This is a genomic window from Brucella sp. H1_1004, assembly GCF_047308065.1.
In the GTDB taxonomy this organism is placed as follows: domain Bacteria; phylum Pseudomonadota; class Alphaproteobacteria; order Rhizobiales; family Rhizobiaceae; genus Brucella; species Brucella pseudogrignonensis_B.
The window spans coordinates 1,382,803-1,844,175 of sequence record NZ_JAYKZA010000002.1 but is presented as its reverse complement, the minus strand read 5'-3'; the positions used below and the strand labels follow the sequence as shown (position 1 = coordinate 1,844,175).

Below are 461,373 nucleotides of genomic sequence, written 5' to 3'. Positions count from 1 at the left end.
CAGTCACCAGCGGCACTGCGGCATTGCGAAGAGCATGGCCCCAGATGATGCGGGTTTCTGAAATGCCCTTTGCACGCGCTGCCACGATATATTCCTGCTCAAGTTCGTTGAGCATGAAAGAACGCGTCATACGGCTTATATAGGCCAGTGAAAAGTAACCGAGCAAAGCCGACGGCAAAACAAGGTGCGAGACGATGTTGCGCAGTGCTTCCCAGTCGCGCTGGATGATCGCGTCGACAAGATAAAAGCCGGTGATTGGCGTGAATGTATATTCGAACGTGATGTCGATACGTCCTGGGCCAGCGGTCCAGCCAAGGCGGGCATAGAACACCAGAAGTGCGAGCATACCAAGCCAGAAGATCGGCACAGAATAGCCGACAAGGCCGATTACACGCACGATCTGATCGATGATGCTGCCACGCTTAACAGCGGCTAGAACACCGAGCGGAATGCCGAACAAAGCACCGATGATCGTGCCGATGGTTGCAAGTTCCATCGTTGCCGGGAAGACGCGGCGAATATCGGTCATAACTGGATTGGTTGTCAGAACAGACGTACCGAAATCGCCCTGCAGCACTCCTTTTACATAAAGGTAGAACTGCTGGTAATAAGGGAGGTTAAAGCCCATTTCCTGACGCACGCGCTCAACCACATGCGCGGGTGCGCGGTCACCAACAATGGCTAGAACCGGATCAATCGGCACAACGCGGCCGATGAAAAACGTGACTGCCAGAAGCCCAAGATAGGTGGTGATGACGATCGCCAGAAAACTGGCAATCGCCAAAGCGATGGAAGAGGAGCGCCGTCGGGCGCCCCTCTTTTTCTTTACAGATGTTATTGTACTCAATTGTCTGACCGCTTTTCAGCTCAGTCTTTGCTGACTGGTGCGAGGAAGTTCGAATCGAATGTTGGGCCGAGCTTGTAGCCCTTCACGTCGCCGCGGAGACCTGCAACTTCGATTTGCTGGAACAGCATCACAAACGGGCTTTCTTTAAGAGCTTCCTCTTGAAGCTTCTTATATTCGTCCGCACGCTTATCGTTGTCGCGTTCGAGCAATGCAGCCTGCGTTTGCTTGGTCAGTTCGGGAATTGCCCACGCATTGCGCCATGCCAAAGTCTTGGTGGATGCATCATCGCCATTGTCAGGATTTGAGGTGAAGGCTTCAGCATTCGAATTGGGATCCCAGTAATCCATGCCCCATTGACCGATATAAAGGTCGTGGTTACGCGCACGGTACTTGGTCAGCGTCTGCTTGCCATCACCCGGAATGATGTCGATCTTCACGCCAGCCTTAGCAGCCGACTGCTGGAAGGACTCAGCGATGCCAGTGACTGGCTGCGTGTTGCGAACGTCGAAAGTAACCGACAGACCATCTTTCAAACCAGCCTTGGCGAGCAGTTCCTTGGCCTTTTCGACGTCAAGCTTGTAAGGGCTTGCGTCGAGAGCTCCGAGAACACCCTTCGCCTGATAGGTCTGACGGATTTCGCCGATGCCCTTGATGAGGGTCGAGCCGATTGCATCATAATCAACCAGATATTTGAACGCTTCACGAACTTCTGGCTTGGCCAGGTTGGCGTTCTTCTGGTTGAGGCTGATGTAATAAACTGTACCTTTTGGAGCACTGGCAACGGCTAGATCTTTGTTTTTCTGTACGGCTTCTAGGTCGCCAGGTTCGAGATTGCGCGCAACGTCGACGTCACCCGATTCAAGCATCAGACGCTGTGTGGCGCTCTCCTTGACGTGACGATAAAAGACGCGGGCGAGCTTTGCCTTTTCGCCGTAGTAATTTTCGTTGCGTTCGAGAACGACAACTTCATTGGCGCGCCAATCGCGAATTTTGAACGGACCAGAACCAGCATAGCCAGTCTTCAGCCATGCAGCGGCATAATCGGTGTCATATTTGTAGTCGTCAGTCGGTGTTACCTTGACCGAATGCTCTTCGAGCAGTTTCTGATCCACGATTGCGCCGATGGTCGCGGTCAGGCAGTTCAGCACGAAGCTTGGTGCATAGGCTTTGTCCACTTTCAGAACGAAAGTCGTGTCATCAACCGCTTTGGCGTTTTCAACGACGTTTTCGCCATTCAGACCGAACTGGGTCAGAATGAAAGCCGGGCTTTTATCAAGACGCACTGCGCGCTCAAATGTGTAAGCTACGTCTTTTGCGGTCAGTGGGTTGCCGGAAGCGAACTTGATGTCAGGTTTCATCTTGAAGGTGTAGGTGAGGCCGTCTTCAGAAATGGTCCAGCTTTCAGCAGCACCCGGCACGACCTTTGATGTGTCATTGATGTCGAGGCGAACCAGCATATCGTAGGCATTGCCAATGAATTCAGCTGGCGAAAGCTCGAATGATTCAGCCGGATCGAGCGTGATGGTGTCATCAATTGCCCAAGCCTGAACCAGCGTGTCAGCTGGCGTCGCTGAAAATGCCGGGTTTGCAGCCATGATGGCGGCGAAAGCCGCACTAGCTGCGAGAAGACGAAAACGTCCGAAATGGTTCATGTTAGTTCCCTTTCTGTCTATTGTTTTGTTTCTGGTCAGGCGGCTTCGTGCCAAGCCTGTTTTAATACGCGTACCCAGTTATTGCGGCAGAGCTTTGCAAGTTCGTCCTCACTGTAACCCGCCTTCTGCAAGGCTGTGACGAGGTTCTGCGTTCCGGCAGCGTCGCCAATTTCCGCAGGGATGGTAGCTCCGTCGTAATCTGAGCCAAGGGCCACGCAATCGATGCCCATACGCTCGACCATGTAGTCGATGTGACGGACAACGTCGGATAGTGGCGTTTGAGCGTTTTCCATGCCGTCTGAACGCAACATAGTTGTTGCATAGTTAAGACCCGCAAGCCCTTTGCTCTCCCGGATGGCATCCATCTGACGGTCCGTCAGGTTGCGGGCAACCGGAGTGAGGCCATGGGCATTGGAATGGCTGGCAATCAATGGCTGATCGCTGAGTTTTGCCACATCCCAGAAACCTTTTTCGGTAATGTGCGCGAGGTCGATCAGAATGCCTTTGCGATTACACGCCTTCACCAAGCGCTCGCCAGCCTCGGTCAGGCCCGGACCCGTATCTGGGCTCATCGGGAACGCGAATGGCACGCCATGCGCAAAAATATTATTGCGGCTCCAGACCGGGCCGAGCGAGCGAAGGCCTGCTGCATAGAAAACGTCCAGCGCTGCAAGATCTGCATCAATCGCTTCGCAGCCTTCCATATGAAGCACGGCAGCGAAGGTGTCACCTTCGATAGCTGCATCAAGCTCTGCACCATTGCGGCATAGCTGCCAGCCACCGGCTTCTTCAAGACGAAGTGCGAGCGACGCGAATTCAAGAGCTATGTCCAGCGACGGCGCGCGTTCCAGCGGTGGCGAAAGCGGCGTAACGTAATGACCGTTGGTATCTGGTTTGCCCAGCTCAATATGTTCACCAGATGGAACATAGATGGCGCATATGCCGCCAGCGAGGCCGCCTTTGCGGGAGCGCGGCAGATCGATATGGCCGATCTTTGTGCCGTCGATGAATTCTTTGATTGGGTCGCCACCTTTACGCTGGGTTTCCCAAAGACGCAGAAGGACATCATTATGTCCGTCGAAAACGCGCTGCATATTTCATTCCTAGCTGAACGGCTGGGTGTGCCTTGCCGCTCAATTAAAAGCCGGTTCCGAACGGGGAATTGAACAACGCGCAATCATTTTAAAATTGCAGATGGTGAGCGCCCCATTCGAACCTTTGATATATAAGATGTTGCTCGCTTGAGGAGTCAAGCTCTCTGCAGCGCCACCTAACATTTTGGGTCTTGGAAACAGTGCAAAAACAAAGGGCTGCACGTTAAGTGCAGCCCTTTGTGCAAAAACAGCATGTGTTAATGCTTAAGCGGAATGATCTGCTTCGGAATAACTAGAAGCGGTAGTTCACGCCAGCCTTGATCGAATGATTCTTGAGATTGTTGGTCTGACTGACACCGTTCACCTTGGACTTTACGTCACCAAAGCGCTGGAAGTCATATTCAGCCTTCACGGAGAGTGGGCCCGAAATTGCCTGTTCAACGCCAGCGCCGATCAGTGCGCCGCCTTCCCAACCTGGGCCAGACGTGGTTGCATCCTTCGCTTTGAACTTGGTTACGCCGTAACCAGCAGTGCCGTAAACGAGGGTTTTGTCGAAAGCATAGCCGACTTTACCCTTGGCATTTGCATTCCAGGACTGCTGGAGGCTGCCGCCATTGCCAATGCGATGTTCGGCTTCAGCAAAATTGCCTTCCAGCTCACCGCCGAATACGATGTTGCCGCTCTGCATATTTTTGCCAACGACTGCACCACCGAGAAGGCCAGTGCGGTTGGTGAATGGGCCAGGAACTTTCGACGAAGAAGCGCCAATCTGTGCACCGACATAGTTGCCTGACCAGTCATGTGGACCCGATGCAACAGGTTCGTTGTAGGTGTAATTGTTGTTGTCCATCATATCGGCAGCGATGGATGGGCCAGCAAAGGCAACGAGTGCGGCACCGAACGCCGCGGCGATGTATGAACGCTTCAACATTTTTTACTCCAGTTTTTCCGCCCGAAACGCTGACGGAAAATATGCGTGATTTACTTTGAAGGGCCGATTCCGGTTATCTTCAATCTGATTATGTCCTCGCTTGTGATTGTGTCCAAATTTAAGAAAATTCGAGCTAGATCGAGGGTAAAGCCCTTTGTTTCAGGCGGTATGCTTAATGAAGGATGAACACGCTGCTCATGCGTTTCAGATAAGTTTTAGACCGCGCATACTGACATGTCCGTGCTTGCCAATGATGATATGGTCATGGACAGAAATGCTCAAAGATTTGGCCGCATCGACCAAAAGCTTTGTCATGTCGATGTCAGCACGAGAGGGTGTTGGATCACCGGATGGGTGATTGTGCACCTATCGGCGCTCTCGAAAATTTACATACTAATCAATATGTTGCGACCAGACGCGGTGGGAGTGGAGCCGTTAATAGGGGTATGTAATTCGCCTCGACTAATCGAAAATCCGGTGTGCCCCGGCCGATCCCGCACGGGACCGGACTTACACGCTGATGCATGACTTTCATGACTCATCGCCACTGCACCAACAAGGGCTGACTTCCGATGAGCCTGCGGACCGCAGTCGTCAGGTTTCCGAGGCCAGCCCCCATCTCAATTGGTGTCGGCCTCAGATTAATCTGTGGCGGCAGACGCGAACGATATGCGCCTGCACGCGGTCAAGTTTGACCGATCCCATCGATCGAGCTCGTCTGTAGGATATAAGATCGCCTTGCCGATCTTGATATATGACGGCCCGATTCTCTTGCATCGCCAGTTTCGCAACGTGCCGTCGCTGACCTTGTTACGATAGCGTTCGACGACCTCTTCGCAGGTCAGATAAGTAGGGTCAGACACAGTATCTCCAGGCTAGAATGATAAATTGTGCAACAGCCTGTTGCACAAATGCAGGCACGATACGCAGCCGCCCTATGGCGTGCGGACCATAGCGAGCGTCCGCGAGTGTGATTGGCGCTATGCCTTGCGGCGAAACTCTGCCGCTCGGCGTGCGGCGGGGCGTACCATTTGGCTGTTTGAGTCGGACGTTGATGTCGTCGTGCCCAGGTCTGCCCAAGCCGTCAGATCTTCGAGAGCGTAGACCACCCGGGCACCAAGTTTGCGATAGACTGGACCAGTTCCAAAGGTGTGATGCTTTTCGAGCGTCCATGGCGACAAACCAAGAAAGAGGGCCGCCTCGTCTGTTCGGACATACCGAGTTGAGAGGTCGGATAAGTGCATATGATATCTCCGTGCTTCGCATGCCGGAGAGGCATGCCTGCGGGCACTTCCACGATTCCTTCTAAAAGAGCGATCCGTCCGCAGTCGCTGACCTATCCGGTCAAGCGCAAACTCTCGCAGCTATCGAGCCCGCGAGCTGATACTTGACATTACTTGGACGATTGAAGTGCTGATTGATAAAAAAGAGTAGAAAATCACGGCCCGTTTGGCTGGCCATCTCGCAAAATGCAGCAATGCAACCTAACTTTGAGTCGATATGAAAGCTTCGAGCGAGAGGGGGGAATTATGGAGTTTGCGCCGGGCGATACGGTTCAGCTGAAATCGGGCGGACCGATCATGACGGTTGAGCAGGTCGGCGAGTATTGGTCGATCGAAGGCACCGCGGTTTGGTGCGTGTGGTTTGAGAAGGTTGGCAACAAGCAAGTCGCCTCGCGGGAGACATTCGCCGCTGTTGCGGTGGACAAAACCGAGCGACCTGGTTTCGCGTCGGTTCAGGTGATGCGAGGCTGATCGATGATCCGGGGGGCGTTCATCGGCATCGATCGGCATACGGATCCCTTCATCGGTGATCTGACGGGAGCCTCGCGCGATGCCACCGCTTTGTGGGCGGTGCTGTCGGACAGCATTGCCGATCTCCACGCGCCCCTGATAACGGACGATGCCGCGACACTGGCTGCGCTGCGCGATGTTCTCGACGCGACGCTCGGCGCCGCGGATGAAGACGATGTGGTGATCCTCGGGTTCGCCGGACACGGCACGCAAGACCACCGTCTGGTTCTGCATGATACGAATGTAGCCGATCTGCCGAACACGACGCTCGGTATGGACGAGCTCGCTCAGCGTTTTCGAGAGACCAGAGCGCGTGCAGTCATCCTGCTGCTGGATTGCTGCTTCAGTGGCGGTGCTCCGGCGCGCGTGATCGATGCCGGCCTGGTCCCCCGTGACGCAGTGGCTTTCCCGCTCGTCGAGGTGGCAGGTCAGGGACGTATCCTGTTCGCCGCATCCGCAGCCGACCAAGAGGCGCTAGAGGATCCCCAATCGCGGCACGGCCTCTTCACCAAGGCTGTCATTGACGTTTTGCTGGCCGCAGACGCCCCTCTCGGGGTGCTTGAGCTCGTCGATCGCGTTACTCGCCTTGTCACGGCGAATGCTGGGCGATTTGGCTATATCCAGTCGCCGACCATGTTCGGCCAGACCGAAGGCGATCTCGTTCTTCCTCCCGGCCAGATCGGTGCCCGCTATCGTGAAGCCTTTCCCGAACGGGTCAATTTTCAGACCACCGGCGACATTCGCGAACTGGCGGAAGCGGGAATTCCGCAAGAAGCCGTCGACGCATGGCATGAGCGCTTTTCTCATGGGCTCAACGAACTTCAGATTGAAGCGGTCAACGAACAGGGGGTGCTGGACGGCAACTCGCTCATGGTCGTCGCGCCGACCAGTGCAGGAAAGACTTTCATCGGTGAGTTGGCTGCGCTCAAGGCCATCGCGGATGGCCGCAAAGCAGTGTTCCTGCTGCCCTACAAGGCGCTCGTGAACGAGAAATTTGAAGACTTCTCTGCCCTCTACGGGGATCGCCTGGGGCTCCGGATTGCTCGTTGCTCCGGCGATTGGCAGGATCAGGTCGGTACCGTCCTGCGCGGCAAATACGACATCGCGTTCTTCACCTACGAGAAGTTCCTCAGCATGTCGGTCGCCTCCGCGCACATGCTCAATCAGATTGGCCTGGTCGTGCTCGACGAGGCGCAGTTCATCACTGAGCCAGGTCGCGGCATGGTGGTCGAACTATTGCTCACGAACCTTGTGAGCGCACGCCAACGCGGCGTTTCTCCGCAGCTCATCACATTGAGTGCGGTTATCGGTCACGCCAACCATTTCGACCGCTGGCTCGGCTGCGGCCTTCTGCAAACTGATCATCGGCCGGTCCCATTGGTGGAAGGCGTGCTTGATCGAACTGGTGCATTGACTCGCTTGGGGCCGAACGGTCCTGAAACTGTCCAATTCCTCGATCGCTTTGCGGTCCGCCAGCGTGGCCAAAATCAATCGTCGCAAGACGTGATCGTACCGCTGGTGCGCCATCTCATCGATGCAGGTGAGAAAGTCATCGTCTTCCGCAACGCGCGTGGCCCGGCGAGCGGCTGCGCAAACTACCTCGCTGCCGAGCTTGGGCTTCCGGCAGCGCAAGACGTGATCGATGCGCTCCCCGAAGGTGACCTTTCCCAAATGTCCGAGAGCCTTCGACGTGCTCTGGCGGGCGGCATCGCATTCCACAACGGCGATCTCACTCGAGATGAGCGTGTCGCAGTGGAGCGCGGCTTCCGCCGGCAAGACGGCCAGATCAGAGTGCTCGTCGCAACCAGCACGGTTGCAGCGGGCGTGAACACGCCTGCATCTACTGTCATCATTGCCGAGACCGATTTTCCTGGCCGCGAGCGGCAGCCGTACACGGTGGCTCAATACAAGAACATGGCAGGCCGTGCCGGTCGCTTGGGGTTTGAAGTTGAGGGGAAGGCTATCCTGCTCGCCGATACTCCCATGGAGCGCAATCAACTTTTCCGGCAATATGTGCAGGGTCAGCCAGAGGTTATCCGGTCATCGTTCAACCCGAACCAGCCGGGCACCTGGGTGATCCGTTTGCTAACGCAGGTCAGAGATGTTCCGCGCGGAGCGGTCGTCGACCTGATCGCAAATACATATGGCGGTTATCTCGCCGCCCTCCAGAATCCGGCGTGGCGCGATCGTATGGTCCCGACACTGGAGCGGCTGTTGGACCGTATGATCGCCGATGGCCTGATCGAGGTAGACGGCGACAATCTCCGACTGACGATGCTTGGGAGAGCCTGCGGAGAGTCGCCCCTCACGCTCGAGTCGGCGATGCGCCTCGTTGAGCTGTTGCGTCGCGTTGACCCGGCCGACGCGACGCTGGAAGCCCTCCTTGTACTCGTCGAATGCCTGCCGGAGCGCGACGAGGACTACACACCGCAAACCCGCAATGGTGAGCCGCGGTGGCAGCAGGCCGCCCTTGGCCGCTTCGGACATGGAGTGGGCCGCGCGTTGCAGCATCGCGCTGAAAGCGATGTTGCATTCTATGCCCGGTGCAAGCGAGCGCTCATAGTGAGCGACTGGATCGCTGGTGAACCGACCAACGATATCGAGGCCCGATACTCGTCTAATGCATTCGTCAGGGTAGGGCACGGCGACATTCGCGGCTACGCCGACGGCTCTCGTTTCCTGCTGGAGTCCGCGCTGCGCATTGCCGCGATCGTGCTTGAACGGGCCGAGGATCAGGAAGCAGCAGTGCTATTGCTCACCCGGCTTGATCTCGGTCTTCCAGCCGAAGCGTTGCCGCTGAGTGCCCTTGGCTTCCCTCTGACACGAGGTGAGATTCTTGCGCTTTTCCGGGCGGGTCATTTGACCGGGGAGTCGATTGCCGCTTTAGCCCCCGACGCGGTCGCTGCAATCATCGGCCGCCGTGGAGGTGAACTGCATGAGGCAGTGCAGCCACCTATATTGGCGTAGCTCAAGTCACGATTAGATGAGGTAGGGCCACTTGAGGGATAGAATGGGTTCGCGAGGGTTGTCGTCTATTTTCGCACTCAGACGCGAACCTTCTTATAATTGAGGCCAGTGACGAAGCCCTGCTCAAGGCACCACCTGCGTGTCAGGCCAGCGCCAGTGTTGTTCGAGTAAGCCTTCGCGTCCGGGCGAAACCGTAAGAAGGACGGCCACGCAGATGGCTCCGGATGGTTGGTCTTGACGTGAACGAGGACCTCCTCCTCCTCTCGGATATCCTCAATTTCCTTTACTGCGTAGCGACTACCCCATTCCGTGGTGTAGTCGAGCACCGCATGAACGACAGTATGCCGCTGGTTAGGCCTCAGTTTCCGCCGGACCGAGACGTGCTGGGCGAGTTCATCTCGATAGTCCCAATCCCGGAAATAAAGATTGGCCATGCAGTTGAGGATCTGATGTTCATTGATGGCGTCCACGTCCGCTTCGCGTATCACGTCGATCCAACCTGAGCGCTGACCGGTCTGATAAACGGCAGAATCGTACACGATCGCGCATAGTTGGGGAGAAAGTGGGAGAAGGAAAACGGCTCCCGCAGTCTTGACGCCAAAGCTCCGCAGCACCTTGTGACGGCGCTGGAGGTGCAACCTATTCGTGAGGACCGACGGGTCATCGGACGTAACGAAAGGTCGGTGCGTGCGGTTGCGCGCGATGCAGACCTTTAAGTCATCGACGATGCGCATGCTGTCAGCAAAATGCAACATCGCCATTTGGACCGCATTCTTCATGGCATCACGGATGGCGGGCATCGGAATATCGGAACCGGGGATGTCGTGCATGGCAGCTGTCATTTCGGCCGCCTTTCGCGAGGCAGCCTCGGTTCGCAAATGTTGGAGGTAGACAAACCGCTGGATGACGATCTGGACCTTCGCGTTTACGACGGCATTCTCGCTCTTAAGAAAGCGCACGACCTCGCCGTACGGATTCTCGATGGAATTTATGGCACGTTCGAGGCGCTCGTCCTTGCCGTAGAAGTAGTCTCCCGAGCACTGATTCTTAACCGGAGCGTTCTGAACTGGCCTTAAGCGGTCAATGTTGAAAAGATTGATTGCTAAACCTTCGCCGTCCAGAGTGAATGGCTTCAGGTGAACGCGCGGAACGTAGTGTTGGTTCTTGTTGTTGGCCATTTATCACGACTATGCGTTTTGGATGGTACCGTCACCCTCGACTCAGGGAAGCTTGATTGCGCAGCATTAGGCGGCTTCATCGAGATGTCCAGGCCCGCTGGACTTCCCCTTCAAAAGTGGAGGGCTTCTGTTAGATAAAACTGACAGGAGACTTAGAATTGAAGCAGCGCGAATTTACAGAAGATTTCAAACGGGAAGCCGTTCGTATTTTAACGACGAGTGGTCGAAGCATTTCATCGGTTGCGGACGACCTTGGCATTGGCAAATCAACACTTGACCGCTGGCGTCGCAATTTTGCTGAGAAGGATCTGCTTTCTGGTCCGCATGAGGACATGAGCGAGGAACTTGCCCGGCTTCGTAAGGAAAATGAACTCCTGCGACAGGAACGTGACCTACTAAAAAAAGCGACGGCCTTCTTCGCTCGGGAGACAAGTCGATGAAGTTTGCGTTCATCGACACGGAGAAGGCTCATATGTCTCTGTCACGGCTGTGCGCTTTCGCAGGCGTCAGTATCAGCGGTTATTATGCATGGAAGCATCGTTTGCCCAGTCGTCGTCAGCTCGACGATATGATCATCCTGGCGCATATTCGTAATCAGTTTGAGCTGTCACGTGAAACTTATGGCAGCCCTCGAATGCATGTCGAACTGAACGAAGAAGGTATTCGAGCAGGACGTCACCGCACGGCGCGACTGATGCGTGAAAACGGCCTTAAAGCCCGGCAGAAAACTCGCTTCAAACGCACGACCGACAGCAATCATGGTGAGCCCGTCGCTCCCAATCTTCTGGATCAGGACTTCACTTGTGATGGGCCTAATCAAAAATGGGGTGTCGATATCAGTTACATATGGACGGCAGAAGGCTGGCTATATCTGGCAATCGTTGTCGATCTTTATTCGCGTCGCATCATCGGCTGGGAAGCACGCGATAGGATGAAGAAGGATCTGGCGATCAGTGCTTTGAAGAAAGCCATTGCAATCCGTCAACCAAAGCCGGGGCTGATCCAGCACTCGGACAGAGGAAGCCAGTATGCCAGTTATGAGTATCGCAAAATCCTCACAGCTCACAAAATGCTTCCATCCATGAGCGGCAAAGGAAATTGCTATGACAATGCAATGGTGGAAACCGTCTTCAAAACGATCAAGTCGGAACTGATCTGGCGCACTGTGTTCTACACACGTAAGGATGCAATCAAAGCCATTGGCGAATACATTGACGGCTTCTATAATCCTGTGCGCAGACATTCTGCACTCGGATACAAATCACCGATGCAGTTCGAGATGATAAACCGTAAATTAGTGACAGAACCCCTCCACTAAATAAGGGCAAGTCCAGGTAGCCCCGGGTTGCTTCGGGAGAGGGCCTTCACAGGGATCGGCAGCGGCCGGGGCGGTGAAACCAAGTGACGCGAAAATCGCAGCGGGAAGGAGTGAGCACTTGTTCATGCCGCTTTCCTTAGGGCGCGGTTGCCCCGCTTTTGGGCCAAAAGTGCGCGGACGAATTTATCCCATTTGACCATGGCGGCTCGCTTCTCAGGCATATAGTTCCAGCGGTCGTAGCTCTTTGAGCTGACGTCCTGAAGAGTGTGATTTTGGAGGCGATCACGGATCTCCTTGGAAAGTCCGGCTTTGCCAGCCAGCGTCTTCCAGGTTCTACGCAAATCTCGGTTGGTGACGTAAGGGATCACCTCTCGGTCACGTTGGCGCCACATGAAGGAGTAGAGCGTGCCGTGGCTGACCGGCTTCGATGGATCCTTCGCCGAAGGGAAGAACCAGCCGTGTGCGTTGGGTGTGATGGACTCGATGAGATCGGCGGCGGCGCTGGGCACCGGGATGGCATGGGGCTTGCCATTCTTTGTCTTGGACCAGTCGATTATGCGCTCCTTGGCATCCCACTGATCGATATGCAGCCGAGCGATCTCCTCGACGCGTTGACCGGTCAGCATGAGAATGCGGACTGCTCTAGTGTAGGGCGGATGGACAGGAGTGTCGGGGCACTCGAGCCACCGATAGAGACGCAGGAATTCTTCCTCATCCAACCAGCGCGTCCCGACCTTCTTCGGCTCCGTTGGGATGCCCGCCGCAGGGTTGTAGACGAGGCGAAAGCGTCGAGAAGAGGACGATCGATAGTCGTGCTCTGATTTCAGGCCCCAGCTATAGGCGGATCGGATATAACTACGGACGTGATCAGCCATCGATCGCTTTCCACGTTCGTAAATAGGGCGGATTACGTCGGTAATTTCCTCAGGCTCGATATCGCGCGCCGGGCGGTTGCGTCCGAGTGTGTCCGCGACTTTGTTCAACCCTTTTCCGGCTTCCTTCCAGGAAGGTTTCCCTGCGTCCTTGAGATAGGCGACATAGGCTTCGAAAAGGTCCGCGACAGTACCAGGTCGCGTGTCGCCAGCGATCTTGATGCTCCGACCCTTCTGGATCATGTCGGCAAAGTCGCGATGAAAGACCTCTCGTGCCTTCGAGAGTGGCATCGCGGGATAAGATCCGAGCTTCTTCTTGATCCGCTTCTGGTCCCGCCACTGCTGAGCCATCCAGTCCGCTGTTACACGGGTTGGCATTGGCTTCATTACCAGAACCAGGCGGCCGGTTCCGTGTCCCTCGCCATCGACGAGGCTAAGCTGCTTTCCGGTCTGCTCTACCTGTTTAAGGGCTCGGCGTATTTCTCCATCTGTAAGGCTTGGCACTGGGGTCTCCCGTTGGCTTCCAAGTGGGGTCGCCAGACGGTTTTGTGGGGTCGGCGACTGGGGTCAAAAAGGGCTTCGATCCCCTTAAAACCGACCCCAATATGCCATGATATCCGGTAGCGCGACAAGCCAGAAAATCATTGTGTTTCAATGGTATTGAGCGTGATCTAGCGTGATCGAAATGGGGGCAGTGGGATGATTGTGGACGAGAATAATTGCTGTCGCCGAAAGCTCTAATGCACGCCGCACAACTTCGCGCGGATAGACTGGTGTGTGATCGACTGTCCCTTGTTGCTGCACCTCGTCTGCAATGAGGCGGTTCTTTTTATCAAGGAAAAGAATGCGGAATTGTTCCCGCGTTTCATAGGCCATTGCGGTGGTGCAATAAGCGATGACTTGGCTCCAAGAACCAAGAACTTCGCGCTCCATTACGGTGCTGCGTGCGGAGCGCTTGGAGATTGCCTCAACGATCTTGAGTTCAAGTGCGATGGAGGGGCCGATGCCGGGGGTCTCAGCCAGAAGTTTTTCAGGAGCGCCCAATACTTCCGCAACTGTCCCAAAGCGGCTTAACAACGACTTCGCAAGCGGCTTTGTATCCGCGCGCTGGATAACTCTGAATAGCAGTAGCTCAAGCAACTCATAGTCAGCGAGTGCATCCGGTGCAGTCTTGAAGCGCAGTCGTAACCGATCTCGGTGGCCCAGATGATGTGGCTTTTCGAGGGGCGCCTGAACGCGTATGCCCTCGTTGAAGCCGGGAAAGTCGAAGCTTCCCGGACTTTTGTCCTTTGGTGCCATTCTGTTTAAACCCCCGCAGAAACAGTCGACAATTTTAAGTTAGCTTACCGCATGGATGGCGGACCGAAAACGTTTTTCGGTGAAAGTGTAAAGATTTCGCATCCGTCTTTGGTGACGCCAACGGTATGTTCATATTGCGCAGTCAGTGAGCGGTCGCGCGTAACTGCGGTCCAGCCATCCGAAAGAACTTTAACGCCGGGCTTGCCAAGGTTAATCATCGGCTCAATCGTGAAGATCATGCCTTCTTTGATTTCAACGCCTTCGTTGACTGTGCCGTAATGAAGAATATTCGGTGCATCGTGGAAAAGCTGACCAACGCCATGGCCGCAGAAATCGCGTACCACTGAGCAGCGTTCACCTTCTGCATAGGTCTGAATGGCAGCACCAATGGCGCCCGTTTTCACGCCGGGCTTTACAACTTCAATGCCACGCAACAAGCTTTCATAGGTCACTTCAAGAAGGCGCTCGGCTGCACGCTTGATTTCGCCAACCGCATACATGCGACTTGAATCGCCATGCCAACTATCAAGCAAATACGTCACGTCGATATTGACGATGTCACCCTCACGCAGAGGCTTGTCATCTGGAATGCCGTGGCAAACAACATGGTTGATCGATGTACAGGTGGACTTTGTGTAACCGCGATAGTTCAGTGTCGCTGGGAAAGCGCCATTATCCATGCCGAATTCAAAAACGAAACGATCAATTTCATTAGTGGTGACACCTGGCTTCACAATGTCATTCAATGCATCAAGGCAACGAGCAGTAAGATTGCAGACTTTGCGCATGCCCTCAAAGGCGTCTGGGCCATAAAGCCTGATCTGCCCGGTATATTTCATCGGCGCGCTCGTTGCTTCGATATAAGTCACCATCTCGGTCCGTCTTTCTAATATTCTATAGGCACGACTGTTTCAGCACTGATGCCGTTTTCTGTTATGTGGCATCGAATAGCCCAAGCCTCAACCCCGGCCGCGCGTGCGCGGTCAAATGCGCGCGCATAAGTCGGATCAAGATCGCCTGAGATGCTGAATCTGTCGCAATCGTTTCGCTGGATAATAAACACCATCACGCCCCGATAGCCAGCAGATACGACATCGACTAACTCATCAAGGTGTTTCGCACCGCGCGCAGTCATTGTGTCGGGAAATTCTGCAACGCAAGGGGTGCGGATGAAGTGAACGTTTTTCACTTCCACATAGGCACGTGGCTGCTCACCTTCATCAAGCAATATGTCGATGCGTGAGTTTTTACCGTATTTTTGTTCGCGCTTGAGAAGACCGTAATTCTTCAAGTCTGGAATCATGCCGGCAAGAATGGCTTCTTCGGCGATTCTATTCGGCAGCCCCGTGTTGATCCCGACAAGTGTATTGTCAGCTTCAACAATTTGCAGAGTGTGCCGATATTTCCGGTGAGGGGCATCTGAAACGCTTAACCAAACGCGAGATCCCGGTGCCGTGAGGCCGAGCATTGATCCTGTGTTTGGAACGGAAGCCGTAATGAACTGCCCATCGTCGAGCGTAACATCGGCCAAAAAGCGCTTATAGCGGCGCTCAAGGCGACCTGTCACAAGAGGAGGGTTGAAAAGCATGGTCCGATTTAGGCGGATATATGCTCCGATGCAAGCGTCAGTGGCTTTAGAAGAGCGCTGTGAAGATATCTGCCCAACGCATATCGGCACTCAGTACGAGCATAGTTGCGATAAGGCCAGCGCCGAGTAAGGTGAGTGTTGTTTTTGTTTCGCTGGTAATCACGGTCGCCACCAAATTGCTTTTGAACTGGTGGAAACTTCACGCTTAATTTAGCCCGCAATATGATGCGAAAATGTTTATTCGCGGCATTTTGCGGGCAAAGTGTGAGAGCCAATAAGGGTTATTCTTTTACCCAGTTGAAAGCCAATTCTTCACGGAATGCAAAGCGTATGATGTGGCTTGCGACAACATCTTCAATCTGTGACAGGGCTTCTTGCGGAGCCTCAACGATTGCTGTGAGTTTTTCCGAATCTGCATCAAGAGTAACGATGCGATTCTCACCGAGATCAATTCGGCCGTGCTTTGGGGTGAATTCAATGGAAAATTTATGTGTCCAATGTTTGCAGAGCTGCTGCAAATAACGGCTGGCGTGAGCAGTTGGTACGATAGCGGTCGTTTTAGCCATAATCTTGCTGTCCAATTTCAAGTTTTATGGACAGTGCCTAGCATTGCTATCTGAGGAATGTCACTCAGCAAGATATCAATTTTTCGGGAGAATAAAAAACCAGCGAGTGGTACGCCCAAGGGGAATCGAACCCCTGTCTGCGCCGTGAAAGGGCGCTGTCCTAACCGCTAGACGATGGGCGCCTGTTGCTGGTGTGAGTGGGCTTATATGCAGGAAATTTCCGATGCGCAAGTCCTTTTTAGAAAAAATCCAAGAAAATTTTATTTGGAGATTTTTCTGCACGGTGCTTTTGAAAACAATGAGATAGGGCGGCAAGCTGAAGTCATGCTTGCGCGGAAAAGCGCGCTTGCGACAAGTCGCTTTTAGTAGATTGATTATTTTTCTGGAAAAAGAAAAACCAGCAAGTGGTACGCCCAAGGGGAATCGAACCCCTGTCTGCGCCGTGAAAGGGCGCTGTCCTAACCGCTAGACGATGGGCGCCTGTTGCTGGTGTGAGTGGGCTTATATGCAGGAAGATTGTGACTCGCAAGCCCTTAATTCGACTTTTTCATAAAAATATCATGCGAGGCTAATTTTCGCGGCGTGTATTTTGTGGGTAAAAGAGCTATCTAACTGAAATGCAATAAAAAAGCCGGGCAATATGACCCGGCTTTTGTCTTGTTTATCGCTTGCAGCTCCAGTTCCAGTCGCGCTCCGGACCGATATCCACATGCACCGACGTCGTATGACAATAGGTGCCAACACCACCGCGATTGGACATGTTGCGAGCGTAGCGTGCGATTTCGTGTTTCGACACGCCGTCGATTTGAATGTCAGCCGCAGCGCAAATCATATGCAGTGATTTGCGGGCGCCATTCACTTTGCGATTATAAGACGGGCTACGGTAGCCAGAAGTGACCATGACCGGCTTGCGGAAGTGCCGTTCCATAGTCTTGAGCATGGAAACAAGCTGAGGCTTCAGGCAAGCGACATCCACAGTCTCGCGCTGAACTTTCAGGCCGTTGGGGGCTAGACGAGCAAGTCCTGGTGCCGATGCGAGCTGAACGGATGCGTAATCATCATATTCATTCGCATCTATATCGCTGTCATCATAAATACTTTTGCGATGCTTGATTTCAAACCCGCCATTGGCGCGCACGCCGGGAAGGGCATAATTATATTCTTGCGTAGATTTTTTTGTTGGACGCACAACAGCAAGTTTCTTGTTTTCTGCTTTGCTTTCCCCATTAGCATTATCTTCGTTGAAGAGACGAGCAATGCTTCCCTGACCAGCTGTTGCTGGGCGCTGTGGAGCGACATAAGCATTTGCGTTCTTCGCTGACCCGAAAAGCGACGTAACCTGTGTTGGCTTTTCCGCCTCAACGGGCTTGGAAGCTTCAGTTGCCGGAGCTGCTTCCGGTTCGGGCTTTGATTGAGGTGCCGCTGTCGTGGCTTGTTCTTCAGGCTTTTGAGTTTCCGACGCTTGTTCTGGTGCTGCAGGAGCAGCTTCAACTGGCTTTTTGCCAAACATACCAAACAATGAACTGGATTTTGTCTCTGAGGCGAGGGCTGCAACCTGAACAGGCGCTTCCTGTTTCGGTGCGCCTTCTGCAGATGCGGTCGCTGTTGGATTTGTTTTTGCGTTTTCGGTGGGAGCTGTTTTTTCAGCTGCCGCTGGCTTTGTTGATTCTTTGGCTGTTTCAGCTGCTACTGTTTGGTCGGCCGCGCTTTGAAGAGTTTCAGCAATGACGGAACCATCTGGGTCATTCGTCATTTGTAATGGTGAGGTGCCATTACTGGTCGATGTACAAGATGTAAGAACGAGCGCGAGCAAGGCTACGCTACCAGAAAGTAGTCTTCTTGTCGTCGTGTGCGTTGCTACTGCGAATTTCAATATCTGCTCCAGCTCGATGTCCCATACAGATGGGCTTGACCATTTTAACGAGCCGGAAAATCCTGATCTCGTTTGGTTTGGGGAGATCGGCTTCCCCATGTGAGTCGCGCTAAAGCATTTTCAAGCAGCTTTACTCACAAAGACCGGCAATGAAGGCCAGCTTAGATAGTTCAATTTCTTCAATGCCTTATTACAAATTCATCGTGAATGCAGTTGGTCTAAAGCATGAGTAGACAAGTTACCAAATGATAAGTTGTAACCAATTTTTAGGGTTTTTAACTGCCAAACGCAACTATTGAAAGTGATCAGTGTTTGAATAAATCGGATTTCACTTTTGTTTTACGTAAAAATAACGCAATATTACTAATTGTAACTTTTGGTTATACCTGTTGTTGAACGTGCTTTTGAAGCGTAAGGATTGTGCCGGGTCGCAACTCGGTTGTTGACATGACGTAGCGAGTTGGTGCTATCCACTTTCCGATATATTATCTGCGTCGGGCGAGTTATAGATTTCGCAAGAACAGACATTAGTGAAGAACACCAGGATTGGAACCCGACATATGACCAAGAGCACGCGGACGTTTGCCAATATCATGCTGGCAGCAACAGCCGTGGCGCTTCTCGCGGGTTGTGCTGGCGGTCCTGAATTTCAGGGTACGCCGCAGGAAGGTGCGAAGCGCACTGATACCTATCCGACCTTTGGACGTATGCCGAAAGCTGCCACCGTCCAGATTACGCCGGAAGAAAAGGCGCAGATGATGTCTGGTCTTGATTCTGATCGCACGCGATTGGCCGCAACACGCTCGTCCGCAAGTACGCTCACTCCTGCTCAAGCTGCCGCATTGCGCAAGCAAGCGCAGGATGAAGCCGCCGCTACACTGAAGCAGATCGAAGCCGGGGAATAAGAGGCTTTTCGTCAATAAAAGCTTCGTCGCAGAACTGTAACAAGTCTCGACCCGATTCGATAACAGGTGTATAGCTCCAAACGCGGCGCATGCGCGCCGTTTCATTCAACTCCCTTCTGGAACAGGATCATGTCGGAAGAATTTCATAAAGTCCGTCGTTTGCCACCTTATGTCTTTGAACAGGTTAACCGCCTGAAGGCATCAGCGCGAGCGGCCGGAGCCGACATCATTGATCTCGGAATGGGTAACCCTGATTTGCCAACACCGAAGAACATTGTCGATAAGCTTTGCGAAGCGGTGCAGGACCCGCGCGCGCATCGTTATTCGTCGTCAAAGGGTATTCCCGGTCTTCGTCGTGCGCAGGCACAATATTATGCGCGCCGTTTCGGCGTGAAGCTCAACCCGGATACGCAGGTTGTGGCTACGCTTGGCTCCAAGGAAGGCTTCGCCAATATGGCGCAGGCGATCACTGCGCCCGGCGATGTCGTACTTTGCCCGGATCCAACCTATCCAATTCATTCGTTCGGCTTCATCATGTCGGGTGGTGTTATTCGCTCGATCCCTGCAAAGCCGGATGAAGAGTTCATCCGTGCGCTGGATCGTGCGGTAAAGCATTCCATTCCAAAGCCGCTTGCGCTGATCTTGAACTTCCCGTCGAACCCGACTGCCTATGTCGCGACCCTTGATTTCTACAAGGATGTAGTCGATTTCGCGCGTAAGAATGATCTGATCATTCTTTCTGATCTGGCCTATTCGGAAATCTATTTCGACGATAACAATCCTCCGCCATCGGTTCTTGAAGTGCCGGGTGCTATGGATGTTGCGGTCGAGTTCACCTCGATGTCGAAGACATTCTCGATGCCGGGTTGGCGTATGGGCTTTGCGGTTGGCAATGAGCGTCTGATTGCAGCACTGACGCGCGTTAAATCCTATCTCGATTATGGTGCTTTCACGCCAATTCAGGTTGCAGCAACCGCAGCACTCAATGGCGACGGTTCTGACATTGCTTATGTCCGTAACGTCTATAAGCAGCGTCGCGATGTGCTCGTCGACAGTTTTGGCCGCGCAGGCTGGGATGTGCCGCCACCAGCGGCAACCATGTTCGCTTGGGTTCCGATTCCAGAACGTTTCCGCGCGTTGGGCTCGCTTGAATTTTCCAAGCTGCTGGTTGAAATGGCTGATGTTGCTGTTGCTCCGGGCGTAGGTTTTGGTGAGCATGGCGATGAATATGTTCGTATAGCACTGGTTGAAAACGAACATCGCATTCGCCAGGCTGCTCGCAACATCAAGCGCTTCCTGTCTGCCAAGGACGAGAATGTGCAAAACATCATTCCGCTTGAAGGTCGCCGTTAACAGCCTTTAAGATAAAGCGAGGGCCGTCTTCTGGTCGGTCCTTGTTTCCCACCACATATAATTCAACAATTCAGAGAGACAGAACAATGAGTGATGCATTGCGGATCGGCGTTGCCGGACTGGGCACCGTTGGTGCTTCGGTGTTGCGTATTCTACGTGACAAGGCCGAAATGCTCACTCGTCAATGCGGTAAGCCGGTTGTTGTTACAGCGGTGAGCGCTCGTGACCGCTCGCGCGATCGCGGTGTCGATCTTTCTGGCATTGAATGGTTTGATGATTCAGTCGAACTGGCGAAAAGTGCGAATATCGATGTTTTTGTTGAACTCATAGGCGGCGATGAAGGTCCGGCTAAATCTGCTGTTGAAGCTGCATTGCGTGCAGGTCATCATGTTGTGACTGCCAACAAGGCGCTTCTTGCAAAGCATGGCGTCTCGCTTGCCAAAATTGCCGAAGAAAAAGGTGTTCTTCTTAACTTTGAAGCGGCCGTTGCAGGCGGAATCCCCGTTATCAAAGCGATGCGTGAATCGTTGACTGGCAATACAGTGTCGCGCGTTTACGGCATTATGAACGGCACTTGTAACTATATCCTGACGCGGATGTGGGAAGAGGGCATTTCGTTTGAGGATTGTCTCGCAGATGCACAGCGCCTTGGCTATGCCGAAGCTGATCCGACTTTCGATATTGAAGGCAACGACACGGCGCACAAACTTGCGCTGCTGACGAGCCTCGCATTTGGCACCCAGATCGCTGCTGACGATATATATCTCGAAGGCATCAGCAATATTTCACTTGCCGATATTCGCGCCGCTGATGAGCTTGGCTATCGTATCAAGTTGCTTGGCGTTGCGCAGAAAACCGATACTGGCATTGAACAGCGCGTTCATCCAACAATGGTGCCAACCTCGTCGGTAATCGCACAGGTCCATGGCGTGACCAATGCGGTTGCAATCGAGACTGACCTTCTGGGCGAACTGCTGCTTTCGGGTCCGGGTGCTGGCGGTAATGCCACAGCATCGGCGGTGATTGGCGATATTGCTGACATTGCCAAGAGTCGCCCTGGCTTCCAGCATGGTCCTGTTTTTGGAACGCCTGCGAAAGCCTTGCAGCCATATAAGCGCGCTAAAATGCGCAAGCATGCTGGCGGCTACTTCATTCGCTTGACGGTTTATGATCGCATCGGTGCTTTTGCCGCTATCGCTAAGCGCATGGCCGAAAATGACATTTCGCTTGAATCGATTGTCCAGCGCCCGCTGATGGATAGCGATGTCAGCGACGGTATCAAGACAGTCATTCTTGTTACCCATGAAACGACCGAATCCGCTGTTAAAAAGGCGCTTGAGGTGATTCTTAAGGATGATCATCTGGTCAACAAGCCGCAGATGATCCGCATCGAACGCGCTGGCTGATTGCTCGCTAAAGCTGCCGCTCTTGATGGGCGGCAGCGTTTTTGCTAAGAAGACTGCATCGGAATAGTACGATAGAGAGACACAATGGAAAAGGAGGGCTGTAATATGGATGTGACGCGTCACGACCGTCATCGTCAGTATGGCCCTGATTTTGCCCTGCAACAGTAAATTGTGCAGGGCCGATTAAGACTTACAGAACAGTCTTTTTCTGCCTTTTCTGAAGGCTCAGCTTTATTTGCTGTAGCCAAAAATTTGCAAGCACATTGATTGAAGCTGTTTGAGAACTGCTCGCCAGTGCTTGGCCAAATTGGGCCTATTGCCATGTCTCTTTTATCTGTTCAGAATCTTTCGCTTACCCTTCATCAGACCTTGTTCGCTAACCTCGATTTTGTCGTGGGTGAGGGTGAACGTCTGGGTATTGTTGCCGCTAATGGTCGTGGAAAGACCAGCCTTTTACGCCTTATAGTTGGCGAAGGTGAGCCGACCAGCGGTGTCATTACCCGCTCGCGTGGGCTGAAAATTGGTTATGTCAGCCAGTATGTTGCCGACGACCTGATGGACCTCTCTTTTTATGATCTGGTCCTCAGTGGATTGGATGAAGATGCGCGCGACTATGAGAGCTGGCGCGCAGACATAGTGCTCGATGATTTGAATGTTCCGGCAGAACTGCGCGATCTTGCTGTTCGACAATTAAGCGGAGGTTGGCAACGGCTTGCGCTGCTGGCGCGCACATGGGTTTCCGAGCCTGACGTGCTTTTGCTCGACGAGCCGACCAATCACCTCGACCTTGAAAAAGTGCATTTGCTGGAAAACTGGCTTGATGCACTGCCCCGTTCAGTCGCCGTGATCGTATGCAGCCATGATCGTGCTTTTCTCGATGAGGTCACGAAACGCACACTTTTCCTGCGTGCAGAAAAGTCGTTCGTCTTTGCGTTGCCGTACAGCCAAGCGCGTGTGGCGCTTGACGAGATTGATGCGGCTGATGCGCGCCAGTTTGAAAAGGACATGAAAACTGTTCAGCAATTGCGCAGACAGGCCGCCAAGCTCAACAATATCGGTATCAATTCGGGCAGTGATTTGCTGGTCGTGAAAACCAAACAATTGCGTGCGCGTGCCGAGAAAATTGAGGAAAGTGCTAAAGCAGCGCATGTTGAGCGCTCTGCGGGCAAGATCAAGCTTGATGGGCGAGGTAGCCATGCCAAAGCGCTGATTGTGATTGGTCAGGCCGAGATTGCGACGCCTGACGGTCGGGCTCTCTACAAAACCGGCCAGCTTTGGATCAATCCGGGCGATCGAATCGTGCTGCTTGGCGCGAACGGAACCGGCAAAACGCGGCTTCTCACACAGGTCCGGGAAGCTATAATTCATCCAGAACAATCGCTTGCGGGCATTAAAGCGACGCCTTCGCTCGTGCTGGGCTATAGTGATCAGGCTTTGTCTGAGTTGAAAGGTGACTGGACGCCTTTTGAAACGATCATGAAGCGTTTCGATGTCGGCGACCAGCGAGCACGTTCCTTGCTTGCCGGTGCCGGTATGACGCTTGAGATGCAGGCCAAACCTTTGTCGCGGCTTTCGGGCGGACAAAAGGCGCGGCTTGCCATGCTGGTTCTGCGGCTTACAAAGCCAAACTTCTACATTCTTGATGAACCGACCAATCACCTCGACATTGATGGGCAGGAAATGCTGGAAGCAGAACTGCTGAGCGATGAAACCGCGAGCCTGATTGTTTCGCATGATCGCAGTTTCGTGCGCAATATTGGCAATCGTTTCTGGGTTATTGATCGAAAAAAGCTGATTGAAGTGGAAAGCCCCGAGGCTTTCTTCGGCTATGCTAAAGGCTGAAATATCGGGCTTTTTGCGCTAAATCGATTAAGAGTTAGAGCGGAAAATGTTTTTGCCGCTCTTTCTCTTGCAGGTCGGCAGGGACTTTGACAAACCATTTGCTCAATGTCGCTATAGATGGCGAAACACACATTTCATATGAATTCAGGACTTTGTTCACATGGCCAAGACTTCAGAACAGCAACCGCAACGACCAGCGCAGGGACTTGATCGCATTTTGACGCTTGAGCTGGTTCGCGTTGCCGAACGAGCAGCGGTTGCAGCTGCGCGTCTGCGCGGACGTGGCGATGAGATGGCTGCTGATCAGGCCGCTGTTGATGCCATGCGTCAGGAACTCAATCGTCTGCCGATTGCCGGAACAGTCGTGATTGGCGAAGGCGAACGCGATGAAGCGCCGATGCTTTATATTGGCGAAGAAGTTGGCACTAAGCAGGGGCCGGATGTCGATATTGCGCTAGATCCGCTGGAAGGCACCACGATCTGCGCAAAGAACCTGCCGAACTCGTTGGCGGTGATCGCTATCGCTGAGAAGGGCAATCTGCTCTATGCGCCCGACGTTTACATGGAAAAGATTGCTGTCGGTCCGGGCTATCCGAAAGGCGTTGTCGATCTTGACGCGACAGCCACTCATAATATCCATGCTATTGCGAAAGCAAAAGGTGTGCAGCCTCATGAAATCACGGCCTGCATTATGGATCGTCCGCGTCATGCTCGTCTTATTGAAGAAGTACGCGCAACCGGTGCTTCCATTCGTTTGATCGGTGATGGCGACGTTGCGGGTGTGATGCACACGACCAATCCGGACGAAACCGGCATTGATATTTATATCGGTATCGGTGGTGCGCCGGAAGGTGTGCTGGCTGCGGCGGCTTTGCGCTGCATTGGTGGTCAGATGCAGGGACGCTTGCAGCTTAATTCGGATGAGAAGATCGCTCGCGCTGCCAAGATGGGTATTTCGGACCCGAAGAAAATCTACACGATGGAAGAAATGGCCAAGGGAGACGTCCTGTTTGCTGCAACCGGCGTGACGGATGGCAATATGCTTTCAGGCGTTAAGTTCGCACGAGATTATATCCAAACTCATACAATCGTTATGCGTTCAAGCTCGCAGACCGTTCGTGAAATTAAGGCGAGGCACCAGGATCTGTCTAAATTCTAACAGAACTATCGATATTTAGGCTCTGGCTGCCTGCAAATGGTGTTTTTCTACGCTTCCGGTGCTCATGTACCCTTTAGTACATTCCGCTCCGGTTCTCGAACTCCACCATTTTCGGTACGCCATAACCGAAATCTCTTCTGGTTCCCGACTTATGATCCAACGGCGGCATTGCAAAAATGCCGCCTTTTGTGTCTTTAAGAAACCATGACAACAGAACGCTATTTTCTCGGTATCCGTAAATCTGTCACCGGCCAGAAATGGATGGACCGGCTCGGCCCGCGTGAGGCCAATACAGCGCTTGCGATTGCGCAGCATCACGGCATTTCTGATCTTGTTTCGCGGGTGTTGGCGGGGCGTGGTGTGAGTGTTGAGGGTGCGCCGGAATTTATTGATCCTAGCCTGCGCAATCTGATGCCCGATCCGGCTATGCTGACCGATATGGATAAAGCCGCAAACCGGATTGCAGATGCCATTATGCGTCGCGAAACCGTTGCGATTTTTGGTGACTATGATGTGGATGGCGCATGTTCATCTGCGTTGATGGCGCGTTTTCTCAAGCATTACGGCATTACGCATTCGATCTACATTCCGGATCGTATTTTTGAGGGTTATGGCCCGAACCCTGATGCCATGCGTGAGCTGGTCGCAAAGGGCGCATCGCTTATCGTGACGGTAGACTGCGGCACCAACAGCGCGCCATCGATTACGGCTGCAAAAGAAGCGGGCGCTGATGTTGTCGTGCTTGATCACCATCAGGTCGGCGGCGATCTGCCCGACGATGCTGTGGCAATCGTCAATCCGAATCGTGAAGACGATATTTCGCAGCAAGAGCATCTATGTGCCGCGGGCGTTGTTTTTCTGACGCTTGTTCAGGTGACAAAAATTCTGCGGGAGCGGGGCAAAGGGGCAGGGCCTGATCTGCTTTCGCTGCTTGATCTGGTCGCACTTGCAACCGTTTGCGACGTGGTGCCGCTCAAAGGTGTAAACCGCGCGTTTGTGGTCAAAGGTTTGCTCGTTGCGCGTAGCCAGAGCAATGCCGGACTTGCAGCGCTGGGGCGCGTTGCACGTATTGGCGAACCGCTTAATGTTTTCCACCTCGGTTATCTGATTGGCCCGCGTATCAATGCCGGTGGCCGCATTGGTGATGCGGGCTTAGGTGCTCGCTTGTTGACACTGGATGATTCCACTGCCGCTGATCCGATTGCGGTTGAGCTTGACCGGCTCAATCAGGAGCGGCAGGCGATGGAAGCCGAAATGCTGATTGAAGCAGAAGCAGAAGCCTCGCTGGAGCTTTCGGGTGGAGCTGGCGCATCTGTGATCGTGACGGCAAGTGATCGCTGGCATCCGGGTATTGTCGGGCTTCTGGCCTCACGGCTCAAAGAAAAAGCGCGTCGCCCTGCTTTTGCTATCTCATTTAATGCCAACGGTATTGGTTCCGGCTCGGGACGCTCAATTTCCGGGCTTGATCTTGGCAAGCTTGTGCGCGGCGCGATGGAACGCGGATTGCTTGTGAAAGGTGGCGGTCATGCGATGGCTGCTGGTATCACCATTGAGCGTTCCAAGCTTGGCGCGCTGCGGGCATATCTTGAAGAAGAATCGGCTGATACTGTCGCGCGTTTGCGTGAAAATCAGAGTCTTTCGATTGATGGTGCGGTGGCTGCATCAGGTGCAACAGTCGCACTTTACGAATCTTTGCAGAAGGCAGGGCCTTTTGGCTCTGCGCATCCGCAGCCGGTTCTGGCGCTGCCACATCACGTTCTCGCTGATGTACGAACAGTCGGGCGTGATCATGTCCGTGTTGTCTTGCGTGGAGCCGATGGAAAGCGTGTGAATGCGATTGCGTTTCGTGCTGCTGAAGGCGATCTGGGGCGGTTTTTGTTCAATAATATTGGTCAAAGCGTACACATAGTTGGTAATCTGTCGCTCAATCACTGGAACGGTTCTGTCACGCCTCAGATACAGATTCTGGATGCGGCTGTGCCTGTTTGAATTTTCTCAACTTTTTTGTCTTCACGCTCTTGTGAAAGTGGGGGGTGAATTCCCATATGATCACGGAATAAAATAATCTGTGATGACTCTATTGGGAGATACTTATGCCGGGTTCCGGAAACCGCCTGACCAAACTGACCGCTGCAATGGTCCTTGGGCTTATCGCCTCTTTTGCCGCTGTCGATTTCGCCGAGGCTCGCCGTGCAGGCGGGGGCGGTTTTGGTAGCCGTGGTGCGCGTACTTATCAGGCGCCTGCACCAACACGGACTGCACCGAACAATGCAGCACCTGTTGAGCGTTCGATGACGCCAAATACAGGTGCACAACAGACCAATCGTCCGGGAGCTGCCGCTGGCACGCAAAATACAGCCGCACGTTCGGGCGGAATGTTCGGCAATTTTGGACGTTCGATGCTCGGTGGTCTTCTTGTTGGCGGTCTGATTGGCATGCTGCTGGGTAACGGCCTTGGCGGCATGGCCGGTATGTTCGGCCTTCTCTTGCAGGTTGCGGTCATCGCTCTGATTGCGATGTTCGTTATGCGTATGATTGCAAATCGTCGTCAGACGGCAGCCGCGGGCGCAGGCAATGCAGGTGCTCAACCCTTTAATGCTTCGCAGGTCTTTGGTTTTGCAAAGACTGCTGCACCGAAGTCAAACACTGCAAGCCGCACGCCTTCGGTTAATCCGTTTGCCAACAAGCAGGCTGACGCTCCAGTTGCGCCTGTTGTTGAAGAAGAGCCAATGGATGTGGGTCAGGAAGAGCTTGATCGTTTTGAGCAGATGCTTTCTGAAATCCAGACCGCTTATGGCCGTGAGGATTATGCGGCGCTGCGTAAGCTCGCAACACCGGAAGCCATGTCGTATCTCGCAGAAGAACTCGGCGAAATCGCTTCGAGCGGTATGCGCAATGAAGTGAAGGACGTGAAGTTGCTTCAGGGCGATGTTTCCGAAGCATGGCGCGAAGGCAATGTCGATTATGCGACTGTCGCTATCCGCTACTCGGCAATCGATGTTATGCTTGATCGCAACACGGGTGCGGTCGTTGAAGGCAACCCGGATGAGCCAGTGGAAAGCGTCGAAGTCTGGACGTTTACCCGCGTTGACGGTGGTGATTGGTTGCTTGCAGCCATTCAGGGCACTGAATAATAGAAAAAAGCCCGGTCGCGAGACCGGGCTTTATTTTTACCAGCTGCCGATGTTTTCGGCGGAAGCCCAAGGCTCCTGCGGAGCCAGACGCTCACCCTTCTGGATCAGTTCAATTGAAATGCCATCTGGTGATTTGATAAATGCCATGTGACCGTCACGCGGCGGACGGTTGATGGTAACACCTGCGTCTTTCAGCTTCTGACAGGCTTCGTAGATATTATCGACTGCATAGGCGAGATGACCGAAATTACGGCCACCCGTATAGGTTTCAGGATCCCAGTTATAGGTTAGTTCCAGCTCTGGAGCGCGTTCTGCCGTGGCTTTTTCCTTGTCCGCTGGAGCTGCAAGGAAAATAAGTGTGAAGCGGCCTTTTTCATTTTCGGTCCGCCGAATTTCTTCGAGGCCGAACTTGTTCACATAAAAGTCCAGCGATTCATCAATATCGCGAACGCGAACCATGGTGTGCAGATAGCGCATTGTCTTCTCCTGTTTTGCAGATAGGCGGGTCACAAACTCAACGCTTTCCCGAAAGAATGGTTCAGTACGTTTCTCGTGCCCGCTTGAAAGAGCTGTTAACTTGGATAAGTGGCCAGCATAAAAACGCAAGTAACAAGTTGTCGAATGCCCGCGCTGCGTTATGTTTTCGGCAGGCCGTTTTTGTTTGAGAAATTTAGGAATTAACGATCAGCGCATAAAGCCTGTGGTCATCTTCAATTGAACAAAAGATAGGGCTTGCCGCCTACGGTTAAGGAAGTGTTATTCTTTGGGCAAGAATCACGTCAGAATCGCAACGGAACAAAAGAGGAGGGACGAGCGCATGGCAGACAAATCTGTGTCAAATGACCAGTTTCGCAGTCAGGCCTCCTCAGAAGAGATTGGCGAACTCGTTGAACTCTCGGGCCATATCAAATGGTTCGACGTTGCAAAAGGCTACGGCTTTATCGTTCCAGATCAGCCGGGCTTTACTGATGTTATGCTTCACGTCACAACATTGCGCCGCGATGGCTTTCAGACAGCGCTTGAAGGCGCCCGGATCGTCTGTGAAGTGCGCAATGGTGATCGTGGTATGCAATGCTTCCGCGTTCTTTCCATGGATACATCAACGGCCGTGCACCCTGCACAGATGCCACCACAGCGTACACATGTGACTGTGACGCCATCGAGCGGTCTGGAACGCGTGATCGTTAAGTGGTTCAACCGCACCAAAGGCTTTGGCTTCTTGACGCGCGGCGAGGGCACCGAAGATATTTTCATCCATATGGAAACGCTGCGTCGTTTCGGAATGATGGAATTGCGTCCCGGTCAGGTTGTCCTGATCCGCTTTGGCGACGGTGACAAAGGCCTGATGGCTGCCGAAATCCATCCGGATATTGGAACAGCGATTCCTTTCTCCCACTGATCTTACAGCATCTCATGATGTAACAAGGCTGTGAGTGGCTCTTGTGATGCCACCACCTCATTGATATTGTCCCCAGCTCAATTCCATCATTGTTCATTTCCTGACATTCGGGGATGAGCGCCAAGATGCAGGGCAAGAGCACTTCATGAGCCGCATTCTTTTCGCATTCGCTTTTCTGTTCTTTGCGGCTTCTGCACAGGCGCAGGAAACCAAACCCATGCTGCTGCCTTTGGATAAAGAGCCACTGACTTTCGTTACCTCCGGCGGTAAAGCATCTTTTGCATTGGAAATTGCTGACACTGATGAAGCGCGTATGCGTGGATTAATGTGGCGCACTGACTTCCCAAAAGATCGGGCAATGCTTTTTGTTTTTGGTCAGATGCGCGATGTGATGATGTGGATGCAGAACACACCGTCGCCGCTTGATATGGTGTTTCTCGACGATACCGGCCATGTATCCGCGATCCACGAAAACGCAGTTCCTTTTTCGGAAGATATTATTTCTTCGCAGGGACCGGCGGCCTATGTGGTTGAACTTCTGGCCGGGACTGTTAAACGAACCGGTATCAAGCGTGGTGACAGGGCAATCCATAAAGCGATCTGCGGCGACTGCCGTAACTAGCTCTCTCATAAAACCCGCATCTGAAATTCAAAAGGAATAAAAATTGAGCGCGCTCGACATCGAATATTTCGAACATGATGGTTTGCGTCTGGCTTATCGTCAGGATGGCGAGGGCGACCCGATCCTGCTTATTCATGGTTTTGCATCATCCAGTCTGGTTAACTGGGTTTCGCCGGGTTGGTTTCGCACGCTAACCGAAGCTGGTTATCGCGTGATCGCGATTGATAATCGTGGCCACGGCTTTTCTGCCAAGAGTCATGATGCCGCTGATTATACACCGAGCGCTATGGCGAGAGATGCGGCTGCGTTGCTTGATCATCTTGGCATCGAAAAAGCGCATGTCATGGGTTATTCAATGGGCGCGCGTATCACCGCGTTTTTAGCCGTTGAGCATCCTGAGCGTGTGCATAGCGCTGTTTTCGGTGGCCTCGGTATAGGCATGGTTACGGGTGCTGGTGATTGGGAACCAATTGGTGAGGCACTTCTTTCAGAAGATCCATCGACTATCACGCATCCGCGTGGATTGATGTTCCGCAAATTTGCTGATCAGACCAAGAGTGATCGCATTGCACTTGCGGCTTGCGTGATTACGTCCAAGGAACTGGTTTCGCCCGAGGCAATTGCGCGCATCATGCAGCCCGTTCTTGTCGCTGTCGGTACGACTGACGATATAGCGGGCAGTGCACAGGAACTGGCCGATATGCTGCCAAATGGACAGGCGCTTGACATACCTGATCGTGATCACATGTTGGCGGTAGGCGATAAGGTCTATAAGAAAGGCGTTCTGGCGTTTCTCGAAGAGAACCGTCTCTGAGTTTCGACCAAAGCATCAACGAGATTTACGCAGTGTCAACGCGCAGCATTTTGAGATATGTTAACGGCTGAACGCGCATTGCGGTGCAGGCACAGAGCAACGGGAGTGCTCAGTGTCTGCGATAAGCAAAATTGGAGTATGCATAATGTCCGTTCGTTCGAACGCAAAATTGTCCCCTTCGTTGGGACAGGTAGATCCGATTTGGCATTCCATCCGCGCTGAAGCGGAGGAAGCTGCCAAGAATGATCCCGTGCTTGGAACGTTCCTTTACGCGACGATACTCAACCAGACGACGTTGGAAGATGCGGTTATGCATCGCATCGCAGAACGTCTTGGACATGCTGACTTAAGCGCTGATATTTTGCGTCAGACATTTGATGCGATGTTCGAGGCAACTCCTGATTGGTCGCATATCGTACGGGTAGATATTCAGGCTTTTTATGATCGCGATCCGGCCTATAGCCGTTTCATGGATCCCATTCTTTATTTGAAGGGATTCCACGCCATCCAGACGCATCGTCTGGCGCATTGGCTTTATAAGGAAGGCCGAAAAGACTTTGCTTATTATCTGCAAAGCCGCTCATCATCAATTTTCCAGACCGACATTCATCCTGCCGCACAATTTGGCAGCGGCCTTTTCCTTGATCATGCGACCGGGCTTGTGGTTGGCGAAACAGCTGTCATCGAAGACAATGTGTCGATTCTACATGGCGTGACACTCGGTGGTACAGGTAAGGCCAGCGGTGATCGCCATCCAAAGATTCGCCACGGCGTTCTGATTGGTGCTGGCGCGAAGATTCTTGGCAATATCGAAGTTGGTCACTGCTCCAAGATTGCCGCCGGTTCTGTTGTACTCAAGCCAGTGCCGAACAATGCGACGGTTGCGGGTGTTCCTGCAAAGGTTGTCGGCGAGAGTGGATGTTCTGAGCCGTCTCGCGTGATGGACCAGATGCTCGGCGAAGCCGCATTTGGCGAACATATGTATGGCGAAGGCATATAGGCCTATTCGTTCCAGAATATCATAAAACTGACTGCTTCTGGCTTTTTAGCCAGAGCGGACTATATGTCTGAAAAGCTATTCCAACTAACGGTGCATGCGTTCATTCGCGCGTGCGTTAGTGCTTTACATCAAACAATGCCGGGTGCATTACACCGGCCTTAATTCAATATCAGGAGAAGCCGGTTGAAACCCGAAGAACTCAAGAAACTCGACGCTTATTTCAAGCGGACTTTTAACAATCCTGGCCTTCAGATTAAGGCGCGTCCACGTAAGGACGATTCCGCTGAAGTCTATCTGGATGATGAGTTCCTGGGTCTTGTCTATAAGGATGAAGACGAAGGCGAACTCTCCTATAATTTCTCGATGGCTATTCTCGACGTCGATCTCTGAGATTTTTTGCAATTAGATTAGACGCCCTTTCTGCCTTGCAGAGAGGGCGTTTTTTATTGAAATTCGCATTCCGTTCTTGGGATAAATAGCGCATTCTGCTGTGAAATATCGCAATGGAGGGAAGCTGATGCCAATCTACGTGTATAACGGCCATAAGCCAGATTTTGCAGACCGTGCCAGCAACTGGATTGCGCCGGACGCAACGCTGATTGGTAAAGTTCTCGTTGGTGAGAATGCTGGCTTCTGGTTTGGTTCCGTTCTGCGCGGCGACAATGAACCGATTACGGTTGGCGCGAATACCAATGTGCAGGAACATACCATTATGCACACCGATATTGGATTTCCTCTGAGCATTGGCGAAGGTTGTACAATTGGCCATCGTGCGATTCTGCACGGCTGCACTATTGGCAATAATACGCTGATCGGGATGGGGGCAATTATTCTGAACGGTGCGAAGATCGGTAATAATTGCCTTATCGGTGCGGGTGCACTTGTGACCGAAGGCAAAGAATTTCCAGATAACTCGCTGATTGTTGGTTCGCCAGCGCGCTTTATCCGGGAGCTTGACTTTGCGGCGGTCGAAAAACTGAAGCTATCTGCAAAGCATTATGTTGAAAAAGGCCAGTCCTTTATGCGTGGTCTGGAACCGGCATAAAAAGGAAGGGGAGTGACACCCTTCCATTTTTCACAGGGGTATTTCAGCAGGACTAGTTGCGAATGCTGCTGACGAAAGTATCGCTACCATCTTTAATGGACACCCATACGCCGGTGTTCGTTGTCGACTGGCGTTTGAGGTAGGTGTAATCGGTGTCATTCCAGAGCCGCACCCGCTGATCCATATTGTCGAGAATGAAATCGCCGCGGTCTGTGCGAATCGTCAGAACCGCATGGCCTTCACCATTGGGCTGGCGCACAACGGTCATGAGTAATGTGTTAGCCGGAATACCGAGTGCAATCAGTTCGCGGCGCTTGAGCAGCATATAGTCATCGCAATCACCGGCAGTCGTTGGATATTCCCAATATTCTTCGTGGCCCCAGACTTCCATGTCTGTGCGCGGAGCGATTCGTTCGTTGATGTTGGCGTTGATCGTGATGATTTCCTGCCAGACTTGCTGATTGAGCGTCAGTGGCGCGCTATTCTTACTTGATATGCTGCATTCAGCAGGATGACGCTCACAAAATTCATAGTGGCCAATCGGCTGCGACGTGCGTTCGCCGGTCGGCATCCAATGCGATTTGGACGCGGGGTTTGCAGCTTGTGCAAAGGCAGTTCCCAGCATCAGCATCAGGACTGCGATGATTGTCTGCTTTGTCATTCTTTTGTCTCCCTGTTGGAAACAAGAATGCGTGCAAGACTTTGAGAGTGGGAAAATTCAGAAGCGAAAATGCGAATCTAATTTGAATAAAACTGAACTGAACGCAGCAAGGTTTTGTTCAGAAATAGCGCATTTCAGCTAATATTAGCGTGATTTATGGCCTTTTGATGCCCAAAAGGGCCTGAAGTGCTATTTGCGAATCCGTAACCTTAGTGCGCGTTTACCTTTTGATTTGCGCCAGTTCAGGCTTTGCCGCCGGTGATCACGCGCAGCTGTGGCATATTACGGCTCGGCACAGGCGTTGCCCAGCGTTGCCGTCCGTTGGTCGCGGTCATCGTGATAGCAGAGGACTTATGCTCCTCTTGTTCAACAAGCAGATCAGGCGCCAGCGGTTCGATTCGGTTGAGATTGCCGAGCACGATTGGATCCGCACCGGCCCATGCGATATCATTCAGCACGGAGATGCTGCCAAGCAGGTTCAACCTGCCATCATCGCTGATTGAAAGCGGTGCCAGAAGCATTTCAAATGACAGACTGCGCCCCGAAAGACTAATGCCGTCATTGTGGCTTAAGGCTGGAACCAGAAATTCATTGATGTTTCGCGTCAACTCATGAAGGGCAGGGCGATTCCGCTCTGGCCAGAGACCAAGAAAATGCGTCGTTTTAAGTTCACGCCCGAACAAGGTACAGATTCGTGTGCCTGCGAGACGAAAGATCAGCTGCCCTGTTTCATCTTCTTCCAGAAAGAACAGATCAGACAAATGCCGTCCGAGTTTGCGTGGCTGAATAGATTCGCGTGAGGGCGCTTGAAGGCTACCGCTCTGGCTGAGTGCCAGTCGCTGCCATTCGCTGAAAATTGCGATCGTGCTGCGGTTTTTCATCTTGCGCTGCTTATTGCTCGTCTGGGTTTGCGGGCTTTGCCCATCGCTCAGCGCATTAAAATAGTATTAACGACAGGGATGCCAGCTTAACCCTTTCTTCATCCACGAGGGATGTCTGTTAAGGTTAACAGGAAGTAATGGTTGCAAAGAATCTATGATAACGCTTTGATAGGGCATCAGAAGAAGTCATTGTCTTGGTTGGCTTTTTCCTGATCTCCAGATTCCGTCTCGCGATGCTTCAACATTTGCGACAAGGCCGTACGGTTCAATCCGGCGGCCTTTATTTTTAACGAATTGTCACTTATCTAGAATCATTATTCGGAAGATTTTTAGCTGGAAAGCGGCGGTTCATGAGCATACCTCAGCCTGATATGCGGGAAAATTCGCACTCCTCTCGTGGAGGAGAGCCGATATTCAACATACCAGGCGTCGTGCTGGCATTGATGGCCATTTGCGCCGGCGTTTATATCTATCAGAACTATATTATCAGCGAGCAGCAGAACTATGCCTTCATGCTGAACTTCGCACTCATTCCTGCGCGGTTCTCTCTCGCTGGTGGTTTCACTGATCCGGCAGCCCTGTTCACGCTCATCAGCTATTCTTTTATGCATGGCGGATTGGCGCATATCGCAGTGAACATGATCTGGTTTGCGGCTTTCGGTTCTCCGCTTGCAGGCCGCATCGGCACCGGACGGATGATTATCTTCTGGATTCTTACTTCTGTGGTCGCCGGACTTACGCATTATGCGATCTATCCTGAGAGCGTGACGCCACTTGTCGGTGCTTCTGGTGCTATTTCGGGCATGATGGGTGCTGCTGCACGTTACGGCTTTCGCCGAGTAGGTCATGGACGCAAATCTGAATTTGCAGGGCCCGTTTTGCCGATTGGTCTCACATTGACGTTGAAGCCCGTGCTGACCTTTGTTGGCGTCTGGTTCCTGATCAATATTGTCACAGGCCTTTATTCGACAGGCGGCGCGGATATCTCGGGGATCGCATGGGAAGCGCATATTGGCGGATTCGTTGCGGGTTTTTTCGGTATTGCTTTGCTGGATAAGCCACGCAGTTACGACGCTGTTATCCGTCGCAGAAGTTAATTCTCCCTATTTCGCACGCTTGCAAAGCGGCGCATCAAAGCGCACCATTATAGGAACACAGCTGGAGGAGCTGAGTTAGAATCATGCAGTACTGCTGCTGATTGGATTGCTGAACCTTGGGAGGGACTTTGGCATGACTGTTAGATCGATTCTTGAAACAAAGGGCAGGGAAGTTGTTGTCATCAGGCCAGATGATACGCTTGCACATGCCATTGCCATTCTTGCCCAATATAAAATCGGCGCAATTGTTGCCTGCGACGCGGAAGGCCATATCAAGGGCATTCTTTCCGAACGCGATGTGGTTCGTGCAATGGCGACGATGGATGCGGAAATATGGAAGCGGCCGGTTTCGGATTTCATGACGGCACAAGTGCAGGTATGCCGTGAGCATCACACGATTAATCAAGTGATGGAAATTATGACGAATAACCGGTTCCGCCATATGCCCGTTGAAGAAAACGGCAAACTTGCGGGAATCATTTCAATCGGTGACGTCGTCAAACGGCGTATAGAGGATGTTGAGCAAGAAGCTGAAGATATTCGCAGCTATATCGCAACCGCTTAATTCATAATCTGGAGCGTGAAAAACGCTCCAGATATTATATTTTTTCGATTCGTCAGGCAGAGCGACGGGTGCGCAGGTAGCGCTCCGCTGCATAAAGCGAAATTGCAGCGGCGTTCGAGACGTTGAGCGATTTGATTTCGCCCGGCATGTCGAGACGCGCCAGTGCCGTGACTGTTTCGCGGGTTTTCTGGCGAAGGCCTTTGCCTTCTGCGCCCAGAACAAGGGCAACCCGATGACTGTTCAGCGTCGCTTCCATTTCATTTGGTCCTTCAGAATCAAGACCAATCGTCATGAAGCCAAGGGAATGAAGCTCTTCGATTGCATCTGCAAGATTACGCACTTCGATATGCGGAATTATTTCTAGTGCACCGGATGCCGCTTTTGCCAAAACACCGCTTTCTTGCGGGCTGTGGCGGCTTGTTGTGATGATTGCGCCCGCGCCAAAGGCGACAGCGGAACGGATGATTGCGCCAACATTATGTGGATCGGTAACCTGATCAAGCACAAGAAGAAGTGGGCTGTCTTTCAGTTCAGAGAGCTTTTTATGACGAAGCGGTTCTGCTTCAATCATAACGCCCTGATGCACGGCATCTGAACCTGTTTCCTTGTCGATCTCTTTTGGTTCGACGATTTCAACAGGGAAGGGCTGATTTTCAGCTTCGCCAATTTCGAGGCGGGCGAAGCCGTTGCGTGTGGCGCGCATACGCAAAATCTTGCGCGCGGGATTCTCTACTGCTGCGCGTACGGTATGCAGGCCGTAAAGACGGACTGTTCCCTCGCTTATACGACCGGCAGGGATCGGTGCGCGTTGCGGTCTGTGCGGCGCTTTGCCCTCAGATGCGGCTTTCTGGTCGCGATGTTCGCGACGCAGGCGTGCATAGTGAGAATCTTTTGGAGTGTGGGAAGAGTTTTTATCGTTCATGAGGCGCTTATATCCTGTCCACAACAGGGAAGATAGCATGTGCGATTTTATTTAAGACAAGAAATAATTGTTTGCTAAGGGCGTGAAATCCCCGTTTCGTGCGGTTCTCGGGCGTCTTCTATCGATCAATATGTGCAAGCTGTGGAAAGTTCTGCATTCTTTTCACTTTTACCCTGTTGACAGGAGCGACGCATATCGGCATAAGCCCCCTCGCAGAACGACGGTACGGCCCAAACGGGCAGCCAGACATTCTGTACAAAATGCCTAGTTACTCGACTCTGCTGATAGTGATATTAGGAGGAATGCCCGAGCGGTTAAAGGGGACGGACTGTAAATCCGTTGGCTAAGCCTACGTTGGTTCAAATCCAACTTCCTCCACCACTGTCGGATCAGGGTTTAGAGTATGCGGGTATAGCTCAATGGTAGAGCAGCAGCCTTCCAAGCTGAATACACGGGTTCGATTCCCGTTACCCGCTCCAGTTTTTGTGAGCGGATAGGCGTAAGGTATCATCGACGGGCGGTTCGCCGTTCCGTTTTGGCATAAATGTCGGCGCGAATGTCTATAGAGGCTTTTGCGCGGGCGCTCGAGCGGTTCTAGAACAAAGAGAACAACGGCGATGGCAAAAAGCAAATTTGAACGTAATAAACCACACGTAAACATCGGCACCATTGGTCACGTTGACCATGGCAAGACCTCGCTGACTGCAGCGATCACCAAGTTCTTTGGTGAATTCAAGGCATACGACCAGATCGATGCTGCACCAGAAGAACGCGCTCGTGGTATCACCATTTCGACAGCACACGTTGAATATGAAACCCCTGCACGTCACTACGCACACGTCGACTGCCCAGGCCACGCTGACTATGTTAAGAACATGATCACCGGTGCTGCTCAGATGGACGGCGCGATCCTCGTTGTTTCGGCAGCAGACGGCCCAATGCCACAGACCCGTGAACACATCCTGCTCGCTCGTCAGGTTGGCGTTCCTGCGATCGTTGTGTTCCTGAACAAGTGCGATCAGGTTGACGATGCTGAACTTCTTGAACTTGTAGAACTCGAAGTTCGTGAACTTCTCTCGAAGTACGACTTCCCAGGCGACGAAGTGCCAATCATCAAGGGGTCGGCTCTTGCAGCTCTCGAAGATTCCTCGAAGGAACTCGGCGAAGACGCAATTCGCAACCTGATGGACGCTGTTGACACCTACATCCCAACGCCAGAACGTCCTGTTGATCAGCCGTTCCTGATGCCAATCGAAGACGTGTTCTCGATTTCGGGTCGTGGTACTGTTGTTACCGGTCGCGTTGAGCGCGGTATCATCAAGGTTGGCGAAGAAGTTGAAATCGTCGGCATCAAGGCAACTGGCAAGACGACTGTTACCGGCGTTGAAATGTTCCGCAAGTTGCTCGATCAGGGCCAGGCTGGTGACAACATCGGCGCACTGGTTCGCGGCGTTGGTCGTGAAGACGTTGAGCGTGGTCAGGTTCTCTGCAAGCCAGGTTCGGTTAAGCCACACACCAAGTTCAAGGCAGAAGCATACATTCTGACCAAGGACGAAGGTGGCCGTCATACACCATTCTTCACCAACTACCGTCCACAGTTCTACTTCCGTACAACGGACGTTACCGGTGTTGTTACCCTGCCAGAAGGCGTGGAAATGGTTATGCCAGGCGACAACGTAACCGTTGACGTAACGCTGATCGTACCGATTGCGATGGAAGACAAGCTTCGCTTCGCTATCCGTGAAGGTGGCCGTACCGTTGGTGCAGGCATCGTCGCTTCGATCATCGAGTAAAGAATTTGATTGGCGGTTATGCCGCCGGTCTGGCATCTTGAATGCCAAATAGGGGTATAGCTCAGTTGGTAGAGCGACGGTCTCCAAAACCGTAGGTCGCGGGTTCGAACCCTGCTGCCCCTGCCATTTAACGGGTACTCATGGGTTGACTGTGAGTGCTCGTTTTTTGTATTTTAATGCTGCGTTTTCGCTGACTGATCTGATGGGCGCTTTTGCTTAGAGCTGCTAAGTCAGATATCGATAACTTTCCTCCGACTTGATGATCGGGCAGGGGAGGTCGCTGTGGTGCGATTGAATGGTGCTGCAAGCGATGTTCGTATGGATCGGATTTCCGATAAGCCTGTATGGTATTCTTTTAACTATTGGGCTTGTTTTTTTTGGGAATCGATTCTATGTAACGTCAACAGACACGCGGTGCGTGGGGCTGAATCTTCAGCTTTGCGTACCGTATACGCGTGGGTTCCTGTTTTTGATTCGTGTTTCAGCTTCAAAAATGGCGGTTCACCAAGCAAGTAGAGTGACAGATGGCATCTAAGACGAATCCGATCACCTTTTTTCAGCAGGTTCGCGCCGAAACGGCGAAAGTGACCTGGCCGACACGGCGTGAAACGATCATCTCCACAATCATGGTTGTGGTTATGGCTTTTTTGGCTGCTACTTTCTTTTTTCTTGCCGATCAGCTTATGGCCTATGGCGTAGAACTTATTCTTGGCCTTGGCCGCTAAGCAGGATTGGGGAGTTTTGAGATGACAGCGCGCTGGTACATCGTTCACGCCTATTCCAACTTCGAAAAGAAGGTGGCTGAGGATATCGAGCTGAAAGCTGCCCAGAAGGGTCTCTCCGGTCTCATTGAGCAGATCGTTGTGCCGACCGAAAAGGTTGTTGAAGTTCGTCGCGGCCGTAAGGTTGATGCTGAGCGCAAATTCTTTCCGGGCTATGTTCTGGTGCGGGCGACACTGACCGATGCTGTGTTTTCGCTGATTAAGAATACGCCACGTGTTACTGGTTTTCTTGGTGATTCAAAGCCGGTCCCTGTTTCGCAGAAAGAGGTCGATCTGATCTTGAATCAGGTTCAGGATGGTGCTGAGCGTCCTAAGACGTCGGTTACCTTCGAGATCGGTGAAAATGTTCGCGTTTCCGATGGTCCGTTTGCGTCGTTTAATGGTATCGTTCAGGAAGTTGACGAAGAGCGAGCGCGCCTCAAGGTTGAAGTTTCCATCTTCGGGCGTGCGACGCCTGTGGATCTTGAATATAGTCAGGTCGATAAGGTCTGATTGTTACCCGCAAGGGTTTTCGTCGTAAGTGACGAAAAATGGTGGGAGGATAGGCGGCTTAGCCGGTTGCCGATTTCGCACCACCGAGCTGCCAGTCAGTTTTAACTGACGTCAGTCGAGAGCCGGGTTTCCGGCATTAATCGAGAACGCTGGATTCCCAGCATTTATATGAAGGCAGAATGCAATGGCTAAGAAAATTGCAGGCCAGTTGAAGCTGCAGGTTGCAGCGGCTTCGGCCACCCCATCGCCTCCGATTGGTCCAGCTTTGGGTCAGCGCGGCATCAATATCATGGAATTCTGTAAGGCATTCAATGCTGCCACGCAGGAAATGGAAAAGGGTTCGCCTGTTCCAGTCGTGATTACATATTACCAGGACAAGTCTTTCACTTTTGTGATGAAGACGCCTCCTGTGACCTACTTCCTTAAGAAGGCTGCGAACCTCAAGTCCGGTTCGAAGGCGCCTGGTAAGGAAAAGGCTGGCACGATTGCGCGCGAAAAGGTTCGCGAAATCGCTTTGGCTAAGATGAAAGATCTGAACGCATCTGATGTTGAAGCAGCTATGCGTATGGTCGAAGGTTCTGCCCGTTCAATGGGCCTGGAAGTGGTGGGCTAAGACGATGGCAAAGATTTCCAAGCGTGTAGCTAAAATCCGCGAAGGCATTGACGTCAACAAGCTTTACGACCTGTCCGATGCAATCGGTCTGGTTAAGGAACGCGCTGTTGCAAAGTTCGATGAAACCATCGAAATCGCTATGAATCTTGGCGTTGACCCACGTCATGCGGACCAGATGGTTCGTGGCGTTGTCAACCTTCCAAACGGCACTGGCCGTACCGTTCGCGTTGCAGTTTTTGCACGTGGCGACAAGGCTGAAGAAGCTAAGAAGGCTGGCGCTGATATCGTTGGTGCAGAAGACCTGTTTGAAATCGTTAATGGCGGCAAGATCGAATTCGATCGTTGCATTGCGACACCAGACATGATGCCACTCGTTGGTCGTCTTGGTAAGGTTCTCGGCCCACGCGGCATGATGCCAAACCCTAAGGTCGGTACTGTGACTGTTGACGTTGCAGCTGCTGTTACCGCTTCTAAGGGCGGCGCAGTTGAGTTCCGCGTCGAAAAGGCTGGTATCATCCACGCTGGCATTGGCAAAGTTTCCTTCGACAATCAGAAGCTCGAAGAAAACATCAAAGCTTTTGCTGATGCGGTCATCAAGGCGAAGCCTTCGGCTGCGAAGGGCGAATACGTTAAGCGCGTATCCATCTCTTCGAGCATGGGCGTTGGCGTTAAGGTCGACCCGGCTACCGTTAAGGTCGTCGCTTAATTTTTGGGCTCCGGTTTGCCGGAGCCTGTACCTCTCCTGAGGGGAGGTTGGTCGCGCTACCGGACTGTGCAAGCAGTCGAATGTGCACAAATTCCGGATCGCAAGATCCGGATAGCCGGACGAAAGTCCGGTTATCCTGTCCGAGATTGCAGGCGGATAATTACTTTCGGTGATTGTCCTTAAACATATGGCCTGCATGAGACGTGGAATAACCCTGTTTCGCACGAAAGTGCATGCGAGGTTTGAACCGTAGTTGCCTTTGAGTGTAGTCCGCTTTGCGGGTGAAGCTGAAGGGGACAGGATCCTCGAACGTCAGATGCGCCGTAAGGCAAATCTGGCAAAGGCAACCCGACAGGGCCAAACTGGTCCTGTCTACTGGAGAGACACAGTGGATAGAGCGGAAAAACGCGAATTTGTCGCGTGGCTGAACGGCGCTTTCAAAGAGTCCGGTTCGGTCGTCGTGGCCCACTATACCGGTCTCACTGTTGCGCAGATGAGCGATCTTCGTTCCAAGATGCGTGACGCTGGTGGCACCGTTAAAGTCGCGAAAAACCGCCTTGCCAAAATCGCTCTTCAGGGCACGGAATCGGAAGGCATTTCAGACCTATTCGTAGGTCAGACGGTCGTTGCATATGCAGACGATCCGATTGCTGCACCGAAAGTAGCCGTCGAGTTCGCTAAGACTAACGACAAGCTCGTTATTCTTGGTGGTTCAATGGGCGCAACAACACTTAACGCCGATGGCGTAAAGTCGCTTGCTTCGCTCCCATCGCTCGACGAACTGCGCGCAAAGCTGGTTGGAATGATCCAAACCCCAGCTCAGCGTCTTGCAGTACTTACCAGCGCTCCAGCGGGCCAGATCGCTCGCGTTATTGGTGCGCACGCCCGGAAGAACGAGGCGGCTTAAGGCCGTTTCTCATTTCAAACAGTTCAAACCTTAAACTAAGGAAATACCAAAATGGCTGATCTCGCAAAGATCGTTGAAGACCTTTCGGCTCTGACAGTTCTCGAAGCTGCTGAGCTTTCGAAGCTTCTCGAAGAAAAGTGGGGCGTTTCTGCTGCTGCTCCTGTAGCTGTTGCTGCTGCTGCTGGTGCACCAGCTGCTGCTGCTGAAGAAAAGACCGAGTTTGACGTTGTCCTCGCAGACGGCGGCGCAAACAAGATCAACGTGATCAAGGAAGTTCGCGCGATCACTGGTCTCGGCCTCAAGGAAGCTAAGGACCTCGTTGAAGCAGCTCCTAAGGCTGTCAAGGAAGGCGCTTCCAAGGACGAAGCTGAAAAGATCAAGGCACAGCTCGAAGCAGCTGGCGCTAAGGTTGAACTTAAGTAAGTTCTTTATTCTGGCGGACGGAAACGTCCGCCAGTTTAATCCTTATTAAACTCTGGGCTTGCATCTGGAGTAAATGCATGAAAAGAAACGAAAAGCGCGGAAATAGGTTCTCTTTATGCAAATCATAGTCAGAGCGATTTTGGTTACGACGTTCTGATCTTTTTGAACCCTTTTTCTGATGGCCTCGGCTGAGGCTTTCAGGAAACGGGTTTAGCCCGTTAGGGCGCCACGTGTCGGAAACGACACGTAAAGGTCGCCCTGATACCAGAGATTACGCATGATCCTTTCTTCAAATCCAAAAGATTTGAAGGGGCATGCGTTAGAAGGACCGCCGAAAGGCGGCGCACGATAAAGGCCGCAAGGCGTGAGCAAGCCGCAAGGCTATAGAACGAGGAGCGACGATGGCTCAGACCCATTCTTTCAATGGTCGCAAGCGCGTACGCAAATTTTTCGGTAAGATTCCCGAGGTCGCGGAAATGCCTAACCTCATTGAGGTTCAGAAGGCATCCTACGACCAGTTTCTCATGGTTGAGGAACCAGCTGGTGGGCGTTCTGACGAGGGTTTGCAGGCCGTTTTCAAGTCTGTTTTCCCTATTCAGGATTTCTCCGGCTCTTCAATGCTCGAATTCGTTCGCTACGAATTCGATGCACCAAAATTCGACGTTGACGAATGCCGTCAGCGCGATTTGACGTATTCGGCACCGCTCAAGGTGACGCTGCGTCTGATCGTGTTCGATATTGATGAAGATACCGGCGCGAAGTCCATCAAGGACATCAAGGAGCAGGACGTTTACATGGGCGATATGCCGCTCATGACAGACAACGGCACCTTCATCGTCAATGGTACGGAACGTGTTATCGTTTCGCAGATGCACCGTTCGCCGGGTGTGTTCTTCGATCACGACAAGGGTAAGACGCATTCCTCGGGCAAGCTTTTGTTTGCTGCTCGCGTTATTCCTTATCGCGGTTCATGGCTTGATATCGAGTTCGATGCCAAGGACGTGGTCTATGCGCGTATCGATCGTCGTCGTAAGCTTCCAGCTACGACGCTGCTGATGGCGCTTGGCATGGACGGCGAAGAAATTCTGTCGACGTTCTATAACACTGTCACCTATTCGCGTGACGGTGATAATTGGCGCATTCCTTATTCGGTTGAACGCTTCAAGGGCATGAAGATCATTTCTGATCTTATCGATGCTGACACAGGTGAAGTTGTTCTCGAAGCAGGTAAGAAGCTGACCGCTCGCTCTGCGAAGCAGCTTGCTGAAAAGGGCCTGAAGTTCATCAAGGCAACTGAAGACGATCTCTTTGGCGCGTATCTTGCTGAAGATACTGTCAATTACGCAACGGGTGAGATTTATCTCGAAGCCGGTGACGAAATTGACGAGAAGGTTCTTAAGACGCTTCTCGACACAGGCGTAGAGGAGATTAATGTACTCGATATTGATCATGTCAATATTGGTGCATATATCCGTAACACACTAGCAGTCGACAAGAATGAAAGCCGTCAGGAAGCTCTTTTCGATATTTATCGTGTGATGCGTCCAGGTGAGCCGCCAACAATGGACTCGGCTGAGGCTATGTTCAACTCGCTGTTCTTCGATTCTGAACGCTACGACCTCTCCGCTGTTGGTCGCGTGAAGATGAACATGCGTCTTGATCTCGATGCAGAAGACACCGTGCGCGTATTGCGCAAGGAAGACATTCTTGCAGTCGTCAAGATGCTGGTTGAACTGCGTGATGGTCGCGGCGAAATCGACGATATCGATAACCTCGGTAACCGTCGTGTGCGTTCGGTCGGCGAGCTGATGGAAAATCAGTATCGCGTCGGTCTTCTGCGTATGGAACGTGCGATCAAGGAACGTATGTCCTCGATCGAAATCGACACGGTCATGCCGCAGGATCTGATCAACGCGAAGCCTGCTGCTGCGGCTGTACGTGAATTCTTCGGTTCTTCGCAGCTGTCGCAGTTCATGGATCAGACCAACCCGCTTTCGGAAATCACCCATAAGCGCCGTCTTTCGGCTCTTGGACCTGGTGGTTTGACCCGTGAGCGCGCTGGCTTCGAAGTCCGCGACGTGCATCCAACGCATTATGGCCGTATCTGCCCGATTGAAACGCCGGAAGGCCCGAATATCGGTCTGATCAACTCGCTCGCAACCTTTGCCCGCGTCAACAAGTATGGCTTCATCGAAAGCCCATACCGTAAAGTTGTCGATGGCAAGGTAACGCTCGACGTTGTCTATCTTTCGGCTATGGAAGAAGCAAAGCACTCGGTTGCTCAGGCAAACGTAGAGCTGGATGCAAATGGCAGCTTCGTTGACGAATTCGTCATCTGCCGGCATGCAGGCGAAGTGATGATGACCCCGCGTGAAAACGTGGATCTGATGGACGTTTCGCCAAAGCAGCTCGTTTCGGTTGCAGCAGCGCTTATTCCATTCCTTGAAAACGACGATGCGAACCGCGCTCTCATGGGCTCGAACATGCAGCGTCAGGCTGTTCCACTCGTCCGTGCAGAAGCACCGTTCGTTGGAACAGGTATGGAAGCAGTTGTTGCGCGTGACTCCGGTGCCGCTATTGCCGCTCGTCGCGGTGGTATCGTCGATCAGGTTGACGCAACGCGTATCGTTATCCGCGCGACTGAAGACCTCGATCCGTCGAAGTCTGGCGTTGATATCTATCGTCTGCAGAAGTTCCAGCGTTCGAATCAGTCGACCTGTATCAACCAGCGTCCGCTCGTACGCGTTGGTGATCCAATCGGTAAGGGCGACATCATTGCTGATGGTCCGTCAACTGATCTTGGTGATCTGGCTCTTGGCCGTAACGTGCTCGTCGCGTTCATGCCTTGGAACGGCTACAACTACGAAGATTCGATCCTTCTTTCCGAAAAGATCGTTTCGGAAGACGTCTTCACTTCGATCCATATCGAAGAATTTGAAGTCGCGGCTCGCGATACGAAGCTTGGACCTGAGGAAATCACTCGTGATATTCCGAATGTTTCGGAAGAAGCGCTGAAGAACCTCGACGAAGCTGGTATTGTCTACATCGGTGCGGAAGTGCATCCTGGCGACATTCTTGTCGGCAAGATCACACCGAAGGGCGAAAGCCCAATGACGCCGGAAGAAAAGCTTCTGCGCGCCATCTTCGGTGAAAAGGCTTCTGACGTCCGTGACACCTCGATGCGTATGCCTCCGGGAACATACGGTACCATTGTTGAAGTTCGTGTATTCAACCGCCACGGCGTTGAAAAAGACGAACGTGCAATGGCGATTGAGCGCGAAGAGATCGAACGTCTTGCGAAGGATCGCGACGACGAGCAGGCTATTCTCGACCGTAACGTTTACGGCCGTCTCGTTGATATGATCGACGGTAAGGTTGCTGCTGCAGGCCCTAAGGGGTTCAAGAAGGGCACAACTATTACCCGTGATCTGATCACTGAGTATCCGCGTTCGCAGTGGTGGCAGTTCGCTGTCGAAGACGAAAAGCATCAGGGCGAACTTGAAGCTCTGCGTGGCCAGTACGACGAATCCAAGAAGCTGCTCGAAGCTCGCTTCATGGATAAGGTTGAAAAGGTACAGCGCGGCGACGAGATGCCTCCAGGCGTCATGAAGATGGTTAAGGTCTTTGTTGCTGTTAAGCGCAAGATCCAGCCAGGCGACAAGATGGCTGGCCGTCACGGCAACAAGGGTGTGGTTTCCCGCATTCTGCCTGTCGAAGACATGCCGTTCCTCGAAGACGGTACGCATGCTGATATCGTGTTGAACCCGCTTGGTGTTCCAAGCCGTATGAATGTGGGCCAGATTCTGGAAACACATCTTGGCTGGGCATGCGCAGGCATGGGTAAGAAGATCGGTGAGCTGATCGACGTTTATCGCAAGACGGCAAATATTCAGCCGCTGCGCGATACTCTGGAGCACATCTATCCGGACAACGACCGCAATGAACCTGTCCGTTCGTATGACGACGATTCCGTCCTCATGCTGGCAAATCAGGTGAAGCGCGGCGTATCGATCGCAACGCCGGTATTCGACGGTGCGGTTGAAGCTGACATCAATGCGATGTTGACAGATGCAGGTCTTGCGACCTCGGGTCAGTCGACACTGTATGATGGACGTACGGGTGAGCCGTTCGACCGTCAGGTGACAATGGGCTACATTTACATGCTCAAGCTTCACCATCTGGTTGACGACAAGATCCACGCTCGTTCTATCGGACCTTACTCGCTCGTCACCCAGCAGCCGCTTGGTGGTAAGGCGCAGTTCGGTGGTCAGCGCTTCGGTGAAATGGAGGTCTGGGCTCTGGAAGCATATGGTGCGGCTTACACGCTGCAGGAAATGCTTACAGTCAAGTCCGACGACGTTGCAGGCCGTACCAAGGTCTACGAAGCCATCGTTCGTGGCGACGATACGTTTGAAGCCGGTATTCCGGAAAGCTTCAACGTTCTCGTTAAGGAAATGCGTTCGCTCGGTCTCAATGTTGAGTTGGACGATACACGTGACGAGCAGCCGGCACTTCCGGACGCGGCGGAATAAAAAGTATCAAGGCGCGCCATGGTTCTGCCGTGGCGCGCCCGTAAGGTGTTTCCAGCAAAAGCGTAAAGCGATTTGTGTGAACGAAATGCCAAACGGAATGCGCAGTTAATACTGCGAAATACCGCGATTTCTTTTCAAGACGGCAGGGACTTTCAGCCTGTTGTCTACGACACACAGGGCGGCGGATCGCCCTCAAGGAGAACGGCATGAACCAAGAGGTCATGAATCTTTTCAATCCTCAGGCTCCGGCACAGACGTTCGATTCCATTAGAATCTCGATTGCCAGCCCTGAGAAGATTCTGTCCTGGTCATACGGCGAGATCAAGAAGCCAGAGACCATCAACTATCGTACGTTCAAGCCTGAACGCGATGGTCTTTTCTGCGCGCGTATCTTTGGCCCGATCAAGGATTATGAATGCTTGTGCGGCAAGTACAAGCGTATGAAATACAAAGGCATCATCTGCGAAAAGTGCGGCGTTGAAGTTACGCTGTCACGCGTTCGTCGTGAACGCATGGGCCATATCGAGCTCGCAGCACCTGTTGCCCATATCTGGTTCTTGAAGTCGCTGCCATCGCGCATCGGTACGCTTCTCGATATGACGCTCAAGGATATTGAGCGCGTTCTGTATTTCGAAAACTACATCGTTACCGAACCAGGTCTGACTTCACTGAAGGAGCATCAGCTTCTTTCGGAAGAAGAATACATGATTGCCGTCGATGAATTCGGCGAAGATCAGTTCACAGCCCTGATTGGTGCAGAAGCTATCTTTGAACTTCTGGCTTCGATGGATCTTCCAAACATCGCTGCAGACCTGCGCGTTGATCTTGCAGAAACCACCTCGGAACTGAAGACCAAGAAGCTGATGAAGCGTCTCAAGATCGTTGAGAACTTCATGGAATCTGGCAACCGTCCTGAGTGGATGATCATGAAGATCGTTCCGGTTATCCCACCGGATCTGCGTCCTCTGGTTCCACTTGATGGCGGTCGTTTTGCTACGTCCGATCTTAACGACCTTTACCGTCGTGTGATCAATCGTAACAACCGTCTGAAGCGTTTGATTGAACTACGCGCTCCTGGCATCATTATCCGTAACGAAAAGCGTATGTTGCAGGAAGCTGTTGACGCGCTGTTCGATAACGGCCGTCGTGGCCGCGTCATCACCGGTGCTAACAAGCGCCCGCTGAAGTCGCTCTCCGATATGCTGAAGGGTAAGCAAGGTCGTTTCCGTCAGAACCTTCTCGGTAAGCGCGTCGACTATTCGGGTCGTTCGGTTATCGTGACTGGTCCTGAACTGAAGCTTCACCAGTGCGGCCTGCCAAAGAAGATGGCGCTCGAACTGTTCAAGCCATTCATCTACGCTCGTCTTGATGCGAAGGGTTATTCCTCGACCGTTAAGCAGGCGAAGAAGCTGGTTGAAAAGGAACGTCCAGAAGTTTGGGATATCCTTGACGAAGTGATCCGTGAGCATCCGGTTCTTCTGAACCGCGCGCCTACGCTGCACCGTCTTGGTATTCAGGCATTCGAACCTACGCTGATCGAAGGCAAGGCCATCCAGCTGCATCCGCTCGTTTGTACAGCGTTTAACGCTGACTTTGACGGCGATCAGATGGCTGTTCACGTTCCGCTGTCGCTTGAAGCTCAGCTTGAAGCACGCGTGCTGATGATGTCCACCAACAACATCCTGCACCCAGCAAACGGTGCGCCGATCATCGTACCGTCGCAGGACATGGTTCTTGGCCTCTATTATCTGTCGATTGTGGCAGACAAGGAGCCGGGCGAGGGCATGATTTTTGCCGATATGGGCGAACTTCAGCATGCGCTTGAAAACAAGGTTGTCACGCTTCACACGAAGATCAAGGGCCGCTTCAAGACGGTTGACGCGGAAGGAAAGCCTGTTTCCAAGGTTTACGACACCACGCCTGGTCGCTTGATTATGGGTGAGCTTCTGCCGAAGAATGCAAACGTATCTTTTGATATCTGCAATCAGGAAATGACGAAGAAGAACATCTCGAAGATGATCGACCACGTCTATCGCCATTGCGGCCAGAAAGAGACGGTTATTTTCTGCGATCGCATCATGCAGCTCGGCTTTGCCCATGCATGTCGCGCGGGTATTTCGTTTGGTAAGGATGACATGGTTATTCCTGACTCGAAGGCCAAGATCGTTGCAGAAACCGAAGCGCTGACCACAGAATATGAACAGCAGTACAATGACGGTCTGATCACTCAGGGCGAAAAGTACAACAAGGTTGTTGATGCCTGGGGTAAGGCGACGGACAAGATCACGGAAGAAATGATGGCCCGTATTAAGGCTGTTGAGTTTGATCCGGTGACTGGCCGTCAGAAGCAGATGAACTCGGTTTACATGATGTCGCATTCGGGTGCCCGTGGATCGGTCAACCAGATGCGTCAGCTTGGCGGTATGCGTGGTCTTATGGCCAAGCCGTCGGGTGAAATTATCGAAACACCGATCATCTCGAACTTTAAAGAAGGTCTGACCGTTAACGAGTACTTCAACTCGACACACGGTGCCCGTAAGGGTCTTGCTGATACTGCTTTGAAGACCGCTAACTCGGGTTACCTGACACGCCGTCTCGTTGACGTTGCACAGGACGCGATCATTTCGGAAGTCGATTGCGGCGCCGAAATCGGTCTCACCATGCAGCCAATCGTCGATGCTGGTCAGATCGTTGCACCAATTGGTCAGCGCGTTCTGGGTCGTACGGCTCTTGATCCGATCATCAATCCAGCCACCGGCGATGTTATCGTTGAAGCTGGCCGTATGATCGATGAAAAGGACGTCGAAGTTATCGAGAAGGTTGGCATTCAGTCGATCCGCATTCGTTCGGCTCTGACATGTCAAACCCGTAACGGCGTTTGCGCCAAGTGCTATGGTCGTGACCTTGCACGCGGTACGCCGGTTAACCAGGGTGAAGCTGTTGGCGTTATCGCTGCGCAGTCGATCGGTGAGCCCGGCACTCAGCTGACCATGCGTACCTTCCACTTGGGTGGTACTGCTCAGGTTGTTGATAGCTCGTATCTCGAAGCATCGTATGAAGGCACCGTTAAGTTGCGTAACCGCAATGTGGTTCGCAACACCGATGGCAACCTCGTTGTCATGGGCCGTAATATGGCGGTTCTGATTGTTGATGCAACGGGCAAGGAACGTGCCGTTCACCGTGTAACTTACGGTTCGCGTCTGTTCGTTGACGAAGGCGATACAGTCAAGCGCGGTCAGCGTATTGCTGAATGGGATCCATACACCCGTCCAATCCTCACCGAAGTGGAAGGCTACGTCGAGTTCGAAGATCTCGTCGATGGTCTCTCGGTTTCGGAAACAGCGGACGAGTCGACCGGTATCACCAAGCGTGTGATCATCGACTGGCGTTCGACACCACGCGGTGCCGATCTCAAGCCTGCTATGGTCATCAAGGATAAGAGCGGTAAGATCCAGAAGCTGTCGAAGGGTGGCGAAGCTCGCTTCCTGCTGTCGGTTGAAACGATCCTTTCGTTCGAGCCGGGTGCTCATGTTAATGCTGGTGACGTTATTGCGCGTCTGCCGATGGAAAGCGCGAAGACCAAGGATATTACCGGTGGTCTGCCACGCGTTGCGGAACTGTTTGAAGCTCGTCGTCCAAAGGACCACGCCGTCATCGCCGAGATCGATGGTACCGTCCGCTTTGGTCGCGATTACAAGAACAAGCGTCGCATCATCATCGAGCCAAACGACGACACGATCGAGCCTGTTGAGTATCTGATCCCTAAGGGTAAGCCGTTCCATCTTCAGGATGGTGACGTTATCGAAAAGGGTGAATACATCCTCGACGGTAATCCAGCTCCGCACGACATTCTGGCGATCAAGGGCGTTGAAGCACTTGCTTCTTACCTCGTGAACGAAATCCAGGAAGTCTATCGTCTTCAGGGCGTTTTGATCAACGACAAGCACATCGAAGTCATTGTTCGTCAGATGCTCCAGAAGATCGAGATCACGGAGTCGGGTGACACGGGTTATCTCGTTGGTGACCATGTCGACCGTATCGAACTCGATGAAGTCAACGATCGTCTGATCGAAGAAGGTAAGAAGCCAGGTTCGGGTAATCCGGTTCTGCTTGGTATTACCAAGGCTTCGTTGCAGACACCGTCGTTCATTTCGGCAGCGTCGTTCCAGGAAACCACGCGCGTTCTCACCGAAGCCGCAGTTGCCGGCAAGATGGATACGCTACAGGGTCTCAAGGAAAACGTCATCGTCGGTCGTCTTATCCCGGCTGGTACGGGTGGCATGACCAACCAGATCCGTCGCATTGCAACAGCGCGCGACGATCTGATCATCGACGAGCGCCGCAAGTCGACTGGCTCGTCGGATGCAAATGCGATGCTGGCAGATATGACCAACAGCGCAGCCGAATAAGGCAAGTTGTTAGAGAAATAGATAAGGCCGCCTTTCGAGGCGGCCTTTTTGTATGGCGGATAAAAGAAAAAGGGCGGTTTGAAACCGCCCTTTTTCATTCAGATGTAGGAGAGAAAACTTACTCGTCTTCTTCTTCACCATCAAATTCGATCAGTGCAACTTCGCCGGTGAGGGCAGTGTGCCATGCACTTTTGTGCGGCTCTTCTTCAGGCTCTTCAGTGATAGTGCCCATCTCAACCAGTTCAGCTTCATTATAGCCTTCTTCAGCGAGGATCGCGAGAACGGTCTGAACTAGATCTTCGTCTTCGTTCGACTTGAGAAGAATATGAACCTCGATAGATTCTTCTTCGCCTTCATTCCAGACATCAGCGATGACCAGATGTACCAGGGGCGAATCATTTTCTGTGGATGGGGTGGTGGATGACATTAAGAATCCCTTAAAATGGCGTTGCTTTTCGACTCAGATGTGCTTCAATAAACTCTGTTGATGTCAGATGCTATGCTGACACATGAAAATGACAGTTTTGTCTCCTAAATATTTGAGATATGCCGATTGAATTGGCCCAACTGACTGTCATTGGTCGTCCAAAATCCCGTTTTGCGGCCCTTCCATAAGAAACTTACCCCGTTGCCCTTGACGAAACGCCCGTTAACGCGTATCAGCAGCCCATCTGAGCCGATGTGAGGCTGGTCTTTTCGGAGCGACACGCTCTGGAGTTCGCCTCAAACAGGGTTCGTTTTACGATCGAAATGCAACTTGCCGTTCGCATGAAGCTGTTGCTTCCTCTGCTTTTGTTCGGGTTGGCCGCTGATGGAGCGGCTCATCCCGAATTTGTGCATGTTCACTCCGGTGGAACGGCCCTTATTGGGCTCTGTTACGAGATTTTTTATAGAGGAAGGTTCAATGCCTACCGTAAACCAGTTGATCCGCAAGCCGCGCATTGCGCCGGTAAAGCGTAATAAGGTTCCTGCTCTGCAGGCAAACCCACAGAAGCGCGGTGTTTGCACCCGCGTTTATACGACAACCCCTAAGAAGCCTAACTCGGCTCTTCGTAAGGTTGCCAAGGTTCGTCTCACCAATGGCTTTGAAGTCATCGGTTATATCCCTGGTGAAGGTCACAACCTTCAGGAGCACTCCGTGGTTATGATCCGCGGCGGCCGCGTCAAGGATTTGCCAGGTGTGCGTTACCACATCATCCGTGGTGTACTTGATACACAGGGTGTTAAGAACCGTAAGCAGCGTCGTTCGAAGTACGGTGCGAAGCGTCCTAAGTAAGAATTTTCCGGGGATACCGGCCGCCATAATGGCGAGTTGAGCCCGATGTAATTGAAAGTTGAGACGAAATGTCCAGACGCCATAAAGCTGATAAGCGTGAGATTAATCCGGATCCAAAGTTCGGCGATCTCGTCATCACCAAGTTCATGAATGCAGTTATGCTTCATGGTAAGAAGTCGGTTGCAGAAAGCATTGTTTACGGTGCTCTTGAAGCAATTGAAGCCAAGGCGAAGTCAGAGCCGGTCGCGCTGTTCCATCAGGCGCTCGACAATGTCGCTCCGCACGTTGAAGTCCGTTCGCGCCGCGTTGGTGGTGCAACCTATCAGGTTCCGGTCGATGTGCGTTCAGAACGCCGCCAGGCGCTTGCCATTCGTTGGTTGATCAACGCAGCTCGCGGTCGTAACGAAACCACAATGATTGATCGCCTTTCCGGTGAGTTGCTTGATGCTGCAAACAACCGTGGTTCTGCTGTGAAGAAGCGTGAAGATACGCATCGCATGGCTGAAGCCAACCGCGCATTCTCGCATTACCGCTGGTAATCGTCGAACCCTATTCAAAGAGCAAAAACATGGCCCGCGAATATAAAATCGAAGACTACCGCAATTTCGGTATTATGGCTCACATCGACGCCGGTAAGACGACGATGACCGAGCGTATTCTGTTCTATACCGGTAAGAACCACAAGATTGGTGAAACCCATGATGGCGCGTCCACCATGGACTGGATGGAGCAGGAACAGGAACGCGGTATCACCATCACGTCCGCTGCTACGACCACTTTCTGGCAGGGTCAGGATGGCAAGAAGCGTCGTTTCAACATCATCGACACCCCGGGCCACGTTGACTTCACGATCGAAGTTGAGCGTTCGCTCCGCGTTCTCGATGGCGCAATCGCTCTTCTTGATGCGAATGCTGGTGTTGAGCCACAGACTGAAACCGTATGGCGTCAGGCTGAGAAGTACCACGTTCCACGCATGGTCTTCGTTAACAAGATGGACAAGATCGGCGCTGACTTCTACCGTTGCGTAGAAATGGTTGGCTCGCGTCTTGGTGCAGTCGCGCTCCCAGTTCAGCTGCCAATTGGCGCTGAAAACGAGTTCGAAGGCGTCATCGATCTGATCGAGATGAAGGCCCTGACTTGGGATGGTACAATCGGTGCAGCTGCGACCGTTGGTGAAATTCCTGCAGATCTTAAGGATAAGGCTGAAGAGTACCGCGAAAAGCTCATCGAGTTGGCAGTGGAAATCGACGAAGCTGCAATGGAAGCTTACCTTGAAGGTAATATGCCTTCGAATGATCAGCTTCGTGCATTGATCCGTAAGGGTACGATTGCCGTTAAGTTCCACCCAATCCTTTGCGGTACAGCATTCAAGAACCGTGGCGTTCAGCCGCTTCTCGACGCTGTTGTGGAATTCCTTCCATCACCAATCGACGTTCCTGCAATTAAGGGCATCGACGTTAAGACGGAAACCGAAACGACCCGTGAATCTTCGGATGAAGCACCGCTTTCGATGCTCGCATTCAAGATCATGAACGATCCGTTCGTTGGTTCGCTTACATTCGCTCGTATTTACTCGGGCAAGCTGACCAAGGGTATTTCGCTCGAAAACACCGTTAAGGGCAAGCGTGAGCGTATCGGCCGTATGTTGCAGATGCACTCCAACAGCCGTGAAGACATCGAAGAAGCTTTCGCAGGCGACATCGTTGCTCTGGCTGGCCTCAAGGAAACCACAACAGGTGATACGCTCTGCGATCCACTGAAGCCGGTTATTCTTGAACGCATGGAATTCCCAGATCCGGTTATCGAAATCGCGATTGAACCAAAGACCAAGGCTGACCAGGAAAAGATGGGCCTCGCGCTCAACCGTCTGGCTGCTGAAGATCCTTCGTTCCGCGTTAAGTCTGATGAAGAATCCGGCCAGACAATTATCGCTGGTATGGGTGAGCTTCATCTCGACATTCTCGTTGACCGTATGAAGCGCGAATTCAAGGTTGAAGCAAACGTCGGCGCGCCGCAGGTTGCTTACCGTGAAACCATTACACGTGCTGCTGAAATCGACTACACCCACAAGAAGCAGTCGGGTGGTTCGGGTCAGTTCGCTCGCGTCAAGATCGTTTTCGAGCCACATGAAGGCGATGACTTCATCTTCGAATCCAAGATCGTTGGTGGTGCTGTTCCTAAGGAATACATCCCAGGCGTTCAGAAGGGTATCGAAAGCGTCATGGGCGCGGGTCCACTTGCTGGCTTCCCAATGCTCGGCGTGAAAGCCACCCTGATCGACGGCGCATACCATGACGTTGACTCGTCTGTTCTCGCCTTCGAAATCGCTGCTCGCGCTGCATTCCGTGAAGGCGCGCAGAAGACCGGTGCTCAGCTCCTCGAGCCGATCATGAAGGTCGAAGTCGTAACCCCGGAAGATTACGTCGGTGACGTAATTGGCGATCTGAACTCACGTCGTGGTCAGATTTCCGGTACGGAAGCTCGTGGCATTGCTACGGTCGTCAACGCAAACGTTCCACTCGCCAACATGTTTGGTTATGTGAACAACCTGCGTTCGATGTCTCAGGGCCGTGCGCAGTACACCATGCAGTTCGACCACTATGAGCCGGTTCCGACCGCGGTCGCACAGGAAATTCAGAAGAAGTTCGCGTAATTTCTGATTACGCCAAACAGTAAAAAGCCTGAGCAGGCTGTAATTTTAGGAGAGCTCAGATGGCAAAGAGCAAATTTGAACGTAATAAGCCACACGTAAACATCGGCACCATTGGTCACGTTGACCATGGCAAGACCTCGCTGACTGCAGCGATCACCAAGTTCTTTGGTGAATTCAAGGCATACGACCAGATCGATGCTGCACCAGAAGAACGCGCTCGTGGTATCACCATTTCGACAGCACACGTTGAATATGAAACCCCTGCACGTCACTACGCACACGTCGACTGCCCAGGCCACGCTGACTATGTTAAGAACATGATCACCGGTGCTGCTCAGATGGACGGCGCGATCCTCGTTGTTTCGGCAGCAGACGGCCCAATGCCACAGACCCGTGAACACATCCTGCTCGCTCGTCAGGTTGGCGTTCCTGCGATCGTTGTGTTCCTGAACAAGTGCGATCAGGTTGACGATGCTGAACTTCTTGAACTTGTAGAACTCGAAGTTCGTGAACTTCTCTCGAAGTACGACTTCCCAGGCGACGAAGTGCCAATCATCAAGGGGTCGGCTCTTGCAGCTCTCGAAGATTCCTCGAAGGAACTCGGCGAAGACGCAATTCGCAACCTGATGGACGCTGTTGACACCTACATCCCAACGCCAGAACGTCCTGTTGATCAGCCGTTCCTGATGCCAATCGAAGACGTGTTCTCGATTTCGGGTCGTGGTACTGTTGTTACCGGTCGCGTTGAGCGCGGTATCATCAAGGTTGGCGAAGAAGTTGAAATCGTCGGCATCAAGGCAACTGGCAAGACGACTGTTACCGGCGTTGAAATGTTCCGCAAGTTGCTCGATCAGGGCCAGGCTGGTGACAACATCGGCGCACTGGTTCGCGGCGTTGGTCGTGAAGACGTTGAGCGTGGTCAGGTTCTCTGCAAGCCAGGTTCGGTTAAGCCACACACCAAGTTCAAGGCAGAAGCATACATTCTGACCAAGGACGAAGGTGGCCGTCATACACCATTCTTCACCAACTACCGTCCACAGTTCTACTTCCGTACAACGGACGTTACCGGTGTTGTTACCCTGCCAGAAGGCGTGGAAATGGTTATGCCAGGCGACAACGTAACCGTTGACGTAACGCTGATCGTACCGATTGCGATGGAAGACAAGCTTCGCTTCGCTATCCGTGAAGGTGGCCGTACCGTTGGTGCAGGCATCGTCGCTTCGATCATCGAGTAATTAGATTTGTACAGGAGCGTTTCTCCGGAAACGCTCCGCGTAACAAGGAACAGATCAAATGAACGGTCAAAACATCCGCATTCGCCTTAAGGCGTTTGATCATCGGATCCTTGACGCTTCGACGCGCGAAATCGTGTCGACTGCTAAGCGTACCGGTGCAAATGTACGCGGACCGATCCCACTTCCAACACGGATCGAAAAGTTCACAGTAAACCGGTCGCCGCACATCGATAAGAAGAGCCGCGAACAGTTCGAGATGCGCACGCACAAGCGTCTTCTCGATATCGTTGACCCAACCCCGCAGACTGTAGACGCGCTGATGAAGCTCGATCTGTCCGCCGGTGTTGATGTCGAGATCAAGCTTTAATCGGCTTGAGGACGGAAGGAACGAACCCGATGCGTTCAGGTGTTATTGCACAAAAGCTGGGCATGACCCGCGTCTATAACGACGCCGGCGAACATGTACCAGTAACAGTTCTCCGTATGGAAGACTGCCACGTGGTAGCTCAGCGTACAGTTGAAAAGAATGGTTACACGGCTGTTCAGCTTGGCGTTGGACTTGCCAAGGTAAAGAACACAACTAAGGCTCTGCGCGGTCACTTCGCGAAGGCTGAAGTTGAGCCTAAGGCGAAAGTTGCGGAATTCCGCGTTTCTCCTGACAATCTGCTCGAAGTCGGCGCGGAAATCACAGCCGAACATTTCGTCGCTGGCCAGAAGGTCGACGTGACGGGTACTTCGATCGGTAAGGGCTTTGCCGGTGTTATGAAGCGTCATAACTTTGCTGGTCATCGTGCTTCGCACGGTAACTCAGTTACCCACCGCGCTCACGGCTCGACCGGTCAGCGTCAGGACCCAGGTAAAGTATTTAAAGGCAAGAAGATGGCCGGTCACATGGGTCAGACCCGTGTAACCACGCAGAATATCGAAGTTGTTTCTACAGACCTCGATCGCGGCCTTATCCTTGTTCGCGGTGCGGTTCCTGGTTCAAAGGGTGCATGGATCTACGTTCGCGACGCCGTAAAGGTATCGCTGCCAGATAATGCTCCCAAGCCAGCTGGTCTGCGCCAAGCAGCACAGGCCAAGGTAGAAGCTGCTGTAGTTTCTGAAACTGCAGCGACTGAGGGAGCCGAATAATGGATCTCACAATTACAACACTTGAAGGCAAGGATGCCGGCCAGGTCAAGCTGAACGAAGAAATCTTCGGTCTCGACCCACGCGACGACATTCTCCAGCGCGTTGTGCGCTGGCAGCTGGCTCGACGCCAGCAGGGCTCTCATGATGCCAAGGGCCGTAGCGACATTAGCCGCACCGGTTCGAAGATGTACAAGCAGAAGGGTACGGGTCGCGCTCGTCACCATTCGGCACGTGCACCGCAGTTCCGCGGCGGTGGTCAGGCTCACGGACCAGTTGTTCGTAGCCACGATCACGATCTGCCAAAGAAGGTTCGCGCTCTCGGCTTGCGTCACGCTCTGTCGGCTAAGGCAAAGGCATCTGACCTGATCATCATCGATGATCTGGCAGCTTCCGAAGCCAAGACAAAGCAGCTTGTGTCGCAGTTCGCAAAGCTCGGTCTCGAAAATGCACTGCTCATTGGCGGCGCAGAAATTGACGTGAACTTCCAGCGCGCTGCTTCGAACATCCCGAACATCGATGTTCTGCCAGTACAGGGCATCAATGTTTACGACATTCTACGTCGTGGCAAGCTCGTGCTTTCCAAGGCAGCTGTCGAAGCACTCGAGGAGCGTTTTAAATGACCGATCTTCGCCATTATGACGTGATCGTCAGCCCAGTCATCACCGAAAAGTCGACCCTTGTTTCCGAACATAACCAGGTCGTCTTTAACGTAGCTCGCAAAGCGACGAAGCCGGAAATCAAGGCTGCAATCGAAGCGCTTTTCGGCGTCAAGGTTAAGGCTGTAAACACCACTGTGCGCAAAGGCAAAGTGAAGCGGTTCCGCGGCATTGTCGGGCGCCAGAGCGATGTCAAGAAAGCGATCGTAACTTTGGCTGAAGGCCAGAGCATCGACGTTTCGACAGGTCTCTGAGAGGCCACGGAGTAAAGACAATGGCACTCAAGCACTTTAATCCGATCACGCCAGGCCAGCGTCAGCTGGTCATCGTGGACCGTTCGGAACTCTACAAGGGCAAGCCAGTCAAGTCATTGACTGAAGGTCTGTCCAAGAAGGGTGGCCGTAACAACACAGGTCGTATCACTGTTCGCTTTCAGGGCGGCGGTCACAAGCGTTCCTACCGTTTTGTAGACTTCAAGCGTCGTAAGCACGACGTTGTCGCGACTGTAGAACGTCTGGAATACGATCCAAACCGTACAGCGTTTATCGCGCTGATCCGCTACGAAGACGGTGAACTGAGCTATATCCTGGCTCCACAGCGTCTGACAGCTGGCGACAAGGTTATCGCCGGTCAGTCCGTTGACGTTAAGCCAGGCAACGCAATGCCGCTTTCGTCGATGCCAGTTGGTACCATTATCCACAACGTGGAAATGAAGCCAGGCAAGGGCGGTCAGATTGCTCGTTCGGCTGGTGCATACGCACAGCTCGTCGGTCGCGATCAGGGTATGGCTATCCTGCGTCTGAACTCGGGCGAACAGCGTCTGGTTTCGGGTGCATGCTTTGCAACGGTTGGTGCAGTATCCAATCCAGAGCACAGCAACATCAATGACGGTAAGGCCGGTCGTTCGGTTTGGCGCGGTAAGCGTCCTCACGTTCGCGGCGTTGCTATGAACCCAGTTGACCACCCGCATGGTGGTGGTGAAGGCCGTACTTCTGGTGGTCGTCACCCGGTTACCCCTTGGGGTAAGCCTACGAAGGGCAAAAAGACCCGTTCGAACAAGGCAACCGACAAGTTCATCATGCGTTCGCGTCATCAGCGCAAGAAGTAAGAGAGGTAGTCTGAAGTGGCTCGTTCAGTTTGGAAAGGTCCGTTCGTCGATGGCTATCTTCTCACGAAAGCTGAGAAGGTACGCGAGGGCGGTCGTAATGAAGTTATCAAGATGTGGAGCCGTCGCTCCACGATCTTGCCGCAGTTCGTCGGCCTGACCTTCGGTGTTTATAACGGCAACAAGCATGTGCCGGTATCGATCTCCGAAGAAATGGTTGGACATAAGTTCGGTGAATTCGCGCCGACACGGACCTATTACGGTCACGGCGCGGACAAGAAGTCAAAGAGGAAGTAACAGATGGGCAAGGCCAAGGCTCCCCGCCAGCTTAAGGATAACGAGGCGAAAGCCGTCGCCCGTACGCTTCGCGTCAGCCCGCAGAAGCTTAATCTTGTCGCGGCACTTATCCGCGGCAAGAAAGTAAATGCGGCACTTGCTGATCTCACTTTCTCGCGCAAGCGGATCGCTGAAACAGTGAAAAAGACGCTCGAATCGGCTATCGCCAACGCAGAGAACAATCATGATCTCGACGTTGACGCGCTGATCGTTGCAGAAGCTTATGTCGGCAAATCTATTGTCATGAAGCGTTTCCACGTTCGTGGACGTGGTAAGGCAAGCCGCATCGAAAAGCCGTTTTCGCATCTCACCATTGTTGTCCGCGAAGTTGCGGAAAAAGGGGAGGCCGCATAATGGGCCAGAAGATTAATCCGATCGGTTTTCGCCTCGGCATCAACCGCACCTGGGATTCGCGTTGGTACGCGAATACCGGCGAATACGGTAAGCTGCTGCATGAAGACGTTAAGATCCGTGAGTATCTTAAGAACGAACTCAAGCAGGCTGCGATTGCTAAGATCGTAATCGAGCGTCCACACAAGAAGTGCCGCGTGACCATTCACGCTGCTCGTCCGGGCATCATCATCGGCAAGAAGGGCGCGGACATCGAAAAGCTCCGCAAGAAGCTTTCCGAGATGACGAATTCCGATACGTCGCTCAACATTGTTGAAGTTCGTAAGCCGGAAATCGACGCTACGTTGATCGCTCAATCGATCGCACAGCAGCTCGAACGCCGTGTGGCATTCCGTCGCGCCATGAAGCGTTCCGTTCAGTCGGCAATGCGTCTCGGTGCCGAAGGTATTCGTATCAACTGCTCCGGTCGTTTGGGCGGCGCTGAAATCGCACGTATGGAATGGTACCGCGAAGGTCGCGTTCCTCTTCACACGCTGCGCGCCGATATCGACTATGGTACGGCTGAAGCAAAGACTGCTTACGGCATCTGCGGCGTAAAGGTCTGGGTATTCAAGGGCGAAATCCTTGAGCATGACCCAATGGCTTCCGAGCGTCGTGCGGTTGAGGGTGACAATCAGGGTTCCCATCAGAACCGCCGCCGCGAAAACGCTTAAAAAGCGGGCCGCCGGCGAGAAAATTGGAGTAAAGAACAATGATGCAGCCTAAGCGCACCAAGTTCCGTAAGCAGTTCAAGGGCCGTATTCACGGCAACTCGAAGGGCGGTACGGATCTTAATTTCGGTGCATTCGGTTTGAAGGCAGTAGAGCCTGACCGCGTCACAGCACGACAGATCGAAGCGGCTCGCCGCGCGATCACCCGTCACATGAAACGTGCCGGTCGTGTATGGATCCGAATCTTCCCGGATCTGCCAGTAACATCGAAGCCAACCGAAGTCCGTATGGGTAAAGGTAAGGGTTCCGTTGACTACTGGGCAGCACGTGTTGCACCAGGTCGTATAATGTTTGAGCTTGACGGCGTACCCGAAGATGTGGCACGCGAAGCCTTAAGACTCGGCGCTGCAAAGTTGTCGGTCAAGACGCGCTTCATTCAGCGCATCGCAGAGTAAGAGGGCAGTCATGAAAGCCGCAGACGTTCGGGCGAAAAGCCTCGATCAGATTAACGATGAGTTGGGTTCCCTGAAGAAAGAGCAGTTCAACCTGCGCTTTCAGAAGGCAACCGGTCAGCTCGAAAAAACCGCGCGCGTGAAGCAAGTTCGTCGCGACATTGCGCGTATCAAGACCATCGCCCGCCAGAAGGCGGCCGAAAGCAAGGCATAAGGAACAAGTATAATGCCTAAACGCGTTCTGCAGGGCGTTGTCGTCAGCGACAAGAATGATAAGACTGTTGTAGTTAAGGTTGAGCGCCGCTATTCGCATCCGCTCCTCCAGAAGACTATTCGTCAGTCTAAGAAATACAAAGCGCATGACGAAAACAACCAGTTCAAGATTGGTGATCAGGTTTCTATCGAAGAATCCAAGCCAATTTCGAAGGACAAATGCTGGGTCGTTCTTTCGAACGTAACAGCAGGCTAAATTACAAACACGCAGCTTAGGTAGGGCAGGAGCCCTTAACCAGCTGAAGGAAAAGAAGGCGGCCAGTCATGATTCAGATGCAAACAAACCTCGACGTGGCGGATAACTCCGGCGCACGTCGTGTCATGTGCATCAAGGTGCTGGGCGGTTCCAAGCGGCGTTATGCTTCCGTGGGCGACATCATTGTGGTGTCGATCAAGGAAGCTATTCCGCGCGGCCGCGTCAAAAAAGGCGACGTGATGAAGGCAGTGGTCGTACGGACCGCTAAGGACATCCGTCGCGCAGACGGCAGCGTTATTCGTTTCGATAACAACGCAGCTGTTCTCATCGATAACAAGAAAGAGCCTATCGGTACGCGTATCTTCGGACCGGTTCCACGCGAACTTCGCGCTAAGAACCACATGAAGATCATCTCGTTGGCTCCGGAAGTTCTGTAAGGAAGCAAGACGATGCAAAAGATTCGCAAAGGCGACAGCGTTGTCGTGCTGTCCGGTAAGGACAAAGGCCGTAAGGGCGAAGTTCTCCAGGTTATGCCTAAGGACGACAAAGCGCTTGTTCGCGGTATTAATACTGTAAAGCGTCACCAGCGCCAGACACAGACTCAGGAAGCCGGCATTATCACGAAAGAAGCGCCGATCCATTTGTCTAACCTGGCAATTGCTGATCCTAAAGACGGTAAGCCAACCCGCGTTGGTTTCCGCATTGAAGATGGCAAGAAGGTCCGCGTTGCAAAGCGTTCGGGAGCGGTTATCTGATGGCTGAAGTTAAGGAACTTCCACGCTTCAAGAAGATTTACAATGAAACAATTCGTAAATCTCTCCTTGAAGAATTCAAGTACGACAATGAGATGCAGATTCCACGCATCACAAAAGTTGTCCTGAACATGGGTGTAGGCGAAGCAACTGGCGACTCGAAGAAGCCATCTGTTGCTGCAGCAGATCTGGCCTTGATTGCCGGTCAAAAGCCTGTCATTACTCGCGCCCGTAATTCGATCGCAACTTTCAAGTTGCGTGAAGACATGCCAATCGGTACGAAGGTTACTCTTCGTTCGGATCGCATGTACGAATTCCTTGATCGCCTGATCACGATTGCGCTTCCGCGCGTTCGAGATTTCCGTGGTCTGAATCCGAAGAGCTTTGACGGTCGTGGCAACTTTGCCATGGGTGTTAAGGAACACATCGTGTTTCCAGAAATCAACTACGATAAAGTTGATCAGATCTGGGGCATGGACATCATCGTTTGCACGACCGCTAAAACGGATGATGAAGCCCGCGCTCTTTTGCGCGCCTTCAACTTCCCATTCCGGCAGTAACGGCAAGCGTAGCGAGGTATAATAATATGGCCAAGACTAGCGCAGTCGAAAACAATAAGCGCCGCGAAAAGTTGGTTAAGCGTCATGCTGAGAAGCGTGCACGTCTGAAGGCGATCGTAATGGATCAGAGCCTTCCGTTGGATGAGCGTTTTCGCGCTACTATCCAGCTCGCCGAACTGCCGCGCAATTCCGCTAAGGTCCGTATTCGCAACCGTTGCGAAGTTTCGGGTCGCCCGCGTGGTTATTACCGTAAACTGAAGATGTCGCGTATTGCGCTTCGCCAGTTGGGTTCGCTTGGACAGATTCCAGGCATAGTTAAGTCGAGCTGGTAAGGAGTAGCATATGTCTGTGTCAGATCCTATCGGCGATATGCTGACCCGTATTCGCAACGCAGTAGGCCGCAAGAAGACCAAGGTTTCGACCCCGGCTTCGAAGCTCCGCGCTCGCGTTCTGGATGTTCTTCAGTCTGAAGGTTACATCCGCGGATACACGCAGAGTGAATTCGTGAACGGCAAAGCCGAGATCGAAATCGAACTGAAGTATTATGAAGGCGTTCCAGTCATTCGTGAACTGACCCGCGTTTCGAAGCCTGGCCGTCGCGTTTACGTGTCGGTTAAGTCGATCCCGCAGGTCGCGAATGGTCTTGGCATCTCGATCCTGTCCACCCCTAAGGGTGTGATGGCTGATCATGAAGCTCGTGAACAAAACGTTGGTGGTGAGCTGCTCTGCCGCATCTTCTGATGCGGCTGACAGTGAACAGATAGAAGACAGGTATAAAAATGTCTCGTATCGGTAAAAAACCCGTGCCGGTCCCGGCAGGCGTAACTGCCAGCGTTGAAGGTCAGACCGTCAAGGCTAAGGGCGCGAAGGGCGAATTGTCTTTCGTTGTGCACGAAGAAGTACTGGTTAAGCTTGAAGATGGCGCTGTTAGCGTCGATCCTCGTGATCAGTCTAAAGAAGCTCGCTCCAAGTGGGGCATGTCGCGTTCGATGATTGAAAATATTTTCGAAGGCGTCAACAAGGGCTTTGAAAAGAAGCTTGAGATCAGCGGCGTTGGTTACCGTGCTGCTATGCAGGGCAAAAACGTTCAGCTTTCGCTCGGCTTCTCACACGAAGTTATCTATGACGTGCCAGCTGGCATCACTGTTGCTGTTCCAAAGCCAACGGAAATCGTTGTCTCTGGTATCGACAAGCAGCAGGTTGGTCAGGTCGCGGCTGAGATTCGTGAATATCGCGGCCCCGAGCCTTACAAGGGCAAGGGCGTCAAGTATGCTGGCGAGAAGATCGTCCGCAAAGAAGGCAAGAAGAAGTAAGGGAAGCGCGTCATGGCATCGCCAAAAGAAACTTTGCAGCGTCGCGCTGCTCGTGTACGCCGTCAGGTCAAGGCTGTCGCAAACGGCCGTCCACGTCTCAGCGTACACCGCTCTTCCAAGAACATCTACGTTCAGGTTATCGACGACGTTCGCGGTGTTACCATCGCAGCTGCTTCGACCCTGGATGGCGACCTGAAGGGCAAGCTCAAGACTGGCGCCGACTCCGCAGCAGCTGCTGCAGTCGGCAAGCTGGTTGCAGAGCGTGCTAAGAAAGCAGGCGTCAGTGAAGTAGTGTTTGATCGTGGTGCATTCATTTACCACGGTCGCGTGAAGGCTCTCGCCGAAGCTGCCCGCGAAGGCGGTCTGAGCTTCTAATATTTTGTGCTTCCGGAAAAAAATAAAGGAATAGGATATGGCACAGAGAGAACGTAACCGCGAAGATCGCGGTCGTGAGGAGCGCGACAGCGAATTCGTTGACAAGCTCGTTCACATTAATCGCGTCGCCAAGGTTGTTAAAGGTGGTCGTCGTTTTGGTTTCGCTGCGCTCGTCGTAGTTGGTGACCAGAAGGGCCGCGTTGGCTTCGGTCATGGTAAGGCACGCGAAGTGCCTGAAGCGATCCGTAAGGCTACTGAAGCTGCTAAGCGCGACATGATTTTCGTTCCGCTTCGTTCGGGCCGTACTCTGCATCACGATGTGCAGGGCCGTCACGGCGCTGGTAAGGTCCTCCTCCGTGCAGCTCCTGCCGGTAAGGGTATCATTGCTGGTGGTCCAATGCGTGCAGTGTTCGAAACGCTTGGCGTTCAGGACGTTGTTGCTAAGTCGCTCGGCTCCTCGAACCCTTACAACATGGTTCGTGCAACCTTTGACGCTCTGAAGCATCAGATGCATCCAAAGGACATCGCTGCACAGCGCGGTATCAAGTACTCGACCCTTCAGGCTCGCCGCCATGATGTGGTCGGTTCGGAAGAATAGCCGATAGTTTGTGCCAGTCCGGTGCGCGAGCACCGGATACGCCATAGACAAGGGATTTGAGTGATGGCTGAGAAGAAGGGTAAGACGGTTACGGTCGAACAGATCGGAAGCCCTATCCGTCGTCCAGCCGAACAGCGTGCAACGCTGATCGGTCTGGGACTTAACAAAATGCACCGCCGCCGCACACTGGAGGATACTCCTTCAGTTCGTGGTATGATCGCCAAGGTTCAGCATCTCGTCCGCGTTGTGGACGAGGTCTGATAACGCAGGGGATAGAGACATGAAACTCAACGATCTGCGTGACAAGCCAGGTTCAGTAAAAGCGCGTAAGCGCGTTGGCCGTGGTATCGGCTCCGGCACCGGCAAGACCGCTGGCCGCGGCGTCAAGGGACAGAAGTCCCGTTCTGGCGTAGCGATCAACGGCTTTGAAGGCGGCCAGATGCCAATCTACCGTCGTCTGCCAAAGCGCGGCTTCACCAACATCTTCGCAAAGAGCTTCAACGTTGTATCGCTCGGCCGTGTTCAGGCTGCGATCGATGCAGGAAAGCTGGATGCAAAGGCTGTTGTGAACATTGAAGCCCTCAAGGCTGCTGGCGTGATTCGCCGTGCGCTTGATGGTGTTCGCGTTCTTGCTGACGGTGAACTGACTGCTAAGGTAGCTTTTGATGTTGCTGGTGCTTCCAAGGCCGCGATCGAAAAGATCGAAAAGGCTGGCGGTAGCGTAAAGCTTCCTGAAGCAGCTGCTGAATAAAGCATCGACATAAAAATAAAAGCGGCGGCCTTAGTGCCGCCGCTTGCACATTTATGCCAATGCGCATATCTGGGTAGAGTCTTTTGTCCGAAGGCATGCGGATTTTTAATGCGTGTCGTTGGAGTAGGGGGCCCGATACTTTTCACCGGAGTAATTTAATGGCATCGGCTGCTGAACAGCTAGTTTCCAATCTTAATTTTTCTGCTTTCTCGAAAGCTGAGGAACTTAAGAAGCGTATCTGGTTCACACTGGGCGCTTTGCTCGTGTACCGTTTTGGTACCTATATCCCTCTACCCGGCATCAATCCTGATGCGCTTGCGCAGGCTTTCCAGCAGCATAGCCAGGGTGTGCTCGGACTCTTCAACATGTTTGCCGGTGGTGCTGTTGGTCGTATGGCCATTTTCGCGCTCGGCATTATGCCTTACATTTCCGCTTCCATTATCGTGCAGCTTATGACGTCGGTTGTTCCGACGCTTGAAGCGCTGAAGAAGGAAGGCGAATCGGGCCGTAAGATCATCAACCAGTACACACGTTATGGTACTGTGCTTTTGGCGATCGTTCAGGCCTATGCAATTTCCGTTGGTTTGCAGGCGGGTAACGGTATCGTTACGAACCCTGGACCAATGTTCCTTGTTTCATCGGTCATCACGCTTGTTGGCGGTACGATGTTCCTGATGTGGCTTGGTGAACAGATCACAGCGCGCGGTATTGGTAACGGTATTTCGCTGATCATCTTCGCAGGTATCGTTGCAAACCTTCCGCATGCTATTTCCGGTACACTGGAACTGGGCCGTACTGGTGCTCTGTCAACTGGTCTGATCCTTGGTGTAATCGTTCTGGCTGTCGCGCTGATTGCGATCATCGTGTTTGTTGAACGCGCTCAGCGTCGTCTTCTGATCCAGTATCCGAAGCGTCAGGTTGGCAACCGCATGTTCCAGGGCGATACTTCGCACCTGCCGCTTAAGCTGAACACTGCTGGTGTTATTCCTCCGATCTTCGCTTCGTCGCTTCTGCTTTTGCCTGCGACGGTTGCTGGTTTCGCGAATACGGCTGAAATGCCTGCCTGGGGTACAACTATTCTCAATGCCCTCGGCCATGGTCAGCCGCTTTACATGCTGTTCTATGCTGCGTTGATGGCATTCTTTTGCTTCTTCTATACGGCGATTGTGTTCAATCCCAAGGACACTGCTGACCAGCTTAAGAAGCACTCCGGCTTTATTCCGGGCATCCGTCCCGGCGAGCGTACAGCCGAGTACATAGACTATGTGTTGACCCGCATTACGGTTGTCGGCGCTATCTATATCGTGCTTGTCTGCCTTCTGCCGGAATTTCTGATTTCTGCGACCGGTGTACCTTTCTATCTTGGCGGTACGTCGCTGCTGATCGTGGTCAGCGTTACGCTCGATACGGTTGCGCAAATTCAGGGACACCTTGTCGCCCATCAGTATGAAGGGTTGATCAAGAAGTCCAAACTCAGAGGTGGGAAACGCAGTAAATGAGACTAATACTTCTTGGGCCGCCCGGAGCAGGTAAGGGGACGCAGGCTGGACTTCTTACCAAGAAGCATGGAATACCTCAGCTTTCGACTGGCGACATGCTGCGTGCAGCAGTCGCTCAGCAAAGCGAAATCGGTAAGCGCGCCAAGGCCGTCATGGATGCTGGTCAGCTCGTTTCTGATGAGATCGTAAACCAGATCGTTTCGGAGCGCATTGATGCTCCGGATTGTGCCGGTGGTTTCATTCTCGATGGATACCCACGTACGGTTCCACAAGCGCAGGCGCTTGGTGAAATGCTTCGTGGTAAAGGCTTGAAGCTTGATGCGGTCATCGAGCTGAAGGTTGATGAGAACGCGTTGGTCAAGCGGATGGAGAGCCGTGTCGCCGAGACGATTGCTAAAGGTGGTCAGGTTCGTTCTGACGATAATCCTGAAGCTTTCCGTAAGCGTCTGGTTGAATATCGTGAAAAGACATCGCCGCTCTCGGAGTATTATGCTGGAACAGGCGAACTGCGCGTTTTGAACGGCATGGCACCTGTTGAAGAGGTCACTGCTGAAATCGAGAGAATTCTTGTTCCTGCGTGAGCGGGTAAGCATTAGGCTCAAACGAGCCTTCATGAATTACGGGCAGAGAAGCATTTTGTGTTTTCTGCCCGTTTGTCGCTTCCAAAAACTGCTTTTAATGTCTGCAAGGTTGCTACGGTGACTTTACGGACAGTTAAGAGTTGACTTTTTCGGGCGATTCCGTCAAAGACTGCGCCACTTCAATTTGTTTTGAATGGTCGGTTCTGGCGGAAATAGTAAGAGGCCGGGACCGGTCAAACAATGCTGTCTGGTTGATCGCATCGCCCAGATGGATTTTTATATAACCAAGGAGAACAGACGTGGCACGTATAGCTGGCGTCAACATCCCAACGAACAAGCGCGTTATCATTGCGCTTCAGTACATTCATGGGATTGGACCAAAATTTGCTCGTCAGATCGTAACGAAAGTTGGGATTGCTGACGACCGTCGTGTAAATCAGCTTTCGGATGCTGAAGTCCTTCAGATCCGTGAAGCAATTGATGCTGATTACCGCGTTGAAGGTGATCTGCGTCGTGAAGTTTCCATGAACATCAAGCGTTTGATGGACCTTGGCTGCTACCGCGGCCTGCGTCATCGTCGTTCGCTGCCAGTTCGTGGTCAGCGTACGCATACCAATGCACGCACCCGTAAGGGTCCTGCAAAGGCTATCGCAGGTAAGAAGAAGTAATTTTCGGCAGAACCATTCGTTCTGCCGGGCTTGCCCTTGATTGGGTGGGTTCGGTGCTGGTCCTTATCAAAGGGCTGGTGGAGCCGCTGGAATTACGGCGGTGTCGAGATCGAGTTTTGAAAGGACTATCATGGCTAAGGAAGCCCAGCGTATTCGCCGTCGCGAGCGCAAAAACATCTCGTCGGGCGTTGCCCACGTAAATTCGACGTTCAACAACACCATGATCACCATCACGGATGCACAGGGCAATGCGATTGCCTGGTCGTCTGCAGGTGCTCAAGGTTTCAAGGGTTCGCGTAAGTCGACCCCGTTTGCCGCACAGATCGCTGCTGAAGATTGCGCCAAGAAGGCTCAGGAACATGGCATGCGCTCCCTCGAAGTCGAGGTTTGCGGACCGGGTTCTGGCCGTGAATCTGCGCTGCGCGCCCTTCAGGCTGCTGGCTTTGTGATCACGTCGATCCGCGATGTTACGCCGATCCCGCACAACGGTTGCCGTCCGCGCAAGAAGCGCCGGGTCTAATTTCTTTTATATGCTGCATGAACCCCGAGGGTGACTTCGGGGTTCCTCTGCGGTTCTTCACAGGATCGCTACGATTGGATAGTAGCGACAGTTGATAGAGGAAAAATACATGATCCAGAAAAACTGGCAGGAACTCATTAAGCCGAACAAGGTGGACTTCATCACCAACGGCTCCCGCACGCGTGCGACCGTTGTTGCTGAGCCGCTTGAACGCGGTTTCGGTCTGACACTCGGCAATGCTCTGCGTCGCGTGCTTCTGTCGTCGCTTCGCGGTGCAGCAGTTACCGCTGTCCAGATCGACGGCGTTTTGCATGAGTTTTCTTCTATTCCGGGCGTCCGCGAAGACACCACGGATATTGTTCTGAACGTCAAGGAAATCGCCATCCGTATGGAAGGCGAGGGCCCGAAGCGCATGGTTGTCCGTAAGGAAGGCCCGGGCGTTGTTACGGCTGGTGACATTCAGACTGTTGGCGATGTCGAGATCCTTAACCCGGAACACGTCATCTGCACACTGGATGAAGGCGCTGAAATCCGTATGGAATTCACCGTTAACACCGGTAAGGGCTATGTGCCTGCCGACCGTAATCGTGCGGAAGATGCTCCAATCGGCCTTATTCCGGTTGATAGCCTGTATTCGCCGATCCGCAAGGTATCGTACAAGATTGAGAACACCCGTGAAGGTCAGGTTCTTGATTATGACAAGCTGACGCTCAACATCGAAACCAATGGTTCGGTGAGCGGTGAAGATGCCGTTGCTTATGCAGCACGTATTCTTCAGGACCAGCTGGCTGTCTTCGTTAACTTCGAAGAGCCACAGAAGGAAGCTCCGCAGGAACAAGTTGCGGAACTCGCTTTCAATCCGGCTCTGCTCAAGAAGGTTGACGAACTCGAGCTGTCAGTACGTTCGGCAAACTGCCTGAAGAACGACAACATCGTCTATATCGGCGATCTGATCCAGAAGACGGAAGCCGAGATGTTGCGGACTCCGAATTTCGGCCGCAAGTCGCTCAACGAGATCAAGGAAGTTCTGGCGTCGATGGGTCTCCATCTTGGTATGGAAATCCCAGCCTGGCCGCCTGAGAATATCGAAGATCTCGCCAAGCGCTACGAAGACCAATATTAAGACCGGACAATTCCGGCTGAACTGAATTAAAGGAGAAGGCCATGCGCCACGGTAATGGACAGCGTAAGCTGAACCGAACTGCCTCGCATCGCAAGGCAATGTTCGCCAACATGGCGGCTTCGCTCATCGAGCACGAACAGATTGTGACCACGCTTCCGAAAGCTAAGGAAATCCGTCCAATCGTAGAAAAGCTTGTTACACTCGGCAAGCGCGGTGACCTGCATGCACGTCGTCAGGCGATTTCCGCCATCCGCGACGTACAGCTGGTTGCTAAGCTGTTCGACACACTTGCTACGCGTTACGCAACCCGTAACGGCGGCTACATCCGCATCATGAAGGCAGGCTTCCGCACCGGTGACAATGCACCGATGGCAGTTGTCGAATTCGTTGAACGCGATGTCGATGCGAAGGGCAAAGCTGATCGCGCACGCGTTGAAGCTGAAGCCGCTGCTGAAGCAGCCGCAGCGTAATTCACGCTTCGTAATGATTAAGAAGGGTCGCCTCGTGCGGCCCTTTTTGTTTTAAGCTTTGGTTCCACCAAGCATTACAAAGCTGTAATGCTGTTTGCCACAATACAGCCCTTTATCCTTGGCCTTGTTGCCTCCATATTGTTCTCAACCCGATGAATCGGGTTTCGGAAAGAAAGCTGGAGTGAGCGGATGAATTTGCGGCGATTGGGAATTACGGGTGTTGTTCTAGCTTCTGTCAGTATGATGGTGTTGCCGACATTTGCGCAGGACAATCCTGCGCCGGTTCAAGGAAAGCAGATCCCGCTGAGCCGAGGCGACATGCAGCTGTCTTTTGCGCCGCTTGTGAAACAGACTGCGCCGGCTGTGGTGAATGTCTATGCAGCGCGGCAAGTGCAGCAACGCCCATCACCTTTTGCGGGTGATCCATTTTTTGAGCAGTTTTTCGGCAAACAATTTGGCGGTACAGGCAAGCCACGCACGGAACAATCGCTCGGTTCGGGTGTGATCGTCGATTCATCGGGCATTGTCGTGACCAACAATCACGTCATCAAGGATGCAGACGAGATCAAAGTCGCTCTGTCTGATGGTCGTCAACTTGAGAGCAAAGTTTTGCTTCGCGACGAGACCACTGATCTTGCGGTTCTTAAGATTGAAGCAAAAGAGAAATTCCCAGTCGTTTCGCTTGGTAACTCTGACGATGTTGAAGTTGGCGATCTGGTTCTCGCGATCGGCAATCCATTTGCTGTCGGGCAAACTGTCACGAGCGGTATCGTGTCAGCGCAGTCACGCACACAGGTCGGCGTCTCTGATTTCGACTTCTTCATTCAGACAGACGCCGCCATCAATCCGGGTAATTCGGGTGGTGGTCTGATCGATATGCGCGGTCGCCTTATCGGTATCAACACAGCTATTTATTCACGCTCTGGCGGTTCGGTGGGTATCGGGTTTGCAATTCCATCGAATATGGTTCGCGCAGTTGTTGATGCTGCGTTGAGCGGCAGCACCAGTTTTGAGCGTCCTTTCATTGGTGCGACTTTCCAGAACATCACACCTGATGTCGCTGAAAGTCTTGGTATGGATAAGTCGTTTGGTGTGCTGGTGACGGCTGTTACCAAGGGCGGACCAGCAGAAAAGGCAGGATTGAAAGTCGGTGACGTTGTTCTTTCCGTCCAGGATGTGCGTGCCGACAACATCGACGTTCTCGGTTATCGCCTCTCAACCGCAGGCATTGGCAATACGGTTATGCTTGATATTGTGCGTAATGGAAAGGACAGCAAGCTGCCTGTAAAACTGGCAAAAGAGCCAGAAGCCAAGCCACAGCAGAAGCAGACAATTAAGGGCGATAATCCGTTTGAAGGAGCAGTCGTTGAGGAAATCACTCCCACAATGGCCTCGAAGATGCGACTGCGTGACGGTTCGCGCGGTGTAATCGTCACTGATGTGATTGTTAATTCGCAAGCAGCTCAGCTTGGTTTGCGCCAGCGCGATATTATTCGCGGAATCAATGGCAATCCGATCCGTACGATCAATGATTTGACCTCGGCGCTTAATGGCGGACGGGGTCTGGCATGGCGGCTTGAAGTTGAGCGCAATGGTGCTTTGATCCGCCAGTTCGTTCGCTGACCTCATCGCTAAGCATTTAAAGTTGCATGTCGTTTCAGGCGGGACTATGCCTGAAACGACATTTGTTTTTATGGCATCGAGCGAAGCGAAATGAGCGATCTATTTTCCACTGCGGCTGATCCGAATGCCGACCGTAACAGGCCGCTTGCCGATCGCCTTCGTCCGCGCGAACTGTCGGAAGTAACGGGGCAGGAACATCTAACTGGTCCAGAAGGCATTCTCACACGGATGATCGCCTCTGGCTCGCTTGGTTCTATGATTTTCTGGGGCCCTCCTGGAACTGGCAAAACCACTGTTGCACGATTGCTCGCAGGCGAAACCGAGCTTGCGTTCGAGCAGATTTCAGCGATTTTTTCCGGTGTAGCTGATCTTAAGAAAGTCTTTGAGGCTGCGCGTGCGCGCCGCATGTCTGGTCGCCAAACTCTGTTGTTTGTGGACGAGATTCATCGTTTCAATCGTGCGCAACAGGATAGTTTTCTTCCTGTGATGGAAGATGGCACCGTTATTCTGATTGGTGCGACGACAGAAAATCCATCCTTTGAACTCAACGCCGCTTTGCTGTCTCGGGCGAGGGTGCTAACTTTTCATCCGCATGACGCATTGAGTATTGCGACACTTCTGACACGCGCTGAAGAGCAGGAAGAGCGTCCCTTACCGCTTGATGAAGAAGCACGCGCTAGCCTTATTCGCATGGCGGATGGCGATGGCCGCGCATCTTTAACACTTGCAGAAGAAGTATGGCGGGCTGCCCGACCGGGCGAGATATTTGATGCGGAAAAGTTGCAGGATGTCGTGCAGCGCCGTGCGCCCGTTTATGACAAAGGACAGGACGGCCATTACAACCTTATTTCCGCGCTGCATAAATCCGTGCGTGGGTCTGACCCTGACGCAGCACTCTATTATCTCTGCCGCATGTTTGATGCAGGAGAAGATCCGCTTTATCTGGGGCGTCGGCTGGTTCGCATGGCAGTGGAGGACATCGGTCTTGCCGATCCGCAAGCGCTTGCGATCTGCAATGCGGCGAAGGATGCTTACGATTATCTCGGCTCTCCGGAAGGCGAGCTGGCCTTGGCACAGGCCTGCGTTTATCTGGCAACCGCTCCAAAATCCAACGCCGTTTATATGGCCTATAAAGCTTCGATGCGTGCGGCAAAGGAGAATGGTTCTCTCTTACCACCAAAGCACATTCTTAATGCGCCGACCAAGCTTATGAAGAGCGAAGGCTATGGTGATGGTTATGCCTATGATCATGACCAGCCAGACGCTTTTTCGGGGCAGGACTATTTCCCCGAGGCCATGGGTCGACAGGTTTTCTACGATCCACCAGAGCGTGGTTTTGAAAGAGAAATTCGTAAGCGTCTCGATTACTGGTCGCGTTTAAGAGCTGAGCGTCAGGGGCGCAGATGAACGCCGACCGCTACATTTAAAACTATTCGCGCGGCCTTATAGTCACATTTCGGCCTTCATCTATCAGCTTAGAGCGAAGAAGATTGCGACCTATAGCTTTATTCCACAGGTCGCGTCCTTCATTTATTTTCCAATAAATACAACGATCCGGCAACTCAAAGCGGTATGCTTAAACAATCTGGTAACCATATACAGATCAGACACTTAGCTTAAGTTGTACTTAATGTTTAAAATTCATCAAAATTTATAATTTCTACGAGGTTTGTCCATGACGCGCGTATTGATGCTCGTTGCGCTCGTACTTCTTGGTGGCTGCGCGACCGCCCCACGGCAGATCAGCAATGTATGCGCAGTTTTCGATCAGCGCGATGGCTGGATAAATAACTGGCAGAAGGACGCCACACGCGTCTCTCGTGAGTATGGCGTACCTGTTCATATTCTCATGGCGACGATTTATGCAGAATCTGGTTTCCGTCCATACGCCCGCCCGCCGCGCACGAAGCTGCTCGGCTTTATTCCATGGAAGCGTGCATCAAGTGCTTATGGCTATTCGCAGGCACTTAATGGAACGTGGGACCGCTACAAGCGCGAAACAGGGCGCTGGACTGCATCGCGCAGCAATTTTGGTGACGCTATTCATTTCATCGGCTGGTATCATAATGAAAGTAGCCGGAGAAATGGCATTAACCGTAATGATGCTTACAGGCTCTATCTCGCCTATTATTCGGGCCATGGCGGTTATGCCCGCGGTGTCTGGCGTAATAACTCGACAGCCCTGAACGGAGCCAAACGCGCTCAGAACATGGCCAGCCGCTATGCAACCCAGCTGCGTTCTTGTGGGCGTATGGGCTAAAATGGCTTGGAATGTGCTGTAAAATTGGCGATAAAGGGATTTAAGGCCACCATCCAGCCGTATTCGAAGTTATCATTCGCGGCGAATCGAACATTGAGGATGACGTTTTTTATGCTGAAGAAACTTGGAATTGTCTTTATCGGGGCCACATTTCTGGCAGGCTGTACATCGACTGACCCATATACGGGCCAGGAAAAGATGTCGAACACCGCAGGTGGTGCCGCTATTGGCGCAGCCGTTGGTGCACTCGGCGGTCTGATGGTCGGTGGTTCCAGCCGCGCACAGCGTAATGCTGTTCTGATCGGTGCGGGTATTGGTGCGCTTGGTGGCGGTGCTATCGGCAATTACATGGATCGTCAGGAATCTGAACTCCGGAATCAGTTGCAGGGAACCGGCGTCTCAGTCACCCGTAATGGCGATCAGATTATCCTCAACATGCCTTCGGCGATTACGTTTGATACCGATCAGGATCAGGTGAAAAGCCAGTTTTATCCAACTCTGAACTCGGTTGCGATTGTCTTGCGCAAATTCAATCAGACACTGGTTGATGTATATGGCTTTACCGACTCGACCGGTAGCGCGAGCTACAATCAGGGTCTGTCGCAGCGCCGTGCAGCCTCCGTTGCAAGCTATCTCGGCTCGCAGGGCATTGATCCTCGCCGCTTTGCAGTTATCGGCTATGGCGCAAGTCAGCCAGTTGCCAGCAATGCAACACCGGAAGGCCGTGCACAGAATCGTCGTGTGGAAATTCAGATTTCTCCGCTGCGCGGCGTACAGCAGTAATTCGAAGTTAGTATTTTTAGGCGATTTGACGCAGTCTTTCGAAAGAAGGGCTGCGTTTTCATTTGTTAGCAGCGAATCGAGCGGTAAATTTCCATGCTTTTTGCAACTAAAGCGTGGACAGTTTTTAAGATTATAGCTTTCTAATATATAAGAACAATAAAAGAACAAAAAATCTTATTTGTTTAAAAACAATAACTTGAGCTTATTGCCAAATGAGAACAAAACAGATACAAATAGATATTGGCGATAAGCCCGATGGGCTTCTAGCGAGACAAGAGGATGGTGTAAGATGTCTCAGAAATCATTGCGACTCGTTGAGGATAATTCAGTGGATAAGACTAAGGCTCTGGATGCGGCGTTGTCGCAAATTGAACGTGCGTTCGGCAAGGGCTCTATCATGCGGCTCGGTCAGAACGAGGTCGTTGATATTGAGACTGTGCCAACCGGCTCGCTTTCTTTGGATATTGCATTGGGCGTCGGCGGTCTGCCCAAGGGACGTATCGTAGAAATTTATGGCCCTGAAAGCTCGGGTAAGACGACGCTAGCACTGCATACGATTGCAGAAGCACAGAGAAAAGGCGGCATCTGCGCATTTGTTGACGCGGAACATGCGCTTGATCCTGTCTATGCGCGTAAGCTCGGCGTTGATCTAGAAAACCTCCTGATCTCGCAGCCCGATACGGGTGAGCAGGCGCTTGAAATCACTGATACGCTTGTGCGTTCTGGTGCGATTGACGTTCTCGTCGTCGACTCCGTTGCGGCTCTTACACCACGCGCTGAAATTGAAGGCGAAATGGGTGATTCTCTGCCAGGGCTTCAGGCCCGCCTGATGAGTCAGGCACTGCGTAAGCTCACAGCTTCGATCTCGCGTTCGAATTGCATGGTCATCTTCATCAATCAGATTCGCATGAAGATCGGCGTGATGTTCGGATCGCCTGAAACGACAACCGGCGGTAATGCGCTCAAGTTCTATGCTTCGGTGCGTCTTGATATTCGGCGCATCGGTTCTATCAAGGAGCGTGATGAAGTTGTTGGCAACCAAACCCGCGTCAAGGTGGTCAAGAACAAGCTTGCCCCTCCTTTCAAGCAGGTAGAGTTCGACATCATGTATGGTGCCGGTGTTTCTAAGACAGGCGAATTGGTCGATCTTGGTGTGAAGGCTGGTATTGTCGAAAAGTCGGGCGCTTGGTTCTCTTATAATTCGCAGCGTCTGGGGCAGGGCCGTGAAAACGCCAAGCAATATTTGAAAGACAATCCGGAAGTCGCAAAAGAGATTGAAACGACACTTCGTCAAAATGCAGGTCTCATCGCTGAGAAGTTTATTGAAGATGGTGGTCCGGAATCTGATGATGGTCCGGATGCAGCTGAAGCATAAGCTTTGCGTTGATATGAAATAGAGAAAGCCCTGCACGAAAGTGTGGGGCTTTTGCTTTTTAAGCCCAATACTGTTGCATAGTTGCCGTTTTCTGCATTTGCGGCAGAAATTGCTTTTATAGCGCACACTGCTTATCTGGACAGAAAAGCAGTGCCCCGTTAAAAGCGGACAACCGAAATTCCACCTCAAGGACTTTCCATTATCGGGCAGTCGAAGCGTGGCGGCAGATCAAGCCGTTAAATGCGGCATTCCTGCGGGTGGGGATTATATAATTGATGCGTTTTCGATTGCGCATCTCATGCAGGGCAGAAAATGTCCAAGGGTGAATTATGGCTGGCGTCAACGAGATAAGGTCCACATTCCTCGACTATTTCCGTAAGAACGGACATGAAGTCGTTTCATCAAGTCCGCTCGTTCCTCGAAACGACCCGACGCTGATGTTCACCAATGCGGGCATGGTGCAGTTCAAGAATGTTTTCACTGGTCTTGAACAGCGCCCTTACAGCCGCGCAACTACGTCGCAGAAATGTGTGCGTGCTGGCGGCAAGCATAACGATCTGGATAATGTGGGCTACACAGCACGCCACCACACATTCTTTGAAATGCTGGGTAACTTTTCTTTCGGCGATTACTTCAAGGAAGAGGCGATCACTCATGCATGGAATCTGATCACTAAGGAGTTTGGCCTTAACAAGGACAAACTGCTGGTCACAGTTTATCATACGGATGATGACGCTGCGAATTTCTGGAAGAAGATTGCCGGTCTTTCGGATGATCGTATCATCCGCATTGCCACGAATGATAATTTCTGGGCGATGGGCGATACCGGCCCTTGCGGTCCTTGCTCGGAAATTTTCTACGATCATGGGGATCATATCTGGGGTGGACCTCCAGGATCGGCTGATGAAGATGGCGATCGTTTCATTGAAATCTGGAACCTCGTTTTCATGCAGTTTGAGCAGGTTACACCTGATCAGCGCATTGATTTGCCACGTCCGTCGATTGATACGGGCATGGGTCTTGAGCGTGTTGCGGCCGTACTTCAGGGCGTACACGACAATTACGACATTGATCTTTTCAAGGCGCTGATCCGTGCTTCCGAAGAAGCAACAGGCGTTAAGGCTGAAGGTGATTTCCGCGCCAGCCATCGCGTGATTGCAGACCATCTGCGTGCATCAAGCTTCCTGATTGCCGATGGTGTTTTGCCGTCGAATGAAGGTCGCGGTTATGTGCTGCGCCGCATTATGCGCCGCGCCATGCGTCATGCGCAACTGCTCGGTGCCAGCCAGCCATTGATGTGGCGTCTGCTGCCAGCGCTGATCCGTGAAATGGGTCAGGCTTATCCGGAACTCATCCGCGCAGAAGCGCTGATTTCAGAAACGCTTAAGCTGGAAGAAACCCGTTTCCGCAAGACATTGGAACGCGGTCTCGGCCTGCTTTCTGATGCTTCGGAAAATCTGGTTGAAGGTGATCGTCTCGATGGCGAAACCGCGTTCAAGCTTTATGATACTTACGGTTTCCCACTTGATCTGACGCAGGACGCTTTGCGCCAGCGCGGTGTAACCGTTGACACCGATGGCTTCAACACTGCTATGCAGCGCCAGAAGGCGGAAGCACGCGCCAATTGGACGGGTTCGGGCGAAGCTGCAGCCGAAACCATCTGGTTTGGTATCAAGGATAAGGTCGGCGCGACTGAATTCCTCGGCTATGAAACCGAAAGTGCTGAAGGCGTTATTTCCGCTCTCGTGCGCGATGGTGCAGAAGTATCATCGGCTGCTGAAGGTGAAACCGTATCCGTCGTTGTCAACCAGACGCCATTCTATGGCGAATCCGGTGGTCAGCAGGGCGATACGGGTACGATCTCCGGCGAAGGTTTTGTCATTGCTGTTCGCGAAACGCTCAAAAAAGGCGAAGGCCTCTTAGTCCATATTGGCGAAGTCACCAAGGGTTCGGCTAAGGTTGGCGATGCGGTTGAGCTGAAGGTCGATGGTGAGCGCCGTACACGCATTCGTTCCAACCACTCCGCAACCCATCTGCTGCATGAAGCGCTGCGTGAAACGCTCGGCTCGCATGTTGCGCAGAAGGGTTCGCTCGTTGCACCTGATCGTTTGCGTTTCGACTTCTCGCATCCAAAGCCGATTTCGGCTGAGGAACTGACTGCTGTTGAAAATCTCGCCAACGAAATCATTCTGCAGAATGCGCAAGTTACCACACGCTTGATGGCGGTGGATGATGCGATTGCTGAAGGTGCAATGGCGCTGTTTGGCGAAAAATACGGCGATGAAGTCCGTGTTGTTTCGATGGGGACAGCCAAGCACGGCGAAAAGGCTGGTAAGGCTTATTCGGTTGAACTTTGCGGTGGTACGCATGTGCGCCAGACCGGTGATATTGGTCTCGTCCGCATTCTGTCCGACAGCGGTGTTGCTGCCGGTGTTCGTCGTATGGAAGCGCTAACGGGTGAGGCGGCTCGCCTTTACCTTGAAGAACAGGACGAGCGCGTCAAGGCAATCGCTGGTGTGTTGAAAACCTCGCCATCGGAAGCTCTGGATCGCGTGAACGCACTTATTGACGAACGCAAGAAACTGGAACGCGAACTCACCGAAGCACGCAGACAGCTAGCGCTAAGTGGCGGTTCTTCCGATGGTGGCAGCGCAGTTGAAACAGTCAATGGAGTCAATTTCCTCGGCAAGGTTGTAACTGGCGTTTCGCCACGTGATCTCAAGCCACTTGCCGACGAAGGCAAGAAGCAGGTTGGCTCTGGTGTTGTCCTCTTCATCGGCGTTGGTGAAGACGGCAAGGCAAGTGCTGTTGTTGCTGTGACCGAGGATCTGGTTGGTCGCTTCAGTGCGGTTGATCTGGTGCGTGTGGCATCCAGCGCTCTTGGTGGCGCAGGTGGCGGCGGTCGCCCTGATATGGCACAGGCGGGTGGTCCCGATGGCACCAAGGCAAATGATGCAGTCGCAGCGGTTAAAGCGCTGATCGTCTGATAAATTACATATAAGAATGAAAAGGCCGGGATCTTCCCGGCCTTTTTTATGCTGCATGCATCTTGCGGCTATCGTCAGGTGCTTCGTCCCGTTGATCCAATCCGTAATCGCGAGCGACATTCGCAACACGCAGGCGGTAGTTTTCAAAAACACCACCGCGTCCCTTCGTCTGTGCAATCCGATGGGTTGGCAGATTACGCCACTGTTTTACAGCCTCTTCGTCGCGCCAGAAGGAGAGAGACAGCAGCTTTTCTGGCTCAACCAGACTTTGAAAACGTTCTATGGATATGAAGCCATCAATTTGTGCCAGATCAGCGCGCAGGCTAGAAGCAATATCGAGATATTGGTCGCGCCTTTCATCATCTGCAGGCCAGACTTCAAAGATGACCGCGATCATAGCTTGATAAACTCCGCATGTGGTGCTGATTGCAGTTTCAGAAAGATACGTTCTTCGGAGCGGATAAACTGTTCGCGTTTTGCGAATTCATAGTTAGCCCGGCCGACTGGGTCGGCGGCCAGACGAGCGCGAAACTGTTCGTAGGCGGCGAGATTTTCGACGGAGTAAACGCCATAAGCGGTCGTGGTCGAGCCTTCATGCGGACCGAAATAGCCGATGAGGTTTGCGCCGCAACGTGGGCTTGCTTGTCCCCAATTGCGCGCATATTCAGCGAAGGCATCGGCTTTGAATGGATCAATTTGATAGCGGATGAAACAGGTAATCATTTTATCTCCTGATTTTTGAAGTTTCTGGAGATGGTTTTAGCTTATTGAATGTTGTTCATGCTTCGGTTAGCATCGAAGTATGAAAGACGGACCAATCATAGCTTCTGTTGCAGCCCTATTGGGCGATCCGGCACGTGCAAATATGTTGACGGCGCTGATGGATGGGCGTGCTCTGACGGTAAGTGAACTTGCCGCTGCCGCAGGTGTGACGATCCAGACTGCGAGCGGACATCTCTCAAAACTTGATTCTGCCAATTTGCTGGTGGCTGAGAAGCAGGGCAGACATCGTTATTTCAGGCTATCAGGTACGGATGTGGCGCAGGTGCTAGAAGGGCTGATGGGGCTTGCACAGCGCACCGGGGCCGTGCGTGTTCGCACAGGTCCGAAAGATCATGCACTGCGTAAGGCACGCATTTGTTATGATCATCTGGCGGGCGAGCGCGGCGTGGAAATGCTGGACGCCTCTTACAGGCTTGGTCTTATGGGCGACGCTAACGAGCCACTCCTTACTGATGAAGGAAAGACATTCTTCTCGTGCCTTGGCATTGATGTGGATGCGCTGCAGAAAGGCAAGCGACCGCTCTGCCGCCATTGTCTCGACTGGAGCGAGAGACGCAATCACTTAGGCGGTGCGCTTGGTGCAGCAATTCTCAAAAACTTCATCGATAGTGGCTGGGCGCGCCGGGAAGAGGGCCGAGTTATCGCCTTCTCGCCCAGTGGCGCGCAGGCTTTTGCAAAGGCTTTTCAGCTTTGATGTGAAGGTCTCTCGGCGTTAAAGCGCTTTTCGATACTGGATGAAGCCGGATGCCTGCGCGATGTTATCGTATAGACGACGTGCGGTGGCGTTGCTTTCATGTGTGAGCCAATAGAGGCGGCCTGCACCCTCGGCCCGAGCGAGATCAGCCACAGCTTCAATCAGAGCAGCGCCTGTACCTTTTCCGCGCTGACTGTTTTCAACATAGAGGTCTTGCAGATAGCACGTCCATTTTCGCAGCCAGCACGAGCGATGAAAAATCACATGCACGATACCAACGAGGTGTCCGTCGTCATCGAAAGCGCCCAAAGCGTGCATGGCTTCTGATGCATCGTGGAAGCGTTGCCATGTAATGTCGGTGGTTTCAGCAGGAATATCGACTTCGTAAAAGACCTGATAGGCTTTCCATAAAGGTTCCCATGCAGCGCGGTCTTGCGGCGTTAATGCCCGAATTGTCGACATATCAATCCTCCCTGTTTCTGTAACAACAGATTATCGAGGACTAATTGTGCTTGCGAGGGATAAATAGTGACGCACAAATAAAAAACGGCGGGAAATTCCCGCCGCTTTTTTTGTTCATTCGGGACGGCTTAAGCAGCCATTGCCTTCTGAAGGTTTTCATCTATCTTGTCGAGGAAGCCAGTGGTCGAGAGCCATGGCTGATCTGGACCGATAAGCAGCGCCAGATCCTTGGTCATGTAGCCGCTTTCGACAGTGTCCACGCAGACCTTTTCCAGCGTGTCAGCAAAGCGCTTCAGTTCTGCATTGTCGTCGAGCTTTGCACGATGTGCGAGGCCGCGGGTCCATGCGAAAATCGAAGCGATGGAATTGGTCGATGTTTCCTCGCCCTTCTGATGCTGGCGATAGTGACGGGTCACTGTGCCGTGTGCAGCTTCTGCTTCAACGGTCTTGCCATCTGGCGTCATCAGAACCGAGGTCATCAGGCCGAGTGAGCCGAAGCCCTGTGCTACGATGTCGGACTGCACGTCGCCGTCGTAGTTCTTACAAGCCCAGACATAACCGCCCGACCACTTGAGAGCCGATGCAACCATGTCGTCGATCAGGCGATGTTCGTACCAGATCTTCGCTGCCTTGAACTTTTCAGCAAATTCGGTCTGATAGACTTCTTCAAAGATGTCCTTGAAGCGACCGTCATAAGCCTTGAGAATGGTGTTCTTGGTCGAGAGATAAACCGGATAGTTGCGCTGCAAGCCGTAGTTCAGCGAAGCGCGCGCAAATTCACGGATCGATTCGTCGAGGTTGTACATGGCCATTGCCACGCCAGCAGCGGGGGCCTGATAGACTTCGTGCTCGATGGTTTCGCCATCTTCACCGACGAATTTGATCGACAGCGTGCCTTTGCCCGGGAATTTGAAATCGGTCGCGCGGTACTGGTCACCGAAAGCATGACGGCCAACGATGATTGGCTGTGTCCAGCCTGGAACCAGGCGAGGGACGTTTTTGCAAATGATTGGTTCGCGGAAAATAACGCCGCCGAGGATGTTACGGATGGTGCCGTTTGGCGACTTCCACATCTTCTTAAGCTTGAATTCTTCAACGCGGGCTTCGTCCGGCGTGATGGTTGCGCACTTTACGCCAACGCCGTGTTCTTTGATGGCGTTTGCTGCGTCAATGGTGACCTGATCGTTGGTCGCATCGCGGTGCTCGACCGAAAGATCGTAATATTTCAGATCGATGTCGAGGTAAGGATGGATCAGCTTGTCCTTGATGAACTGCCAGATGATGCGGGTCATCTCATCGCCGTCAAGTTCAACGACCGGGTTTGCAACCTTGATTTTTGCCATTGATAATGCCTCTCATTGAATGCGTTGCGCCCGTATAGCATCGGTAAGCGCTAAGGCAAAGTGTCAGAGGCTTATTCTTTGGCCTATAGGCGATTTTTCAGGCCGCGTGATGCGCAGATTTTTGCCACGCGGAGTGCGGATCACGATAAGTTTCTTTTTCGCGCCGCAAGATTTCTTCTGCATCAAGTGTGGAGATTGCAGTTTTTCTGTCGGACGGGATCAATCCATTGACCTGAAGCGCAAGATAGCGCCCGCAGCATACGCGCAGAAATGATGCAAAATTATCAAGGTCGTGACCGTCTGCGCGTGATTCCTCATAGAGTTTGCCGAGCAGACGGCTGACGCTCATGTCATCGCGTCCGGCAATATCTTCAAGCGCCGACCAGAAAAAGTTCTCCAGCCGTACACTTGTCACGACGCCATCAATGCGCAGTGAACGCGTTACGCTTTGCCAGAGTTGCTGCTCCGCGCCTATGAACAATCTGCACATGACTTTCTCCCGTTTTTCCCGAAGGTCAGTGTCGCGCAGATTGCTGTTGGCTGCAACTTACTTGAGTGGTTGAACCGTATAAGTGATGCTTCCGGCTGCCACTTCATCAATATTGAAGGTGAGGTCGAGGATTGTTACCTGCCGTTGATCAGCGGGAAATTCTATGGTCTGGCCACTCGCCGGAAAATCCAAGCTATCAATTGAATAACCTCTGACTTCAAATTGCATCTTGCCTGCTTCAATACCGGCAAAGACAACATCATAGATACGTCCGCTTTCATTGGCCTGGTAATCGTCTTTGGACGGAAGCATGGTCCCTTTGCTGTAGTCGCGCGGCGGAACAATAGGATTGCCGGACAGCACGAACTGCGTCTGGCCGAAGGTGTCCGGCGACGGCGCCGGATATTGCTCTGAAATGACCCCCACTTCTGCGCTAGCGGCTTCCTGCGCATTGGCGAGATTTGCTGGGCCGAAGAGAATTGCGCTGATGCTTACAGCAAACGAGAGAGCGACAGTTTTGGCGGGTTTCATGTGGTCTTCCATCTCATTTCAAGAAAGCCTTTCCAGCATATTTACCGGAAAGGCTCTGATTTGGCATTTTTAATGAAATGCCATGCATGATGAAAGCTGCGGTGTAAGCCTTCCCTCAGCTATGCGTGATTTTTGTGCCGAGAACTGCGAGGAACTGCGAAAGCCATGCCGGATGGGCAGGCCATGCGGGAGCCGTCACAAGGTTTCCGTCAGTCACTGCCTGATCGACTGGGATATCGGCGTAGGTTCCGCCTGCGAGCTCAACTTCAGGGCGGCAGGCCGGATAAGCGGAGCAGGTGCGGCCTTCGAGAACACGCGCGGCGGCGAGTAGTTGTGCGCCATGGCAGACAGCTGCAACTGGCTTGTTGGCTTCAAAGAAATGCTCAACGATTGCAATAACTTTGTCATCAAGGCGCAGATATTCTGGTCCACGTCCGCCGGGAATAACCAGCGCGTCGTAGCTCTCGGCCCTCACATCGGCAAATGTCGCATTGAGCGTGAAATTATGGCCGGGCTTTTCAGTATAGGTCTGGTGCCCTTCGAAGTCGTGAATAGCGGTTGCAATGGTGTCGCCCGCCTTTTTACCGGGGCAAACCGCATGGACCTTGTGCCCAACGGCGAGAAGCGTCTGGAACGGCACCATGGTTTCGTAATCTTCGCAGAAATCACCGCAGATCATGAGAATCTTTTTGCCGGACATGATTTTCCTCCCTGTTAAACTCGATGTCGGTTGGCGCAGTCTGCCATGGAAGGGCCGAAGACTGGTGTTATTCCGCTACTACACGTGATTTTTCGATCCTGTTTGTAAGGGGAATCTTTGCGATTCTCTGTCAAACATGTCAGGGAAGCGCCGTGTTGATATAGTAGTGACGGAAATTATCATGGCAGGTACAGACAAACAGCGCCCTTTGATCACCGAAGGTCCGGCGATCATTCTGGTTAATCCGCAATTGCCGGAGAACATCGGCATGGTGGCGCGCGCCATGGCAAATTTTGGTCTTGCCGAATTGCGTCTTGTGCAGCCGCGTGAAGAGTTTCCAAGCGAGAAAGCCCGCGCTGCTGCAAGCAAGGCGGATCATATCATCGATAATGCGGTTGTTTATGATGATCTCCCATCAGCGCTTGCCGATCTCAATTTCGTTTATGCCACCACAGCGCGTGAGCGTGATGGCTTCAAACAGGTGCGTAGCCCGGTGGAAGCTAATGGCGAATTGCGTCGTCGTTTCAGGGCCGGTGAGAAGACTGGCATTATGTTCGGTCGCGAGCGTTTTGGCCTTAGCAATGAGGAAGTTGGTCTTGCGGATGAACTGGTGACGTTCCCGGTTAATCCAGCCTTTGCATCGCTCAATATCGCGCAGGCTGTTCTGCTCATGTCCTACGAGTGGATGAAGTCAGGCCTTGAGAGCGAGACGGATACGGTATTCCGTGGTCCAGAAATGGAAGCAGCGCCCAAGCAGGAATTGCAGAGTCTTTTCAACCATCTGGAAGAGGCGCTTGATATTCGGGGTTATTTCCGCCCTGAGGCCAAAAAAGAAATCATGGTCAATAATCTGCGGTCGGTGTTGACGCGCGCGGGTTTTGCATCGGCAGAACTCAAGCTTCTGCGCGGCGTGATCACATCGCTTGATGTGTTTACACCCAAGAAGCCGCGTGGTTCGGGTGCACCAGAAAGCCGTGCGCGCAAACCGGCAACAGAGGACAAGGCTGAATGAAACCAGCATCCGCAGCAGAGCGTTTCGGTAACTCTTCTATCGCGATTGAAAGACCAGTTCTGGTTTTCGACAGCGGTATCGGCGGTCTGACGGTTTTGCGCGAGTTGCGGGTTATGATGCCAGATCGGCGGTTTGTATATATCGCCGATGATGCCGGCTTTCCCTATGGGGACTGGGAAGAGGAAGCGCTGCGCGCACGCATCGTCGAACTATTTGGCAAATTTATCACCGTGTATGATCCTGAGATTGCGGTGATCGCGTGCAACACGGCCTCGACACTTGTGCTGGATGATCTCCGCCGGGCTTATCGTTCGGTGCCTTTTGTCGGAACTGTTCCGGCGATCAAGCCAGCTGCCGAACGCACATCCTCGGGCCTAGTCTCCGTGTTGGCAACGCCTGGCACGGTTAAGCGTGCTTATACGCGTGATCTTATCCAGTCTTTCGCGACGCAATGCCATGTGCGGCTCGTTGGAGCTGACCAGCTTGCAGGTGTAGCGGAAGCACATATTCGCGGCGAGAAAATCGATGAGGCGCTGGTCGTTGAGCAGATCATGCCGTGCTTTGTGGAAAAGGACGGTGAGCGCACGGACATTGTCGTGCTGGCCTGCACGCATTACCCGTTCCTTGCCAATGTGTTTCGCCGACTTGCACCTTGGCCGGTCGATTGGCTCGATCCTGCCGAGGCGATAGCACGACGTACGGTTTCGCTTTTGCAGCCACGCGAGCTTGATGAGAGACTTCATCATCATGATGATCGTGCTGTCTTCACATCGAATAAGCCGGATTATGCCATTCGTCGTCTAATGCAGGGTTTTGGATTACATTTCTCGGAATAACAATTATAACTCAATTGTTTAATAAAATAATTTAACGTATTGTTTTTGAATAGGAATCACCCGAAAATGAAATTCATTTCCGGGTGATGGTACAAGCTGATTAGCTTGCTGCTTCCTGTCGTGTATCGCGTTTTGCCTGTGCGACACTAGCAGCTTTTTTCAAGCGTCCACGCTCCATTGGCCGGATGAGGCTGTCTGCTTTTTCATTGGGAATATTGCGCATTCCGTGGCGCGCATGTCGGGTGTTAAAAGTGTTGTCCGGCTTTTCATTGGCTTTTTTCGTTGCCAATGCCTTTTTTGCATTTGTAACCAGATCGTTGCTTGCCGACATACTGCGGCGGCGATCTACTTCTGCATTGATGCGGCGCATGGCCATGGCCAGAACTGAAACTTTAAGATGCGAGCCTTCGTCAGCTTTTGATGCCGATGCGCCTCGTGCGGCTCCTTTTCCGCGCATTTCGCGGCGGCGCTGATGGGCCTGATCGCGAGCTTTGCTGCGGCGGTCGCGCAAAAGCTTTGCAAGCTGCGAAAGTTCGGCATCGGGAACTTCCTGAAGAATTGGGTGGTGGGATTTTTCTACCAGTTCGCGTTCTTCTGCATTCAGCGCACGGGCTTCTTCCTTTCGTGTGATGGCCATGAGATGTCCTTTCTGGTTCTGATGAATTTCTACACTTTTGGATATAGGCATCAGAAGTTGCAGGAAAAGGCAGATACCGCAGTTTTAGACGGAACCATCCATGCAAAGTTCCGTTTTCATAGTGATAAAAGCGGAGATGAAATCATGGATATTATTGAAACCCGCATCAGTTCGCTTGGTGGATTTGCCACCTATCTGGTGGAGTTTGTAACCGAAGGCGAAGAGCGTATTACTGTTAAGGTTGAGAATGATACAGGAGCTGAGCTTCCACGTGATGCGGTAATACGTAAGGCGGCTTTGAAGCTCGGTGAGGCGCTAAGCGTTGCCTGCATTGAATGTGGTATAGAACCGGCAAGCCAAATCACTATTCCAAGTGCGCGTCGCGCCGGTGATCGGTCTGAATTAGAGCGGCAGCTTAATGAAGGACTGGAAGATAGTTTTCCGGCTAGTGATCCGGTTTCGGTAACATCTTCCACCATTGCGGGGTTTGCAGGGCCAAAGAACTGACTGGTCTCGAAACATTGAAGCCGGACAGTTCGTCCGGCTTCTCAAGTCGTTGATAAAATGAGTCTTGTTTGCATCGTATCCGTCTGATCTTATTCAGAGATTACGACGTTTTCCTTCCATCAGATCAAGCACTGCACGCGCGCAATCAAGCACATTTGTTCCGGGGCCGAAGACTGCCGAGACGCCATGATCGAACAGATATTGGTAGTCCTGACGCGGGACCACACCACCGCAAACGACGATGATATTTTCAGCACCTTTTTTGCGTAGAGTTTCGACAAGCTGCGGCAGAAGAGTTTTATGCCCGGCTGCAAGGGACGAGACCCCGAGCACATGCACCTTTGCCTTAATTGCCATATCAGCCGCTTCATCGGGCGTCTGAAACAAAGGCCCGGCGAGCACTTCAAAGCCAATATCACCAAAGGCCGATGCAATAATTTTTGCGCCGCGGTCGTGTCCATCCTGACCGAGCTTTGCCACCATCAGACGCGGTTTGTCGCCTGTGTTTTTGGAAAACTCTTTCAGGCGTTCTACAAGGGTAAGATATTCCGGCTCATTTTCATAGGCTGTGCCATAGACGTCTTTGACGACTTTCGGCACTGCCGCATGATCACCGAAAGCGCTGCGCATCGCGTCCGAGATTTCACCGACCGTTGCGCGTGCACGCGAAGCCTCGACGGCTGCGGCCAGAATATTGCCTTTACCAGTCTTTGCGACCTTTTCCAGTTCTGAGAGAGCTGCTTCCACTTTGGCCTTGTTGCGGGTTTCTTTGATGCGGTTGAGGCGTGCGATCTGCGAATTACGCACGGCAGTATTATCGATTTCGAGAATGTCGATATTGTCTTCCTGCTCCAGACGGAACTTGTTGACGCCGACAATCACCTCTTCGCCCTTGTCGACGGCAGCCTGTCGGCGTGTGGCGGCTTCTTCGATCAATCGTTTTGGCAGGCCGCTTTCAACGGCCTTGGTCATGCCGCCTAAGCCTTCGACTTCTTCAATCAGCGCCCAAGCTTTTCCCGCGAGTTCGTTGGTCAGGCTTTCAATGTAGTAGGAGCCCGCCAGCGGATCGACAACTTTGGTAACGCCGGTTTCGTTTTGCAGAATAAGCTGCGTGTTGCGGGCAATACGGGCAGAAAATTCTGTCGGCAAAGCAATAGCTTCGTCAAAAGAATTGGTGTGCAGCGATTGCGTGCCGCCAAGCGCCGCCGACATAGCCTCAAAGGCCGTTCGTACGATGTTATTGTAAGGGTCTTGTTCCTGCAAAGACACGCCGGATGTTTGGCAATGGGTGCGCAGCATCAGCGAGCCCGGCTTCTTTGGGTCGAATTCCTTCATGATGCGTGACCAGAGCATGCGGGCTGCGCGCAGCTTGGCGATTTCCATGAAGAAGTTCATGCCAATGGCGAAGAAGAACGACAGACGCCCAGCAAATTCATCGACATTGAGGCCCTTTTTGAGCGCCGCGCGCACATATTCGCGACCATCGGCCAGCGTGAAAGCCAGTTCCTGCACCAGCGTCGCACCAGCTTCCTGCATGTGATAGCCGGAGATAGAAATCGAATTGAATTTCGGCATTTCCGTTGCGGTATAGGCGATGATGTCCGCAATAATCCGCATGGAGGGTTCCGGCGGATAGATATAGGTGTTGCGGACCATAAACTCTTTGAGAATATCATTCTGAATAGTGCCGGAAAGCAGGTCGCGCGAAACGCCCTGTTCTTCACCAGCCACGATAAAATTGGCGAGGATCGGGATTACGGCGCCATTCATCGTCATGGAGACAGAGATCTTGTCAAGCGGGATGCCATCAAAGAGGATTTTCATATCCTCGACAGAATCAATCGCCACACCTGCCTTACCCACATCGCCTTCAACGCGCGGATGATCGCTGTCATAGCCGCGATGCGTCGCAAGATCAAAAGCAACCGATACGCCTTGCTGACCGGCTGCAAGTGCTTTGCGGTAGAAGTTGTTCGATTCTTCGGCTGTCGAAAATCCTGCATATTGCCGGATGGTCCATGGGCGACCGGCATACATGGTTGCACGCGGACCGCGCAGGAACGGTTCAAAACCGGGCAGGGTGTCGAGATGATCGATTGGAGCCAAATCGTCAGCCGTGTAAAGCGGCTTCACGTCAATGCCTTCGGGTGTGTGCCAGACAAGGCTATCGGCAGGGCGCTTCAGTTCCTTTTCGGCCAGTTTCGACCAATCGTTTTTTGTGGGGCGCTCGCTCATATCCGTCCTCACTCAAATTCCATGATAAGTTCATCAACCGCGAGGCTTGCACCTTCTTCCGCAGCGATGCGCTTCACTGTCGAACGACGCTCGGCGCGCAAAACATTTTCCATTTTCATGGCTTCTACGGTTGCTAATGGCTGACCAGCCTCGACCGTATCGCCATCTTTCACGAGAACGGATGTAATCACGCCAGGCATAGGGCAGAGCAGCATTTTTGATGTGTCTGGTGGCAGCTTAACCGGCATGAGCTTTGCCAATTCCGCTACACGTGGTCGGCGGACATGAGCGATTGTATCAATGCCGCGCCAGCGCAGTCGCCAGCCTGTCCCTGAGCGCAAAACCTTGACGGCGATTGACTTGCCGTCAACCGTGAACGAGCCAAGCTGATTGCCGGGGTGCCAGTCGCTGGCAACAGACAGGCTTTTACCATCGGCAAAGTTGATGACGGTGCCGCCTTCGCCTTCTGAGATTTTGATCGGCAGGCTGTGGCCGCCAAGCGTCACTACCCATTCGGTCGCAACCGATTGTGTCTGTGATGAAATCCGACCAGAAATTTGGGCGTTGCGTTGTTCGACAACCATGTTGATCTGTGCGACGACAGTGGCGAGTACATGTGCATCATCTTCCGAAACGGAAACGCCTGCAAAGCCATCGGGATATTCTTCGGCTATGAAAGCTGTGGTCAGCGCGCCCGCGCGAAAACGAGGATGCTCCATTACGGCGGAAAGGAATGGCAGATTGTGGCCGATTCCTTCCACTTCAAATGCATCGAGAGCTCTGCTCATCTCAATAATTGCGCTGGTCCGATCCGGGCCCCATGTGCACAATTTTGCAATCATCGGATCATAATACATCGAGATTTCACCGCCCTCAAAGACACCGGTATCATTGCGGACGATGGTGCCGTTAGCATTGTGCCCTTCGACCGGAGGGCGATAGCGCGTTAGCCTGCCAATGGATGGCAGGAAGTTGCGATAGGGGTCTTCGGCATAAAGGCGGCTTTCGATAGCCCAGCCGTTGAGTTTTACATCGGCTTGGCTAAGGCGCAGCTTTTCACCAGCAGCCACGCGGATCATTTCCTCGACCAGATCAATGCCGGTGATGAGTTCCGTTACCGGATGCTCAACCTGCAAACGCGTGTTCATTTCGAGGAAGTAGAAATTGCGATCACCATCAACGATGAATTCGACAGTACCTGCGGAGAAATAGCCTACGGCTTTGGAAAGCGCGACAGCCTGTTCGCCCATGGCTTTGCGCGTTGCTTCATCCAGAAACGGCGAGGGCGCTTCCTCAATCACTTTCTGATTGCGGCGCTGAATCGAGCATTCACGTTCGCCCAGATAGATGACATTGCCGTGTTGATCGCCCAGAACCTGAATTTCAATATGGCGCGGTTGGGTGACGAATTTTTCGATAAAGATGCGATCATCACCGAAGGAGGATTTCGCTTCATTGCGGGAAAGCTGAAAACCTTCGCGGGCTTCATCATCATTCCATGCAATGCGCATTCCCTTGCCGCCGCCACCTGCGGAAGCCTTGATCATCACCGGATAGCCGATAGATGTGGAAATGCGGACTGCCTCGTCTGCATTCTCGATCAGCCCCATATGGCCGGGAACGGTCGAGACACCGGCTTCGCTTGCCAGCTTCTTGGAGGTGATCTTGTCGCCCATGGCTTCAATGGCATTCACTGGCGGGCCAATAAAGGTCACATTGGCGGCTTTCAGCGCTTCGGCAAAGCGTGGGTTCTCAGACAAGAAACCGTAGCCAGGATGCACCGCGTCAGCACCAGTCTCTTCGATCGCTGCGAGAATTTTATCGATGACGATATAGGACTGGTTCGAGGGCGCTGGTCCGATATGGACAGCTTCGTCAGCCATTTTGACATGCAGCGCATTGCGGTCCGCATCTGAGTAGACTGCGACGGTGGCAATGCCCATTTTCTTCGCCGTTTTGATAACCCGGCATGCGATTTCGCCGCGATTGGCAATGAGGATTTTCTTGATCATCTGTATCGTACCCGTGGCTATCAGAGCGGTATAGTGTCGTGTTTCTTCCAGGGCGTGTTCTGGCTCTTATTGCGAAGCGCAGAGAACGCACGGGCGATACGGCGGCGGGAAGAGTGCGGCATGATCACTTCGTCAATAAAGCCGCGTTCGGCAGCAACAAATGGATTGGCAAAGCGCTCTTCATATTCTTGCGTGCGGGCCGCAATTTTTTCCGGGTCGCCAAGTTCCGAGCGATAGAGGATTTCGGTTGCGCCTTTGGCACCCATCACGGCGATTTCAGCAGTCGGCCATGCATAGTTGATGTCAGCGCCGATGTGCTTTGACGCCATCACGTCATAAGCGCCGCCATAGGCCTTGCGGGTGATGAGTGTCACCATGGGAACGGTTGATTGCGAATAGGCGAAAAGCAGCTTGGCACCATGTTTGATCACGCCGCCGTATTCCTGTGCTGTTCCCGGCAAGAAGCCCGGAACATCCACAAGTGTCAGGATCGGAATGCTGAAAGCGTCGCAGAAGCGAACGAAGCGTGCTGCCTTGCGCGACGAGTCTATATCGAGACAACCAGCCAGCACCATCGGCTGATTGGCGACCACGCCGATTGTCTGGCCTTCCATACGGATGAAGCCGGTGATGATGTTTTTGGCAAATGCTTCCTGAATTTCAAAGAATTCGCCTTCATCAGCCAGAGCAAGAATCAGCTCTTTCATGTCGTAAGGCTTGTTGGCGCTGTCCGGGATCAGCGTATCAAGCCGCATTTCAAGGCGAGCCGGGTCGTCATGGAAAGGACGGGTCGGTGCTTTCTCGCGATTGTTCAGCGGGAGGAAGTCGAAAAGGATGCGAACCTGCTCTAACGTTTCGATGTCGTTCTCATAGGCGCCATCGGCAACCGATGATTTCTTCGTATGGGTTGACGCACCGCCCAGTTCTTCTGCTGTAACAATTTCATTGGTGACGGTTTTCACCACGTCGGGGCCGGTCACGAACATGTATGAACTGTCGCGCACCATGAAGATGAAATCGGTCATGGCTGGCGAGTAGACCGCGCCGCCCGCACAGGGGCCCATGATGACGGAAATCTGCGGAATGACGCCGGAAGCATCGGCATTACGTTTGAAAACATCGGCATAGCCTGCAAGGGACGCGACGCCTTCCTGAATGCGTGCGCCGCCAGAATCATTTAGCCCAATGACTGGCGCGCCATTTTGCATCGCCATATCCATGATCTTGCAGATTTTCTGTGCGTGGGTTTCTGAAAGCGAGCCGCCAAGAACAGTAAAATCCTGACTGAACACATAGACATGCCGGCCATTGATTGTGCCCCAGCCCGTCACCACGCCATCGCCTGCGATCTTCTGCTTTTCCATGCCGAAGTCGGTGCAGCGGTGTGTGACATACATATCGAACTCTTCGAACGATCCCTCGTCGAGAAGCACATCTATTCTTTCACGGGCGGTGAGCTTGCCCTTGCCGTGTTGCGCATCGATGCGCTTCTGTCCGCCGCCAAGACGTGCTTCGGCACGACGGGCTTCAAGCTGATCGAGAAGTTCCTGCATTCGCTATGACCTTAGAAAGCTAAGAAATTACGGAATTATTGTCTCAATGCTTAGAGCCAGTATGCCGCATTATGAAAGCTTGAAAAGGTGCAATTGTGTAATTTATAAATTTGCAAATTGTGAAATGCAAATTTGCAAATATGGCACTCTGTTATGGCACCCAAAAAACTCTATGTTGGCAGGAAGATCCGCGACATACGCGAGCAGCACAAGGCAACCCAGTCTGGTTTTGCTGAACGGTTAGGTATTTCAACGAGTTATCTCAATCAGATCGAGAACAATCAGCGCCCCGTATCTGCCGCTGTACTGCTGGCATTGGCTGAAAATTATCATATTGATATTGGTGCCATTTCGCTGGGCGATGATGATCGGCTGTTATCAGCAGTATCGGAAGCACTGGCCGATCCAGTGTTCGATAATTACAAACCGAATTTGCAGGAATTAAAGCTGATCACGCAGAATGCGCCTGGGCTGGCTCATGCTTTGATTGCCTGTCATCAGGCTTATCGACGGAACAGTGAACAGCTCGCGAGCCTCGATCACCAGCTTGGGCGCGCGCCTTCGGTTGCAGAACCAGCGCCTTATGAAGAAGTGCGCGACTTTTTTCATTTTATCGACAATTATGTGCACGAGCTTGATATTGCAGCTGAAAAACTTGCAGACGAGCTGAGGATTCCATTTCGCGACATCGGCGTGGCGCTGCCGCAATATATGGAAGAACGCTATCGCGTCCGCGTGGCACGTGCTGATCCGGATGAAGCCATTCTGCGGCGATTCGATCCTGTTGCGCGGGTGCTTTATCTCAATCCATATTCACCAGCTTCGACGCGCAATTTCCAGATTGCGTTTCAGATTGCTGAACTCGAGATGGAGGAGCTTGTCACAGTAATTGCAAAGCGTGCCGATTTTCGTTCAGCCGAGGCGGTCGAGATTTGCAAAATCGGCCTGCGCAATTATTTCGCGGGTGCGCTGGTCTTGCCCTATCAGACATTTCTGTCTGCTGCCAAAGAGTTGCGGCATGATCTGGAATTGCTGGCATCGCGCTTTGGGGCCAGTCTGGAGCAGGTCGCGCATCGTTTGAGCACATTACAGCGCTCCGGTCAGCGCGGTGTTCCGGTGTTTTTTGCGCGTATTGATCGTGCTGGGAACATCACCAAGCGGCATAGTGCCGCCAAGCTGCAATTTGCGCGTTATGGTGCTGCCTGTCCGTTGTGGAATGTGCATCAGGCGTTTGAGACGCCGGGGCGGATTATCCGCCAGCTTGCCGAAACGCCGGATGGTGCGCGCTATCTCTGCGTTGCAACTGAGCTCACCAAGAGCGAGGGTGGTTTCCACGCGCCGCAGCGCCGCTATGCGATTGCTCTTGGCTGTGAAGTCACGCATGCGCAGGATTTTGTCTATGCGGATGGGCTTGATATTGCCACACGTTCAGCATTCGACCCAATTGGTGTTTCCTGCCGAATTTGCGAGCGGGCTGAATGCGTTCAGCGCGCCGTGCCGCCGCTGAAAAGTAGGCTGGCGGTCGATCACGACCGCCGTGGAATCCTGCCATATAAACTTCTTTAAAAATTAGAAGCCGGAATGCTCTTTGAGAAATTCGGCTTCTTCCGCTGTTGTTTCGCGGCCCAAAACCTTGTTGCGGTGCGGGAAGCGACCAAAACGCTCAACAATATCGTGGTGCTGTCGCGCAAAGCCTAATGAAAACTCGTTGCCGAGTTTTTCATAAAGATCAAGGCAGCGCTTCTGATCGCTCAGATTTTCGCTGTGCATGAAAGGCAGATAGAAAAATTGTCGCTCATCAGCAGACAAATTGCGATCAAAGTCGTGATCCAGCGCCCGTGTTGCCACATCACGGGCAAGAGCGTCGCTTTCAAATGAACGTGGCGAGCCACGGAACATGTTGCGCGGAAACTGGTCAAACAGAATCGTCAGCGCGAGTGCGGTTTCTGGCTGCTGCTTCCAATCTTCAAATTTGTCGGCACGCGCATCTTCATAGGCTGCCAGAAACTTGTCGCGAATTTCCGCATCAATTTCATCGTTCTTGGTGAACCAGTTTTCGCGCATTTTTGCTGAAAACCAGAAATCAAGGACGTCTTTTGGTTGAATGGTCATAGCGGCTCGCTTTGTTTACGGGGTCTGGTTCGGATTGTCTGGTGAAAGGCAGGGCGTTTCGCCTTTCATATTGCGTGACATGCAGCCAAATCGGTCAAAGCCTTTGCCTGCATCCATCGCCGCTTTGCCTGCTCCGCAACCCGAAAGAATGGCCAGCGATATAAGTAGGATAACTTTGTTCATCTGGGTTTCCTGTTGGGTGTGTGGTTTGGATATAGGCAATGTGATTTGTGCGGCAATAGATAGCGGTTTTTGCAATCAGCCGCGACCGCGATAATTGGGTACAGACTGTTCAGGGATCCAGACATTTTTGGGCGTTTCACCTGTCTGGTAAAATACATCAATAGGAATGCCGCCACGCGGATACCAATAGCCGCCAATACGCAACCATTCTGGCTCAAGCAGTTCAACAAGCCGCTTAGCGATGGTGACGGTGCAATCTTCATGGAATGCGCCATGATTGCGGAATGAAAACAGGAAGAGTTTGAGCGACTTGCTTTCCACCAGCCATTTGCCTGGCACATAATCGATCATCAGATGGGCGAAGTCCGGCTGTCCGGTCATTGGGCAAAGAGAAGTGAATTCGGGTGCGGTGAAGCGGACGCAGTAAGGCGTTCCTGCTTGCGGGTTTTCCACCCTCTCAAGAACGGCCTCTTCAGGAGATTGCGGGGCGGCGGTGTTTGAACCGAGTTGTTTAAGATCAGAATATATCGTCTTTTCAGACATTTACGTGCCTTTATTTAAAGCCACGGTGCAGTCTTAACGCCTAACTATTAAGCGCTTGTCCTTGTTTTGACCGGGTAGGCTGCGACCGGTGGCAGATTGCCAATAGCTCCGAGTAGCAGTCTTAACAAAACAGGTAAACCCCATAGAAAAACCCGCGCTGGGAGGGCGCGGGTTTTTCGTAACGCTAAAACTGTTAGCGGCGGTCTGACAACACACAGCCAATCGCTACGCCAATCGCAATGCCGATAAGACCGGCTGTGCCAAACAGAGTGGTGGCTGTGCCAGGATTTTCTTTCACGGTTTCGGCTACGGCCTGTCCGCGCTCGCGAACAATCTGTGCCGCATGACGGAAACGACCCGATGCATCATCAAATGCATCTTCTGCACTATCACGCAGATCGTTCGAGCGGGAAGCCAAAGACTTAGACAGGCGCTTCAGCTCACCGCGCAAATCAGCAACCTGCTGTTCCAAAGCCTGCTGAACGTCATTAGCTGTCTTGTTATCGGCCATTTCAAACCTCCATTGGAATTGATGAACGTAAAACGATAATGCAACCTTTTGGTTCCGTTGGAGTAAAAGTTTTTATTTCGACTTTTCTGTAAAGATGGGAAGTAAGCTGAGGCCGCGCCCGATACACACGCCCGCCATCGCGCCTACTGCTTTGAAGACAAAATCGGCAAATTCGCCATGCCGTCCGGGTGCCAGCCGTTGCATCAGTTCAAACATGCCAGCGCATCCGATTGTAAGCAGCAACACAGCGATCCAGTACCGGGGATAAGCAAGTGCAAATAGAAACCCCACGAGGAAGAAGGCTGCAAAGCGCTCAAGATCGGCGGGTTCACCCGTTATTGGACGAAACTGTATCGGGCTGATGGTTACGATGAAGATGAAGGCCAATACCAGCCATGCGGCAAGACGAAAAAGTCGTTTCATTCGGTATGACCTTTTATTCTGCCGTATAGTTGCCGACAGGTTCATCCTGAGCCGGATCGCCACAACGAGAATACATCTGGTCGGTTATCGACTTTTTGAGTGCATTGCCAAATGGCAATTCATAATTCGCGATAACATCGACACCCATGCACCATTTCACATTGTCTGGAGAGAGGCCGTAATTGGTTTCGAGGAAGCCAATCGCATAAGTTATGCCTTCTTCGCAATCATCCGTTGTGCAGAAATTGCCGTCTTTCGCCAATTGGCGTATCGAACCTTCGCCGATCTTTTTAACAATTGGCTCAATCGCAAAAGGTGCAGCACCGCCAAGTGCAATAATGACCAGTCCGATGATCGTAAATTTAATGGAACGCCGCATGAATCGCTGTCAATTATTGATACTGTTATCATTTTATAACGCATGAGCGGCACGATAATGGCAAGTGCATCACCAAAAGTACCTGCAACTTATAATCATTATGACTAATTGTGACGGTTTAATATTGACTTTTACGTAAGTCCGGCTGCACAACAATCGCCTGCATACTGCAAGGCAGGGATATAGTTGTGCGCGAATATTATACGATCACAGAGCTGACACGGGAATTCGGGATTTCTACCCGGACTTTGCGTTTCTACGAGGATGAGGGTTTGATTGCGCCTGTAAGGCGTGGTCGCACACGCTTGTTCAGGCCTTCCGACAGGCATCTCCTCAAGCAAATCATGCGTGGCAAGCGCCTTGGGTTCTCAATCGCAGAAATTCATGAGATCGTGCAGATGTATCGTGAGCCTCCGGGTGAAACCGGGCAGCTCAAGCTTTTGATGAAGCGCGTGGAAGAAAAGCGCGCCGATCTTCGTCAGAAGCGCCGTGACATTGATGAAACACTGACTGAGCTTGATCAGGTGGAAGAAGCTTGCATCGAACGTCTAGCGGAACTCGGCGTTTCTACCTGATTTTATTGATTATCCGGTACGGGTGAGCACATCTGCGCGATCTGCTGAACCGTACTGTTGTTTTTCTGATCAGCCTTGCCGCTAAAGACATCATCAAACAGTTTGGCTTTATCAAGCTCACTGACCACGCAGCCGCAGAATGCCTGGCACAGCGTCTCGCTGCCGCTTGGCAGGCATGATGCGACGCACGATTGTGTAAAGACGGGGCGCTGGTCGGGCGGCGAGATTTGTGCAAAGCAATAAACAAGCGCAATCAACACAGGCTGGTGGATTAGATAGAATGCCAGACTACGGCGTCCAATGAAGGTTAATGGCTTTTGCAGTAGACGCGGTTGAATGCCGCCTGCAAGTATTGGCATCCAGTTGAATCGCTCAAAGATACGGGCTGTTGCAATGCCAATGAGCACTGCGCCAAACCACGGAAACAATGGAACATAATCATTGGAGCGCGGCGGGATTGTTGAAAGTCCAACCCAGGCGAGCCACATCTGATTGAAAATATCGGCCTGTGCATAAAGCGGTGCGGTGATGACGAATGCCGCCACGATCAGCGTGATCACTGGCGGGACGCGCAGGAATAAAAGGCCGAGCAAACTCGCCAGCGCGATTTGGTGCAGAATACCAAAGAAAATGAAGTTATCCGGCGACATGTAATAGGTGACGGCGGAAATCGCAGCGGCAGCAGCGGCTATCTGTAGAAAGCGTTTTCCCACCGCATTCCAGCGAATAGCGCGGCCATGCGCCAGAACCAAACTGAAACCGACCAGAAACAGGAAGCTCGACGCGATGCAGCGCGCGAAGAGCTTCCAGCCGCCGTGGCCGGTGGTGCCGGCTGCCATGTAGCCAAAAAACTCGAGATCCCAGCCGAAATGATAAATCGCCATGGCGACCAACGCCAAACCGCGCGCTATGTCGATGCGTTCGAGGCGCGGGCGGCTTGGTGGCGTCAGGTTAATTTCGGCATTGGTCTGCATAATGCGTCCTAGGCTTTGACAGTGAGAGTCGCGAAGATTCTTATCACATGCCATTGCATGGCTATAGTATGTCACAGAACCGGATTCGTCCGGTCTGTGTGAAATCGGCAGCCCTTCTTGGAGATCAGTTTGTTTTTCAGTGTTTCAAAACTTTTCTGGCTGTTTTTTCAGCCGCTGACGATCATCTTTGTATTTCTGCTACTCGCACTGATATTGGTATGGACTGGTTTCCGAAAGCTCGGTCTTGCCGCGATGATAAGCGCTGCGATTGTTCTGTTTTTCAGTGCTTATACAACACTTGGAAGCTTGCTTTTGGTGCCGCTGGAGGATCGCTTTCCGAAACAGGCGGAACTGCCGGCCCACGTCGACGGTATTGTGGTGCTTGGCGGCTATATGAATGGCGATATTAATGCGGGAAGGCCGGGTTTTGAGCTAAACAGCGCCGCAGATCGTATCTTTGAAACCATGCGGCTTGCTAAGCTTTACCCAGACGCAAAAGTGATTGTATCCGGCGGTGATGGTGCTTTTTTTGAAGAAGCTGTACCCGAAGCTGAGAGCACACGCATGATGCTTGCTGATCTTGGCTTTTCCGGTGATCGTTTCATTTTTGAGAATAAGTCGCGCAACACAGTCGAAAATGCCGAGTTTTCGAAAGAGCTGGCTCAACCGAAACCGGGTGAGACATGGCTGCTTGTCACATCCGCCTATCATATGCCGCGATCAATCGGCTGCTTCCGTAAGGCCGGATTCGATGTCGTTGCCTGGCCGGTAGATTATAAAACGCCAGCCAAACAGAGTTTCTCATTTTACTTTGAATCGCCCAATGAAGGTCTGTCACGCTTCAGCGTCGCCATGCGGGAATGGGTTGGCCTTACCGCTTACTGGCTGACGGGCAAGACAGATATGCTCCTTCCACAACCCTGATGCCCCAATTCTGCCGTGACTTTAAAGCTTTTGTTAAACATACGCCTTATTAACGTTTTGATACTAAATGGATTTTTGAAACGTACTGCGATGAGGTCGAATTACGTGCCGTATTTCTGCCATTTTTCACAGTTGCGTTTCATATGTGTCAGGGCTATATCTCAGTTAACAGCGTCGTGAAGGACGCTGTTTATAAAAGTTGCACAACAAGGTTGTAAAAAAATCTCCATGGACGAAACCGTTCAAAAATCCTGCTGGGGCGTTACGCTCTGGGCAGTCGTTGGCCTCGCTACAATCATTCTTATGGCTTATCTCTTCTCGGTCTGATGCCGAGAGGGATGCGTAAAGCGGAAACTTGATGCCGCATTTCGGCAATCTGTTTGCGTTGTTCGGCACTTAAACTATCTATAATGGTGTAATATCATTTTACTGCCTGCTTTGCGTGGTTGGCATATGGAGTTGCACAGCCCGATTTGGGTTGGATAGGTGTAGAATGTTTCTGTCGGTATTCGATCTGTATAAAATTGGCATTGGTCCTTCGAGTTCACACACGATGGGCCCGATGACTGCCGCGCATATGTTCCTTAAAGAACTTATCGGTGGCGATTGGCCCAAACCTGCCAATGCTAAAGTTTATCGACTGAAAGCAAGCCTTCATGGCTCGCTGGCCTATACCGGTATAGGGCACGCCACAGATCGCGCAGTGATTCTCGGCCTTTGTGGCTTCACGCCTGATTCGATTGATCCTGACATTATGGATTCTGAAGTCGAAAAGGTTTCTCGCGCAAGAACCGTGCAGCCCGCTGGTCATCCTGCTTATCAATTTGATCCCAAGACCGATCTGGTTCTGGATCGTAAGACGCCGTTGCCGGGCCACGCCAATGGTATGGCCTTTGAAGCTTACGATAAAAGTGATCGGCTGTTGCTGCGTCGCGTTTACTTCTCGATTGGTGGCGGCTTCGTCGTTACTGCCGAGGAATTAAGTCGCGTTCAGACCAGCGGCGGCAAGCGTGAGGAAAAGGCCGATGTGCCTTATCCGTTTAACAATGCTGCCGAAATGCTGACAATGGCACGAAAAAGCGGCCTCTCGATTGCAGATATGAAACGCGCCAACGAAGAATGCCATATGTCGTGCCTTGATCTTGATGAAGGTTTGGATCGCATCTGGGGCGCTATGCGGGGCTGTATCGACCGCGGTTTAAGCCGCGATGGTATTATGCCGGGTGGCCTGAAAGTGCGTCGTCGTGCGCGTCAGCTTTTTGAGCGTCTTGAAGACGATTGGCGCAACAACAAGCTTAACCCGCTTCTCGCTAATGACTGGTTGTCTGTCTATGCCATGGCGGTCAATGAAGAAAATGCATCGGGTGGACGCGTCGTAACTGCTCCCACCAACGGCGCTGCTGGCGTCGTGCCTGCCGTTTTGCGCTATTATCTGCATTTTCATGATGATGCAGACGCGAAGGGTATTCGCGATTTTCTGCTGACATCTGCCGCTATTGGTGGCGTGATCAAACACAATGCATCAATTTCGGGTGCCGAAGTTGGTTGCCAGGGTGAGGTCGGTTCTGCTTCTGCTATGGCAGCAGCAGGCCTTGCGGCTGTTATGGGCGGCACACCTGAGCAAATCGAGAATGCAGCTGAAATCGCCCTAGAGCATCATCTTGGAATGACATGCGATCCGGTTGCTGGTCTTGTGCAGGTGCCATGTATTGAACGCAATGCACTAGGCGCCGTGAAGGCCGTCACCGCTGCCTCGCTTGCCGTAAAGGGCGATGGGCAACATTTCGTGCCGCTCGACGCCTGTATCGAAACCATGCGCCAGACCGGACACGATATGAGCGAGCGTTATAAGGAAACCAGTCAGGGTGGCTTGGCCGTGAATGTGGTCGCCTGCTGAAGATAAAATTCTTATGACTTGAAGACTGCATTCTGCTTGGCTAAATCATCGCCATGGCACTCAATCTCGTAAAACTTTGCGTCGGTTGCGACAGTATCGAAGATCTCGCAGCCTGGATCGATTTCCGGCTCGCGGAGCAGCGTGCTGCTGGGCTGGTCCCGGAACAGTTTCACACAACACGCATGGTTCCCAAGCGCGCTGAAGAGTTGCTCGACGGCGGTTCGCTCTATTGGGTTATCAAAGGCAATGTGCAATGCCGCCAGCGTCTTCTGGATATACGACCGTTTACGGATGAGCAGGGCATCAATCGCTGTCATTTGGTGCTGGAACCTAAAATCCATCCGACGGATTGGCAGCCGCGCCGCGCTTTTCAGGGCTGGCGCTACCTTAACGAAAATGAGGTTCCGCTCGATGAAGCGGCAGGCAAGTCGGGAAGGGCTGCTTTGCCATCCGAATTGCGACAAGAACTAGCGGCCTTGGGTTTGCTCTGACCAAATAAAAAAGCCTGCCGAACTGGCAGGCTTTTTTGATGAAAGTTTTTAAAGTCAATTTTCGATTATGAGGCGAACGGCCACCTTATCAGCCGTCACGGGTAAGGTCATGCGCATCATCGTGCGTGGCTTAACCATGCGGCGGTTGCGTGCAGCGTGGCTAACCAGCACGCCCACCAGATCACGCGTATGAAACGCCTTGCCGTGGCGCACGTCGGCAATACGAAGTGCAGCTTGCTTCAAGGCTTGCACTGAAAACAGCGATCCGAGTGCCGACGGGCGGTGTGCCTCATCTGTCCACAGGTTGGGTGCCAAAGCATGTTGTGTCAGTGTCTCGTTCATATTCGACATCTCGAAACCCTCTACGCAATACAAATTTCGGGTTTAAAGCTATGCGGGAGAGCGAACTCTCCCGCGTTCATTAGTTTGCGACCGCGTAACAGCCAAAGTTCTTCTTTTTCAGTGATGCGCATGCATCCCATGCGGCTTGCTTTGAAGAAAAGCCAACAAAGCGGGCACGGTAGAAAGTCGCGTTACCCTTCACAAATGTCTCGGTGTAGGGGGATGCCGAACGCAGAGGAGCGCCAACGGACGACGAAACCTTGGTCAGCATATCGCGGGCCTGACCTTCGCTGGGCAGCGATCCGACCTGAATGGCCCAGCCACCAGATGCTGCTGGTGCAGATGCTGTTGTGACCGGGTCAATTTCATGTGGCACTGGTGCGGAAGGAACTACTGCCTTTGGCGTTGGGCGAACCGCTGCCTGTGCGGCCATTGCTGCCGGACGCTGGGTAGGGGCTGCAAGCGCCAGCACCTGTGGCTGCTCGACGTCGCCTTCGCCGGATTCATTGTTGATGACGTCCGCAACCTCAACAACTTGACGAGCAACCGGAACTGGCGCGTTGCGAGCCTTTGGCAATGCCGCAGAGGCGACGACCTGAGGCACTTCGCTACGCATTGCAATAAGCGGTTCAGATACACGGCCACGCGTTGCTGCTGGCAAGTACTTCTTAATGAGCTGCGCCATGTGTGCATCGCGGCTCGCGCCAGTATTGCCACCCATAACGACTGCTACGATACGACGTCCATCGAGATTGACTGACGAAGCAAGGTTATAGCCGGATGCATTGGTATAACCGGTCTTGATTCCATCAACGCCTTCAATGCGGCCAAGAAGACGGTTGTGACCGCGAATGGTCTGACCGCGATAATCGAAGCTGCTACGCGAAAAATATGCAAAGTCGCGTGGGAAATGCTGACGAAGAGCGATACTGAGAATCGCCATGTCACGCGCAGTTGTGACCTGCTGCATGTTTGGTAGACCGGATGCATTGCGGAATGTGGTGTTGCTCATGCCAAGGCGACGGGCTTTTGCCGTCATCATCTGGGCAAAACGCTCTTCTGAGCCACCGAGGAATTCGCCCGATGCTGCTGCAACGTCATTGGCAGATTTTGTCACCATTGCAAGAATTGCATCTTCAACGCGAATAGTCTGGCCTTTTTTGAAGCCTATTTTTGTCGGCGGGCGAGCTGCGGCATAGGCTGAGACTGGAATACGTGTATCTTTATTGATGCGACCGGTCTGAATAGCTTCAAGCAGCATATAGATCGTCATCATCTTTGTTAACGACGCAGGGTAGCGTTTTGCATCCGGGTTTGATGCAAACAGCGTTTTACCTGTGTTGGCATCGACAACAATGGCAGCATATCTGTCATTGGCTACAGCTGGAACGGTCGTTGAGGCCGTAGAGCAGCCTGTTACAACAGCTAGAAGAAGTGTGGCTTGCGCCGCTCTTTTCAAGGCATATGCTACGTTACTGAATGCTATACGCACGATAATGACCTGCCTGTATCCCGGTTTTTGAGCTGCGGCACAAACGGCACACAGCAATCTAATTCGGGAACCTTAATGTCATCAGCGTTACCAATCCGTTTATGGTAACCGCATTATTCATAATTTCTAAAAAAAAGTTGATGGGCAAGCTGTGAAGTTGTGCGCAAGAAATACGTAATTCTGTGAGTAAGGCCTCATGTAAGCGCGGGGGGCAAATTTTCGTTACTCCGACGAAGTGACCCGGATAAATGTGTCAATGCGCCAACTTGCAAGAAGTCTCGGTTGCAAGTCGCAAGGAAGGGCTTAAAATCACCGTATGACGCCCTACATAAAGGGGCAAGCAGGCGATAGAGTTGGGCATCGGGTGATAGGTTACATGCGGCATTTAAATCCAGTCATGCAAAGCAAGGCAAATGGCGGGAACGGACCCGATAATGGGACCGTTGTGGTCACGCGCACGCAGACCAAAACCAAGAAGCCAAGTCTCTATCGCGTTTTGCTTCTCAATGATGACTATACTCCTATGGAGTTTGTCATTCATGTCCTGCAACGTTTTTTCCAAAAAGACATGGACGACGCGACGCGTATCATGTTGCATGTCCATAATCATGGTGTCGGTGAGTGCGGCGTATTCACATACGAAGTTGCTGAGACTAAGGTTAGTCAGGTCATGGATTTTGCCCGCCAAAACCAGCATCCATTACAATGTGTAATGGAGAAAAAGTGAGGTCATATGCCATCGTTTTCTCCCAGCCTTGAAAGGGCGCTGCATCAGGCGCTTACCATCGCGAACGAGCGGCATCACGAATATGCCACGCTCGAACATCTTTTACTTGCCCTGATCGACGATCAGGATGCGGGCGCAGTGATGCGCGCCTGTAACGTCGATCTTGAGCATCTTAAGAAGATCGTTACCGATTATATTGACCGTGAACTGGACAATCTCGTCACTGGCTATGATGAAGATTCGAAGCCGACGGCGGCTTTCCAGCGCGTGATTCAGCGCGCTGTCATTCATGTTCAGTCGTCAAATCGAGAAGAAGTGACCGGCGCCAATGTTCTGGTTGCCATTTTCGCTGAACGCGAAAGCCATGCTGCCTACTTCCTGCAAGAGCAGCAGATGACGCGTTATGATGCTGTGAACTATATTTCGCATGGCATTTCCAAGCGCACGCAGGGCAGCGAACCGCGCACGCCGCGTGGTGCTGAAAGTGCGAGCGAAGAACGCACCAGCGTGGAGCCGGAAGAAGGCGCAAAGAAAAAGCAGGATGCATTGACTGCTTATTGCGTCAATCTGAATGAAAAGGCCAAAGCGGGTCGTATTGATCCGTTGATCGGACGCGACACTGAGATCAGTCGCACGATTCAGGTTCTTTGCCGGCGCTCCAAGAACAATCCGCTTTATGTGGGTGATCCGGGTGTTGGTAAAACGGCGATTGCTGAAGGTTTGGCAAAGCGAATCGTGGAAGGCGATGTGCCGGAAGCGCTTGCTGACGCGACGATCTTTTCGCTCGATATGGGTACACTGCTTGCAGGCACCCGTTATCGCGGTGATTTTGAAGAGCGCCTGAAACAGGTTGTGAAAGAACTCGAAGAATATCCGGGTGCGGTTCTGTTCATCGATGAAATTCACACGGTCATCGGTGCAGGTGCCACTTCGGGCGGTGCGATGGACGCATCGAACCTGTTGAAGCCAGCGCTTTCTTCGGGTGCGATCCGTTGCATTGGTTCGACGACCTATAAGGAGTATCGTCAGTTCTTCGAGAAGGACCGCGCTCTGGTGCGTCGTTTCCAGAAGATTGATGTCAATGAGCCATCGATCCCGGATGCGATTGAGATCATGAAGGGTCTGAAGCCGTATTTTGAAGACTTCCATAAAGTCAAATATACTGTTGATGCCATCAAGTCGGCTGTAGAGCTTTCCGCACGCTATATCTCTGACCGCAAGTTGCCTGATAAAGCCATCGATGTGATCGATGAAACTGGTGCGAGCCAGATGCTTCTGCCGGAGAACAAGCGCAAGAAGACCATTGGCGTCAAGGAAATCGAAGCAACCATCGCCACCATGGCACGGATTCCGCCGAAATCGGTTTCGAAGGATGACGAGCAGGTGCTTGCACATCTTGATGCCGAGTTGAAGCGTGTGGTCTATGGTCAGGACTTGGCGATTGAAGCGCTTTCGTCTGCAATCAAACTCGCGCGTGCTGGCCTTCGTGAAGCAGACAAGCCAATCGGCTCCTATCTGTTCTCCGGCCCAACAGGTGTCGGTAAAACGGAAGTTGCCAAGCAACTTGCTTCTTCGCTGGGCGTTGAACTGCTTCGTTTCGATATGTCAGAATACATGGAGCGCCATACGGTATCGCGTTTGATCGGTGCCCCTCCAGGATATGTCGGCTTTGATCAGGGTGGCCTTCTGACCGATGGAGTTGATCAGCATCCGCATTGCGTGCTGTTGCTTGACGAAATCGAAAAGGCGCATCCAGACCTCTACAACATTCTGTTGCAGGTTATGGATCATGGCTCGCTTACCGATCACAACGGGAAGAAGATCGATTTCCGCAACGTGATTTTGATCATGACCACCAATGCCGGTGCTGCCGATATGGCAAAGGCCGCGATTGGTTTCGGTTCGACCCGGCGCGAAGGCGACGATATGGAAGCGATCAACCGGCTGTTCACGCCGGAATTCCGTAACCGTCTCGATGCGATCGTTCCATTCGGACCACTGCCGGTTCCGGTCATTCATCAGGTCGTCCAGAAGTTCGTGCTGCAGCTCGAAGCACAGCTGGCAGAACGTGGCGTGACATTCGAACTGACTGAGCCTGCTATCGCATGGCTTGCTGACAAGGGTTATGATGAGCGCATGGGCGCGCGTCCGCTGGCTCGCGTCATTCAGGAGCACATCAAGAAGCCATTGGCCAATGAAGTATTGTTCGGCAAGCTCAAGCATGGCGGCACGGTTCGCGTCGATGTGATTACGAAGGATGACGGCAAGACCGATCTTGCTCTCGAGACTGTTTCCGACAAGCCGGTTACGCCTAAGAAGGATATTCCGGCTGAGAAGAAGCAGCCTGTGCGCAAGAAGGCAGCACCGAAGAAGGCTGAAAAGGAAAAGGTTCTGGCTGGCAAGGACGAGGCCGCGCCAAAGCCTGCCGCCAAGGCTTCGACGGCGAAATCGTCGGTTCCTAAAGTGCCGCGGAAAAAATAAGGACTGCAAAAGGCCCTTCGCAAGAAGGGCCTTTTTCATGGTGCAAGTTTGCGTGCAAATGGCCTAATCTCAATCATGTCTTCGAGTCGCTCATCTATTTCCGGATCATCATCGCCTGAACAGTCTGGCCATCTTGGCTGGTTTTTGCGTGGTACACGCCGGATTGTGAGCGTTCCTGCCATTTTGCTGATGAGTTCGTTTATCGGCTTTTCCGGCCTGGCGATTGAAAGCGGCATAACGGTTGGAGAGGCTGTCTTCATGACCCTGACCATCTGGGCTCTACCCGCCAAGGTGGTATTCATTGGCGCGATCAGTGCCGGGGCATCAATCCCCGCAGCGGCCTTGGCTGTCGGATTGTCGTCTGTTCGTCTGATGCCAATGGTGGTGGCGCTCTTACCGGAGTTAAAAGGCCCCAAAACACGCAAGCTGACACTTGCTGCCCTTTGTCATTTTGTGGCGGTGACGGCCTGGGTTATGGCAATGGAAGAGCTGCGTAATGTGCCGCGCAATATGCGAACCAGCTATTTTGCAGGAATTGGCACAGTACTCGTCGGTACGAACGCGCTTGTGGTCGCCTTGGTATATACGCTGTCGGCGTCATTTCCACCGGTGGTGTTTGCGGCTCTTTTCATGCTCACGCCGATGTATTTTCTCACTTCACTTTGGCGTTCGGCGCGTGAGCGGGCAGGGCAGATTGCCATGGTTTCGGGCATCGTGCTTTTCCCGATCTTCCACCAGTTTGCGCCGGGCTATGACCTTCTGATGACTGGCGTTGTGGGGGGCGTAATCGCATTTGCCTTTCACCGTACGCGCAATCCAAAGGAGCCTGTTCTATGAATTGGGATAGTTACTCCGATTGGTGGTGGCCGCTTCTGTTTATCCTGCTTGCAGGCGCTCTTCCAACATATGTTTTCCGCGTGATGGGCGTGATTGTCGGGGGCAGGGTCCGCGAAGATTCTGAAGCGCTGGTATTCGTGCGCTGTGTCGCTACGGCACTTGTTGCGGGCGTTATTGCGCAGCTCATTCTTTATCCGAACGGGGAGCTTGCCAACTCGCCCATGTGGCTGCGTGTCGGATCGGCAGCGGCGGGCTTTTTTGCTTATCTCATTGCTGGAAAGCGTTTGCTTGTCGGAATTGTCGTGACTGAAGCCCTGCTTGTCACAGGGCTTATAAGCTTATAAAGCGGTTTCTTATCAAAGTGCTGCGCGGATTTTCTCAGCATTTGCTGTAAGAACAGCGGCGTCTTCCATTTTTCCGGTGTGCGGTTTCAGTTCCACGCCTTCAAAACGCGGAATGACGTGGAAATGCAGGTGGTAAACGGTTTGTCCTGCTGCCGGTTCATTGAACTGAATGACAGTGACGCCATCCGCGTCAAAAGCCTTCTTGACGGCATTGGCTATTTTCTGCACGGCTTTGATGGCTTCTGCGAGCGCTTCCGGCTTTGCATCAAGTAGGTTGCGTGACGGTGCTTTTGGAACAACAAGCGTATGGCCGGTTCCTTGCGGCATGACATCCATGAATGCCACAACATCATCCGTTTCATAGACGCGCGTTGAAGGAATCTCGCCGCGCAGGATTTTTGCGAAGATGTTGTTGTCATCATAGGTGGCGGACATGCTGTTCTCCATTTCAATCAATTATCAGGGTATTCATGTGTGCTTGAAAGGCGAGTGCTCTTCGAGTGCTGCATGGATATAATCGACCTCTCGTCGCTCACGTACGAGATATTCGCTGACAGCGCGGCGGAAACCTTCATGCGCAATGTAATGCGCGGAATGGGTCGTAACAGGCACATAGCCACGCGCAAGTTTGTGTTCACCTTGCGCTCCGGCTTCGACAACACTCAGTTTGCGATCAATCGCAAAATCGATTGCTTGGTGGTAGCAAACCTCGAAATGCAGATAGGGGTGATCTTCAATACAGCCCCAGTGACGACCGTAAAGCGTGTCACTGCCGATGAAGTTGATCGCGCCTGCAATGTAACGACCATTACGCTTCGCCATGACCAGCAGAATATCGTCGGCCATGCTCTCGCCAATCAGCGAGAAAAACTTGCGGTTGAGATAGGGGCGGCCCCACTTGCGGCTCCCTGTATCTATATAGAATTCATAAAAGTCATCCCAGACCGCTTCCGTCAACTCCTTGCCGGTCAGCCAGTCGATTTCGATGCCTTCTGAAAGCGCCTCTCGGCGTTCTTTTTTGAGAGCTTTGCGTTTTCTTGACACAAGCTCATTTAGAAAATCATCATAATTGGAAAAGCCATTGTTTATAAAATGAAACTGCTGATCCGTTCGATGCAGATATCCGGCTGCTTCGAGCGATGAAATCTCGGTCTGAGGCGCGAATGTAACGTGAGCAGAAGAAGCGCCTGTTTGATCAGTGAGTTGCCGTAGCCCCGTCGCGAGAGCAACCTGGATGGCTTCGGGTTCAAACTCCCGATGGTGAAGCAGGCGCGGGCCAGTTGCGGGTGTGAACGGAACTGATGCCTGAAACTTGGGGTAGTAACGCCCGCCTGCGCGTTCAAAAGCATCTGCCCAGCCGTGGTCGAATACATATTCGCCCTGACTATGGCCTTTCAGGTAATTGGGAATTGCCCCGATAAGATACCCCTGATCGTCCTCGAGGCGGAGATAATGAGGCAGCCAGCCAGCTTGTTGTGACACAGAGCCTGATTGTTCCAGAGCCAGAAGAAATGCGCGGGAAATAAACGGGTTATAATTGCCATCCTGCCGGGATGTGCCGGCAAGATGGTTCCATTCGTCTTCAGAAAAATCGCCAACGCTTTCGACAACCCGGAGAGCGAAGCTTTGTTCAGTCTGCCTTTCGTCGTCATTCATGGCGAAGTATCCTGCTAGGAGACCAATGTGCGTGGATCAAAGCCTTCGAAGGTGATCTGATCCACGTTCTGATCGCTATGCGTTTTCATTTCAGGATTGCGTACTGTCCAGCTGATGACCGGAAGATTGAGCTTTTCGCGCACAAAACTGACGAATGGGTTTGGCAGGTGATGCACATTATAGGATACGAATGCAATTTGATGCGCGAGCATTGAGAAATGCGCTTCGAAGTGCTTCATCTGTGTGCCTTCGGCTGTCAGTCCGCCCGGAATACCCGGTGCATCGCTTGCAAACAGTCGAACCAGATGATGGTCGAATGACATGATTGCAGCTTCGCCCTTGTAACCGGCTAATTCATTGGCAACTGCTGCGACAAGACCGTCATCGCGACCTTCGATGCCTTTTAGCTCGATCACAACCGGAACACGACCGGCAACCAGATCAAGCATTTCGCGCAACGATGGCGCGTGGTCATTTGTACCGCCAATTTTCAGAGCGGTTGCTTCTGCAAGCGTCAGATCGCTGATGCGGCCCTTCTGACCTGTGAGGCGTTCAAGATCGTCATCGTGAAAAACGATCACGCCGCCGTCTTTGGTCAGGTGAACATCACACTCAATGGCAAAGCCCGCCTTTGCAGCTGCTGCAAATGCAGCAAGCGTGTTTTCCCAGCGTGTATTGTTGAGGTCGTGGAGGCCGCGATGTGCAATCGGCTGTTTTTTGAGCCATTCAGGGGATGACATTATGCAACCTCGATGATGGCTTCGATCTCAACTGGGGCATTGAGCGGCAAGCTTGCGACGCCGACCGCCGAACGTGCGTGCTTGCCAGCATCGCCAAGAACGGCAACGAGCAGGTCAGATGCGCCATTGGCAACCAGATGCTGTTCAACGAAATCAGCTGTCGAGGAAACGAAAACGGTGATCTTTACGATGCGCTTGATCTTGTTCAGATCACCAAGCGCTGCTTTCGCTTGTGCGAGAATGTTGACTGCGCAGGCGCGTGCAGCAGCCTGACCATGGGCGACCGTAAGCGCATCGCCGATCTGGCCGGTATGAACAAGCTTGCCATTTTCCAATGGAAGCTGACCTGAAGTCAGCAGCAGCGAGCCTGTTTGTGCGAAAGGTACGTAGTTCGCAGCCGGTGCCGCAGCTTCCGGCAAAGTTATACCCAAATTTTGCAGGCGGCTGTCGATGGTGTCGGTCATTCCATTAATCCTTGCTAACTTAGTGCCGTAATAGATAGAATCGGTGAAGCTTTTGGGAAAGGTGCGTTTTTTGCCTCGCTTCCGCCACGAGTTTTTTTATCATGCTGCTCAACAGTTCGGGAGATTCTTATATGCATTTTTTGAGAATGGCGTTTGTGGCAAGTGGAGCGACAGTTTTTGTTTGGGGTGGCGTTGCCAATGCTGCTTCGACTGTGTCGCTAATTCCGCATCGCGCCGTTTACGATCTCACATTGGATCGTGCCGATGAGAAGTCTGGGATCAGTGGGCTGACGGGGCGCATGGTCTATGAGTTCAATGGTTCTGCATGTGAAGGTTATACGACGAATTTCCGTTTTGTAACGCGTATCGATATGGATGAGCAGCCACAGCGTGTGACCGATCAGCAGACGACGAGCTTTGAGAGCGCTGATGGGAAAGACTTCCGCTTTGCCAATAAGACTTTTGTTGACAAGGAGCTGGTTAAGGAAGTGCGTGGTGATGCCAAGGTTGAAGGCGGGAAAACCGTTGTCGCATTGTCAAAGCCCAAAGACGACAAGCTTGATCTAAAAGCCACGCAGTTCCCTACAACGCATATGGAAGAGTTAATCGCTAAGGCGTTGGCTGGTGAGAAATTCTACCAGACGACTCTCTATGATGCTTCCGAAGATGCAGATCGTGTTGTTGCGACCACTGTTGTTGTCGGTAAAGAGCAGGAAGCCAAGAACGACGAAACCAAGGCAATGGGCAAGTTCACAAAGGACAATGTCTGGCCGGTGACGATTTCATACTTCGACGACAAGGAAAAGCAGGATGGCCTGCCGATTTATCGTATCAACTTCAAGCTTTACAAAAATGGCATCACCCGTGATCTGACCATGGACTATGGCGACTTCTCGATGCGCGGCAAGCTGGTTAAACTTGATCTTTATGATGACAATGCCACAAATGCAGATTGCAAGTGATGCACTAGCCAGAGCCAAATGCGTTATAATTAGCGAAAGACTTGCATTTATCGGCGTGTTGGTTTAACAGCGCGCCTATTCCACACACGGGATTGGGCTTTTGCCGGGAGAAATCCGGCCTCAGCCTCCGGTGGCGAGCAATCGCCTCAGCCCGTGGAGGTTAAACCGGAAAAGGAAAATACAGATGGCATTGCCTGAATTCAGTATGCGTCAGCTTCTTGAAGCTGGTGTTCACTTCGGTCACCAGACTCACCGCTGGAACCCAAAGATGGCTCCATACATCTATGGCGACCGCAACAATATCCACATTCTCGATCTGTCGCAGACCGTTCCTCTGCTGCACAATGCTCTGAAGCTCGTTTCAGACACTGTTGCTCGCGGTGGTCGCGTTCTGTTCGTTGGCACGAAGCGTCAGGCTTCTGACATCATTGCTGATGCTGCAACACGTTCGGCTCAGTATTATGTCAATGCACGCTGGCTCGGCGGCATGATGACCAACTGGAAGACGATTTCGAACTCGATCCAGCGTCTGCGCAAGCTCGACGAAATTCTCGCTGGCGACGCTCAGGGTTACTCGAAGAAGGAACGCCTGAACCTCGAACGCGAACGCGAAAAGCTTGACCGCGCTCTCGGCGGCATCAAGGACATGGGCTCGGTTCCTGACCTTATGTTCATCGTTGATACCAACAAGGAAGCAATTGCTATCCAGGAAGCCAAGCGTCTCGGCATTCCAGTTGTTGCGATTATCGATTCGAACTGTAACCCAGACCAGATCGACTACCCAATTCCAGGCAATGACGATGCTGCTCGCGCTATTTCGCTTTATTGCGATCTGATTGCTCGTGCTGCTCTTGACGGCATTGCACGTCAGCAGGGCGCTATGGGTATCGACGTTGGTGCGCAGGTTGAAGCTCCTGTTGAGCCAGCTCTCGAAGCTCCGGCTGCAGGCGCATAATCAGCGCTTATGATTTTCATCCATCCGTCACATGACGGGTGGATAACTTCATTCATTCCGATGCAATCAGCGTCGGTTAAAAGTTGGCACACCCATCCGGTGTGCCTTCGCTTTCGTGAAAGGCGACACAATGAGCATTTCCGCATCACAGGTTAAAGAACTCCGCGAACTGACTGGCGCAGGCATGATGGACTGCAAGGCAGCGCTTGCTGAAACCAATGGCGACATCGAAGCCGCTGTTGATTATCTGCGCGCTAAGGGCATGGCAAAGGCTGACAAGAAGGCGGGCCGTACGGCTGCTGAAGGTCTGGTTGGCGTTGCAGCTTCCGGCAACAAGGCTGTTGTTGTTGAAGTCAACTCCGAAACCGATTTCGTTGCACGTAACGACGCGTTTCAGGAACTCGTTCGTCAGATCGCAAACGCAGCTGTCAAGACTGACGGTTCGTCCGAAGCAGTTGCTGAAGCAGACATTGACGGCAAGACCGTTACGCAGGCTGCAAAAGACGCAGTTGCAACCATTGGTGAAAACATCAGCTTCCGTCGTTCGGCAGCTCTTGAAGTTTCCAAGGGTGCAGTTGCTACTTATGTTCATAACGGCGTTGCTGACGGCCTCGGCAAGCTCGGCGTTCTCGTTGCTATCGAAACTGACGGTGACGCAGAAGCTGCAAGCGCATTCGGCCGTCAGGTTGCAATGCACGTTGCGGCTATCAACCCGCTCGCTCTGACTGCTGCTGACGTTGATCCAGCTGCTGCAGAACGCGAAAAGGCGATCTTCATCGAGCAGGCTCGTGAATCGGGCAAGCCAGATGCAATCATCGAAAAGATGATCGAAGGCCGTATGCGCAAGTTCTACGAAGAAGTTGTTCTTCTTTCGCAGGCTTTTGTCATTAACCCAGATCTCACTGTTGAAGCTGCTCTTAAAGAAGCAGAAAAGTCGATTGGCGCGCCTGCAAAGATCACTGGCTTTGCACGTATCGCTCTCGGTGAAGGCATCGAAAAAGAAGAAAGTGACTTCGCTGCTGAAGTTGCTGCTGCTGCCAAGGGCTAATTCGTCTTTTCATCTGAAAATGCTTTGATTATGAAGGGCATCGCGTGACAACGCGGTGCCCTTCGTGTATCGCAACCTCTATTATTCATTGATCACTATCTGCGGAGAACTCTCCATGTCCGTTAAGGTCGCCTATAAACGCGTTCTGCTAAAAGCCTCGGGTGAGGCATTAATGGGCAATCAGGGGTTTGGTATCGACGTCTCCGTTGCCGACCGCATTGCCAATGATATTAAGCAGGCGCGTGCACTGGGGGTTGAAGTCGGCGTTGTCATCGGTGGCGGTAATATTTTCCGCGGTGTGGCGGTGGCTTCCAAGGGCGGTGACCGCGTGACAGGCGACCATATGGGGATGCTCGCAACAGTGATCAATTCGCTGGCGCTACGTACCTCATTGCACAAGATTGGCGTGGACGCTGTTGTTCTCTCTGCCATAGCGATGCCTGAAATCTGCGAGAGCTTCTCACAACGGCAGGCAACTGCCTATATGGATGAGGGAAAGGTTGTGATCTTTGCAGGCGGCACGGGCAACCCGTTCTTTACGACCGATTCTGCTGCTGCACTGCGCGCGGCCGAAGTTGGCGCAGATGCGCTGTTGAAGGGTACGCAGGTTGACGGTATTTACACTGCCGATCCGAAGAAAGACCCGACAGCGACGCGTTTCGATGCGCTTAGCCATAAGGAAGTTCTGGATCGCGGACTGGCTGTCATGGATACGACGGCAGTTGCCCTTGCGCGTGAGAACAACATTCCGATAATAGTTTATTCTATCCATGAAAGCGGCGGTTTGGCCGAAATTCTGCAAGGTAAGGGACGCTGCACGATCGTTTCCGATAAATGATCGTTGTTTTTGCCAAGCACTGAAGGAGAATCTGCATGAGCGATGTTTTTGACATCAACGACCTGAAGCGACGCATGGAAGGCGCGATCAATTCCCTTAAGCACGACCTTGGTGGTCTGCGTACGGGCCGCGCTTCTGCAAGCTTGCTCGAACCAATCACGATTACGGCCTATGGTTCAGAAATGCCGATCAATCAGGTTGCCAATATTACAGTGCCTGAAGCGCGCATGCTGTCAGTCTCTGTGTGGGACAAGACAATGGTTGGTGCGGTTGAACGCGCGATTCGTGATTCTGGTCTTGGTCTTAACCCAATTACCGATGGTATGACGCTGCGTATTCCGCTTCCTGAGCTGAATGAACAGCGCCGTAAAGAGCTGGTCAAGATTGCTCATCAATATGCAGAGCAGGGCCGTATTTCTGCGCGTCACGTTCGTCGCGATGGCATGGATACGTTGAAAAAACTCGAAAAAGACGGCGATATCAGCCAGGATGACAGCCGTGGCCTTTCGGAAAAAGTACAGAAGCTGACTGACGATACCATTGCAGAAATGGACAAGATCGTTTCGGTCAAAGAAGGAGAAATCATGCAGGTTTAGGCCTGACGTGATTTTCCATCAAGGGGAGCTTCGACATGTCTGATCCGCGCCACATAGCCATTATCATGGATGGTAATGGCCGTTGGGCTAAGGCGCGTGGTTTGCCGCGTAGCGCCGGCCATAGGGCCGGCGTCGAAGCTTTGCGTGAGACGGTGAGGGGCGCGGGTGATCGCGGCCTTGGCTATCTCACTCTCTTTGCATTCTCTTCCGAAAATTGGTCACGCCCCAGCGGTGAAGTTGGCGATCTCATGGGATTGCTGAAGCTCTTCATACGGCGCGACCTTGCTGAACTTCATCGCAACAATGTCCGTGTGCGGATTATTGGTGAGCGCGATGGATTAGCGGAAGATATTTGTGGCTTGCTTGGTGAGGCCGAGTCACTCACGCGGCAGAACACCGGACTAAACCTGATCATCGCCTTCAATTATGGTTCGCGTGATGAGATTACACGAGCCGTCAAAAGTCTGGCGCGCGATGTCGCTGCGGGCTTGCTCGACCCATCATCTATTTCGGCTGATTTGATTTCCGCCAATCTTGATACGGCTGGCATTCCCGATCCTGATTTGATCATCCGCACCAGCGGTGAAATGCGGTTATCGAATTTTTTGCTCTGGCAGGCGGCTTATGCCGAGTTTCTCTTTGTTCCAGGACATTGGCCCGACTTCAGGCCAGCTGATCTTGAAGGCGCCTATGAAGTCTTTCGCCAGCGCGAACGTCGTTTTGGTGGCGTAGACATCCTTGAACAATCCGAAGAATATGCATGCCCTTCGAACAATGGTGCAGCTGTTTGATGCGGCTCGACCGCTTTATCGAAAGGTATCAATGTCAAATCTGCAAACTCGTATTCTGACCGCGATTGTTCTTGGAACTGTTGCTCTGTGGCTCACTTGGGTTGGCGGGCTGGGTTTCACCTTGTTTGCAATCGCTATCGGTTTTGCGATGTTTTACGAGTGGACGGAGCTGACTGGGACGAAACAGACGACATTTTCCCGCCTGTTTGGCTGGGGCTGGTTAATCCTAACATCTATTCTTCTGATTCTTGATCGCGGTGCCTTGCTTACGATTGGCGTGTTGACCGTAGGTACGATTGTCCTCCTGGTTACACAGTGGAAGAATGGCCGCGGATGGCCTGCAACAGGTCTTTTCTACGCGGGTTTCTCTGCAATTTCGCTTTCGCTGTTGCGTGGCGATGAGCCGTTTGGCTTTACAGCTATCTGTTTTCTTTTCGCCGTTGTCTGGTCGACCGACATTGCAGCCTATTTCAATGGGCGCGCTTTAGGTGGCCCTAAGCTTGCACCACGCTTTTCGCCGAATAAGACATGGTCCGGTGCGCTTGGCGGAGCAGCTGCAGCAGTTGCCGGTGGTATTCTGGTTGCATCGCTTGTTGCTGCGCCAGGTAGTTGGATTGTGCCATTATTGGCATTGTTGTTGTCCATCATTTCTCAGATCGGCGATTTGGCGGAATCGTGGGTAAAGCGACAGTTTGGTGCAAAAGATTCGGGCCGTCTCCTGCCGGGACATGGCGGAGTGCTGGATCGCGTTGATGGGCTGGTGGCAGCAGCAGCTCTTTTATATCTATTCGGTGCAGTTATGGCAGAACCCGATGTGCCATCAGCTATCTTCTTTAGTTTTTGACCGCGCGTAAATTTGGAGGAGTGGTAATTTGCAGGAGGCTCTCGCCTTTTTTATCGGCAGCGAAAGTCTGCTTGTGGGAACCATAATTCCATTTCTGTTTGTTCTGACAGTTGTCGTCTTTGTGCATGAAATGGGGCATTATCTGGTTGGTAGATGGTGCGGCATTGGCGCAAGCGCTTTTTCCATTGGTTTCGGCCCAGAGCTGATTGGCTTTACCGATAAACATGGTACGCGCTGGAAACTTTCGGCGATTCCACTTGGTGGCTACGTGAAGTTCATCGGCGATGAAGACGCCACAAGCTCGCCGGTCGGCGTTGATGTTTCAAAGCTCTCTGCTGATGAGCAGAGCAGAGCGTTCCCGGGACAGCCCGTCTGGAAGCGTGCGGCGACCGTTTTTGCAGGCCCTGCATTCAACATTATTCTTACTGTCGTCATCTTCAGCATATTTTTCGCAATGTATGGTCGGCAGATTGCTGATCCGCTTGTTGCTGGCGTACAGCCGAATAGCCCTGCGGCTGCAGCAGGTTTTGAGCCGGGCGACCGTTTTATCAGCGTGGAAGGTCAGAAAGTTACGACATTTTCAGACGTGCAGCGGATTGTGTCTGGTCGCTCGGGTGATGAGTTGCACTTTACCGTTGAGCGTGATGGTAACATGGTCGACCTTAAGGCAACGCCATCTCTTGTCGAACGCACAGACCCACTTGGCAACAAAATTAAAATGGGCGCTATCGGCGTTGAAACGACGCAAGCGGTCGGTAATTTTCGACGTATTGAGTATGGACCGCTCGAATCAGTGGGGCAGGCCATTATAGAAACTGGTCACATTATTAGCCGCACGGGTGAATTTTTTAAGCGGTTCGCAGTTGGCCGTGAAGACAAGTGTCAGCTTGGTGGTCCGGTGAAGATTGCTAATATGGCTGGTAAGGCTGCTAGTCAGGGCTTTGACTGGCTTATCCAGCTGACTGCCATGCTCTCCATTGGTATCGGGCTTTTGAACTTGTTCCCGCTGCCGCCGCTCGATGGGGGGCATCTGGTTTTCTATGCTGTGGAAGCGATTAAGGGTAGTCCGGTGTCGGTTCGTGCGCAGGAGCTTTTTTATCGCGTAGGCTTTCTCGTAGTTATGGGTTTCATGGGGTTTGTACTTTTCAACGACCTTTTTGCCTGCTAGATCACTTCCCGGATATTGACGGGAAATCGGGTCTCGCTATCAACTTGGCGAGACTCTAATCCGCATGAGCGCCTCTCTGGCCAAAAGCTGTGTAGAGGTGTTAATCAGAAATGAAGTTTTGGAGTGAGGACTGGAAAAGCGTAGTGTTTTGTTTACCATAAGTATTAAATCGCGTGGCACGGATGCCACGCTGGTTGCTTAAGTAAACAGATTTTAACCGCGACGCTTGCTTGTATAGAAAAACCGGCTATTACGGTTGTATCTGTACGTGCATTTCTGGGAAATTCGCCCCGGGGACAGAAAAAACGAAGGTTCGGAAAGCCCATGACGGCAAGTTCTAAATTCTTTGGTGCCGCTTCAGCGCTCGCCATGTCAGTTGCTCTGGTAGCTTCAGGTTCGGCTGCGCTTTCTCTTGCATCGGTCACTGCTGCTCATGCTGCTGTTGTCAATCGCATTGAAGTGCGTGGCAACGCGCGTGTTGACGCGCAGACGGTCCGTGATAATATCGGCATTCAGCCGGGCAAAGCTTTCAACGCTAATGACATCGATGAAGCTGTAAAGCGTCTTTACGCTATGGGCCTGTTCTCTGATGTCCGCATCAACCAGTCCGGCAGCACGCTTGTTGTTCATGTCAATGAGCGTTCCGTTGTTAATAACGTCCTGTTTCAGGGCAACAAGAAGATTAAAGATCCTGATCTGGCACGTGCTGTTCAGCTCAAGGCGCGTTCGCCTTATGATGCTGCAACCATGGAAGCCGATAAGGAAGCCATCAAGGGTGCTTACGCGCATATCGGACGCAGCGATGCGATCGTGAATGCACGTACCGTTGATCTCGGTCAGGGGCGCGTCAATGTGGTCTATGAGATCACGGAAGGCGGCCGCACAAAGATAGCTGATATTAACTTTGTCGGTAACAATGCTTACGGTTCGCGCCGTCTGCGCGATGTCATCTCCACCAAGCGTTCGAACCCGCTGTCGTGGTTGACCCGTAATGACGTTTACGATGAAGGCCGTTTGCAGGCTGACGAAGAAGCGCTGCGTCGTTTCTACTACAATCGCGGTTATGCAGATTTCCGCGTCTTGTCTTCAAACGCGACGCTTGATCCTTCGACCAACGAATATACGATCACCATCAATGTTGATGAAGGCAATCGCTACAACTTCGGCGATGTTTCGGTTGAAAGCACCGTTGACGGTGTTGATACGCAGGCGCTCAATGGCCTCGTAAAGACCCGCTCAGGCAAGGCTTACAGCGCTAAGGAAGTTGAAGACTCGGTTACTGCGATCACCGAAAGTGTAGCTGGCAGCGGTTATGCTTTTGCGAAAGTTGAACCACGCGGCGATCGTAACTTCGAAAACAACACGATCTCGGTCGTTTATAGTGTTGATCAGGGTCCGCGCGCTTATGTTGAGCGCATTGAAATCCGTGGCAACGACAAGACCCGTGATTACGTCATCCGTCGCGAATTCGATATGAACGAAGGTGATGCCTTCAATCAGGTCATGGTTCAGCGCGCAAAGCGTCGTCTTGAAGCGCTTGATTTCTTCCAGACTGTCAATGTTTCAACCGCTCCGGGTGCAGAGCCTGATCAGGTTATTCTGATTGTTGATGTGGTCGAAAAGTCGACCGGTGAATTCTCGATCGGTGGTGGCTATACGACAGGTGGTGATTCTCCGGGCGCGCAGGTTGAAGCTGCGATCACCGAGCGTAACTTCCTCGGCCGTGGTCAATTTATTCGTATCAGTGCTGGTGCTGGTCAGGATGCAATGCGTAACTACGCGCTGTCTTTCACTGAGCCTTACTTCCTCGGCTATCGCATGTCGGCCGGTTTCGATGTGTTCCGTCGTTCATACCGCGTCAGCAGTGGCGGTCGCTATGATGTTGAACAGACGGGTGGAACGATTCGTTTCGGCCTTCCAATCACCGATAACTTCTCCGCTGGTGTTGCATACAACCTCGTGCAGGAAAAGTATAAGCTGTACGATAACGTTGGCTCTGATTATTATGCGCCAGCTCTTATCGAAGCTGCTGAGAACAGCCCATGGTTGCGTTCGTCGATCAGCTATTCGCTGACCTATAACTCCATTGATGATATGAAAAATCCGCATGATGGTATTTATGCGAAGTTCAATCAGGAATTTGCTGGTCTTGGCGGTGATGCGAAGTACATCAAGACGACCTTCAAAGGTAATTACTACCAGACTCTTGCTCAGGAAGCAGATATCGTCGGTATGCTGGGTATAGGTGGTGGCTATATCCACGAATTCGGTAATGATGGCGTCCGTATCTTCGATTTGTTCAAGAATAATTCGGACATGATCCGTGGCTTCAAGTTCAACGGCATTGGTCCATACCAAGATGCTGGAAACGGCAATCGCTACTGGCTCGGTGGTACGACTTATATGAATGCAACTGCTGAAGTGCAGTTCCCGATGCCATTGGTTCCGGATAGTCTCGGCATTCGTGGTGCATTCTTTGCAGACGCTGCAACGCTTTATGGTAACAACACGCCCAATATTTCGGGCGACGACAAGAAGATTCGTTCTTCTGTCGGTGTCAGCCTGATGTGGGCGTCGCCATTTGGTCCTCTGCGTTTCGACTATGCGCTTCCTGTTTCGAAGGCTGATTCCGATAAGGTTCAGAATTTCAACTTCGGCGTTTCGACCAAGTTCTAATAGATTTGCCTTTTCCCGGGGCAGGCATGCCCCGGGCAAGAAAGTGCTTAGATGGCAGATCCAAATTTCTTCAAGCCTTCTCGTGAACTCACGATCGGCGATATAGCAGATTTCACCGGTGCAAGCCTTCGCAACCCGAAGCTTGCACCGCGTGCTGTTGCGCGTTTGTCTTCTGTCAATGATGCGAGTGCTGATGCGCTTGTTTTTGTTGATGGCAAGAAGAATGCAGCAACACTGGCAGGCAAAAAAGCCGCCGCCGTTTTATGCTCGGAAGATGTCGCTGATAGCGTTCCTTCCGATGTTGCTGTTCTCGTTACACGATATCCTCAGCGTGATTTCTCATCCGTTGGCCGGATGCTGTTTCCTATTTCGGTACGTCCGCAAAGCTGGCTTGGTGAAACGGGTGTTTCACCCGCTGCTTTCATTCATCCGACAGCTAAGATTGAAGATGGTGCTACGATCGAAGCAGGCGCTTCGATTGGTAAAGATGTAACCATCGGCTCTGGCACGCTAATCGCGGCAACAGCTGTTATTGGTGCTGGCTGTCAGATTGGTCGCGATAGCTATATAGCGCCAGGCGTAACCGTTCAGTTTGCCATGATCGGAAACCGTGTATCTTTGCACCCGGGTGTACGCATTGGGCAGGATGGATTTGGCTATGTGCCGGGTCCGCGTGGTCTTGAAAAAGTGCCGCAGCTTGGTCGCGTTATCATTCAGGATGATGTGGAAATTGGTGCAAACACCACGATTGATCGTGGTGCTTTAAGCGACACTTTCATCGGTGAAGGCACCAAGATCGATAATCTTGTTCAGATCGCACATAATGTACGCTTTGGCCGCTTTTGTGTTGTTGCCGCTCTTTGCGGCATTTCAGGAAGTGTTGTAATTGGTGATCAGACGATGATTGGTGGTAGCGTTGGGCTTGCCGATCATGTGGTTATCGGTTCACGTGTGCAGATTGCTGCTGGAAGCGGCGTAATGAATGACATACCCGATGGTGAGCGTTGGGGGGGCGTCCCTGCTCGACCTATTAAACAATGGTTCCGCGATATCGCAAATATTCGGAGCATCGGGAAACCAAGAAAGGAGCAATCCTCTGATGAGTGAAGCTAATCAGAAGCTGGAAACCGCAGACATTCAGGCTGTTTTGCGAGCGCTCCCGCATCGTTATCCGTTTTTGTTGATCGACCGCATCATTAATATTGATGGTGATCAATCAGCTACTGGCATTAAGAACGTTACGATCAACGAACCGCATTTTACCGGTCATTTCCCGGAAAAGCCGATTATGCCGGGCGTTCTGATCATTGAAGCGATGGCACAGACTGCTGGCGCTATCACCGTTCTTAACAAAGGTTCTGACGCACCGAGCCTTGTTTATTTCATGACAATCGACAAAGCCAAGTTCCGCCGTCCGGTGGTTCCAGGTGATCAGCTTCACCTTCACGTGAAGAAGGTTAAACAGCGCGGAAATATTTCTAAATATGAATGCGTAGCGGAAGTTGATGGCGTAAAGGTAGCCGAGGCTGAAGTCGCCGCTATGGTTGGCGTAGCCGAAGAAAAGGCGTGAGTACCTCAATGAAGGAAACTTTTATCCACCCTACCGCTCTTGTGGAGCAGGGTGTGGAACTTGGACAGGGCGTTTCCGTCGGTCCTTTTTGTCATGTTCAGTCTGGCGCCGTCATTGGCGATAATTCTGAGCTGATGAGCCATGTCGTGATCAGCGATGCTGTTCGTCTTGGTGCGAAAGCTAAGGTCTATCCGCATGCGGTCCTTGGTTGCGATCCGCAAAATGGCAAGCATAAGGGTGGTCCCACCACTCTTTCAGTTGGTGATAATTGTCTCATTCGAGAAGGTGTCACCATGCACCGTGGGTCTGATAGCAGTCGCGGCTACACAAGCGTCGGCAATAACTGTCAGTTTCTCGCTTATGCGCATGTCGCACATGATTGCGATGTGGGCGATCACGTTACCTTTGCAAACAACGTCATGATCGGCGGTCACGTCGAAATCGGTCATCACGCTATTCTGGGTGGCGGTTCCGCTGTTCACCAGTTTACGCGGGTTGGTCATCATGCCTTTGTTGGTGGCATGGCTGCTCTCGCGCACGATCTTATTCCTTACGGAAGCGCAATCGGAAATCACGCTTATCTTGGCGGCTTGAATATTATCGGTATGAAACGCTCCGGCATGCAGCGCAAAGATATCCATAATCTGCGCCATGCCGTGCATATGCTGTTTGATCGCAGCAAGCCGGTGCGTGAGCGCGCGCAGGATGTACTGGACGCATTTCCGGGTTCGGATGGTGTAGCTGATCTTATTTCGTTCATTATGGTGGAAAATAAGCGCGCTTATTGCACGCCACCGCTTGGTTCATCCGTAGGTGGAGCGATGAATGACGGTGACGACGATTGATAGCGGGGCTGGTCCTGTAACGAGCAAGCGTACTGCAATCATTGCTGGTAACGGTCTTTTGCCAATCAAAGTGGCTGAAGCTTTAAAGGCGGATGGAAATCCGCCTTTTGTACTTCCATTGCGGGGCGAAGCAGATGCTTCGCTTTACGAGTACGAACATCAGGAAATCGCGGCGATTGATTTTGGCATGTTGATTCGTGCCATGCGTTCCGCTGGCGTTAGCCAGGTTGTTCTTGCCGGTGGACTTCGTAATCGTCCGCATCTTAGTGATTTGAAGCTCAATGTTCCGACTTTGAGGGCCGCGCGCTACGTTCTGACCGCACTGGGGCAGGGCGATGATGCTCTGCTGCGCGCTTTCATGCGGTTGCTTGAGCGTTATGGTTTTAGCATGATTGGCGCCCACGAGGTTGTGCCAGAATTGTTATCGCCGACACCTCCGCGCAACATAACGCGTAGGACGCCCGACGCTCGCGAGCGACGAAATATAGCGCTTGCAATGGAAGCAGCGCTTCGGCTCGGAGAGCTCGATGTCGGGCAAGGCGCAATCGCTGCTGGTGGGCGCGTTGTGGCTCTCGAAGGTGCCGAAGGCACCGACCAGATGATCGAGCGTGTACACGAGCTTCGTCAGGCCGGTCGCATCTCCAAACTCGGTGGTGTGCTTGTTAAAATGGCGAAGCCACGTCAAGATGAGCGCGCTGATTTGCCTGCTATCGGGATATCAACGGTGGAGAATGCTGCACGAGCAGGACTTTCGGGAATTGCGATTGAAGCAGGCCGAACTTTCATTTTGGGTCTTGGGGAAACCATTGCCGCAGCCAATGAAAAGGGCCTCTTTATTGAAACAATCAGTCGAAGCAAAAAGGATAGGACAGGGTGAGCAAAACAAACCGGCCATTAAAAATAGCAATCGTGGCCGGAGAAGAGTCTGGTGATCTTCTTGGTGCTGATCTGATTGATGCGCTTCGTGGTCAGACAGAGCGGCTTGTCGATATTATTGGCGTCGGCGGTGCGCATCTAAGTGAGCGCGGACTGAAGACGTTTTTCGACCCGCATGAGATTGCACTTATGGGCCTTGGTGCGATTTTAAAAAACCTTCCCGGCCTGATTTTACGTATTCGACAGACGGCAAAGCGCATTGTTGCTGAGAAGCCGGATTGCGTGTTGTTGATTGATAGCCCCGAATTTACACATCGCGTTGCGAAGAAAATTCGTGCTGCCGATCCATCGATTCCAATCGTAAAATACATTGCGCCGAGCGTGTGGGCATGGCGTCCACAGCGTGCCAAAGCCATGCGTGCCTATGTCGATCATGTCTTGACGGTATTGCCATTTGAAGTTGAGGTGATGCAGCGATTGAATGGCCCGCAATCGACTTATGTTGGTCATCGTTTGAGCAGCTATGAGCCTATTTTAAAGGTTCAAGAGGCGCAGCGTGCGCTTGAGTTGACACGCTGGAGTGATGATTCACGTTGTTTGTTGGTGATGCCTGGTTCGCGCCGTGTTGAAGTCGAAATGCTCATGGAGCCATTCGGTAGAGCCGTTGCAGAGCTTTCCGCGCGGTTTGAAAAACTCGAAATTATTCTGCCCACATTGCCGCGTATCGAGGAAATGGTCCGGGAGCTTTCGAAGGATTGGGCTGTTAAACCGCTTATCGTAACGGGCTATGAAGCCAAGTGGGATGCTTTTGCGCGCGCGGATGCAGCCTTAGCTGCTTCGGGTACTGTTTCGCTGGAACTGGCCTTGTCGCATATTCCAACGGTTCTTTCCTATAAGGCTGACTGGTTCGCACGTCAGTTTCTGATTTCCAGAATTACGATCTGGAGCGCAGCTCTACCGAATATTATTGCTGATCAGCCCGTAGTACCGGAGTTCTTCAATGAATCCGTACGGCCCGGCAATCTGGCGCGTTATATCGAACAGCTTTTGCTGAAGAGTGCATCTCGACAGGCTCAGATTGATGGATTTGATAAGGTCACGAAGATTATGGCAACTGATCGGCCTTCTGGTGAAATCGGAGCGGGAGTGCTGCTTGATCTGGCTGAGAACGGCAGGAAACGTTAAGAGTTAGAAAATTTGGGCAAACAAAAACCCCGGCGATTTGCCGGGGTTTTCTTTTATTCAATGACTATTTGCGCTTCGCAGTTGGCACATAATCGCGTTCTGGCGCACCAGTGTAAAGCTGACGCGGACGGCCGATCTTCTGCTGGGGGTCTTCAATCATTTCCTTCCACTGTGCGACCCAGCCGACGGTGCGTGCGAGTGCGAACAGAACGGTGAACATTTCGGTTGGGAAGCCGAGAGCCTTCAGCGTAATGCCCGAGTAGAAGTCGATGTTTGGATAGAGCTTCTTCTCGATGAAATATTCATCGGTCAGAGCAATGCGTTCCAGTTCCAATGCAACATCGAGAAGCGGATCATCCTTGATGCCGAGTTCGCCGAGAACTTCATGGCAGGTCTTCTGCATGATCTTCGCGCGTGGATCGTAGTTCTTGTAAACGCGATGACCAAAGCCCATCAGACGGAATGGATCGTTTTTGTCTTTCGCACGTGCGATGAATTCTGGAATGCGGTCAACAGAGCCGATTTCAGCAAGCATATTGAGCGCTGCTTCATTCGCACCGCCATGCGCAGGGCCCCAAAGGCAAGCAACACCAGCAGCGATACATGCAAATGGATTTGCGCCCGACGAACCGGCGAGACGAACGGTCGATGTCGAAGCATTCTGTTCGTGATCAGCATGCAGGATGAAAATGCGGTCCATAGCGCGAGCGAGAACAGGATTGACCTTGTAATCTTCACACGGAACGCCAAAGCACATGTACAGGAAGTTCGACGCAAAATCGAGGTCGTTCTTCGGGTACATGAATGGCTGGCCGATGTGGTACTTATAAGCCATTGCAGCAAGGGTTGGCACCTTGGCGATCAGGCGGATCGAAGCAACCATGCGCTGATGCGGATCGGTAATATCGGTCGAGTCGTGGTAGAAAGCCGACATAGCGCCTACGCAGCCCACGATAACGGCCATTGGGTGCGCGTCACGGCGGAAGCCGCTAAAGAACTTTGTCATCTGCTCGTGGATCATAGTGTGACGTGTCACACGATGATCAAAATCGGCCTTCTGGGTCGCTGTTGGCAGTTCGCCGTAAAGTAGCAGATAGCAAGTTTCGAGGAAGTCGCCATGTTCAGCAAGCTGATCAATCGGATAGCCACGATAAAGCAGCACGCCTTCATCACCATCAATATAGGTGATTTTGGATTCGCACGAAGCGGTCGAGGTGAACCCTGGGTCATAGGTGAAAGCATGGGCGTTTTTGTAAAGTGGACCGATGTCGACAACGTCCGGCCCGACAGTGCCTTGTCGTACAGGCAGGTCGAACGTTTTGCCGTCGAGGGTAAAGCTAGCTGTCTTATCTGACATCGTGTTTCCTTTCGTGTCCACTTTTGCTGCCCATGGCAGCTGAAATTTTAATCGTCTCTATAACTTGTCTTCTCAACTTCTACAGGTTTCGCACTTTCGCGCGAAACCGATTTTTCAACGCATTATCCAAACGATTTCGACCGCCAAACTATCCCAATGATTTCGCGATGCAATGCGTATTTTGGTCTAATTAAGCCAGTTTTGTCACGTCAGCGTGAATGCTAACAGTTCAAACGATTTGATCTTTTACCCGTGCAAGCGACTCTTCGCGACCAAGCACGAACAGAACGTCGAATACACCCGGTGATGTCGCACGACCGGTGAGTGCTGCGCGCAATGGTTGCGCAACCTTACCAAGTTTGAGGCCAATCGTTTCCGCGTGCGCACGAACAGCTGCATCAAGTGCGTCAACAGTCCATTCGCCAACTGATTCTAAATGCGGCAGAACGCCTTTAAGGATTTCACGGCCTTCGTCACTGAGAAGGGAAGCTGCTTTTTCATCAAAAGCGAGCGGACGTTTGGCGAAAATAAACTTCGCACCATCTGCGAGCTCGACCAGTGTCTTCGCACGATCTTTCAGACCGGGCATTGCTGTCAGAAGCTGTGCACGTCCCTTTTCGTCAAGCGACGCTTCCAGCTCTTTACCGCCATCGATTTCCGGCAATACGGCGATCAATGCGTCGAACAAAGCTTTGTCATCGCTGGCGCGCATATAAACGCCGTTGATGGCTTCCAGTTTCTGGAAGTCAAAACGTGCTGCACCCTTGTTGATGTCGGTCACGTCAAACCATTCAATCATCTGCTCGGTCGACATGATTTCATCGTCACCATGGCTCCAGCCAAGGCGGACGAGATAGTTGCGCAGTGCTTCAGGCAGATAACCCATCGCCCGATAAGCATCGACACCAAGCGCGCCGTGACGCTTTGAAAGCTTAGCGCCATCCGCACCATGGATCAGCGGAATATGAGACATCTGCGGGACTTCCCAGCCCATTCCGTCATAAATAACGGTCTGGCGGGCAGCATTTGTCAGGTGGTCATCGCCGCGGATGATATGCGTAACGCCCATATCGTGATCGTCAACGACAACCGCGTGCATATAGGTTGGATTACCATCGGAACGAAGAATGATGAAATCGTCGAGATCCTTGTTCGGAAAGCGGACATCGCCCTGCACAGCATCGCGAACAACGGTTTCGCCATCGCGTGGCGCTTTAATGCGGATAACAGGTTTCACGCCTGCAGGCGCTTCGGATGGATCACGATCGCGCCAGCGGCCATCATAACGTGGCGGACGGCCTTCAGCGCGTGCTTTCTCGCGCATTTCTTCGAGTTCTTCAGGTGTTGCGTAGCAATAATAGGCTTTGCCTTTCGCAACGAGTTCTTCTGCTACTTCCCGGTGACGCGGTGCACGTTCGAACTGTGAAATTGGTTCACCGTCCCAATCGAGGCCAAGCCAGGTCAAGCCATCAAGAATAGCGGCCGTTGCAGCTTCGGAAGAACGCTCACGATCTGTATCTTCGATGCGCAGCAGCATCTTGCCGCCCGTATGCTTTGCATAAAGCCAGTTGAAAAGAGCCGTGCGGGCTCCGCCAATATGCAGATAACCCGTGGGCGAAGGGGCAAAACGGGTGACGACCGGTTTCGACATAACAGCTCCACTGTGTCAAAGCCTCGTTGAGTTGCGGCAGGAAGCCGAGCGCGAGGCAGAATTTTGAATATGTAGCGCCCGTTTTCTCACAGTCCACGGGCGATAAGGATTCTCATTGCGAGAACCCTCTCGATTTTGACTGTGGTTCATGTAGCATAGGCAGCACGGTGTGCAAGCGTTTCCCAATTCTTTCGGACCGTCGGGACGTGCTTCTTTAGATTAAGCGCGGGCACTTTTGCAGTCAGGCGGGGGCATGACGGGCATAAGGGAAAGACAAGAGGTGAGCGAGCGGGCATTTGTCAAAGACATGCCTGAAGGTCTTGCTCGTGCCTTGCTTCCTGAACCGTGGTTACCAAAAGAACGAGCTGATATTCAGCCCGTCGCTTTACCGGAAAGGAAACTGACACCTTCCGAGCGTGCGCGGGAACTGCTGAGTAGTTCACGGCAGCTTTTGATTGCGGCGCTTGATCGTGAAATAGGGCGCGGAATATTTTTTCTTCTTTTTCCCGTTTTTATGGGGTTGGGAGCCGTTGTTTATTTCACGCTTTCTTATGAACCTGAATGGTTGCCCATTCTGTCTGTTGTTGTAGCTGTTTGTTTAATACGTTTTTTATTCCGAAAACACTTCCTCGTATCACAAGCAGTGACACTCGTGTTGGCGGTGTTATTGGGAATAGTTGCGGGAAAGTTTGAGACTGAACGAAGAAGCACACAATTGTTAGGTTCGGAGGTCACAACACGCGTTACCGGTAGAGTTGTTGGCTTAGAATATCGCGACAATGGCAGTTGGCGTGTGACGCTTGATTTGCTTGAAACGCAACGCCCCAAACTTCGCTATGCGCCGCAACGCATCCGAATTACAGCGCGTGATATACCAGCCAAAACAGAAATTGGCAGCGGCTTGACTGGTTTCGCGCGGTTACGTGTGCCCTCTGGTCCTGTTCGACCGGGAAACTACGACTTTGCGTTTCACGCCTATTTCGGCGGGATAGGTGCAAATGGCTTTTTCTTGGGCACTCCAAAAATAGCTGATGTGCCTGCACCAAGTGAGGTTTTTGCCAAAATTTCCGGCGCTATCGCTCAATTACGGGTACATGTTTCTGAACGTATCGCTGAAGTGCTTTCAGGCGAGGATGGGAGTGTCGCAGCCGCACTCATCGCTGGAGAACGAGCGGGGATAAGTGAAGAAACAAATGAGGATCTGCGCAAAGCGGGTCTCGCGCATATCTTGTCTATTTCTGGTTTGCACATGGTGTTGGCTGCAGGGGTTGTGATGATGTCATTGCGATCTTTATTCGCACTCGCACCAGCGTTTAGCGCCAGATATCCGGTCAAAAAAATTGCTGCATGTCTTTCACTTCTAAGTTGCACGTTCTATCTGGCTATGTCCGGTGCTGACGTCGCTGCGCAACGAAGCTATGTGATGATCGTTGTGATGCTTTGTGCATTGCTGGTCGATCGCGCAGCGATCAGTATGCGCAATCTCGCTATCGCCTCAGTGGCAATGATTGCGATTTCCCCGCATGAAATTGTGGGGCCAAGCTTTCAAATGTCGTTCTCAGCCACTGCGGGTCTCATTGCAGCTTTTGCGTGGTGGAGCGATAAGAAATCTCGCAAGCAAACAGCTATTGAAGATCGTCGCGCAAAGCCACGCGGGATTATTTCAAAAATTCTATTACCAACGGTTGCGACGGGCGCTACGTCTATTGTTGCTGGCGTGGCCAGTGGAATTTTCGCAGCCTATCATTTTAACAATACGGCGCCGTTTGGTCTTGTTGGCAACGTATTGGCACTACCCGTTATTTCTATATTGGTTATGCCCTTCGCAGTGCTCAGCTTGTTATTGATGCCGCTGCATCTGGATTGGTTGCCATTGCAGATTATGGGGTTCGGCGTCTTACTGGTCAGACATATTGCAAGTTTTGTCGCCAGCTTTTCGCCTGATGGTAATCCAGGGGTCATGCCAGCTAGCACGCTTGTTCTCTGGACGCTGGCGCTTGTTATAGCGGTTGTGTTTACAACACGAATGCGATGGCTGGCACTCCCCTTCGTAATTATCGGGCTTGCCGTTTTTATAAGAACACCGTTGCCTGATATTCTTGTGAGTGAAGATGCGAAATTCGTCGCTGTGCGTCTTCCAGATGGGAATTTTGCTATTAATCGCAGCAGGCCTCCAAAATTTACCGCGCAGAACTGGCAGACAGCCTATCTGATTAATGAGTTTATTCCGCCGCAGGTGGTAAAAAAACAGCGAATGGTATCAGCTGAAGAAGCCTTTGTTTGCGAAGATGGGGTGTGCGCCATTCCGCTGCGGGACGGTAGAATGCTATCCTACACGGCAGATGAAGCAATGAAAGACGCAGCCTGCAATATTGGCGACATTGTGATTCTCGCTATAGCTGGCAAAGAGTTGAGCTGTAAGCGTTCTAGCGTCTTGATGATCGACCGACAGGAACTAGCCTTAAAAGGTACTCTTGAACTCAGACTGGGGCCTAAACTGCCACGTGTAAGCGCTTCTACAATCAACTCAGACGAAAACGGTATTGCGCAGGAGAATAAAATTTACCGTTTCGCACCGACCAAAACGACCAACTTAGCCGACTACGCTGATAAACTGACCTTTTCAGTCGATGCGCCAATACGCCCGTGGCATTTGCATCGTCTCTATTCACGAGCGGCGAGGGGACTTCCTGATCGCGAATATCAAAAGAGAACTGGCACCAATAAAAATAGATCTTTCGAGCGGACACGAAGCCCTACGGAACTCTGGGAGCCGCTTTGATCTATCGCACTGCTTAAGAGGAAACAAAGTCAGGTGCATGTTTCCTCTTAAGCAGTCATTTTAATAGCGTCGGATGAGGCCGATTAACTTGCCCTGAACACGCACACGATCTGGCCCAAAAATACGGGTTTCATAAGCCGGGTTTGCAGCTTCAAGCGCAATTGACGCACCCTTACGGCGGAAGCGTTTCAGAGTTGCTTCTTCGTCATCGACCAGTGCAACAACAATTTCGCCTGGATTGGCCGTCTCGCCGCGCTTAATGATGACGGTATCACCATCAAAAATTCCGGCTTCTATCATCGAGTCGCCTTTTACTTCGAGCGCGTAATGCTCGCCCGCGCCGAGCATTTCTAGTGGCATACTGATCGAATGTGTCTGATTCTGAATTGCTGATATCGGTACACCAGCTGCGATACGTCCCATCATCGGCACAGAAACCGTCGCCGGAGAATCGTCATTTGCCGTAACAGGGGCAGGGCGAGCTGGTGGAGGTGGCGCTTTTCCAAGGCTTCCTTCGATGACACTCGGAGCGAACTTCTTTTGTGAGTTCAAGCCTGGTGCAATGGAGTCAGGCAGGCGAAGAACTTCCAACGCACGGGCACGATTGGGAAGCCTGCGGATAAAACCGCGTTCTTCCAGCGCTGTGATAAGGCGATGAATGCCCGATTTGGAAGCCAAATCGAGAGCTTCTTTCATTTCGTCAAACGACGGAGGGATGCCCGTCTCTTTAAGACGTTCATGAATGAACAGCAGAAGCTCGTGCTGTTTACGGGTCAACATGCGCCATACCCTCCGGACCAGAATCAAATAAAAACAAAACCAGAACGAACACTATATGTTCCAGTCTTGTTCCGCAATGGTTTTAAAATGATTAATGGTTGTGCGGAGGGGGCGTTCTTTACAGCATTAATATCGTACAAGCGTCACCCGTGGAGGCAGCAGGGGCATGCTCATCTCTGATCAGCAATGCCTGAGAGCGAACCAGCGCTGAAAGCATCGATGAGTCTTGAACCGGGAAGGGTGTTGCAATCAGTGTGCCGTCAGATGCCTGAGTGACAGTCGAGCGTACATAGTCGCGCCGGTGATCATTGGCTTTTATCGCTTCACCAAGCTTGGCTGGGCGAATATCTGCATTTAACTCTTTGCCAGAGAGTTTGGCGACGAGAGGGCGCAAAAAAACAAGACTGCATACGAGACTTGAAACCGGGTTACCCGGCAGCCCGATGACGTGAATAGTTTTGCCAGAAGTGGCTTTGCGTCCGTACATTAGCGGCTTACCCGGACGCATGGCGATTTTCCAAAAGTCGAGATAAACGCCACAATTCTGCAACGCACCGTGAACGTAATCGCGATCTCCAACGGATGCGCCACCAATTGTCACCAGAATGTCGATACCATCTGAAAAAGCGTCGCTGATTGCTGTTTCTATTTTTGCCGGATTATCAGTGATGATGCCTAAATCTTCTGGCTCACCACCTGCACGGCGGACGATTTCGGCGATGCCAACACTGTTGGAAGCGACGATCTGGTCAGGGCCGGGAATTATTCCGGGCGGAACAAGTTCGTCGCCTGTAGCGAGTATCGCGACGCGCGGCTTGCAGAACACTGAAATTGTTGCATTGCCGCTCGCTGCTGCAAGCGAAAGCGCAGGCGCATCAAGAGAACGACCGATTGGCAGTACAACATTGCTGGGAGCGAAATCTAGCCCCGCACGTCGGATATGCCGCCCCTTGTCTAGTCCGTTGAGGATGGTGAGAGTTTCACCCGAGCGTTCCGTATCTTCCTGAATAGCGATGCTATCGGCACCCGCGGGCATTGGTGCGCCGGTGAAGATGCGTACGGCTTCGCCTTGTTTGAGCTCACCTTCGAAGCGTTTTCCTGCAACTGATTCGCCAATAACTGTGAATTCGAGCGGATAGTTAATGCTGGCAGGGGCAATCAGCGCATAGCCATCCATAGCCGAGCAATCAAAAGGAGGCTGTTGTAGTTTGGCCTGAACAGGTTCTGCAACGACACGTCCGCCTGCTTCAGAAAGCGAAATTGTCTCTGTACCATGCGGTTGCGCACTATTCAGAATACGCGCAAGCGCTTCATCGACTGGAAACAGGGACATCGGTTTTCCTCTCGTCTGAAAGATCAGGCTTTCCAATCGCCTGACTTGCCGCCACTTTTCGCACAAACGCGGATATCGGTAATTTCCATATGACGATCAACTGCTTTAGCCATGTCATAAATCGTCAGGCAGGTAACAGAAACGGCAGTCAGCGCTTCCATCTCAACGCCAGTACGGCCTTTGAGTTTTGCGGTTGCCGAAACGCGCAAGCCGGGCAGAGCTTGGTCGGGTTCTATTTCGACGGACACTTTGGTCAACATCAGTGGATGACAGAGCGGAATAAGATCAGCGGCCTTTTTCGCCGCCATAATGCCAGCAAGCCGCGCTGTGCCAATGACATCGCCTTTGGCTGCATTGCCTTCCAGAATGAGTGCCAGCGTTTCTGGCTTCATCCTGACCGCGCCTTCAGCGGTCGCCACGCGATCCGTTTCGGCCTTGTCGCCGACATCGACCATATGGGCGGAACCTGTCTGGTCGATATGGGTCAGCTTGGCCGTCATGGCTCACACCTTGCCGGTTAGAAGTTCGCGGGTGGCGCTTGCCACGTCATCCTTGCGCATCAGGCTTTCGCCAATCAGGAATGTGCCAATATCGGATTTTTCAAGACGCAGGCAATCATCATGCGTGAAGATGCCACTCTCGCCCACCAGAAGGCGGTCTGACGGCACCATTTTTGCGAGGCGCTCGGAAACGGCAAGATCAACGTCAAAGGTACGGAGATTACGATTGTTAACGCCGACGAGTCGCGACGAAAGTTTCAATGCGCGTTCGGTCTCTTCTTCGTCATGCACTTCAATCAGCGCATCCATACCAAGCTCAAAAGCGGTTTCTTCAAGAGCTTTTGCCAGATCATCATCAACGCTTGCCATAATGATCAGAATGCAATCTGCTCCCCAGCTGCGGGCTTCATACACTTGGTAAGTGTCGAAAAGAAAATCCTTGCGCAGCGCAGGCAATGAGCATGCATTGCGCGCAGCAGTCAGAAACTCCGGCGCGCCCTGAAAGGATGGCGTATCGGTCAGAACCGAAAGACAGGCAGCGCCACCATCTTCATAGGCTTTCGCCAACGCTGGAGGATCGAAATCCGGGCGGATAAGACCTTTGGATGGACTCGCCTTCTTGATCTCCGCAATGAGAGCAAACTTTTTGGCCGCACGCTTTGCTTCGAGCGCTTTGAGAAAACCGCGCGTTGCTGGCTGATCTTTGGCCAGTGCCTTTACTTCGTTGAGAGGCAGGCTTGCCTTTGCAGCAGCGATTTCTTCGCGTTTATAAGCTTCAATTTTCCGCAGAATGTCGGTGGACATAATGTGATCCTTTCCGTCAGAGCGGCTTGTCGTTTGATACAGCGATAACTTTTTGCAAAACGGCCAGCGCCGCACCGCTATCGATTGATTGCGCCGCGAGCGCAATGCCGTCTTTAAGGTCTTTTGCCTTACCGGAAATCACCAGAGCTGCACCAGAATTCAGCAGTACAATGTCACGATAGGCATTGTGAGCGCCTTCAAGCACGGCAAGCAGTGCTTTGGCATTAACTTCGGCATCGCCACCTTTGAGTTCAGACATATCGACGCGGCGAAGGCCGACGTCTTCCGGCTGAATTTCAAATGTGCGGATGGTGCCGTTTTCGAGTGCTGCAACTTTGGTGGTGCCGGACGTGGTCATTTCGTCAAGGCCGTCGCCATAGACGACCCATGCGGTTTCTGAACCCAGAGTTTTAAGAACTTCCGCTAGTGGCTCTACCCATTCTGCTGAGAAAACGCCGACGAGCTGACGCTTGACGCCAGCCGGATTGGAAAGCGGTCCAAGAAGGTTGAAGATTGTGCGGGTGCCAAGCTCGACGCGTGATGGGCCCACATGGCGCATTGCCGAATGGTGCATCGGCGCGAACATGAAGCCAAGACCAGCTTCTGTGATGCTGCGGCCAATTGTATTGGCATCGGCCTCGATGTTGACGCCCAGCGCTGCCAAAGCATCAGCAGCGCCCGATTTTGACGAGAGCGCTCGATTGCCGTGTTTTGCAACCGGCACGCCTGCGCCAGCAACGACGATGGCAGAGCAGGTTGAAACATTGTAGGAGCCGGACTGGTCGCCGCCGGTGCCAACAATATCGACAGCATCTTCTGATCCTGCAACAGGCAGCATGCGGGAACGCATGGAAGCAACAGCACCAGCAATCTCCGGCACTGTTTCTCCACGAACACGCAGAGCCATCAGGAAGCCACCGATCTGCGAAGGGGTGGCCTGACCGGACATCATAATGTCGAAGGCTGCTTTAGAATCCTCGAACGACAGTGGTGTGCCGGTGGCAGCCTTGGCGATATAGGGTTTTAAGTCAGCCATTCTCTTATGTCCGCCGCTTATCAGAATGCCAGTGCGTTGTTGATGGCAGTCTGGTTAATCTTGACCGGGTATTGCTTCTGCAACTCACCGACCAGCTGTTCAAGCACGTCATCGGTGAGTGTTGATGCGAGATAGGTCTGCTGCTGTTCTGGAATAGCTTCTGGACCAGTGGCAGTTGGCTCGGTCACTTCAATCACTTTGAAGAGAAGCTGTCCGTCATTGGAAACAGCGCCAGCAGTGCCGGTGTGGTTAAGCGGACCACGGAATACCTGTGCGGTTGCGGCAGAGCCGAAATCTGCATCATTGGTGTTACGGGTGATGCCGCGCTTGGTCTGCTTTTCGACGCCTGCACTTGCTGCGATTGCGTCGAGCGTTTCACCGCCATCAAGACGCTTTTTCAATTCAGCCATGCGATCATTGAGACGCTTGACTGCTTCTTCGCCCTTCCATGCCGCTGTAACCTTGTCCTTGACTTCATCAAGTGTGCGATCGCGCGCGGGGGTCGTTCCGTCCACCTGATACCACAGATAACCAGAGTTTCCGAGCGTCAAAGCGTCATTGTCAAAACCCTGATCGGCCTGAAATGCGGCGGCAAGAAGTGCTTCCGAGTTTGGCAACTCAAGGGCTTTGCCAGCTGGATCATTGCCTTCATCGTCAACAGCTTCGATCGACACAGCCTTGAGGCTCAGACCTTTGGCAACGTCTGCCATACTGCCACCTTCGGCACGCTGCTGTTCATAGGAGTCGTGAATGCCGTTAATGCTGCTGATCGCGATATTGGTCGCTACGGTGTCGCGAATTTCTTTTTCGACTTCCGAGAGTTCTTTGACGCTTGCAGGATTAACCGTCGTAACGCGCAGAATGACAGGGCCGAATGCACCCTTTACGACATCACTGACGCCACCTTCGTTAAGTGCAAATGCTGCATCTGCAATGACGGAATCAGGAAGAGCAGTCTTTTCAAAGGTGCCGAGAACGAGATCGGTTTCGCTCTTGCCCTGTTCCTTGCCAATATCAACGAAGCTGGTGCCAGCTGCGATTTTTTCGCGCGCGGCCTTTGCGGCTGCTTCGTCGGCAAAGTTAAGCTGTTCGATTGTGCGGGTTTCAGTGGTGCTGAAACGGCTTTTGTTCTTTTGGTAATAGTCTTTAATTTCGTCTTGTGTGACAGCGGCCGGGTCGGCAATGTCCGAAGGCTCAAGCTTCACATAGGTAATCTTGCGGTATTCTGGTGCTTTATATTCGTCTTTGTGCGCATCAAAATAAGTCTTGAGCGCTTCATCCGAAGGGGTAGGGACCGCATCAGCTTTTTCAGCCGGAATTGTAATGTAATCGGCGCTGCGGCTTTCACCCTGATATAGAGCCAATGCTTTCAGCATCGTGGCTGGCATTTTCAAACCATCGGTTGATGCTTCAACGATTTGCTGGCGACGCGCAACTTTTGCACGATTATCGAGGTAATCCTGTGGGCGGATGTTTGACTGGCGCAGAACGGCATCAAACTGGGCGCGGCTGAAATTGCCGCTTGCATCCTGAAATGATGGGTCTTCGCCGGTCAGACGCGCAATGCCGTCCTTGGAAAGGCCAAGCTGCATGTTACGAGCCTGTTCATCCAGAACCACACCGGCTGCGAGCTGTGCCAGAACCTGCTGGTCCACACCAAGCTGCTGGGCCTGTTCACGATTGAGCCGCTGGCGGAATTGCTGCGAAAGGCGCATCAGTTGCTGCTCATAGGCAAAACGATAGTCAGTCGTGCTGACTTTTGAACTGCCAGCGCTAATGGCTGAATCAACTTCCATTTCGCCCTGGAAAGCATCCGTAATACCCCAAGCCGCAAAGCTGAGGACGAGCAGGCTAAGAAGAAGCTTAGCAACCCAGGATTTGGCGGCATCACGCATACTGTCGAGCATTGGAAACCCTTTAAGAACAAAACAAAGCCCGGCTATCCGTTAAGATAAGCCTTGTGAGGGGATAACCTTAACAAAGGTTCCGATGCAAGTTCTCATTGTGTGCAGATCACCAAGAACGTTGCATTGCTGTGCGAATACGCTTAGTCAGTGGCAAAATTTGGCGCTGCTTGGAAATTGTTGAGCGGTTTGCTGTCGTTCAAGGCGAGGAGAATGACATGACTCCGGGAATCCGTCCGCTGGTTGCTGGCAACTGGAAAATGAATGGTACGGGAGAATCTCTAACCGAACTGCGCGCAATCGCGGCGGGTCTGAGTTCTGATCTTGGCCGTAAACTTGATGCCGTGATCTGTGTTCCGGCAACATTGCTTTCACGCGCAGCCGAAACGCTGGAAGGCGAGACTGTCGGGCTTGGAGGACAGGATTGTCATCCAAAAGTATCGGGCGCGCACACAGGCGATGTTTCGGCACAAATGCTCAAAGAAGCGGGTGCAAGCCATGTCATTCTTGGTCATTCAGAGCGCCGGACCGATCATCGTGAAGCCAGTGAACTGGTGCGCAGCAAAACGGAAGCCGCATGGGTAGCCGGTCTTGTTGCGATTGTCTGTGTCGGTGAAACGGCAGATGAGCGCAAGGCGGAGCGTACGCTTGATATTATCGGCGAGCAGCTCGCAGCGTCTCTTCCTGAAGGTGTTAAGGCTGAAAACACGATTGTTGCCTATGAGCCTGTATGGGCTATCGGCACAGGTTTGACGCCTACGGTTCAGGATGTTCGGACAGCCCATGCATTCATGCGTAAAAAGCTGACTGAGCGATTTGGTGCCAATGGCGCGCATCTCCGTCTTCTCTATGGCGGTTCGGTGAAGGCGTCGAATGCAATGGAATTGCTGAGTGTCCCGGATGTTGATGGTGCTTTGGTTGGCGGCGCCAGCTTGAAAGCAACGGACTTCCTCGCCATATGCGAAACCTATCGCAATTTGTGACAAGTGATTGCGTCCTTTAATCAATATCGGGCGCGGGGCTTGGTTTATGACGCAATAGCGTGTAAAGAGCCGCTCTATCTATTTGTATCATCGCTAACCGGGCGCATGTTTTAGTGCTGTCTCGGTTGAGCATAAGTCCAGAGATATAAAGACCTTAACCTATGCAGACCATAGTCATTGTCATTCATTTGTTGATCGTTTTGGCGCTTGTTGGCGTTGTGCTCATCCAGCGTTCCGAAGGCGGTGGCCTTGGTATCGGCGGTGGTTCGGGCTTTATGACGGCTCGCGGCGCGGCAAATGCGCTGACCCGTACAACAGCCATTCTCGCGATTGGCTTTTTCGCGACTTCGCTGGCTCTCGGCATCATGGCGCGTTATGGCGAAAAGCCGACCGACATTCTGAACCGTATCCCTGCCGCTGGTAGCACGCAAAATACGCCTGCTGGTGGAACTGATGCAGGCGGCGGCATCCTTAATCAGCTCGGTGGCGAATCTTCGCGCACCAACGAAGCTGAAACACCTGCTTCGGGTGAGGTTCCAGCTCCTGCACAGCCAGAAAGCACGCAGCCACAGGCTCCACAGGTTCCAAGCTCACAGTAAGATTATTAGAGCTCATAGATTTTCTAAAAGGCCGGTCTGTTTTCAGATCGGCCTTTCTATTTTGGTAATAAGCACCCAAAGTGTTGCATGCAGGCAATAGCGATCATCGAATCGTGATGTATTGACCGTTCCGATAATTGAGTAATTTTGCTGATTAACGTATTGAGTTGCAAAACCTGAACGCAATGTTGCGACAGGTATTTTCCGCTTACGTCTGGTTTCGGGAACTGATCATGTCTTCACGTTTTATTTTGATGGCTGGCATCGCAAGCCTCTGCATCGGTCTTTCAGGCCAGAGCTTTGCCGCCGGTGCTGCTGGCGCAGAAGCTGAGCTTGATGCTGCCGCGACTGCTGTTCAGCAGGTAGCTGTGGCAAGCGATACAACTGCAAAGCCTGCCAAGAAGAAAAAGAAAAGCGCTTCTAATGCAGGTGCTGCGAAGAAGGTTGGCCTTAATCGCTACAACATCGATCCACGTTATCAGGCTCAGACCGTTTCGTTCACTGGCTACGAGCCAGGAACAATCGTGATCGATCCGTCGAAATATTTCCTTTACCTCGTTGAAAGCTCGGGCAGCGCGCGCCGTTATGGTATCGCTGTTGGTAAAGTCGGTCTGGAGTTCAAAGGAACTGCTACTGTTAACGCCAAGCGCGAATGGCCACGCTGGATTCCGACCAAGGAAATGATCGAGCGCAATCCAGCGCAGTATGGTCGTTATAAAAATGGCATGGATGGCGGCCCGGGCAACCCGCTCGGTTCACGCGCCATGTATCTGTTCCAGGGCAACAAAGACACATATATCCGCATTCACGGCACGACTCAGCCATGGACAATCGGTAGCCCTGCTTCAAACGGTTGTTTCCGTATGACCAACGAAGACGTCATGGATCTTTATGACCGCGTTGGTATGGGCGCAAAAGTCGTCGTTCTCTGATTTTTTTATAAACTACCCGAAAGGCCGGGGGTTCCCCGGCCTTTTTTCGTGCGTACATAACAATTCAAGTTATATGTTATGAACAGAACGAACTTGGTGGAAGCGTCCGATTTTCTCGCATGCAATGCAGTTTGGGCGCGATTTTGATGGAAAAAACATTGATTCCCATTTTTTTTAGTGGCGGAATCAATCAGAAGGGTCTAACGACATAAGCCCATGGCGCGATATGTATTCATCACAGGCGGCGTGGTTTCTTCCCTCGGAAAAGGCATTGCCGCAGCAGCATTGGCTGCACTCCTTCAGGCACGTGGTTACCGCGTGCGTATCCGTAAACTCGACCCTTATCTGAACGTCGACCCCGGCACGATGTCGCCTTACCAGCATGGTGAGGTGTTCGTCACTGACGATGGTGCCGAAACAGACCTTGATCTGGGCCATTACGAGCGGTTCACCGGTCGTCCTGCAAATCAGCGGGATAATATTACGACGGGTCGTATCTATCGCAACATCATCGAAAAAGAACGCCGCGGCGATTATCTTGGTGCGACGGTACAGGTCATTCCTCACGTTACGGATGAAATCAAAAACTTCATCCTTGAAGGCAATGACGACTACGATTTCGTGCTGTGCGAAATCGGGGGCACGGTTGGCGATATCGAAGCTATGCCGTTCCTTGAAGCGATTCGTCAGCTTGGCAACGAACTGCCACGCAATAGCGCGGTCTATATCCATCTGACATTGATGCCGTATATTCCTGCGGCGGGTGAACTTAAGACCAAGCCAACACAGCATTCGGTCAAGGAACTGCGCTCAATCGGTATTGCTCCGGATATTCTTCTGGTGCGTGCGGATCGCGAAATTCCGGCTTCTGAACGCCGCAAGCTGTCGCTGTTCTGCAATGTGCGTGAAAGCGCGGTTATTCAGGCGCTCGACGTTTCTACCATTTATGATGTGCCGATTGCTTATCATAAGGAAGGTCTCGACAACGAAGTGCTTGCAGCATTCGGCATTGAGCCTGCACCGAAGCCACGCATGGAGCGCTGGGAAGGCATTTCTGACCTTCTTCACAATCCTGAAGGCGAAGTTACCATTGCCGTTGTCGGTAAATATACTGAGTTGAAAGACGCTTATAAGTCGCTGATCGAAGCCCTTCAGCATGGCGGCATCGCCAACAAGGTGAAGGTCAATCTCGACTGGATCGAAGCGGAAGTGTTTGAAAGCGAAGATCCGTCACCATATCTCGAAAAAGTGCACGGCATTCTGGTGCCGGGCGGCTTTGGTGAACGCGGCGCGGAAGGCAAGATACTTGCTGCCAAGTTCGCACGCGAACATAAGGTGCCTTATTTCGGCATCTGCTTTGGTATGCAGATGGCATGTCTGGAAGCAGCGCGTAATCTCGCTGGTATCGAGAATGCATCTTCGACCGAGTTTGGTCCGACCAAAGAACCAGTTGTTGGTTTGATGACTGAGTGGCTTAAGGGCAATATGCTCGAAAAGCGCACGAAGTCTGGTGATCTCGGCGGAACGATGCGTCTTGGTGCATATGATTCCACGCTAAAGGCTGGAACGCGTATTGCCGACATTTACGGTTCGACTGAGATTTCCGAACGTCATCGTCACCGTTATGAGGTGAATGTTGACTATAAGGATCGCCTTGAAGAAAGCGGCCTGATCTTCTCAGGCATGTCGCCTGATGGTGTCCTGCCGGAAACAGTCGAATATGCCGATCATCCTTGGTTCATCGGCGTTCAGTACCACCCGGAACTGAAATCCCGTCCGTTTGAACCACACCCACTCTTCGCCTCCTTCATCGCAGCCGCGATGGAGCAGGGCAGACTGGTTTAAATCTCTTACGCGCCCTTCTGGGGCGCGTTTTACTTTACGCGAGATACGCCTTTGTTTTTCGCATGTCTTTATCCAAAAACCGGTTCCCACTTTTTGGAGACATGCTTGTTGGGGCGCGTTTCATTTGTGCGCCTTGTTTTCGTTCAATTCGCACGCCAGATAAGGTGCCTCTCAGGCACTTGTAATATTTGAAGGTTCCAAATTATGACGACGGCCAATACTGCTGTAAAAATCGGCAATGTAACGTTCTCCAACACTGCACCGCTGGCATTGATTGCCGGGCCTTGTCAGATGGAAACGCGTGAACATGCTTTTGAGATGGCTGGCCGTCTGGTTGAAATCACCAGCAAGCTTGGCGTTGGCCTCGTTTACAAATCGAGCTTTGACAAAGCCAACCGCACGTCGCTGAGCGCACAACGCGGCATTGGTCTGGAAAAGGCATTGGAGGTCTTTTCGGACCTTAAGAAAGAATACGGCTTTCCGGTGCTGACAGACATTCACAATGAACATCAGTGTGCGGAAGTTGCTGAAGTTGTCGATGTTCTGCAAATCCCGGCATTTCTTTGCCGTCAGACTGATCTTCTGGTTGCGGCAGCCAAGACGGGCCGCGCGATCAACGTGAAGAAGGGCCAGTTTCTGGCGCCTTGGGACATGAAGAACGTGCTGGCGAAGATCACCGAAAATGGCAATCCAAATGTCATGGCTACCGAGCGCGGTGCATCCTTTGGCTACAACACACTGGTGTCAGACATGCGTTCGCTGCCGATCATGGCTGGTTTTGGCTCGCCAGTGATTTTTGATGCGACTCACTCTGTGCAGCAGCCGGGCGGGCAGGGTGGCTCTTCAGGTGGTCAGCGTGAGTTTGTTGAAACGCTTGCAAGCGCTGCTGTGGCTGTTGGTGTGGCTGGTGTGTTCATTGAAACCCATCAGGATCCTGACAATGCACCGTCCGATGGCCCGAACATGGTGCCTATCGATAAAATGCCTGCACTGCTTGAGAAGCTCATGGCATTCGACAAGATTGCTAAATCGATTTAAAATTCATCAAGAATTCACAGGCGGGGGATTTTCCTCCGCCTTAAATGTCTGTAATGAAGACCTGAAATTGAATTTCTTCAATGTGCCTTGCAACAAAGCGGGGCTATCTACAGGGAAGGACTTGCCCCTATGACTGCAATCATCGACATCGTTGGTCGCGAAATTCTCGACAGCCGCGGTAATCCAACCGTCGAAGTCGACGTTTACCTTGAAGACGGCTCTTTTGGCCGCGCCGCTGTGCCATCGGGCGCATCGACTGGCGCGCATGAAGCTGTAGAGCTTCGCGACGGCGGCAGCCGCTATCTCGGCAAGGGCGTTGAAAAGGCTGTTGAAGCAGTCAATGGCAAGATTTTTGATGCAATCGCTGGTCTTGATGCTGAAAATCAGCTGCTCATCGATCAGACACTCATCGAACTTGATGGCACACCAAACAAGGGCAACCTTGGTGCAAACGCAATTCTCGGCGTTTCGCTTGCTGTTGCCAAGGCTGCGGCACAGGCTGCTGGCCTGCCACTCTACCGCTATGTTGGCGGTGCAAATGCCCATGTTCTGCCAGTTCCAATGATGAACATCATCAATGGCGGCGCACATGCTGACAATCCAATCGATTTTCAGGAATTCATGATCATTCCGGTCGGCGCTCCGTCGTTCCGCGAAGCTGTTCGTTATGGTGCGGAAGTTTTCCACACGCTCAAGAAGCGTTTGAAAGATGCTGGCCACAACACCAATGTTGGTGACGAAGGTGGCTTTGCGCCGAACCTGCTCAGTGCAGAAGCAGCGCTCGATTTCGTTGTTGAATCGATCGAAAAAGCTGGCTTCAAGCCAGGCGTAGACATCGCAATCGGTCTTGATTGCGCGGCAACTGAATTCTTCAAGGACGGTAACTACGTCTATGAAGGCGAAAACAAGACTCGCGATCCAAAAGCGCAGGCTGAGTATCTCGCAAAGCTTGCTGCTGATTACCCAATCGTTTCGATTGAAGACGGTATGGCTGAAGACGACTGGGAAGGCTGGAAATACCTGACCGACCTGATCGGTGACAAGTGCCAGCTCGTTGGTGACGATCTGTTCGTGACTAACTCGGCACGCCTGCGCGATGGCATCAAGATGGGCGTTGCCAACTCGATCCTCGTCAAGGTCAACCAGATTGGCTCGCTTAGCGAAACGCTGGACGCTGTCGAAACCGCTCACAAGGCAGGTTACACCTCTGTCATGTCGCACCGTTCGGGCGAAACTGAAGACTCGACCATTGCAGATCTCGCAGTCGCAACCAATTGCGGACAGATCAAGACCGGTTCGCTGGCCCGTTCAGACCGTACTGCAAAGTACAACCAGCTCATCCGCATCGAAGAAGAACTTGGCAAGCAGGCTCGCTATGCAGGCCGCAGCGCTCTGAAGTTCCTCTAAGACCTTTTAGTGGTTGGTTAAATGAAAGACGGCGGCTCAAAGGCCGCCGTTTTTTATTGCTTTCATGCTTCCTCTTTGTGAAGCATCATAATCACAACGGCCATCATGCTCGGTAGAGCGTATAATAGCGCCCCTAGTTGGGTATTGAGCGGATTTTCCTCGGCTTGCCACGCCATGAACCAATCACCTGCAACGACCATGAAGCCAAGCCCCCAGACTGCGATAGCGCACAGGCCTCCGAGCATCGCCCATGCTTTGCCGTTTGCGAAAGCGGTGTAGTCTTTTCCAATGTTTGTGATCATCTTGATAACGCCGATTGTGGCGAGGATACCTGCCAGCGTTTCCATCGCTGTGATTCCAGCAAGTCCGACGTAAGGGGACCAACTTGCTGTAATAGCGCGCCAGGTTAAAGCCGGGTTTCCGTATGTGTCAGTCATTGACAAAAGCGGTGCGACCGCATGTTGAGCAGTGCCTGAGAAATCGGAAGTATTATTCAAAAAACTGAATAAACCCCACAAAGCGGGGAATAATGCCATAACAATGCACGAAATTCTTTTTACTATTTTCTCATTCATGATTTATGATCCTATCTAATTATTATAAATATTCAATTTTTACTGAGTTATTGTTGATTTTTATTTAAAAGATAAACTGGAAGTATTGAATATAGGTGAGGGTCTGATGGCGCTATTGCTTTCACGCTCTCGCAACCTATTTGTAATTTCCTATGCCTCACGCGAATAATAAAAAAAATACCATCACTTGGTGGAGGGCAAACAATTGGGAGAGAAAAATGGCTTACATAGAAGGATTTGTCGTCGCAGTTCCGAAAGCCAATAAAGAGGTTTATCGGCAACATGCCGCTAAAGCTGCGGAATTGTTCAAAGAGTTTGGCGTAACGCGAATGGTCGAAGCCTGGGGCGATGATGTCCCCGATGGCAAAGTCACAGATTTCCGCCGCGCAGTTCAGGCAAAAGACGATGAAGAGGTGGTCTTCTCGTGGTTTGAATATCCTGACAAAGCCACACGCGACGCTGCCAATGAGAAAATGATGAGTGATCCGCGCATGAAGCAAATGGGTGAAACCATGCCTTTTGACGGTAAACGCATGATCATGGGTGGGTTCTCTACCATTGTTGATGTGTAACTTGCCCAGTATTTATTAATGGGATGGCGGCTCTCGTCGCCATTCCTATCACTTCGCGGGGCGGTTTCAAAAAAACTGACACTGGACCCTCTCTCCTCGCGTTGCGGTAAATCTCTGTTAAGCAGAATTATGTTTTATGGTGGAAATCGGATTGACGGCTTCAAATCAGCATCGGAGCCCTCGTGAGTGTCCGGGAAGGAAGCCGAAATGTGGACCAAGCAGAAACGTAAATCTATTCGTGGCCGTTTTGTGCTGCCTGTTTTGACAGCTGCGTTTCTGAGCTATTTTGGTTTTCACGCCTATCATGGCGAATTTGGTCTTTATTCGCGTCTCCAGCTGGAACAGCAGAAAAGCCTGCTGACCGAACAGCTTGCACAAGTGACTGCCGACAGAGCTGCACTTGAGAAGCGAGTCACGCTTCTGCGCGATGGTTCGATTGAAAAGGACATGCTTGACGAGCAGGCTCGCAGAGCGCTTAATCTCTCCCATTCCGATGAAATGACAATAATCATTTCTCGCGAAGATCGGTCTAATTAACCAAATTCAGGTTAATTGTCTTTTTGTGATATGTTTTTAAAGGCTTGGCGGCATAGCAGCTATGCTTTGCGTGCATATTGTATCTTGTAAATTGCCCGTATAACGTCACAATAGAACGACAATCGTAGAGCGCCGCGCGTCCTTCGTGTGCGTGAAAGGTGCTCTGATAATTTGAATCGTCGCATGTTGCTTTCAAAATCACCTCTGATTTTGGGTTTATGCTATAGGGAGCGAGATATGGCACCGAGGGCTAATAAGGCGCCTGCTGGAAAAACGCAGACGTCTTCTGTCACCACCCCCAAGACGCCAGCGCCTGCAAAGTTTAATAAAGAGCAGGAACTGAGTGCTTACCGTGAAATGCTTTTGATCCGCCGTTTCGAAGAAAAGGCCGGACAGCTTTACGGTATGGGTTTCATCGGTGGCTTCTGTCACCTTTATATCGGTCAAGAAGCCGTTGTCGTCGGTATGCAGACAGCGCTCAAGGAAGGTGATCAGATCATCACCTCCTATCGTGACCATGGTCACATGCTGGCAACCGGCATGGAAGCACGTGGCGTTATGGCCGAGCTGACCGGCCGCCGTGGAGGTTACTCCAAGGGCAAGGGTGGCTCCATGCACATGTTCTCGAAGGAAAAGGGCTTTTACGGCGGTCATGGTATCGTCGGCGCTCAGGTTCCTCTTGGCACTGGTCTTGCCTTTGCAAACAAGTATCGCGGCAATGATAATATCTCTGTTACCTATTTCGGCGACGGCGCTGCCAATCAGGGCCAGGTCTATGAAGCCTTCAACATGGCGTCGCTATGGAAGCTGCCGGTGATCTATGTGATCGAAAACAACCGCTATGCAATGGGTACATCGGTTTCGCGTTCTTCCGCTGAAACAGATTTCTCCAAGCGCGGCGTTTCGTTCAACGTACCGGGCATCAAGGTCGACGGCATGGATGTTCGTGCTGTAGCGGCTGCTGCTGAATTTGCTGCCGATTGGGCGCGTTCGGGCAAGGGTCCATTGATTCTCGAAATGGAAACCTACCGTTATCGCGGTCACTCCATGTCCGATCCGGCGAAGTATCGCTCGAAGGACGAAGTGCAAAAAATGCGCTCCGAGCACGACCCGATTGAGCAGGTCAAACTGCGCCTGATCGAAAATAACTGGGCCACTGAAGAAGAGCTGAAAGAAATCGACAAGGAAGTTCGCGACATCGTCGCTGATTCTGCCGAATTCGCTCAAAACGATCCGGAGCCGGATGTTTCCGAGCTCTACACGGATATTCTGCTCTAATTCAGGAAAGGTATTGTCATGCCCGTAGAAATTCTCATGCCTGCCCTTTCCCCGACGATGGAAGAAGGCAAACTGTCCAAGTGGCTGAAAAAAGAAGGCGACAAGGTTACGTCCGGTGACGTGATCGCTGAAATCGAAACCGATAAGGCGACGATGGAAGTTGAAGCCGTTGATGAAGGCACCGTCGGTAAAATTCTCATCGCAGAAGGCACCGAGGGTGTGAAGGTCAACACGCCGATTGCTGTTCTGCTCGGTGATGGCGAAAGCGCCTCCGACATCGGCTCTGCTCCTGCTGCAAAAGCAGAAGCACCGAAGGAAGAAGCGAAAGAAGCGCCAAAGGCTGAAGAAAAGAAGGCCGACAGCGTGCCTGCTGCTCCGAAAGTTGAAGTTGCTTCCGATCCAGACATTCCAGCCGGTACAGAAATGGTTTCGATGACTGTGCGTGAAGCACTGCGCGACGCCATGGCTGAAGAAATGCGCCGCGACGACAATGTCTTCATCATGGGTGAAGAAGTTGCCGAATATCAGGGCGCTTACAAGATCACGCAGGGTCTTTTGGATGAATTCGGCCCGCGCCGCGTTGTCGATACCCCGATCACCGAGCATGGCTTTGCTGGTGTTGGTGTTGGTGCCGCTATGGCTGGTCTTAAGCCAATCGTCGAATTCATGACCTTCAACTTCGCCATGCAGGCGATTGACCAGATCATCAATTCTGCTGCGAAGACGCTTTATATGTCGGGTGGCCAGATGGGTGCGCCGATGGTGTTCCGTGGTCCTTCGGGCGCTGCTGCTCGCGTTGCTGCTCAGCACTCCCAGTGCTATGCAGCATGGTACAGCCAGATCCCGGGCCTCAAGGTTGTCATGCCTTATTCGGCTGCTGATGCGAAGGGTCTTCTCAAGGCTGCTATCCGCGATCCAAATCCGGTTATCTTCCTTGAAAACGAAATTCTCTACGGTCATCATTTCGATGTGCCGAAGCTTGACGATTTCGTTCTGCCAATCGGCAAGGCCCGCATTCATAAACAGGGCAAGGACGCGACCATCGTTTCGTTCGGTATCGGCATGACCTATGCGGTGAAGGCTGCGGAAGAACTGGCTGCACAGGGCATTGATGTTGAAATCATCGATCTGCGCACCATCCGTCCAATGGATATTCCAACGGTCGTTGAATCGGTCAAGAAGACCGGGCGCCTTGTCACCGTTGAAGAAGGCTACCCACAGTCTTCCGTTGGTACTGAAATTGCTACCCGCGTCATGCAGCAGGCTTTCGATTATCTCGATGCGCCGATCCTGACGATCGCTGGCAAGGACGTTCCGATGCCATATGCGGCCAACCTCGAAAAGCTGGCTCTGCCGACTGTAGCTGAAGTGGTGGAAGCGGTGAAAGCCGTGACCTACACCGCCTGAGGAGTTACTGGACATGCCGATTAAAATCACCATGCCAGCACTTTCACCAACCATGGAAGAAGGCAATCTTTCCAAGTGGCTGGTTAAAGAAGGCGACAAGGTTACGTCCGGCGATGTGATCGCTGAGATCGAAACTGACAAAGCGACGATGGAAGTCGAAGCTGTCGATGAAGGTGTTGTTGCCAAGCTGGTCGTTCCTGCCGGGACCGAAGGCGTGAAGGTCAACGCGCTGATTGCAATCCTCGCCGAAGACGGCGAGGATGTTGCAGAAGCAGCCAAAGGCGGCGATGCCGCTCCTGCATCAAAGGCGGAAGCTAAGGCTGAAACGCCTAAGGAAGAGCCAAAGAAGGAAGCTGCACCCGCAGCAGCCCCGGCTCCTGCAAAAGCTGAAGCCCCAGCGGCTGCTCCTGCAGCAAACAAGAGTGCTGAGATCAAGGGTGCCGAAAACAAGGGCGACCGCGTTTTTGCATCGCCGCTTGCTCGTCGCATCGCCAAGGATGCAGGCGTTGATGTTTCCGCTGTAAAAGGCACTGGTCCTCATGGCCGTGTCGTTCAGCGTGACGTTGAAGCTGCAATCAAGTCCGGCGGAGCGAAAGCAGCATCCGCTGCACCGCAGGCAGCTGCATCGGCTCCGAAGCCCCAGTCGGATGATGCCATCCTCAAGCTCTTTGAAGAAGGCACATACGAAATCGTTCCTCATGACGGTATGCGCAAGACCATTGCCCGCCGCTTGGTTGAATCGAAGCAGACTGTCCCGCATTTCTATCTGACGATTGATTGCGAACTCGATGCACTTCTGGCTCTGCGTTCGCAGATCAATTCGGCTGCACCGCTGACCAAGACGGAGAAGGGCGAGGTTCCGGCCTACAAGCTTTCTGTCAACGATCTGGTGATCAAGGCTGTTGCTCTTGCGCTGCGTGACATTCCTGAAGCCAACGTCTCCTGGACTGAAGGCGGCATGATTAAGCACAAGCGTGCGGATGTCGGCGTTGCTGTGTCGATCCCGGGCGGTCTGATTACGCCAATCGTGCGTCAGTCGGAATCCAAAACGCTGTCCGCCATCTCCAACGAGATGAAGGATCTTGCCAAGCGTGCGCGTGATCGCAAGCTGAAGCCTGATGAATATCAGGGTGGTTCGACCTCTGTGTCCAACCTCGGTATGTTCGGCGTGAAGGACTTTGCTGCGATCATCAACCCGCCACATGCGACGATCTTCGCAATTGGTGCGGGTGAACAGCGCGCAGTGGTCAAGAACGGTGAAGTGAAGGTTGCGACAGTAATGTCTGTCACGCTTTCCACCGATCACCGGGCGGTCGATGGCGCTCTGGCTGCTGAACTTGCACAGGCCTTCAAGCGTCACATCGAAAACCCGATGGGTATGCTAGTCTGATATGGTTATACGCCGCGTGTGGACAACACATGCGGCGTTTCCTATTTGTAAGCCGACAGAAAGTCGGCAATTCGGGAATGCGCGCCGCAAGAAACTGCGTAAGATGCCGTTTCCCGTATTTGCGATGTTTTAAGGGCAGGAAACTATGGCCGACATCTACGACGTTATTATCATTGGATCGGGACCGGGCGGTTATGTCACCGCTATCCGCGCAGCTCAGCTTGGCCTCAAGACTGCGATTGTCGAGCGCGAGCATCTCGGTGGCATTTGCCTCAACTGGGGGTGTATTCCGACCAAGGCGCTGCTGCGTTCGGCGGAAGTGCTGCATCTTGGCGAACATGCCAAGGATTACGGCCTCAAGCTTGAAGGTTCGATCACAGCTGATGTGGATGCGGTTGTTGCGCGTTCGCGTGGTGTGTCGGCGCGGCTGAATGGCGGCGTTGCCTACCTGATGAAGAAGAACAAGATTGATGTGATATGGGGCGAAGCCAAGCTCGTTAAGGGCGCTTCCGGCAATACGCCTGCGGAGATTTCGGTCGGTAAATCGTCGAAGCAGCCTATGCTGCCGCAGAACCCAGTGCCGAAGGGCGTTCTGGGCGAGGGCAGCTACAAGGCCAAGCATGTGATCGTTGCGACCGGCGCACGTCCGCGTTCGCTGCCGGGCATTGAGCCGGATGGCAAGCTGATCTGGACCTACTTTGAAGCCATGGTTCCACAGGCGCTTCCAAAGTCGATGGTTGTCATGGGCTCCGGTGCTATCGGTATTGAATTTGCATCCTTCTACAATGCCATGGGCGTTGATGTGACCGTTGTTGAGCTGATGCCAAACATCATGCCGGTTGAAGATGTGGAAATTTCCACTTTCGCCCGCAAGCGTCTGGAAAAGCTCGGCCTCAAGATCATCACCGAAGCGAAAGTTACCAAGGTTGAGAAGGGCGCAGACTCTGTCACTGCTCATATCGAAACCAAGGACGGCAAGGTTGAAAAGCTAACCGTTGATCGTCTTATTTCGGCTGTTGGCGTTCAGGGCAACATCGAAAACCTCGGTCTTGAAGCGCTTGGCGTGAAGACTGATCGTGGTTGCGTTGTGATCGACGGCTATGGGAAGACCAATGTCGAAGGCATTTACGCCATTGGCGACGTTGCCGGTCCTCCAATGCTGGCTCATAAGGCCGAGCATGAAGGCACGATCTGCGTCGAAAAGATTGCCGGTCTGCCCAATGTTCATTCGCTCGACAAGAGCATGATCCCAGGCTGCACCTATTGCAATCCGCAAGTTGCGTCCGTTGGTTTGACTGAAGCTAAGGCGAAGGAACAGGGCTTTGACATTCGTGTCGGTCGTTATTCCTTCTCGGCAAATGGCAAGGCCATTGCGCTTGGCGAAGACCAGGGTCTGGTCAAGACGATCTTTGACAAGAAGACCGGACAGCTACTTGGCGCTCACATGGTTGGCGCAGAAGTCACTGAGCTTATTCAGGGCTTTGTCGTTGCGATGAACCTTGAAACCACTGAAGAAGAACTGATGCATTCGGTCTTCCCGCATCCGACCCTTTCCGAAATGATGAAGGAAAGCGTTCTGGATGCCTATGGCCGCGTTCTAAATGCATAACCAAGAGGTGGGCACATTCCGCTGATCGATAATGGAGGGCCATGGCGGCGCGCCGCATGGCCCATGATTAAATGGTGTACCGTTAGCGGTCTTGCGCTCGGCTTTATGGCCGGAAGCTTGAGCCTGATCGGCGGAAACACCATATCGGTCAATGGAATGGCGATTGCTGGCTGGTATGGCGTTTGGACATTGGTTTTTGCCCTTGGATTTGGCGGGCTATTGTTTGGCCTTATCTGGGCACTGGTTTTCAGGGCATTAGGAATGGCGGCGAGACGGTAAGCCGCAGCATATTGACGTTGTCTTTGGGCGTGCCAAGTTGACAGAGTACGGGCCAAAGACTACGAACCGGACCCAATTTAGAAGTGTTTCAAGTTCGTGAAAACTTCGGATAGGCAGGAAACAGCATGGTTACAGTTCTCGACACGGTGAACCAGAGACGTCTTCGTCATCCGGAGAAGGCACATCGTCCGGACAATGAAATCCTGAAAAAGCCGGAGTGGATCCGCGTTAAGGCTCCCGTTTCGCGTGGCTATAATGAAACGCGTGAGATCGTCCGCTCGAACAAGCTTGTTACCGTTTGCGAAGAAGCAGGCTGTCCGAATATTGGCGAGTGCTGGGAAAAGAAGCACGCGACATTCATGATCATGGGTGAAATCTGCACCCGTGCTTGTGCGTTCTGTAATGTTTCGACCGGTATTCCGAAGGCTCTCGATCCAAATGAGCCGGAAAGTGTTGCACGCGCAATCAAGCAGATGGGCCTGACCCACGTCGTTATTACATCCGTTGACCGCGATGATCTGGCCGATGGTGGCGCGCAGCATTTTGCCGACGTTATTCGTGCAATCCGTGCTGCAACACCAAAGACAACGATTGAAATTCTCACGCCAGATTTTCTTCGCAAGGAAGGCGCGCTTGAGATCGTTGTTAAGGCACGTCCTGATGTGTTCAATCACAATCTGGAAACAGTTCCGTCGAAGTATCTCAAGGTTCGTCCGGGCGCGCGCTATTTCCATTCGATCCGCTTGCTGCAGCGCGTGAAGGAACTCGATCCGACAATTTTCACAAAATCCGGCATCATGGTTGGCCTTGGTGAAGAGCGGAATGAAATCTTGCAGTTAATGGACGATCTTCGTTCTGCTGATGTGGATTTCATGACCATCGGCCAGTATCTCCAGCCAACCCGTAAGCACCATCCGGTCATCCGTTTCGTTACCCCAGACGAATTTAAGTCTTTCGAGACGATTGGTCGGACCAAAGGCTTTGCGCTCGTTGCGTCCAGCCCGCTGACGCGTTCATCGCACCATGCCGGTGACGATTTCGCAAAGCTCAAGGCCGCTCGCGAAGCGCAGATTGCAGCGCAGGCTTAAATTCGTATGCCTCAGTTTACGAATGTCAGACGCGTTCATCACAGGGCAGACCAGATGTTTTCTCTGGTGTCGGACGTGGAAAAATATCCGCAATTTTTGCCAATGTGCGAAACACTCTCCATTCGTTCTGCTAAGGAACGGGACGGAAAGACACTGCTAATCGCGGATATGTCAGTTGGCTATAAGCTGATCCGCGAGACATTTACGAGCCAGGTGCTTCTGAAGCCGGAAGAAAATGTCATCGACGTGAAATATGTCGATGGCCCGTTCCGCTATCTCGACAATCGCTGGACTTTCAAGCCGGTGGGGGATGGTTCGGAATGCGATGTTGAGTTCTTTATCGATTATGAATTCAAAAGCCGCACGCTTGGCCTGCTAATGGGATCGATGTTCGATCTGGCGTTTCGCAAATTCTCGGAAGCCTTTGAGAAACGCGCCGATCAGATATACGGTTAAGAATTAAGCGCCTCGAGTACCAGAGCCAGCGCAGAAATCACTGTTTCGTGACGAATGTCTTCGCGTGACTTTTCACCAAAGCGGCATTCTTTGTGCTTCGTGGCAAAACCTTTGCGCGAACTGGCGATGTGCACAAGGCCGACCGGCTTTTCTACTGATCCGCCACCGGGTCCCGCAATACCTGTCACGGCAATGCTGATGCCTGCACGTGAGTTGGCAAGTGCACCTTCTGCCATGGCTATCGCCACTTCTTTTGAAACCGCACCCACTTGGTTTATCAATTCCATCGGAACACGGATCATCTCATTTTTGGCTTCATTGGAATAGGTGACAAAGCCTCGGTCCACTACATCGGAAGAACCGGCAATATCTGTGAGTGCTGCCGCGATCAGCCCACCTGTGCAGGATTCTGCCGTCACAATCATGATGCTGTGTTTGCGACATCCATTCAGGACGTTGATGGCTTGAGCTTCGGCAATGAGTGTCATTCAGGAACCTCGCCGGGATAGATCACGGTTGCCGTTACAATAGCAGCAATACCTTCGCCACGGCCAACAAACCCTATCTTTTCATTGGTGGTGGCTTTGACGGAAACGCGGTCTTGCGAAATGCCAAGCATATTGGCCATGGTTTCCGTCATTACAGGGCGGTGCGGACCAATCTTTGGCTCTTCAGCTATGATAGTTACGTCCACGTTGGCGATGCGGCCACCGGCTTCGCGCACTATCTTGACCGCATGTTCAACGAAGATATGTGATGCTGCACCCTTCCACTGCGGATCGGATGGCGGGAAATGCGTGCCAATATCGCCTGCGCCGCGTGTGGCGAGCAGGGCATCGGTCAGTGCGTGGAGGGCCACGTCGGCGTCCGAGTGACCGTTGAGCTTTTTATTATGCGGAATGGCGACGCCGCAAAGCGTAACGTGATCACCCGGCTCGAAACTGTGAACGTCATAGCCATTGCCAGTCCGAATATCTGGAAAAGAAGTCATGCCATGCCTCAAGCGTTTGTCGGCCATTTCGATATCTTTGGCCCATGTCAGTTTGGTGTTATCTGCTGAACCTTCGATGATTTGCACTGCAAGTCCATAGGCTTCTGCAATCGACGCATCATCGGTGAAATCCGAACGTCCGCTGAGATATGCCTTTTCGTGCGCATCGAGGATTTGTAAGAAAGGAAAAGCCTGCGGTGTTTGCGCTGCAAAAAGACCAGCGCGCGGGACCGTCATTTTGACTGTACCGTCACTGGCTGATTGTTTCAGCGTGTCGGACACGGCAAGGGCAGGCAAAACACCTTCCTGCGGCGTCAAATTATCGAATATGCGTGCAAGCAGTTCCTGCTCGATAAACGGACGCACGCCATCATGGATAAGCACATAGTCAGGAGCGTCTTCGTTGAGCGCCAGCAATCCAAGCCGTGTGGACTCTTGCCGTGTCGGACCGCCAGTGACGACGCGCACATTGTCGTAGCGTTCCATGATGGCTTTCTCATAAAGCACTGTATCATCGGCATGGATGACCACGATGATCTCGACAACTTCAGGACACTGCGCAAAGGCCCTCAGCGTGCGTGAAAGCACGGCTTCGCCGCCGATTCGCCGATATTGCTTCGGACCTTCGATGCTTTGTCCTGCACGTTCGCCACGTCCTGCGGCTACGATGACTGCTGCTGCCCGGAAAATGTTGGTCGCCTTCGCCAAAAGATTCATCTAGTTACATGCGGAATAATGCCTTGCGCAAATAATTGCCAGACGGCAATCGATTTATCATCGCAGCTAGGTGCTTTTCCTTGCTTTCACAGCATTGAATGATTAAAGTGTGTGCTAATTGCATCATGCACATCAAATGAGCATCTTTTGGTCACCAATCTTGAGCAGCCTTTAAACATACGCAACGTGGTCGTTCCAAACCGCGTCTTTCTTGCTCCTATGTCGGGTGTTTCCGACCTTCCGTTTCGCAGGCGCGCCGCCGCGGCCGGTGCGGGCATGGTTGTTTCTGAAATGGTGGCAAGTGCCGAGCTTTGTAATCGCCATAAGGAAAGCATGTTGCGCTTATCCGGCGAAGGGCTTGGCACGCATGTTGTGCAGCTTGCAGGCCGCGAAGCGCACTGGATGGGTGAAGCAGCCATCATCGCCGAGGGTGAAGGCGCGGATATTATCGATATCAATATGGGCTGCCCTGCCAAGAAAGTGACGGGCGGCTATTCGGGTTCCGCGCTGATGCGGGATCTTGATCATGCCATGACGTTGGTTGAAGCAACCGTTAATGCCGTGAAAGTGCCCGTTACGCTGAAAATGCGTCTTGGCTGGGATGAAAACAGCATTAACGCGCCGGAGCTTGCTAAACGCGCCGAAGATGCAGGTATTGCAATGGTGACGGTTCATGGACGCACGCGCTGTCAGTTTTATGAAGGCAAAGCCGACTGGGATGCCATTCATGCGGTGCGCGATGCCGTGAAAATTCCACTGGTGGCTAATGGCGATGTGTTGTCACGCGAAGATGCGGAAGAATTGCTGCGTCGGTCTGGTGCTGATGCCGTGATGGTTGGTCGTGCTTCCTATGGTCAGCCTTGGCTTGCGGGCTTTATTGCGGGAAGCGATTTCGCACCGCGATCCTCTGAAGGTATTCTTTCTTATATTATAACACATTACGAAGATATGCTCGAGCACTATGGCAACAAGACAGGTATCCGCCACTCGAGAAAGCATCTACGCTGGTATCTGGATCGTCATGCGGGCGAAGCATTCTCGCAGGCAGATAAGGCTGAAATCATGACGCTCACTGATCCCGAAGCGGTTATCGCGGCGCTAACCCGCGTTTTTCTGCGTGATGCAGACAGAAAGGTCGCATGATGGGCGGTAGAGGTGAAACGAACGGCATTCCAGCAATCATACTGGATGCGATCAATCAGCCTGTGATTATGGTGAGTGCCGATAATCACATCGTTTATGCGAATATGGACGCCGAGCAGTTTTTTCGCTCTGGCTCGTCTATTCTGGCGCGTAATCGTCTTGAATCGTTTCTGCCTTTCGGCAGCCCATTGCTGGCTCTGGTCGATCAGGTTCGCACGGCTCAGGTGCCGGTTAATGAATATCGCGTTGATATTTCATCACCGAAACTTGGTGCTGAGCGCATTGTCGATCTCTATGTAGCACCTGTAATTGAAACGCCGGGCGCCGTGGTTATTCTGTTTAAAGAAAAGACCATGGCGGAGAAGATCGACCGCCAGATGACCCATCGTGGCGCTGCGCGTTCGGTGACGGGACTTGCCTCAATGCTTGCGCATGAAATCAAGAATCCGCTTTCCGGTATTCGCGGTGCTGCCCAATTGCTTGAACAGGTGGTTGGCGATGAAGACCGCGCATTGGCACGGTTGATTACCGATGAAACCGACCGCATCGTAAAGCTCGTTGATCGCATGGAAGTATTTTCCGATGAGCGTCCGATTGAGCGCACAGCAGTGAATATTTATTCGGTACTTGATCATGTGAAGACGTTAGCGCGAAACGGTTTTGCGCGGAATATCCGCTTTGTTGAGGAATACGACCCATCGCTACCGCCGGTTTATGCCAATCGCGATCAGCTTGTTCAGGTCTTCCTTAATCTGGTGAAGAATGCCGCCGAAGCCATCGGCGACCGTGAAGGTGCTGAGATAACGCTCTCAACCGCTTATCGTCCGGGTATCCGCCTACAGGTTCCAGGTGCAAGCGACCGCGTCGCTCTTCCGCTTGAATTCTGCGTGCATGATAATGGTCCGGGCGTGCCCGAAGATATGCTGCCACATCTGTTTGATCCGTTTGTGACGACCAAGACCAATGGGTCGGGCCTCGGACTGGCGCTGGTTGCCAAGATTATCGGTGATCATGGCGGCGTTATCGAATGCGACAGTCACCCATCGCGCACCACATTCCGCATTCTGATGCCGCAGTGGAAGAGTTCAGCTGAAAGTATGTCTGCAAAGACAGGAGATAACGCATGATTGCCGGACGTCCTACAGGTACGATTCTCGTTGCCGATGATGATGCTGCAATTCGCACGGTGCTTAATCAGGCATTGTCGCGAGCAGGTTATGATGTGCGGGTTACATCCAATGGTGCATCTCTTTGGCGTTGGATCGCTGCTGGCGATGGTGATCTGGTGATTACCGACGTGAATATGCCGGACGAGAATGCATTTGATCTGCTTCCGCGCATTAAGAAGATGCGTCCTGATCTGCCAATTGTGGTGATGAGCGCGCAGAATACATTCATGACCGCTATCCGCGCTTCGGAAGCCGGTGCTTATGAATATTTGCCAAAGCCTTTCGATCTGACAGAGCTGATCAATATTGTTGGTCGTGCCCTGTCTGAACCAAAACATAAGCCCGCTGCGGTTCTGCCGGATGAGCAGGCTGAGAATATGCCGCTGGTCGGCCGTTCGCCTGCCATGCAGGAAATCTATCGCGTCTTGGCCCGTATGATGCAGACAGATCTCACCATGATGGTCACGGGTGAGTCGGGAACGGGTAAGGAACTCGTAGCGCGCGCATTGCATGAATATGGTCGCCGCCGCAAAGGGCCGTTTGTCGCTATTAATATGGCAGCTATTCCGCGTGATCTGATTGAGTCTGAATTGTTTGGCCATGAAAAGGGTGCCTTTACCGGTGCACAGAACCGGTCCAGCGGACGTTTCGAACAGGCCAATGGCGGAACGCTTTTCCTCGACGAAATTGGCGATATGCCGATGGAAGCGCAGACGCGTCTACTGCGCGTGTTACAGCAGGGTGAATATATGACGGTCGGTGGACGTACACCGATTAAGACAGATGTGCGTATCGTGGCTGCAACCAATAAGGATTTGCGCCAGCTCATCGCGCAGGGCCTGTTCCGCGAAGACCTGTATTATCGTCTGAATGTTGTTCCTCTACGACTGCCGCCGCTTCGCGAACGCAGTGAAGACGTACCGGATCTGGTTCGTCACTTCTTCAAGCGCGCAGCGGAAGAGGGGCTGCCTGAAAAACGCATCACGGCCACGGGCTTTGATATGATGCGCCGTTATCCGTGGCCGGGCAATGTGCGTGAGCTCGAAAACCTTGTGCGCAGGCTTTCCGCACTTTACCCGCAAGACGAGATTTCGCCTGAGATCATTGAAGCTGAGCTGAAATCAGAACTATCGAAGCCTGATGCACCTGTGGTTGTGACGGGCGATCTGGAGAATATCACCATTTCGCAGGTGGTGGAGCAGAATATGCAGCGTTATTTCGGCTCGTTCGGCTCTGACTTACCGCCGCCTGGCCTTTATCACCGCGTTCTGGCAGAACTTGAATATCCGCTTATCCTCGCATGTCTGACGGCTACGCGCGGTAATCAAATCAAGGCCGCAGAAATTCTGGGTCTTAACCGCAATACGCTGCGTAAAAAGATCAGAGAACTTGGTGTGAATATCTATCGGGGCGCCAAGCAGTAGAAAATGCGTAGAAAGCCGCTCACAGTTTCGCGAAACCCTATTTAAGCTGTAAACAATCGTTGCATTTTCGCCACAATGCGTTGCATAGATGCAACGCTATTGGGTAACATGGTTAACATGAATACAGCGAATCTGACGACTGATATGGATAAGGTAGGGCGACCATCGCACAGCGGTGAGGGGCGCAGGCTTCTTGCTTTGCCGGGTATTATTACCGTTGTTCTGGCGCTAATTACTGCATCACTGTCGTTTTGCATTCTGATTGGCATAACACCGATCACGCCTGATCGGGCAGTGACTCTTGCGCTGGTCATTATCAATGTCGCGCTTATTGTTTTTCTGATCCTGCTCATTTGCCGCGAGATTTATCGCATTATATCGGCGCGAAGATCCGGAAAAGCGGCATCACGACTGCATGTGCGTATTGTTGCACTGTTTTCATTGATTGCTGCCGTGCCTGCGATTGTGGTGGCTATCGTCGCGTCAGTCACACTTAATCTCGGGCTAGATCGGTGGTTTGATACCAATACACGCGATATTGTGAGTTCTTCACAGAGTCTGACGACTGCCTACATTAAAGAGACAGCGCTAAATCTACAAAGCACTTCATTTTCAATGCTTCAGGAACTGGATGCGCAGCGCACTGTTTACAGTCTCGATAGGGGGGGCTTTATTCGCTACATGACACTTCAGGCTGGCGGTCGCGGTTTGTTGGGCGCATTTCTAGTGCGTGAAAATGGCGATGTGGTTGTTAAAAGCGAAACGGGCGTTGAAGCGCGACTTCCTCCTCCAACCGAAGATGCCTTGAAAACAGCCGTCGATGGAAGGCCAGTTATTATTCCTCCTGGCAATAGTAATTTTGTTGGTGCTGTTATCAAGATGCGCGAGATACCGAACCTTTATCTTTACACGGTAAGGCAGGTTGATCCGCAGATATTGGAATCAATGCGCCTGATGGAGGCCAATACACAGCGCTATCAGGAGATGGATGCAAATCGCATACCAACACAGATTGCTTTTGCGCTGCTCTATTTCGGTCTGACGCTAATTGTTCTCCTGTCTGCCATATGGACAGGTATAGCAGTGGCTGACCGTCTCGTTCGCCCAATCCGGCTTTTGATCGGCGCGGCTGACGATGTTGCTGCCGGTAATCTCAATATTTCCGTGCCGGTACGCGCATCAGACGGCGACGTTGGCGCTTTGTCGGATACGTTCAACAATATGGTTGCTGAGTTGAATAGCCAACGCAACGAGCTTTTGTCTGCCAAAGATCAGATTGATGAACGCCGCCGCTTCTCGGAGGCGGTTCTTTCTGGCGTTAATGCGGGAGTTATCGGCATTGAGACGGATGGTTCAATAACGATTCTTAATCGCTCGGCTGAACATATGTTCGGTGTCAGTTCACACGATGCAATCGGCAAAAGCTTGAGCAATATTGCGCCTGAAATCGGACAGGCGTTTGAAGTTGCGCGTACAACGGATCGTGCGATGCATCGTGAACAAGTCAATATGACGCGAAATGGTGTTGCACGAACCTTTAATGTGCAGGTGACGGTCGAAGATTCGGAATCTGACGATCACTCCTATGTCGTGACCGTTGATGATATTACTGATCTGGTTCAGGCGCAGCGTTCTTCGGCGTGGGCCGATGTTGCGCGCCGTATTGCGCACGAGATCAAGAACCCGCTGACACCAATCCAGCTTTCTGCGGAACGCATTCGTCGTCGCTATGGCAAGGTAATTGTTGAAGATCGCGAGGTGTTCGATCAGTGTACCGATACGATTATTCGTCAGGTGGGTGATATTGGTCGTATGGTCGATGAGTTCTCAGCTTTTGCACGTATGCCAAAGCCGGAGATGAAGGCGATGGATATGCGTGAGGCGCTGCGCGAGGCCTCATTCCTCATTGAAGTCAGCCGACAGGATATAAAATTCACCAATGAATACGGCTCTGAAAAGCTGATTGGATCTTTTGACAGTCGTCTGCTCGGTCAGGCTTTTGGCAATATCATCAAAAATGCCAGCGAGGCGATTGATGCGGTGCCAAAGGAAGAGCGTGGTGAAGGACATATTCTTGTTCGCGCTCGCAAAGAGGACGGAAATCTGCTGGTCGAAGTGATTGATAACGGCAAAGGCCTGCCGGGCGATGATCGTCAGAAGCTCCTGGAGCCCTATATGACGACGCGCGAAAAGGGCACTGGCCTTGGCCTCGCGATAGTCCGCAAAATCGTGGAAGATCATGGCGGACAGTTGGAATTGCACGATGCGCCAGCAGATTTCCACGGTGGACGTGGCGCAATGATACGTATGATCTTTCCTGAGGTTTCCACCGGCTCTGCTGGTGCGGAAGAGGGAAATCCCGGAAACGAGATAGTTGGACAGGTGAACTGATATGGCAGCCGATATTCTTGTTGTTGATGACGAAGTGGATATCCGGGAACTTGTTGCAGGTATCCTGAGTGACGAAGGGTACGAGACGCGCACGGCCTTTGATGCTGACAGCGCGCTCGCCGCGATTGATGATCGCGTGCCACGCCTTGTCTTTCTTGATATCTGGTTGCAAGGCAGCCGACTTGATGGTCTTGCACTGCTTGATGAAATCAAGAAGCAGCATCCTGATCTGCCCGTTGTGATGATCTCAGGTCACGGCAATGTTGAAACGGCTGTTTCGGCAATCCGTCGCGGTGCCTATGATTTTATCGAAAAGCCGTTTAAGGCCGATCGTCTGATTTTGGTTGCTGAACGTGCGCTGGAAACATCCAAGCTGAAACGCGAAGTTTCCAACCTGCGCAAGCGTGGTGGTAACAGCATGGAACTGATTGGCGCTTCGCTTGCGATCAACCAGCTACGCCAGACGATTGAGCGTGTTGCACCAACCAACAGCCGTATCATGATTACGGGCCCTTCGGGCGCAGGAAAGGAACTGGCAGCTCGTGCTATCCATGCGCAGTCAGGCCGGGCCAATGGTCCGTTCGTGACGGTCAACGCCGCAACGATTACGCCAGAGCGTATGGAGATCGAACTTTTCGGCACGGAAATGGATGGCGGCGAGCGTAAGGTTGGTGCGCTGGAAGAAGCGCATGGTGGCATCCTTTATCTTGATGAAATAGCCGATATGCCGCGTGAGACGCAGAACAAGATTTTGCGTGTGCTGGTTGATCAGCAATTTGAGCGTGTGGGTGGAACCAAGCGTGTGAAGGTTGATGTCCGTATTATTTCATCGACTGCACAGAACCTTGAAGGCATGATTGCCGAAGGTACGTTCCGAGAGGATCTTTTCCATCGCCTGTCTGTTGTGCCTGTGCATGTGCCGGCGCTTGCCTCGCGTCGTGAGGATATTCCATCGCTGGTTGAATATTTCATGACGCAGATTGCCGAGCAGGCGGGTATCAAGCCGCGTAAAATCGGCTCTGATGCAATGGCAGTGTTGCAGTCACATAGCTGGCCGGGAAATATCCGCCAGCTGCGAAACAATGTGGAACGCCTGATGATTCTGGCACGCGGCGATGACCCGGACGCGCCGGTGACAGCCGATCTTCTGCCAGCAGAAATTGGCGACACGCTGCCACGTGCGCCGACCGAATCCGATCAGCACATCATGGCGCTTCCTTTGCGTGAAGCACGTGAGCGATTTGAAAAAGAATATCTCATTGCACAGATCAATCGGTTTGGCGGCAATATCTCGCGGACAGCGGAGTTTGTTGGGATGGAACGTTCGGCATTGCATCGCAAGCTAAAGTCGCTTGGCGTTTAATATTCAAGTGGGCGGGATGATATGCGTGTAATTGTATGCGGAGCGGGGCAAGTCGGCTACGGCATTGCGGAGCGGCTTGCTGCCGAACAAAATGACGTCTCCGTCATTGATACATCTGCGCGCCATATCGAAATCGTGCGCGATACTTTGGATGTGCGCGGGTTCGTTGGTCATGGTTCACAGCCGGATGTTCTGGCCGCTGCTGGTGCTAACGAAGCCGACATGATTATCGCGGTGACGCTGTCTGACGAAGTCAATATGGTGGCTTGTCAGGTTGCTCATTCGGTTTTCAACGTACCGACGAAGATCGCACGTATTCGCGCGCAGTCTTATTTGAAAGCGGAATATCAGGACTTGTTCCTGCGCGAAAATCTGCCGATTGACGTGATTATTTCACCCGAGCTTGAGGTGGGTGAAGTGGTTTTGCGGCGTATTGCCTTGCAGGGCGCCACCGATGTTTTGCGGTTTGCGGATGACAAGGTCATCGGGCTTGCCATTGAGTGTCTGGAAGAGTGCCCGGTTATCAATACACCACTCAAACAGCTCTCCGACCTGTTCCCTGATCTTGCGGCAACGGTCGTGGGCGTTGTACGCAAGGGAAGTCTATTTATTCCGCGCTCGACCGATCAGCTCAATGCCGGTGATCTCGCTTATGTTGTGACGACGCGTGAACAGGTTCGCAGAACGCTGTCATTGTTTGGGCACGAAAAGCCTGAGGCGCATCGCATTGTTATCGCGGGTGGCGGCAATATTGGCCTATATGTTGCGAAAGCCATTGAAGAACGCAAATGGCAGACGCGTATAAAGATGATCGAAAGTGAGCATGAGCGCGCTTTCATGATCGCTGACCAGCTGAAACGCACCATGGTTTTGCATGGCAGCGCTTTGGATCAGGCGCTTTTACAGGAAGCAGATATTGAGGGTGCTGATCTTTTTGTCGCTCTGACAAATCAGGATCAGGTGAATATTCTTTCTAGCATTATGGCCAAGCGGCTTGGGTGTAAGGCCAATATGGCGTTAATCAATACGACTGGCTATCAGGATTTTACCCATATGGTGGGGATCGATGCCTATATTGATCCGAAGGCTGTGACAGTATCGAAGATATTGCAGCATGTGCGACGCGGTCGTATTCGTGCTGTCTATAGCGTCTATCGGGACATGGCGGAAATCATTGAGGCGGAAGCGCTTGAGACGTCATCGCTGGTCGGCGCTCCATTGCGTGATCTCGATTTGCCGGAAGGCTTGCGCATTGGCGCGATTTACCGAGCAGGGCAGGTCATTCAGCCAAATGGTGACGTCCGTATTAAGCCGAAAGATCGTGTTGTAATATTCGCAACTGCAGATGCTATTAAGCACGTGGAACAGATGTTCCGCGTGAGCCTCGAATTTTTCTGAGCTTTTGAAAAATGCCAACCTCTATTCTCCGGTATCTCTGATGGATATCTGCACTTTCTGGTATGGGCCACGGCTGCGCGATGTTGATCGCATCTGTCTGGCATCAATGGTGATGACAGGCCAGCGTGTGAAGCTTTTTTCATATGCGCCAATCGAGAATGTCCCTGAGGGCGTCGAAATTCACGATGCCAGTACTATCCTGCCTGAGCAGGTATTTAAGCGGTTGGATCCCCATTATCCAAATTTGCGCAGCCGAACGACAATCGTTCAGTTCAGTGATATTTTCCGTATCATGCTGATGAAGCATAAGCAGGGCGTATGGCTTGATACGGATGTTTATTTGCTAAAGCAATTTCATCCCGATCCCACGAAGCCATACTTGGCACGAGAGAATCATTTTCGTGTCGGGGTGTCGGCTCTTTATCTGCCGTATGACCACCCGATCATTCGCGAATTTGAGGATTATGTCGCTTCTAGAGATCCGCTGCCGCGCTGGCTGGGAGTGCGTCGCGGCAAACTGCGGCCATTATACTATCGTCTTACGGGTAAAGAAGTTACGCCTGCTGCTATCGGGATTACAATTTTCGGAAATGACGGCATATCGCGGCTTGCACGCAAGTATGGCATCTTTAAGAATGCGGCCCCGCAGGAGAATTTCTACTACTGGGTAGGGAAAGAGGCGACGCGGATTTATGATCCGATCTATGGCTTAGAGCCGACCAAACACCCTGATTTTATTGGTTTTCATATCCATAAGAAACATAAAGAAGTTGTTTCTATGCAGCCTGGAAGTTTCTATATGTGGGCGATTGATCGGGTTAGACCAATGCTTGGTGAACCACTTTCGAATGACATCAAATAAGGTTTGTGTATTTATACCTGCAAAGATTTGCATGTCGGGTTTTGAATTTGTTGGTTGCGGAAAGATTCCCATCCTGTTAACCGAAGATTAAGAGCGAAGCAGTTGTCTTTCCACAGCAATTGCTTTTAGCGACTGGTTTTGCGCAACCCGGGAGCTTGATTTATGTGTTTGCGCGTGTTCGTCTGGCATAAGCGAACAAACTGCTGATCGATTAAAGGAATAAAAACAATGGCTGAACGATCGCAAAATCTTCAAGACCTTTTTCTCAATTCTGTACGCAAGCAGAAAATTTCACTGACCATTTTCCTTATCAATGGTGTGAAACTCACAGGTATTGTTACGTCATTTGACAATTTCTGTGTTTTGCTGCGTCGCGATGGTCATTCGCAGCTTGTTTACAAGCATGCAATTTCGACCATCATGCCGAGCCAGCCGGTACAGATGTTTGAGGGTGAGGAAGTCTGACGCTTCTCAGTTTATAACTGACCAGTTTTATGCTGGAGCGTGGTGATCTGTTGAATTGTCACTCTGCTCCAGCTTTTTCGATTTTGATCCCGCATGGCGGGTTTATGGATCATGATTTGATTGGCCGGGGCGTCTTCTATTTGAAACCGCTTATGCGATGACCTATCTGCTAAAGCAGTTGGGGCCGTATCCCGGAGTAAGTTTATTTGTCGAAATTCAAAGACGTGAATGTTTCGCCTGCCGATGAAAAGAAGGGGTTTGGCCTGTCTGAGCCAGAACCCACCAGAGCAGCGGTGATCGTTCCCATTCTGCCGGAACGTTATAATAACAGTACAGCAAGTGAAGAAGGCGAACGGACGCAGTTTCAGCGTTCCAATGAAGCACGGCTGGAAGAGGCAATTGGTCTTGCCCGCGCAATCAATCTTGACATTGCCCATGCTGAAAATGTGACTGTCAGCCAACCGCGACCCGCGACACTGTTGGGTACGGGTAAGATTGAGTCAATCGCTGAAATTTTGGAAGAAAAGTCAATCGGTCTCGTGATCGTCGATCACGCCTTGACGCCGGTGCAGCAACGTAACCTCGAAAAAGAATTGCACGTTAAGGTTATCGACCGTACTGGCCTTATTCTGGAAATCTTTGGCGAGAGAGCGCGTACCAAGGAAGGTGCGTTGCAGGTTGAACTCGCGCATCTCAACTACCAGAAGGGCCGTCTGGTCCGAAGCTGGACGCACTTGGAACGTCAGCGCGGCGGCGGCGGCTTCCTTGGTGGTCCGGGTGAAACACAGATTGAAGCCGATCGGCGTATGCTTCAGGAAAAAATCCTGAAGATTAAGCGCGAGCTGGAAACGGTTGTCCGTACTCGCACGTTGCATCGTCAAAAGCGCCGCAAAGTACCGCATCCTGTTATCGCATTGGTTGGCTACACCAATGCGGGCAAGTCGACGTTGTTTAACCGCATGACGGGCGCCGATGTGCTGGCTGAAGACATGCTGTTCGCAACGCTTGATCCGACATTGCGCCGTATTCGCCTGCCGCATGGTGAAACAGTTATTCTTTCAGACACTGTGGGCTTCATTTCGAACCTTCCGCATCATCTCGTTGCAGCATTCCGCGCGACGCTTGAAGAAGTTGTCGAAGCTGATCTGATTCTGCATGTGCGCGACATTTCCGATCCGGATAATGCGGCACAAGCTGAAGACGTCGAAAGTATTCTGACGGGTCTTGATGTCGATCCCCATGATCATAAACGCGTGATCCAGATTTGGAACAAGGTCGATAATTTGGACGAAGCTGGCCGTGAGGCTGCCCTGCGTCTGGCTGCGGCTGGCGGCGACGAGGGTAGACCTATCCCGCTTTCAGCATGGACAGGTGAAGGTGTTGAGAAGTTGCTGTCGCTGATCGAAAGCCGCATCGCTGGCGCGCTTGGCTCAGTAAATGTAGTTCTTCCGCCATCAGAGCTCCGTATTCTTGACTGGATTTACCAGCATGGCAGCGATGTGAAGCGTGAAGACCTTGAGGATGGATCGGTTCGCGTTCAGGCTCGACTGACAGAAACAGCACGCAAAATGCTTGACGAGAAACGCGGCATTAAGCCTGTCGAGCAGGATTCCGATTGGGATTGATCGGCATCTTGCGGAACAGGGCTGCAAAGCCCTATGTATGGAACATCCATACGATTCATATTCGTTATAAATATGCAGAGGCCCATAATGAGAGATCCAATTGAAACCGTCATGAACCTCGTGCCGATGGTTGTCGAGCAGACCAACCGTGGCGAGCGGGCCTATGATATTTTTTCACGTTTGCTGAAAGAACGTATCATCTTCGTCAACGGTCCTGTCGAAGACGGCATGTCGATGCTGATCTGCGCGCAGTTGCTCTTCCTCGAGTCTGAGAACCCGAAGAAAGAGATCAACATGTACATAAATTCGCCCGGCGGCGTTGTTACGTCCGGCATGGCGATTTATGACACGATGCAGTTCATCAAGCCGCCAGTCTCGACACTTTGTATGGGGCAGGCTGCTTCGATGGGTTCGCTGCTGTTAACGGCCGGTGCAACTGGCCAGCGTTATGCGCTGCCAAATGCCCGCATCATGGTTCACCAGCCTTCGGGTGGTTTCCAGGGACAGGCATCCGATATTGAACGTCATGCGCAGGACATCATCAAGATGAAGCGCCGCCTGAATGAGATTTACGTCAAGCATACAGGTCGCGATTACGAGACTATTGAACGTACGCTTGATCGTGATCACTTCATGACAGCGCAGGAAGCTCTTGAGTTCGGTTTGATCGATAAGGTCATCGAATCGCGTGAAGTGGCTGTTGAAGAAACTAAGTAATCCGGGGAGGTAGTTCGTCTGCCTCTTCATATTTTAGCATCTTTTGCCACAAAAGCGGCTTATTTCGTGGTCCTACGTAAAGGTTAACGCATCGCGTTAAGCATCTGTTGGGGTTCACGGCGTTAAAATAGTTCAGATTATGCCGAATCTCGCTGGGGAACATGATTTTTCAATTGTTCCCCGCTTTAGGTTCTGCAAAAGTCGCCACTTAAGGCTTATTCGGTCGGAAAGCCTTCGGTACGCGAGATCCAAAATGACTGGCAGTGCGTAAAAACTGCCGATGGAGCCGGGAAGAAGTGTTGTTTTGCTTCTTCAAAGGGTCCGAACCGGAAGAAACGATCGAGATGGACACAGACGGCTGCTGTTCATTTCGGTTTATTGAAAGGAAACTGCAATGAGCAAAGTCAGCAACAGCGGCGGCGATTCAAAGAATACGCTTTATTGCTCGTTCTGTGGCAAAAGCCAGCATGAAGTACGTAAGCTGATTGCAGGCCCGACCGTATTTATCTGCGACGAGTGCGTCGAACTTTGCATGGACATCATTCGCGAGGAAAACAAAACCTCGATGGTGAAGTCGCGCGAAGGTGTGCCTACGCCGCAGGAAATCAAAGACGTACTTGATGACTACGTCATCGGTCAGAAAGACGCCAAGCGCGTTCTCTCGGTTGCGGTACACAATCACTATAAGCGTCTTGCCCATCAGTCGAAGAGCAACGACATCGAACTTGCGAAGTCCAACATTCTGCTGGTTGGCCCAACGGGTTGCGGCAAGACCTATCTTGCCCAGACACTCGCGCGCATCATCGATGTTCCGTTCACCATGGCTGATGCTACGACACTCACTGAAGCTGGTTATGTCGGCGAAGACGTTGAAAACATCATTTTGAAGCTGCTCCAGTCGGCCGATTACAACGTTGAACGTGCGCAGCGCGGCATCGTTTACATCGACGAAGTGGATAAGATCAGCCGCAAGTCGGACAATCCTTCAATCACCCGTGACGTCTCGGGTGAAGGCGTTCAGCAAGCGCTCCTTAAGATCATGGAAGGCACTGTTGCGTCCGTGCCGCCGCAGGGTGGCCGTAAGCATCCGCAGCAGGAATTTCTGCAGGTCGACACAACGAACATTCTGTTTATTTGTGGCGGTGCCTTTGCCGGTCTCGACAAGATCATTTCGGCACGTGGTGAAAAGACATCAATTGGTTTCGGTGCAAACGTGAAGTCAGTTGATGAACGTCGTATCGGTGATGTTTTCAAGGAGCTGGAACCAGAAGATTTGCTGAAGTTCGGTCTTATTCCGGAATTTGTTGGTCGTCTGCCTGTGATCGCCACTCTGGAAGATCTGGACGTTGACGCACTTGTGCAGATTCTGACGGAGCCAAAGAATGCGCTCGTGAAGCAGTATCAGCGTTTGTTCGACATGGAAAATGTTGAACTGAGCTTCCATGACGACGCGCTGCGCGCGATTGCGAACAAGGCAGTTGAACGCAAAACGGGTGCGCGTGGTTTGCGCTCGATCATGGAAAAGATCCTGCTGGATACAATGTTCGAGCTGCCAACGCTTGAAGGTGTTCAGGAAGTGGCTATTTCCGGTGATGTTGTAGATGGTAGCGCCCGTCCTCTTTATATCTACGCCGATCGTCAGGACGAAAAAGGCAATGCATCAGCTTAATGGCTGTCGAAGAAAAAGAGATAAGGCCGCGAAAGCGGCCTTTTTCTTGTCTATCTTTAGGAACAGTCTGGATACATCGCGTAGTTGTTATTGTACAAATTTCTGTGACGGCGCAGGATAGATGACGATTCTATGAATGCTGCCATTAAAGCAGCTTGAATTTAGGAGTTCGACACTCCAATTATGGACCGAAGCACTGGTTGTGGACTGCCTCATCATGAAAGGGGCCACAGCCTTTGGCAGTCGGGTCGAACGACCTGAGAAAGGACTGACATGACGGATATTGAACAGAAGACAGAAGCGGGTGGCCAAGACGGGCTTTATGCCGTTTTGCCGTTGCGCGATATTGTAGTCTTCCCCCATATGATCGTTCCGCTGTTTGTTGGACGTGAAAAGTCGATCAAAGCACTTGAAGAAGTGATGGGTGTTGATAAGCAGATTCTGCTCGCAACGCAGAAGAATGCAGCAGACGACGATCCTGCACCTGATGCTATTTATGAAATCGGCACGATCGCAAATGTATTGCAGCTTCTCAAGCTGCCAGACGGCACCGTAAAGGTTCTCGTCGAAGGCACTGCACGCGCCAAGGTTTCCAAGTTTACTGATCGCGAAGATTATCATGAGGCATTTGCTACGGTTCTTCCTGAACCTGAAGAAGATGCTGTTGAAGTCGAAGCGCTTGCTCGCTCTGTGGTCTCTGACTTTGAAAACTACGTCAAGCTGAACAAGAAGATTTCGCCCGAAGTGGTTGGTGCAGCCACCCAGATTGAAGACTATTCCAAGCTTGCTGATACGGTTGCTTCGCATCTCGCGATCAAGATTCCTGAAAAGCAAGAAATGCTGTCAATTCTCTCGGTGCGTGAGCGTCTTGAGAAGGCACTTGCCTTTATGGAATCCGAGATTTCTGTTCTGCAGGTAGAAAAGCGCATCCGTGGCCGCGTCAAGCGCCAGATGGAAAAGACCCAGCGCGAATATTACCTCAATGAGCAGATGAAGGCGATCCAGAAGGAGCTTGGTGACGGCGAGGACGGTCGTGACGAAACGGCTGAACTCGAAGAACGCATCAACAAGACCAAGCTTTCTAAGGAAGCACGCGAAAAGGCACAAGCTGAGCTGAAAAAGCTGCGCAGCATGAGCCCAATGTCGGCAGAAGCGACGGTTGTTCGCAATTATCTCGACTGGCTGCTTTCCATTCCTTGGGGCAAGAAGTCTAAGGTCAAGCAGGATCTGAACTTTGCCGAGGAAGTGCTTGATGATGAGCATTTCGGTCTCGACAAAGTTAAAGAACGCATTGTCGAATATCTCGCAGTGCAGGCTCGCTCGACCAAGATCAAAGGCCCGATCCTCTGCCTCGTTGGACCTCCCGGCGTTGGTAAGACCTCTCTTGCCCGCTCGATCGCAAAGGCTACCGGCCGTGAATATGTCCGTATGTCGCTTGGCGGCGTGCGTGACGAGGCTGAAATCCGTGGTCACCGCCGCACTTACATTGGTTCGATGCCCGGCAAGGTCATCCAGTCGATGAAGAAGGCAAAGAAGTCCAACCCGCTCTTCCTGCTCGATGAAATCGACAAAATGGGTCAGGACTTCCGTGGCGATCCGTCGTCGGCAATGCTTGAGGTGTTGGATCCGGAACAGAACTCGACCTTCATGGATCATTACCTTGAGGTTGAATATGATTTGTCGAATGTCATGTTCGTCACGACTGCCAATACGTTGAACATTCCGGGTCCTCTTCTGGACCGTATGGAAGTCATCCGTATTGCCGGTTACACCGAAGACGAAAAGCTCGAGATTGCCAAACGGCATTTGCTGCCAAAGGCGATCAAGGATCATGCTCTGCAGCCTAAAGAGTTTTCGGTCACAGACGATGCGCTGCGCAACGTTATCCGTCTTTACACGCGTGAAGCCGGTGTGCGTAGCCTTGAACGTGAAATGATGACGTTGGCACGTAAGGCCGTGACCGAGATTTTGAAGGCGAAGAAGAAGTCGGTGAAGATCACCGATAAAAACCTCTCCGATTATCTCGGTGTTGAGCGTTATCGTTTTGGTCAGATCGACGGTGAAGATCAGGTCGGTGTTGTCACTGGTCTTGCGTGGACTGAAGTGGGCGGCGAACTGTTGACCATCGAAGGTGTCATGATGCCCGGCAAGGGCCGCATGACTGTTACGGGTAACCTCCGTGATGTGATGAAGGAATCGATTTCTGCGGCGGCATCCTATGTTCGTTCGCGTGCGGTTGATTTCGGCATTGAGCCTCCGCTGTTCGATAAGCGCGACATCCACGTGCACGTACCGGAAGGTGCGACGCCAAAGGATGGTCCGTCGGCTGGTATCGCCATGGTTACGGCAATCGTCTCTGTTATGACCGGTATTCCGGTTCGTAAGGACATTGCAATGACAGGCGAGGTGACGCTGCGTGGTCGTGTTCTGCCTATTGGTGGCCTCAAGGAAAAGCTGCTTGCTGCATTGCGTGGCGGCATCACGAAAGTTCTGATCCCAGAAGAAAACGCCAAGGATCTGGCGGATATTCCGGACAATGTGAAGAACAATCTTGAGATCGTTCCGGTGTCTCGCGTTGGTGAAGTCTTGAGACATTCACTGGTTCGTGAGCCACAACCGATAGAATGGACAGAGCCTGAAACACCTGTCGCGTCGACTAAGGTCGATGACGATGCGGGCGTCTCGACGGCTCATTGATCATCGTTGGGTGCTAATAAGCTGACAATGCCGGGCTAAAAGCCCGGCATTTCTGTGTTTAACCCCGGTTTTCCGGGCTTTTTTCGTGTTGACAGGCTTGGTTTGTCAATCAATTTGAATAAACTGCACGCAATCCGTTCGCGTCAATCGCGCCGGTAGATAAAGAAAGGAAATGCCTATGAACAAGAACGAATTGGTCGCCGCAGTTGCGGAAAAGGGCGGTTTGACAAAGGCCGACGCAGGAACTGCAGTTGACGCAGTCCTCGCAGCTGTCACCGGTGCACTTCAGGCTGGCGAAGAAGTACGTCTGCCAGGCTTTGGTGTTTTCTCCGTATCGCATCGCGCAGCTTCGACAGGCCGCAACCCGTCGACTGGCGCAGAAGTTGCAATTCCAGCCCGCAACGTGCCGAAGTTCTCGGCCGGTAAAGGCCTCAAGGATGCCGTAAACGGCTAAATGTCAGAGGCTGTGCGTCACGTTTGGCGCACGAGGTATGTTTTGACTTCTAGCTCGAGCATCGTGCTTTCTAAAATCGATTTTCGATTTGTGGGTTGGTGCTATAACTGTCGCGATAGTCGCGGACAGTGCTTCGAGAAGGCCCGGTCTAGCCGGGCTTTTTTATTTTTGGAGAGAGGTTTTGCTTTGCGCTTGTATAAATTAATGATCGCACTCGCAGCTATAGGTTGTACCGGTCTTTATTTTGCAATGCCATCAGCGCGAGCCGAAGCGTGTGAACAGCAAATTTTTCAAGATACGACATTCATTGTCTGCACGGTGAAGAACAAAGTCAAACTGCGGCTATTCTGGAAGAATACAGATGGTGAGTCGTATCGTAATTTCTCGAAAGTGGCAGATGCTATAGCTGGAGACGGCAAAACATTAACATTTGCCTTGAATGCTGGAATGTATCAGGTCGATTTTACGCCGATGGGGCTATATGTCGAGAATGGGCAGGAGCTTGTGCCTGCTGATACGAAAGCACCTCAGCGCGTCTCTGGTCCGATTCCCAATTTCTATAAAAAGCCAAATGGCATTTTTTATTTCGATGATGACAGCGCCAGTATTGTCTCGACTGACAAGTTCTTGAAGCTTAAGCTTCGACCGAGCTTTGCAACCCAATCTGGGCCAATGCTGGTTATTGATAACAAGCTCAATCCCATTCTTATCAAAGGATCAACAGACCGCACGCGCAGAAGCGGCGTCGGTGTTTGTTCTGATAAATCGATCCGATTTGCGATTAGCGAAGACGCTGTGAATTTCTATGACTTCGCGACGCTTTTTCGTAATGAGCTTAAATGCCCCAATGCACTGTTCCTCGATGGTGGCGGCGGAGCGGGGATTTATAGTCCCAACATGGATCGAAATGACATTTCATGGCACGGTGGATACGGGCCAATTGTCGGGCTTGTAGAATAAAAAAGCCGGGCGTTGCCCGGCTTTATAATTATTCAGCAGCTTCTGCTTTGCGTCTTGGACGGCGTTCAAGCAGTTCCCGGAGGAATTGGCCTGTATAAGAACGTTTTTCCTTGGCGATATCTTCAGGACGACCAACAGCAACGATTTCGCCGCCGCCATCGCCGCCTTCTGGACCGAGATCGATTACCCAATCAGCAGTCTTGATGACTTCGAGATTGTGCTCGATCACCACAACCGTATTTCCCTGCTCAACCAGTTCGTGCAGCACTTCTAGAAGCTTGGCGACGTCATGGAAATGCAGGCCTGTCGTTGGCTCATCAAGAATATAGAGCGTGCGGCCTGTAGCTTTACGCGACAGTTCCTTAGCGAGCTTCACGCGTTGCGCTTCGCCGCCTGAGAGCGTTGTGGCTTGCTGGCCGACCTTTACATAGCCCAGACCGACTTTGACAAGCGTTTCGAGTTTGTCACGCACAGCAGGAACGGCTGTGAAGAATTCAGCACCTTCTTCAACAGTCATATCCAGCACGTCGGCAATCGATTTGCCTTTAAATTGTACTTCCAGCGTTTCGCGGTTGTAGCGCTTGCCATGGCAGACGTCGCAGGTCACATAAACATCTGGCAAGAAGTGCATTTCAATCTTGATGACGCCATCGCCCTGACAAGCCTCACAGCGACCACCTTTGACGTTAAACGAGAAACGTCCGGCTTGATATCCGCGCGCCTTGGCTTCCGGCAGACCTGCGAACCAGTCGCGGATCGGCGTGAAAGCGCCAGTGTAGGTTGCAGGGTTGGAACGCGGTGTGCGGCCAATTGGTGATTGGTCGATGTCGATGACCTTATCCAGAAATTCAAGGCCTTCAATACGGTCATGTTCCGCGGGATGTTCGCGGGAGCCCATGATGCGGCGCGACGCTGCCTTGAACAGTGTTTCGATCAGGAAGGTGGACTTGCCGCCGCCCGACACGCCAGTAACGGCTGTAAATGTACCAAGCGGAATATCCGCCGAGACATTTTTCAAATTGTTGCCGCGTGCGCCAACAACTTTGATGCGCTTTGCCTTTGAGATTTCGCGACGCTCAGCAGGTACTGCAACTTCAAGCGCTCCTGACAAATATTTGCCGGTGAGCGAGTTTGCGTTCGACATCACGTCATCAGGTGAGCCTTGTGCAATAATATGGCCGCCATGAATTCCCGCTGCAGGTCCAATGTCGACTACATAGTCCGCTGTCAGGATTGCATCTTCATCGTGCTCAACGACGATGACTGTATTACCGAGATCGCGAAGATGACGCAGCGTGTCCAGAAGGCGCGCATTATCGCGCTGATGCAAGCCGATAGATGGTTCGTCCAACACGTAAAGAACGCCCGTCAGACCCGAACCGATCTGCGAAGCGAGACGAATACGCTGGCTTTCGCCCCCTGAAAGCGTGCCGGAATTACGCGCGAGCGTCAGGTAGTCGAGACCAACATCATTGAGGAAGTCCAGACGTTCACGAATTTCCTTGAGAATGCGCGCTGCAATTTCGCGTTGCTTTTCGTTGAATGTGCCATCGATATCGCGGAACCATTGGTCAGCGTTGCGGATCGACATATTGGTGATTTCACCGATATGTTTCATGCCAACTTTGACGGCCAGTGCTTCAGGCTTCAAACGATAGCCGCGGCATGCCGGGCAGGGCGTTGACGACATGAAGCGCTCAATTTCCTCGCGCGACCAGGCTGAATCGGTTTCCCTCCAGCGGCGTTCGAGGTTGGGAATAACACCTTCAAATGCCTTAGTGGTCTGATAAGCGCGTAAGCCATCATCATAATTAAAGGCAATTTCCTTGCCCTTTGTGCCGTGAAGAATGGCCTGCTGGGACTCATTTGAAAGATCTGCCCACTTAGCGCTCACCTTAAAGCCATAGGCTTTTCCGAGCGCTTCAAGTGTCTGATTATAATAAGGAGAAGACGACCGAGCCCATGGCGCGACCGCACCGTCTTTGAGTGAGACAGATGCATCGGGAATGATGAGATTGGGATCGATTGCCTGTTGTGTGCCGAGGCCATCGCAGGTGGGGCAGGCACCGAAAGGGTTGTTGAACGAGAACAAACGCGGTTCGATTTCCGGAATTGTAAAACCCGAAACAGGACAGGCAAATTTTTCTGAGAACATGACGCGTTCATGCGTTTCATTCGCCGATTTATTCGCCGCCCCTCCAGAGGCTGTCTCTTCTGCTGGTAAAGGCTTGTCTGCAAATTCGGCAATTGCCAGACCTTCGGCCAGTTTGAGACAGGTTTCAAGACTGTCAGCCAAACGGGTTGCAAGATCACCACGCACCACAACACGGTCCACGACCACATCAATGTCGTGCTTATATTTTTTATCGAGGGTAGGGACATCAGCGATTTCGTAGAAGGTGCCATCGACCTTTACGCGCTGAAAACCCTTCTTCTGAAGTTCTGCCAGTTCCTTTTTATATTCGCCCTTACGACCACGAACGATCGGAGCCAGAATATAAAGACGGGTGCCTTCTTCAAATGAGAGAACGCGATCAACCATCTGGCTGACAGTCTGGCTTTCAATCGGTAAGCCCGTTGCAGGCGAATAAGGTACACCCACGCGTGCGAAAAGCAGGCGCATATAATCGTAGATTTCGGTTACAGTACCGACAGTCGAGCGCGGATTGCGGCTCGTGGTCTTCTGCTCAATGGAAATAGCAGGGGAAAGACCATCAATCTGATCCACATCCGGCTTTTGCATCATTTCCAGAAACTGGCGCGCATAGGCCGAAAGGCTTTCGACGTAGCGCCGCTGGCCTTCTGCATAAATTGTATCAAATGCCAGCGATGATTTACCGGAACCTGAAAGGCCGGTCATTACGATCAGCTTGTCGCGCGGCAGATCAAGGTCAACATTTTTTAGATTGTGTTCACGCGCGCCACGTATGGAAATGAATTTCTGATCGCTCATTCCGCGTCCTGCCTGTTTGGTCCTGTCATGGAGTGTTGGGCGTCGAGCTTAACGTCGCGCCGCTCCATAATATGTGTATGGACCCCTTCCAAGGAAAGGGGCGTTCGATCATTTACAGCTTAAATATCACCGGAACAAAGATCGAACAACTCGACCTCTGATATGCGATACGAAATGTGAACGCAAGAGCATTGACTGTTACTCCTGACAGGCGCAGACTGTGATTACTCGCTGGATGGAGAGACGTCGGGATGGTTGCTCGATATCGACAAGAGGTCCAGATAGGCGAGTCAATGCAACAGGAGGAAATGGAGCATGAGTCCACCTGACTAAGTTGCCTCGCTTTCACGATTGTGAAAGCACAATCACTTCACGTCGTTCTGCATTATCTTTTGGGATTAACGCATAATTGTTCGTGTTAGTTGATTGCAGAAAATCAGGAATATGCGCGGAGATCGTCCGCTTTAATGCAGTAGATTTCCGAAAACATTTATCGGCGAAGCATTGTCGATATAAGAGCGTTGCTCAAATCCAAGCCCTGCGCGCCTAAGAAACAGTGAGCGGCAGGGCTTAATTTTGCATTCATTTATCAAATCATAAGATTGCTATATAGCCTTGGAATATCACTTTTAAATGCGTCAACGCACTCATAATTTACGAATATTAATTGCATTTTGAACAAAACAAGAACACAATCATCTGTGGAACATTCTTAAAATAACCTCTGCAATCAGCGCGCTTCGAGAGTGACTGTTGTAGTGTGTGTTCAGAGTTTCATGTGATGGCGCATATTTGCGCCTGATCTTTATTGTGGAAAGCACGTCATGCCAGATTAGTCCGATCCAATTCGGATGAAACTGTAAGTTAGGCTGTGCTTGCGAGACCCGGAGTAAGTTTTCGATGGCTGGTAGCGTCAACAAAGTCATTCTGGTCGGCAATCTTGGTGCCGATCCTGAAATTCGTCGCCTCAATTCGGGTGACCAGATTGCTAATCTGCGTATTGCGACCTCGGAAAGCTGGCGTGACCGCCAGACCGGCGAACGCAAGGATCGCACCGAGTGGCACAGCGTAGTCATTTTCAATGAAAATCTTGCAAAGGTGGCCGAACAGTACCTGAAGAAGGGTTCTAAGGTTTATATCGAAGGCGCGCTTCAAACACGTAAATGGCAGGATCAAAACGGCAACGACCGCTACAGCACCGAAATCGTGTTGCAGAAGTTCCGTGGTGAACTTCAGATGCTTGATAGCCGCGGAGAAGGCGGTGGTGAAGGTCGCTCCTTTGGTGGCGGTGGCGGCGGCAATCGCAACCAGATGTCAGATTACTCCGGCGGCGGTAATGATTTTGGTTCGTCTGGCCCGTCTAATCAAGGCGGTGGAGGTTTCTCCCGTGATCTCGACGACGAAATTCCATTTTGATGAAAAAAGCGGGCGCATTAAGCGCCCGTTTTTTAGTTAAGCTGAATAATTTAGATATACGAATAGGTTGCTGTTTTAATTCATTTTTTTATGAAATATAACGTGCGCATTCAACGCTCTGTTTTGGTTTCCTGCTCGAAATTTCAACCATTTTTCTTTTGAAAAGCAGTCAGTTTTTGTTGAAGAAATCGCTTTTACGTTCGTTGCTTAGTGTCGGACATTCAAACATGCCTGTCTTTGGATTATAATTTCATGTATCTGATCGTTGAACTTCATATCCGCAAGGCTTATGAAGTACATGCGAGTGAGCTAGCATATGAAGCATTAGGAACTGTTCGTGAGGCGGCTTATCGACTGCGTTCCTTTTGGCACATCGTTTAGAAATGCATCGAGTGCGGATATGAGAGATGTTTGTCGGAGCTCGGCTCCAAAAGGTTGCTTTGTGGCCGTTGTCGGCCCCAGCGGCGCCGGTAAAGACACAATCATGGACGCAGCGCGTGCAGCACTCGCTGCTGATCCAAAATTTCATTTCGTTCGCCGCACAATTACCCGTTTGCAAGTGCCGGGCACGGAATATCATGACAGTCTCAGCGAAGAGGCTTTTTCGAAGGCTGCTGACGATGGTGCTTTTGCTCTTCATTGGCAGGCGCATGGGTTAAGCTATGGTCTGCCAAAATCTCTCAACCATGAAATTGCAAAAGGTGCCGTGGTCATTGCCAATGTCTCCCGCAGCGTGTTGGGTGAAATCCGCAGTCTTTACGCCGTACGGTGCATAGTTGTCATTTCTGCTAAGCCAGAGGTCTTGGCAGAGCGGTTGACTGCCCGCGGTCGCGAGAGCCGGGAAGAAATTATCAAACGACTTTCCCGTGAGGTCTACTTTGATGACGGTGCTGACGATGTTTTAATCATCGATAATTCGGGAGATGTCACTATTGCTAAGGATATTTTTATAAGAAATCTAAAAAATATATCTAAGTCAATTATTTAAATTAATATCCTAACGAAACTTTTTTCTTTTCTGAGATTGTTTTTTCTATATTTGAATACGGGTTGACTGCTTTTATGATCTAGCTATTAATTAGCGACCTTACGCCGTCTGCTACAAACTGAACTGCAAGTGCTGCAAGGATAACGCCGAGAAGACGTGTGAGAATAGAGCGGCCTGTTTCACCCAGAAACCGGTCGACGCGTTCTGCAAGCAGCAACACGACATAGGTAATAAGCAAACATACAGCGATCACGCCAAGCAAGGCAGCGCGCGGACCGATGCCGTTAAAAGAATCGGACGTCAACACTATTGCTGAGATCGCACCGGGGCCCGCGATCAGCGGAATGGCCAGCGGGAATGCCGCGATATTACGGATGTGGTCCTTGGTAATGGCAACTTCGGCGCTTTTTTCCTTCCGCTCGGTTCGCTTTTCGAAAATCATCTCGAAAGCGATCCAGAACAGAAGCAGGCCACCTGCGACGCGGAACGCACCGATGCTGATGCCAAACATGCCGAGTATCTGCGCGCCAGCAATCGCAAAGAGCGCCATGACAATGAAGCCAATTATAGAAGCACGCAGTGCAACCTGACTGCGATGGCTGCGATCCATACCGGGAGTGAGTGCCAGAAACAGCGGCGCAAGGCCGGGCGGATCAATGGTGACGAGCAGGGTGACGAAGGCACTGAAAACCGTATCGTAGAACCCCATGCTAATCGCGCCCCTTTTATTGGCAATTATTGTTTGATTTGTGTAACGGATTGTAGCCGATCAATGACGTATGGTCGACGCAAAGCGTGTCCTCACACAACATCATTGCGCGATGTTTATGTGAATATCTTTCAAGGTATTGATAAGGCGAGGAAATTTCGCTCAGTGAAATGGTCACCAAATTGGCCTTTTGTGCTGTTTTGTTCTATAAAGTGACTTTATCGATTCTGTTGAGAAAGATATCTGAATAGTGTCAGATCTAACGCCACCACCCGGTTCCGAAGATATGAATGGCGGCCCGAGCGGCCCGACAGGTATTGAGCCGATCTCTATTATTGAGGAGATGCAGCGCTCCTATCTCGATTACGCGATGAGCGTTATCGTGAGTCGCGCGCTGCCCGATGTGCGCGACGGCTTGAAGCCAGTGCATCGCCGTATTCTCCACGCCATGAACGAGATGAGCCTCGCTTACAATCGCCCCTACCGTAAATCGGCAGGTGTGATCGGTGAAGTGATGGGTAAATACCATCCGCATGGCGATGCATCAATTTATGACGCCCTCGTGCGTATGGCGCAGGACTTTTCGCTGCGCGATCCGCTCGTGGACGGGCAGGGCAATTTTGGTTCGATCGATGGCGATCCGCCAGCGGCAATGCGTTATACTGAATGCCGTCTGGAAAAGGTCACGGAATCACTTCTGTCGGATATCGACAAGGACACCGTTGATTTCCAGGATAACTATGATGGTCGCGAGCGCGAACCAATGGTTCTGCCGGCGCGCTTCCCAAATCTTCTCGTCAATGGTTCGGGCGGTATTGCGGTGGGTATGGCCACCAATATTCCGCCGCATAATCTTGGCGAAGTCATCGATGGTTGCGTAGCGCTCATCGAAAACCCAGCTATTGAGCTGGAAGAAATCATGGAAATCATTCCCGGCCCGGATTTTCCGACCGGAGGTATCATCCTTGGACGCGCGGGCATCAACTCGGCATACAGCACGGGTCGTGGTTCTGTGATTATGCGTGGTCGCGTGGCGATTGAGCCAATGCGCGGCGACCGTGAAGCCATTGTTATTACCGAGATTCCTTATCAGGTGAACAAGGCTTCGATGATCGAAAAAATGGCTGAACTGGTGCGCGACAAGCGTATCGAAGGCATTTCCGATCTGCGCGACGAATCCGACCGCGACGGTTATCGCGTTGTGGTCGAGCTTAAACGCGATGCGGTTGCAGATGTCGTGCTGAACCAGCTTTATCGTTACACGCCTTTGCAGACTTCGTTTGGTTGCAACATGGTTGCACTGAATGGCGGCAAGCCAGAGCAGATGGTTTTGCTCGATATGCTGCGTGCATTCGTGGCCTTCCGTGAGGAAGTCGTCACACGCCGTACCAAGTTCCTTCTCAACAAAGCACGCGACCGCGCGCATGTATTGGTTGGTCTGGCCATTGCTGTTGCCAATATTGACGAGATCATCGCGCTCATTCGTCGTGCGCCAGATCCGGCAACCGCGCGCGAGCAGTTGATGGAACGTCGCTGGCCTGCAGCCGATGTCGCGCCACTCATTCGCCTGATCGATGATCCACGTCATGCGATCAATGCAGACAATACCTATAATCTGTCTGAAGAGCAGGCACGTGCGATTCTTGAATTGCGCTTGCAGCGTTTGACTGCACTTGGTCGCGATGAAGTTGCGGATGAGCTGAATAAGATCGGCGAAGAAATTCGCGATTATCTCGATATTCTTGGCTCGCGCATTCGCGTGATGACAATCGTCAAAGAAGAGATGATTGCCGTTCGTGACGAGTTTGCCACGCCACGCCGTACCGAGTTTGGTCTCGGCGGCGCTGAAATGGACGATGAAGACCTCATCGCTCGCGAAGACATGGTCGTCACCGTCAGCCATGCGGGTTACATCAAGCGTGTACCACTTGCGACGTATCGTGCGCAGCGTCGCGGCGGTAAGGGCCGCTCCGGTATGGCTACGAAGGACGAGGATTTCGTAACTCGTCTGTTTGTTGCCAATACGCATACGCCGGTGCTGTTCTTCTCTTCGCGCGGCATCGTTTACAAAGAAAAAGTCTGGCGTCTGCCAGTCGGTAATCCGCAATCGCGCGGCAAGGCGCTTATTAATATGCTGCCCTTGCAGCAGGGTGAGCGCATTACCACGATCATGCCGCTGCCAGAGGATGAAGAATCCTGGGCAAACCTAGACGTTATGTTCTCGACCACGCGCGGCACGGTGCGCCGTAACAAGCTTTCGGACTTCGTTCAGGTCAACCGTAACGGTAAGATCGCGATGAAGCTCGAAGACGAGGGCGATGAAATCCTCTCGGTCGATACCTGTACGGAATTCGACGACGTACTTCTGACTTGCGCCGGTGGCCAGTGCATTCGCTTCCCTGTCACGGATGTTCGCGTCTTTGCTGGTCGTAACTCGATTGGTGTGCGCGGTATTAACCTCGCAGACGGCGACAAGGTTATTTCGATGGCAATTCTGCATCACGTCGATGCGGATGCACCCGAACGTGCTGCCTATCTCAAGCGTTCGATTGCAGAGCGTCGCGCGCAGGGTGCCGACGATGCAGACGACATTGTTGTTGTTGGCGAAGACGTTGAAAACGAAGCTGAACTCAATGATGAACGCTATCAGGAACTGAAAGCCCGCGAGCAGACCGTTCTAACCGTTAGTGAATATGGCTACGGCAAGCGCTCTTCGTCCTATGAGTTCCGTGTTTCTGGTCGTGGCGGTAAGGGCATTCGTGCAACGGATACCTCCAAGACCGAAGAAATTGGTAAGCTGGTTGCTCTGTTCCCAGTCGAAGCAAGCGATCAGATTTTGTTGGTTTCCGACAAAGGTCAGTTGATCCGCGTTCCGGTTGGTGGCATTCGCATCGCCGGACGTTCTACAATGGGTGTCACAATCTTCAATACGGCTGACGGCGAAAAGGTCGTTTCGGTCGAGCGCATTTCGGAAACCGAAAGCGATGAAGAGAATGGCACTGTGGAAGCTGAGGGTTTAGCTTCTGAAGGTGAAGCGCCTGTAGCTGGCGGCGAAGAATAAGAAAAAGTCTCGATGAGGGACATTTCTGCAATAGAAAAGGCCGATGGCGGAAGCCATCGGCCTTTTTGAGATGTCAGGACTGGAGGGAACTGACGATCTTTAAAATAAGCAATTAATGTGAACGCAATTTACGCATGGTACTCAAACTGAATGCTGCGGGACGAACTCGGTTACGCTTTGCTTCATTCTCTTCCAGAAGCAGAATAATTGCCGATGCAGCCATTGCTACCATCATGGATAATGCCAGAAGAAATATCATCATCGCTGTATCCTTTCATTATAGATACGCTTGAGAAGCAAAAAGGTTGCACCGAACCTGCGTCCATGCTGGTAAACTGGTTGTGAATACCACGTGAAATCGTGTTTCATTGCTCATTCAATTTGTTTTCTTGGTTTCTGATTTCTTTCAATTGTGGTTGTTGTTGAAAATCTGATGAGAAAAGGCTAGCTGGAAGAAATGACGATCGCGATTTATGCGGGTTCTTTCGACCCGGTCACAAACGGCCATATGAATGTGCTCAAAGGCGCGCTTTGCCTTGCCGACAAGGTTATTGTCGCGATTGGCGTGCATCCCGGTAAAAAGCCGCTGTTCAGCTTTGAAGACCGCGTCGCGCTTATCAATGCCAGTGCGGAGGCTTTGCTTGGCAAAGATGCAAAGCGCGTTTCTGTGATATCGTTTGATGCGCTTGTGATTGATGCTGCGCGCGAACATGGCGCCAAGCTGATGGTTCGTGGTCTGCGCGATGGTACTGATCTCGACTATGAAATGCAGATGGCAGGCATGAACGGAACTATGGCACCGGAATTGCAAACCGTCTTTCTGCCCGCTGATCCGGCTGTGCGCACAATTACTGCCACATTGGTTCGCCAGATTGCCTCAATGGGTGGCGATATAAAGCCCTTCGTTCCCGCCTCTGTTGCTTCCGCTCTGGAAGCAAAATTCAAATCCTGATTCAGGGAGTTTCTCGATTATGTCCTTTATTCGTTCGGCTTTCGCCGCTGCCACCATTGTTGCACTTTCTCAGGGAGCGGCTTTTGCTGCTGACACCCTCAATTTGCAGCTCAAGGACGGCAATGTTGCTATTGAACTCGCGCCGAACCTTGCGCCAAAGCACGTTGCCCAGATTGAAAAGCTGGTAAAGGAAGGCGCTTATGATGGCGTTGCATTCCATCGCGTGATTCCGGGCTTTATGGCGCAGACTGGTGATGTGAAGTTTGGTAACGTTGATAAGGGCTATAACGCTTCGCGCGTTGGCACCGGCGGTTCGGACATGCCGAACATTCCGGCTGAGTTTTCTAAGGAACCATTCGTTCGCGGTACGGTTGGTATGGCTCGCAGTCAGTCGCCAGATTCGGCCAACTCGCAGTTCTTCATTATGTTCAATGATGGCGCATTCCTGAACGGCCAGTACACTGTCGTTGGCAAGGTTGTCAGTGGCATGGACGTGGTTGATAAGATCAAAAAGGGTAGCGAATCCGACAATGGTTCGGTTGAAAACCCTGACAAAATCGTCAAAGCCACGATCACTAAATAAAAATAGATTCAACGCGTATCCCTGTCCCAAAAATCATTTAAACTTTTGCGGATACGCTCAATAGGAGAGGCCCGATGGCTTATAAAGACCCGGAAAATACACTCGTTCTTGAAACCACCAAGGGCAATGTTGTTATCGAACTCTTTAACGAACTGGCTCCTGGCCACGTTGAACGCATCAAAGAACTGGCACGCGAAGGCGCTTATGACGGCGTTGTGTTCCACCGCGTGATCGACGGCTTTATGGCACAGACCGGTGACGTCAAGTTCGGCAAGACCGGCGGCGCACATTTCAACGGCTCGCGCGCTGGCATGGGCGGTTCGGACAAGCCTGATCTGAAGGCTGAGTTCTCGAACGTTTCGCATAAGCGCGGTACAGCTTCGATGGCGCGTGCACAGAACCCGAATTCGGCTAACTCCCAGTTCTTTATCTGCTTTGGCGATGCTTCATTCCTTGACCGCCAGTACTCCGTTTGGGGTCAGGTTATCGAAGGCATGGAAAACGTTGACCAGATTAAGCGTGGTGAACCTGTTACCGATCCAGACATGATCGTCACTGCACGCATCGCTGCTGACATCTAATTCTGTCGTTTCTATAGAAATATAGCGGCTCCGGTTTCGCCGGGGCCGCTCTTGGTTTGAGGTTTTACAATGCGTGTTGATCTTTTCGATTTCGATTTGCCGGATAAGAGCATTGCTTTGCGCCCAGCAGAGCCGCGTGACCATGCCAAGCTGTTGCGTGTTCGTCCCGGTCAGCCTTTTGAAGATCGACAGGTGTTTGAGTTGCCTGATCTGTTACAGCCGGGTGATGCGCTCGTTTTCAACGATACAAAAGTTATTCCCGCGCAGCTTGAAGGCATGCGCGATCGCGAAGGCAATATTTCGCAAGTGAGTGCGACGCTTCACATGCGCACTGGCGCTGATCGCTGGAAAGCATTCCTGCGTCCTGCCAAGCGCGTTAAAGAAGGCGACCGCATTCGTTTTGGTCACTCCGGTTCAAGCTGCTTTACGGGCACGCTTGATGCAACCGTTGCGGAAAAAGGCGATGCAGGCGAAGTGCTGCTGGTGTTTGACCTTTATGGCGCAGCTCTTGATGAAGCCATTGCTGCCGTAGGCCATATTCCTTTGCCGCCTTATATTGCATCCAAGCGCGCTGAAGATGAGCGCGACCGCAGCGATTATCAGACGGTTTATGCTCGGGAAGAGGGCGCTGTTGCGGCGCCAACGGCTGGTCTGCACTTCACGCCGGAACTGCTCGCAAAAATCCGCGAACGCGGCATTGAAGAGCATTTCGTGACGCTTCATGTGGGGGCTGGCACATTTTTGCCCGTCAAAGCCGACGATACGACAGACCACAAGATGCATTCGGAGATTGGTTATGTCTCAAAGGAAACGGCTGATGCGCTCAATGCCGTTCATGCACGTGGCGGTCGCGTGATATGCGTTGGTACCACATCGCTGCGCCTCATTGAGAGTGCTGCCGGCGAAGACGGTATCATTCGCTCATGGGCAGGCCCGACCGATATTTTCATCACGCCGGGCTATAAATTCCGGGCTGTTGATCTGCTGATGACCAATTTCCATCTGCCACGCTCAACATTGTTTATGCTTGTTTCGGCCTTCAGTGGTTTCGAGGTCATGCATGAAGCTTATAAGCGCGCAATTGAGACAGGCTATCGCTTCTATTCCTATGGAGATTCAAGCTTGCTCGAACGAGGTTAGCCGAAACGGTTTCCTTTTCAGTCAAAATTATTTAGAGACACGGCATGACCAGCGAAAATTTTGAATTCAAAGTGCTTGCGCGTGATGGCGCAGCGCGTCAGGGCGAAATCTCCATGCCACGCGGCGTGGTGCGCACACCCGCCTTCATGCCAGTTGGCACAGCCGGAACCGTCAAAGCCATGTATATGGATCAGGTGAGGGATCTTGGAGCCGATATTATTCTCGGCAATACGTATCATCTGATGCTGCGCCCCGGTGCGGAACGTGTGGCTCGTCTTGGTGGTCTGCACGAGTTTGGTGGTTGGAAAGGCCCGATCCTTACAGATTCCGGTGGTTTCCAGGTTATGTCGCTCGCGCAATTGCGCAAGATCGATGAAACAGGCGTGACTTTCCGTTCGCATATCGATGGCAAAGCCTATGAAATGACACCCGAGCGCTCTATTGAAATTCAGGGGCTGCTTGATAGCGATATTCAGATGCAGCTTGATGAATGCGTGGCGCTGCCATCGCCTGAAAAGAACACCGAGCGCGCCATGGAAATGTCGTTGCGCTGGGCTGAACGCTGCAAGGTTGCCTTCGGAACACAGCCAGGGAAGGCGATGTTTGGCATCGTGCAGGGCGGTGACAATGCGCGTCTGCGTGAACGCTCGGCAGAAGCGCTGAAAGCTATGGATCTCAAAGGCTATTCCGTTGGTGGTCTGGCCGTTGGTGAGCCGCAGAGTGTTATGCTCGATATGCTTGAAGTCGTTTGCCCGATCCTGCCTGCGGAAAAGCCACGCTATCTCATGGGCGTTGGTACGCCGGATGATATTTTGAAATCGGTTGCTCGTGGCATCGACATGTTTGATTGCGTGATGCCAACGCGTGCCGGTCGTCATGGTCTGGCGTTCACACGCTTTGGCAAGGTGAACCTGCGCAATGCGCGTCATGCCGATGATCATCGTCCGCTTGATCCAGAATCAAACTGCCCGGCAACGCGTGATTACAGCCGCGCTTATTTGCATCATCTGGTCAAATCCGGTGAAGCGCTGGGCGGAATGCTGCTGACTTGGAACAATCTGGCCTATTACCAGTATCTCATGCAGGGCATTCGTGCAGCGATTGCCGAAGGCCGTTTTGAGGATTTCGCGGCTGAAACGACAGCCGGATGGGAGAGGGGCGACATCCCCGCTCTTTAATCTATAAAAAACGCGCCTTCTGAGGCGCGTTTTTTATACGAAGCGATTAGCCAGCTTCGAGAAGCGTTTCTAATCGGCAAATCAATGAATGTCGCTCTTCGTCACTGACAATATCGCAATCAAGCAGCCGACCACATTCGAGGCCGGAAACCGCCAGATAGGTAATCAACACAAGATTACGATCCGACGCATCTTCGAGCATGCGGTCGAGCAGCGCGCGGTGGTAATGTCTGACCGGGATCATAAAATCCGGGTTTTCGACCAGAGCAGCCAGAATACCGCTTGCTGGTGGTTCATCATCTGCCTGAACGCGAAAAACATCAAAAAACGCACGCGCAACTTGATTCTTTCCGCCACTTTGAAGTTTCTCCTGAACCTCCATCGCGTGTTCATGCACCTTCATATATTCTTCGACCACGCCTTCCAAAAGTTTGGCTTTGGTCGGAAAAGAATAGAGCAATCCACCTTTTGAAAGCCCTGCACGAGCAGCCACTGCGTCGAGTGAAATATGTGCGGGGCCGACTTCCTGAGCGAGTTCAACAGCCGCTTTAAGGATACGTTCGCGCGAAGAGACCTTCTTCTTCGTGGACAATTCTGTGAGGCTCCTGACAGTTCAATAGTTGACAATACCGTCTAGACGGTACAGTTATTTGATCCAAACATTCAAGTAAAATACGCGCGATTTTTTGCTGAGGCAGAAACGCGCTTGAGCCGCCCTGGAGTGCAGCCGCAATGATCAAACGCCTTATTCTGGCAATAATCTTTCTCGTGATCGTCGTGGGGGGGCTCGTTGGCTTCAACCTGTTCAGGGAGAAAGCCATTAAGGACTATTTTGCGAACATGAAACAGCCGGCGCAGACTGTTTCGACCATTACAGTCTCACCTTCAAGTTGGACGCCCGGTATTGAGGCAATCGGAACTGCAAATGCAAAAAACGGCGTAGACTTGACTGTCCAGCTCAATGGTATCGTTCAAAAGATAGCATTTAAGGCCAATCAGGACGTTAAGCAGGGTGATTTGCTGCTTGAAATGGAAAACAGCATCGAGAAAGCAGATGTTGCAGCGGCGGAAGCTCAGTCTGTTCTCGCCGATCAGAACCTTAAGCGTGCACAGAGTCTGCGTAAGAGCGGTTTCGGTACAGTATCCGATGCAGACACCACCGAAGCGACCGCAAGTGCCAACAAGGCTGCAGTTGTAAAAGCGCAAGCCGTTCTTGATCAGAAATTTGTTGTTGCGCCGTTTTCCGGCATTATCGGTATCAACAAGGTCGATCTTGGTCAGTATCTCACGCCGGGCACAGTGATTGCGACACTGCAGCAGGTCGATACAATGCGGGTTGATTTCACAATCCCTGAATTGTCGCTGCCGATGATCAAATTGGGTCAGACAATCAAGATGGGCCAGAGCATGGCCGCTCTTGATTTTTCAGGTGTAATTACGGGTATTGATCCTAAAATCGATCCGTCAACACGTCTGGTTTCTGTGCGTGCTGAGGTTGAAAACCCGAACCATAAGTTGACGCCCGGCCAGTTTCTACAGGTTCGTGTTGAACTGCCAACAGAAGATAACATCATTACTTTGCCACAGACGACAATCGTAACCAGCCTTTACGGTGATTATGTTTTTGCCGTTCGCCCTGCCGAAAAGAAGGAAGACGAGAAATCCGACGACGGTGACAATCTGACCGCTCAGCAGGTGTTCGTTAAACTTGGACGCCGTTTTGGTGAGGTTGTAGAAATCATCAGTGGTGTTAAAGACGGCGATGTTATTATCACAGCTGGTCAGAACAGGCTTTCTGCTGGCATGTCGGTCAAAATCGACAATGCTGTGAACCCGATCCCAGCAGCAGATAAGAAATAGGCGCGAGAGATGAGCTTTTCAGATATCTTCATCCGGCGCCCCGTACTTGCCACTGTTGTCGCGCTTATGATCATTCTTCTGGGGTTACAGGGGATTGCTCAGCTTTCAGTGCGTGAATATCCGAAGGTAGACGAAACCGTCATCACGGTTTCGACGACTTATGCAGGCGCGAGCGCCGAGCTTATTCAAGGCTTTATCACCGCTCCAATCGCGGAAGCAGTCGCGACGACCGAAAACATTGATTATGTAACCTCATCGAGCCGCCCATCGTCCAGCACCGTTACGGTTCAGATGAAGCTGGGTGCAAATCCCGACGCGGCACTTACGGAAGTTATCGCCAAGGTCAATCAGGTTCGCGGTAAGTTGCCAGATGAATCTGATGATCCGGTGATTTCCAAAGGTACGGGCCAGAGCTTTGCGACGATGTATCTCGCAGCTCAGAATCCGAATATGACCAATGAGCAGATCACCGAATATCTAGAACGGGTTATCCAGCCGCGCATGTCCACAATTCAGGGTGTGGCAAGTGCCGCAATTCTCGGTGGTCAGGTCTATTCGATGCGTATCTGGCTTGATCCTATTCAACTTGCTGCGCGACAGATAACAGCGTCCGAAGTGTTGGCTGCAATCAAGGCGTCTAACTTCCTTTCAGCCCCTGGAAAGACGAAAAACGAGTATGTGGCTTCTTCGATTACACTTGAATCGACGTTGCAAACGCCTGAGGCTTTCGGTGCTATGCCGGTTAAGTCTTCTGGTGATGAAATCGTAAGATTGCGCGATGTTGCACGCGTTGAACTTGGTGCTGAAAGCACTGACACGATTGTCTCTTTCAATGGTTCTGCGGGCACGTTCTTAGGTGTATCTCCAACGCCTGCCGCCAATCCAATTGATATGGCAAACGCAGTGCGCAAGGAATTGCCATCAATTCAGAGCTCGTTGCCGGAAGGTATGACGATTGTTCTGGTGTATGATGCAACCGAGCAAATTAGTTCGTCGATCAACGAAGTTTTCACAACCATTGGCGAAGCTGTTGCTATCGTTATTTTGGTTATCATCGTGTTCCTTGGATCGTTCCGGTCGGTTCTTATTCCAATCGTTACCATTCCGATTTCACTGATTGGGGTTTGTTTCTTCCTCTATATTCTGGGCTTTTCGATCAATCTTCTTTCGCTGCTCGCGATGGTTCTGGCGATTGGTCTGGTGGTCGATGATGCGATCGTGGTGCTTGAGAATATCCACCGGCATATTGAAGAGGGACTGCGTCCGATGGATGCCGCCTTCAAAGGTATGAAGGAAATTACCGGTTCCATTATTGCGATGACGATCACGTTGGCTGCGGTGTTTGCACCACTCGGTTTCACGGGTGGTTTGACTGGCTCGCTGTTCCGGGAGTTTGCATTTACGCTTGCGGGCGCAGTTATCATTTCCGGCATTGCTGCTCTCACAGTATCGCCGATGATGTGCGCTCGATTGCTCAAACATGGTGAGGCAACACGGTTTCAAAAGTTCATCGATAAGACGTTTGGCAAACTTGAAAAATTCTACCATCGTCTGGTTTCCGGATCTCTCAATTACCGGCCGGTAACGCTCCTGATTGTTGCTGCACTTGTGGCACTTACCGGATTTCTCTTTTTGAAGACATCAAGCGAGCTGGCTCCAGAAGAAGATTCGGGTGCGCTGTTTGCCCTTATAAATGCGCCACAATATGCGACGTCCGCCTATACAGATTTGTATGCGCGGGAAATTGATGAGCTGACGAAAGATACACCTGATCTTAAAACGCGATTCCAGATTGTCGGTATGGATGGCGGTACCAATTCTGGTATTGCGCTATGGGTTCTCAATGACTGGAACGATCGTAGTCGCACACAAAAGCAAATTCAGCAGGAGCTGACCGAGCGCCTCACGAAAGTGGCTGGTGTTCAGTCCTTCATCTTTGCGCCTCCTTCCTTGCCGGGTACAGGTGGTGGCTTGCCGATTTCGATTGCTCTTCAATCGACTGGCCCTGCCAATCAGGTTTTTGAACTTGCAGAGCAAATTAAGAACGAAGCGCAGGCAACTGGTCAGTATATTGTGGTCCAGAATTCGCTATCTTTTAATTCACCGCAAACGCGAATTTCAATTGATCGTGATCGCGCAGCGACACTGGGCGTTCAGGTCAGCGACATTGGTTCGACGCTTGGGCTTCTGACGGGTGGTGCTTCGGTTGCTAAGTTTGACCGCGATTCAAACAGTTACGATATCATCACACAGGTACCAGATGAATATCGTTCAAACCCGGAAAAGCTGGGCGACTTCTATGTTCGCAGCCTTTCAGGTGAAATGGTGCCGCTTTCGGCTCTTATTAAGATTACACAGGCTGGTGCTCCGGCAGCAATTGAGCAGTTTAATCAGCTAAATTCTGCAACAATTTCCGCTTTGCCTCTGCCGGGGGTAACGACGGGACAAGGCCTGCAAACACTTGTTGATTTGACACGTTCGAAAATGCCGGAAGGCTTCTTCCTGGATTATTCCGGCCAGTCACGTCTGGAAGTCGAGCAGGGCAATACGATTCTAATTGCATTCGGCCTTGCCGTTGTTGTGATTTATCTTGTGTTGGCAGCGCAGTTTGAAAGCTTTCGCGATCCTTTCATCATCATGATGTCGGTTCCGCTTTCGATCTTCGGCGCTATTGTTCCGCTTAATCTTGGGTTGGGTACGATCAATATCTACACGCAGGTTGGCATGATCACGCTGGTGGGGTTGATAACCAAGCATGGAATTCTGATGGTGGAGTTCGCCAATCAGCAACGGCGTTTGCATGGGCATTCGCGTCGTGAGGCGATTATCCTAGCTGCTGAAACGCGGCTTCGCCCGATCTTGATGACCACGGCTGCTATGGCGCTTGGTGTTGTGCCACTGATTCTTGCTAGCGGCGCGGGTGCTGCTGCCCGTTATTCAATGGGTCTGGTGATCTTCACTGGCATCACCATCGGTACGATCTTCACGCTGTTTGTGGTTCCGATGTTTTATACGTTCATCGCCGAAAAAGACGTGGTCGGTGAGTTTATTCCAGAGCATGAGGATGGTTCGCAGCCAAACCCTGCTTCTCATCACTGAAACTTGTATTGAATAAACAGTTTAAGGGCGGCCACATGTGGGTCGCCCTTTTTGTTGGGAGTCGAGCGCTGTTCGATTTGATTTTATCGGATCGGCGCTCTGATTTTTTTCCAGCATAATCTTGTCGATCCTCGTTCCACTCTGGTCGGATTACGCTTTGTTGCATTCCAGCCGTTCCACACCATATGAGCAGGTATGATACCTTTATCCGTACTCGATCTTTCACCCGTCCCTGAAGGCAGCGATGCCGGACAGTCTCTACGCAATACGCTGGAGCTTGCTCAGCAGGCCGAAAAACTGGGCTTCACACGCTATTGGTTGGCCGAGCATCACAACATGCCCGGTATTGCCAGTGCGGCTACCTCAGTCGTTATCGGCCATGTGGCAGCGGGCACGTCCACCATTCGCGTTGGTGCAGGCGGCATCATGTTGCCGAACCATTCGCCATTGGTAATCGCCGAACAGTTCGGCACACTGGCTTCGTTGTTTCCGGGGCGTATCGATCTGGGCCTTGGTCGTGCGCCCGGCACCGATCAGCTGACGGCACATGCGCTTCGCCGGAATCTTGAAAGCAGCGCCAATGATTTTCCGCGCGATGTCGTAGAGCTTCTCAATTATTTCAAGCCCGCCGATCCCGCACAGCGCGTTCAGGCTGTGCCGGGCGCGGGACTGAATGTCCCTGTCTGGATTCTCGGTTCGAGCCTGTTTGGTGCGCAACTGGCCGCGATGCTGGGACTGCCTTATGGCTTCGCCTCCCATTTTGCACCGGCTGACATGGAACGCGCTGTAGAGCTTTATCGCGAACGATTTGAGCCGTCCGAATATCTGCAGAAGCCTTATGTCATGCTTGGGCTTAATGTCATTGCAGCGGATACCGATGAAGAAGCACATCATCTGTTCACGTCGCAATTGCAGGCATTTGTGAACTTGCGCAGCGGCCGTCCGGGCAAGTTGCCAGCGCCCGTTGTGGGCTATCAGGAGCAGCTTGATCCTTCCGCACAGGCACTCGTTCGCCAGATGCTCTCATGTCGTGTGGTGGGCGGCCCTGAAACCGTCGACAAGGGCATTCGCGAATTTGCCGAACGCACTGGTGCGGACGAATTGATGGTGACGGGCATGATCTATGACCATCAGAAGCGTCTTCGCTCTTATGAGATCGTCAGCAACTCGATGGCGTGAGGATCGAACTCGCGATTGACCTCAGTAAGAAGCCAATCGCGAAAAGCTTTGACCGCAGGCGTGTTTGCACGCGCCTGCGGTGTCACAAAGTAATAGCTGCTCGGGCTTTTGATTGTGTGCTGATAGGCCACGACAAGCTGCCCGCTTTCAATTTCGGCACTGATCAAAAATAGCGGCATCAGTGCAATCCCAAGGCCTGCGACACAAGCCTGAGAAACATTTGAAAACTGCTCAAAGCGCATTCCGCCCGCAACCGGTGCTGCAATGTCGAGGCTTTTGAACCAGTGGCTCCATGCTCCAGGGCGTGATGCCATGTTGAAAAGCGGCAGGCGCAACAGGTCATTCGGCTCGGTGATGGCGTGCTGTTTCAGAAAAGCTGGACTGCAAACAGGCGCAACCGTTTCCTCCATCAGAAATGTGCAATCGGCATTCGGCCAGTCCGGTTGGCCAATATGGATTGCCGCATCAAGGCCCTCGCGTTCAAAGTCGAACTGGCCAATGCGGGTGGCAAAATTCAGAATAATATCCGGATATTGCGCGACGAAACGCGGGATTCTCGGGATCAGCCAGCGGGTGCCGAAGGTCGGTAGAAATGCAAGATTGAGCGTTGTCCCACGCATTTGCGACATGACTTGCAATGAGGCCGCGCGAATAGAGGCAAGGGCAGGGCTTATCCCACTCAGATAGGCACGTCCGGCATCGGTCAGCAAAACATGGCGGCTGGTGCGGTCAAACAGAGCAGCGCCAAGCTGTTCTTCCAATGCTGCTATTTGACGGCTGACAGCCCCTTGCGTCAGAGACAGCTCTTCCGCCGCACTCGAAAAGCTCTCGTGTCGCGCCACTGCGTCAAAGGCAGCAAGCGCGCTTGTCGAAGGAAGCAGGCGTCTCGATAGTGATGTCATCATCTATTACTAAACGGAATAGATCGATGAGTAAACGTTCATTGCATGATTCCGCTTTTCCGGTGACATTTGGGCACCTGAATTTGAGGAGATTATTCATGTCGCGTGCCGCATTTAACTGGGAAGATCCATTTCTGCTTGATGAGCAGCTGACCGAAGACGAGCGGATGATCCGCGACTCGGCGCAGGCTTTTGCGAGCGATGTTCTGCTGCCGCGCATTGAAAAAGCTTATCTTGATGAAACGACTGATCCGGACCTGTTTCGGCTGATGGGGCAGGCTGGCCTTCTTGGTGTAACGCTTCCCGAAGAATACGGCGCAGCCAATGCTGGCTATGTTTCCTATGGTCTGGTGGCACGCGAAGTCGAGCGCATCGATTCCGGCTATCGTTCGATGATGAGCGTTCAGTCGTCGCTCGTCATGTATCCAATCTATGCTTATGGCTCGGACGAACAGCGCAAAAAATATCTGCCGGGTCTGGTTTCCGGCGAATTGATCGGTTGCTTTGGTCTCACTGAGCCTGATGCCGGTTCCGATCCTGCTGGCATGAAAACCCGCGCCGACAAGATCGATGGCGGCTATCGCATCAGCGGTTCAAAAATGTGGATTTCCAATTCGCCGATTGCCGACGTTTTCGTGGTCTGGGCCAAGTCGACTGCCCATGACGGTGCGATCCGTGGTTTTGTGCTTGAAAAGGGCATGAAGGGTCTTTCTGCCCCCAAGATTGACGGAAAGCTTTCGTTGCGTGCGTCGATCACTGGCGAAATCGTTATGGATGGCGTGGAAGTATCGGAAGATGCATTGTTGCCGAATGTATCGGGCCTTAAGGGTCCGTTCGGGTGTCTCAACCGTGCGCGCTATGGAATTTCATGGGGTGTGCTGGGCGCGGCAGAGGATTGCTGGTTCCGCGCGCGTCAGTATGGTCTCGATCGCAAGCAGTTCGACAAGCCGCTGGCTGGAACGCAGCTTTATCAGAAAAAGCTTGCCGATATGCTGACTGAAATTACGCTCGGCTTGCAGGCATCGCTTCGCGTTGGCCGTCTGTTTGACGAAGGCAAAATGGCGCCCGAAATGATTTCCATCGTTAAGCGCAACAATTGCGGCAAGGCGCTCGATATTGCGCGTCAGGCTCGCGACATGCATGGCGGCAACGGTATTCAGATCGAATATCACGTCATGCGCCACGCTCAGAATCTTGAAACCGTCAACACCTATGAGGGTACGCATGATGTTCATGCGCTGATTCTCGGACGTGCGCAGACCGGAATTCAGGCCTTCTTCTGATCGCCGGAAAGGTTTTGAGAAATGCAGAATACACCGCTTGCGGGTCTTAAAGTCATTGAGCTGGCCCGCATTCTGGCAGGTCCATGGGTCGGACAGACACTGTCCGACCTTGGTGCCAACGTCATCAAGGTCGAAAGCCCTGAAGGTGACGACACCCGCACATGGGGGCCGCCATTTATCGAGGTTGAAGGCGAAAAGTCGGCAGCCTATTTCCACGCCTGTAATCGTGGCAAGCAATCGATTATTGCTGATTTTCGCTCTGATGAGGGCAGGGAGCTTGTGCGCAAGCTGGTTGCCGATGCGGATGTGGTGATTGAGAATTTCAAGCTCGGAGGTCTTGATAAATACGGCCTCGACTATGAAAGCCTGAAAGCAATCAATCCGCGGCTGATTTATTGCTCAATCACGGGGTTTGGTCACACCGGGCCTTATGCACAACGTGCGGGTTATGATTTCATGATCCAGGGCATGGGCGGCATCATGGATCTGACTGGCGAGCCGGACGGGCAACCGCAGAAAATTGGTGTGGCTTTCGCAGACATTTTTACTGGGCTGTACAGCGTCATCGCTATCCAGTCAGCTCTCATCATGCGTGAGCGCACGGGCAAGAGTCAGCATATCGATATGGCGCTGTTTGATTGCATGTCAGCGGTTCTTGCCAATCAGGCGATGAATTATCTGGCATCCGGCGTTTCGCCCAAGCGTATGGGCAATGCGCATCCCAATATCGCCCCTTATCAGACGCTGCCTGTATCGGACGGTTATTTCATTATCGCCTGTGGCAATGACGGGCAGTTTGCAAAACTGACGGCTTTGCTGGGAATCGGTGAACTTGCGCGCGATTCGCGCTTCCTCACCAATGCATCGCGCGTCGCCAATCGTGATGCACTGACGGCAATGCTTGAAGAGCGTACAACGCAATGGTTACGGGATGATATTCTGGAAGCGCTTGCTAAGGCAGGGGTGCCCGCCGGGCCGATCAACACGGTTGAAGACGTGTTTGCTGATCCGCAATTCATCGCGCGCCAGATGAGAATCGATCCCGATGGTGTTCCGGGCTTGCGTACGCCAATCCGATTCTCGGACGCCGAACTGAAATTGGATAAGCGCTCGCCAAAACTGGGTGAACATAGCATCGATAAATAATAGAAAACCCCGCTTTAGGCGGGGTTTTGTTTAGGTAGTTGAGATGGTTTGATGCAGCTGAAAAAAGCGCTAAACAAACTATTATTTTTGAATAGGATGGTGCGGTCGAGAAGACTCGAACTTCCACGGGTTGCCCCACAGCGACCTCAACGCTGCGCGTCTACCAATTCCGCCACGACCGCACTGTGTGGTAGAAGCTGAACAATGTCAGCGAGAGGGCATTTAGCAAAACAATTTCGACTGCACAAGGCCATTCTTCAAGTTCATAACAATTGAATGAAATTAATTCATAAAACTCTTAAATACATGATTTTAAAATGCAAAAAGCTTCGCATCATCTGAAGTAAACCAGATAGCAAAGCTTCAACAAGAGCAGATAAAATATTTTGGAAGAGAATGGTGCGGTCGAGAAGACTCGAACTTCCACGGGTTGCCCCACAGCGACCTCAACGCTGCGCGTCTACCAATTCCGCCACGACCGCACTGTGTGGTAGAAGCTGAACACTGTCAGCGATGAGCCGTCTAGCAAATCGATCAGAGAGGCACAAGCTTATTCTTTAGTTAGTTTCAATCTTTTTTGAAATATCGCGTTATTAAGCACTTATGCTCTGTAGGCGCCTGATATCTTCCAATCGTTTCATCGTTTCTGCATAACCAATATCGATTGCTTCCGAGGCGCGGTGAAAGTCCGCAAGGCCGATTTGTCCAACAGTTGGCATCAAGGAGACATCAGGTGGATCGCCAGCCATACGGGCGCGGGAAATGCGGTCCTGAATGATGTTGAAAGCTTCCATCATAACGCCAGTAATACCAAGGCGGCCTTCGTTTCCGCCATGAATCATCTCGCTTAACGTATCTGGATGCGATTGCGCATGTTTGATGACTGCAGCACGTCCGAACTGATCGTAATGCAGGTTGACGGCCAACACCAACCGCTGCTCGTAAGCGCGACAGACAGAGACGGGCACAGGATTGACGAGGGTTCCATCAACAAGAATGCGTTCCTGCCAGCGAACTGGCTCGAATATACCGGGCAAGGCATAGGATGCGCGCATGGCTTCGACCAGCGGGCCTGTAGAGAGCCAGATTTCATGACCTGTGCGCAATTCGGTGCAGACGGAAACAAAAGGCCGGTCGAGATCTTCGAGACGCAGACCATCAAGGTGTTCGCGCATACGACTATCAAGCTTCATGCCACCGAAAAGTCCGCTGCCGCGCAAGGTTATGTCCAGAAGATTGAACATGCGCCGTCGTGTTAAGCTACGTGCAAACTCTTCCAGCTGATCGAGCTTGCCTGCAAGATAGCAACCACCAACCAGTGCGCCGATTGATGTACCGGCGATCATTTCGATTTCGATACCCGCTTCATCAAGAGCGCGAAGCACGCCGATATGAGCCCAGCCGCGCGCCGCGCCGCCGCCTAATGCGAGTGCGATTCGTCGTGGCTCAGGTCGGGCTTGAGGCTTGGCAATTTCGGCACCTTCGATGTTCGAAGGCTGCGAACTGGCTGCTTTACGCTTTTGACCCCAAGGGAACATATCGATCAACACCTCTTGTTTCGGCGAGTTTATCAAAACACTGTAGCGAAACAATAAATGTTAAAAATAACAGCTCGGAAAAATTAAAGCGCATTACGAAAGGTGCGAAATGGTTTTCTGGGCGCGCTCTAGTGGTCGTGATCGCAGGAGCCCGCAATTGAAAGGCTAACCTGACCATTTTCGGACTGAACCTGTCGGTAAAAACACGAGCGGCGACCCGTGTGACAGGTTGGGCCATCGCCAGCTACGCGGACTTTCAGCCACAACGCGTCCTGATCGCAATCAGTACGCAGTTCAATAACGCTTTGAAGATTGCCAGACGTTTCGCCTTTCTTCCAAAGCTTGGATCGCGAGCGCGACCAATAATGCGCGATGCCAGTTTCAAGCGTCAGGCGCAACGCTTCGTCGTTCATATGAGCGACCATGAGCAACTCGCCATCTTGCGCGTCAGTGACGACCGCCGTGATAAGGCCGGAAGCGTCAAAGCGCGGCATGAAAACCGCGCCTTCTTCAATTGCCTTCTTGTCGGAAGGTTGTGCTGGAAAACTACTCATTTTTGCGCCTGATAATATACTTACTTACGAATAAGAGTCATGAAACGAACCTGTTCGTTTACGTCTGTCTTATAATCGCCGGTAAAGGTCGTGGTAATCGTGCTTGCCCCTTGTTTACGAATGCCACGCATCGCCATGCACATATGTTCAGCGTCAATCAATACGGCAACGCCGCGTGGCTTCAATATACGCTGAATGCTGTCAGCGATCTGAGCCGTAATGCTTTCCTGCGTTTGCAGGCGACGCGCAAAAATATCAACAACACGGGCAATTTTAGACAGACCAAGCACTTTTCCATCTGGCAGATAAGCGACATGTGCCTTCCCAATGATCGGCACCATATGGTGTTCGCAATGTGAGAAGAAAGAAATATCCTTCACCAGCACCATATCGTCATAGCCGGATACTTCTTCAAAGGTGGTGCCAAGCACCTCTTCAGGGCTTTCGGCATAACCGCCAAAAAGCTCACTATAGGACTTCGCTACACGCTTTGGCGTATCGAGCAAACCTTCACGATCAGGATTATCTCCTGCCCAGAGAAGGAGGGTGCGCACAGCGGCCTCTGCTTCAGCCTGCGTTGGCTTTTGCAATTGTGCTGATACAATAGATTCGTCACGGATTTTTTTGATGCGCGCGTCCATCGTTATTCTCCAGTAGCCTCCTTCAAAGAGGAGACGAGTTAAACGGACAATACAACGATGCGCTCAGTTATGAGAGGTCTGAGCGTGCGGTGTATTGATCCGACAACACCAAGTTGCCGGACAGGAATTTATGCGACTTCATAACCATGTGATAATCTGACCATGGTGCAGTCGCGACTTGCCTATTATATAGAGCGCAAAATGCAACTTCAAACCGTAACCGGGCGACAATTTTACGTATTTATCCGGCAAGGCAGAAGGTTCGTCTCAATGATCGACGATGTTTATAATAAACGTATCCTTGAATTTGCAGGGAATATTGAAAAGCTTGGCCGCATTGCTGACCCGGATGCCGTTGCGACCGTTCACTCAAAATTGTGCGGTTCCACCCTCACGGTCTATCTTAAGATGCATGATGGCGTAGTTACTGACTTTGCGCATGAGGTAAAAGCCTGCGCATTGGGGCAGGCGTCATCGTCGGTTATGGCACGGCATGTTATTGGCTGTACGTCCGAAGAATTACGGGCAGTACGCGATTCAATGTATGCAATGCTGAAGGAAAACGGTCCTGCACCGGAAGGCCGATTTGAGGATTTAAAATATTTTGCGCCAGTGTGCGAATATAAGGCGCGTCACGCTTCGACGCTTCTGACATTTGATGCTGTTGTCGATTGCATTCGCCAAATCGAAGAAAAGGTGCAAGTCGCGTGATGTGTGGTTGCGGGCAAGATCACACGGGTGATGTCGAGACGCGCAAAAAGCGCCAGACCCGCAACTTCACCGATCCATGGCGCAAAACGCCGGGCAGGGTGCTTGGTACGAGTTTGATACGATTATATCAGCTCACACTTTCCTCCTTCATCGGCAATTCGTGCCGCCATATGCCAACCTGTTCTGAATATACCTACGAATCTGTAGCACGATATGGCTTGTGGAGTGGGAGCTGGATGGGGCTTTTCCGGATCATGCGTTGTGGACCAATGGGTACCCACGGCTTTGATCCAGTGCCGAGAGAATTAGCCCCTTATTTCAAGTGGTATTTGCCATGGCGCTATTGGCGCGTTTCGTCACCGAAAAATTAATTTCTTTAATAAAATCTGTTGATGAATTTCGCGTTGATTAGAATTCGTTAATGATAATTCTGTTTTATCAGGAAACGCAAATCAGTTTTAACCAACGTCTTTTTGACGCCGCATTTCAGCTGCATTTGCATCGTGTTTTCTAGTCTTGCGAGCCATCATGCATAAATCGTCTTCCCGCATCGCCCAGCTTGTTGCCGGTGTTGCGCTTTCTGCCAGTGTTTTCTGTGCAACCAGCGCCATGGCCAATGTTTCTTGGGTCGTATTTGATGCGGATACGGGTGTAGTGGTGGGGCAGGACGGAGCAACTGAGCAACACGCGCCAGCATCGCTGGCCAAAATGATGACGCTGTATCTGGCATTTGAAGCGTTGAAGACAGGTCGTATCCATTGGGACGACGAAATGCCGGTGACAAAGAATGCTTCGGCGAAAGTCCGCATGAAGCTTTATCTTAAGCCCGGTGAGACGATTTCTGTTCGTGACGCTATCAATGGCATGATCATCGTATCGGCCAATGATGCAGCGACAGTTATGGGCGAGTATCTTGGCGGTTCGGAAGCAGGTTTCGGTCGTTTGATGACGCAGAAAGCCCGAAATCTTGGTATGAAAAGCACTTATTTCGTCAATCCATCGGGTTTGACAGGGCATTTGCCACAGCTGACAACTGCCCGCGATATGGCGGTGCTTGGAATGTCGCTTCGCCGTGATTTTCCTCAGGAATATGCGTTATTTTCACAGCGTTCGTTTGAATATAAAGGCCGTCCATTTAACGGCCATAACAATCTGATGTATCGTTATCAAGGCGTTGACGGCATTAAGACCGGATATACCGATGTCTCGGGCTATAATCTGGTTTCATCTGCAATCATCAATAACAAGCATCTTGTTGGCGTTGTTCTCGGAGCCGGATCGTCACGTGAGCGCGATGATCGCATGTCGAAGCTCCTCACGCGCTTTGGCACAGAAGGTGCCGGGTTTGCAGGACGTGAGTTGACCGCCTTTGCTGCGCCAATTGAAAATGCTCTACCTATCGTCACGCAGATTAAGACGCCTGAGCCAAAAGAAGATGCCGTCTCGGATATGATAGATGATTCCAAGATAGAGCAGGGCGATGGTGGTTTTCTGGTTAATCCTGCAGCGTCACCATGGCGTGTTCAGGTCGGTATGACGCCATCGCGCAAAGGTGCGGACGAGTTGCAGGCGAAATATTTGCCAGTCGTAGACCGGTTGGTGCCGGGCACCAAAGCTGAGATTTCGACCGCGCCGCGTGGTCGCAAGCTTTATCGCGTTCGCTTTACCGGCTTTAAAGATTCAGATGCTGCGCAAAGGACCTGTACCCAGCTCAAATTGCAGGGTGTTCCGTGTTTGGCTATTCGCAACTGATTTCATCCAGATTTGAGACGTCCTGAAAGCACCGTGATGCAGTTTGCCACGGTGCTTTTGCTTTACGTAATGGCCAAAAAAGATTATTAGCCGGTCTTCATTTCCTGTTGTGCAAGCAACATATAGATGGTTCTGCCAATTCAAAGCAGGATCGTTTCATGACTAACCACCCGCAATCGTTGGCGGGACTGGATAAGGACAATACGATGTCGAATGTTTCCATGCAGTTTCCCGATGGATCGGTGCGCGAATATGATGCCGCAACAACCGGTTTCGAGTTAGCTGAATCAATCTCCAAATCACTTGCCAAAAAAGCCGTGGCTTACGCCGTAGATGGCACCGTGCGCGATCTGTCTGATCCGCTTGGCGCTTCCGGTGCAATTGAAATTCTGACCCGCGAAGACCCGCGCGCGCTTGAATTGATCCGTCATGATACGGCACACGTTCTTGCAGAAGCCGTGCAGGAGCTTTTCCCGGGCACACAGGTTACAATTGGTCCGGTTATCGAGAATGGTTTTTATTACGACTTTGCGCGTAATGAACCGTTCACACCCGATGATCTGCCGGTGATCGAAAAGAAAATGCGCGAAATCATTCAGCGCAACAAGCCGTTCACCAAGCAGATCTGGTCACGCGAAAAGGCCAAGCAGGTTTTTGCCGATAAGGGCGAGAGCTATAAGGTCGAACTCGTTGATGCGATCGCTGAAGGTCAGGATCTCAAGATCTACAATCAGGGCGAATGGTTCGATCTTTGCCGTGGCCCGCATATGGCGTCCACAGGTCAGATCGGCAATTCATTCAAGTTGATGAAGGTTGCTGGCGCTTATTGGCGCGGCGATTCAAACAATCCAATGCTGACCCGCATTTACGGAACAGCATTTGCCAATGATGCAGATCTCAATGCTTATCTCCATATGCTTGAAGAAGCTGAGAAGCGCGATCACCGCCGTTTGGGTCGTGAAATGGACCTGTTCCATTTTCAGGAAGAAGGTCCGGGCGTTGTGTTCTGGCACGCCAAGGGCTGGCGCATGTTCCAGACGCTTGTGGCCTATATGCGTCGTCGTCTTGATAGCCATGGCTATCAGGAAGTCAATGCGCCACAGGTGCTCGACAAGTCGCTCTGGGAAACATCTGGCCATTGGGGTTGGTATCGCGACAACATGTTCAAGGTCACAGTTGCCGGTGATGATACCGACGATGACCGCGTGTTTGCACTAAAGCCAATGAATTGCCCGGGTCACGTTCAGATATTTAAGCATGGCCTTAAGTCTTATCGCGATCTGCCTATAAAGCTTGCAGAATTTGGTAATGTGCATCGTTATGAACCTTCGGGTGCTCTGCATGGTCTGATGCGCGTTCGCGGCTTCACACAGGACGACGCGCATGTGTTCTGCACCGAAGAACAGATGGCTGCGGAATGCCTGCGTATCAACGATCTTATCTTGTCGGTCTACAAGGATTTCGGCTTCAAGGAGATCACGATCAAGCTCTCGACACGCCCTGAAAAGCGCGTCGGTTCGGACGAATTGTGGGATCGCGCCGAAAGCGTGATGATGACGGTTCTTGAGCAGATCAAGGAACAGTCGGACGACATCAAGACCGGCATTTTGCCGGGCGAAGGTGCCTTCTACGGTCCGAAGTTCGAATATACGCTGAAAGACGCGATCGGTCGTGAATGGCAGTGCGGAACAACTCAGGTTGACTTCAACCTACCGGAGCGTTTCGGCGCATTCTATATCGATAGCAATTCGGAAAAGACTCAGCCGGTTATGATCCATCGCGCAATCTGCGGTTCGATGGAACGTTTCCTCGGGATTCTGATCGAAAACTTTGCTGGTCATATGCCGCTTTGGTTCGCGCCAATTCAGGTCGTTGTAGCAACCATTACATCCGACGCTGACGGTTATGCTGCTGAAGTTGCAGCTAAGCTTAAGGCTGCTGGCTTGCAGGTCGTGACTGACGTTCGCAACGAGAAGATCAACTACAAGGTCCGTGAGCATTCGGTTCAGAAGGTTCCGGTCATTCTCGTTTGCGGTATGCGTGAAGCGGAAGAAAAGACGGTCAATATGCGTCGTCTGGGGTCACGCGATCAGGAATCGATGACACTGGATCAGGCAATTGCGCGTCTCATAGAGGAAGCAACGCCGCCAGATTTGCTGCGTCTGCGCAATGCATAATAGCAAAAGGCCCGCTTAAAGCGGGCCTTTTCATTTCAGATATAATTTAATTAGTCTTGCGCGGCATCATCGTCCGTCAGCGCTTCGGATTCGCGGTTTGCGATCACCTCAACTTCTTCATTGGCGCCAGAGGTGACTTTGAAATCGCGCTGATAAATACGATCCTTGTTTTTTGCGACGGCAACATAGTCGCCCTCGATCAAAACCATGGATGAATAAGCACCAGCACTTTCACGAACAACGTCGCCAGAGGCATTTAGGATCGACCATGAAGTGTCGGCGAGGGCTTCGCCGCCTTTTTTCGCCACAAGCTTAAGAACGACCTCGGCTGCCCGATGCTGAACCGTCGCTTCTGTCAGCTTGCCTGCTTCCACACGAATATCTGCACGGATAATGGCATTCGCTGTGCCATAGTTGGAAACAACGTGATAGGTGCCGCTATTCAACCGGATGATCGTGTCTGGCTTTACATCTGGCACGATGAGCGAACGGTCGCTGTTGTCTTCATCGGCATAAATTGAGAAACGCACGAGATCACTTTTGATTTTGCCCTCGTCGGGTAAAACGGCGCTCAGTTTCATTCCGCCAGCGTCGAGCGTCATAACCTCATGACGCGTATTTTTATTGAGTGTAATGCGCTTAGTCGCACCAGCGCGCCCATAGGCAGCGTGAACAAGATAACTGCCTTCCGGCAAGTTAAAAACTGTGCTGCCACCCTTTGCTGATGCAATCAGTGCCAGTTGTCCGTCTGCGCCAACCTCCGGCGCAAATACGCGCCAAACGATTCCCGAAGAAATATCCGGTCCATCCTGATTGAGACGAGCCTTCAGATCGAGCTCGCTCGTTTTAATCAGCGGATTGTTCTCTGGACTTGTCGGGTCGGCATAGGGGCTGATTGATGGTAAATTCAGTTTGGGATCCGGGAAATTCGGCAAGCCAATCGCATTGTTAGACTGCGTTGGTCCAGTGTTTCCCGAAGGGGATTGCATTGCTGGTGCTGCTGCCGTTGCGGGTAACTCGAGCTGAAAGCTCGGTAATTTGAAACCACTGCCACCAGGACCACCTTGCGGACCACCACCAAATCCACCGCCGGGCCCACCCGGTCCACCACTCTGTCCACCGCCGGGGCCACCTGGCCCCTGCGCTAAAGCAGATGATGCGATTAGGGCAAACGAAAGTGTCGCTACAAGTGTCTTGCGGCGCGATGATTTTGCACTGTTTGCCCGAAACGGACCCAGACTATCTGACATGATGTTGTTTTGAACCGAAGCGGGTGGCGAATTCAAGGCTAAATTGGCGGACACCTTCGCAAATTTACGTTTATGCAAAAACACGAAATAGATTTTTGACTTTACTCCCTGATCTTGTCGGGCGAGAAGGAACCGCCTCCACATTAAACTGGAGTGACATATACAGATTTCAGCGATGAGGTTTCCCCCGTGACGCATCCGGTTTTTGAGTTTCTGGCGCAGCGCAGCTCCACGCCTATTTCCGCAATTTCAGAACCGGCTCCACAAGGTGCTGAACTGGAAGAGTTGCTGAAAGTTGCCGCGCGTGTGCCTGATCATGGCCGTCTGACGCCATGGCGCTTCATTCTTTATCGCGGTGATGTACGTCATAAGGTTGGTGAATATCTGGCCACGCGCGCCGAGGAGCGGGAAGGGCCGCTCAATGAAAGTCGCAAGGATCAGGAGAGGGCGCGTTTTGCGCGTGCACCACTGGTCATAGGCGTCGTCTCTTCACCAGTCGCTCATGAACGCATCCCTGAATGGGAGCAGTTTTTGTCGGCAGGTGCTGTCGCCATGAATCTTTGCACCGCAGCGAATGCGCTTGGTTATGCAACCAACTGGATTACCAACTGGTATTCCGATGATGCGCCAGCCCGTACCTATCTGGGACTTGCACCAGAAGAGCGTGTTGCCGGATTTATCCACATCGGTACGGCTGCAAACAAAATGCCAGAACGTCCGCGTGCGGATATGGATAAGATTGTTTCTGATTACTCAGGTCCATGGGTATCTTAATCGCTCTTCTGTAAAATAAGTTATAACTAACGGAAAAAGCTGATGTTTTATGAACCCTCATCTGGTCATAATCTTCCTCATAATCCATTCAAGGCAATCGTGGCACCGCGCCCTATCGGTTGGATAGGTACCCGGTCGAAAGACGGTGCGGTGAACCTTTCACCATACTCATTCTTCAATGTGGTCAGTGATACACCGCCGATGATTATGTTTTCGTCCAGCGGTTTCAAAGACAGTGTTTCATTCATCGAAGAGACGGGCGAGTTTACGGCCAGTCTGGTCAGTGATCATCTCAAAGAGCAGATGAATGCGTCTTCAGTAAGTGCGCCGCGCGGCGTGAGTGAATTCGACTATGCCGGTTTGACTGTTGCGCATAGCAAACTAATTGCGGCACCTTTTGTCAAAGAGGCTTATGCGGCACTGGAATGCGTTCTCGTCGAGATCAAGCGCTTGCAGGACAAAGAGGGCAGGCCGACCGACAATTACATGGTGATTGGCGAAGTCGTTGGTGTTCACATCGATGAAAGCGTGCTGACCGATGGGATGTTTGACATCAAAAAAGCCAAGCCGGTGACGCGCCTTGGCTATATGGACTTTGCGACGACGGATGAGGTTTATCAGATGTGTCGTCCGAAATGGGACGATAAGATTTGAGGGAAGGGGCTTTTACAGCCCCTTTTTCTTTGCCTCGCCCCAAATCGCTTCCATGTCGTCGAGTTGGGCCGCTTCAAGGCTGCTGCCCGATTCCTTCAATGATTTTTCGATAAAATCGAAGCGGCGCTTGAATTTGTCGTTCGCTGCAATCAGCGCAGTTTCCGCATCAATTTCGAGGTGTCGGCCAAGATTGACCATTGCGAAAAGCAGATCGCCATATTCTTCTGCGATATGTGCCTTGTCCTTAGCTTGCATCGCTTCTTTAAGTTCAGCTGTTTCTTCTGCGATTTTGTCGAAGATCGGTTCTGCCTCTGACCAGTCAAAGCCTACTTTGGCGGCTTTTTGCTGGAGTTTAAGAGCACGGAGCAGGGCAGGGAAAGCATTTGGAATATCGTCAAGATAACGCGTTTTCTCAACTGTTTCCAAACCAAGCTTCGCACGACGCTCGGCCCGCTCTGCTTTTTCTTCTGCCTTGATGCGGTTCCATGATCCCTTTGCCATGCCAGCACTTCTGGCTTCTGCATCACCAAAAACATGCGGGTGGCGCCGGATCATTTTGCGAGTAATGGCCTCCACAACATCGCCAAAACCGAATTTGCCGTCTTCTTCTGCCATACGTGCATGGAAAACGACCTGTAACAGCAGATCACCCAGTTCTTCGCGAAAATCATCCATATCATCGCGCTCAATGGCATCCAGCACTTCATAGACTTCTTCGAGCGTATAGGGTGCAATAGATTGTGATGTCTGCTCTACATCCCAAGGGCAGCCAGTTTTCGGATCACGCAGCGCAACCATGATTTCGAGAAGACGGTCGATATTTTGCGAGGGTTCCATCTTCACTCCGTAAGAATTGATGTCGCATTGTTGGTACAAGCTGCAAGAATCAAATGGTTTAGGTTGCGGTAAATCGTATTTTTGCATAGTCCAAAGCTAAACGCCCATGGGATCGCACATTGGTGTGCCATGTTCAACAAACAGGTATTTAAATAATGACGATTCTTGTCACAGGTGGTGCCGGATATATCGGTTCGCACACATGCGTTCAGTTGATTGAAGCTGGTCATGAAGTTGTTGTGGTCGATAACTTCGAAAACAGTAGCCCTGAATCGCTTCATCGGGTGGAGAAAATCACTGGACGCGCGCCGATCCGCGAGCCGGGAGATATCCGTGATCGTGCCTTGCTGGAAAAGATCATCACACGGCACAAATGCTCGGCAGTCATCCATTTTGCTGGATTGAAAGCCGTTGGTGAGTCGGGTGAAAAGCCGTTGCATTATTATGACTGTAACGTGCTGGGCACGTTGCGTCTGTTGCAGGCAATGGAATCGACCGGCGTAAAGACTCTCGTGTTCAGTTCGTCAGCGACAGTCTATGGTGACCCGCAAAAGCTGCCGATCACCGAAGATCAGTCGCTTTCTGCAACAAACCCTTATGGTCGCACGAAACTTGTGGTCGAAGATATGCTGCGCGATCTCTATAACAGTGATAGCAGCTGGAAAATCGCGATTCTGCGTTATTTCAACCCTGTTGGTGCGCATGAAAGTGGTCTGATTGGTGAAGACCCAAAGGGTATTCCCAACAATCTGATGCCGATTATTGCGCAAGTCGCGACCGGGCGTCGTGAAAAACTCAATGTCTGGGGCAATGATTACCCGACGCCAGACGGAACAGGCGTTCGCGATTATATCCATGTCGTTGACCTTGCAGCCGGTCATCTCAAAGCACTGAAAAAGCTTGAAGAACCACAGTGCTTCTCAGTCAATTTGGGAACCGGGCAGGGCTATAGCGTGTTCGATGTTGTTAAGGCTTTCGAGCATGTCTCTAATCGTGAAATCAAATATGAAATTGCCCCTCGTCGTCCAGGCGATGTGGCCGAATGCTATGCCGATCCGGCATTTGCACGCGATTTTCTAGGCTGGACTGCGCAGAAGGATTTGCGCGAAATGTGCAGGGATATGTGGAACTGGCAGTCCAAAAATCCGAATGGATACGAACCTGACTGATGATGCCCAGCTTCCCGCAAATGTGAACTGATAAGCTGCTTTGCCTATCCTTTAGTATTGTACCAAAGTCTGATTGGACTATTACAACAAGGGAAAGGGCTGCCCAGTTTGCGGCCTGAAGGGTTTACGCGGGCTTATAAGGACTATCGAGATAATGCGTTTTATACCGGACAAATTCACCTGTATGTTGATTGCAACTATTGTGCTTGCGTCATTTCTTCCAGTGCAAGGTGATTTTGCCGAGTGGTTTGGAATAGCGACCAAAATCGCTGTTGGGCTTCTGTTCTTCCTTCATGGTGCTCGTTTATCGCGTGAAGCAGTCGTTGCTGGCGTCACGCATTGGCGTCTGCATCTTGCTGTCGCAAGCTCCACATTCATTCTGTTTCCTATCCTCGGCTTGGTTGCCGGCTGGACCATTCCGGGACTATCGCAATCGCCATTTTATCTCGGTATTCTTTATCTCTGTGTTCTGCCTTCGACTGTGCAATCGTCGATTGCTTTCACGTCGATGGCGGGTGGCAATGTGTCCGCCGCAATTGTTTCAGCATCCGCTTCCAACATTTTCGGTATGTTTTTAACGCCGTTGCTCGTGGGCCTATTGTTCGCTGTTAAGGGCGGCGGTGGAATTTCCGTCGATGCACTTGAATCTATCTTGCTGCAATTGCTCGCGCCGTTTTTGCTTGGCCAGATTCTTCAGCCATGGATCGGCAATTTTATGCGTCGTCACGGCAAGTCGTTGGGTCTTGTTGATCGCGGTTCGATCCTGATGGTGGTCTATCTTGCGTTCAGTGAAGCGGTAGTTGAAGGCTTGTGGCACAAGGTTTCGTGGAACGATCTGAGTGTAATGATCGGCGTCAATATCCTGCTTCTGGTGATTGTAATGCTCGCCACCTGGTATGGAAGTAAATGGCTTGGATTCAATCGCGCCGACCGGATTACGATCATGTTCTGCGGCTCCAAGAAAAGCCTTGCCAGTGGTGCGCCGATGGCGAGCGCTATTTTCATCGGTGCTGATGTGGGCAGTATCGTATTGCCGCTGATGCTGTTTCATCAAATACAGCTTATGGCTTGTGCCGTTATTGCGCGAAAACTTGCTGATCATAAACCCACATCCAACACGGTAACGTCGGCAGCAGAATAGAACTGTTCTTGCTGTCAAAGCGTTATAAGGTTAGGAGGGCAGGAGGTCTCAAGAAAAGGCAATGCATATGTCCGAGCAGAACGGCAAATCCACTGATACAGAGTCATTTGATCAGGAAGCTTTAGCAGAAGCTTACAATCAGGCACTTGCGCTGGAAAAAGCTGGCGATTTGGATGCTGCCGCGCTGGCCTATCAGGCTGTTCTTGAAATAGATCCCGAGGATCACGGAGGCGCTGCTGTGCGTCTTGCGAGCATGGGACGTGGCGCTGTCCCGCCCAAAGCACCAGATGCCTATGTATCGACGTTGTTTGATCAACATGCTGAAATGTTTGATACAATTCTTGTCGATCAGCTTGGCTATGATGTGCCGTTGCAATTGCGCGAAATGCTTCTCGAAATGGACGAAGAGTTTCGGGCTGAGAGAATGCTTGATCTCGGCTGCGGAACCGGACTTTCAGCCGACGCGCTGGATGATATGGCTGACCACAAAACTGGCGTTGATATCTCCGAAAACATGATCGAAGTCGCCTATGAAAAAGGTGATTATGATGCGCTGTTTGTAGGTGAAGCGGTGCGCTTCCTTGAAGAGACAAAGGAGGACGCTTGGGATCTGATCGTCGCCACAGACGTGCTGCCTTACATGGGGGCTCTTGAGCAATTCTTCGCTGGAGTGGCGGCGCATTTGACATCTGGCGGCTATTTTAGTTTCTCAAGCGAAACACAGCCTGACGAGCGATTTACTGGGCGTAATTTCATGGTCGGCGATTATCAGCGCTTTGCACATGCTCAGACATATGTACGTTCGCTTCTATTTAAGCATGGTATGGAATGCATCCGCTGCGAAGACATTGTTGTTCGCAGTGAGCAAGGTTCGCCAGTATCTGGACATCTTTACATCGCCAAACGCCACTGATCTTAGAACGGCCAGCACAATTTAGTTCCATAATATAGCTTATGCGATCATCGATTGTGGCCGGGGTGGGTTCTAATTTGAAGTGCGACTTGCAAATGATAACAATGAGTTATCCAATGCAAGGAACTCGTCATGGACCGCACCTATACGCATAATAATCGGGATTTTCGACGTTGAGTTGAGTTCTGGCAGGATGTGAGCATTTCTCGGTTTAGAGATAAAAGCGAAGCCGTCGGAACTTTAACGATCACGGCGCGTTTAAAAAAAGATGTTGGCATATATATTTAAAATCGACTTATATAATATACGCATAAGCACATATGATTTCAAAGATTTAGACTGATGTTGGCGCTTTGATTGGCTTTAGGAGAGGACGGGTTCATGGTTAAAATAACAGCAGCCTTGGTTGCGCTGCTTATTATTTCGGGTTGCACAAGCACTGAAAAAGACGTCAGCATTGGCACAGTCGCTGGTGCGGCTATTGGCGGTATTGCTGGTGGTGGACGTGGCGCGTTGATCGGTGCTGGCGCGGGAGCTCTTGGCGGTCTTTTGGTTCGTAATCTCCGCAACGGAAATTGCGAATATAGAAATAGCCGCGGCAAAATCTATACTGCTCGTTGCCGCTAAGAATGTGAGGCAGGGCCATAAGCCCTGCCCCATTTTAAATTTTCAAACATAATGACAAAAGCGAGTTCGCGTCACTTTGTCTCGTTTTCAATTTTCAAGTTGACTAGAATTTAGATTTTTTGGCCGACATCAATGCGATTTCCATCCGGGTCTTCAAAGACAAAAGCCCGCAATCCATAGTCCTTATCTTGTAAACCTTTTATGATCCGCAGTCCGTTCTGCTTGCATAGTGTGTGCAGAGCGTCGACATCATCAACCAGCATATGAGCAATGTTGAAATTTGCAGCCTTATGCTCTTTTTGCAGCGATAAATGCAATTCGCCGTTCTCGCGGCGCAGGATCATGAAACCCACCGGATTTCCGTTCTCAAAGACTTTTTCAAAGCCCAGTACATTCATGTAAAAACTGCAGGCCCGGTCCATATCTTTAACGGGAATCATAACTGCAATTCGTCCGAAACCGACATTCTGATTAGCGACATTGTTCATCGCGTAACCTCTGTTTGCGAAGGCCTAGCCTCCAGACAGACGGTGCTGTTGAAAGAAATGCGCTTCATTGTTTTTATGAGAAGGACGGTGCCAACGCCCTATTCCTACTTTGTTTTCAGTTGCTTTGGAACTCGTCTGTGTTGATTAAGATCATTTTTCGGCAGACGTATTTTGATATAGCTGCTGGGAGTTGATCTAAGACGAAAGCATGCGTGTAATAGTCGGCTGTTTAGGCTATTACCTCTATGCGCCGACTCCGAATGCCAGTGTGAGTATCCCTGCACGGAGAGCGTTGTTTCCAGCTTTTTTGGCTGGTCTGCAAGGAAGGTAAATTACATGTTGGAAGCTCGTATCAGGAACATATCTCTGCGTGACAAGATCATCACTGCGGAAGAAGCAGCAAGCCTGATAAAAGATGGCATGATTGTCGGCATGAGTGGCTTTACCCGCGCAGGTGATGCGAAGGCGGTTCCTCTCGCAATGGCAGCGCGTGCGAAGGATGATCCGTTTCAGATTACGCTGATTACCGGCGCTTCGCTTGGTCACGATGTCGACAAGCTATTGACAGAGGCTCATGTTCTTGCACGCCGTATGCCGTTTCAGGTCGACCGGACTTTGCGTTCAGCCATCAATCGCGGTGAAGTCATGTTTATCGATCAGCACCTGTCCGAAACCGTCGAGCAGCTGCGTTCCAACCAGATTGGCCCGATTGATTACGCCGTTGTTGAGGCTCTGGCAATTACCGAGAATGGCGGGATTATCCCCACAACTTCCATTGGCAACTCTGCAAGTTTTGCAATCCTTGCTGAGAAAGTGATTGTTGAGGTTAACCTCAATCAGCCATTGGCGCTGGAAGGGCTTCACGACATTTATATTCCAACCAAGCGCCCTTCCCGCGACCCTATCCCTGTGACTGCTTGTGATAGTCGCGTTGGTTTGCCCTATATTCCAATTCCGCCCGAGAAAATCGCTGGTATCGTTATAACCCAAGAAAACGATAGCGCATCTACTGTTGAGCCCGCTGATGTCGAAACCGTTGCGATTGCTTCACACCTGATCAAATTTCTATTGAGCGAGGTTGACGCCGGTCGTCTCGATCTGACGCTTAACCCGCTGCAGGCTGGTATTGGGACGATTGCTAATGCGGTTCTGAATGGATTTTCTGAAAGCCCTTTCCATAATTTGCGGATGTATAGCGAGGTGTTACAGGATAGCACTTTCGACCTGTTTGACGCAGGCAAACTTGATTATGCGTCGGGTTCATCGATCACGCTAAGCCCGGAATGTGGTGAGCGCGTATTCAACAATATTGATCGTTATCGCGATAAGCTGATCCTGCGCCCGCAGGAAATCAGCAATCATCCGGAAGTTATTCGTCGTCTTGGCATTATCGGCATCAACACGGCACTTGAGTTTGATATTTACGGCAATGTAAATTCCACGCATGTGGATGGAACGCATATGATGAATGGTATTGGCGGTTCGGGTGACTTTGCGCGCAACGCCTATATTTCGATTTTCGTCAGCAAGTCTGAAGCGAAGAATGGAGCCATATCTTCAATTGTTCCGATGGTGACCCATGTTGACCATACCGAGCACGATGTGGATATCCTTGTTACCGAACAGGGGCTGGCGGATCTGCGTGGTTTAGCACCGCGTGAACGCGCAGAGCTTATCATTAATAATTGCGCTCATCCTGATTATCGTGACCAGTTACACGACTATTTTGATCGTGCGTGCCAACGCGGCGGGCATACCCCTCACCTGCTTGAGGAAGCTTTCAGCTGGCATAGCCAACGTCAAACGACTGGCAGTATGTTAAAATAGTTGTCGATAGAAAATTATCGGCGACGTAAGTCGCCGATTTATGATCAAAATTATGGGAACCTTATTCTGATTGGAACGTTAACTGGCACATCATTTCTTCAATTAGGTGATGCCGAGTGAGACTATGCAACTTAAAAAATAAGTAAGGCACCTCATTCGCTAGTTCACTCTTCGGTTTGGCAATGGAACAGCCACTGACTGAGTTTTAAACAGACGTTCCGGGAAAGGCCCGACTGCCTATGTCAATCCTAATCAGCCTTCTGATAACGGTTCTGGTTATCTTTCTCGTTCTTTATCTTATCAATATGTTGCCGCTGGATGGTAAGGTAAAACAAATCGCTCAGATTATTGTAATCATTATCGGTATAATATCGCTGCTTAAGTATTTGGCAGTCTTCTAGATAGTTGGCGATATAAGAGTTTAGTGCTAAGGGCGCCCATTTGGGTGCCCTTAGCATTTCTGTGAATAGATTTTAGAGAATTATAGATTAGTAACATGTTAAAAATTTCATTCCCTGTTATTTTTTTAAAGGTAGTTGTTGTGCGGATAAACTATAGGTAATATAGAACTGTGCTCTACCATAGATTGTGTCTTTATTGGCACGCATGTAATTAAAATTGCATCGGTGGCGAGACTTAACTTTTCCCACCAAAGCGCTCCTCTTATAAGACCCACAATAATTAGGTCTGTTCACAGAGGGTTCAGAAGCAGACACCTAAAAGATCGTCGTTGGGCTTGGGGGGATAGGCATGAAGTCGGCTATTTGGAAGGCAGCGTTAATCACGTTGTCTGTCGTGTTGTTTTCTGTGGGAACGAGTATGGCCGTCGGCTACTTCTCTGGTGGGAAGCCGAGTATTGTCACAATTAGTCTCAGCGCTGGCATTCCATCGGTGACGGCATTCCCATCTCTCTTCTATATTTTTCTTCAGCATAACAAGCTAGCCGAAGCGTATGTTCAGCTTGAAAAGGCTCATAGCGAATTGCAGGCGCGCTCACGCGTTGATCATATGACTGGCTTGCTTAATCGAGAAGCATTGTTTGATGCGATGAAAATTAGCCGTTCGCGCATTGAAAGTGGAACCCTGCTGGTTATCGATGCTGACCACTTCAAAGCAATCAATGATACGTTCGGACATAGTGTTGGTGATCGCGCACTCAAGCTGATTGCTTTTGCACTGCAGAATGTGACCCGCAAAGGTGATCTGGTTGGGCGCATCGGTGGCGAAGAATTCTGCGTTTTTCTTCCGGGAGCCACAGGCGAAACTGGTGTTCGCGTTGCGCAGCGCATCCGTGCTGAAGTGGAAAACACACCATTCCACGCCACGGAATATCAGATATATCCGTTGACGATCAGTATCGGTGTTGCATCGGCCCCAAAGAACGAAACCAATTCTCAAGTGCTAAGCCGTGCTGATCGCTGCCTTTACATGGCTAAGCAGCGCGGTCGCAATTGTGTTGTTTTCGATGAAGAAAGCGGTCGCATTACGGGCGCATCTGTTGTTTCTATTACTAACGGACGCGAAATCGCACGCGGTTAAATCATTCCCACGGAGTGACTTCTTCCTCCGACCAGCCGACGGGCACAAAACCCATTCTCTGATACAGTTGCAGCGCACGCGGGTTATCAAGCGTATTCGTATGAATAGCCACTTTCTGCGGTCCGTGTGACCATGCGGTTGAAATGGCTTCATTCAGGAAAAACTTTCCAAGCCCCCGCCCCTGATAGTCTGGCATGAGACCGAAATAAAGTATCTCAGCCGTTTCTGGCAACGCCGACAAATCAAGCTCTAAAAGCCCTGCTGGGTTGCCATCGACGTAGAGAACGTGGATTTCGGCGGTTTCCGCATGGATCGCGGCAGCCACTTCCGCGTCGGTTTGCACGCGGCGCATCATCCAATGATGCTGGCGTCCGACCTGTTCATAAAGATAACGGTAGAAATGCACCGGTGTTTGTGTCGAACGCATCAGTGCAAGGCGCAGGCCAGATGGCACTGGAACCGAAAGCGCAGGACGCGCTGTCATTTCCAGATGGGTCACTCTGGCTATCAATTTTTCAGCCATGCTTAGTCTGCTTCGCCGGTCACCACAGGCGTATCCTGCCTGCTACCCCATTCGCTCCACGAACCATCATAAAGCCGGTTGTCTTCATGGCCCAATGAGGTCAATGCGAGTGTGATAACGGCAGCGGTTACGCCGGAGCCGCAGCTGGTGACGACCGGCTTGTTGAGGTCAACACCGGCATCAGCAAAGATTTTGCGAAGGCTATCAAGGCTTTTCAGTTCACCATTTTCAGACAGAGTACCAACAGGAACGTTTCGTGCGCCCGGCATATGGCCTGATCGCATGCCTTTACGTGGTTCGGCATCGCGACCCGTGAAACGTCCGGCAGCCCGCGCATCAGCAATCTGAGAGCTGCGTTTGTCCACGATTTTGCTCATCTCTTCGAAGCTAACAACTTTGGCTTCGTTGAATGAAGGTGTGAAAAGCGTTGCGGCGATTTTTGTAACTTCATTGGTGACTGGAAATCCTGCCGCCTTCCAGCCATCTAAACCACCATCAAGCACCAAAACATTTTTTACGCCCATTAAGCGGAACATCCACCAGACACGCGGCGCGGAAAACATGCCGGGGCCATCATAGACAACAACAGTCTCATCCGCCGTAATGCCCATCGCACCAACATGACGGGCAAAAAGCTCTGGCGATGGCAAGGTGTGGGGGAGGCCAGATTCTTTGTCGGCAATCAGATCCTGATCGAAGAAGACTGCGCCCGGAATGTGCGCTGCATCATATTCGTCACGACCATTGCGACCGGCTGCTGGCAAATACCAGGATGCATCCACGATTGCGAGACCCGGCTCGCCCAGACGAGCTTTCAGATCATCGCGGGAGATAACAAATGCGCTTTTGTCGGACATGATTGCTCCTGAGCTTACACTAGTGGTGCATTGCCAAATCGAATGCGGAAGCGGCGGTTTTCCTTGCCCTTCTTTTCGATTTTGCCGATGTGGATTTCACCCACTTCTTGCGTGGTAGAAACGTGTGTTCCGCCGCAAGGTTGCGAATCCACCGAACCATTTTCACCAATGACCACCAGACGAAGATGCCCTGCGCCAACGGGCGGGCGTACATTCTTTGACTTCACAATATCTGGATTGGCCAGAAACTCTTCATCGGTAATCCAGTTCAGCATGACTGGATCATTGGCCTTCACCATCTCCATCAGCTTTTCAGTGACGAATTCCTTGGTGTAGCTCGCGTCAGGTAAATCAAAATCGACGCGACTTTCCTCTTCACCAACCGCAGCACCGGTGATTGGAAACGGGCACGCGACAGAAAGTAGATGACAGGCCGTGTGCATACGCATCAGCTTGTAGCGGCGCTCCCAATTGATATGCAGAACCAGCTTCTCGCCAATCGCGGGAAACGCCTGCCCTTCGGCTGGCACATGGACGATTTCGCTTTTGTTTTCGCCGGTAACAGTTGCAGCAATTTCAATGCGCGATCCATCAGCACGTTCAAAAAAGCCAGTATCTCCCGGCTGTCCGCCGGAAGTGGCATAAAAATTGGTCTGATCAAGAATAATGCCGCCGGTGTCTGTCACAGCCAAGACAGAGCCCTCCGCGCTTTTAAGATATGCATCTTCGCGGAACAAAGCTTCAGTCTCATATGCCATGGTCAGTCCTCGTAGGGGATGTCAATTTCAGTCTCCGTTTCCAGCCAACCCGGCACTGGCAAGTTTTTGCCGCGCAGGAAGGCCGGATTAAACAGCTTGGACTGGTAACGATTACCATAGTCGCAAAGCACGGTCACAATGGTGTGCCCCGGCCCGAGATCTTTTGCAAGGCGGATTGCACCGGCAATATTGATGCCTGAAGAACCGCCGAGGCAAAGCCCCTCCTCCTGCACCAAATCAAACAGAATATCGAGCGCGTCCGCATCGCCAACACGGTAGGAAAAATCGGGTTTGAAACCTTCGAGATTGGCCGTGATGCGCCCCTGCCCGATGCCTTCTGTGATCGAATCACCTTCTGATTTCAATTCGCCCTTCGTGTAGAAGGAATGAAGCGCTGCGCCATGCGGATCAGCGAGAGCGATCTTGATATCGGCGTTCTTATCCTTGAGGCCAAAGGCAGTGCCTGCAAGTGTCCCACCTGAGCCCACAGCCGAGACAAAACCATCGACCTTGCCATTGCTATCGCGCCAGATTTCCTGCGCAGTGGTTTCAATATGTGCGATGCGATTGGCAACATTGTCGAACTGATTGGCCCAGATTGCGCCATTGGGTTCGGTCTTCGCAAGCTGCTCGGCGAGACGACCGGACAGCCGCACATAATTGTTCGGATTGCGGTAAGGCGCGGCAGGAACCTCAATCAGCTCAGCTCCCAACAGGCGCAGCGCGTCCTTCTTTTCCTGACTTTGTGTTTCAGGGATAACAATCACAGTGCGATAGCCAAGTGCCTTCGCAACAAATGTGAGGCCAATGCCGGTATTTCCAGCTGTACCTTCAACAATAACGCCACCGGGCTTTAGCAGGCCGCGCTTTTCAGCATCACGGATAATATAGAGTGCTGCGCGGTCCTTAACCGACTGGCCGGGATTGAGAAACTCAGCCTTGCCGTAGATTTCACAACCTGTGATTTCAGAAGCCTTTTTCAAGCGGATCAGTGGGGTGTTGCCGATAGCATCAAGTGCGGAATTGAGCATGGCTTCTGTTCCTTCTGTTGAGAGGAAACTATGTTGAAGCATGGCTTTCTTCAAGCAAGCGCGAAATAATTTTCCGTGTGAAAGCGCAATTGCAAACTGGTTAGTATCAATGAAACGAAAAAACCGCCCTGTTGAGGGCGGTTTAAAGTAAATGTCATTCTGGCAGATTAAGCAGCGCGCTGACCGCCACCGCCGGCACCAGGACGGCGCTTGCGATGGAATGGACGCTTTGGCTTTGCAGCGGCTTCACCACTTGCAGGTTTTGCAGCCGGGGTTGCACGGTGTTCACCAGACTTTGCCATTTTGTGAGCTGGACGACGATGCTTCTGTGGAACGCCGTGCGAACCGGGCTTGCGGTCCGAACGTGGCTTGTCTTCTCCATCGTCGAACTTTGCGACTGGTGCAGGTGCCAGCTTAACAGGCGCTTCCTTAATGGTCAGCTTGTTACGCGTCACACGCTCAACGGCGCGCAGCTTTGTGTCTTCCGTTGCTGCATCATAGAGCGTGATCGAAGCACCGCTTGCGCCGTTACGACCGGTACGGCCAATACGGTGCACATAGGTTTCAGGCTCATCGGGCAGGTCGTAATTGACGACATGGCTGATGCCCGGAACGTCAATGCCGCGTGCAGCAATGTCGGTCGCAACCAGAATGCGCAATGTACCATCGCGGAAACCGTTCAGCGCGCGCTGGCGGGCGTTCTGCGACTTGTTGCCGTGAATTGCTGCAACATCAAAACCATCGCGTTCGAGATGGCGAACAACGGCATCTGCACCATGCTTGGTACGGGTGAAGACGATAACCGACTTCATGCCCTTATCGCCAAGAAGACCAGAGAGCAGACGGCGCTTATCTCTGGTTGGAACCGGATGCACAACCTGTGTGATTTCAGCGGCCGTTGTGCCCTGCGGTGCAACTTCAACGCGTACTGGGGTTCGTAGCAGGCTCTGTGCGAGTTCTGCGATTTCCTTTGGCATTGTTGCCGAGAAAAGCGCTGTCTGGCGGTTCTTATGTGTGCCCTTGGCAATACGCTTCACATCATTGATGAAGCCCATGTCGAGCATACGGTCAGCTTCATCGAGAACCAGCCAACGGGTTTCCGACAGATCAACGCAATTTTCGCGGACCAGATCGGTGAGCCGACCCGGGGTTGCGATCAGAACGTCCACGCCGCCCTGCATGCGCTTGATCTGGCTCAGACGCGACACACCGCCGAGAATAAGCGCGGTGGAGATATGGGCCTGCTTGGCAACAGTGCGGATTGTTTCTTCGATCTGCACAGCCAGTTCGCGGGTTGGTGCGAGGATCAGCGCACGTGCAGTCTTGCCTTTACGCTTGTCGCCAAGTGCAATTATTTTCTGAAGGATCGGCAGGCTGAATGCAGCAGTCTTGCCCGAACCTGTTTGTGCGATGCCCAGAATGTCGCGACCTTCCAGCTGATACGGAATGGCCTGCGTCTGGATCGGCTTTGGCTCGGTCATACCAGCAGCTTCAACGCCTTTAAGCAGAACGCCAGTAATACCCAGAGCGGCAAAGCCGCTGGTGCTTTCAGCAATATTTTCAGTCGTCAATTTAAACTCTTTCGGCGGCACCGCAAAGTTGCGGTCCGCTTTAAAATTTCGGACAAGCGCAACTTGCCGAACGGGAATTTCATGGATGTACGACGGGACGCCGGAAACAATCCGGTCGACTTGCGCTGCCGTGCCCGAAACAAGCCGGGTCTCCCCTGCTATCAGACCATTCTGACTGCAAGAGGCGAGACGCAACAAGTCCAATTCCGGGAAGGCTGAAATTGTTCAGCCCATGCGCCTGAGCCGCCATATGGGGTATTATGCCCCAAAAAGCAAATGAATTTTATCTTTAGCTCTATCAGATGATGAAATCTGCAAGCACCTGATTGTCTGTAATATCCTGATAAGCCCAGCCCGCTTCCGCAAACTTCTTTTCAAGAATTTTGAAATTTCCAGCATTCTTAGTTTCAATGCCAATCAGCACAGAACCAAAATTACGCGCAGATTTCTTCAGATATTCGAAGCGGGCAACGTCGTCTTCTGGTCCAAGCAGGTCGAGGAACGAACGCAGCGCACCGGGACGCTGCGGGAAGCGGAAAATGAAATATTTCTTCAAGCCTTCATAGCGGAGCGCACGTTCTTTGACGTCCGGCAGGCGTTCAAAATCGAAATTGCCGCCCGATACGACGATAACAATACGCTTGCCTTTAAGCTCGCTTTTCTTAAAATCCTTGAGCGCATCAATCCCGAGCGCCCCGGCCGGCTCAAGCACAACGCCTTCAATATTGAGCATTTCAACCATTGTGGAGCACAGGCGGTTTTCTGGAACCGTGATCACAGCCCCCTTATCGAAGCCTTTGAGAAGCTTGAAGTTTTCTTTGCCAATTTCAGCAACGGCTGCGCCATCGACGAAATTATCAACCTGTGAAAGTTTAATCCGCTTGCCTGCTTCAAGGCTACCTTTAAGGCTTGAAGCACCTTGTGGTTCAACAAAGCGATAAGACGCTTTCCGGCCAATCCCATCGAAATACTGCGTCACACCTGCAGACAAGCCACCACCGCCAACTGGCAGAAATACGAAATCTGGCTTCTTGCCATCAGGCAATTGACGTTCGATTTCGAGCGCAACAGTCGCCTGCCCTTCTATGATGCCCTGATGATCAAATGGCGGCACCATAACGCCGCTGTTTTCTGCTGCATATTCCTGTGAAGCGGCATAGCAGACGTCGAAAATATCGCCGACGAGTTTGATTTCGATAAATTCCGCACCAAAAGCGCGTGTCTTGTCGATTTTCTGCTGCGGCGTCGTCACGGGCATGAACACAACGCCCTTACGGCCAAAATGCCGACAGGCGAAGGCAAAGCCCTGTGCGTGATTGCCAGCCGAAGCACAGACAAAAACTGCATTTTCGTTCGTTGTCTTCACTGCGCGCGAAATGAAATTGAAAGCACCGCGTATTTTATAAGAGCGTACCGGCGTCAAATCTTCACGCTTGAGCCAAATCTCTGCGCCATATTTACGTGAAAGATAGTCATTGAGCTGCAACGGTGTCTCTGGAAAGAGCGCACGCATGGCAGTTTCAGCTTGAGCTACGGCTTTAACGAAGGCGTTCATTGGTCGGCTTTCTGCATCCATAAAGATATTTGCGCATGGCTACATGCCTTTCGTGCCGCAAACAAGCTTGAAACACGAAACATGAGTATAGTAGTTATATTTTACCAAGGGGCAGATGGTGCGGTCGGCGGGACTTGAACCCGCAAGCCTAAAAGGCGACGGATTTTAAGTCCGTTGCGTATACCAATTTCGCCACGACCGCAGCTGAGACCTTCTATGTCATGATTTGTGAAGCAAATTCAAGCGGTTTTGAGCGGTTGTAACAACTGGTTTTGATAACAGTGGAAAAAATTTAGAAAATAGCCCGCAACGATTCTGTTGAATAAAAGCGATATTGATAACAATCAATCGTATGCGGGGTCTCCAATTTGAAAAACACAGAAAATCAGTTGCAGCTTTCGTCTGCCAGGGATTAACTATGTCGATACAGAATGGAGTCTGGGCATGACGAATACCCCGCAGCAGGCCGTAACGGCTGCAATGCTTGCTATTGGCGATGAACTTCTCTCAGGGCGCACCAAAGATAAAAATATCGGCCATCTGGCCGATGTGATGACGGCTGCCGGCATTGATCTCAAAGAGGTTCGTATCGTTCCTGATGATGAAGACGCCATCGTTACAGCGCTCAATGCTTTACGCCCCGGTTATGACTATGTTTTCACCTCGGGCGGCATTGGACCGACCCATGACGATATTACTGCCGATGCCGTATCCCGCGCTTTTGAAGTGCCGTGCATCTATGACGATAAGGCCATGAAGCTGCTGGCTGACAATTACGCGAGGCGCGAACTTGAATTCACGGATTCGCGTAAACGCATGGCGCGTATGCCGCAGGGATCAGAACATATCGATAACCCGATATCTGCTGCGCCCGGCTTTCATATCGGCAATGTTTACGTGATGGCAGGTGTGCCGTCAGTGTTTCAAGCAATGCTCGACAATGTTTTGCCCACGCTGAAAACGGGCCGTAAGCTTTTATCCAAAGCAGTGCGCTGTCCATTTGGTGAAGGTGTGATCGGCACACCCCTGACCGCAATTCAGAAAGAAAACCCGGAAACAATAATCGGATCATATCCAAAATTTGAAAACGGTCGTTTCAGCACTGAACTGGTGGTTCGTGGCAGTGATGAAGCAAAAATAGACGTGGCGGTTGCTGCAATCGAAGCAATGATTGCGACACTGCAAGAACAAGGTGCAGCGTAAAGGTTCAAACTTTACCTAAGCTTACACTGCGCCATATGTTAAAATAAGAGTATAGCCGGAAGGAGATCTGATATGTCCTACAAAACGGTCGTAGCCTATTCCCGCAGCGAAGCCGAACTGAAGCGGGTGTTATCCGCAGTTGCTCTTCTGACGCGCAGAACGCCAGATATTCATGTTATCGGCCTTTATTCTGTTCCCTCGCCGGTCGTTTATGCCGACCCAAATGGTTTTATCGATCCGGGCATGTTTGAGCTGCATGATAAGCAGCACAAAGAAATATCAGAGAGTCTGAAAACGCAGTTCGAAGAAGAAATGCGTCGTCAGGGAAGCAATCATGAGTTTCGCATCACACGCTCTGAAACAGGAACGGCTGCAGACGGTGTATTGACATCATGTCTCGGTGCAGAATTGTTGGTGGCAGGTCAGCCAGATCCAGATGATCCGGCGACCAATGATGAAACAGCCGATACGCTCGTGTTTAATTCCAGCTGTCCTGTGCTGTTGGTGCCTCATGCGCCCGTTGTTGCGATGGAGGCCATTGATCGCATCGTGGTTGCATTCAACGGCAAGCGTGAAGCAGCACGCGCTGCTTTTGACGCTTTGCCTTTAATGAAACAAGCAAGCCGAACAGAGCTGGTTTGGATTGATCCACCAGAGCGCGAGGGTGAAGACGACGCCCTTGCTGGGAGTGAACTGGCCGAAGCCTTGTCGCGTCATGCGGTCGATGTTACCCTTACACCGCTCGTATCCAACAGCCGCAATGCGCAGGACGTGCTTCGGGAGCATATTATCGCGCACCGCACCGATCTTTTGGTGATGGGTGCATATAGCCATTCGCGATTGCGCGAACTGGTTTTTGGTGGTGTTACCCGTTCAATGTTAAACGACCTACCCATCTTAACGCTGTTCTCACGTTAAAAATATCCATAGCGTCGGGCTGCTTCATGCAGTCTGGCGCTATATTTTTAATATTGGGAGAACGTTCGACCTCACGCCGCTCTTGCGTAAAAGGTCATTTTGCGGTTATCAGCATCACCCGGCGCTGACTGTGCCGGGCGGAGAGCCTTTTCTTCTTGGGCAGCATGCATATGAAATGCTGTGCGCGCATCAGGGAAAGCAGCAGATCCAAACAGTTCAGCGCGAGTGGCACCCGTCATCGCGCATTTTTGGTTTGACAAATCCGGAGTGAAACTCGCGGATTTTCCATGGAGCGTTCCGATGTCGTTGCCTGATAAAGCCTTTCCCGTTTCCTGGGATCAGTTCCACCGTGATGCCCGTGCGCTCGCCTGGCGTATCGCCGATATGAATCAGGAATGGCGCGCTATCGTCGCTATTACGCGGGGCGGTTTGGTTCCTGCAGCTATTGTTTGTCGCGAACTTGGCATTCGCTTGATCGAAACGGTCTGCGTTGCATCCTATCACGATTATACATCGCAGGGTGAAATGGAGATTCTCAAAGGGATAAGCACTCCGCTTCTTGAAAATGGCGGAGAAGGCGTAATTGTCGTTGATGACCTGACGGACACTGGCAAAACCGCAGCCATCGTGCGCGAAATGATGCCGAAGGCACATTTTGCAACCGTTTACGCAAAGCCGAAAGGTCGTCCGCTGGTCGATACTTTCGTGACAGAAGTCTCGCAGGATACGTGGATCTATTTCCCATGGGATATGGGATTCACCTATCAGGAACCAATTGCTGGCGCCAAACGAGGCTAAACGAAAATAAATGAAAGTCGATTGCGGTGGTAAAACAACCGCAATCGCACTATATTGAAAGTCTGCCAAAATTGGATGGAGGCGTGACTTCAAGCTATTTAGCTACAGTGTTACGTTTACTAATTTCAGCAAGGTCTTAAAAATAAAAGCATTTTATGCTTCTTATCGTGGACCCCTGTTAAACAAATCCATTGTCATTTTGGCGAATCAATCCATTCTGTTTTGAAAATGGTGGGACTTTCGCGGTGAAAACACAGGCTAAAAAATTTGTTGCGACGGAAAAGCGTATTTTGACGCCTTCTGGCCGTTTGCAGCAAGTTGCGGCTCTTGTTTACCGCTATGAAGCAGAGGAACGGCAAGTTCTTGTTATCACCAGTCGTGGAACCGGTCGCTGGGTCATCCCTAAGGGCTGGCCCCAAGTGGGTCGTACACTTGCCGAGACGGCTGCACGTGAAGCTTATGAAGAGGCTGGCGTGCGTGGGGAGATATCATCTCATCCGATTGGCAGCTTTGACTATTGTAAAAACGATCTTCCGCCTGAATGCATCAATCAGTTTACGGTTGCAGTTTATGCTTTGCACCTTGTTGAACGTGCGAAGGACTGGCCGGAGCGTGAGCAGCGTATCTGTGAGTGGGTTTCCCCACGTCAAGCAGCGGAACGTGTGGATGAAGTCGACCTTAAGCGCATTCTTTTGGGTTTTGATGGAGCGCTCACGACTATTGCTGCGGAATGATGGCTGCAACAGCGCGATAAGCCGCTGTTTTGTCAGATCGTCCATCAATACAATGGCCAGTGTTGCTAATTGGCATGTGTCACACCATTATTTGAGCTGACCTTCATATATCTGTCATTCTCCCCGTTATCCACATTCTCCCCCAACGCTCGATCACAATATCTAGCGGCGTAAGCCTTATGGTAAACCAATGCTTGACGCTCATGTCCGAGTCGTTTTTTATGAAACTGTCGTTGCGTGAGTAGCGTGGCCGAGTGTAAAATTATGTCGGTCTTTTCTTCAATTTAGTCGGTCGAATTACGGGCGTAGCGTTGAAAATACGTTTATCGAACGAAATTTTTTGCGTCTAAATTTCAAATACTTAGCTTGGCGGGAAGATTCCGGTTTATTGGTGTCGATGTTAGATTAATACTAGATTTAGTATTTTCAATCATGATAACATACCAGATAAGCAAATTCTTATCCGAGAGCATGTATGAATCTACGTAAAACTGGCCCCATGGCTGGAACGATGATAGTGCGCTGACTAGGGCATTTGATTGAGAGAATTCTTGAGGAGCTTGCTCCTCGATAAGATTGCCCTCCCGCACTGGGAGGACCTTCGGAACGAATATGCAAGACGCTAGTTGCGGCAGGTGTGCCAAGGCTGAACCAGGGCTGAAAGTGATCAGCTCTGACACTATATATAGAACGTTTGGATGGGACAGATGAAGATCGAACGCCGTTTTACGAAAGAAAACCAGTCAGCTTATGCGGAGATTGAATTTCGCACAGCGACGAGCGAGATCAAGAATCCCGATGGTTCGGTGGTGTTTCGCCTTGAAGGCATCAATGTTCCGGCACAGTTCAGCCAGGTAGCAGCCGATATTCTCGCGCAGAAATATTTCCGCAAAGCCGGTGTCCCTGCCCGCTTGAAAAAAGTTGAAGAGAACGATGTCCCATCGTGGCTCTGGCGTTCTATCCCGGATGAAGATGCTCTTGCAAAGCTACCAGAAGAAGAGCGTTATGGCTCCGAGATGGACGGCTGTCAGGTTTTCGATCGCCTCGCAGGAACATGGACCTATTGGGGCTGGAAAGGCGGCTATTTCAATTCTGAAGAAGACGCGCGCGCTTTCCGCGATGAACTGGCTTATATGCTGGCGACGCAACGCGTGGCACCGAACAGCCCGCAATGGTTCAACACGGGTCTTCATTGGGCCTATGGCATCGACGGTCCGGGTCAGGGTCATTTCTATGTCGACTGGCAGACCGGCAAGCTGACCAAATCCAAGTCCGCTTACGAGCATCCACAGCCACATGCCTGTTTCATTCAGTCGGTTGGCGACGATCTGGTAAACGAAGGCGGCATCATGGACCTTTGGGTTCGTGAAGCACGTCTGTTCAAATATGGTTCCGGCACTGGCTCTAACTTCTCTCATCTGCGTGGCGCTGGCGAAAAATTGTCTGGCGGCGGTAAGTCTTCCGGCCTGATGAGCTTTCTCAAGATCGGCGACCGTGCAGCGGGCGCGATTAAGTCGGGTGGCACAACACGACGGGCCGCCAAGATGGTGGTTGTTGATGTCGATCACCCGGATATTGAAGAATATATCGACTGGAAGGTGAAGGAAGAGCAGAAAGTTGCCGCTCTCGTCACCGGCTCCAAGATCGTCAAGCAGCATCTAACTGCAATCATGAAGGCTTGCGTCAATTGCGAAGCCGATAATGATGACTGCTTCGATGCATCGAAAAACCCTGTTCTCAAGCGCGAAATCAAAGCTGCTAAGAAAAACCAGGTTCCTGAAAATTACGTCAAGCGCGTTATTCAGTTTGCGCGTCAGGGTTATACGGACATTGAATTCAAGACCTATGACACCGATTGGGACTCAGAAGCCTACCTGACTGTTTCCGGTCAGAACTCCAACAACTCCGTGTCGCTCAAGGATGAGTTCCTGCGCGCTGTTGAAAATGACGGCGACTGGAACCTGACCGCGCGTCGTGATGGAAGCGTGATGAAGACGCTCAAGGCCCGCGATCTTTGGGAAAAAATTGGTTATGCGGCATGGGCATCGGCTGATCCGGGTCTCCATTTCAACACCACAATGAATGATTGGCACACCTGCCCTGCAGCTGGTCCAATTCGCGCGTCCAATCCGTGTTCGGAATATATGTTCCTTGATGACACAGCTTGTAATCTGGCATCGATAAACCTGCTGACTTATCGCAACAAGGAGGGCTCGTTCGACATTGAAGCTTACGAGCACACAGCACGTCTTTGGACGATGGTTCTCGAAATTTCGGTGATGATGGCGCAGTTCCCTTCCAAGGAAATCGCCCGCCTCTCCTATGAATATCGCACGCTTGGTTTGGGCTTCGCCAATATTGGCGGCCTGCTGATGACATCCGGTATCCCATATGACTCCGACGAAGGTCGTGCGATCTGCGGTGCGTTAACTGCAATCATGACCGGCGTTTCCTATGCCACATCTGCGGAAATGGCCAAGGAACTTGGCGCATTCCCAAGTTATGAACCAAATGCTCAAAGCATGCTGCGCGTTATTCGCAATCATCGTCGCGCCGCTTATGGCGAAAATGACGGTTATGAAGGCCTGGCCGTTAATCCGGTTGGTCTGATTGCTGAAGATTGCCCTGATCAGAACATGATCATCCGCGCACGTGCTGTATGGGACAAGGCGCTGGAACTTGGTGAAAAACACGGCTACCGCAATGCACAGGCAACCGTTATCGCGCCGACTGGCACGATTGGCCTCGTCATGGATTGCGATACCACAGGTATTGAGCCTGATTTCGCACTGGTAAAGTTCAAGAAACTTGCTGGCGGCGGCTATTTCAAAATCATCAACCGTGCCGTTCCTGAAGCGCTGCGCACCCTCGGCTATTCTGAAAGCCAGATTGCTGAAATCGAAGCCTATGCTGTCGGTCATGGCAACCTTAATCAGGCACCGGGCGTCAATCCTTCGACACTGAAAGCTAAGGGCCTTACAGATGAGAAGATTGAAGCACTGAATGCTGCTCTCAAAAGCGCTTTCGACATCAAGTTTGCTTTCAATAAGTGGACACTCGGCGAAGATTTCTGCAAAGACGTCTTGAAGCTGACCGATGAGCAGCTCAACGACTTCTCGTTTGAAATGCTGCCAGCAATTGGCTTTGGCAAAAAGGAAATCGAAGCAGCAAATGTTCATGTTTGCGGTGCGATGACCCTTGAAGGTGCTCCTTTCCTTAAAGAAGAGCATTATGCCGTGTTTGATTGCGCCAATCCTTGTGGCAAGATCGGCAAGCGTTATCTATCGGTAGAAAGCCATATTTGGATGATGGCAGCGGCACAGCCGTTTATTTCGGGTGCGATCTCGAAAACCATCAACATGCCAAACGAAGCAACTGTTGAAGATTGTAAGAGTGCTTACTTGCTTTCCTGGAAGCTGGCACTGAAAGCCAATGCGCTTTATCGCGACGGCTCCAAGCTTTCGCAGCCGCTCAATGCATCACTGATCTCCGATGATGAAGACGAAGATGATGCAGTTGAAGCTTTGATCGAAGCGCCTGCTGCTGCACGCGCTGTTCAGATCACAGAACGCGTTGTCGAGAAGGTCATCGAAAAGATCGTTCATGAGCGTGAAAAACTGCCGAATCGTCGCCAGGGCTACACGCAGAAGGCTGTTGTTGGCGGCCACAAGGTTTACCTGCGTACAGGTGAATTTGGTAATGGTCGCTTGGGCGAAATCTTCATCGATATGCACAAGGAAGGCGCCGCTTTCCGTGCGATGATGAACAACTTCGCCATCGCCGTGTCGCTTGGTCTGCAATATGGCGTACCGCTCGAAGAATATGTCGAAGCTTTCACTTTCACCAAGTTCGAGCCTGCTGGCATGGTCATCGGTAACGATGCAATCAAGACAGCAACATCGATCATCGACTATGTGTTCCGTGAACTGGCTGTGTCTTATCTTGGCCGCAACGACCTTGCGCATGTCGATACGAGTGATTTCTCGAACACCGCACTTGGCAAGGGTATTCAGGAAGGCAAGACCAATCTCGTTTCTACAGGCTGGACCCGCGGCTACAAGCCAACGCTCGTGTCGAACACACAGACCGGCATTGAGTCAAAGGGTTCGGTCACATCGGCACCGCAGGGCTCCAATGTTACCACGCTGAAAGCGTCTGCGACGCGCTCGGCAACTGTTGGCCTGGCAACGGATGGGGCGACTGCGCTGAAACGTGAGTTTGAACAACAGCCAGCAACTGCACCGCAGCAGGATAATGTCGCGGCAACGGAATTGTTCTCCGACAAGGCAGCGGCTGATGCAGCATCTGCGCGAGCTGAGACAAACAGTGCAGCTAAAAAGCTTGAGGCCGACCGTCGTATCAAGTCGATGATGCAGGGTTATACGGGGGATAGCTGCTCCGAATGTCAGAACTTTACCATGGTTCGCAATGGCACTTGCTTGAAATGTGACACCTGTGGCTCTACGAGCGGTTGCAGTTAATCTGAAGTTCAATTGAATATAAATAACAGGCCGGATAATTCCGGCCTGTTTTGTTTTGGTACATTTGAATTGTTTTTCTTAACCGACACAACTCTGAAAAAAATCATATTAAAAATTGGAACCCTATTCGCATCTCTACGTTCAACTAATGGAACAAATTGAACAAAGGAGATGATTATGCTTAGAACAACACTGCTGACAACGACATGTGCGCTGCTAATTAGTGGTTCGGCTTTTGCCCAGACAGCGTCTCCAGCACCAACTGAATCGGCGCCTGCTTCAGCAGAGCTTCCGGTTTCTTCCCAGAATATGTTTGGTAGTCCGCCCGCTGCAGAATCTGAAAAGATTGGGTTTGTTGAAGCGAAGGATGGTCAGTTGCTTGTGTCAACCTTCATTGGACAGACCGTCTATGAAAGTGACGCAGCCGATGCAGCCTCAGTAGGTAATCTCAATGATCTGATCGTGAGTCCCGATGGTGAAGTTCAGGCCGCAGTGATCGGTGTTGGTGGCTTCCTGGGCGTTGGTCAAAAGGATGTGGCCGTAAGCCCAGACCAATTGCAGCTTGCAACACGGAGTGACGGTAAAAAATGGCTGGTGATCAAGGCCACCAAGGATCAATTAACTGAGGCCCCTGCCTTTGATCGCTCTGTGTTGTTTGTTGACGGCGTCGCTGATCCAGCAGCAGCGGGAGCAACAAATACACCAGCAGCCGATCCAGCCTCCCCGGCTCCCATGGCTGATCCTGCTCCGGCACCAGCTGCCCCTGCTGCGCCAGCGCAATAAAGAGAAATATTGCTTGCACGGCGACCAAAAGTCCCGGCCACTGGCCGGGATTTTCTTTGAAATGAGGCCGAAAGGTTGATTTCAGCGGAACGCACACGTAGGACTCGTAAAAATCACCAAGCTATTCGGGAAAATCGATTGTCGGAATTTTTTATTGCCCACCCATGGGCGCAGACTCTTGCAGCCCTTACAGGTCTTTTCCTGGCAGCCTTTGTGGCAAATTTTCTTATCAAAGCGATATTGCTTAAAGTTCTCGACCGGATTGTTCAGAAAACTGCTTTTGGTCAGGATGAGGAACTCAAACAACACGGCGTCATTGCGCATTTGGCCAACATTGTTCCCGCGCTGATTATTGCAACGGGGGTTGCGGCTGTGCCAGAGCTTCCCCCGACTGCACTAAAAGTAATCAGCAATGTTGCCATTGCCTTCATCATCCTGACGCTGGCCTTTACCGTTAGTGCGGCGCTGAGCGTCGTCGACACGCTGTATAGCCGCCGTGAAGAGTCAAAAGATCGACCGATCAAGGGCTATGTACAGGTCAGCAAGCTGGTGATTTACCTCATCGCGGTGGTGCTGATCATTGCAACGCTGCTGGATCGCTCGCCTGTGATCTTGCTGTCAGGTGTAGGTGCAATGGCTGCGGTGCTTATTCTGGTTTTTCAGGATACACTGCTCTCACTCGTCGCCAGTATGCAGATTGCCTCGTCGAACATGGTGCGGGTCGGCGACTGGATCGAGATGAAGAATCTTGATGCCAATGGCGACGTGGTGGAGATTGCGCTTTATACGGTCAAGGTTCAGAATTTCGATAAAACGATCACGACAATTCCGATCCGCAAGCTCATAACCGAGCCGATGAAAAACTATCGGGGAATGCAGCAATCGGGTGGCCGCCGCATTAAACGCGCGCTTTTCATTGATCAGGCAACCATCCGCTTTTTGAGCGAAGATGAACTTCATAATCTGGCTTCCATCGATCAACTTACGGGCTATCTGTCAAAGAAAGAAAAAGAAATCGCTGTTTGGAATGCCAAGCTTGGCGATAAGGCAAAAAATCCGGTCAATACGCGCCGGTTTACGAATATCGGCACGTTCCGTGCCTATGTCGAAACCTATCTGCGGAATCACCCTAACGTTCACAAGGGCATGACACTGCTTGTGCGCCAGATGGACCCGACACCGGATGGTTTACCGCTTGAAGTTTATTGCTTCACCAACACGACCGTCTGGGCATCTTATGAGCAGATCCAGTCCGATATTTTCGATCATCTTTATGCGGTTATGCCGGAATTTGGTCTTTATCCATTCCAGAACCCAAGCGGCGGCGATTTCCGCAAGCTCAATCTTGTGGACCTCACTCCGCCTTCTGCAAAGCCTTGATGATAGATGCCTGAAGTTCAGGAACCTTATATCCAGTACGTGATGGCGTGAGCCCAAGGCGAACAATGGCGAGGTTCATGGATGGAACAATGATCAGGCTTTGACCGTCATGGCCCGACATCCAGAAGGAATCTGCCGGAATGCCTTCTGTTCCAGCTTTAACGCCTGCCATGTGCAACCATGTCTGCGCTGATCCGTAGCGTCCATCAGAGGCTTGGGATGGCGTTTGCATCAGGCGAATGAAATCTTCGCTTAGAAGCTGTTTGTCGCCCACTTTGCCGCTATCGAGCAGAAGACGGGCGATAGACAGCCAATCTTGCGCATTGGCATAAAGATAAGATGAGCCAACAGGAACGCCACTGACATCAGCCTCCAGCGTGGCGCTTGCAATGCCTAATGGTTCAAAAAGCGTCGTCTGCGCATAGGTCAGCGCCTGTTCGGGCGCATCGAAGCTTTCCATGTAAAGCTTTGATAGAATGTTGGCCGTACCGCTGGAATAGTTGAATTTGGAGCCGGGCTGCGCTTCCAGCGGCAATGACGCTGCAAATTCTGTCATATTATTTTCGAGGAATAGCATCCGCGTTACGTCGGTTACGTTACCATAATCCTCATCAAATTTGAGGCCGCTTTCCATTGCCAGCAAATCTGCAAGCCTGATTTTTGATCGGTCGTCACCATTCCATTCTGGCAAAAGATGATCGCGCTGCAGATCCATTTTGCCTTCAGCAATGCGCATGCCAATCAGCGTTGCCATAACAGATTTCGTCATCGACCAGCCAAGCAAAGGCGTGTTGACATCAAAGCCTGACCCATAAGTTTCGGCGATAATCTGGCCGTCTTTCAACACGGCAATCGCGCGCATCCCCGGCCCGGCCAATGCTGGATTTTCAATAATACTCTGTATTGCCGGATTGATATTTAGATCTGCAATGGCGGCTGCCGCATCCATAGACTGGTTCAATGAAGGACGCAGATCAACGTCGTGCACATTGGCGCAACCAAGTCCCGGACGATAAACGGCCTTGCTTGGTGCAAAGAAACCGAAAATATGGGAGGTAACTGTCTCGGTGGCATTATCGACTGAAACATCGACAAATTTCAGTAAAGGATGACCGGGAGCCTGAACATCAAGCGCCAGCACTTCTTGCGGATCACGATGGGCCAGAAACACATTCGAGCAGACGATCTTGGCAGCATAGCCGGTACCAACTTTAAGAAGTTCAGGCGGGCGAAAACCAAGCCATAGAATGACGGCCAGAATAGCAAGAAGGAGAATGGAACCCGTAACTTTCAAAAAGCGCATCGCATTTTCTTCTTCATAAGAGATTCATCAACTGCCTTTCGCGAGCCAGTTATCTATGCCGTTCGCCGCCGCTAAGCCCGTTGCAAAACACGCGGTCAGAAGATAGCCGCCAGTCGGCGCTTCCCAGTCAATCATCTCGCCAGCGACAAACGTGCCCGGCAATTTGGTGAGCATATAATGCTCGTCAATCTCACTCCATTCTATGCCACCAGCCGAGGATATGGCTTCATCAATCGGGCGCGGACGAACGAGCGGAATTGCAAGTGCTTTAATGGACTGCGCAAGCTTGACCGGATCTTTTTCGCGCTGAAACTCGAGAACAAGGGCTGCTTTTACGCCCGTAAGTCCCGCACCCTTTCGCAATAGATTACTAATACTTAGCTTCTTATCCTGACGCGATAGATCATGCGTTAGGCGTTCAAGTGTGCGACCCGGCGCAAGATCGAGAACGAGATTTACATGGCCCTTGCGTTCAAGCGCATCGCGCAAAGCGCTTGAATGTGGATAGACAAGACTGCCTTCGACGCCGCCGCGTGTGATCACGAATTCACCCTGTGTAACACCCGCATCGCTGGTGATGGTCACAGACTTAAGCGGCTCGCCTGCGAAACGCTCGGCGAAAAAAACGCTCCAGTTTACATCAAAGCCGCAATTGGCTGGGCGCATTGGAGCAGACAGAATGCCCTGCTCCGCAAATAGTTCAACCCAAGCGCCATTAGAGCCAAGTTTCGGCCAACTTGCACCGCCAAAGGCAAACAGTGCTGCGTCAAAGCTTATGACCTCTGTACCTGTCGGTGTTTCGATGACTGGCTTTCCATTCTCAAAACCTGCCCACTTATGGCGGGTGAGAATTTTGACGCCCTGTGCTTCCAGTCGCTTTATCCATGCGCGTAAAAGCGGCGATGCTTTCATGGCTTTTGGAAACACACGACCGGATGAACCAACAAAGGTTTCCGCACCCAGCGCATCTGCCCAGTCGCGCAAATTCTGCGGCGTGAACTGTTCCAGAGCTGACCGGAGGCGCTCATTGCTCGCACCATAGCGCTGTGCAAATTGAGCAAAATCTTCGGAATGGGTGATGTTGAGGCCGGATTTTCCAGCGAGCAGAAACTTGCGCCCGACGGTTGGCATCTGCTCATATACAGTAACGGAATGCCCAAGTTTAGACAAATGTTCGGCGGCAAACAGCCCTGCTGGACCGCCGCCGAAAATTGCAATCTCGCGCTCACGCATTGCTGTCTGCACGGCGTTTTGTCATCAATCCTCTTTTTCCAGCATTTCTTTAACAGTAGTTGCTAACTGTTTGAGAGAGAATGGTTTTGGCAGAAAACCGAACTTGGCATCCGCTGGAAGATTGCGCGCAAATGCATCTTCTGCATAACCCGAAACGAAGATGAACTTGATGTCCGGATGCGTCTTGCGCAGTTCACGCAAGAGTGTTGGTCCGTCCATTTCTGGCATTACAACGTCAGAGACAACAATATCGACTTGGCCATTGAGTTCTTCCAGCACTTCAAGCGCTTCAACGCCGGATGCTGCTTCGTGCACGGTATAGCCACGCGATTGCAACGCACGCACGCCGCCCATACGCACCGCATCTTCGTCTTCAACCAGAAGTACCGTTGCGGAGCCGGAAAGATCTGCAGCCTTTTCGACCTTCTTTTCCTTGACCGCGACAGGCGCATTGTCTGCGCCTTTTTCTTCGATATGGCGTGGCAGGAAGATTTTGAAGGTTGTGCCTTTGCCGACTTCTGAATCGCAATAGATGAAGCCGCCAGTCTGCTTGATGATGCCATAGACCATTGAAAGGCCAAGACCTGTGCCCTTGCCGACTTCCTTGGTGGTGAAGAACGGCTCGAAGATTTTTTCGAGCACATCGGCTGGAATACCGGTTCCGCTGTCCTCCACTTCAAAAACAACATAATCGGCTTCGGGCAATTCGCGATAATTGAGTTTAGCTGATTCCGACGCTGTGACGTTGCGTGTGCGCAGCGTGATTTCGCCACCCTCTGGCATTGCGTCACGCGCGTTAACAGCCAGATTGACTGCAACCTGCTCGAACTGACCAAGGTCAGCCTTCACTGGCCAGACATCGCGTCCATGCTCGATCTTAAGTGCAATATCCTTGCCCACCAGACGGGCCAACAGCATACGCAAATCAGCCAACACATCGGTCAGATCGAGAACCTCTGGACGTAGCGTCTGGCGACGTGAGAAAGCCAGCAACTGCCGTACAAGTGATGCAGCACGGTTGGCATTCTGCTTGATGTTCATAACATCCGGGAAGGACGGATCAGACGCGCGATAATTGCTCAACAGCAGATCTGACGACATGATGATCGCAGTCAACACGTTGTTGAAATCGTGCGCGATACCGCCAGCCAACTGGCCGACTGCCTGCATCTTCTGGCTTTGTGCCATCTGATTTTCGAGCGCTTTCTGCTCGGTGGTTTCCACGGCAGAAATAATCGCTGCTTCTTCGCTGGTTTCGCCAAGATCGGTAACAGCGCTGAGGTAAAAGCGGATGTGACGATCTTCATTGCCCGGAAGCACTGTATCAACGGGCGAAATACTAGCCTGCCCAGCGAAAGCCGCCGCAAGCGCCTTATTGAAGGTTTCGCGGTCACGCTCATGCACGACATTTTCAAGCTTCACACGGTTATCGACCGCATCGCGATCAACCACAGGCGCAAAAATATCGAGGAAGCGTGCATTGGTGCGCAGCGTATGGCCTTGCGCATCAACGGCAGCAATGGCCATTGGAGCCGAGTTGAAAAAGCGCGTGAAGCGCACTTCGGCAGAACGAAGTGCGGCGGATGAATCTTCGCCCTCGGCGCGATCCAGAACAATTGTGCGGCTTGTGCCACGCGTGCCATCTCGTGCAGCCTGAACACGGTGATAAAAACGCACCGCAAGGCTCTGACCGTTGCGCTTGATAAGATCAAGATCAATCACGGTGTTGCGACTGGTGCCCGGCTCTGCCTTGACGGCCTTGATGAGCGCCATGCCGCTGCCCGCGACAATGTCTTTCAACGTAAGCGAGCCCGGCGTGAATTGTGTTAGATCAACGCCAAGCCATTCAGCAAGCGTCGCATTGAGATAGATGATGCGGCCTGAAGGGTCAGCCGAGAAAAATCCCGCAGGAGCATGATCGAGGTGATTGATCGCTTCCTGCAGTTCCTGAAAGAAACGCTCTTGTTCTGCGCGTTCATCCGAAATGTCAGCAATCTGCCAGGCGACGAGCTGACCTTTATAGTCCTGTCCGCCGTCAACCGGACGTGCTTTGATACGATACCAGACCGGCGATGCGGATCCTTGACCATCCCGCGAAAGACCACCAGAAATGCGTACTTCTTCTTGCGCTGACAATCCATCGCGGACGGCATTTGTCAGACGATAGATTGCGTCAGACGCGGCCGGTTCGCTTGTCAGAATATTATCGAGCGAGCGCACGCCGTCGGCCTCCGCTACACCTGTCATTCCGGCATAAGCGTTGTTTGCATAGACGATCTGGCCACGCGCATCTGAAATGACGGTACCTTCCGGCATTGTATCCATAAAACGATGCTCAAGATCCCGCTGGCCATGGCGTTGACTGAACTCGATCAATCCGGTTGCAGCGCCAAAAAGATAGAACACGCCGATCATCGACAGAATGCCCATCAATACGATAGCAAATCCATCGCCAAGTTTATCGCGAAACACGAAATAGACGATTGCTGCAACCGTCAGCACAATGCCGATGATCAGGAGCCGCAAAGCTGAACTTGAGCCACGCTTCGGCATGACGAGCGGTTTCGGATAATTATTGTCCGTCGGTCGCGACATCAGGCCCACTGCCCTTTCATGCTGTTTAGCTGAACTACAAGGGCCGCAAATCGTCCCGCTGCTTTTTGTTTCAGCTTAAGCGCTATCTTATTCATCAAGCAAAACCAATCACGTTCCCTGCTTCATTTTCCAGCTTTATATCTTGTGCCAGATTTTGACGCATATTGCAGGGTATATACGATTCGCAGAATGCGTTAATCGCCCGGTAGCACAAGCTTGCAGACCTTAAATCAGCGTGGAATGGCGCGTTTTGCACTGTTTTGGCTGGGGATCATATGTTTCAGCCAAATGGATGGAACATTCCCAAGTGAGATAAATTGAATTAGTGTTGCATAAGAAATGCGTTGTCCGTGATTTGTGGCTTGGGGTTTAGGCGCGGGGAATTGTGGTTTCCGTCACGGATAGTATTGGTTTTAGTATGAGAGGGTTACCCGCATGAAAGAATGGCTCAGCGGTCTTGTTGGGGAAAGTGCTGCAAATATTATCGGCTTCATCCTCATTTTTGCGATCATTCTTGGCGGAATTTTCGTTGTTCTGAGCATTATCCGGCGCTTCAGTGGCAGTGGTTTTTCCACGAGCGGACGAACAGGTCGCCAGCCAAGGCTCTCGGTGATGGATGCAGCAGCTGTTGATGGGCGCCGTAAGCTGGTTCTGATCCGCCGCGATGATGTCGAGCACCTTCTGCTGATCGGTGGCCCAAATGATGTTGTTGTTGAGCAAAACATTGTCATGGAAGCCCGTGCAAATCCGCGTTTGCAATCATCCCGTATCGAGCCTGAACACATTGAGCGCTTCCGTCAACACGAAGCGAGCGTTACATCGGACGTGGCCGAGCGTCCAGCACTTGCTCAACCTGTTGCTCAAGTTGTTGAAAAAGACGAAGCCATTCAGCTCAATTCTCCAATTGAACCGGTTACCCAGCGCAAACCTGAACCAGTTCAGCAGATTGCTCCTGAAGCCCAGCAGTTTCGTGCACCTCCGCGTCTTCCGGTAGCACCGCCTGTAACCCCAGTTGCCCCACACGCTCCGCAAAAGGTTGAAGCTCCAGCGCGTCCACAGCCGCCTCGCCCAGCTCCTAATTATCCGCCGCAGCCGCGCACTGTTCTTCCAGCCGCACGTCCGTCTGAGCAGCCGCAGTCGCCGCGTCTGCACCCGGCCTATCCACTCAGTCAGGTTTCCCGCGGCGTTCTTAGTTCAACGTCCGCAGCCAGTGCTGCCGCTGCTGCGAGCGTTGCAGCTGCCAACCTTGGTAACGTCACGCCAGCCAATGAACAGGCGACGATTCCACTGGTTGCTGCACCTGAGGTTAGCCCGGCTGCAACAATTGCGCCGGCGTTCAAAACTGAACCAGAGCCAATTGTCTCAACAGCTAAAGAAGAACCATTTGTCGTCATTGCTTCAGAGCCAGAACCGCAGTTTGAAGACGACCTGGGGGATATTGGTGGCGCGCTGCACGACGCCATTATGGCTGATCTTGCGACAGATGGCGGCGATATTGCAGGTAACAAAGAACCGGAAATGCTTGAAATCGATATTTTCGAGGAAGAGTTACTTGGCTCGCTCGACATTTCTCCAAATGGCAACAAGCCGGATGACAGCATTGAGGACGAAATGGAAAAACTGCTCGGTGAACTCACCAGCGATGAAACCCGTAAGTTCTGATTAAATACGTGATCTGAAAAAGGGCGTCGGCAGAAATGCTGACGCCCTTTGCGTTTGACCTATAAGCCAAAGAAAAAAGGCTGCGAAAACGCAGCCTTAAAAATTTCTGTTCGACTGAAATAAATCAATCGTCGCGATAAACCTTTTCGCGGCGCTCGTGGCGCTCTTGTGCTTCAATGGAAAGCGTTGCGATTGGTCGTGCATCCAAACGTTTCAAACTGATTGGATCGCCGGTCTCCTCACAAAAACCGTAGGTCCCCTCGTCAATACGGCCAATGGCTGAATCGATTTTGGAAATCAGTTTGCGCTGTCTGTCACGTGCGCGAAGTTCAATGGCCCGATCCGTTTCGGAGGATGCCCTATCCGCCAGGTCCGGGTGGTTTGCATTTTCCTGCTGTAACGCGTCGAGAGTTTCGCGCGCTTCGCGCAGAATATCATTCCTCCATGCAATAAGCTTTCCACGGAAGTAAGACTTCTGCCGTTCATTCATGAACGGCTCGTCTTCAGTGGGCCTATAGTCAAGGTCGATCAATTCACTCATTCTGAATTACCCCACATCTAGGAGACGCGTGCGGTATATAAGTCGATCACATCGATGACACAACATTAAACACACGCTGCGAGCTATTTTTTAGTTCATCAAAATTATGTGATTGTGATGAATTTATAAGCGACTAAAATTAAAAATGTAAAAAATTCGCATTTATTTTTGTAAAACGCTTCAAAACAGCAGTCTTAGAACTCTTTACGAAACATAATTACCGCAACAGGACAATCCTTGATCAATCTTATGCCCAATATTGAAGCAAAACTACCTGTGCATATTAATTCTCTTAATATAAAAATTGGCTGAAATTGGAAATCCTATCCCTATTTCGAAGCAATTGTGGCATGAAATGTGTTCGATCCTCCTCAAAGTTTGCACGGGATTCCATAATGAGTCGCCTCTTTCTTCTTCGACATGCCAAAGCAATCTGGCCAAAACCAGCCATGAAGGACTTTGACAGATCGCTGGATGAAGAAGGCATAGCTTCATTGGACGGGCTCGCAAATGTGATGAAATCATCTGGATCGCTTCCAGACAGGATTATTTTATCCGCTTCTTCCAGAACCCGCGAAACGGCGTTTGGATTAGTCGAGCGACTTGGTATTGATGTTGAGACGGTCATTGATCAGACCATTTATAGCGGTGGGGCTGGTGAATATTTGCAGGCTATAATGAATAATTCGAGTTCCAACAAATTAATGCTGGTCGGGCACAATCCGAGTATCGAGGATCTTGCACTGGCGCTGACAGGTGATGGTGATCCGCATAGCGTGGCAAGGCTTGAGGCAGGCTTTCCCAGAGCTGCACTCGCAACATTCACATTTGATGGACCATTGTCAGAGATTGCGCAGAAGCAGGGTTTCCTGGAAAGTTTTCTAGTTCCACGCTGAATGCATAGCACAACGATATTGCTGACGCCTTGTTGATATGCCTCACAAGTTCCTATCTATGGATTTGACATGGCGCAATTTTTACGAGGGCACAATTGGTAAAACTGACCAGTCTCGGCGATGAAGCACGGATCGCACTCGACACGTTGACCGATCGGGCAACCGGCCTGATGTCTCCTTCGCTTAGGCTTGGTGTCACTGGTCTGTCCCGCGCGGGCAAAACCGTTTTCATCACGGCTCTTGTGCATAACATGGTGCATGGCGGTCGTCTGCCGCTATTCGAAGCTTATAAGTCAGGCCGCATATCGCGCTCGCAGCTTGAGCCACAACCAGATGACGCTGTGCCGCGTTTTCAGTATGAAGAACATCTTTCAGCGCTACTTGATGATCGCATCTGGCCGGATTCTACGCGTGCCATATCGCAGCTTCGCCTGACAATTGAATACGAAACTGCATCGGCATGGGGGCGCTGGCTTTCACCGGGAAAACTTTCTGTCGATATTGTCGACTATCCGGGTGAATGGCTGCTCGACCTGCCTTTACTCGGCAAGACCTATCGTGAGTTCAGCGCCGATTCCTTTGCGCTCGCAAATGAACCAACGCATAAGGATCTGGCTCAGGAGTGGATTGCTGAAGCCCACACTGTCACACCTTCCGATAATGCTGATGAACTCACTGCACAGCGCCTCGCGAAGAGTTTTACTGCCTATTTGCGTGCCGGTAAGGCTGATGAGCGGGCATTATCGACGCTTCCTCCGGGGCGTTTCCTGATGCCGGGTGATATGGATGGTTCACCTGCCCTCACATTCGCGCCATTGCCTGATCTGCAGCTGGAAGATTTCAAAAACGGCAGTCTGGCTGCAATGATGGAACGCCGTTATGAGTCCTATAAAACACATATCGTAAAGCCGTTTTTTCGCGAGCATATCGCGCGTCTTGATCGCCAGATCATCCTGATTGACGCCATGCAAGCTATGAATGCTGGTGGCGCTGTTGTTGCCGATCTTGAACGAGCACTGACCGACATCATGTCCTGCTTCCGCCCCGGTCGTGCGAATTTGCTGACGGGGGTTATTCAGCGCCGCATTGGTCGTATTCTGGTGGCCGCCACGAAGGCCGATCATCTGCATCACGAAAGCCATGACCGCTTGCAAGCCATTGTTCGGCGCCTGGTCGAACGCGCGATTGAGCGAGCAGATTTTTCTGGTGCCGACATTGAGGTTCTGGCTATGGCTGCTGTTCGCGCCACTCGCGAAGCAACGGTTAAAGAAGGCAAGGACACGCTGCCAGTTATCATCGGAACGCCACTCAAGGGGGAGCGGATCGATGGTGAAATCTTTGATGGTGAAACAGAAACTGCTATATTTCCCGGTGATTTACCAAAAAATCCTAATGTAATATTCGAACCATCGCTTTCGAGTGATGATCCTGCAATTCGCTTCGTCCGTTTTCGCCCGCCGCGCCTTGAACGCACGGCGGAAGGTATCACGCTTTCGCTGCCGTATATCCGGCTTGATCGTGCATTGCAGTTTCTGATTGGAGATCGTCTGGCATGAGTGAGCAACCTCCACGTAAACCAGCGGCCTTTAGCGTTCAGCAGCCTGCGGAAAAGGGTGTCGCAGCAGAAACACCGCGCCGCCCGCGCGCCGTTACTGATCTTGAGAAAGTCGTACCAGACGTTGACGTTTTTGCGCTGAGTGAAGAAGAAGCTGACGAGCTTGAGATTCTGGATCCGGCCTTTGAAGCGCCACCACGAAGTCGCTGGTCTTTGAGCAAGGTCTTGTTCGGTGCGCTGGGTGTTCTCACGTCCTTTGCCATTGGTATTTGGATTGAAGATCTCATCCAGGCGCTGTTCTCACGCGCTGATTGGCTTGGTTGGACAGCGCTTGGCGTGGCGATGGTGGCGCTTGCAGCATTTGTGGCAATTATTGCGCGCGAGTTGATGGCTCTTCGGCGACTGGCTTCGGTGCAGCACTTGCGAAAACATGCAGCAGATGCAGCTGATCGCGATGATATGGCAGCAGCGCGAAAAGCGGTCGATGAGTTGCGCGGCATCGCGGCAAGCTTGCCGGAAACCGCACGCGGTCGGCAAATGCTGGATGGTCTCACGGAAGAAATCATTGACGGGCGGAATCTCATTCGCCTTGCCGAAACGGAAATCCTGCGACCGCTGGACCGTGAAGCACGTGCGCTGATCCTCAATGCGTCGAAGCGCGTTTCGATTGTCACGGCTATCAGCCCGCGTGCGCTTGTTGATATTGGCTATGTAATTTTTGAATCAGCGCGTCTCATACGCCGGCTTTCACAGCTCTATGGTGGGCGACCGGGAACGCTTGGCTTTCTCAAGTTGGCTCGTCGCGTTGTGGCACATCTGGCAGTCACAGGCACGATTGCCATGGGCGATAGCGTTATTCAGCAACTCATCGGACATGGGCTTGCGTCGCGCCTTTCGGCAAAGCTCGGCGAAGGCGTGGTCAACGGTCTGATGACCGCGCGGATCGGCATTGCCGCTATGGATGTGGTTCGACCCTTCCCGTTTAATGCAGAAAAACGCCCCGGTGTTGGCGACTTTATTGGCGATATCGCTCGATTAAATGGCGATAAGGCTGTAAAGTTAAAGGATCGTAGCTAGAAAGCTTTTTATTCTCGCTAAATTTGCCAGCTTTAATAGCGATGACAATAAAGCATTAACCATTCACGACGATTATGAGAGATGAATTTAGGGTGTTCGAATCTTTGATCCTTGCGCCATAAAACACTCTGCCCTTCGGTTGCGGCGTGTTTACAAATAATCTATTGGAACTGTGCCCTTCAGGCCAAAATTCCGGGACAGAGCTGACTATGAAAAACACCATCGCTGCATGCCTCACGCTCCTGCCCGCATCGCTTTTCGTTGCGCCATCTCTGGCCGCAGATAAGGATGAACAGTTTTTCCAGACAATCGAAGGCCAGTGGTCCGGTCCGGGTGAAATTGTTGCTGGTAAATACAAAGGCACCAAATTCGTCTGCAATCTCGCTGGCACAACGCCGGATGCCGCAGTCGGCATGACACTTGATGGTACATGCCGCGTTGGTGTTTTCTCACAGGCGATGAAAGCGACAATCACACGCGATGGCTCTACCTATTCCGGTAAGTTTAACGATGGCGCAGAAGGCAAAGGCCTGAACGTCACCTCCGGCACGGTCTCAGGCAACAAGGTTGTTCTTGGTCTTAACCGCAAAGAATTGAACGGTGCGATGCTTGCGCGTGTCGCTGACAAGAACACGATGAATGTTACAGTATCTGTGCGCGTTGAGAAGGAACTGGTTCCGGTGATCGGTATGAGCCTCAAGCGCGTTGACAATATCGCTGTTGGCAGCATCGCGAAAAACTAAAGCTCTCTATTTTTCAAGCCACCAGCCCGCATCCGTGCGGGCTTTTTCTATGTCTGAACTTGAGCAGGCACCGTTCCATTCGGAAACACTTTTGCCAGTAATATTAAGTTCTGGTGCAATATCATTGAGTGGAACCAGCACGAAAGCGCGTTCCTGAATGCGCGGATGCGGCAGTTCGAGCGTCGCATCATTCATGATGATCGCCTCTCCTGCTTTTGTTTGCATCGCAAGAATATCAATATCAATGATACGCGGTCCCCAACGCTCAAGGCGAACGCGCTTCAATGAACGCTCCACATCAAGGCAGATCTCAATCAATTGAAGCGGTGCAAGCGTGGTTTTGATTTCCGCACAGGCATTATGAAACCAAGCCTGATCCGTCTTGCCCCAGGGCGGTGTGCGATAGACCTTCGATACTGAGACGACTTCTGTGTCGTGCCGGGCATCAAGCAGTCTTAAGGCTTTTGCGATAGACGCAATTGGATCATCAATATTGCCGCCAAGACCAAGCCAGGCGCGATAAGGCAATTCATTGTTCATCAGCGCGGATAAACCACCGTAACTTCAACATGGTCAAGTACACCCGGAACCGGCGCATTTGGCTTGCGAATGGTGATTTCGGCGCGTTTGATCTGCGGGAAACGTTCAGTCAAAGCTTTGCCGACGTCCAGCGCAAGTGTTTCGATCAGATAACGCTGACGACCAGTAATAATGTCCTGAATAACGGTAAAGGCGATGCCATAATGAACAGTGCCTTCAATATCGTCATTTTCCAGGGATGAACCGGCATCAACATCAAGTATTGCATCGACATAGAAGCGCTGCCCGAGCTTATTCTCTTCGTCAAAGACGCCGTGATGCGCGAAGAAAGCGCAATTCATAATGCGGATGGTATACACGGCTCTTTTCCTATTGTGAACGTGCTCTGCTTTGCAGGATAGCATCAGCAACTGCAAGGGCGTCTCTGTTAAACGCGACATTATGAACGCGGAAAATGCCGGCTCCTGCCAAGCGTAGCGCTACCGATGTCGCAGCAGTTCCTATATCGCGCTGCAAAGGCTCAGCCTGTCCGGTCATCGCACCGATAAAGCGCTTCCGCGAAGTCCCGACCAACAGAGGATAACCGAAACGCTGCAATTCTTCCATGTGCGCCATCAGCGCAATGTCCTCATCCTGACTTTTGCCAAAGCCAAAACCCGGATCAAGCGTAATATTCGAAGCGTTGATGCCTGCCCTGCCCGCTATTTCGAGTGACCTATCCAGAAATGCAAATTGATCGGCGATCACGTCTGCATCGGTCTCCCGGTCCCGGCTTGTATGCATAATGACAAGCCCCGCACCCGTCTCTTTCGCAACTTGTGCAATTTCCGGTTCTTTTTGCAGTCCCCAGACGTCATTGACGATATGTGCACCCGCTTCCACCGCAAGCCGCGCGGTTGAAGCGCGGTAGGTATCAATAGAAATGATACAGCCAAATTGCTCGGTCAGTGCACGAATGATTGGCACAACGCGCGCAGCTTCTTTTTCTGCGTCGACTTTGGCCGCACCCGGACGGGTTGATTCACCACCCACGTCGATTATCGTAGCGCCTTCATCAAGCATTGTTTTTGCAGCAGCCACCGCATTATCCAGCTCAATATGCTTGCCACCATCGGAGAAAGAATCTGGTGTAACGTTCAAAATACCCATGATGACCGATTTTGAACCCAATTGGAGGCTACGGCCATGAGCGAGCTGCCATTGTTTGATCATTCAATGATATTCCAATTGTTTATTAACGCTGCCGACACAACTCTCTAACGAGAGTGCCATTTTATGAATGCGTTATAGTTCTCTTGACGATTGCATGCCATGTTGCTCATCAATGAATTTGCAATTTTCTTTCTGGTTTATGAAGAGGTGCCGGAACATGTCTTTGAAAAAACGAGTTCTGGCATTGGGACTGGCTTTTGCCATCATTGCTCCACAGGCGCAGGCAGCTTCGATTTTCCGAACCTTCAGCTATTATAATGTGAATGGAAAAACTGCAGAAGATCTCGATAAGGCTTTGTCACGAAGCGGGCCTTTTCTGAAAAAGACCGGCCAGCACCATCCGGGTGCCGCCGAGATACGTTTTGATGCCAAGGTCCGTTATGGCCGCGCCACAGGTCAGAAAGCCTGCAAGGTGCAGGATGTTTATGTGAACGTTCATGCCAAGGTCATGCTGCCGCGCTGGAAGCAGCGCCGCAAAGCTGAACCGGAAATCGCACTGATCTGGGATACACTTTATCAGGATATTCGCCGCCACGAAGAAAGTCATATCGTGATTGCCCGCAGCCATGCAAGCGAAATGGAACGTCAAATACGGTCCTTACGCAGCCGCAAAGATTGCGCTTCGCTCCGCGCTGACATTGATAAAGTAACGGAAAAGCTGATGGCAGCACATGATAAAGCGCAGGAAAGATTTGACCGTGTTGAAACGATCAATTTCGAACGCCGTTTTGAGCGCTTACTGACTTATAAGCTCGAAAAGATGGTTCAATAACCGAAATTTACAAATGCCGCTGAGTTGCATCAACACATTTCAGCGGCATCTTTGTATAATGCAATCTTAGTTCTGGCGATCTGGCACTCTGATCACAACACCATTGAGCTCGTCGCTTACACGGACCTGGCAGGAAAGACGCGAGTTGGGCTGCGGCTCGTAAGCGAAATCCAGCATGTCTTCTTCCATGGCATCTGGTCCGCCAACAACCTCGGTCCACTCTTCGTCAATATAAACGTGACAGGTTGCACAGGCACAAGCACCGCCGCATTCGGCATCAATCCCCGGCACGCCATTGCGAACAGCCGCTTCCATCACACTTGATCCGTTATCAGCCTCAACTTCAATGCGTGAAGCGCCATCGGCGGATACGAAGATAATCTTTGTCATTTTAAGTTCCTGAACACGCGCGTTCTGCGTGTTTGATAAGCTCATGCGATGCAAAGTGATCGCTGTGAGTTCTATTAATATCTTGCAGACGCAAATACGGCCTTATTCAAAGAGTTTCAACCGCCATAACCTGTTGTTTAAGCCAACTGCGCCAATATGCCGTTATGATCACATCTTCTGGGGTTAAACGCTGCCATTAGCATCCCACCCCTTGTCGGGACCACGATGAAAACATTAATATCGGCGTCAATAAGCCTATTCGATACGGGCACGATGCAGCAAAGTTGAATCAAACCCAAAAGTGCAAAATATTGCCAGTTCACTTTTTACGTGTATTTTTGTTAACGAATTGAAGAATAGATATTTTGGTTATAGGATAAGCGAGTGCGATTTCCACAGAATGATCATTAACTATGAAACGCCAGATTTCCGGGGTTTTATGCAACTCAGGTCATTTCTGTTAACCTTGTATTTAAAGTTTTACAGATCAAGCTTGGGCGCCTATTTCCTTAACAAGCCCGAGCCGATACGATGAAAAATGGCGGAGTAAGTTTTGTAACGGCTCTCAGTTGATCCGGCCGTCGCAGTAAAGAGTACGAGGTAGGCAAGGCTATGGCTTCTAAATCCAAGGCGCAAAAGCTCGACCACGAGGTTGAACAGGCACTTGAACATGCACTCGACATCGAATTCGGTGACGACTTTGACATTGATATGGATTTGAGTGCGCTTGACGAAGAGTTCTCTGTCGATGACCTCGAAGAGCAGATTTCGCGCGCAGCCGAAGAGCTGGTTGCTGAGCAGAACACGAAAGTGGTCGATGCTGCGACTGTTTCTCCTATAGACATTACTACCGAAGGAACTGCGAAGGCTGAAGCGATTGCAACCGTTTCCGTCATTGCCAGCCCTGCCGCGCCACCCATGCCGCCAGTTGTTAATGCTGCCTTCCCAACTGCTAAGCCAGAAGCTGCCAATGTTTCGTCAAAGCCAGCCAACAAAGCAAAGCCTGCCGCTCAGGAAGCAGCTCCGAAGCCCGCCGCTTCGCCTGCCTCTGTTGTAGCTGCAACGCCTGCCGCAGCTCTTACGCCGGCCAATGATGATACACGTAGCAGCCGTACAATTATTGCTGCGCCTCGCCGTGTGACTCAGCGTTCCTCCAAGCTTTACTGGACAACGACTGCCATGAGTGTGCTTTGGGCCGCCGGCGGTGTCGCTATCAGCAAGGCAATCAGCCCCGACGTATTTTCGAGCCTTCAGGCAACAACAAATTTCTTCACCTCAGCTTCAGGTATCGGTGTGATTGCCGGTGTAGCATTACCTATTGCTATGTTCTGGGGCTTTGCACACATCGTCAAACGCGCCCAGGAAATGCATGTTGCTGCACGCAGCATGTCGGAAGCAGCACTCAAGCTCTTGCAGCCTGAAGCAGCAGCCGGTGATCGCGTATCGACGCTCAGCCAGGCCGTTCGTCGCGAAGTTGCTGCGATGAATGAAGGCATTGAACGTACACTCGCACGCGCTGTTGAGCTTGAAACGCTTGTTCAGTCTGAGGTTAATCAGCTTGAACGTGCTTACACCGATAACGAAGTTCGTATTCGTTCGCTCGTCAGTGATCTTGGCAATGAACGCGAAGCCGTGGTCAGCCATGCGGAGCGCGTACGCTCTTCCATTACGGGTGCGCATGAGCAGCTCAAGGAAGAATTGTCGAGCGCTGCCAATATCATACGTGATAATGTTGCATCTGCATCTGAACAGCTTAGCTCGCTCTTGGGCGATTCTGGTGAGCGTCTGATCAGCAGCATTAATGAAAGCGGCGGTGCAATTGCTGATGCAATTGAAACGCGTACCGGTGACATTGCAACTCGCATCACAACTTCTGGCGAAGCTTTCTCAAGCCAGCTGGACTCTCGTATTACAACACTCGACCAGCAATCACGTGAGATTTCAGAACGCGTTAGCGCGGCACTTGATGAGCGTACCGCTGGCATTGCGACACTTCTTGGTGGAGCAACGCAGTCGATGGTCAGTGAGTTTGATGCACGCCTGACCCAGCTCGACACAACGCTTAATGAACGTGGTCGCTCGCTTCTCACTGAGTTTGAAACGCGTGCTCATGCGCTCGATAGCAGCACAGAGAAACTTAACGCGGCTCTTGAAACCCGCTCGCGTCAGATTAATGAAAACCTCATTGCACGTACCCGTGAGATTGCGGAAACCTTCTCAGGTGGCCGCAATGCACTGAGCACGATGATCGATGAGACAAAGGCAAAGATCAGTGATGATCTGACCTCGATCAGCGTCAGCGTCGGTAATGTTCTCAATGAAAATGCCACAGCATTTGCCGGTAAGTTGTCGGAAAGCCGTGATGTTCTTGCAGCGTCGCTTGAAGGTGAGACCGAGCGCGTTTCAGCTGTTATTCGCGGTCATGCCGATACACTTGCTGCCCGCACGAACGACATCGAAAGCGCTATCAACAAAAGCGCTTCGACTCTCAATTCGGTTGCGGAACATCATGCAGCAATTCTCGCTGACAGAACCAACGTTCTTCAGGAAGAAATGGCAAACAATGCTTCGCGTCTTGATGCGACATTTGCTGATCACGCCCGTTCACTGGATGAACGCGCTGCTTCCCTTAGCGGTGTCATTGCCGGCAATCAGGCTATGCTTGCTCAGTTGATGGACGAACGCACAACAGCATTACGCGATAACTTCAATGAAAATCGCGAAGTTTTGGCGCGCACTTTCGATGAACGTGTTGCATCGCTAGAGGCGCTCATTGCTGGAAATCAGCAGGAGCTTGCTCGCGTGTTTGACGAGCGTTCGCATGCAATCAGCCAAACGATCGGTGCCAGCCGCGATGCATTCGAGGCGACATTTACCGATCACGTACAGCGCGTTGAAGAACGCACAAGCGGTCTTCGTTCGGTCCTGAACGATCACAATAGTGCCCTTGCCCAAATTCTTGATGGTCATGAACAGACCATTGAAGGTCGCACGGCTGCAATTCGTGAAACATTGACTGAAAGCACAGCTTCGCTGAGCCAGGCACTACAAGATCACGGAGATATTCTTTCGCAGCGAACAGACAACCTGCACAATGCGATTGAAAACAGCAGCGATAGCATCAGCCGCGTCTTTGAAGGCCAGACTGGTATTATCGAAGAACGCACGCAGACAATGGAAAAGGCGCTTGCGATTGGCGTCGATAATGTTCGTCGTGCTCTTGAGCAGAGTGCTGGCACGGTTGCAGGTTCGCTGCGTGACAAGATCACAGAAGCAGCAAGCATTCTTTCCGCAGAAGCTGCGAAAGCTGGTCAGTCGCTTGATGGATTTGGACAGAGCTTCACTGCTGATCTCAGCAATAATCTCGCCGCCACAGAACAACGCCTCAGCGAACGCGCAAATGCAATTGCATCCCGTATGTCCGAGATTGAATACAGCATTGCAGAGACCGCTGCCAAAACCAGCGAGACGCTGGCCGGACACGGTGAAGCCTTTGCTGCAAGCGTTGCTGAAAATCTGGCAGGCACAGAAGCTCGTTTGAATGAGCGTGCAAGCACCATTGCCGGCGGCCTTGAAGCCATTGAAAGCCGCCTCACCGGCGAGCTTTCGGCGATTGAAGCCCGTATTGCTGATACTGCAAGCAAGACAAGTGAAACACTGGCTGGCCACAGCGAAGCCTTCTCGTCGAGCGTTGCCGACAATCTCGCAGGCACCGAAGCGCGTCTTAACGAGCGTGCAAGCGCGATTGCTGTTGGCCTTGAAGCCATTGAAAGCCGCCTCACCGGCGAACTTTCAGCAATTGAAGCACGTATCGCTGATACTGCAACCAAGACCAGTGAAACGCTGGCTGGCCATAGTGAAGCCTTCTCAACTAGCGTTACTGAGAATCTGTCGGGGACCGAAGCTCGTCTTACCGAGCGCGCAGATGCTATTGCGACACGTCTGGGAGACATTGGTTCGCGTATCACTATGGAACTCGGTTCTGTTGAAGCGCGTATCGCTCAGGTAACGGATACAACTGCTGTTACCCTTGAAGAACGTACCCGCGAACTCAATGCGGTTCTCTCCGCTCGTTCGCAGGAGATTACGCAGATCCTCAACGATACTGCGGAACCTTTGGTTCAGCGTCTGGCTGACAGCGGTCGCGGCCTTGCAGAACAGCTCGAACAGGCAACCCATGCAGCAACCGATCGTCTGCGTGCGGAAAATGCTGCCCTCGTCAACGCACTGGCTAACCGTACAGCTGAAACCATTGCTGCGGTTCAGCAGGCAAAATCCGGTCTTTCGGAAAATGTCAGTGAGCTGATTGAACGCCTCTCGGCGTCGAATGGCGAACTTGGCAAGTTGATCGATGCGGCCGCAAACAACCTTAATAGCATTGATGGCCGCCTTGTCGAAACAACAAGTAACTTTGTTGAGAATGCAAACCGTGCAGCGCAGATGTTCCAGGCTTCGACTGGTCTCATTGATACAAATATCGGCACCCTTCGCGCACTCTCCGATGGAACTTTGTCGCAGATTGCAGATATTGCCGAGCGTTTTGAAGATCATGGAAAGGTTCTCGCGACCGCGTCCGATATGATTAACTCAGCACAGAACGGTCTTGCTGGTACACTTGAAGATCGTCATCTTGCACTCGACAAGCTGGCTGCTGGCCTGGTTGAAAAATCGGAAGGCATCGAAAAATTGATGCAGTCGTTTGAATCTGCCGTCACGCTCGCATTCCAGCGCGCCGAAGGCCAGACACGCACATCGGCTGAAAAGATGCGCGAAAGCGTCGCTGAGATCGTTGAACAGGCTTCGCAGAAGTTCTCTGCTGCTACCGACGATATTCGTCGCACTGCAACGGAAATTCGCAGCGAACTCGACACGACCCGCGGCGAACTCAAGCGCGGCGTTCTCGATATGCCCGCGGAAGCCAAGGAAACGACGAGCGCAATGCGTAAGGCAGTTGGCGAGCAGATCAATGCTCTGAAAGAGCTGGCTGAAATCGTCAATAAGTCGGGCCGTCTGGTCGATGTTGGCGAAAGCCGTGCAGATCGTCGGGTTTCGCGTCCAGTACAGACCCAGCGTGCAGCGCCTGCTCCTGTTCAGGCGCCTGTAGCAGCAGCGCGCACACAGCAGGCAGACGGAGCAGTTCGCAGCCGTCCAGTTGAGACTCCAAAGGTTGCGCAACCAGTACAGTCTTCCGAAAAGCCACGCGGTTGGGTTTCTGACCTTCTTGCTCGTGCATCGGTTGAAGACGAAGTTTCTGCTCCTTCTCAGGCACAGCCAACACAGACGCCACGTTCGCCGAGCCATGTTGTTGAATCGCTCAACTCGCTCTCGGTGGACATCACACGCGCAATTGATCATGAAGCATCGGTTGAATTGTGGGATCGTTACCGCCGCGGTGAGCGCAATGTCTTCACGCGTCGTCTTTATACCCTCAAGGGTCAGCAGACGTTCGATGACATCAAGCGTAAATATCAGACCGATGGTGAGTTCCGCCGCGCGGTTGATCGCTACATGGACGACTTCCAGCGCTTGCTCGAAGACGTTGCACGTAACGACCGCGACAACATGGTAACTCAGACTTACCTGACGTCGGACACCGGCAAAGTTTACACGATGCTGGCTCATGCAAGTGGACGTCTGCGTTAAGAAAAACGGACATAAATAAGAAAAACGCAGCCAAAAGGCTGCGTTTTTTTATTTTCATTTTATGATTTGTTCTGTTTTTGAGTGTCAATCTTATGCCAAACTGATGACCAAACAGATCTTAAGAGTTCACGCCGACAAAAAAGCAGCTCGATTTATCCGGGCTGCCATTAATATTTTAGTGTTTTGTAGGATCAAAGCGAAGAGATTGTCCAGCTGACGATCTCACTTGCGACCTGATCGAACGCCTTGTCCAGCGCGCGTACATATTCGCTGTTTGTGGTGCCGTGAACTGGCGTAGAGGCGCGGAAAACACGTGTGGAGCGAACTTCACCATTCTTGTCATTCATCAGCCTAACAGCGATCTCTACGACCGCTGCACGCTGAGAGCCATAGGCCTGAATGCTGAATACTCGCAGATCGCTCAGTATCTGATAATTGATCGCCAGACCGTCACCCGGACGGCCTACGCCACCGAATACGCCAACGTTTTCATAGGCCTGCACAAGACGAGACTGAACGAGATTTGGCAGTCTGTCACCCCATTGAGCACCTTTGAGGTACTCAATCGCGCCGGGCGCAGTGTTGACAACGATATTTTCGCTATCAAGCGCCTTCAACGCATTGGGCGATGGCACGAGTATCTGGAGGTTCTTACGGCTGACTGATGTGCCCTGCAGCTGCTGCGGCGCTGACAGGCTGAATGTGTCGAGTGGCGTCGTGGTTCCGCAACCGGAAAGCATGGTTGTCAAAAGAAGTGGAACGATCAGCTTACGATGGGATTTTGTCACGATAGAACCTGTAATGGACATTAATGACGCGTCCTTCCGTTATACTGCGGTACACTGCCGGAACCACCAAAAATCAAACGCTGTGGGTTACGCTCTAGTTCTGTAATCGCCTGCTCTACGCGCTGTACTGCGCGACGGCTGTCACCGATCAATGCCTGTACATCGCTCAGACCTGAACCGGAGAAGCGCTCAAGATTGCTGGCAATCGGTGTAATGCGCTTATCGAGATTGTTCGATAACTGACGGATCGATTCAAGTGTAGACTTAGCTTGTGCAACAAGACCATCCTTGTCGTCACTAGAAAGCAACTGGTCTGCCTTGGCAATAACGTTTTCAACACGTGCAGACGCAGCGTTCAGGCGCTCCATCATCTGCTTCGCTTCCGAGACGATCTGATTGATGTTGCCCGCGTTCGAACCCAATTCATCAATCACGTCGGCATTCTTAGCCAAAGCGTCTGTGAAGGTCTTTGTATTATTGATCGTATCGATCAGCGGGCCGCGTGCTTCTTTAGCAAAGCCCTCGAGTTCGCCGAGGACGGAATTTGCGCGTCCAAAAATGTCCTGCGCGGTTGCAAGCAGATTGTTGATCGATGAAGGATCAGCATCAATACGCGCAATCGTGTCTTCTTTGGCTGCTTCTGTAAGAAGATTAGGCTCGTCGAGGCTGCCACCATTCAGTTCAATGTAAGCCTGACCAGTCAATCCCTGAAAGCCAAGTGAAGCCTTTGTCGAGCGTGTAATCGGAGTCGTGGCATTCACGCGCGTTTGCACAATAACCATGCTGGGATTGGATTCATCCAAATGCAACCGACGAACATCACCCACCTTGATACCATTGAACAGAACCTGACTGCCGATGCCAAGGCCGGTCACAGAGCCCGGTATGCGAACATCAAGACCAACAGAATCCCGCGCCTCGCCGTAACGCGCAATCCAATACACGAAACCGAAAGCCAGCAGGCTGACGATCAGCGTGAAAACTCCCACCACAACGTAATTGGCCTTCGTTTCCATATCTTATCCCGTCTGCATTTGGCTGTTAGGCCGACGTCTGCTCGGCGCGGATGTGTCAATCTGACGTGCGCGCTTTCCTCGAAAATAGGATTTAACCCATGGATCATCTACAGTCAGCATGTCTTCAATGGAACCGCTCACCAGAATTTTTTTATTACCCAGCACGGCAATGCGGTCACAAATCGCAAAAAGGCTATCGAGATCATGCGTTACCATAAAGACCGTGAGGCCCATTGTATCGCGCAGATTGGCAATTAATTCATCAAAGTCTGCCGCACCAATCGGATCAAGCCCAGATGTAGGCTCATCAAGAAACACGATGTCGGGATCAAGAGCCAGCGCTCGCGCTAAAGCCGCACGCTTGATCATACCGCCTGATAATTCAGATGGGAATTTTTCCGCCGCATCAGGGCTGAGTCCAACCAGATCAATTTTAAGGCGTGCGAGCTCATCCATCAATTTGGGCGAAAGATCCAGGTATTCACGCATCGGGACCTGGATATTCTCAAGGACGCTAAGAGCTGAAAACAAAGCGCCGTGCTGAAACAGCACCCCCATACGCATATCGATGGCCATTTTCTCAACATCGGTCAGCTTATCGATATTATTTCCTAATATCTCAATCTGTCCTGCCTGCTTTTTATTCAAGCCCAGAATAGTTCGGGTCAGCACAGATTTACCTGAGCCAGAAGGCCCGATAAAGCCGAGAACCTCGCCTTTATAAATGTCGAGTGAAAGATTATCGAGCACAGGTGCGCGACCGCCGAAACCAACGGTAACATCTCGTACCGAAATGATCGGTACTGGCTGATCGTTGTTGCCAACGTCCTGCAAATGCGGCTGATTATCGATACTCTTCTCCATGAATATTCTTTATCCGAGCTTATTACGAGACTGAACCGCGAGAAACGGCTTTCTTCAGTTTTATCCCTTACTGTGTCTGAAAGACCCTATAAAGTTGCAAAACTAAACGGTTAGAAGTCAATTGCGGCATAGAACATCGCAAACATGCCGTCTACGACAATGACAACGAAGATCGATTTAACGACCGAGGCCGTCACGCGGCTACCCAGTGATTCTGCACTTCCGCCGACTTTCATTCCTTCCACAGAAGCAAGTATGCCGATTATGAGTGCCATGAAGGGAGCTTTGATCAAACCCGCGAAATATGTGTTGAGTGCAACGGCATCATGTAAGCGACTGATAAAAGCTTCCGGCGAAATATTTGAGTAAAAGTAAGTAACTGCGGCTGCACCCACCAATGCCGACAAATCAGCGATGATCGTCAGAAGAGGCAGAATCACCACCAAGGCGACAAGCCTTGGAAAGACTAGAACGCCCACAGGATTAAGCCCGATTACTGTGAGTGCGTCGGTTTCCTCCCGCATCTTCATCGAGCCTATTTCAGCAGTGATCGCACTGCCCGAGCGACCGGCGATCATAATTGCAGTCAAGAGCACGCCTAACTCACGCAGAACGAGAATACCAACCAGATCGACGACGAAAATTTCTGCGCCGAAGTAGCGCAACTGAAAAGCGCCCTGCTGCGCAATGATTGCGCCAACAATCGTGGACATGAGGACGATGATCGGAATTGCACCGACACCCATCCGATCAATCTGCTTTACAATCGCTGGAAATGGGATGCCGCTGCCGCGCCCGGCTTTAAGCTGTGCGCCACGAATGGTTGCCCCCAGAATGTGCATCGCCATCAGGAAATCTTCATAAACTGAGGCGACACCCCGTCCGAGAGAGTCCAGCATTTTGATAAGAAAAAAAGGCTTTTTCGCCGGCTTTACATCAAGGGTGCGCTCAACCGAATTGCCCACTTCCTCAACGAGCGGTAGCCACGCAGGCCTAACACCTTCCAAATGAACATCGATATTTTGAGACACCAGCCTCTGGCGCAGGCGTTCAATCAGCCAAGCGCCAGCAGTATCAAGTCCCGCAACATTCGTTGCATCGATGATAATTGAATGCGAGCCGCCAACATTCTCCAGCTCACGCATCTTCTTGTCGACAATGCCAACAGTTTGCGAAACCCAGCGTCCGCTAAGATTTACGAGGCGTGCGCCTTCATGCTCGGCCAAATCAATCTTTGGCGCGACATCAGAAGCAGCACTTGCTTTGTCGGCAGTGTCGGTCAACATGGCCTAACCTCTTATACGAGTCGGTTCACGACCGAAATACTGCGTCCTAAAGGGCATATCCATGCACAATAGTTTGAAAATCATCCAAGAACGCTATCCCATTGCCGGAAAATTCACAATCTCTCGCGGCTCAAAGACCGAAGCTTTGGTCATAGTTTGTGAAATAAGTCACAATGGAAAATTGGGGCGCGGTGAATGTGTTCCTTATGCACGATATGGAGAATCAATCGCGAGCGTTAGCGAACAGATTGAAGCTGTCCGGAGCGCGATCGAAAGCGGTGCGGATCGTCTGACTATTCAAACGCTCATGCCCGCAGGCGCAGCAAGAAATGCAGTTGATTGTGCTTTCTGGGATCTGGAAGCAAAGCTATCGGGCAAGAGTGTTGCAGACACGCTTGGAACCCTGCCCCATCCTCTTGAAACTGCGATCACCGTATCGCTTGGTACGCCTGAAGAGATGGCAGTATCGACCGCTAAAGTTGCTCATTATCCATTGATTAAAGTAAAAATGGGCGGCGACAATGATATTGAGCGCATTCATGCCGTTACAAGTGCTGCTCCAAACAGCCAAATAATCATTGATGCCAATGAAGGCTGGACCGACGATAACATCGAAGAAAACATGGCTGCGGCAGCTAAGGCTGGCGTAGTTTTGATTGAACAGCCTTTACCTGCGGGTAAAGACGAAATTCTAAGCCGCATAGATCGACCAGTGATTATCTGCGCAGATGAGAGCGTGCATACATCTGTTGGACTCGAAGAGTTGGCGACCCGTTATGATGCGGTTAACATCAAGCTCGATAAGGCGGGCGGGCTCACCGAAGGACTGATCATGCGTGAGAAGGCCATATCGCTTGGTTTAAAAGTGATGGTTGGTTGCATGGTCGGCACGTCACTTGGAATGGCACCGGCAGTTTTGCTCGCGCAGAAGGCCAATGTTGTCGATCTTGACGGACCATTGCTTCTTGCAAAGGACCGCGCTCCGGGTCTCAAATATGAAGGTGCACTCGTTTATCCGCCGGAAGCCACGCTCTGGGGCTGATTATATGTGTGGTTTGATCGCTGATTGACACTGTTGGTTGCTGCAAGCACATTTTCGAAAATATCCGCGCAGGCATCCCATGTGAAAGGTTTTAGCACCTCAGCAGGATCGAATGCGGGCATCTCGAGCGCCGCCAGACAAGCGGCGCGGAGGTCCTCAGATAAAACTCCAGCGCCGGTGGCTCCGACAACATCAGAAGACCCCGGAACCGGAAAAGCTGCTACAGGTAAACCAGATGAAATCGCTTCAAGCAGAACCAAGCCAAATGTGTCAGTTCTGCTCGGAAACACGAATACGTCAGCTGATGCATAAGCTTTAGCCAACTCATGGCCTTCTTTTTTGCCAATGAATACGACATTCGGAAAACGAGCTTTAAAGTCTTCAAGGGCCGGTCCGTCTCCGACGATAAGCTTGGTCCCGGGCAAGTCGAGGTCAAGGAATGCCGGCAGGTTTTTTTCTGTTGCCACGCGACCCACACAGATGAATACGGGGTGCGGCAAATCTTTCGTTACATCGTTTCGCGAATGAAACAGATGACGGTCCACGCCCCGCGTCCACAATTCGAGCCCCGTAAACCCACGCGAATGCAAGTCGGTGAGAATAGACTGTGTTGGGACAAGCGTATGTGATGCGGCATTATGGAATTTACGCAAAAACGAATAGGTCCAGCTCAGCGGAATTGGAAACCGCTCCCTGACATATTCTGCAAAGCGGGTATGAAAGCTGGTGGTAAAGCTCCAGCCCATTTTGATACATGCACGCCGCGCCATAATTCCAAGCGGACCTTCGGTTGCGATATGCACATAATCGGGTTGCAAGCCGACCAATTTTTGCCGAAGCGCCGATGGTGTTGTCATTGCCAACCGGATTTCAGGATAGGTCGGGCATGGGAAGGAGCGATAGTCCTGCGGTGAGATAACGATAACTTCGTAACCGCGCTCGGCCATCAGTTCACAGCATTTGGTCAGTGTTCTCACAACGCCATTTACCTGTGGGTGCCAAGCATCCGAAACGATCACCAGCTTCTTCATTTGCTGCCGTTCGCAGTTTTGCGAGCTACGTGCGGCAACCTAATCACCTTATTGCCATCGTGAGCGGAAAGAAGCGACGATCGCTGACCGAGACGGTCGGTCCATTCCAACAACTCCATACGACCATCAAAATGTTCAACGACAGCAGTGCAGCTTTCAACCCAATCGCCCGTGTTGATATATTCAACACCATTCATTCTGCTGATTGTTGCATGATGGATGTGACCGCAAATAACACCGTCGACGCCAATGCGCTGCGCTTCTTCTGAAACCACGTCTTCAAAATTTCCGATGAAGTTAACGGCCTTCTTAACGCGAAACTTTGCCCATGCGGAAAATGACCAATAACGCAATCCGAACTTTGCGCGCACCCGGCTCATAACAGTATTAATCCAGATTGCCGTGTCATAGGCCCAATCACCGAGATAGGCGATAAAACGCGCATTACGCACGACGACATCAAACTGGTCGCCATGGATAACCAAAAATTTGCGGCCATCCGCGGTTTCATGAATCGCGCGATTCATGACCTCAATGCCGCCGAAATGCGTTCCCTGAAAATTTCTCAGAAACTCATCATGATTGCCGGCGATGTAAATAATTGACGTGCCTTTGCGACTCTTGCGCAAAAGTTTCTGAACAACATCGTTATGTTCCTGCGGCCAGTGCCAATTGCGTCGCAGACGCCAGCCATCAACAATATCACCAACCAAATAAATGGTATCTGCTTCGTGAACACGCAGAAAATCTAAAAGCAATTCAGCCTGAGCTGCTTTCGATCCGAGATGCACGTCTGAAATAAACAAAGTGCGAAATTTTTTTGGTTCAATCTGATCTTCGCTCATGTGGTTGTCCTTCCATCTGGCAACCTGAATTTGAACGAAGAAAAACCGATTCACGTCACAGGGATATGACGGCTGCAAATGCATGGCGCGGCTTTAAAAGTCGAGAGAACTTTCGAACTCAAATATTACCAATTTAAAGCTTAAATTTATGGTTTGATGTATTCTAACTGCGGGCGGACAAGCCAAGGTTTATTCACCTGTTCGCGAGAATGCGCAATCCAGCCAATGGATCGCCCCATGGAGAGCACACAACTAAAAACTTCTCGAGCAAAGCCAAGTTGCTGAAGCAGCAATGCGGAATAAACTTTCAACTCTGTCGTTTCGCCTGCTCCAACAGTATTTGATAATTCTTTATGATTTTGATTAGCAAAGAGCTGTTCAACTAATGACAATCTACTCTGAAATCCCGAAGATCCACTATTCTCGACGTTTAAAAGTGCGTCTTTAATGATTTCTGTCCTGGGATCATTATTTTTCACCCAAACGTTCCGCCTCTCCGATACCGCGAAGTCGACGTGGCTCCTGGATGTCTGATTGGATTGAAACGCGTCGAGAATATCCAGAATCCCGTCCGACTTACTATCATGCGACGATCCGCTAAATACCGACAGGGCTGCCAGAATCGATGATGTCATTCCAGCATTGACTGACGCCGCTATTCGGGCCGCTAATGTCGGGGGTGTCAAACCATAGTCTACGCAGGATATCAGATACGTATCGAGTGCTGAAACCTCCTGATCACTTGGTAACGAGAGATTCATCATACGTAAAATATCAACGCTGTGGGGCATTGATGCATCCGGGCGAACGGAATGCTTGCCTCGCTTCATACGTATGAATGCGGGTGCAAAAACAGCTGGTGCCGCAATCAAATGAAGCGCCGTAGTCAAGTCCGTCACATCTGGAATTTTAGTCATTAAAGTACGAACAGCGTCGACAGGTTTCATATCAAACAATTCGTCATCTATATCTTCGGTATAAAGAAAAATCTGCTCGCGCGCCTGGCCTAATGCTGACTGCAGGTCAGAGCCTGTAGGAAAATTTGGAAACAAGTCTTTCCACAACAGCTCAATTACGCTTTCCAATCTTGTATCAATGCACAATTCTTTGATAGGCACACCGCGTAAAGTGAATGTACCTTCGACAAAATTAACATCGGAAATAGATGTTTGAGAAACGAATATATTTGGAATTGAATTCTTCATGACAATAATCCCCTTTAAAATAGCTATTATATTTCAATAATAATTGACCGAAACCGATAAATATCGTTAGCAATATTAATTGATTATAATAAACACGACGCGTCTTATTGGTGAATAAAAAATACAATGGAAACGATTTGCACTTCTTATAAAAAATTATCAGGCCTTTTAAATGAGATTTAAAATGTAAACCAGAATATGGTTAAATGCCGACCCCACATGTCATGCACATGGCGCTCAAACAAGCTGTTGATTTGATTTTAAAGCCTTAGCGTAATAACTGCTTTTCAGAATCGGGCCTACATTGTTTTGAAAAGTTGAGATAAAAGCGACGTTGGCTCAAAGGGTGCTAGTTCCCATCAGCGCAACTCCCCTATTGCAAGCATGAACCGGAAAGTGATGCGATCATGACGAATAAAAAGACCCCCTCCACGTCCACGCGTTCGGATTTTGATGAAGCGGCACTTTTCTTCCACCGCTATCCGAAACCCGGTAAGCTTGAGATCCAAGCGACCAAGCCGCTTGGCAATCAACGCGATCTAGCGCTTGCTTATTCCCCGGGCGTTGCGGCACCCTGCCTTGCAATTCACGAAGATCCATCCACCGCTGCCGAATATACGTCGCGTGGTAATCTGGTAGCAGTTGTTTCAAATGGCACTGCGGTACTCGGCCTCGGTAATATCGGCGCGCTTGCATCCAAGCCGGTGATGGAAGGCAAGGCAGTTCTTTTCAAGAAATTCGCAGATATTGATGTTTTCGACATTGAAATCGACGCACTGGAAATCGACCGCATGGTTGATGTGGTTTCTGCGCTTGAGCCCACTTTTGGCGGTATCAATCTTGAAGATATCAAAGCTCCAGAATGTTTCGAAGTTGAAGAACAGCTTCGCGCCAAGATGAATATACCAGTATTCCATGACGATCAGCATGGAACCGCGATTATTGTTGCAGCCGCTGTTCTGAATGGTCTGGAATTGGCAGGAAAGGATATTACAAACGCCAAGATTGTAACGTCAGGCGCGGGTGCCGCTGCGCTCGCTTGCTTAAATTTGCTCGTTAAACTCGGGGCTAAGCGCGAAAATATTTTTGTCTGCGATCTTGAAGGCGTAGTTTACCAAGGCCGAGAGAAGCTAATGGACCGTTGGAAAGACGTGTATGCGCAAAAAACCGACGCGCGTGTTCTGGCCGATGTTATTGGTGGCGCAGATGTATTCCTCGGTCTTTCCGCTGCTGGTGTTCTCAAGCCTGAACTGCTTAAGCAAATGGCTGAAAAGCCACTGATTATGGCACTGGCAAATCCAAACCCTGAAATTATGCCAGAAGCAGCACGCGAAGCGCGTTCGGATGCGATGATCTGCACCGGCCGTTCTGACTATCCAAACCAGGTGAATAACGTACTATGCTTCCCTTATATTTTTCGCGGCGCACTTGATGTTGGCGCAACGGCAATCAACGAGGAAATGAAGCTTGCTGCGGTGCGCGCGATTGCATCGCTTGCCCGTGAAGAACCTTCAGATGTTGCGGCCCGCGCCTATTCTGGCGACACACCGACATTCGGCCCAAATTATATCATTCCATCGCCGTTCGATCAGCGCCTCATTCTGCGTATCGCACCTGCCGTTGCAAAGGCTGCGATGGATAGCGGTGTTGCGACACGCCCGATCGAAGACTGGGAAGCTTATACCGATCGCCTGACACGTTTTGTTTTCCGCTCCGGCCTTATTATGAAGCCGGTCTTCGCGGCGGCCCGGGCGCAGAGCAAACCAATGCGCGTGATCTATGCCGATGGTGAAGATGAACGCGTATTGCGCGCTGCCCAGGTTGTCATTGAAGAACGTATTGCTTCGCCTATCCTCGTCGGTCGTCCAAGTGTAATTGAAGCACGCTTAAATCGCTACGGTCTCAAAATCCGCGCAGGAACAGATTTCGAACTAATTAACCCGGAAGATGATCCACGCTACCGTGATTATGTTGATCTGTATCTCTCTTATACAGGCCGTCAGGGCGTAACCCCAGAAGCAGCACGCACGATCGTTCGTACGAACTCGACTGCCATTGCGGCTCTTGCTGTCATGCGTGATGAAGCGGATGCGATGATCTGTGGCCTTGAAGGTCGTTTTGAGCGCCATACCCGCGTTGTAAAACAGATCATCGGTAAGCTGCCAGGCATCAGTGATTATTCGGCATTGAGCCTTTTGATCTCACAGCGCGGCGCATTGTTCCTGACCGACACTTACGTGACAGTTGAGCCAGAAGCAGAAGAAATTGCTGAAATGGCAATTCTGGCCGCGAAAGAAATCCGTCGTTTTGGCATTGAGCCAAAAGCTGCGCTTGTTTCGCATTCCAATTTCGGTTCAAAAGAGTCGGCTAGTGCTGAAAGGATGCGTCGCGCCGCCGCGATTCTTGCTGAAAAAGCGCCGGAACTTGAATCCGATGGCGAAATGCACGGTGATTCCGCACTCTCGCAGGCATTGCGTGATCGCGTGTTCCCGAATTCGCGACTGAAGGGCGAAGCAAATTTGCTGGTTTTCCCTAATCTCGATGCGGCAAACATCACGCTGAACGTCGTAAAGACAGTAACGGACGCATTGCATGTCGGACCAATTCTACTTGGTGCTGCGCGCCCTGCTCACATCTTGACGCCTTCAGTAACTTCACGCGGCGTTGTTAACATGACTGCATTAGCAGCAGTTGAAGCACTGCAAAAATCCAACGAAATCAACAAGAAGATTTAGTTTAATACAATCTAATAAATTATATATACTTATATAAAACGCCAAGTATTTAAATAATACTTGGCGTTTATGTTTTTTTAACTATAAAGATCAAACATTCAGGCATACGGACAACGGGATGGGCTTGTTCTATGATGATTGTTGATAAGAATTTTTGGAATTTTCAGTCAGCGATATTTGCTTTCGCTGCAATTGGCATTCTGAGTGGCTGTACAACAACTGCACAGCCAATTCAGCCATGTACCACTCAGCAGATTACCAAACTCAGTAAACAGATTGATCCAACAAAGTTAAAACTGAATGCTATTCACAAACGCCTCTCAGTTGTTCGTGCAGAAATCGCCAAAGAGCGCTGTGTGGGGAGCATTTTCACACCCGAAAATATTTCAGTCAGATGCGAACGTTTGAAAAGACAGGAAGGAAATTTGTCTTCAGAAAGTCGTTCATTTGCAGAACGTTTGACCGACTTAAATGCAGCTATCGCAGGCCAACCACATGCCGGCAAACAAGTAAAATCTTGCGTAGCCAGTTGGCAACCTGAGCAAACAATTAGAAAAAGTACGCGGAAAAATATTGAGGTGAAGGCACGCACGCCCAAACGACAAGTTACAAAGACTGTTAAGATCGAAAAAGTATCTAAGGTCCAGCCAGCATTTATCGAGGACTATGTTGTTCCAGCATATTCTCCTCAAAAAACTCGTAAAACAGAGTCAGTCGCTTACACGCCGTCTGCGCACCCTTTGTCCCAATCGCCGACCCATGTCGCGCCGGCAGCAATAGCGCCGCCGACAGAACGTGCTTATTCCGACAACGAAAAAGTCAGAGTAGTCGGCTCTTCGTTCTTTCCGGACCAATCAAAACTAATAGGTCCGCCAGCTCCGGCCCATGCGGCTGCCCCGTGAGAGCGATACGCAAGGGCATGAATAATGTCTTGCCCTTGCGTCCCGTTGCTGCTTTTACAGCGTCGGTCCATACCTTCCAGGTCTGTTTGTCCCACGGCTCTGCGGGAAGCAGCGTGAAGGCTTCCTTCACAAAAGCCTGATCCTCTTCAGATAGTTCCGGCTTATCGGGCAAGTCGCCGGTGATGATCTGCCACCAATCGGCAGCATCGTTGAAGCGTTCGAGATTGCCGCGCACAGTCATCCAGAATGGCTCTACCTTTTCACCCGAAATACCCAATGCTTCGAGGCGATCTTTCGCCTTATCAAATGGCATTTCATGCAGCAGTGCACGGTTGAGCGTATCAAGCTCTGCCGGATCGAATTTTGCCGATGACTTTGAAATTGCCGCCAGATCAAATCGCTCTGCGAGCATATCCATATCGGATGCAGCGGACACGGTTTCTGAAGTGCCGATCAGGATCGCAAGTGAAGCAACTGACATCGGCTCATAACCACTTTCACGCAAAGAGCCGACAGATAAAGCACCAGAACGCTTTGAAAGTCCCTCGCCTGAAACTGTGGTCAGCAGATTGTGATGGCCAAAGACCGGCGGCTCTGCACCAAGCGCTTTGAAGATGGCAATCTGCACGCCGGAATTGGTGACATGGTCATCGCCGCGAATGATATGTGAGATCCCTAGATCAATATCATCGACAACAGATGGCAGCGTGTAGAGATATGTTCCGTCTTCACGTACCAGCACCGGATCAGACATCGAAGCCAGATCAACGGTCTGTGGTCCACGAACCAGATCATCCCAATGCACTTCAGTGCGTGTGGTGTTGAAAGGATCGTTTTCAAAGTTCGGCAGAAGAAAACGCCAATGCGGCTTGCGGCCTTCCGCTTCAAAGGCCGCTTTCTCTTCGTCGGTTAGTTTCAGTGCTTCACGGCCATAAACGGGAGGAAGCTTACGTGCTAAGCGCAAACGACGACGGCGCTCCAGATCTTCTGCCGTTTCATAACAGGCATAGAGAAGACCCGCCGCTTTCAGCTTTTCAACGGCCTTAGCATAAACGTCAAAGCGCTTTGACTGATATTCGACACGGTCAGGCGTGACACCAAGCCAGGCTAGATCGACAGCAATTGCGTCCGCATATTCCTGTTTAGAACGCTCAATGTCGGTATCATCATAACGCAGGATGAAATTGCCGCCATTCTTCTTGGCATACAGCCAATTTGAAAGTGCGGTGCGTGTATTGCCAATATGAATATAGCCCGTCGGCGACGGTGCAAAACGAACAGTTACGGTCATGACTAAATCTTTCAGCGGTCGCGGAAGCGGTTCGTTATTGGATAACGACGATCACGTCCGAAATTCTTCTTGGTAATTTTGACACCGGGTGCCGATTGTCGGCGCTTATATTCGGCCAGATTGAGCAGATGCTCGATCCTTTGGACGGTCTCAAGCGAATGACCGCGCGCAACAATCTCGGCATTGCTCATCTCGTTTTCAACGAGGCATTCGAGAATGTCGTCCAGCACCGGATAAGGTGGAAGACTGTCCTGATCGGTTTGGTTTTCACGCAATTCCGCAGATGGTGCTTTTGAAATGATGTTCTGCGGGATCACTTCGCCTAAAGGACCAAGACTACCTATTGGAACATTGTTGTTGCGCCACTCGGACAACGCATAAACCTGCATCTTGTAGACGTCCTTGATGGGGTTGAAGCCGCCATTCATGTCGCCATATAGCGTCGCATAGCCCACCGACATTTCCGACTTGTTGCCGGTAGTCACAACCATTGAGCCAAACTTGTTGGAGATGGCCATAAGAATAGTGCCGCGCGCACGGCTTTGCAGGTTTTCCTCGGTTACACCGCTTTCAGTGCCTTCAAACATTGGTTTGAGCGCAGAAAGGAAACCTTCAACCGGCTCTGCAATCGGCACAATATCGTAACGCACGCCGAGCGCCTTTGCGCAATCAGCGGCGTCTTTCAACGATTCCTCCGATGTATAACGATAAGGCAGCATCACACAGCGCACGCGATCTTTGCCCAATGCATCGACGCCTAACGCGGTGCAGATCGCTGAGTCGATACCACCTGACAAGCCAAGCACAACATCCTTGAAGCCGTTCTTATTGACGTAATCTCGCAGGCCCAACATGCAAGCCGCATAATCGGCTTCGAGACCCTCGGGCAATTTTGCCTTTTCAGCATCTTCACAGCGCCAGCCATCAGCCTCGCGCTTCCAGATAGTCAAAGTGATGGCTTCTGCGAACTGCGGCATTTGCAGGCAAAGGCTCTTATCCGTATTGAAGGCAAACGAGCCGCCGTCGAAAACCAGTTCGTCCTGCCCGCCCATCTGATTGGCATAGAGCATGGGGAGCTCTGTTTCGATAACCTGCTTGAGCACAACCTGATAACGACGCTCGATCTTGGCACGGTGATAAGGCGAACCATTTGGCACCAGCAGCAACTCTGCGCCGCTCTCTGCCAGCGTTTCCGCAACACCCAAATCGCCCCAGATGTCTTCGCAGATCGGAATTCCAATGCGTACACCACGGAAATTGACTGGTCCCGGCATCGGGCCGGGTTGGAAAACGCGCTTTTCGTCAAACTCGCCATAGTTCGGCAGATCAACCTTGAAACGCTCAGCGATGATTTCGCCGCCATCCAAAACTGCAATCGAATTATGCAGGCCGCTATCGCGCTGCAAAGGTGTGCCGATAATTACGCCGGGGCCACCATCAGCAGTGTCTTTAGCCAGTTCTTTCACTGCTTTTTCACAGGCTGCAACAAAGGCCGTTTTCAGAACCAGATCTTCTGGGGGATAGCCGGCGATGAACAGCTCCGTGAACATTACGAGATCAGCGCTCATTTGGGCCGCTTGCGCGCGTGCTGCGCGCGCTTTCTCAAGATTTCCGGCGATGTCGCCCATTACAGGATTGAGCTGTGCAACGGCAATACGAAGCATATCGAGATTCTCGCTAACGCTGGTCATGCGCAAGCTTTAGCGCGCTTGTGTGATTGATTGCAACGGATTGCGTTGAAGAACGGTTGTTCTTTGTCAGATGAGATAGGTTGTAAAAAGAATATAGCCCCATGTGACCGTTACAAAAACGATGGCGATCAGCACTGCGAGCGAGCCACAGTCTTTAGCAATCTGAATTTCTTTATGAAAATCACGCGAAACGGCATCGCAGGTCGCTTCGATGCCGGTGTTGAGTACTTCAACCAGAATGAGAAACAGGATCGATCCTGTCATCAGCAGAAATGTCAGCCAAGTTGGAGCAATGAAGGATGCGATTGGGAGCGACAGGAGAAACAGGACAAGCTCCTGCTGAACGGCCTTTTCATGCTTCGCCAAGTGCTTGAGAGCACGCATTGAATTAAGAAACGCCAGAAAAATCCGCTTCATGGATGCCCCCGAAAAATTATGCAAAGATCAATAAGTGTCTTCATATAAAAATCAACAGGGCGGAGAATGAATTCTCCGCCCTGACCTTATTTAAAAAGTGACTTTCCAATCAGGCGTTAACAGCCTGCTTTTCTGTCCCGGCATCGCGTTCCTTCTTGAGCAGTTCCGCCAAAAGGAAAGCCAACTCAAGCGCCTGATCGGCATTCAGGCGTGGATCGCAGTGCGTGTGGTAACGATCGTGCAGATCTTCTGCCGAAATTGCGCGAGCGCCGCCCGTGCATTCGGTAACATTCTTGCCGGTCATTTCAACATGGATACCGCCCGGATGCGAACCTTCAGCGCGATGGATCGCGAAGAAGGATTCCACTTCCTTGAGGATACGGTCGAATGGACGCGTCTTGTAGCCGCCAGCGGTGATCGTGTTGCCGTGCATCGGATCACAAGACCAGACGACCTTACGGCCTTCACGTTCAACAGCACGAATGAGCTGTGGCAAATGATCGCCAACCTTGTCGTAACCGAAACGAGCGATGAGCGTCAGACGACCTGCTTCGTTTTCAGGGTTGAGAAGATCGATCAGACGAATGAGATCATCCGGCTGCAACGACGGGCCACATTTCAGGCCGAGCGGGTTCTTGATGCCACGGCAATATTCAATATGCGCATGATCAGCCTGACGTGTGCGGTCGCCAATCCAGATCATGTGACCCGAAGTGCCGTACCAGTCGCCAGAGGTCGAATCAACGCGTGTGAGCGCTTCTTCATAGCCAAGCAGCAAAGCTTCATGGCTGGTGTAGAAATCGGTTTCACGCAAAGAATGATTGCTATCGGAAGTAATCCCGATGGCGCGCATGAAGTTCATCGTTTCCGAAATACGCTGTGCGAGAGCGGCATAGCGCTCTGCCTGCGGGCTTTTGCCAACAAAGCCGAGCATCCACTGATGCACGTTCTCAAGGTTTGCGTAGCCGCCCTGTGCGAAGGCTCGCAGCAGGTTCAACGTCGCAGCAGACTGGCGGTAAGCCATGTCCTGACGCTGCGGATCAGGGATACGCGAAGCTTCATCGAAATCGATGCCGTTGATGATGTCACCGCGGTATGAAGGCAGCTCAACGCCATTGAGCGTTTCCATATCCGACGAGCGCGGCTTCGCGAACTGACCGGCAATACGGCCAACCTTAACAACGGGCTTCGAAGCACCAAAAGTCAGTACAACGGCCATCTGCAAAAAGACGCGGAAAAAGTCGCGAATATTATCCGCGCCATGTTCTGCGAAACTCTCCGCACAATCGCCGCCCTGAAGCAGAAATGCTTTTCCTTCGGCAACGGCTGCAAGCTGTGTTTTCAGCTTACGTGCCTCGCCGGCAAAAACGAGCGGTGGATAGGTACGAAGGCGAGCCTCAACATCGGTCAAAGCCTGTGCGTCTGGATAAAACGGCACTTGCTTGATCGGTTTGTCTCTCCAGGAATTCGGGGTCCAGTTCTTCGTCATTTCACACCTGTTTAATTATCCGCGCGATTTCTCTCGGATTTTGTCCTCCTTGCACGAAAGCTGGAATGCGCTTGAGCAAGACAATTAAATATCTTTGCACGCAAACCAGCACGCGTGATCGCGTTGATATAATGCAGACGCTCACTTTATACCAGCGAGAATCGTTAACAGGATTGGAAGGATACGAAAGTTCAGTTTTCGACCTTCTTGCCGTTCACGACACGGTAAGTCGGCTTATACATGGTGACCAGCTCTTCCGCTGCTGTCGGATGCACGGCCATGGTGCGGTCGAAGTCATCTTTGGTTGCACCAGCCTTCAAAGAAATTCCCAGCAATTGCGCCATTTCGCCTGCATCCGGCCCCATGATGTGAGCACCGACAACCTTGCGGCTTTCAGCATCCACAATGAGCTTCATCAGCATCTTTTCATTGCGGCCCGAAAGCGTGTTCTTCATCGGGCGGAAAAGTGCGCGATAGATTTCCAGCTCAGCATATTTCTTGGCGGCTTCATCTTCCGGCAAGCCGACGGTGCCGATTTCAGGCTGCGAGAACACTGCTGTAGCAATCAGGTCGTGATCAGGCTTGGTCGGATTGTTTTTAAACGCGGTTTCAAGGAAGCACATGGCTTCATGGATGGCCACCGGGGTCAGCTGAACGCGATTGATGACGTCACCCACGGCCCAGATGTTTGACGCACTGGTGCGTGAATAGTCATCCACTTCGATTGCGCCGAGCGCGTCTGTTTTAACGCCAGCTTTTTCGAGGCCGAGACCCTTTGTGTTGGGCTTACGCCCAATTGCCATCATCACCTGACCGACATTCAGTGTTTCACCATTGGTCAGCAAAACTTTCAGCTCGCCATTAGCCTGTTTTTCAACCTTCTCGAACACCGCCCCGCATATAATGCGGATGCCCTTGGCTTCCATGGTTTCATGCAGCAGATGACGCAGATCATGATCAAAGCGCGACAGGATTTCTTTGCCGCGATAGACAATTGTGGTTTCAACGCCAAGCCCATGAAAAATATTGGCAAACTCGACAGCAATATAGCCACCGCCAGCAATAACGATGGCCTTTGGCAATTTTTCGAGATGAAACGCTTCATTGGAGGTGATGCAATATTCTGCGCCCGGCAGGGATTCATGCACACTGGCAAAGCCACCAGTTGCAATCAGAATCTGATCGGCAGTGACACGGCGACCATCAGCTTTCAGTTCAATCGTATGAGCATCAATCAGTTCTGCACGGCTTGCAAAAATCTCGACCTTCGAGTTTTCCAGACCTTTGCGATAAAGGCCTTCAAGCCGGTCAATTTCTTTGTCTTTGGCTTCAATAAGCTTCTTCCAGTCAAAGCTTGATTTGCCGACATCCCAGCCATAGCCAGCTGCATCTTCAAAATGCTCTGGAAATTGCGAGGCATAGACAAACAGCTTTTTAGGAACACAACCACGAATGACGCAGGTTCCACCCATGCGATATTCTTCGGCCAGACCAACCTTTTTGCCCATGGCACCGGCTAGTCGCCCTGCCCGTACACCACCGGAGCCACCGCCGATAACAAAAAGATCATAATCATAACCGGCCATGGGATTCTCCATTCAAATCTGTTTCTTCGACTTATGTAAGCAAAAGAAAAAGCCCGGCCAAGTCGCCGGGCTTTTAAATTCTACGTGACTATCGCAAAATATCACTGAGCTGGCTGCTCGGGAGCAGCGGCTGCACCGGCCTGTGCTGCAAGAACTTCTGCAACAGAGGTCGCGAGATCGCGGGCAATGCCGTTCTGCCAGATATTTGCAGCTTTCACGACTTCACGGGTTACAATCGGGCCTTCTGCAAGAAGCTTCTTGCCTGCATCCGATGTGTAGAACGCAGCGATTGCCTTGAGTTCATCTTCGCTGAACGCATTGGCATAAGCGCGGGCAGATTCGGTTTCGAGATCAGCGCGGCGTGCAGCCAAAGCAATAGCCTTGTCATCAACCGTCTTGGTGATGAGGGCTTCAAGGTTAGGATCCTTCTGGATCAACTCACCCTTCAGAGCGCGTGCAGCGCTTGGCAGAATTTCGTCGAACTGCTCAGTTGCCTGAATCGAAGCGATTGCCGCGCGGGCAGCATCGAGATGCGAGGCAGAAATTTCCTGCGCAGATGCCGCATGGATGCCTGACATCAGGACAAGTGCGGAAAACGGTGCAATCAGACGGCGGAAGCCAGTTGCCGGGATCATATGGTCGGTACTCCGTTCAAACAATTCGTATCGGCCCCTCAAGGCCGGTTCATGGTTCGGATACCGTCAGCGCCAGCGATGATTGCGGCGCGTGCCAGTCCGATAAAAAGTCCGTGCTCAACAACACCCGGTATGGCGAAGAGAGCGTCAGAAAGAATCTTTGGATCGGGAATGCGGCCAAAAGATGCATCCACGATATAATGTCCACCATCCGTTACAAATGGCGCGCCATCTTTTAACCGCAGGACGAGTGGACCTGCAAGACCACATTGCGCTGCGGCAGCCTCAATACCGAGCAAAGTCGCTTTAAGGCCAAAGCGATTGACTTCGATTGGCAAAGGAAAACGGCCGAGTGTTTCAACAACTTTCGATCCGTCGGCAATAACGATCATCGAATCAGACGCAGTTGCTACGATCTTCTCGCGAAGCAAAGCGCCACCGCCGCCTTTGATAAGCGACAGGTTTGGATCAACCTCATCAGCGCCATCAATTGTCAGATCAAGATGTGGCGTTTCTTCAAGCGTTGTCAGCGCAATACCAAGGTCAGCACAGAGTTCTGCGGTGCGCTCCGATGTCGGCACGCCAATAACCTTGAAACCGCTTTTCACCTTTTCAGCCAGCAGGCGCACAAATTCTTCTGCGGTAGAGCCGGTGCCAATTCCAAGACGCATTCCGTCTTTGACGTGCGTCAATGCCTCGGCAGCGGCGGCGATTTTCAGCTTGCGTGCTTCATCCATGCTCAGAATTCCTGTCTTCCCAGCGGATTTTCATCCTTCTCCGGCAACGCCTCTAGCATGCGTGGCCAACGCAACAAAGCTCTCAATACAATTTATCGTTATTTTTGCGATGAACTCTTGTTTCAGCGTTGTCTTGAGAAGACACAAACTTGAGCCTATCTGAAAGATCAGCTAGCAATGAGAAGATCAATTCCAGAAGGAAACATTATGGCCGCTGCTAATTCCAAACCAATCATTGTGTTCGATCTCGACGGAACATTGGTTGAAACTGCGCCAGACCTTCTGGATAGCTTAAATCATTGCCTTTCAATTTCCGGTTTGAAGACAGCGGATAATGACGCACTTCGCCGCTTTGTCGGCCAGGGTGGACGCGTTATGATTGAACGCGCTTTTGCAGCCCAGCAAAAGCAGGTCGATGACGCGAAGCTGGATGAGTTGGTTGAAGAATTTCGCGCGCATTATAGCGCAAATATGCCGGGACATTCATCGTTCTATCCGGGCGTGCTTGAAGCCATGGATCGCTTCAGTGCGAATGGCTATACGCTGGCAGTTTGTACAAATAAGTTTGAAGCGCTGGCAGTAAAGTTGCTGAAGGCAATGGGTGAAGCGCATCGTTTCGCTGCTATTTGCGGCGCAGATACATTCGCATTCCGCAAGCCTGACCCTCGTCATTTGACGGAAACCATCGCTCTTGCAGGCGGTAATCGCGACCTCGCTATCATGGTTGGTGATAGCCGTACCGATATTGATACTGCGAAGGCAGCAGGCATTCCTGTCGTCGCGGTCGATTTCGGATATACTGATTTGCCAGTTCAGCATTACGAACCGAGCCGCGTCATTTCGCATTATGATGAATTTACGCTCGAAATGGCGGACCAGCTTTTAGAAGCCGTCGCAGATAAGGTGTAAGGGAGTATGATTATGAATAAAATACTTATACTTACTGCTGTTTTCTCGACAACAATATCAGCATTTGCTTTTGCAAATGAACCGGCGCCAACTGGCCTGCCCGGAGTAAAGCCGCAAACGCCCATCGTATCAGCACCACCGCCTGCGCCTGAACCAGATAATCAGCAAGGCGGAACATGGAAAAACTTCCGTGTCGGTAATACTGATGTGTCGGTTTCTGGTAGCATCACAGTTGACGTTGGCAGCGGAAACAGCCGCATTTCAGGACGCTGATCGCTCAAGAGCTGACCAGACGGCCGGCAGTTGTAGCGGTAAATCCTCGGCAATAAGGCCATGACCGAAACGACGTGCAGCATCGGCGTGCATCCAGACCGCAGCGCATGCGGCTTCAAACGCTGGCATTCCTTGTGAGAGCAATCCGCATATGATGCCAGCAAGCGCATCGCCAGATCCGGCAGTCGCCAAGAGCGGCGTGCCATTGGCATTGATTGCCGCACGTCCATCTGGTGCTGCGATGACTGTATCTGGTCCTTTATAAATCACCATAGCATTGGCACGTTTGGCTGCCTGGCGTGCCTTATCCGGTTTTGATGTTTCGGAATCCGCAGCAATATCGGGAAATAAACGTCGAAACTCACCTTCATGCGGAGTGAGTACGAGCGCTGTGTGATCGCTGCGTTTTGCGTTGACAAGTTGTTCAGGCCTCTCCTCGAAAGCGGTTATGCCGTCCGCATCAAGTACCAATCCCTTTAAATGTTCCGCGCGATTATTCGCTGCTGACAGAAGCAACAGAGCGTGATCGCGCGCAAACTTGGCACTGCCATAGCCTGGGCCGAGAACACAGGCTGCAACCTTGCGATCAATCAGGAATGCTTCAACATCTTTGATACTGCGCGTCTCGCGCACCATTATGCTCGTCAGATGAACGGCATTTGTCGCTAGCGCGTCGGGTGGCGATAAAAGAGTAACGGCCCCTGCACCACTTCGTGCAGCAGCCATGGCAGACAGTCGCGCCGCTCCTGTTGAATGCGCCGGGCCAGAAAAGACAACGACATGGCCGCGACTATATTTATGCGCATTGATTGACAGTGTTGGTAATTGATCCCGCCAGAGTTCCGCCACGTTTTCAAATGTATTTGGCGCAATCTTGTCGAGCACATTATCCAAGATGCCAATGTCTGCAACATGAAGCACACCACAATGCGTGCGACCGGGTTGTAAAAGATGTCCGGGCTTTTTGCGGAAAAAGGTTACAGTTGCGCGTGCGTTGATGGCATTACCAAGCACCCGCCCGTTAAAGCCCGAAATACCGCTTGGCAAATCGACAGCAAGAACCGGAATATCTGATGCATTCACCCCGTCGATAATACGCGCCTCAACGCCATCGACCGGACGTGACAAGCCCGCACCATAGAGCGCATCTATAATGCCGACGAAATCAGTCGGCACCATCGCGCTTAGGCGGTGAACTTCTCCTTTGTAAAAATGAAGGGCGCGCATTGCATTACTTCCCTCACGCGGCTGCTTCGTTCCAAAACAAATGACTTCGCGTCCCGCCTCTATAAGGAACTGCGCTGCAACATAGCCATCACCGCCGTTGTTCCCCGGCCCGCATAGAATTGCGATTGGTCCTTGTGCGGGAAACATATTCCGCGCCACGTCAGCAATTGCATGGCCAGCCGCAAGCATGAGAGAAAAACCGTCTCGCTTGCCGCTATCGATGGTTATAGCATCTGCACGCGACATTTGCTCCGGCGTCAAGAGTTCAAACATAAGCGGCACCTTCCTCTGCGATGAACTTGATTAATTACGCGGCAGACGAATTTGCGCAAGCCTGATGAAGTTTATTGCATTTCGCCTGTTTTTTAATCACCGCTAACGAGATTGAAACCTTGTTAAAAATCTTTCTCGCAGAGCAGCTTGTGTAGATGCTCATAATAATGCCAGTCTGCGACGAAGAACTTGAACTTTTGAAATTTAAAAAATGCGCTAGCCTCGCGTTTAGCCGCATTTCTAGCGGTTTAGATGCAGAAATATGGGAAAAACCTCCCAAATCAGCGCATGTTTTTAAAAATTCGACAAACGACAAATAAGTTGGCACAGTTCATGCTTCTATTTCAGCGAAACGGGCACAATGTCCATTTCCGAACAAGAGCGGAGACAATTCTCTGATGAAAAAGATCGAAGCCATTATTAAACCTTTCAAACTCGATGAAGTGAAGGAAGCCCTTCAGGAAGTCGGCTTGCAGGGTATTACGGTCATTGAAGCCAAGGGTTTCGGCCGTCAGAAAGGCCATACTGAACTTTATCGCGGTGCAGAATATGTCGTTGATTTTCTTCCCAAGGTAAAAGTCGAAGTCATCGTCGCTGACGAAACTGTTGATGGCGCTATTGAAGCTATTCGCAAAGCGGCCCAGACAGGCCGTATTGGCGACGGTAAGATTTTCGTTTCCAATATCGAAGAAGTTATTCGTATCCGTACCGGCGAATCCGGCGTGGACGCGATTTAACCCAATCAAACTATCGACCGAAGTCTTCCGACCCAAGTCTACCGAACACAGCCGTGCAAACAGGATACCAAAATGACGACTGCCAATGACATTCTGAAACAGATCAAAGACAACGACGTAAAGTTTGTTGACCTTCGCTTCACCGACCCAAAGGGCAAGCTGCATCACGTCACGATGGATGTTGGCCTCGTCGACGAAGAAATGTTTGAAGACGGCGTTATGTTCGACGGCTCTTCGATTGGCGGCTGGAAGGCTATCAACGAATCCGACATGGTTCTGAAGCCAGATCCAGAAACAGCCCACATTGATCCATTCTTCGCACAGTCCACGCTGGTTATTCTCTGCGACATTCTTGATCCGATTTCGGGTGAAGCTTATGGCCGCGATCCACGCGGGACTGCAAAGAAGGCGGAATCCTACATGAAGTCGCTCAACATCGGCGATACCGTTTATGTTGGCCCGGAAGCTGAATTCTTCGTCTTCGATGATGTGAAGTTTAAGGTTGATCCATTCAACACCGGCTTCAAGCTCGACTCGACCGAACTGCCTTCGAACGACGATACCGATTACGAAACTGGCAATATGGGTCATCGTCCACGCGTTAAGGGTGGCTATTTCCCGGTTCCACCAGTGGACAGCCTTCAGGATATGCGCTCCGAAATGCTCACCGTTCTGACGGAAATGGGCGTAACCGTTGAAAAGCATCACCACGAAGTCGCTTCTGCACAGCACGAACTTGGCACGAAATTCGACACGCTGGTACGCAATGCCGACAAGATGCAGATCCAGAAATATGTCGTGCATCAGGTCGCTAATGCCTATGGCAAAACTGCAACCTTCATGCCAAAGCCAGTTTTCGGTGACAACGGCTCTGGTATGCACGTTCACTTCTCGATCTGGAAAGATGGCAAGCCAACTTTCGCTGGCAATGAATATGCTGGCCTGTCGGAAAACTGCCTGTTCTTCATCGGCGGCGTTATAAAGCACGCTAAGGCTGTGAACGCATTCACGAACCCATCAACCAACTCCTACAAGCGCCTGGTTCCAGGTTATGAAGCTCCAGTTCTGCTGGCTTACTCGGCTCGCAACCGCTCGGCTTCCTGCCGCATTCCTTTCGGCTCGTCGCCGAAGTCAAAGCGCCTTGAAGTTCGTTTCCCTGATCCATCGGCAAACCCATATCTGTGCTTTGCAGCTCTGCTGATGGCTGGTCTTGACGGTATCAAGAACAAGATTCATCCAGGTCAGGCTATGGACAAGGATCTTTACGATCTGCCTGCAAAGGAACTCAAGAAGATCCCAACGGTTTGCGGTTCGCTTCGTGAAGCTCTGCAGGCACTCGACAAGGATCGCGAGTTCCTCAAGGCTGGCGGCGTGTTTGAAGACGATCAGATCGACAGCTTCATCGAACTCAAAATGGCTGAAGTGCTGCGTTATGAAACAACGCCGCATCCAGTCGAGTTCGACATGTACTACTCGGTTTAATCGCTACTGCGGGTCGGCAACGGCCCGCATCGATTAAGACGGTTACCGAGGGGAACGACGTGCAAAATGCACGCGAAAGAAAACCCGGCGCAAGCCGGGTTTTCTATTTCTATCAATAAACTACGCTTATTAGCTAAATAATAACTAGAGCGCCTGCAACACGCGGGCTGCAACCAGCATTTCTCCGTGACGGGTCTTGCGACGCGCTTGTGCTTCTGCGTCTTCACCCCAATGCTCGACAGTCCAGTCTTCATCGAGATGCGCACGCTTCCAGCCGTCTTCTACAGACAATTCGCCCTTAGCAATTGCCAATGCAATGAGTGCGGAGCCCGTCAGTGTGGTCATGGTGTGGAGCGAAGCCAGCGCAATCGGATTTCTAAATTCTGTCAGATGAACGCCAAAAGCTGCAATTGCTTCGCGGGACTGTTCAACATGCATCACGCCTTCGGCCAGTGCAAAACGTGCGCCGAGGCTTTCGGCCCAGTCGATCAGCGGATCCCATTGTTCGGTCTGGCGAGCAACAAGCTCTTTCGGGCTCGCGGCGCGGTAACAGATCATGTCGGTGCCAGCAAAGCGCAGAATATCTTCGAAAACCGCCTGCGGGTCTTGCGCAATGCCGTCGATTGCTGTGTTCACCAGACGCGTTGCAGGCATCTTGGAAGGATCGATAACTTCTACCTGTGCGCGAAACTCTTCTGCAATGATTTCTGCCGCTTGCGCTGTTGGCAAAAGCAAAACTGCACGCGCAGGTGTTTTAACCGGGCGACCATCCAGATGCACCGTGAAACCGCCTTCGGTTTCAGCCACTTCCGCCTTTTCATAAAACCGTTTTGGCAAAGGTGTGCGCATCAGTTCCTGCGAGCGCTTTACCGGGTCGGTTTGCGAGATCGGCATTTCAGCTTGGGGATCGCTCAGAGTGTCGCGCATAATACTATCCAATTGTTGTTGGTCAGGATGCGAAGGCATCCATTTCATGCAAAATTGCATGGAGTTCTTCAGGCTTGTTCATGACATGGTGGGCGCCTGCATCTTTCAGTGCATCAGGCTTATGGTAGCCCCAAGAAACACCAGCGGCACGCGCACCCGCTGAACGAGCCATTTGCATATCGTAAATCGCATCACCGATCACGATTGTTCGCTCTGGTTCTATCCCCATTTCGGCACAGGATTCAAGCACCATAGCCGGATGAGGCTTGGACGGGCAATTATCGGCAGTACGAACAGTCACGAAATGATGTCCAATGCCATGTCGTTCAAAAATCGAACGCACGCCACGCTGCGACTTGCCGGTGACAATGCCTAGCAACAGATCATCGCGACTACCAAGCTCAGTCAGAAGTGGCAGAATACCGTCATAAAGCGGCTCTGCGAAATCAGGATTCTGACGGTACTTTACAAAATTTTCCTTGTAACGCTGCGTGAGCCAATATGCCTGTTCGTCAACTTCGCGGCCAAGCAATTGCGCAATAGCAATTGGCAATGAAAGACCAATGATCGAATGGGTTTGCTCAATTTCCGGCGGCGTCAGTCCTGCATCTTTAAAACTTGCAGCCATGCAATGGTGGATAGTGTCGCCACTATCGACAAGTGTTCCGTCGCAATCAAAGAGAACGAGTTTCATGAAGTTGCTCCGGCTTTTCCGCGTCGGTTGATAATAATGAGGCCAAGTCCGATCAGAGCCAGTGCTGCAAAGATTTTCCAGCCAAGTGTCTCATTGAGTAGCAATCCGCTTAACAACACGCCAAACGCAGGCGTCAGAAATGCAAAGTTTGACAATTTGGAAGCGGGATAACGACTTATCATCCAGAACCACAGAGGATAGGTAACGGCCACCACGAACATCGATTGAAACAGAAATGACAGAACCGAAAGCAAATCAGGCTCGCGGATCAAGGGGCCGCTTAGAAACATGAATGGCAGCGGCACAATTGCTGCGACAGCCAGCTGATAAAGCAAGGTCTTTTCAGGTGCGGCACTTGCGAGCTTCGAACGTTTGATGACAATCGTCGTCATCCCCCATAACATACCAGATATCAGTGCCAGAATATCACCATAGAGCGCATAAGGTCCGGGCCGACTGCTATTGTCGGCGAATACGATCACGACACCGAAGAATGCCACGCACATGCCGATAAAGGCGCGCATCGACATCTTTTCGCCCAACAGAAAATGACTGCCGATTGCCACCCAGAATGGCATGACATTCATCAAAAGGGCGACACGCCCAACGCTTGTCAGCTCCATCGCCAGAAAGATCAGAACGAATTCAACGCCAAACAAAAGCCCAGCCAGAATGCCGGATTTTAATGTTCCGTCGCGCCTGAAAAGCGGGATATGCTTCCAATAACACCAAAGGAAGACACAAACCCCGCCCAATGCAGAACGTCCGGCGGCCATAAGCATGGGATTAAAACCGCGATTGCCGATCTTGATGGCAACCTGATTAAGTCCCCATGTGAACATGATGAACATGACAAGCGCTATGGCCAGCCCGTCAAATGCCGCCTTGCCCGGAACTGTTCCCGCTGCAGATCCCCCTCCAGCACCCGACATGTTTACTCTTCCGTATCTGCCTCATCAAAGCCCAGCAAATTCCACGATTGCACCATATGCGGTGGCAGTGGAGCTGTGACGTCAATCATGCCACCAGACGGGTTTGGAATGCGAATGCGTCGTGCATGAAGATGGAGTTTCTTCTGAATGCCGCCGGGAAATTCCCAGTTTTGGTCAGCCTCAAAATATTTAGGGTCGCCAATAATCGGATGACCAATATGCGCCGCATGAACGCGCAGCTGATGGGTACGGCCCGTATAAGGCTCCATTTCCAGCCAAGTCAGATTGTTGCCGACCTTCTCGATGATCCGGTAATAAGACACCGCATGATCGGAATCCGGCTCACCATGCTGGCAAACCCGCATCTTGTCGCCATCTGGCGTCTGCTCTTTGACAAGCCAGGTCGAAATCTTGTCTTCGCGCTTGCGCGGAACGCCCTTAACCAACGCCCAGTAGGTTTTCTTGGTGTCGCGCTCACGAAATGCAGCGGTCAGCGCCTGTGCAGCACCACGCGTTTTTGCAACAACAAGACAGCCTGAGGTGTCGCGATCGATACGATGTACCAAACGAGGCTTTTCGCCTTTCTTGTTGCGCCATGCCTCCAGCATGCCATCAACATGACGAACAAGGCCGGAACCGCCCTGCACTGCCAGACCCGCAGGCTTGTTGAAGACATAGACCTTCGGATCTTCGTAAATCAGCATTTGCTTCAGAACATCGCCATCATCCTGCGAGCGGATAGTGCGCGCTGTCACGGGGCCAGTTGGCGTTTCATCGCCACCAATCGGCGGAATGCGGACCGACTGGCCAGCCTGCAAACGTGTGTCTGACTTTGCGCGCCCACCATCAACGCGAACCTGACCGGAGCGCAGCAGCTTTTGCAGGTGTCCAAAGCCGAGCCCCGGAAAGTGGACCTTGAACCAGCGATCAAGGCGCATACCAGCCTCGTCTGTAGCCACAGTTTTTTGTTCAACGCCTGCCATGGAGAAAACCCGATCAATACTTCTTTGGGGCACAAGCCTTGCGTGCCGCTCTTTTATGACTGTCAATAGACGTGCAAAGGGCAGATTGCTAGGCATAAAAGCATTTGCCATCGCCACAAATGAGCTTCAGAGTCTTCACGCTCGGTTACATGTGTTTTTAATTTATGGTCAACCTTGTCACCTATTCGCCACTTCTTGCCATCATTGCATATTGATAGAATAGGGCGACTGCACCATGTAGTCCTCTGAAATAGAACGAGCGGGAGTGCTAAGGTGTCATTGCTCAAAATCTACTGGCGAGCCATGGAATATCTTGCGGCGGAGAAAGCTGCAACGATCACCATGTGTATTGCAAGCGTATTGGTTGCCCTTGTCATGCTGGCTGAACCGATCCTTTTCGGTCAGGTCATTCAGGCTATCTCCGATAAGGGCGATATTTTTACGCAGCTCGCCATGTGGGCCGCACTTGGTGCGTTTAACATCATCGCAGCCGTATTTGTGGCGCGCGGGGCTGACCGCCTCGCCCATCGCCGCCGTTTGGGAGTGATGATCGACTCGTATGAGCGCATAATCACCATGCCTTTATCATGGCATCAGAAGCGCGGCACGTCGAACGCGCTACACACCCTGATCCGCGCAACGGATTCGCTCTTTACGCTCTGGCTTGAATTTATGCGCCAGCACCTGACCACTGTTGTGGCTCTGGTAGCACTCGTTCCTGTCGCCATGACAATGGATATGCGCATGTCCATGGTGCTGGTCGTGCTTGGTGTCATTTATGTCATGATAGGCCAGCTCGTTATGCGCAAAACCAAGGACGGCCAGGCAGCGGTTGAAAAGCATCACCACAAATTGTTTGAGCATGTGAGCGATACAATCAGCAACGTTTCGGTTGTGCAGAGCTATAATCGCATTTCTTCGGAAACGAAGTCGCTCCGCGAATATGCAAAGAACCTGGAAAACGTTCAGTTTCCGGTTCTTAACTGGTGGGCTCTTGCGAGCGGTTTGAACCGCATGGCTTCGACACTCTCGATGGTTATCGTGCTGCTGCTTGGTGCATATTTCGTGACCAAGGGGCAGATGCGCGTGGGTGACGTAATTGCCTTTATTGGCTTCGCACAGCTGATGATCGGCCGCCTCGACCAGATCAGCGCCTTCATCAACCAGACGGTAACAGCGCGTGCCAAGCTTGAAGAATTCTTCGAAATGGAAGACGCGACCGCTGATCGTCAGGAATCACAGGACGCGACAGATCTTGAAAACGTTAAGGGTGACATTGTTTTCGACAATGTGACATTTGAATTCCCGAATTCGGGTCAGGGCGTCTATGATGTGTCATTTGAAGTAAAGCCCGGTCAAACAGTCGCTATCGTTGGTCCAACGGGTGCTGGCAAGACGACGCTGATCAATATTCTTCAGCGTGTGTTTGACCCCGCCGCCGGTCGCATTCTGATAGATGGTACAGACACACGTACTGTCAGCCGTCGTTCGCTGCGTCACGCGATTGCGACTGTGTTTCAGGATGCCGGTTTGTTTAACCGTTCGGTGGAAGAAAACATCCGCGTCGGTAATGAGAATGCTTCTGCTGACATGGTTCATGCTGCCGCGAAAGCTGCTGCTGCGCACGACTTCATTCTCGCAAAGGGAAATGGTTATGACACGATTGTGGGTGAACGCGGTTCGCAGCTTTCGGGTGGTGAACGTCAGCGTCTGGCTATTGCCCGCGCTATCCTGAAGGATTCACCAATCCTCGTGCTTGATGAAGCCACCAGTGCGCTCGACGTCGAAACCGAAGAAAAGGTCAAGCAGGCCGTTGATGATCTGAGCCAGAACCGCACGACCTTTATCATTGCACACCGTCTTTCAACGGTTCGCTCTGCCGATATTGTTCTGTTCATGGACAAGGGCCATCTGGTCGAACGCGGCAGTTTCGATGAACTGGCTGCGCGTGGTGGACGCTTCTCTGATCTGCTTCGGGCTGGCGGTTTGCAGCTTGAAGACAAATCAGCAAAAGCTCACGAAGAAGAAGCTGAAGTGAGCAATGTCATGCAGTTCCCGGTTAAGGGTTCTGTTGCCTGATAAAGCTAAAATATCAAAGAAAAAGGCCCGTTGCGGGCCTTTTTTTATGTCATTGGAACTTCAAAGCTTAACCCGTCATAGCCGGGCTCGACATAATCAGGCGTCTCGCGCATGACCGTGTCGTAATCGAGCGGCACATGCATGTGCGTCAGGATTGCGCGTTTCGGTCCGAAGAACGCAATCCATTCCAGTGCCTGTTCCAGCGAGAAATGGCTTGGATGCGGGCGATATTGCAACGCACCAATAATCAGCACATCGGCATGGCGGATATATTTCAGGCTTTCATCCGGGAACGCGCTGACATCGGTGCAATAAACGACATTGCCAACACGGAAGCCCAGTGATTCAATATCACCATGCACTTGACTGAATGGCTCGAAGCGGATCGGCCCGCCCGCCCCTGTGATCGAGAACGCTGTTTCAGCCATAATGTCGTGCATTGACAAGATCGGCGGATAGCTCGATCCCACTGGTGTCTCAAAACAATAACCGAAAGCCTCGAAAAGACGGTTGCGGGTCAGCCGGTTGGCATAAACATCCATCAATCGCCTGTTTTCAACGACATAGGTCCGTAAATCATCAATGCCGTGGATATGGTCAGCATGCGGATGCGTATAGATGGCGGCATCGAGCGACGCCACCTTGGCATCTATCATCTGGTCGCGAAAGTCCGGGCCAGTGTCGATAACAATGACCGTGCTTTTCCCCTCCGCATTGAAGCGTTCAACGAGTAAAGCAGCACGGCGACGCTTATTCTTTGGATTTTGAGGGTCGCAATTGCCCCAATCGCCATTGATGCGTGGCACACCGGGAGACGAACCGCACCCGAGAATTGTGAAACGCAGACAATTGCGAGGCGATACCACGATGACTATTCCCCGGCAGGCTTTGGCATTTTGGAGAAAAGCCGGAACACGTTTTCGCTGGTAATGTCTGCGATTTCATCGCGGTTTACGCCAATGGTTTCAGCCAGCACGGCTGCTGTGTGCGCAACAAAGGATGGTTCATTGCGGCTTCCGCGATGCGGCATCGGCGCGAGATAAGGTGCATCTGTCTCAACCAGCAGACGATCACGCGGAACGATCTGCGCTATTTCGCGAATGTCAGCTGAGTTCTTGAAGGTCAGAATGCCGGAGAACGACACATAACCACCCAGTTCAACGCCTTTTTCAGCCAAAGCTTTGCCTGATGAGAAGCAATGCAGGATGAAAGGAAATGCACCCTTAGCCGTCTCAGCTTCCAGAATATCGGCCATTTCCTGATCCGCACTGCGTGCGTGGATCACAAGCGGTAACTGCGTACGACGAGCGGCTTCAATATGCACGAGGAAGCCCTGACGTTGGGCTTCTGGCGGCGCATAATCATAATGATAATCAAGCCCCGCCTCGCCTATGGCGACAACTTTCGGATGCTCTGCCAGCCGCACGAGATCGTCGGCAGTAACATCAAGTTCTTCATGCGCATTGTTCGGATGGGTGCCAACCGAACAATAGACGCTTTCGTATTTCTCCGTGAGTGCGCGGATCGTATCGAACTTGCGCACACGCGTTGAAATCGTGACCATGCGTTTGATGCCAGCATCAAGCGCGCGTTGCACAATCGCATCGCGCTCCGGCTCGAAATCTGCAAAGTCTAGATGGCAATGACTATCAACAAGCATATTCGGCTCAGTTCGGCTCTTCTGGTTCCATATAGCGCGGGAAAACCGGCTCTGGCGCTGGCAGCTCTGCACCGCCGACAAGCGGATGCGCGCTCACGTCAGAGAACTGACGCTGATCTGCCGGGATTGCCAGAATATCGAGAAGTTTTTCTGCCGACTGCGGAATGAAGGGCTGAACCATGATACCGACGCGACGGATCACTTCTGCCGTTACATAAAGCACCGTGCCCATGCGTTCCAGATCGGTCTTGCGCAGCGCCCAAGGCTCCTGCCCTGCAAAATAGCGGTTTGCTTCTGCAACAACTGCAAAAATGCTGCCAAGTGCGATGTGCAATGCCTGATCACCAACAGCCTTGCGCGCTGTTTCCAGCGCTGCATCAGCCTGATCGAGAATGGCCTTATCTGCCTCCGAGAACGCGCCCGGAACGGGCACTTTGCCTTCACAGTTCTTTGCAATCATCGACAGCGAACGCTGTGCGAGATTGCCAAGATCATTGGCGAGATCAGCATTGGTGCGATTGACGATTGCATCGTGGCTGTAGCTGCCGTCCTGACCAAAGGGCACTTCGCGCATCAGGAAGTAACGCAGCTGATCAAGTCCATAGCGTTCAACCAGTTCAAACGGATCGATGACGTTGCCGAGTGACTTCGACATTTTTTCACCGCGGTTGAACAGGAAGCCATGTGCGAAGACGCGCTTTGGCAGCGGGATCCCTGCCGACATCAGGAATGCTGGCCAGTAAACCGCGTGGAAACGCGAAATGTCCTTGCCAATGATATGTGCATCGGCTGGCCAGTAAGCCCACTTCTCGTCCGTGGTATCCGGGTAGCCGAGCGCAGTAATATAGTTGGTCAGCGCATCGACCCACACATACATGACGTGCTTTTCATCGCCAGGTACAGGAATACCCCAGTCGAACGTCGTGCGAGAAATCGACAAATCTTTCAGGCCCGACTTTACGAAGCTAACGATCTCGTTGCGACGCTCCGCAGGCATGATGAAGCCGGGATTGTTTTCATATAGTTCGAGGAGCTTGTCCTGATAATTGGACAGGCGGAAGAAATAGCTTTCTTCTTCAACCCATTCGACCGGCGTGCCCTGTGGACCGTAGCGAACATTGTCTGCTCGGACTTCGGTTTCGTCTTCGCCATAATAGGCTTCGTCGCGAACCGAATACCAGCCCGCATAACCGCCCTTATAAATATCGCCATTGGCAGACATTGCCTGCCAGATTGCCTGGCTGGCCTTGTAGTGGCGTCCTTCCGAGGTGCGGATATAATCATCGTGTGAGCTGTTCAGAAACTCACCCATGCGCTGGAAAGCAGCCGTGTTGCGATCTGCGAGTTCGCGGGGCGTGATGCCTTCCTTACGCGCGCTCTGCAACATCTTGATGCCGTGTTCATCCGAGCCGGTTAGGAAGTGAACATCCTTGCCATCGAGACGCTGAAAACGCGCCATAGCATCGGTCGCAATCAACTCATAAGCATGACCGATGTGCGGCTTGCCATTCGGGTAAGCAATCGCAGTGGTAATATAGAATTTTTCGCGGCTCATCTAAAATCCGGCTTCTTCAAGTGTGATGTTCAAAAACGTTAGCGGTGACATAACGCAAGTCAGACGGCATGTCACGTAAGCGGCGGCACGCCAGATCGAAAAGCGCGATGCGTTTTTTCCAAAAGGATCATAACAGCCTGCTTGCGGTCGAGATTATAGGTCTCAGCATTGGTAATTTCACGGGTCAACTCGCTCCAATAGCGGGACCATTGATCTGCTTTCTGCAATTGCCCCGAATCGGCATAGCGACGCGCTTCATCAGCGATCAGGCTCATCAGATAATCGCGAAACAGTTCATACTGGATTTCGGCCTCGCGGCCATTGAGAACATTTGAAAGCGCCTGTGCTTTTGGCAGATCAAAACTCTGTGCCCGCAGGATTGCATCGACCGTGTCGGAGATTTCCAGACCACCATGGGCAACCAAAAGCAGCGCTTTGCGCACGCTGCCCTCGGACCGCGTTAGTAGCGCTGGCGTGATATTGCCCGCATCAAGTCCAACGCTCGGTCCGCTATGCGTCAATGCATCGGTGAGTGGCGCATCCGCCAACGGCTTGAACTGGATGCTTTGACAGCGCGAGCGGATTGTCGGTAAAAGCCTGCCCGACGAATGCGAGATCAGAATAAACATCGCCCGCGCAGGTGGCTCTTCCAGCGTTTTAAGCAACGCATTGGCAGCATTTCGGTTCATGTCGTCCGCCGGATCGACTATCACAATGCGCCATGCGCCGTCTGATGCTGTGCGGGTCAGAAAATGGGTAATACGGCGAATTTCCTCAACGGGAATACCGGTTTTGAACTTACCCGTCTTTTGGTCAAAAGGCCGGTTGATATGCAGCACCGCCGGATGCATTCCACCGGCAATCTGTCGCCAGAGCGGTTTGCTGAAATCAGGTGTTTCAATGGCTTCGGGCGCAGATGCATGATCACCATGCGCAAGCATGTGGCCTGCAAGATGGAACGCCAGCGTCGCCTTACCGATGCCCTGCTCGCCCTCAAACAACAGCGCATGATGCATACGGCCTTCGCGATAGGCTTGTGCAAGAAACGAAGTAATGTCATCGTGACCAGTCAGGTAATCGCTGGCGGATGGCTCAGCCACGCCTTCGATTGAATCATGGGTTTTGGGGACGTCGAGTTCTTCGATCACAGAAGTCCCCTTTTCTTCAGAATTTCATCAGTAACAGCAATAATATCAGCTGAAATAGCGCGTAGATCGCGATCCGCGTTTATCACTTTGCAGCGATCAGGTTCGGCTTTAGCGATAGCGAGAAATGCCTGTCTGCGCGCCTCATGCACAGCTATCGCCTCTTTCTCGAAACGATCTGCCACATCGCTCCCGCGGCGCTTATTGGCGCGCGAAAGCCCTTTTTCGGCAGGAATATCGAGAATGATTGTGAGATCAGGCATCGCGCCATCAATCGCAATGCGTTCAATGGCTGCCATATAGATGGCGTCGAGATTGCCGGTTACGCCCTGATAGGCGCGGCTCGAATCGATAAATCGGTCGCAAAGCACAATGCGGCTTTCAGCAAGCGCCGGACGGATCAGCTGATCAACATGATCGGCGCGGGCGGCAGCGAACAGCAATGCTTCCATCGCGGGGCCATAGCTTTCGGCATTACCGCTTAGAATCACATGGCGAACAGCTTCGGCACCCGCAGAACCACCCGGTTCGCGCGTTATCAGCGGATCAAGGCCAAGAGCGCGCAGATGCTCTGCCAGCAAGGCTATCTGGGTCGACTTCCCAGCACCTTCCCCACCCTCGAATGTAATAAACAATCCGGTCAAACTGACTTCCGCAAAATTGAGTTTCTCTCAAAACAAGCTTGATCTTGTTTAATGAGGTTTCACTGTCAGGTCGAGTATCCCGTGTGCCTTTAATCTGATTACATCAGATTGGCGCCCCAGATATTTTTTGAACGCGCATCTCGTCCGAAAACCGGTTCCCACTTTTCGGGATGCGCTTTAGAGATACTTACGCAGCCATCCAGTGGAAAGCTCGAGTGCAGCGCCCATTGCGCGCTGAGAAAGTGTGCCGACAGGCACCGCTTGCGCTGTGTAAAGCGGCATTTGCTGAACCACATTGCCGTTCAGTTCAAATGCAATTGTCCCGATCTGCGTATCCGCTGTGACCGGCGCATTGAGCGGACCTTCATAGGAAACGCGTGCTTGAAGCTTATCGCGGCCCTCTTTGGGCAACAGTAATTCGACAGCATCTTTGACTTTCAGTGGAACACTAGAAGCAGCACCGCCAAACACCTGTGCCGTGCTTACCTCTTCATTAGCCGCATAAATATTGACGGCATCAAAAGACGTCATGCCCCATTGAATAAGCTTTTTGGCTTCCTCTTCGCGTTCCTTGATGCTGGAAAGGCCACTCATCGCAAGAAAAAGCCTGCGGCCATTCTGCTCAGCGGAACCAACAAGCGCATAGCCAGATGCTTCAGTATAACCGGTGCCCATGCCGTCCGCGCCAATATCGAGCCGCAGCAGCGGGTTTCTGTTGCGTTGGAAAATCTTGTTCCAAGTGAAGGCGTCCTGCGCATAGTACCGATAAGGCTCTGGATGCGCGCTGTGGATGTGCCGCGCAAGCTTCATGAGATCAGACAACGTCACCGTTTGTCCATACGCTGGCAATCCGGTTGCGTTCACGAAATTGGAGCCGATCAGCCCCAGTTCTTTCGCACGAGCATTCATTTTCTCGGCAAATGCAGATTCGCTGCCGGAAAGTCCTTCAGCCAGAATAATGGCCCCGTCATTTGCAGCCTGCACGATCATACCTTGCAGCAGGTCCGCTACTGTTGGCGTCGACTTCAAAGCAGCAAACATTGTTGATGTGCCAGAAGGCGCGCCACCCGTGCGCCATGCATATTCCGTTACCGGATAGGTCGTCTCAAGCGTTGTTTCGCCTTTTTGAAGCGCCTCGAAAACCACTTCTGCCGTCATCAGCTTAGCAAGTGACGCAGGTGGAATTTTCAGGTCTGGATTCTTAGAAAGGAGAACCGTGCCGCTCTTATCGTCGAGTAACAGAACTTGTGGGGCTTTGGTTGCAAATGTCGTTTCAACAGGCTGCGCATAGCACGGAGACGACAATGTAAGAGCGACAGCCGCCGCCATTGCAAACTTCATGCCGATCGAAGAGTGCCCCATGATACACCTGTCATGCTTTGACAAGCTTGCGTTGCGGCTTTTGCTCGGTTCAGTCAGCACGAACGACAAAGGCGTCGGTCGCTCCAGCCTTCCAAGCAGCGCGAAGCAAATCGTCATTATTGCCTTTTTGCGAAAAGGCCGTCAGCTCATACATATCGCCATTTTCCGTCGGCGTTTTCATGCGCGTAATGCGTGCGGAACGCGGCAGCAATTTTTCAAGCTTTATGGCGTCTTCAAGCGAGCCAAACGTGCCCAACTCAACATACTCACGCTGCTCTTCCGAATTTCTGCGCTTCCACGCATCAGAAACAGCGCTAGCAGTCAGAATGCTGCCATATGTTTTTTCTTCTGCATATGCAGAAACGGTCATACTGTCGGACGCATAGCCCAAAGTTCCTAGCTGAGATGCATTGGCGACACCAAAACCAATTGCTGGTTTTGGTGATGGGATTGGAACACTGGCTGGCAACACAGGCGCTTCGCCGTCACCATATGCAGGATTTACTTCAAACGGTGATGATTGCGGAACTGGCATAGCGGCGATACCTGCAGGTGTTGGCGTTGGCGCATTCATCGCCATCATAACACCCGTTGCAGGTTGTCCGATCGGATCAGCATCACCCGAACGGTATGAGGCCAGCAGATATGCATCATCCTGCCCGTCCAGCGGCGCACGCCCTACATATTCCACCTTCACATCAGCAGTACCGTGATGCTGATAATCCAGCATTTCAGCAGCCTTCTGCGACAGATCGATCACGCGATCGCGCTCAAACGGTCCGCGATCATTCACACGCACGATCACAGAACTGCCATTATACATATTGGTAACGCGCGCATAACTTGGCAACGGCATCGTCGGATGTGCCGCCGTCAAATGCGTCATATCGTAGATTTCGCCGTTAGCTGTCAGGCGTCCATGGAAAGCACTGCCATACCAGGAAGCGCGGCCTCGCGAAGCATAGTTCTTATTTTCTTTCGGATAATACCAACGGCCCTTGACCTGATAAGGCTTGCCCGTCTGATCACGCCCACCACCACGCGGCAGAGGCTTTCCCTGCACATTCGTCACCCGCGGACTGGCTTTGACACCATATTTGGATTCAGCGAAATATTCTTTTGGGTGTTTTTTCTTTGATGACTTCGGCTGCGAAGCGCTTGCGCAGCCTGCCAAAGCGAGAGCTAACGCCACGAATGTCAACATAGCAGTGGATCCGCGTTTTTCACGCTTGATCGATAGCCTTACGCTTCCATCCCGGCTTTGCCATCCGTTCGAACTCATACGCCACACACCCGCAACTCTTACGCAACCTGAAAGATCAAAAACATCTTTAAGCAAATAGTGATGTCACCGAATTATTGACGGATCATTAACGAATTTGCAAATCGGACGCTTGAGTCGGTTAAGGTTAACAAATTTTCATCGCATCTGTACGGGAACCAAAACGCCCCTACCACGTTGTTTTTTTCAACACGAAGGAGAGAAAAAATGTTCCGTGCACTTATCCTATGGCTTCTCGGCGTACCCTTTATTGCAGTGCTGTTTATCTGGTACTTTTTCTTCTGATTAAGGAACAATCGAGGTGTTCAGCCGTTACTTATACGGCTCTTATGACCTCCGAGCCAATCACCTAACGTCATGATTTTGGCCCGTTCTTATCAGAGCGGGCCTTTTTTTATGCGGGCCTGAAAGCGTTGATTGCTTTACGATGCAGCTTAAAATGCGCAGGCGTCCACGTTGAAAGCTCACCATCCGTATTCACAGGGCGTGGCTTTTTGGTGCGTATAATGACTTCAGTCGTTGGAAACGCACGTACATCGTTCCACTTCGATTGCGTGCCCTGGCGTAAGCTTGGCAACAGGCGCAAAAGCTTCCACCAGTGATCGACTTCGAGACTGTAGAAATCCAATTTACCATCATCAATGGTCGCATCTTTTTGAACAGCCATTCCGCCGCCGTAAAACTTGCCATTTCCGACCGAGACCTGAAGCGTTTTTATCTGCTCAGTTATTCCATCATGTTCAAGATAGGCCGTAAACAGCTCCGATCGCGCCAAAATTCTGGCCGCTGCAATTGCATAGCCGAGCTTGCCCCATTTTTTCTTCGCATCGGCACTGAGTTTCTGGGCCAGCTCAGCACTAAAACCAATGCTTGCCACATTGAAATAGAGATGACCATTGACCTCCCCCAGATCGATGGGGTGTTGCTGATAGGTAAGCAATTGCCGTGTCGCTTCTGTTGGATCAGCCGGAATGCCAATTGTGCGCGCAAAATCATTTGCGGTTCCCAACGGCAGGATGGCCAATGGCAACTTCGTTTCCATAAGGCCTTGGGCTGCAGCATTCAGCGTGCCGTCGCCGCCGCCAACGATGACCAAATCAACATCACTATTGCCACGTATGACATCGGAGATCGACTCATCTCCCTTGGCTGTTTTTTCAACAAGAGATATGCCACCGCGTTCGAGTATTGCGCGCATGTCTGCATTGAACCCTTTGCCATTCCTGGCTTTCGGATTGACGATTAGCAGTGCTCGGCGCTGTGGGGCTATGGCCATCAATTATCCATTGGCTATTCAAGTTTATCGAATATCGGAAATGGCGATAGATTTTGGGATATCAATGGGACGCGTGATGAAATCTTCTTACGGTTTTTAATGATTGAACAGCGATGAGCGGTGTGAAGAAAAGCCTGCGTCCGATTTCACTATCTTATCGCATGACTGTGATGATACCTTTGGGAGGCAACAGGCGGGCCCTATTTTTCTGCCCGCTTAATTTTATTGAATATTAAACTGGATGGAGATCAGTATGGATCGTCTGGCAATCATATTTGGCACTGTTTCACTATTTGTTGTTGCAAGCGCTGCTGAGGCTGCACTGGCCCCAAATTATCAACGCGCAAAAGAACTCAATGCCGTTATTGAAGCAGCCGCCCAAGCTGTGCCTCAATACCCGATAGACAAGGTAATCTATCAAAACGACGACAAGTACCAAGTGATTGCTGGTCCCTGCTCTCTTAGAGCAACAATCGTCTCTAAGCCGATGAAAAACGGAATGGTTGGTCCACGTCAGTTTGACGTAAAGCTCGGACAAACACGTTGCCGCTGACATTCAACGGCATTTTTAATTAGCAAATACTTGCATTTATGGTGGTTTTTGGCTTCATGGATTTATTGACTTTAAATCTCATGTTTGGAAAAACTCGTGGCAGAAAACAGCTCGCTCAACAAATACCAGCCTTACGCAATCGGCATTCTTCGTATTGTAACTGCACTTCTCTATTTTGAGCACGGCACACAGAAAGCTTTCAGCTTTCCAATTGCTGGCCCTGATAGCCTCTCGGCGTTGCAGCTTGCCTCGGCCTTGCTGGAAATCATTGGTGGCGCGCTCATTTTCTTTGGCTGGTTTACAAGACCGGTTGCCTTCATCCTTTCGGGCCACATGGCATTCGCCTATTTTTTGGCGCACGCCCCAAAAAGCTTCTTCCCTGTCGCAAACGGCGGCGATGCCTCCATTTTGTTCTGCTTTGTGTTCCTCACCCTCGTAGCAACGGGTGCAGGTGCATTTTCAGTCGACAATCGTAACCGTTGATCGAAATCAGTTCCTTTCATTGATCGACCTGACAATTTCAGATCACATACAGTTTTCTTGTATGTGATCTGAACAATGAGGATGATCATATAATGAAAATACTCTTGATCGCCCTCGCCATATTAACATTCCTTGTGTTCGGCTGCTTTGTGCAGACACATTTTGGCTCGTGGCAATAAGGTATCTGGCGATACCGCTCCTTGATTAGACGTTTTGCAGCCTTACCTAAAGGTTGTATCAATCAAAGGAGTTCTAAATGCGCACCATGATCGCCGCCATTCTTCTTACGGCAACATCCGCATCAGCTTTTGCAGCCGCTCCTGAAGGCGCAAAACTCTCTGAAATTATTTCCAAGATCGAGCAGCAAGCGGATGTTCAATATATCGATGAAGTCGATTGGAATGATCGCGGCTATTATGAAATAGAATATTTCATGAAAAATGGCGCGAAGGTCGAGATTAAGATTGATCCAAAGACCGGCGAAACCGTTCGCTAAACGAATCTCTGAAGGGAGCGGCACTCATATTCGAGCTGCCGTTTTCCATTTATAACTCCTATGTTGCCCTGGTTTTCCCTTTTCACGAGCAAAAAACGCCAAGTTTATCCACAAGGTCGGGCTTAAATTCAAATTATCTCATTTTTTTATGGTCTTACGCATAGAAACGATTGACGCTGGCTGCGTTCCCGCATACATGAGCATCGTTCCCAAGCGAAAGCATCGGAACAATGCGCGGGTGTAGCTCAGTTGGTTAGAGTGCCGGCCTGTCACGCCGGAGGTCGCGGGTTCGAGCCCCGTCACTCGCGCCATTCCTTTCAAAGGAATGATTAGTGACAATCTTCCATAAAATAAGATTTACATAGCAAAAGCAGATAAATGTTTGCTGTATTTCTTAGGTTTTTAACCGCACAATAATTGGCGGCATGAGCATATAGATTGCAGTGTCTGCGCCCGGGAAACCGCCAACAAGTGGCAACGGATTATTTATTCAATATCAGTGATCTCACCGCTGTACAATGAAGCTGATCGGTTATGTGGGCCCAACAGGAATCATTTCCAGCGGACAGGATAATCTCAGAGCCTTGAAAGCATTTTAATAAACGAATCGTCAGTCTCCTGAACTGGGCATTTTTCATTCTTGATCACTAATCACTATGTATTTTCAGTTGGTGATTATTTGGTGAGTTGCAATTTTGGAGGGAGATGTCAATCACTGCTAAGTCATTGATTTTATGGCGCACCCGACTGGATTCGAACCAGTGACCTCTGCCTTCGGAGGGCGCAGGATTGCAGTCAACTTATTGTTTTATATATGTTTTATTTATCACAATGTACTCAAAATACCCTAAATGTTTATATTATGTTCTATTTTTATCGTGCAATTGAACCTATGCCCCCTGTCCCGCTCAGTTGTTATTGACTCTACGCCTCCAAGAGAACATAAAGAGAACACGTTCGAAGTGGATAAGCAATGGAGGTCGCCATGAATGGCCTAGCTGAAAGCTATGACAACGAAATCGAGCTCGTCCTTGCCTATCACAAGGGCGATGTGCGGGCAGCAATTGAAGCGCTTCTAAAAGACCGAGACTTCCTCGTCAAAGAGATCGAGTATGCCAGCCTTGCAATGTCGATGGGCTTTGCTCGCGGCTGGAAACCAACCGTCATTAAATGAAAACCGTCCTTAAGAACCTGAGACACACCAATGTCGTCCGGTTCACCTGTGCGAAATGCAATCACCACTACGAGAAGACAGCGCCGTTAATGGCCGTGCGTTTTGGTGAATGGCAGACGCTGGAAGAACTGGAAAAACGAATCGTATGCAGCAAATGCGGCAATAGAACCGGAAACTTCATAAGCTATGGGAACCCGGAACGATGATTAAACTAGAATGGAAGCGCACCGTTATTGGCGGACAAACAGCCCCGGGAGATTTTATCGCCTATTGCGAACGAGGAACTTTTGCCCGACTTTTGAGAAATGAACATGGACCTAGTGCGGGCATGTGGGGGTGGTATCTGAGCGCTAGCCGAAACCCATTTTCCAAACTACCCTACGGCTTATGTGACAGTAGACAAGAGGCCATTGACACAATTGTCCTCATGTTTGAAACCTTGCAGGAACAAGGAAAGCTCGAGTTTCATCCCGAACCGCCTCAACGCCGGTCTCTCGCAGATATAGCCTAAATCCGTAGTTGCCCTACCTTCTTGGAAAACAGGAGGATGCAATGAACAGACCAAGGCGCGAAGGCAAATATCCGGATCGTAATCTCGAATGTGAGGCAGAAATGGCGGCAAAGGTTGTCGATGCCTTAGACGAAGCCGAGGCCGCAGGGTGGGGCCGATTGGAAGCAGCTAAAGCCATGCTTCAAGCGGCTCATGGCGTTTACATCGGTGAGAGCGGAACCGACCCGGACGAATAAGTTAACGCCCCTTCTTCTCGTCTGCCTCGATCTTCTCAAAGCGACTTCAAGCCGCCCCCAACTACGAAGGCTACAAAGGCTGCAACCAGTCCGCCGATAATCATCCAGTTGATACGTGAAAGCGAAGACTGGATGCTTTTGACGGAGTTTTCCAGTCCTGAGAATCGCGTATCAATCCGGGCTTCCATCGCCACCCATCTCTCATCATTACGAGCGCTTTCTATCTCTCGCTGACGTTGCCACGTCTCCAAAGTAGCAAGCCGCTGATTATTCGTCTGCGTCGCTTGTTCCAGTCCAACGACACGAGCGCGAAGATCTGCTTCTGTATCTGGCATTGGTGAACTCACTTCCAACACCCCCGCGATTGTCCAAACTTGTTATGCGATGCGATACCCCGTCCCGCGCTTAGGTCATTGCCTGCAAGATATACCGCGGTGTCAGGCTTAAGGCTTATCTGCTTCCAACCCGCGCACGGTGAGCTGGTCGCACTGCAACCCGCCGCCAAGCCGCTTGCACAAAGCAACAGCATCCATGTTGAAAACTTCCTCATCTATATCCGCCCTCTTTTGGATTGCCTTTGCCGTTGCTTCTGCTGCGGCCAATGCCGACCGCTGACGCTCTTTGATTGTTCCGGCCGCATATCCAGCAGCCAGACACAAAAATGCCGCCAGAACAGCGGCGGCGACGATTTTCAACCAGTTCGGGATTAGCGCCCAGATCATGATTTGAACTTTCGATATATGCCCCAGAGAGTGAGGCCGATGATGACGGCCGCAATTGCAACACGTACCCACTGACCGCTCGAAAGCTCATCCTGCTGATTTGAAATCGTGCTTACAATCTCTGGAATGACAGGCCCGACAGTTGCAGCCGCACCAGCAGCGCCGGCGCCGCCGATAGTCGCAACGTCTGTTTTGTTTGCCTTCGTGGTCGCTGTGACTGTGTTTGACGATACGAATGCACCCTTAGCCCATAGGCCAGCTTCCGCAGCACGGCGGTTCACAAGCCCCTGCACTTTCTTGCCGCCAGCGTTCACCCACTTGGCAAGCTCGCCCGGTACTGCATCGTAATCGCCTTTGTTCAGCTTTTTGAGCAACGTCGACTTGTGCAGTGCGCCAGTGTTGAAGTCGAAAGAAACCAAGGCCGCGAACTGGTTATCAGTCAGCGATACCGTGACCAGCCTGTCAACCCGCGCTTCAAACTTCGCTAGATCGTTCTGCAGAATGCGCGAAGCTTCCGCCTTCGTGATCGTCATTCCCGGCGTAACTGCTGGCGATCCTGCTGCGGACGTATGCCCGTAGCCAATTGTCCAGATACCAGCCACGTCTTTATATGCAGTCAGCTTAAGCCCTTCCCATTGCTGGATAAGCGAAAGCCCCGCCGCGTTGATGCGTCGTGCCATTGTGTTTCCTTTCGGCAATAAAAAACCGCCTTGCGGCGGTGGCATCGTCTTTAGTTGGATTATTGCTTTATCCCTGTGGCGTTGGCCATCAGTGCAATATTAGGTGCTGTTGTCGTTTTTGCTCGATACAGCAAGATGGCATCTTAAATCTGCCATATAGTCAATTAATCCAAGCTGAACCGAGTGACCATATCTGGATGTACCTGTGCTTAAACTTGAACCTGCTACAGTTCTTTGGGGCTATTTAGCTATTGCCGCGTTCACCGGGTTAGTGTCTGTGCCTCTGAATACAGATTGTCGAAACCCGGATTATGATGGACGGATGTTGGGAGCGTGCCTTCTTTCTGAAGGAATGGCAGCAGGAGTGGCTTGGCCAGCATACTGGGCATGGGCAGCCTATGACTTTGCGAGATTAAGTTTATTTGCGACGAGACAAAGCTAACCAAAAATTTGTAAACGCTTCGAAATTTTGAAAGTCGCGACTATCAAAAAAATCAATACCTAGAGAGGTCATTTTGCTAATGACTTCACCCACTCTTGAGTATGGAATATCGTCTATGAATATTGGATTGTATTTCCAAGCCCAAGACATATCTATGCCAGTATTCCTAAATTCACTAAGAATTTCAGGATTATCGACGATACGATCTACGATACCAGGGGGAATGAGGCTCGCAAATGATAGGTAGAGGTAATCCATTACGAACGATTTTCCGACTGTTACTCGATCTTTTGGTATCACCAAATCTGAGACATCATCCGTTTTTAGTATTCCTCCATTTCTAACCATGCGAAGTAGTATATTCTTTCGGAATAGCTTTTCTGTTCCCTCATTTGCAAGAGATTTTAAAGAAGCTTCAGCTCGATTAGGAGCAAGCCTGTCAATAATTTTCGCTGTTGTAAACTCTGTAAGACCACGCGTCAGTGTATAATCACGAAGGCCAACAGCCACTCTGAAATCATCTGGGACCCTATGACGTACGTGAGGGCTTATAAGATGATCAGGCGTCGCCTCGAATATTGTTCCAAAACCTATCCCATCAAGGTCAAGATAATCAGCGTATAGTATTATCGGAGCGGCCATCATCATCCAATGATACCGATCGTAGCGTTTTGCTCGGAAATCTGTCTCGATGATTGTTGTGTCGAACGTCTCATAAAAAGAGCGCTCTCGTTTCCAAAGCGGTCCAAAATCAATTGAAGCCAGATGATCGTAAATTTCGGGGCAAAGCAGATAGCCTGCCAATGAGTCAAACCCACCACTAAACGCAAGCACAGCTTTTGAGCCAACCCTGCGAGGATCAATGTGCCCTTTTGCTTCCATTTTTACAGGTATAATGCGTTGCAAATCAGCAAGACACTTTTCAGATACCTCGAAATCAAAATATACGTTTGGAAATTTTTTCCCGAATATGCTTATCAAACTCGTTGCAGCAAGATCATTATGGAAGTGAAACCCGTCAGGAACCTTGAAAAATATTGTGTCACGCATCCCGGACGTAGAAAATTCGAATACAACTTTCCCATCGATTAGTGCCGGTCTAGCAAAGCGCACCAAATTTTTCGGCATAGCAGAAGGGTATGTGCCAGCCAAAGAGAGAACTCTTTTTCTTATATTTGATTTGACTTTTTCTGGTACGAAACGTCGAACTGCCCCGGAAATGCTGTACATATTCATGACCTATCCAAAATGAATATTTGGGATATTCCGGGGGCTTGAGGTTGTCAACTCTTCCTTATAACGCCCAGAAGTTTAGGCAGTTTGCGTCCCACCCATAATAATGTGCGTTGGGGGAAACGTGACCACCATCTATGACAAAGTTTCCAGCTCCCTTTGCGCCATATAAATTTGTCACTCCGGGATCTCCATTGGGCTTCCGAGAGATGTACATTGTCACGCCCGACATGAAGGTATTGGCCCGCATATACTCATTTTCACTGGTTGGAGTGTCAATATATGGTCGTATCGTTCCCCCAACTATAGATACAGGTGTATTCGCACGCCCCCCGTAATCGTCATCAAGCATAATTATCTCTGAGTTTACAACTGAGATAAACGCTTTGAGTGGAACCAATAGGGAGCATTTCAGACTGTTTGAAATAACAATACGAGGAAACCAAATATTGGGGCCACTATCAACGTACTCTTGCGACCAATTGGAGATCGAAAGTTTAAAGTCCAATAGATGCGGGCTAGAGTTCGTTTTTGGCGAGACATTATCGGGTACTAACTGGTTGACCCCATCGATGATTATCTCACAATTCGAGCTGGCCGGTAGGCTTCTTGGATATCTTGCCGTAGTGCTACTTAGAGCATGGGTATTACACTTCACCGCCTCTAATGTCACGCGAGCGTTACTTGTAAATCCATGGAATGAACCACCAGTAAGGCGAATGCTACTCGGAAATATCATCTTTCTGTTACCGACAGAAAATCTTGCATCTGTAAGATCACACGCGACTATAACAAGTCCGTTAGTTGACAATCCGTGTACATCTGACCCTACAATCATGGGGTCTTCAACTGTAACATTCGGTAAAGAAACGTCTCTTCCTGGGTCGTGAGTAACTAAACCACCAGCTCGCACTACAGCTATTCTAGTGAAAACTGTTTCTGATACTTCTCGTGCTATGACAATTCGAGGTCTAATTACTTCAAACAGTCCGAAGAACTCGTTTCCATAGTCTGCGCGAGCCGCTAGCATTGCACCGGTTGCATTATCAGCAGTGCTTGCAGCTGGCCCAATGATGTAAGTACAGTCGACCATAGAGAATTTACCCGATCCTCCAATAGTTGAAGCCCCTTGTTTCATAGTGCATCTGATGGCGCGGTTGCTACCACGTGCACCCCAATGAGCATCAATTCTTGACAGTCCGCAATCAATCCACTGCGTATCTTTGATCTCGTTTGTGCCTACTGTACCCCATCCGTCGAAAGCATCGTAATCTCTCCAAGTAACTCCTATGCATCGACCGCCTCCGATAGTGTATGCCGCGCCGCCCATACGCTGACCTTCGGATGATCCCCCATCAAATAGTACATTCACGCAATCGGAAGCTTCTACCAAGCTTCTTACCATGTACTCACTAGGGCCGTCTTTTTCGACCCACTCAAACTTACCTACATACGTATTACTTCTCTCTGCGCGAACGCATCGTAAAGAACCGGGATTGTAAGCCTCAAAGAGTGGAAGATAGAAATATCTACGTTGTAGTTCTCTTGGGTAAACTACGCATCTTGTAACAGGTGCGTTATTGAACGATCTGTCAAAACCAACGGTAAGCATACCCGCAGCACCTGTGATAACGTGATCGAATATTTTCCGATCAGTACCATCACCGCGTAAAATATCCACTGTATCAGTATAAAACTGAACGTAAGCATCTCTATGATTTGCTAACACAGGATGATTTAACTGGTAGGAGTTGGCGCGCATTCCAGAACGATAATTATCGTTCAGGTCGGCTAACTCAACGGGTGACAGATCAAATTTCTCCACGTTGTTTTTAATGAGAAATACAGTTTCCACCGCCCACGTAGAAGGCTTTACGCCGCTCTCGTCGTCAAGCAGGATAGTGGCCCCACGCAGATCAGCATCTACAAGAACGTCGATCTGTTGATGACGCCAGAGATAAGTACCGGAGTTCTGCGCAACCTTCGCACCAATAGCGTACGCACAGTCAAAGCAATCCTTGATCCCCTGATCGGCAACCGTAGTGCCGGATTTGTCGATACCGAAGTGATCAAATGAAATCACTTTCTCGGCAATCTCCCACCAAGCGCCATCAGCCGATTGCACTTTGCCGGCGTGAGATGGCTCGCTTGCCACACGTTTGTAAAGCGCATCGCCGCCGTCACCCGCCGCTGCATATCCCGCCGTACGGATTGAATTAATCGTTGCCTTAATCGTTGCAAACGTAACAGCCAGTCGCGTGTCATAGACCGGAACCTCAATGGGACCAGCCTGAGCGATGAGAGAGGCAAGTGCGTCATCACCGTTCTCACGGTCTATTACTTCTTTATCGACACGAGCGTTAAGCAGCTTATCGCCCTGAACTCTAGCCGCAATTTCAGCGAGAAGCCCCCACCATGCTGCCTCTGTGAGTGCGCCACGATCTTGGATAGCCATGGTGAGGCGATCAAGCTGCAACTCTACACTGGGCGCGTCGTTGCGCTGATTGTTCGCAAGGCCAACTGTCTGCTTTGCCTGTGTCATGCGATAGCGCACGACTTTGTTAGGAGCTTGTGGCGCGTTGATGAACGACACCGTTCCGCCATTCGGCCATGAACTGCCAGCTATGGTGTAATGCGTGCCGAGGATTTGCGGTGTGTCGATACCATCAACATTACGCAGCGCGACGACGACCTCATCCTTTTGCAAAAACCGCTTTGGATAAGGGAAGTCCTTCGTCACGCCGTTAGCGTCAGAGATGTATTCCAGTTGGTCTGGCACAGGCACTGTCATTTGTTCGTTCCTCAACGAAAAAAGCCGCCTCAATGGGCGGCAAAAGATTCGACTCTTCTTGAATTTCGTGATGCTCTAGCCACGGGCAAAAGTTGGAGGGGCTATGAGTATCGATCCATTAGATTTGCAGAAGGCAACTATCAGCGTTTTAAGCTCTGTAGTTTCTGAGCTTTCATAATCTGGGCTTATTGATCTGGGCGCTTTGACCGAAAACATCCAAGGAACCGCAGCAGAGCATCGCAAGAGTGGAAACCACCAGATGGCGGAAGCGATGCACGTTCTGAGCGAATATCTGATGAAGACAGTGAAGGAGCAATCTGTTCGGCCAACCAAAGATCAGCCTTAACGCGGGTTTCAACAGGAACAGTCATGCGAGGCTCCATAAAAAAAGCCGCCCTGCGAAAGGGCGGCTTGAAACGAAAAAGGCCCCGCGTGAACGAGGCCGGATATTCAGATTGTGGGGATCAGTTAGCAGTCAGAGGCGAAACGCCCGTAATCCCTGCATTCGCCAGAGAAGCGATTTTTCGGACTTATTGAGCATGAGGTGGCGAACAAGGCGAGAGCAATTACTCCGCCAGTTAACACCTTCCAGCCCTTGGCCTGATCGAACCCTGTCCACGCGAAAATGAAACCGGCGACGGCTCCGATGACTAAAAGGAATTGCATTAGAACTCAGTCTTTCCTTGTCTCTGGTAAATTCATCGCATCGCCTGTTGCAGATTCTACCTTATCAAGAAGGCTGCGAATATAGAAAATATTCTGAAAGGGCAGCAATTGCCGCATTTTCCTCAAGTCTGATTTTGTCGTATCACCCGCAAAAACTGATCCGCTTGTTTGAAAAATGTCAGATACAGCCCCCGGTGTTGGACCAAGGAATGCGCCCACAACATTTCGGCTTGCGAACCTCGACACTTGTTCACCGGTGAATGCTGAGGCTCCTACCCTCCCGCGAGTAGCCTTTTCCATTATGCCATTTGCTTCCATGAGCCAGCCGGTTAAACCTGACTTATCAATCGCTTCTACCGCCCAAACAGAAGGGCTGTCCGAAACTTCACGCCCCGCTGTAATTTGCTTTGCAGCATAAGCGAAGGCACCAAGCCCTAGCGCTACCATGACACCTGATAGCGTTTCCGCATCTCTTTGCTGTAGCCCAGCGAGAGCAATCCGCTGCATGGCGGAAATCTGAAAGCTTTTGAACTGCCCCACTGTTTTTCCGAGTTCGGTACTCATCCAGAGCGGCTTATCCTGTCCAGGTGTAACAATGATGCGATCCACGTCCCGAACAACTGCGGTTCGGAAAGCCTCACGTGCAAGACGATCATTCCATGTGCCAGCTTTTGCCAAGAGAACGCCGCTCTGCGTTTCACCATGCTTTGAGAACTGTGCAGTGATGCGTTCAGCCATATTTGCATCGATGCCAGCTGCGGCAAGCTTTCGAATTTCCTTTGGGCTTGCGCCGCCCTTTGCGACTTTTTCAGAAGCACGGAGTAAGTTTGTCATAACAACCATACCGCTGAATTGCTTCATCGAAGCATTCCAAGGCGCCATAAGAGAGACGACGCCAAAGCGGGATCCCGCTGATTTTATGGCGCGCTCGAATTTGCTACCACGCCCGAAGTCGTCGCCAATCTCAGCAAGAGACATGGCACGGCTATCGAGGATCATATCAAGCGCAGTGCCTGCGGCTTTCACTTCAGCGCCTGCGAGCCTCACAGCCTTCATGTTCGACACCAAAGGCGCAAAGCCGTCTCGGAATGTTGACGTGAGGCCATGCTTAAGAAGGATACCCGCCATATCTGGAAATGCTGAAAGTGTCATGCCTCCGAGCAATCGCAAGTAGTTAAGGTTGCGCGCCACTCGTCCTGCCCGCAGTACGATTCCGTCTGGATTCGACGGCAAAGCATACTGCCCTCGCAATCGGTCGCGCATCGCCTCAATGTCGCGAACGGCGCTTTTTCGTGAGCGGTCAAGGCGTGCACGCTCTTTCGCCTTAGCTTCGGTGGATGCTGCCTTACCGTCTTTATCGGTCATGCGGTCAACGGCGGCAATCTTGCGATTTGCTTCGTCATTGATTTTTGCAATCTGCTCAGACATATCGACAGAACCGAATTTCTTGGCGAGCTCAACATCAGCAGACATCGTGCGCACCTGAGCGTGAAGCACTTCTTCGATATCGGTATTGAGAAATTCCTGAATCTTCTTGCTCTCGATGCGGAGAAGACGCTCTTTCAACGGACCGCGTGGTCCGGAAACAATGCTGTCATATGGAATGCGGCCGTCTACATTTCCGAGGATTGTATCAATCGTTTCCTCGACCAGTTCGCTTACTTCCTGATCGGAGAGGCGCGAAAATTCTTCCGCCTTCTGCGCTGCGGCGCTAGCCTTTGCATCTGCCTGTCGCGCAACATTTTCAGCATCACCGATCTTGGCCGCTGCATCGCGCTTAGTTATGAAATAGTCGTGCAGGATTCGGCCAAAGTCTGAGCGATACGCGGCGATCTTATCCTTGTTATACATGCGAAACAGGTGAGAAACGTCAGCCTCAACGGCGATATCTTCCGGCAACAACCGCGCTTCGATAGCAGCTCGCTTCATCGCATCATCAATTTGGCGGTAAACCTTTGCAGCCTCGGCAACTTCTGGGATAAGCGAGCGCGACAGCGAGCGGGATAAGCGCGCAGGAGAAGGCAATCAGAATGGAGCGGAGATCGATCATTTCTTATCGGCCTCCATTCGCTCGAAGATTTGTTTTCTTCGCTTCTTTCGCTTCACGAAGAGACGCCAGAAGCTGCGAAGCCTCGCCGACCAGATCTTCCATATCAGCATCGCCGCTCACCGCTTTTTCGAGTTCAAGATCATGTTGAAGTTGCGCTATCTGGCGCTCGCAGTAGTCGAAATATGCGGACTGAACGCGCTTGAAGATTGAGGCTTCAACCGTCTTTGACCGGCCAATACGCAGATTGTTCAACGTCCAGTAAGACATTCCATATCGACGGCTCAGGCGCTTAAGGGCGTTGCTATGGTCGCCCCACCCTTTCGCCTCTCTGTCCGTCATTTCGCGGACATAACGACCCGCCATCTCGCAGCTACTCATGTCGTGCTCCGAAACCAATTGATGTTGCTGTGACTGAAATTTTGAGTCCGTCATGCAGAAAGCCTCTCGCTATGTTCCTGATCAGAGACGACAGGGACACAACAGAAGGACGGACATGGAACACATCGGGCATTGCGCATGGCGCGTTTTGCAGAACGCACGAAAGGCCGCGATAGCCCGAAGAAATGACGCGGATGCTGGAATGCGTAGCAAGAGAGGAGTTCAAGAAGCGAAGTCCGCAGAAAAGCGCCTTGAACGCGCTTTCGCTGAAACATTCGACACCACGCGCCGCCCGGACGCATCCGCTACCGTCGAATATCCGGGCGACCGGAAAAGAACGCGACACAAAGGACGCTCGACGGGTTCTTGAATTTGAGATTGAGCAGGGCCTAATCATCGCCGCCACCCTGTTCTGTAGGCCGGTCCGCACATTCCTCGGCGGACCGGCCTTTATCGTCTGCCTTTGGGCGGGGGGCTTGGGAGGCGGCAGACGAAACTGAAATTTCTTCGTTATCGACCATGATATCGAGAGCGGTAATGAGCGCCTTGCGACCGACTTCTGTCTGCATACCTGCTGCGACAGTCTCAATCAGCTTAGCGTTTGCATATTCATTCTCTGGAGATTTCTGCTCATGCGTGTGCGTAGCAAGCGCCGTGCCATTTTCATACTCATTCAAATACAAATCGAAAACAGTGTTGGCGGCTTCAATTTCTTCGCGGCCTTTTTTCTCGACCTTGCGCAGATAGGCGACGAGCTGACCGGCGGCGGTCTTGTCGTACCCCTCGCCTTTCATTTCCGCGTAGACTTCGCGAATGTCAGCTTTGATTGTGTCTTCTTCCTCTTTGAGGCGAAGAACACGGTCGATGAAAGGTTTAAGCCGCGAGTTCGTCATGCGTTCGCCCTCGTACGGGAGCGCTTGGCAGACGGAACTTTGCCATTCTGCGCCAGCAACGAAAGCAGCTTCATCGCCGGTCCACGTGGCTTCATGCCAGCTTCCCAGAGTGAAACTGTGCTTTGGTCAACGCCGATTGCCGCCCCAAGCTCAGCTTGGGTCATCTTCAATGTGGCGCGGAGGTCTTTGACATTGATTGCTTGTTCCATACACAGACTATGGAAAACTCATAGTTATTTGTCAATGAGTTTCTCATAGTGAGTTATGACATAATCACAATCATGGAACTTCATGAAAGATTAGCAGCCGCTCGCAAGCAGGCAGGCTTCGATAAAGCGTCCGACGCTGCCGAAGCTCTTGGCGTGCCGTACCCAACTTATGCAGGGCATGAGAATGGAAGCTCAGGCTTCCGTGCGGATAAGGGTGAAATGTATGCCAAGCGGTTCAAAGTGCGCTTTGAATGGCTGATGCGCGGGACCGGCCCTATGGTCGATCTCGCGTCGAAGTATCGTGAGATACTTATGGCTTATGATAGCCTTCCTCCAGATCTTCAGGAGAGCTATGCCGATGTCTTGCGCAAGCTTGCAGCGCCTTACCAACCAGAAGAGCCTCGTCAAGAACAGGCTCAGGTAAAAGCAAAATCATCTTCAGAGTAGCATCGCGTTCAATGATTCTGCGCATCTCCAACAGAGATAAGCCGCCAGCAATTCCCCGCAACTCCGTAAGGGTTTCATCCCTCTTGGATTTCTTGCGCGGCTTATACCTGATCATTTACGCCCCCGAAGTTAGACCTTTTCCATCTCATCGACTTCTGGCGGCAACTGATCGCCATGAGCATATATAAGCTTAGGCGGCTCGAAATCGCCTGTTTCAGCATCGCCGGTATTCGTGAAGGCAATCACCATCGGGCTGCTTTTAGCCATTCTCTCGGCGGTGCGTCGTGCGTGCGCTACATCCTTTGCAATGAAAGGTGTGTCAGCTACCAGCTTGCCCCGCTGGCCCTTGCTGTAGCTCTGCACGATGAAATTAGTCTGTATGCCCATTACCCATACTCCCTGTACGCTTTTTATGTGCGGCAGGATGACTCAGGATTGAGAACAAATCAAGAACATTCTAAATTATAAATTGGCAAGTCGGAGCATTGCAAAATGTAGTATGTCTCTAAAATCCTAATAGCGAGAAGTGAGAAAACATGGCCGAGAAGAAAAAATACATTTGGGATGAGCTGAATGAAGCAGAAGCTCAACGAGCCCTCGCCACTTGGGAAGCGAAAAATCCCGAAGGCTTGGCAACGTCGTTAGGAAATTTCTTCATCGCTTGGGGGCAACTCGAATTAGGTGTTCAGGCGTTCCTGAGAGAAGTTTGCCAATCTGTGCGAGCAGATCACTTCCTTGCCCTTGGCGGGCAGCTTGATCTTTATCAAAAGACGCGAGCTCTAGTAGCTTTATCCCATGTCGGTGCGCCAACGCAGGATTGGCGAGAAGTTATGCGCGACATCGGCGGAATTATAACCGGGAGATTGCGGGAGTTCAGAAATCGTATGGCACATGACTTCTGGATAAACGATAACGAAGAAATTAGCTCAATAGAATTTCGTCCGGATATTGATAAAAAGCTAAATCTCGCAAAATTTACAAAGGAAAAGGTGAGGACACCGCAAGAAATAAACCACGCTACATGGCAAGTAGTGTCTTGCAATTTACAACTCAAACATCTTCGCGATTTGTATTTTGATGAAAATAAGAAGACCTTATCTCCAATTTATAAAATTCCCCGGAAACCGTTCTAAGCTCACATCACGGACTCGACTCTTAGAGATCAATAGAGATACATTGGGCTGCTGACCCCTCCTCGCACCCGGCTGGTAACCGGGGGTTATGCTGGAGGCTACTTAGCAGCCCAATCTCGCTCTGTTTTGGAAGCCTATGGCACACTTTGCTTAGACCAAACCAACTCGAGTACCGAGGACCAATTGGGGCCACCAAAAGATAAGCGCTTATCCAGAGGTGGGCCGGTGCAGTTATGAACGACGGCTTATTCGTTCGATGACCATGTAACACGAAACCCTTTTAGGTTCGTGCGCACGGACCGGAGGCTTTCTTATGAAGAAAACCCTTACGGTCACCGTCGATGTGAAAATCGATGTGGCGGCTATCCTCAAGGTAGTTCTGCCGTTCATCATTCTCATAATCATCTAACGGCATTGAAGCTTCGGTTAAACCCGGAGCTTCTTTGCATCGTGATTCTAGCACAGTTTGCGTTACGTCAAAAATTATTATGACTTTTCCATATTTCTATTTGACATAAGTATGAGTTTCTCATAGTTTGATCTCAACAAACGAGTTGGGAGCAACGAAATGCACTCCACATACCAGATCAACACAAACCTTCTTACTGGCGCTCTCGCACGCATGGCGAAGTCGGCTGTTAAGCCAGCGAAAAAGGTTCGCGATTATTCGCTACAGGCTGAAGCCTTCAGGCGCGCTCATGAGAAGCTTGCTGCTCACATCGCTTTCAATCGTTCACGCCCTTCAATGCGCAACTGGAAGCCTACCGCTTCTGAGCGCCGTTACATGATGAGCGGACACCTCAAGGCTGCTTACGCAGCAATCCGTTTTGAAAACACAGAAACACCAGCCGTCCGCACAGTGTCACTCGAAGAGTGCCTGCTGATCGGCTCAGACAGCCGGTGGAGGTAAGACGATGGCCGAGATTAAAACAGGCGGTCCAGCTTTCCCATGCGAAGGAGGTTCAGAGAGCGGACTGTATGCCGATCCAGGCATGACGCTCCGAGATTACTTCGCAGCGAAGGCGATGCAGGGATTGATTTCAGCGCACGATAGCTCCGGGACATGGACAGCGGTAGATATGAATGAAGGGATTGCAAAGCGAGCTTATCAAGCCGCCGACGCCATGATCGCAGCCCGCGAAGGCAGCGCATCATGACCTACGCCGCCCTCGCCCTCACCCTTTTAATCATCGCCATAGTAGCAACGTTTCTCATGCTCTGCCATGCCGAAACAATGGCGGAAATCGCTCGGAGTGAAGTTGATGCGTGAACTCACCCGCCTTGAAGCAATCACCGCAATCTTAATCGCTTTTGCAGCGCCGTATATCGCGCTCGGATGGGGGATTTGATGACCGATCACCTAACCCTCGCGAAAGTGGATTTATTTCTGGTTGCTATCAGCACATGCAAATCGATCGATGAGCGCAAGGAAGCGATTTTCGATTTGCTGGGGGGCTACTTGCCGTCAGACGTTCGCCCAATCCTCCATGAAATTCTCGAAGAAATCGACCCGATTTCATGCATTCAGGAAAGGAAAGTAGCGTGAGTTCTCAATCGTATGACTGGTGGCGCGCCACTCTCGACGGGAAGTCGCCGCCGATCCATGAAAGCGAACCGCAATGTGGGTACTTCAAGCTTCGTGACCGTCGCGGGCTAAACAAGAACCTTGCGCCCATCAAGCGCCCTTGGGTCGCAGCTGCAATCTGGAGAACCGAAGCTGGAGAGCTTCGGGCGGAAATAGCCGGGCAACCCGTCGAGATAGACACCGCTTGGCCATACGTCGCGAAATATCCAATCCCCTACGCTGATTACGAAACTTGGCATCGAACCGAGAAATGGCCGGAGAAAGCAGCATGAATAAGGTAGCAAAAATCGAACAGCCGCGCCCTACCCTTATCGGTACAATGGCGTCAGCATATAATATGGAGCCGAAAGCTTTTGCTGATACGGTTCGCGCAACATGCTTGCCAAACACCGCCAGCAATGAAGAATTTGCAGCCTTTCTGATGGTTGCCAAAGAATACGGCCTTAACCCGATCACTCGCGAAATCTACGCTTTTCCTAAAAAAGGTGGTGGCATTCAGCCTATTGTAGGCGTCGATGGCTGGTTCAATCTTATCAACTCACACCCACAGTGTGATGGCATAGATTTCATTGACGAATTTGACGAGAAGAAGAACCTCGTATCAGTGAAATGCTCGATCTATCGCAAAGATAGAAACCGCCCTACTGTTGTCACTGAATACATGGACGAGTGCAAACGCACGAGTGAGCCTTGGCAGAAATGGCCAAAGCGCATGTTGCGCCACAAGGCGGCAATTCAGTGTGCACGTTATGCCTTCGGCTTTGCTGGCATCATTGACCCCGATGAAGCAGAACGCAGCCCCGAAGTTATCACCCACGCAACTGTTGTGGCGCCGCCGCCTGTTGAAAGTCAGCAGGTCAAGCAGATCGCTCACGAACAAGAAGCTGTAGTTGAAGCCGAAACTGTTGAGCCTTTTGATACAGCTGCTTTTTTCACCGACCTAGAAACGCAGCTTTCCACCGCGAACGACATTGAAACCGTCGAAGAAATTTGGACGGAACTAGATCCCGAAGGAACCTTCGATGGTGACGACCTTAATCTTGAAATAGCGCACAAAATAAAAGCGCGGCGTCTTGCTCAGATCAACTCCAGTGGAGGGTCAGAATGATGGCGACCCGTTTCATTGAGACTGAATTTGAGCTTCGACAGGCTGTAAAATTCATTGAAGTGCAAAAGCTCCCAATAACAATCAATGTAACCGCGTCAGGAAAGCGAAGCAGCAAACAAAATCGGCTCAACAGAAAGTGGATGCTCGACATTGCTGATCAGGTAGATGGATGGAGCACGGAATATGCTCGCGGATATTGCAAGCTGCATTTCGGCATTCCCATCTTGCGCAATGAGGATGAGGAGTTCTGCCGAGAATACGATGCGCTTGTCAGGCCTCTTCCTTATGAGCACAAGATCAAGCTGATGATGGTACCGTTTGATTTTGGCGTCACCAGACTGATGACCGTCAAACAGCAGACCCGTTATCTTGATGCTGTACAGCGTCATTTTTCCGAACAAGGTGTCGTCTTAACCGACCCCGAAGGTCTCCTTCATGAGGAACTTGGAAGGAGTGCCGCATGATTGTCTCTTTCATAGCATCCAAGTTTCGCAATCTCTGGGAGCGCTTCGCTGATCCGCTGCCGCGCCTTCACCGGGAAGCAAACAAGCTTAAAGCCGATCTTGAAAAGGCCAAGCGCCAGAAGAAGGCTTACAAGCACATCGAGCGCGATTATGTGCGCAAGACTGCTGAAATCCTCGCAGTTGAACGTGGCGTGTCGTATCGCAACGGCTCTCTTGATTGGGGGCAGTGATGGCGAGGCGTGAATTCTCAAAGTCGGTATATGCCGAAATCGTCAAGCGTGCGATGCAGCCTAACGGTGATATCGCCTGCGAAGGTTGCGGCCTTATCCTTGGTAAGCGCAAGTATCACATCGATCATATCAAAGCAGATGCTCTTGAGATCGATAAGAGCGCAAAGCTTACTGCAAAGGACGGCCAGCTTCTCGGCGTCGAATGCTGCCATAAGGAAAAGACCCGTCAGGACGTGGCAGTCATTTCCGAAGCTAAGCGCCGCGAGGAAAAGCACCTCGGCATTAAGCGCCCGAAAGGCACGATTAAAAGCGCCGGCTTCCCGAAGTTCGAAAAGTCCGGTCACATCGACAAATCCGCCCTTCCCCCATTGCCATTGTCCCGGCTGATGCAGTCAGGGATTGCAAGGACACGCCCATGACAATCCCAGATGAAGCAGTACAGGCGGCAGAAATCGCAATCCACTGCGCAAGTGATACCGCTGACGCAAAAGAGTTGGCACTCGCCGCCCTCACAGCCGCTCTCCCCTTTCTCACTGGCGTTACGGTCAAGAAGCTGGAGTGGTTCGACGTTCCAGGGATCTCAACTGCACATAATAATCAGCCTCGCTACTGTGCGACTAAAACGCATAATGGCAAAGGTGAATTTTCTTGGTCTCTTGAAATTCATGGTCTGTTTTCAGCAAAATTCGAAACCCTCGAAGCCGCCAAAGCCGCAGCACAGGCCGACTATGAGGCTCGTTTTTGGTCAATGGCTGAGGTGTCCGCACTGGCCCCATCGCCGCGTGCGCAGGCGTTGGAGGAAGCGGCGAAGATTGCCTTAGATGTTTCCGAGAATGGCGAATACCACGGTGAAGCATCTGTAGACAGCACAAGCTCAATCTATCAGCAAGGCGCATTTGAGGTTTACGAGGCCATCCGCGCCCTCTCGTCTCAGCCTGTAGCGAACGCCTTGCCGCAGGACGTGATCAATCTTGTCCTAGCTGCGCGTGAGGCTTGGGAAACTTGGCAGTTACCGGAAGAAGAATTTAAAAGGCTTGATACGGCGCTTGAGGCATTCGCCAGCCGAGTTCCTTACGAGAACGAGCCTGACGCCCTCCCAGCCTCACCGGGAGCGTCGTCCACCCGCCCGACAGGAGGCAGCGATGCAGACGCTTGAGCTGTTCGGCCTTCTCGTATTCGGCCATGTGCTGGCAGATTATCCTTTGCAGGGTGACTTTCTCGCCAAGGCGAAGAACCGTTTCGCGCCTTTTGCTGGAACGCCATGGTATCAGGCACTTGGCGCACACTCGGCCATTCACGCCGGTTTCGTTGGCGTCATCACTGGCAGTCTGTTTCTCGCCCTCTGCGAATTCATTCTGCACTGCCGGATTGATGACTACAAATGCGCCGGCAAGATTTCATTCAATCAGGATCAAGCACTACACATCGCCTGTAAGGTGTGGTGGACGGTGCTTGCCGTATGGGTGTTGAAATGACATTTCTCACAGACGTTATTCAGGTCGAAACTACGCAAAACGGCAATGCCTTAGAGCTTCGTTTCAGCCGTCCTGTAACGGACGATGACCGTAAATCGCTAATGGACGCGCATAACGCAGCCTTGAACACCCGCCCCGACGCGCCTGTGGATGGGTTGGAGCGGTTTAGCTTGGCTGCTTGGAGCGAAGAACCTACCCACCATTCTTATATTGAGACTGATCCAGTAGGCGAATACGTCCGCTTCGATCAGGCCGAGGCCATCATTGCGGTGGAAAGGGCTAAGGCAGACGAATACTACGGTGAGGCAGTTGTGTCATATGACCGAAAGTTGCGCGTATCCGAACTCGAAGCCGACAACGCGGCGCTGACTGCGCGGGTTAAGGAGCGAGAACAGCAGCGTGATGAATACCGCGACAAATGGAAGTCGATTATGGAGCAGGAGAAATCCAGCCGGAAAACTTATTTGCTGCACACCAAAGCCCTCGAAACCCAACTCGCGGCGGCAGAGGAGCGTGAAAAGAAGGCTTTCAAGGCGGGATATGTGCTTGCCTGCTGCAATGTCGTTCATCAGCACGATGAACCTACAATAGCGCATGATGCATTGGCAGAGCTTGGCGTCACAAAGGCCGAAGTCAAAGCCATGAAGTTATCCGAGTTCGACATGAAGGCTTTGCGGATAATCGAACGAGACCGCGCAATCAGCCCTTACGCAAAGCACAATCCGAAAGCCCGTGCTGCCTTGGAGGTCAAGCCATGAATTTACGTGAAAAAGTAGCACGTTTTATTTCACCTGAATTGGCAAACCGAGCCGACGCTGCTGATAATCACGAAGCGAGAATTGAGGAGGCGGTAAAGTTCGATGCAAAAGAATACGAAATCTACAAATCAGAAATGGAAAATGTTTCCAAGTTTCTAGGGTCGCCTCTTTGGTACAATAGAAAGCGTGTTCCACGTAGACCAGTTGACCCAATGATGCGGGCATCCCTGTTTGCTGGCGGAAGGCTTCCTAAAGGTGAAGCGGACTATGGATATGCGATACGGGAAATTGACGCCTGCCTAAATAGGCTAACAGAGCAAGATTACAAAATACCTACAGTTTCCCTAATCGTTTACGACTTGGAAAAGATTAAGTCTGGTCTTTCGGAGGCTCGCCCATGACCCTCATTGACAGACTATCCAAGCTGGACGGGCCTGATAGGGAAGTGGATGCTCAAATCTACATCCTGTTTAATATCCCGACAGAACGCGCAGGCAGAATTGATTACGCCAATGGAATGGTTGGTTGGTGGCCGAAGGATGGGCCTTATGTCTCTGCCGTCACCGTTCCAGCCTACACCGCCTCTGTAGACGCGGCTATCGCTCTGGCTGCTCGCCTTTTTCCCGGCACGGAATACGAGTTCACCAATCTGTACAACATCGTTCGCGTGACAATCGAGATGAACGGCGAGTTCGGCGGCTTTCACGGCGAGCATGTCAATTCGCTACCGATAGCAATATGCATCGCCCTCTTGCGCGCAAAGGAGGCCAGCGAGCTATGAAGCCCGAAAGCAAATTTCCAGAAGCGCGGTATGCCATTGCTAGACTGTTTGTTTTGCTGGCTTGGCACGCTTTACCTAAAAATGCCGATTGGCCGAAAGAGCGCTTATGGACCGTAAATTCATCCATCAAGCAGCGTCTGAAACTATTGAGAAGCGAGGCCAGCCATGGCGAGTAAGGAACATGCTGAAATCTTACAGAACATGATGGCTGCTGCCGACAAGATGAAAACGGCAAACGATAATCTCTTGCAGGCTATCGGAATGATTGCTGCAACTGGCCAGATCACAGTCATCCCGAATGACATTGGGTGGTCAAAGCCCGTTATTCACCTTCCAAAAGCCATGTACGAGCGCATGTTGGAGATATTCCCGACAAGCCCACTAGGGGAGCAGAGCGAATGAAGCTGACAAAACAGCAGATTGATAAGATGCACTCGCTTCGTTCGGAATTGACGAAGGTTCGATGCTGGTTAACCGGATATCACGCAGGATCAAAAACCAATGTCGGCATTCCCGGAGAAGACAGCCTTCGACAGACCATCATGCTCATTGACGAGGTTGCCGGTCGCCAAGCCCTGAAAGGCGGGGAGTGATGAGCGCACTGCCGTACATTTACTATTGGGACCGGCAAGGCCGCAAAGGACAACCGTGTGAAGTCGTTGTTCGCGCCAAGGCCATGAATTCATGCCTCGTTAAATTCGATGACGGCTACTGCATGGTCACCAGCCGCAACGCCATTCGCAAGAACCCAGACCGCACCGCACTGCAAGAAAGGGGGAGAGAGTGAGTAACATTACACCAGATGAACACATCGCTTTTACACCGGACACATTAGCTGAACGCTGGCAATGCAGCGCGCAACACATACGCGATTTGGTGAACAAGAAGGCAATCCCGTCATTTCGCGTCGGTCGATTGTACAGGATTCCTTATAGCGCTGTATTGGATTATGAATGCCCTACGAAATCAGACAGAAATTATTCAGAGGAAAATGGTACGCAGTCTGGCATGACGGCGTCGAAACAAAGCGTAGGAGCCTCCGCACCACAGATAGTGATGAGGCCGCACGCCGTTTAGAGGATTTCAAGAGGGATTTTAAAGCACCGATCGGATCACTAGTAGGAGATATCGTTCGTGCATATCTGGATGCGCGTCAGGGCAAGATAGCAGACCCTGCACGTTTAAGGTTTGCGTGGAAACAAGCCGAAAGTCATTTTGCGCATCTTCGCCCAGATCAAATTACGGAAGATATCTGCTCAGCATATGCTGAAACTCGATACCTTGCGGGCAGAAAGGAAGCCACTGTGTTGAAGGAAATAAACGTTATTCGTCAGGCTTTAAACTGGCATGGCGCTAGCGGAGCAAAGTTTGAAGCTCCTGCAGCCCCACCCCCACGTGATCGGCACCTAACAAAAGAGGAATACAGAAAATTACTTAGCGGATGCGCGACGCCGCACATGCAGCTTTTTTGCATCTTAGCTTTAACGACAGCAGCGCGGAAAAGTGCTATTTTGGAGCTCACATGGGATAGAGTCGACTTCGATCGTAAGTTGATAAAGCTTGGTATTCCAGGAGATAAGAATCGCAAAGGGCGCGCTATCGTTCCTATGACTGAAAGCTCATTTAAAGCTTTGCAGGAAGCTTATGCAGCTAGACAGTCTCCTTATGTCGTAGAATACGGCGGAGATCGTGTCCTAGATATTAAGAAGGGGTTTGCTGCAGCAGTTCGTAGATCTGGATTAGCTGACGTTGTCCCTCACGACCTTCGTCACAGTGCCGCCGTATGGATGGCAGAGGCTGGCGTATCAATGGACGAAATTGCGCAGTACCTTGGACATTCGACGCCCGCTATTACATTTAAGGTCTATGCACGATTCTCGCCTGAGTATCTGCGAAAGGCGGCATCTTCACTGGAGTTCTAGGTTCATTTGAACCTGTGATCGCCGCCTAAAATAGCTCTAAACCATTGATTTTATGGCGCACCCGACTGGATTCGAACCAGTGACCTCTGCCTTCGGAGGGCAGCACTCTATCCAGCTGAGCTACGGGTGCATCGCCGGGAGGCGCGAAAGCCTCATTTGAGGCGTTTCTAGCTGAACCACATCCCGGCTTCAATGCCCTATTTAAACAACAGACAGAAATTTGGCAAAATAGACGCTAAAACTCTCCAGCGCATACTTATAGAAAACTGATTCAAAGAGTGCATGGCCTAATCCCCTCTAACGCGGGAATGAAACCATTTCACCATAGAGTTCGTGCAGCTTTGCCTTAACAGCTGGAGAGTTCTGGTAAACTTCAATGAACTTCTTCAGCCGTGCATCATCACGCAGTTCCGGCCGCGTAACGAACTGAAATGCATAGATCGGTTCGTTCTCGAAAATCAGACCAGATGATGCTTCTAATCCTGCAAGTTTGGCGAACGTAGGATAGGTAGCCGCGGCGTCGACATCATCCAGCGAACGCGCAATTTGCGGACCATCAAGCTGTACAATCTTAAGCGGTTTCTTCCATTTCACCACGTCTTCAAGGCTGGCGCGCTGGTCTTTGCCGGGCTTCAGCTCAAGAAAGCCCGCCTGTTGCAAGAGCAACAGTGAACGGCCCGTATTGATTACATCTCCTGAAAACCCAATCTGCGCGTTGTCAGGCAGATCTTCGAGTTTTGCATACTTTTTGGAGTAAAGACCGAAAGGGGTGCTAAACGCAGGAGCAACTGGAACAAGTCCGTTGCCGGTATTGGCGTTGGTGTATTCCAGATACGGAATATGCTGGAAAAGATTTGCATCTGCGGTCTTGTCTGCAACGGCCGTATTCGGCGTATTCCAGTCACTGAACTCCACCAGTTCGACATCCAATCCCTGCTCTTTCGCCTCCGCAGCTGCAACTTCCGCAGCCTGATTGGAAATGCTCGTTGCAAGCGCAACGCGCAGCACTGGTCTGTCCTCAGCATGCAGCGATACTGGGTTTGAAAAAGCAACAAGCGCCACGGCTGCCAAGGCGAAAAAGCCCCTGCGATGCACTGTGCCCAAACCGTTTGAGCTAAACGACTTCGATAAAATGGTCATGACACGCCTAAAAATTGATAATTTTAATCCAGTATATAGCTTGACCTTAGATTTAAGAAGCTAAATCTATCGCTAAAGATAATGAGTGAGAAGTTGATCACGATCAATGAAATCAACATCAGCTGCTCCTAACTGTCTTTGCAGCGTCATCAGACCATGTGAACGTGATCACGAGGGTCGTCGATGGCCTCAGAATCGTCCCCGCTTATCAAAAAAAAAAGGATACATCATGGCAAATCCAGCTAAAGTCGCATTAGTAACGGGTGCAGCACAGGGCATCGGTCGCGGTATTGCTTTGCGTCTCGCAAAAGATGGCTTTGATATTGCACTGGTCGATCTGAAGGCAGACAAGTTAGAAGCAGTGAAAAAAGAAGTTGAAGGGCTTGGGCGCAAAGCTTCAACCTTCTCCGCCGACGTTAGCAGGCGCGATGACGTCTATGCTGCAATTGATCATGCCGAAAAAGAACTCGGCGGTTTTGATGTTATCGTCAACAATGCAGGCATTGCGCAGGTACAGCCAATTTCTGATGTGAAGCCAGAAGAAGTCGACCGCATCCTAAAAATCAATATTGAAGGCGTTTTGTGGGGTATTCAAGCGGCAGCGGCCAAGTTCAAGGCACGTGGACATAAAGGTAAAATTATCAACGCCTCCTCAATCGCTGGCCATGATGGTTTTGCAATGCTCGGCGTTTATTCGGCAACCAAATTTGCCGTGCGCGCCCTGACCCAAGCAGCCGCCAAGGAATATGCAAGCGCCGGCATCACCGTTAATGCCTACTGCCCTGGCATTGTCGGCACTGACATGTGGGTCGAAATCGATGAGCGCTTCTCAGAAATCACGGGAGCACCAAAGGGTGAGACCTACAAGAAATATGTCGAGGGCATTGCTCTTGGCCGCGCACAAACACCGGAAGACGTTGCGTCGCTGGTGTCCTTCCTGTCGAGCCCGGATTCAGACTACATCACCGGACAGGCTATCCTGACCGATGGCGGCATTGTTTACCGCTAAGCAGATGACAAAAAAGGCGGGAAACTCCCGCCTTTTTTTATCCAACATGCAAACCAGGAGCTTCCTGGCCGGTGCTTTCAACATATTCTGTATAGCCGCCACCATATTGGTGAATGCCATCGGGCGTGAGTTCGAGCACGCGATTGGAAAGTGCGGACAAAAACCGGCGATCATGTGATACAAAAAGCATGGTGCCTTCATAAGCTGAAAGCGCCTTGATCAACATTTCCTTGGTATCGAGATCCAAATGGTTCGTCGGCTCATCAAGTACGAGGAAATTCGGCGGGTCAAACAACATTGCAGCCATCACCAGACGGGCTTTCTCACCACCGGAGAGAACCCGGCATTTCTTTTCAATGTCATCGCCAGAAAAACCAAAGCAGCCAGCAAGTGCGCGCAAAGGTGCCTGCCCCGCTTTCGGGAAACGCTGCTCCAGCCATTCGAGAATGGTGCTCTCACCATCCAGAATATCCATGGCGTGCTGCGCGAAATAGCCAAGTTTTACGCTGGCACCAAGATTGACTACACCCTGATCAGGCTCCGTTGTACCAGTAACCAGCTTAAGAAGCGTTGACTTACCAGCGCCATTGACGCCCATGATGCACCAGCGTTCACGGCGGCGGACCATAAAGTCCAGACCGTCATAAATCGTGCGGCTGCCGTAAGACTTGTTCACGCCCTTAAGACTAACAACATCTTCGCCCGATCGTGGCGCAGGCAAAAAGTCGAAAGCCACCGTCTGACGGCGACGTGGCGCCTCCACGCGGTCGATTTTCTCAAGCTTTTTCACACGGCTCTGCACCTGCGATGCATGGGATGCGCGTGCTTTGAAGCGTTCGATGAATTTGATTTCCTTGGCAAGCATGGCTTGTTGGCGTTCAAACTGCGCCTGCTGCTGCTTTTCATTGAGCGCACGCTGGCCTTCATAGAAAGCATAATCGCCGGAGTAGCTTGTGAGTGAGCCGCCGTCGATTTCAATAATTTTGGTCACAATACGATTCATGAACTCGCGATCATGCGAGGTCATCAGCAATGCGCCGTCGTAGTTTTTGAGGAAGGATTCGAGCCAGATCAGGCTTTCGAGATCAAGGTGGTTGCTTGGTTCGTCAAGCAGCATAACGTCAGGACGCATCAGAAGAATACGGGCAAGCGCCACACGCATTTTCCAGCCGCCGGACAGTTTGCCGACATCGCCGTCCATCATTTCCTGACTGAAACTAAGACCAGCAAGCACTTCACGTGCACGACCGTCCAAACCATAGCCATCAAGTTCTTCGTAACGCGCCTGTACCTCGCCATAGCGCTCGATAATTGCATCCATCTCATCGAGACGTTCAGGATCGCACATGGCGCTTTCGAGTTCGCGCAGTTCGGCTGCAACAGCACTGACTGGCCCTGCCCCGTCCATAACTTCGGCAACAGCAGAACGTCCGCCCATTTCACCAACATTCTGGTTGAAATAGCCGATTGTCACGCCTTTTTCGACATTGACCTGCCCTTCATCAGGCAGTTCTTCGCCGGTAATCATACGAAAAAGCGTAGTTTTACCCGCACCATTTGGCCCAACGAGACCGATCTTCTCGCCGCGATTCAACGCAGCAGAGGATTCGATGAAGAGAATGCGATGGCTGTTAGACTTGCTGATATTATCGATGCGGATCATGGTCGAGGGAGGCCTTGTGAAAACTTGGCCTCCCTATGACACGGCTTGCCCGCGCTGTCACGGACACAATGGCAATTAGATCCATTACGGAATATGGTACAGCCATTCTTTGGTTGCGAATTTTTCTTCGACAAGCTTTTCTGCGGCAGCAAGCTCCTCGGGAGTGATCGCTCCGCTTACACCACCGTTCAGCGATACAAACATATCCTTCATGCGATCAATGACTTCGCGGCGCGGCAAGCCGGTCTGGCTGCGAACCGGATCAACGCGCTTGGCTGCACTGGCAGTCCCTTTGTCGGAAAGCTTCTCGCGACCAATACGCAGCACTTTGAGCATCTTCTCAGCATCCATGTCGTAAGCCATTGTGACATGGTGTAGGACGGTCCCGCCTGAGTATCGTTTTTGTGCGGCTCCGCCAATCTTGCCTTTTGAGCTCGAAATATCGTTAAGCGGCTTATAGAAGGCGTCGATACCCAGAGAATTAAGCGCTTTTAGTACCCATTCATCCAGAAATGCATAGGAGTCAGCAAAACTCATATCCCGAACCAGTTCACCCGGCGCATAGAGCGAATAGGTGATTGAGTTGCCCGGCTCGACAAACATTGCACCGCCACCCGTGACGCGGCGTACTGTCTCAACGCCCATTTCTTCAGTCGCCCCCATGTCAACTTCGTTACGCAGCGACTGGAAAGCACCAATAATGATCGATGGACGCTCCCATTCCCAGAAACGCAAAGTGGGCGCACGGCGTCCAGCAGCAACTTCACGCGCCAGAACCTCATCGACAGCCAGATGCATTGTGGGCGTAAGCGGTGGAATATCGATAATCTGCCATTCATAGTCGCGCCATGTTCGTGCAACACCAAGCGCCCGGCGAACTGCGATAGCAACGGCTTCAGGACTAAAGCCGATCATGAAAGCGTCAGGATGCAGTCCTTTGCGTACAGCCTCAGCGATTTCTTCGGCAGATGCGGTTGCTGGCAATCCGTTCAAAGCATTACGAATATCGTCAAGTGCTTCTGCCGGCTCTAAGAAAAAGTCGCCTGCGACCTGAACCTGGCTCAGTTTTTCGTCCTGAACCTCCAGATCAATAACAACCAGCTTGCCACCGTGGACCTTATATTCACCATGCATTTTCATACGACCTTGCTGACGAGAAACATCAGGGCGCACTCTTGCGGATTCACTGGAAAAAGGAAACTGCGACACCGCTAATTTATGAACTTTCCGCTCAAATAAATCACAAATGCATAACATTAAGATCGTTAGAGACGTGGAACGCCGTTCATTCTATATTCAATGTCTGAGGCTTATAGAATATCATATTAACGCTCAAACAATGGTGTTCACCATGACAGCTTTTCTGTCTCACAAAGTCAGCCTGATTGCTGGCGCTTCAGCATTCTTAGCATCCATGTATATGTTTGCTCCAGCGCCTGCCGAAGCAGCGCGTTTGCAGCGCTGCGCTTCGGAAAACGGCATTTGTCAGCTGCCCTACCCGACCGAGGTTATTTACGGTGCAGATGGACAGGGTACATCGCGCTTTGTTGACCGTCCGGAAGTTCGTTGTTCCAATCGCGTATTCGGTGACCCGGCGCCGGGCAGAGGAAAGAGCTGCTCGTATGTTGTCCGTGACCGCTTCGAAGATCGACGTGATGACCGTCGAAACGATTGGCGTGGCAACCGTCGTGATGATCGTGGCCGTAGTCAATGGCAGCAATGCGCGAAAGAAAATGGTTTCTGTGACTTCTATGGTCGAAAATTGGTTCGCTATGGAGCCAAAGGGCGTTTCGTAGAACGCGTATTCCGTGACGGTGTACGTTGCGACAACCGTGCCTTCGGCGATCCGGCGCGAGGTCAGGGTAAAGCGTGTTACATTCAGAACTAAAACAAAAAGGCGGGCAAAATGCCCGCCTTTTTTTACAAATCGCATAGCATGCAACAGCTATTTAAAGCGCGGCCAATCGCGCTTCAGCAGTTTTGTCAGATGCCTTCTGCATTCCTGAATCGCGATCATAAACGTCGTTATAAAAACGTACCTTGCCGCCCGCATCCGGCCAGGCGGTGAAATAAGCGATGTAGACCGGCACAGGATTGGCGACCTTGATGCCGCGTTCACCCTTGCCAAAATATTTTCCAAGTTCATCAACTTGCTTGCCAAGTACAGCAGCTGCCATGTCACGCGGACGTTCAAGGCGAATACAGCCATGGCTCAGCGCTCGCATGTCACGGCTGAAGTAAGCCTTTGCCGGAGTATCATGCATGTAAATGTCATGCGCATTCGGGAACAGGATTTTCAATTCGCCCAATGCATTGTCGAGGCTTGGCTTTTGGCGGATGCCGACATGCGCCTTACCTGCCGCAACAGCATTCCAGTTAACAGCGCTCGCCGAAACCTTCTTGCCGCCGACATAGACTTCATACCCATTGCGGTCGAGATAGCTGGTATCTCGCATGACCTTTGGCAGCATTTCATTCAGAATAATTGAACGCGGCACGCCCCATGAAGGATTGAAAACGACGGTCTGGACTTTGTTATAAAAGAAATAGGTCTGGTGTGTCGGCGAACCGATCACTACATTCATCGCCAATTTTTCTTTGCCGTCTTCAAAATATTCGGCGCGATAAGACGGTTGATTGACCATCACATAACGCGAACCAAAATCATGTGGCAGCCAGCGTAGACGCTCCATGGAATAGAGGATGCGATCACGCTTCACCGAACTCTGCTCGCCCTGAAGGGCAGCAATCGTGTTCTTGCCGATGATACCATCCGGTGTACTACCCGATAGTTTCTGATAGTCTTTAATGGCCGCCGCCAGCTCTGGATCATAGATGCTCGCATCGGCATGCGCCTGCAACACATCCCGATGCTCATTCATGTATTTTTCAGGGGCGTGACGCGTAATAAGGGCTATGACTTTACCAAGCTCATCGTTGGTATCACCCGGACGAATAGCCTTATCGAGCGAGATACGGATTGGCGCTTTGGATGGTGCCTGCGTATTGGCAAGTTCACGCTTCAACGTGGCGTAAGCTTCGTTATTTGGCTGGAAACCCTTTAGATAAGCGACCGGGTCGCTTTCAGCGGCAAGTTTTTCAAGAACGGCTTTTGGATCAACACGATTGCGCGGAAGATCATGAAAGCCACTCAGCCTGTCGGCAACAATTCGCCCTTCGCCTGCATCGATTGCATAACGCAAAGCGCGCGCCGACATTTTGATTTCAAAATCAGCAAGCTTCTGCTGACGTTCTGCAAGCTGCGCCGCGTCAAAATAATCGCCGGGAATAGCAACTGCATATTCTTCCGGATTGAGACCATCTTCATCAGACTGGGCAAAGAAAGCGGCGACATCACGCGCCTTATCGAGCGCCTTGTTATCAGCCGACCAGATGAAACTGCGCTGTTGTGAATAAAAGCTTACGATCGCATCAGCAATTTGCTTCTCAGCCTGAACATCCGTCGTCTTGAGATAATCCGAAGCCGCATCGAAGGCCAGCTCACCCTGTGTTTCATCAACTCTCTTAACTGGCCCAATTGGCGACATGCCCGATGTCAGCGGATCAACCGAAGACGGTTCAACAGCAGCGGTTACCTGCATGTCCAAAGCGCTGAAATCGACTTTGATCAGCGCGTCTGGCTTGTAATTATAAATCTGCGGACCTTTAACCATCACGCGCTGTGCTGGAGGCACGACTGCTCGCGGCACCGAAACGGTCTTTGTGTCGTTCTGCACAGGCGCCGCAGGCACGGCCTGAACAGGGGGCTGAACTGGCTGAGCCTGTTGTTGACGACGTTGCTGAAACAATTCCAGCAAAGAATTTGCAGCCTGTGCCTGCGTGGTCGAGAAGAGTGTCGACGCTGCTAATGCAACCGCCAATGTACTACGAATATAAGAACCGCTTTTGCGATGACTATTCATGTCGCGATAAAACTGTCTGGAGAAGTGCATTCTAACCGCCAATTCAGTGCGACCGCTTTTGAGCGAAGCCGCGTCAATCTTTGCCCGCAGAATTGATGAATCTCGTATACAATCTTTTAACGTTAACGCATCTTCCTATTTTTTTTTGCCAGGCTCCATCAATTTTTATTGAAAAGCTAACTGTTAGATAAAGCCTCGCCCTTTGTTTTGTGCAAGATTGCGCAAAGTGCCGCAGTGGATTTCATCCCGCATCGCGTTAAAAACCCGACAGTTTAACTACGGGCAAGCAAGCGAGGTACCATAATGGCAGAAGCAAGCGCCGCCGATCTTTTCCCGCTGGGCGAAGACAAGACCCCTTATCGCAAACTGACATCTGACTATGTTTCAGTTGATACATTTAAGGGGCAGGAAATTCTGAGCGTCGATGCGGAAGGACTACGCATTCTGTCGGAAGCTGCCTTTGCAGACATTAATCATCTGCTGCGGCCCAGCCATTTGCAACAGCTTGCAAATATCATGAAAGATCCTGAAGCCACTGATAACGACCGCTTTGTCGCTTATGATCTTCTAAAAAACGCCAATATTGCTGCTGGTGGCGTGCTGCCTATGTGTCAGGATACCGGCACTGCGATCATTATGGGCAAAAAGGGCCGCCGTGTCTGGACCGAAGGCGGCGATGCCGATGCGCTCGGCGCTGGTGTTCTTGATGCTTATAACAAGAAAAACCTGCGCTATTCACAGCTTGCGCCTCTGTCGATGTTCGAGGAAAAAAACACCAAGAACAATTTGCCTGCTCAGATCGACATCTATGAGGAAGGCGAAGACGCTTACAAATTTCTATTCGTTGCAAAGGGTGGTGGCTCTGCTAACAAAACGTTCCTGTTTCAGGGAACGCCATCACTGCTAACGCATGATCGGCTGATCGAGTTTCTGAAAGACAAAATTCTGAGCCTCGGTACCGCCGCCTGCCCGCCTTATCATCTGGCAATCGTTATCGGCGGTACATCTGCCGAAATGAATTTGAAAACCGTTAAGCTTGCTTCCACCCGTTATCTTGATGAACTTCCCACCAAAGGGTCGGAAACCGGCCATGCATTCCGTGATCTTGAAATGGAAGCGGAAATTCACAAACTGACACAATCGCTGGGCGTGGGCGCACAGTTTGGTGGCAAATATTTCTGCCATGACGTGCGCGTTATCCGCCTGCCCCGTCACGGTGCGTCGCTGCCAATTGGTCTTGGTGTTTCCTGCTCCGCCGATCGTCAGGCAAAGGGCAAGATCACCAAAGACGGTATCTTCCTTGAACAGCTCGAAACCAATCCAGCGCAATATATGCCGGAGATTGACGAGGAAAAACTGTCATCGCACGTGGTCAAAATCGATCTCAATCAGCCGATGGAAGGTATTCTGAAGGAACTGTCGAAACATCCGGTTAAAACCCAGCTTTCTCTAACAGGTTCGATTATCGTTGCACGCGATCTGGCGCATGCGAAAATCCGCGAACGTCTGGAAAATGGCGAATCTATGCCAGATTATTTCAAGAACCATCCCATCTATTATGCTGGCCCGGCCAAAACACCGACAGGGTATGCATCAGGTTCCTTCGGCCCAACCACGGCAGGACGTATGGATTCTTATGTCGATCAATTCCAGTCGTTTGGTGGATCGATGGTAATGCTCGCAAAAGGCAATCGCTCGCGACAAGTGCGCGAAGCCTGCGGCAAACATGGCGGCTTTTATCTCGGATCAATTGGTGGTCCAGCAGCCCGCCTTGCTCAGGATTGCATCAAGAAAGTTGAAGTCGTTGAATATCCAGAACTCGGCATGGAAGCCATCTGGCGGATTGAAGTGGTTGATTTCCCTGCCTTCATCGTCATTGACGACAAGGGCAATGACTTCTTCAAAGAACTCAATCTAGGCTAAAAACAAAGGGCGATCTGACCAAGATCGCCCTTATCTTTATCTTGGATCGCGTTTCAGACCTTTTTCGACAAGCTCATCCAGATAGGTCTGCCAGAGCGTTTCTTTTTCTATGCCAAGCTTATGGAGATAGTTCCACGAGAACAGGCCCGTGTCGTGCATGTCGTCAAAGGTGATGCGAACGGCATAATTACCGACTGGGTCCATACGCATGATTTCGACATTGCGTTTGCCGCCAACGGTCACTCGTTGTTCCGGCGAATGGCCCTGCACTTCCGCAGATGGTGATAAAACACGCAACAATTCCGCCGTCAGTTCAAAGCGTTCGCCACCGTCAAAAGCCACCGTCAAAAGCTTGCGATCCTTTGATACACGCAGTTCAGTGGGCCAGACATCACTCATAGTCATTCTCCGTCGCTTCGAAAGCGTATATTTCTTCAATAAACATGCCGTTCATTAGCGTCTATTCTTATTATTCGCATTTTGTTGAAGGTGGTTTGATTGAGCACGTACTGGACAAAGTGAAAGAGGAAAACTATCTCTATTCATAAATAGCGAGCAAACTTCGCGACACATGGGAACATATGGCAAATCTTACGCAACAGCTCCTTCAACGGCCTGATGTTTCTCCGAATGGACCGATGATCGATCCGTTCGGACGTGCTGTTACCTATTTGCGTGTATCTGTTACCGATCGTTGCGATTTCCGCTGCACCTATTGCATGGCAGAGCATATGACTTTTCTGCCGAAAAAAGACCTGCTCAGTCTCGAAGAACTCGACAGGATTTGCAGCGCATTTATTGCTAAGGGCGTGCGCAAGTTGCGGCTGACTGGCGGTGAACCGCTGGTCCGAAAAAACATCATGCATCTCATTCGCGGTCTTTCGAGGCATTTGGAAACTGGCGCACTGGATGAGTTGACACTCACCACCAACGGTTCACAGCTTGTCCGCTACGCAGATGAATTGGCTGATTGCGGTGTGAAGCGTATTAATGTTTCCATCGATACGCTTGATCCGGATAAGTTTCGCACAATCACCCGCTGGGGCGATGTTCATCGTGTTATCGAAGGAATTGATGCCGCGCAAAAAGCTGGTATCCGTGTAAAAATTAATGCGGTCGCACTTAAAGAATTCAATGAATTTGAAATCCCGGAGCTTATTCGCTGGGCGCATGCGTGCGACATGGATATGACGCTCATTGAGACAATGCCGATGGGCGAAATCGAAGTGGATCGGACAGATCAATACCTTCCACTCTCGAAGCTTCGCGCCGACCTTAGTCAACAGTTTACGCTAACTGATGTGTCTTATCGCACTGGTGGCCCTGCCCGCTATGTCACGATCAAGGAAACGGGTGGCCGTCTTGGCTTCATTACTCCGCTGACGCATAATTTTTGCGAGAGCTGCAATCGCGTGCGTCTTACATGTACCGGCATGCTTTATATGTGCCTTGGTCAAAATGATGAGGCTGATCTGCGTGCGGCGGTGCGTGCGAGCGAAAGCGATACCGTGCTCAATGATGCGATTGATGAGGCTATCTCCCGCAAGCCCAAAGGCCATGATTTCATTATTGATCGTGAACACAACCGTCCAGCAGTTGCCCGTCATATGAGTCTCACAGGCGGATAAATAATTTAAATAAGTTCACAACAAGTATCGATTGGACCGAATCCAAACGATAAGCTAGCGATATGAAACCATAAACCGGATTTCATATCGTGCCGCAGTCAGCGAACTTCCGTGCCAGCGTTTTCATGCTCCTTGCAATGGGTACTTTCACCATTGGCGACACGATAACCAAGTTCCTTCTTGAGCAGATGAACAGCGGACAATACATGTTCGTTCGCGGAATTTTTGCGACCATCGCTATTGGCTTGCTTGCGTGGCGCAACGGAGCATTAAGTAGTCTATCCATGGACCGAATGACGCTGCTTCGGGTTATTGGTGAAGTTGTAGCCACGATTACGTATATTTATTCACTCGGACATCTTTCACAGGCATTTTGTTCAGCAGTTTTTCAGGCAACACCGCTGGTCGTTACCCTCGGCGCAGTGCTATTTCTGAATGAGAAGGTTGGCTGGCGACGCTGGATGTGTATCTCAGTAGGCCTGATTGGCGTTATAATTATCATTCGGCCGGGTGCCGACAGCTCAACGAGTTTTGCTGCTGTTGGCGTTTTGCTGTCCAGTGTTTGCTTTGCCGCGATGCGTGATATCGCCACGCGTCGCGTACCAGCACATGTCCCAACGCTCTATCTCTCAACGCTAACCGCCGGAGCAATCGCGTTGACGGGCGGCGCACTGACTGTTCCCATGGGCGGTTGGCAACCCGTAGGGCTAGAACCAATTCTTTTCATGGCTTTAGCGGCAGGACTTTTGTTGATTGGCTATCACTTTATCATCATGGCAATGCGGGAAGGCGAAATATCATTTGTGTCGCCATTCCGCTATTCAAGCTTGCTATGGGCGATAATGCTGAGCACCGTCGTTTTCAATCAGGCACCCGATTCCTATACAATTGCCGGGTCGGTTCTTGTCGTAGGAAGTGGAATTTACATGGTCTATCGCGAGAATATTCGCAAAAAACGCGAACAGAAATTGCGCAAACTGGAAATTATTTAATGACAAAAGCAATGCACGTCGCAGGCGCTATTATCGCTGGAGGGCAATCCAGCCGCATGCGTGCAGATGGTATTGCTGGCGATAAATTCCTGCAATTACTTGGTTCTAAATCAATTCTGGACCACGTGGCCGCTCGACTTTCACCACAGGTCGATCACCTGTTTATTAATACAAACACCAACAAGAGTGACCTCCCTGACTTGAGCTTACCCATAATTGTCGATGCTCAATCTCATTATGGCGGGCCGCTTATTGGTCTTAAGACTGCATTCGAGTATGCGCACAAATTTTCATTCTTGCTCAGTGTTACTGGCGACTGCCCTTTCATTCCGTCCGACCTGATGGTCCGCCTCTATGAACGCCAACAAAAAACCGGTGTGCGCATTGTTATGGCAAGTTCGAAGGGCCAGGTTCATCCAATTTTCGCTCTTTGGAAGCCAGATCTCCTACAGCCACTAAACGCGTGGCTGGAACATACTGAAAAGGCGAGTGTACTGGCTTTTGCACGAACCATCGGATTTGAGACGGTTGATTTTCCGCTCCAAGCATTGCCAAAGACCAACGAAACCTATGATCCATTTTTCAACATCAACACAGCCGAAGACCTGAACAACGCGAGAAAGCTCTATGAGGCGCAGCAATGACCGAAGCAAACATTGGTACCAAGAAAATATTCGGCATCACAGGCTGGAAAAACTCAGGCAAAACGACGCTCACTGAAAAGCTCGTGCAGGAATTTACCAAGCGTGGCTTCAATGTCTCGACCGTGAAACACGCCCACCACAACTTTGACATCGATCACGTCGGCACAGATTCGTGGCGCCACAGAAACGCTGGTGCCGGTGAAGTGGCAATCGTTTCATCTGCGCGTTATGCGATCATGCATGAAAATTTGGGCGCAGACGAACCTTCACTGGAAGAAATTGTCGCAAAACTATCACCTTGCGATTTGATTCTCGTAGAGGGCTATAAACGCGAATCTCATTACAAGATTGAGCTGCGACGCACGGATGGACACACCGGGCCAGCACTTTCGGACGACGACCCAACCATCGTTGCCATCGCCAGCGATTACATCAATCACGGCGCGAAGTTACCCGTGTTTCATTTGGACGCGATTGCGGATATTGCAGACTTCGTTCAGCAAGTCATGAAGCTGTGAGGATTTCTCTTATTTTTTCACATCTGGTAGTGCTAAAATTGGAAACATTGCCATAATACGCAAAAATCCCTTTTAAATAGCCATATTGCGTGCACAATTAAATTACGCGGACCATCTTGCAATCCACCCGGAATTGGTGGGATTATCAGCTTCTGGGTAGATGATTGGGCATGTTCAAGAAAAAATATTGCGCGTTGTTGTGTCCAGCATCTATGTGTAGTGAATGAAGGAACGCTGTCAGACTTGCTAATTATAAAACACGTCGAGAGCATCCTTTTAAGCGGCTGAACCAGAAAAAGAATCAGGGAACCAGCCACAACGAAACGAGAGGACTAGGAATGCGCGTTATTCAGCGTATCGCTGCAGCAACATCCGTAGCAGCACTTGCAATCACACTCGGCAGCATGACCGCCGGTATCGCCAATGCTCAGGAACCCCTAAAGCTTAAAATTGGTACGGAAGGCGCTTACCCTCCATTCAACTTCATCAAACCGGATGGCACACTGTCAGGCTTCGACGTTGATATCGCCAAGGCGCTTTGCGACGAAATGAAAGCCGAATGTGAATTCGTTACGCAGGAATGGGACGGCGCAATCCCAGCCCTTCAGTCCGGCAAGTTCGATGCCTTCATCGCATCCATGTCGATCACTGACGAGCGCAAGAAGCAGGTCGACTTCTCAAACAAATATTACAACACACCTCCCGGTGTTGCAGCTCCTAAGGACACCGACATCAAGGGCGTGACCAAGGAAGATCTCGCAGGCAAGACAGTTGGCGTACAGGTTTCGACCACGCATTCCAACTATTCTGAAAAGACCTTCACCGACAGCACGATTAAAGCCTATCCGACTGCGGAAGAATATCGCCTTGATCTGGCAAACGGTCGTCTTGATGCCGTTAACGACGATAGCGTGACCTTGGCTGAATGGCTCAAGTCGCCAGATGGCGCTTGCTGTAAGATGGTTGGCACCTTCCCCCCTGTGATTGAAATTCACGGTCCGGGTGCAGGCGTTGCTTTCAAGAAGGGCCGTCCTGAGCTTATCGAAAAGTTCAACGAGGCAATCAAGGCAATCCGTAACAACGGCAAGTACAAAGAAATCAACGACAAATACTTTGATTTCGATGCCTATGGTGCAGAAAACTAAGATAATTTAACTTTTATGCGCCGGTTTACTCCCAAGTAAACCGGCGCGACTATTTGAACTGTTCATAAATTTCAAGATCTGTAAAAGGCGCGAGGCCGCGACTTTAAAACAGGCGTAGCAAACAGATCCAAGGGAAGAGATTAGGCGCATGGAACATTACGCCACCTTATTGAGCTTTGGTCCAGAAGGATGGGGCCGAAGCATCGCCTGGGGACTTCTTGTCACCATTTCACTTGCTCTGGCTACATTACCTTTGGGACTTATTTTGGGTTTTCTGGTCGCAATCGGAAAGCAATCCTCAGAACCCTCCATGCGACTTGCGAGCAATATTTACACGACTATTTTTCGTGGATTGCCCGAACTTCTCACACTGTTTCTGGTCTATTTCGGTGCATCGCTATTGCTCCAGCAGGCTCTCGCATTTTTCGAGATCAGTGCGAAAATCGAGATTAATGCCTTTGTCGCCGGTATGATCGCGCTGGGTTTTGTTTTCTCGTCCTATTCGAGTGAAGTCTTTCTTTCGGCCTTCCGTGCCATTCCGCGTGGACAATATGAAGGCGGCTATGCGGTTGGTCTTTCGCATTTGCAGACCATGCGCAAGGTTATATTGCCTCAGCTCATCAAGATTGCACTCCCGGGCCTCGCCAATCTCTGGCTTGTACTGCTGAAAGACACATCGCTGGTCTCGGTCATTACGCTCTCGGACATTCTGCGTCAGACCTCGATTGCGGCGCGCGTTACAAAAGAACCATTCCTGTTCTTTGGTGTCGCATGTCTGCTCTATCTCGCTCTTGCGATCATCTCCTCCTACTTTATCAACCGTATCGCTCGCTGGGCGGATGCTGGTAACAACGCGTCGCGAGGAGCCTGATTATGAGTGAAACCATTTCAGAGGTTCTTGCTCCGCCACCAGTTGAACGCAAGTGGACGCGTCTGAGAATAGCCGGACATATTATTGTTGCGGTGTGGGCGCTTCTCTTTGCCGGTCTTGCCATCTATCTCTACAATACGTGGCGTGTCGATCTGTTCGAGACCTACGGACCGCGTTACTGGTCTGGCCTTCTGGTCACACTGCAACTGGTTGCAATTTCTATTGTCATCGGCGCGATCCTGTCACTGCCCATCACCGCCGCGCGAATGTCAAAGAACCGCTTCCTGCGCAGTCTGGCATTTGGTTATGTCTATTTCTTCCGCGGCACACCACTTCTGGCTCAAACATTCCTGATCTATTACGGCTTTGGTACTTTCAGGCCTTTCCTCGAAAGCATCGGCCTATGGATATTTTTCCGTGATGCCTGGAACTGTGCTATACTTGCTTTCTCGCTCAACACCGCTGCTTATCAGGCAGAAATCCTGCGTGGCGCTATTCAAAGTGTGGCGCTTGGACAATGGGAAGGTGCAGCGGCGCTTGGCATTTCAAAGCGTGTCACGTTCTGGAAAGTTATTCTGCCGCAAGCTTTGATTGTTGCACTTCGCCCTTACGGCAATGAAATCATTTTGATGATCAAAGGATCGGCAATTGTTGCAATCATCACGGTCCTTGACCTGATGGGCGAAACACGCCGCGCTTATTCACGGACTTTCGACTTCCAGACCTATATCTGGGCAGCAGTTATCTACTTGCTTATCGTCGAATGTTTGCGACACATCTGGGATTTCCTCGAAAGACGATTAACCAGACATTTGGTCCGATAAATTAAAGAATAAAAGAAGACTAATCGCCCCCGGTAGCCTTGCAGCCACCGGGGACGATCTGCTTTAAATGTACGCCTGATCTAAAGCATGTCGCGGAAAAGTGGGAACCGGTTTTTCCGATAACGACATGCTTTAAAGCGTGATGAACGCAATTCTATAGTAAGATGACAGGCCAAAAATGTTAAAAATCTGGGGTCGAATTAATTCAACCAACGTAAAAAAGGCGCTTTGGGCAGCCGAGGAACTTGGTCTGGAATATGAACAGATCGACGTCGGCGGGCAGTTTGGCGGGTTGCAGAATACTAATTTTCTAGCCCGCAATCCCAATGGTCTTATTCCGCTTTTGGAAGATGGCGAGATCACTCTCTGGGAATCAAACGTCATCGTTCGTTATCTGGCGGCAAGCAACCCTAATGGTGGGTTGTGGATCGAAAGTCCAGCGCAGCGCGCACAGGCCGAAAAGTGGATGGATTGGGCTTCAACGACCCTTTACAATGATTTTCGTGACATCATCATACATCTGATCCGCTTGCCTGAAGACAAGCGTGATCCGGCGATTTTGCAGCGCGGCATTGATGGGCTTACACGCTCGTTCCAAATTGCGGAAGAAACGCTTTCCACTCAACCGTGGCTCTCAGGCAAGGCCTTTGGCATCGGTGATATACCGCTGGGCTGCTATGCCTATGCATGGTTCGAATTTCCGATGATGCGCCCTTCTTTGCCGTATTTTGAGGAATGGTATCAGCGCCTGACGCAACGCGAAGCCTATCGTAAAGCCGTCATGACACCCCTCACCTAGTGTGGTGGATTTGAAGTTCCTATCATTTCTGTTGCAATCACGTTTAGGAACCTCAAATCCGTAAACCACACTAGATTCAAAAATTTACTCGTATGGTTTAGAACCCGAAATTCGCTCCGAGAGCTGCTTCAAGGTGAAACGAATTTCGGGTTCGCCATACTAGTGATGACGCAACGTTACCTGTTTCTAGGCATTCAAAAATTCTCTCTGGAGGTATCCGACAATGACGGCAATTAAAGTGTCCTTTCTCGGCCTCGGCGTGATGGGCTATCCAATGGCTGGCCATCTGAAAGTAAAAGGTGGCCATGATGTCACCGTCTTCAATCGCACGGGTACGAAAGCTATCAAATGGGCTGAACAGTTCAGTGGTAAACATGCGACCACTCCCGCTGAAGCTGCGCGTGATGCTGACTTTATCTTCTGCTGCGTAGGCAATGATGACGATCTGCGTCAGGTGACAACGGGGCCGGATGGTGCTTTCTCAACAATGAAGAAAGATACCGTATTTATTGATAACACAACGGCTTCAGCCGAAGTTGCGCGTGAACTTGATGCGGAAGCTCAAAAGCGAGGCTTTCATTTCATCGATGCCCCGGTTTCGGGCGGACAAGCCGGTGCCGAAAATGGTGTGCTCACGGTCATGGTTGGTGCATCCAAAGATATTTTTGAACGCGCAAAGCCGATCATTGAAGCTTACGCCCGTACGGTAGGCCTGATGGGCCCTGTCGGTTCAGGCCAGCTTGCAAAAATGGTCAACCAAATCTGCATCGCCGGTCTGGTACAGGGACTTTCTGAAGGCATTCATTTTGGCAAGAAAGCTGGGCTTGATATCGAAAAACTCATCGGCGTTATTTCCAAGGGCGCTGCAGGCTCATGGCAGATGGAAAATCGCCACGGCACTATGAACGAAGGCAAATATGAGTTCGGTTTTGCCGTCGACTGGATGCGCAAAGATCTTGGCATCTGCCTTGATGAAGCTGATCGAAACGGTGCATCGCTGCCAGTAACGGCTCTTGTCGACCAGTTTTACAAGGAAGTCCAGAAGCTTGGTGGCGGCCGATGGGATACGTCATCCCTGCTTGCAAGACTTGAAAAGTGATTGGCTATTAAAACAAAAAAGCCCGGCAATGCCGGGCTTTTCTTTTACGATGCAGAGATCAGAATTTGACTTTAGCTGTCAAGGACAAAGCGCCAACAAAGTCATTGCCGAAATCGCCCTTTGATCCGCTACCGCTAGGTACTCCATTCACCACGGTATCGTCGATCTCTCCAGACGTCAGCCAACCCGCTGCACCTGCGAGTCGAACTTCAAAATTATCTGTCGCTTTGTAATTTGTACCCAACCAAACAGCCAAATATCTGTCTGTGACGTAAGACCAGTCGTGGTTCCACGATCCCATGTCACCGTCGCCGCAGCAGACCACTGGTCGTTGAACTTATGTCCAACGCCACCGCTAACAGTCCAGCCATCCTGATAATAAAGATTGAGACCTGTAATTTTCTGCCCCTGAGGGACAACCTGATTGGCCTTCGCAAGGAAGTTTACATCAGTGATAGTTGACCAATCGGTCCACTTCACCGAACCAAATGCCAACCAATCTGGAGCGATACCGGTCTGAAATTTGAACTCAACCGACTGTGGCGTAGAAACATCGCCTTCAACGGCAATTGGTATGCTTGCATTCGTGAATGGGTTGATAGCCAGGTTGCCAATAGTTCCATCAAGTGAATACTTCACTTCAGACTGATAAACAACGCTTGCACGAATCGCATATTCAGGAAGCTCGTAAGCAGCACCGATGCGCCAGCCTACTGACTTATCTTCAACATCCAAAGACGCAATGCGCCAATCTCCACCAAACGGCTGACCAAATGGAGGAATGAGCTTCGTCTGTTCACCCTTTAGCTCCTGATAGCTGACGCCGCCAAGAATACGGAAATATCCTTTTTCACCGGCAGCGAAGCGATAGGAACAGTTCAAACCATAGTCGTGTGACGAAATCTTCTGCTCAATCGCGACGAAGCTACGAACAGTCCCGGTTCCAACGTCAGTATGAATACCCCATGGCTGACGATACTGGGCGGCACAGGCAAGATCGTCCGTAAGGTCAACTTTGGCAGAAAACTTGGGAACCCAATAGCTTTTCGCCTCGTCCACTTCCGTTTTATATGCCCCACCACTGAATGGGTTTCCGTTAGGCGTCAAAGCACCAACCTGTGAACCACGAATATTTTTCAGCTTTCTCTGTGGCGATACAAACGTACCAGTGGTGTCTAGGACAGTTCCTTGTTCAAACAGAATGTCGAAATCCTGAGAACTGCGCTCTAATCCACCCGCATTCGCGCTAATGATGCTTCCCAGCAGAACAGTGGCTATACCAGCAACTGTCAGGTTCTTAACCTTCATAAGATGTCCTCCCAAACACAATGTAGCGATCCCGATATTTTTACTTTGACGCAAACGTAAATCAGGAATGTTTAAACCCGCAAGGTGCTTTAATTTATGTGCGAATGGGTAGCGAAACAGGGATATGACGAAAATCCCAAAATGATAGGTACAATTTCTAAAATCTCTAAACTTTCAAGATGACTCCACGACATTTATGCCGTTTTTCGCCCTTTTTACGCCCATTTTTCGCCTTGTTGCCAAAGCGCAACAACATCAAAAAACAATCGAAATGCGAGTTCGATGAGCGCTGGAGTCTAAAAAACCCGATGCAAATACAACTCCAATAAATAAAGCACCCGCTGATGAAACCAGCGGATGCTTATGATTCGCACAAAACCTGAAACGGTTTTTAATTACCCGGCTTCACGAATGCGTGCTTCAGCGGTCGCGACACGGGCGGCTGCTTCTTTCAGTTCGGCCAGACGCTCACGATCAGCCTGAACGACCTCTTCCTTTGCGTTCGCTACGAACTTTTCATTGGAAAGCTTCTTCTCGATCTTTTCCATTTCAGCAGCGATTTTGCCTGCTTCCTTGGCCATACGAGCAGCTTCCGCTTTGATGTCAATCAGGCTGCCGAGAGGCAAGCAGATTGTTGCTTCGCCATGAACGAGCTGAGCTGAGCCCTTTGGTGCCTCTTCAGCAAAGGAAACCATCTCCACACGCGCCAGACGCTTAATTGCCGCATCGTGTCGCGCGAAGCGGTCAAGCGTTGCAGCATTGGCTTCGAGAACCACAATTGGAGCCACCGCACCAGCAGGCACGTTCATTTCCGCACGAACGGAACGAATGCCCATAACGAGATCAACCAACCAATTAATGTCAGTCGCAGATTCTTCGTCTTCGAACGAGAGCTGCGGCCAATCTGCCAGCGCCAAAACGCTTTCGCGCTTTGTGCCCTCACCTGCAGTCAGCGTCCAAAGCTCTTCCGTCATGAACGGCATGAATGGATGAAGCATCTTGTAGATCTCATCCAGACAATAAGCCGCCGTTGCCTGTGCCTCAGCCTTTGCCGCCTCGTCTTCGCCCATAAAGATTGGCTTGAGCAGTTCCAGATACCAATCGCAGAACTGGTTCCAGACAAAGCGATAGGCTGCACCCGCCGCTTCGTTAAAGCGGTAGTTCGCAATACCTTCAGTCACTGCGCGGGTTGCCTTGGTCAGTTCCGTGAGAATCCAGCGATTGACTGCAAGCCTCGCATCATCCGGCTTGAAGTTCGGATCAAGCTTAACACCATTCATCTGGGCAAAACGTGTCGCATTCCAGAGTTTGGTGCCAAAGTTACGATAACCAGCGATACGTGCAGGATCGAGCTTCACGTCGCGCCCCTGAGCAGCCATGATGGCAAGCGTAAAGCGCAGAGCATCTGCGCCATATTCGTCCATCAGTTCAAGCGGATCGATAACGTTGCCCTTAGACTTCGACATTTTCGCGCCGTGCTTATCGCGCACGAGCGCATGGAGATAAACCGTATGGAACGGAATCTCTTTCATGAAATGCATGCCCATCATCATCATACGGGCAACCCAGAAGAACAGGATATCAAAGCCAGTAACGAGAACGCTGGTTGGGTAATAGGCTGCGAGTTCTGGTGTCTTGTCTGGCCAGCCGAGCGTTGAAAACGGCCAGAGACCCGACGAGAACCACGTATCCAGAACGTCGGTATCGCGTTCCAGAGCAACCTCTTCGCCGTAATGCGCAAGAGCGGCAGCTTTTGCTTCTTCTTCGCTCTTCTCAACAAACCACTTGCCGTCAGGTCCATACCATGCCGGAATCTGGTGGCCCCACCAGAGCTGACGCGAAACGCACCATGGCTGAATGTTTTCCATCCAGTCGAAATAGGTCTTTTCCCAGTTTTTTGGCACGATCTGCGTGCGACCATCACGAACCGCAGCCATGGCTGGCTTTGCGAGTTCGGCAGCATTCACATACCACTGATCCGTCAAATATGGCTCAATCGGCACGCCGCCGCGATCACCATGCGGAACCGCATGTGTGTGATCTTCGATCTTTTCCAGATAGCCCTGCTCTTCAAGCGTTTCGATAAGACGCTTGCGCGCTGCAAAACGATCCAGTCCTTCAAACTCTTTGATTAGCGCAGTGAGCTCGTGTGTGAGTTCCAGACCTTCAAGGAAATCAACGTTGTCTTTCAACGTGATCGCTGCTTCTGGCGTAAGGATATTGATCACACGCAGATCGTTGCGCTTACCGACTTCAAAATCGTTGAAGTCGTGCGCAGGTGTGATTTTAACCGCACCCGAACCCGCTTCTGGATCAGCATAATCATCGGCAACAATCGGAATACGGCGGCCAACGAGCGGCAGTACGATATTATTGCCGATGGATGCATGATAACGCTCATCTTTCGGATTGACCGCCACGCCGGTGTCACCCAGCATCGTTTCAGGACGCGTTGTAGCGACAACGATAAAGGTGTGCGGGTTCTCAGGGTCGAAAGGCACGTTTTCCAGCGGATAACGCAGATGCCAAAGATGCCCCTTGATCTCACGGGATTCGACTTCGATGTCAGAAATCGCGGTCAGCAGCTTCGGATCCCAGTTGACCAGACGCTTGTCGCGATAAATCAGACCCTGCTTGTAGAGCGAGACAAAAACTTCAAGAACCGCACGCGACAGACCTTCATCCATGGTGAAACGCTCACGCGACCAGTCACATGATGCACCAAGGCGACGGAGCTGATTGGAGATCAGGCCACCCGATTCCGACTTCCACTGCCAGATACGCTCAATGAATTTTTCACGGCCCATAGCATGGCGGTTTGGTTCCTGACGCTCCGCAAGCTGACGCTCAACTACCATCTGCGTCGCAATACCCGCATGGTCCATGCCCGGTTGCCAAAGAACATTCTTGCCGCGCATACGCTCGAAACGAACCATAATGTCCTGAATCGTATTGTTGAGCGCGTGGCCCATATGCAGCGATCCGGTCACGTTCGGCGGAGGAATGACAACGGCAAATGGATCAGCGCCAGGCTTTGCACCTGCACCCGCTTTAAATGCGCCAGCCTCTTCCCAGCGTTCAGCGATTTTCGGCTCAACAGCCGCGGCGTCATAAGTCTTTTCAAGCATAGAACTATCCGGTCTGAATACGGAATGAATTGATTGACGGCTGAATAGCAACTAACCGCCAACAAATCACCTTAAAAGTGAAAACCCGCCTGTGAGACAGACGGGTCAAATGGTCCAATCTGGTATTTGTCTATCAGCGTTCGCCACGCACCACGCGTTCGATTTCTTCACGAACAAGCCGTTCGACGAGCGGCGGCAAATTGGTATCAAGCCAGTTTTGCAGCATGGGGCGGAGAATCTCAGAAGCAATATCATCGAATGATCGTCGCGGCTCCAAGTGAACGGCGTGGTTCAAGTCCTGAAACGCCGCTGATACCTTACGCTCTGTATCCTCGGACAAAATATGATCTGTGCTACTTGGTTTCAAGTTAACAGGCTCTTCCTTCGCAATAACCGGTGCTTCTGCTGGTAAAACAGTAACTTGCTCAGTCTGCGCTATATTCAACTCGCTGGCAATCTGCGTTTCAAGCGATGGAGCATCGTCTAATTTAGCGACAGGCTCCGAAACTTCGCTGAAATTATCATCGTTCTGAGCATTCAGAACGAAAAAATCTTCATCGTCTTCTTCAGTTTCCGCATCCGCAACCGGCACATCAAGTGCGGGCTCAGAGGCGGCTCCGCGCAACACTGGTTCTTCCTTGAAGACAACAGACTTCAAAGCGGGCTTTTCTTCTGCTGTCGGAGCTGCATCCTGAATATGTGTAGGTGTCCGGAACTTAGCTACATCACCACGCGCTGGAAAAGCAGACGCCGCTGGCATCGGATGACGCGACACATCGCTGTCTTCAATAATCCGGCGAATGGAGGCGAGTATCTCTTCCATTGACGGTTCGCGTGCTGCGCTCGATGTTTGTGCCATAGCTGTCCGTCTTTCCCTTATTGCCAATTACATACTCAGGCAGAGAATCATTGGATCAAGGGTATCGGACATGCGGCACTTTGAGAATCCCTGCACAGGCAAGTGTATTCCAAACCCACAGCTTTATCATTTTGTTAAGAATTAATGAGCAAAGCACGAATCGAGCAAAAACGGCGCCATTGGCGCCGTTCAAAAAACTCCAAAGTGATCAATTAACGACCATCTGGCGTACGAAGACCAAACCACTTGTCCTTGACGGCATTGTAGTGTTCTTCTGGCTTATATTGAGCAACCTGCAACTGCAAATCCCGCGCTGTCATGCGACCGCTTGCAGCAAGAAGCGCATAGCTCGCAACGATTGAATTGGCTTCAGCCTGAACAAGCGCAATCTGAATATCGACCAAGCTGTTCTGCGCATTCAACACATCAAGCGTTGTACGCTGACCGACCTTACGTTCCTCAATGACACCATCCAGCGCCAACTGCGATGCGGAGATGCCATCGCGGTTCGCTTTGACCGAAGCACGAGCGGATTCGAGCTGCGACCATGCCGAACCGATTGCCTGACGCACCTGATCCTGAATGACATCCACTTCGATACGTGCCTGACCAAGCTGTTCTTTAGCCTGACGCACCTGAGCCGAGGAACGGCCACCCGTATAAATCGGAATGCTTACGCCGACACCGACCGATGCCGAGTTGCCGTCACCGACATTCGTACCCGAATACGTATCGAGGTGACTCGCGCTCGCGGTCAAGCCAACAGTTGGCAACAAAGCGCCTTCCTTGGCCTTGACGTTATACCCCTGCGCGTTGACTGCATATTGTGTCGCCAGAATGCCTGGATGAATATTCAACGCATTCGCATAAGCCTCATCTGGGCTTTTGGGCAGGTTCTTTGCGGCAGGCGCAACCGCAAGCCTATCTGGCTGCACTCCGACAACCTGAACAAAGGCAGCTTCCGCCGACTTCACATCAGCGCGCGCGGAATTAAGTGCTGCAATTGCGGTCGAGCGTTGTGCTTCTGACTGCGCAACGTCAGTACGTGTGCCTTCACCAACATCAAGGCGTGCACGTGAAGCACGAACCTGCTCATTCATTGCAGCCAGGTTCTTTTCACGAAGAACAGCGATCTGCCTGAACTGATAGACATTCATATAGGCCTGGACAGCCTGAAAAAGCGTATTTTGCTCCGTGTTGCGAAGATTCTCACGCTGCGCGAAAACGGTTGTTTCAGCGGCTGCGACGTTATTCTTGGTCTGAAAACCATCAAACAGCATCTGATTGAGTTCGATACCGTAAGTCCCGGATGTGCGGTAGCCCGATGTTGGCGACTTACTGCGTCCAACATTGTAAGAACCAGTCACCTGTGGACGATACCCAGACTTCGCAATTGCGACGTTTTCATCCTGTACGCGCACACCAGCACGCGAGGAGTTTAACGTTGAATTGTTCTTATAGGCTTTGATGAGCGCGCCGTTAAGCGTTTCCGACAAAGCAGCCTGACCCGATAAAACGGTGCCAGACAGGAGTATTGCCGCCGCCATAAGTCCTTTGCACGCTTTGAACACCGTATACCTCATATAAGAACAAACGAATCTTTAATCGAACCGATCAGTTCGGAAGCACTTAATAACCTGTAAATTTTGTTATTTCCATCTTTCCGCAGCCACTATCACAAACAATTTTAGTAGGGTTGCAGAATTGCCCCACGCTCTAAATCAGAATTCAAACTGCTCAAGACTCTCAAAACCAGGAAGCGGACGAACTGCCGTATTGAAAACGCTGCGACCTGAAGCCGTGCCATTTTCTTTTACGTAAAGTCGCGCAACTCCGGCATTTCCACGTCCTTCGACGACAACCAGACGGCCACCTTCTTTGAGCTGATTGAAAAGTACTTCGGGAACAAAATCAACTGCGCCTTCAATGAAAATCACATCGTAAGGTGCTTCAGACGGATAGCCTGTATTCAGATTGCCTGATACGATCACAACATTGTCATGGCCAAGCTCCTGCAAACGAGCAGTCGCAATAGCCGCCAATGCGGAATCACTCTCAAGGCCAATGACTGATCCTGCGAGTTCCGAAAAGATTGCAGATGAATAACCAGTACCGCAACCAATATCGAGAACGACATCGCTCTTTTTCACCTTTGCAAGCTGCACAAGCTTTGCAAAAGGCGATGGCTCCATGATGTAGCGCGGAGCAGTGCCTTCGCCCTCAAGCAGCTGATCTTCATCAATATAAGCAAGAACCTGACGGCTTGCCGGAACAAAAGCTTCGCGCGGGACTGCCAGAAAAGCATCAATAACGCTCAAGTCTGTTACATCCGTCGTACGGATCTGATTGTCGACCATCTTTGTGCGAAGATCTTGATAATCGGCTGACATAGCCATGCCCTACATCCTTCTATATCGCGCCTGCGCGATTATTATGCTTTCGGCATCCTAGATAACACGAACCATGACTACACGACAAAGCGGTGACAATCACGGTTCACTGCCATTTTCGGCACCATAAACCAGTTTTGCCGCTGATGTGGCAAAAATCCACCTTACAGTCAATCAGACATAGGAATTGCGAGCCCAACTGCAACACTTGGTCGCCACTGCATACGCGCATCATCTTATGTAAACACAAAAAATGCCGGACGCATTTGCATCCGGCAACTAAGTTCTCAAAAAATATCTTGCAAGGCAACCGCCATCACAAGACCGCGCGGACTGTTCGCATTACTTCGCAATAGATGCAGGATAGCCCGCCGCCGCCAAAGCATTGAGTGCATCGGCCTGAGAAGCAGAGCTATTAAACTTGACCTCTTTTTTATCGAGATCGACCTCTACAGCGGCCGTGGCATCAATCTTGTGGAGTGCATTCGTAACACTCTGAGCACAACCGCCGCATTTCATCTTCGGAACTGAAAAAGTAACCAATCAAACAACTCCTTATCTACACTCTGCCAAGACCTTACAGCTTCCCATCGTGGTAAGGTCAAGCATGTTATGTATTAAGGAGCATCGCAGCTTTCAGGTATGCTTTTCTCGATATCCAAAGGCGACTTTGTCAGAGAACCCGTCATAATCTCGATTGGCTTGTAGGGCGGCACTTCCTGCATAGCCGGGTTAGTGAGTCTCAGCGTATAACAGCCGGTATAGACCTGCGTTTTGCCATCATTATCTTCTGACTCAATAGCAATCGGCAAACTCCAGTAAATCTGCCCTGCCCCCGGATCAGGTTCAGTCTTGCGTACCGCCACCTTCACACTCTTGGTCCCGTCATAACCCTTGGCAAAAGTCTTGAAATCGGGCTCGCGCCCCTCTTCCGAGTAATAGCCATAAGCGCGGGCATATTCCTTGCGGTTAATGGCGTTGTAATAGGATTCAATCAACGCCTGCGGTGTGGACCGATCATCGCGATAATCGGGAACAATCACACCGTCCGCAGCATCCTGTGTCTGCTCTGCAGGTTTTGTTTCCTCTACAGGCTTTGTCTCTTCTTGTGTTGTCGCTGCCTTCTTCGGAACGTCTTGCGCACCGGCGGCAGAAATCAAAACCATTGTACTCAATAGACCAGCAACACCGGCAAGCATCAAAGGCTTCATGCGCTCAATCGACATTCGCATCTCCTCTTCCAGCAATTCTTTTTTGCAAAACCTAGAAATCTGCACCGCACCTTTGGATGTGCTCTCGATTTGGTGTCTTGCAGTAATGATGTTACAACACTAACTATAGTAAAAACGTGGCAATCCCGCAGAAAAAGCGATTGCTTTGAACAGACTGAATGATTCTTCAGTCTCTGACCAGCAGAACACCGGAAGAGATGAAAATGGGCCGTTTCTCAGTCTTGACGCTTACCGATGCAGCCTCCGCGCGTGTGAGTGAAATCATGGCATCCAGAGAAGGTGCGCTCGGCATTCGTGTTGGCGTTAAAAAAGGCGGCTGCGCTGGGATGGAATACACCATTGACCTCGTAACCGAGCCTAAAGCTGGCGATGATTGCGTCGAAAAAGACGGTGCTAAGGTTTATATTGCGCCAGAAGCAGTTCTGTTTCTGCTTGGTACGCAGATGGACTTTGAAGTCACAACACTGCGCACAGGTTTCGTATTCAACAATCCTAATCAGACATCCGCTTGCGGTTGCGGTGAATCGGTCGAACTGACACCTGTCTCACCTGAGAGCCTCCGCCAGATGCAAGGCGCCGCTTAACCAAGTGGCTTTAAGCAATGGATGACGAGACCCTACGAGAATTATTTACGGGCTTAGGTGCGATCAGCATTCGCCGCATGTTTGGCGGCAAGGGTGTCTATCATCAGGGACTGATCATAGCGCTCGTCGTTAGAGATGAGTTACTTTTGAAAGCTGACGCGCAAAGTGCGACCGCTTTCATTGATGCTGGTTCGCGCCAATGGGCCTATGACAGCAAGAAGAGCGGAAAGCCGGTTGCTATGCCCTATTGGAGTGTGCCGGACGATGCTTTTGATGATCCTGAGATCATGACAGACTGGGCAAAACTTGCATTTGCTGCAAGTCTGCGCTCTGGGGCAAAAAACTAGAAAGCCGGTCTGAATAATCAGACCGGCTTTTTTCGTTCTATGCCAAAACCCCTGTTGGGATCAGCATAAACGCTGGGATTTCGCTACCGAAACCGACTGGTGCCGGACCATCATCATCATCGCGATCACGACGACGCTTATGATGATCGTGCTGCGGCTTGTTGCGACGCTCATCATTTGATGTGCGAATCGCATCACGGCGCTCTCTGATTTCGTGAATAATGGGCTGCGGTTCATCGGCCTGAACGATCACAGGTGCCTCGACCTTCTGTTTATCTTTCGATTTACCCTTGGCATCTTTGCCTTTGCCTCGGGCATTTCTGCCCTTACGCGACGTATCTTCAGATTCGTCAGCTGCTGGCAAGGTTGAAAGATCACCGTCATGCCATTCAATCTTTTCGCCGATCATGGATTCAATCGCGGTCAGATATTTTGTGTCGCCGGTTGTCACCAGCGTGAATGCTTTACCGGAGCGGCCCGCACGACCAGTACGACCGATACGATGCACATAATCTTCAGAGTGGATCGGAATATCGTAATTGAACACGTGGCTGACGTCAGGAATATCGAGACCGCGCGCTGCAACATCGGAGGCAACCAGCAACTGCAGTTTGCCTTCCTTGAAATTCGACAGCATCATCATGCGTGCGCGCTGGTCCATGTCGCCATGCAAAGCGCCCGCATTGAATTCGTGGCGTGTCAGCGAGCGGAAAAGCTCCGAAACATCTTTTTTGCGATTACAGAAAATAATCGCATTTTTAATTGCATCACCTTCCGAACGGATCAAATCACGCAAAGCTGCGCGCTTGTCCCAGTCCTTACGGCCCGACTTGACTAGGCGCTGCGTCACAGTTTTTGCAGTCGAAGACGCTTTCGCCACTTCAATACGCGTTGGCGAATGCAGGAACTGCTCTGTGAGTTTGGTGATTTCCGGCGGCATAGTTGCCGAGAAAAACAGGGTCTGGCGTGTGAAAGGGATTAGCTTGCAAATACGCTCAATATCAGGAATGAAGCCCATGTCCAGCATTCGGTCAGCTTCATCGATAACCAGAATTTCCACACCTGTTAGAAGCAACTTTCCACGTTCAAAATGATCGAGAAGACGACCAGGTGTCGCAATCAGCACATCCGCACCGCGCTCCAGCTTACGCTCCTGCTCTTCAAACGAGACGCCACCGATAAGTAGCGCAACGTTGAGACGCTGATTAACGCCATACTTTTCGAAATTTTCTTCGACCTGCGCCGCGAGTTCGCGCGTTGGTTCGAGAATAAGTGTGCGCGGCATACGCGCACGTGCACGACCTTTTTCCAGAAGATGCAGCATCGGCAAAACGAAGGATGCAGTCTTACCCGTGCCGGTCTGAGCGATACCGAGCACATCCTTGCGCTCGAGTGCAGGAGGAATAGCTCCCGCCTGAATAGGCGTAGGTGCTGTATATCCCGCAGCTTCAACGGCGGCGAGCACTTTCGGGGAAAGACCGAGTTCGGCAAATGTTGTCAATGGAGGCGCAGCTCTCTGTTTGGAAATAAGTTCCACCCATCCTGTCATTGCCGCCACGTCATCAGGCGCAGGAACGAAGGCAGAAAAGGCGTCTGCAACGCAAAAAGCGTTTTCTTGCAGCATCGCCTACGTCTACAAGGAGCAAAAGTCAACTAAAATACGGTTGCGAGATATAAAAATGCCTATTTATTTGTATTTTATTATCTTTTACATCTATCTTACGTGAGTATTTACTAAAAGCAAAGCCAACTAATGTCTGAATTGTTCTGTCAAAATTCGTTCATCCCAAGAATGATTTTGATCAAACAAGATCGCTACCTGACTATCGACAGCCTCACGCACTGTCACTGCCCGGACAGATTTCACTTCATTATTATCTGCAACAGCGTTTACAGGCCGCTTCTCAATCTCAAGCAAATCCATGCGCACAGTCACATGTTTGGGCAAAAGAGCCCCACCCCAGCGCCTTGGACGAAACGGGCTTACTGGGGTCAGCGCCAATAGTGGCGCTTCTAGTGGCAAAATCGGACCTTGAGCTGAGAGATTATAGGCGGTTGACCCTGCGGGTGTTGCCACCATTAAGCCATCGCAGACCAGCTCTTCAAGTCGCACCTTACCATCAATAGTGATACGAACCTTGGCCGCTTGATAAGATTGCCTGAAAAGGGACACTTCATTGATCGCAAGCGCCTTGAAGGGGGCCATATGTTCTGTTTCAGCAATCATCTCTAGCGGACGTATTACCTCTTTTTGTGCAGCACGAATTCTCGCAGGCAAATAATCAAGGTTAAATTCATTCATAAGGAAGCCAACCGAACCACGGTTCATTCCATAAACCGGGACGCCGCTGTTCATGAAATCACGAAGCGCTTGCAGCATCGTGCCATCACCGCCAAGCGAGACGACAACGTCTGCGTCTTCGGCTGCCACATGACCATAACGCTTCACCAACTCTTTTTGAGCTGCGAGTGATTCCTCTGTTCCAGAAGAAAGGAAGTGAATCGCCAAGGATTTATCGTCCATATTATTCCATTCCAATGTACCAGCCGGTGCTGTTTCCACAGCCAAAATGGCTATCATATGCAAAACTTGCTTACCATTGCCGTTTTATGTGAATTTTCGCTTTACACAGCTGAAAAATATGCTAATTCCACGCCTGTGCTGCCCTTATAGCTCAGTTGGTAGAGCACCTGATTTGTAATCAGGGGGTCGGGAGTTCGAGTCTCTCTGGGGGCACCACTATTTGTATCTGGTGCGCAGCACAAAAACCCCAGACTTTTACATACTTAAATGAGATGTTATCATTCACAATGATACCAACTTATTGGCATTGAAATATTTCAACTATTGCATTCATAATTATTAAATAATAAGCTTGCATAATATTTCAGATATATTTCGGGGCGAAATCTATCATGTCACAACGGCGAATCTGCATTTCAGTTGCTACACGCAACAGGCCAAACATGCTCTGCATGTTGTTCTCGTCGCTTGCGGCGATTAAAAAGCCAAATAATGCTGATATTTCATTTTTAGTTGTCGAAAATAACGCTTCGCCAACACTTGAAGCGACTATCAATCAATTCCGTACAAATATGCCAAACGATAATATTGAATATGTTGTCGAAGAGGTATTGGGAATATCATCAGCACGTAATCGAGCGCTGAACCATTCAATTGAGCACGGCTTTGATTTTCTGGTTTATGTCGATGACGATGAGTTCGTTGAGCAGGATTGGTTGATTAATCTGTTGGCTGAACGGGATCGTCTTGATCTTGATATTATTGGCTCTCCGGTCAGACCAAAGCCTTTTGACGAAAACCTGACGCTTCTACAAAAGCTTGTTTGGTCGGGGATTGAGCGTAGTGGCTATAAATCAGAGCGAAAGTGTCGATTAAAATGCGAGGCTGGGCGTAGCGACTCTATTAAAGTTGCCACCGGTAGCTGGATGGGGAAGCTCGATTTCTTCCGAACCACTGGTTTACGCTTTGATTCCCAATTTGGACTAACAGGCGGGGAAGACTGGAATCTGTGGGCAAAAGCGAAATCACTCCATGCCAAAACAGGCTGGGCGTGCGATGCTATCGTCTATGAAACAGTGCCATCATCTCGCCTGACGCTGAGTTATCATTATCGCCGCAATCGTGATCATAACATCACGGAGTTTGGTGCCCGCTATCGAGAGAACCCGAGCAAAACACTGAAAAAGCTGCCTGTGAAAATTGCAGGACGTGCGGTTAAATTCATCGGCGCAAGCTTTTCCATTCCATTCCGTGGCGGTCAGGGCCTTGTTTCCTCCGCAACAGCACTCGGCGGTTTGGTTGGTCTTTTACAAGGCTGTTTTGGCAAAAATTCCATGCATTATGCCAATACCACCGGCCATTAAAATAAAAGCCCCGCAATGCGGGGCTTTTATTTTAATACCAGCCGACGGCAACCTGTGCCTCTTCCGACATACGATCAGCTGACCATGGCGGATCAAAAGTCATCGTCACTTCGACCATCGAAACGCCTTCAACTGCACCGACAGCATTCTCAACCCAGCCCGGCATTTCGCCAGCAACTGGACAACCCGGCGCGGTCAGTGTCATTTCGATTTTGACAGTGCGGTCATCTTCGATGTCGATCTTGTAGATCAGGCCAAGCTCATAAATATCCGCTGGAATTTCAGGATCATAAACTGTCTTCAGTGCGCTAATGATGTCATCAGTCAGTCGAAGCAATTCTTCCTGCGGAATAGCAGAAGCGGAAAACACAGACTTATCCCCTGCCGATGCAGCTGCATCGCCCGTCTTGGTTTCTGTCTGTTCCTGAACTTTTTGTTCGATCTCGGTCATCCGAAAAACTTCCTTGCCTTTTCCAAGGCTTCTGCCAATGCATCGACTTCAGCGCGTGTGTTGTACATCGCAAAGGATGCACGGCATGTAGAGGTGACGCCAAAACGTTTCAAGAGCGGTTGTGCGCAATGCGTGCCTGCGCGCACCGCAACCCCTGCGCGGTCAATCACCATCGAAACGTCATGCGCGTGAATACCTTCCAGCGCAAACGAAATAATAGCGCCCTTGTCGGGCGCATTGCCGTAAATGCGCAAGCTGTTGATTTTGCCCAACTGCTCATGTGCATAGTCCCGCAAGTCTGCCTCGTGCGCTGCAATCGCGTGACGACCGACTTTTTCCATATATTCAAGCGCCGCACCAAGCCCAATCGCCTGAACGATTGGCGGTGTTCCAGCTTCAAAACGATGTGGCGGATGATTATAAGTGACGTCTTCTTCCGACACTTCCTCAATCATTTCGCCGCCGCCCTGAAATGGGCGCATCTTTTCGAGCATTTCTGCGCGTCCATAAAGAACGCCAATGCCGGACGGACCATAGACCTTGTGTCCGGTAAAGACATACCAGTCACAACCAAGATCTTGCACATCGACAGGCATATGCACCGCACCCTGACTGCCATCAACCAGCACCGGAATACCACGCGCATGGGCGAGTTCGACGATCTTTTTGATCGGTGTTACTGTGCCAAGCGCATTGGACATATGGGTAATGGCGACAAGCTTAGTACGCTCGGTCAGGCGCTTTTCAAATTCCTCGATATGGAACACGCCTTCGTCATCAACGGGTGTGAAGACGAGCTTTGCGCCCTGACGTTCTCGAATAAAATGCCATGGCACGATATTGGAATGATGCTCCATAATCGACAGCAGGATTTCATCACCCTCGCCAATCTGTGGCATGCCATAGCCGTAGGCAACCGTATTGATTGCTTCAGTCGCATTTTTGGTGAAGACGACTTCGTCTATCGAACCAGCATTCAGAAAGCGGCGGACTGTTTCGCGCGATTTTTCGTAAGCGTCGGTCGCAGCATTGGAAAGAAAATGCAGACCGCGATGCACATTCGCATATTCATTCGAATATGCGTGGGTAATCGCATCAATGACGCTTTGCGGCTTTTGCGCGGACGCGCCATTATCGAGATAAACGAGCGGCTTGCCATGAACCTGCCGCGACAGGATGGGGAAATCTCTGCGGATCGCCTCGACGTCATAGCGCGCTATAAGCGGATTCTTTTGATTCATGATCGTTCCTTCTACCATTGAGGCAGAAAAGGCGGAGTAGATTTTTACTCCGCCTTGTTCAATCAAGCGTGGGCTGAGAGCCAATTTGAGAGCACTTCTTCCAGTGCTTCAACCAGAGCTTCATTTTCCAGTTCTTCAATGATCTCGGCAATGAAAGCCTTGATCAGCAGGCCGCGGGCTTCGTTTTCAGGAACGCCGCGTGCCATCAGATAGAAGAGATAGTCCTTGGAAAGCTCAGTCACCGTTGCGCCGTGACCGCAAGCCACGTCATCGGCAAAGATTTCAAGCTCAGGCTTTGCATCAAACTCGCCATCATCAGACAGCAGCAGCGTATTGCAGGCCATGCGCGCATCGGTTTTCTGAGCGATCTGTGCGACACGGATCATGCCCTGGAAAACGCCGCGTGCGCGGTCCTTGACCACATTGCGGATGATCTGGGTCGAACGTGTATTCTCAACCAGATGAGCAACCGTCATGGTGATGTCGGTGTGGGAATCGTCAGCCAACAGATTGAGGCCACGGAGTTCAAAATCCGAATCCTCACCTGCAACAGTCAGATGCACTTCCTGACGGATCAGCTTGCCACCGGCATTGACGATGTAAAGCGTGAGCTTCGAACCTGCGCCAATCGTTGCATTAAACTGCGCAAGCTGCGTCGAATGACCGAAATCGCGCAGGATCACCCAGATAACATCGGCACCATCGCCGACAATCACATGGCTTACCGATGTCGAGAAAGCATCGCCCTCGCCGCCTGTCTGGCGCTCGATGATCGTTGCCTTGGCATTCGAGCCAATTTCGACCGGAAAGCGTGTATGCCCCTGCCCGGACTTCTGGATGTTCTGAATTTCAAGCGGGGCTTCAAGCTCAACATCATCAGCAATCGAAACAGCCCAACCATCGCTGACATAGGCAGCATTGATCTGGCCAATCGTGTCGTCAGTGCCACGAACGCTAAGCTGCGGAACGAGCGATCCATCAGAAAGCGCATCACGCACAGCCGTCAGTGTCACGCCTTCGGGAGCCTTGGCGCTCAGTGCGGCACCATTGCTTGCAGCAAGAAGAGTCGAGCCTGCAAGCAATGTCGGAAGCGCGTTCGTTCCAGCAGTCGGATTGAAATCCGGCACGCTTTTCAGCAGCGTGCGGAAATCCGTGTAGTGCCAGCTTTCAATGCGACGCGACGGAAGACCATTGATTTTCAGTTCTTCCAGCGCATTGTCACGCGCAATCACGACATCGCCATTGCCCGGCAACTCGCCCATACGGGTTGCGAAGCTGTCGATCAGCGCGCTTTCAGCGGGTGTCCTTGGTTTTGAGGTCTGGATGTTCATAATCCGCTCCTCAGGCTACTTCGCCGATAATGTCAGCATAGCCGTTTTCTTCAAGGTGATTTGCGAGTGTCTTATCGCCCGACTTGATGACCTGTCCCTTGTAAAGAACATGCACGCTGTCTGGAACGATATAATCAAGCAAACGCTGATAGTGAGTAATCACGATTACGGCGCGGTCTGGCGAACGCAGCGCATTCACGCCATCCGAAACGATCTTCAGCGCATCGATGTCGAGGCCGGAATCGGTTTCGTCGAGAACGCAAAGGCTTGGCTCCAGCAGCTGCATCTGAAGAATTTCAGCACGCTTCTTTTCGCCGCCTGAGAAGCCCACATTCAGCGGACGCTTGAGCATGTTCATATCGATGTTCAGGCCGCCAGCAGCATCCTTCACGCGCTTGATGAATTCAGGAATCTTCAGTTCTGCTTCGCCGCGCGCTTTGCGCTGGCTGTTCATCGCAACTTTCAGGAATTCCATGGTGGCAACGCCTGGGATTTCCATCGGATACTGGAACGCAAGGAAGATGCCCTTTGCAGCGCGTTCAGCAGGATCGAGTTCGAGGATCGACTCACCGTTGTAAAGAATGTCGCCTTCAGTCACTTCGTAATCGTCGCGGCCTGCGAGGATATAGGACAGCGTCGACTTGCCAGAACCGTTCGGGCCCATGATGGCGGCAACTTCGCCTTTGTTTACGGTGAGGTTCAGGCCACGGATGATTTCGGTATCCGTGTCAGCGATCTTTGCATGAAGGTTGATGATCTCAAGCATGGGTATAAACCTTGTCTCTCAGCGCAGCCTCAGCGAGGGACTGCTTATGCCAGTTAAAGGGCTGGCCAGAAAATCGGATGCGGTAAGGCAGTAAAGCGCGTCGGATTAACCGACGCTGCCTTCAAGCGAAATGCCAATAAGCTTCTGTGCTTCGACAGCAAATTCCATTGGCAGTTCCTGAATGACTTCCTTCACAAAACCATTGACGATGAGGGCGATAGCCTCCTCTTCCGGGATACCGCGCTGCATAACGTAGAACAGTTGATCTTCGGAAATCTTGGAGGTGGTTGCCTCGTGCTCAAACTGTGCCGTGGCGTTTTTCGCCTCGATGTAGGGTACAGTATGCGCGCCGCAATCATTGCCGATCAGCAGCGAGTCGCACTGGGTGAAGTTACGGGCATTCTCGGCCTTGCGATGCGCAGAAACCTGTCCGCGATAGGTATTGTTGGAGTTGCCTGCCGAAATACCCTTGGAGATGATGCGGCTCGACGTGTTCTTGCCAAGGTGAATCATCTTGGTGCCACTGTCGATCTGCTGATAACCGTTGGAAACGGCAATCGAGTAGAACTCACCACGCGAATTGTCGCCACGCAGAATGCAGGACGGATATTTCCATGTTACCGCAGAGCCGGTTTCAACCTGCGTCCATGAAATCTTGGAATTATCGCCACGGCAATCGCCACGCTTGGTCACGAAATTGTAGATGCCGCCCTTGCCGTTGCTGTCACCCGGATACCAGTTCTGAACAGTCGAGTACTTGATCTCAGCATTTTCAAGCGCAACCAGTTCAACAACAGCTGCATGGAGCTGATTTTCATCACGCTGTGGTGCAGTGCAGCCTTCGAGATAGGAGACGTAAGCGCCCTCTTCCGCGATGATCAGCGTGCGTTCAAACTGACCCGTATTCTTTTCGTTGATACGGAAATAGGTCGAAAGCTCCATCGGGCAGCGAACGCCCTTTGGCACATAGACAAACGAACCATCGGTGAAGACAGCAGAATTCAGTGTCGCGTAATAATTGTCCGAAACAGGAACAACCGAAGCGAGATACTTCTGAACCAGTTCAGGATGCTCACGAATGGCTTCCGAGATCGAGCAGAAGATCACGCCAGCTTTGGCGAGCTCTGCCTTAAAGGTCGTGACAACCGAAACACTGTCGAAAACGGCATCAACAGCCACGCGGCCAGATGCATAGACATTGTCCGATGGATTGCCGTCGATTTCGCTTGGATCGCCCTGCTTGCGCACGCCAGCCAGGATTTCCTGCTCACGCAGGGGAATACCAAGCTTTTCATATGTGCGGAGCAATTCTGGATCGACTTCATCAAGCGATTTCGGACCAGTCTGATTCTTCGGGGCTGCGTAATAATACGCATCCTGAAAATCGATCTTTGGATAGTCCACGCGTGCCCATGTTGGCTCCTCCATGGTGAGCCAACGCTCATAGGCCTTTAGACGCCACTCCAGCATCCATTCCGGCTCGTCTTTTTTAGCAGAAATGAAGCGAATGATGTCTTCGTTCAGACCCTTCGGGGCCTTCTCGGATTCGATAGTTGTCTCAAATCCGTACTTATACTGGTCCACGTCCAAGCCGCGAACCTGATCAATGGTCTCCTGCACTGCAGGCATTGGCGTTCTCCATCCTCGTCGAATTCAAGGTTCGACAGTTGCAAACGTCAGGGCGATGATAGCCGTTATCGTCGCCACAATATAGTGTGCGTGACGCTTCTTTAAAACCTTTCTAAACTCAATTTCAAGCCCAGCTTTAAATTTGTCAGTAAAATTCAAGAATAATTTACAGCTTACGCCTGATTCTGCTTTTAACTGGGTCTGGAACGCTCGTGACGGGCGACAATTTTGCGCAAAACGTCCAGGAACTGATCAACAGATTCTGCCGAGGCTTCTGGCTCAAGTGACACGCGGATTGCGCCGGGACCATCTTCATGCCCCATAGCGGCCAGCACGTGGCTCGGCCCCACCTTGCCCGACGAACACGCTGAGCCCGCCGACAAAGCTATGCCGCCAAGATCAAATGCGATCTGGACGGTCTCAGCCTTTTGCCCGTCGAGCGAGAAAAACGTCGTGTTTGGCAGACGATCAACTTCTTTGCCATGGATTGTGGCATCGGGTGTTATTTCCATAAGCCCGGCTTCCAGTCTGTCACGCAATTGCGAAGACCAGCCATCGCCGTTCAGTCGTTCCGCCGCAACGTCAGCTGCTCTCCCAAAGCCCGCAATAAGTGGCAGCGCCTCGGTGCCAGCCCGATGACCCTTTTCCTGACCGCCACCGCGCACCAGTGCTTTTGGCATCATCAGATCAGAAATTACGATAACCGCACCCACACCCTTCGGCCCACCAATCTTGTGTGATGATATTATTAAGTAATCACCGCAATTATCTGTAATATCTAATTTAATACGTCCTGCTGCCTGCACAGCATCAACGACGAATATACCGCCTGACGCTTTGACAATTGCTGCAATATCGCGGATTGGCTGGATCACGCCAGTTTCATTGTTTGCTGCCTGAACGGCAACGAGCGGCAAGCCTGCGCTTTTGTCGTGAGCTTTTAAGGCCTGTTCCAAAGCTTCAAGACGCAGGATACCGTTTTCATCAACGGAAATAACGGAGATGTTTTCTGGCAAGAACTGCCCACCGGCCAGCATGCAAGGATGCTCGGTAGCGCTGATATAAAGATGTGATAGACGCACGGGGGAGCGGCCCATCATATAAACTGGTGTCAGGAGTGTGGATGCGGCTTCAGTCGCGCCCGATGTGAAAAATACATGGTCCGACTTAGCATTTACAAGCGCTGCCACACTGCGCCGCGCCGATTCGACCAATGCACGTGCGGCTCGTCCTTCACGATGCACTGATGACGGGTTGCCGGTAATGCCTAATGCATCGATGACCGCATTGCGTGCTTCATCAAGCAATGGCGCACTGGCATTATAGTCCAGATAGAGCCTCTTGCCGGTTCCGATCACCGATACTATCTCCTAAGCGAAGCCTTTACGTGGCGATAAGCGCAATTTTCTTGAATTTTCAGTCAGGAAAAGCCTATTAAGCCACATCAGGTACTGAACTATGGTCCAGTCTAACGAAATTTCAAATTGGTTTTAGAAGCGGCGCACTGCCACGTCAAGTTCGCCACTTGAGAGCCGATCTTCCGATCACTAGCGGAGTACACATGCCAGAAGTCATTTTCAACGGCCCAGCCGGACGCCTTGAAGGCCGTTATCAGCCTTCACGCGAAAAGAACGCACCAATAGCGCTTATCCTGCATCCGCACCCGCAGTTCGGTGGAACCATGAACAACAAGATCGTCTATGATCTGTTCTACATGTTTCAGCAGCGCGGTTTTACGACGCTTCGCTTCAATTTCCGTGGCATTGGCCGCAGTCAGGGGGAGTTTGACCACGGCGCTGGCGAACTGTCAGATGCGGCAAGCGCCCTTGACTGGGTTCAGGCTTTGCATCCAGATTCCAAGAATTGCTGGGTTGCCGGTTATTCGTTTGGTTCATGGATCGGTATGCAGCTTCTGATGCGCCGCCCGGAAATCGAGGGCTTCATCTCAGTCGCTCCGCAGCCAAACACCTATGACTTCGCGTTCCTCGCACCTTGCCCTTCATCGGGTCTGATCATTCACGGTGATCAGGACAAGGTTGCACCTCCAAAGGACGTGCAGGTGCTTGTCGACAAGCTTAAGACACAGAAGGGGATCACGATCACCCAGAACACAATGCCGGGTGCGAACCACTTCTTCACCGGACAGGGTGATCTTCTGATCGATGAGTGCTCGGAATATCTGGATCGTCGCCTTGCTGGCGAACTGGTTGAAGTCCGCCAGAAGCGTCTGCGTTAAACGCTTTATAGTTTGACTTTATGAAAGCCCGGTGTGTTTGATCGCCGGGCTTTTATTGTGGCGGAATAACCAGAACCCCGCCCGACACAGGCTTATCGCAACCCGTTGTGGTTGGATATGTCAATGGAAGCCCACGCATGGATCGCACAGCCAGATAGGCCCATGCTTCCGCTTCCATTGCATCGCCATCGATACCAACATTGTCTGCGTCAACGACACGAGCGCCTTCGCGTTCAGCCAACGCACTTAGCTCAGACATAATGGCCGCATTCTTACGTCCGCCGCCACTCACCACATAGGTACGGGGCTGCGACGGCAAATGCGATACCGAGCGCTGAACAGCAGCAGCACTCACATAGGCGAGCGTGCGCGCACCTGTTGCCAAATCCACAGTATCTTTTTCAGGAACGATAAAATCGCCACGATCCAGCGATCGGCGATGATTCCCTTTGAAAAACGCGTGATCGAGATAACGAGCGGCCAGAGCATCATCAACGACACCGCTCATTGCTGTGATACCGCCCGGGTCATAGCTGCCCCGCTCATGCAGTTCCATCCATTGATCAATCAGCATGTTGCCCGGCCCGCTATCATAGGCCATCAGCCTGCCTGCTTCGTCGACATAAGTGAGGTTGGATATGCCGCCGATATTGACGAAGACGACCGGCCCTTCAAGACCTGAAGGCAAGTTGGCAGCGAGAGCCGCATGATAGGCCGGGATCAACGGGGCACCCTCACCACTATTCCGCATGTCCTCTGCGCGCATGTCATAAACAACAGGAATGCCGGTTTCTGCGGCAAGCAATGCTCCATCGCCGATCTGAACGGTGAGCGCCTCGCGCGGGCGATGCAGTACGGTCTGACCATGGAACCCGATCACATCAATATCTTTCGGGTCCAATGAATTCTCATAGAGAAAATCCTGAACGGCAATCGCATGAAGAAGGGTTTGATCATGTTCGAGTTGTCTGAGAACGCCAGGACGCTCACTGCGATCACTGATACTAAGCGCATCAATAAGAGCTGCCTTCAACCGTGCGCGAAATCCATCAGAATAAGAAACTGCACTCGATGGTCCGCGTTCGACCAAACTCTCGCCATCGGTGGTGACAAGCGCGATATCGATACCATCCATCGACGTGCCGCTCATCAACCCAATTGCGCGTTTCAAATCGGCCATATCGGACTTTCCTTGTTATTTTTGCATGAATAATGCTAAAGGCAAAATATCATAAGGCAGTAAGCACTTGATTACTGTTAATTTCATTCTCGCCTAATCAGTCAGGAAAAGGGCATGTCCGGTTTTAAATCCGATTTTCTTCGCACGCTTTCCGAGCGCGGCTTTATTCATCAGATGTCTGATGAAAGCGGCCTCGACGAATTGTTGGTTAAGGAAACCGTGACAGCCTATATCGGCTTTGATCCGACAGCGCCAAGCCTGCATGCAGGCGGCCTGATTCAGATCATGATGCTGCATTGGCTGCAACATACAGGCCATCGCGCTGTAGCCCTTATGGGTGGCGGCACAGGCATGGTTGGCGATCCATCCTTCAAGGATGAAGCACGCAAGCTTATGACCGAAGATACCATTGCCGATAATATCGCCGGTATCAAACGCGTCTTCGCAAACTACCTGACTTTCGGCAACGGTCCGAAAGACGCGCTGATGGTCAACAATGCTGACTGGCTGCGCGATATCAATTATCTCGAATTCCTGCGCGATGTTGGCCGTCATTTCTCGGTTAACCGCATGTTGTCGTTTGATTCTGTCAAAACACGCCTGGATCGTGAACAGTCGCTTTCGTTCCTCGAATTTAACTACATGATTCTTCAGGCCTATGACTTCGTTGAGCTTAACAAACGTTATGGCGTACGCCTTCAGATGGGCGGCTCCGATCAGTGGGGCAATATCATCAACGGTATCGATCTCGGTCACCGTATGGGTACGCCACAGCTCTACGCCCTCACCTCGCCATTGCTGACCACAGCTTCTGGCCAGAAGATGGGCAAGTCGCTGGGCGGTGCGATCTGGCTAAACGCAGATATGCTCAGTGCCTATGACTTCTGGCAGTATTGGCGCAATACAGAAGATGCAGACGTCGAACGCTTCCTGAAGCTCTACACAACGCTGCCACTGGATGAGATCGCTAAGCTGGCAGCTCTCGGTGGCTCTGAAATCAACGAGGCGAAGAAAATCCTCGCCACCGAGATTACCGCAATTCTACATGGTCGCGATACAGCCGAAGAAGCCGCTGATACCGCTCGCAAAACGTTTGAGGACGGTGAACTTTCTGAAAATCTTCCGACCGTTGGCGTGCACAAAGCGACACTCAATGATGGCATCGGTGTGCTTGCATTGATGGTGCTTGCTGAACTTTGCGCCACCAATGGCGAAGCACGTCGTCACATTGAAGGCGGCGCAGTTCGCATTAATGATGAAGTTGTGACCGACCCTCGTTTGTCGATCAATGCATCAGCACTTAACGATCAAGGCGTTATCAAAGTTTCGCTTGGCAAGAAGCGTCACGTGCTGATCCGTCCTGCTTAATTGGATAAAATTCACGTAAAAAAAGCCCGGCTGAGCCGGGCTTTTTTGTTATCCATCAAAACTCAAAGATCGAACGAAAAATACCGGGAGCAATAATTGAAATCGGGTTGACAATTACTTGTGGCGCTTTAGCGGAACCTTCAAGCTTGAACGTTATACCCAAAAGACCGCGATCACGTCCGTTGCCCAAAAGCGCGCCAAAGATCGGTACTTCACCGAAGATCCGGTTCACGCCATAAGCAGGCATGAATGTGCCGGTCATCGACATATTTCCCTGCGGATCATAAAGAGTGCCCTGAAACGTTGCCCCAACGGTTGGCGATCGAAGAACGCCCTTCGAAAGCTTCAAATATCCTGTGCCTTTTTCTATCAAAGAGAAGCCGCGCTCCACATCAACTCGGGATACGTCGATATCACGTTTAACGGCCTGATTGAGGCTTGTGCCACCTGTTGATGGCGAAGAAGAAACAATTTTTGCAAGGCGAGGCTCGTTGATGATCGAAAAGTTTCTGGCATCAATCTGACCGCTCAACGGACCATTGCCCTGTCCCGCCAAGCCAACTGTAATTTTTCCGCCCCGCATCTTATCGTAGAAATCGAAGAAACGAAGGATCGCGCCAGCATCATTGGACTGCAAAGACACAGAACGCGCATCGCCCTGATCATTATTAGTTGCGACAAATGACTCTCCGGAAGACGTCTGGGCGTTTACGGACACACCAGAGATTTTGCTTCCAGCACTTTCATAAGAAACGGCAACATTGCGCAGGGTCTCGTCATTAAACCCTGTAACCTGATCAATCTGCGCGCTTACAACAACGCGTGTAGTGTTGCCTTTGGAGCCACCAGTTTTCTTACCTACATCAGAAAATTGCTTGATCAGCGATCGTGCATCAAACTTAGAACCGCTGACATTCACGCGGTATCCACCCGTTCCCTTAGTGGCCTTTATGGAGAGCCTATCAGAACGATTAAGCCGCACATCAGTTAAATCTGCCGACTGTAGGTCGCCACCGGCGATAGAGAAGCTACCCTTTGCGCCAAATGCATCACCAGTCAGCACAAGGTTGCGAATGTCGAACTTGCCATCACTGCCAGTGCTTTTAATGAGATCGAACTCCGCTTTGGACGCTATACCGCTGCCCTTACGCCAACCGAGCCAAGGTAAGTCAACCTGAGTTTTGTCAAGGTTCGCCACCACATGTCGTTTGCCATTTTCTTCCATTCCAAGATCAATCGAAATTGGCCCTGAGAAGACGTCCTTCAAGCCCGGCAGCACTTTATCACGCGACTTGTCGTCGATTTCGAGTCGAACTTGCTGGTCGCGCTTTGCTGGCCCTGAACGATCAACAGGCTCGGTCATTGTGATTTTGGCAGGAATACCATCAAGCTTTGCATCAGCAGTAATTATCGCAGCTGTCTGATCAACCTTTATATTTCCATCAGCATCAGTAACCTTTGATCCACCAACAGGTTTGCCTATAGAGAGGTTTTTAAAGCCGATATCAGCTTCCCACTTGAGAGTTCCGGGTGGCGGATCTTTCGACACTGCAAAACTGACTTTAACGCGCGATTTAACGTCGCCAGTGACATCCTGCGGCAGGAAAGGCACGTTTTTAAGAACATCAATCGGCTTTTTCCCCGCGATTTCTGCAATAGCGGCTGCTTGTCCCGACACCAGTAGATCAAGATTTGCAATAACCGGACGCTGCGGTCCCCAAGGAATAAACAACGTACCTTCAGAAACATCTGCCTGTCGGTTATCAGGCGTGTAAGCAACGCCCTTATCAAGCTTGATGGTCGTATGTGCACCACGAACGCTCACTGTTCCGTTGACATCGCGAACAGGTGGCAATTCACCAATAACATCAAAACGCGTCTGTTCGACATTAAAATCAGCTTTTATTTCTTCGTCCGTCAGCGGTGGAGGAAGCCCGGGCCCATTAAAGCGACCACCTGCCAAAGAAATTTCGATGCGGCTATCTGTCAGGCGACCACCAAAAAGATTCTTCAATACCCAGGCACGTGCGCCGTCAGCAACGTCAATAGGCCAAAGATGCTTTGCATCGGCGACAGGCATTTCCGGAATGCGCAGCATGAAAATCATTTCCGGCGAACCGCTCCCGAAACCAATACTGCCCTGGCCATAGAGTTCGCCGCTTGCGGTTTGAACATCGAGATTTGAGAACTGGATTCGGTGCTGTTTTGATAGGAAACTTCCAGCAATTCGCACACCAAACGAAATTGGTGGATCACTCGACTCGGCTGGCATGCTGGTCGCAGAAGTGGTCAGTATTTCAAAGCGGTAACTAGGATCAGAAACTGCATCCTGAGCCTGAAAATCTGGTCCAAAAGCACCATTGAACTGAGCCTGTAACCCACCCAGCTGGACACGCGACGGCAACACTTCAATCTTCTGACTACCAACGGAATGCTCCAGCCTCAGCACAGCCGATCCACGCACATCCTCAACACGTCCAAGCTGCATGTCGATGCCATCAACGGCTAACTCTGCGCCAATTGTATCCGGTTCTTCAGCATGAGCCGTTTTTCCCGAGAGCGTGAGACTTGCATTACCTTTGAGTTCAAAATGGGCGGGATTAACCCGATTGCCATCAATTATTGGTGCGACCGCAGCAGACGAACCCAGATCGAGAGGAATATTGCTGATATTGACCTTGAATGCATCAAGTTCGTTATCTTCACCCTTGCGATCGATGTTCCCGTCAACAGCAATTATCTTGCCGTTCCATACAACAGTTCCATCCAGCTTGATGCGGCCTGCATCTTCAATCAGTCGCAGCTTTCTGATTTCTATGCTCTGCTGCTCATCCCCAGCCTTAAACCGCACCGTTGTATTCATCAGGCTCAGAGCCTTTGTATTCTGGTCATGTAACAGTTCAAGATTTCGGCGCATCGCAGAAAAAAGTTCATCCGAAAGCGCGTCAAAATCTACAAAACCGCGCTTGTCATAAGGCAGAGACTTCCAAAACCCTGCGCCTTCCTGTTCAGGCAAATCAAACGCCGCGCCATCAATTTCCAATTCCGCAACCCGCACATTGCCGGTCAAAAGCGGAAGCGGCGCAAGCCCCAAGCGTACCGACTTAATATTCTGGATTTCGATGCGCTGCCCGGGATCAGAAATTGACACATCAAGGGCCTCTAAGGCCACCAGACTATTCTGATCTAGCGAAAGTCCAGCACTCCCAATTGAAGCAGATGCCCGATCACCGAGTAAACGAGTCAAATTTTTCTGAGCTTCTTCGCGGAGCATATTGCTGGTCACGCCACCACGCAAAATAACAAAACCAACGCCGCCGATCAGAACAAGTGCGATACATAGCGACAGAACAGCGTGAGAGCACAACGAAAAAAATGAGCGTTTACGACGCCCGATTACGAACACGCCTCCATCATCTCCGTCAGCCGCCAGGCGCTCGATTCTCTTCATCTCGCGCTTGGAAAAGCGTATTTTGTGCTCTTTCTCAGTCAATATTCCAGCCGACCACCTGATTTCTCTATTTAAACCATCTCATAAAATGAATCATGAGAACTCGATAATATATTGTTTTTGTTAGCCTAAGTTCGATCAGCAAACCGACGTTGCGCTTCTTTAGCATCTCCCTGAAGATACACACTTCGCTGCCTGAGTTACGCTACGTTGCACAAGACTGATACGAATGCGATAGCTTTAAGTGTAACAGGCAGTTTCTCCGTATATCCACAAAAGAAAGGCTTAGATATGGCTCGTCCCCAAGTTGGAGATCTCGCACCGGACTTCACTTTGCCCTCTGATAATGACAGCATTAATCTGTCGTCTCTCAAAGGAAACCCAGTCGTTCTTTATTTCTACCCAAAGGATGATACTTCTGGCTGCACAAAAGAAGCCATAGCATTTTCTCAGCTCAAGCCTGAGTTCGACAAGCTGAATGTACGTGTCATTGGTCTATCGCCGGATAGCGCGGATAAACATGCGAAATTTCGCAAAAAGCACGAGTTGACCGTCGATCTGGCCGCAGATGAAGACAAGACAGTGCTTGAAGCTTACGGTGTCTGGCTCGAAAAGAGCATGTATGGCCGCAAATATATGGGCGTCGAAAGAACTACGTTTCTGATCGATGCAGAAGGTCGTGTTGCTAAGGTCTGGGAAAAAGTAAAAGTCGATGGCCATGCGCAAGCCGTACTCGAGGCTGCACGCGCACTTTGATCAAACAATAAGGGCAATACCGGTAATGTGATTGCCCTTTTTCATTCTCGTTTAAGCAGGCATTGCGAAAGCTTCGGAAAAGCTTTGTTAACCATGATAAGATGCAATAGAATCAAATATCTGGGATGCAAAGACGACCAGCATGATAAAAAAGTGGAACAAACCAGGAAACGACGGATGCAATGGGCATCTGAATAATCCTGCCGCTTGGCCCTGGTCCACGAAATGGGTACGAACGTCAATTTTTGGTGCGGTAGCTTTCGTTGTTGCTGTGGGGGGCGGAGTTTATACGACGTTCGAAAAGCTCACTGAAAAGTCACAACAATCAAATAGCAAGCTCGCATCGATATTCAAAAAACAAGCGGTATTGCAGCCATTACCTGAGATGCCAACCGAACCTCTTCCGGGTATCTCTGTTCAGCCAGACCGTTTGACGCCGGAAGATGCGCTGACAATTCAGAAAATCGACATGATCATCACTGGCCCACGCACACACAAGAACCGCCCGATTGTAGAGCGCGCCGCATCAAACGACTCCTGAGTGTTCCGAGAATAAGCTGCATTAAAAACCCGGCATATAGCCGGGTTTTTAGCATCTTTATCAATACGAAGATCAATCAATGTCTTCGATTAGCTCAGCCCCACCATGAATGCGGTGCGCAAGAGCGGCTTCCATGAATGGGGTAACAGCACCATCAAGCACTTCCTGCGGGTTGGTGCTTTCAACACCGGTACGCAGGTCCTTGACGAGCTGATAAGGTTGCAAGACGTAAGAGCGGATCTGATGTCCCCAACCAATATCAGTTTTGCTGGCATTGGCGGCGTCAGTCGCTTCTTCGCGCTTCTTCAGCTCTTCCTCGTAAAGACGGGCACGGAGCATAGCCCAGGCTTTTTCACGGTTTTTGTGCTGCGAACGTTCTGCCTGACACTGTACGACAATGCCTGAAGCAATGTGTGTAATGCGGACTGCCGAGTCAGTTGTGTTGACGTGCTGACCGCCTGCACCGGAGGCGCGATAGGTATCGATGCGAACATCTGCTTCTGTTACCTGCACATCAATGTTGTCATCGATGACCGGATAAACCCAGATACTTGCAAAGGACGTATGACGACGCGCATTCGAATCATAAGGCGAAATACGGACGAGTCGATGAACGCCGGATTCCGTCTTTGCCATGCCATAGGAATTATGACCCTTGATGAGGATCGACGCCGACTTGATGCCTGCTTCTTCGCCGTAATGCACTTCCATGACTTCGACTTTGCGTCCGCTGCGCTCTGCCCAGCGCGTATACATACGCAAGAGCATTGAGGCCCAATCCTGACTTTCCGTGCCGCCTGCGCCTGCATGGACTTCAAGATAGGTGTCGTTCGCATCCGCTTCGCCTGAAAGTAGCATGTCGATCTGTCGACTATCGACTTCTTTCTTCAGATCACGAATAGTATTTTCGGCATCAGCAATGATCGACTTATCGCCTTCCTCTTCGCCCATGGCGATGAGTTCGATACTGTCATTGAGCGTCTGCCTAAGTGTATTGATGCCGTTGATGCTATCTTCCAGCTGCTGGCGCTCACGCATCAGCTTCTGGGCTTCCTGTGCATCATTCCAAAGGGTAGGATCTTCAGCTCTCTGGTTCAGATAGCCCAGACGTTTAATTGCCTGATCCCAGTCAAAGATGCCTCCTCAGCAGGCTTATGGCCTGCTGGATTTCGTCAACCAGCGTCTCGATTTCCGCGCGCATGGGCAAATCGTTCCTTCAATTATTCTGCATATATGTGGAGAGAACATATGCTCGATCAGAGCAAGCCTCGCACTTTTAAAAGGATTGGCAAACAGCCATCCAAGCGCCGCGGACCATAGTTAGCACGCGACCCGGTGTAAAGAGGGCAAGGTCAGTAAAGTCCACCCGAACCCGAATTGATTGCTCGAGTAGCTTGTGGCGATTGCGGCTGAACCGGCGATCCTTCACGATACTGATCCATACCAATGACTGAATAGCTATCCGATGGACCTGTTCCCGGCTTAAAAGCCTCCATGATGAGGTTTGGATCACCCTGATTGGTACGCATACCAGTTTTACGGTTAATCGCGATCAACGTCATGCCTTCTGGTACGCGGAAATCGACTTTTGGCGTACCGGCCAGAGCTTGAGTCATAAAGTCTTTGAACACCGGAGCAGCCAAACCGCCACCCGTACCACCGCGACCCAGTGGTGTTGGCGTGTCATAGCCCATGAAGACGCCAACAACGAGATCAGGAGTAAAACCAACGAACCAAGCATCTTTTTCGTCGTTTGTCGTACCTGTCTTACCAGCCAGCGGACGGTCGAGGCTCTTTAGCAACTGTGCTGTACCGCGCTGAACGACGCCTTCCATCATTGATGTAATCTGGTAAGCGGTCATCGGATCAAGAACCTGATCACGATTATCGATCAATGTCGGCTCTTCCTGCCCCGACCATTGCTGCGCATTACAACCTTCACACTGACGCCCGTCATGTTTGAAGACTGTTTTGCCGTAACGATCCTGAATACGATCAATCATTGAAGGTGTAATACTCTGCCCGCCATTCGCGATGACCGAATAAGCCGTCACCATTCTCAGCACAGTGGTTTCACCAGCACCCAACGACATAGACAAAACTGGTAACATCTTGTCATAGATACCGAACCGCTCAGCATATTCCGCAACAGTCTTCATGCCCATGTCTTGCGCAAGACGAACGGTCATAACGTTACGCGATTGTTCAATGCCGTAGCGAAGTGTCGATGGACCAGAAAATTTGCCAGAATAGTTTTTCGGAGCCCAAACCCCTAGCGCGCCGCCCTGATTAACTTCAAGAGGTCCATCAAGCACAACAGACGCAGGCGTATAGCCATTGTCGAGTGCCGCTGCATAAACGAATGGCTTGAATGAAGAGCCAGGCTGACGATAAGCCTGCGTTGCACGGTTAAACTCCGATTGCCCATACGAGAATCCGCCAACCATCGCAAGAACGCGGCCAGTGTGCGGATCCATAGCAACCATTGCGCCCTGAAGCTTTGGAGGCTGCTGCAGACGGAAACGTGATTCACCGTCACCAGCTTTGGACACATAGACGATATCTCCGGTTTTCAAGACACCTTCCGGAGACTTGGCGCTACCGCGCTTACCGTCGATATTGGTAACACGCATCGCCCACTTCATGTCATCAGCAGCAATGAACCCCCGCTTGCGCTCTTTTCCGCGGAAACCAGAACCGTCAATAGCAGGCTGCAAACCAATGTCGGCGCCAGCACCAGATACATTTAGAACAACAGCCAACTGCCATTCTGGCACGTCTTCAAATGACTGCATATCGCCAAATGCCGCCGCCCAGTCACTGCCCAGCTCGGCATGTTTCAGAGGGCCGCGCCAGCCACGCGCTTCATCGTAGCGCAGAAGAGCAGTTTGCAGCGACTTACGTGCTTCGGTCTGCATCGTAGGATTAAGTGTTGTACGAACAGACAGGCCACCTTCATACAGCGCATCAACACCGTATTTCTGGATAATCTGACGGCGTACTTCTTCACTAAAATATTCAGAAGCAAAGAGATAATGAGTTGCCGTCCGTGGGTTTACACCAAGCGGCTGCTTCTTAGCTTCATCAGCTTCCTGCGTCGTAATATAGCCGTTCTCAGCCATACGATCGATAACCCAGTTGCGCCGTTCCATCGCGCGATCCGGGTAACGGAATGGGTGATAATTGTTGGGGCCTTTTGGCAGCGCAGCCAGATAAGCGGCATCCGCAATGCTCAATTCACCGACTGACTTGTCGAAATAGGTTAGTGCAGCGCTAGCGATACCATAGGAACCAAGACCAAAGAAAATTTCATTGAGGTAAAGCTCTAAAATGCGGTCTTTCGAGTAGGCCTGCTCGATACGCATCGCAAGAATCGCTTCTTTGATTTTGCGATCGTAAGTCTGATTTGAACTCAAAAGGAAATTTTTCGCGACCTGCTGTGTGATCGTCGAAGCGCCAACGGGTCGGCGACCGGACCCCATATTCTTCACATTGGTCACCACCGCCCGAGCGAGGCCACCAAAATCAAGACCATGATGCTCATAGAAGGTTTTATCTTCTGCAGAAATAAAGGCAGCTTTTACACGATTTGGCACTGCCTGGATTGGCAGATACATGCGCCTTTCCCGTGCATATTCAGCCATCAGACTACCGTCAGATGCGTGAACGCGCGTCATGACAGGAGGCTCGTATTTTGCGAGCACTTCGTAGTCAGGCAACTCTTTGGTTACACTCCCGATATAAACAGCAACTCCGCCAGCCACAATGAGCGCGAAAACTGTACCTATACCGAAGAAATATCCGATAAGCCTTACCATAGATGCGGAATCCTGCCTTCAGATCGTTCGAAAAATTAGGGAGCAACTAACAATCATGCTCGTTAATCAGCGCCATTTCGGCAATAGGTGGTTACTGACCAGCAAATGCGTCAAAGGCAAGATCATTTCCAAGTTTTTACCGATTTAAAGTCATACAAACGCGTACCGACAATAAAAATACGTAAAACTGTTGCATGCATGCATCTTATAAGCGGGGAGAAATATCAACCCCCACTAAACATTACATTATTTTAACCTCGCGACAAAGTCCCAGGGTGCTTTTGCAATTCAAACGCCTTTATTGCCGTCGCAATGCGATCTGCCAGCTTGCGACGCCATTGCGGATTACTGATGAGTTTCTCATCTTCCGCATTTGAAAGATAACCGATCTCGATCAACACTGACGGCACATCCGGCGCACGCAGCACTTGAAAACCAGCAAACCGATGCGGATTGTTGATCAGGTTAACTTCACCTTGCAAGGCTCCGATCACTTTCTCAGCAAAGCTCAGCGAAAACGTATGCGTTTCGCGACGTGTGAGATCGAGCAGAATATCAGCAACTTCAGGCAGCTCTTCAGGTGCAGCACCACCGATGCTATCCGACTTATTTTCACGCTCAGCCATCGCGCGTGCGACGGAGTCAGATGCCTTGTCAGAGATTGTATAAACAGTAGCACCCCGGATATCACCCTGATTGATCGTATCCGCGTGGATAGAAATGAAAAGGTCAGCTGAATATTGTCGCGCAAGACGCACCCGTTCTGACAAACGCAGGAACGTGTCATCATCGCGGGTCATTAAAACCTTTATGTTGCTTTCTTTAGCGAGACGATCACGTAACTCCTCACCGAATGCGAGCGTCAAATCCTTCTCTTTAATACCGCTCAGGCTTTCTGCACCGCTATCAATGCCGCCATGCCCAGGATCAATCATCACGATAAACGGACGCGGTTCACTATCGATCGAAGGTGACGCAACTTTTAGGCTCGTCGATCCGGTTACATCGTGTGGTGCCGCACGCTTCGCTTCAAATTGCTGATCGGACGTCGCCACGATGTCTGCAACAAGACGATATCCTGACGTCGTTTCGTTTTTAATCACCTGAACGTTTTCAACATCAAACGGACCGCGCAATGTCAGAATGAGGCGCGAGCGATTCTTGCCAATAGAACCATAGCGCACACGCGAGACAATCCCCCTCGCCGCCAGGCTGTTTTCATCAAAACCAAAGCGCGTTTCAGGAAGGTCAAAAACCAGCCTATGAGGATTAGCCAAAAGGAGTGTCGAAAATTTCGGCTCCTGATCAAACATCACAACAACGCGCATACGCAAATCATCGCCAGCCATGCGATAGGTCAATGCGGACAGCGGCGCATTGCTGGCGGCCTTCGCCTGACTGATATGCAACAACGCAGCGCATAGCATCGCCAAAAGCACGAACATATTTCGCGCGTTCATTTTATTTCTAACAATATTTTGCAGGCTCAGACAATGCATAGGTGTTCGCGATCTAAACATTATGAATTTATCGAAAGTTGGCCATTTTGGCCAAAGCATATGGATGCGTACATTTGATCAATCAAACCGTATCGAATTATGGTTAACAAAGGCTTTGATCCCGGCTTTTGACCAACAGCACAGGTCATTGCCCGTTCTATAATCACCTTTCGGCAAAATTGCGATCACGGTGTCAACTGATATTCATACTTGTCATAGCGCGAACGACGCCATAAAAGCTTAAATAGGCTTCGGAATAGCTGTCAGAATCGTTTGCCGGTTTTCAATACGGATCGCGACGAAAGATAGCTAAAACAGTGATGTATGGTATTCACTACCCCCGAGCCCGCACAGAATTCAGCGGAATACGGCATCCCCGCCGCCTCCGTTTTTTAATCGGCCGACTGCGCATGGATACGCGCTGTCGCCAGCGCTCTGAAAAGAGCAAACAGGTCGGCCCGGCTTTTTCGGGCCATGTATGAGGTCGTTTCGAACGGAACAGCTATGGGTCAAGCAAGACTGACCATTGCAAGCCTGAAGACCGTGATCGCCAGTTGGCCATCGCGCGCAAACACAGCAGCTTTTGTTCCGACGAACCCATTATCATCCGGCAGATGCTCCCCAGCCAGGACGACAGCCTTCAGGGTTTCGTCCGGCGCACGCGGCTTGCGTCTTATCGCCGGTAAGAAAGACAATTATGTCCAACAAAATGCTTATCGATGCCTCCCACCCGGAGGAGACGCGCGTTATCGTGACGCGCGGGAACAAAATTGAAGAATTCGACTTTGAGTCGGAACATAAGAAGCAACTGAAGGGAAATATCTATCTCGCACGCGTTACACGCGTCGAACCATCCCTTCAGGCTGCATTCGTGGAATATGGCGGCAATCGCCATGGCTTTCTTGCATTCTCTGAAATTCATCCTGATTATTATCAGATCCCGGTTGCTGATCGCCTTGCTCTGCTTGAAGCAGAAGCGAAAGCCGCGCGTGCCGAAGATGAGGACGAAGACGACGAACCAAAAGCAAAGAACAGTGATCGTTCGCGCCGTCATCGTCGTCGTGGCCGTCGCGATGGCCAGCATGGTAACTTTGCTAAAGACGGAGTGCCTGCCGCAGAGCCAGTTGGTCCGGCATTCGTAAATTACGTCGCGGGTACACCTGCCATCGCTTTGATGAAGCAGGCTGGTGATGTTGTTTCAGAATCTATCGAAGCCAACGATAGCGACAGTGACGACAACGAAGTCGAAAACGAAGAAGATATGGTTGAATCGGTTGGTTCCGAAGATGCCATGGAAGAGCTTCCATCACATGTTCGCACCAATCGCCGTCAGTACAACATTCAGGAAGTGATTAAGCGCCGCCAGATCATTCTGGTTCAGGTGGTGAAGGAAGAGCGCGGCAATAAAGGCGCGGCTCTTACGACCTATTTGTCACTTGCAGGTCGTTATTCGGTGCTGATGCCAAACACTGCGCGCGGTGGAGGCATTTCGCGCAAAATCACCAATATTCAGGATCGCAAGCGTCTTAAGGATATCGTCAAAGAACTCGAAGTGCCGCAGGGCATGGGCGTGATCTTGCGTACCGCTGGTGCCAATCGCACAAAGCAGGAAGTCAGGCGCGACTACGAATACCTGATGCGTATGTGGGAAAATGTTCGCACGCTGACGCTGCAATCAACGGCTCCTTCGCTCGTTTATGAAGAAGGCAGTCTGATCAAGCGCTCGATCCGTGATCTCTACAACAAGGAAATCTCGGAAATTCTCGTTGCGGGTGAAACCGGCTACCGTGAAGCAAAAGAGTTCATGCGTATGCTGATGCCAACGCATGCCAAGGTTGTTCAGCCCTACCGCGAACAGGTTCCGATTTTCACGCGCTATGGTCTGGAAGCACAGCTGGATCGCATGCTTGTGCCGCAGGTTACGCTGAAATCTGGCGGTTATCTGATTATCAACCAGACCGAGGCTCTGGTTGCTATCGACGTCAACTCGGGTCGCTCGACCCGTGAGCATTCGATTGAAGACACCGCACTCCAAACCAATCTGGAAGCGGCCGAAGAAGTCGCGCGTCAGCTTCGCTTGCGCGATCTTGCCGGTCTTATTGTCGTCGACTTCATCGACATGGAAGAAAAGCGCAACAACCGCGCTGTCGAAAAGAAGATGAAGGATTGTCTGAAAGACGATCGCGCCCGCATTCAGGTTGGTCGCATTTCACATTTCGGCCTTCTCGAAATGTCGCGTCAACGCATTCGTGCGTCGGTGCTCGAAAGCACGATGCAGGTGTGCCAGCATTGTGGTGGAACCGGTCATGTTCGCTCAGACTCGTCCATGGCGCTGCATATCATTCGTGGCATTGAAGATTATCTTCTGCGCCATTCGGGCTATGACATCACTGTTCGCACTCCGGTTGCTTCGGCGCTTTACGTACTGAACAATAAGCGCGAATTGCTGGCAGAGCTTGAAGGCCGTTTCGGCGCTGCAATCAGCGTTGATGCCGACGATAGCGTGGGCCATCAGCATTTTGTCATCGACAAGGGTGCGCCATCGACGCGTCCAATCACAATTCATCCTGCTGCACCAATCATCTATGAAGATGATCTGAACGATCCGGATATTCCGCTGGATGAGGATGAGGCCGAAGAAGAAATCGCCGCCGAGGCACCTGCTCGCGAAGAAAGCAGCGAAGAAGGTGATCGCAAGCGCCGTAAGCGTCGCCGTCGTCGTGGTGGTCGCGATCGTGAAGGTGGTGAGCAGTCTGCACAGGCGGATTCCGGTTCGGAAGCCTCGGACGACGATGATGATGAAGACAAATCATCGCCAAGCAACGGTTCGCTGAGCGAAGAAGATCGTCGCAAGAAGCGTCGTCGTGGTCGTCGCGGTGGTCGCAAAAATCGTCGCGAGGATGACTTTCACGCTAAGAAAGTTCCTGATCCAGAGTTTGTTGGCTATACGCCAGTCATTCCTTCACGGGTTGAGGAAAAGGCTGCTGAAGTCGTTGTCAACGAAGTGGTGGCGGTCGAAACCGTGACGGTTGAAACGCCAGTTGCAGTTGAACCAACTGCTGTTGTTGAAGCAGACGAAAAAGCAGCAAAGCCAGCACGTAAGCCGCGTGGTCGCAAGGCTGCAAAGAGCGAAGAAGCTGCGAATGACGATGTTGTTGCGGCAGATCCGGTCGAAGAACTAGCCAAGCCTGCGCGCAAGACACGTGGTCGCAAGAAGGCCTCTGAAGAGGACGTAACGGTGGAAGCCGCAGTCGTTACGGAAGAGGTTGAGGCGGCAAAGCCGAAGCGCCGTACCCGTAAAGCAGCTGCTAAGACAGAAGCGGTAGACGTATCAGTTGAAGCGGAAGTCGCTGTTGTTGAGGAACCAAAGAAGGTTGCAGAACCTGAAAAGGTCACCGAGCCTGTGGTTACGTCCAGTGAAACAGAGGAACAGAAGCCAAAGCGCGGCGGCTGGTGGCAGAAAAAGGGCTTTTTCTAAACCCAGCCAAACTCTGATGTAGAATATAAGAAAACCGGCGGAAACGCCGGTTTTCTTTTTAGTTTAGAGCGCGCTCCGAAAAGTTTGAAGCGCTCTGGTGTTTTATGGTCAGGCCTTTTGCTGTGGCAGCCAAGCTTCAAGACGGCGAACCACTTCCTCTATTTCCTCAATGCTGCCCGCATAGGAAAAGCGCATGGTTCGATGACCATCGATCGGATCGAAGTCCCGTCCCGGTGTCGCTGCAATATTGGTTTCAGCGATCATCTGACGTGCAAATTCCATACTGTCATTGGTGAAGCGCGAAACATCACAATAGGCGTAGAAAGCACCATCCATTGGCGCTGCAAGGCTCAATCCCATTGTTGGAAGGTGATCGAGCAGGATTTTGCGGTTCTGGCGATAGCGATCTTTCACGCGCTCTAGTTCCGCAGTCGCATTGAATGCTTCGATTGCAGCGCGCTGCGAAAGTTCAGGCGCCGAAATATAAAGGCTCTGACCGAGGCACTCGATTGCCCGCACATCAGCTTCCGGCAACACCATCCAGCCAATGCGCCAACCAGTCATACAATAATATTTTGAGAACGAGTTGATGATCGTCACGTCATCTGAAATCTGCAAAGCAGTTACATCTTCCGCTTCATAAGAAAGGCGGTGATAGATTTCATCCGAAATAACGCGAATGCCGAGTTCCTGCGCTGTTTCAATGATTGCCTTGAGTTCTGATTTTTCGATCACGGCACCCGTTGGGTTGGCCGGGCTTGCAAAAAGCACGCCTTTCAACGGCTTTTCGGCGTGCGCAACAGACAGTGCCTGAGCAGTCAGCGCGCCCGATGCGCCGCCTTCATTGGCGATTTCAACCACTTCAAGGCCAAGCGCCGTCAGAATGTTGCGATAGGCCGGATAACCCGGACGCGTGATTGCAACACGGTCGCCCGGATCGAAATAGACCAGAAATGCCAGATTAAACGCAGCCGACGAGCCTGTGGTAATCGCAATGCGCTGGGGCGAAACGGATACGCCATAGCTCTGCGCATAATGTGCAGCAATCGCCTCACGCAGTTCGATAAGACCAAGTGCATCGGTGTAACCGATGCGACCATCTTTCAGGGCGCGTTCCGCAGCCAGCCGCACAATTTGCGGCGCAGGGTCTGCTGGTTGGCCTACTGCCATCGAAATTATCGGATGGCCCGCCGCACGACGACGATTGGCCTCCGCCAGAACATCCATGGCGTGAAACGGTTCGACCGCGCTTCGGTTTGAAAGAGTATTCAACTTAGTCTCCAAGATGCAGGGAATGCAATGTTACTCCCTCGCCCTATAATCGCCGAATTGGTAAAGCAACAGCGGCTTTGGTAAAAACAGCGATGAAGATTGAGATAAAGCCCTTAAAGTAGATTTGACCTTTAAGATTCGCATCATTTTCTTTTAAGCAGGATGAGAGGCATAATGGGGAGCATGTCTGCAACTTTTCCAATGGAAGCGTTTTCTTTCCGCCGCGTCATCCGCCGTTCCGTAGCCGCATTTGCAGCTCTTGCTATCGGCGTTACAGGCGTATTACCTGCACAAGCTCAGTCACGTGGTGGTGGCGTTCCGATTGTACGCGATGCTGAAATTGAAGCGCTTGTTGCGGATTATGCTGGACCAATCCTTAAAGCAGCGAACTTGGGTGGACGCGGCGTCCGCGTCATTCTCGTCAATTCCCAAAGCTTCAATGCTTTTGTTGATGGGCGCCGTATTTTCATCAATACCGGCGCAATCATGCAGTCCGAAACGCCCAATGAAATTATCGGCGTAATTGCGCATGAAGCAGGTCACATTGCAGGCGGCCATCAGGATCGTTTGCGTGAACAATTAAGCCGTGCCCGCACCATGGCCGTTATTGGCATGTTGCTTGGCGTTGGTGTCGGTGTTGCGGGTGCTGCATCAGGCAGTAGCGGCGCTGCGGGTGCAGGCGGCGGCATTGCCATGGGTAGTAACGAAATGGCAATGCGCAGCCTGTTGAGCTATCAGCGCACCGAAGAAATCACTGCGGATCGTCTGGCGGTGAATTATCTCAATGCAACTGGCCAATCGACAAAAGGAATGCTCGATACATTCCAGCGCTTTGCTTCTGCACTTTCCCTTTCCGGCACGCAGATCGATCAGTATCGCATTAGCCATCCCTTGCCGCGCGAACGCATAGCCAATCTGGAAGAACTCGCAAAAAAGAGTCCGAATTACAACAAGACGGACTCAGCTGCTCTCCAGCTCAGGCATGATATGGCGCGTGCTAAGATCGCTGCCTATTCTAACAATATGGGCGCATTGCAACGCATGTTCAAAGCCAATCCTGGTGGCTTGCCTGCGCGTTACGGCAGTGCAATCACAACTTACCTGAACGGCTCGGCGCGTTCCGCAATTCCGAAGTTCGAAGCGCTGATTAAAGAACAGCCAAAAAATCCGTATTTCCATGAAATGATGGGCGAAGTGCTGATTAAGGCAAACGACGCTCAAGGTGCAGCAAAAGCATTCCAGCGCGCTGTTGCATTGGATACGCGTAAGTCACCATTGCTGCGGATGAGCTATGGCCGCGCTTTAATGCTGACCGGCACCAAAGCTAATATGCCGAATGCAATCAAGGAGCTAAAAGCAGGGATTGCAGCCGACCCTGAGTTTCCGGGAGGATATGGTTATCTCGCACAGGCTTATGGCCAGTCTGGCGATATGGCGCGTGCTGATCTTGCAACAGCGGACATGAACTACTATTCCGGCAACCTACAGCAGGCCCAGATTTTTGCTATTCGCGCTCAAAAGCAGATGAAACGGGGAACGCCCGACTGGCTGCGTGCGCAAGACATCATCAACGCCAAAGCGAAGAAAAAATAATCCCCAGACATCCCAATTGAGAATGTCTGAGCGGTTTTTCAGAACGTAAGAAAGTGGTCTATATGAAGAATGTAATTTGGGGCGCATTGACTGGCGGCGTCATTGGTGTCGGGGCCCTCGCTCTCGGCTATTATGCAGGAACTGAAAAGCATCCAGCGCCAGTTGCCCCGATTGAGGCGGCCGCGGCACCTACTATGACCCAGCAGGCTATTGAAAGCATTGTGCGCAATTACCTGCTACAGAATCCTGAAATCATGGTCGAAGTGCAAACGGCACTTGAAAGCAAGCAGGCAGAGGCTGCTCAAGAACAGGTGAAGCAGGTTCTGGCTTCCAGTCAGGATCAGCTTTTCAATCCAGCACATGACGCAGTGTTCGGTAATCCAGACGGTGACGTCACGGTTTATGAGTTTTTCGATTATAATTGCGGCTATTGCAAACGCGCCCTGCCCGACATGGAAGCGATCCTCAAAAACGATAAGAATGTTCGCTTCGTGATGAAAGAATTTCCGATCCTCGGACCAGACTCGATGCGTGCGCATGTCGTAGCGCAGGCTTTCAAAGCTTTGATGCCGGAAAAATATGTCGAGTATCATGAAGTTCTTTTAGGCGCACAGGAGCGTGCGACCGAAGCTTCAGCTATCGCTGACGCAGTCAAGCTGGGTGCTGATGAAGCCCAGCTTCGCGAGAAGATGAAAGACCCTGCGATCACAAAATCTTTCCAGGAGACCTATCAGCTCGCACAAAAGCTTAACATCACCGGAACGCCATCTTACATCATCGGAAACGATCTGGTGCCGGGTGCAATCGGTGCCGAAGGTCTGATCGAAAGAATCGCCGCTGCACGTACAGCTGATAAAAGCTGAGCCGATTAGGAGCGCGCCCTGCAGTTTTTCTTCAGGGCGCGATCCACTCGCCAAAACAAATAAGTGACTATTTTTGCCACAAATTGCATTCATTCCACAAAGAATAGCGGGAAAAACGCTGTGGTGTAACATTAGCATTAATTTAGAGGGTTTCAGCTTGCGTCTAACCTCTCTATATGGAATGCGAAGTGTAATCGAAATTTCGTAATAGGCCCGTAATCCATAACGGATGAACATGGTAAAAACGGTTTTTGTTCTGAACGGCCCCAATCTCAATCTTCTTGGGAAGCGCGAGCCGGGCATCTACGGTGTGGCAACGCTCGATGATATCGAAGCGAGCTGCAAACGCGAATCTGAACAACTGGGCCTTACTGTCGATTTTCGTCAGACGAATTACGAAGGTGATCTGGTCAGCTGGATTCAGGAAGCAGGCGATAAAAACGCCTATGTCCTGATAAACCCGGCTGCTTACAGTCATACTTCGGTTGCTATTCACGATGCGATCCGCTCGGCCAAGGTAACGGTTGTTGAGGTGCATCTGTCGAATATTCATGCGCGTGAAGCGTTCCGGCATCATTCCTATGTCTCCGCAGTCGCCAAGGGCGTTATCTGCGGCTTTGGCGCGGAAGGATACCTGCTCGGCCTGCGCGCACTCGCGGCAATTGCCAAAGAAGAAGAAAACAACGGGTAAGCGTAAAGGGGCCTGATATGTCCAGCAAAACTTCCGTCATCGATAAAGATACAATCCGCGATCTCGCGAACATTCTCAATGAAACCGACCTCACCGATATCGAAGTCGAACATGGTGAACTCCGCATTCGCGTTTCGCGCAATGTAACGGTTCAGGCAGCGGCAACTGTCATGCAGGCAGCACCGGTTGCTGCCGCTGCACCTGTTGCTACTGCTGCTGTAGCCACAGAGCCGACCAAAGCGGAACTTAGCAAGAATGCGGTTCCTTCACCAATGGTCGGCACGGCCTATCTCGCGCCCGCTCCTGGCGCACGCAACTTCATCGAAGTTGGCACACAGGTTAAGGAAGGCCAGACCCTTCTCATCATCGAAGCTATGAAGACCATGAACCAGATCGCCGCTCCACGTGCTGGCACGGTTAAGGCAATTCTGGTTGAAGATGCAGCGCCTGTTGAATTCGGCGAACCACTTGTCGTCATTGAATAAGACGACCCATTGGGTCATTAGAGCGTGTCGCACCCTATGGTATCCTCAACGCTCGCTCTATCTCTTTGTTTTTAAGCATGTCTTTATCTCAAAACCGGTTTCCACTTTTGAGAGACATGCTTTAGAATTCAGGCTTATTCAATGAACGGGCAGCAAAGCGCAATGTTTCAAAAGATACTCATAGCCAATCGTGGCGAAATCGCTCTTCGTGTGCTCAGGGCTTGTAAAGAACTGGGCATCAAGACGGTCGCAGTTCATTCCACGGCAGACGCCGATGCGATGCATGTTCGTCTTGCTGACGAAAGCGTGTGCATTGGACCGCCTCCATCACGCGACAGCTACCTGAATATTCATCAAATCGTTGCCGCCTGTGAAATCACCGGCGCGGATGCAATCCATCCGGGCTACGGTTTCCTTTCCGAGAATGCCAAGTTCGCTGAGATTCTTGAAGCACATGGCATTACCTTCATCGGACCAACTTCTTCGCATATCCGTATCATGGGCGACAAGATTGAAGCCAAGCGCACCGCTAAGCGCCTCGGCATCCCAGTCGTTCCCGGTTCAGATGGTGGCGTAACCGACGAAGGCGAAGCCAAGCGCATCGCAAAAGAAATCGGCTATCCAGTCATCATCAAGGCATCTGCCGGTGGTGGTGGCCGCGGTATGAAGGTCGCGCGCACTGAAGATGATCTGGCCGTAGCACTTGCCACAGCGCGTACCGAAGCGGGTGCAGCTTTTGGTGATGATGCAGTTTACATCGAGAAATATCTCGAAAAGCCACGTCACATCGAAGTACAGGTCATGGGCGATGGTGCCGGCAATGCAATCCATCTTGGCGAACGCGACTGCTCGTTGCAGCGTCGTCACCAGAAGGTCTGGGAAGAAGCCAATTCGCCAGCGTTGAATGCGGAAGCACGCGACAAGATCGGCATGATCTGTGCCAATGCTGTGGCCGATATGGGCTATCGCGGCGCAGGCACGATCGAATTTCTCTATGAAAACGGCGAGTTCTATTTCATCGAAATGAACACCCGTCTTCAGGTGGAGCATCCAGTCACTGAAGCTATTACCGGCATCGACCTCGTTCACGAGCAGATCCGCGTAGCAGCTGGTCTCGGCCTTTCCGTCAAGCAGAGCGATGTTCGCTTCCATGGCCATGCCATTGAATGCCGCATCAATGCTGAAGATCCGCGCAACTTCACGCCTTCACCGGGCCTGATCACCCACTACCATACACCGGGTGGCCTTGGTATCCGTGTGGATTCGGGCGTTTACTCCGGCTACCGCATTCCGCCATATTACGATAGCCTCATCGGCAAGCTGATCGTCCATGGCCGCAACCGTGTTGAATGCATGATGCGTCTGCGTCGCGCACTTGATGAGTTCGTGGTCGATGGCGTCAAGACGACCCTGCCCCTGTTCCAGGACCTGATTTCCAATCAGGACATTGCTAATGGTGACTATGACATCCATTGGCTGGAGAAGTATCTGGCTCAACAGTCAGAAACATCAGGGGCATAAATAAATTGCCCGCAGGAGCTTCCCCGGACGACTATTCAATCGACCCGGAATTGCTCCTGCGGGCCTATGCCACCGGGGTTTTCCCTATGGCAGAAGAGGCGGACGATCCAGAGATTTTCTGGGTACGTCCCGATAAGCGCGGCATCATCCCGCTTGATGGCTTTCACGTTCCGAAAAGCCTTCAAAAAACCATCCGACAAGCTGTTTTTGAAATTAAGCTCGACAGTGATTTTGAGGGCGTTATCGACGGCTGCGCGAGTGGCTCCGGCGAACGTGCGCGAACATGGATCAACGCTCCCATCCGTGAGGCTTATGGTAAGCTTTTTGAGGCTGGTCATTGCCACACGGTTGAAGCATGGCATGACGGTCAGCTGGTTGGCGGGCTATATGGCGTAACGCTGGGCCGCGCTTTCTTCGGTGAAAGCATGTTCACACGCAAGCGCGACGCATCAAAGGTCTGCCTTGCTTATCTCGTTGAGCACCTGAAGAAACAGGGATTTGTGCTGCTGGATACGCAATTTACCACAGCCCACCTTGAGCGCTTTGGCGCAATCGAAGTGAAGCGCAAAAAATATGAAGCGCTTCTTGATGAAGCGCTTCAAGGCAATGCCATTTTTTAAATCTAATGATTATTTACGCTGATCCGGCGGTGGAACATCAGATTTCTGTTTACAGTCTTTCAGCCATACGTCATAGATCGGATGCTCAACGGCATTCAGACCCGGGCTATCAGCAAACATCCAGCCGGTGAAGATGCGACGAATCTTACGATCAAGCGTAATTTCATCAACTTCGACAAAACTATCGGTACGCGGAGTTTCGCTCTCGGTACGCGAATAGCAAACCTTCGGCGTTACCTGTAGCGCACCGAACTGCACGGTCTCATTAATATAAACGTCAAAGCTGGTAATACGGCCTGTGATCTTATCCAGCCCCGAAAACTCTGCAACGGGATTAGAAATACGCTCGGCATAAGCTGCATTGAAGCTGAACGAACCAACCAACAGCGCGAGCAAAGCAGCCTTAGATGTCTGCTTGAACCAGTTTTTACCGTTTATAGCCGTGCCGGGAGAATACTTCGTCAAAACGGATATCCGTATCAATCTGGTTAATTATAGCGCCGGGATAATTCCTAGGGATTAAATGTGACGATTCGTTGCCCAGTCGCAAGCAACAATGCCGTATCGTCACACAGCTGAGGCATATATCCTCAGCCCATTTACGCAAACCGCGCGCAATAAAATACGGCATGAATAATCATGCCGTATTTTCTGCTTAATTAGTTACCCGGTGTCCAGGCGTCATATTCACCCGTAACGCGCGGACGTTCGCCCGGTGTTGTTCCCGGAATAGCAATCGCGCCCTTTGGACGATAAGCGAGTGGCGAACCTGTAAGGTTCTGCAAATGTGGCTTCTGCCAGTCACGTGGCTTGTAGTCTTCCTTGCTTGGCGGTGTATCAACGCGGTGATGAATCCACCCATGCCAGCCCGGAGGGATCGCGCTTGCTTCTGCATAACCGTTGAAAATCACCCAGCGACGGGTACGACCTTCAGAGTCTTTGCCACCCTGATAGTAGATATTACCAAACTCATCTTCGCCAACCCGTTCGCCTTTGCGCCAGGTATGAAGGCGGGTGCCAAGCGTCTGGCTATTCCACCACGTGAAGACTTGCGTAATAAATGTTTTCATGACCTATCCAGATCCGTTATTGCCACAGGCAGAATAACTGCCGGGTTTTGAACGCTTATGGCCCTATCAAAGGCACAAGGCAAGGGGCAAGTTGCCGCTGTCACAAGAGTATGATGCAGCAGCAAAGAGTTGCTACATGCTCCAGCCTTCAAGAGACTTTTCCATAATCAGCACAGGCTCTTTGCAATTGGGATCGCCCCAATCTTCGCTGCGGCCGACCTGCGCATAGCCTTTACGCTCGTAAAAACGAACAGACTTTACGTTGCGCTCGATGACTTCAAGATGCATCGTATTAACGCCGGGAAAAGCCATTTCAATTTCCGCCAGCAGCATCGTACCGATGCCCTGAACCTGTGCTTCAGGGCGCACATAAAGCTGATGCAGCGAGGCCTTGCCCTCTCCGGTCTGGCTCGCAAAAGCCATGCCATCGATACCGCCCTCGCCGTTATCTGCAACGATGAATTCCGAATATGGCTTCTTCAGATTGGCTTTAAGCGCAGCTACGGAGTGCCACTGGCCAGTGACGGCATTCACCGTCTCCTGACCAAGAATATCATCGAAAGTCGCATGCCAAGTTGAAACCAGCAATTCGTGCACGGCCTTCAGATCGGCTTCACTGGCGCTGCGAACCCACATTATTCTTCAATCCCGAGCTTGGACTTAACCAGATCGTTAACGGCCTGCGGGTTAGCCTTGCCGCCCGTTGCCTTCATGACCTGACCAACAAACCAGCCAGCCATGCTCGGCTTTTCCTTGGCCTGCTGAGCCTTTTCCGGGTTGGCTGCAATGATGTCGTCAACAGCCTTCTCGATCGCGCCGGTATCAGTCACCTGCTTCATGCCGCGATCTTCGACAATCTGCTTCGGTTCGCCACCTTCGTTCCAGACAATTTCAAACAATTCCTTAGCGATTTTGCCGGAAATTGTACCGTCCTTAATCAGATCAATAATCGCGCCGAGCTGTGCAGGCGTAACAGGCGATTCTTCAATGTCCTTGCCCGCCTTGTTCAGCGCACCAAGAAGATCGTTGATGACCCAGTTTGCCGCCAGTTTGCCATCACGACCATCACAAACGACTTCGTAATAATCGGCAATGGATTTTTCACTGACGAGAATCGACGCGTCATAAACCGAAATGCCGAGCTTTTCGACAAAACGATCTTTCTTAACGTCTGGCAGTTCTGGCAGATCGGCGGCAAGTGCATCAACAAATGCCTGATCAAATTCAAGCGGCAGCAAGTCTGGATCTGGAAAATAGCGATAGTCATGCGCTTCTTCCTTGGAGCGCATCGAACGAGTTTCACCCTTCACCGGATCAAACAGACGTGTTTCCTGATCGATAGAACCGCCGTCTTCCAGAATAGCAATCTGGCGACGTGCTTCATATTCAATTGCCTGACCAACAAAGCGGATCGAGTTGACATTCTTGATTTCGCAGCGTGTTCCGAACTCACCGCCCGGACGACGAACGGAAACGTTCACGTCGGCACGCATAGAGCCTTCATCCATGTTGCCGTCGCAAGTGCCAAGATAGCGGACAATCGTGCGCAGCTTGGTCAGATAAGCACGCGCTTCATCCGATGAGCGCAGATCAGGCTTGGAAACGATTTCCATCAGCGCCACGCCAGAGCGATTCAGATCTACATAGGACATGGTCGGATGCTGATCATGGATCGACTTACCCGCATCCTGTTCCAGATGCAAACGCTCAATACCAATCTCAACGTCTTCGAACTGGCCCTTATTGTCGGGGCCGACCGAAATCATGATCTTACCTTCGCCAATGATCGGCTGCTTGAACTGCGAAATCTGATAACCCTGCGGCAAATCAGGGTAAAAGTAATTTTTGCGGTCGAAAACTGACTTCAAGTTGACCTGAGCATTAAGGCCAATGCCGGTACGAACCGCTTGTTTTACGCATTCAATATTGATCACCGGCAACATGCCCGGCATCGCAGCATCCACCAGAGATACATTCGCATTAGGCTCCGCGCCGAACGCTGTGGACGAACCGGAGAAGAGCTTCGATTCGGATGTGACCTGTGCGTGGACTTCCATGCCAATGACGACTTCCCAGTCGCCGGTGGCGCCAGAGATGAAGCGTTTCGGTTCTGGTGTGCGCGTATCAATAAGGGTCATGCTGGCTCGCAAATATTCGGATTGAGCTAAAAACTGATTGATTACTGGCTAGAGCAAACCCCCATAGGATGCAAGCTTTTCGGCCGGTCAATTCGATGTGGTCAAACAGATAAGGCCGCGCAATGCGCGGCCAATTCCATATTCATATCAAAGAAAGAATTAAGCCTCGTCGGACTTTTCTTCTGTCTTCTTCTTAGGAGCTGCTTTCTTTTTAGGAGCAGCCTTCTTTGCTGGCTTTGCTTCAGCACCATCTTCGTCTTCTGCAGTCAGCTCTTCCTTCGAAACCTTCTTATCGGTCACGTTGATGTTTGCGAGCAGATGGTCAACGACCTTTTCTTCGAAAATTGGTGCGCGCAGGTTAGCAACTGCATCCGGCGTCTTGCGCAGGAATTCGTAGATTTCCTTTTCCTGACCTGGGTAGCGGCGAACTTGATCAAAAACCGCACGCTGCAGTTCTTCTTCGGTCACTTCTACGCCAGCCTTTTCGCCGATTTCGGAGAGAACCAGACCGAGACGAACGCGGCGTTCAGCAAGCTTGCGATATTCTTCGCGAGCAGCTTCTTCCGTAGTTTCTTCGTCTTCAAACGTACGACCAGCCTGCTGCAGGTCGAAGTTGATCTGCTGCCAGATGTTGTTGAATTCGGCTTCAACCAGCTTTTCAGGGGTTTCAAAAGCGTAATCGCCATCGAGCGCGTCAAGAATCTGACGCTTTACCTTTTGACGGGTAATCTGGCCGTACTGGCTTTCGATCTGCTCACGAACAACCTGACGCAGACGCTCAAGCGACTCAATGCCGAGCTTCTTTGCAGTTTCGTCGTCGAGAACGAGTTCTCCGGCCTTTTCAACGCCCTTAACAGTGATATCGAAGGTCGCTTCTTTGCCAGCAAGATGTGCTGCGCCGTATTCAGCAGGGAAAGTTACGTTGATAACCTTCTCATCGCCAGCCTTAAGGCCAACGAGCTGTTCTTCAAATCCAGGAATGAACTGGTTCGAACCAAGAACGAGCTGAGCGTCGGTGTCTGCGCCGCCTTCAAAGGCTTCGCCGTCGAGCTTGCCGAGATAGTCGATCGTTACGCGATCTTCGTTTTCAGCTTTGCCCTTCTTCGCTTCATAAGTGCGGGTCGAGGAAGCAATGCGCTTAACCTGTTCGTCAACTTCTTCTTCCGAAATGTCGACAACTTCACGGGTTACAGCTATCTTGCTGAAATCCTTGACTTCGATCTTTGGCAGAACTTCGTAAGTCAGCGAGAAAACGAAATCGGCCTTGCCGTCGAGAACCTTTTCAGCTTCTTTTTCGTCTTCCGACATCGAAACGACTGGCTGGGTTGCCGACTTTTCGTTGCGGTCAGCAAGAATCGAGCGCGATGAATCATTGAGGATTTCGTTCACGATCTCTGCCATGAAGGACTTACCGTAGGTCTTGCGCAGGTGCGCAGTTGGCACCTTACCTGGACGGAAACCGTTGATCTTAGCACGACCGCGCGCGGTCTCTAGGCGTTCAGAGAGCTTCGCTTCGAGATCTCCGGCAGGAACCACGACTTTAATCTCGCGCTTCAGCCCTTCATTAAGCGTTTCGGTAACCTGCATGTTCAAACCTTCACTTCTATCATTGTCCCGCCGTTGCCGGCGCTTTTGCCTTGTCGCGGGAGAGAAATTCTTTGCCTTGAGGCAGTTGGTGCGGATAGAGAGCAGCCGCACCTAACCCCCCACCTTGATTTTGTTACACAATATCCACCTTAACGGCAGTCTTGTATCCCATTTTGTGTCACGTTGCGTGACGCACATGAGCGCTGCAAAATCACACGTTGGCGCACCTACTACAATCACTAAGCCGAAAAGACAAGATCGTATTGAAATAGAGCGTTTTCAATCATCAAAATATTAAAGCTAATGACATGCACTTACTCCGCCCCTTCATGGTGGCCTTTCTAGTTAAACATCACTCGAAAGAGTTTTCCTCAAATTTCCACAACGGTAAGAACTCGGATTGACTCTTTCCCAAAATGAGAACATTTTAGGAACATTCCCCTATAGCGCGGAATATGTTCCTTAGTGCCTACGTACTCGGGACAGGTTTCGTGCGCCCTGTTTTCTGGAGTTTGAAATGCGCCTGCCTGAGACGATAGAACGGCTGTACCTCGACTTTGATGGCTTCTTTGCGTCAGTCGAGCAACAGTGCGACAAGCGTCTGCGCGGCAGGCCAATCGGTGTTGTTCCATTTGAAGGCACCAATCGAACCGCCGTGATTGCCTGCTCAAAAGAGGCGAAAGCGATGGGCGTGAAGAATGTGATGCCAATCAAGGACGCGCTTCGGGTTTGTCCGGATCTCATTCTCGTGCCACAGAACCCAGATCTATACCGACGAGCGCATAACGCGCTGCTCTGCGAGATTGAAACCGTCATCGCGATTGATACGGCCAAGAGCATCGATGAGATGACGTGCGTGCTGGACGATAGTGGCAAGCGGGATCCTGAATTACTTTCTAAGCGCATCAAGTCCGCTATCGCTGACAATATCGGGCCATACATCACCAGCTCCATTGGTTTCGCTGCGAACCGCCAGTTGGCAAAGATTGCTTGCAAGGCGGGTAAAGACGACAGCAAGCGCCACGGCAGCTATGGCAACGGCCTTGCGATCTGGCATCCGGCATCAATGCCAGCCCCTTTGCTGAAAATCCAACTAGAAGACATTCCCGGCATAGGATCGAGTTTGGCGCAGCGCCTTTATAAAAACCGCGTCTACACCACAGAACAGCTCTACGCACTGCAACCAAAGCATATGCGCAAGATTTGGAACAACGTGAACGGTGAGCGTCTTTGGTATGCCTTGCATGGATATGACATCCAAGCACCAGAACAACAGCGCGGCATGTTTGGCCATGGGCGCGTGCTTCCGCCAGAGTCGCGTAAGATCGATGGCGCTTATGAAATCTCACGCCTCTTGCTGACAAAAGCTGCACGCCGCCTGCGCCGGGAAAACTTCTATGCTGGAGGCTTATGGCTCTGGCTATCAATCCACGAAGGCTCATGGCTTGGCAAACAAGGGCTATCCGTCGTGAATGACGATCAAGCGATATTGGCTGGCCTCAATGCACTCTGGAACCGAGTCCGCCGAGAGTTTCCACGAGGAACGACGATCTTCCGCGTCGGCGTCACACTGTATGACTTATCGCCAGCTGATGAGCGTCAAATAGATCTGCTCAATAATGACGATCAGCTGCGCCAGAAATGGGAACGCGCAAACGGGGCTGTCGACAAGCTCAACAGTAAGTATTCCGGCACAATCGTTAGCATGGGAGAATGGAAGCCACCGGCAGGCGGACATGTTGGCGGAAAGATCAGTTACACCCGCATTCCATCAGCTGAGGACTTCTGGTGATAGGAAACTGGAAAACTCATATCAAAGTCGGAGATCTGGCAGACGATCAAAAGCTGGAGCTGATTTGCCGAAAATGTAACCGACTGGCTTACACCGATAAATTATTGCTCTGCGAGACGGTTGATCGTTCGCAGCTCTATCTTGATCAGATCGAGAGCATGGCACGCTGCAAAGGACGCGGCTGTAAAGGCACTATGCGCCTATCCATGGTGCGCCTTAAAGAAATGAGCGGTTTTGTGGGTGGTTTAGCATGAGCGGATACGGAACGGACAATGGCCGTGTTTCAAAGCCCGGAGGCAAGTGGGAACATTGGTGCGATGCTGACGGATGCAAAGCGTGGGGCACATATGGTTACAAAACAAAATATGGCCAACTTTGGTTTTGCTACGAACATAAGCAGGAAGGTGAAGACGCTTTGGCTGGACGAAGGTAATAAACGCGCTAACTGCTTTCTTAAAAGGGAGAGCACTATGTTGAAACCTAAGCAGGCCGGTAACTATCCAGATCGAGATCTAGATTGTCAGGAAGCCGTATCGGAGGGCATTTCAGACTTGATCGAACAAGCGGCATTGTCCGGAACATCAGAAGCCGACGCCGCTGCCGCTATAGCTGATACCGGCGTACCAGGCATACGCGATCTCATTGATGATGCAGTTGCAGCTGGCTGGTCAGCCGAAGAAACGGCAACAGCAATCAAAGTTGTTTCGGCAGGCATGTATCGCGGCTACACCGGCACAGAACCGGATGAATGAAAACAAATCTAAAACGCAAAAAGCCCCGTTAAAACGGGGCTTGTTTATTATGGCTTGCGCAGCCGGGTGCTGATTATTTCGAACAAAGCATCACTAATCCACATGCCGCTGACGCCAACAACAAATGCTGCGGCATGCAAGCCAACATTCGTGCCATCATCCGGAGGCAGCGGGAAATTGACCGCCCGAAGATAATGGACAATCGGGCCAGTGAGATATCCTGCTGCCAACGCACCGCAGATGGGCGATGCTATTGTCTCTTTCATGGATGATTTTTTGCGGGACAATGCCCGCAAGATACCCCCAGCAAAGCCAGCGAGCAGAACCGATGTTTTTAGGCCGTATTCGCTGAATGGATCATCCATTACTTTTTGCCCCAAATGTCTTTCGCTGTATGTCCGCCCATGTAGAGCGCTAGAAATGTGATTGTCAGGCTGACGAGGACGCTTAGATCGGGAATGTCGAAGCCCACGCCTGTCATGCCGCTGACAATTGGCGCGGCCATAAGCGCATAAAACCAAGCCAGCATGAGAAACCACATCCATGCCGGACGCCAAGCCCATGTCCAAAGGCTTTCCGACTTGTTCATTTCTGCTAACAGCAAGCTATTGGTGAGTTTCTGCTGTTCAATGTAAAGCTGGATGATCTCTTTATCATTGTCAGCCACCGTGACAGCGGCATCGATCTGTTCAGCAGGAACAGACGGAATAGCAACGGCATCTACACCAAGACTTTCTGCAATCGTGTCTACGACTGTTCCCGCCAGACCACCGATTGTCGAGCCAAGCTGCGCTGTAATAATGTCTTTGATGACGCCGGACCCAGTTCGCACAGCAGACGACAGGATCGTTTCTAAGATTGCATTGCTCATGCTTCTGCTTCCTTGGTGAAAGCGTCAGAGCGCGTTTTATTTACATGAGAGCGCCAGACGAGAAAAACGACGAGTGCAACAGCGCCGACGATCAAGCCAGCCGTAAGCCAGTGGGCCACCTGATCGGATACCGCATAAGTGCCAGTGCCACCTGCCCCGGTAGCAGCTGCGCCTGATGCCTGTTGCTTTGCTTTAGATGCAGCAGCCTTTGCTTCGGTCTGGAGTGCCACAGTTGCAGCAGCAGCAGTTGACGCAGTGGCGACAATCATTTTGAGCGCCTGCGCTTCGCAAGCGGCAATGCGCGTTGTCCAACCCTTGCCGAAGGTGACGAAGGTTTTAAGTGATTGCACAAACCCGGTTCGCTTTGCGCAAATCTTTTTGACAATGGATCGAGCATCGGACACGCGAGCTTTCGCCAGTGTGTTAGGCCCGACGACGCCATCCTGCTTTACGCCGAGCGCCGCCTGCAACCACTTCGCACCACGCGCAGGACCCGACATCACGCCGCTGTCAAAGGTCGCCAGATCAATACCGAGTGGCAGGCTATCGCCTTGGATCGGTCGCCAGTAGTTTTTTTCATAGATCGGCTTCACGTCATCTAACGTCAGATTTTTGATGTCGAGGTTGGGATACGAGTGTGCGGCAATGCCGTACTTCGTACCTTTCAGCGTGCCGACGCCAACTTTGCCGCCCGTCCAATTGCCGGGATCTTTGCGGTTGCTGGAATAGCCACCCTCATATTTCAGAGTGAAAGCGAATGAGTTTGCGAAGTTGGCTTTCATGACAATTCATCCTTAAAGGCAGCAGAAAGCGCCGCGCCAAATGGAACGGTTCAATCTGTCGGTTTCTCAAAATTGTGGAATCGGGTCAGGCGCGACCAATACCCCAGCCCATAGGGGAGCCGCCCGTAACAGGTGTCGAAGCAGCTGGCGCCTGCGGCTTAGGTGTAGGAACTTCAGGCGTCTTCGGGCTGTTTTTATTGGTCTTTGGAGACGAAGACTTTTTCTTATCTTTCGACTTCGATGTGTCCGCGACCGGCTTAAGTTTGGCCTCGATGTCGGTCGTATAGCCAGACTTAGAAATCTTATGCGTTGCCGTCTCGATGATAAATTCCATCCCGTCAATTTCCGGCCGCACGTCTTTATAACCAAAGGGCGCGCCTGCCCGAATTGATGGATCACCGAAAACTGTCACGAACGTTTTAACTGTTTCAGACTTAAGGCTTTCAGCCTTAGACTTCGCAGCTTTCTTTGCTTCCGTTTCCGTAGCGAAGTTTTCCTTCAGGTTGTAATCGGCGCTGCCTTCATCGTCGCTATCTTCCTCGACTTCGACAGTCTCTGCGGTGGCACGATTGCGCGTTTTCGCACGAACTTTCTTGATCTTCTTGCGATAGGCAAAGTTAATGCGACACGTTCCCTGTACGATCTCATGCGGGCCGACAATGACAGGTGTTAAATTTTTGCCGGTCGCAGACTTTCCGCTTCCGCGCTTCGCAAATACAAGCTTGCCATCCTTGACCGAGAACAATGCGCCGTGGATTCGGGCGAGACGCTCGCAGACATGCATGTCGCTTTCGTCTTGCTGTCCGAACCATTCGTACCTATGCGCTGAAATCTCGTCATCGATGACAGGCTGCAATCCATTTTCGGAAGCAATCTGCTGCAAAATGTCTGCAACAGTCTTATCATCCCAGTGTCGAGACCGGCTCTGCTTGAACTTGTCGCGAACGTTCGCACCCCGGCCCCGAATATTCATGCCGTATGGCAGGCAGCGGATTTCGGGATCATCGACGGTGTAAGAGCCAAAAGCCAAAATGCCCGTTTCAAGATAACCGAGCGAAACTTCCAGCTTATCACCCTTCTTTGGGATCTCAGCAAAAGGATTGCCGTCGTTTATTTCGAAGTCGACGGAGTCGGACCCGACACCTTCTTTGTCAGTGACCGTCAAAGAAATGAGGCGTTCATTCATTATGGACGCGACAGCTTTGCCGTTGACTTTTATTTCAAAGGCTGGAGTCTTCATTTGGCACCGGGGTTTGCTGAAAAATACGATAGGGAGAATAAATGAAGCGTCACATTACTGGTATTGCACTTGGCTTAACTGCTTTAGTTTTTGGAAATTCAGCCCAATCTGAGACGACAAAGCCAACAAGCCAAGATCTATTAGCGGCGCTGGGGCACGTTAAGGTTATCAGCCAGGAAATAAAGAAGTCTGGTAGCAATCACAGTGTGATGGTTCAGATAAAAAACGAGAGTGATTTGGGATTCGGGTGGGTAACAGTGTCTTGTAGAATTATGAGGGGCAAAGATTTTGTTGATGTGGCTGAAGCTTACATAACCAATCTTCAGCCGGGCGAGACTGCTGGAGAGCAAGCATCATACACAGCAACTCCTGACAATTCTGACGCAGACAGAGCTATTTGCAGGCCAGCCATAGGTCTTTAGATTAATCCCATAGCGATACCACTGATTGACTGTCATCTGCTTGGCTCAACTGTGGCAGATGAATTTTTGTTCCTATCGGTAGTCGATGAGGCAATCCAGCAAGCCCGGGGTTCGCTTCCATGACCTGCTCGACATAGCCACTTTCGTCGCCGTAAACTTTGCGGCAAACGGCATCGAGCATTTCACCCTGTATGGTTGTATAGATACGGCTCATCAGGATCACCCGAACAATGATTGAATAACAGACACCGGCGAGAAGCCGCCGCCTGCGTAACGTTTGAGTTGGATGCGGAACACGTCCATGCGCGGTTGTCCAAGGCTGGTGTGATAAGTCTGATCTTCACTCACCCCCTCGACTACGTGCATGCCATAGACGTTGCCTGCCAGTGTTATGAGTGGCAGCACCGTGCCCGATGAAGCGGCACCGCGTAGCCCTTCCAAAACAGCTAAGCCGCCAAACTCGTGAGGAAAAAGCACACCTTCGATTGAAGTCGTATCCTCATCACCACCCGTCCACTGTAGGCGGTTCAATCCGCCTACAGTGTTGATGCTTGCCCACTTTGTAGAAAGATCCCGCCGCAATCCTTTGTAACCAAAATTCAACGAGTGGAACATGAATGGGCCGAGGCACATAGGAATTGCCATTACATTCCTCCGTCAGAAAATGCGCCATTTGAAGCAGCGGCGAGCCTGTCCGCGATTGCACGGGCCGTAGCATCTGGAGACGCGTTCGATGTCATATGAACTGTAATGTGGTTCGTGATTGATGGACGCTCAGGCGGGTTTGTTAAACGCACATCCTGCACACCGCTAGGTCTTGTTTCGACGGCAGATGCCACGGTGACGGAAGGGGTTCCGACTAACAATACATCCGCCGGGCCGGAATTCGCCGCCCTTGTTTGTATTCCGAAGTGATCTTTGGCGTTGAAGTTTGGGTCAGCTGCCTTTCCAAATAGTAAACTACTCCAGTTTATTGGCTGCTTAGCCCCGGCCACACCAGCACTGGGAGATGGCGCAGACAGCGCATCCCAGATTGCACCAAAGCTAAAAGGTTGCGTTGTCGCCTTTGCTGGTTGATCAGGAAGTGGTGCGGCTGGCAAAGCCTGCCCTGCACCGGAGCCATGCTTGTTTTTATGCTCATTGGATTTATCGACAAAAAACTCAGGCTCTATATACCGAGGATCGGATGGGCCTTTCGCTTCAAGTCCCTTGTATATTCCGTAAGCAATCATCCCCCAAAGTCCGCCTCGCGCCATAACACCGCCAGCACCTCCCCCAAAGCCCATAAATCGGCTCAACAAGCCAGCGCCAGCACCGGCACTGCCTGATACAGCTGCTGCACCGCCCCCAACGCCCGCCGCTGTAGTGACGGCGGTTGCGGCAGCAGTGCCTGCTATGAGGTTCCTTAACTTCAAAAGCGGGCCAGAAACAGCCAACAAGCCGCCAGCGATCATCGCCCATTCGACCATGGAAAGCTTAGCCAGATTGTCGGCAAATTCACCAATACTATTTGCCCCCTTCACCGCGTCAATCAATGTGATGGCTGCACTTGCCACCAGCCCAATTTTGCCAAAGGGCGACATAACCAGTCTTGAAATACCCCTGCCCATCGTGATCATAGCAGCCCCGGTGGCAGCAATACCGATAGCACTTATGACGGTGGCAGTTCCCGACATCTTACTGATGGCCTCGCTAAGGTTTCCCATAGCTCCGGAGAAATCACCTTCCCTAAGATCGCCAGCAAACGCTTTGAGGTCGATGCCGATCTTTCGAAAATTGTTCGACAGCTTGGCAAGATCAATCATGCGCTGATCAACTTGCGTGCCATCGCCTTCAAAGGCTTTGCCGAATAGCAGATCGCCGAGATCATTAATCATCTCGCGCATGCCGCCTGTTCCGCCATAGCCGAAACCGCTCATCAGGCCATTGACTGCCATCTGGATGTTGTCGATGACGCCAACGCGCTTATCAAGCGTGTCGACGACATCGCTTACGCCGAGCGAAAATTCCTTCAGTGTAGGAAGCCAGCTTTCACCATACTTGATGCCACGTGCACGAAGCTTATTACCGAGCATGTCAAGCACATTGCCGGTTGTGTCGGCGCGGATGATGAACTCCTGAAACGCAGATCCGGTATAATTTGCTTCAGTCGCGACCAACCCAAGCTGACGACGCAATTCGCGTGAATCGTTAATCAAGGGCATAAGAGCGCGAGCTTCGCGTCCAAAGATGTCTGTCGCCACCTCAACGCGTCTGTGTTCTGGCAGTTTGCTAATGCGGTCAAACACATCAAGCATAGTGCGAGCAGAATTTTTATTAAAAGCCTTACCAATTTTCTGCGAATTGACGCCAATAACCTTGAACGCTGCCTGCGCTCTTTTGGGTGCGTTGGCAGCCGTAGCCAGCCCCATGCCCATATTTCGAAATGAGGTGGCAGCAACTTCCGTTTCACCACCTGCCGAGATCATGGCACTACCAAAGGCCAGCGTTTCGGTCGCAGCGAAACCGAACATGTCACCTTGTGCGGCAACACGCTTTGAATAATCGACAAGGTTAGGTGCTGTCGACGCCGTGTTATTGCTGAGGTGGTTGATCGCATCAGCATATAGACCCGTTTCCTTGGTGGTCATATTCAGCTGAGTTTTAATCTTTGCAAGGGAGTCAGATGTATCGCGCTCGGAAGTATCCCAAGCCACTGACACCTGCGCTACCATCTTAGAAAAGTCGACGAGCTCTTCATAAGGAATGTTTGACTGTCCAGCAGCGGCAACAATTTCAGCAATACCTTGAGCCGAAGTGGGGATGACTTTCGACATCTCAAGGATTTCGTTTTTGAGAACGGATAGCTGCGCAGGCGTACCGTCGACAACCTTACGCACATCGGCAAAGGCTTCCTCGAACTTCATAGCAGCGCCGACCGTGCCGCCGATGCCTTCACGCACACCGACATAACCCGCACCAATCGCCAGCAGATTGCGCGCCAATGCGCCAGCCGAGAAACCACCGCCAGCACCCATGATGGCAGCGGTGGTTCTATTTGCGTGACCTGTCAATCCTCGCAGGGCCGCAGCTGCACCGCGAGCGGGACCTGATATCTGATCGACGAGAGAGACAACCAGTTTTGAAGTCAGAGTAGCCATTATCGTCCCTGCAATTTATCAAGCTCAATAATTTCATCGCGCCACCGCATTGCGTCATGCGGTGACATTTCCAGAAACGTCGTCAAGGGTGTGTGAAGTTTCTGGCAGAGCCAGACGGTCAGTCGTCGCCAGCCGGACTGTCCTGCGTCAAGAAAGGGGAAATCACCTTTGCGCACTTCTTATAATCAGCCATGGAAAATTCAATGATTTCCGGCTGTGTTGCGTCAGACAGCTGCGCGATCATCAGAGCCATAACGGCATTGTTGCCAGCATCCTTGGCGACGTTCTCGACCACGATCATGTCGGAGAGCTTCGGTTCGCGGATTGTGATTTCGTCGGTATTAGTACCGCCAAGCTTGTAAGCCTTGGAAAGCTTGATTGTTTTGGTATCAGACATTTGAGATGGCCTTTGATTTTGGCAAGCTTAGACGAGAAGCGCTGCGCGGATAGAAGAAGTGCGTGAAGTGCCGCCGATGGTAACATCGAACGGGGTCATTTCGATAAGCGTCGCGCCCTCGACTTCGAGCTTGTAGTAACGCAGCGTGATCTGGAAATCGTTTTCCGCCATATCGCCCGGCTTCCAACCGCCATGATCATTCTTGATCAGGCGACCACGGATATAAGCGGTGGCGTTGATGACCGTGCCATCCTCATGAACAAGCGCGCCTGTCACCATAAACTCGCGTTCGGCACCAACTTCGAGACCGAACAGCTTGATCACCTGCGGATCGAAACCGGAAAGCTTGAAGCTCGCTTCCATTTTCTCGAAGCCCATAGGCACGTCGATAGGCATAACCATACCGGCGTTTCGTAGCTCTTCGACTTTTTCAGTCGGTACAGGCAGAGTGATTTCACTTGCCTGCCCGATCTTGGATACGCGGTCTGCAAAGATCGTGCAGTTGCGCAGAATATAACGTGGCATGTCAGACATGAGTCTAACCCCTTATTGACGTTGAAACAGTGTGAGTGGGAAATGACTGGAGTTTAACCAGCCGTGCCAGAAGAAATCTGCTGCGCAACTTTGTTGAGCAGAAGCGTATAGCTTGCGATGTTACGATGCGCGGTAATGCGAATATCAACCATCGGTGCAGGCGGTTCGAACTTAACGCCAAGCTTGATGATACCCTGCGCCATGTCACCATCTGTGTTGCTATCAAGCAACCAGCAATCGTGACCGGGAAGGATTGCGCCCTCTTGCTCCATCTGGCGCAAGAAAGCGCGACCGCCTTCAACCATGAATTTGAGATTGGCTATCGTAAACGGCTTGTCGACAAATTCGAGGTAAGCCTTTTCCAGCGCCTCATTGATTGCATCGGCTGTGCGGCGAACCGGGATAAACTGCCAGAGTAATTCAGAGGCACAAGTCCAAACACCCCAAAGACGGAATCCGGTGTTGTCGATGTTAACAATCGTGTTGATCCGGTTTTCGTTGAGGTAGTTCGACTGATCGCCATATTCGATAGGTCGATTAACACCGACGATACCAGCAACAGCGACGTTAGAACCAGCCCACCAGAACCCTTGATCAAGATCCATCTTCGCCTGTCGTGCTGCAAAGATCGGCGAGGAAGGCGACGGTACATTCGCCTCTTGCGTATTGTCGAATTTCAGAACCTTCGGATCGCAGATAGCGATACGCCCAGAATTGATCAAACCTCGATACTGTACCGCCGCCTGATCTGTCGTGTCCGGCCCATCGACATATGCAACAGCTTTTAGCTTTTCTGCAACTCCCGCAAGTTCTGCGACAACCGGATTCATTACAGAGCCGATATTAGCGGTTGCAGTCGCGTCCTTTGCGCCAGTCTTGCCGGTGATAGTGACCGTCGGAGTGCCGGTATAACCGTAGCCAGCTTTGCGAACGATAATGCCCGTGATTGCACCTTCGACAACAATGGCTTCAGCTTCCGCGCCGGATCCGGTGCCAGTGATTGCAACGGTCGTGGTGTCAGCATCGTAGCCACTACCCCCGACGGTGACATTGATTGATGCAATGCCGTCAGCTGCCGAAGTCTGCGTAAAGCCCGGCGCGATAAGCAGCTTCGGCTTATAAAGACCATCGGATGATGCACGCCGGAACGCATGAACGCCGGTGAAAGCAGTCTGATCACCGATCAACGCCGCCCAAGTCGCAGCGGTCGTAAGTCCAGCCTCGACACGCACAACAACAATCGGACAGCCAACCTGATCAAAGATGCTGTCGATGGCTGATTTCAGTGTACCATCATTGCCGAGCGCATTGGCATCCTGCGCCCGCAGGATCTGCACCGGCTTATTTAGTGGGAAGGCAAGCGCATCTGCATCAGGCGCTGTGCCGATCAGACCAATGACAGCTGTCCGACCAATACGAACGAGAAGCGGGGTTTCAGCACTTTCGAATACACGCGTGCCATGGTGAAAGGACACAGATGCCATTGCGGCACTCCTACGATTAAGACCTCACAGGGTCGGGTTTTATGGGATTAAATGTTCAGGTGAACTCAGAACGCCGGTTGCGGCCACTCAATTGCATCAACAATCGCACGGGCTGCGGCTTCATCTTCTGCCGCATCAATGTCACGCTTGGCACCAAGGCGGATACTTTCAATCATCGCACCGATTTGCTGCCACTGTGCGAAGGCGGTGAGAACTACATCCGCAACCTCACCTATCGTTTCAGCTGTGATACCGACTTCCGATGACAGCGTCGGATAGTCAGAAGCCAGTTGATTGGTTGTTGCTTTGAACGCCTGCGCTTCAGCCACTTTCTGCTGATATGTCATCGCCTGCCCGTTGCCGGGTGTGATGTATTTTAACCGCTCAGCTTCAGCTGCAGTATCCACCGTGGCTTTTAACGCATCTTTGATGAAGCCCAACCCTGACGCGTCCCAACCTTCGCTGGAGATGATTGCGGCAATCTCGTTTTTAAGATCGTCCGGGCAGTGAAGGCTTTCACCGTCGTAACTGCATGTTTCAGAAACAACCGGCAGCAATTTTGCGAGAAGCGTTACATTTTCAGCTGAGAGCTTATATGATTTCATCTTAAATCCCTCCGATCAGCGAACCGGAAAAACCGAAGCCGCCGCCCGCCGATGTCGATACTGTGCCCGCAGATTCCTGCCGGACCACTACCTTTATCTGATCGTTAATTGCACAAGTTTCCAAAGTGGAAACGGCCAGCACTCGACCTCGCGTATTGGCCGATGTTTCAGCAACCAGTAATCCATTTCTCGAAATGAAAAGTTTTGAGATTGCATCTACGTCTGGCATCCAGAAATTCGCATTGAACTGGTAAACACCGGCTTTTTTGACGGTATAGACCCCCGATGAAATCGAATATCCACTTAAGGTATCGAATATTGTATTCGAGAACTTGACGTCGGTATTCACATTGGCCGGGATTGCCATGACGCCGAGGTTGTTCGCTTTGAACCCTGTGACTTGCGTTGGCATTTGTGGCGGTGTCAAAACAACCCAACAAGTGAGATTGGCGCTATAAACCAAGAGGACGGTAGCATTAAGGGCAGTGTCACCTACTCGAATTGCTTCGCCATCAGGACCCTTTAACGGTCTTGCTCCCAAGCCATTCAGATTGAATGTCGCGCCAGCATTCGGCTTAACTGCGAGACGCAGCAAAACCGGCAACCCATCGGAAAGGCTTACAGGCGCAGGCGACAATGCAGCTGTTAATGCCGCAGCCGTTCCGCCAGAGGTTGCATAGTTCCACTTTCCTGATTGAGCATCGAGAGCAAGTTTCTCGATATAGGTTCCAGCGATTTTCTCGAAAACGCGTCCATCGGGCAAACTGATGCCGTGGCCATCCGGCGGTGTGATGATGCCCCACCCAGCGGTAGTGTATTCTGCAACCTTCCCAGACTGTCCGGCCCATGCGCCTGTTGCACCTGCCGGCACCACATAAGCATCGCCCAATGCTGGCGTTGCCGGTGGAGCGGTGATGCTCATAGATAAGACTGAGATCCACGGCAGGCGTGAGAGGCGCTGAAGCGGAATGGTAAAAGCAGGATCTACAACAATCGTAATATTCGCGACGTTAGAAAACGCCACCTCAAGACGAACTGTGCCTTCGACTGTCTGTCCGCTTGCGGGCACAGGTTTGTTTATCGGAGGGTCGTAACGTGCAATAGCGATGAGGTCACCAGCATTGTCATAAAGACCAGCTTCGCGAATAGTGTACGGCCCTTCGGATGCTGCGAGAAAAATATCAAAATAGGCGACGTTCGAGGCACCAACTACCGTTCCATGACCAGAAATCGCCTTTCGTGCGATTTCATTATAAAGGGCAGTTTCACCGCCTGATGGAATCGTTGTGCCATCACCGATTGCGATGTGTGTGATAACGATAGCTGTGCCATTAGCGAGCGCCGCCGCTTCCTTGGCTCGCCCAAGGTTTGTCATCAACGCGAATGAATTTTGAGCCATACTCTTAAGCCTTGTAATGAGCTGTAGCAGAAGTAAACGCACATGGCGCACCGCCGACGTAGCTGGATGCGCGTAAAACGGGAGGGTCAAACGCGAACGGATGGGCAATTGCAGCCAAATGAATCTGAGAGATTGCGCCGAGGTAAACACCACCTCGTGCCTGCAAGATGGCACGCGTTGTAAACACGCGTGACTTTGGTTTTGCTGCATCAACCGATGCGATTGCTGCTGATTGTGTTTCGAGATCGAATACTGGGCTACCATTGCGATAGAGGATTTCAACACGGAAAGTTCCGCGTCGAGATCCATCTTCCCACCATTCAACAATCCGGGTCTCCAGATCGAAAGCCGCGAGAGCGCGTTCGACTGCACCGCGTGTGCCCTTTAATCGGTGAACCATCGGTGATGCGGCGATAACACGACGCTGTTGCTCCTCAGACCAATCAGCCGACCAGACATCAACCGAGACGCCCATAGCGAGATAAGGCAGCAGAACTTTCGGACAGGTAGCGGGATTCCATATCGTCGCGATAACCGTTGGATCAACCGTCGCAATCCTTGCCAGTTCCGCAGCAAGCAACGCTACTGTGAGCGGCGAGGATCGTGCGGGGAGGATAGAGCGGGCAAGGTCAGTGACAGCATCAATTGCTTGTGCTGCCGTCATTGCCACGATCCTTGTGTCTGGACGGTATTGACGGTGATCGTACCAACCTGCCCAACACCTTTAGATCCGGGTTCAATGTCAGCGGTAGGTGAAGTAACCTCGACCGTCACATTGTCATCGACCGCTGCGCGACCGCCAATGATTTCACGCTGCACAGCAAGGCCAATGCGTCGACGGGATTGCGCGTAAGCCGTCAATCGCCGTTTGGCTTCAGCAGCCATTGCCGAAACATCAACACCCGGTGCATAATAAAGCGTGACCTCGATGTTATATGCGGTCACGGTTGCAGGCTCGATGCGAACATTGTCGCCAATCGGTCGAACGTCTTTTGGCGTAACCGCTGTGAATGTTCGATCCAGCAATAATTGATCGGCTGGGCCATATTCAATAACAGGCAAGACAACGATCAATATCTCTGGAGCGAGAACCAGATCACCAGTGTTTCGGCCTGTAAACGGCGCAGGGATCAGCCCCATGGAGTAGGCATCTGCATGAAGGCCAGCCGTATAGACCGCAGCATCTTCCTCGGAATAAACAGCCACATCGGCAATATCGCGAGTGCCGTCCAATTCAAGAGCGTGGAAGGTGTAAGCGCCTTCCGGCCCAGCCGTCGAAAACGCTTCGAATGCAAGCAGGATACGAGAACGGAATATATCATCCAGTTCCACCCACTTGCCGAGAACATCATCCCACTGCGAGTTGAATGGCTGGTCATCTGCGGCGTTGTCATAGACAAGACGCGAGATACCAGCGTAGGTGGCGGCGATATGATCAAGATCGCCACGAATTGCAGTTGCTAACGACAAGGCGCGGATCGCTTCATTGACCCGCTGCCGAAACTTCATTTCCTGATATCCGCCACCTTCCGAAAATGCGATGACCATAGGATCGGTTTCAAGCTTGGCAACGTCATATGTGATGCCGAAACGGTCGAGTGCCGCGATCAAATATTCATCGCGTGACGCCTTAATCTCTTCGAAATCCACAGAAACGACGCTTGGAATATCGCCGAGGTCAGTCAGGTTTGGCGCAACAAAGCGGCTCATGACAATGTCCTTGCTAGAGTGATGTTCGTGGAAGTTTCATTCTCAGTGACTGAGAAATCGCCCTTGTGACCGTTCGGATAGTAAACGCCGGTGATTTGCAGAGTGACAGCACCCTGGACGGTCAAATCGCTGATATTGATGCCGGTGAGTGCAAAGCGTGGTTCCCACTTCGCAATTGCCATTGCGCAAGCCGAATAGATCCCAAGAATGGTTTGATCATTCGCAGGTCTGTCAATCAGCGCCATAAGCTCAGAGCCGAAATCACGGCGCATGACACGCGAACCGATAGGCGTATTCAATATGACTTCAATGGACTGCCGAACGTGGTCAAAGCCTGTTTTCAGCGCGCCATCCACATTCGAAAATCCAAGTGATGACATGGCTTAATCCTTGGCTGGACGCGTAGCCTTCTGGCGATCTTCCGGCTTTTCCAGCTGATGACCATAGGGAGCCAAAAACTGCCTAGCGACCGCGTCCGGCATTTCTTGCTCTGCGGCCTTGGCGGTATAATAGGTACCGCCGTAAAAGCCGCTTTCCTTGACGATGACTTTCATTGAAATTTCTCCTGTTAATCGCACGACCATTTAGCCGCGCCTGAAATCAACGTTGCGCCGCAACCCGTCGTATCGCCCGTTCGCGCCACTGGATCGCCTTCACAGATGAATTTTGAGGAACCTGACACAATGGCCGTGACGCCGTGTCCGGGAATGGGGCAGGAATGCAGGTCGCCCTTTCGGGCGATGAGTTTGCCTTCGCAGGCCCATTTGTCCGCTGACGAAATCACTGTGCCGCCGTGACTGGATGAGTCACCAAGACGAACGATTAAAGGCATCAGGCCAAGTTCCCGCTGGAGGCTGTGAAAGTGATATTGGCAGCATCAATCGTGACCGTATCGTCACTGATGAAAAGCTTTACGCCGCCCTTGGTAATGACCGCATCGGGTCCATCGTGGGGACGCGGGTTTGCGTTCGAATGAGTTGAGAAGTCTATTACAGCATCTGTCAGATCACCGCTTTCAGACATAACATCGACTTGCTGGCCGACAGTCGGCGGAATGTGGGTTGAGATACCGCCTGCGGCGATCTCTTTCCACGGAATCCATCCAGTACGAAACGGCTGATCGCCGCCTTGAATTTTGACCCGAGCAACGCCCTTAGCATGGTCAATCTCATCAATCACGCCAGTGCGCCGTTGATTGGCAAGGCGACGTTCCACTTCAAAAATCCGCCGCTGCATTTCAACAAGGATACTCGCCAGATCGTCAGCCATGCGACCTCTCGACAGTAACTATTTTAATATCCGGTTCGACAGCTTCGAGATCGTGCGGAGCAATATCGCAAAGCGCCCTCGCCTCATCCAGCGTCAGACCGAAGCGTCGACGCTGTTCGGAAGATTTCAACTGCACCGCATCAATGCCAAGTAAACCACGCAGAGCTGTCAAATATGGATGATCGATGTGTTCCATCTGATCGAGCAGTTTTTGCCAAAGCGATGACGGCGCAATCGCTGCGCCGTAAACAGGATCCGGCAGAATGTCGCAGACTATGCATTGCTGATGTGCAGCCATGCGCGTGCCTGTTTCAGCATCCGCAGTGCGTCTGCGCTCGACTTTTGCAATGTTATTAACCAGCCCGCGCCAGATCTCAGACCAGACGTTGTCCGGGTCCATCAACACTGCAACGACCTGTCTATCAACCACATCAAGGAAAAGCTCTAAGGCAGCATCCGCAGCGGGAATACCAAATCCGATAATTGTGCTTTCGCCGGTTTCCTGATCGGTTTCTGTCATCGATGCTGTGATGCCGGTTTCGATCAGCAGTTCGGTTAACCCGTTTACCCAAAGCCTGCGACCACTACCGAGATCGTCTGCTTTAGCGCCGTCAGTGTAAACAGATATAAACGGCTTTTGTTGATTGGTGCGAAGACTGTCATCTGCCGCAACATCAATTGAGCCGATCTCGCTATCGAGCACATTACCTTCAACAGAAGTGTTGCCGCGCAAAGCTTCGACGGTAGCAATACGCAGTGCGATACGGCCAATCGACATTAGTTATGCCCCAACTTCAAAACGACGAGATTGCTGTAGCGATCCGATACCGCAGCTACTTCAAACCATGGCTTTCCATCGCGATCATTTGCACGGACCTTGTCACCAGCTTGTGGGATTGGCCCGTCATAGATTGAGCGATCTAAAAACAACTCGGCTTCACTTAATGACAGCCGCGTCCGATACGTACCCGTAGGACCGGGAGAACGGGAATCGTCACCGCCGACATGCAAAACGGCAGTGACATCAATCATGGGCTTAGCTGGATCAGCAACCTGCCCCTTCATAAAAGACAGGCGAACTGACTCGCCGTAGCTTTGGCCGATCTTTTGATCGACCATCGCTTCAAGTTTACGCCAGTTCACCATGTCCGATTACACCGACAGGCGAACAGCGCCAGATCCGGAAGGATTGGCAACCGGCTCAGTTGCGTGACCAACAAGCAAATTACTGCCGGCGGTCGCCGACAAAAGTTTATCTGCGGCGACGTAATAAATCTTAGCGCCGACGGTCCAAGCTTGTGCTGCCACCTTTGGCAACTCAAAGACGCCTTCGGTCGCAATCTCGACCGGATCACCTTCAGCGGCTGAAAACTCAGCGACACCGAACAGGTCGCCGACCACAACGAGATCACCAGACTTCACATCAGCTGGCGCAGGAACGGTTATTGTCTTGCCGGGCTGGATATAGTTTTTCATGGGATTATCCCTTCTGAATATTGAAACGGGAAGTATGGCGGATCAATTAGATCCGCCGCTTTTCAATCAGGCACCGGCGTTCTTGTAGCCGAAGCGATAATCGGTAGCGCCACAACCGAAGTCATGTTCAACCGACATGCTGAAACCCTGTCGACCGAAAGGCTCATCCATGCGAACGCGTGGCGCTTCATAGCCTTCCAGATAGCCCCAACGGTAGTTTGACCCCGCTGCGGGATCTCCAAGCAAATGCCATGCATTGCCCTTGATCTGCGACGATGACAGAAGCTCAAAACGACCGGAGAAAATATTGACGTTTGCGACTGTTGCAGGAGTGATTGATGCCAGAAGCTTTTCAGCTTCCGTCAACTTATCTGGACCAACCAGCATGATCGTCGGATTGTTGGCAAGTAGCGGATTTCCGTCCTTGCTTTCCTGCTTACTCATGGCGGTGCGACCAGCACCAACCGCGTCGACCGTAATAGCTGATGCGGCTCCTGCAAGGTTCTTGTGTTCGGCATCGTAGACGGCTTTGCCATCAGCAAGCTTGCCATTGAACGCACCGGCATAGAAGGTGACTTCTTCGAACAACGCCACCGAAGCACCATAACTTGTCAGCAATTCCGAGATCGCACCAAGATCATCATTGATGAGCATCTGGCGGCTTATGTTGAGCGCGATAGCATAGCTAAATGCCTGCACCTGCTCTTTGCCCTCACCGAACGAGCCGTACTTGATCTCGCCATTTTCCAGCACCTTTTTCAGAAGTGGGAAATCACCGACCTTGACGGTGGTGTCTGGACGGAAGTCGCGGAAGTTACGTTTACGAGCAAAGCGCTTGAATGTTGGCTGGGCCAATGCGTATCGCTGTTCAAGCGTGCGGTTCACAGCGCCTTCGAAGATTACAGGGAAGTCTGACGTTGAATGTGATGCGCGGGTGAATACATCATCAATGTCGCGCGCATTCATCATACGGCGACCGCGATAGTTCACACTTTCAGCAGCGAGATCGACAAGGCCCATACCCATGAACTGGCGAGCGGCCTGCGATGGACCGGCCTGCGGCTCCGGTGCGCCGAGGCCATAAGCCAAAGCCTCAATCTGCGCAGAACGACGGGTATCGCCTTCATCACGAATTACGTTGACACGGCTGTCAGTCGGAGCGTTCCGCTCATTGTTGACCATGTGATCAAGCAGCAAACTGCGGAATGCAACAACCTCCGTGCCCGAGCGGATGTGCTCTCGACCGAGTTCCGGGAACCCGGAACGGGTTGCCAGTTCTTCAATCGCGTTTGAGCGTTCGCGTTCGGCGCGGACAGCTTCAGCAGCGACAGCCTGCTGGTTTGTTTGAGCAGGAGGCGCGTTACGCTGCTCGTTTTCCAGTCGGGCAATATCAGCTTGTACCGGAGCGGCTTCAGCCAAGATCGCAGCGTGAGCGGTTTCGATTGCGCGAACTGCCGCTTCATCCATATCGTCGGTGATTTCAGCCCGCTTGGCTTCAGCCCGCGTTGTAATATCCGCAAGCTGCGCTCGCAGGCCCAAAAGCACCGGGGTTGCCTCAAAGACATGATGCAGACCCGCAGACTTGGAAAGCAGGCCATAATCCAAGGTTGCTGCATGTGATGGATCTGCGGAAAAGATTGCAAATGCCAAACCGACGCAGAAGATTGCGGCGACGGTCGCGAAAATGTGAGCACCCTTTTTCATGGTGTGCGCTTCCTTCTAAGTACCGGGCAAAACAAGCGCCGTCGCCCTGCAACCCCGGAGTTGCAGGCGGCAAACTGATAAATTGTCGTGATTGTCAGCCGATGCGGCGAACAGCTTCCGCCATTCTCATACGTGCAGCAGCTGCGGCGGTCGAAAAGCTTGCACCCTCGTATGAGAGCGGGAATGTGCCCGCCTGCGAGCGAACCTGCGCATCAGGATCTGCGGGGATTGTCACAAAGGAAATTTCGTTCGGCGTCCAGCGCTCGACAATAACCTTTTCGACCTCACCCTTTTTAGTAGCTTCCTCGACGCGGATCTTGTCGATAGAGTATCCAACCGACACATTCTTGATGATGCCATCGGACACAAGGCCGAACATTCGATCTGCCCGCTCATCAATTCCAGCTTTGGGAAAGCGAATACTCGCTTTACCTTCACCGCCATCAATCCACGCGCGCTCAACCACAGCGACCTGCGAAAACGTTGACCATGCGGAATGACTGTCGAGAACGGGAGCGCCCGCATTCATGCGCGTGAGATCAATCGCTTTGTCGCTGACAACGAGAACCTCATCGAATGGAACGACCGTATCCCAGCCAACATAGCGACGGCGCCGAACTGTGGCACCCGTTGTCCAGACGAGTTCAACCGTACGTGTTTCGGCATTAATGCCGGAGGGAAGTAAGCGAACTTCCTGCATCTGCATTGGCAGACTATCCGGCATCTTGCGCAGATTAAGTTTCGTCATCGTTTTCATCCTTGTCGGGAGGATCATCAGAGTCGCTGTTTTGTTGCGTTTGCCCGGCCTGCGAGATGCGGCGCGGATCGCTGTCAAAGATCAAACCCTTGTCATCCAGCTTTTTGTTGAACGCCTCAATCTCGTCGATCACGTCTTCTGGATTTTCACCCGTCTCAGCAATTGCGGATGGAAGGGAGCGGAAACCGGCGCGGACTTCCAGAACTCTCGCTTTCACATCCTTCAGCGGATCTGCTGAATAGAAGCGAGGCGGCGACCACTCGACTTCCACGGTCGGCGTCTGGATCTCGCCAGCCAGATATGCGGCTTCGCAAAACCAGTCCCACAAAGGCTGCAACAGCATTGGAATAATCACCTGCCATTGCAACATTGAGATCATCCGGCGAAAGCCTTCCAGTCCGATCTTGCTCGACGAGTAGTTAACCTTGTCGAGCCTGCCGGTCATCAGAGCGAACGGAACCCGCCAACCCGCAGCCACCGTATGCAACATAGAAGTCTTGTAAGGGTCGTAGCTGTCAGTGACAGCAGGCTGCGAGAACTTAATATCACGGCCACCGACAGCATTGAGGAACATGCCCGGTTCAACCTTTTCAACCCTCTGCCCGCGAGCGTTGTAGAGGCCCGGTTGAAGTGCTTTCCCATCATCACCTGTCATGGGCATACCGATATTGTCGTCAATATCGCCACCCGTCATGACACCGACGAGACAAGCTTCCAGCCTCTTTCGAACTAACTCGGCCTGCTCATATTCAGCCAGATCAAACGTGTCTGACATTGCAGGCGTGCCCCATGGCACACCCCTCACCTGCGTGCGCTGCTTTTCAAAAACATGCGCAATGTCAGCCGCAGGCACCGGCTTGGAAACAATGGTCGACAGCGGATCAAAGAAGCTGTTTCCGGGGTGCGAACCAAACATCCAATAGGCGCGTTTGCGTCCGATGGCATCAAACTCAATGCCTTGAATGGTTTTGCCGCCGCCAGACAGTACACCCTCTTTCGTGGTGTCTATCAGGTCTGATTCCAGCACCTGCAATTGCAATGGAACTGGCAGTCCATCCTCAATTCGGCGACGACGACGGCGCACGATACCGTCGCCGCTTTCAAACATTTCACGAACCGCGAGCGCAACGATGCCGTTGAAATCAAGATCGCCATCAGCATCACAATGTTTGCCCCATTCAAGGAAGAGCTTGTTCAGATCCTTATCCTTGGATCTGGGAATGATCCCGTCACCAATGGCATGACTGACAAGTTCTGAAACAGCTTTCGCGGCATAAGGATTGTTGCGCACAAGATCGCGCATACGATCCCGAAGGACGCGCCCCGCCCGCGTTATCTCGGCATCAGCCGACGTGGACTTCGCCCGTCTGCCAGATTTTAGCCGGCTGGTTTCCGCACCACTGTAGCTACGCTGCGCAATCTCCATTGCAGCACGCTGTTGAATACGGCGCAAGCCGGACTGGGGTGAAACGTAGCCAATGGCTTTATCCAGAATATTGGTGATGCCCATTAGTCTAATGCCGCCAGTATGATACGCGACCGGCCTTGTCTGCGGGATCTGAGATCCGCAAGCGCCTCTCGCATATCTTTGAGGGAGTGATATTCCACCTCGCGGCGGGTGCCGCCCGAATGGAAGATGACTTTTTTCGCGCCCGTTGCTATCGCATCTTCAAGCGCTGCAATCTGATCGTCGAGTGATGCTGCCAATGCCGTGCCCTCACTTCGCCAGATCGTCGCCAGCGGTCAGTACATCATCGACAATCCGCTTAGCTTTTTCGACGGTGTATGGCTCGTCTCTGTCACTCAGGGCGCCGCCACATGTAACAAGATCTGCCGCTACTGCGACGGGCAACGTCACCGTATCGTAAGCGGCTCGCATGAGTTTACCGAACATGGTCTATCTCCATATTTTGCCCGCTCGCGCGAGAATGCCATCCCGGCTAAAGCCATTCGGAAGGCGCGATTTCTGGTATGATTGAAACCCGTTTGGTTTCTGGTGGTGTGGAAAGTTCGCCCTCGCGATGCGCCCAGTTGGCATTGACCATCTGCCGGGCTGCAAAGGCGTAGACTGTGCAGTCAAGCGCTTCGTGTCGCCGTCCAGGCACCGGAACGAATTGCCGTATCGTCTGTCCGCGTGAATACTTGACAACCAATTGCTCACCCACGAGTTGCTCAAACCAAACATCCGGCAGAGCTTTCGAAAAACGCATGGAGCTGGTACGCGCCAAGCGACCGAAGATATGGCTTTTGATACCGTCGACACCGACGATAAACAGCTTGCCGCCCTTGACCGTCGATTTGGATTTCTCAATCCATGGCCTATTACCTCCGACACCCTTGATCGCAAACACGCGCCTGCGGAACCGTGGGAATGCGTAACGATAGACGGTTTCCATCGTCTCGCCGTCCGAGCTGTCGATGCAGGTTGCTTCAACCTTGATCTTGCCGCCAAGCGGATGATCCCACTGCGTACCAAGAGCGACATCCAGTTCTGACCAAGTTGTATGATCGTCGTAGCGACCCCAGATCACTTCGTGTCCGAGAGCGTAAGGAATGCCCTCTTTATCCCAACCAATGAAGGTGACTTCCAAACGATCATCCTGCACGTCGACACCTGCCGTGATGATGAGAACTTGGATGGGGATACCTGTAGTATCCGTTTCACTCTCATCTTCAGCCGCTTCCGCGACCAGACTGAAATCTTCCGCCCGGCTCGCAAGCTCGATGTCGTCCAGCTCGTCGGTGTTTTCCTTCCAGCCTTGCGCGAGGATCGTGTTGATGAAGGTTTGCAGCTTCGAAGGATCGTTCTTCGCGCTAACAAATTCCTTCGCCAGACGCCCCCATGATGCATTCGGCAGAAGCGAAATCAGGGCATTCATGCGAAATCCGGCATGATCTTTCACATCAGGCTTGAGCGACCGCCATCGGCCATTCGTAACCATGCCCGGCTTATGGCGCTCGTCGACAACCGAACCGCACTCGCGGCAGACATAATAAGCTTTTTCCGGCTCGCCTTCCGGCCAGTGAATGTCTGACCACTGGATCTCATGGAAATGCCCGCACTCTGGGCAAGGCACCTCATAAATGCGTTGGTCCGAATCCTTGAAGGCTTGCAGCACATGGCTGGTTTCTTCGTAGACCGGTGTCGATCCCATTACGATCTTGCGATCCGCAAATGACAGGGTTCGACGCTCTGCGAGCAGGATCGGCGAACCTTCCTTCGTTGCCGACATGCCGTCCGCTTCGTCGATAAAGAGGATGCGGACATTATGTCGACGAAGATTGCGCGGTGCCTTGGCAGCAATAACTTTCAGAAAGCCACCCGGAAAGCGCCGAGAAAGCAGAGTGTTTCGACCGCCCTCATCGACATCACCAGTCAGCAGACCTTGCAGATCCGGTGACGCATCAAAGATCGGCTCAACGTCCGAAACCATATAGTCGCGGCAGTCAGCCTCTGTTGGCAACAGGGACAGGATTGGCGAAGGATCGTTCGAACAGAAACTTGCCATGGCACTGGTGAGCAGCGTGGTGAAACCGACGCGAACAGGCTTTACCAGTGTCACCCGTTCAATTGCGCTATCGCCTATGGTGTCCGCAATCTCTCGCTGCGGAGGCCATAGGCGCACCCGACCCGTAAGCGACGAAACACCTTCAGGAAGGTAAACCGTTTTCTCGATCCAGTCCGACAGCTTCAGTTTCGGCGGAGGCGTCAATGCCTCCCAAACTGCCTGTCGCAATGTCATCAGCGCCGCTGTCATCGTCCTTATCGCCAAGCTCCGCTAACGCTGCTCGAATTTCCGTATCGATCAGATCAACATCGTATGTTGTGAGGTGGGGCAGCATCTGTCGGCATCGCGACGGTACTGACATGACAACGTTTCGAATCCGGCGAGCAATGGACACCCATTCGTGCCTCACTTCCGCAACGGTGATGAGTTCCTTGCGCATGGCTGCATTCTTCATCGCGGCCTGATCTGCCTGCTCGCGTGCCAGACGCGCTCGCTCTGTCGCCAGCGTGTCTACGTTCTCGCCACCACGGCCCGCCGCCATAGCGCGGAGATGCTCGCAGTAAAGCTGGACTGACTTGCGCAGGTCGTAGCGATTCCGTCCTGTCTTCACGATGATTCCACGATCAGCGAAATCGGATACAGATCGCTTTGAAACCCCGATCAGTTCTGCAAGGTCTATTGCAGTTATCGTGCCATCATCGACCGCCGCTTCATCGGCTTCCGGCTCTGGATCAGCAATAAACAACGGTGCTTCCGACTGATCTGCATGCTTTTTATGCACTTTCGCTGCAAAGCTGGGGCTGACACTGAATTTCTCTGCCGCCTGCCGTACCGTGTTGCCCTCATTGATGAAGACTATCACCTGTTGCCGCAGTTCGTCTGAATAGCCTTTTGCCATCTGATTCCGATTCCATCCAAATGGCGGGGGAATCCCCCTATGAAATATTACACAGGTCGAAATCCCGCAGTCGCGCTCACCCGCTAGCCTGCCAGACCTGAAAAAGGACCCAATGGAGGGGGTGGGGTCGGGATCCAAGGCCATTTTCGATCAAATGACCAATAAAGCGCAACGTTTTCAATGGTTTATATTAACTTGTTGTGTTTCCGCTATGGCAACAGCTTCTTGATCGCTGCATCAACACGCTGTTGAAGCAAAGGTGCTGCCGTTCTTTCGAATGCAGCTTTGGTTGATCCTGTTGTCATTTCCCAAGGGATACGAACATCGGAGCGCGTGTAGGTCAAACGCTTGCCTGCCTTATCGATGCGCTGGAACACGTGACCGTTGAACTTTGGAACAACCTGTCGGTTTGGAAACTTGCCGCCCTTCATAAATGAACCGGCGAAAATCTTTCGCTGCCCGAATGGTTTGGCCGATACACCCTTGCGGGTTTCACGAGGTGAAAGGTATTTGAGGCGAATGTTACCGCCTCGTGTGACCATGTCATAGGAAAGTTTGCCCGGCCTTGCGACACCCGGATCGCCAATCGCCTTCACGATGACCTTGCGCTGCAATCCGGTCTGCTTTGTCAGCGCTCGGATAACCTGCGTCTTTGCTCGATTGCCGACCTGATTGACGATGCGTGGAAGGACTTTCGGAAATCCTCTATTGAGCTGGTCAACTTTAGTGCTGAATAGCAACAGGTGCTTATCGGCCCAGTGTGCAGTAATCGTCGTCATGATCGGCCTCTATAGAAATCGAAAGAGCGCCTCAAAGGGCGCTCAATGTGATTAGAGAATTGCAGACATAGCTTACGCACTGGCCCTGACTCGGTGTCTCGTTATTGAGACTGTCAGGGCTGGGTCCGAGCGTGGCCACCTCAGGAACTTGTCCCCACGTTTTACCGTGTATCGAGGATCACTATCTAAACCGGATCATCCAGTGACCGGATTAAACTCACAACGGTTCGAGGATTGCAATAGGCAAAGTCATCGCGACCGACCTACCCATGATGGCGAACTCAACAACCACCAGACCATTACCTTTGGAGCCGCCTGAGATCAGTTCAGCACGAGTTCCTGCGAACGGGCCATCTGCGATTCGTACCCACTTCACACCTACAAACTTGCGGTAGAAGTGTTCATGATCATATTTACCTCCTTCGGCTTTCACCTTGAAAAGAATGACTTTTTCCGCGCTCACAAGAAATGGCGATTCGTATCCACCAAGAACAGAACTCACACCATCAAAGCTCAATAAACCAGCAATGCATTCATTGCTTATGGCGCAGCGAACAAGCACATAACCATTCATTACGGGTTGCTGTTTTGCCGGTATCTCGCGCCCCTGCCTGCGAATTTTCGGCCCCATTTTCATGGGGACAAGCACCTCAATATTTTCATCTGATAGAGCATCACGAACCGTAAATTCACGTCCTGATGCGACTTGAAGCACTAGCCAAGGAGAATCATCACTCAAACGATTCGCTGCCACAGACCTTAAACGAGCGATGCGACGACGCTCTGCAAGCACCTTATCAATCGCCCGGCAATGAGCCTCACTAGGCGTTGATGCTATTGCAGTGTCGATCTGACGTTGATCAATTGCCATCATTTTCACCCAATCCCCTCAAAGCGATCTCGAAACCGTTTAATCCATCAGGGCCACCAGCCGGGAAATAGGCCCACTCAGCGGTGCCAGTGTTCGATAACCAAGGCCAACCACGCTGTTTGTGAAACACTTCCCAAGCTGTCCATTCGTCGCCACCAATGCGAACCTGCACGAGCAAATCCTTGATTGCCTGGAGTCGCGATGGAACGAGAGCACCACGTCGGTTTGATGCGCGCTCAAAAAGCTCATTCACTAATGGAAACCCTTGGCGCGCCTGCTTTTCCAGAAGAAGTTCATCTTCAGTAAAACGACCGCTTTCTGCTACGCTGCGCTCGATATCGTTGAGTGAGACGCTGCGCGAAGGCCCGGCAAGCAAAAGTTCATAAACTCTCGCCCCCCATATCTTTCCTAGCGGTGCAGCAGGTGCCGATTGTGAATCTATCGAATGTGCCGTCGCAGCTTTGGCCGGAAGCTTTTCCCAGCGCTTTTCACGGAGATAGACCGCATAGGAGCAAACAACCTTGCGACCGGTTGCCTTAGCGGCTTCGACATATCGGCTGGCATCCTCCGAAGCTGCCAAGCGCTCCTCAGCGGTGAGCGTATTCCAGATCCGAAATGCATCTGGCTCGCTGTCGGTGACTGCTGTCGGCCAAGTGTGGAAAGCTTTTTTGAAAGCTCGCTCGATTGCCTTACGGTTTTCCTTCCCTTCCTGCTCGCTTTCGCGCTCTCTCTCAGATGAAGGTTTATCTGAAGGTTCTATGACGGTTCGGGTGACACCATGACACCCGTCTGCGTCGTCAATGTCACCCGTCTCTGCCGTCAATGTCACGGGTGACACCGTGTCACCGGTGACACCATGACACCCGTCGATTGGCGCTTTCGCATCGCGAAGCCCGATCAGCGTGCGCATATTGAAATCATAGCGCGTGGCCTCACCCGGACGGCCACTGGCAGCGGAAACCACGACAAGCAGCCCCTCTTCCACAAAATCGCGCAAAAGCCGCTGCACGGTGCGCTCTGACAGGTCTGTTTCACGCGCCAGCGTGTTTACAGACGGCCAGATCCCGCGCCCGTTGTCGTCTGCGAAGTCCGCCAGACGCACAGCAAGCATTTTACGGCTCGACGAACCCATCTGTTTCTTGAAAATCTGCGACATCACGGTGATGCTCATCGCCCCGCCCTCTTCCATGCTTCGAAAGCAGCGCGGAAATTCTGCCAGCGTTCAGCGGCAGCGCTGTTTTCGTTCAGTTCTTTTCTGGATTTAATCTTGAGGATCGAGCGCAGCCGTTGCGCCGCACGATCCGATGTTAATGGCCGCTCAAGGCCGTGCTGTTCTTCGAGAAACGCCTTGAAAACAGCGTCATTGCACTTCATTGAAGCCTCAGCCGCAAAGTCGCGTCGCTTGTGCTGTCGGCCCTGTCGCGGAGCGTTCTGCCGTGGTGCGGCCTGTCGCACAGCGGCAATCGCGCGATCCACCAGATCAAGCATAAATGCCGCCATGCGTGGCCCACTGACGACCATGTCAATCTCATCAGGCGTTGCGCCGGGATGAAACGTGGCGATCCTGTTGAGTTCGCCGTGGCGTGTTTTTGCTTCGACAAACGACACATCGCCCTCGCAGCACAGCTGCCAGTCATCGCCATTCAGCGCTGCCAGTTTTTCCCGGATGCGACGAAGTTCGATACCCTCTGCGCTCATGGCGACACCGCGCCACATAGCAACAGCAAATGGCCCTGCGCGTGTTTGAGCGCGGCACCCTTGATCGCGCCGCGATGGCGCGTCTCGTGCATGGCCGCGTAAAAGCAGGTCAGATAATCACTGCCAGCGTCAAAGCCATGCCGCTCGCAAGAGCTTTCCAGCACCTGCCGATATTTCAACATGATCGAAATCGGGCACGTCAACAGAATTTCGGCGCGTTCGGCGTCGGTACCTGCGTCGTGCATGGCGCGAAGGATCGGCAACATGGTGTCGGTCATTCCGCAGCCCTCCCCGCAGCTTCAAAACCCCATGAATCCCAGCCCGGTCGAGGATCGCGGCAGAACAATTCCAATTTCGGTAAATCGGGATAAAGCCGCTCGATTTGTTCCGCGAAGAATGCCGGCTTGGCTGAGTGCTTGCCTTTGCGCTCGCGATGGACGGTCTCAGGCTGGGTGCCCGGCAAAGGTGCCGCGACATCGCCGCGCCGACCGATCAGCAACAGCTCGTGGCGGTCGCGACCCCAATAGCCAGTCCCTGCGACTTCCTTGTCCCAGATCCAGTGATGCACGTAGGTAAAGCCGCATGCATCCAGCACGCGCAGCGCATCTGTCAGCATCGGATTGGTTGCCCATGCGAAACAAACAGCAGGATTGGTGCCGCCGATCAGCCTCGACATAAGCGTAACAATGTCGTCTGTCGGCATCGTCGGATAATGATTTTCTGCGCTCTTTTCGCGCCCTGTCACTTCCGAATGAACGCCGAATTGCCATGGCGCGTCGAAATAATAGACCGGATAGACGCGGCCCAACTCTGCCGGTGCCGTTGCCGCGCCACGATCTGCAATCAAACCCATGGTCGTCATGCGAACAGCATGCTTGACCTTTTGCTGATCGGAGCGGATTGCTTTGGCCTTAGCGACAATCGCTTTCTTTTCCTCGCGAATGACCTTGGCCTGCTCCGAATGTTGCAGCTCAGAAATCGCCTCGCCGGTATGGATTGTCACCTTGCCAGCGCGGATAGCGTCGAGCAGCTCTGGCGCGCCCTTTTCATGGATGCGCTTAGCAGAATAAACGGCGCGTTCAGAGATCGATAGCTTTTCGGCGGCGCGGCGGGTCTGCAAATTTGCAGGCCCGGCAGTCGTCTGATTGACGCCACGCTCCCAATCGACAATTGCAGCAGCAATCAGTGCGCGCTGACTTTCAGTCAAATGGCGTCGATGTAGGTTTTTCGAGAGGACAAAGTTAAGCGGATCGCCGCCAGCATATTGCTCATAGATCGGCTCAATTTCAGCGAACCCGCAGGCCCACTGACGATTGCGACCATCCAACACCATGCCATCAAGTAGGATGATTGGATCGCGCTGTCCGTAGGTGACAATATCGTCGGCAAGCAACTTCCGTTCCGCTTCCGGGATCATCGGAAACATGTCAGCAAGGGGGTGCGCTGGATAACTCATGTCCGCGCCTCACTTTTCCGAGCCTTGCGTGCAGATGCAGCAACCTTGGCGCGATGGCTTTCAAGCAGAAGCACCGCCCTTTCCAAGGTCTCAGGCCCGACACCGTCCGTAATTGCAGTGGCAAAGCGGACATGCAGATCCAGTTCACGGTCTGATGTTGGTGCACCACGCTCTTGTCCGACGCGAGCAGCAAATGCGGCATCAAAAAGCATCTGCGCAAAAACACTTGGTTTATAGCCCTTGCGTTCAGCCATTGCCGAAAGGCTGGCATAGGATTTGGCATTCATACGAACCGAGAGTTTAAAGCTTGACTTGTCCATATCAGCGAGCCTCCGCGAGCCAGACGACAGCAACAAAAAGAGACGCCGCAGCCAAAACACAGACCACGGCGAGAAGAAGTGAGAAAAAGAGGTCATGTTTAAGGATGAAGTTTTTCATCGACATCACCTCACGACATGCCAAGAGCATCCATGTAGAGCTGAAGCAGCGCTTCCTCTTCATGGCGCACATGGTCTTCTTTTTTACGGAGACGGATAATCGTGCGGACGACTTTGCTGTCGAAGCCGGAACCTTTTAGTTCGCCGTAAACATCCTTGATGTCGTCGCCGATAGTTTTCTTTTCTTCCTCAAGCCGTTCAATGCGCTCAATAAAAGCGCGGAGCTGCCCGACGGCAATCACGTTAGAAGAAACCTCTTTGGCCTTTTCGACCTTGGTTTTCCTCGGTGCTCTTTGCCCATCAACTGGTTGAGCGTTCCATGGATCATATTCGGCCATGACTACGCCTCCACCTTGTTCAGCAGGTCCTGCGCCCCAGCAACGCCTGATTGGAGGTAATCAGGCGATACAGACTCAGGTCGGAAAATCGCAACCGGCCAAACCAAACCATCAGGCCAATTAGTCGATAACCACCGCATCGCTGCATTAAGTCGTGAAACCGTAAGGTCTCCACCACTGCGAAGTGATGTAACTTTTTTGCTGTCGCCAAAAATACGACTGCTGACAGTTTTGTCCTGCAAGCCAATCGCGTTCTTATAGCCATCAATGAGGATCAGAAGGTGCTCGATTTCCAACATGAAAAGAAAATCGGTTATTTTACCGATAATGTCAACCAAGCTATTCGGTTTTTTTATCGATACCCTCAGGATCTGAATTTCGGTAATATTACCACTATGTTAGCAGAAGTTCTAAATCGCATCCAAAAAAGGCTCGACGCCGTCGGGCTAAAAGAATCACGCGCCGCGACGATTGCAGGTCTAAGCGATTCAGCTATTCGCAACATGCGCAGAGCCGTCGAAGCTGGTAAGGACAGAGGCGCTTCCATCAAGACGCTTGAGAAGCTAGCACCCGTCTTAGGAACCAACGTAACTTGGTTGTTAGAAGGAACCGGCAACGAAGAAGGTTCGGTTGAGCCGACATCAATTTCAGACGTGCCGATGATTTCATGGATTAGCGCAGGTGAGCTTACTCACCAAGATCCTGTCGGGCGTTTAGATGATCATCCAACTATCCCCGCAGTTAATTTGCCCGAAGGAGACTGGATAGCGCTGCGCGTTGACGGGCCGTCGATGAATAAGATCAGCCCACCGGATTCCATAATTTTTGTAAACATGAACGACAAGCGGCTAGTCGCTAACGGGTGCTACGTTATCTGCGATGAAAGCGGAAAAGCGACTTATAAGCGATATCGCCCAAATGAAGATCCTCAGTTTCAGCCTGCTTCCTACGAAGAAATAGAGCCCCCATACTTGGAAGGTGCAATTCGAATAATAGGCCGAGTAAAAAGATCGATTATTGATATGTGATCGATTTCAACAGCCCATAAGCCCCGCCAAGGCGGGGTTTTTTTTGACCGAATTTTCAAATCAGAACAATCATTTAGAAATTTTCATCGCACTTTTCTGTTTTCCTGTTTCGGTTTTTTTACCGGATACTATTGCATATCGGTTATTTTACCGATATCTATTTACTTGCCCCGAACAGATGGATGCGCTGATTGAGTTTTGAGTTACAGCGCATCCACTTCTGCCAATTTATGCACGATGGAGAGCAAGCCATGATTAAATTTAAACAGAAGCCTATTTCAAAACCTGCCCTGACTTGCCGCGATAGCGTTGTCATCAGAATGGCTGAAGCGATGCGCGAAATGGCATTCTCAGGCGAAAACGTCTCCCCCGATACATTGGCGCATTATGGCTTCACCCACGACATCGTGGAGAAGTTTGGCGAACGTGCTGTCGCACTCGCCCGCCGCCTGTCCATCAAGCAAATCGCGAGCCTTGCCTGATCACTTGATCCGGCCTCTTGTTGATGGAGGTTTTAATGGCAGCGCATCTTTCAATCACGCCGCACTTAACGGCTGCGGACTTTGATTGCCCGATCAGCAATACATTCCTCGGACAAGCACACATCGCCGGGACAGGTCCGCAAGGGACAACCTGCCGTGAGTGCAAGCTATGGGGCAAAAAAAACGCCTCAAAGACGCCGATGGAAATGTCGTCGAGAAGATCGAAAACCCGAAGCGAAACAGCAAGCGGCACAAAGAGCATCCCGGCAAGCCGAAGGACGCTTACTGCCTCAAACCTATTCTCAACAAGGCAAAACGGCTCATACCGCACCACGCATCATCGTGCAGATTTTTCGAAGCGAGCGAGCGGCCAATGCCAATCACAACCGGCAAGGATGCATGACCATGCATGACGAAATCCAGTTCAAAACCGAGGTTGACTGCGGGTTCAATCTTCCAGCCGCTTATCAGGCACACAACCGCAAGCATGATCATATGATCGCAATCGCATCGCTTATCGCCAGCGTTTGCGTAGTTACCATAGTTGGTGCGCAGATTGTGGGGCTAGTATGAGCAATCTTCGTAAAGTCGCCTCAACCAAAGTTGAGATTTCACCAGCAGATGCAGGCCCAGCGCCGATGCTGCAATGGGTGGAAATCGGGCAGCTCGTGATCGACGATGACTATCAACGACCACTTTCGCCTCACAACTGGAAAAACATTCGCCAGATTGCCGACGGCTTCAAGTGGTCGCGATTTTCGCCAGTTCTCTGCGCACCCGTTGAAGGTGGTCAGTTTGCCATTATTGACGGGCAGCACCGAGCGCATGCCGCAGCGATGTGCGGCTACAAATCAGTACCATGCCAGATCGTGCAGATGTCGCCAGTTGAGCAGGCTGCGAGCTTTGCAGCAGTCAACGGTAACGTCACCAAGGTTACGACACTCAACTTGCTGAAGGCTGCGCTCGCAGCTGGCGAACCGTGGGCCGTGGAATGCAATAGCATTGCAATCGAAGGTGGTTGCAAGCTGATGTTGTCAAACGCTTCGAGCGAGAAAAAGAAGCCCGGCCAGATCTATGCCGCTAAGATGTTCCGAAAGCTTGTCGAGAACAGGCCACGCGAAGCCATCATCAAGGCACTTAACATCCTGATGTCAGCTGAGGGCTATTGCGACAATGCCGACTTGTGGGACGGCGGCATTCTGGAATCTACGCTTCTGGCGATGACTGAGGTTCCCGAATATCTGGATCGTGAGGACTTTATCGGCTTCCTTGAACTTTACGACATATGGGAGGCGATTGATGGCATCGAGGCGGAGAACAAGCGCCGCATTGGCAATGGGCAGCCCAAGATTTCACGCAAAGAAGGCATTCGCATCGATCTGCTTAAAGCGATTACAGAAGCCATGGCCGAAGATGAACAATTATTGCTCGAAGAGCAAAACAGCTGATCTGCGTAATTGTCGAATCCAAGGGCTAACCACGATCTGAAACAAGCCGTCTCAGACGAAACACGGCAAGTCCTTTTAGACACAATTTATCTGCAATGGCGCGACGTTCGCGACCTCGGACTAAGGCCAGACCAAACATTAGACGCCCTGATTGACGGGCTTCTGAGAGCCGCAGCCGACCTCATTACACACACCGCCGCGCCAGACCGGCGCGAGGCGATCCCGCGCATAGCGGCAGACAGACTTATCCATGCATTCAAATCAACCCGCGAGAGGGAATTAAACCGTGATGACCAATACATTGGCGTTCAAGGGCTTTGACGCTCAACTTCAGTGCCGCAACTTCCAGTTTGAACTGAATAAAAGCTACACGCATGACGGTCCGGTTATTGCGTGCGAGCAGGGCTTTCACGCTTGCGAATATCCTCTTGATATTTTTAAGTATTATGCTCCTGCAACAAGTCGCTTTGGCGAAGTAGAACTTTCTGGCGAAACCAGCAAAGAAGGTGGCGACACCAAGATTGCCGCCGCAGAAATCACCATCAAGTGTGAGCTAAAAATTCCAGATCTTGTCGCCGCAGCTGTTCGGTACATCATCGACCGGACGAAGCGCGTGGACGGCAATCATGCGACCGGAGAGCGTGAACTTATCAAAGTCCATGGCAACAGATCTGTTGCGACCGTGACTGGCCAGTGGAGCGCTGCCACCGCAACAGGATGGTGGAGCGCTGCCACCGCAACGGGCGATCAGAGCGCTGCCACCGCATCGGGTGATCGAAGCGCTGCCACCGCAACAGGTTATCAGAGCGCTGCCAACGCAACAGGTAGCTGGAGCGCTGCCACCGCATCGGGTAACTGGAGCGCTGCCACCGCAACAGGATATCAGAGCGCTGCCACCGCAACAGGTATTCGGAGCGCTGCCACCGCATCGGGCCACCAGAGCGCTGCCACCGCATCGGGTAACTGGAGCGCTGCCACCGCAACAGGCTTCCAGAGCGCTGCCACCGCATCGGGCGATCAGAGCGCTGCCACCGCAACAGGATGGCGGAGCGCTGCCACCGCAACAGGTTACGAGGGCAAGGTGCGCGGCAAGGAAGGCTGTGCCCTGTTCCTCGTCGAGCGGAATGAGCGAATGGAAATCGTTTCCGTTTGGTCAGGTATCGCGGGCCGCGACGGCATCAAGCCCGACACTTTTTACACGCTCAAAAGCGGACAGCCTGTCGAGACTGACTAATGGCCAGAACTCGCAAGAAACCTCCAATGACAGCAGAGCGCGTGGAAAACGCGCTCGACATCCTCGCAAACATCATGGCCGGTGCGCGCAATGGTGAAGCGGCCCTTGGTGCCCCACTTTGGCAAAGGCTGGAAAGCGAGCTGGAGGGATTGCGAGACGTTGATGAAATCGTCGCAAAAGCGATCAACCGTATCAAAGCCAAAACGCTTCTAACACAGTAAGCCGAGGTTAACACCTCGACTTACTGCTAATAGCATCAAATACGCGACAATATTCCTTCTAAAGCTCCGGCTTTTCGGTTAGCATCAATATATTCTTGATAAGAATTTTTAGCATCAGTTATTAGTTGCTCGTAAGTAATAATTTTTGCATTTTGCTCTGCCATTGAGCGAATATCTTTTACGTCCATACCTGTCGGCACTTTCGCAACAAGCAAATAAATATCTAACGCTGGTTGAGGATGACTCGGCATCAGATCTCGATAATATTGTTCAACAGCCCTTCTATATTTTCGCGCCTGATCATACAGATCATCATATTTCAAACTTGTTTTTCCCGGCTTCTTGAGTTCGACCACAACGTGACGCCCCGAACTTGACCTGTAGGTTATATCCAATCGAGCACCGGTTTCATCTGGATCCACCTTCTTGATGTGCTGAGTGAGTGTCTGTTCCATCTCCGCCCTACCAGTTACTCGATCCCATGATGGATCCAGCAGCCAAAGATGTTTAAATAGATACTCTTGAGCTACCTTCTCAAGTTCAGTGGGGCTATTCTTTATATCTTCAAATTTCTTAATAATCTCGAGCCGCTGCTTTGTGATGTCGGCATAAGCGGCCTCTTCAACATCGTTGAGCGCCGTAAATATTGCTGCAAATTCGGGACCTAAAACGTCAGTAATAGCAGTTAATTGATCAAGTTGTTTTTTCAACCGCAATTTTTCAAAGCCGATAATAGCACCTCGATACAGTATTCCTTTTGCCCTATCATTATTAGCTTCATCTGAATGCACTCGTGCGTTACGAATAGACATAACTATTCGCTTAGCGGTTTTCAGGTCACGGTTGTCATCAATGGTTTCCAGCCATTCAGTAACTGCTTGATTTGAATCCGGTCCATCATTCGGATCGAGTGCGGATCGCCACTCATCCCATTGACCCGAGATATCATCCAAGCTCTTAAACAAGAATTTTAGTAGCGCTTTATATTTAGGATCATCTTTTTTAATTGCTTCACGACTTGCGGTCGCTCTATCTACATCATCATCATCTAGGAAATCGGCATGAACCTCGCCAACAAGGTAACTTTGATAATACTTGGCACTATTGGCTTCACTCAATATATTTTCGGAAAACACTCTTCCATTTGCAAATATTGATACCATATTTGCGCTGTCTTCCTTCGACCCCAGATCTCTGGGGCGAGCAACACTTGCTATATATCCAGTAACTTTCGCGCTACTACCGTCTGGTAATTGCAAAGTATCTTTGAGCGTTGCAATGCAAGGCAGCTTGTCTGATTCCGTGAGTTTTTTTAAGTCTGCGCCGTCTTTTGGGATCTTTGCAATATTAGGTGATATATTTTTCACGCGATCCAACGATGCGGAATCGAACGCCCAAAGAAACTGAATATGATCAAAGATATCACGATCAGTCTCTTTAATTTCATTCCCATTAAGATAAACATTAAATCCATAAACTGAGCCTAAAATACTAAATCGTCTAGCAAGCTTTACACGCAAGTATTTTTCGGTCTTGTTTAAAGTCTTTAGAACGTCTGTTAACTCAATTCGCGTTCCATGGCCGCTCTTCAAAGGCGTTGCAGTAAATTCATTCAACAATACAGGCTGCCTCGCCTGTAGATTTTTCTTCAACTCAGGAACATCAATCTCGAACGCAATAGGAGAAAAATTCTTTACTTGGGATGTAACTTTAACTTGGTTGGAAAGCGCAAACATTGACAGCTTTCCTATACCCTTACGCCCCATAACATTACGCAGGCCGGAGGCACTTTTATTTGTGTTGCTGGCGAGACGTCGAGAGTAACCCACATGTAGAAACTTTTTCGCAATTGCGACAGCATCCATGCCATGTCCGTCATCCTCAATTACGATCTGGTTCTTTTCGATGTCTACGTCAATCCAAACGTTACTTGCTTCTGCATCCCAAGAATTCGCTACAAGCTCAGTAAGTGCCGCAGGCGTGGAACTATACAATCCCACACCAAGATGATTGATTACATTGATATCTACTTCAAACTTAAACTGATGCTGGTTTGACACTCGAGTTCCCGCCCCGCTCTTTCAAATGTTGTGTGATAGATTTTCCAATGACGTAGCCCAACCTCACTGGAACTGCATTACCTATCCAGCGTCCCAACTCTGTAAAACTTGGGCGCTTTCCCGTAGGCAAAAACTTATAGTCGGCAGGGAACGACTGCAATATAGCAGCCTCCCGCAATGATATCGCTCGATCCTGTTCAGGATGCCCAAACCTACCATTGCCGAACCCATAGCATTGGGTAGTCATTGTTGGCGCTGGCTCGTCCCACTTCATACGAGCATAAACGCCAGAGTAGGTTTTTCCCGATGCCTTTTGATGACACTTTGCCCGGAGCGCGAAGGGCCAATCCCTCCACGTCCCTCCAGGCTTCGACGCTTTAATACGTTTTACGTTAATCTCAGACAACGCCGATGATACGTGCAACGGGTCCACTGAATTTTCAGCGCCCGCTTTAATAGGAGGCAAAGCACTTAACGCGTCTGCGACAGTTAGCGGCTCTTTGTGAGTAACCTCAAGTGGAGGAACCTGTCCGCTACGCGACGCCAGAACAACTAAACGGCGACGCTTTTGCGGTATTCCATAATCTTCACACTTAGCGATAGAATAATAAACGCTATAACCAGCGGCCTCTAACGTGCTTTTAAACTGAGAAAAGACCATTCCATCTTTATACTTAAGTAAAGATGGCACATTTTCCATGGTTATGTAATCAGGCATGACTTGCACAGCCAGCTTTGCAAAACTTGTTACCAAGTCCCAGCGAGGATCCTCATCGTAACGCTGCTTGTAAGTCGAAAAAGGCTGACAAGGCGCGCACCCGGCAAGAATAGATGGCACCTTACCTGAAAAATGCTTTTTAATTTGTTCTGGCTTCAGAGAAGCAACATCTTGAGTGATGAATTCGGCATCATTATTGGCCTCGTAGGCAAATTTACATCCTTCATCTATGTCATAACCAGCAACAATTTTAAGTCCTGATTGCTTGAGACCGTGACTCAGTGCGCCCACACCACAGAACAAGTCCACAACTTCACCACGATGCAATTGAGCATTTTTGCTTATTTCTGCATCCATCTCAAACCCACCCCAAATTCTTTAAAACTTTATAATCAATTAAACGATTCTGGAAATCCAGATTTTCGTATCGATACTCACACAATTACAGAGCTGAACGGCAGTGCTATTTTCTTCAACTCATCACGACGCCATTCAAGCGACCCGCCCATGCCATAGCGTGGGCGTTCGATTGTATGCCCCATTAATATCCGCCGCAGCTCGTCATCAATATTCGCCTCTTTCATGCGATCCTCAAAGGAATGGCGGAACGAATAGATCTTATGGTTTGGCGTTGGAAACAGGCTGTTTTCTTTAAAATATTTATTCAAGGTTGCTGACAGGTCATTCTCGCGGTTCCTGTAGCGTGGGAAACCTTCTTTGTGTTTCTGGAACACAGCCAGCGCCACGCCCACCAATGGCACAATACGCTCCGACGACGAGGTTTTAATCTCACGCGGATCATCCGGATCATCACGCGGCTCAATAGCTATATGCGGCACTTTATGCGACAGGCGGATCGATGAAGGGGACAGGTTTGCCAGTTCACTTGGCCGTGCACCAGTTTCGATAAGCGCCAACACTATACCCCTCGCCTCGTCATTCAGCGTGTCGAGATTGCCCGGCTTCATAATCGTGCTGATCAGCCATTCACGTGGGAACGGCGGACGAGAACGCTTTTTCTTGTTCGAGAAATTCAGGCGCGCAAACGGGTTCTGCTTTCCCTCTTCGCCAATGTAATTAAAATACGCGTCATACAGCACACGCATGTTGCCGATGTCACGATTGCCTGAAGAGGCAGAGTGAGTGATTTTGCCAGCCTTCGGGGCGATCCGTTCCAGCCAATGGCGATAGAGCTTCATCGCGTCATCGCGTGTGATGTCGATCATCGCCTTGTCACTGACGATCTGGATGAAGTTATTCACTGCGCGCAACTTCACTTTCTTCCACTGCGCTTTCTGGACAGTACTTTTATTGACCAGCTCATCGGGAACGATCTCATCACAGTAGATCTCGAATGCCTTGCTGACAGTCACAGGTGGCACAGGGATCATGCCCGCCACACCTTGCGCCAGTTCCTGCGGCATCCTTTGCGTGGCGACCATTTCCAGCCGCGTTACAATCTCTTCCAGCGAAGAATTTGCGGCCATGGCATGCGAGGATCTGTAAGTAAGTCCAAGCGCTTCTATTCGGCGCATAGAAGCCTCATAGCGCGCGCGGGCAGGATCACGCGGCTCATCCATGATCATCGATGCCCAGAGGATATTGTCAGCCTCTTCCATCAAATCACGCTTGGATCTGGCAAGCGCCAGATCGTCCGTCTTCAGCGAAACGCGAATCGTTGGCGCTCGCTCATCGACATGAGAGATATTTCCGGGGACACGACGACGATAATAATAATTGCCAGCCCGCTCGAACAGGAACCGATCTGGGTCCTTTTTGTTCGTAAACCGCCCCATAAACGCACCTCAAAACAGCGTAAAAAACCCACCATGTAGCGCGTTATGTATCACAATTTCGGACAGGCTTGTAAATCTACAATTTTTCAATTGTAGATTTATTGTTTATTTACAATGCTTTAGCTGGTTTTTTATGTGAAAGTTATGGTGCGGATAGAGGGACTCGAACCCCCACGGTCTCCCGCCAGAACCTAAATCTGGTGCGTCTACCAATTTCGCCATATCCGCTTCTGAACCGAAGTGTATTCCACCGAACACACATTATCGTCTCAGGTATTGAACCGCCTCTCGAAAGCGCGCGTCTCTATAACACTCAATTTTCCCGGTTCAAAGGAAAAAAGCCGTTTTGCAAGATTGATTTTCAGCTCTTTCAAGCCGAAGCGCCTTCGTGCTTTCCGCCCCTATATAGCGATCTTATCGCTTTAGCCAAGCTCTTTTTATTCAAAGCCCGATTAATAGAGCGGCTCTTCGTAAAGTTGGGTTCCTTTATCACGCAAAGCTTTGATAACAGCGGTCCCTGCATCATTAACGGCAACCACCGCGGTAATTTCCAAATCACGCTGGCCATCCTCAATTACACGCCCCTCTCCTTCAGGCACATAATATCGCTCTATGCCGTATCGCATAGTGAGTGTGGCATCTGGATAGTCTGAAATCGCATAGGTCGATTCTCCACGAATCTGCACCTCATCCGAGGTGAGGTCCGTAAAAGGTGTGAAAGATGCGCGCGCAACATGCCAAATGCCGCCATCACCAGGCTTCAAAGATACATAAACAGTACGAGAGCCGTCGACAGGCGACCCAATGATCAACTTACGATCAATCGACGCGATGTCATAGCCAAGGATCACATAATCACCACGCATCAGGTCGCGAGGATCAACAGGGCGCGTCTGCAGTACGACCTCATGACCAGAGCGCAGTACAGAGGCGCGTTCCTCAATGCTTGCGTAAAGAATGCCTGTCTGAAGCGCGGCAGCGACAACCGCACCAGCATAAAGCCACTTACTCTTTAATAAGCTCATAGCTTCAACTCCCCTTGGCGCTTTCGTCCGAACCTGTTTTCCATACGGCGGACAAAGGCCGCAAGAAGAAGAACCAGAACACCGGCGATCAGGAAGAAGCCCGACGTGCCGATCATTGAGCCGACGGTTGTAAAAGCCAGATAAAGCACTTCAAATGAAAAAGCCGCGTAAGCAATCGAACGTAAGCTGCCATTATCCCGCCCGCATAATGCGAGCGCACCGACGGCAAGCGCCAGAATGATAATGCCAAAGACAACATCTTGCGTCACGTCTTTGTCGAAGATCGTCGAAAGCATGGTGTCGAGCTGGAGAATACCCAACGCCAGCAATGCAAGCAGCAGCCCGTAAGATGCAAGCGGATGTGCGAAGCGTGTCAGTTTCTGAAGTGGGTCATGTGCGAAAGCATCCGCAAGCATGAAGCCAATGCCAACAATTAACATCATACCGAGAATGAAACGACTCTCGTTCTCAGAATAAAGAAGTGCAGCCCATCCCAAAATAAACAGGCACAATATATGCGCCGCATGTCGAGATTGTGTGAAGCGTGCAGCAATAGCTCCCACCAGAACTAACAAGGGCCCGATCCAGCGATAGCTCAGACTGCCATAATCATTGTCGAAAAAGTAGGTTGAGAGATAAAAGCAAGCGACTGCCGCGCCAAAAGCCGTGAGCACGGAAGAACGAAGAAGGAAGGCCGAGGCAAAAACGCCAACCGCCCAGACGACGGCAGCAGAATGCACATCGCCCGACATATGATACATCTGCCCGACAAGCGCGATACCGGCACCGAATGATGCGGCGGCAATTATATAGAGAGCCTGCGGCAACACAGTATCACCGCGCATCTGCCGCCAGGCACCACCGACATAGCAAACCCATATCAATGCGAAGATCAAGCCGATACGCGCCATGCGCGGCATATCTTGCCAGTTCGCCGCCACCAACATGATGACGGCGGCACCCAGCAAAAGCCCGCCGAGTGTTGCCAGAACCGAACCAAGGCTGAACCGGGGTCCACGTTTTTCAAGGTCAGCGTTCAGCCGCGATGCTGTATCTGCATCGATCAGGCCTTCTTGCTGCCAGCGCGCGACGAGGCGCTCTACTGAAACTGAAAACGACAAAACAACTCCCGAAGAACCTATCCGTTGACGGTATCAACCTACCAAATAGCTGAGAACATATAGGAAACTCACCAGCCAGCAAACAAATACGTTCTAACCCATCACGGCAATTTTGTGCTTCACCAGTCTAATCGATTTAGAGCGCCGTGCGGAGGCCGCAAAGCAGCTATGCAAACTTGGGTCTGCAAGTAGCGAAAACAATGCGTTATATCATGAGCAACAAACAAGATGAATTGATAATCAGTTCCTCAACGATGAAGGAATACCACCATGAACCTTATCCGCTCTTACAGCAATTGGCGCCGTTACCGCGACACAGTCAACGAGCTTAACCAGCTTTCGACTCGCGAACTCAATGATCTTGGCATTTCCCGCGCAGACATCCCATATGTAGCGCGTCAGTCCAAGGGTCGTTAAGTCTAACGGACTTTAAAACGAATTCAAATTTGCTGGGCCTGAATCCTCCTCCCATCAGGCTCGGCTCGTCGCAAAGCACTCCTCCTCCCAAGCTTTGCGATACTATAGGACCGGACTCTCCTCCTCCCAATTCCGGTCTGACAATAATGGCATCCATCGCACCTCCTCCCGCGATGGATGCCATTAGTTTTTCTGGCACCTGTTTACACTACCGCGACGCTCTTCTCCCATTGAAGGCGGCATGCAAAGGAGGTATGGGATTGCCATGTCAAAAGATACAAATCTCTCCCCCGTACATGTCATCGGCGGTGGCCTCGCTGGATCAGAAGCCGCATGGCAGCTTGCGCAAGCTGGCGTGCCAGTTATTCTGCATGAAATGCGCCCCGTTCGCGGCACCGATGCGCACAAGACAGATAATCTTGCAGAACTGGTTTGTTCCAATTCATTCCGCTCGGACGATGCTGAAACAAATGCTGTTGGCGTGCTTCACGCAGAAATGCGCCTTGCGGGATCGCTGATCATGGCCTGCGCCGATGCCAATCAGGTCCCGGCCGGTGGTGCTTTGGCGGTCGATCGCGATGGCTTTTCGCAGGCTGTGACCGCAAAGCTTGAGGCGCATCCGCTGATCACCATTGAACGCGAAGAAATCACTGGTTTGCCGCCAGAAGAATGGGGTCAGGCAATTGTCGCGACTGGCCCTCTGACGGCGCCTTCATTAGCTGAATCTATTCAGGCACAAACCGGTGCGAATGCTTTGGCATTCTTCGACGCCATCGCGCCGATCGTGCATTTTGATTCGATCAATATGGATGTCTGCTGGTTCCAGTCGCGCTACGACAAGGTTGGCCCAGGCGGCACCGGCAAGGATTACATCAACTGCCCTATGGACAAGGAGCAGTATGAGGCTTTCGTTGCGGCCCTCATCGAAGGCGACACGACAGATTTCAAGGAATGGGAAGGTACGCCCTATTTTGATGGCTGTCTGCCAATCGAAGTCATGGCAGAGCGCGGCGCTGAAACTTTGCGCCATGGCCCGATGAAGCCAATGGGCCTCACCAATGAGCACAATCCGACCGTCAAGGCCTATGCTGTCGTGCAGTTGCGTCAGGACAATGCGCTTGGCACGCTTTACAACATGGTCGGTTTTCAAACGAAGCTGAAATACGGTTCACAGACCGGTATCTTCAAGATGATCCCCGGTCTTGAGAACGCAGAATTTGCCCGTCTTGGCGGCTTGCACCGCAATACCTATCTCAATTCGCCAGTGCTGCTCGATAATGTGCTGCGTCTCAAATCACGCGAAAGCGTGCGTTTTGCAGGCCAGATCACCGGTTGCGAAGGCTATGTCGAATCATCTGCCATTGGTCTTCTGGCTGGGCGTTTCACCGCTGCCGAAAAGCTTGGCAAAACACCAGTCGCGCCACCACTCACCACTGCATTTGGTGCGCTGCTCGGCCACATCACTGGCGGTCACATCGTTGCTGATGATGCAGAGCCGGGCAAGCGTTCGTTCCAACCGATGAATGTGAATTTCGGCCTATTCCCGCCAATCGAAGTGCCAAAAACTGAAGGCAAGCGCCTTCGCGGCAAGGAAAAGACGATTGCGAAAAAGCGTGCTTTGTCTGCACGCGCACTGACCGATTTTAAGGAATGGCTGAGCAACAACGCATAGTTCAGAAATAAAATAAAGATCGATGAGATAAGGCGGTTTTCCTTTTCAGAAAACCGCCTTATTCGTTTAAAAACCAGCTCTAAACATCAGCCATTGTTTTCGTATAGCCGAAAGGTCCGCAACCTGATCGGCGGCCTTGCTGCCCAATCGCTCAATGGCATTGAGATAGGCCGGGACAAGCGCCATAGGCAGAAATGCCGGGCCGAGGCTTTTCGGCAAATCTTTCTTTGCCTTATCAAAAATCGACAGATGTTCGCGTGCAAGCGCGATCATCACACTAATAACCCGTTCATGGGCAGATTTGTCGTCATTAGCCAGAATTGCTTCACGCGACACACCAACTGCCTGCAACATATCCGCAGGCACATAAAGCTGTCCGCGACGACGATGAATCGGCAGAAGACGCAGCAGACCAGTAACCGCCTGCGCAACACCTGCGTGGCCAATCGTCTCCGTTTGCGCCTGCGCAGCATTACGATCAAGAATAAGTGTGCCAAGCTGAATCAAAGCAGAAGCGGTTTCTCCGCAATAGCCTTCCAGATCATTCCGGCTTGGCATCGTATCATCATAGAGATCGAAAATACGCGCTTCGCAATAATTATCGAAAGCCATGCGCGGCAGATCATATTTGCTTATCGTCTCGAGCAGTGCTGCTGCCAAAGGATGTGCTTCAGCACTTCCTCGCGCCTCGCCATTGATCAGATCACGCCACCATTGCAGACGCACTTCACCGGGCAATGGCTCATGAACCAGATCGCGAATTCGCGCAATTTCCGCATTGAATGCATAAAGTGCCGCAAGCGCACCCCGCTTTTCTTCCGGCGCATAAAGCACTGAAAGATAACGATCCCGGTCAGCCTCACGCAAAAGCGCCAGGCAATATTCTTCATTCTGGTTCATAAGTTCAGTCTACCGCAAGCAGCGCAGCTGCAACCGCACGATCTTCTGCAAGCAAAACGTTATAGGTGCGCACAGCAGCGCCTGTGCTCATCGGATCAGACGAAATACGATGTTCGCGTAGCATAGCGCGCACATCTTCCGGGATTCGGCGCAAATCTATACCCGTTCCAACAAGCAGAATTTCGATATCATTCGCCTGTTCCAGAATAGCGCCCAGATCTTTGACCGAAATAATGGGCGGTGTGTGCGGCTTCCAGCCATGAATACCGGATGGCAGGCAAAGGATTGAACCGATATGCGACATATCGGCAAAGCGGAATCCGCCATTGCCATAGGCATCAATCGGTGCGCGGCCCGGAAAATGGGCTTCGCGAATTTCTATACCCTTAGCCATGTTTAATTATCCAGATTGAGCGACTGCTCAAGATCATCACTCATTGCATCTCTATCTGCTTCGCGAGGCTTGAGGCCAAACTGAACCAGCAAAGGTGCTGCGATAAAGATCGAAGAGTACGTCGCAACGATAATACCTACGCTAAGCGCCAGTGCGAACATTCGAATATCCGCACCACCAAACATATAGAGCGGAATATGCGCAATGAAAGTCACAAACGCTGTCGGCAGGGTACGCGACAAGGTTTGATTGATCGAGGCATCGATAATTGCGGGCAATGGTGCACTGCTGTAACGGCGCAGATTTTCACGCACGCGGTCATAGATCACGATAGTATCGTTAAGCGAGTAACCGATGATCGTCAGAACCGCAGCCACACTCCATAGATTGAATTCCATGCGGAAGACAATGAACACGCCCGCCAGAATGATAACGTCGTGAAGTGTTGAAAGAACCGCACCGAGCGCCAGCTGCCAGCGGAATCTCACCCATACATAAACAAAGATACCAGCAAGCGACAAGAATAGTGCCAGGAGCCCTGCCTGTGAAAGCTGCTCGGATACTGTCGGGCCAACCACTTCAACACGCTGGAACGAATAGTCCTGCTCGAACTCGCCACGCAGTTTCACTGCAACGGTCTGCTCGGCATCGTCACCCACTTCCTGACTGCCGATGATAACAAGCGCTGAGCGTGGCGACTTTGCAGGCAGCACGCGCGCGCTGTCGATATTCAGCTCGCTCATGCGCTCTTCAATATCTGGCAGATCTGCATCACCGCTGCGCGCCTGCAATTCGACCATTGAACCGCCACGGAAATCAATGCCGTAGTTGAAGCCAATATTGACGAAGAGCGCGACAACTATTGCCGAAGCCAGCACGGAAATCGCAAGCGTCACGAACTGGAGACGCATGAACGGAATATGCGTAACCGTCGGCACCAGTTTCATGCGACGCTTTGGAATTTCCTTCGGCTTTGCAGTTCGCACCCATTGGGCGATCAGCAGACGCGTGAAGGTCAGCGTCGTGAACAATGTCGTCAGAATGCCGATTGTAACGGTGAGTGCAAAGCCATGAACCGGACCGGAGCCCATCAGGAACAGCACGAGTGCAGCAATCATCGTGGTCAAATTGGCGTCAACGATGGTCGAAAGCGCACGGTAGAAGCCCGATTCCATTGCCTGAACAACGGAATAGCCTTTGCGGCGATCCTCGCGTACGCGTTCATAAATCAGAATATTGGCGTCAACCGCCATACCGATAATCAGCACGATACCCGCAACGCTCGCAAGCGTAATGGACGCCCCGATCAGCGATATAACTGCGACGAGAATGACCATATTGACGACTAGCGCGACCATGGCAATCACACCAAGGACGCCATAGGACAGGATCATAAACAGACCGACGAGCAACATTGCGAGCAATGCCGCAGAAACTGCAGCACTCGCATAATCGTCGCCAAGCGCGGATGCAATTGTGCGCTCTTCGAGCACCGTGACAGCCTTAGGCAAAGCACCGGAACGCAGAACAACCGACATATTGTTGGCCGACTGCAAATCGAAAGCGCCGGAAATCTGCAATTCATCGGTATCAAGCGGCTCGTCAACGACAGGTGCGGAAACGACCTGATTATCAACGACGATGGCAAAAGTCTTGTCTTTTACCTGAGCGGTCGCGGCTTCGAGCGCGCTGCGCCCCTTCTCATCCAGTGTCAGAGTGATGACAGGTTCATTGTCATCGCCACCAAGCGTCGCTTTTGCATCGACAACGTCCGCCCCCGTGAAAATTGGCTGTTGTTTTACGAGGTAGCCAACGGGCGGATCGTCAGAAGAATAAATAATCGAGCTATCCGTCGGCGAAGCGCCACCGCGGATAACATCATCGGGCGACATGCTGTCATCGACTGCAAGGAATGAAAGTTCGCCACGAATGCTGAGAATATCTTTTAGAAGCTGGGCGTCGTAGAGGCCCGGAACTTCAACGCGAATACGATTGCGGCCTTCTTCATCAACAATCGGGTTGCCGTAACCCAATTCCTCAAGTCGCTGACGCATAACGTCTTTTGTGCGGTCGACATCGCCTCGGCCAGGATTCTGTACCTGAAGCACAAGGCGTGAACCACCCGACAGATCAAGCCCGAGTGCGACCTGTTTGGTCGGCAGAAAGCCCGGCAGATTAGCCAGAGTTTCACGCGAGAAAAAATTAGGCGATGCAATGATGAAGCTGGCGATAATTGCCAACCAGATCAGAGCCGATTTCCAACGTGAAAAATATAGCATCGGGCTGCAATTCCGTTTCGGCTGGAAGAACTTAAACCGGATGCATAATGCAGCCGGTTTTGTGGGAAGCGTGCGCTTTACACAGGCCTCACAATAATGAACAGGCCCCGGTTAGGGAATCCTTACCGGGGCCTGTTCAAATCAAAAATTACTTATTCTTGTTATCAGCGACTGGTTCGCCCTTAACGCGCACTTCCGAAAGAGCGCTGCGCAGAACGCGAATCTTCACGCCTTCAGCAATTTCAACGTCAAGTTCACCATCGTCGTGGACCTTCTGGACCTTACCGACAATGCCGCCACCAGTTACAACTGTATCACCGCGACGAACGGCTGCGAGCATTTCCTGACGCTTCTTCATCTGGGTCCGCTGTGGACGAATGATGAGGAAATACATGATAACGAAAATCAGGACGAAAGGCAAAATGCTCATGAGCATATCTGGCCCCATAGCGCCACCGGAAGCCTGAGCATAAGCTGGTGTTACGAACATTAGTTACTCCTCTGGAAGTCTCAAAAGACAAATTCTTAATGGCATTACAATGGTTAGTGCGCCAATTGCAACCGACGATGGCTTCATGCAGCCATAGCCACACACTTTTCCTGCAGGTTGTTGCATGTTAAGCCATCATCCTCACCATCTGAGGGCATGGAATGACGACCGAAAATATATTAAGCCAGAAACTCGACCGCCTGATCGCGGCCCTGGAACGCATTGCGCCACCGCAGCCAGCAACACCTGATCTTGAATCTGCAGATTGTTTTGTCTGGGCGCCTGAGCGTCTGACGCTTGATGCGGTGAAGCGTGTCAATCGCGTCGATATTGGACTTATCCGTGGCGTCGATCTCGTGCGTGATCAGCTTGTCGATAATACGCGCCGCTTTGCAAAAGGTTATCCGGCTAATAATGTGCTTCTTTGGGGTGCACGCGGCATGGGCAAATCATCGCTCGTCAAGGCAGCACAAGCCAGCGTCAATGCGGAACAGGCCGATAAGCTTCCGCTGAAACTCGTTGAAATTCATCGTGAAGATATCGACAGCCTCCCTGCCCTGATGAACCTCATCAAGGAAACGCCCTATCGCTTCATTCTGTTCTGCGATGATCTGTCATTCGATCACGATGATACATCATACAAGTCGCTCAAAGCCGCACTTGAAGGTGGTGTGGAAGGTCGTCCGGACAATGTGATTTTCTATGCGACGTCCAATCGTCGTCACCTGATGCCGCGTGACATGATCGATAATGAACGTTCAACGGCGGTCAATCCATCGGAAGCGATTGAAGAAAAAGTGTCGCTGTCTGACCGCTTCGGCCTGTGGCTAGGCTTCCACAAATGTAATCAGGAAGATTATCTGGCGATGGTCGATGGCTATGCTGCCAATTACCAATTGGATTACGATCCAAAGCTACTGCATGCAGAAGCATTGACGTGGTCAACCACACGCGGCAATCGCTCCGGTCGTGTTGCCTGGCAATATATTCAGGATCTGGCTGGCCGACTTGGTAAGGCGATATAAAGCGCATCCCGAAAAGTGTGAGACGTTTTTCGGTCAAGATGCGGTTTAAGAAAAGCCCAATGAAAAAGGCGGGGGTGACACCCGCCTTTCTTAATTCCTTGATCGAATTTCACCTATGATTCCAGATATTTGGAAGGATTGACCGGCGACGAGTTCTTGCGCACTTCAAAGTGCAGCTTTGGCGATTTCGCGTTGCCGCTCATGCCCGACTTTGCAATATCTTCACCGCGACGAACCTTTTGGCCGCGCTGTACGAGGATTTGGCTGTTGTGTCCGTAAACAGTCACAAGGCCATTATCGTGGCGGATCAACACCGTCTGTCCGAATTCCTTCAGACCATCGCCGGAATAGATAACGACGCCATTTTCAGCAGCTTTTACAGGAGTGCCTTCCGGCACCATGATGTCGATACCGTCGTTAACGGAAGTGCCGTCACGCTGACCGAAGCTTGCGAGAACGCGACCGCGAACCGGCCAGCGCATCTGCGAAATCCCGGTCGAAGATGGTGCTGCGGACTGATCCTTTTCAGCATCTTCGATAACCTTATTGCTCGCTGATGGAGGCGTGTAAGGCTTGACGTTGGACGCTTCATTCGGCGCGACCGAAGCAGTCTGTACAGGTGCCGCAACGGCTGGCTTAACTGGTTGCGGCGATACGGCTGCTACCTGTGTCGCAGCACCCGCTGCAGCGGATGGAATAACAAGATTCTGGCCTACACGGATTGCACCGTTTGAGAGGCCATTTGCCTGCTTCAACTGTTCAACTGGTACATTGTGCTTCTGCGCAATCGAGAAAAGCGAATCACCTGATTTGACAGCATAGCCACCCGCAGCGGCTGCAGCGACCGGTGCTGCAACATGACCGGCAGCAGGAATTGGCGCGCCACTTGCAGTTGCTGGCAATTGCCCGAGAACTTTCGATTTCGCGTTAGTGGCTGCATTGTTTGCAGCACCGGCAGCGCTCGCGACCTGCGTTCCGGCATTGTTGACATGGCTCGTTGCCACGTCACGCGTCTGGTTCACCTGATTTTGTGCCTGCGTTGCAGCAGCAGCAACTGGTGCCGAAGACACTGGTGGCAGACTGTTGCGCTGAACCGAACCACTTGAAACAGGTGGCGCCGCGGCTATCGGTGCAGATGCGTAAACATCATTAGCCGGCTGCTGCTGAACAACACGCTGATTAGGCGTGGAACCGGTAAACATGCCATCGGTAAAGCGCATTGTGTCGGCGCTACACCCTGCACCAAATCCGGCAATCAAAACGATCGCTGCATTTCGCAGGAGACGTTCAGACGTATGCTGCAATATTGGAAAACGCATGATCAACTCGCCCAACTCTAGAACTCACTTGGACTCATTAAAACGCGTTAATGTTACTCGCTGGTTAAGAATGGACATTTCTTATAAAAAATATTCACCAATTAGACACCATACGTGCACAAAAACACCACACCATACGGAGCTATAGGCTGCAAAAGCCGAATTTTGCCCGGATTAAGTAGCGAGCAAATTTCTTACAATACCGAGGAAACGCCTTCAATAAATGGCTGATAACGAACAGGCATAATATTGGCCTGTTCAAAACGGCTACCAACTTTCGCAATGCGCGTAACCATCTGCACGTCATCGCCCGGGCCGACTGGTGCTACCAGAACGCCATGCGTTGCAAGAAGCTCCACGAAATGACGCGGAATATCTTCGCACGCTAACCAGATTATGATTCGGTCAAATGGTCCACCCGGCATGCCATGGCGACCGTCAGCATGTTTGACCATGATGTTTTCGCGCTTAAGCGTGACAAACTGCTGCAAGGCACGGTCGCAAAGCTTGCGATAACGCTCAACAGTTGTCACACGGCCAGACAACATCGACATAACCGCTGCGGTGAAACCAGACCCCGTGCCGATTTCCAAAACGCGATGTCCCGGCTCGAGATCAAGCGCTGCGATAACGCGTGCCTGATCATCGATGCCTTCAATATATTCGCCACAATCAAGCGGCGCTGTACGCTGGCTGTAAGCAAGATGCGACCACGCAGAGCCCATAAAGCTCTGACGTGGCGTTGCTTCAATTGCACCAAAAAGGCGGGCATCATTGATGCCGCGCGCCCTCATGCGCATAACGAAGGATGCAAATCCCTCCCTGTCCGAAAGCTGCGGGCGTTCAGACACAGCCTGATTCATGCTTCAACCCCGAGTGCTTCAACACCAAGTGCTTTGCTTAGATCTGCACGAACCTTCTGCGCGGTGAGATCAAGATGAAGTGGTGTAACAGAAATAAAATCACCCTTGATCGCGGCAACATCACTGTCCACCGCAACCTCGGCCTTCGTCCGTCCAAATTGCAGCCAGAAATAAGGGAAGCCACGACCATCACGGCGCTCATCAAGCCTCGCATCATGGCTGAGTTTACCTTGTGCGGTGACGCGTGTGCCTTTAACTTCATCAGGCGCGCAATTGGGGAAGTTCAGATTGATCAAAACGCCTTCAGGCCAACCTGCTTCGACGAGTTTTTTGATCAGTTCAGGCGCATGCGTTTCTGCAGTTTCCCAAGGGAGAACACGACGGCCATCATCGTAATCATACTCCTGCGAGAGCGCAATTGCCTTCACGCCGAGAAGTGTGCCTTCCATAGCGCCCGCAACAGTACCGGAGTAAGTCACATCGTCAGCCATGTTCGCACCGGAATTGACGCCCGACAGGATAAGGTCGGGCGCTCCCGGCAGTACATGACGCACGCCCATAATAACGCAATCGGTCGGTGTGCCGCGCAGTGCAAAATGACGTTCATCGATCTGGCGCAGACGAAGCGGCTCTGACAGTGTAAGCGAATGCGCAAGACCGCTCTGGTCTGTTTCAGGAGCGACAACCCAGACATCATCTGAGAGCTTGCGTGCGATACGCTCCAGAACTGCGAGGCCTTCAGCGTGGATACCATCATCGTTCGTCAGCAAAATTCGCACGTCTTCACTCCTTCATTCAGATCATAAGATTTAACTACGCGGCTTTCTCGATGCGCGTAAGGCCGCCCATGTATGGCTGTAATGCTTCAGGAATATGAATGCTGCCGTCTTCTTGCTGATAATTTTCCATAACAGCAATTAATGCGCGGCCAACAGCGACGCCCGAACCGTTGAGCGTGTGCACAAAGCGCGTCGCTTTTTCCGCTTCCGGACGATAGCGCGCATTCATGCGACGGCCCTGGAAGTCACCACAAACCGAGCAGCTCGAGATTTCGCGATAAGCATTCTGGCCCGGCATCCACACTTCGATATCGTAGGTCTTCTGCGCGCCAAAGCCCATGTCGCCGGTGCAAAGCACAACCGTGCGGAACGGCAGGCCAAGGCGTTTCAGCACTTCTTCTGCACAAGCGGTCATGCGTTCATGTTCCGCAGCCGAGCTGTCTGCATCGGTGATCGAAACCATTTCCACTTTGAGGAACTGATGCTGGCGCAGCATGCCGCGTGTATCACGGCCGGCAGAACCCGCTTCCGAGCGGAAACATGGCGTCAATGCTGTATAACGCTGCGGCAGGGTTTTCACGTCAACGATTTCATCCGCAACCAGATTGGTCAGCGGCACTTCTGCCGTTGGAATGAGCCAACGACCATCCGTCGTGCGGAAAAGATCTTCGGTGAATTTCGGCAACTGACCCGTGCCATAAACAGCTTCGTCACGCACCATCAGCGGCGGCATGGTTTCCACGTAGCCGTGCTCAGTGGTGTGCAGATCAAGCATGAATTGGCCAAGTGCACGCTCAAGACGCGCAAGTGGTCCTTTGAGAACCGTAAAGCGCGAGCCTGCAATTTTTGCGGCACGTTCAAAATCCATGAAGCCAAGCGCTTCACCAAGCTCATAATGTTCTTTTGGTGTGAACGAAAAATTACGCTGATTTCCGATGCGACGGATTTCGACGTTGCCTGCCTCGTCTTCGCCAAGCGGCACATCATCCGCTGGAACATTTGGAAGCGTGGAAAGCGCGTCATTGAGTTCTCTGATCAGACGACGTTCGGTTTCTTCGGCTTCCGTCAAAAAAGCCTTCAGCTCGCCAACTTCCGCCTTCAGTCGATCAGCGGTTTCAGCGTCTTTCTCGGCCATAGCCTTGCCGATTTCTTTAGAAGCGGCATTGCGGCGTTCCTGAGCAGCCTGAACCTTGCCGACATGCTCACGGCGCTTTTCATCCAGCGCGATCAGTTCGGACGAGCGCGACTCTGATCCGCGCTTGGCAAGCGCCTTATCAAGAGCTTCAGGGTTTTCGCGAATCCATTTGATGTCGAGCATGGGAAAAGCCGTTTCGTGTAATTTAACAAGAGAGAGGCTGCGATCATGCAGCCTCTGTTTAACATAAGTCCAGATCAGGAAGTTGGGGCGCTGTCCTCGGCGTCAGCCTCGTCTTTCGCTTCTTTCCGCTGCTTCTCGATCATTCGGGCCAATATGATAGAAATCTCGTAGAGAAGGATCGTTGGTATGGCAAGACCGATCTGGCTTGCCGGGTCTGGCGGTGTCAAAACCGCGGCAACCACGAAGGCAATCACAATCGCATATTTGCGCTTGTCTCTCAGTCCTTCGGATGTCAGCAAACCTGCCCGCGTCAGAAGACTTGTAACGACTGGCAACTGGAAAACCAGACCAAAGGCAAAAATGAGCGTCATGATGAGGCTCAGATATTCAGAGACCTTTGGCAGAAGCGAAATCTGCACTTCACCGTTTCCACCCGACTGCTGCATGGCGAGGAAGAACCACATCACCATCGGTGTAAAGAAGAAATAAACCAGTGCGCCGCCAATCAGAAACAGAATCGGCGAAGCAATGAGGAACGGCAAAAATGCCATGCGCTCATGCTTATAAAGACCAGGGGCGACGAACTTATAAATCTGCGCCGCGATGATCGGGAATGCCAGCACAATGCCGCCAAACATGGCGACTTTCACCTGTGTGAAGAAGAATTCCTGTGGTGCTGTATAGATCAATTCCGCTTTCGAGCGATCCATACCTGCCCAGTCGATTGCCCATTGATAAGGAACGACAAGCAAGTTGAAGAGATGCTTCGCAAAAGCAAAACAGAAAACAAAAGCGACAAAGAACGCCAAAATCGCCCAGATCAGGCGACGGCGCAGTTCAATCAGATGTTCGAGCAGAGGTGCGGCGCTCTGTTCAATTTCGGCCTCATCCCGTTTCACGCTTTGCTTCCTGTCTTGTCAGTCGTCTTTTTTGTGGTCTTTTTAGCAGGAGCGACAACCTTTCTGGTCGTAGCTTTTGGCACAGCTGGTTTCTTCGCGGCAGCGACTGTCGCGGGCTTAGTCGCAGCAGGCTTTGCAACTGTTTCGGATTTAGCAACAACAGCCTTCGGTTTAGCTGCTCTTGGCTTTGCCTTAACCGGCGTTTCCGCAACAGGCGTTTCTACTGCCGCAGCTGGAGCAGCCTTCTTGCGTGGTGCCTTTGGCTTAGCAACCGGCTTTTCGACCGGACCTTCAACAGGAACCGTTGCGCCATTTGGCTCAACAGGCGTCGTCACTTCTGAAAATTTTTCAGGCTCAGCCGGTGACATGGATGTCGTCGACTGGAGACCAGCCCGAATATCCTCTCCAGCACTACGAATCGGGTCGAAGACCTGCGTAAGCTTCGAGCGCGGATCAAGCTTGCGTGCTTCATCGACAATGTTCTTCACATCTTCAAGTTCGGCCTCTTTCAAAGCTTCATTGAACTGATTGCGAAATTCATTGGCCGTACTTCGCATCCGCGCTGTTGCTTTGCCGAAAGCTCTGAGCATCTTCGGCAAATCCTTAGGCCCAACCACCACGATCATCACGATCGCGATAATCAGCAGTTCAGACCAACCGATATCCAACATATTTGATACTCCGCGCTTTTGCGCGCGCCTTGTATTTCGGCGGAAAACCGCATTTCAAATCACAAATTGACCTCTATGGAGGCTACTCGCGATCAGCTTGGATTTTTTATTTATGCTGCGCACCCTATTGCACGCAGCCAAAGCAGATCACATCAGGACTTTGTCGTCTTCTTGACATCCTTAACGGTATCGTCAGCGCGCGCATCAATTGTTCGTGCATCAGCCTTAGCATCCTCCTTCGCAGCGTCTTCTTCAGACATGCCCTGCTTGAAGTTCTTGATGCCCTTGGCAACATCGCCCATCAGTTCAGGAATTTTGCCACGACCGAACAGAAGCAGCACAACCGCGAGAACGATCAGCCAGTGCCAAATTGAAAAGCTACCCATTTTATTCCTCTCAATGCCGTGATCCACGGCGTATTTCTGTATTGCTGATTACGATTTAAGCGTTTTCAACAAATCTTTCAAACAGAAGTGTGACCGTGAACGAAGATACACCAATTTTATTTGTCGTATCTTGCTTTAAATCAATCACCGCGCGGTGCTAGCAACCCCAATCCTTCAAGATCGATATCCTCCAGCGGTTCTTCGTCGGCTGTCAACTCATCGGGATCAACATTGGGAACCGGGACAGAAAAACCGGACGGAGTGCGCGCTGACAATAGCCCTGCCCCGCGTAATTCTTCCAACCCCGGAAGATCACGAATCTCCGGTAGGCCAAACTGGTCGAGGAATGCGTCTGTCGTGCCATAAGTCACCGGGCGACCCGGCGTGCGGCGGCGACCACGCAGTTTGATCCAGCCAGTTTCCATCAACACATCAAGCGTACCCTTGGATGTTTCGACGCCGCGAATATCTTCCAGTTCTGCGCGTGTCACAGGCTGATGATAGGCAATGATTGCCAGCACTTCCATCGCCGCACGCGATAGTTTGCGTTGCTGAACTGTTTCACGGCTTAAAAGAAATCCGAGATCAGGTGCCGTGCGAAAAGCCCATGCTGTGCCAACCTGAACCAGATTGACGCCCCTGCCCTCATAGATTTTTTGCAAATGATTGAGCACAGCGGGTAAATCGGCATTGCCCGGCAGACGCTCCGACAAGGCACGTTCCGTCACAGGTTCTGCGGAAGCAAAAATAATAGCCTCGGCGATCCGGCTGAACTCAGCAAGTGTCATTGATGATTCTGGAGTTTCAGCATTGTCGTCAAAGTCATCAATCTCGATTTCGGTCTCAGACATCCGCGTTCTCATCCAGTTCATTCATTCCAGCCTGAGCACGCATATAAATCGGCTCAAAAGGCGCATTCTGGCGCAGCTCCAGCTTGCCTTCACGCACAAGCTCTAAACTTGCAGCAAACGAGCTTGCCAAGGCCGATGCGCGTTCTTGCGGCGTTAATGCATAATTGATCAGGAAGCGGTCGAGCGAAATCCAGTCCTCACTTATTCCCATGAGGCGCACAAGCGCGCTGCGTGCTTCCTTCAAAGACCAGACGGCACGTTTTTCGATCTGAACATGTGTCACGCTCTGGCGTTGACGTTGCGATGTATAAGCGGTCAGCAACTCATAAAGCGTAGCAGAAAACTGGCTTGAACGATCCACAACAACCAGTTCCGGCATTCCACGCGCAAAAACATCTCGTCCCAGACGTTTGCGGTTAACGAGATTCGCCGCAGCATCGCGCATGGCTTCAAGACGCTTCAGGCGGAATTGCAGCGTGGCGATTAGCTCTTCACCTGTGGCTTCGTCATCGCCCTTTTGTTTGGGAATCAGAAGCTTGGACTTCAAATAAGCAAGCCATGCCGCCATCACGAGATAATCGGCAGCCAGTTCGAGCTTGAGAGCCTGCGCCTGCTCTACAAAGCCCAGATATTGTTCCGCAAGCGCCAGAACAGATATGCGGGAGAGATCAACACGCTGCGTTCGCGCAAGATGCAGCAGCAAATCCAGCGGACCTTCAAAGCCCTGCACATCGACTAACAGTGAGGGTTCGCCATCGTCGATTTCAGATTCATTTTGCCACAGAGCATCCATCGGCACATTTGCACCGTCTTTGCTGCTTGTGTTGGTTTCTGATTCGGCCACCCGCTCGTCCTGTCGTCCTGATGGTCAGCGCATAAACCCCACTGACCTTTTGAGGACATCATATCCTAAAAATCGCCTGTTAAGCTATTGCTTGAAACAGTTGTCCAAACTCTTCGCGCAGTTCCGCTTCATCAGACAAATCAGGCTCACCCGCATAGACTTCAGCCAGCTCTGCACGCCTGAGCGACTTGCCCTCCAAAACTGGAACACGGGGCGCAACCTTTTTGAGTTCTTCCATCACGCCCGCGCAATAAAGAACAATATCGCAACCCGCATTGGTGATACCTTCCGCAATATCGCCAAGATCGCCGGACAGCGCCTTCATCGAAATATCATCGCTGATGATCAGACCATCAAACTGGATGACATCACGAATGACAGTATTGATAACCGTCGGCGAAAGCGTCGACGGGTTCTTTGGATCAAGGCTGTCGAAAATCACATGCGCAGTCATTGCCATTGGCAAATCATTGAGCGCTTTAAACGGCACGAAATCATGCGCGACCAACTCAGACAAGGGCACATCAACTCGCGCCAGTTCTTTATGCGTATCACTGAATGCGCGACCATGTCCCGGCATATGCTTGATAACCGGCAAAACGCCCCCCGCAAGCAAGCCCTCGGCGGCGGCACGCCCCATCAGCGCCACTTCTTGCGGATTTTTAGAATAAGCGCGTGCACCAATCACATCATGCGCACCTTCAATCGGCACATCGAGAACGGGCAGACAATCGGCATTGACCCCAACTTTAAGCAGGTCGAATGCATGCAACCGTGCATGAAGCCATGCTGCGCGCAGGCCAGCATCATGATCGCGATTGTAGATCGCACCAATTTCCGCAGCTGCCGGATAATTTGGAACCAATGGCGGACGAAGGCGCTGCACGCGCCCACCTTCCTGATCGATAAACACCGGCATTTGTGGGCGATCAGTCACGTCGCGCAATTGTGCGGTCAGATCAGCAACCTGCTCAAGGCTTTCGACATTGCGTGCGAAGAGAATAAAGCCCCAAGGCTTTTCATCACGGAAGAAGGCTATCTCATCTGGCGTCAGCTTTGTACCGGCTACACCTGCAATCCACGCCTTGCATTCGCTCATGCGATATTCCTTCGATTCATTTGCACTCAAAATCAGTGATTATGACTTAACCGAAAAACATTCAGCTTGGTAGTCTCACGAAAAAGGGCGGCCAAAGCCGCCCTCTTCAAATTCATTAATCCGATTGCTTACTGCGTTACGAAGCAGCTGCCACCCGCAGTCTTGAAGCGACCGCAAAGCGCATTTGCTTCTTCTTTCGAACCAGCCTGAACACGAACACGGTAATAAGTGCCCTTGTTCGGAATATCGGCGCGCTTGATGTCAACTGCACGACCACCGATCACGCTGCCATAACGCTGCGCCATATTGGCATAAGACTTCTGTGCCAACTCAGCAGATGGCTGCGAAGCGATCTGGATGAAATAACCACCACCAGCCGCAGATGCGACCTGTGGAGCAGCCGCAGGGGCTGCCTGTGCTGGCGTCTGGGTGCGCTGCGGAACGTTACCAACAATCGTTGTTGGCTGTTCAGCAGGACGTGAAGGAATCACAGGCGCACGAACAGGTGCCGCTGGAGCCTGTGTTGCTGGTTGCGCAGCCGGCGTATTGGTAACTGGGGCCTGAAGTTCACCGGCAGCAGCAAGAGCTCCAATTTCATCAGTTTCAGCCGGTGGTGCAATCGGCGCATCATTGTTCGTCGCAGCAACAGGAGCGGTCGGCTGTGGTGCCGTTTGCGTAGGCTGCTGTGCCTGAACGATCGAACCATCTGGACGCACGATCATTGTTTCCACTTCGCGTGGCTGGATCAGTGGTGCGTCCTGTCCAGAATGAGACGCGGCTGCTGTGTTTGGTTCTGGACCATCATCCATACCAACATCATTATCCTGAGCGCCAAGATCGACAGGCTCTTCACCCGCAGAAATAAGCGACTTCTGTTCAGGATTATTCGGCAATGTGCCTGCAACGCGGTCGTAAACGGCCTTATCCTGATTAGGAACAGTCGCACCGCCCGGATTTTCCGGCTGTATCTTGATCGGCTGGTTATCCGCACGAATCACAACAGGTTCGCCGGCACCGCTGCCACCAAGGAAGTGATAGCCAATGCCACCGATGAGAACAGCCAAACCCGCGACGCTTGCAAGGATCAGGCCGCGACGTCCACGAACCGGACGATTTCGATAGGCTTCAGCGGCGACACCAAGATCGTCTTCCGGCTGCATACCACCGGCACGCGTGCCGAATTCACCGCTTTCCATGGTCTGCGCACCTTGTGCAGCCCAATGATTGTAGAAGTCGTCACTGTTTGCAGCGGCATTTTGTGGCGTTGCTGACGGGATCGTTGGGTTGGCGCGTCCATAGGCAACAGTTGCCGCAGCAGCACCAAGACCAAGGGCTGCACCAGCCGCTACGCCACCACTTGGCATGTAAGACGATGCGCTTTCACGGAAGATATCTTCGAAAGCTTTGTCAGCTTCGCTCTGGACTTCGACCTTCGCAGCCGATTCATCGACATCGATGGTGCTGAACACTTCAGCAAATTCAGCTTCCAGATCATTCAGCGATGCGCCGGCATCTTCATCGCCATAGTTGACTTCTGGCAAGTCAAGCGAATGGGTTTGATCAACCTTGCCTTCAGAGACGCTTAGCGTTTCGATTTCAGGCGGAGGTGCTGCAAAGATCGAACCCTGATCGGCATAGTTTGCAAACGATGGTGCTGACGGATGGCGATCTTCATCGCTATACGTTGCATGCGCATAAGCAGGCTGACTGACTGGCTCTTCATCTTCATCCGGCGACAGATCAAAATCTTCATCCGTGAAGAAATCTTCTTCGGTAAAGACAGCCGAGGCATCATCAGGCGCAGCAGAAGCTGCGTCCCCCGAAGGCTCAAAACCAAAGTCGTCTTCACTGAACGAAATTTCTTCCAGACCAGACTGATCGTCATCGGTTGATTCTGAAACAGCGCGTGCAAAATCTGGCTCATCTGACAGCGAGAAGTCGTCGCCAAACGAAAAATCGTCTTCGAGTTCAGCCTGTTCTGATTCGAAAGCGGGGGCAGCATGCTGCACTGGCTCTGAAGACAAAATGCCAGCAGTCGCAGCACCCGCTGCAAAATTGCTCAACGTGTAATGCGGATAAGCAGGAGCTTCCGCACGCGACGCTGTTTGCGGTGCATAGCTTTCGGGAGCGTAACTGGTCGCGGACTCAACAGGAGCGAACGCCTGCGGGTCTTCCAGCGAGAAGTCGTCAAATGCGGGTTCTTCGTAGGCTGGTTCTTCAGCGACATTGCTCTCAAAACGAGGTGCGTCGTTTTCAAACTGCTGCGGCTCATCTTGATAGGCTGGCTGGTAAACTGATTCTGGCGCTGACGAAGCCTGCGCCTCTTCACCAAACAGCAAGCTTTCCAGCTCGTCTTCTAGCGATAGAGCCTGATGTGGCGGCTCTACAGGCTGGGGGGCTTCAAACGGTGCAGCGGATGGGATTTCCCATTCATTGTCGATGTTCTGGCTAGGTGTTGCATATCCAGCAGCTTCGTCCGCATAGGGATCAGCAAATTGCGATTCCGACTCCTGAAATTCAGTGGATTCGTAGTTTGAATAGCTCTGCTCTAAAGGGGCGGCAGCGGCGGTTGCAGCATAAGCATCCGGATGAATGTCTTCGTATGCTGTGCGCGCTTCAGAATAATCATTGTAATCGAACTGCGGCACGGGTTCCGCGCGGTCAGCTTCTACAAACTCAAAAGACTGCGCAGGTGCGACAGGCTGAGCGGCTGCTTCATGCACATCCATCTGCAGATCAAATTCTTCTTCAAGAGCGGACGCCAGATGGTCCTCATGCAGAACCGGCGCTTCATCCTGATAAGAATTAGACGAAAATGGCACCGTATATTGCTGTGGCTCTGGCTCGTTGCCAAAATCACCAAGCAATTCACGTTCAAGATCGAACGAAAGCTCGCTGTCACCAGAATCAAAATTTGGCTCAGGCCTGTAGTCGCCCCGGTAATCACTTTGGGCGGCATTTGTATCAGCAGACGCGCCGAAGTCCATGATCCTTGATAGTTCCATCAGCGGATCGTCTTCGTGCAGCGGACGCTCGCCGTAATTACGGGGATTAGCACTGCTGTCCGTCATGGTGTGTTCCTAACTCAAACCCTGGACGTCGCAAGACGTCTCGATACATCACATTTTAGCGAGGCAATGTGGGCAAAAGTTGACGGAAGTTACTTGCGCCTTATGGAAGGCCGGTGACTTAACCCGTCATCGATCTTCCATCTTTTTGACTTACCACCACCCACTCAACACTGTTGTTGAACTTGCGAGTGATCAATTCGTCTTAGCGCATTTCCGTTGGAGCATCCGCACCGATAATCGTCAAACCAGAAGTCAGAACATCGGAAACGACCTGCACCAGCCCTAGCCTTGCTAGTGACAATTCTGGGTCGTTAACCTTAATAAAACGTAAGTCTGGGTTTTCTGTACCCTTATTCCATTGCGAATGTAGCGCGCTGGCAAGGTCATAAAGGTAAAAAGCGAGACGATGAGGCTCCTGATGGGTAGCCGCAGCGTCGATCAGACGTGGATATTCAGCAAGCTTGCGGATAAGCGCAATTTCGCTCTCATCAGTCAGCTTGTGGAGGTGTGCACCAAGCGAAACGCGATCCAGATCGGTAAGCCCAAGCTGATCAACAGCCTGACGGAAGACCGAATGGCAACGCGCTGACGCGTATTGCACGTAGAACACCGGATTGTCCTTCGACTGCTCCGTTACTTTCGCAAAATCGAAATCAAGCGGCGCATCGTTCTTCCGGTAAAGCATCATGAAACGGACCGGATCGCGACCAACCTCATCCACCACTTCGCGCAGCGTGATGAATTCGCCCGAACGCTTTGACATGCGCACGGGTTCACCGTCGCGGAACAGCTTAACGAGCTGGCAAAGCAGCACTGTCAGCTTGGCCTTTCCGTCAGAAACAGCACGTGCAACAGCTTCAAGACGCTTCACATAGCCGCCATGGTCTGCGCCAAGCACATAGACCATCTCATTGAAACCACGATCATATTTATCTTTGAAATAAGCAACGTCAGCCGCAAAATAGGTGAAAGCGCCGTCTGACTTCATCAGCGGACGGTCAATGTCATCACCCACTTCAGTCGAGCGGAACAAGGTCTGCTCGCGATCTTCCCACTCTTCTGGCAGCTGGCCCTTTGGCGGTGGCAGCTTGCCCTTATAAACGTGGCCCTTAAGCGTCAGATCGTTGATTGCAGCGCGAATAGCGCGTGCATGATCGGCATGCAGCGTGCGCTCAGAATAGAACACGTCGTGATGAACATTCAGTGCATCAAGATCAGCGCGAATCATTGCCATCATTGCGTTGATGGTGCGTTCTTTCACCAGAACGAGTGCTTCTTCTTCCGGCATTTCCAGAAGCGTCTTGCCAAATTCCTTGGCAAGCGCCTCGCCGACTGGCACCAGATAATCGCCAGGATAAAGACCGGCAGGAATTTCGCCGATATTTTCGCCGAGTGCTTCGCGATAACGCAGCATCGCAGAATTGGCCAGCACGTCGATCTGTGCGCCCGCATCATTGATGTAATATTCTTTGACGACATCGAAGCCAGCGAATTTTAGAAGGTTAGCAAGCACGTCACCGACAACGGCGCCGCGGCAATGGCCGACATGCATTGGGCCGGTCGGGTTTGCCGAAACATATTCAACATTGACTTTTTTGCCAGCGCCGAGCTTTGAGCGGCCAAAATCGGTCGCTTCATTGAGCATGCCCTGCAACTCGCGCTGCCAGTATGCGTCCTTCAAACGCAGATTAATGAAGCCCGGACCTGCAACATCGACACTTGCGACGTCTTCATCGGACTTCAAAGCATCGGCAATTGCCGTTGCAAGCTCGCGCGGATTCTGACCAACAGCCTTGGAAAGCACCATGGCAGCATTGGTTGCAATATCACCATGCGATGCGTCGCGTGGCGGCTCAACGCTGATACGCGACAGATCAAGCTCGCTGCCATCTTTCGTTTTCAGATCAATCTCTTGCAACGTTTTTTTGATACGTGCGTCGAAATCTGCAAAGATATTCATGGTTCGTCCTGTCAGGCTTCCGTCCGGCTATAATTGTGTTTTCCGGCCTTGGCTCGTCATAAAAATAACAGCCATACCAACGCGTTTTAGCGCCAGCATCCGCTTCGTTAAGCTCCGATTAAGCTAAATCGGGTGTGTGGTCAAACAATCGTCGGTGTTCGCGCACGGCATAATTGTCAGTCATACCCGCCAGATAGTCGGCAACACGGCGTGCCTTGCCTGCTTGATCAAGCACTTCCCAGTCTGCTTGCCACTCGGCTGGCATGATGGATGGCTTTTCAAATGAAATATCGAATAGGTCTTGAACAATCTTATCCGCAGCATGCCTGCGAACCACGACACTGTCATGAAAATAAAGGTTCTTGAACAAAAAGCGTTTCAGCGTTTTTTCTTCATCGCGCATCGTATCCGAAAAGCCTACAAGCGCGTGTGGTTGCGCATGCACGTCATCAACACTTTGAGGATTGGCATTCGCGATACGGCGTTGTGATTCCGCAATCACGTCTTCGACCATGATCGTGATCTGACGACGCACTAGCTCATGCCCGGTGCGCACGGCATCAAGCCCCGGATAACGCGTTCTGACAATATCCAGCAGCCGCTTTGTTAGAGGCACCTCATCCAGCCCTTCAAGCGTCAGCAGGCCAGAACGAAGACCATCGTCAATATCATGCGCATTATAAGCAATGTCGTCCGCGATTGCCGCGCATTGTGCCTCAAGGCTCGCAAAACGCGACAATTCGAGATCATAGCGCTCGTTGAAATCGAGGATAGGTTGAGGAACCGGCTCGTCGGCATGGGTTGCAAATGGGCCAATCAGCGGACCGTTGTGCTTTACCAAGCCTTCAAGCGTTTCCCATGAGAGGTTCAAACCGTCAAAATCAGCATAACGATGCTCAAGCTTCGTCACGATACGCAAAGACTGCGCATTATGATCAAAGCCACCATAGGGTTTCATCCGCTCGTTGAGCGCGTCTTCCCCAGTATGTCCAAACGGCGTATGGCCAAAATCATGCACGAGCGCCACCGCTTCGGCAAGGTCTTCGTCCAATCGCAAGGCACGCGCCAATGCACGGGCAATCTGGGCCACTTCGATCGTATGGGTCAGGCGCGTGCGGTAATGATCACCCTCATGGGCGATAAAAACCTGCGTCTTATGCTTCAGGCGGCGGAAAGCCGTTGAGTGAATGATTCGGTCGCGGTCGCGCTGAAAAGGAGTCCGCGTGGCGCTTTCCGGCTCAGACACCAGCCGCCCGCGGCTCAAAGCTGGATTGCAAGCATAAGGCGCGCGTTCACGATAGCCAAAGCCGATGCCTTCGAGTGACCCAATTTCCTGGCCGGACATTGCGATGCGTTCCTCACTGTAATATGATTACGTAAATGACAGGTGGACATTGACTTCCACGCACTGCGTTCATAGCTATCAGCTAAACATGATGGCAAGTATGCGTTGATTGTGAATTTCGTAATTCCACTTCGTTATACGCAATTGTAAGCGGAACAAGGCAGATGACAGACATTACCGTTTCTGAATCCGCAGCCAAGCGGATTGCAAAGATTATCAGTTCTGAACCCGGCAAGACCGCACTTCGCGTGTCTGTCGAAGGTGGCGGCTGTTCTGGCTTTTCCTACAAATATGATCTGGTTGATGATCAGTCCGATGATGACATTGTTATCGAAAAGCTCGGTGCCAGGGTACTGATCGATTCCATCTCTGTGCCCTATATGGACGGCTCGCAGATCGATTTCGTTGATGACCTGATGGGACAGTCGTTTCAAATCCGCAATCCAAATGCCACAGCATCATGCGGTTGTGGAACAAGCTTCGCGATCTGATGGAGTTTACCACCCCAAAGAAAAACCGGCTTTAAATTAAAGCCGGTTTTATTTTATCAGGCTTTGACCGACGAGACGGTCGCATCAATGTGATCAACCAGCGCATCCGGCAAACCAAGGCGACCCGCCAACATATCGAGATAACCACGTTCTGCACGCGTATCAGGATCAATCGTCAGGCGTGAAGCCGTATAAAGCTCGACCTTCTGTTCTTCCGTCTGAGCAGCTGCGACCAAAGCATCAATATCAATCGGATCCGCGAGTTCTTTCTGAAAAAACGCTTCTGCCTCGTTATCGAGGCCTGAAATCTGCACTTTTTCCATAATCAGTGCGCGTTCACTCGCATCGATATGACCGTCAGCCTTCGCAGCCGCAATCATCGCCTGAATAAGTGTCAGCGCGAAGCTATTGCTCATTGAAGGTGATTGCGGATGAAAGGGTGAGTCTGCTGGCGGCGGTGGAAGCAGTTCTGGCTCAGCTGCCGCTGGTTGGGGGGCAGTTTGCGGCTGCTGGCCGGATTTATAGTTCTTATACGCGAGATAACCAAGACCAGCGATTGCAGCTAAACCGCCTGCGGTTGCGACATTGCCAGCAAGTTTGCGGCCCGTCTTCGTGCCAAAGATTGCCGCAGCGATTGCACCAGTAGCCAAAGGGTTCTTCTTGGCGAGATCGGTGGCCTGCCCTGCCTTATCGCGAACGCTTCCTGACATGCCCGGTATTTGCGATCCCAGAAATTGGTCGAGAAGCTTTTTGGCGTCAAACATTCAAATCTCCTAATTTGACTACTGTAAATGGGAGATAGGAACGCAAAAGCGGCAATACAAATGGCCAATGAATATTTATGCGAAAGAGCGGAAATTCTGTGATGGAATGCGTGCAGCGCTTGCCCTCACCCCATCTTACGCCTAATCATTTCATCATGAAAATCGCGACATGGAATATAAACGGCGTCAAGGCGCGCATCGAAAACCTCCAGCATTGGCTGAAGGAATCATCGCCCGACATCGCTTGCCTTCAGGAAATCAAGTCAGTGGACGAGCTGTTCCCACGGCTGGAAATCGAAGCGCTCGGCTATCATGTCGAAACGCACGGGCAAAAAGGCTTTAACGGCGTCGCGATTCTTTCCAAAAAATCACCAGATGAGGTTATTCGCGGTCTTCCCGGCGATGATAGCGACGAACAAGCTCGTTTCATTGAGGCCGTTTTCTCGACCGATAAAGGCGTTCTACGTGTCGTGTCGCTCTATCTCCCAAACGGCAATCCGATTGATACGGAAAAGTTTCCTTATAAGCTTTCCTGGATGCAGCGCCTTGAGACATGGGCCAAGAACAGGCTTGAACTGGAAGAGCCGCTTGTGCTTGCAGGCGATTATAATGTCATTCCTGAGCCTTATGACGCGAAGAATCCGCAACAATGGCTTGGCGATGCGCTGTTTCAGCCGCAATCACGTCAGGCGTTTCGTCGCCTGGAAAATCTGGGCTTCACTGAAGCGGTCAGAGCTGCCACGGACGCTGAAGGCGTTTACACCTTCTGGGATTATCAGGCCGGTGCATGGCAGAAAAACAATGGCATTCGCATCGACCATCTGATGTTTTCACCAGAAGCGGCAAACCATTTCGTTTCGACGGATATCGAAAAGCATGTCAGAGCATGGGAAAAGCCGTCAGACCACGTGCCTGTAACGGTGACATTATCCGTCTGATTAATCAGGCGGATTCAAATAATCAGAAATCGCCCTTGGTGGTCAGATTGCCGGAGAGTGCCACCGCATTACGGCGGTCTGCTTCACCCGCAATAGAGAAAGCCTGTTCCTGCATATCGCGTATCCAGGTGCAGTCTTCTGTTGGGCAACGCTCAAAGGCCGCAGTCAGCATGGCTAGGCCACGCACGGTCTTTCCCGCCTGAAACAGCATATTGCCGAGCATCGCTTGCGCGCTCGCATTGCCCTTCTTGGCAGAAAGCTGAAACCAGCGTGCGGCCTGCATTGGGTTAGGCTCTCCACCCTCACCGTCAAGCAACATCTTGCCAAGTTCAAACTGAGCTGCCGGATCACCGAAATTCGATGCAGCCTGCACATAAAGATTACGGGCAAACTTGGGATTGGCCTTGACCGGCGAACCGGGAATGCCGCGCTTCACATAACCGGCAAGTGCGACCAGCGCATCAGCAACATAAGGCTCATTTTCTGAACCCGGCTCTGCACCGTCACGAACGATCTTTTCAAAAATCTGATAGGCTTCATAGTCATTCTCAGCGACGCCATCGCCATCGGCATACATGCGTGCAAGCTTCCACTTGGCGCCCTGATGTCCACGATCGGCAGCATAACGCAGCGCCTTGATCGCCTCGTCCTTGTGGCCACTCTTATAAGCAGAAAAACCAAACTTGAAGAGCTCAAACGGGCTACGCGATTTCTCGGAGTCATCGTTTAAATCAAAAGCCGAAGCGCTGTTGCAGACAATGGCCAAACCAAGTGCCGCAGCGATAAGGGGATATGAAAAACTGCGGATACGCATCAGAACGCTGGTCTTTCACACTGATTAGAAGTTGATGACATCATCAACAGAGTGCATTGAATTTTCGTCAACACTGAGACCCGATTTTGGCGGAAAAAAGCTCGTTTTTCACGAAAACGAAAAAACAAAGATCGGTCGGCTTTTTCGCCCTCCGAAAACGGATCGTTATGAAACAATGCGTCCTTCTTCATTTTTTTCCTGTCCTGAGGGAACCAAAGCTTCCCAATTCTGTTAATGGCTTTCACCTTTCCCTAGCGGTGACGCCCCTTTGTGGCGGGAAATGGGCAAAATGTGCCTCCCATCTTTTAGCCTAAAGCAATAATAAAGACTGTTGCTGAATCAACACAAAACAAAATGTTGTGGGGCTGAAGTTGTTAGACCAAAGCGTACTTTCAAATGTGATAGATTCTGCGAAGCATGATTGTGTATAGCGAGAATAATGCTGGTTGGGGTGCCAAAAGCGATGGTTAACAGAAGGCGCCGCTATCGGCGTAATTATACCTCTGCGAGGCGACAAAACGCACGAAAAATTATAAGCATCCTACTGACTTTATTGATATTTTCAATTCTCATTGCAATTATCGTCTCTCTACCTGAAAGTCGGCAATCTAGGGAAACTCTAGCTGGATCGGTCTATGTCATTGATGGTGACACAGTCATTCTCGACAAGATTCACATACGGCTTGCAGGCATTGACGCACCGGAAATGCAGCAAAGCTGCCAGATCGACAAGCGCGATTACCTTTGCGGCCGAGACGCGCGCAAAGTTTTGCTGAATAAGATCAATGGAAGTACGATTCGATGTGAAAAGCTGGGGCTTGATAAATACGGACGTACCTTGGCGACATGCTATCGCGGTGAAACAAACCTCAACCAATGGATGGTGGAACAAGGCTGGGCAGTTGCCTATGGCGATTATCGCAGCGAAGAAGCTACTGCGCGTCGTGAAATACGCGGCATATGGGCTGGCAGTTTTGAGGTGCCGTATCAGTGGCGCAAAGACCATCAGCAACCAAACGCCGATGCTGAAACCAGCCATGAAACACGATCATCCGATGTAATCAGCGATATGATTCATTATATCAAAGGCCAAGTCGTTAAACTGCTGAACGCAATTTGATCTGGAGAATTACAGAAAGAATGGAAAATCTGGACGAGCTCAGACACTCGATCCAGGCGTGCCGCCGTTGTCGTGACACGCCCCAATATCTGCCACCTTTGCCACACGAACCGAATCCGGTTTGCATTATTTCAAATACGGCACGCATTGCGATTTGCGGTCAGGCACCCGGCATTCGCGTGCACAACAGCTCCCTGCCCTTTAACGATCCGTCCGGCGATCGGCTACGGCAATGGCTCGGCACAAGTCGCGAAGAGTTTTACGATCCATCGCTTTTTGCAATCGTGCCGATGGGCTTTTGCTTTCCCGGCTATGACAAACATGGTGGCGACCTTCCGCCACGTCGTGAATGCCGCCCGACTTGGCATGACCGCGTTTTTGCATCCATGCCACAACTCGAATTCATTCTGGTTGTCGGGCAATATGCGCTTGCCTACCATCTCCCAGAGTGGCGCAAGACAAGTCTGACCGAAACAGTTGAGAACTGGCGGAACTTCATGGAAACGCCGAATACTGCGGGGCGAACCGTTTTGCCCTTGCCGCATCCATCTTGGCGTAACAGTGGCTGGCTCAAACGTAATCCATGGTTCGACGCGGACGTCGTGCCAGCTTTGCAGCAAAAAATACGCAAACTGATTGACCCTAGAAAATAATTTTTAGAACCACCATTCTCAACAGAATATTTTTCCTGTAAATTCCAGCCAAGGCAAACGATAAGGTATTAAGTTTCACACATCCACAGGGTTCGGGAAACAGTTTCTAATATCGGGATAAAAATCGCATGGACAGGCTAGACAGAAAAATACTGCGTTTATTGCAGGAAGACGCAACACTGGCGGTAGCCGATGTCGCTAAGAAGGTTGGCCTATCCACAACCCCTTGCTGGCGCCGCATCCAGAAGCTTGAGGAAGATGGTGTCATCAAGCGCCGTGTTGCTATCCTTGATCCTGTGCGCATCAATGCGCGGGTAACGGTATTTGTATCCGTACGCACCAGTTCGCACAGCAATGAATGGTTGAAGCGTTTTTCGGAAGTTGTTCAGGAGTTTCCAGAGGTCATCGAGTTTTACCGCATGAGCGGTGATGTCGATTATCTGCTGCGCGTGGCTGTGCCAGACATTGGCGCTTATGATGCATTCTATAAGCGCCTTATTAGCAAGATTGAAATTCGTGACGTGTCTTCATCTTTCGCTATGGAGCAGATCAAGTACACGACAGAGCTGCCGCTCGACTACATGGTACTCGACAAAGAAAGCAATTAACCACGCGTTACCGCAAAAAGCCCCGGATTCCCGGGGCTTTTTATGTTTACTTCGTAGAACTTGTAACGCCGGCTTGCTCGAATGTTGCCATTCCGCTGTGGCAAAGCGCTGCCGCTTTGACGATACCAGCGGCAAGTGCTGCACCCGTTCCCTCTCCAAGACGCATGCCAAGATCGAGAAGTGGCTTTTTACCCATCTTTTCAAGTAGCAGCCGATGCCCCGGCTCGGCTGACACATGGCTAAACAAGCAATGATCAAGTGATGTCGGGTTTGCTGCGTAAAGAACTGCGGCGGCGGCACTGGCGACAAAGCCATCAACGATGACCGGAATTTTTTCCATGCGGGCTGCAAGGATTGCACCTGCCATCGCAGCCAATTCACGTCCGCCGAGGCGACGCAGAACTTCTAGCGGGTCTTTGAGGTGATCTTGATGAAGTGTCACCGCAGCGCGAACCGCCGCAAGCTTACGATGCAACAACTCGCCCGTCGAACCCGTACCCGGACCAACCCAGTCTTCAGCCGCACCACCGAAAAGTGCCATAGCAATGGCTGCGGCAATCGTCGTGTTGCCGATGCCCATTTCGCCGATGCATAGAAGATCAGTTCCACCCGCAATCCCCTCCATGCCAAAGGCCATGGTGGCCGCACATGTGCGCTCGTCCATGGCTGCTTCTTCGGTGATGTCACCCGTTGGATGTTCAAGCGCCAGATCGAAAACCTTGAGTCCCAGATCATGCGCGATGCAAAGCTGATTGATCGCAGCGCCACCGGCGGCGAAATTCTCAACCATTTGCGCAGTCACGCTTGAAGGGAATGGTGTGATGTTCTTAGCGGTCACGCCGTGATTGCCCGCAAAGACTGCGACCAGCGGGCGATTGATCTGCGGAATGGATTTACCTGTCCATGCTGCCAGCCATGCGACGATTTCTTCAAGCTGCCCGAGCGAACCTGCTGGCTTGGTCAGTGTCGCTTCCCGCGCACGCACAGCCGCTTCCGCACCAATATCTGGTCCCGGCAGATTGCGGATGAGTTCACGGAAATCGTCAAAAGGAAGGCCACTGGCACTCATATCGTCTGGTCCAATCAATCAATGGAGGATGCAAAACTATTTTGCTCGTCCTATAAGCACTTACGCAAATTTTCAAATCACCTCTTTGCGCCAAGGCTTATTGGCTGCAATTATTCCTTCTTATGCCATATCGTTCTTAAAGCGGAGCAAGCACTTGCAGCGAAATAGCTTCATTGGAGATACAATTCGTTCTCTGGGGTTTCTAAGCCGTTTGCCACTGCGAGCCGCATGGCTTGAGGGTTCCAGCGATTCGCTTAAAACAAGTGTGCGGGCTTTTCCGTTCGCCGGTGCCGTGCTTGGGCTGTTTGCAGGGATAGCACTGCTATTATCCGATTATCTGAACCTGCCTGCACTAGTTTCCAGCTTAATCGCTATCGGTGCACTCGCTGCCATGACAGGCGCATTGCACGAAGATGGCCTTGGTGACAGCGCAGACGGCTTTTTCGGAGCTTCAACACCTCAACGTCGTCTCGAAATTATGAAGGATTCGCGTATTGGCACTTTCGCGGCGCTGATACTCATCATCTGGACAGGCCTTAAAGTTGTACTTCTAGCCACCCTTATCGAGAGAGCTGGCCCTTGTTACGCCACGCTCGCGCTCATTGGCGCAGAATCTGCAAGCCGAGCAGCTATGCTTGCTCTGTGGTATGGTCTTCCATCAGCACGTCCCGGTGGCCTTGCTGATAATCTGGGACAGCCAAGCTGGGAAACGCTTGTCTGCGGCTGTTTGATTGGTCTTGGTATTCTAGCCTTGACCAGCATTCCTGTGGCGGGGGTAGCAGGATTCATAAAGGCCCTGCTTTTCAGCGTTGTCCTGGTCTTTGGTTTTGCAAGACTATGCGTTGCCAAAATTCGCGGACAAACAGGCGATACGCTGGGAGCAGCACAACAGATTTGCACGCTTGCGGTTTTGCTTGGTCTTGTCAGTGCGCTTTGATGCAACCACATTGATTTCATGAATACCGCAGCAATCGAATCGCCATGCATATTGGTATGCGTGATGGACAGCCAAACAGGATTTTGTCTGGGTTGCGCCCGGACGCTTGATGAAATTGCGGGTTGGTCAAGTATGAGCAATGATCAACGGCGCGCAGTCATGGCGCTTTTACCTCAGCGACATGAAAGACTGGAAAAGAGAGAAAACTAATGGAGCGTTTGTTCTGGATCGTAATTGCAGCCATTGCAGTTGTTATTTTGCTGCTGATGGCAAACGATAACAGCGGCACAACGCTTGGAATGGCCAATGACGCTTTTGGCCAGGCGGCCTATATGGGCATATGGGGTGTGGTGCTGGCGGCAGGCATTTTAGGCTCCGGCATCAAACTCAGCGATTTTGCCCGGAACATGGCCGTCTGGGCGGTTATTATTCTGGCTCTCGTTGCAGGATACCAATATCGCTATGAGCTACAGGATGTAGGAAGCCGCATCACGGCTGGCCTTATTCCCGGCAGTCCGATTTCAGGACGAGCCTCAGATGGTTCTCTCACCGTCACTCTTGCAAAATCGGCCAATGGTCATTTTGAAGTAAATGGCCGTGTAAATGGTGCGCGCGTACATTTCCTTGTCGATACAGGCGCATCTTCGGTTGTGCTCTCAAAGGAAGATGCCGAACGCGCAGGCATCGACACATCATCGCTTGCCTATAATGTGCCGATCAACACAGCCAATGGCAGGGCAACGGCCGCAAGCATCACCATCGCAAACTTACAGATTGGCGAGATCCAACGTGAGAATATCCGCGCCATGGTTACGCAAGAAGGTCTGATGACCGGCAGTCTGCTTGGCATGAATTTCCTGCAAACGCTGGGTGGGTTCAGCGTTCGCGGCGATCAGTTGATTATGATAGATTGATCACGCTGCTTCAGCGCTGGCTTCCATGACGGACGCATAGGCCTGACGCAGCAAATCACTACTAGCATCCGGCTTTGAGGCATCGGTCGAGAGCATCTGGCGCCAGCGGCGCGCGCCAGGTTGCCCCGTAAACAAGCCGATCATATGTCGACTGATATGCGAAAGCCTGCCACCATGCGCAATATGCCTGTCTACATATTCGCACATTGCCTCGATAATCTCGGCCATATCGACGTGCTTTTCGTCTTCGCCATAAATCAGATGATCGACATCGGCTAAAATTGCCGGATTGTGATATGCAACGCGGCCCAGCATAACGCCATCTATATGATCAAGATGCGCAACGGCTTCTTCAAGCGTACTGATGCCGCCATTTATGCCGATAAATGTCCCCGGCAAGCGCTTCTTCAAGCGATAAACACGGTCATAATCTAGCGGCGGAATATCACGGTTTTCTTTGGGCGAAAGGCCTTTCAGCCATGCTTTGCGAGCATGGACCCAAAGCGCATCAGCTCCAGCGTTAAGAACCTGATCTGCAACCGCATCAAGTGCGACTTCCGGGTTCTGATCGTCGACGCCAATCCGGCACTTGACGGTGACAGGTACAGAAACAGCCTCTTTCATGGCTGCCACGCAGCGGGCGACCACATCGGGCGTCTGCATGAGACACGCGCCGAACGTACCCGACTGCACACGGTCAGACGGACAACCGACATTGAGATTGACTTCATCATAGCCAAAGCCCGCGCCGATCCGCGCTGCTTCCTGCAATTTGACCGGATCCGAACCGCCAAGTTGCAACGCAATCGGGTGTTCGGCCGCGTCAAAACCCATCAGCCGCTCACGTGGACCGTGGATGGCAGCATCAGCGACAACCATCTCCGTATAGAGAAGTGCGCGCTTTGAAAACAGCCTGTGAAAATATCTGCAATGTCTATCAGACCAATCCAGCATCGGAGCCACAGAGAACCGATTGTCAGGATAATTGCCATTTTTATTTTTTATTTCAGTCATTTAAACAATTATCCTGAGAATGCGATTCATCTGAGCGTGAAAGCTTAAGATTGAAAGCCGTACTGTAAGTCGCGCAAAAAGCCACAAACAATGCAAATGATCAAGTTTTTGGGTCACGAAGGCGATCAAATCATCGAATAGTGTGACTTCCGCGCTTATTACGAATTAAAATCATGATACGCGATTCTTAATACCAAAACTTGAGGACCATATTTTGACCGACCTGTCCCCCTTCAATAAGTCGTTCGATGCTTTTCTGTTTGATATGGACGGCACAGTTCTGAGTTCCATTGCTGCGACCGAACGCGTCTGGGGACAATGGGCCACGCGCCACGGCATAGATCCGGTGACGTTCGTTCCAACCATTCATGGTGTGCGTGCAGTCGATACAGTGCGCAGGCTTGGGCTGCCGCATCTCGACCCGGATACAGAAGCCAAGATTCTGCTCGATGCGGAAATGGCCGATCTGGACGGAATTGAAGCTATTGAGGGTGCAATCGATTTCCTCAAATCGTTGCCAGAAGATCGTTGGGCTATTGTCACTTCAGCGCCCATTGAGCTAGCACGCCGCCGCCTTGCGGCCGCCGGTATTGCGCTGCCAAAGGTCATTGTTTCGGCGGAAGACGTCGAGCGTGGAAAGCCTAGCCCTGAATGCTTCCAGCTTGGTGCAAAGCGGCTTGGTTTTGATCCGAATAATTGTCTGGTTTTTGAAGATGCGCCCGCCGGTATTGTTGCAGGTGAAACCGCTGGTGCACATGTCGTTGTGGTGACGGCAACACACCCACATTCGCCGGAAACTGCTCATAAGAGCATCAATAGCTACAAAGAACTGAAACTATCGGTCGATGCCGACACTGGCATTCTGTCGCTGTCAGACGCTTCAATCTGATACAAATATGAAAGGCGCGTGTTATATCACGCGCCGCCCTTCTCGCCAGACTGTACGAATAATCGGCACATGTTCGGCAATCTGTACCCGCACAAGATCACCACGTTTGCCAATTGCGATCTCACCGCGATCGTCAAGGCCAACTGCTTTAGCGGGATTTGCTGAAACAAAGCGCATTGCCTGCGGCAAGGTGATTTCCTCCATAACATCAGCCATGAAGAATGCCGCGTGCATCATGCTTGCCGGGATATAATCTGACGAAATAATATCAAGATGACCGGCCTCCGCCAGCTCACGCGCAGAAACATTGCCGGAATGCGAGCCGCCGCGCACCACATTGGGCGCGCCCATCAGGACTGACATGCCGGACTCTTTTGAGGTCTTCGCAGCCAGATGTGTGGTCGGAAACTCCGCAACCCGAATACCCTGCGTTTTCGCCTCTGCGACATGATCTGCTGTTGCATCATCGTGGCTGGCAAGCACTATCCCGCGTTCGTTGCAGGTGCCTGAGATTGCAATTCGGTTTGATACCGAGTGCAGCTTGGACTGGCCCATACGCTTTTCGCAATAGCGAATAAACTCTTCTTCCGAGACTTTAAGCTTGCTCATGTAATAGAGCTTATAGGTCTCAATGTCGGTAAACTGGCGCTGACCGGGCGCATGATCCATCAGCGAAACCAGTTTGACCAGCGGGTGCACTCCAAAACGCTCAAATGCGCTCAGGCAATCAGGTGCCGAAACCTCGCAACGCAAATGCAGATAATGATCCGCACGCAGCCGTCCCGCGTCGCGGCCTTCTGCAATGGCAGAGGAAAGCTTGCGCATATCCTCAATGCCGGTAGCAGCTTCTTCGTCAAAGCCAATACGCAAGGCATCAAAAACCGTTGTAATGCCAGAAGCGGCAATCTGCGCATCGTGGGCTTGCACAGCGGCAACCGGATTCCAACGCACCTTCGGACGCGGCGCATAATGGCCTTCAAGATGATCAGTGTGTAATTCCACCAGACCCGGTGTCAGATAATCCCCCTGCATGTCCTTGCCGGAAACGGATGCGCCAGACGCAATATCGGCGATCATACCATCTGCGATTTTGATCGTTCCATGGATTACTTCATCAGGCAGAATAATATTGGCATTTTTTAAAATGAGTTCAGTCGTCATTCCTTATGGCCTCCCCACGGCCCTCGATGACCGTTTGGGCACCTTATCACCACCTGTCATAGGGTGAAGCGAATGAATCTCGAAAGGTGCACCTTTCTCGCGTTCAACGAAAAGCGCCAGATTGGCCACCTCAACCGGTTCATCAAGGACGGGTGCGAAAAATTCGTCGAGCGTACGCTCAACCTGCGGGCGCTGTTTTTCATCCACAGGGCCGGTCAGTGTCATGTGAAACCGAAATTCTTCGAACACATAAGGATACCCCCAGCGATCCAGATTTATCCGTTGTGCTTCGCTCAAACGTTCTGGGCGGCGCTTTGCGATTTCTGCGTCGCGTAGAGGCGCGCGAAAACGGTCAAATGATACGACAACGTCATTAGCCAGTTGGTTTAGTTCGACCACAGGTTCTTCAGGAACAAATGCGAAGAACGGACCAATGCCCTGCACTTTCAGGCGCGGAATAGCGAACGGAGCAGTTGATGACGCAAAGTACATCAAAGCGGAGATCAAATCGCTTTCCTGAAACCCATCATCAAGCCTGAATGGCGCTTTCAATGTTCCATGAAAACCGTAACGGCGCGGTTCTTCCGTGAGTGCAGCAATATCTTCTGCAGCAAGTGTGCGAATCGCCGGAAGTTTCACCGCCTCGCCACTAAACGCACTGCGCCCCAGCCAATTTGCAGCAACTTTCAAAAGCGCATCGCCCGACGGCGGCGTGAAATAAATCGCGTAACGCATAGTGATTCCTCTTTTGCCAGGATCGTTACACGAGGAATGTGGCAAGTCGATAAAGGCTGGCTAAATCAGGATTTTACATCAGGGGAAATTCGTATAGGCGTATGTCCCAATAGCTATGAGGAGATGACTATGGGTGGTTTCGCGTCGATTGGTGAATGCATGATCGAACTGTCAGGGGGCGATAGTGATCAATGGCGCATGGGCTATGCGGGAGACACGCTGAATACCGCCTGGTACATGCGTGCACTGACCGATCCGTCATTTCCAGTCGATTATGTCAGTGCGTTTGGCGAAGATGATTTCTCGCAAAAACAGCGTGCCTTTCTTGATGCAAATGGCATTGGCACGGCACACAGCCCAATCATCAAAGGCGTGCATCCGGGGCTTTATGCGATTACACTTAATGGTGCGGAACGCTCATTCACCTATTGGCGCAGCGATGCCGCAGCAAAGCGGCTTGCCAGTGACAAGAGTGCGCTGCAAGCCAGCCTTGCTGGCCGCGATATGATTTACTTTTCCGGTATCTCGGTAGGCATCGTGTTTCCTGAACATCGCGAAACGTTGTTCGATGTCTTGCGTGAATGCCGTGCCAACGGCGCGCTTATCGCGTTTGATCCGAATTTCCGCCATCAGCTTTGGCCAGATCGCGAAGCTGCCAAAAAGATCATCAGTGAAGCAATGCAGATCGCCGATATAGCTTTGCCTACTTTTCCGGATGAACAGGCATTGTTTGGCGATGAAACTGCTACAGCTTGTGCAGAGCGACTGATCGGGCTTGGCGTCAAAGAAATTATAGTGAAAGACGGAACTGAACCCGCGTTAGTTATCGCGGATTTCCAACAAAGCCTCGTACCTTCTGTTAAAGCGAATGCAGTTGATACGACAGGCGCAGGCGATAGCTTTAATGGCGGCTATCTTGCAGCCCGGCTCAAAGGTTTGTCACCTGTCGAAGCCGCAACGAAAGCGCATGCCGTTGCTGCCCGCGTGGTCGAAATTCGCGGCGCGCTGGCTCCGATGGATACCGCACGCGCCGCTTATTCTTAAAGCTCAGCCTTTTGTGAAGGTAAAGTGGCTTGTCTGGGCGTAAACTTCGCCCGGACGCAGGATTGATTGCGGAACATAAGAATATTGAAGCGATCCCGGCCAGAGCTGCGGCTCAAGACAGAAACCAGCATGTTTGCCATAAGGCTTGCCCGTCAGCCCGATACAATCATTGGCCATCGTGTTGCCGGCATAGAACTGAACGCCGGGTTCTGTCGTCGATATATCCAAACGAATGCCCGAACGTGCCCCTTTTACGGATGCACAAGGACGCAATGGGCCACGTGCAGCAGTCAGGCATAAATTGCTGTCATATTCGAGTTGTTTGCCGTTTTCATCATAGCGGATTGGCCGGAAATCTCGGAAATCATAGGGCGTGTCTTTGACAGGCAGAATGCGACCATCGGGAATCAGTGCTTCATCGACTGGCATATAGGCATCGGCTTCAATTTTGAGCTGATGATCGAGAATATCGTCCTCTCCGCCATCATCGAGATTAAAATAACTATGATGCAAGAGGCTGCAGGGCGTTGCCTTATCCGTCATAGCCTCCAGATGTACGACCAGCGTACCATCACTCTTCAACGTGTAGGTGCAGCTGACATTCAGGTTTCCGGGGAACCCCATTTCGCCGTCCTTGGACAGTATCTTGAGAGTTACGAAGTCCGCACCTGTTTCAACGATATCCCAAACCCGGTTTCCCAGTCCCTGGCTGCCGCCATGAAGGTTGTGAATACCCTGAAAATTTGGCTCGACATTGTAGGTCGTGCCGTCAAGCTCAAAACGGGCATTGCGAATACGGTTTGAGAAGCGGCCAGCAATTGCGCCCAGGTGCGGCGAATGTGCAGGATAGTCATTAAAATCACGATAGCCGATAACAAGCGGCGCTTCATGGCCTTCGAGACGCAAGTCCTGAATGGCTGCGCCCCATGTGATCACTTTTGCCTCAAGCGGGCCATTGGCGATGGTCAACCGATGAACCGCCTGCCCGTCCGGTGCATATCCAAATATTTCTGCTGTCAATTTATCCGCCCATTTTTATGTCGTTACAAAGCCATATCAAGCAGCATCGCCCCTTTCTACGCAAGAGCCAATTACAGCAACACGCTCGCCACCTTCACGTCAAGATTGAAGAATAAAAACAGATATTATTTCGCCACTGAATGCGTTAACATCCAGTATATTTAAAAATTATCTTAATTCAGAATATAAAAATTGAGGTATTTATTTATGAAAGCCAATTTCAAAAAAACTATAGAGTATATTTTTAGCGAAGAAGGTGGTTTTGTTGACGATCCCCGCGATCCGGGCGGCGCAACCAACATGGGAATTACCCTCAATACATTATCTGCATGGCGTCGCCATCGAGTATCACCACAAGATGTCAGAGAACTTACAGAAACCGAGGC

457 protein-coding genes, 12 tRNA genes and 7 pseudogenes (2 of these 476 cut by a window edge) are annotated in these 461,373 nt (G+C 51.5%); 254 read left to right on the top strand and 222 right to left on the bottom strand.

All coding sequences use genetic code 11. From position 1 onward, the window contains the following. The 7 genes and pseudogenes from U2P60_RS16355 to U2P60_RS16325 all read right to left on the bottom strand — a co-directional run. A protein-coding gene (locus U2P60_RS16355) for an ABC transporter permease (protein WP_413573367.1) crosses the window boundary here: on the bottom strand, positions 1-847 show its 5' portion. It extends 221 nt beyond the left edge of the window; only the first 847 of its 1,068 coding nucleotides appear in the window; its start codon is at positions 845-847; its stop codon lies beyond the left edge, outside the window. A gap of 20 nt (positions 848-867) precedes the next feature. Further along, positions 868-2,499, bottom strand: coding sequence for an ABC transporter substrate-binding protein (locus U2P60_RS16350; protein ID WP_413573366.1), 1,632 nt, complete (start codon positions 2,497-2,499; stop codon positions 868-870). A 35-nt stretch (positions 2,500-2,534) separates the two neighbouring features. Continuing rightward, a complete protein-coding gene (locus tag U2P60_RS16345) occupies positions 2,535-3,593 on the bottom strand; it encodes a dipeptidase (RefSeq protein WP_413573365.1) in 1,059 nt (352 codons plus the stop codon). Between the two features lie 292 nt (positions 3,594-3,885). After that, a complete protein-coding gene (locus tag U2P60_RS16340) occupies positions 3,886-4,524 on the bottom strand; it encodes a porin family protein (protein WP_313826658.1) in 639 nt (212 codons plus the stop codon). Between the two features lie 204 nt (positions 4,525-4,728). After that, a pseudogene (locus U2P60_RS16335) lies at positions 4,729-4,890 on the bottom strand (JAB domain-containing protein); the annotation flags it as partial. Between the two features lie 275 nt (positions 4,891-5,165). Beyond that, positions 5,166-5,387, bottom strand: coding sequence for a helix-turn-helix domain-containing protein (locus tag U2P60_RS16330; RefSeq protein ID WP_413573364.1), 222 nt, complete (start codon positions 5,385-5,387; stop codon positions 5,166-5,168). A 117-nt stretch (positions 5,388-5,504) separates the two neighbouring features. Further along, entirely contained in the window at positions 5,505-5,768 is a 264-nt protein-coding gene (locus U2P60_RS16325) for a helix-turn-helix transcriptional regulator (protein WP_413573363.1), read from the bottom strand. Positions 5,769-6,053: 285 nt separating this feature from the next. On the opposite strand from U2P60_RS16325, the gene U2P60_RS16320 reads away from it, so the two are divergent. Both U2P60_RS16320 and U2P60_RS16315 read left to right on the top strand, forming a co-directional pair. Continuing rightward, positions 6,054-6,278 (top strand): YodC family protein, encoded by a 225-nt coding sequence (locus U2P60_RS16320; RefSeq protein ID WP_413573362.1) that lies wholly within the window; start codon positions 6,054-6,056, stop codon positions 6,276-6,278. Positions 6,279-6,281: 3 nt separating this feature from the next. Then, on the top strand, positions 6,282-9,284 hold the full coding sequence (locus tag U2P60_RS16315; protein ID WP_413573361.1) for a DEAD/DEAH box helicase: 3,003 nt from the start codon (positions 6,282-6,284) through the stop codon (positions 9,282-9,284). A 77-nt stretch (positions 9,285-9,361) separates the two neighbouring features. Here the strand turns inward: U2P60_RS16315 and U2P60_RS16310 are convergent, their stop codons facing one another. Then, positions 9,362-10,462 (bottom strand): DUF4238 domain-containing protein, encoded by a 1,101-nt coding sequence (locus tag U2P60_RS16310; protein WP_413573360.1) that lies wholly within the window; start codon positions 10,460-10,462, stop codon positions 9,362-9,364. A gap of 158 nt (positions 10,463-10,620) precedes the next feature. Between U2P60_RS16310 and U2P60_RS16305 the strand changes: the two genes are divergently transcribed. After that, positions 10,621-11,780, top strand: a protein-coding gene (locus U2P60_RS16305; RefSeq protein ID WP_413570911.1) for an IS3 family transposase whose coding sequence is annotated in 2 segments (ribosomal slippage) — positions 10,621-10,882 and positions 10,882-11,780 — 1,161 coding nt in all. Because the reading frame shifts where the segments join, the coding sequence is not laid out codon by codon here. A 122-nt stretch (positions 11,781-11,902) separates the two neighbouring features. Here the strand turns inward: U2P60_RS16305 and U2P60_RS16300 are convergent. From U2P60_RS16300 to U2P60_RS16275, 6 genes and pseudogenes are all read right to left on the bottom strand, one after another. Next, entirely contained in the window at positions 11,903-13,156 is a 1,254-nt protein-coding gene (locus U2P60_RS16300) for a tyrosine-type recombinase/integrase (RefSeq protein WP_413573359.1), read from the bottom strand. Between the two features lie 189 nt (positions 13,157-13,345). Continuing rightward, positions 13,346-13,951, bottom strand: a pseudogene (locus tag U2P60_RS16295) (JAB domain-containing protein); the annotation flags it as partial. A gap of 44 nt (positions 13,952-13,995) precedes the next feature. Next, positions 13,996-14,823: a type I methionyl aminopeptidase gene (gene map / locus U2P60_RS16290; RefSeq protein WP_313826656.1), complete on the bottom strand. Its 828-nt coding sequence runs from the start codon at positions 14,821-14,823 to the stop codon at positions 13,996-13,998. Positions 14,824-14,837: 14 nt separating this feature from the next. After that, positions 14,838-15,539 carry a DNA/RNA nuclease SfsA gene (gene sfsA / locus U2P60_RS16285; protein ID WP_413573358.1) on the bottom strand — a complete coding sequence of 234 codons (702 nt, stop codon included), beginning with the start codon at positions 15,537-15,539 and terminating at the stop codon, positions 14,838-14,840. Between the two features lie 281 nt (positions 15,540-15,820). After that, positions 15,821-16,105 (bottom strand): DUF2218 domain-containing protein, encoded by a 285-nt coding sequence (locus tag U2P60_RS16280; protein ID WP_413573357.1) that lies wholly within the window; start codon positions 16,103-16,105, stop codon positions 15,821-15,823. Positions 16,106-16,212: 107 nt separating this feature from the next. Further along, positions 16,213-16,287: transfer RNA gene (locus U2P60_RS16275), tRNA-Glu, on the bottom strand. Between the two features lie 25 nt (positions 16,288-16,312). Here U2P60_RS16275 and U2P60_RS16270 point away from each other — a divergent pair. Then, positions 16,313-16,471, top strand: coding sequence for a hypothetical protein (locus U2P60_RS16270; RefSeq protein ID WP_413573356.1), 159 nt, complete (start codon positions 16,313-16,315; stop codon positions 16,469-16,471). A gap of 39 nt (positions 16,472-16,510) precedes the next feature. Here U2P60_RS16270 and U2P60_RS16265 read toward each other — a convergent pair. Together U2P60_RS16265 and U2P60_RS16260 are read right to left on the bottom strand one after the other, a co-directional pair. Then, a tRNA-Glu gene (locus U2P60_RS16265) sits at positions 16,511-16,585 on the bottom strand. A gap of 181 nt (positions 16,586-16,766) precedes the next feature. Further along, the gene (locus U2P60_RS16260) at positions 16,767-17,978 is read right to left on the bottom strand and encodes a D-Ala-D-Ala carboxypeptidase family metallohydrolase (protein ID WP_413573355.1); all 1,212 of its coding nucleotides are present in this window, start codon (positions 17,976-17,978) and stop codon (positions 16,767-16,769) included. Positions 17,979-18,538: 560 nt separating this feature from the next. On the opposite strand from U2P60_RS16260, the gene U2P60_RS16255 reads away from it, so the two are divergent. From U2P60_RS16255 to U2P60_RS16225, 7 genes are all read left to right on the top strand, one after another. Next, entirely contained in the window at positions 18,539-18,883 is a 345-nt protein-coding gene (locus tag U2P60_RS16255; protein ID WP_250044567.1) for a hypothetical protein, read from the top strand. Between the two features lie 129 nt (positions 18,884-19,012). After that, positions 19,013-20,236 carry an LL-diaminopimelate aminotransferase gene (locus U2P60_RS16250; protein ID WP_313826652.1) on the top strand — a complete coding sequence of 408 codons (1,224 nt, stop codon included), beginning with the start codon at positions 19,013-19,015 and terminating at the stop codon, positions 20,234-20,236. 86 nt (positions 20,237-20,322) lie between these two features. Then, on the top strand, positions 20,323-21,642 hold the full coding sequence (locus U2P60_RS16245; protein ID WP_413573354.1) for a homoserine dehydrogenase: 1,320 nt from the start codon (positions 20,323-20,325) through the stop codon (positions 21,640-21,642). A 321-nt stretch (positions 21,643-21,963) separates the two neighbouring features. Next, positions 21,964-23,484, top strand: coding sequence for an ABC-F family ATP-binding cassette domain-containing protein (locus U2P60_RS16240; RefSeq protein WP_413573353.1), 1,521 nt, complete (start codon positions 21,964-21,966; stop codon positions 23,482-23,484). A 160-nt stretch (positions 23,485-23,644) separates the two neighbouring features. Beyond that, positions 23,645-24,643 carry a class II fructose-bisphosphatase gene (gene glpX, locus U2P60_RS16235; RefSeq protein ID WP_413573352.1) on the top strand — a complete coding sequence of 333 codons (999 nt, stop codon included), beginning with the start codon at positions 23,645-23,647 and terminating at the stop codon, positions 24,641-24,643. Positions 24,644-24,847: 204 nt separating this feature from the next. Continuing rightward, entirely contained in the window at positions 24,848-26,632 is a 1,785-nt protein-coding gene (gene recJ, locus U2P60_RS16230; RefSeq protein ID WP_413573351.1) for a single-stranded-DNA-specific exonuclease RecJ, read from the top strand. Between the two features lie 104 nt (positions 26,633-26,736). Then, positions 26,737-27,777, top strand: a complete 1,041-nt coding sequence (locus tag U2P60_RS16225; protein WP_413573350.1) for a Tim44 domain-containing protein — start codon at positions 26,737-26,739, stop codon at positions 27,775-27,777. A 36-nt stretch (positions 27,778-27,813) separates the two neighbouring features. On the opposite strand, the gene gloA is transcribed toward U2P60_RS16225, so the two are convergent. After that, positions 27,814-28,254, bottom strand: coding sequence for a lactoylglutathione lyase (gene gloA, locus U2P60_RS16220; protein WP_413573349.1), 441 nt, complete (start codon positions 28,252-28,254; stop codon positions 27,814-27,816). Positions 28,255-28,594: 340 nt separating this feature from the next. On the opposite strand from gloA, the gene U2P60_RS16215 reads away from it, so the two are divergent. From U2P60_RS16215 to U2P60_RS16190, 6 genes are all read left to right on the top strand, one after another. Next, entirely contained in the window at positions 28,595-29,176 is a 582-nt protein-coding gene (locus tag U2P60_RS16215; RefSeq protein WP_313826645.1) for a cold-shock protein, read from the top strand. Between the two features lie 145 nt (positions 29,177-29,321). Continuing rightward, entirely contained in the window at positions 29,322-29,798 is a 477-nt protein-coding gene (locus U2P60_RS16210) for a DUF192 domain-containing protein (RefSeq protein WP_413573348.1), read from the top strand. A gap of 43 nt (positions 29,799-29,841) precedes the next feature. Beyond that, the gene (locus tag U2P60_RS16205; RefSeq protein WP_413573347.1) at positions 29,842-30,612 is read left to right on the top strand and encodes an alpha/beta fold hydrolase; all 771 of its coding nucleotides are present in this window, start codon (positions 29,842-29,844) and stop codon (positions 30,610-30,612) included. Positions 30,613-30,757: 145 nt separating this feature from the next. After that, the gene (cysE, locus tag U2P60_RS16200) at positions 30,758-31,612 is read left to right on the top strand and encodes a serine O-acetyltransferase (RefSeq protein ID WP_413573346.1); all 855 of its coding nucleotides are present in this window, start codon (positions 30,758-30,760) and stop codon (positions 31,610-31,612) included. A 183-nt stretch (positions 31,613-31,795) separates the two neighbouring features. Next, on the top strand, positions 31,796-32,002 hold the full coding sequence (locus U2P60_RS16195; RefSeq protein WP_095446832.1) for a DUF3126 family protein: 207 nt from the start codon (positions 31,796-31,798) through the stop codon (positions 32,000-32,002). 127 nt (positions 32,003-32,129) lie between these two features. Further along, complete coding sequence (locus tag U2P60_RS16190; protein ID WP_413573345.1) at positions 32,130-32,657, top strand: gamma carbonic anhydrase family protein; 528 nt, start codon at positions 32,130-32,132, stop codon at positions 32,655-32,657. Positions 32,658-32,709: 52 nt separating this feature from the next. Here U2P60_RS16190 and U2P60_RS16185 read toward each other — a convergent pair whose 3' ends face one another. After that, on the bottom strand, positions 32,710-33,318 hold the full coding sequence (locus U2P60_RS16185; RefSeq protein ID WP_413573344.1) for a transglutaminase-like cysteine peptidase: 609 nt from the start codon (positions 33,316-33,318) through the stop codon (positions 32,710-32,712). Positions 33,319-33,560: 242 nt separating this feature from the next. Further along, a complete protein-coding gene (locus tag U2P60_RS16180; RefSeq protein WP_413573343.1) occupies positions 33,561-34,199 on the bottom strand; it encodes a PAS domain-containing protein in 639 nt (212 codons plus the stop codon). A gap of 350 nt (positions 34,200-34,549) precedes the next feature. Between U2P60_RS16180 and U2P60_RS16175 the strand changes: the two genes are divergently transcribed. Then, positions 34,550-35,296: a rhomboid family intramembrane serine protease gene (locus U2P60_RS16175; RefSeq protein WP_413573342.1), complete on the top strand. Its 747-nt coding sequence runs from the start codon at positions 34,550-34,552 to the stop codon at positions 35,294-35,296. Positions 35,297-35,429: 133 nt separating this feature from the next. Beyond that, positions 35,430-35,861 carry a CBS domain-containing protein gene (locus U2P60_RS16170; RefSeq protein WP_313826638.1) on the top strand — a complete coding sequence of 144 codons (432 nt, stop codon included), beginning with the start codon at positions 35,430-35,432 and terminating at the stop codon, positions 35,859-35,861. A 52-nt stretch (positions 35,862-35,913) separates the two neighbouring features. Here the strand turns inward: U2P60_RS16170 and rlmB are convergent, their stop codons facing one another. Next, entirely contained in the window at positions 35,914-36,783 is an 870-nt protein-coding gene (rlmB, locus tag U2P60_RS16165; RefSeq protein WP_413573341.1) for a 23S rRNA (guanosine(2251)-2'-O)-methyltransferase RlmB, read from the bottom strand. 296 nt (positions 36,784-37,079) lie between these two features. Here rlmB and U2P60_RS16160 point away from each other — a divergent pair. The 12 genes from U2P60_RS16160 to rpoC all read left to right on the top strand — a co-directional run bounded on the left by U2P60_RS16160 (position 37,080) and on the right by rpoC (position 51,440). Next, a tRNA-Tyr gene (locus tag U2P60_RS16160) sits at positions 37,080-37,164 on the top strand. Positions 37,165-37,188: 24 nt separating this feature from the next. Further along, a tRNA-Gly gene (locus U2P60_RS16155) sits at positions 37,189-37,262 on the top strand. 138 nt (positions 37,263-37,400) lie between these two features. Then, on the top strand, positions 37,401-38,576 hold the full coding sequence (tuf, locus tag U2P60_RS16150; RefSeq protein WP_310009957.1) for an elongation factor Tu: 1,176 nt from the start codon (positions 37,401-37,403) through the stop codon (positions 38,574-38,576). A 50-nt stretch (positions 38,577-38,626) separates the two neighbouring features. Next, positions 38,627-38,702 (top strand) — tRNA-Trp (locus U2P60_RS16145). A gap of 398 nt (positions 38,703-39,100) precedes the next feature. Next, the gene (gene secE, locus U2P60_RS16140; protein ID WP_250044717.1) at positions 39,101-39,301 is read left to right on the top strand and encodes a preprotein translocase subunit SecE; all 201 of its coding nucleotides are present in this window, start codon (positions 39,101-39,103) and stop codon (positions 39,299-39,301) included. A 21-nt stretch (positions 39,302-39,322) separates the two neighbouring features. After that, positions 39,323-39,850, top strand: coding sequence for a transcription termination/antitermination protein NusG (nusG, locus tag U2P60_RS16135; protein WP_313826636.1), 528 nt, complete (start codon positions 39,323-39,325; stop codon positions 39,848-39,850). 184 nt (positions 39,851-40,034) lie between these two features. Further along, positions 40,035-40,463 carry a 50S ribosomal protein L11 gene (gene rplK / locus U2P60_RS16130; RefSeq protein WP_313826635.1) on the top strand — a complete coding sequence of 143 codons (429 nt, stop codon included), beginning with the start codon at positions 40,035-40,037 and terminating at the stop codon, positions 40,461-40,463. Positions 40,464-40,467: 4 nt separating this feature from the next. Continuing rightward, positions 40,468-41,169: a 50S ribosomal protein L1 gene (gene rplA / locus U2P60_RS16125; RefSeq protein WP_413573340.1), complete on the top strand. Its 702-nt coding sequence runs from the start codon at positions 40,468-40,470 to the stop codon at positions 41,167-41,169. A gap of 388 nt (positions 41,170-41,557) precedes the next feature. After that, the gene (gene rplJ, locus U2P60_RS16120; protein WP_250044736.1) at positions 41,558-42,076 is read left to right on the top strand and encodes a 50S ribosomal protein L10; all 519 of its coding nucleotides are present in this window, start codon (positions 41,558-41,560) and stop codon (positions 42,074-42,076) included. Between the two features lie 51 nt (positions 42,077-42,127). Continuing rightward, the gene (gene rplL, locus U2P60_RS16115; RefSeq protein ID WP_250044721.1) at positions 42,128-42,499 is read left to right on the top strand and encodes a 50S ribosomal protein L7/L12; all 372 of its coding nucleotides are present in this window, start codon (positions 42,128-42,130) and stop codon (positions 42,497-42,499) included. A 401-nt stretch (positions 42,500-42,900) separates the two neighbouring features. Beyond that, a complete protein-coding gene (gene rpoB, locus U2P60_RS16110) occupies positions 42,901-47,031 on the top strand; it encodes a DNA-directed RNA polymerase subunit beta (RefSeq protein ID WP_313826633.1) in 4,131 nt (1,376 codons plus the stop codon). Between the two features lie 206 nt (positions 47,032-47,237). Next, positions 47,238-51,440 carry a DNA-directed RNA polymerase subunit beta' gene (gene rpoC, locus U2P60_RS16105; protein WP_313826632.1) on the top strand — a complete coding sequence of 1,401 codons (4,203 nt, stop codon included), beginning with the start codon at positions 47,238-47,240 and terminating at the stop codon, positions 51,438-51,440. A 118-nt stretch (positions 51,441-51,558) separates the two neighbouring features. Here the strand turns inward: rpoC and U2P60_RS16100 are convergent, their stop codons facing one another. Further along, positions 51,559-51,867: a hypothetical protein gene (locus U2P60_RS16100; protein WP_250044731.1), complete on the bottom strand. Its 309-nt coding sequence runs from the start codon at positions 51,865-51,867 to the stop codon at positions 51,559-51,561. Between the two features lie 477 nt (positions 51,868-52,344). Between U2P60_RS16100 and rpsL the strand changes: the two genes are divergently transcribed. The 37 genes from rpsL to alaS all read left to right on the top strand — a co-directional run bounded on the left by rpsL (position 52,345) and on the right by alaS (position 80,055). Continuing rightward, positions 52,345-52,716, top strand: a complete 372-nt coding sequence (rpsL, locus tag U2P60_RS16095) for a 30S ribosomal protein S12 (RefSeq protein WP_006471111.1) — start codon at positions 52,345-52,347, stop codon at positions 52,714-52,716. Between the two features lie 68 nt (positions 52,717-52,784). Further along, the gene (gene rpsG, locus U2P60_RS16090) at positions 52,785-53,255 is read left to right on the top strand and encodes a 30S ribosomal protein S7 (protein WP_313826631.1); all 471 of its coding nucleotides are present in this window, start codon (positions 52,785-52,787) and stop codon (positions 53,253-53,255) included. Positions 53,256-53,284: 29 nt separating this feature from the next. Further along, positions 53,285-55,369, top strand: a complete 2,085-nt coding sequence (gene fusA / locus U2P60_RS16085) for an elongation factor G (protein WP_413573339.1) — start codon at positions 53,285-53,287, stop codon at positions 55,367-55,369. Between the two features lie 59 nt (positions 55,370-55,428). Further along, positions 55,429-56,604, top strand: a complete 1,176-nt coding sequence (gene tuf / locus U2P60_RS16080) for an elongation factor Tu (protein WP_310009957.1) — start codon at positions 55,429-55,431, stop codon at positions 56,602-56,604. Between the two features lie 58 nt (positions 56,605-56,662). Continuing rightward, complete coding sequence (gene rpsJ, locus U2P60_RS16075; RefSeq protein ID WP_002964363.1) at positions 56,663-56,971, top strand: 30S ribosomal protein S10; 309 nt, start codon at positions 56,663-56,665, stop codon at positions 56,969-56,971. A 29-nt stretch (positions 56,972-57,000) separates the two neighbouring features. Beyond that, positions 57,001-57,738 (top strand): 50S ribosomal protein L3, encoded by a 738-nt coding sequence (rplC, locus tag U2P60_RS16070; protein ID WP_313826629.1) that lies wholly within the window; start codon positions 57,001-57,003, stop codon positions 57,736-57,738. Next, entirely contained in the window at positions 57,738-58,358 is a 621-nt protein-coding gene (rplD, locus tag U2P60_RS16065) for a 50S ribosomal protein L4 (RefSeq protein ID WP_250040993.1), read from the top strand. Before rplC ends, rplD begins: the two co-directional genes overlap by 1 nt. After that, complete coding sequence (locus tag U2P60_RS16060; RefSeq protein ID WP_007875343.1) at positions 58,355-58,648, top strand: 50S ribosomal protein L23; 294 nt, start codon at positions 58,355-58,357, stop codon at positions 58,646-58,648. Before rplD ends, U2P60_RS16060 begins: the two co-directional genes overlap by 4 nt. Positions 58,649-58,668: 20 nt before the next feature. Further along, a complete protein-coding gene (gene rplB / locus U2P60_RS16055) occupies positions 58,669-59,502 on the top strand; it encodes a 50S ribosomal protein L2 (RefSeq protein WP_250040991.1) in 834 nt (277 codons plus the stop codon). A 15-nt stretch (positions 59,503-59,517) separates the two neighbouring features. Next, on the top strand, positions 59,518-59,796 hold the full coding sequence (rpsS, locus tag U2P60_RS16050; RefSeq protein WP_010659917.1) for a 30S ribosomal protein S19: 279 nt from the start codon (positions 59,518-59,520) through the stop codon (positions 59,794-59,796). Between the two features lie 3 nt (positions 59,797-59,799). Next, positions 59,800-60,189, top strand: coding sequence for a 50S ribosomal protein L22 (gene rplV / locus U2P60_RS16045; RefSeq protein WP_007875336.1), 390 nt, complete (start codon positions 59,800-59,802; stop codon positions 60,187-60,189). Further along, entirely contained in the window at positions 60,189-60,899 is a 711-nt protein-coding gene (rpsC, locus tag U2P60_RS16040; protein WP_250040989.1) for a 30S ribosomal protein S3, read from the top strand. Before rplV ends, rpsC begins: the two co-directional genes overlap by 1 nt. Positions 60,900-60,937: 38 nt before the next feature. After that, positions 60,938-61,351, top strand: coding sequence for a 50S ribosomal protein L16 (gene rplP / locus U2P60_RS16035; RefSeq protein ID WP_024897015.1), 414 nt, complete (start codon positions 60,938-60,940; stop codon positions 61,349-61,351). A 10-nt stretch (positions 61,352-61,361) separates the two neighbouring features. Then, on the top strand, positions 61,362-61,562 hold the full coding sequence (gene rpmC, locus U2P60_RS16030; RefSeq protein WP_187544594.1) for a 50S ribosomal protein L29: 201 nt from the start codon (positions 61,362-61,364) through the stop codon (positions 61,560-61,562). Between the two features lie 12 nt (positions 61,563-61,574). Then, a complete protein-coding gene (gene rpsQ, locus U2P60_RS16025; protein ID WP_250040987.1) occupies positions 61,575-61,817 on the top strand; it encodes a 30S ribosomal protein S17 in 243 nt (80 codons plus the stop codon). Between the two features lie 68 nt (positions 61,818-61,885). Continuing rightward, entirely contained in the window at positions 61,886-62,254 is a 369-nt protein-coding gene (rplN, locus tag U2P60_RS16020; RefSeq protein WP_094504980.1) for a 50S ribosomal protein L14, read from the top strand. 12 nt (positions 62,255-62,266) lie between these two features. After that, positions 62,267-62,572, top strand: coding sequence for a 50S ribosomal protein L24 (gene rplX / locus U2P60_RS16015; RefSeq protein ID WP_250040986.1), 306 nt, complete (start codon positions 62,267-62,269; stop codon positions 62,570-62,572). After that, positions 62,572-63,129, top strand: a complete 558-nt coding sequence (gene rplE / locus U2P60_RS16010; RefSeq protein ID WP_250040984.1) for a 50S ribosomal protein L5 — start codon at positions 62,572-62,574, stop codon at positions 63,127-63,129. The genes rplX and rplE overlap by 1 nt, the downstream gene beginning before the upstream one ends. 26 nt (positions 63,130-63,155) lie before the next feature. After that, a complete protein-coding gene (gene rpsN / locus U2P60_RS16005) occupies positions 63,156-63,461 on the top strand; it encodes a 30S ribosomal protein S14 (protein ID WP_007875326.1) in 306 nt (101 codons plus the stop codon). A 10-nt stretch (positions 63,462-63,471) separates the two neighbouring features. Beyond that, positions 63,472-63,870, top strand: a complete 399-nt coding sequence (gene rpsH, locus U2P60_RS16000) for a 30S ribosomal protein S8 (protein WP_007875325.1) — start codon at positions 63,472-63,474, stop codon at positions 63,868-63,870. A gap of 38 nt (positions 63,871-63,908) precedes the next feature. After that, positions 63,909-64,442, top strand: a complete 534-nt coding sequence (rplF, locus tag U2P60_RS15995) for a 50S ribosomal protein L6 (RefSeq protein WP_313826627.1) — start codon at positions 63,909-63,911, stop codon at positions 64,440-64,442. Between the two features lie 12 nt (positions 64,443-64,454). Continuing rightward, positions 64,455-64,817, top strand: coding sequence for a 50S ribosomal protein L18 (rplR, locus tag U2P60_RS15990; protein WP_064320721.1), 363 nt, complete (start codon positions 64,455-64,457; stop codon positions 64,815-64,817). Positions 64,818-64,854: 37 nt separating this feature from the next. After that, the gene (gene rpsE / locus U2P60_RS15985) at positions 64,855-65,415 is read left to right on the top strand and encodes a 30S ribosomal protein S5 (protein WP_024897023.1); all 561 of its coding nucleotides are present in this window, start codon (positions 64,855-64,857) and stop codon (positions 65,413-65,415) included. Positions 65,416-65,478: 63 nt separating this feature from the next. Continuing rightward, the gene (gene rpmD, locus U2P60_RS15980) at positions 65,479-65,676 is read left to right on the top strand and encodes a 50S ribosomal protein L30 (protein ID WP_094504974.1); all 198 of its coding nucleotides are present in this window, start codon (positions 65,479-65,481) and stop codon (positions 65,674-65,676) included. 19 nt (positions 65,677-65,695) lie between these two features. After that, positions 65,696-66,166 (top strand): 50S ribosomal protein L15, encoded by a 471-nt coding sequence (rplO, locus tag U2P60_RS15975; RefSeq protein WP_250040981.1) that lies wholly within the window; start codon positions 65,696-65,698, stop codon positions 66,164-66,166. A gap of 158 nt (positions 66,167-66,324) precedes the next feature. Then, entirely contained in the window at positions 66,325-67,665 is a 1,341-nt protein-coding gene (gene secY, locus U2P60_RS15970; protein ID WP_250040979.1) for a preprotein translocase subunit SecY, read from the top strand. After that, on the top strand, positions 67,662-68,246 hold the full coding sequence (locus U2P60_RS15965) for an adenylate kinase (RefSeq protein ID WP_413573338.1): 585 nt from the start codon (positions 67,662-67,664) through the stop codon (positions 68,244-68,246). Before secY ends, U2P60_RS15965 begins: the two co-directional genes overlap by 4 nt. Positions 68,247-68,545: 299 nt before the next feature. After that, on the top strand, positions 68,546-68,914 hold the full coding sequence (gene rpsM, locus U2P60_RS15960; protein ID WP_024897027.1) for a 30S ribosomal protein S13: 369 nt from the start codon (positions 68,546-68,548) through the stop codon (positions 68,912-68,914). A gap of 130 nt (positions 68,915-69,044) precedes the next feature. Further along, positions 69,045-69,434: a 30S ribosomal protein S11 gene (gene rpsK, locus U2P60_RS15955; RefSeq protein WP_024897028.1), complete on the top strand. Its 390-nt coding sequence runs from the start codon at positions 69,045-69,047 to the stop codon at positions 69,432-69,434. A gap of 109 nt (positions 69,435-69,543) precedes the next feature. Beyond that, positions 69,544-70,557 carry a DNA-directed RNA polymerase subunit alpha gene (locus tag U2P60_RS15950; RefSeq protein WP_250040976.1) on the top strand — a complete coding sequence of 338 codons (1,014 nt, stop codon included), beginning with the start codon at positions 69,544-69,546 and terminating at the stop codon, positions 70,555-70,557. A 41-nt stretch (positions 70,558-70,598) separates the two neighbouring features. Beyond that, positions 70,599-71,027 (top strand): 50S ribosomal protein L17, encoded by a 429-nt coding sequence (rplQ, locus tag U2P60_RS15945; RefSeq protein WP_313826624.1) that lies wholly within the window; start codon positions 70,599-70,601, stop codon positions 71,025-71,027. Between the two features lie 189 nt (positions 71,028-71,216). Next, positions 71,217-72,650, top strand: a complete 1,434-nt coding sequence (locus tag U2P60_RS15940) for a DegQ family serine endoprotease (RefSeq protein WP_413573337.1) — start codon at positions 71,217-71,219, stop codon at positions 72,648-72,650. A 90-nt stretch (positions 72,651-72,740) separates the two neighbouring features. Beyond that, entirely contained in the window at positions 72,741-74,057 is a 1,317-nt protein-coding gene (locus U2P60_RS15935) for a replication-associated recombination protein A (protein WP_313826622.1), read from the top strand. Between the two features lie 268 nt (positions 74,058-74,325). Then, positions 74,326-74,910 (top strand): transglycosylase SLT domain-containing protein, encoded by a 585-nt coding sequence (locus U2P60_RS15930; RefSeq protein WP_413573336.1) that lies wholly within the window; start codon positions 74,326-74,328, stop codon positions 74,908-74,910. 111 nt (positions 74,911-75,021) lie between these two features. Continuing rightward, a complete protein-coding gene (locus tag U2P60_RS15925) occupies positions 75,022-75,693 on the top strand; it encodes an OmpA family protein (protein WP_250040970.1) in 672 nt (223 codons plus the stop codon). A gap of 289 nt (positions 75,694-75,982) precedes the next feature. Beyond that, positions 75,983-77,068 (top strand): recombinase RecA, encoded by a 1,086-nt coding sequence (recA, locus tag U2P60_RS15920; protein ID WP_313826620.1) that lies wholly within the window; start codon positions 75,983-75,985, stop codon positions 77,066-77,068. A 329-nt stretch (positions 77,069-77,397) separates the two neighbouring features. After that, positions 77,398-80,055 (top strand): alanine--tRNA ligase, encoded by a 2,658-nt coding sequence (alaS, locus tag U2P60_RS15915; protein WP_413573335.1) that lies wholly within the window; start codon positions 77,398-77,400, stop codon positions 80,053-80,055. Between the two features lie 46 nt (positions 80,056-80,101). Here alaS and U2P60_RS15910 read toward each other — a convergent pair whose 3' ends face one another. Continuing rightward, entirely contained in the window at positions 80,102-80,452 is a 351-nt protein-coding gene (locus tag U2P60_RS15910; RefSeq protein WP_413573334.1) for an antibiotic biosynthesis monooxygenase family protein, read from the bottom strand. Then, positions 80,449-80,778, bottom strand: a complete 330-nt coding sequence (locus U2P60_RS15905; protein ID WP_413573333.1) for an NIPSNAP family protein — start codon at positions 80,776-80,778, stop codon at positions 80,449-80,451. Before U2P60_RS15905 ends, U2P60_RS15910 begins: the two co-directional genes overlap by 4 nt. A gap of 79 nt (positions 80,779-80,857) precedes the next feature. On the opposite strand from U2P60_RS15905, the gene U2P60_RS15900 reads away from it, so the two are divergent. Beyond that, positions 80,858-81,532 carry an ArsR/SmtB family transcription factor gene (locus U2P60_RS15900; RefSeq protein ID WP_413573332.1) on the top strand — a complete coding sequence of 225 codons (675 nt, stop codon included), beginning with the start codon at positions 80,858-80,860 and terminating at the stop codon, positions 81,530-81,532. A gap of 18 nt (positions 81,533-81,550) precedes the next feature. On the opposite strand, the gene U2P60_RS15895 is transcribed toward U2P60_RS15900, so the two are convergent. From U2P60_RS15895 to U2P60_RS15875, 5 genes are all read right to left on the bottom strand, one after another. Next, positions 81,551-81,994, bottom strand: coding sequence for an N-acetyltransferase family protein (locus U2P60_RS15895; protein WP_413573331.1), 444 nt, complete (start codon positions 81,992-81,994; stop codon positions 81,551-81,553). Positions 81,995-82,122: 128 nt separating this feature from the next. After that, on the bottom strand, positions 82,123-83,337 hold the full coding sequence (locus tag U2P60_RS15890) for an NADP-dependent isocitrate dehydrogenase (protein ID WP_250040963.1): 1,215 nt from the start codon (positions 83,335-83,337) through the stop codon (positions 82,123-82,125). 97 nt (positions 83,338-83,434) lie between these two features. Continuing rightward, complete coding sequence (locus tag U2P60_RS15885; RefSeq protein WP_413573330.1) at positions 83,435-83,827, bottom strand: ribbon-helix-helix domain-containing protein; 393 nt, start codon at positions 83,825-83,827, stop codon at positions 83,435-83,437. Positions 83,828-83,884: 57 nt separating this feature from the next. Continuing rightward, complete coding sequence (locus U2P60_RS15880) at positions 83,885-84,358, bottom strand: hypothetical protein (RefSeq protein ID WP_413573329.1); 474 nt, start codon at positions 84,356-84,358, stop codon at positions 83,885-83,887. Positions 84,359-84,473: 115 nt separating this feature from the next. Then, entirely contained in the window at positions 84,474-85,058 is a 585-nt protein-coding gene (locus U2P60_RS15875) for a DJ-1/PfpI family protein (RefSeq protein WP_313826612.1), read from the bottom strand. 181 nt (positions 85,059-85,239) lie between these two features. Here U2P60_RS15875 and U2P60_RS15870 point away from each other — a divergent pair, with 181 nt between their 5' ends. Both U2P60_RS15870 and murI read left to right on the top strand, forming a co-directional pair. Then, complete coding sequence (locus U2P60_RS15870; protein WP_413573328.1) at positions 85,240-86,070, top strand: RNA methyltransferase; 831 nt, start codon at positions 85,240-85,242, stop codon at positions 86,068-86,070. Then, on the top strand, positions 86,067-86,906 hold the full coding sequence (gene murI / locus U2P60_RS15865) for a glutamate racemase (RefSeq protein ID WP_413573327.1): 840 nt from the start codon (positions 86,067-86,069) through the stop codon (positions 86,904-86,906). Before U2P60_RS15870 ends, murI begins: the two co-directional genes overlap by 4 nt. Before the next feature lie 100 nt (positions 86,907-87,006). Here the strand turns inward: murI and U2P60_RS15860 are convergent, their stop codons facing one another. Further along, complete coding sequence (locus U2P60_RS15860) at positions 87,007-87,543, bottom strand: hypothetical protein (RefSeq protein WP_313826609.1); 537 nt, start codon at positions 87,541-87,543, stop codon at positions 87,007-87,009. A gap of 144 nt (positions 87,544-87,687) precedes the next feature. Between U2P60_RS15860 and U2P60_RS15855 the strand changes: the two genes are divergently transcribed. Further along, positions 87,688-88,050 carry a hypothetical protein gene (locus U2P60_RS15855; protein WP_413573326.1) on the top strand — a complete coding sequence of 121 codons (363 nt, stop codon included), beginning with the start codon at positions 87,688-87,690 and terminating at the stop codon, positions 88,048-88,050. A 93-nt stretch (positions 88,051-88,143) separates the two neighbouring features. On the opposite strand, the gene scpA is transcribed toward U2P60_RS15855, so the two are convergent. Genes scpA through U2P60_RS15840 form a run of 3 tightly spaced genes read right to left on the bottom strand, consistent with a single transcriptional unit; the run spans position 88,144 to position 93,850 of the window. Then, positions 88,144-90,285: a methylmalonyl-CoA mutase gene (gene scpA, locus U2P60_RS15850; protein WP_413573325.1), complete on the bottom strand. Its 2,142-nt coding sequence runs from the start codon at positions 90,283-90,285 to the stop codon at positions 88,144-88,146. An 8-nt stretch (positions 90,286-90,293) separates the two neighbouring features. Continuing rightward, on the bottom strand, positions 90,294-92,297 hold the full coding sequence (locus U2P60_RS15845; protein ID WP_413573324.1) for an acetyl-CoA carboxylase biotin carboxylase subunit: 2,004 nt from the start codon (positions 92,295-92,297) through the stop codon (positions 90,294-90,296). A 20-nt stretch (positions 92,298-92,317) separates the two neighbouring features. Continuing rightward, a complete protein-coding gene (locus U2P60_RS15840) occupies positions 92,318-93,850 on the bottom strand; it encodes an acyl-CoA carboxylase subunit beta (RefSeq protein WP_413573323.1) in 1,533 nt (510 codons plus the stop codon). 153 nt (positions 93,851-94,003) lie between these two features. Here U2P60_RS15840 and U2P60_RS15835 point away from each other — a divergent pair, with 153 nt between their 5' ends. Then, a complete protein-coding gene (locus U2P60_RS15835; RefSeq protein ID WP_413573322.1) occupies positions 94,004-95,416 on the top strand; it encodes a helix-turn-helix domain-containing protein in 1,413 nt (470 codons plus the stop codon). Between the two features lie 3 nt (positions 95,417-95,419). Here U2P60_RS15835 and U2P60_RS15830 read toward each other — a convergent pair whose 3' ends face one another. From U2P60_RS15830 to U2P60_RS15805, 6 genes are all read right to left on the bottom strand, one after another. Further along, a complete protein-coding gene (locus tag U2P60_RS15830) occupies positions 95,420-95,962 on the bottom strand; it encodes a DUF924 family protein (protein WP_413573321.1) in 543 nt (180 codons plus the stop codon). Between the two features lie 15 nt (positions 95,963-95,977). Continuing rightward, positions 95,978-96,145, bottom strand: coding sequence for a hypothetical protein (locus U2P60_RS15825; protein WP_413573320.1), 168 nt, complete (start codon positions 96,143-96,145; stop codon positions 95,978-95,980). Between the two features lie 75 nt (positions 96,146-96,220). After that, the gene (gene queF, locus U2P60_RS15820) at positions 96,221-96,688 is read right to left on the bottom strand and encodes a preQ(1) synthase (protein ID WP_413573319.1); all 468 of its coding nucleotides are present in this window, start codon (positions 96,686-96,688) and stop codon (positions 96,221-96,223) included. Between the two features lie 193 nt (positions 96,689-96,881). After that, positions 96,882-97,199 (bottom strand): DUF883 family protein, encoded by a 318-nt coding sequence (locus U2P60_RS15815; RefSeq protein ID WP_413573318.1) that lies wholly within the window; start codon positions 97,197-97,199, stop codon positions 96,882-96,884. A gap of 72 nt (positions 97,200-97,271) precedes the next feature. Further along, complete coding sequence (locus U2P60_RS15810) at positions 97,272-97,622, bottom strand: VanZ family protein (protein ID WP_413573317.1); 351 nt, start codon at positions 97,620-97,622, stop codon at positions 97,272-97,274. 13 nt (positions 97,623-97,635) lie between these two features. After that, positions 97,636-98,001, bottom strand: coding sequence for a hypothetical protein (locus U2P60_RS15805; protein ID WP_313826599.1), 366 nt, complete (start codon positions 97,999-98,001; stop codon positions 97,636-97,638). A gap of 188 nt (positions 98,002-98,189) precedes the next feature. Between U2P60_RS15805 and U2P60_RS15800 the strand changes: the two genes are divergently transcribed. Beyond that, positions 98,190-98,576: a MerR family transcriptional regulator gene (locus U2P60_RS15800; RefSeq protein WP_094507367.1), complete on the top strand. Its 387-nt coding sequence runs from the start codon at positions 98,190-98,192 to the stop codon at positions 98,574-98,576. A 2-nt stretch (positions 98,577-98,578) separates the two neighbouring features. Here U2P60_RS15800 and U2P60_RS15795 read toward each other — a convergent pair whose 3' ends face one another. Continuing rightward, complete coding sequence (locus tag U2P60_RS15795) at positions 98,579-99,550, bottom strand: DUF1624 domain-containing protein (protein WP_413573316.1); 972 nt, start codon at positions 99,548-99,550, stop codon at positions 98,579-98,581. A 129-nt stretch (positions 99,551-99,679) separates the two neighbouring features. On the opposite strand from U2P60_RS15795, the gene U2P60_RS15790 reads away from it, so the two are divergent. The 3 genes from U2P60_RS15790 to U2P60_RS15780 all read left to right on the top strand — a co-directional run bounded on the left by U2P60_RS15790 (position 99,680) and on the right by U2P60_RS15780 (position 102,862). After that, the gene (locus U2P60_RS15790) at positions 99,680-100,474 is read left to right on the top strand and encodes a YdcF family protein (RefSeq protein ID WP_413573315.1); all 795 of its coding nucleotides are present in this window, start codon (positions 99,680-99,682) and stop codon (positions 100,472-100,474) included. Between the two features lie 493 nt (positions 100,475-100,967). Further along, the gene (locus U2P60_RS15785; RefSeq protein WP_413573314.1) at positions 100,968-102,371 is read left to right on the top strand and encodes an L-serine ammonia-lyase; all 1,404 of its coding nucleotides are present in this window, start codon (positions 100,968-100,970) and stop codon (positions 102,369-102,371) included. Positions 102,372-102,424: 53 nt separating this feature from the next. Beyond that, complete coding sequence (locus U2P60_RS15780; protein ID WP_413573313.1) at positions 102,425-102,862, top strand: DUF1489 family protein; 438 nt, start codon at positions 102,425-102,427, stop codon at positions 102,860-102,862. A gap of 54 nt (positions 102,863-102,916) precedes the next feature. Here the strand turns inward: U2P60_RS15780 and U2P60_RS15775 are convergent, their stop codons facing one another. Both U2P60_RS15775 and U2P60_RS15770 read right to left on the bottom strand, forming a co-directional pair. Beyond that, positions 102,917-103,213 carry a hypothetical protein gene (locus U2P60_RS15775; protein ID WP_313826594.1) on the bottom strand — a complete coding sequence of 99 codons (297 nt, stop codon included), beginning with the start codon at positions 103,211-103,213 and terminating at the stop codon, positions 102,917-102,919. 70 nt (positions 103,214-103,283) lie between these two features. Then, entirely contained in the window at positions 103,284-104,696 is a 1,413-nt protein-coding gene (locus U2P60_RS15770) for an SPOR domain-containing protein (RefSeq protein ID WP_413573312.1), read from the bottom strand. A 376-nt stretch (positions 104,697-105,072) separates the two neighbouring features. On the opposite strand from U2P60_RS15770, the gene clpS reads away from it, so the two are divergent. The 4 genes from clpS (at position 105,073) to U2P60_RS15750 (ending at position 109,085) form a co-directional block, all read left to right on the top strand. Then, positions 105,073-105,423: an ATP-dependent Clp protease adapter ClpS gene (gene clpS, locus U2P60_RS15765; protein WP_250040925.1), complete on the top strand. Its 351-nt coding sequence runs from the start codon at positions 105,073-105,075 to the stop codon at positions 105,421-105,423. A gap of 6 nt (positions 105,424-105,429) precedes the next feature. After that, entirely contained in the window at positions 105,430-107,904 is a 2,475-nt protein-coding gene (gene clpA, locus U2P60_RS15760) for an ATP-dependent Clp protease ATP-binding subunit ClpA (RefSeq protein ID WP_250040924.1), read from the top strand. A gap of 75 nt (positions 107,905-107,979) precedes the next feature. Further along, positions 107,980-108,741 (top strand): AzlC family ABC transporter permease, encoded by a 762-nt coding sequence (locus tag U2P60_RS15755; protein WP_413573311.1) that lies wholly within the window; start codon positions 107,980-107,982, stop codon positions 108,739-108,741. Further along, a complete protein-coding gene (locus U2P60_RS15750; protein ID WP_413573310.1) occupies positions 108,738-109,085 on the top strand; it encodes an AzlD domain-containing protein in 348 nt (115 codons plus the stop codon). Before U2P60_RS15755 ends, U2P60_RS15750 begins: the two co-directional genes overlap by 4 nt. 12 nt (positions 109,086-109,097) lie before the next feature. Here the strand turns inward: U2P60_RS15750 and U2P60_RS15745 are convergent, their stop codons facing one another. The 4 genes from U2P60_RS15745 to U2P60_RS15730 are packed head-to-tail and all read right to left on the bottom strand — an operon-like array spanning position 109,098 to position 111,945. Continuing rightward, positions 109,098-109,520 (bottom strand): HIT family protein, encoded by a 423-nt coding sequence (locus U2P60_RS15745; protein ID WP_064320689.1) that lies wholly within the window; start codon positions 109,518-109,520, stop codon positions 109,098-109,100. 33 nt (positions 109,521-109,553) lie between these two features. Next, positions 109,554-110,741 (bottom strand): GNAT family N-acetyltransferase, encoded by a 1,188-nt coding sequence (locus tag U2P60_RS15740; protein WP_413573309.1) that lies wholly within the window; start codon positions 110,739-110,741, stop codon positions 109,554-109,556. Between the two features lie 14 nt (positions 110,742-110,755). Next, positions 110,756-111,481 (bottom strand): glycerophosphodiester phosphodiesterase, encoded by a 726-nt coding sequence (locus U2P60_RS15735; RefSeq protein WP_413573308.1) that lies wholly within the window; start codon positions 111,479-111,481, stop codon positions 110,756-110,758. Next, positions 111,481-111,945 carry a RidA family protein gene (locus U2P60_RS15730; RefSeq protein ID WP_313826588.1) on the bottom strand — a complete coding sequence of 155 codons (465 nt, stop codon included), beginning with the start codon at positions 111,943-111,945 and terminating at the stop codon, positions 111,481-111,483. The genes U2P60_RS15735 and U2P60_RS15730 overlap by 1 nt, the downstream gene beginning before the upstream one ends. A 131-nt stretch (positions 111,946-112,076) precedes the next feature. Between U2P60_RS15730 and eipB the strand changes: the two genes are divergently transcribed. The 14 genes from eipB to lpxB all read left to right on the top strand — a co-directional run bounded on the left by eipB (position 112,077) and on the right by lpxB (position 126,299). After that, positions 112,077-112,907 carry a cell envelope integrity protein EipB gene (eipB, locus tag U2P60_RS15725; RefSeq protein WP_413573307.1) on the top strand — a complete coding sequence of 277 codons (831 nt, stop codon included), beginning with the start codon at positions 112,077-112,079 and terminating at the stop codon, positions 112,905-112,907. Positions 112,908-113,091: 184 nt separating this feature from the next. Beyond that, positions 113,092-113,862: a 30S ribosomal protein S2 gene (gene rpsB, locus U2P60_RS15720; RefSeq protein WP_413573306.1), complete on the top strand. Its 771-nt coding sequence runs from the start codon at positions 113,092-113,094 to the stop codon at positions 113,860-113,862. A gap of 130 nt (positions 113,863-113,992) precedes the next feature. Then, entirely contained in the window at positions 113,993-114,910 is a 918-nt protein-coding gene (gene tsf, locus U2P60_RS15715; RefSeq protein WP_313826585.1) for a translation elongation factor Ts, read from the top strand. A 115-nt stretch (positions 114,911-115,025) separates the two neighbouring features. Continuing rightward, complete coding sequence (gene pyrH, locus U2P60_RS15710; protein ID WP_313826584.1) at positions 115,026-115,748, top strand: UMP kinase; 723 nt, start codon at positions 115,026-115,028, stop codon at positions 115,746-115,748. 35 nt (positions 115,749-115,783) lie between these two features. Further along, a complete protein-coding gene (gene frr, locus U2P60_RS15705) occupies positions 115,784-116,344 on the top strand; it encodes a ribosome recycling factor (protein ID WP_413573305.1) in 561 nt (186 codons plus the stop codon). Positions 116,345-116,379: 35 nt separating this feature from the next. Continuing rightward, positions 116,380-117,135: an isoprenyl transferase gene (locus U2P60_RS15700; RefSeq protein WP_313826582.1), complete on the top strand. Its 756-nt coding sequence runs from the start codon at positions 116,380-116,382 to the stop codon at positions 117,133-117,135. Positions 117,136-117,166: 31 nt separating this feature from the next. After that, positions 117,167-117,979, top strand: a complete 813-nt coding sequence (locus U2P60_RS15695; protein ID WP_413573304.1) for a phosphatidate cytidylyltransferase — start codon at positions 117,167-117,169, stop codon at positions 117,977-117,979. Between the two features lie 28 nt (positions 117,980-118,007). Next, the gene (gene rseP / locus U2P60_RS15690; protein ID WP_413573303.1) at positions 118,008-119,147 is read left to right on the top strand and encodes an RIP metalloprotease RseP; all 1,140 of its coding nucleotides are present in this window, start codon (positions 118,008-118,010) and stop codon (positions 119,145-119,147) included. 324 nt (positions 119,148-119,471) lie between these two features. Continuing rightward, the gene (gene bamA / locus U2P60_RS15685) at positions 119,472-121,823 is read left to right on the top strand and encodes an outer membrane protein assembly factor BamA (protein WP_413573302.1); all 2,352 of its coding nucleotides are present in this window, start codon (positions 119,472-119,474) and stop codon (positions 121,821-121,823) included. A gap of 51 nt (positions 121,824-121,874) precedes the next feature. Next, the gene (lpxD, locus tag U2P60_RS15680; RefSeq protein WP_413573301.1) at positions 121,875-122,930 is read left to right on the top strand and encodes a UDP-3-O-(3-hydroxymyristoyl)glucosamine N-acyltransferase; all 1,056 of its coding nucleotides are present in this window, start codon (positions 121,875-121,877) and stop codon (positions 122,928-122,930) included. Then, a complete protein-coding gene (fabZ, locus tag U2P60_RS15675) occupies positions 122,923-123,393 on the top strand; it encodes a 3-hydroxyacyl-ACP dehydratase FabZ (RefSeq protein ID WP_310010015.1) in 471 nt (156 codons plus the stop codon). Before lpxD ends, fabZ begins: the two co-directional genes overlap by 8 nt. Before the next feature lie 8 nt (positions 123,394-123,401). Then, a complete protein-coding gene (lpxA, locus tag U2P60_RS15670) occupies positions 123,402-124,238 on the top strand; it encodes an acyl-ACP--UDP-N-acetylglucosamine O-acyltransferase (RefSeq protein ID WP_413573300.1) in 837 nt (278 codons plus the stop codon). After that, positions 124,219-125,115: an LpxI family protein gene (locus U2P60_RS15665; protein ID WP_413573299.1), complete on the top strand. Its 897-nt coding sequence runs from the start codon at positions 124,219-124,221 to the stop codon at positions 125,113-125,115. The genes lpxA and U2P60_RS15665 overlap by 20 nt, the downstream gene beginning before the upstream one ends. Further along, positions 125,112-126,299 (top strand): lipid-A-disaccharide synthase, encoded by a 1,188-nt coding sequence (lpxB, locus tag U2P60_RS15660; protein WP_413573298.1) that lies wholly within the window; start codon positions 125,112-125,114, stop codon positions 126,297-126,299. Before U2P60_RS15665 ends, lpxB begins: the two co-directional genes overlap by 4 nt. A 64-nt stretch (positions 126,300-126,363) precedes the next feature. Here the strand turns inward: lpxB and gltA are convergent, their stop codons facing one another. Both gltA and gltX (U2P60_RS15650) read right to left on the bottom strand, forming a co-directional pair. After that, the gene (gene gltA / locus U2P60_RS15655; RefSeq protein WP_313826574.1) at positions 126,364-127,656 is read right to left on the bottom strand and encodes a citrate synthase; all 1,293 of its coding nucleotides are present in this window, start codon (positions 127,654-127,656) and stop codon (positions 126,364-126,366) included. 229 nt (positions 127,657-127,885) lie between these two features. Continuing rightward, positions 127,886-129,307: a glutamate--tRNA ligase gene (gltX, locus tag U2P60_RS15650; protein ID WP_413573297.1), complete on the bottom strand. Its 1,422-nt coding sequence runs from the start codon at positions 129,305-129,307 to the stop codon at positions 127,886-127,888. Positions 129,308-129,560: 253 nt separating this feature from the next. Here gltX (U2P60_RS15650) and U2P60_RS15645 point away from each other — a divergent pair, with 253 nt between their 5' ends. Continuing rightward, a complete protein-coding gene (locus U2P60_RS15645) occupies positions 129,561-132,089 on the top strand; it encodes a ComEC/Rec2 family competence protein (protein WP_413573296.1) in 2,529 nt (842 codons plus the stop codon). Between the two features lie 60 nt (positions 132,090-132,149). Here U2P60_RS15645 and lexA read toward each other — a convergent pair whose 3' ends face one another. From lexA to U2P60_RS15615, 6 genes are all read right to left on the bottom strand, one after another. Continuing rightward, on the bottom strand, positions 132,150-132,869 hold the full coding sequence (lexA, locus tag U2P60_RS15640; protein WP_413573295.1) for a transcriptional repressor LexA: 720 nt from the start codon (positions 132,867-132,869) through the stop codon (positions 132,150-132,152). Between the two features lie 118 nt (positions 132,870-132,987). Next, positions 132,988-134,202 (bottom strand): gephyrin-like molybdotransferase Glp, encoded by a 1,215-nt coding sequence (gene glp / locus U2P60_RS15635; protein WP_413573294.1) that lies wholly within the window; start codon positions 134,200-134,202, stop codon positions 132,988-132,990. Between the two features lie 23 nt (positions 134,203-134,225). Then, complete coding sequence (gene moaC / locus U2P60_RS15630; RefSeq protein WP_413573293.1) at positions 134,226-134,702, bottom strand: cyclic pyranopterin monophosphate synthase MoaC; 477 nt, start codon at positions 134,700-134,702, stop codon at positions 134,226-134,228. Between the two features lie 3 nt (positions 134,703-134,705). Continuing rightward, positions 134,706-135,506 carry an indole-3-glycerol phosphate synthase TrpC gene (trpC, locus tag U2P60_RS15625; protein ID WP_413573292.1) on the bottom strand — a complete coding sequence of 267 codons (801 nt, stop codon included), beginning with the start codon at positions 135,504-135,506 and terminating at the stop codon, positions 134,706-134,708. A 16-nt stretch (positions 135,507-135,522) separates the two neighbouring features. Next, on the bottom strand, positions 135,523-136,542 hold the full coding sequence (gene trpD / locus U2P60_RS15620) for an anthranilate phosphoribosyltransferase (protein WP_313826567.1): 1,020 nt from the start codon (positions 136,540-136,542) through the stop codon (positions 135,523-135,525). 20 nt (positions 136,543-136,562) lie between these two features. After that, positions 136,563-138,449, bottom strand: coding sequence for a peptidyl-prolyl cis-trans isomerase (locus U2P60_RS15615; RefSeq protein ID WP_413573291.1), 1,887 nt, complete (start codon positions 138,447-138,449; stop codon positions 136,563-136,565). Positions 138,450-138,664: 215 nt separating this feature from the next. On the opposite strand from U2P60_RS15615, the gene tpiA reads away from it, so the two are divergent. The 6 genes from tpiA (at position 138,665) to eno (ending at position 145,250) form a co-directional block, all read left to right on the top strand. Then, entirely contained in the window at positions 138,665-139,429 is a 765-nt protein-coding gene (gene tpiA, locus U2P60_RS15610) for a triose-phosphate isomerase (RefSeq protein ID WP_413573290.1), read from the top strand. A gap of 161 nt (positions 139,430-139,590) precedes the next feature. Further along, on the top strand, positions 139,591-140,028 hold the full coding sequence (gene secG / locus U2P60_RS15605; RefSeq protein WP_313826564.1) for a preprotein translocase subunit SecG: 438 nt from the start codon (positions 139,591-139,593) through the stop codon (positions 140,026-140,028). Positions 140,029-140,261: 233 nt separating this feature from the next. Further along, positions 140,262-140,960, top strand: coding sequence for a L,D-transpeptidase (locus U2P60_RS15600; protein ID WP_310010031.1), 699 nt, complete (start codon positions 140,262-140,264; stop codon positions 140,958-140,960). Between the two features lie 216 nt (positions 140,961-141,176). After that, entirely contained in the window at positions 141,177-142,805 is a 1,629-nt protein-coding gene (locus tag U2P60_RS15595; protein ID WP_413573289.1) for a CTP synthase, read from the top strand. A 204-nt stretch (positions 142,806-143,009) separates the two neighbouring features. Next, complete coding sequence (gene kdsA, locus U2P60_RS15590; RefSeq protein ID WP_413573288.1) at positions 143,010-143,843, top strand: 3-deoxy-8-phosphooctulonate synthase; 834 nt, start codon at positions 143,010-143,012, stop codon at positions 143,841-143,843. 129 nt (positions 143,844-143,972) lie between these two features. Continuing rightward, on the top strand, positions 143,973-145,250 hold the full coding sequence (gene eno / locus U2P60_RS15585; RefSeq protein WP_250040859.1) for a phosphopyruvate hydratase: 1,278 nt from the start codon (positions 143,973-143,975) through the stop codon (positions 145,248-145,250). 62 nt (positions 145,251-145,312) lie between these two features. On the opposite strand, the gene U2P60_RS15580 is transcribed toward eno, so the two are convergent. After that, positions 145,313-145,825, bottom strand: a complete 513-nt coding sequence (locus U2P60_RS15580; RefSeq protein WP_413573287.1) for a DUF2165 family protein — start codon at positions 145,823-145,825, stop codon at positions 145,313-145,315. A gap of 218 nt (positions 145,826-146,043) precedes the next feature. Between U2P60_RS15580 and U2P60_RS15575 the strand changes: the two genes are divergently transcribed. The 9 genes from U2P60_RS15575 (at position 146,044) to U2P60_RS15535 (ending at position 154,441) form a co-directional block, all read left to right on the top strand. Continuing rightward, positions 146,044-146,397: a DUF1428 domain-containing protein gene (locus tag U2P60_RS15575; protein WP_413573286.1), complete on the top strand. Its 354-nt coding sequence runs from the start codon at positions 146,044-146,046 to the stop codon at positions 146,395-146,397. A 207-nt stretch (positions 146,398-146,604) separates the two neighbouring features. Then, on the top strand, positions 146,605-146,934 hold the full coding sequence (locus U2P60_RS15570; RefSeq protein WP_250039786.1) for an FtsB family cell division protein: 330 nt from the start codon (positions 146,605-146,607) through the stop codon (positions 146,932-146,934). A 237-nt stretch (positions 146,935-147,171) separates the two neighbouring features. Next, positions 147,172-148,212 (top strand): pyruvate dehydrogenase (acetyl-transferring) E1 component subunit alpha, encoded by a 1,041-nt coding sequence (gene pdhA / locus U2P60_RS15565; RefSeq protein WP_313826559.1) that lies wholly within the window; start codon positions 147,172-147,174, stop codon positions 148,210-148,212. Positions 148,213-148,230: 18 nt separating this feature from the next. Beyond that, positions 148,231-149,619 carry a pyruvate dehydrogenase complex E1 component subunit beta gene (locus U2P60_RS15560; RefSeq protein WP_413573285.1) on the top strand — a complete coding sequence of 463 codons (1,389 nt, stop codon included), beginning with the start codon at positions 148,231-148,233 and terminating at the stop codon, positions 149,617-149,619. A 13-nt stretch (positions 149,620-149,632) separates the two neighbouring features. Further along, on the top strand, positions 149,633-151,009 hold the full coding sequence (locus tag U2P60_RS15555; protein WP_413573284.1) for a pyruvate dehydrogenase complex dihydrolipoamide acetyltransferase: 1,377 nt from the start codon (positions 149,633-149,635) through the stop codon (positions 151,007-151,009). A gap of 145 nt (positions 151,010-151,154) precedes the next feature. Continuing rightward, the gene (gene lpdA / locus U2P60_RS15550) at positions 151,155-152,618 is read left to right on the top strand and encodes a dihydrolipoyl dehydrogenase (protein WP_413573283.1); all 1,464 of its coding nucleotides are present in this window, start codon (positions 151,155-151,157) and stop codon (positions 152,616-152,618) included. Between the two features lie 63 nt (positions 152,619-152,681). Beyond that, positions 152,682-152,897 (top strand): hypothetical protein, encoded by a 216-nt coding sequence (locus U2P60_RS15545; RefSeq protein ID WP_413573873.1) that lies wholly within the window; start codon positions 152,682-152,684, stop codon positions 152,895-152,897. Between the two features lie 125 nt (positions 152,898-153,022). Continuing rightward, on the top strand, positions 153,023-153,985 hold the full coding sequence (lipA, locus tag U2P60_RS15540; protein ID WP_140904561.1) for a lipoyl synthase: 963 nt from the start codon (positions 153,023-153,025) through the stop codon (positions 153,983-153,985). Between the two features lie 6 nt (positions 153,986-153,991). Further along, on the top strand, positions 153,992-154,441 hold the full coding sequence (locus tag U2P60_RS15535; RefSeq protein ID WP_413573282.1) for a type II toxin-antitoxin system RatA family toxin: 450 nt from the start codon (positions 153,992-153,994) through the stop codon (positions 154,439-154,441). Here the strand turns inward: U2P60_RS15535 and U2P60_RS15530 are convergent. Both U2P60_RS15530 and U2P60_RS15525 read right to left on the bottom strand, forming a co-directional pair. Then, a complete protein-coding gene (locus U2P60_RS15530) occupies positions 154,438-154,929 on the bottom strand; it encodes a CinA family protein (RefSeq protein WP_413573281.1) in 492 nt (163 codons plus the stop codon). The two genes, U2P60_RS15535 and U2P60_RS15530, sit on opposite strands and share 4 nt — an antisense overlap. After that, the gene (locus U2P60_RS15525) at positions 154,926-156,149 is read right to left on the bottom strand and encodes a bifunctional 2-C-methyl-D-erythritol 4-phosphate cytidylyltransferase/2-C-methyl-D-erythritol 2,4-cyclodiphosphate synthase (RefSeq protein ID WP_413573280.1); all 1,224 of its coding nucleotides are present in this window, start codon (positions 156,147-156,149) and stop codon (positions 154,926-154,928) included. Before U2P60_RS15525 ends, U2P60_RS15530 begins: the two co-directional genes overlap by 4 nt. A 147-nt stretch (positions 156,150-156,296) precedes the next feature. Between U2P60_RS15525 and dusB the strand changes: the two genes are divergently transcribed. From dusB to U2P60_RS15455, 14 genes are all read left to right on the top strand, one after another. Further along, a complete protein-coding gene (gene dusB / locus U2P60_RS15520; protein ID WP_413573279.1) occupies positions 156,297-157,292 on the top strand; it encodes a tRNA dihydrouridine synthase DusB in 996 nt (331 codons plus the stop codon). Further along, on the top strand, positions 157,292-158,419 hold the full coding sequence (locus tag U2P60_RS15515; protein ID WP_413573825.1) for a two-component system sensor histidine kinase NtrB: 1,128 nt from the start codon (positions 157,292-157,294) through the stop codon (positions 158,417-158,419). The genes dusB and U2P60_RS15515 overlap by 1 nt, the downstream gene beginning before the upstream one ends. Next, on the top strand, positions 158,416-159,885 hold the full coding sequence (gene ntrC / locus U2P60_RS15510) for a nitrogen regulation protein NR(I) (RefSeq protein ID WP_250039799.1): 1,470 nt from the start codon (positions 158,416-158,418) through the stop codon (positions 159,883-159,885). Before U2P60_RS15515 ends, ntrC begins: the two co-directional genes overlap by 4 nt. A gap of 75 nt (positions 159,886-159,960) precedes the next feature. Further along, positions 159,961-162,276, top strand: coding sequence for an ATP-binding protein (locus U2P60_RS15505; RefSeq protein ID WP_413573278.1), 2,316 nt, complete (start codon positions 159,961-159,963; stop codon positions 162,274-162,276). Between the two features lies 1 nt (position 162,277). Next, positions 162,278-163,639, top strand: a complete 1,362-nt coding sequence (locus U2P60_RS15500) for a sigma-54-dependent transcriptional regulator (protein ID WP_250039801.1) — start codon at positions 162,278-162,280, stop codon at positions 163,637-163,639. A 21-nt stretch (positions 163,640-163,660) separates the two neighbouring features. After that, the gene (gene trkA / locus U2P60_RS15495) at positions 163,661-165,037 is read left to right on the top strand and encodes a Trk system potassium transporter TrkA (RefSeq protein ID WP_313826549.1); all 1,377 of its coding nucleotides are present in this window, start codon (positions 163,661-163,663) and stop codon (positions 165,035-165,037) included. 40 nt (positions 165,038-165,077) lie between these two features. Further along, positions 165,078-165,899: a glycosyltransferase gene (locus U2P60_RS15490; RefSeq protein ID WP_413573277.1), complete on the top strand. Its 822-nt coding sequence runs from the start codon at positions 165,078-165,080 to the stop codon at positions 165,897-165,899. A gap of 228 nt (positions 165,900-166,127) precedes the next feature. Further along, positions 166,128-166,364 carry an RNA chaperone Hfq gene (gene hfq / locus U2P60_RS15485; RefSeq protein ID WP_007875113.1) on the top strand — a complete coding sequence of 79 codons (237 nt, stop codon included), beginning with the start codon at positions 166,128-166,130 and terminating at the stop codon, positions 166,362-166,364. A gap of 206 nt (positions 166,365-166,570) precedes the next feature. After that, on the top strand, positions 166,571-167,989 hold the full coding sequence (gene hflX / locus U2P60_RS15480) for a GTPase HflX (RefSeq protein ID WP_413573276.1): 1,419 nt from the start codon (positions 166,571-166,573) through the stop codon (positions 167,987-167,989). Positions 167,990-168,076: 87 nt separating this feature from the next. Then, complete coding sequence (gene clpP / locus U2P60_RS15475; RefSeq protein ID WP_250039805.1) at positions 168,077-168,706, top strand: ATP-dependent Clp endopeptidase proteolytic subunit ClpP; 630 nt, start codon at positions 168,077-168,079, stop codon at positions 168,704-168,706. A gap of 394 nt (positions 168,707-169,100) precedes the next feature. Next, entirely contained in the window at positions 169,101-170,375 is a 1,275-nt protein-coding gene (clpX, locus tag U2P60_RS15470; protein WP_313826546.1) for an ATP-dependent Clp protease ATP-binding subunit ClpX, read from the top strand. Positions 170,376-170,648: 273 nt separating this feature from the next. After that, positions 170,649-173,072, top strand: a complete 2,424-nt coding sequence (gene lon / locus U2P60_RS15465) for an endopeptidase La (RefSeq protein ID WP_413573275.1) — start codon at positions 170,649-170,651, stop codon at positions 173,070-173,072. Between the two features lie 178 nt (positions 173,073-173,250). Then, positions 173,251-173,526 carry an HU family DNA-binding protein gene (locus U2P60_RS15460; RefSeq protein ID WP_250039808.1) on the top strand — a complete coding sequence of 92 codons (276 nt, stop codon included), beginning with the start codon at positions 173,251-173,253 and terminating at the stop codon, positions 173,524-173,526. 186 nt (positions 173,527-173,712) lie between these two features. Then, positions 173,713-174,486, top strand: coding sequence for a phosphodiester glycosidase family protein (locus U2P60_RS15455; RefSeq protein WP_413573274.1), 774 nt, complete (start codon positions 173,713-173,715; stop codon positions 174,484-174,486). Between the two features lie 28 nt (positions 174,487-174,514). Here U2P60_RS15455 and uvrA read toward each other — a convergent pair whose 3' ends face one another. Then, entirely contained in the window at positions 174,515-177,439 is a 2,925-nt protein-coding gene (gene uvrA / locus U2P60_RS15450; protein ID WP_413573273.1) for an excinuclease ABC subunit UvrA, read from the bottom strand. 900 nt (positions 177,440-178,339) lie between these two features. Here uvrA and U2P60_RS15445 point away from each other — a divergent pair. Together U2P60_RS15445 and phnN are read left to right on the top strand one after the other, a co-directional pair. Continuing rightward, the gene (locus U2P60_RS15445) at positions 178,340-178,855 is read left to right on the top strand and encodes a single-stranded DNA-binding protein (RefSeq protein ID WP_413573272.1); all 516 of its coding nucleotides are present in this window, start codon (positions 178,340-178,342) and stop codon (positions 178,853-178,855) included. Between the two features lie 400 nt (positions 178,856-179,255). Further along, the gene (gene phnN, locus U2P60_RS15440) at positions 179,256-179,843 is read left to right on the top strand and encodes a phosphonate metabolism protein/1,5-bisphosphokinase (PRPP-forming) PhnN (protein ID WP_413573823.1); all 588 of its coding nucleotides are present in this window, start codon (positions 179,256-179,258) and stop codon (positions 179,841-179,843) included. 79 nt (positions 179,844-179,922) lie between these two features. Here the strand turns inward: phnN and U2P60_RS15435 are convergent, their stop codons facing one another. Next, positions 179,923-180,552, bottom strand: a complete 630-nt coding sequence (locus U2P60_RS15435) for a MarC family protein (protein ID WP_313826541.1) — start codon at positions 180,550-180,552, stop codon at positions 179,923-179,925. Between the two features lie 286 nt (positions 180,553-180,838). Between U2P60_RS15435 and gyrA the strand changes: the two genes are divergently transcribed. Then, entirely contained in the window at positions 180,839-183,613 is a 2,775-nt protein-coding gene (gene gyrA, locus U2P60_RS15430; protein ID WP_413573821.1) for a DNA gyrase subunit A, read from the top strand. 112 nt (positions 183,614-183,725) lie between these two features. On the opposite strand, the gene U2P60_RS15425 is transcribed toward gyrA, so the two are convergent. Continuing rightward, positions 183,726-183,875, bottom strand: a complete 150-nt coding sequence (locus U2P60_RS15425) for a hypothetical protein (protein ID WP_250039823.1) — start codon at positions 183,873-183,875, stop codon at positions 183,726-183,728. Between the two features lie 195 nt (positions 183,876-184,070). Here U2P60_RS15425 and coaD point away from each other — a divergent pair, with 195 nt between their 5' ends. The 5 genes from coaD to tgt all read left to right on the top strand — a co-directional run bounded on the left by coaD (position 184,071) and on the right by tgt (position 188,047). Then, positions 184,071-184,565 carry a pantetheine-phosphate adenylyltransferase gene (gene coaD, locus U2P60_RS15420; protein WP_413573271.1) on the top strand — a complete coding sequence of 165 codons (495 nt, stop codon included), beginning with the start codon at positions 184,071-184,073 and terminating at the stop codon, positions 184,563-184,565. A 19-nt stretch (positions 184,566-184,584) separates the two neighbouring features. Beyond that, positions 184,585-185,148, top strand: a complete 564-nt coding sequence (locus tag U2P60_RS15415) for a peptidylprolyl isomerase (protein ID WP_413573270.1) — start codon at positions 184,585-184,587, stop codon at positions 185,146-185,148. Between the two features lie 74 nt (positions 185,149-185,222). Beyond that, positions 185,223-185,729: a peptidylprolyl isomerase gene (locus tag U2P60_RS15410; RefSeq protein WP_250039827.1), complete on the top strand. Its 507-nt coding sequence runs from the start codon at positions 185,223-185,225 to the stop codon at positions 185,727-185,729. A 69-nt stretch (positions 185,730-185,798) separates the two neighbouring features. Next, positions 185,799-186,869: a tRNA preQ1(34) S-adenosylmethionine ribosyltransferase-isomerase QueA gene (queA, locus tag U2P60_RS15405; protein ID WP_413573269.1), complete on the top strand. Its 1,071-nt coding sequence runs from the start codon at positions 185,799-185,801 to the stop codon at positions 186,867-186,869. 44 nt (positions 186,870-186,913) lie between these two features. Next, positions 186,914-188,047, top strand: coding sequence for a tRNA guanosine(34) transglycosylase Tgt (tgt, locus tag U2P60_RS15400; RefSeq protein WP_413573268.1), 1,134 nt, complete (start codon positions 186,914-186,916; stop codon positions 188,045-188,047). A gap of 46 nt (positions 188,048-188,093) precedes the next feature. Here tgt and U2P60_RS15395 read toward each other — a convergent pair whose 3' ends face one another. Beyond that, positions 188,094-188,639, bottom strand: coding sequence for a TetR/AcrR family transcriptional regulator (locus U2P60_RS15395; protein WP_313826535.1), 546 nt, complete (start codon positions 188,637-188,639; stop codon positions 188,094-188,096). Between the two features lie 140 nt (positions 188,640-188,779). Here U2P60_RS15395 and U2P60_RS15390 point away from each other — a divergent pair, with 140 nt between their 5' ends. The 3 genes from U2P60_RS15390 to U2P60_RS15380 all read left to right on the top strand — a co-directional run bounded on the left by U2P60_RS15390 (position 188,780) and on the right by U2P60_RS15380 (position 194,185). Further along, a complete protein-coding gene (locus U2P60_RS15390; RefSeq protein WP_413573267.1) occupies positions 188,780-189,907 on the top strand; it encodes an efflux RND transporter periplasmic adaptor subunit in 1,128 nt (375 codons plus the stop codon). A gap of 9 nt (positions 189,908-189,916) precedes the next feature. Further along, positions 189,917-193,006 carry an efflux RND transporter permease subunit gene (locus U2P60_RS15385; RefSeq protein ID WP_413573266.1) on the top strand — a complete coding sequence of 1,030 codons (3,090 nt, stop codon included), beginning with the start codon at positions 189,917-189,919 and terminating at the stop codon, positions 193,004-193,006. A gap of 195 nt (positions 193,007-193,201) precedes the next feature. After that, positions 193,202-194,185 (top strand): LLM class flavin-dependent oxidoreductase, encoded by a 984-nt coding sequence (locus tag U2P60_RS15380; protein ID WP_113160095.1) that lies wholly within the window; start codon positions 193,202-193,204, stop codon positions 194,183-194,185. On the opposite strand, the gene U2P60_RS15375 is transcribed toward U2P60_RS15380, so the two are convergent. Continuing rightward, positions 194,155-195,087: a LysR family transcriptional regulator gene (locus tag U2P60_RS15375; protein WP_413573265.1), complete on the bottom strand. Its 933-nt coding sequence runs from the start codon at positions 195,085-195,087 to the stop codon at positions 194,155-194,157. The two genes, U2P60_RS15380 and U2P60_RS15375, sit on opposite strands and share 31 nt — an antisense overlap. A gap of 98 nt (positions 195,088-195,185) precedes the next feature. On the opposite strand from U2P60_RS15375, the gene U2P60_RS15370 reads away from it, so the two are divergent. Both U2P60_RS15370 and U2P60_RS15365 read left to right on the top strand, forming a co-directional pair. Continuing rightward, complete coding sequence (locus U2P60_RS15370) at positions 195,186-196,370, top strand: acyl-CoA dehydrogenase (protein WP_413573264.1); 1,185 nt, start codon at positions 195,186-195,188, stop codon at positions 196,368-196,370. 21 nt (positions 196,371-196,391) lie between these two features. Beyond that, complete coding sequence (locus U2P60_RS15365) at positions 196,392-197,516, top strand: CaiB/BaiF CoA-transferase family protein (RefSeq protein ID WP_313826530.1); 1,125 nt, start codon at positions 196,392-196,394, stop codon at positions 197,514-197,516. Between the two features lie 97 nt (positions 197,517-197,613). Here U2P60_RS15365 and U2P60_RS15360 read toward each other — a convergent pair. The 5 genes from U2P60_RS15360 to folE form a co-directional block, all read right to left on the bottom strand. Next, a tRNA-Leu gene (locus U2P60_RS15360) sits at positions 197,614-197,698 on the bottom strand. 215 nt (positions 197,699-197,913) lie between these two features. Further along, a tRNA-Leu gene (locus tag U2P60_RS15355) sits at positions 197,914-197,998 on the bottom strand. A 111-nt stretch (positions 197,999-198,109) separates the two neighbouring features. Beyond that, positions 198,110-199,054 (bottom strand): patatin-like phospholipase family protein, encoded by a 945-nt coding sequence (locus U2P60_RS15350; protein ID WP_413573263.1) that lies wholly within the window; start codon positions 199,052-199,054, stop codon positions 198,110-198,112. A gap of 128 nt (positions 199,055-199,182) precedes the next feature. Further along, positions 199,183-199,608, bottom strand: coding sequence for a phosphoribosyl-AMP cyclohydrolase (gene hisI / locus U2P60_RS15345; RefSeq protein WP_413573262.1), 426 nt, complete (start codon positions 199,606-199,608; stop codon positions 199,183-199,185). A 20-nt stretch (positions 199,609-199,628) separates the two neighbouring features. Next, positions 199,629-200,249 carry a GTP cyclohydrolase I FolE gene (gene folE, locus U2P60_RS15340; protein ID WP_313826527.1) on the bottom strand — a complete coding sequence of 207 codons (621 nt, stop codon included), beginning with the start codon at positions 200,247-200,249 and terminating at the stop codon, positions 199,629-199,631. 270 nt (positions 200,250-200,519) lie between these two features. Here folE and U2P60_RS15335 point away from each other — a divergent pair, with 270 nt between their 5' ends. From U2P60_RS15335 to thrS, 4 genes are all read left to right on the top strand, one after another. Then, a complete protein-coding gene (locus tag U2P60_RS15335; protein ID WP_413573261.1) occupies positions 200,520-200,960 on the top strand; it encodes an iron-sulfur cluster assembly scaffold protein in 441 nt (146 codons plus the stop codon). Further along, positions 200,960-201,331 (top strand): membrane protein insertion efficiency factor YidD, encoded by a 372-nt coding sequence (gene yidD / locus U2P60_RS15330; protein ID WP_413573819.1) that lies wholly within the window; start codon positions 200,960-200,962, stop codon positions 201,329-201,331. Before U2P60_RS15335 ends, yidD begins: the two co-directional genes overlap by 1 nt. 157 nt (positions 201,332-201,488) lie before the next feature. Beyond that, positions 201,489-202,712, top strand: a complete 1,224-nt coding sequence (locus U2P60_RS15325) for a D-alanyl-D-alanine carboxypeptidase (RefSeq protein WP_413573260.1) — start codon at positions 201,489-201,491, stop codon at positions 202,710-202,712. Between the two features lie 206 nt (positions 202,713-202,918). Next, a complete protein-coding gene (thrS, locus tag U2P60_RS15320; RefSeq protein ID WP_413573818.1) occupies positions 202,919-204,889 on the top strand; it encodes a threonine--tRNA ligase in 1,971 nt (656 codons plus the stop codon). 50 nt (positions 204,890-204,939) lie between these two features. Here thrS and U2P60_RS15315 read toward each other — a convergent pair whose 3' ends face one another. After that, positions 204,940-205,878 (bottom strand): hypothetical protein, encoded by a 939-nt coding sequence (locus U2P60_RS15315; protein ID WP_409558641.1) that lies wholly within the window; start codon positions 205,876-205,878, stop codon positions 204,940-204,942. A gap of 450 nt (positions 205,879-206,328) precedes the next feature. On the opposite strand from U2P60_RS15315, the gene U2P60_RS15310 reads away from it, so the two are divergent. Together U2P60_RS15310 and U2P60_RS15305 are read left to right on the top strand one after the other, a co-directional pair. Beyond that, positions 206,329-206,913, top strand: a complete 585-nt coding sequence (locus U2P60_RS15310) for a nitroreductase (RefSeq protein ID WP_413573259.1) — start codon at positions 206,329-206,331, stop codon at positions 206,911-206,913. A gap of 42 nt (positions 206,914-206,955) precedes the next feature. Then, entirely contained in the window at positions 206,956-207,567 is a 612-nt protein-coding gene (locus U2P60_RS15305) for a flavin reductase family protein (RefSeq protein WP_413573258.1), read from the top strand. Positions 207,568-207,579: 12 nt separating this feature from the next. On the opposite strand, the gene mazG is transcribed toward U2P60_RS15305, so the two are convergent. Continuing rightward, positions 207,580-208,404: a nucleoside triphosphate pyrophosphohydrolase gene (gene mazG / locus U2P60_RS15300; protein ID WP_413573257.1), complete on the bottom strand. Its 825-nt coding sequence runs from the start codon at positions 208,402-208,404 to the stop codon at positions 207,580-207,582. 155 nt (positions 208,405-208,559) lie between these two features. Between mazG and galE the strand changes: the two genes are divergently transcribed. The 4 genes from galE (at position 208,560) to U2P60_RS15280 (ending at position 212,254) form a co-directional block, all read left to right on the top strand. Beyond that, the gene (gene galE, locus U2P60_RS15295; RefSeq protein WP_413573256.1) at positions 208,560-209,573 is read left to right on the top strand and encodes a UDP-glucose 4-epimerase GalE; all 1,014 of its coding nucleotides are present in this window, start codon (positions 208,560-208,562) and stop codon (positions 209,571-209,573) included. Between the two features lie 154 nt (positions 209,574-209,727). Continuing rightward, entirely contained in the window at positions 209,728-210,714 is a 987-nt protein-coding gene (locus U2P60_RS15290; protein ID WP_413573255.1) for a bile acid:sodium symporter family protein, read from the top strand. A gap of 67 nt (positions 210,715-210,781) precedes the next feature. Then, positions 210,782-211,627: a class I SAM-dependent DNA methyltransferase gene (locus tag U2P60_RS15285; protein WP_413573254.1), complete on the top strand. Its 846-nt coding sequence runs from the start codon at positions 210,782-210,784 to the stop codon at positions 211,625-211,627. Positions 211,628-212,008: 381 nt separating this feature from the next. Then, positions 212,009-212,254 carry a YMGG-like glycine zipper-containing protein gene (locus U2P60_RS15280; protein ID WP_313826496.1) on the top strand — a complete coding sequence of 82 codons (246 nt, stop codon included), beginning with the start codon at positions 212,009-212,011 and terminating at the stop codon, positions 212,252-212,254. Positions 212,255-212,364: 110 nt separating this feature from the next. Here U2P60_RS15280 and U2P60_RS15275 read toward each other — a convergent pair whose 3' ends face one another. Next, positions 212,365-212,742: a glyoxalase superfamily protein gene (locus U2P60_RS15275; protein ID WP_313826497.1), complete on the bottom strand. Its 378-nt coding sequence runs from the start codon at positions 212,740-212,742 to the stop codon at positions 212,365-212,367. 336 nt (positions 212,743-213,078) lie between these two features. Between U2P60_RS15275 and U2P60_RS15270 the strand changes: the two genes are divergently transcribed. The 3 genes from U2P60_RS15270 to U2P60_RS15260 all read left to right on the top strand — a co-directional run bounded on the left by U2P60_RS15270 (position 213,079) and on the right by U2P60_RS15260 (position 216,108). Next, positions 213,079-214,569, top strand: coding sequence for an acetyl-CoA hydrolase/transferase family protein (locus U2P60_RS15270; RefSeq protein WP_413573253.1), 1,491 nt, complete (start codon positions 213,079-213,081; stop codon positions 214,567-214,569). 239 nt (positions 214,570-214,808) lie between these two features. Then, positions 214,809-214,970, top strand: a complete 162-nt coding sequence (locus tag U2P60_RS15265) for a Thivi_2564 family membrane protein (protein WP_313826499.1) — start codon at positions 214,809-214,811, stop codon at positions 214,968-214,970. A 349-nt stretch (positions 214,971-215,319) separates the two neighbouring features. Continuing rightward, entirely contained in the window at positions 215,320-216,108 is a 789-nt protein-coding gene (locus tag U2P60_RS15260; RefSeq protein ID WP_413573252.1) for a GGDEF domain-containing protein, read from the top strand. 1 nt (position 216,109) lies between these two features. On the opposite strand, the gene U2P60_RS15255 is transcribed toward U2P60_RS15260, so the two are convergent. The 7 genes and pseudogenes from U2P60_RS15255 to U2P60_RS15225 form a co-directional block, all read right to left on the bottom strand. Continuing rightward, on the bottom strand, positions 216,110-216,631 hold the full coding sequence (locus tag U2P60_RS15255; protein WP_413573251.1) for a GNAT family N-acetyltransferase: 522 nt from the start codon (positions 216,629-216,631) through the stop codon (positions 216,110-216,112). A gap of 2 nt (positions 216,632-216,633) precedes the next feature. Beyond that, positions 216,634-217,488 (bottom strand): 3-mercaptopyruvate sulfurtransferase, encoded by an 855-nt coding sequence (sseA, locus tag U2P60_RS15250; protein ID WP_413573250.1) that lies wholly within the window; start codon positions 217,486-217,488, stop codon positions 216,634-216,636. A gap of 14 nt (positions 217,489-217,502) precedes the next feature. Continuing rightward, complete coding sequence (locus U2P60_RS15245) at positions 217,503-218,246, bottom strand: alanyl-tRNA editing protein (RefSeq protein ID WP_413573249.1); 744 nt, start codon at positions 218,244-218,246, stop codon at positions 217,503-217,505. A gap of 2 nt (positions 218,247-218,248) precedes the next feature. Beyond that, positions 218,249-219,277: a cysteine synthase A gene (locus tag U2P60_RS15240; RefSeq protein WP_413573817.1), complete on the bottom strand. Its 1,029-nt coding sequence runs from the start codon at positions 219,275-219,277 to the stop codon at positions 218,249-218,251. Positions 219,278-219,444: 167 nt separating this feature from the next. Next, positions 219,445-221,098, bottom strand: a pseudogene (locus tag U2P60_RS15235) (DEAD/DEAH box helicase). Between the two features lie 48 nt (positions 221,099-221,146). Further along, entirely contained in the window at positions 221,147-222,403 is a 1,257-nt protein-coding gene (gene ilvA, locus U2P60_RS15230) for a threonine ammonia-lyase IlvA (RefSeq protein ID WP_413573248.1), read from the bottom strand. A gap of 116 nt (positions 222,404-222,519) precedes the next feature. After that, positions 222,520-222,605: transfer RNA gene (locus U2P60_RS15225), tRNA-Leu, on the bottom strand. A gap of 242 nt (positions 222,606-222,847) precedes the next feature. Here U2P60_RS15225 and U2P60_RS15220 point away from each other — a divergent pair. The 7 genes from U2P60_RS15220 (at position 222,848) to U2P60_RS15190 (ending at position 232,700) form a co-directional block, all read left to right on the top strand. Continuing rightward, the gene (locus tag U2P60_RS15220; RefSeq protein ID WP_413573247.1) at positions 222,848-223,606 is read left to right on the top strand and encodes a competence/damage-inducible protein A; all 759 of its coding nucleotides are present in this window, start codon (positions 222,848-222,850) and stop codon (positions 223,604-223,606) included. A 72-nt stretch (positions 223,607-223,678) separates the two neighbouring features. Further along, positions 223,679-224,524 (top strand): universal stress protein, encoded by an 846-nt coding sequence (locus U2P60_RS15215; protein WP_413573246.1) that lies wholly within the window; start codon positions 223,679-223,681, stop codon positions 224,522-224,524. Positions 224,525-224,824: 300 nt separating this feature from the next. Continuing rightward, a complete protein-coding gene (gene gpt / locus U2P60_RS15210) occupies positions 224,825-225,322 on the top strand; it encodes a xanthine phosphoribosyltransferase (RefSeq protein WP_313826507.1) in 498 nt (165 codons plus the stop codon). 245 nt (positions 225,323-225,567) lie between these two features. Continuing rightward, on the top strand, positions 225,568-226,056 hold the full coding sequence (locus tag U2P60_RS15205) for an NUDIX hydrolase (protein WP_413573245.1): 489 nt from the start codon (positions 225,568-225,570) through the stop codon (positions 226,054-226,056). Positions 226,057-226,763: 707 nt separating this feature from the next. Then, positions 226,764-230,537, top strand: coding sequence for a vitamin B12-dependent ribonucleotide reductase (locus U2P60_RS15200; protein WP_413573244.1), 3,774 nt, complete (start codon positions 226,764-226,766; stop codon positions 230,535-230,537). A gap of 177 nt (positions 230,538-230,714) precedes the next feature. Continuing rightward, the gene (locus tag U2P60_RS15195) at positions 230,715-231,320 is read left to right on the top strand and encodes a PRC-barrel domain-containing protein (RefSeq protein WP_413573243.1); all 606 of its coding nucleotides are present in this window, start codon (positions 230,715-230,717) and stop codon (positions 231,318-231,320) included. 138 nt (positions 231,321-231,458) lie between these two features. After that, a complete protein-coding gene (locus U2P60_RS15190) occupies positions 231,459-232,700 on the top strand; it encodes a mechanosensitive ion channel family protein (RefSeq protein ID WP_413573242.1) in 1,242 nt (413 codons plus the stop codon). Here U2P60_RS15190 and U2P60_RS15185 read toward each other — a convergent pair. The 3 genes from U2P60_RS15185 to cckA are packed head-to-tail and all read right to left on the bottom strand — an operon-like array spanning position 232,675 to position 237,831. Continuing rightward, positions 232,675-234,003 (bottom strand): serine hydrolase domain-containing protein, encoded by a 1,329-nt coding sequence (locus tag U2P60_RS15185; RefSeq protein WP_413573241.1) that lies wholly within the window; start codon positions 234,001-234,003, stop codon positions 232,675-232,677. The two genes, U2P60_RS15190 and U2P60_RS15185, sit on opposite strands and share 26 nt — an antisense overlap. Positions 234,004-234,030: 27 nt before the next feature. Then, positions 234,031-235,236, bottom strand: coding sequence for a TIGR03862 family flavoprotein (locus tag U2P60_RS15180; protein WP_413573240.1), 1,206 nt, complete (start codon positions 235,234-235,236; stop codon positions 234,031-234,033). A 24-nt stretch (positions 235,237-235,260) separates the two neighbouring features. Then, positions 235,261-237,831, bottom strand: a complete 2,571-nt coding sequence (gene cckA / locus U2P60_RS15175) for a cell cycle histidine kinase CckA (RefSeq protein WP_413573239.1) — start codon at positions 237,829-237,831, stop codon at positions 235,261-235,263. A gap of 435 nt (positions 237,832-238,266) precedes the next feature. Here cckA and U2P60_RS15170 point away from each other — a divergent pair, with 435 nt between their 5' ends. Further along, a complete protein-coding gene (locus tag U2P60_RS15170) occupies positions 238,267-239,493 on the top strand; it encodes a flagellar biosynthetic protein FliO (protein WP_413573238.1) in 1,227 nt (408 codons plus the stop codon). Positions 239,494-239,617: 124 nt separating this feature from the next. On the opposite strand, the gene dksA is transcribed toward U2P60_RS15170, so the two are convergent. Further along, entirely contained in the window at positions 239,618-240,034 is a 417-nt protein-coding gene (gene dksA, locus U2P60_RS15165; RefSeq protein WP_250040726.1) for an RNA polymerase-binding protein DksA, read from the bottom strand. A 395-nt stretch (positions 240,035-240,429) separates the two neighbouring features. Between dksA and U2P60_RS15160 the strand changes: the two genes are divergently transcribed. From U2P60_RS15160 to U2P60_RS15145, 4 genes are all read left to right on the top strand, one after another. Beyond that, positions 240,430-240,930 carry a SixA phosphatase family protein gene (locus tag U2P60_RS15160; RefSeq protein WP_413573237.1) on the top strand — a complete coding sequence of 167 codons (501 nt, stop codon included), beginning with the start codon at positions 240,430-240,432 and terminating at the stop codon, positions 240,928-240,930. 95 nt (positions 240,931-241,025) lie between these two features. Continuing rightward, the gene (locus U2P60_RS15155; RefSeq protein WP_413573236.1) at positions 241,026-242,486 is read left to right on the top strand and encodes a YcjX family protein; all 1,461 of its coding nucleotides are present in this window, start codon (positions 241,026-241,028) and stop codon (positions 242,484-242,486) included. Continuing rightward, positions 242,483-243,562: a YcjF family protein gene (locus U2P60_RS15150; protein ID WP_413573235.1), complete on the top strand. Its 1,080-nt coding sequence runs from the start codon at positions 242,483-242,485 to the stop codon at positions 243,560-243,562. Before U2P60_RS15155 ends, U2P60_RS15150 begins: the two co-directional genes overlap by 4 nt. A 209-nt stretch (positions 243,563-243,771) precedes the next feature. Continuing rightward, positions 243,772-244,305, top strand: coding sequence for a hypothetical protein (locus tag U2P60_RS15145; protein WP_250040729.1), 534 nt, complete (start codon positions 243,772-243,774; stop codon positions 244,303-244,305). Between the two features lie 6 nt (positions 244,306-244,311). Here U2P60_RS15145 and folK read toward each other — a convergent pair whose 3' ends face one another. Genes folK through folP form a run of 3 tightly spaced genes read right to left on the bottom strand, consistent with a single transcriptional unit; the run spans position 244,312 to position 246,057 of the window. Continuing rightward, on the bottom strand, positions 244,312-244,845 hold the full coding sequence (gene folK / locus U2P60_RS15140) for a 2-amino-4-hydroxy-6-hydroxymethyldihydropteridine diphosphokinase (protein WP_413573234.1): 534 nt from the start codon (positions 244,843-244,845) through the stop codon (positions 244,312-244,314). Beyond that, positions 244,845-245,204, bottom strand: a complete 360-nt coding sequence (gene folB, locus U2P60_RS15135) for a dihydroneopterin aldolase (RefSeq protein WP_250040731.1) — start codon at positions 245,202-245,204, stop codon at positions 244,845-244,847. The genes folK and folB overlap by 1 nt, the downstream gene beginning before the upstream one ends. 10 nt (positions 245,205-245,214) lie before the next feature. Next, positions 245,215-246,057, bottom strand: coding sequence for a dihydropteroate synthase (gene folP, locus U2P60_RS15130; protein WP_413573233.1), 843 nt, complete (start codon positions 246,055-246,057; stop codon positions 245,215-245,217). 157 nt (positions 246,058-246,214) lie between these two features. Between folP and U2P60_RS15125 the strand changes: the two genes are divergently transcribed. After that, positions 246,215-246,829 carry a DUF922 domain-containing Zn-dependent protease gene (locus U2P60_RS15125; RefSeq protein ID WP_313826522.1) on the top strand — a complete coding sequence of 205 codons (615 nt, stop codon included), beginning with the start codon at positions 246,215-246,217 and terminating at the stop codon, positions 246,827-246,829. 66 nt (positions 246,830-246,895) lie between these two features. Here U2P60_RS15125 and U2P60_RS15120 read toward each other — a convergent pair whose 3' ends face one another. Beyond that, positions 246,896-247,219, bottom strand: a complete 324-nt coding sequence (locus U2P60_RS15120) for a 2Fe-2S iron-sulfur cluster-binding protein (RefSeq protein ID WP_413573232.1) — start codon at positions 247,217-247,219, stop codon at positions 246,896-246,898. A gap of 531 nt (positions 247,220-247,750) precedes the next feature. Here U2P60_RS15120 and U2P60_RS15115 point away from each other — a divergent pair. Both U2P60_RS15115 and U2P60_RS15110 read left to right on the top strand, forming a co-directional pair. Further along, positions 247,751-248,030, top strand: a pseudogene (locus U2P60_RS15115) (hypothetical protein); the annotation flags it as partial. A gap of 266 nt (positions 248,031-248,296) precedes the next feature. Continuing rightward, positions 248,297-252,862: pseudogene (locus U2P60_RS15110) on the top strand (kinesin); the annotation flags it as partial. A gap of 191 nt (positions 252,863-253,053) precedes the next feature. Here the strand turns inward: U2P60_RS15110 and U2P60_RS15105 are convergent. From U2P60_RS15105 to U2P60_RS15090, 4 genes are all read right to left on the bottom strand, one after another. Then, positions 253,054-253,671 carry an ABC-type transport auxiliary lipoprotein family protein gene (locus U2P60_RS15105; protein WP_413573231.1) on the bottom strand — a complete coding sequence of 206 codons (618 nt, stop codon included), beginning with the start codon at positions 253,669-253,671 and terminating at the stop codon, positions 253,054-253,056. Next, entirely contained in the window at positions 253,671-254,666 is a 996-nt protein-coding gene (locus U2P60_RS15100) for an MlaD family protein (RefSeq protein WP_313826488.1), read from the bottom strand. Before U2P60_RS15100 ends, U2P60_RS15105 begins: the two co-directional genes overlap by 1 nt. Positions 254,667-254,669: 3 nt before the next feature. Beyond that, complete coding sequence (locus tag U2P60_RS15095) at positions 254,670-255,530, bottom strand: ABC transporter ATP-binding protein (RefSeq protein WP_313826487.1); 861 nt, start codon at positions 255,528-255,530, stop codon at positions 254,670-254,672. A gap of 110 nt (positions 255,531-255,640) precedes the next feature. Continuing rightward, the gene (locus tag U2P60_RS15090) at positions 255,641-256,816 is read right to left on the bottom strand and encodes an ABC transporter permease (protein ID WP_413573230.1); all 1,176 of its coding nucleotides are present in this window, start codon (positions 256,814-256,816) and stop codon (positions 255,641-255,643) included. A 61-nt stretch (positions 256,817-256,877) separates the two neighbouring features. On the opposite strand from U2P60_RS15090, the gene dgcA reads away from it, so the two are divergent. After that, positions 256,878-257,858 carry an N-acetyl-D-Glu racemase DgcA gene (dgcA, locus tag U2P60_RS15085; RefSeq protein ID WP_413573229.1) on the top strand — a complete coding sequence of 327 codons (981 nt, stop codon included), beginning with the start codon at positions 256,878-256,880 and terminating at the stop codon, positions 257,856-257,858. On the opposite strand, the gene U2P60_RS15080 is transcribed toward dgcA, so the two are convergent. From U2P60_RS15080 to U2P60_RS15070, 3 genes are all read right to left on the bottom strand, one after another. Further along, positions 257,828-258,889 (bottom strand): glycosyltransferase family 1 protein, encoded by a 1,062-nt coding sequence (locus U2P60_RS15080; protein WP_313826484.1) that lies wholly within the window; start codon positions 258,887-258,889, stop codon positions 257,828-257,830. The two genes, dgcA and U2P60_RS15080, sit on opposite strands and share 31 nt — an antisense overlap. After that, the gene (locus U2P60_RS15075) at positions 258,886-259,734 is read right to left on the bottom strand and encodes a UDP-2,3-diacylglucosamine diphosphatase (RefSeq protein WP_313826483.1); all 849 of its coding nucleotides are present in this window, start codon (positions 259,732-259,734) and stop codon (positions 258,886-258,888) included. The genes U2P60_RS15080 and U2P60_RS15075 overlap by 4 nt, the downstream gene beginning before the upstream one ends. A gap of 146 nt (positions 259,735-259,880) precedes the next feature. Then, on the bottom strand, positions 259,881-260,939 hold the full coding sequence (locus U2P60_RS15070; RefSeq protein ID WP_413573228.1) for a citrate/2-methylcitrate synthase: 1,059 nt from the start codon (positions 260,937-260,939) through the stop codon (positions 259,881-259,883). Positions 260,940-261,346: 407 nt separating this feature from the next. On the opposite strand from U2P60_RS15070, the gene U2P60_RS15065 reads away from it, so the two are divergent. Both U2P60_RS15065 and U2P60_RS15060 read left to right on the top strand, forming a co-directional pair. Then, positions 261,347-263,674 carry an NADP-dependent malic enzyme gene (locus U2P60_RS15065; protein WP_413573227.1) on the top strand — a complete coding sequence of 776 codons (2,328 nt, stop codon included), beginning with the start codon at positions 261,347-261,349 and terminating at the stop codon, positions 263,672-263,674. Positions 263,675-263,805: 131 nt separating this feature from the next. Beyond that, a complete protein-coding gene (locus U2P60_RS15060; RefSeq protein ID WP_413573226.1) occupies positions 263,806-264,576 on the top strand; it encodes a hypothetical protein in 771 nt (256 codons plus the stop codon). Here U2P60_RS15060 and gltX (U2P60_RS15055) read toward each other — a convergent pair. The 7 genes from gltX (U2P60_RS15055) to rpiA all read right to left on the bottom strand — a co-directional run bounded on the left by gltX (U2P60_RS15055) (position 264,494) and on the right by rpiA (position 272,422). Then, complete coding sequence (gene gltX / locus U2P60_RS15055; protein ID WP_413573225.1) at positions 264,494-265,867, bottom strand: glutamate--tRNA ligase; 1,374 nt, start codon at positions 265,865-265,867, stop codon at positions 264,494-264,496. The genes U2P60_RS15060 and gltX (U2P60_RS15055) overlap by 83 nt on opposite strands. Positions 265,868-265,878: 11 nt before the next feature. Continuing rightward, positions 265,879-267,558, bottom strand: a complete 1,680-nt coding sequence (locus U2P60_RS15050) for an NAD+ synthase (protein ID WP_413573224.1) — start codon at positions 267,556-267,558, stop codon at positions 265,879-265,881. A 66-nt stretch (positions 267,559-267,624) separates the two neighbouring features. Continuing rightward, a complete protein-coding gene (locus U2P60_RS15045) occupies positions 267,625-267,975 on the bottom strand; it encodes a diacylglycerol kinase (RefSeq protein WP_413573223.1) in 351 nt (116 codons plus the stop codon). A 109-nt stretch (positions 267,976-268,084) separates the two neighbouring features. Then, positions 268,085-269,464 carry a class II 3-deoxy-7-phosphoheptulonate synthase gene (locus tag U2P60_RS15040; protein ID WP_250040760.1) on the bottom strand — a complete coding sequence of 460 codons (1,380 nt, stop codon included), beginning with the start codon at positions 269,462-269,464 and terminating at the stop codon, positions 268,085-268,087. A 191-nt stretch (positions 269,465-269,655) separates the two neighbouring features. Then, positions 269,656-271,050 carry a glutathione-disulfide reductase gene (gene gor, locus U2P60_RS15035; protein WP_313826476.1) on the bottom strand — a complete coding sequence of 465 codons (1,395 nt, stop codon included), beginning with the start codon at positions 271,048-271,050 and terminating at the stop codon, positions 269,656-269,658. Between the two features lie 101 nt (positions 271,051-271,151). After that, on the bottom strand, positions 271,152-271,685 hold the full coding sequence (locus U2P60_RS15030; protein ID WP_250040769.1) for a DUF2059 domain-containing protein: 534 nt from the start codon (positions 271,683-271,685) through the stop codon (positions 271,152-271,154). Positions 271,686-271,723: 38 nt separating this feature from the next. Next, entirely contained in the window at positions 271,724-272,422 is a 699-nt protein-coding gene (gene rpiA, locus U2P60_RS15025) for a ribose-5-phosphate isomerase RpiA (protein WP_313826475.1), read from the bottom strand. A gap of 207 nt (positions 272,423-272,629) precedes the next feature. Between rpiA and U2P60_RS15020 the strand changes: the two genes are divergently transcribed. Further along, positions 272,630-273,331, top strand: coding sequence for an HAD family hydrolase (locus U2P60_RS15020; protein ID WP_413573222.1), 702 nt, complete (start codon positions 272,630-272,632; stop codon positions 273,329-273,331). 6 nt (positions 273,332-273,337) lie between these two features. Continuing rightward, positions 273,338-273,604: a hypothetical protein gene (locus U2P60_RS15015; protein WP_413573221.1), complete on the top strand. Its 267-nt coding sequence runs from the start codon at positions 273,338-273,340 to the stop codon at positions 273,602-273,604. Here U2P60_RS15015 and U2P60_RS15010 read toward each other — a convergent pair. Continuing rightward, positions 273,593-275,104, bottom strand: coding sequence for an NAD(P)H-hydrate dehydratase (locus U2P60_RS15010; RefSeq protein WP_413573220.1), 1,512 nt, complete (start codon positions 275,102-275,104; stop codon positions 273,593-273,595). The two genes, U2P60_RS15015 and U2P60_RS15010, sit on opposite strands and share 12 nt — an antisense overlap. Positions 275,105-275,502: 398 nt before the next feature. Between U2P60_RS15010 and U2P60_RS15005 the strand changes: the two genes are divergently transcribed. Beyond that, the gene (locus U2P60_RS15005) at positions 275,503-275,841 is read left to right on the top strand and encodes a P-II family nitrogen regulator (protein ID WP_007874909.1); all 339 of its coding nucleotides are present in this window, start codon (positions 275,503-275,505) and stop codon (positions 275,839-275,841) included. A gap of 72 nt (positions 275,842-275,913) precedes the next feature. Further along, the gene (gene glnA, locus U2P60_RS15000) at positions 275,914-277,323 is read left to right on the top strand and encodes a type I glutamate--ammonia ligase (RefSeq protein ID WP_313826471.1); all 1,410 of its coding nucleotides are present in this window, start codon (positions 275,914-275,916) and stop codon (positions 277,321-277,323) included. A 144-nt stretch (positions 277,324-277,467) separates the two neighbouring features. On the opposite strand, the gene U2P60_RS14995 is transcribed toward glnA, so the two are convergent. From U2P60_RS14995 to U2P60_RS14980, 4 genes are read right to left on the bottom strand one after another with little or no spacing between them, the layout of a single operon-like run. Continuing rightward, entirely contained in the window at positions 277,468-278,250 is a 783-nt protein-coding gene (locus U2P60_RS14995; protein WP_413573219.1) for an ATP12 family chaperone protein, read from the bottom strand. Positions 278,251-278,272: 22 nt separating this feature from the next. Further along, positions 278,273-278,944 (bottom strand): HAD-IA family hydrolase, encoded by a 672-nt coding sequence (locus tag U2P60_RS14990; RefSeq protein WP_313826469.1) that lies wholly within the window; start codon positions 278,942-278,944, stop codon positions 278,273-278,275. Next, a complete protein-coding gene (locus U2P60_RS14985) occupies positions 278,941-279,876 on the bottom strand; it encodes a DMT family transporter (RefSeq protein WP_413573218.1) in 936 nt (311 codons plus the stop codon). Before U2P60_RS14985 ends, U2P60_RS14990 begins: the two co-directional genes overlap by 4 nt. Before the next feature lie 2 nt (positions 279,877-279,878). Beyond that, positions 279,879-280,859 carry an RluA family pseudouridine synthase gene (locus U2P60_RS14980; RefSeq protein ID WP_310010134.1) on the bottom strand — a complete coding sequence of 327 codons (981 nt, stop codon included), beginning with the start codon at positions 280,857-280,859 and terminating at the stop codon, positions 279,879-279,881. A gap of 273 nt (positions 280,860-281,132) precedes the next feature. On the opposite strand from U2P60_RS14980, the gene U2P60_RS14975 reads away from it, so the two are divergent. Beyond that, the gene (locus U2P60_RS14975) at positions 281,133-282,938 is read left to right on the top strand and encodes a glucan ABC transporter ATP-binding protein/ permease (RefSeq protein WP_413573217.1); all 1,806 of its coding nucleotides are present in this window, start codon (positions 281,133-281,135) and stop codon (positions 282,936-282,938) included. Positions 282,939-282,982: 44 nt separating this feature from the next. On the opposite strand, the gene U2P60_RS14970 is transcribed toward U2P60_RS14975, so the two are convergent. From U2P60_RS14970 to U2P60_RS14935, 8 genes are all read right to left on the bottom strand, one after another. After that, entirely contained in the window at positions 282,983-283,804 is an 822-nt protein-coding gene (locus tag U2P60_RS14970) for an MBL fold metallo-hydrolase (RefSeq protein WP_413573216.1), read from the bottom strand. Positions 283,805-283,809: 5 nt separating this feature from the next. Then, positions 283,810-284,598, bottom strand: coding sequence for a TatD family hydrolase (locus U2P60_RS14965; protein WP_413573215.1), 789 nt, complete (start codon positions 284,596-284,598; stop codon positions 283,810-283,812). Positions 284,599-284,605: 7 nt separating this feature from the next. Continuing rightward, positions 284,606-286,153: a methionine--tRNA ligase gene (metG, locus tag U2P60_RS14960; protein WP_413573214.1), complete on the bottom strand. Its 1,548-nt coding sequence runs from the start codon at positions 286,151-286,153 to the stop codon at positions 284,606-284,608. A 71-nt stretch (positions 286,154-286,224) separates the two neighbouring features. Then, positions 286,225-287,301, bottom strand: a complete 1,077-nt coding sequence (locus U2P60_RS14955) for a DNA polymerase III subunit delta' (RefSeq protein ID WP_413573213.1) — start codon at positions 287,299-287,301, stop codon at positions 286,225-286,227. Continuing rightward, positions 287,298-287,942 (bottom strand): dTMP kinase, encoded by a 645-nt coding sequence (tmk, locus tag U2P60_RS14950; RefSeq protein WP_413573212.1) that lies wholly within the window; start codon positions 287,940-287,942, stop codon positions 287,298-287,300. The genes U2P60_RS14955 and tmk overlap by 4 nt, the downstream gene beginning before the upstream one ends. Before the next feature lie 177 nt (positions 287,943-288,119). Next, positions 288,120-289,304: a D-alanyl-D-alanine carboxypeptidase family protein gene (locus U2P60_RS14945; protein ID WP_413573211.1), complete on the bottom strand. Its 1,185-nt coding sequence runs from the start codon at positions 289,302-289,304 to the stop codon at positions 288,120-288,122. 49 nt (positions 289,305-289,353) lie between these two features. Then, a complete protein-coding gene (locus U2P60_RS14940; RefSeq protein WP_413573210.1) occupies positions 289,354-290,586 on the bottom strand; it encodes a septal ring lytic transglycosylase RlpA family protein in 1,233 nt (410 codons plus the stop codon). A 394-nt stretch (positions 290,587-290,980) separates the two neighbouring features. Then, positions 290,981-291,862, bottom strand: coding sequence for a lipid kinase (locus U2P60_RS14935; RefSeq protein WP_413573209.1), 882 nt, complete (start codon positions 291,860-291,862; stop codon positions 290,981-290,983). 253 nt (positions 291,863-292,115) lie between these two features. Here U2P60_RS14935 and U2P60_RS14930 point away from each other — a divergent pair, with 253 nt between their 5' ends. The 6 genes from U2P60_RS14930 (at position 292,116) to U2P60_RS14905 (ending at position 295,315) form a co-directional block, all read left to right on the top strand. After that, positions 292,116-292,415, top strand: coding sequence for a hypothetical protein (locus tag U2P60_RS14930; protein ID WP_313826459.1), 300 nt, complete (start codon positions 292,116-292,118; stop codon positions 292,413-292,415). A 96-nt stretch (positions 292,416-292,511) separates the two neighbouring features. Beyond that, positions 292,512-292,898: a DoxX family protein gene (locus U2P60_RS14925; RefSeq protein WP_413573208.1), complete on the top strand. Its 387-nt coding sequence runs from the start codon at positions 292,512-292,514 to the stop codon at positions 292,896-292,898. A 256-nt stretch (positions 292,899-293,154) separates the two neighbouring features. Next, positions 293,155-293,394 carry a PepSY domain-containing protein gene (locus U2P60_RS14920; RefSeq protein WP_310010152.1) on the top strand — a complete coding sequence of 80 codons (240 nt, stop codon included), beginning with the start codon at positions 293,155-293,157 and terminating at the stop codon, positions 293,392-293,394. A 234-nt stretch (positions 293,395-293,628) separates the two neighbouring features. After that, a tRNA-Asp gene (locus U2P60_RS14915) sits at positions 293,629-293,705 on the top strand. A 674-nt stretch (positions 293,706-294,379) separates the two neighbouring features. Next, positions 294,380-294,568: a hypothetical protein gene (locus tag U2P60_RS14910; protein ID WP_413573207.1), complete on the top strand. Its 189-nt coding sequence runs from the start codon at positions 294,380-294,382 to the stop codon at positions 294,566-294,568. A gap of 552 nt (positions 294,569-295,120) precedes the next feature. Continuing rightward, complete coding sequence (locus tag U2P60_RS14905) at positions 295,121-295,315, top strand: hypothetical protein (RefSeq protein WP_413573206.1); 195 nt, start codon at positions 295,121-295,123, stop codon at positions 295,313-295,315. Between the two features lie 35 nt (positions 295,316-295,350). On the opposite strand, the gene U2P60_RS14900 is transcribed toward U2P60_RS14905, so the two are convergent. The 8 genes from U2P60_RS14900 to U2P60_RS14865 all read right to left on the bottom strand — a co-directional run bounded on the left by U2P60_RS14900 (position 295,351) and on the right by U2P60_RS14865 (position 304,277). After that, positions 295,351-295,650, bottom strand: coding sequence for a hypothetical protein (locus tag U2P60_RS14900; protein ID WP_413573205.1), 300 nt, complete (start codon positions 295,648-295,650; stop codon positions 295,351-295,353). Between the two features lie 108 nt (positions 295,651-295,758). Further along, entirely contained in the window at positions 295,759-296,037 is a 279-nt protein-coding gene (locus tag U2P60_RS14895; RefSeq protein WP_413573872.1) for a hypothetical protein, read from the bottom strand. Next, positions 296,034-296,717, bottom strand: coding sequence for a lysozyme (locus tag U2P60_RS14890; protein ID WP_413573204.1), 684 nt, complete (start codon positions 296,715-296,717; stop codon positions 296,034-296,036). The genes U2P60_RS14895 and U2P60_RS14890 overlap by 4 nt, the downstream gene beginning before the upstream one ends. Before the next feature lie 418 nt (positions 296,718-297,135). Then, entirely contained in the window at positions 297,136-298,395 is a 1,260-nt protein-coding gene (locus U2P60_RS14885; protein ID WP_413573203.1) for a hypothetical protein, read from the bottom strand. Positions 298,396-298,453: 58 nt separating this feature from the next. Further along, positions 298,454-301,183 carry a hypothetical protein gene (locus U2P60_RS14880; protein ID WP_413573202.1) on the bottom strand — a complete coding sequence of 910 codons (2,730 nt, stop codon included), beginning with the start codon at positions 301,181-301,183 and terminating at the stop codon, positions 298,454-298,456. Positions 301,184-301,368: 185 nt separating this feature from the next. Further along, positions 301,369-301,554: a hypothetical protein gene (locus U2P60_RS14875; RefSeq protein ID WP_413573201.1), complete on the bottom strand. Its 186-nt coding sequence runs from the start codon at positions 301,552-301,554 to the stop codon at positions 301,369-301,371. Positions 301,555-301,855: 301 nt separating this feature from the next. Further along, a complete protein-coding gene (locus tag U2P60_RS14870; RefSeq protein ID WP_413573200.1) occupies positions 301,856-303,778 on the bottom strand; it encodes a hypothetical protein in 1,923 nt (640 codons plus the stop codon). A 124-nt stretch (positions 303,779-303,902) separates the two neighbouring features. After that, positions 303,903-304,277, bottom strand: a complete 375-nt coding sequence (locus tag U2P60_RS14865; RefSeq protein WP_247875295.1) for a hypothetical protein — start codon at positions 304,275-304,277, stop codon at positions 303,903-303,905. Between the two features lie 202 nt (positions 304,278-304,479). On the opposite strand from U2P60_RS14865, the gene U2P60_RS14860 reads away from it, so the two are divergent. After that, positions 304,480-304,647 (top strand): hypothetical protein, encoded by a 168-nt coding sequence (locus U2P60_RS14860; RefSeq protein ID WP_413573199.1) that lies wholly within the window; start codon positions 304,480-304,482, stop codon positions 304,645-304,647. A 19-nt stretch (positions 304,648-304,666) separates the two neighbouring features. On the opposite strand, the gene U2P60_RS14855 is transcribed toward U2P60_RS14860, so the two are convergent. Next, positions 304,667-305,170: a DUF2312 domain-containing protein gene (locus U2P60_RS14855; protein WP_413573198.1), complete on the bottom strand. Its 504-nt coding sequence runs from the start codon at positions 305,168-305,170 to the stop codon at positions 304,667-304,669. Further along, positions 305,167-305,379, bottom strand: a complete 213-nt coding sequence (locus U2P60_RS14850; RefSeq protein WP_413573197.1) for a helix-turn-helix domain-containing protein — start codon at positions 305,377-305,379, stop codon at positions 305,167-305,169. Before U2P60_RS14850 ends, U2P60_RS14855 begins: the two co-directional genes overlap by 4 nt. A gap of 48 nt (positions 305,380-305,427) precedes the next feature. On the opposite strand from U2P60_RS14850, the gene U2P60_RS14845 reads away from it, so the two are divergent. Further along, positions 305,428-305,826 (top strand): helix-turn-helix domain-containing protein, encoded by a 399-nt coding sequence (locus tag U2P60_RS14845; protein WP_413573196.1) that lies wholly within the window; start codon positions 305,428-305,430, stop codon positions 305,824-305,826. A 129-nt stretch (positions 305,827-305,955) separates the two neighbouring features. Here the strand turns inward: U2P60_RS14845 and U2P60_RS14840 are convergent, their stop codons facing one another. Then, positions 305,956-306,213 carry a hypothetical protein gene (locus U2P60_RS14840; protein ID WP_413573195.1) on the bottom strand — a complete coding sequence of 86 codons (258 nt, stop codon included), beginning with the start codon at positions 306,211-306,213 and terminating at the stop codon, positions 305,956-305,958. 149 nt (positions 306,214-306,362) lie between these two features. Here U2P60_RS14840 and U2P60_RS14835 point away from each other — a divergent pair, with 149 nt between their 5' ends. The 20 genes and pseudogenes from U2P60_RS14835 to U2P60_RS14740 all read left to right on the top strand — a co-directional run bounded on the left by U2P60_RS14835 (position 306,363) and on the right by U2P60_RS14740 (position 315,282). Then, a complete protein-coding gene (locus tag U2P60_RS14835; protein WP_413573194.1) occupies positions 306,363-306,959 on the top strand; it encodes a hypothetical protein in 597 nt (198 codons plus the stop codon). A gap of 568 nt (positions 306,960-307,527) precedes the next feature. Next, positions 307,528-307,869, top strand: a complete 342-nt coding sequence (locus U2P60_RS14830; RefSeq protein WP_413573193.1) for a hypothetical protein — start codon at positions 307,528-307,530, stop codon at positions 307,867-307,869. A 4-nt stretch (positions 307,870-307,873) separates the two neighbouring features. After that, on the top strand, positions 307,874-308,116 hold the full coding sequence (locus U2P60_RS14825) for a hypothetical protein (protein ID WP_413573192.1): 243 nt from the start codon (positions 307,874-307,876) through the stop codon (positions 308,114-308,116). A gap of 191 nt (positions 308,117-308,307) precedes the next feature. Beyond that, positions 308,308-308,505: a hypothetical protein gene (locus U2P60_RS14820; RefSeq protein WP_413573191.1), complete on the top strand. Its 198-nt coding sequence runs from the start codon at positions 308,308-308,310 to the stop codon at positions 308,503-308,505. Further along, positions 308,502-308,816 (top strand): hypothetical protein, encoded by a 315-nt coding sequence (locus U2P60_RS14815; RefSeq protein WP_413573190.1) that lies wholly within the window; start codon positions 308,502-308,504, stop codon positions 308,814-308,816. Before U2P60_RS14820 ends, U2P60_RS14815 begins: the two co-directional genes overlap by 4 nt. Next, a complete protein-coding gene (locus U2P60_RS14810) occupies positions 308,813-309,652 on the top strand; it encodes a RecT family recombinase (protein ID WP_413573189.1) in 840 nt (279 codons plus the stop codon). Before U2P60_RS14815 ends, U2P60_RS14810 begins: the two co-directional genes overlap by 4 nt. Beyond that, a complete protein-coding gene (locus U2P60_RS14805; protein ID WP_413573188.1) occupies positions 309,649-310,116 on the top strand; it encodes a hypothetical protein in 468 nt (155 codons plus the stop codon). Before U2P60_RS14810 ends, U2P60_RS14805 begins: the two co-directional genes overlap by 4 nt. Then, entirely contained in the window at positions 310,113-310,346 is a 234-nt protein-coding gene (locus tag U2P60_RS14800) for a hypothetical protein (protein ID WP_413573187.1), read from the top strand. The genes U2P60_RS14805 and U2P60_RS14800 overlap by 4 nt, the downstream gene beginning before the upstream one ends. Further along, positions 310,346-310,765, top strand: a complete 420-nt coding sequence (locus U2P60_RS14795; RefSeq protein ID WP_413573186.1) for an HNH endonuclease — start codon at positions 310,346-310,348, stop codon at positions 310,763-310,765. The genes U2P60_RS14800 and U2P60_RS14795 overlap by 1 nt, the downstream gene beginning before the upstream one ends. Further along, positions 310,762-311,502, top strand: coding sequence for a hypothetical protein (locus U2P60_RS14790; RefSeq protein ID WP_413573185.1), 741 nt, complete (start codon positions 310,762-310,764; stop codon positions 311,500-311,502). The genes U2P60_RS14795 and U2P60_RS14790 overlap by 4 nt, the downstream gene beginning before the upstream one ends. Continuing rightward, positions 311,489-311,821, top strand: a complete 333-nt coding sequence (locus tag U2P60_RS14785; RefSeq protein WP_413573184.1) for a DUF3307 domain-containing protein — start codon at positions 311,489-311,491, stop codon at positions 311,819-311,821. The genes U2P60_RS14790 and U2P60_RS14785 overlap by 14 nt, the downstream gene beginning before the upstream one ends. Then, the gene (locus tag U2P60_RS14780) at positions 311,818-312,579 is read left to right on the top strand and encodes a hypothetical protein (protein WP_413573183.1); all 762 of its coding nucleotides are present in this window, start codon (positions 311,818-311,820) and stop codon (positions 312,577-312,579) included. The genes U2P60_RS14785 and U2P60_RS14780 overlap by 4 nt, the downstream gene beginning before the upstream one ends. After that, positions 312,576-312,980, top strand: coding sequence for a hypothetical protein (locus U2P60_RS14775; protein WP_413573182.1), 405 nt, complete (start codon positions 312,576-312,578; stop codon positions 312,978-312,980). The genes U2P60_RS14780 and U2P60_RS14775 overlap by 4 nt, the downstream gene beginning before the upstream one ends. Beyond that, positions 312,977-313,360 (top strand): hypothetical protein, encoded by a 384-nt coding sequence (locus U2P60_RS14770; protein ID WP_413573181.1) that lies wholly within the window; start codon positions 312,977-312,979, stop codon positions 313,358-313,360. The genes U2P60_RS14775 and U2P60_RS14770 overlap by 4 nt, the downstream gene beginning before the upstream one ends. After that, on the top strand, positions 313,357-313,536 hold the full coding sequence (locus tag U2P60_RS14765; protein ID WP_413573180.1) for a hypothetical protein: 180 nt from the start codon (positions 313,357-313,359) through the stop codon (positions 313,534-313,536). The genes U2P60_RS14770 and U2P60_RS14765 overlap by 4 nt, the downstream gene beginning before the upstream one ends. Then, a complete protein-coding gene (locus U2P60_RS14760) occupies positions 313,526-313,762 on the top strand; it encodes a hypothetical protein (protein ID WP_413573179.1) in 237 nt (78 codons plus the stop codon). Before U2P60_RS14765 ends, U2P60_RS14760 begins: the two co-directional genes overlap by 11 nt. Then, positions 313,759-313,953: a hypothetical protein gene (locus U2P60_RS14755; protein ID WP_413573178.1), complete on the top strand. Its 195-nt coding sequence runs from the start codon at positions 313,759-313,761 to the stop codon at positions 313,951-313,953. Before U2P60_RS14760 ends, U2P60_RS14755 begins: the two co-directional genes overlap by 4 nt. Continuing rightward, positions 313,953-314,147 carry a hypothetical protein gene (locus U2P60_RS14750; protein ID WP_413573177.1) on the top strand — a complete coding sequence of 65 codons (195 nt, stop codon included), beginning with the start codon at positions 313,953-313,955 and terminating at the stop codon, positions 314,145-314,147. The genes U2P60_RS14755 and U2P60_RS14750 overlap by 1 nt, the downstream gene beginning before the upstream one ends. Further along, positions 314,144-314,299, top strand: a pseudogene (locus U2P60_RS14745) (excisionase family DNA-binding protein); the annotation flags it as partial. The gene U2P60_RS14750 and the pseudogene U2P60_RS14745, both read left to right, overlap by 4 nt. Before the next feature lie 14 nt (positions 314,300-314,313). Next, positions 314,314-315,282 carry a tyrosine-type recombinase/integrase gene (locus U2P60_RS14740; RefSeq protein WP_413573176.1) on the top strand — a complete coding sequence of 323 codons (969 nt, stop codon included), beginning with the start codon at positions 314,314-314,316 and terminating at the stop codon, positions 315,280-315,282. A 53-nt stretch (positions 315,283-315,335) separates the two neighbouring features. Here U2P60_RS14740 and U2P60_RS14735 read toward each other — a convergent pair. Beyond that, positions 315,336-315,412, bottom strand: a tRNA-Arg gene (locus U2P60_RS14735). 167 nt (positions 315,413-315,579) lie between these two features. Further along, positions 315,580-316,422, bottom strand: a complete 843-nt coding sequence (locus U2P60_RS14730) for a MetQ/NlpA family ABC transporter substrate-binding protein (RefSeq protein ID WP_413573175.1) — start codon at positions 316,420-316,422, stop codon at positions 315,580-315,582. Positions 316,423-316,651: 229 nt separating this feature from the next. Here U2P60_RS14730 and U2P60_RS14725 point away from each other — a divergent pair, with 229 nt between their 5' ends. Beyond that, positions 316,652-317,431 (top strand): acetoin reductase, encoded by a 780-nt coding sequence (locus U2P60_RS14725; RefSeq protein WP_313826456.1) that lies wholly within the window; start codon positions 316,652-316,654, stop codon positions 317,429-317,431. Positions 317,432-317,468: 37 nt separating this feature from the next. Here U2P60_RS14725 and abc-f read toward each other — a convergent pair whose 3' ends face one another. Together abc-f and U2P60_RS14715 are read right to left on the bottom strand one after the other, a co-directional pair. Next, entirely contained in the window at positions 317,469-319,094 is a 1,626-nt protein-coding gene (gene abc-f, locus U2P60_RS14720; RefSeq protein WP_413573174.1) for a ribosomal protection-like ABC-F family protein, read from the bottom strand. 84 nt (positions 319,095-319,178) lie between these two features. Then, on the bottom strand, positions 319,179-320,234 hold the full coding sequence (locus U2P60_RS14715; RefSeq protein ID WP_413573173.1) for a biotin/lipoate A/B protein ligase family protein: 1,056 nt from the start codon (positions 320,232-320,234) through the stop codon (positions 319,179-319,181). 211 nt (positions 320,235-320,445) lie between these two features. Here U2P60_RS14715 and U2P60_RS14710 point away from each other — a divergent pair, with 211 nt between their 5' ends. Then, entirely contained in the window at positions 320,446-320,982 is a 537-nt protein-coding gene (locus U2P60_RS14710) for a hypothetical protein (protein WP_413573172.1), read from the top strand. Between the two features lie 61 nt (positions 320,983-321,043). Here U2P60_RS14710 and U2P60_RS14705 read toward each other — a convergent pair whose 3' ends face one another. Then, positions 321,044-323,047, bottom strand: a complete 2,004-nt coding sequence (locus U2P60_RS14705) for a L,D-transpeptidase family protein (protein WP_413573171.1) — start codon at positions 323,045-323,047, stop codon at positions 321,044-321,046. Between the two features lie 273 nt (positions 323,048-323,320). Here U2P60_RS14705 and U2P60_RS14700 point away from each other — a divergent pair, with 273 nt between their 5' ends. Next, a complete protein-coding gene (locus tag U2P60_RS14700; RefSeq protein WP_413573170.1) occupies positions 323,321-324,940 on the top strand; it encodes a fumarate hydratase in 1,620 nt (539 codons plus the stop codon). 36 nt (positions 324,941-324,976) lie between these two features. Here U2P60_RS14700 and U2P60_RS14695 read toward each other — a convergent pair whose 3' ends face one another. Then, positions 324,977-325,339, bottom strand: a complete 363-nt coding sequence (locus U2P60_RS14695) for a gamma-butyrobetaine hydroxylase-like domain-containing protein (RefSeq protein WP_413573169.1) — start codon at positions 325,337-325,339, stop codon at positions 324,977-324,979. 182 nt (positions 325,340-325,521) lie between these two features. Between U2P60_RS14695 and moaA the strand changes: the two genes are divergently transcribed. The 9 genes from moaA (at position 325,522) to U2P60_RS14650 (ending at position 333,460) form a co-directional block, all read left to right on the top strand. Then, on the top strand, positions 325,522-326,568 hold the full coding sequence (gene moaA, locus U2P60_RS14690) for a GTP 3',8-cyclase MoaA (RefSeq protein ID WP_413573168.1): 1,047 nt from the start codon (positions 325,522-325,524) through the stop codon (positions 326,566-326,568). 125 nt (positions 326,569-326,693) lie between these two features. Then, complete coding sequence (locus U2P60_RS14685; RefSeq protein WP_413573815.1) at positions 326,694-327,560, top strand: DMT family transporter; 867 nt, start codon at positions 326,694-326,696, stop codon at positions 327,558-327,560. Then, positions 327,560-328,204 carry a molybdenum cofactor guanylyltransferase gene (gene mobA, locus U2P60_RS14680; RefSeq protein ID WP_413573167.1) on the top strand — a complete coding sequence of 215 codons (645 nt, stop codon included), beginning with the start codon at positions 327,560-327,562 and terminating at the stop codon, positions 328,202-328,204. The genes U2P60_RS14685 and mobA overlap by 1 nt, the downstream gene beginning before the upstream one ends. Continuing rightward, complete coding sequence (mobB, locus tag U2P60_RS14675) at positions 328,201-328,722, top strand: molybdopterin-guanine dinucleotide biosynthesis protein B (RefSeq protein ID WP_413573166.1); 522 nt, start codon at positions 328,201-328,203, stop codon at positions 328,720-328,722. The genes mobA and mobB overlap by 4 nt, the downstream gene beginning before the upstream one ends. A gap of 338 nt (positions 328,723-329,060) precedes the next feature. Continuing rightward, entirely contained in the window at positions 329,061-329,867 is an 807-nt protein-coding gene (locus tag U2P60_RS14670; RefSeq protein WP_413573165.1) for an ABC transporter substrate-binding protein, read from the top strand. Between the two features lie 148 nt (positions 329,868-330,015). Continuing rightward, positions 330,016-330,738: an ABC transporter permease gene (locus U2P60_RS14665; protein WP_413573164.1), complete on the top strand. Its 723-nt coding sequence runs from the start codon at positions 330,016-330,018 to the stop codon at positions 330,736-330,738. A 2-nt stretch (positions 330,739-330,740) separates the two neighbouring features. Next, the gene (locus U2P60_RS14660; protein ID WP_413573163.1) at positions 330,741-331,562 is read left to right on the top strand and encodes an ABC transporter permease; all 822 of its coding nucleotides are present in this window, start codon (positions 330,741-330,743) and stop codon (positions 331,560-331,562) included. A gap of 178 nt (positions 331,563-331,740) precedes the next feature. Beyond that, complete coding sequence (locus U2P60_RS14655; protein WP_413573162.1) at positions 331,741-332,361, top strand: glutathione S-transferase family protein; 621 nt, start codon at positions 331,741-331,743, stop codon at positions 332,359-332,361. Positions 332,362-332,584: 223 nt separating this feature from the next. Beyond that, positions 332,585-333,460, top strand: a complete 876-nt coding sequence (locus U2P60_RS14650; protein WP_413573161.1) for an NAD(P)-dependent oxidoreductase — start codon at positions 332,585-332,587, stop codon at positions 333,458-333,460. 58 nt (positions 333,461-333,518) lie between these two features. On the opposite strand, the pseudogene U2P60_RS14645 reads toward U2P60_RS14650, so the two are convergent. The 7 genes and pseudogenes from U2P60_RS14645 to U2P60_RS14615 form a co-directional block, all read right to left on the bottom strand. Beyond that, a pseudogene (locus tag U2P60_RS14645) lies at positions 333,519-334,768 on the bottom strand (OmpP1/FadL family transporter). Positions 334,769-335,163: 395 nt separating this feature from the next. Next, entirely contained in the window at positions 335,164-337,896 is a 2,733-nt protein-coding gene (locus U2P60_RS14640; RefSeq protein ID WP_413573160.1) for a valine--tRNA ligase, read from the bottom strand. Positions 337,897-338,029: 133 nt separating this feature from the next. Next, complete coding sequence (locus U2P60_RS14635) at positions 338,030-338,755, bottom strand: PopZ family protein (protein ID WP_413573159.1); 726 nt, start codon at positions 338,753-338,755, stop codon at positions 338,030-338,032. Between the two features lie 212 nt (positions 338,756-338,967). Beyond that, positions 338,968-340,338 (bottom strand): TolC family outer membrane protein, encoded by a 1,371-nt coding sequence (locus U2P60_RS14630; RefSeq protein ID WP_313826439.1) that lies wholly within the window; start codon positions 340,336-340,338, stop codon positions 338,968-338,970. A gap of 138 nt (positions 340,339-340,476) precedes the next feature. Then, the gene (locus tag U2P60_RS14625; RefSeq protein WP_413573813.1) at positions 340,477-341,145 is read right to left on the bottom strand and encodes a protein-L-isoaspartate O-methyltransferase family protein; all 669 of its coding nucleotides are present in this window, start codon (positions 341,143-341,145) and stop codon (positions 340,477-340,479) included. A gap of 342 nt (positions 341,146-341,487) precedes the next feature. Next, positions 341,488-341,688, bottom strand: coding sequence for a heavy-metal-associated domain-containing protein (locus U2P60_RS14620; RefSeq protein WP_413573158.1), 201 nt, complete (start codon positions 341,686-341,688; stop codon positions 341,488-341,490). Positions 341,689-341,762: 74 nt separating this feature from the next. Continuing rightward, the gene (locus U2P60_RS14615) at positions 341,763-342,371 is read right to left on the bottom strand and encodes a hypothetical protein (protein WP_413573157.1); all 609 of its coding nucleotides are present in this window, start codon (positions 342,369-342,371) and stop codon (positions 341,763-341,765) included. 209 nt (positions 342,372-342,580) lie between these two features. Between U2P60_RS14615 and sufA the strand changes: the two genes are divergently transcribed. Together sufA and U2P60_RS14605 are read left to right on the top strand one after the other, a co-directional pair. Beyond that, a complete protein-coding gene (gene sufA, locus U2P60_RS14610; protein WP_413573811.1) occupies positions 342,581-342,961 on the top strand; it encodes a Fe-S cluster assembly scaffold SufA in 381 nt (126 codons plus the stop codon). 17 nt (positions 342,962-342,978) lie between these two features. After that, a complete protein-coding gene (locus tag U2P60_RS14605) occupies positions 342,979-343,308 on the top strand; it encodes a TfoX/Sxy family protein (RefSeq protein ID WP_413573156.1) in 330 nt (109 codons plus the stop codon). A 37-nt stretch (positions 343,309-343,345) separates the two neighbouring features. On the opposite strand, the gene U2P60_RS14600 is transcribed toward U2P60_RS14605, so the two are convergent. Then, positions 343,346-344,809: a DEAD/DEAH box helicase gene (locus tag U2P60_RS14600; protein WP_313828498.1), complete on the bottom strand. Its 1,464-nt coding sequence runs from the start codon at positions 344,807-344,809 to the stop codon at positions 343,346-343,348. A 249-nt stretch (positions 344,810-345,058) separates the two neighbouring features. Next, on the bottom strand, positions 345,059-345,832 hold the full coding sequence (locus tag U2P60_RS14595) for an NAD kinase (RefSeq protein ID WP_413573810.1): 774 nt from the start codon (positions 345,830-345,832) through the stop codon (positions 345,059-345,061). A gap of 140 nt (positions 345,833-345,972) precedes the next feature. Between U2P60_RS14595 and U2P60_RS14590 the strand changes: the two genes are divergently transcribed. Next, a tRNA-Thr gene (locus U2P60_RS14590) sits at positions 345,973-346,048 on the top strand. Positions 346,049-346,224: 176 nt separating this feature from the next. Beyond that, positions 346,225-347,196, top strand: coding sequence for a glycosyltransferase family 2 protein (locus U2P60_RS14585; RefSeq protein WP_413573155.1), 972 nt, complete (start codon positions 346,225-346,227; stop codon positions 347,194-347,196). Positions 347,197-347,227: 31 nt separating this feature from the next. On the opposite strand, the gene U2P60_RS14580 is transcribed toward U2P60_RS14585, so the two are convergent. The 6 genes from U2P60_RS14580 to U2P60_RS14555 form a co-directional block, all read right to left on the bottom strand. Next, positions 347,228-347,647, bottom strand: a complete 420-nt coding sequence (locus U2P60_RS14580; protein WP_413573154.1) for an SUF system Fe-S cluster assembly protein — start codon at positions 347,645-347,647, stop codon at positions 347,228-347,230. Continuing rightward, on the bottom strand, positions 347,644-348,888 hold the full coding sequence (locus tag U2P60_RS14575; protein ID WP_413573153.1) for a cysteine desulfurase: 1,245 nt from the start codon (positions 348,886-348,888) through the stop codon (positions 347,644-347,646). The genes U2P60_RS14580 and U2P60_RS14575 overlap by 4 nt, the downstream gene beginning before the upstream one ends. A 62-nt stretch (positions 348,889-348,950) precedes the next feature. Beyond that, positions 348,951-350,219, bottom strand: coding sequence for a Fe-S cluster assembly protein SufD (gene sufD / locus U2P60_RS14570; RefSeq protein WP_413573152.1), 1,269 nt, complete (start codon positions 350,217-350,219; stop codon positions 348,951-348,953). A gap of 10 nt (positions 350,220-350,229) precedes the next feature. Continuing rightward, on the bottom strand, positions 350,230-350,985 hold the full coding sequence (gene sufC, locus U2P60_RS14565; protein ID WP_250039779.1) for a Fe-S cluster assembly ATPase SufC: 756 nt from the start codon (positions 350,983-350,985) through the stop codon (positions 350,230-350,232). Between the two features lie 105 nt (positions 350,986-351,090). Further along, positions 351,091-352,614: a Fe-S cluster assembly protein SufB gene (sufB, locus tag U2P60_RS14560; protein ID WP_413573151.1), complete on the bottom strand. Its 1,524-nt coding sequence runs from the start codon at positions 352,612-352,614 to the stop codon at positions 351,091-351,093. Positions 352,615-352,805: 191 nt separating this feature from the next. After that, positions 352,806-353,972, bottom strand: coding sequence for a cysteine desulfurase family protein (locus U2P60_RS14555; RefSeq protein WP_413573150.1), 1,167 nt, complete (start codon positions 353,970-353,972; stop codon positions 352,806-352,808). A gap of 203 nt (positions 353,973-354,175) precedes the next feature. Here U2P60_RS14555 and U2P60_RS14550 point away from each other — a divergent pair, with 203 nt between their 5' ends. Then, entirely contained in the window at positions 354,176-354,850 is a 675-nt protein-coding gene (locus U2P60_RS14550) for an alpha/beta hydrolase (RefSeq protein WP_250039775.1), read from the top strand. 52 nt (positions 354,851-354,902) lie between these two features. Here the strand turns inward: U2P60_RS14550 and U2P60_RS14545 are convergent, their stop codons facing one another. Further along, entirely contained in the window at positions 354,903-356,030 is a 1,128-nt protein-coding gene (locus tag U2P60_RS14545) for an anhydro-N-acetylmuramic acid kinase (RefSeq protein ID WP_413573149.1), read from the bottom strand. A gap of 114 nt (positions 356,031-356,144) precedes the next feature. Here U2P60_RS14545 and tyrS point away from each other — a divergent pair, with 114 nt between their 5' ends. Continuing rightward, positions 356,145-357,398: a tyrosine--tRNA ligase gene (gene tyrS / locus U2P60_RS14540; protein ID WP_313828461.1), complete on the top strand. Its 1,254-nt coding sequence runs from the start codon at positions 356,145-356,147 to the stop codon at positions 357,396-357,398. 55 nt (positions 357,399-357,453) lie between these two features. Here tyrS and U2P60_RS14535 read toward each other — a convergent pair whose 3' ends face one another. Continuing rightward, the gene (locus tag U2P60_RS14535) at positions 357,454-360,849 is read right to left on the bottom strand and encodes a DUF3971 domain-containing protein (RefSeq protein WP_413573148.1); all 3,396 of its coding nucleotides are present in this window, start codon (positions 360,847-360,849) and stop codon (positions 357,454-357,456) included. 291 nt (positions 360,850-361,140) lie between these two features. On the opposite strand from U2P60_RS14535, the gene bcp reads away from it, so the two are divergent. Both bcp and U2P60_RS14525 read left to right on the top strand, forming a co-directional pair. Beyond that, on the top strand, positions 361,141-361,605 hold the full coding sequence (bcp, locus tag U2P60_RS14530; protein ID WP_313828459.1) for a thioredoxin-dependent thiol peroxidase: 465 nt from the start codon (positions 361,141-361,143) through the stop codon (positions 361,603-361,605). A gap of 385 nt (positions 361,606-361,990) precedes the next feature. Beyond that, positions 361,991-362,146: a hypothetical protein gene (locus U2P60_RS14525; RefSeq protein ID WP_413573147.1), complete on the top strand. Its 156-nt coding sequence runs from the start codon at positions 361,991-361,993 to the stop codon at positions 362,144-362,146. A gap of 72 nt (positions 362,147-362,218) precedes the next feature. On the opposite strand, the gene prfB is transcribed toward U2P60_RS14525, so the two are convergent. The 4 genes from prfB to U2P60_RS14505 form a co-directional block, all read right to left on the bottom strand. Next, positions 362,219-363,347, bottom strand: a protein-coding gene (gene prfB, locus U2P60_RS14520; protein WP_313828457.1) for a peptide chain release factor 2 whose coding sequence is annotated in 2 segments (ribosomal slippage) — positions 362,219-363,277 and positions 363,279-363,347 — 1,128 coding nt in all. Because the reading frame shifts where the segments join, the coding sequence is not laid out codon by codon here. A gap of 151 nt (positions 363,348-363,498) precedes the next feature. After that, entirely contained in the window at positions 363,499-365,964 is a 2,466-nt protein-coding gene (locus U2P60_RS14515; RefSeq protein WP_313828456.1) for a penicillin-binding protein 1A, read from the bottom strand. A gap of 251 nt (positions 365,965-366,215) precedes the next feature. Next, complete coding sequence (locus U2P60_RS14510; protein WP_413573808.1) at positions 366,216-367,391, bottom strand: N-acetylmuramoyl-L-alanine amidase; 1,176 nt, start codon at positions 367,389-367,391, stop codon at positions 366,216-366,218. 581 nt (positions 367,392-367,972) lie between these two features. Further along, positions 367,973-368,158 (bottom strand): hypothetical protein, encoded by a 186-nt coding sequence (locus tag U2P60_RS14505; protein WP_313828454.1) that lies wholly within the window; start codon positions 368,156-368,158, stop codon positions 367,973-367,975. Between the two features lie 2 nt (positions 368,159-368,160). On the opposite strand from U2P60_RS14505, the gene U2P60_RS14500 reads away from it, so the two are divergent. Then, positions 368,161-370,941 (top strand): ribonuclease E/G, encoded by a 2,781-nt coding sequence (locus U2P60_RS14500; protein ID WP_413573146.1) that lies wholly within the window; start codon positions 368,161-368,163, stop codon positions 370,939-370,941. Positions 370,942-371,049: 108 nt separating this feature from the next. Here U2P60_RS14500 and U2P60_RS14495 read toward each other — a convergent pair whose 3' ends face one another. Beyond that, positions 371,050-372,213 carry a pyridoxal phosphate-dependent aminotransferase gene (locus tag U2P60_RS14495; RefSeq protein ID WP_413573145.1) on the bottom strand — a complete coding sequence of 388 codons (1,164 nt, stop codon included), beginning with the start codon at positions 372,211-372,213 and terminating at the stop codon, positions 371,050-371,052. A gap of 174 nt (positions 372,214-372,387) precedes the next feature. Here U2P60_RS14495 and U2P60_RS14490 point away from each other — a divergent pair, with 174 nt between their 5' ends. From U2P60_RS14490 to aat, 6 genes are all read left to right on the top strand, one after another. After that, positions 372,388-373,806, top strand: coding sequence for a M48 family metalloprotease (locus U2P60_RS14490; RefSeq protein ID WP_250039761.1), 1,419 nt, complete (start codon positions 372,388-372,390; stop codon positions 373,804-373,806). 62 nt (positions 373,807-373,868) lie between these two features. Beyond that, on the top strand, positions 373,869-374,669 hold the full coding sequence (locus U2P60_RS14485; RefSeq protein WP_413573144.1) for a DsbA family protein: 801 nt from the start codon (positions 373,869-373,871) through the stop codon (positions 374,667-374,669). Positions 374,670-374,904: 235 nt separating this feature from the next. Then, entirely contained in the window at positions 374,905-375,360 is a 456-nt protein-coding gene (gene aroQ / locus U2P60_RS14480) for a type II 3-dehydroquinate dehydratase (RefSeq protein ID WP_250039758.1), read from the top strand. A gap of 17 nt (positions 375,361-375,377) precedes the next feature. Continuing rightward, positions 375,378-375,845, top strand: a complete 468-nt coding sequence (accB, locus tag U2P60_RS14475) for an acetyl-CoA carboxylase biotin carboxyl carrier protein (RefSeq protein WP_313828448.1) — start codon at positions 375,378-375,380, stop codon at positions 375,843-375,845. Positions 375,846-376,007: 162 nt separating this feature from the next. Continuing rightward, positions 376,008-377,366: an acetyl-CoA carboxylase biotin carboxylase subunit gene (accC, locus tag U2P60_RS14470; RefSeq protein ID WP_313828447.1), complete on the top strand. Its 1,359-nt coding sequence runs from the start codon at positions 376,008-376,010 to the stop codon at positions 377,364-377,366. Positions 377,367-377,416: 50 nt separating this feature from the next. Further along, positions 377,417-377,986, top strand: a complete 570-nt coding sequence (gene aat, locus U2P60_RS14465) for a leucyl/phenylalanyl-tRNA--protein transferase (protein ID WP_413573806.1) — start codon at positions 377,417-377,419, stop codon at positions 377,984-377,986. Between the two features lie 9 nt (positions 377,987-377,995). Here aat and U2P60_RS14460 read toward each other — a convergent pair whose 3' ends face one another. The 5 genes from U2P60_RS14460 to tig all read right to left on the bottom strand — a co-directional run bounded on the left by U2P60_RS14460 (position 377,996) and on the right by tig (position 382,781). Then, positions 377,996-378,466 carry a DUF2155 domain-containing protein gene (locus U2P60_RS14460; RefSeq protein ID WP_413573804.1) on the bottom strand — a complete coding sequence of 157 codons (471 nt, stop codon included), beginning with the start codon at positions 378,464-378,466 and terminating at the stop codon, positions 377,996-377,998. A gap of 179 nt (positions 378,467-378,645) precedes the next feature. Beyond that, a complete protein-coding gene (locus U2P60_RS14455) occupies positions 378,646-379,056 on the bottom strand; it encodes an NADH:ubiquinone oxidoreductase subunit NDUFA12 (RefSeq protein WP_413573143.1) in 411 nt (136 codons plus the stop codon). A gap of 132 nt (positions 379,057-379,188) precedes the next feature. Further along, positions 379,189-379,692, bottom strand: a complete 504-nt coding sequence (locus U2P60_RS14450) for an N-acetyltransferase family protein (RefSeq protein WP_413573142.1) — start codon at positions 379,690-379,692, stop codon at positions 379,189-379,191. Next, positions 379,692-381,194 (bottom strand): Asp-tRNA(Asn)/Glu-tRNA(Gln) amidotransferase subunit GatB, encoded by a 1,503-nt coding sequence (gatB, locus tag U2P60_RS14445; RefSeq protein WP_413573141.1) that lies wholly within the window; start codon positions 381,192-381,194, stop codon positions 379,692-379,694. Before gatB ends, U2P60_RS14450 begins: the two co-directional genes overlap by 1 nt. 159 nt (positions 381,195-381,353) lie before the next feature. Then, a complete protein-coding gene (gene tig / locus U2P60_RS14440; RefSeq protein ID WP_413573140.1) occupies positions 381,354-382,781 on the bottom strand; it encodes a trigger factor in 1,428 nt (475 codons plus the stop codon). A gap of 517 nt (positions 382,782-383,298) precedes the next feature. Between tig and U2P60_RS14435 the strand changes: the two genes are divergently transcribed. From U2P60_RS14435 to U2P60_RS14425, 3 genes are read left to right on the top strand one after another with little or no spacing between them, the layout of a single operon-like run. Further along, positions 383,299-384,573 carry a Y-family DNA polymerase gene (locus U2P60_RS14435; RefSeq protein ID WP_413573139.1) on the top strand — a complete coding sequence of 425 codons (1,275 nt, stop codon included), beginning with the start codon at positions 383,299-383,301 and terminating at the stop codon, positions 384,571-384,573. After that, positions 384,570-384,827 carry a hypothetical protein gene (locus tag U2P60_RS14430; RefSeq protein ID WP_413573138.1) on the top strand — a complete coding sequence of 86 codons (258 nt, stop codon included), beginning with the start codon at positions 384,570-384,572 and terminating at the stop codon, positions 384,825-384,827. The genes U2P60_RS14435 and U2P60_RS14430 overlap by 4 nt, the downstream gene beginning before the upstream one ends. Before the next feature lie 18 nt (positions 384,828-384,845). Beyond that, a complete protein-coding gene (locus U2P60_RS14425) occupies positions 384,846-385,325 on the top strand; it encodes a hypothetical protein (RefSeq protein ID WP_413573137.1) in 480 nt (159 codons plus the stop codon). Between the two features lie 47 nt (positions 385,326-385,372). On the opposite strand, the gene U2P60_RS14420 is transcribed toward U2P60_RS14425, so the two are convergent. From U2P60_RS14420 to U2P60_RS14405, 4 genes are all read right to left on the bottom strand, one after another. Continuing rightward, the gene (locus U2P60_RS14420; RefSeq protein ID WP_413573136.1) at positions 385,373-385,690 is read right to left on the bottom strand and encodes a hypothetical protein; all 318 of its coding nucleotides are present in this window, start codon (positions 385,688-385,690) and stop codon (positions 385,373-385,375) included. Continuing rightward, positions 385,690-386,196: a 3TM-type holin gene (locus U2P60_RS14415; protein ID WP_413573135.1), complete on the bottom strand. Its 507-nt coding sequence runs from the start codon at positions 386,194-386,196 to the stop codon at positions 385,690-385,692. The genes U2P60_RS14420 and U2P60_RS14415 overlap by 1 nt, the downstream gene beginning before the upstream one ends. Continuing rightward, entirely contained in the window at positions 386,193-386,978 is a 786-nt protein-coding gene (locus U2P60_RS14410; protein WP_413573134.1) for a glycoside hydrolase family 108 protein, read from the bottom strand. Before U2P60_RS14410 ends, U2P60_RS14415 begins: the two co-directional genes overlap by 4 nt. Before the next feature lie 85 nt (positions 386,979-387,063). Further along, on the bottom strand, positions 387,064-388,164 hold the full coding sequence (locus U2P60_RS14405; protein ID WP_413573133.1) for a phage late control D family protein: 1,101 nt from the start codon (positions 388,162-388,164) through the stop codon (positions 387,064-387,066). Between the two features lie 95 nt (positions 388,165-388,259). On the opposite strand from U2P60_RS14405, the gene U2P60_RS14400 reads away from it, so the two are divergent. Continuing rightward, the gene (locus tag U2P60_RS14400) at positions 388,260-388,640 is read left to right on the top strand and encodes a hypothetical protein (protein WP_413573132.1); all 381 of its coding nucleotides are present in this window, start codon (positions 388,260-388,262) and stop codon (positions 388,638-388,640) included. Position 388,641: 1 nt separating this feature from the next. On the opposite strand, the gene U2P60_RS14395 is transcribed toward U2P60_RS14400, so the two are convergent. The 33 genes from U2P60_RS14395 to U2P60_RS14235 all read right to left on the bottom strand — a co-directional run bounded on the left by U2P60_RS14395 (position 388,642) and on the right by U2P60_RS14235 (position 413,400). Beyond that, complete coding sequence (locus U2P60_RS14395; protein ID WP_413573131.1) at positions 388,642-388,854, bottom strand: tail protein X; 213 nt, start codon at positions 388,852-388,854, stop codon at positions 388,642-388,644. A gap of 5 nt (positions 388,855-388,859) precedes the next feature. Then, on the bottom strand, positions 388,860-389,285 hold the full coding sequence (locus U2P60_RS14390; RefSeq protein WP_413573130.1) for a phage tail protein: 426 nt from the start codon (positions 389,283-389,285) through the stop codon (positions 388,860-388,862). Then, positions 389,285-391,780, bottom strand: coding sequence for a phage tail tape measure protein (locus U2P60_RS14385; protein WP_413573129.1), 2,496 nt, complete (start codon positions 391,778-391,780; stop codon positions 389,285-389,287). The genes U2P60_RS14390 and U2P60_RS14385 overlap by 1 nt, the downstream gene beginning before the upstream one ends. Before the next feature lie 118 nt (positions 391,781-391,898). After that, positions 391,899-392,177, bottom strand: coding sequence for a phage tail assembly protein (locus tag U2P60_RS14380; protein WP_413573128.1), 279 nt, complete (start codon positions 392,175-392,177; stop codon positions 391,899-391,901). Positions 392,178-392,204: 27 nt separating this feature from the next. Beyond that, positions 392,205-392,711, bottom strand: coding sequence for a phage major tail tube protein (locus tag U2P60_RS14375; RefSeq protein ID WP_413573127.1), 507 nt, complete (start codon positions 392,709-392,711; stop codon positions 392,205-392,207). A gap of 53 nt (positions 392,712-392,764) precedes the next feature. Then, the gene (locus U2P60_RS14370) at positions 392,765-394,195 is read right to left on the bottom strand and encodes a phage tail sheath subtilisin-like domain-containing protein (protein ID WP_413573126.1); all 1,431 of its coding nucleotides are present in this window, start codon (positions 394,193-394,195) and stop codon (positions 392,765-392,767) included. Positions 394,196-394,260: 65 nt separating this feature from the next. Continuing rightward, positions 394,261-394,800 carry a hypothetical protein gene (locus tag U2P60_RS14365; protein WP_413573125.1) on the bottom strand — a complete coding sequence of 180 codons (540 nt, stop codon included), beginning with the start codon at positions 394,798-394,800 and terminating at the stop codon, positions 394,261-394,263. A 1-nt stretch (position 394,801) separates the two neighbouring features. Continuing rightward, positions 394,802-396,199 (bottom strand): phage tail protein, encoded by a 1,398-nt coding sequence (locus U2P60_RS14360; protein ID WP_413573124.1) that lies wholly within the window; start codon positions 396,197-396,199, stop codon positions 394,802-394,804. A gap of 4 nt (positions 396,200-396,203) precedes the next feature. Further along, positions 396,204-396,863 (bottom strand): phage tail protein I, encoded by a 660-nt coding sequence (locus tag U2P60_RS14355; protein ID WP_413573123.1) that lies wholly within the window; start codon positions 396,861-396,863, stop codon positions 396,204-396,206. Next, on the bottom strand, positions 396,860-397,909 hold the full coding sequence (locus tag U2P60_RS14350; protein WP_413573122.1) for a baseplate J/gp47 family protein: 1,050 nt from the start codon (positions 397,907-397,909) through the stop codon (positions 396,860-396,862). The genes U2P60_RS14355 and U2P60_RS14350 overlap by 4 nt, the downstream gene beginning before the upstream one ends. Continuing rightward, entirely contained in the window at positions 397,906-398,289 is a 384-nt protein-coding gene (locus U2P60_RS14345; protein WP_413573121.1) for a GPW/gp25 family protein, read from the bottom strand. Before U2P60_RS14345 ends, U2P60_RS14350 begins: the two co-directional genes overlap by 4 nt. Positions 398,290-398,292: 3 nt before the next feature. Further along, positions 398,293-398,463: a hypothetical protein gene (locus U2P60_RS14340; protein WP_413573120.1), complete on the bottom strand. Its 171-nt coding sequence runs from the start codon at positions 398,461-398,463 to the stop codon at positions 398,293-398,295. A gap of 14 nt (positions 398,464-398,477) precedes the next feature. Continuing rightward, positions 398,478-398,741 (bottom strand): PAAR domain-containing protein, encoded by a 264-nt coding sequence (locus tag U2P60_RS14335; protein WP_413573119.1) that lies wholly within the window; start codon positions 398,739-398,741, stop codon positions 398,478-398,480. Next, complete coding sequence (locus U2P60_RS14330) at positions 398,741-399,178, bottom strand: phage baseplate assembly protein V (protein ID WP_413573118.1); 438 nt, start codon at positions 399,176-399,178, stop codon at positions 398,741-398,743. The genes U2P60_RS14335 and U2P60_RS14330 overlap by 1 nt, the downstream gene beginning before the upstream one ends. Further along, positions 399,171-399,956: a hypothetical protein gene (locus tag U2P60_RS14325; RefSeq protein ID WP_413573117.1), complete on the bottom strand. Its 786-nt coding sequence runs from the start codon at positions 399,954-399,956 to the stop codon at positions 399,171-399,173. Before U2P60_RS14325 ends, U2P60_RS14330 begins: the two co-directional genes overlap by 8 nt. After that, positions 399,956-400,324, bottom strand: coding sequence for a hypothetical protein (locus U2P60_RS14320; protein WP_413573116.1), 369 nt, complete (start codon positions 400,322-400,324; stop codon positions 399,956-399,958). The genes U2P60_RS14325 and U2P60_RS14320 overlap by 1 nt, the downstream gene beginning before the upstream one ends. A 6-nt stretch (positions 400,325-400,330) precedes the next feature. Further along, positions 400,331-400,654 (bottom strand): DUF2190 family protein, encoded by a 324-nt coding sequence (locus U2P60_RS14315; protein ID WP_413573115.1) that lies wholly within the window; start codon positions 400,652-400,654, stop codon positions 400,331-400,333. 66 nt (positions 400,655-400,720) lie between these two features. After that, on the bottom strand, positions 400,721-402,358 hold the full coding sequence (locus U2P60_RS14310) for a hypothetical protein (protein ID WP_413573114.1): 1,638 nt from the start codon (positions 402,356-402,358) through the stop codon (positions 400,721-400,723). Positions 402,359-402,452: 94 nt separating this feature from the next. Continuing rightward, a complete protein-coding gene (locus tag U2P60_RS14305) occupies positions 402,453-403,106 on the bottom strand; it encodes an HK97 family phage prohead protease (RefSeq protein WP_413573113.1) in 654 nt (217 codons plus the stop codon). After that, positions 403,093-404,625 (bottom strand): phage portal protein, encoded by a 1,533-nt coding sequence (locus tag U2P60_RS14300; protein WP_413573112.1) that lies wholly within the window; start codon positions 404,623-404,625, stop codon positions 403,093-403,095. The genes U2P60_RS14305 and U2P60_RS14300 overlap by 14 nt, the downstream gene beginning before the upstream one ends. Further along, positions 404,625-404,822 (bottom strand): phage head-tail joining protein, encoded by a 198-nt coding sequence (locus U2P60_RS14295; protein ID WP_413573111.1) that lies wholly within the window; start codon positions 404,820-404,822, stop codon positions 404,625-404,627. The genes U2P60_RS14300 and U2P60_RS14295 overlap by 1 nt, the downstream gene beginning before the upstream one ends. Before the next feature lie 10 nt (positions 404,823-404,832). Beyond that, the gene (locus U2P60_RS14290) at positions 404,833-405,009 is read right to left on the bottom strand and encodes a hypothetical protein (protein WP_231194032.1); all 177 of its coding nucleotides are present in this window, start codon (positions 405,007-405,009) and stop codon (positions 404,833-404,835) included. A gap of 46 nt (positions 405,010-405,055) precedes the next feature. Further along, positions 405,056-406,873 carry a phage terminase large subunit family protein gene (locus U2P60_RS14285; RefSeq protein ID WP_413573110.1) on the bottom strand — a complete coding sequence of 606 codons (1,818 nt, stop codon included), beginning with the start codon at positions 406,871-406,873 and terminating at the stop codon, positions 405,056-405,058. Then, positions 406,767-407,522, bottom strand: a complete 756-nt coding sequence (locus tag U2P60_RS14280; RefSeq protein ID WP_413573109.1) for a terminase small subunit — start codon at positions 407,520-407,522, stop codon at positions 406,767-406,769. Before U2P60_RS14280 ends, U2P60_RS14285 begins: the two co-directional genes overlap by 107 nt. 209 nt (positions 407,523-407,731) lie before the next feature. Beyond that, positions 407,732-408,301, bottom strand: coding sequence for a hypothetical protein (locus U2P60_RS14275; RefSeq protein ID WP_413573108.1), 570 nt, complete (start codon positions 408,299-408,301; stop codon positions 407,732-407,734). 217 nt (positions 408,302-408,518) lie between these two features. Continuing rightward, on the bottom strand, positions 408,519-409,175 hold the full coding sequence (gene nusG, locus U2P60_RS14270; protein ID WP_413573107.1) for a transcription termination/antitermination protein NusG: 657 nt from the start codon (positions 409,173-409,175) through the stop codon (positions 408,519-408,521). Next, on the bottom strand, positions 409,162-410,343 hold the full coding sequence (locus tag U2P60_RS14265; protein WP_413573106.1) for a helix-turn-helix domain-containing protein: 1,182 nt from the start codon (positions 410,341-410,343) through the stop codon (positions 409,162-409,164). The genes nusG (U2P60_RS14270) and U2P60_RS14265 overlap by 14 nt, the downstream gene beginning before the upstream one ends. Beyond that, entirely contained in the window at positions 410,340-410,870 is a 531-nt protein-coding gene (locus U2P60_RS14260) for a hypothetical protein (RefSeq protein ID WP_413573105.1), read from the bottom strand. The genes U2P60_RS14265 and U2P60_RS14260 overlap by 4 nt, the downstream gene beginning before the upstream one ends. Further along, on the bottom strand, positions 410,867-411,148 hold the full coding sequence (locus U2P60_RS14255) for a hypothetical protein (RefSeq protein ID WP_413573104.1): 282 nt from the start codon (positions 411,146-411,148) through the stop codon (positions 410,867-410,869). Before U2P60_RS14255 ends, U2P60_RS14260 begins: the two co-directional genes overlap by 4 nt. Further along, positions 411,145-412,326, bottom strand: a complete 1,182-nt coding sequence (locus U2P60_RS14250; protein WP_413573103.1) for an MT-A70 family methyltransferase — start codon at positions 412,324-412,326, stop codon at positions 411,145-411,147. Before U2P60_RS14250 ends, U2P60_RS14255 begins: the two co-directional genes overlap by 4 nt. Then, the gene (locus tag U2P60_RS14245) at positions 412,323-412,646 is read right to left on the bottom strand and encodes a hypothetical protein (protein WP_413573102.1); all 324 of its coding nucleotides are present in this window, start codon (positions 412,644-412,646) and stop codon (positions 412,323-412,325) included. The genes U2P60_RS14250 and U2P60_RS14245 overlap by 4 nt, the downstream gene beginning before the upstream one ends. Before the next feature lie 128 nt (positions 412,647-412,774). Further along, on the bottom strand, positions 412,775-413,005 hold the full coding sequence (locus U2P60_RS14240; RefSeq protein ID WP_413573803.1) for a DUF2312 domain-containing protein: 231 nt from the start codon (positions 413,003-413,005) through the stop codon (positions 412,775-412,777). Positions 413,006-413,103: 98 nt separating this feature from the next. After that, entirely contained in the window at positions 413,104-413,400 is a 297-nt protein-coding gene (locus tag U2P60_RS14235) for a hypothetical protein (protein WP_413573101.1), read from the bottom strand. Here U2P60_RS14235 and U2P60_RS14230 point away from each other — a divergent pair. The 7 genes from U2P60_RS14230 (at position 413,383) to U2P60_RS14200 (ending at position 417,514) form a co-directional block, all read left to right on the top strand. Beyond that, positions 413,383-414,129: a LexA family protein gene (locus U2P60_RS14230; RefSeq protein ID WP_413573100.1), complete on the top strand. Its 747-nt coding sequence runs from the start codon at positions 413,383-413,385 to the stop codon at positions 414,127-414,129. The two genes, U2P60_RS14235 and U2P60_RS14230, sit on opposite strands and share 18 nt — an antisense overlap. Positions 414,130-414,380: 251 nt before the next feature. Beyond that, positions 414,381-414,611 (top strand): hypothetical protein, encoded by a 231-nt coding sequence (locus U2P60_RS14225; RefSeq protein WP_413573099.1) that lies wholly within the window; start codon positions 414,381-414,383, stop codon positions 414,609-414,611. Positions 414,612-414,780: 169 nt separating this feature from the next. Beyond that, on the top strand, positions 414,781-415,014 hold the full coding sequence (locus tag U2P60_RS14220; RefSeq protein WP_413573098.1) for a hypothetical protein: 234 nt from the start codon (positions 414,781-414,783) through the stop codon (positions 415,012-415,014). A 2-nt stretch (positions 415,015-415,016) separates the two neighbouring features. Further along, the gene (locus tag U2P60_RS14215) at positions 415,017-415,184 is read left to right on the top strand and encodes a hypothetical protein (RefSeq protein WP_413573097.1); all 168 of its coding nucleotides are present in this window, start codon (positions 415,017-415,019) and stop codon (positions 415,182-415,184) included. After that, positions 415,181-416,059, top strand: a complete 879-nt coding sequence (locus tag U2P60_RS14210; RefSeq protein WP_413573096.1) for a ParB N-terminal domain-containing protein — start codon at positions 415,181-415,183, stop codon at positions 416,057-416,059. The genes U2P60_RS14215 and U2P60_RS14210 overlap by 4 nt, the downstream gene beginning before the upstream one ends. Before the next feature lie 289 nt (positions 416,060-416,348). Next, positions 416,349-417,293 carry a hypothetical protein gene (locus U2P60_RS14205; protein ID WP_413573095.1) on the top strand — a complete coding sequence of 315 codons (945 nt, stop codon included), beginning with the start codon at positions 416,349-416,351 and terminating at the stop codon, positions 417,291-417,293. 26 nt (positions 417,294-417,319) lie between these two features. After that, the gene (locus tag U2P60_RS14200; RefSeq protein ID WP_413573094.1) at positions 417,320-417,514 is read left to right on the top strand and encodes a hypothetical protein; all 195 of its coding nucleotides are present in this window, start codon (positions 417,320-417,322) and stop codon (positions 417,512-417,514) included. A 35-nt stretch (positions 417,515-417,549) separates the two neighbouring features. On the opposite strand, the gene U2P60_RS14195 is transcribed toward U2P60_RS14200, so the two are convergent. The 6 genes from U2P60_RS14195 to U2P60_RS14170 all read right to left on the bottom strand — a co-directional run bounded on the left by U2P60_RS14195 (position 417,550) and on the right by U2P60_RS14170 (position 424,234). After that, positions 417,550-419,574, bottom strand: a complete 2,025-nt coding sequence (locus U2P60_RS14195; protein ID WP_413573093.1) for an ATP-binding protein — start codon at positions 419,572-419,574, stop codon at positions 417,550-417,552. Next, positions 419,552-420,649: a DNA cytosine methyltransferase gene (locus U2P60_RS14190; RefSeq protein ID WP_413573092.1), complete on the bottom strand. Its 1,098-nt coding sequence runs from the start codon at positions 420,647-420,649 to the stop codon at positions 419,552-419,554. Before U2P60_RS14190 ends, U2P60_RS14195 begins: the two co-directional genes overlap by 23 nt. A 77-nt stretch (positions 420,650-420,726) precedes the next feature. Then, positions 420,727-422,088, bottom strand: a complete 1,362-nt coding sequence (locus U2P60_RS14185; RefSeq protein WP_413573091.1) for a DUF6538 domain-containing protein — start codon at positions 422,086-422,088, stop codon at positions 420,727-420,729. 145 nt (positions 422,089-422,233) lie between these two features. Next, positions 422,234-422,316 (bottom strand) — tRNA-Leu (locus tag U2P60_RS14180). Positions 422,317-422,540: 224 nt separating this feature from the next. Further along, positions 422,541-423,113, bottom strand: a complete 573-nt coding sequence (locus U2P60_RS14175) for a GDYXXLXY domain-containing protein (RefSeq protein ID WP_413573090.1) — start codon at positions 423,111-423,113, stop codon at positions 422,541-422,543. Then, on the bottom strand, positions 423,110-424,234 hold the full coding sequence (locus U2P60_RS14170) for a DUF2157 domain-containing protein (protein ID WP_413573089.1): 1,125 nt from the start codon (positions 424,232-424,234) through the stop codon (positions 423,110-423,112). Before U2P60_RS14170 ends, U2P60_RS14175 begins: the two co-directional genes overlap by 4 nt. Before the next feature lie 270 nt (positions 424,235-424,504). Between U2P60_RS14170 and U2P60_RS14165 the strand changes: the two genes are divergently transcribed. Together U2P60_RS14165 and trmFO are read left to right on the top strand one after the other, a co-directional pair. Beyond that, complete coding sequence (locus tag U2P60_RS14165; RefSeq protein ID WP_250039747.1) at positions 424,505-424,651, top strand: DUF1127 domain-containing protein; 147 nt, start codon at positions 424,505-424,507, stop codon at positions 424,649-424,651. Positions 424,652-424,916: 265 nt separating this feature from the next. After that, positions 424,917-426,323: a methylenetetrahydrofolate--tRNA-(uracil(54)-C(5))-methyltransferase (FADH(2)-oxidizing) TrmFO gene (gene trmFO, locus U2P60_RS14160; RefSeq protein WP_413573088.1), complete on the top strand. Its 1,407-nt coding sequence runs from the start codon at positions 424,917-424,919 to the stop codon at positions 426,321-426,323. Between the two features lie 66 nt (positions 426,324-426,389). Here trmFO and U2P60_RS14155 read toward each other — a convergent pair whose 3' ends face one another. The 4 genes from U2P60_RS14155 to yajC all read right to left on the bottom strand — a co-directional run bounded on the left by U2P60_RS14155 (position 426,390) and on the right by yajC (position 430,386). Continuing rightward, the gene (locus U2P60_RS14155; protein WP_413573087.1) at positions 426,390-427,223 is read right to left on the bottom strand and encodes a phytoene/squalene synthase family protein; all 834 of its coding nucleotides are present in this window, start codon (positions 427,221-427,223) and stop codon (positions 426,390-426,392) included. A gap of 4 nt (positions 427,224-427,227) precedes the next feature. Continuing rightward, on the bottom strand, positions 427,228-427,617 hold the full coding sequence (locus tag U2P60_RS14150) for an Mth938-like domain-containing protein (RefSeq protein ID WP_413573086.1): 390 nt from the start codon (positions 427,615-427,617) through the stop codon (positions 427,228-427,230). A gap of 2 nt (positions 427,618-427,619) precedes the next feature. Next, entirely contained in the window at positions 427,620-429,938 is a 2,319-nt protein-coding gene (gene secDF, locus U2P60_RS14145) for a protein translocase subunit SecDF (RefSeq protein WP_413573801.1), read from the bottom strand. Between the two features lie 106 nt (positions 429,939-430,044). After that, positions 430,045-430,386 carry a preprotein translocase subunit YajC gene (gene yajC / locus U2P60_RS14140; RefSeq protein WP_250039739.1) on the bottom strand — a complete coding sequence of 114 codons (342 nt, stop codon included), beginning with the start codon at positions 430,384-430,386 and terminating at the stop codon, positions 430,045-430,047. A gap of 161 nt (positions 430,387-430,547) precedes the next feature. Here yajC and U2P60_RS14135 point away from each other — a divergent pair, with 161 nt between their 5' ends. Then, positions 430,548-431,411, top strand: a complete 864-nt coding sequence (locus tag U2P60_RS14135; protein ID WP_310010332.1) for an ATP-binding protein — start codon at positions 430,548-430,550, stop codon at positions 431,409-431,411. 113 nt (positions 431,412-431,524) lie between these two features. On the opposite strand, the gene dipM is transcribed toward U2P60_RS14135, so the two are convergent. The 13 genes from dipM to U2P60_RS14070 all read right to left on the bottom strand — a co-directional run bounded on the left by dipM (position 431,525) and on the right by U2P60_RS14070 (position 446,816). Then, entirely contained in the window at positions 431,525-432,745 is a 1,221-nt protein-coding gene (gene dipM / locus U2P60_RS14130) for a cell division endopeptidase DipM (protein ID WP_413573085.1), read from the bottom strand. 179 nt (positions 432,746-432,924) lie between these two features. Next, positions 432,925-433,593: a protein-L-isoaspartate(D-aspartate) O-methyltransferase gene (locus U2P60_RS14125; RefSeq protein WP_413573084.1), complete on the bottom strand. Its 669-nt coding sequence runs from the start codon at positions 433,591-433,593 to the stop codon at positions 432,925-432,927. Further along, entirely contained in the window at positions 433,590-434,372 is a 783-nt protein-coding gene (gene surE, locus U2P60_RS14120) for a 5'/3'-nucleotidase SurE (protein WP_413573083.1), read from the bottom strand. Before surE ends, U2P60_RS14125 begins: the two co-directional genes overlap by 4 nt. Positions 434,373-434,406: 34 nt before the next feature. Next, positions 434,407-435,690 (bottom strand): serine--tRNA ligase, encoded by a 1,284-nt coding sequence (serS, locus tag U2P60_RS14115; protein ID WP_413573082.1) that lies wholly within the window; start codon positions 435,688-435,690, stop codon positions 434,407-434,409. A 74-nt stretch (positions 435,691-435,764) separates the two neighbouring features. After that, positions 435,765-436,589, bottom strand: a complete 825-nt coding sequence (tatC, locus tag U2P60_RS14110) for a twin-arginine translocase subunit TatC (protein ID WP_250039728.1) — start codon at positions 436,587-436,589, stop codon at positions 435,765-435,767. After that, positions 436,586-437,260 (bottom strand): Sec-independent protein translocase protein TatB, encoded by a 675-nt coding sequence (tatB, locus tag U2P60_RS14105; RefSeq protein WP_313828431.1) that lies wholly within the window; start codon positions 437,258-437,260, stop codon positions 436,586-436,588. Before tatB ends, tatC begins: the two co-directional genes overlap by 4 nt. A gap of 152 nt (positions 437,261-437,412) precedes the next feature. Then, entirely contained in the window at positions 437,413-437,646 is a 234-nt protein-coding gene (locus tag U2P60_RS14100) for a twin-arginine translocase TatA/TatE family subunit (protein ID WP_250039724.1), read from the bottom strand. A gap of 140 nt (positions 437,647-437,786) precedes the next feature. Beyond that, positions 437,787-438,497: an SMC-Scp complex subunit ScpB gene (gene scpB, locus U2P60_RS14095; RefSeq protein ID WP_313828429.1), complete on the bottom strand. Its 711-nt coding sequence runs from the start codon at positions 438,495-438,497 to the stop codon at positions 437,787-437,789. Beyond that, positions 438,490-439,290 carry a segregation and condensation protein A gene (locus U2P60_RS14090; RefSeq protein WP_413573799.1) on the bottom strand — a complete coding sequence of 267 codons (801 nt, stop codon included), beginning with the start codon at positions 439,288-439,290 and terminating at the stop codon, positions 438,490-438,492. The genes scpB and U2P60_RS14090 overlap by 8 nt, the downstream gene beginning before the upstream one ends. 130 nt (positions 439,291-439,420) lie before the next feature. Then, a complete protein-coding gene (gene nagZ, locus U2P60_RS14085; RefSeq protein WP_413573081.1) occupies positions 439,421-440,440 on the bottom strand; it encodes a beta-N-acetylhexosaminidase in 1,020 nt (339 codons plus the stop codon). 128 nt (positions 440,441-440,568) lie between these two features. Beyond that, the gene (locus U2P60_RS14080; protein WP_413573080.1) at positions 440,569-443,511 is read right to left on the bottom strand and encodes an SPOR domain-containing protein; all 2,943 of its coding nucleotides are present in this window, start codon (positions 443,509-443,511) and stop codon (positions 440,569-440,571) included. 202 nt (positions 443,512-443,713) lie between these two features. Next, complete coding sequence (gene argS, locus U2P60_RS14075; protein ID WP_413573079.1) at positions 443,714-445,471, bottom strand: arginine--tRNA ligase; 1,758 nt, start codon at positions 445,469-445,471, stop codon at positions 443,714-443,716. A 118-nt stretch (positions 445,472-445,589) separates the two neighbouring features. Continuing rightward, complete coding sequence (locus tag U2P60_RS14070; protein ID WP_413573078.1) at positions 445,590-446,816, bottom strand: deoxyguanosinetriphosphate triphosphohydrolase; 1,227 nt, start codon at positions 446,814-446,816, stop codon at positions 445,590-445,592. Between the two features lie 164 nt (positions 446,817-446,980). Here U2P60_RS14070 and erpA point away from each other — a divergent pair, with 164 nt between their 5' ends. Beyond that, positions 446,981-447,307 carry an iron-sulfur cluster insertion protein ErpA gene (gene erpA / locus U2P60_RS14065; protein ID WP_250039716.1) on the top strand — a complete coding sequence of 109 codons (327 nt, stop codon included), beginning with the start codon at positions 446,981-446,983 and terminating at the stop codon, positions 447,305-447,307. Between the two features lie 56 nt (positions 447,308-447,363). Here the strand turns inward: erpA and U2P60_RS14060 are convergent, their stop codons facing one another. Continuing rightward, positions 447,364-448,071, bottom strand: a complete 708-nt coding sequence (locus tag U2P60_RS14060) for a tellurite resistance TerB family protein (RefSeq protein WP_413573077.1) — start codon at positions 448,069-448,071, stop codon at positions 447,364-447,366. A 101-nt stretch (positions 448,072-448,172) separates the two neighbouring features. Between U2P60_RS14060 and xth the strand changes: the two genes are divergently transcribed. Further along, positions 448,173-449,009 carry an exodeoxyribonuclease III gene (gene xth / locus U2P60_RS14055; RefSeq protein WP_413573076.1) on the top strand — a complete coding sequence of 279 codons (837 nt, stop codon included), beginning with the start codon at positions 448,173-448,175 and terminating at the stop codon, positions 449,007-449,009. A 22-nt stretch (positions 449,010-449,031) separates the two neighbouring features. Here the strand turns inward: xth and U2P60_RS14050 are convergent, their stop codons facing one another. Continuing rightward, positions 449,032-449,823 carry a tetratricopeptide repeat protein gene (locus U2P60_RS14050; RefSeq protein ID WP_413573075.1) on the bottom strand — a complete coding sequence of 264 codons (792 nt, stop codon included), beginning with the start codon at positions 449,821-449,823 and terminating at the stop codon, positions 449,032-449,034. 439 nt (positions 449,824-450,262) lie between these two features. Between U2P60_RS14050 and U2P60_RS14045 the strand changes: the two genes are divergently transcribed. The 3 genes from U2P60_RS14045 (at position 450,263) to U2P60_RS14035 (ending at position 452,204) form a co-directional block, all read left to right on the top strand. Further along, a complete protein-coding gene (locus U2P60_RS14045; RefSeq protein ID WP_413573074.1) occupies positions 450,263-450,943 on the top strand; it encodes a thermonuclease family protein in 681 nt (226 codons plus the stop codon). A gap of 20 nt (positions 450,944-450,963) precedes the next feature. Then, positions 450,964-451,596, top strand: a complete 633-nt coding sequence (locus U2P60_RS14040) for a uracil-DNA glycosylase family protein (RefSeq protein ID WP_413573073.1) — start codon at positions 450,964-450,966, stop codon at positions 451,594-451,596. Positions 451,597-451,724: 128 nt separating this feature from the next. Continuing rightward, the gene (locus U2P60_RS14035; RefSeq protein WP_250039709.1) at positions 451,725-452,204 is read left to right on the top strand and encodes an Lrp/AsnC family transcriptional regulator; all 480 of its coding nucleotides are present in this window, start codon (positions 451,725-451,727) and stop codon (positions 452,202-452,204) included. Positions 452,205-452,250: 46 nt separating this feature from the next. Here U2P60_RS14035 and cobT read toward each other — a convergent pair whose 3' ends face one another. Then, on the bottom strand, positions 452,251-453,273 hold the full coding sequence (gene cobT / locus U2P60_RS14030; protein ID WP_413573072.1) for a nicotinate-nucleotide--dimethylbenzimidazole phosphoribosyltransferase: 1,023 nt from the start codon (positions 453,271-453,273) through the stop codon (positions 452,251-452,253). 154 nt (positions 453,274-453,427) lie between these two features. On the opposite strand from cobT, the gene U2P60_RS14025 reads away from it, so the two are divergent. From U2P60_RS14025 to U2P60_RS14015, 3 genes are read left to right on the top strand one after another with little or no spacing between them, the layout of a single operon-like run. Beyond that, complete coding sequence (locus U2P60_RS14025; protein WP_413573071.1) at positions 453,428-454,210, top strand: adenosylcobinamide-GDP ribazoletransferase; 783 nt, start codon at positions 453,428-453,430, stop codon at positions 454,208-454,210. Positions 454,211-454,228: 18 nt separating this feature from the next. Beyond that, complete coding sequence (locus tag U2P60_RS14020) at positions 454,229-454,420, top strand: DUF1289 domain-containing protein (RefSeq protein WP_413573070.1); 192 nt, start codon at positions 454,229-454,231, stop codon at positions 454,418-454,420. Next, positions 454,420-455,124 (top strand): TIGR02281 family clan AA aspartic protease, encoded by a 705-nt coding sequence (locus tag U2P60_RS14015; RefSeq protein WP_413573069.1) that lies wholly within the window; start codon positions 454,420-454,422, stop codon positions 455,122-455,124. The genes U2P60_RS14020 and U2P60_RS14015 overlap by 1 nt, the downstream gene beginning before the upstream one ends. On the opposite strand, the gene dusA is transcribed toward U2P60_RS14015, so the two are convergent. After that, positions 455,125-456,138, bottom strand: a complete 1,014-nt coding sequence (gene dusA, locus U2P60_RS14010; RefSeq protein ID WP_413573068.1) for a tRNA dihydrouridine(20/20a) synthase DusA — start codon at positions 456,136-456,138, stop codon at positions 455,125-455,127. Between the two features lie 214 nt (positions 456,139-456,352). On the opposite strand from dusA, the gene U2P60_RS14005 reads away from it, so the two are divergent. Beyond that, complete coding sequence (locus U2P60_RS14005; RefSeq protein ID WP_413573067.1) at positions 456,353-457,027, top strand: HAD family hydrolase; 675 nt, start codon at positions 456,353-456,355, stop codon at positions 457,025-457,027. A 21-nt stretch (positions 457,028-457,048) separates the two neighbouring features. Here the strand turns inward: U2P60_RS14005 and U2P60_RS14000 are convergent, their stop codons facing one another. Further along, positions 457,049-458,188, bottom strand: a complete 1,140-nt coding sequence (locus tag U2P60_RS14000; RefSeq protein WP_413573066.1) for an alpha-D-ribose 1-methylphosphonate 5-triphosphate diphosphatase — start codon at positions 458,186-458,188, stop codon at positions 457,049-457,051. A gap of 3 nt (positions 458,189-458,191) precedes the next feature. Then, a complete protein-coding gene (locus U2P60_RS13995) occupies positions 458,192-458,923 on the bottom strand; it encodes a DUF1045 domain-containing protein (RefSeq protein WP_413573065.1) in 732 nt (243 codons plus the stop codon). A gap of 129 nt (positions 458,924-459,052) precedes the next feature. Here U2P60_RS13995 and U2P60_RS13990 point away from each other — a divergent pair, with 129 nt between their 5' ends. Continuing rightward, the gene (locus U2P60_RS13990) at positions 459,053-459,967 is read left to right on the top strand and encodes a sugar kinase (RefSeq protein WP_413573064.1); all 915 of its coding nucleotides are present in this window, start codon (positions 459,053-459,055) and stop codon (positions 459,965-459,967) included. 3 nt (positions 459,968-459,970) lie between these two features. Here the strand turns inward: U2P60_RS13990 and U2P60_RS13985 are convergent, their stop codons facing one another. After that, positions 459,971-460,987 (bottom strand): aldose epimerase family protein, encoded by a 1,017-nt coding sequence (locus U2P60_RS13985; RefSeq protein WP_413573063.1) that lies wholly within the window; start codon positions 460,985-460,987, stop codon positions 459,971-459,973. A 207-nt stretch (positions 460,988-461,194) separates the two neighbouring features. On the opposite strand from U2P60_RS13985, the gene U2P60_RS13980 reads away from it, so the two are divergent. After that, positions 461,195-461,373, top strand: the 5' end (the start) of a protein-coding gene (locus U2P60_RS13980) for a glycoside hydrolase family 108 protein (protein WP_413573062.1). Its footprint extends 580 nt past the window's final position; 179 of the gene's 759 nt are visible here — the first part of the coding sequence; its start codon is at positions 461,195-461,197; its stop codon lies beyond the right edge, outside the window.

Coding starts and splice junctions, on each gene's coding strand:
- U2P60_RS16350 (WP_413573366.1), bottom strand. CDS start 2,499: ATGAACCATTTCGGACGTTTTCGTCTTCTCGCAGCTAGTGCGGCTTTC.
- U2P60_RS16345 (WP_413573365.1), bottom strand. CDS start 3,593: ATGCAGCGCGTTTTCGACGGACATAATGATGTCCTTCTGCGTCTTTGG.
- U2P60_RS16340 (WP_313826658.1), bottom strand. CDS start 4,524: ATGTTGAAGCGTTCATACATCGCCGCGGCGTTCGGTGCCGCACTCGTT.
- U2P60_RS16325 (WP_413573363.1), bottom strand. CDS start 5,768: ATGCACTTATCCGACCTCTCAACTCGGTATGTCCGAACAGACGAGGCG.
- U2P60_RS16320 (WP_413573362.1), top strand. CDS start 6,054: ATGGAGTTTGCGCCGGGCGATACGGTTCAGCTGAAATCGGGCGGACCG.
- U2P60_RS16315 (WP_413573361.1), top strand. CDS start 6,282: ATGATCCGGGGGGCGTTCATCGGCATCGATCGGCATACGGATCCCTTC.
- U2P60_RS16310 (WP_413573360.1), bottom strand. CDS start 10,462: ATGGCCAACAACAAGAACCAACACTACGTTCCGCGCGTTCACCTGAAG.
- map (WP_313826656.1), bottom strand. CDS start 14,823: ATGGTGACTTATATCGAAGCAACGAGCGCGCCGATGAAATATACCGGG.
- sfsA (WP_413573358.1), bottom strand. CDS start 15,539: ATGCTTTTCAACCCTCCTCTTGTGACAGGTCGCCTTGAGCGCCGCTAT.
- U2P60_RS16280 (WP_413573357.1), bottom strand. CDS start 16,105: ATGGCTAAAACGACCGCTATCGTACCAACTGCTCACGCCAGCCGTTAT.
- U2P60_RS16270 (WP_413573356.1), top strand. CDS start 16,313: ATGCAGGAAATTTCCGATGCGCAAGTCCTTTTTAGAAAAAATCCAAGA.
- U2P60_RS16255 (WP_250044567.1), top strand. CDS start 18,539: ATGACCAAGAGCACGCGGACGTTTGCCAATATCATGCTGGCAGCAACA.
- U2P60_RS16250 (WP_313826652.1), top strand. CDS start 19,013: ATGTCGGAAGAATTTCATAAAGTCCGTCGTTTGCCACCTTATGTCTTT.
- U2P60_RS16245 (WP_413573354.1), top strand. CDS start 20,323: ATGAGTGATGCATTGCGGATCGGCGTTGCCGGACTGGGCACCGTTGGT.
- U2P60_RS16240 (WP_413573353.1), top strand. CDS start 21,964: ATGTCTCTTTTATCTGTTCAGAATCTTTCGCTTACCCTTCATCAGACC.
- glpX (WP_413573352.1), top strand. CDS start 23,645: ATGGCCAAGACTTCAGAACAGCAACCGCAACGACCAGCGCAGGGACTT.
- recJ (WP_413573351.1), top strand. CDS start 24,848: ATGACAACAGAACGCTATTTTCTCGGTATCCGTAAATCTGTCACCGGC.
- U2P60_RS16225 (WP_413573350.1), top strand. CDS start 26,737: ATGCCGGGTTCCGGAAACCGCCTGACCAAACTGACCGCTGCAATGGTC.
- gloA (WP_413573349.1), bottom strand. CDS start 28,254: ATGCGCTATCTGCACACCATGGTTCGCGTTCGCGATATTGATGAATCG.
- U2P60_RS16215 (WP_313826645.1), top strand. CDS start 28,595: ATGGCAGACAAATCTGTGTCAAATGACCAGTTTCGCAGTCAGGCCTCC.
- U2P60_RS16210 (WP_413573348.1), top strand. CDS start 29,322: ATGAGCCGCATTCTTTTCGCATTCGCTTTTCTGTTCTTTGCGGCTTCT.
- cysE (WP_413573346.1), top strand. CDS start 30,758: ATGTCCGTTCGTTCGAACGCAAAATTGTCCCCTTCGTTGGGACAGGTA.
- U2P60_RS16190 (WP_413573345.1), top strand. CDS start 32,130: ATGCCAATCTACGTGTATAACGGCCATAAGCCAGATTTTGCAGACCGT.
- U2P60_RS16185 (WP_413573344.1), bottom strand. CDS start 33,318: ATGACAAAGCAGACAATCATCGCAGTCCTGATGCTGATGCTGGGAACT.
- U2P60_RS16180 (WP_413573343.1), bottom strand. CDS start 34,199: ATGAAAAACCGCAGCACGATCGCAATTTTCAGCGAATGGCAGCGACTG.
- U2P60_RS16175 (WP_413573342.1), top strand. CDS start 34,550: ATGAGCATACCTCAGCCTGATATGCGGGAAAATTCGCACTCCTCTCGT.
- U2P60_RS16170 (WP_313826638.1), top strand. CDS start 35,430: ATGACTGTTAGATCGATTCTTGAAACAAAGGGCAGGGAAGTTGTTGTC.
- rlmB (WP_413573341.1), bottom strand. CDS start 36,783: ATGAACGATAAAAACTCTTCCCACACTCCAAAAGATTCTCACTATGCA.
- tuf (WP_310009957.1), top strand. CDS start 37,401: ATGGCAAAAAGCAAATTTGAACGTAATAAACCACACGTAAACATCGGC.
- secE (WP_250044717.1), top strand. CDS start 39,101: ATGGCATCTAAGACGAATCCGATCACCTTTTTTCAGCAGGTTCGCGCC.
- nusG (WP_313826636.1), top strand. CDS start 39,323: ATGACAGCGCGCTGGTACATCGTTCACGCCTATTCCAACTTCGAAAAG.
- rplK (WP_313826635.1), top strand. CDS start 40,035: ATGGCTAAGAAAATTGCAGGCCAGTTGAAGCTGCAGGTTGCAGCGGCT.
- rplA (WP_413573340.1), top strand. CDS start 40,468: ATGGCAAAGATTTCCAAGCGTGTAGCTAAAATCCGCGAAGGCATTGAC.
- rplL (WP_250044721.1), top strand. CDS start 42,128: ATGGCTGATCTCGCAAAGATCGTTGAAGACCTTTCGGCTCTGACAGTT.
- rpoB (WP_313826633.1), top strand. CDS start 42,901: ATGGCTCAGACCCATTCTTTCAATGGTCGCAAGCGCGTACGCAAATTT.
- rpoC (WP_313826632.1), top strand. CDS start 47,238: ATGAACCAAGAGGTCATGAATCTTTTCAATCCTCAGGCTCCGGCACAG.
- U2P60_RS16100 (WP_250044731.1), bottom strand. CDS start 51,867: ATGTCATCCACCACCCCATCCACAGAAAATGATTCGCCCCTGGTACAT.
- rpsL (WP_006471111.1), top strand. CDS start 52,345: ATGCCTACCGTAAACCAGTTGATCCGCAAGCCGCGCATTGCGCCGGTA.
- rpsG (WP_313826631.1), top strand. CDS start 52,785: ATGTCCAGACGCCATAAAGCTGATAAGCGTGAGATTAATCCGGATCCA.
- fusA (WP_413573339.1), top strand. CDS start 53,285: ATGGCCCGCGAATATAAAATCGAAGACTACCGCAATTTCGGTATTATG.
- tuf (WP_310009957.1), top strand. CDS start 55,429: ATGGCAAAGAGCAAATTTGAACGTAATAAGCCACACGTAAACATCGGC.
- rpsJ (WP_002964363.1), top strand. CDS start 56,663: ATGAACGGTCAAAACATCCGCATTCGCCTTAAGGCGTTTGATCATCGG.
- rplC (WP_313826629.1), top strand. CDS start 57,001: ATGCGTTCAGGTGTTATTGCACAAAAGCTGGGCATGACCCGCGTCTAT.
- rplD (WP_250040993.1), top strand. CDS start 57,738: ATGGATCTCACAATTACAACACTTGAAGGCAAGGATGCCGGCCAGGTC.
- U2P60_RS16060 (WP_007875343.1), top strand. CDS start 58,355: ATGACCGATCTTCGCCATTATGACGTGATCGTCAGCCCAGTCATCACC.
- rplB (WP_250040991.1), top strand. CDS start 58,669: ATGGCACTCAAGCACTTTAATCCGATCACGCCAGGCCAGCGTCAGCTG.
- rplV (WP_007875336.1), top strand. CDS start 59,800: ATGGGCAAGGCCAAGGCTCCCCGCCAGCTTAAGGATAACGAGGCGAAA.
- rpsC (WP_250040989.1), top strand. CDS start 60,189: ATGGGCCAGAAGATTAATCCGATCGGTTTTCGCCTCGGCATCAACCGC.
- rplP (WP_024897015.1), top strand. CDS start 60,938: ATGATGCAGCCTAAGCGCACCAAGTTCCGTAAGCAGTTCAAGGGCCGT.
- rpmC (WP_187544594.1), top strand. CDS start 61,362: ATGAAAGCCGCAGACGTTCGGGCGAAAAGCCTCGATCAGATTAACGAT.
- rpsQ (WP_250040987.1), top strand. CDS start 61,575: ATGCCTAAACGCGTTCTGCAGGGCGTTGTCGTCAGCGACAAGAATGAT.
- rplN (WP_094504980.1), top strand. CDS start 61,886: ATGATTCAGATGCAAACAAACCTCGACGTGGCGGATAACTCCGGCGCA.
- rplX (WP_250040986.1), top strand. CDS start 62,267: ATGCAAAAGATTCGCAAAGGCGACAGCGTTGTCGTGCTGTCCGGTAAG.
- rplE (WP_250040984.1), top strand. CDS start 62,572: ATGGCTGAAGTTAAGGAACTTCCACGCTTCAAGAAGATTTACAATGAA.
- rpsN (WP_007875326.1), top strand. CDS start 63,156: ATGGCCAAGACTAGCGCAGTCGAAAACAATAAGCGCCGCGAAAAGTTG.
- rpsH (WP_007875325.1), top strand. CDS start 63,472: ATGTCTGTGTCAGATCCTATCGGCGATATGCTGACCCGTATTCGCAAC.
- rplF (WP_313826627.1), top strand. CDS start 63,909: ATGTCTCGTATCGGTAAAAAACCCGTGCCGGTCCCGGCAGGCGTAACT.
- rplR (WP_064320721.1), top strand. CDS start 64,455: ATGGCATCGCCAAAAGAAACTTTGCAGCGTCGCGCTGCTCGTGTACGC.
- rpsE (WP_024897023.1), top strand. CDS start 64,855: ATGGCACAGAGAGAACGTAACCGCGAAGATCGCGGTCGTGAGGAGCGC.
- rpmD (WP_094504974.1), top strand. CDS start 65,479: ATGGCTGAGAAGAAGGGTAAGACGGTTACGGTCGAACAGATCGGAAGC.
- rplO (WP_250040981.1), top strand. CDS start 65,696: ATGAAACTCAACGATCTGCGTGACAAGCCAGGTTCAGTAAAAGCGCGT.
- secY (WP_250040979.1), top strand. CDS start 66,325: ATGGCATCGGCTGCTGAACAGCTAGTTTCCAATCTTAATTTTTCTGCT.
- U2P60_RS15965 (WP_413573338.1), top strand. CDS start 67,662: ATGAGACTAATACTTCTTGGGCCGCCCGGAGCAGGTAAGGGGACGCAG.
- rpsK (WP_024897028.1), top strand. CDS start 69,045: ATGGCTAAGGAAGCCCAGCGTATTCGCCGTCGCGAGCGCAAAAACATC.
- U2P60_RS15950 (WP_250040976.1), top strand. CDS start 69,544: ATGATCCAGAAAAACTGGCAGGAACTCATTAAGCCGAACAAGGTGGAC.
- rplQ (WP_313826624.1), top strand. CDS start 70,599: ATGCGCCACGGTAATGGACAGCGTAAGCTGAACCGAACTGCCTCGCAT.
- U2P60_RS15940 (WP_413573337.1), top strand. CDS start 71,217: ATGAATTTGCGGCGATTGGGAATTACGGGTGTTGTTCTAGCTTCTGTC.
- U2P60_RS15935 (WP_313826622.1), top strand. CDS start 72,741: ATGAGCGATCTATTTTCCACTGCGGCTGATCCGAATGCCGACCGTAAC.
- U2P60_RS15930 (WP_413573336.1), top strand. CDS start 74,326: ATGACGCGCGTATTGATGCTCGTTGCGCTCGTACTTCTTGGTGGCTGC.
- U2P60_RS15925 (WP_250040970.1), top strand. CDS start 75,022: ATGCTGAAGAAACTTGGAATTGTCTTTATCGGGGCCACATTTCTGGCA.
- recA (WP_313826620.1), top strand. CDS start 75,983: ATGTCTCAGAAATCATTGCGACTCGTTGAGGATAATTCAGTGGATAAG.
- alaS (WP_413573335.1), top strand. CDS start 77,398: ATGGCTGGCGTCAACGAGATAAGGTCCACATTCCTCGACTATTTCCGT.
- U2P60_RS15910 (WP_413573334.1), bottom strand. CDS start 80,452: ATGATCGCGGTCATCTTTGAAGTCTGGCCTGCAGATGATGAAAGGCGC.
- U2P60_RS15905 (WP_413573333.1), bottom strand. CDS start 80,778: ATGATTACCTGTTTCATCCGCTATCAAATTGATCCATTCAAAGCCGAT.
- U2P60_RS15900 (WP_413573332.1), top strand. CDS start 80,858: ATGAAAGACGGACCAATCATAGCTTCTGTTGCAGCCCTATTGGGCGAT.
- U2P60_RS15895 (WP_413573331.1), bottom strand. CDS start 81,994: ATGTCGACAATTCGGGCATTAACGCCGCAAGACCGCGCTGCATGGGAA.
- U2P60_RS15890 (WP_250040963.1), bottom strand. CDS start 83,337: ATGGCAAAAATCAAGGTTGCAAACCCGGTCGTTGAACTTGACGGCGAT.
- U2P60_RS15885 (WP_413573330.1), bottom strand. CDS start 83,827: ATGTGCAGATTGTTCATAGGCGCGGAGCAGCAACTCTGGCAAAGCGTA.
- U2P60_RS15880 (WP_413573329.1), bottom strand. CDS start 84,358: ATGAAACCCGCCAAAACTGTCGCTCTCTCGTTTGCTGTAAGCATCAGC.
- U2P60_RS15875 (WP_313826612.1), bottom strand. CDS start 85,058: ATGTCCGGCAAAAAGATTCTCATGATCTGCGGTGATTTCTGCGAAGAT.
- U2P60_RS15870 (WP_413573328.1), top strand. CDS start 85,240: ATGGCAGGTACAGACAAACAGCGCCCTTTGATCACCGAAGGTCCGGCG.
- murI (WP_413573327.1), top strand. CDS start 86,067: ATGAAACCAGCATCCGCAGCAGAGCGTTTCGGTAACTCTTCTATCGCG.
- U2P60_RS15860 (WP_313826609.1), bottom strand. CDS start 87,543: ATGGCCATCACACGAAAGGAAGAAGCCCGTGCGCTGAATGCAGAAGAA.
- U2P60_RS15855 (WP_413573326.1), top strand. CDS start 87,688: ATGGATATTATTGAAACCCGCATCAGTTCGCTTGGTGGATTTGCCACC.
- scpA (WP_413573325.1), bottom strand. CDS start 90,285: ATGAGCGAGCGCCCCACAAAAAACGATTGGTCGAAACTGGCCGAAAAG.
- U2P60_RS15845 (WP_413573324.1), bottom strand. CDS start 92,297: ATGATCAAGAAAATCCTCATTGCCAATCGCGGCGAAATCGCATGCCGG.
- U2P60_RS15840 (WP_413573323.1), bottom strand. CDS start 93,850: ATGCAGGAACTTCTCGATCAGCTTGAAGCCCGTCGTGCCGAAGCACGT.
- U2P60_RS15835 (WP_413573322.1), top strand. CDS start 94,004: ATGGCACCCAAAAAACTCTATGTTGGCAGGAAGATCCGCGACATACGC.
- U2P60_RS15830 (WP_413573321.1), bottom strand. CDS start 95,962: ATGACCATTCAACCAAAAGACGTCCTTGATTTCTGGTTTTCAGCAAAA.
- U2P60_RS15825 (WP_413573320.1), bottom strand. CDS start 96,145: ATGAACAAAGTTATCCTACTTATATCGCTGGCCATTCTTTCGGGTTGC.
- queF (WP_413573319.1), bottom strand. CDS start 96,688: ATGTCTGAAAAGACGATATATTCTGATCTTAAACAACTCGGTTCAAAC.
- U2P60_RS15815 (WP_413573318.1), bottom strand. CDS start 97,199: ATGGCCGATAACAAGACAGCTAATGACGTTCAGCAGGCTTTGGAACAG.
- U2P60_RS15810 (WP_413573317.1), bottom strand. CDS start 97,622: ATGAAACGACTTTTTCGTCTTGCCGCATGGCTGGTATTGGCCTTCATC.
- U2P60_RS15805 (WP_313826599.1), bottom strand. CDS start 98,001: ATGCGGCGTTCCATTAAATTTACGATCATCGGACTGGTCATTATTGCA.
- U2P60_RS15795 (WP_413573316.1), bottom strand. CDS start 99,550: ATGCAGACCAATGCCGAAATTAACCTGACGCCACCAAGCCGCCCGCGC.
- U2P60_RS15785 (WP_413573314.1), top strand. CDS start 100,968: ATGTTTCTGTCGGTATTCGATCTGTATAAAATTGGCATTGGTCCTTCG.
- U2P60_RS15780 (WP_413573313.1), top strand. CDS start 102,425: ATGGCACTCAATCTCGTAAAACTTTGCGTCGGTTGCGACAGTATCGAA.
- U2P60_RS15775 (WP_313826594.1), bottom strand. CDS start 103,213: ATGTCGAATATGAACGAGACACTGACACAACATGCTTTGGCACCCAAC.
- clpS (WP_250040925.1), top strand. CDS start 105,073: ATGCGGCATTTAAATCCAGTCATGCAAAGCAAGGCAAATGGCGGGAAC.
- clpA (WP_250040924.1), top strand. CDS start 105,430: ATGCCATCGTTTTCTCCCAGCCTTGAAAGGGCGCTGCATCAGGCGCTT.
- U2P60_RS15755 (WP_413573311.1), top strand. CDS start 107,980: ATGTCTTCGAGTCGCTCATCTATTTCCGGATCATCATCGCCTGAACAG.
- U2P60_RS15750 (WP_413573310.1), top strand. CDS start 108,738: ATGAATTGGGATAGTTACTCCGATTGGTGGTGGCCGCTTCTGTTTATC.
- U2P60_RS15745 (WP_064320689.1), bottom strand. CDS start 109,520: ATGTCCGCCACCTATGATGACAACAACATCTTCGCAAAAATCCTGCGC.
- U2P60_RS15740 (WP_413573309.1), bottom strand. CDS start 110,741: ATGAATGACGACGAAAGGCAGACTGAACAAAGCTTCGCTCTCCGGGTT.
- U2P60_RS15735 (WP_413573308.1), bottom strand. CDS start 111,481: ATGTCATCCCCTGAATGGCTCAAAAAACAGCCGATTGCACATCGCGGC.
- U2P60_RS15730 (WP_313826588.1), bottom strand. CDS start 111,945: ATGACCGACACCATCGACAGCCGCCTGCAAAATTTGGGTATAACTTTG.
- eipB (WP_413573307.1), top strand. CDS start 112,077: ATGCATTTTTTGAGAATGGCGTTTGTGGCAAGTGGAGCGACAGTTTTT.
- rpsB (WP_413573306.1), top strand. CDS start 113,092: ATGGCATTGCCTGAATTCAGTATGCGTCAGCTTCTTGAAGCTGGTGTT.
- tsf (WP_313826585.1), top strand. CDS start 113,993: ATGAGCATTTCCGCATCACAGGTTAAAGAACTCCGCGAACTGACTGGC.
- pyrH (WP_313826584.1), top strand. CDS start 115,026: ATGTCCGTTAAGGTCGCCTATAAACGCGTTCTGCTAAAAGCCTCGGGT.
- frr (WP_413573305.1), top strand. CDS start 115,784: ATGAGCGATGTTTTTGACATCAACGACCTGAAGCGACGCATGGAAGGC.
- U2P60_RS15700 (WP_313826582.1), top strand. CDS start 116,380: ATGTCTGATCCGCGCCACATAGCCATTATCATGGATGGTAATGGCCGT.
- U2P60_RS15695 (WP_413573304.1), top strand. CDS start 117,167: ATGTCAAATCTGCAAACTCGTATTCTGACCGCGATTGTTCTTGGAACT.
- bamA (WP_413573302.1), top strand. CDS start 119,472: ATGACGGCAAGTTCTAAATTCTTTGGTGCCGCTTCAGCGCTCGCCATG.
- lpxD (WP_413573301.1), top strand. CDS start 121,875: ATGGCAGATCCAAATTTCTTCAAGCCTTCTCGTGAACTCACGATCGGC.
- fabZ (WP_310010015.1), top strand. CDS start 122,923: ATGAGTGAAGCTAATCAGAAGCTGGAAACCGCAGACATTCAGGCTGTT.
- lpxA (WP_413573300.1), top strand. CDS start 123,402: ATGAAGGAAACTTTTATCCACCCTACCGCTCTTGTGGAGCAGGGTGTG.
- U2P60_RS15665 (WP_413573299.1), top strand. CDS start 124,219: ATGACGGTGACGACGATTGATAGCGGGGCTGGTCCTGTAACGAGCAAG.
- gltA (WP_313826574.1), bottom strand. CDS start 127,656: ATGTCAGATAAGACAGCTAGCTTTACCCTCGACGGCAAAACGTTCGAC.
- gltX (WP_413573297.1), bottom strand. CDS start 129,307: ATGTCGAAACCGGTCGTCACCCGTTTTGCCCCTTCGCCCACGGGTTAT.
- U2P60_RS15645 (WP_413573296.1), top strand. CDS start 129,561: ATGACGGGCATAAGGGAAAGACAAGAGGTGAGCGAGCGGGCATTTGTC.
- lexA (WP_413573295.1), bottom strand. CDS start 132,869: ATGTTGACCCGTAAACAGCACGAGCTTCTGCTGTTCATTCATGAACGT.
- glp (WP_413573294.1), bottom strand. CDS start 134,202: ATGTCCCTGTTTCCAGTCGATGAAGCGCTTGCGCGTATTCTGAATAGT.
- moaC (WP_413573293.1), bottom strand. CDS start 134,702: ATGACGGCCAAGCTGACCCATATCGACCAGACAGGTTCCGCCCATATG.
- trpC (WP_413573292.1), bottom strand. CDS start 135,506: ATGTCCACCGACATTCTGCGGAAAATTGAAGCTTATAAACGCGAAGAA.
- trpD (WP_313826567.1), bottom strand. CDS start 136,542: ATGGCTGACTTAAAACCCTATATCGCCAAGGCTGCCACCGGCACACCA.
- U2P60_RS15615 (WP_413573291.1), bottom strand. CDS start 138,449: ATGCTCGACAGTATGCGTGATGCCGCCAAATCCTGGGTTGCTAAGCTT.
- tpiA (WP_413573290.1), top strand. CDS start 138,665: ATGACTCCGGGAATCCGTCCGCTGGTTGCTGGCAACTGGAAAATGAAT.
- secG (WP_313826564.1), top strand. CDS start 139,591: ATGCAGACCATAGTCATTGTCATTCATTTGTTGATCGTTTTGGCGCTT.
- U2P60_RS15600 (WP_310010031.1), top strand. CDS start 140,262: ATGTCTTCACGTTTTATTTTGATGGCTGGCATCGCAAGCCTCTGCATC.
- U2P60_RS15595 (WP_413573289.1), top strand. CDS start 141,177: ATGGCGCGATATGTATTCATCACAGGCGGCGTGGTTTCTTCCCTCGGA.
- kdsA (WP_413573288.1), top strand. CDS start 143,010: ATGACGACGGCCAATACTGCTGTAAAAATCGGCAATGTAACGTTCTCC.
- eno (WP_250040859.1), top strand. CDS start 143,973: ATGACTGCAATCATCGACATCGTTGGTCGCGAAATTCTCGACAGCCGC.
- U2P60_RS15580 (WP_413573287.1), bottom strand. CDS start 145,825: ATGAATGAGAAAATAGTAAAAAGAATTTCGTGCATTGTTATGGCATTA.
- U2P60_RS15575 (WP_413573286.1), top strand. CDS start 146,044: ATGGCTTACATAGAAGGATTTGTCGTCGCAGTTCCGAAAGCCAATAAA.
- U2P60_RS15570 (WP_250039786.1), top strand. CDS start 146,605: ATGTGGACCAAGCAGAAACGTAAATCTATTCGTGGCCGTTTTGTGCTG.
- pdhA (WP_313826559.1), top strand. CDS start 147,172: ATGGCACCGAGGGCTAATAAGGCGCCTGCTGGAAAAACGCAGACGTCT.
- U2P60_RS15560 (WP_413573285.1), top strand. CDS start 148,231: ATGCCCGTAGAAATTCTCATGCCTGCCCTTTCCCCGACGATGGAAGAA.
- U2P60_RS15555 (WP_413573284.1), top strand. CDS start 149,633: ATGCCGATTAAAATCACCATGCCAGCACTTTCACCAACCATGGAAGAA.
- lpdA (WP_413573283.1), top strand. CDS start 151,155: ATGGCCGACATCTACGACGTTATTATCATTGGATCGGGACCGGGCGGT.
- U2P60_RS15545 (WP_413573873.1), top strand. CDS start 152,682: ATGATTAAATGGTGTACCGTTAGCGGTCTTGCGCTCGGCTTTATGGCC.
- lipA (WP_140904561.1), top strand. CDS start 153,023: ATGGTTACAGTTCTCGACACGGTGAACCAGAGACGTCTTCGTCATCCG.
- U2P60_RS15535 (WP_413573282.1), top strand. CDS start 153,992: ATGCCTCAGTTTACGAATGTCAGACGCGTTCATCACAGGGCAGACCAG.
- U2P60_RS15530 (WP_413573281.1), bottom strand. CDS start 154,929: ATGACACTCATTGCCGAAGCTCAAGCCATCAACGTCCTGAATGGATGT.
- U2P60_RS15525 (WP_413573280.1), bottom strand. CDS start 156,149: ATGAATCTTTTGGCGAAGGCGACCAACATTTTCCGGGCAGCAGCAGTC.
- U2P60_RS15515 (WP_413573825.1), top strand. CDS start 157,292: ATGGGCGGTAGAGGTGAAACGAACGGCATTCCAGCAATCATACTGGAT.
- ntrC (WP_250039799.1), top strand. CDS start 158,416: ATGATTGCCGGACGTCCTACAGGTACGATTCTCGTTGCCGATGATGAT.
- U2P60_RS15505 (WP_413573278.1), top strand. CDS start 159,961: ATGCGTTGCATAGATGCAACGCTATTGGGTAACATGGTTAACATGAAT.
- U2P60_RS15500 (WP_250039801.1), top strand. CDS start 162,278: ATGGCAGCCGATATTCTTGTTGTTGATGACGAAGTGGATATCCGGGAA.
- trkA (WP_313826549.1), top strand. CDS start 163,661: ATGCGTGTAATTGTATGCGGAGCGGGGCAAGTCGGCTACGGCATTGCG.
- U2P60_RS15490 (WP_413573277.1), top strand. CDS start 165,078: ATGGATATCTGCACTTTCTGGTATGGGCCACGGCTGCGCGATGTTGAT.
- hfq (WP_007875113.1), top strand. CDS start 166,128: ATGGCTGAACGATCGCAAAATCTTCAAGACCTTTTTCTCAATTCTGTA.
- clpP (WP_250039805.1), top strand. CDS start 168,077: ATGAGAGATCCAATTGAAACCGTCATGAACCTCGTGCCGATGGTTGTC.
- clpX (WP_313826546.1), top strand. CDS start 169,101: ATGAGCAAAGTCAGCAACAGCGGCGGCGATTCAAAGAATACGCTTTAT.
- lon (WP_413573275.1), top strand. CDS start 170,649: ATGACGGATATTGAACAGAAGACAGAAGCGGGTGGCCAAGACGGGCTT.
- U2P60_RS15460 (WP_250039808.1), top strand. CDS start 173,251: ATGAACAAGAACGAATTGGTCGCCGCAGTTGCGGAAAAGGGCGGTTTG.
- uvrA (WP_413573273.1), bottom strand. CDS start 177,439: ATGAGCGATCAGAAATTCATTTCCATACGTGGCGCGCGTGAACACAAT.
- U2P60_RS15445 (WP_413573272.1), top strand. CDS start 178,340: ATGGCTGGTAGCGTCAACAAAGTCATTCTGGTCGGCAATCTTGGTGCC.
- phnN (WP_413573823.1), top strand. CDS start 179,256: ATGAGAGATGTTTGTCGGAGCTCGGCTCCAAAAGGTTGCTTTGTGGCC.
- U2P60_RS15435 (WP_313826541.1), bottom strand. CDS start 180,552: ATGGGGTTCTACGATACGGTTTTCAGTGCCTTCGTCACCCTGCTCGTC.
- gyrA (WP_413573821.1), top strand. CDS start 180,839: ATGAATGGCGGCCCGAGCGGCCCGACAGGTATTGAGCCGATCTCTATT.
- U2P60_RS15425 (WP_250039823.1), bottom strand. CDS start 183,875: ATGATGATATTTCTTCTGGCATTATCCATGATGGTAGCAATGGCTGCA.
- coaD (WP_413573271.1), top strand. CDS start 184,071: ATGACGATCGCGATTTATGCGGGTTCTTTCGACCCGGTCACAAACGGC.
- U2P60_RS15415 (WP_413573270.1), top strand. CDS start 184,585: ATGTCCTTTATTCGTTCGGCTTTCGCCGCTGCCACCATTGTTGCACTT.
- U2P60_RS15410 (WP_250039827.1), top strand. CDS start 185,223: ATGGCTTATAAAGACCCGGAAAATACACTCGTTCTTGAAACCACCAAG.
- queA (WP_413573269.1), top strand. CDS start 185,799: ATGCGTGTTGATCTTTTCGATTTCGATTTGCCGGATAAGAGCATTGCT.
- tgt (WP_413573268.1), top strand. CDS start 186,914: ATGACCAGCGAAAATTTTGAATTCAAAGTGCTTGCGCGTGATGGCGCA.
- U2P60_RS15390 (WP_413573267.1), top strand. CDS start 188,780: ATGATCAAACGCCTTATTCTGGCAATAATCTTTCTCGTGATCGTCGTG.
- U2P60_RS15385 (WP_413573266.1), top strand. CDS start 189,917: ATGAGCTTTTCAGATATCTTCATCCGGCGCCCCGTACTTGCCACTGTT.
- U2P60_RS15380 (WP_113160095.1), top strand. CDS start 193,202: ATGATACCTTTATCCGTACTCGATCTTTCACCCGTCCCTGAAGGCAGC.
- U2P60_RS15375 (WP_413573265.1), bottom strand. CDS start 195,087: ATGACATCACTATCGAGACGCCTGCTTCCTTCGACAAGCGCGCTTGCT.
- U2P60_RS15370 (WP_413573264.1), top strand. CDS start 195,186: ATGTCGCGTGCCGCATTTAACTGGGAAGATCCATTTCTGCTTGATGAG.
- U2P60_RS15365 (WP_313826530.1), top strand. CDS start 196,392: ATGCAGAATACACCGCTTGCGGGTCTTAAAGTCATTGAGCTGGCCCGC.
- U2P60_RS15350 (WP_413573263.1), bottom strand. CDS start 199,054: ATGTTCCCTTGGGGTCAAAAGCGTAAAGCAGCCAGTTCGCAGCCTTCG.
- hisI (WP_413573262.1), bottom strand. CDS start 199,608: ATGAGTAGTTTTCCAGCACAACCTTCCGACAAGAAGGCAATTGAAGAA.
- folE (WP_313826527.1), bottom strand. CDS start 200,249: ATGGACGCGCGCATCAAAAAAATCCGTGACGAATCTATTGTATCAGCA.
- U2P60_RS15335 (WP_413573261.1), top strand. CDS start 200,520: ATGATCGACGATGTTTATAATAAACGTATCCTTGAATTTGCAGGGAAT.
- yidD (WP_413573819.1), top strand. CDS start 200,960: ATGTGTGGTTGCGGGCAAGATCACACGGGTGATGTCGAGACGCGCAAA.
- U2P60_RS15325 (WP_413573260.1), top strand. CDS start 201,489: ATGCATAAATCGTCTTCCCGCATCGCCCAGCTTGTTGCCGGTGTTGCG.
- thrS (WP_413573818.1), top strand. CDS start 202,919: ATGTCGAATGTTTCCATGCAGTTTCCCGATGGATCGGTGCGCGAATAT.
- U2P60_RS15315 (WP_409558641.1), bottom strand. CDS start 205,878: ATGCAATCCCCTTCGGGAAACACTGGACCAACGCAGTCTAACAATGCG.
- U2P60_RS15305 (WP_413573258.1), top strand. CDS start 206,956: ATGTTTTATGAACCCTCATCTGGTCATAATCTTCCTCATAATCCATTC.
- mazG (WP_413573257.1), bottom strand. CDS start 208,404: ATGGAACCCTCGCAAAATATCGACCGTCTTCTCGAAATCATGGTTGCG.
- galE (WP_413573256.1), top strand. CDS start 208,560: ATGACGATTCTTGTCACAGGTGGTGCCGGATATATCGGTTCGCACACA.
- U2P60_RS15290 (WP_413573255.1), top strand. CDS start 209,728: ATGCGTTTTATACCGGACAAATTCACCTGTATGTTGATTGCAACTATT.
- U2P60_RS15285 (WP_413573254.1), top strand. CDS start 210,782: ATGTCCGAGCAGAACGGCAAATCCACTGATACAGAGTCATTTGATCAG.
- U2P60_RS15280 (WP_313826496.1), top strand. CDS start 212,009: ATGGTTAAAATAACAGCAGCCTTGGTTGCGCTGCTTATTATTTCGGGT.
- U2P60_RS15275 (WP_313826497.1), bottom strand. CDS start 212,742: ATGAACAATGTCGCTAATCAGAATGTCGGTTTCGGACGAATTGCAGTT.
- U2P60_RS15270 (WP_413573253.1), top strand. CDS start 213,079: ATGTTGGAAGCTCGTATCAGGAACATATCTCTGCGTGACAAGATCATC.
- U2P60_RS15265 (WP_313826499.1), top strand. CDS start 214,809: ATGTCAATCCTAATCAGCCTTCTGATAACGGTTCTGGTTATCTTTCTC.
- U2P60_RS15260 (WP_413573252.1), top strand. CDS start 215,320: ATGAAGTCGGCTATTTGGAAGGCAGCGTTAATCACGTTGTCTGTCGTG.
- U2P60_RS15255 (WP_413573251.1), bottom strand. CDS start 216,631: ATGGCTGAAAAATTGATAGCCAGAGTGACCCATCTGGAAATGACAGCG.
- sseA (WP_413573250.1), bottom strand. CDS start 217,488: ATGTCCGACAAAAGCGCATTTGTTATCTCCCGCGATGATCTGAAAGCT.
- U2P60_RS15245 (WP_413573249.1), bottom strand. CDS start 218,246: ATGGCATATGAGACTGAAGCTTTGTTCCGCGAAGATGCATATCTTAAA.
- U2P60_RS15240 (WP_413573817.1), bottom strand. CDS start 219,277: ATGCTCAATTCCGCACTTGATGCTATCGGCAACACCCCACTGATCCGC.
- ilvA (WP_413573248.1), bottom strand. CDS start 222,403: ATGAACGCCTTCGTTAAAGCCGTAGCTCAAGCTGAAACTGCCATGCGT.
- U2P60_RS15220 (WP_413573247.1), top strand. CDS start 222,848: ATGACGAATACCCCGCAGCAGGCCGTAACGGCTGCAATGCTTGCTATT.
- U2P60_RS15215 (WP_413573246.1), top strand. CDS start 223,679: ATGTCCTACAAAACGGTCGTAGCCTATTCCCGCAGCGAAGCCGAACTG.
- gpt (WP_313826507.1), top strand. CDS start 224,825: ATGTCGTTGCCTGATAAAGCCTTTCCCGTTTCCTGGGATCAGTTCCAC.
- U2P60_RS15200 (WP_413573244.1), top strand. CDS start 226,764: ATGAAGATCGAACGCCGTTTTACGAAAGAAAACCAGTCAGCTTATGCG.
- U2P60_RS15195 (WP_413573243.1), top strand. CDS start 230,715: ATGCTTAGAACAACACTGCTGACAACGACATGTGCGCTGCTAATTAGT.
- U2P60_RS15185 (WP_413573241.1), bottom strand. CDS start 234,003: ATGCGCTTTTTGAAAGTTACGGGTTCCATTCTCCTTCTTGCTATTCTG.
- U2P60_RS15180 (WP_413573240.1), bottom strand. CDS start 235,236: ATGCGTGAGCGCGAGATTGCAATTTTCGGCGGCGGTCCAGCAGGGCTG.
- cckA (WP_413573239.1), bottom strand. CDS start 237,831: ATGTCGCGACCGACGGACAATAATTATCCGAAACCGCTCGTCATGCCG.
- U2P60_RS15170 (WP_413573238.1), top strand. CDS start 238,267: ATGAAAGAATGGCTCAGCGGTCTTGTTGGGGAAAGTGCTGCAAATATT.
- dksA (WP_250040726.1), bottom strand. CDS start 240,034: ATGAGTGAATTGATCGACCTTGACTATAGGCCCACTGAAGACGAGCCG.
- U2P60_RS15160 (WP_413573237.1), top strand. CDS start 240,430: ATGAGTCGCCTCTTTCTTCTTCGACATGCCAAAGCAATCTGGCCAAAA.
- U2P60_RS15150 (WP_413573235.1), top strand. CDS start 242,483: ATGAGTGAGCAACCTCCACGTAAACCAGCGGCCTTTAGCGTTCAGCAG.
- U2P60_RS15145 (WP_250040729.1), top strand. CDS start 243,772: ATGAAAAACACCATCGCTGCATGCCTCACGCTCCTGCCCGCATCGCTT.
- folK (WP_413573234.1), bottom strand. CDS start 244,845: ATGAACAATGAATTGCCTTATCGCGCCTGGCTTGGTCTTGGCGGCAAT.
- folP (WP_413573233.1), bottom strand. CDS start 246,057: ATGATCAAACAATGGCAGCTCGCTCATGGCCGTAGCCTCCAATTGGGT.
- U2P60_RS15125 (WP_313826522.1), top strand. CDS start 246,215: ATGTCTTTGAAAAAACGAGTTCTGGCATTGGGACTGGCTTTTGCCATC.
- U2P60_RS15120 (WP_413573232.1), bottom strand. CDS start 247,219: ATGACAAAGATTATCTTCGTATCCGCCGATGGCGCTTCACGCATTGAA.
- U2P60_RS15105 (WP_413573231.1), bottom strand. CDS start 253,671: ATGTCCATTACAGGTTCTATCGTGACAAAATCCCATCGTAAGCTGATC.
- U2P60_RS15100 (WP_313826488.1), bottom strand. CDS start 254,666: ATGGAAACGAAGGCCAATTACGTTGTGGTGGGAGTTTTCACGCTGATC.
- U2P60_RS15095 (WP_313826487.1), bottom strand. CDS start 255,530: ATGGAGAAGAGTATCGATAATCAGCCGCATTTGCAGGACGTTGGCAAC.
- U2P60_RS15090 (WP_413573230.1), bottom strand. CDS start 256,816: ATGTTGACCGACACTGCCGACAAAGCAAGTGCTGCTTCTGATGTCGCG.
- dgcA (WP_413573229.1), top strand. CDS start 256,878: ATGCACAATAGTTTGAAAATCATCCAAGAACGCTATCCCATTGCCGGA.
- U2P60_RS15080 (WP_313826484.1), bottom strand. CDS start 258,889: ATGAAGAAGCTGGTGATCGTTTCGGATGCTTGGCACCCACAGGTAAAT.
- U2P60_RS15075 (WP_313826483.1), bottom strand. CDS start 259,734: ATGAGCGAAGATCAGATTGAACCAAAAAAATTTCGCACTTTGTTTATT.
- U2P60_RS15070 (WP_413573228.1), bottom strand. CDS start 260,939: ATGAAGAATTCAATTCCAAATATATTCGTTTCTCAAACATCTATTTCC.
- U2P60_RS15065 (WP_413573227.1), top strand. CDS start 261,347: ATGACGAATAAAAAGACCCCCTCCACGTCCACGCGTTCGGATTTTGAT.
- U2P60_RS15060 (WP_413573226.1), top strand. CDS start 263,806: ATGATGATTGTTGATAAGAATTTTTGGAATTTTCAGTCAGCGATATTT.
- gltX (WP_413573225.1), bottom strand. CDS start 265,867: ATGACCGTAACTGTTCGTTTTGCACCGTCGCCGACGGGCTATATTCAT.
- U2P60_RS15050 (WP_413573224.1), bottom strand. CDS start 267,558: ATGACCAGCGTTAGCGAGAATCTCGATATGCTTCGTATTGCCGTTGCA.
- U2P60_RS15045 (WP_413573223.1), bottom strand. CDS start 267,975: ATGAAGCGGATTTTTCTGGCGTTTCTTAATTCAATGCGTGCTCTCAAG.
- U2P60_RS15040 (WP_250040760.1), bottom strand. CDS start 269,464: ATGACGAAGAACTGGACCCCGAATTCCTGGAGAGACAAACCGATCAAG.
- gor (WP_313826476.1), bottom strand. CDS start 271,050: ATGGCCGGTTATGATTATGATCTTTTTGTTATCGGCGGTGGCTCCGGT.
- U2P60_RS15030 (WP_250040769.1), bottom strand. CDS start 271,685: ATGATCCCGGCAACTGGCTTCCGCCGTCTGATTGCACCGTTTTCCGCA.
- rpiA (WP_313826475.1), bottom strand. CDS start 272,422: ATGGATGAAGCACGCAAGCTGAAAATCGCCGCCGCTGCCGAGGCATTG.
- U2P60_RS15020 (WP_413573222.1), top strand. CDS start 272,630: ATGGCCGCTGCTAATTCCAAACCAATCATTGTGTTCGATCTCGACGGA.
- U2P60_RS15015 (WP_413573221.1), top strand. CDS start 273,338: ATGATTATGAATAAAATACTTATACTTACTGCTGTTTTCTCGACAACA.
- U2P60_RS15010 (WP_413573220.1), bottom strand. CDS start 275,104: ATGTTTGAACTCTTGACGCCGGAGCAAATGTCGCGTGCAGATGCTATA.
- U2P60_RS15005 (WP_007874909.1), top strand. CDS start 275,503: ATGAAAAAGATCGAAGCCATTATTAAACCTTTCAAACTCGATGAAGTG.
- glnA (WP_313826471.1), top strand. CDS start 275,914: ATGACGACTGCCAATGACATTCTGAAACAGATCAAAGACAACGACGTA.
- U2P60_RS14995 (WP_413573219.1), bottom strand. CDS start 278,250: ATGCGCGACACTCTGAGCGATCCCCAAGCTGAAATGCCGATCTCGCAA.
- U2P60_RS14990 (WP_313826469.1), bottom strand. CDS start 278,944: ATGAAACTCGTTCTCTTTGATTGCGACGGAACACTTGTCGATAGTGGC.
- U2P60_RS14985 (WP_413573218.1), bottom strand. CDS start 279,876: ATGTCGGGTGCTGGAGGGGGATCTGCAGCGGGAACAGTTCCGGGCAAG.
- U2P60_RS14980 (WP_310010134.1), bottom strand. CDS start 280,859: ATGGCAGGCGTTGAACAAAAAACTGTGGCTACAGACGAGGCTGGTATG.
- U2P60_RS14965 (WP_413573215.1), bottom strand. CDS start 284,598: ATGCTTGTTGATAGTCATTGCCATCTAGACTTTGCAGATTTCGAGCCG.
- metG (WP_413573214.1), bottom strand. CDS start 286,153: ATGAGCCGCGAAAAATTCTATATTACCACTGCGATTGCTTACCCGAAT.
- U2P60_RS14945 (WP_413573211.1), bottom strand. CDS start 289,304: ATGGGGCACTCTTCGATCGGCATGAAGTTTGCAATGGCGGCGGCTGTC.
- U2P60_RS14940 (WP_413573210.1), bottom strand. CDS start 290,586: ATGAGTTCGAACGGATGGCAAAGCCGGGATGGAAGCGTAAGGCTATCG.
- U2P60_RS14935 (WP_413573209.1), bottom strand. CDS start 291,862: ATGGCCATAGCCCCACAGCGCCGAGCACTGCTAATCGTCAATCCGAAA.
- U2P60_RS14930 (WP_313826459.1), top strand. CDS start 292,116: ATGGATCGTCTGGCAATCATATTTGGCACTGTTTCACTATTTGTTGTT.
- U2P60_RS14920 (WP_310010152.1), top strand. CDS start 293,155: ATGCGCACCATGATCGCCGCCATTCTTCTTACGGCAACATCCGCATCA.
- U2P60_RS14910 (WP_413573207.1), top strand. CDS start 294,380: ATGAATGGCCTAGCTGAAAGCTATGACAACGAAATCGAGCTCGTCCTT.
- U2P60_RS14905 (WP_413573206.1), top strand. CDS start 295,121: ATGAACAGACCAAGGCGCGAAGGCAAATATCCGGATCGTAATCTCGAA.
- U2P60_RS14900 (WP_413573205.1), bottom strand. CDS start 295,650: ATGCCAGATACAGAAGCAGATCTTCGCGCTCGTGTCGTTGGACTGGAA.
- U2P60_RS14895 (WP_413573872.1), bottom strand. CDS start 296,037: ATGATCTGGGCGCTAATCCCGAACTGGTTGAAAATCGTCGCCGCCGCT.
- U2P60_RS14890 (WP_413573204.1), bottom strand. CDS start 296,717: ATGGCACGACGCATCAACGCGGCGGGGCTTTCGCTTATCCAGCAATGG.
- U2P60_RS14885 (WP_413573203.1), bottom strand. CDS start 298,395: ATGAATATGTACAGCATTTCCGGGGCAGTTCGACGTTTCGTACCAGAA.
- U2P60_RS14880 (WP_413573202.1), bottom strand. CDS start 301,183: ATGACAGTGCCTGTGCCAGACCAACTGGAATACATCTCTGACGCTAAC.
- U2P60_RS14875 (WP_413573201.1), bottom strand. CDS start 301,554: ATGACTGTTCCTGTTGAAACCCGCGTTAAGGCTGATCTTTGGTTGGCC.
- U2P60_RS14870 (WP_413573200.1), bottom strand. CDS start 303,778: ATGAAGCGAGCTGCTATCGAAGCGCGGTTGTTGCCGGAAGATATCGCC.
- U2P60_RS14865 (WP_247875295.1), bottom strand. CDS start 304,277: ATGAGTAGCTGCGAGATGGCGGGTCGTTATGTCCGCGAAATGACGGAC.
- U2P60_RS14860 (WP_413573199.1), top strand. CDS start 304,480: ATGCGTAGCAAGAGAGGAGTTCAAGAAGCGAAGTCCGCAGAAAAGCGC.
- U2P60_RS14855 (WP_413573198.1), bottom strand. CDS start 305,170: ATGACGAACTCGCGGCTTAAACCTTTCATCGACCGTGTTCTTCGCCTC.
- U2P60_RS14850 (WP_413573197.1), bottom strand. CDS start 305,379: ATGGAACAAGCAATCAATGTCAAAGACCTCCGCGCCACATTGAAGATG.
- U2P60_RS14840 (WP_413573195.1), bottom strand. CDS start 306,213: ATGGGCATACAGACTAATTTCATCGTGCAGAGCTACAGCAAGGGCCAG.
- U2P60_RS14835 (WP_413573194.1), top strand. CDS start 306,363: ATGGCCGAGAAGAAAAAATACATTTGGGATGAGCTGAATGAAGCAGAA.
- U2P60_RS14830 (WP_413573193.1), top strand. CDS start 307,528: ATGCACTCCACATACCAGATCAACACAAACCTTCTTACTGGCGCTCTC.
- U2P60_RS14825 (WP_413573192.1), top strand. CDS start 307,874: ATGGCCGAGATTAAAACAGGCGGTCCAGCTTTCCCATGCGAAGGAGGT.
- U2P60_RS14820 (WP_413573191.1), top strand. CDS start 308,308: ATGACCGATCACCTAACCCTCGCGAAAGTGGATTTATTTCTGGTTGCT.
- U2P60_RS14810 (WP_413573189.1), top strand. CDS start 308,813: ATGAATAAGGTAGCAAAAATCGAACAGCCGCGCCCTACCCTTATCGGT.
- U2P60_RS14805 (WP_413573188.1), top strand. CDS start 309,649: ATGATGGCGACCCGTTTCATTGAGACTGAATTTGAGCTTCGACAGGCT.
- U2P60_RS14800 (WP_413573187.1), top strand. CDS start 310,113: ATGATTGTCTCTTTCATAGCATCCAAGTTTCGCAATCTCTGGGAGCGC.
- U2P60_RS14795 (WP_413573186.1), top strand. CDS start 310,346: ATGGCGAGGCGTGAATTCTCAAAGTCGGTATATGCCGAAATCGTCAAG.
- U2P60_RS14790 (WP_413573185.1), top strand. CDS start 310,762: ATGACAATCCCAGATGAAGCAGTACAGGCGGCAGAAATCGCAATCCAC.
- U2P60_RS14785 (WP_413573184.1), top strand. CDS start 311,489: ATGCAGACGCTTGAGCTGTTCGGCCTTCTCGTATTCGGCCATGTGCTG.
- U2P60_RS14780 (WP_413573183.1), top strand. CDS start 311,818: ATGACATTTCTCACAGACGTTATTCAGGTCGAAACTACGCAAAACGGC.
- U2P60_RS14775 (WP_413573182.1), top strand. CDS start 312,576: ATGAATTTACGTGAAAAAGTAGCACGTTTTATTTCACCTGAATTGGCA.
- U2P60_RS14770 (WP_413573181.1), top strand. CDS start 312,977: ATGACCCTCATTGACAGACTATCCAAGCTGGACGGGCCTGATAGGGAA.
- U2P60_RS14765 (WP_413573180.1), top strand. CDS start 313,357: ATGAAGCCCGAAAGCAAATTTCCAGAAGCGCGGTATGCCATTGCTAGA.
- U2P60_RS14760 (WP_413573179.1), top strand. CDS start 313,526: ATGGCGAGTAAGGAACATGCTGAAATCTTACAGAACATGATGGCTGCT.
- U2P60_RS14755 (WP_413573178.1), top strand. CDS start 313,759: ATGAAGCTGACAAAACAGCAGATTGATAAGATGCACTCGCTTCGTTCG.
- U2P60_RS14750 (WP_413573177.1), top strand. CDS start 313,953: ATGAGCGCACTGCCGTACATTTACTATTGGGACCGGCAAGGCCGCAAA.
- U2P60_RS14740 (WP_413573176.1), top strand. CDS start 314,314: ATGCCCTACGAAATCAGACAGAAATTATTCAGAGGAAAATGGTACGCA.
- U2P60_RS14730 (WP_413573175.1), bottom strand. CDS start 316,422: ATGACCATTTTATCGAAGTCGTTTAGCTCAAACGGTTTGGGCACAGTG.
- U2P60_RS14725 (WP_313826456.1), top strand. CDS start 316,652: ATGGCAAATCCAGCTAAAGTCGCATTAGTAACGGGTGCAGCACAGGGC.
- abc-f (WP_413573174.1), bottom strand. CDS start 319,094: ATGATCCGCATCGATAATATCAGCAAGTCTAACAGCCATCGCATTCTC.
- U2P60_RS14715 (WP_413573173.1), bottom strand. CDS start 320,234: ATGAAAATGCATGGTGAATATAAGGTCCACGGTGGCAAGCTGGTTGTT.
- U2P60_RS14710 (WP_413573172.1), top strand. CDS start 320,446: ATGACAGCTTTTCTGTCTCACAAAGTCAGCCTGATTGCTGGCGCTTCA.
- U2P60_RS14705 (WP_413573171.1), bottom strand. CDS start 323,047: ATGCACTTCTCCAGACAGTTTTATCGCGACATGAATAGTCATCGCAAA.
- U2P60_RS14700 (WP_413573170.1), top strand. CDS start 323,321: ATGGCAGAAGCAAGCGCCGCCGATCTTTTCCCGCTGGGCGAAGACAAG.
- U2P60_RS14695 (WP_413573169.1), bottom strand. CDS start 325,339: ATGAGTGATGTCTGGCCCACTGAACTGCGTGTATCAAAGGATCGCAAG.
- moaA (WP_413573168.1), top strand. CDS start 325,522: ATGGCAAATCTTACGCAACAGCTCCTTCAACGGCCTGATGTTTCTCCG.
- U2P60_RS14685 (WP_413573815.1), top strand. CDS start 326,694: ATGCTCCTTGCAATGGGTACTTTCACCATTGGCGACACGATAACCAAG.
- mobA (WP_413573167.1), top strand. CDS start 327,560: ATGACAAAAGCAATGCACGTCGCAGGCGCTATTATCGCTGGAGGGCAA.
- mobB (WP_413573166.1), top strand. CDS start 328,201: ATGACCGAAGCAAACATTGGTACCAAGAAAATATTCGGCATCACAGGC.
- U2P60_RS14670 (WP_413573165.1), top strand. CDS start 329,061: ATGCGCGTTATTCAGCGTATCGCTGCAGCAACATCCGTAGCAGCACTT.
- U2P60_RS14665 (WP_413573164.1), top strand. CDS start 330,016: ATGGAACATTACGCCACCTTATTGAGCTTTGGTCCAGAAGGATGGGGC.
- U2P60_RS14660 (WP_413573163.1), top strand. CDS start 330,741: ATGAGTGAAACCATTTCAGAGGTTCTTGCTCCGCCACCAGTTGAACGC.
- U2P60_RS14655 (WP_413573162.1), top strand. CDS start 331,741: ATGTTAAAAATCTGGGGTCGAATTAATTCAACCAACGTAAAAAAGGCG.
- U2P60_RS14650 (WP_413573161.1), top strand. CDS start 332,585: ATGACGGCAATTAAAGTGTCCTTTCTCGGCCTCGGCGTGATGGGCTAT.
- U2P60_RS14640 (WP_413573160.1), bottom strand. CDS start 337,896: ATGCTTGAAAAGACTTATGACGCCGCGGCTGTTGAGCCGAAAATCGCT.
- U2P60_RS14635 (WP_413573159.1), bottom strand. CDS start 338,755: ATGGCACAAACATCGAGCGCAGCACGCGAACCGTCAATGGAAGAGATA.
- U2P60_RS14630 (WP_313826439.1), bottom strand. CDS start 340,338: ATGAGGTATACGGTGTTCAAAGCGTGCAAAGGACTTATGGCGGCGGCA.
- U2P60_RS14625 (WP_413573813.1), bottom strand. CDS start 341,145: ATGTCAGCCGATTATCAAGATCTTCGCACAAAGATGGTCGACAATCAG.
- U2P60_RS14615 (WP_413573157.1), bottom strand. CDS start 342,371: ATGTCGATTGAGCGCATGAAGCCTTTGATGCTTGCCGGTGTTGCTGGT.
- sufA (WP_413573811.1), top strand. CDS start 342,581: ATGGGCCGTTTCTCAGTCTTGACGCTTACCGATGCAGCCTCCGCGCGT.
- U2P60_RS14605 (WP_413573156.1), top strand. CDS start 342,979: ATGGATGACGAGACCCTACGAGAATTATTTACGGGCTTAGGTGCGATC.
- U2P60_RS14595 (WP_413573810.1), bottom strand. CDS start 345,832: ATGGACGATAAATCCTTGGCGATTCACTTCCTTTCTTCTGGAACAGAG.
- U2P60_RS14585 (WP_413573155.1), top strand. CDS start 346,225: ATGTCACAACGGCGAATCTGCATTTCAGTTGCTACACGCAACAGGCCA.
- U2P60_RS14580 (WP_413573154.1), bottom strand. CDS start 347,647: ATGACCGAGATCGAACAAAAAGTTCAGGAACAGACAGAAACCAAGACG.
- U2P60_RS14575 (WP_413573153.1), bottom strand. CDS start 348,888: ATGAATCAAAAGAATCCGCTTATAGCGCGCTATGACGTCGAGGCGATC.
- sufD (WP_413573152.1), bottom strand. CDS start 350,219: ATGAACATCCAGACCTCAAAACCAAGGACACCCGCTGAAAGCGCGCTG.
- sufC (WP_250039779.1), bottom strand. CDS start 350,985: ATGCTTGAGATCATCAACCTTCATGCAAAGATCGCTGACACGGATACC.
- sufB (WP_413573151.1), bottom strand. CDS start 352,614: ATGCCTGCAGTGCAGGAGACCATTGATCAGGTTCGCGGCTTGGACGTG.
- U2P60_RS14550 (WP_250039775.1), top strand. CDS start 354,176: ATGCCAGAAGTCATTTTCAACGGCCCAGCCGGACGCCTTGAAGGCCGT.
- U2P60_RS14545 (WP_413573149.1), bottom strand. CDS start 356,030: ATGGCCGATTTGAAACGCGCAATTGGGTTGATGAGCGGCACGTCGATG.
- tyrS (WP_313828461.1), top strand. CDS start 356,145: ATGTCCGGTTTTAAATCCGATTTTCTTCGCACGCTTTCCGAGCGCGGC.
- U2P60_RS14535 (WP_413573148.1), bottom strand. CDS start 360,849: ATGAAGAGAATCGAGCGCCTGGCGGCTGACGGAGATGATGGAGGCGTG.
- bcp (WP_313828459.1), top strand. CDS start 361,141: ATGGCTCGTCCCCAAGTTGGAGATCTCGCACCGGACTTCACTTTGCCC.
- U2P60_RS14525 (WP_413573147.1), top strand. CDS start 361,991: ATGCCAACCGAACCTCTTCCGGGTATCTCTGTTCAGCCAGACCGTTTG.
- U2P60_RS14515 (WP_313828456.1), bottom strand. CDS start 365,964: ATGGTAAGGCTTATCGGATATTTCTTCGGTATAGGTACAGTTTTCGCG.
- U2P60_RS14510 (WP_413573808.1), bottom strand. CDS start 367,391: ATGCTATGCGCTGCGTTGTTGCATATCAGTCAGGCGAAGGCCGCCAGC.
- U2P60_RS14500 (WP_413573146.1), top strand. CDS start 368,161: ATGTCCAACAAAATGCTTATCGATGCCTCCCACCCGGAGGAGACGCGC.
- U2P60_RS14490 (WP_250039761.1), top strand. CDS start 372,388: ATGGGGAGCATGTCTGCAACTTTTCCAATGGAAGCGTTTTCTTTCCGC.
- U2P60_RS14485 (WP_413573144.1), top strand. CDS start 373,869: ATGAAGAATGTAATTTGGGGCGCATTGACTGGCGGCGTCATTGGTGTC.
- aroQ (WP_250039758.1), top strand. CDS start 374,905: ATGGTAAAAACGGTTTTTGTTCTGAACGGCCCCAATCTCAATCTTCTT.
- accB (WP_313828448.1), top strand. CDS start 375,378: ATGTCCAGCAAAACTTCCGTCATCGATAAAGATACAATCCGCGATCTC.
- accC (WP_313828447.1), top strand. CDS start 376,008: ATGTTTCAAAAGATACTCATAGCCAATCGTGGCGAAATCGCTCTTCGT.
- U2P60_RS14455 (WP_413573143.1), bottom strand. CDS start 379,056: ATGAAAACATTTATTACGCAAGTCTTCACGTGGTGGAATAGCCAGACG.
- U2P60_RS14450 (WP_413573142.1), bottom strand. CDS start 379,692: ATGTGGGTTCGCAGCGCCAGTGAAGCCGATCTGAAGGCCGTGCACGAA.
- gatB (WP_413573141.1), bottom strand. CDS start 381,194: ATGACCCTTATTGATACGCGCACACCAGAACCGAAACGCTTCATCTCT.
- tig (WP_413573140.1), bottom strand. CDS start 382,781: ATGCAGGTTACCGAAACGCTTAATGAAGGGCTGAAGCGCGAGATTAAA.
- U2P60_RS14435 (WP_413573139.1), top strand. CDS start 383,299: ATGCGCCTGCCTGAGACGATAGAACGGCTGTACCTCGACTTTGATGGC.
- U2P60_RS14425 (WP_413573137.1), top strand. CDS start 384,846: ATGGCCGTGTTTCAAAGCCCGGAGGCAAGTGGGAACATTGGTGCGATG.
- U2P60_RS14420 (WP_413573136.1), bottom strand. CDS start 385,690: ATGGATGATCCATTCAGCGAATACGGCCTAAAAACATCGGTTCTGCTC.
- U2P60_RS14415 (WP_413573135.1), bottom strand. CDS start 386,196: ATGAGCAATGCAATCTTAGAAACGATCCTGTCGTCTGCTGTGCGAACT.
- U2P60_RS14410 (WP_413573134.1), bottom strand. CDS start 386,978: ATGAAAGCCAACTTCGCAAACTCATTCGCTTTCACTCTGAAATATGAG.
- U2P60_RS14405 (WP_413573133.1), bottom strand. CDS start 388,164: ATGAATGAACGCCTCATTTCTTTGACGGTCACTGACAAAGAAGGTGTC.
- U2P60_RS14400 (WP_413573132.1), top strand. CDS start 388,260: ATGAAGCGTCACATTACTGGTATTGCACTTGGCTTAACTGCTTTAGTT.
- U2P60_RS14395 (WP_413573131.1), bottom strand. CDS start 388,854: ATGAGCCGTATCTATACAACCATACAGGGTGAAATGCTCGATGCCGTT.
- U2P60_RS14390 (WP_413573130.1), bottom strand. CDS start 389,285: ATGGCAATTCCTATGTGCCTCGGCCCATTCATGTTCCACTCGTTGAAT.
- U2P60_RS14385 (WP_413573129.1), bottom strand. CDS start 391,780: ATGGCTACTCTGACTTCAAAACTGGTTGTCTCTCTCGTCGATCAGATA.
- U2P60_RS14380 (WP_413573128.1), bottom strand. CDS start 392,177: ATGTCTGATACCAAAACAATCAAGCTTTCCAAGGCTTACAAGCTTGGC.
- U2P60_RS14375 (WP_413573127.1), bottom strand. CDS start 392,711: ATGTCTGACATGCCACGTTATATTCTGCGCAACTGCACGATCTTTGCA.
- U2P60_RS14370 (WP_413573126.1), bottom strand. CDS start 394,195: ATGGCATCTGTGTCCTTTCACCATGGCACGCGTGTATTCGAAAGTGCT.
- U2P60_RS14365 (WP_413573125.1), bottom strand. CDS start 394,800: ATGAAATCATATAAGCTCTCAGCTGAAAATGTAACGCTTCTCGCAAAA.
- U2P60_RS14360 (WP_413573124.1), bottom strand. CDS start 396,199: ATGGCTCAAAATTCATTCGCGTTGATGACAAACCTTGGGCGAGCCAAG.
- U2P60_RS14355 (WP_413573123.1), bottom strand. CDS start 396,863: ATGACGGCAGCACAAGCAATTGATGCTGTCACTGACCTTGCCCGCTCT.
- U2P60_RS14350 (WP_413573122.1), bottom strand. CDS start 397,909: ATGAGCCGCTTTGTTGCGCCAAACCTGACTGACCTCGGCGATATTCCA.
- U2P60_RS14345 (WP_413573121.1), bottom strand. CDS start 398,289: ATGTCATCACTTGGATTTTCGAATGTGGATGGCGCGCTGAAAACAGGC.
- U2P60_RS14340 (WP_413573120.1), bottom strand. CDS start 398,463: ATGAAAGTCATCGTCAAGGAAAGCGGCTTTTACGGCGGTACCTATTAT.
- U2P60_RS14335 (WP_413573119.1), bottom strand. CDS start 398,741: ATGCCTTTAATCGTTCGTCTTGGTGACTCATCCAGTCACGGCGGCACA.
- U2P60_RS14330 (WP_413573118.1), bottom strand. CDS start 399,178: ATGGCTGACGATCTGGCGAGTATCCTTGTTGAAATGCAGCGGCGGATT.
- U2P60_RS14325 (WP_413573117.1), bottom strand. CDS start 399,956: ATGTCGATTGGCCGTATCGCACTGCGTATTGCTACCGTCGAAGCTTTG.
- U2P60_RS14320 (WP_413573116.1), bottom strand. CDS start 400,324: ATGGTGAACTGGCGTAAACTTGAAGCGATGGTCGATCAAAAGATCGGC.
- U2P60_RS14315 (WP_413573115.1), bottom strand. CDS start 400,654: ATGAAAAACTATATCCAGCCCGGCAAGACAATAACCGTTCCTGCGCCA.
- U2P60_RS14310 (WP_413573114.1), bottom strand. CDS start 402,358: ATGAAAAAGGGTGCTCACATTTTCGCGACCGTCGCCGCAATCTTCTGC.
- U2P60_RS14305 (WP_413573113.1), bottom strand. CDS start 403,106: ATGACGAAACTTAATCTGCGCAAGATGCCGGATAGTCTGCCAATGCAG.
- U2P60_RS14300 (WP_413573112.1), bottom strand. CDS start 404,625: ATGGGCATCACCAATATTCTGGATAAAGCCATTGGCTACGTTTCACCC.
- U2P60_RS14290 (WP_231194032.1), bottom strand. CDS start 405,009: ATGTTCGGTAAACTCATGCGAGCCGCTTACGATACGGTGACGTTGCCC.
- U2P60_RS14285 (WP_413573110.1), bottom strand. CDS start 406,873: ATGACAGCGGCGCTGATGACATTGCGACAGGCAGTTTGGGAGGCATTG.
- U2P60_RS14280 (WP_413573109.1), bottom strand. CDS start 407,522: ATGGCAAAAGGCTATTCAGACGAACTGCGGCAACAGGTGATAGTCTTC.
- U2P60_RS14275 (WP_413573108.1), bottom strand. CDS start 408,301: ATGACGACGATTACTGCACACTGGGCCGATAAGCACCTGTTGCTATTC.
- nusG (WP_413573107.1), bottom strand. CDS start 409,175: ATGATGGCAATTGATCAACGTCAGATCGACACTGCAATAGCATCAACG.
- U2P60_RS14265 (WP_413573106.1), bottom strand. CDS start 410,343: ATGAGCATCACCGTGATGTCGCAGATTTTCAAGAAACAGATGGGTTCG.
- U2P60_RS14260 (WP_413573105.1), bottom strand. CDS start 410,870: ATGAGCGCAGAGGGTATCGAACTTCGTCGCATCCGGGAAAAACTGGCA.
- U2P60_RS14255 (WP_413573104.1), bottom strand. CDS start 411,148: ATGACCGACACCATGTTGCCGATCCTTCGCGCCATGCACGACGCAGGT.
- U2P60_RS14250 (WP_413573103.1), bottom strand. CDS start 412,326: ATGAGTTATCCAGCGCACCCCCTTGCTGACATGTTTCCGATGATCCCG.
- U2P60_RS14245 (WP_413573102.1), bottom strand. CDS start 412,646: ATGGACAAGTCAAGCTTTAAACTCTCGGTTCGTATGAATGCCAAATCC.
- U2P60_RS14235 (WP_413573101.1), bottom strand. CDS start 413,400: ATGTTGGAAATCGAGCACCTTCTGATCCTCATTGATGGCTATAAGAAC.
- U2P60_RS14225 (WP_413573099.1), top strand. CDS start 414,381: ATGATTAAATTTAAACAGAAGCCTATTTCAAAACCTGCCCTGACTTGC.
- U2P60_RS14220 (WP_413573098.1), top strand. CDS start 414,781: ATGGGGCAAAAAAAACGCCTCAAAGACGCCGATGGAAATGTCGTCGAG.
- U2P60_RS14215 (WP_413573097.1), top strand. CDS start 415,017: ATGCATGACGAAATCCAGTTCAAAACCGAGGTTGACTGCGGGTTCAAT.
- U2P60_RS14210 (WP_413573096.1), top strand. CDS start 415,181: ATGAGCAATCTTCGTAAAGTCGCCTCAACCAAAGTTGAGATTTCACCA.
- U2P60_RS14205 (WP_413573095.1), top strand. CDS start 416,349: ATGACCAATACATTGGCGTTCAAGGGCTTTGACGCTCAACTTCAGTGC.
- U2P60_RS14200 (WP_413573094.1), top strand. CDS start 417,320: ATGACAGCAGAGCGCGTGGAAAACGCGCTCGACATCCTCGCAAACATC.
- U2P60_RS14190 (WP_413573092.1), bottom strand. CDS start 420,649: ATGGATGCAGAAATAAGCAAAAATGCTCAATTGCATCGTGGTGAAGTT.
- U2P60_RS14185 (WP_413573091.1), bottom strand. CDS start 422,088: ATGGGGCGGTTTACGAACAAAAAGGACCCAGATCGGTTCCTGTTCGAG.
- U2P60_RS14175 (WP_413573090.1), bottom strand. CDS start 423,113: ATGAGCTTATTAAAGAGTAAGTGGCTTTATGCTGGTGCGGTTGTCGCT.
- U2P60_RS14165 (WP_250039747.1), top strand. CDS start 424,505: ATGAACCTTATCCGCTCTTACAGCAATTGGCGCCGTTACCGCGACACA.
- trmFO (WP_413573088.1), top strand. CDS start 424,917: ATGTCAAAAGATACAAATCTCTCCCCCGTACATGTCATCGGCGGTGGC.
- U2P60_RS14155 (WP_413573087.1), bottom strand. CDS start 427,223: ATGAACCAGAATGAAGAATATTGCCTGGCGCTTTTGCGTGAGGCTGAC.
- U2P60_RS14150 (WP_413573086.1), bottom strand. CDS start 427,617: ATGGCTAAGGGTATAGAAATTCGCGAAGCCCATTTTCCGGGCCGCGCA.
- yajC (WP_250039739.1), bottom strand. CDS start 430,386: ATGTTCGTAACACCAGCTTATGCTCAGGCTTCCGGTGGCGCTATGGGG.
- U2P60_RS14135 (WP_310010332.1), top strand. CDS start 430,548: ATGACGACCGAAAATATATTAAGCCAGAAACTCGACCGCCTGATCGCG.
- U2P60_RS14125 (WP_413573084.1), bottom strand. CDS start 433,593: ATGAATCAGGCTGTGTCTGAACGCCCGCAGCTTTCGGACAGGGAGGGA.
- serS (WP_413573082.1), bottom strand. CDS start 435,690: ATGCTCGACATCAAATGGATTCGCGAAAACCCTGAAGCTCTTGATAAG.
- tatB (WP_313828431.1), bottom strand. CDS start 437,260: ATGTTGGATATCGGTTGGTCTGAACTGCTGATTATCGCGATCGTGATG.
- U2P60_RS14100 (WP_250039724.1), bottom strand. CDS start 437,646: ATGGGTAGCTTTTCAATTTGGCACTGGCTGATCGTTCTCGCGGTTGTG.
- scpB (WP_313828429.1), bottom strand. CDS start 438,497: ATGTCTGAGACCGAAATCGAGATTGATGACTTTGACGACAATGCTGAA.
- U2P60_RS14090 (WP_413573799.1), bottom strand. CDS start 439,290: ATGGATGCTCTGTGGCAAAATGAATCTGAAATCGACGATGGCGAACCC.
- nagZ (WP_413573081.1), bottom strand. CDS start 440,440: ATGAGCGAATGCAAGGCGTGGATTGCAGGTGTAGCCGGTACAAAGCTG.
- U2P60_RS14080 (WP_413573080.1), bottom strand. CDS start 443,511: ATGACGGACAGCAGTGCTAATCCCCGTAATTACGGCGAGCGTCCGCTG.
- argS (WP_413573079.1), bottom strand. CDS start 445,471: ATGAATATCTTTGCAGATTTCGACGCACGTATCAAAAAAACGTTGCAA.
- U2P60_RS14070 (WP_413573078.1), bottom strand. CDS start 446,816: ATGTCCGGCCAGGAAATTGGGTCACTCGAAGGCATCGGCTTTGGCTAT.
- erpA (WP_250039716.1), top strand. CDS start 446,981: ATGACAGACATTACCGTTTCTGAATCCGCAGCCAAGCGGATTGCAAAG.
- U2P60_RS14060 (WP_413573077.1), bottom strand. CDS start 448,071: ATGTTTGACGCCAAAAAGCTTCTCGACCAATTTCTGGGATCGCAAATA.
- xth (WP_413573076.1), top strand. CDS start 448,173: ATGGAATGCGTGCAGCGCTTGCCCTCACCCCATCTTACGCCTAATCAT.
- U2P60_RS14050 (WP_413573075.1), bottom strand. CDS start 449,823: ATGCGTATCCGCAGTTTTTCATATCCCCTTATCGCTGCGGCACTTGGT.
- U2P60_RS14045 (WP_413573074.1), top strand. CDS start 450,263: ATGCTGGTTGGGGTGCCAAAAGCGATGGTTAACAGAAGGCGCCGCTAT.
- U2P60_RS14040 (WP_413573073.1), top strand. CDS start 450,964: ATGGAAAATCTGGACGAGCTCAGACACTCGATCCAGGCGTGCCGCCGT.
- U2P60_RS14035 (WP_250039709.1), top strand. CDS start 451,725: ATGGACAGGCTAGACAGAAAAATACTGCGTTTATTGCAGGAAGACGCA.
- cobT (WP_413573072.1), bottom strand. CDS start 453,273: ATGAGTGCCAGTGGCCTTCCTTTTGACGATTTCCGTGAACTCATCCGC.
- U2P60_RS14020 (WP_413573070.1), top strand. CDS start 454,229: ATGAATACCGCAGCAATCGAATCGCCATGCATATTGGTATGCGTGATG.
- U2P60_RS14015 (WP_413573069.1), top strand. CDS start 454,420: ATGGAGCGTTTGTTCTGGATCGTAATTGCAGCCATTGCAGTTGTTATT.
- dusA (WP_413573068.1), bottom strand. CDS start 456,138: ATGACTGAAATAAAAAATAAAAATGGCAATTATCCTGACAATCGGTTC.
- U2P60_RS14000 (WP_413573066.1), bottom strand. CDS start 458,188: ATGACGACTGAACTCATTTTAAAAAATGCCAATATTATTCTGCCTGAT.
- U2P60_RS13995 (WP_413573065.1), bottom strand. CDS start 458,923: ATGCGTTACGCGATTTATTTCACGCCGCCGTCGGGCGATGCGCTTTTG.
- U2P60_RS13990 (WP_413573064.1), top strand. CDS start 459,053: ATGGGTGGTTTCGCGTCGATTGGTGAATGCATGATCGAACTGTCAGGG.